We start from the raw sequence: 461,373 nt of genomic DNA, 5'->3' as shown, positions 1-461,373 counted from the left end.
TACTTACAGGAATAATAAAGTTTTGGTTTCTTTAGAATTAAGTAAACCCAAAACATCTTTTGAAATTAAAAAATCAATTTCACGTACTGTGTCAGGTGTTGGTCCTAGAACTATATTAAAACTAGATGAAAAATTTGGCGAAGATTGACCAGAAAAATTTCAAAATGATTCTGAATTTTTTCGTAATAAAATAACAACTACAACTTACGAATCATTATTAAAATATTTTGACGAATTAAAAGACAAAAGTTATGCTTTTTTTGTTAAAAATGGTTTGCAAAAACTTCACGATGTTTTAAAAAGTGATTTTCCTAATTTAAATTTGCTTGATTATTTTGAAAATCAAAATCCTTATTCTCTAGTTTTGCATAATGATTATGTTTTTGAAGAAATAGATAAATTAGGTTTTTTGTTACAAAAACACCACTCGCCCGAAAGGCTAAAAGCATTAATTTTTTCTTCAATTGAAAAATTAATGTATAACGGAAGTACGCTAGTTGGAATTAACGAGTTGTACAAATTTATTTTGAAAACAGAAACTATTAATGAACTTGATTTTTATGAATCGATTCAACAATTAATAAATGATAATATTATTATTTTTGATGAAAAATTTAAGCTTTTAACAACTTATAAAATGCGTCAAAAAGAAAAAGAAATTGCCGCAAATTTATTAGCGTTGAAAAATCAATCTAATAATTTCAAAAATAATTTAATTTTAAATTCATTATCACCACTGCAACAAGATGCATTTGATAAAGCAATAAGTAATGATATTTCTATTATTTCGGGTTTTCCAGGAACCGGTAAATCTTATGTTATTAAAGCGATTGTTGATCATTTTAAACAAAATAAAATTTATAGCAACTCAGAAATGGCGGTTATTACACCGACTGGAAGAGCTGCGATAAATATAAAAAATAAATTGAATATTGAGGCTAAAACTATTCATAGTTTTTTTAAAATAAGTGAAAACTCTTTTAAAACTACTTATAGTTCACTTGCTAATAATACAGATCACAAATTATTGATAATTGATGAATTTTCAATGGTAAATACAGATATTTTATACCTTATTTTTAAAAATTCACCTAATCTTGAAAAGCTAATATTAGTTGGTGATGCCGATCAATTACCTTGCATAGGTCCTGGAAATATTTTAGATGATTTGGTTAATTCAAAAATCTTTGCTACGACAAAATTAATTGAAATTTTTAGAACTGAAAATAAAGAAATTCCAAATCATTTTTTAGGTATTAAAAACAACGAAGGTATTAAATTAACAAATTTAAATCAATTTAAAAATGAGCAAAAATCAAAACCAATTGAAATTTTAGAGGCTAACAAACACGATTTTCAAAAATCCTTAATTGAAATTTATCAGCAAAAAGTTAAAGAATTTGGAATTGATAATGTTGCAGTATTATTGCCAATGAACCATAGTCCCAATGGCATTTTAAAAATAAATAAATTATTACAAAAATGAAATAAATTGAATAATTCCATTGATAAAAAGATTGAAAATTTTAATTTTGGTAGTGCTGAGAATCCAAAAATTTTTTATCTGAATGATAAAGTGATTCAAGGTGAAAATGATTATGAATTAGATGTATATAATGGTGAAATTGGCTATATTAAAGCGTTTGAAGGCAAAAAAGTTGTCATTGATTTTATTTACAAAGAAGTTGTTTATCAAAAAGAACAATTTAATAAATACATTTCTTTGGGATATGCTGTTACTGTTCATAAATTCCAAGGTTCTGAATCAAAGTCTGTTATTTTTGGTGTTTTAGAAGAATTTGAACGAATGATGGAAACAAAACTTATATATACTGCAGTTTCACGAGCTCAAAATAATTTAGTTTTATTAGGTGACATGCAAAAATATAATTATTATATTCAACAGCAAAAAAACGTTAAGTTACGGACTTCGTTACAGGAATTTTTAAAGAAAGAAGGTGTTTAATGAAACTTATTGTAGGGCTAGGAAATATAGGAAATGAATATAAATTTACCCGCCATAACGCTGGCTTTTTAGTTATAGATAAATTAATTGAAAAAACAGGCATTAAATTAAATAAAGATAAATTTAATGGTAAATTTGGGATTGGCGATGGTTTTATAGTTGCTAAACCATCAACCTACATGAATAAATCAGGTGAATTTATACACGCTTTATGTAATTTTTATAAAATTGATAGTTCAGACGTGATGATTATTTATGACGAAAAAGATTTTAAATTAGGTCAAGCAGCAATTAAAATTGGTGGTTCTAGTGCCGGACATAATGGCGTTAAAAATGTTTTACATTTTTTTCCTTGCAATGATTTTAAACGCTTAAGAATAGGAATAGGCAGAGACATGAATATAGAGTTAAAAAATTGAGTTTTAAGTAATTTTTCAGCTTTAGAAATGAATATCATTGAAAAAGTTTGCTCTGTTGCTGCCGATGCTGCTTTGTCTTTTGTATTTAACGATATAAAAACAGTTATTGAAAAATTTAATAGTGAAAATAAATAAGAAATTAATAGCAGTTAGTGGCGGACCTGATTCGATGTTTTTATTAAATTGATGTATTAATACATACGGTTCTCAAAATTTGATTGTAGCGAGCGTAAATTACAAGACAAGAACAGAAAGCGATTCCGAAATTGAACTCGTAAAAAAATACTGTAGTGAAAATAATGTTATTTTAGAAGTTTTTGAGTGTTTTTTTGCTTTAAACAAAGGTAATTTTGAAAATTGAGCTCGTGAACAAAGATATGAATTTTTTAAACAAATTTATTTTAAATATAATTGTGATTTATTGATTTTAGGACACCATAAAGATGATTTTATCGAAACAGCTCAAATGCAATTAGAAAGCAAAAGGTTTCCTGTTTTTTTTGGTATTAAATCAACAAATTTATTGAAAAATATGAATATTTACCGTCCTTTTGTTAATAAGTATTTCAAAGATGAAATATTATCTAAAGTTAGAGAACAAAATATACCGTTTTGTGTTGACCAGTCGAATTTTGACATTAAATTTAAGCGAAACCAATTCCGAAAAAATAATTCTTTTTGGACTAAAGAACAAAAACAAGATTTTTATTTAAAAATAATTAAAATAAACGACGATTTAAATTTACAAAACAAAAAAATTGACATTGAATATATAAATTGAACAAATACTGATTTTAGCCAAGACTTTTTTGCTAAAACCGTACATCAAGATCGCTTAATGTATAAATATATTCATAATTTTTTTGAAAATATAAAACTATCGTCAAAAAAAATTGTTTCTATTTTGCAATGATATTTATCAAATAATAGAACTTCAACATATCTATTAAAAAAAGACATTAAAATACGTAAGAAATCGGGTAAATTGCTAAATAAATTTTTTAATTTAAAATAAATACGATTATTGAGAAGTTATTACAAATTTTGTTTGCATATTTTTGTTTTTTCTTTGTCTAATTGAATATGATGTTAATTATATTATCATATATAATATATAAATATATACATAGATAGAAAGGAGACATATGAATAATAATAAAAATAAACCTAAAAAAAGTATAACTTCAATAGTTATTATTAGTATTGTTGTTGCTTTAGCAATTGGTTTAATTGGGTATATGTTATTTCAAAAATTCAGACCTACACCTAGCAATATTGGAATTAATGAATGATATGCTCAATTAGCTCAGTCAATTAAAGATCCTAATCAATACATAAATAATATTGATGTTCAAACTTATGAAGGTAAAGTTATTTATTCTTTAATTCGTGCAGGTAAAGAATTTAAATACAGTGTTAATGTTGGTCGCGATTTAGTAGATTTAACTAAAGATACACCTGTTTCGTTTAAAGAAGCAGCGGGATTGTCGATTAATCAAAATTTTACTTTATTTGAAGCTTTAAATAGAGCGGGAAATCATTTAGCAGGAACTAATTTTGTTGATCCAATTATTACTTCTACAAGAAGATCAACTCAAACTCCATTATTGTTTATTATAATTCAGTCAATATTACCACTAGTAATATTCTTGTTAATAGGTTGATTTTTGATGAGACCATTATTTAGAGGTGCTGGTGGCATGATGGGTGTTATCGGCGAGGAAAAAAATCCTGCAACAAAAATTAAAAGTGATAAAAAATTTAGCGATATAGCAGGTAATAAAGAAGCTATCGAAGAGATTTCTGAAATAGTTGATTATTTAAAAAACCCTAAAAAATACGCTACAGCTGGAGCTAGAATGCCTCGCGGGATTTTATTAGGAGGCCCTCCAGGAACCGGTAAAACATTACTAGCAAAAGCAACCGCTGGTGAAGCTAATGTGCCGTTTTACTTTATTTCTGCATCTAATTTTGTTGAAATGTATGTTGGTTTAGGAGCAAAACGTGTAAGAAGTGTAGTTGCTGAAGCACGTCGTAATTCACCAGCGATTATATTTATCGATGAACTTGATGCTATAGGTAGAACCAGAGGTGCAGGTTTAGGTGGCGGACATGACGAACGAGAACAAACCTTAAATCAATTACTAGTTGAAATGGATGGTATTAAAGAAAACACAGGTTTATTGTTTTTTGCAGCCACAAACCGTACTGATGTTTTAGATCCAGCTTTAATTAGACCGGGACGTTTTGATCGTCAAATTACTGTGGGATTACCAGATGTTAAAGAACGTGAAGAAATTTTAAATCTACACGCAAAAGGTAAAAGAATTTCGCCAAATGTTAAAATGTCTAATGTTGCCAAAAGAACACCAGGTTATTCAGGAGCGCAACTTGAGAATGTAATTAATGAAGCCAGTTTATTAGCGGTTAGATTAAATCATCAAGTTATTACTTTAGAAGATATTGATGAGGCAATAGATAGAGTAATGGCGGGACCGGCTAAGAAAAATAGAGTTATTTCAAAAAATGAATTAACAATGATTGCTTACCACGAAGCCGGTCACGCGGTTGTAGGTATTAAAGTTCCAGGGGGTAATAAAGTACAAAAAATTACTATAATTCCTCGTGGTCAAGCCGGTGGTTATAACCTAATGACACCTGAAGATGAAAAATATAATATGTCTCGCAACGAATTAATTTCTATGATAACTTCATTTATGGGTGGTCGCGCTGCCGAAGAGATTATTTATGGAGCTGATAATATTTCAACCGGAGCTAGCGATGATATTCAAAAAGCAACAAAAATTGCCCGTAAAATGGTTACAGAGTGAGGAATGTCGGATTTAGGTCCTATTCAATATGAAGCAGATGAAGGTTCACCGTTTTTAGGTAGAGATTATTTAAAATCATCAACATTTTCACCGGAAATTGCTAAAGAAATTGATTTAGAAGTGAGAAAAATTGTTCTTGAAGCCAAAAACAAAGCTGTTAAAGTTATTAACAAAAATAAAGAATTACTTGAACTGATTAAAACTGCTTTATTAGAAAAAGAAACTATTGTTTCTGAAGAAATAGAATATATAGCTAAAAATATGACTCTTCCTCCTGCTTCACAAAAAGATGATGTAAGTATCCAAAATCTTTCTATAGATGATGTTTTAAATGATGCAAGCAATTCAGTTAAGGAATAAAAATACAAAGAAATTGACTTAACAAGTCAATTTTTTTATGGTTTAGATTCAATAAACAAAATATTTAAGCGTGTTTATTCATTTTTTTTGATAGACTTTTAATATCAAAGGAAAAATATGATTTTTAACAGAAATAAATATACTTATATATATATATATATATATATATATTAACCTAAACAAGAAAATTGAAATTGGTGATTTAAAACAAATAAACACTTTAGAAGATAAAAAAAACAAATATATTGTTAAAGATTATTTAGATACATTTTTTAAGCACGATTTGAACGATGAATCTTTTTCTAATATAGAAGATTTTTTCAAAGAATTAGAACCTTTAATAAATTCATTTTACATCATTAATAATGATTTATTTTTTAATCAACACAAAACTGAAACCAGTTCTGATTCAATTTTTTTTATGATCTTTTTAAAAGATAATTACAAGTGAATTGAAAAAAATAGTTGTGTTTATATTAAAACTGATTACAAAAACTCAAAATTTGAATTTATTCGAATTGGTATATTAAACGATTTTAGTGAAACATATTTAAGTCAAAATGGTTACAAAAATTATAGTTCAGCATATAAATTATTTTTAACAACTGGAAAAAATAATTTAAACACAAATTTAAATTCCAGTTTAATAAATACTATATTATTTGACTCTCATAAAGATTCAAACATTTTTAAATCTAATCTTTCAAGTCAAAACGGCAAAATTAAATTAGATAAATCGTGAAGTTTTTACAAAGATTATATTGTTACCCAACGCAAAAAATATGATAAATCCAATTTAAACAGCATTTTTCCGATTGTTTTAAAAATAGAAGAAAACGCTACCTCTAAACTAAATTTTTTAGCTAGAATAGAAGAAAATAATCCTGAATTTGTAGATGTTGTTAATAATATGAAAAACGAATTGTTTTTTTATAATATTGAAGATAGTGACGAAAAAATTGTTCTAAAACGTAACATTGCTAAATTTGAAGAATTCAATTTGGTAGGAGAACTAAAACATAGAATCGAATTAATTTCTTCACAAATTAAATTAAACGAAATTCAAATAAAGGAGAATGAAGTTTCATATTTGAATCAAAATGAACAAGTATTAATTAAAAACTTAGAAAACAAAGTAAAAAATTATCAAACAAAATATAGTAACTTAAGTCAAGAAATTGAAAAAAATGAACAACTATTAAAACAACATCAAGATAAGAAAAATATAAATAACAAAGAAAACAATGAGTATGATATAGAATCATTAAAAAATGAAATTTCAGATTTAAAAAATAAGAAAAGAGAAATAAAAAGTGAGCTTGATGATTGCGTTGCACAGCACGATGCTAAAAACCAAGGCTACAAATTTTGGAAATCTAAAAACGATAATTTAAAAAATAAAAACGTGCAAAATCTTAAAATTATTGACAAATATCAGAATACTATTGAAAAACAACAAAACAAGTACAAATATTATAAATTTAACTTAAGGGATAATGAATTAGGAAAGTTAAATATAAATCAAATAACAACCATTAATTTAGATGAAATTGAACACAGTGAAAATTATTTAATAAAAATATTTAAAGATAATAATAATTTTATTATTTCGGATGAAGATTATGGAACATACGCAAAACATAAAAGATTTTATAATTCTTTATGTAATTTTAGATCTGGACAATACAAAAACCCGTTATTGGCAAAATCTATAGAAGACCCAGAATTTTTTAAAATAGATGAGCAAACACTTACTGATTACAAGCTAAATATGCCGCCATCAATTAAGTTAAATCTTAAACAAAAAGAAGCAGTTAAAAAAGCTATTTTATCCCCTTGTCTTTCGTATTTACAAGGCCCACCTGGAACAGGAAAAACACAAACTGCAAGTGCATTGATTTATCATATTATCAATAACAAAAGAAAAAATGTTTTGTTAATGTCCTCAACACACGAAGCTATTTTAAATGCTTTTGACCGAGTGGCTGAAATAACTCAAGATAATCCAAATTTTATTTTTTATAAAACAATTAGAGAAAAAAATGACAAACTAGAAAATCTAGATAAAAAAAATAATGTTGCAACAAATACTTTTGATTTAGATTATGCATTTTATAATTTTTCGTTATCTGCAATAAATTACAATTTAAAAAGAAATGAAAAAGATAATTTAAATATTATTCTTGGTCAATTAAAAATTATAAATGGCGTTAGCTTAAACGAAAATATTGAAAGCAACAAAAGAATAATAAATTTTTTAAATATTTTAAACAGTAATGATGATTTAAGTGAAAAAATCAGTAATTTAAGTCAATACAAATATGATTTTAATTCTTTATTTAAAAACTTGGAGATTGAATATAGTTATGAAGATATTAGCGACATTAAGTATTGTTTTGAGGACTTATTTGAGGAAATTAATCGTAGAAGAGGTAAAGAAGAAAAATATATTTCTGAATTATCAAATTTAATACTGAAAAATTTTAGATTAAAACAAACATATGAGTTTATTCAGCAAAATGATATAAATGTAGTTGGTGTATTTAAAAATAAAGAAAATATCGAAGAAATATCAGCAAAAATTATTCATAAATTAAAAATAATTCAAACCAAAATTAAGGCAAAAACAAATAACAATAATAAAGAAATAGAAGAATCGTTTTCAAAATATGTTTTTGAAAATAATTTAATAAATTTAATTGGTTTGACTACCACTGCTCAACAAATAATTAAACCTAAAAAAAATTCTGATTTAGAACCAAAAAAATTATTTTTACAATACCCAATTTATATGACAATTGTGGACGAGGTATCTAAAAGTAGTACACTAGAAATTATTAATTCTTGTATGCTTTCTGAAAAAATATTGCTTGCGGGAGATTATCGCCAACTTCCACCAGTTCTTGATTTTGAACAAGGTTCTATCACTCAAGAAAATATTAATAACATAGAAATAAATAAATTGTTAGATTCATTTCCACTTATTAAAGAAATAAGACCAAAGGTTTACAACTTGGAAGAAAAAAATAAATTTAAATGGTATTTTTCGGATGAAAATATAAGAGAATTAATTAACGAACTTAAACATCCATTTTTTAAGTTTAATGCTCTTAAATTAAAATCAAATAATCAGGAACCTAAACATTCATTTTTTAACTTTATAACTTTTAAATGAAATTCTAATAACCAAAAACATTTAAATTTTTATACTTTTTTAAATGAACAACATAGATTTAACGAAGGAATCCAAAAATATGTAAATGTTAATTATGATGGTGATGAAAAATTGAAAACAATAAACCAGAAATCTGGATCATATCTAGTAAATTATCTTAACAATAATTTAAAAATTAATAAGTCGGTTCTAGTTTATGATACTACTTATTTAAATGATTCTTTTTGTAAAATGATCAACGAAAATGATCCAGAACTAGCTGAAATAATAAACAGAAATTATCGTTACGCTTTTGATCAGACTATGACATTATGAAACAATAAAAAGAATACCGAATCCGCTATTAACGAGTATAACGCGACAACAATTGCCGATATCATTGAAAACATTATTTTGAATAATTATAATGGTCAAAAATTTGATTTAAAAAAAATTGGCGTTATTTCAATGACTAGAGCACAAAATAAAATAATAAGAAAATATTGAGATGAAAAGTTAAAACAACATAAAGATAAAACAATTAATCATATCAAAATTGATACTGTAGATAATTTTCAAGGTAGAGAAAAAGAAATTATAATAGTTGATTTTGTTAGAGCCAAAGGAAAATTTGAAAACAATAAACTTTTATATCCATCTTCAAGAAATTATGAATTTTATAAAAGTGCAGAACGCATTAATGTAGCTGTTTCTAGAGCCAAAGAAAACCTAATTTTAGTTGGAGCTTTTGAAGAATTACAAAATTTAGAGTTTAATGTTTCTTCTTGAGATCAAAAAAGTCAAAAAATAGTCAATAATTCAAAAAAAATATTGGCTGAATATTTAGATATAGCTAAACGCGACGATGTATATAGAAAGGTTGATAATGAATAAATCCGAGAATTTTAAGGCAAAATTATTAGTTCCATTACTTCAAATCCCCTTTGAAGCAAAATTTAAGTCAATTAAAGAATCTAATGATATTCAAAACATTATTATTCTTTTTTTATTATACGATTATGACAAATATTGCGAATTGACTGTTAAAGAGTTTTTGGCCAAAATTACGGGTGTTAATAGAACAAAATTAATTAATTTTTTGTTACAGGAATTTAAGTATTTATTAGACAATAAGATTATTTTATCAAACAATCTAGTAGGCTTAAGCATTTTAGAAATTGGAGAACTTTTTTTAACTCAACTTGGAGAAGACGACAAAATAATCAATCCTATAATTGAAAAAGAGTTTGATAAGGATAATTTTATTGGTCTTGAATCTGTAAGTGAAAGACGAAATTATCTTTTTAGTAAAAATTTACTTGATTTAACTGAAGATATAAAAGATATTCCTAGAGATTTACAACAAAATACCAAGAATGATGATTATGAATATATAGACACAAAAAATTTTTTTAAAACAACTTATCATACACTTTTATATTCAACTTTAAAAAATTATTTTAATAGTACCAATTTAAAAAACAAAGTTTTTGTTGATTATGAACTTCACAAAAAACAAAAAAATCAACCACCTCAAATAGAACAAGTTAATTGAGTTGATAAAGAATTTAATTTTAATTTGTTCCAAAATGAGATTAATACAAATGACGAAGAAACTTTAAAATTTTTAAAAAAAATAATCAATCTACAAATAGAAAGTGATGTTGAAAAAGAATTAAAAATTAATAAATTATGTGGAAAAATACTCAACACTATTGATATAAACAATTTAAAAACTGAATTTATATATGATGAAAATATCTCGCAAAAATTTTTATCTGTATTGTTAAATAACGAAATCATTAATAAAACATGAACTCAAAACGAAAAAGAATTATTTGATATATTTGATAAAAAAATACTAATTGATTCTAAACATGGACAAAAAATATTAACATTTTTAATTAGCGAACGCCATAGCAATTTGTTGTGGCGTTTTTCATCCTAAATTTGATTGTATTCTTTCGTTGTTATATCAAAAAATATATTCCTTAATTTTATCATTTAATTCATCAAAAGTAATTTTTGTGTAATCTAAATCATTTAATAATTCAGTTTTAATCACACCAAATCAATATTCAATTTCTCTATTATCTAAAGAATTGCCAACTCTAGACATTGAAACTGTCCCGCCGAATTTTATAATTTTATTAATGTATTCTTGATTTGTATATTGAAAACCATGATCCGAATGAACGATAAATTTATCAAAATTTTCGTTTTGAATATCGTTAATATTATCTAAAACAAAATCTAGATTATTATTTTTGCTTAATCTAAAACCTACAATTTTTTTACTTTTGTGATTGATGATAGCAGATAAATATACGTGATTTTCACGTACATCTTTTGGAGCATTTATGTATGAAACATCTGTAGCGAAAATATTTCTATTTTGGCTATCGTTGTAATCTCTTTGAACGGTATTTAAGATTTGACATTTTGTGTTTTTAATTTCTTTTCTTTTTCTTTTTTGTCTTAGCTTGCATTTAAGATTTAATTGATTTAAATATCTACCTAAAGTTCTGTCATTTATGTGTATATTATATTGATTAAATATATAAATACTTAGCTTTTTTCTGCCAAATCTGCCTTTATTTGCTTCAAATGCTTCAACTATAATTTTTGAATGAGGAATTGTTTTTTCTGTATTTTGTTTAACTTTCGCATTAGAAATGGTTTGTCTACAAAGACTAAAAAACAATGCTAGTTTAATAAATTGGATTTTTAAATTTTTAGCTTCTTCTTTTTTCTCTTTTTTGGGTTTTTGGTTTGTTATTTCATAATATCTTTTTGCGATTTCAATTAGATCATTTCTGTCAAAAATATCTCAATCAAAATCTGGTTCTTTTCTAGGTCTTCCGCTACCTGGTTTTCTGTCTTTGCCTTTTTTAGTTAATAATTTTTCTTTCACGCCTAAATTATAATATTTAATAATTTTAGCAATTCTTACTGCAAGATATTTTTTCTTAACTAATTTTGTTTTTGGAGAGATATTTCAAAGTGTTTTTATAGCTTGTGATTTTCCATGTTTTTGGTAAACCTCAAAGATTAAATCGAATTCCTCCATTTTTAAATGTCTTGACATATTTAGTCCTTTCAATTTTTCGTTTTTTTTGATTTTTGGTGGGGTATACCCCACCCCTATGGTTTGTATACAAAAAAATTAACACTTTACAATGTTAATTTTTGTTGTCCACCTTTAATTAAAGTTTAAATTAATGTTTAAAAATCAATTTATGGTACACTAATAAAGTAGATTTGAGGTTAAATGTCAAATAAAAAAATAAATATATTATTTATTGGTGATATTTTCGGTCAACCCGGCATAGATACAGTTGAAAAATATATTAATGAGTTAAAAATAAAATATAATATAGATGTCGTTATTGCTCAATGTGAAAATGTATCTGAACGCAAAGGCTTTACTGAATATGATTATTATCAACTTAAAAAAATAGGAATTGATGTTTGCACATTAGGTAATCATGTATGAGCAAAAGCTAGTATTTTTGACATCATTAATAATAAAGATATAGTGCGACCTTTAAACATTAACAGTTCATATCCTGGTCAAGGTAGTATTGTAATTAATGTCAAAAATTCAACATTACGTGTAAGTTCATTAATGGGGATAACATTTAATAAATTATTAGCTCCTTGAAACGAAGAATACGCAGATAATTTTTTTGATGCCATTGATGATATTATTAATTATGGACAAAAAACTGATTTTCATTTTATAGATTTTCATGCTGAAACAACCAGCGAAAAAGCTATATTAGGTTTATATTTAGACGGTATTGTCGATGCTGTGTGTGGCACACACACACATGTGCAAACAAATGATGCTCGTGTATTACCTAAGGGAACTTGTTTTATAAGTGATGCTGGCATGGTTGGTCCACATAATAGTGCTATTGGCGCTAATTACGATGAAGTTTATCGCCATATGCGCTACGCCGAACATGTTAAATTTAAAGTTTCTCAAAACGCAACTCAATTTAACGCAGTGGTAATTGAGCTTAATACAATTGATAAACAAAACAATAAAATACAAGCAATTTCCATTTATCCATAAACAAAAACTAACCCCGGTTAGTTTTTAATAATGGTTTTTAATTCGTTCAAAGTTTTTTTGGTTTTTAATTTCATATGCCTTAAGAATTTCATCTTCACTGTAGCCTAATAATTTAGCACAACCTAATGAAAGAGACAATAATTCCGAGATTATTTGTTTTGTAATATTATCTTTATTAATTGTTGCTACCTTAAATATTTCCAAAAATTGAGCAGTAGGGCATTGAGATACAATTTTAGGTTCGATTAAGGGATTAACATCAAGTTTATACGCATATGAGCCTAAAAAATGTAAAACATCAGCAAATTCTTCTAACGCTGCACCATGATTAATATTTTTATGTTTTTTTCAATATTTAAACGATTGAATTTCGTTGGCAAATTCACAAAATTCAACCAAAAGTGCTAACAATCATTTTGCTTGTCATTGTTCATTGGTAATAACTTCTAAATCTGAACGTGAAGAGATTGCTTCATCTAAATTTTTTTGCATTTGAAATATATGTGCAAAATCCATAATTGCTCCCTATAAATTTTGATATAGTTCCTTAAAATTATATTGATACACATTTAAATTTGCAAAATTTTGTTGTAGTTGATTAACAATATCAAATGCAAAAACTTGTTCATCTAAATGTGATATTTCTAAAATTTTAATATTATGTTGTTGATATAAAATTCACTCGTTTCATTTAATGTCGCTTGTAATAATCAACTCAGTATCATTTTGGCATAATTCATATGCTAATGTTGAAGGTCCTGAACCAGACAAAATTGCAACCTTGTTAAATTTTTTATCTAAATCTATCACATTTGTTCGCATAGCAGTGATATTTAATTTTTGCTTAAATAAATGTTGTAGTTGTTTAACTGAAATAGGAAATTTAAGAATGCTAGGATATAAATTGTTTTGGTTATAAATTAAAGCTTCTAAACCCAATTGCGAAGCAATTTGGTGTGAAGTACCCTGGGTATGATTGTCATAATTTGTGTGTAATGCCAATACATTTATACGTTTTTGTTTCAAAATGGTTAATATTTGTTTTTTATAGGGTGCTAAAATAAACTCTTCTTGTCAAGTTTTTGCAAATTTAAACGGGTGGTGTAAAATAATTAAATTAGCCTCTTTTTCAATCGCTAATTGTAATACTTCTTGTGTTAAATCAATCGCACACACAACAGCTTTAATTTTTTCGCTTAAATTAAATTTAACATTAAATCCACACGGGTCTCATATTTCAGCTAAATTTAAAGGGTATTTATTCAATAAATAATTACTAACTTTACGTAATTGCATTATTTAAAAAAATCCTTTAAATGTTTTCCTTTACGAGTACAATTTTTTAATTTTCTTAAAATTTTGTTTTCAATTTGACGAATTCGCTCTTTAGATACACCACGATCTTTAGCCAATTCCTCTAAAGGTGTAACTTTATATTTTTCTCCATTTTCATCAATTCCAACGCCATAACGTTTACAAATTAAAACATATTCATCTTTGTCTAATGCAGCGGCTAAAGTTTCATTTAGCATATCTACTAATTCTTCTTGGGAAGCAAAATCAATTGGATTTACTACGCTATCATCTTTAACAAAATCAGAAAACGCAGAATCATTTTCTTTACCAATTTGTTTATCCAACGAAATTGGGTCGATATTAATTTTGCGAATATATCTTACTTTTTCAGCTGTATAACCTTGACCAAATTTAGCAGCAATTTCCTCATCACTTGGTTCAGTTCCGTTTTCTTGGTGTAATTCTCGCTCAATTTTGGTTATTTTATTGATTGTTTCTACCATGTGAACTGGAACACGAATTGTGCGAGCTTGATCTGCTACTGCTCTTGTAATTGCTTGACGAATTCATCAAGTCGCATAAGTTGAAAATTTAAACCCTTTACCAACGTTATATTTAGTTACGGCTTTAACAATTCCAGAATTTCCTTCTGAAATTAAATCAATAAAACTTAGACCGCGGTTTTTATATTTTTTAGCGTTATTTATAACTAAACGTAAATTTCTTTTAATCAATTTATCTTTAGCTCTTTTACCTCTAAAACCACCTTTTTCCATTTCCAAAGCCAATTTTTCTTCTTCGGCTTTTGTTAAAAGTTTACCGTATTTACCTATCCAACGCATATATCATTTAACAATGTCGTTAGTTTCAGTTAATTTATTACGAAGTTGATTTGTTGAAGTTAAAGTGTCGTCATTTGATAAGTCAATATCCATATCATCATATGATTGAATTTTAAATTCTTCATCTGTTAAATTTTTGGTATTTTTTTTCTCGCTCTTTTTCTCGTTTTTTACTTCTTTTTTAACAATGATTTCGTCTTCATCTTCTTCGGCATAACTCGAATCATCAGAATATTCATAATCATCGTGAAAACTAAATTCTTCAGTATATTCATCCTCAAATTCGTCAATATCAATTGAGTTTTTAATGTCATCATCATCGTCAAATTCTTCAACAATGACATCAGCTTTTTTAAAAACTTTTTCGTTTTCATCGATTTCATCTATTATGTCATCTTTAGAAATATCATCTTCATCGCCTTCGTCAACTTCATCTAAAATTAAACCCGCTTCGTGCAAATTTTCTAACATTTCATCCATTAATTCATCTGGTATTTCAACTTTAATTTGGTCTAAATATTCAAAAATATCGCTTTGGGATAATTGTTTATTTTCAGTAGTTTTAGCATAGTTTTCTATTAATTTTATAACTGATTTTAACTCGTTGTCTTGCATTTTTGCTCCTTTGTGTTTTTAGTCATTTAAATCATCAAATATTGGTTTAAATGGTTCGTTTTTATCATTATTAGCAGTATTATTATTGATTTTTTCAATAAAATCAGCATCGTTAATTTTATTGATTTGTTTAATGTTATTTGCGAATATATCCAAAAATTGCGTGCCAGTATTATTAAAAAAAATATCTGCGTTTTGAGTAATGTATTCTTTATAGTCTTTATTATTTTCACGAATCGCTTTCACTATCAAATCATTAAAATCATCTTTAAATTGTTGTGTGTATTTTGGATATTTTTCTAAATCTAATTTAAATGAATAATACTCATGTTCAAGTATACCGTTTTGAGTTGATTTTTTTCTTATATAATTTTTGTTGTCATCGTTTAAATTTTGGTTTAAAGAAGAAACTAGGATGTCGTATATTTTGCTTTGCGTTTGTCCTTTTTGAGTGCCGATATTTTTAAAACCTCCATTTTTTTCAACGCTTTCAACATACAATTTAATTAAATCCGGATGTTCAATAATTACATAAAAAAGTCGGTCAATAAAACTAGGCAAAATAGTGTTTTTTTGATTAATAATGTAGTTATTTTCGGCTATATTTAAGTCATAATCATTCACATTTGAATAATAATCATCAATGTCGTTTAATTCTAAATCTAATAAATTATCAAAAACTTGTGAATTAGAAAAATTTGAGGGATAGTTATTAAAATTGTCGTTTTTAAATTCGGGTTTAAATTTAAATTCATCATTGAATTTGTTCGAAAAATAATTTAGTATTGCTGTGTCACTATATTGAATATAATCGTTAAAATCAACAACAAAGTTCTTAATATTATTCAAAGAATTATTACCATAAGCAATTAAATTGTGTTGCGTTTTATAATAATTAAAAATAAAATCTAACGCGTCAGGAGCTGAATTGATCATTTGTAAAAGATGCTCTTTGCCAAATTTTTTTAAAATTTCATCCGGGTCTAGCGACGTGTGATTTTGAACAATTTTTACGTCTATGTTGTTAGACAAAAGAAATTTTGCTGATTTTAAAGTAGCTTTTTGGCCAGCATCATCACCATCTAAAAATATAATAATTGTTTTGTTTTGAATTAATTTTAAGTGATTAGATGTTAAAGCAGTCCCCATTAAAGCGACAGAGTTATTGATACCACATTTAGCAAGAGCAATAACATCAAAAAAACCTTCAACTAAAATAAAACTATTATTATCGGCATAATTTTTTGCTTGATGATAATTATATAAAATTTCAGATTTTTTAAATATTGACGAATCTTTACTATTTATATATTTAGGCTTAATATCAGCAATTAAACTACGAGCACTAAAACCAACAATACTGCCGTTGTTGTCGCGGATGCCAAACATAATACGATCTTTAAATGTTAAATTCTGTGTCTGTAAATTAAATAAACCTGACTTAACAAAATTATCAATATTATTTTTGATTTCGTCTCCATAAAGAATGTTAAAATGATTTTCATTAGCATAACCTATGTCGAATCTTTCTAAAATATCATCATTAAGATCACGGTTAGTAAAAAACTCTTTCAAAGTTGAGTTTTTAATTTTTTTAAACTCAACTTTATAAAATGCATTCACTTTTTCTAATAACTCAATAATTTGAAGATCACTTTGAGTATAATGTTGAGTTGGTTTATTAAATAAGTTGTTTTCATAACTAACGTTATGTTCGTCTGCTATAGTTTTCATTGCTTCAAAATAATTAATTTTTTTATATTTTGAAACAAAATTTATGACGTTACCACCAACCTGGCAAACAAAACATTTAAAAATTTGTTTTGTTGTATTAATATTCATTGAGGGCGAAGAATCATCGTGAAAAGGACATAAACAAACATAACTTTGACCTTTTTTAGACAAAGTTATGTATTTACTGATTTCATCTGCTATGTCAATGTTATTGATTATATAATGGTGCAATTCTGTTTGGTTTTTATTCATATTTATATGTGCAATAAAATTTCATTAATTTTAATTCTTTTTTGCTGCATTGAATCGCGCTCACGCAATGTAAGTGTATCATCATTTAAAGTTTCAAAATCAACAGTTAAACAATATGGAGTTCCAATAGCGTCTTGACGACGATATCTTTTGCCAATAGAAGCGGTTTCATCGTAAGTTACAGCAATACCTTTATCAAGCAGCATTTGATAAATTTTATTTGCTGTTTCATTGAGTTTTTTAACTAGTGGCAAAACAGCAACGCGATACGGAGCTATATTTTTATCAAAACGCATTACAAGTCTAGTTTCGTTTTCTAATTTTTCTTCATCGTAAGCTTCAATTAAAATAGCAAACATTAAGCGGTCTAAACCCATCGAAGGTTCAATTACGTAAGGTATAAATTTTTCATTTGTATTTGGATCTAAATACTCAAGATTTTCACCAGTGGCATTTTGGTGAGCGTTTAAATCAAAATTAGTTCTATTTGCTATACCTAATAATTCACCTCAACCAAATGGGAATTGATACTCAATATCACTGGTAGCAGAAGAATAATGTGATAATTCATCTTGTTCGTGAGCCCTTAAACGAATATTTTGATCGCTTAAACCCAATTTTTTTACAAAATTTAATGATTTTTGGATGTAGTAATGAAATAATTCATCAGCTTGGTTGGGATGGGTAAAAATTTCTAATTCCATTTGTTCAAATTCACGTGTTCTAAATATAAAATTACCAGGAGTCACTTCATTTCTAAAACTTTTTCCAACTTGACCTATCCCCATAGGTAATCTAGCTCTCATAGAACGTTGTACATTTTTAAAATTGACCATTATTCCTTGTGTTGTTTCAGGTCGTAAATAAATTTTGCTTTTAGATTCTTCCGTTGCACCCTGTTTGGTTTCAAACATTAAATTGAATTTTTTAATATCACTTCATTGAGTTTTTGAACCATCATATTCGGACAAGTTTTCAACCAAAAATTGCTTCATTTGTTCAAAAGACATTGTTTCAGCAACAATATTAGGATTTATTTCTTCAATTAATTTATCAGCACGATATCTTTTTCCGTTTACTTTATTTTCAATCAACGGGTCATTAAAATTAATCACATGTCCTGAAGTTACTCAAACTTCTGGGTTCATTAAAATTTTTGAATCGAGTAAAAAATTGTTTTTTTCACTTTGAATAAAGTAACGCTTTCAAATTTGTTCGATATTATCCTTTAAAGTTGCTCCTAAAGGACCGTAATCTCAAGTATTTGCAAGCCCGCCATAAATTTCACTTCCTTGAAAAACAAAACCTGAGGTTTTTAGATGATTTATCAATGTGTTTATGTTTTTTTCTTTATTCAGCATATAACCTCAGTTCGTTTTAAAATTTAGAAAATATCTATATTATTTATTATTTCATAAGCCCGTAGACCTACCAAAATCAATAGCACCACAAGAATTAATGACACCACAACAAGTGATAAAATTCACCAGAATTTTTTAGGTTTTGATAAGTAGCGAGATGGTTTAAGTTTTTTATTAGAATCAACTACAAATGTTTGAGTTTCGTGAACAGTAATATCACACTCACTTGCACACTCACAATTTGTCTCGCACTCTTCTTTGTTGCATGAATTTTGAACTTCTTCACTTTGAACAAATTCCACAAATTCATTATTTTCTGTTTTATCTTGATGTTCAATAACTTCTTCATCAACCATAATTGGCTCAACAACACTATTTTCAACTAGCATTTCGTTCATTAAATGTTGTTCATGTTCAGAAGAATCTTCTATAGAATTAGTTTCAAGATTTTGAACACTTAAAATTGGGTACGAATATTCATTCGCAACATTAAATACTACCTGTTTATTTTCATGAAGAATAAACGATGTTTGGTAATTTAAAAAATCGTTTTCATTTATATTTAATAATGCTAAACCATTATTATCAGGTGTATCAGCAGCAGTATAATCAATTACTAAATTATTTAAAATATTGTCAAAGTTTCGATTTACATCATCGTAGACTAATTGCGTTTCTTGCTTATATGAATATGAGTCATGAGTTAATAAATCATCAACCAATTCTTGAACATCGTTTAAGTTTTGCTTTGTTCTGAAGTAGTCTGCTTGACTAACAGTTTGACGCTTAAAGTTAGTGTTAATTTTCTCTAATTTGTGTGAATATTTAGTTAAAGCATCTAATAAATCTTTTTCTGGTAATGAGGTGTAATGAGCCAAATCTAAATATTGATTAAATTCTGTTTGTGTCAATACATCGCTATGATCAAGAATTAGATTTTCTTCGTTTATTTTAGTTTCTTCGATAAATTCTACTGGTGTTGTTTCGTTTTCATTTGTATTAGTTTCTATATCGCTATTTTCAACTGCTTGAACTTCTGTTACACAACAAGTTTTTTCACAATCAGTTGGACAAGAATAATCTTCCTCTGTGATGTTTTGTGTTTCGGCCATATCGCTATTTTCAACCGCTTGAACTTGCACTAAACAACAAGATTTTTCACAATCAGCTGGACAAGAAAAATCAGTTTCTGAACAAACGAATTCAGTCAATATTGGATATTGATATTTATCAACAGCTACAAAAATTACGAATTTGTCTTCAACAATAACAAATGATGTCAAATACGATGTTAGAGAAAATTGTTGTTCAGTATCTAGTTTATGATAAGCTCTCGTGTCAGGTGAATCTGAAGCTGTATAATCAATCACATATTTGGTAAATAAAAGGTTAAAATTATTAACAATTGAAGCATATAAACTCTTAACTTCTTCTAAATAATTAAATCTCGAAATAGTTAATAAATCATCAATTAAATCTTCAACTTGGTTAAAATTAGACTTAATTCTAAAATAATCAGTTTGACTTATTGTCTGTTTTTTTGTTGCTTGAACAATTGCACTAAGTTTTGAATCGTAATTTAGTATCGCTTTATAAATTTCATTTTGTTCTAATCTTGTTAAATATTCAGTATTTAATAAAATATTTTTGTCTTTATTCATATAATCCTCTTCCGTTTGTTCCTTTACTTTTTTGAAAAGACAAAAAAGACCGGCAATATAATTTATTATATTAAATTATAATATATATGATATTTTTTTTGCTACCTAAATAAATTTTTTTAATGCTAAATAAAATTATTGATTGAGCTTTACAATATAAACATAATTAAATTTTGTTAGTTCACATATTCTTTTATAATTCAATCATGAACAAAAAAGGTGACATTTTATTTGGTAAAATTATCCATATCAGTGCTGATAATTTAACGGTATTAACTAATAAAAAATATATTTTTACAATTCCGAAAAATTTAGTTACTGACTTTGAGTGAAAGAATCTTTTTTGCGAATTTAATTTAAAGGATAAAATTAACTTTTACGTAGAAGAAATTAATCATGAAAATCAAACAGGAATTGGCAATTTTAAACAAAACCACCCATATTTTTGCAAAAAACCATTTAATGAAGAACTTAAAGAAACAAAACACGGATTTAAAACACTAAAAAATTCAATTACCAAAGAAATAGAAAAATATGAAAATGAGGTAGTTAATGCCGAAATTAACAATTAAGCCACATAATTACTATCCCGATTTTACTAACGAAAGTTTAGTAAAAAAAGGTGTTGATATTTTAAAAGAAATCAAATTTAAGACAATTGATGGTTTTGAACATTTTGGGTTTCACGAACTAGCTTTAAATTTTGGTCTAAATAACACAAATGAATTGAATGAGTTTGCCAAAAATGTTATTAAACATAATTGTGAAAATATCATAATTTTTTCTGATACTAGAACTAAAAATAATTTTGAAAGTGCTTATAATTTTGTATTAAGAAATGACATTTTGTTTAAACATAAAATTAAATTTTTTTTTGTTTGCGAAGATGATGCAATTCAAAATTGATTTAGTTTTTTTCAATATAGCAAAAAAAATATAAATTTAGCTAATACTGCTTTTATTTTAAGCAAAATGAATAAATTCAACAATAAATTTATTGAATTTATCAAAATTTTTTACAATTTTGTACAGCAAAATTTTGGTTATTACAAAACCTTAAATAATTCTTTTTTTGTTGGAAGAGAAAATGCCGAAAAAACAATTAAATTTTTAAATATAGAAGAAAAAAACATTTTAATTACACCAGATATTTTGCACCATCGTTTTGCTTTTTTTAATGAAATAAATTTATTGTTAATGTTAATTAAAGGCTTGAACATCAACGAAATTCTACAAGGTTATACCGTGGCAACACTTGATTTTGTTTCAGAAAATATCAAAAATAATTTTGCATTCCAATACGCTTATATTTGTTCAGTGATAAAAAAAGAACGCAAACAAAACTTATTAATTGGCTCTTCACCAGAATTTATTGATATTTTTGCGTTATATTCGCGAATGAATAATGAAAAAGATTTTAAAAACAACAAATGAACAAACTCAATAATTTTTCCTAATGATATTTACACATATTCAACATACTCTCTCGGAATGAATTCAGCTTATTTTGCGACATTTGTAAAATTTGATAAATTTAAAAATGATTATAGAATTTCGCCTGAATTAAGTTTCGATGATGGAGTACCTAAATTACAACAAAATAGACTTAGTCAATTTACCAATATTAGTAATAACGGTATAGTCACTACATTATCTGAAATTATAAATATCCCTCTCGTTCAAATTAATTTAGCAGAAAATAATGAATCTGTTTTAGGTACATTTATTTGCTTTTTGTATTGGTCAATAATATATGAATCTTATTTGAATAAACAAAATCCGTTTGAATTAAACTAAAATCAGGAGTAAAAATGAAAACAATAAATTTAAAACTTGATAAGGCAATTAATACCCAAAATTTACTTAAATTTCAAGATAAAATCAATAAAATTCACAATGCTTTAATTAATAAAAATGTTATTGAAAAAGATTGACTTGGTTGATATGAACTTCCTTTCAATATTAATATTGAAGAATATAATAAAATGAAAAAAATAGCACAAAAATGGAAAAATATGAATGTTGAAGTGGTTGTTGTTATCGGCATTGGTGGTTCATATTTAGGAGCAGCTGCTGGTTATGAATTTATTTATGGTCCATATAATTCAAATAAAAATGCTATTGAATTAATTTTTAGTGGTAATTCACTTAGTTCAGACTCACTAACAGCACAATTACTTTATGTTGAAAACAAAAAATTTGCAATAAATGTTATCTCTAAAAGTGGTAAAACACTTGAAACAAGTATAGCATTTCGTGAATTTAGAAAATTATTAGAGACAAAAGTAGGCACCATTAGAGCTAAAGAATTAATTGTGGCCACTACGGATAAATCACAAGGAATACTATATGATTTAGCTACTAAAAAAGAGTATGAAAAATTAATTATCCCTTCTGATATAGGTGGGCGTTTTAGCGTATTAAGTCCAGTAGGTTTATTCCCATTTATGTGTGCTGACATTAATACCGACGAAATACTTAAAGGTGCTCAAAAAGCAGTTTTAGATAATAACAATCCAGATTTGAATGTTAACAATGCTTATTCGTACGCCTTAACAAGATATATTATGGGAAAACATTATTCAATAGAATTATTAATTAGTTATGAGCCAAAATTAAAATTTTTCCAGGAATGATGAAAACAATTATTTGCTGAAAGTGAAGGAAAGAATGGTCGTGGTATATTTCCTGCTTCTTCACAATTTTCAACAGATTTACATTCAATTGGTCAATTCATTCAAGAAGGTTCTAAAATTTTATTTGAAACTAATTTAGTGCTTAAAAATCCTAATAACAATTATTATTTAACCAAGCAAAGCGAAGATGTTGAGAAATTAAATTACCTCGATGGAAAATCTGTTCATAAAATAAATTGAGCAATATTCGATGCAACGATTAAAGCTCATCATGAAACTTCAAAAATACCAAATATTATTATTGAATTTGAAAAAATGGACGAATTTAATCTAGGTTATTTATTCCAATTTTTTATGATTTCATTAACAATGTCTGCATATTTATTGGGAGTTAATCCTTTTAATCAACCAGGTGTTGAAGTATATAAAAACAATATGACCAAAACCTTAAACGAAATTTAAAATATCAGTTCTACTGATATTTTAAATATTATTTTTTATTTTCTAAATTTAATTCATTTAAAACTTTGTCTATAGAATTTTGCTCAATTTCATTTATTAATTCTTTTTCGCTTGTAAATTCGGCAGTATTATCTATAGAATCATACAACGCTTGTTGAAGTGGGTCGTAACCATTATTTGAATAATTAGCGTCAAAATTATTCGAATTTCGTTGATAATTAGACTCTTTATTTAATTCAATGAGTTCAGTTTCACCTGGTTCATCAAATTCAAAATTTTCGTTTTCAATTTGTGAATATGATGTTGGTTTAGCAACATCATTATTCAATTCCATTAAATTAGTTTGAGAAGGTTCATCAAAATCTTCAAAATCTAAATTGGCAAATTGGTTATCTCTATCTTCATTAATTTTGTTTTTGAATTCATTTTCATAATTTTGTTTAAGATTGTTTTTTTCATCAAAAACTTGGGTTGATGGATTTGGTTGCTCATTAATATTTTGCTCATTTTTGTCTTTTTGATCCAAAACATCTGTATTTAATTTAGCATTAATGTTGTCATTTAAAATCTCTTGTGTTACATTTAAATTTTCAATAGATTCACTCAATAAAGTTTTTGAAGTATTAGACTGATTTAACGAATTTTGTTTTAATATTTCGTCAATATCATAAACATCATCAAATTCTGTTTTATCATAATTATTTTCTTTTATAAATTCGTTTATATCGTCTAAATTTTTATTCATTTTCATTATTTCAGGTGAATTTTCAATTGTTAAATTTTGAATTTTGTTAAATTCGTTATCAACTTCACTAATGATATTTTGATCTTTAACATTTTGTGTGTTTGTTGATTTTTCAACATTAGTTTGGGGTTTGGTATTTGAAATATCAAAATCATTAACAGATTCATTTTTGGAAACATTCTCAATAGTTTCGTGTATTAAATTTTCATTATTAACGTTATTTATTGTTGTTTGCGAATGAGTTAAATCATTTTTATCTATAAACATTTCAATGCTATTTTCACTAAGATCGGCATAATCATTATTTTCAAAATAACTATCAGGCAAACTTATTAAACTAATAATTTCATCTAATTTTTGTTTATTTTGTTCTCACAATGTTCTGTCAAAATTAAAAGTTTTGTATTGTTTAGAAGCAATAAATTTAATAGTGTCATTAAATTTTAAATATTCACTTGGATTGTCAGCATATTTATAATCATCGACAATTAAAGCAAAAATATTTTCCTCACCTTTTTTTAACATTAAATCCACATTCATAGTTCCTAAATTGTAATGGGTGTGTAATTGAATTCAAGGTTTACCTTTAATTAAATCAAGAATATATTCTTTGATTTCAATAAATAAATCGCTTTCTTCATAATTTGATTTTAAATCAATACCACGTGTTTGCTCTAAATCAATTGATAAAAATTCTTTTCTTTCTTGGTCACTTAATTCCAAAAATTCCAATCATTTTTTAAAAGTTTCCATATCTTCATTGATACCATTTAAACCATTAATATTTACATCACTTGAATGTAATGATTTAATAACTATCATTTTTTCTTTAGCTCTTGAAATAGCAACATTTAAAGCATTACGACCACCAGGACGCCCAACATAAGTTGAATAAATTTTAGCATTTGAATCATAACCTAATGTTGCAACCACTAAATCAGCTTCATCACCTTGAATATTTTCAATATTTCTCAACAATAAAATATCAGTTCTTAAAGCATTTTCAAGAATAGGTTTAGTTTCAAAAATTGTTTTAGTAATTACTTCTTGTTGTTTTGCATTAAAACATAATAAAATTATTTTTTTGTATTTTTTTAAATTTTTTTCAACTATATCAAGAGCAATTTTAACTTCGCTTAAGTTTTGTGAATCAACTCATTCGCCGTTAGCTTCAATTACTTCAATTGCTTTAGATTGCGAAGTTACATATGCTGAATCGATAACATCAAGATTTGAATTATAAAAATGTTTTGAACTAAAAGTCATTAGCGAAGCATGATTTGAACGATAATTTTTGTTTAACAAAATTGTGTGAACACCGGTATTTTTAGCAAAATCCAACAACGACTCAGTAATACCATACACAGTTTCTTCATCTGTTACTCTAATTCCAAATCAATTTGATGGTTTCATTTGTTGATCATCACCGGCTAAAATTTTAATTTTAGCTAAATATAAAACCGGCAAACCTTTTTCAATAAAAATTTGGCTTGATTCATCCATTATTGCATAATTAAATTCTTCTCTTTGTCAAGCAGATAAATCTGCTTCAGGTGTTACTATAATAATAGGGAAGATTTTCTTAATAATACGAGCAAAATTACTGATAAATTTATAAGGTTCGGTTTGTCCATTTCTTATAGTTAGTGCAAATTCTCCATATGCTTGTTTATCTTCATCACTTAATGTTTCATAACGTTGAACCACTAAACGAGCAACATATTTTTTTATTTGTTCAGCATCACTTACTTGAGCTTTATCTTGAGGAGGTAAAATTGATAAAAGCGAGCGAATAAATTTAAAATCAGATATTTCGCTATTTCTAGTGATGTTAACTAAATGCTTAATATTTATTTTTGAACCATTAAATTTTTCAAATAAATTATTAGCAATATTCAAAATTGTTTTACGTTTTTTATCAAATAATTTTAAAAAGTTAAAGCCGTTGTTTTTTAGCATTCATTTTTCAATTTCTTTTTTATCATTAAATTTAATTAATTCAGGATATTGGTAAAAATCAGGTAAGGTTAAAATAAATTCCCATTTTTGCTCATCTAAATCTTCTAAATATGAATTAATTTGAGGAATAATTCGTGCAATTTCGACAAATCTAGAATCTTTAGCATAATTGCCAATTTCTCTAATATATCTTAATTCCTTATTGTTTAAAACTCGCAAGGCTTTTAATTTAACATCATCATTAAAATGTTCAATATAATCAATATACTCTTGTAAAGGTTTATAAAATGATTTTTTGCTTGCTTCAGCGGAATTAAACATAAATAAACAAAATTGTTTTAAGGGACCCATTCTATTAGCAATAACTTCTAAAGCTGCTTTTTTTTGCGAACACACAACAGCGCTACGACCATAAATTAAAATATTGGTAATTAAATTAACAATTGTTTGCGATTTTCCTGTGCCCGGTGGGCCTCATATAACTGTATTTTGAAGCAAAGATGAAGCAATTGCTTGATCTTGACTAAAATTTGTTGGCGAAATTTTAAATAAACTTTTTTTAGGGTCTAGAATCATTTCATCAATTTTTTTTATATAACTATTTTTGTTAAATGAAACTGGAATAATAGTTTTGATAGCATCTTTTTCTATAATTTCTATCATTCTGTTTCTAATATAACCACCGGCTGGCTGAAATAAACCTAAAACAATACCTGGGGCAAAACTTAAAGCTTCGTTTGTGATTTGTTCGGGAATTAATTGTTCAAAATTAGCTCCTATTTCAGTTATGTCTGGGTAAGTGTTGACTCAATTTTTTTTCACATCATCATATAATTCTTTAATAGTTTGGCGAGAAAATTTAGAGTTAGTGTCTACGTCAAAATTGTAATGTTTTAGCAAGAAAAATAATTTATCGTTGGGTTTAATTTCACCTTTTGAAAATAATTTGGGACGTGCATTTTCAAATTCTAAATAAGCTTCTTTTAAAAATAAAGGAGCATAGATTGATTTATCACCCACATTAACTTTAACATATAAAAAACCTAAATGTATTGGCCAAATATTGCTTTGTTCATTGATTTCTTTAGCTCTATTAAAAAACATTTTTCATTTAATTGATTGTTTTTGGAATTGCATTTCCAATTCTTCAGTGATTTTTGCTATTCCTTGAATAAAATCTTTTTTTAATAAACGCTTTTTAATTTCACTTATTTCTAAATCAAAATCAGCAATTATTTGCATTACTTCTGTGTAGTCATGGGCTTGAATAATTTTATCTTTAGCATGTTTTAATCTTTCTTCAATTAACTCAATTTTAAAATCTTTTTTTGTATATATTTTTTCAAAAGCTTTTTGTCCAAACATTTTGAAAAAATCAAAAAAATAATAGTTGTCTACCCGGGTAAATACTGCTTTATCATTAGGGCTTAAATCCAATAAATTATTGAGAATTGCTTCAAATTTTTTTTGTTTATTACTAAACATACACCCCCTTAGTTGTTTAAGTTAAATAATTATAAAATAATATATAACTTAAATAGATATTTATTTAATTTTTGTATTAAACATTTGGCGTTTAAAATAAAAATTTCACCGCGCAGTGAAATAAATTAACGTAATTTTTTGCTTTTAACCACTTCAACAATTGAAAGTAAAAACGAAATGGTAGAAAAAATAAACATAGTGATAAATTGGGAATTTAAAAAGTACGAAGCAAATTGATTTTTTGAATATTGTGCTATGTCAAAATTTAATCATTTAGTTGCGGTTAATAACATATAAAATAGTGAAATAATTGCTAATATTATCATCAAGATTGGAATAGCAATTCTTCTTTTAAATAAATTAATTACTGAATAAATTACTGCCAAAAATACTCAAATTAAAATTAAAGCAACTAAACCAAAACCGTGAAAAACACCAAATAAAAAAGCTAATTTAAAAGGATATTGAATCGAAGAATTGGCTATTGTTTTGTAAAACTCAATAGTTTGTGAAGTATTACGAAAAAAATTAGTTGTAACTGAACTTATCCCACTGAAATGATACAAAACAAAATTTGATTCCGAGGAGTCATTTTTTGTATAAAAATTAATTATCATTTGTTCAATAAAAGGGATTATTAAAACAATCATTAAAAAAATAGATATCAGCAAAATTTGTTTGAATTTTCTCATTTTTACTCCTTTATATTCAATAAATTCTTTAATTGTTCATCATATTGATATATTCTTTGTTCATATAATTCAGTAGCAAAAGGAGGTTTAGTTTGTGTATGAACTCATAAAATTACTAAATAATTAACTAACATTTTATGGCGCAATAAAAATATTTCGTTGTAATCGCCATATGCTTGTAAAAATTTATGTTCTACCGCTTTATCCATATTGCTTGCTTCAATAATATAAGCTAATTCGAAATGTTTATCACCTAAAGTAGCATATTCTCAATCAATAAAAAAGATTTTATCATCTTGTTCTATCATATTAAAAGGCCATAAATCATTATGTAAAGGGGTGTCTTTGTGCATATTGGCTAAAGTTTTATTAATTGGGCGATAAAATTCATCTAAGACCTTAAGTTTGCGCTGTGAGCGTTTTAATTCATTACGATAAAATTTAACTCTAGCAGCGTGATTTGAGGGTGGAAATGATAATTTTGACTCGTGAATTGATTTAACTTGTTTAGCAATCAATTCCACGTTATTTAAAGTAATTGAAGGTTGTTGACCATCTATAAATTTTCACATAATTTCACTTTTATTTTCACATAGCAATTCAGGGACAAAATCAAATTTTTTTAACAAAGTATAATCAATTTTATGATTAAAGCCATTGTACACTTTTTCTTGGATAAATTTATCTTTATAGCGATATGAAATATTCGTGTGTCCCTTTTTTATTTTTATTTTCATATGTCTCCTTCATTAATATAATAAATTTAATTATAATAAATAATATATTAAAATTTAATTGCAAATTTTCAATTTTAAGGAGTGATTGTATGGACAAATCAAAAATAAGAAACTTCGCAATTATTGCTCATATTGACCACGGTAAAAGCACGTTAGCTGATCGTATTTTAGAATTAACTGAAACAGTGGCGAAAAGAGATTTAGAAGCCCAAATTTTAGACACAATGGATCTTGAACGTGAGCGAGGTATTACAATAAAATTAAACGCAGTACAAATTAAATACAAAGACTTTATTTTTCATTTAATTGACACACCTGGCCATGTTGATTTTACATATGAAGTTTCACGTTCTTTAGCCGCTACCGAAGGTGCATTATTAATTGTCGATGCAACACAAGGAATTGAAGCTCAAACACTAGCCAATGTCTATTTAGCTTTGGAAAATAATTTAACAATCATTCCAATTATCAATAAAGTAGATTTACCTTCTGCTGATATTGAACGAACAAAAGCTGAAATTGAAAATGTGATTGGTTTATCTACTGAAAATGCTGTTGCTGTATCAGCAAAAACGGGTCTAAATATTGACAAAGTTTTAGAGGCAATAGAAAAATATATACCTTCTCCAATAGCTGATGACAATAAACCTCTAAAAGCCTTAATTTTTGACTCTTATTTTGATGAATATCGTGGCGTGGTGATGCTTGTAAGAATAGTTGAAGGTAAATTACACAAAAACGACAAAATTAAATTTATGTCAAATAATAAAATCAATCAAGTTGCTGAATTAGGTGTTAAAAGTCCTTGAGAGGTTAAAAAAGAATACCTTGAAGCAGGTGAAGTTGGCTGAATTGCTGCAACTATTCGCGATGCCCGCGAAGTTAGTGTGGGTGATACAATAACTTTAGTAGACAATCCAGCCGAAAAACCTTTACCAGGCTACAAGAAAAAACAACCGGTTGTGTTTACTGGTTTTTATCCTGTTGATACTCGTGATTATATGGAATTAAAAGAAAGTTTGGAAAAAATTGCTTTAAGTGACAGTTCAATATCATGAGAACAGGAAACTTCTAAAGCTCTTGGTTTTGGTTTCAGGGTAGGATTTTTAGGTATGCTCCATATGGAAATATTACAAGAAAGGTTGAATCGTGAATATAAAATTGGTGTCATAGCCACTTCGCCTTCAGTAGAATACAAAGTATATCGAACAAACGCTAAATTAGAAATGATATCAAATCCTGCTCTTTTACCCGATAAAACATATATCGATCGTATTGAAGAACCGTATATATTTGCTACAATTATTGTGCCAGATAATTATATTGGTAATGTGATGGAACTGTGTCAAGGTAAGCGAGGAATTTATCGTGATATGGAAACTTTAGATGGAAATCGCAGTAAAATTTCATATGAAATGCCTTTGGCTGAAATAGTAGTTGATTTTTTTGATAAATTGAAATCTTCAACAAAAGGTTATGCTTCATTTGAATATGATTTATACGATTATAAAGAAACAGATTTAGTTAAAGTAGATGTGATGTTAAACGGTGATAAAATTGACGCATTCACGATTATTACGCACCGCGACAATGCATATATTCGTGGTCGCGAGTTGTGCCAAAAACTAAAAGAAGCAATACCAAGACAAAATTTTGAAATTCCAGTTCAAGCAGCAATTGGGGGTAAAATTATTGCTCGTGAAACCATTAAAGCTTACCGCAAAGATGTAACTGCAAAACTATATGGTGGCGATGTCACTCGTCGGCAAAAATTACTAAAAAAACAAAAAGAAGGTAAAAAGAAAATGAAAATGCTAGGTTCAGTTGAAGTTCCACAAGAAGCATTTTTAAAAATTCTTAAAACTAATATAGATTAAATTTGAGGGTAAAAAATGGAAAAAATTATTTATGTAGATAAACCACTTGATGAATACAATTCATATCGTGAAAAAAACAATCAAAAAACTGATGAATATTTTGAAGAATTAACGCGTATTTCAAAAATTGATGTTGAACAAAACCGTGCTCAAACAAAAAAAATCAATAATTTAGCATCTAAACTTAACCAAGCAAAAAATAGACATAAAAAAATTAAATTAGGCAGCATAATCAATCTAGTTCTATTTATTCTTGCCTTTATAGTTGGTGCAATATCAATTTGATTAGGCGTTGAATTTTCAAAAACAAAATTAAATGTAGCAACCATTTCAATAGCAACTGTTAGTTGTGCCGTTGGCTTAACTTTATTTATTATTCATTTTGCTGTAATTTTAAAAAATCTTAAAAATGCTAGCAAACATTGACAGAATTTACAACAACAACTTAACGAAGAAACCGAAATCGGTTTAGAACAAACAGCACCACTTCGTAATTTATTTACACACGGAATGAAAGTAAAATTATTTCGTGAAACAATGCCATTTATTAAATTGGAACAATTTTTCAAAAATGAACAATTAGCTAAAATGAGACAAGAATATGGTTTAGGTGAATTAAGTGATTTAGAAAGTACAGTTGAGTATGTTCAATCCGGCGAAATTTATGGTAACCCTTTTCTTTTTGCTCGTGTGTTAAATCACGAAATGAGTGAAAAAACCTATACAGGGACTTTAACAATCAGATGAACTGAAAGAAGCACTGATTTTAACGGTAATTCAAAACTAGTGACTAAAACAGAAGTTTTACACGCCAGCGTAACTAAACCATATCCTTTATACACATATAACACTAAATTTATATGAGGTTCACAATCTGCTCCTGATTTAACATTTTCACGTGACTATGCCCATATTGAGCGCAAAAATGATTCTGAAATTAAAAAACTGGTTAAAGCCACCGAAAAAACATTAAAAAAACAAGAAGAAATCAATATCAATTTTACTTCCCTACCTAACACTGAATTTGAAGCATTTTTTAATGCTTTAGACCGCAATGATCAAACTCAATTTAGATTGTTATTTACACCATTAGCACAGCAAAATATAACTAAATTATTGCGTGATAAAACAGTAGGTTATGGAGATGATTTTAGTTATATTAAACACCATAAAATCAATATTATAGAACCAGAACATTTATATAATGCCTCTTTACTAGATGATTTAAGTGTGTATTACAGTTATAGTTATGATACTATTAAAGATACATTTAATGCACAAATGCAAGATTATTTTAAACACATCTATTTCACTTTTGCCCCAATGCTTTCAATTCCAATTTTTCAGCAAACTAAATCGTTAGATTTTATTTACAATGACTGAATTAAAGGCAATTTAAACCAATACGAACACGAACACCAATTATCTTATCTACCAAGAAATTTATTTACGCATAATTTAGTCAAAACAAATTCAATTTTAAAAACTCATTATATGCATAGCGAAGACGAACAAGATACAGTTAAAGTTAGTTCATTTGGTTATGATATAAAACCGCAAGTTGAATATGTATCAGTTTATGGTGGCGATGGACATTATCACAATGTGCCAGTTAAATGAGACGAGTATATTCGCTATGATAACGATGTAATTGCCAATATAACCAAAATTAACTCTGATCCAACAGAGCGAAGTGCTTATAATGACGAAATTAATCAAAAAGTAAAACAAAGTGAAAATAACAACCATAAACCAATATTTTCAGCGAAGTCAATAATTAATATATTATAATTATCTCGCAAATAAAAATTGAAGGAGAAAAAATGGCAAATCAGTTAGACGAAATGAACGGACCAGTATTAGAAAATGGTCATGACGTCAATGTAATAAACAAACGTATTCAAATTAAAACTGGAGTTGGCTCAATAATATTTGAAGTTTTGCTTTGAGTTTTATTCATTATTCCGGGAATTGTGTTTTTATACAAAAAAACAAAAGCTAAAAACCGTTTAGCACAACTAGAGCAAAAAATCCAACATAATGCTTCACAAATTGATAATTTTTTAGAGCAAAGAGTACAAATTCTAACAAATGCTGCTTCAATTTTATCTAAAGCAATTGATTTAAATGAAAACAGTAGCTGCTTATCGTAGTGGGGTAAGTTTAAACGATGAATCAAGATCGCAAGTATCTACCTCAATTGATTCAGCATTAGGTTCAATTAATGTTCAATTAGAAAATTATCCAGAATTAAAAGCACACGGTGAATTAAGAGATGTTTTACAACAAAATTCATACTTACAAAAAGAAATAACAGCAGCTAGAGACTTGTATAATGATACTGTATTCCAGTGAAATAGAGAAGTTAATGAATGACCTACAAAAATGATAGTTGCTTCAAAATTAGGTTATACTACAAGAATTCCTTTCGCTGCTTCACAAGAAACTAAACAACAAGCAAGAAAAGATTTTTTTAAATAATTTAAACAACTTATAACCAAAAATTAGCATTATCCAATGCTAATTTTTTATACAAATTAAATCAGGCAACATAATTAAAACAAATTAAAAGCAAAATTAAGTTTTTGGTAAAATATACATACTTAAATTAATGGAGGTAATATGTCTTTAAAAGCAGGAATTGTAGGTTTGCCAAACGTTGGCAAAAGCACTTTATTTAGTGCTTTAACAAAATATCAAGTTGAAGCAAGTAATTATGCTTTCACCACAATAGAGCCAAACATTAGCAGTGTTCCTTTAAAAGATTCGCGTTTATACGAATTGGCTTCATTAGTTAAGCCTAATAAAATTGTACCAGCCACTTTTGATTTTGTGGATATCGCTGGTTTAGTCCAGGGAGCTTCACGTGGTGAAGGTTTAGGTAATAAGTTTTTAGGTAATATTCGCGAAGTAGATGCAATTATTCATGTTGTACGTTGTTTTGAAAATAAAGACATAATGCATGTTGCTAATGAAATTAATCCTGTCAATGATAAAGAAGTAATTAATTTAGAATTAATTTTAGCTGACCTTGAAACAGTTAAAAACATTCTAAATCGTATTGCTAAAAAAGCTAAAGCAGGCGATAAATCAGCACTCTTGGAACAAAATTTATGTGTTAAATTACAACAAAATTTAGAAAATTCTATACCAATTAGACAAATAAAAAATTTTAGTGATGAAGAACAAAAAATTATGCGCGGTTATCATTTATTAACAGCTAAACCAATGATTTATGTTGCGAATTTATCAAGTGAGCAAATTGCTAATTACCAAAATGACCATATATATAATAAATTTATTCAATCTTTAAATCAAGACGATAAAGTTTTAGCTATTAGTGTTCAATTAGAAAGCGAAATAACTCAAATGAATGAAGATGAAGCCAATGAATGGTTGAATTCCTATGATATTAAATTTAGTGGTTTAGACTTACTGACACGCGAAGCATTTGATTTATTAAAACTAAAAACATATTTTACCGTTGGACAAATAGAAGTTAGAGCTTGAGTGTTTAATGACGGAATGTTAGCGCCTCAATGTGCCGGAATTATACATAGTGATTTTGAAAAAAAATTTATAAAAGCTGATGTAATTAGTTATGATGATTTTATCAGTTACGGTTCTGAAAACGCAGTAAAAGCAGCTGGTAAAATTCGTTCGGAAGGTAAAAATTATCCAATAAAAGACGGAGATATTTGTCATTTTAAATTTGGAAAATAATTATGTCATTGGACATAATCTGGGGGTTTAGTATAATGGTAGTACTGCAGTCTCCAAAACTGCTTGCAAGGGTTCGATTCCTTTAACCCCTGCCATATGTTATTGCACCTTGTCAAAAGTATTTAATCTACTTTTGACATTTTTATTTCTTATCTAATATAGTTTCACTTTTAATCATTTCATTAAATTTGTCTTCTGTAATTCGATGAGGTAATTTAAGATTTTGATATGTTAGTTTAACATTTTTAAACGCATTAAAATTAATCTTTTTTATTACGGATATTTCAACAAATTGAAGCGAAACATTATCAGCAAAGGCTAAATAACCTATTTCAATTGTTTGAGGAGCCACAATTTTAAATAATGATTGGCAATTCTCAAAAGCATGATTACCGATTTTAATTACATTTGGCATCGTTATACTTGTTAAATATTGATTGTTTTTAAAAGCAATATCGTTAATTATTTTTACGTTTTTATTCAAGATCAGATCTGCTTTTGCAGTTTTTGCATCTATTAAAATACCATTTATAATAGCTAAATTCTGTGGGTGATCCGCAATTAAAAATTTTAAAAATTCAGTATTATTAAAGACATTAATACCAATCTTTTCAATATTATCTAACTTAATATTTTTTAAATTTAAACAATTATTAAACGCTAAATCATTAATTTCAGTTGCCTTATGAATATTTATATTGATTAAAGATTGACATTCACTAAAAGCATTAACACCAATTTTTCTAACTTTAGGCATTTCAACGTTAGTCAAATTTTTACAACCACTAAATGCTCATTGACCTATTTCAATTACATTTGGAGCAATTAGAGTCATTAATGAATGACAATTTTCAAAAACTTCTCCACTTATAATTTTTATTTCATCGGGTAAAAGTAAATGATCTTTAACATTTTTAGCACCAATTAAAATCCCATTAAATATTGCTAAATTTTGTGCATTATATTTTAATAATTTATGTAAAAAAATAGTATTTTCAAAAACACTTGCACCTATTTGATTGATATTTGGCATAATAATTCTATTTAGTAAGTGACAATTTTTAAACGCATAATCGTCAATGTTTTCAGCGTTTTTTAAATTGATATTTCTTAGTGATCTACAATTTTGAAAAGCTGCTTTAGCTATTGTTTTTGTATTTATAAGTTCTACTTTTTTTAATGAATAACAATTCAAAAATGCTTCTTCACCGATATATTCAACATTTGGGGCCATTATTTTTACTAAATATTTATTGTTTTCAAAAGCATAATTGTCGATTGCAAAAACCTTTGGCATAGATAAATTGACTACTCTTACATGTTTAAGAATGTTTAATTCTTCTTTTAACATTCATTTTATTCAAAAGTAATTTTTTATCTGTTTGACAATGGTGTATTTATTGATATTATTTGCTAATTTTAAAACTTCAATATAACCTTGAGCTATATATTTTTTTATATTAGCATAATCAATAGTTAAATATTTTATGTTCGCCATCCTTACCTTTTTAGACTTTAAATTTAATAATATTTAGAGTTTTTAACAACATTTATACTGAAAAAAGCGTCAAAACAAGTTATTTTATTTGTCTTGGTTCATAAGTATTCTATAATAATTTATATAGAAACAAAAGGGGTAGATATGAAAAATAAAAACATTTTTAAAAAATTTTTAATAGGTGCTGTTGCTTCAACTACAGTAATGCCTATCATTGCTATAAGTTGTAGTTCTAAAACTAATAAAGAAGAAGATGTCGAAAAAATCAGGCAAGAATATAAACAAAATAATATTGAATATAATCAAAAAATGGTTGAATTTGCTCAAAAATTAAATCAACTTAAACAAAAACTAAACAAAGCAAATGAAAATGAAAAATTAGAAATTGAAAATAGTATTTTTGATTTGTTTTTTGAAGCCAACACAGTTCTTAAACCATTGGTTAAAAAATATAATTTATTATTCACAAAATTAAGACAAGCAGAAAAATCACAAAATTCAAAATTAAGAAGTGTCAAAATTTTTCACTCTAACGATGAACACGGTCGTTTAGAATTTGACGATTCTAGATTTAATCGTTATAGCGGAATGATTGAAACTTCCAAATATTTAGCCGATAAAAATCGTGATTTATTGTTGTCAGCAGGTGATTTAATTCAAGGTTTGCCTTTATCCGATTCGGACAAAGGTAAAACCATAACTGAAATTGCTAAGTATATGCGATACGACTCAATAGCTGTTGGTAATCATGAATTCGATTATGGTTTGGAACACATTTTAAATTTAAATAAAAATTCAAGCCAAAGTAAACACGGAGTTGTCACACCATTTATTTCTGCTAATATTTACTATAAAGATTTAAGTAATTTAGCAACTAAACCAGATGGCTATGACCAAAATAAAGTTGGCAAAAGAGTTTTTGAGCCTTATATTATAAAACAATTAGAAAATGGAATTAAAGTAGCAATTTTTGCTCTAACTACACCTGATACCGTATATACATCACATCCGAGAAATTCGGCCCTAGTTGAATTTAGAGATCCTGTTGAATCTTCTAAACAAGTAATTGCTGAAATTAAAAAAGCTCACCCTGAAATTCAATTTATAATCGCTACTACACATCTAGGAACCGGTAGAAATGAGGCTAAATGAACTTCAGAATATTTAGCACAAAACAGTCCCCAAGATTTAGACTTAATTTTAGATGGGCACAGCCATACATATGTTGAAATAAACAAAAAAAATGCCCCTAAAAAAAATATTTATATAACCCAGACCGAAGCATATACTAAATATTTAGGTGATATTGATTTAACTTTCAATAATCAAACAGGCAAAATTGAAGAAGTTCACCAAGTCTTAAGAAATATTGACCAAATTGAAATATATAATGCCGACTTAAGCCTAAGATTAGTTCAAAGACTAAAAAAAGCTTTTGATAAAGATAATAAAGTAGTTGCTTTTACTTCACCTGGTGTATTTGAACATACAACAACAAAAGAAATTGATAATACCCCTTATTGAATTGGTCGAATTTTACCTACTTCATTAGGTGTGTTTGCTGCCGATTCAATTGCATGAGGTTTTATTAAAGAAAAACCTTGAACATCTCACCAAGGTTGAACTCCTGCCAGTCTTGATAATTCAATTGGTTTAGTTAATGGTGGCGGTTTAAGAGCAAACTTTGCCCAAGGTGAAATTTCTAAAGGTGATGCGTTATCTGTTAGTCCTTTTGGTAATCGAATCTCAACAGTAAGAGTAAAAGGCGAAGTTTTAACAAATGTACTAAAACATGGTTTATCTAGAGGTAGATCTGGTGGTTTTGCGCAATTATCGAGCAATGTGGCTTACACAGTAAATGTTGTGCAAAAATTAAACGAAAAAACACAAAAACAAGAATATGTTTGAGTACCAGATGAAACCTCATTCAAAATTAACAATAAAAATATTGAACCACAAACATATTACTATATCACAACAAATGACTTTATTTTAGCCGGTGGTGATGGATATTCGATGATTGACACTACGAAAGTTAAAACAATTGATTTAGCGTACGAAGGAGATAAATATATTAATACCTTAATAGATTTTGCCAAACTAACAACAGATCCAACTAAAAAAGATAGTTTAGATAATTCTCAATTTGAAAGAGCAATGAGCGAATATTTAAACGAAACTTTACGTTCACAACAAAAAGTTATTATCCCTGATCAAGCATACACCAATTCTATTGCCGAACCGACAAATAGATAATATTAAAATTTCGACCAAACATCTTACAATCGCTGTTTGGTCGAAATTTTTAATTTTAACTTAGTTAAATAAAACTTAATATTCAAATAATTATTGCGATTTTGAGGTTAAATAAAGGTTATAAGATAATGACTTATCAAAAGCTAAAATATCTAGTCATTTACTTTGGTTTTGAATTTTTTGCTTGATATGATCGTGCTTCTTTTTATTATTAATTTCTTTGATATGTTCTAATTTATACACAAAACTATTAATTAACATTAAAATCATAAAAACATATAAGCCTGCAAAACTAAATAATGTAACTATTATTGCGTATACAATATTTCAACTTTTAAGTGAGTTTTGGGCAAAGGGAAATACTTTGTTTGCTCATAAAAATGAAATAATTACAGTAATTATTGAACTTATCACCATAATTAAATAATAAATCCGACCAAAATGACGATATTTTTCGTATTTATTTTTCACTAATTTTTGCATATAATTCATTATACTAAAAGTTTAATTGATCATTTGAAATAAAAAAACCACTATAAAAGTGGTTAAAACTATTTCTCTACAATTACTCATTGTAAATTGTTTGTTTGTTGTTTGTCTAAAAATGATTTAAATTCATTTTTGTACTTAAATTGTTTAAAATCTTGCACAACAACAACACTTTTATGTGATTCAATAAAATTAAAATTTTGAATTGTTTTTAATTGTTTCATTGCTTTTTCCGGGCTTAAATTTTCTAAATCTTTTAGGTATAACATATATAAATTGTCATTTTGCGATAATTGTGGCAATTTAACATAATCAGTTGTATAAATCACATTTTCAAATAATTTATATGATGAATCGTTAGAAGTAAAACTATTTTTAGCTGAGTTTAAGTTTGTTAAATATCTTTTTGTTGAGACTTTTTTATCGTAAGCGTAAAAAATACCTCAAACTACAAAACCCAATACAACGAACCCTAAATATGAGCTGATGATAATAATTGAAGAAGCATCATAATTTTCGCCAACAATAGGCGGGAATAATGTTACTAATGCGATAAAAGCAATTAGCGTAGCAACAATTATATAAATAATACGCTCTCACATTGGGATTTTTAATTCTTTATTCTTAAATGAAATCGTTAAAATAGCAATTACGGCAAATAAGTATTGAATAAAGAAGACTAAATTACCAGCCTGTAAAATGGTTCCAAAACGATCAGAAACATTAAATAAGCTTGGAATAATTGAAAATACAATCATCGCCAAAACTGTAATTATTGTTACAAATATTGTCGCATTACGGTGTGTACCGTTTTTATCTCTTTTAGCTAAACTGTATGGTAAAAAACCATCTTGAGCTAAAGGCACAACTGTCTTAGCGTAATATACCATTGAAAAAACTGTTGAAGTTATTTGTCTAAATAATAATGATATTGCAAACACGATTAAACCTGAAATACCAAAGGCTCTATGTAATAGTGCTGCAACAAAATTTGAGTTATTAGTTTCAATTTGAGGAACAAAATTGAAAATAATGTAAAACACTGTATAAATAGCAATGATAATACCAAATAAACTTAAAAGAATTCGTCTAAAATTTTTTGTATTAACTTCGCTAGATAATCCAGCCAATCCTTCTACTCCCCCATAAGAGTAAATAAAATTCAAAATTGATGTAATTAAAATATAAGGTGAAACTTTAGTTAGATTTTTTTTATCTAAAAGTTGAATGTGAGGATTTCTTATTGCTAAATAAATAATTCCCACAAACATTATTGCTATTCCTATTCATTTAACAATAGCAGTGGCTGTTATAACCTTTTTTGACACATTCAAACTCATTGCTGAAATAATTGTTAAAATTACAAAAAAGGCCAAAGAACCAAATTGCATCAATAGTTGATACTGTTGTGATTTAATAAATAACGACGCAATTCCAGAAAAAAACAAAGGCGTTGTTGCTGAAAACAGTGGAGCTTGCATAAATTGATTCCAACCATTTGCAAACCAGACAGGTCTAGCTTTTGGAAACGCTTCTTTAACATATGCGTATGAACCACCAATTTGGGTGCCATAAAGTTGTGCCCCACGAGCAAATGCTAACATAACTCCACCAGCAATTAACGCAGTTAGAGCAAAAATTAAAATACCTCATTGACCTGTTTTTATAACACTTGAAATTGTTGCTATAAAACCAAACCCAACAATATAATTTATTCCATAAAAAATAAATGTTTTTTCGTTAAATTTTTTATTCATAATTCCTTTCTACTAACAATAACATTGTATATGATTTTTTAAAAAAAATATAAAAAATGCTAAAACAATGTTTTTTTTGGTTATTTTTTCATTTTTTAAATTGCAAAAGATGTATTTATATGTAATCAATGCGCAAAAACTAAAATAAAAAAAATTAAGTTTAATTAAAATCAAAATTTAATATACCTAATATTTAAAGCAAAACTAAAAAAATATCTAGCAACGTTAAAATTTGCTAAATATTTTTAAAAATATTATTTTCCTCTTCAAACGATAACTTGATTTAATTCGTCAAGTTGTGAAGCTTTTTGAGTTAAGGCTAAATTAGTTTCTCTATTGTTTAAAACTGATTTATCAATTTCAATTTCAGTAAAGCCTGTAGGTGAAATTTCATCTTTTTCGTTATTATTAAAACTAGGATTTTCACTTATTAAAACAATTCTTTTGCTGTTAAATAGTTTTGAAAAATCAGCTATTGTGGTGTCAGTTTGAATTCAAATTTGCAATCTTTTGTCAGTAATTTTTTGAACAAAAACGTTTAGTTTTCCCCGCGATTCGATGTCATTACTAATACCTAAAACTGATATTATAAATCTTTTATCATCGCTAGGTCTTTGTCATTTACCAAAGATAAATGGAGCATCTTTTAAATATTCATCTGCTGTTAAATCAGCTTTTAAAATATCAACATAAACTAAAATTCTTGGTGTTTTAGATGTATTATTATAGGTAATTTCGTTAATTTTGAAATTTTGCGAGTATTTTTTAAATTTTAATCGGTTATCAAATTCTTTAGTATAGTTATACGAAATTCCATTTTTAGTTAATGAATATTCAACCACACTTTTATTATTTTGTGTTTTGGCGCCAATAAAATTAATTTTAACATCGTTTTGAGTTGATAAATCAAAGTCTTGAGCACTTAATTGATTTATTTGTGATCATTTTTTATTGTAAGCACTTTGTTTAAACTCAACATTAGCATTTGCTTCATTCATAAGTTCTTGGGCATTTAATTCTGCTTTAAAACCGTTATTTGAGATTTGTTGAATAAAATTATTCGAGCTTTGATTTTGTTTTGTTAGTTTATAAGTTACAATAATTTTATCGTTTTGTTTTAGTGCTGAAATAAATTGCACACTTGTTTGTTGTGGTAATTTAAATACAATATTTTGCGAAGTTATATTATCTGGTAGAGTAGAAAATCTAACATTTTCTTTATTTTTGTATGAGATTTTAACCGTTGAATTAAGATTGTTAAAATCTATTTGAGGTGTTGATGGTTGTTGCGGTGTAGATGGTTTTTTGTCTTGAACTTTTTTATCAACATACGCTACTACTGCAAGCGGAATAGTCGCAACAGAAGCGAAAGTTGTTAAAATTAATGATAATTTAATTTTGTTCATAATTTCCTTTCTAAATTTTAGATTTAATTACCTTAATTTTATTTTTTGCAATTAAATCTTAATTTTTAGTCATTTAATTTTAACAAAATTTTAATTATAGACTAAAATTTAGCACATAAGTGAAAATATTAACTTTAAAATAATTGTTTTAACAAAAAAACCAAACATTTTGTAGTGTTTGGTAATCTTAATAAATTTATCAATGGTATTAAATTAAGTTAAAGATAAATCTTCAAATTTACCACCAGCGGCAGCAATTGCATCTTTAGCACTTTGCGAAGCTGCATGAACATTAACTAAAAGTTTTTTAGTTAGTTTACCGTTTGCCAAAATTTTAATTGGTAAATTTCTTTTAATTAAATTAGCCTTAATTAAGGTTTCAATATTAACAGTGTCATTAGCACTAAATTTTTGTTCTAAATCTTTTAAATTCACAACTTGATATTCAACGTGGTTAACGTTGTTAAAACCACGTTTTCCAATACGACGAAATCAAGGAGTTTGACCACCTTCAAAACCAGGTCTGTGTCCATGACGTTTATTTTGACCAGATTGACCTTTACCAGCTTGTTTACCTTTACCAGCAGCGTGACCTCTACCAACACGATGTTTATCTTTACGTGAACCAGCAGTAGGTTTTAATTCATGTAATTTTATTTGCATATTTTTTCCTTTCATCTAAATATTAATTTATAAGTTGTTTTGAAATTAAAATTTCAAATTACTTAAATAAATTAATAATTATCTTAGGTCTTTAACTTCTTTATCTCTGATATGGGCAATAGCTTCAGCTGTACGCATTTGAGTTAGTGCTTTCAAAGTTGCTCTAACAATATTAGATTTTGAACGTGAACCGTATGTTTTTGAATATACATCAGTGTAGCCAGCAAGTTCGACAACCGCACGCACTGTTGAAGAAGCAACAATTCCAGTACCTTTTGAAGCTGGTTTAAGCATAACTTTAGAGGCTAAAAATTTGGCTTCATTTTGGTGAGGAACAGTTCCTTTAACAACTGGCAAAGTAATTAAATTATTTTTAGCGTCTTTAATTGCTTTTTTAATTGAATCAGGAACTTCATTTGCTTTTCCGTGTCCAAATCCAACACGACCTTTTTTATCACCAACTACAACAAAAGTTGAAAATGAAAATCTACGTCCACCCTTGACAGTTTTAGAAACTCTTGAAATTGAAATAACTTTTTCGCTAAAACCATCGTTAAAACTATCATTACGACGACGAGTTGGACGTGATGAACGCTCACGAGTGTTTTTAGGTTTAGTTTCACTTTTTTTAGTTTCAACTTTGTCTGAATTTGGCTTAAGTACTTCGGTGGTGCCAGTTGCGTTTAAATTTGTTTGTGACATTAGAATTTAACTCCTTTCACGTTTTCTCTCACAGCTTCAGCAAACGCTTTCACACGTCCGTGGTAAATGTATCCTGAACGATCGAAAACAATTTGAGTTAGATTTAGTTCATTAATTTTTTGTGCCATTAATTTGCCAGCTTGAGCAGCTGAAGTAATGTTACCATGAAATTCACCTTTAGTTAAAGTCGAAACACTAGCTAGCGTAACGCCTTTAGAATCATCAATTAGTTGTGCGTAGAAGTTTTGGTGTGATTTGAAAACGCTCAAACGTGGTTTAGAAGATGTACCAACAATTGATTGACGCTCACGCAAATGTTTTCTTTGACGTGCTTGATTTCTTGATAATGTAGCCATATTATTTTCCTTTCACAACTACTTCGCAGCAGTTTTTCCTTCTTTGCGACGAATAACTTCATCTTTATACGCAATCCCTTTACCTGAGTATGGACTAGGTTTTCTAGTAGCGCGCACAATGGCAGCAAAATGTCCTACGCTTGATTTTGAAATTGATGATAGTGTAATTTCAGTTGGTTTTGGTAATTCAACACTTACATCACTAGGAATATCTAATAATTCTAAATGTGATTTACCAACTGCTAATTCTAATTGTTGGTCTTTAAGCACAGCTTTATAACCAACCCCTTTAATTACTAATTCTTTTTTAAAACCTTGTGATACACCCACTAGCATATTGCTAATTAAAGCATTTGTTGTTCCGTGTAATTGTTTAGTAGTTTTTTCTTCATTAACTCTTAAAGTGCTAATTTTGCCTTCTTCAATTTTAATCGCAATCAAAGGTGAAAAAGTTGTTTGTAAACTTCCTAATTTACCTTTAACGCTTAAATTTGTTCCTTGTAAATTAACTTCAACGCCTTGAGGGATATTTAATATTCTGTTTCCGACACGTGACATATAACCCCCTATCAAATGATAGCGATAACTTCACCGCCAACATTTTCCTTGCGTGCTTGTTTTTCAGTCATCATTCCTTTTGAAGTTGAAACAATGGCTGTTCCGTATCCTGATAATACGTTTGGTAGTTGTTGAGCTGAAGAATAAACTCTTAAACCTGGTTTTGAAATTCGTTTAAAGTCAATAATTGCTCGTTGATTAGCTTTATATTTTAAACTTACTTCCAATACTTTATTAATGCCTTCACCTTTAACATTTAGTGTTTGAATATAACCTTCTGCTAAAAGAATTTCTAAAATTCTTTGTTTTTTATTTGAGAATGGAATGTTAACTGATTTAAATTTTCTTTGATTTGCGTTTTTAATACGCACTATCATATCTGAGATTGGATCTGTAATAAACATAATTATCAACTCGCTTTCTTGTATCCTGGAATTTGTCCAGCATGTGCTTTAACACGGAAACAAATACGGCAGATTTTAAATTTTCTTAAAACTGCGTGAGGACGACCACAGATTTCACAACGTGTATAAAAACGAGTTGAAAATTTGGGGTGTTTTTTTTGTTTTGCTTTTAGTGATACTTTAGCCATTATTTATCTCCTTTAACAAATCTCATTCCAAGTAGTTCAAGCAATCTTTTGGCTTGGGCATCTGAATTTGTAGATGTGATTAATTGAACATCTAAACCTTTAATTCTTCTAATTTTGTCAAAATCAATTTCAGGGAAAATGATTTGCTCTTTAATACCTAATGAATAATTTCCGCGACCATCAAAGGCTTTAGGATTAGCACCACGAAAATCACGAATACGAGGCATAGCGATGTGAATTAATTTTTCTAAAAAATCTCACATTCTATCTCTACGTAAAGTAACTTTACCGCCCATAGGCATACCTTCTCTTAATTTTCATGAAGCATTTGATTTTCTAGCAACTGTTTGTAATGGTTTTTGGCTAGAAATTAGTGTTAATTCGTTTAAAACTTCTTCGATTGCTTTTGAATTTGTTACTTCTTTACCTGCGGTCATATTCAAAACGATTTTTTCAAGACGGGGAACTTGCATAATTGATTTAAATTTAAATTCTTCCATTAAAGTTGGAACAATACTACTTTGATATTGTTTTTTTAAGTTCATAATTAATATTCCTTGTTAGTTTTTTTAATAATTCTTGTTTTTTGACCGTTTTGAGTAAGTTTATAACCAATTTTTGAATACACAGGAGCACTAGTTTTAGTACCTTTTTTAGCAATTACAGCCACATTTGAGGCGTGAATTGGACCTTCTTGTTTTTTGATTCTTCCTTCGCTTCCTTGAGATGGTTTTTTATGTTTTTGTTGCATATTAACATCTTTAATATATACTGTGTTATTTTTAGCGTCTACACGAACGATACGTCCTTGCTCTCATTTATGAGCTCCGGCAATAACGACAACTTCATCATTTTTTTTGAATTTCATTTTCATATCGCTCTCCTATAAAACTTCCGGTGCAAGAGAAACAATTTTTAAATATCCCTTGTCACGCAATTCACGAGCAACCGGTCCAAAAACACGAGTTCCTCTCATTGATTTATCGTCTTTAATAATAACTACAGCATTGTCATCAAATTTAATATGCGAACCGTTTGGTCTTTTAATCCCATAACGAGAACGAACAATAACGGCTTTAACCACTTGACCTTCTTTAACAGCACCATTTGGTAGTGCTTTTTTTACTGAACACACAATCACATCACCAATATTAGCAGTTTTTTTACGTGAGCCACCTAATACTCTAATAACACCCACCTCTTTAGCACCTGAATTATCAGCTACTTTTAATTTAGATAGTTCAATAACCATTATTCTTCACCTCGTTGTGCTTTATGTTTGATTTCTACTAAACGAAAATGTTTGGTTTTTGAAAGTGGACGTGTTTCCATAATATTAACAATATCGCCAACTGATGCTAATAATTTTTCATCGTGAACTGCGAAACGTTTTACTACTCTATATCTTTTTGAATATAAGTTATGTGAACGATAACTTTCTACTTCGACAAAAATAGTTTTATCACCACGAACAGATGTAACTTTACCTGTTAAACTTTTACGGGTTGTTAATCTTTGCATTATTTGTCTCCTTTAAGTTGTACAAGAGCAGTTAATGCTCTAGCGATATCTTTTTTGACTGCATTAATTTTGTGACTTTGATCTAATTGTCCAGTTCTATTCTTAAAACGAAGGGTTAATAATTCGGCTTTTAGGTCATTAACTAGTTTTTGCAATTCTTCTACTGATTTTGTTTTTAAATCTTTAAAAACCATTATATTTGACCTCCTTGTGCATCTGCTTTAGAAACAATTTTTCATTTAACAGGTAATTTGTGACCACCTAAACGAAGGGCGTCACGAGCAATCTCTTCTTTAACACCTGATACTTCAAACATCATTGTGTTAACTTTAACTGGTGTGTATCATTTTTCAGGTGAACCTTTACCTGAACCCATACGCACACCAATTGGTTTTGATGTTTTTTGGAAGTGAGGGAAAATTCTAATAAACACTTGTCCCTCACGACCCATACGACGAGTAATCGCAATACGAGCTGATTCGATTTGACGAGCATCTACTCACGCTGATGTAACAGCTTGAAGTCCAAATTCTCCAAATGACACTTTATTTCCTTTGTGTGCTTTACGTTTGTCATGACGTAATAAAAAAGGTTTTCTATATTTAGTTCTTTTTGGTTGAAGCATTTTTTAATCCTCCTTCCAAAATTTCGCCTTTTGAAATTCAAACTTTAACACCAATAGCACCATATGTGGTACGTGCTGTTGCTTGTGCATAATCAACATCTTGTCTTAAAGTGTGTAATTTCATTTCGCCGCGCGAATATCCTTCGGTACGAGCCATATCAACTCCGTTTAAACGACCCGAAACAGCAGTTTTAATACCTTTTGCCCGTGCTTTTAGTGCTTCATTAATTACGTATTTTTGGGCAATTCTAAAACTCTCACGATTTTCTAATTTTATAGCAATCGCTTCAGCTGCTAAACGAGCATTTAATTCTGGTTTAGCAAGTTGAGTAACTTGTAAATTAATATCTAATTTTTTATTTTTTAAATGTTTATGTAAAGCAACATTTAAAGCATTAATGTTGGCACCGGCTTCGCCTAAAATTCTGGCTGGGCTAGCAACGTGTAAAACAACAGTTATTTTGTTTGTTTGTGTTCTTTTAATTTCAATTTGACCAATTTGGTATTTACGTACTAATTTATCAAAGAATTTGTAAATTTTATCGTCTTGAACTAATAATGATCCAAATTCTTTTTTTTCTGCAAATCATGTTGTATTACGTTGTTTGGTTACACCATAACGGAAACCATTTGGATTAACTTTTTGTCCCATAATTTTGCCTTTCTTAGTTTCTTTCTTCCAATACTACTGATAAATTTGAAGTACGTTTGAAAATTGAAAATGCTCTTCCTTGTGAGTGAGGTTGAAATCTTTTTAGTGTTGGACCTTCGTTAACTAAAACTTCTTTAACAAATAATTTTGACGCGTCCATTCCATGGTTATTAGTTGCATTAGCAACAGCTGAATTGATAAGTTTAATAAATAAATATGATGCTTTTTTATTGGTATTTTTTAAAATACCTAATGCAACACGTACATCTTTTCCACGGAAAAGAGCAGCAACTAAAGCAGCTTTACGTACGCTTATGCGTTGAATTTTAACATGTGCTTTTGCTTGCATTACTATTTTTTACCTTTATCAGCACCATGACCTGTGTAGGTTCTTGTAGGAGAAAATTCTCCAAGTTTGTGTCCTACCATATCATCGGTTACATAAACATCAATAAAGCTTTTACCATTATGAACTTGGAATGTTAAACCAACAAAATTAGGAAAAATTGTTGAGCGTCTCGATCAAGTTTTAATTGGTTTTTTTGCTGCCTTGCCTTCAACAATGGCTTCCACTTTTTTCATTAAGTGATCATCAGCAAATGGACCTTTTTTAAGACTACGTGCCATTATTTAGCATCCTTTCTTCTTCTTAAAATTAATTTGTTTGAAGATTTTTTAGTTTTTCTAGTTTTAACACCAAGAGCTTTTTTACCTCATGGTGTAAGAGGTGATTTACGTCCTATTGGTTGTTTACCTTCACCACCACCATGTGGGTGATCAACTGGGTTCATTACTGAACCACGAACAGTTGGGCGAATACCTTTGTGACGATTTCTACCTGCTTTACCTAAATTAACTAGTAGGTGTTCTTCATTTCCAACTTCACCAATGGTTGCACGAGCTCTTGCTAAAATACGACGAGTTTCGCCTGATTTTAGACGTAAAACAACGTATTTACCATCATCATCTTTACCTAAAATTTGGGCACTGGCACCGGCTGAACGAGCAATAATTCCGCCTCCGCCAGGTTGCATTTCGATGTTGTGTACTAATGTACCTTCTGGAATTGAAGATAGCGGTAAAGTATTACCAACTAAAATATCAACATCATTTCCTGAAATAACTGTTTGTCCTACTTTAAGACCTTTCGGTGCTAAAATGTATCTTTTTTCTCCATCAGCGTATGCTAATAATGAAATATTAGCTGAACGGTTTGGATCGTATTCAATTGACTTAACCACAGCTGGAATATTGTCTTTGTTACGTTTAAAGTCAATTAATCTATAAAATCTCTTTACACGACCACCATGGTGTCTTACTGTAATTTTTCCTTGGTTATTACGACCAGCAGAATTTTTTAAAATTACTAGTAATGATTTTTCAGGTGCGTGACCTGAAAGGTTTTTACCATAGTCAAGAGATGACATATTACGACGACCGTTAGTGGTTGGCTTGTAATGTTTAATTGCCATTATTCTCTCCTTTGCTTAAATATATATGAGGAATTTATCATTTAAGCAATATTTAAAATCCTCTTCAATTATTTTTCATCTTTTGATGATTTTTTCTTTGATTTTTTAGCAGCAATTTTTTGTGCTAATTTTTCTTCACTAGCTTTATCAGCTTGCTTAGTTTCTTGAATTTTTGCACTTTTTTGTGCCGCTTTAACTTCATCTTGTGCCTCAGCTTCATTTGGATAAAATACAATTTTATCTTCTTTTGCAACAGTCACAATTGCTTTTTTATAACGGTTTGTAAAACCACTATAACGCCCTATTCTTTTAGCTTTTTTGCCTACTTTAATTGTGTTAACATTTTCAACTTTCACTTGGAAAATAAATTCAACAGCGTTTTTAATTTGATATTTATTTGCGTGGTAATCAACTTCAAAAGTGTATTTATTTTCTTGTTGTAGAAGGTTTGTTTTTTCGGTCAGGATAGGTTTACGAATAATTTGAGTTAATTCCATTATTTAGCTCTCCCTTCGAATGTTTTTAAGCCTTCGTTTGATAATAATAATACATCTGCTCAAATTAAGTTTTCAACTGTAACTGAATTTGGTTTGATAACTGCTACATTAGCAACATTGGCTAGTGATTTATATACTGTTGTATCGTTTGAAACCACTAAAACATGTTTAACGTTTGCAATATTTAATTTTTGAAGTTTAGCAACAGCATTTTTAGTTGAAATTTTGTCTAATTTAAAATCATCTACCAATACAGCTTTATCTTGTGCTAATAAAGTAAGTGCGCTGAAAAATGCGGCTTTTTTCACTTTTTTGTTAACTTTAAGATTGTAATTTCTTTCAGTTCTAGGACCAAAAGCACGACCACCGCCTACTCAAATAGGAGATCTGGTTGAACCAGCACGAGCACGCCCTGTTCCTTTTTGTCTTCATGGTTTTTTACCACCACCTCTAACTTCGGCACGAGTTTTAACTGAGTGAGTGCCTTGTCTTTTTGATGCTCTTTCTGACATTATTGTGTCAAAAATTGCTTGTTGATAAATTTTTTCTAAATTGAATAACTGGCTTGGTAATTTAGAGTTATCAAACTCAAATTTAGTATTTTTGTCAACTTTTTCAACTTCTACTTGAGTAGATTTTGTTTCTTTTTTAGTTTTTGTTGTAGATACATCAACTAATTTTTCTTCATTTAAAAATTGAATACTTTCTTCTTCTTTAACATTATTAGTTGCTAGTGTTTGAATAATTGTTTTAACTTTTGAAGTAGCAATAGAACCTGAGAATTTACCATTTCTGTGGAACCACACTCTTGATTCACCTTCAAGTTTAGTAGCATCTTTTTCAAATTCTTCTAAACCTTCTTTAAAAGTCTTGAAGTTTTTAACTTTTTTAACACCTTCTTTTTTAAGATTGAAAGAGATGTTTCTGTCTTTGTCAAATTTTTCTGATAAATAAAATTTATTAACAGCCATTATTTATCTCCTTGTGTATCTTCATTTGCTTCTGCTTCAAGAATTAGCGGTTCTAATTCACTTGAGTGCATTCCAACTTTAACTTCAATTCCGTATTTTTTTGCTCTTTCAACAAGATCATTCATTTTAATAACTTCTTCAACATCAACTAATACTATAGGTTTATGAGCTGGTAAACCTTTAATTGCTTCTTTAATAACTACTAAAGATTTTTTAGGACCTGGAATTGAGCCTTTTACCAATAAATAGTTATTTAGAACATCAACTTTAACAACTTCTAAATTTTGAACTGTGGTTTGAACAGCACCTAAATGTCCTGGCATTGTCATACCTTTAAAAACTTTATTACCGGCAATATCTCCTAATGAACCGGTTTGTCTAACAGGTTGGCTACCACCACCACCACCGTGTGATTTAGGTCCAATATGTTGATTTCATCTTTTAATTGTTCCGGCAAAACCTTTACCTTTTGAAGTACCGGTGATATCAACTAATTGACCAGATTTAAAAATATCGGCTTTAATTAGTTGACCTAATTCGTAACCATCCATACCACGAATTTCTTTAATGTAGCGCTTAGGTGTTGTGTTTGCTTGTTTAAATTGACCACTTAGTGGTTTATTAACAGCACTTGCTCTTAACTCTTCAACTGCTAATTGTGTTGCAACATAACCATTTTTGTCAGTTGTTAAAACTTTTGACACAACATTTGGTTTAACTTCGATTACTGTAACAGGAACTGATAATCCTTCTTCAGTAAAAATTTGAGTCATACCAATTTTACGTCCTAAGATTCCTTTCATATATCTCCTTAAACATTAATAAATAATGACCATTGCTTCATTTGAAGTTGGATTTTATTTGTAAAATAAATTAATTTGTTTTAATATCGCTAATTTGTACTCCAGCAGGAAATTCGAATCTACGAATTTGGTCTAAAGTTTTAGCATCGGCATTAATTAGAGTAACAATTCTTTGGTGTACTCTTGCTTCGAATTGTTCACGAGATTTTTTGTTAACGTGAACTGATCTAAGAATTGTAACAACGTGTCTTCTTGTTGGCACAGCTACAGGTCCTGAAAATTTCACATTATTTTTTTGTGCGATTTCAACTATTTTTTTCGCAGCAAAATCAAGTTGCTCGTGTTCAAAAGCTTTTAATTTAATATTAATTTTACTCATGTTGTCTCCTTTGTTCATTTTTGAACAATACTCCACATAAATTTCTTAATAGCCCTCAACAACAAAATGACTAATTAACAACCTTATGCTTCTAAGTATAGTTGCTTTAATATTCTAATATAAATTATTTATTTTCAAAGCGAAAAAATAAAAAAATTAAATATGAAACACCAATAAGCGTTGTTTAAATTTTAACTAGTGATGTTAAAACCCTAAATAAAGGCAATTATTTTATATTTTTAGAAATAAATATAATTATAAATGAGCAGTAAATTAATTAAACAAGCAAAAAAAATAATAAAAAAGTTTTTTAATAATATTTCAGGTTTAAAAATTTTTTTAGTATAGCGAAAGGACATATGGAAAAAGATAAAAAAGAAATAAAATTAAACCCGGCTGTACAAGAAGCAATTAATGAAATTACTAAAAAATTTGGTAAAGAGGCGATAACGTTTTTTGATTCACAAGATTTAGATGCCACAATCGATGTAATACCAAGTGGTTCATATTTATTAAATCAAGCATTAGGTATTGGCGGCTATCCACAAGGACGCATTATTGAAATTTTTGGTCCAGAAAGCGGAGGTAAAACAACATTATGTTTACATGCCATTGCTGAAGTACAAAAAAAAGGTGGTGTTGCCGCATTCATTGACGCCGAGCATTCTATTGATCCAATTTACGCCGCTAATTTAGGAATTGATCCAAATAAAGTCATTATCTCTCAACCTGATAGTGGCGAGCAAGCTCTAGAAATAGTGGACTATTTAGCTAAAAGTGGAGCAATTGATCTAATTATTGTCGATTCAGTGGCGGCACTTGTACCTGAAGCTGAATTAAATGGTGAAATTGGGGATAATCAAATAGGCTTACACGCTCGTTTAATGTCTAAATCATTGCGCAAAATTGTCGCTTCGTTAAATAAAACAAATACAACTATTATTTTTGTTAACCAAATTCGGGAAAAAATTGGTGTAATGTTCGGAAACCCTGAAACAACAACAGGTGGAAGAGCATTGAAATTTTATGCCTCAATACGTTTAGAAGTTCGTCGAGTATCAAGTATAGTTGAAGGTAAAGAAATTGTTGGTAACGATATTAAAGTAAAAGTAGTTAAAAATAAATTAGCGGCGCCATTCAAATCGTTTCAAACTGAAATTATTTTTGGTAAAGGTATAGATTCACTTGGAGAACTAATTGAATTAGCCACACAAAAAGGCATATTAGTTAAAAAAGGTTCTTGATTTGCTTATCAAGGTGAAAATCTTTGTCAAGGTAAAAAAGCATTAAAAGAAATTCTAATGCAAAATGTCGAATTAAGAAGCGAGCTAGAAAAATTAAGTTTAAATTAAATTTCAAAATAAATACCATTATTGCGGTAATATTCTAATATTTCATGCTTTAAAAAAGCAACAATATTATCATTGGCCATTGCCAAAAATTTATCTATATCATAAAACATAAAATAAATAGTCTTTAGTTCTTTATTTCAACGAATATTTTTTTTATGTTCAGCACATAAAAAACCACCTAAATACCAACTAAAATCACATAAATTAGTATATTTTTGACACACAACACAGCGATCACTAATCGGCATTAAGCCGAAATGTGAAAGTGCGTTAGCCAAAATAAATAAAATTAATCTATCAGTAGAAGTTTCATGTAATTTTTGAATAGCAGATCAGTAAGCGTCAAATAGTCTTACTGATTTATTTTTTATTTGCTCAAAAATATTTAAAATTTTGGCAACGAATTTTAAATTTTGCTCATTTGAGTAATCAATGTTTTCAATTAAATTTGAGCGTTTAAGTCGCCCAATGCTATTGACTTTGCGGGCACTAAAATATTCTATTTGGCTAATTGAACCTATTTGCAAATTAGCACGATTCTTTGAACCTTGTTTATTGATTCCTTTAGCTAAAAGCCGCATACGACCAGTTCGAGTGTAAAAATCAACAAATGCATCATTAATACTTGTTGGTGAACCACTAATATTTAATATGATTGCATTTTGTATAGTTTCGGCCATATTTTTATATAATACATTATATTTTTATTTTAATATAATATGAGAACTTTATTTAATAATTGACAAAATAAAGTTTGGGGGCAAAGTGAACAAATCTGAAGTGAGTAAAATTTTTATTGATATACTCCAATCAACACCAGGAGTTTTTAGCATTAAATGTCCGTATGATGAGCAAACACATATTCATAGTGAGTGTGTGATTGTTAATTATCGCGATAATGTTTGGGATTTTATGGCTTCAATAACAATTTTAAAAAATAGTAATTTAAAAAATATTGTTACTGCAATTAATTCTTTGCTAAGATTTGCTCTTAGAAAAAAGAACCAAAAATTAGGTAAATTAAATATTTTAATAGGAGGTCTAAATAATGACTAATAAATTAGACGGTAAAATGTTTTATGATTTATGTTTATCTGGATCAAATAATTTAATTAATGCTAAAAATAAAATTGACGCATTAAATGTTTTTCCAGTACCTGATGGTGATACTGGAACAAATATGTCTTCAACAGTAAAATCGGCTATTGATACTATTGATCGCAATAATGACAATCTAGGAGAAATTGCTCAAAAATTTTCTAAAAGTATGTTATTCGGAGCACGAGGAAATTCAGGAGTTATTTTAAGTCAAATTTTTAAAGGATTTTCAATTGCTTTTGAAAATACAAAAAGCGTTGATGTAATAGGTTTATTAAATGGATTTAAAAAAGCTACTGAAAAAGCATATGCTTCCGTGCTAAAGCCAATTGAAGGAACGATTTTAACTGTCATTCGTGAAACAACTGAAGAATTAAGTAAAATTATTGATAAAAATACAACTTTTCAAGTATTTTTTGAACTTGCTGAAAAATTTGCCCGTAAATCTTGTGATAACACACCTAATTTATTAAAAGTGCTGCGAGAAGTAGGTGTTACTGATTCTGGAGGTGAAGGTTTTTACACATTTTTGGTGGGTATGAACTCGTTTATCAAAGGTAAACCGATTTCAATTACTAAAGATGCAAATGATATCAACACTTTTATCCAAGACAATGAAGTGTATAGTGGTGAATTTGGTTATTGCACAGAATTTATCATCGAATTAAACAATTATCAAAATTTTAATAAAAAACATTTTGAAAAAGAAATAGGTAAACAAGCTACAAGTTTAGTTGTAGTTCAAGATAATGAAATTCTAAAAGTCCATGGCCATACTTTAAAACCAGGAAATTTATTAAATTTTGGGCAAAGATATGGTGAATTTGTCAAAATTAAATCTGAAAATATGAGTTTACAGGCTGAACAAACTCGCAATAAAAATGTAGATTTAGCTAATTCTCAGTCTTTCGAAGACGAAAAAGAATGTGGCATTGTTTCGTGCAATTTAGGTCCAGGAATAATTGCTCGTATGCGAGAATTAGGTTGTGACGCAATCATTGAAAGTGGTCAAACACAAAATCCATCAGCCCAAGACATTATTAACGCAATAAATTCAGTAAATTCTAAAAATGTGTTTGTATTACCAAATAACTCTAACATCTTTTTAGCTTCAGAACAAGCTGGAAAAATAATTAATGACAAAAATGTATATATTATACGAACAAAAAGTCAACTACAAGGTATAGCAGCAATGTTGAATTTTGATCACGATTTAGACGCAAAATCCAATTTAGAATTATTAAACGAAGCTATTAAAACAGTTACAACCGGTGAAATAACACAATCTGTTCGTGATACAAAGTTTGATAACATTGAAATTAAAAAAGGAAGTTATATTGGAATCGTGGGTGGTAAAATTATTACAAATCAATCAAATTATATAAAAGCCGCTAAAGATTTAATAGATAAAACTATCACAAACGATCATGAATTTATTTCAGTATATTATGGCAATAATATTTCCGAAGCAGAGGCTAGTGAAATTCAAAGTTTTATTGAAAGTAAATACGATGTTGAAATTGAAATATATAATGGAAGTCAGCCAAATTACCACTTTATCATAGGATTTGAATAATGAATAAACAATATACAATTGCTTTTGACATCGTGGGCAATGACAATGGTATTTTAGCAGCCGTAACTGCTTCGTATAATTTTGCAAAATTAAATCCTAATTTCACAATAATTTTAGTCGGCGACGAAGACGAAATTAATTCAACACTAGTTCTAGGTTTTACACAAAAACCTCAAAACATTTCAATAATTAACTCACCTAATTCCAGTTTAGAGCCTGAAAACTTTAGAGCAGCATTACACGAAAATACTTCAATGAATACAGCAATCGATTTAGTCAAAAATGGTAAAGCTGATGCAGTATTGAGTTCAGGAAATAGTGGTTTATATTTAGCAACCAATACATTTAAATTAAAACGACTAAAAAATGTTTCACGTGCTGCTTTTATGCCAATTATGCCAACAATCACGGGACGTAAATTTATGATGCTAGATGTGGGGGCAAATATTGATACACAACCACAATATTTAGTTGAATGAGCAGCTATAGCAAATGTTTTTGCACAAGTAATGTTAAAAATAAACACACCTCGTGTGTGTTTAATAAATATTGGAACTGAAGAAAATAAAGGCACCGAAAATATTAAATTAGCACACCAAATTCTTAAACAAAACCAAAATTTGAATTACATCGGTTTTAAAGAGCCGCGAGAAATTTTAAATGCGGTTTGTGATGTAGCGGTTATTGATGGCTACGGTGGTAATTTAGTTTTAAAAAGTCTTGAAGGTGCGATATTAAGTTTTAAAAAATTATTAAAAAGTAAAATTATGCTTAATGCGTGGCGAAAAATTGGTGCTTTAATGATTAAAAACGCTTTTAAAGATGTGGCTGAAACATTAGATTATCGTAATGTTGGGGCAGCATGGGTAGTAGGAGTTGATGGAGTGGCAATCAAATCGCACGGTTCAAGTGATGACAAAGCCTATATGGGTGCACTAAACCAAATTAAAATTGCACTTGAAGGCGAGGTTTTACAAAAAGTTAAATCTACATTAGAGAGTAAAAATGAATAAAAAATATATTGAAGATTTTATTTTGTTTTTAAAAACATATGATATTAACTACAAAAAATTTTCAGATTACGCAGCAGCATTTACCCATCCTAGTTTTAAAAAGAGTTCTAAATCAGCACCGGACGCAATTGATTATCAAAGTTTAGAATTTCTTGGTGATTCAATTTTACAATTTCTTAGTTCGAGATTTTTATATTCAAAATACAACCAGTCTAACGCTGGTAATTTAACCTTAATGCGCTCAAAATTAGTCTCAACTAAAAGTTTAAACGCCTTGAGTACGCAATTGGGTTTAAAAAAATTTCTCCTGACAGGGCCAGGTTTGATGCACCAAGAAATTATGCGTTCAGAAAAAGTGGGAGCTGATATCTTTGAATCTTTTGTTGGGGCTTTATATTTAGACCAAGGCATCCAAAAAGTTAATACTTTCTTACAACAAACTCTTTTCAAAATTGAAATAAATCAAAATCAACTTAAAGATTCAAAAACATTATTCCAAGAATATATCCAGTCATTTTCTCGCACTTCAGTCACTTATGAAACCACAATGTTAGAAAATAAATTTCATTCAAAAGCAATGCATGATAGCCAAATATTTGGCGAGGGTTATGGCAAAAACAAACTACAAGCTGAAGAAAATGCCGCAAAAGACGCATTAACAAAACTTGCCAACACTGAATAATATCAATATAATATAAATAATAATTGGGGAGGAAAAATGAAATTAATAAAAGTAGAAGCTCATGGTTTTAAATCATTTGCTGATCCCATTGCTCTTAGTTTTGATGGAGGAGTAGCAGGTATTGTTGGCCCTAACGGTTCGGGTAAGTCAAATATTAATGACGCGATTCGTTGAGTGTTAGGTGAGCGAAGTGCTAAAGAACTTCGTGGTGATAAAATGGATGATGTTATTTTTCAAGGATCGGCGACAGCCAAAGCAATGAATAAGGCCGAAGTTACTTTAACATTCGACAACAAAGAAGCAAATAATTCAATACCACACGAAATTTTCACAATCTCACGTGTTTTAGAACGTGGTAATGGTTCAAATAAATACTATATAAATGGTGAAGAATGTCGTCAAAAAGATATTCTAGAAATTGCAATGGAATCTGGAATTGGTAAATCGAGTTTAGCAATAATTTCACAAGGGACAGTTTCAGATATTGCTCAATCTACACCCGAACAGCGTAAAGCGATATTTGAAGAAGCAGCTGGTGTATCTAAATATAAATTTCGAAAAAAAGAGGCTTTAACCAAGTTAGCTCGTACTCAAGAAGGTTTAGAAAAAATTGACATTCGGATTAAAGAAATTGAGCGTAAATTAATTCCGCTACGAAAACAAGCTGAAAAAGCCAAAATTTTTATCGCTAAAAGCGACGAATTAAAACAAGTTGAAATTGGTTTGCTGGTTGATAACATCAAAACTTTTGGTCAAAAATACGAATCTCTTTCACAAGAATTAGATGGTGTTCAAGAAACAAAAAGTAATTTAGACGAAAGAATTAAAGAATGTGAAACTAAAATTAGCCAAAGTACAAGTTTTAGAATTGAAGCTCAAAAACAATACGAAGAATTAGACACAGAATTAAAACAAATTAACGAGAGATTACGTAATATTGAACTGGTACTCAAAGAAGAAACGGCTCGTGAGCGTTTAATTGCTCAGGGTGAAATTAGTGCAAGTAATGAAGAAAGAATAGCGGCCTATCAAAAATTAGCTCAGGCTCACACCAAAAATATCCAACAAGTAGATAGACAAATCCAAGTTTTGAGTATTCGTACTAGCGAAAACCGGGCAGCACTTAAAAAAGCCGAAGAAGCAATAAGTCTATTGAATATCCAAAAAAATAAAAAAGAAAATGATTTAACTAAAATTCGTACACATTTACAAGTTTTAGAACAACAAAAAGAATCTAATACTTTATTATTTAAGGGTACTAGAACAATTTTAGAAAATAAAACTTTTTTTGGTAAACCTTTAAAAGGTACAGTAGCTGATTTAATCAAAATTGACAATCAATATATTCGTGCAATTGACACAGTTTTAGCAAACGCAACTCAACATATTGTTGTAGATAAATCTGAAACTGCGGTTAAAGCAGTTAATTTCTTAAAACAAAATGACGGTGGAAGAGCAACATTTATTCCTCTAAGCTCAATACAAGCCAAATATGTGCGCGATGATCATTTATTAGGTATTCAAGGTCATCCTGGTTTTGTCGCAATCGCGGCTGATTTAGTCACCACTTCAAGCGAATTTGATATTCTTAAAAAATTCTTACTAGGTAATGTTATAGTTGCTTCTGATATTGATCAAGCCAATAAAATTGCTAATATATTAGAACGTCGTTATATGATTGTTACTATGGATGGTGATACTATTAGACCGGGCGGTGTAATTGTTGGTGGTGCTAAGGACAAAACACAAAGTTTATTAGGTTTTGATGAAAAAATTAAAGAATTACAAGGTTTAATTCCCGGAATTAATGCTCAAATTCAATTAATTTTAACTAAATTACACGAGGTTGAAAATTCACGTAAACAATCTTACGAATTAGACTCATCGTTACAAAGCCAAATTTCAACTTTAATTTCTAAAAAAACTAACGAACAAAACGCTTTAGATAGCTTTGAAATTAAACTTAACAATCTAAACGCCCAAATTCAATCTTTCAATAATCAAAATAAAGAAAACACCAAAAGTGCGCAAAATGATTTGGAAATTTTAAATACTAAAAAAATTACTCTTGAATCTGAATTAAGTGCAAAAGCTCAGAGAATTAAATTGCTTAATAACGACATTGAACAAACAAACTTAACACGCAATGATTATTCTTCAACACTTAACCAATTAGTTTTATCATATGCAAATAAATTGAGTGAAAAAGATCGTTCAAAATTATTATTAGATCAATCACGTGAACGATTAGCTGCACAATACAAAATGACTTTTGAATCTGCCTCACAAAATTATCATTTAGAATTACCACGCGAACAGGCTGAAGAAATTGTGCGTGATTTACGCGAAGAAATTGATAAATTAGGGAATGTTAATATTGAATCGCTTGAGGCATTAATTGAAGAAGAAGAAAGATTTAATAATTTTAGTAAAAGTTTTGCCGAATTAAGCGAAGCTAAACATAAAATTGAAAAATCAATTGCCGAAAATGATAAAATAATTATTTCGCGACTAACTAGCATTGTTGATGATGTTAACGCACCATTTAATGATGTTTTTGCGACAATGTTGGGTGGTGGTAAAGCTGAATTATATTGAAGCGATCCTAACGACATTTTAGAATCAGGAATTGAAATTAAAGCTCAACCTCCTGGTAAAAATATCGCCAACATCAAATTATTTTCAGGTGGTGAAAAATCACTAATAGCAATTTCATTATTATTTGGCATTTTAAAAGCAAGACCTTTACCTTTATGTATTTTAGATGAAGTTGAAGCTGCTTTAGATGAGGCTAATGTTGTTAGATATGCCGAATATTTACAAGAATTGAAGGCTAAAACACAATTTTTAGTTATTACACACCGCCATGGTACAATGTCGCGAGTTGATTCTTTGTTTGGGGCTACAATGCAAAATCGTGGTGTTACAACATTTTTTAGCTTACAATTAGCCGATGCTAAAAAATTAGTGGCAGATGAGCAAAAAGAAATGGACGAAGATATTTAATAATGATTTATTTAAAACATCATAGGTGATCTATGATGTTTTAAAATTTAATTAGTTTTGATCAACATAATGAGTATTAAAACTTCCATGAATTTGGTATGTAGGCTTAATACTAATTCAAACTTTTTGGTCAATTGCTCTTAAATCTTTAATAATATTTTTTGTTTCTAAAAGCAACATTGTTGTATTGATTTTATAAACTTTTTCACCCGTATAACCACTTTGGGTAGTAAAAATTGAATAAGCATGTCAGTATTTAATTTCTTTAAAATATTCAATAATGCGCGCAAATGATGTGCCACATGAAATCTCAACATTAACTTTTTTATATTTTGGATATAAAACTGAAATTAAACCATTAACAACAATAATATAAACAAAAGTAGTTAATTCACGCATACCAATAACCACTCGTTGATTAATCATTTGATAATGTTGAGTACCGTCAGCTAAATATATTATTTTAGCAGTTGGAAGATGTCTGCGAGCAAACGAAAAAATAATTAGAAAAATTATTGTTGAGCCTATAGCAAATACTGATAACATTCAACTCACGCTTTTTTGTTTTTTGGTTGAAAAATAATAAGCAATGATATCAGTACCTCCTGTTGAACCACCAAATTTTCAAGCAAGCGAAATTGAAACTCCTACAAAAACCGAACCAATTAAACCATTCGCTAAAATTGGTCATGTAATCGAATTTTCAAATAATTGTTTTGTGCCATTATTTTTGTCTATAACCTCAATAACTTGTTCTCAACCCGGTGCGATATTAAATACCTTTTGTGACCACGCAGCAACAGAATTTTCTCCACCTATAGTTAATAAAAAATTTATTACAATTTGAAAAAGCATAAATTCTAATGTATGTAAACTGAAGGATAATTTAGTTTTACGTCAAAAAATTAAAAATAAGGGAATATTCGATACCAAATATAATACTGCAAAATATGGTTTTAATTTAGTTCAAACTAGGGTAATTAACATCGGTATACCAGAAAGACCAGATGGAATAGTTTCAGATTTTTGTAAAAACACAATTACACCAAAATTGAATAAAATTGCAACTAAAAACATATAAAAAGTTCGTAGAATATACTGTAATTTATGTTTATGCATTACTTCTTTTTCGTGTGGGTTTTCAAAATCGTAGGCATACGAACCCATTTTAAATTCCCTAATTTTTTGATTTACTTTGCGCACTGCAAGTGGTTCAGTTTTTTTATTTTTTTTGTCTTGAAAATTCATAGAGATATTATAAATAAATTTATTTTTTTAGTATGTAGATTTTAATATTAAAAATGTTTATTTTCGTTCAATAAATTCAATATTTTTATTCATTTAATAATTTATCACATCAGCTACATGAGTGATTAAATTTGCACCATTTTTAAGTAAAAAATTATTGCCATCTTCTAAATTTAAACTTGGATAACAATAAACATTTTTACCAAAATCATTAAAATATGTCGCTAAATTTATTATTCCAGAACCTTGTTTTGAACCATATATAACTAAATATTTAGCAATTGCTGCTGTTATAACATTTCTTTCTTTAAATCTTTGTAATTTAGGATTAACTTGTGGAGGATATTGACTTATATATAATTCATTTTTAATGTCAATGCTTGAATTTAAGAATGAATGTCCACTTGCTAAAACATGCACAATATAGTTATTGTTTTGACGAAAATACTTGCTTATTTCACGATCTATTTCGCTAAAATCAGTGGTTATTAAACTAAAATTTTTGTTAAAATTTTCTATGCTTTTATCAATAAATTTAGTTATGTTTGAATTTTTTATGTCTGCTGTTAAACAAATTAAATTTTTATTTAAAATATCTAAATTTCCTTTGTAATAAATTACATATGGAGCATATTTTAACATTTTTAATGCTTTTGGGTATTGATCATCAAAGACAGTAATAAAATTAATTTGCTCTTTTTTTAAATTGTTTAATACTTGTTGGATATGTGATTCTCCAACGCGTTTTTTATTAACTAAATCTTTAAATATTTTATAATTATCGCCACGATTAATATATGAAAAATAAACTAATAACTCATTCATTTTACCTCCAATATTTATAAATATTTGTGCACAATAGAATTAAAAAAAGAACTTTTTTATCAATTCTTAATAAATCAAATAAAAAACCAGCAAACTGCTGGTTTTTATTATTTGTTTTTTGGAGTTACAACTCTCTCTTCATATACTGAGGCATATGTACGGTTTCTACGTTTTTCAAATTTAACGTATCCTGTAATTAAAGCATAAATTGTATCGTCTTTACCAATTCCGGCATTTGTGCCAGGAAAAATTTTTGTTCCTCTTTGACGGAAAATAATTGAACCTGCTGTACAGAATTGACCATCACCTAATTTAATACCAAGTCTTTGGCCGCGACTATCACGACCGTTTTTAGTGGAACCACCAGCTTTCGTGTGTGCCATTTCTAAATTATCCTACAATTTTATTAATTAGAACACGTGTATAAGGTTGACGGTGTCCTAATTTTCTTTTGTGTGTTGATTTGGCATTGTGACGGTAAACGATAATTTTTTTGCTTTTGCCTTGTTTTTGGATTTCTCCTTCAACATATGCTTTTTCAAGATATGGTTGGCCAATTTTTTCACCAACCAATAAAACCTTGTCAAATTTAACTTTTGTCCCTTCTTCACCGGCAATTTTTTCGATGAAGATAGTTTGTCCTTCTTTGACTAAAATTTGTTTGCCTCCAGTTTCAATAATAGCGAACATATCTATTAATCTCCTGAATTTTGTGGCTCATCTTAAGGGTGATGTTAAACATACTTGTAGACCCGTTCAGAATGGTTACAAAAGTAACGATACAATTATATTACATATGTTCATAAATAAAATAATTTTGTTTATTTAATAACTTAAATAAATTGTTTTTGTTTTACTCATTACGTTTTCAACTGCTTTTGCCGGTTCATTATTTCATTTTATTGAATTTGTGCCTATTTTATTTTCACCTGATTTAGATGTAAACATTCGAATCACGCTTGCTATAGCACTAATGCCAGATATTACAATAGGAGCAACAGCTGTAAAAACTGAAAGAGCACTACCACCATAAATTTTAACCTGATCTTTAATTGGAATTTCTTTAATTTTATATTTCATTTTACCTCCCAATCAATATATGCTGCTTAATAAAGAACCTAAAAAAACGGAAAAAAATATTAAAAACTGCATATGAGTTTTTAACTTTCTTTTTTTTCAAAATTTTCATTCATTTTTTTTAGTTCAGCTAAAATCAATTCTTCGGTTGTTGGCTCAGGTTCTGGTTTTGGTTTTTGTTGTAAATTCAATAATTTGCGAAAATCAATTGTTGCTTTAATCATAAAAATTATCATTAATGCTAAATAAATAACAATAGTAACAATGATAAAAGCTAATAATGCTGCTAAAAATTTACCAATTAAAACATTGCCACCGATAGTTCATTTTTCAAGTTGATTAAAACCAAATAATTTAGCAATTGGTGGCAAAATAACATCATTTGCTAATGAACGCACAACTGTATTAAACGAAGTTCCAATCAAAAGACCAATTGCAAGCATTAACATGTTGCTCTTTTTAACTAAACTTCAGGCATCTTTACTAGCTGTTTTAAATTTGTTTATGTGATTGTTATTTTTTTTCATAACTTACACTTCCTAAATATTAGATTGTTCTTTTTTACTTAAAACAACAACAGCAGGTTTAATAACTCTATCAAAAAGCATATATGTATCTGAACTAACTTTTACAATAGTGTTTGTTTCCCTATCGTTATCAATAACAAAATCAATAGCCTTTTGTAAATTTGGATCAAAAATATCTCCAACATTTGGTTTTATTATTTTTAGTCCGTGTGTTGTAAAAACATTTTCGACCATTCCTAAAACCATTTCAAAACCTTTAACATAAGTTTTAACATTAACATCATCAAGATTAATGCCTGAATTAATCGCTGCTTTTAAAGTTGAATAAGGACTACTAAATTCTTCGAAAAATTTTTGCAAAGCATATTGTTTGATTTTTTTAACTTCTTCATCTGGTACAGTAATTCTTTTATTTTCGGCAATTTTATTACTTAATTCACGGATTTTTTCTTTTAAATCGTTATTTATGTCTTCTAAAACTTCAAATTTTTGCTTTAATTGTGAATTTATTTTACTTAATTCAGCAATTTGGGCCGTTAAATTAGATATTTTTAGTTGTTCTTTATTTTCTTTTTTTGAAAAGCGTTTTTTAAAAGTTAAGTTAAAAATTTCTATGTTTAATGTTTTGCCATCTATTTGTTGATCATTAGTGTTTTGAAATAAGTACGGAATAGTGTATTTTTCTTTTCAGCCTGCTTCAATAATTTTTTCATCAAGGCCAGCAACTATTTGATTTTGTCCTAAAGTTAGCAAAAAATTTCGTTTTGTCAATTGTTTAACAATTTTTCCCTCATTAAAAACTTTAACATCAACTTTAATTTTTGAACCTAATTCTAAATTTTTCATTATTTTTCTCCTTTATCTATAATTAAATCTTCAAGTAATTTAATTGCAGCGATTGATTTATGATAATTCATTCGATTTGAACCAATTAAACTTATTTCCCTAATTTTGTTATCATTACCCTCAATTTTTTTAGTGATTATAGAACTATGATCATCGCGCACCGAGATTTTTAAGGTGGCATCTTCATCAGTTTTATCACCTTCAATTGTTTTTCAAATTGATTGATTTTCAATTAAATACAAAATATTAGAAAGATCACGGCGAGATATTTCGTCTACAAGAACGATTTTATCTTTACCATAGACAACATTTTTATTTTGCAACTCAAAATCAAAAACTTTATTAACCATACTTTCAAGAATGGATTCATAGTTTTTTATTTGAGTAGCTAAAATAGGGGCAAGACTATCCGCTGTTTCTCTTAATTTTAAAATCGGTATATTAATTAAGCGTTCTTTAAAAATACGAATCGCGATCCTTAAATCTTCCATATCACTTTTTGTTAAATCAATATTAATTGTTTTATGACTAACCTCGCCAAAAGATGTAACTAAAACAATAGTTGCCATATCAACACTTAATGGTACTAATTGAATACTTTTCAGGGTTGAATTTTCATTAGTTTCACTAGTAATTAATGTTAAGCCAATAGTATCTGAAATAACTTTACAAGCTTGTTTAATTGTTTCATCAACATTTGTTCGGCGATTGGCAAAAATATCTTTAATTTTTTCTCTTAATGAGTACGAATCGTGTAAAACTAAATAATTAGCATAGTATTTATAACCCTTTATCGATGGAACTCTACCGCTTGAGCTATATGTTTTTTCTAAATAACCTAATTGTTCAAGTTCATTCATAATATAGCGAACTTTTGCACTTGAAAATTTAATACTAAAACGTTCAACTAGTGTTGATGAGCCAACAGGCTGCCCTGTTTCGATATATAAATCAATTACAGATTTTAAAATAAATTGTTTGTCTGGATTTAAAACAAAATTACTCATAATGTTATTATATCATTTTTTAGCAAATTTATCATTTGAGTGCTAAATATAGTATTAGAAAAACGCCAATTGGCGTTTATTAAAATTATTTTTTACCTGATTTAGCAAGACGTTGATTAAATCTATCAATCATACCTGTTGCTTTAGTTTTTGCTCTATCACCTGTGTAAGCTACGTGGCAACCTGAACACACATCGACTGAAATGGCTGATTTTGTTGTGCCAAATTCAAACTCTGTATTGCATGTTGAACATGTAACTTTAACATTATTATATTTTGGATGAATATCTTTTTTCATAAACTTCTCCTAAACCTTATTATTTTGAATAGAACTCAACAACTAAGTTTTCTTTTATTTCAGGTAATACTTCGCTTCTTTCAGGTAAGCGATCAAAATTAGCTTCAAATTCTTTTAGTGTTAACCAACTTGAAGTGCGTTTTTCTGCTAAATTAGTAGTAATTTGTACATTTTTTTGTGATTTTTCTTTTAGAGCAATTTTTTGACCTACTTTAACAATCATTGAAGGAATGTTTGCTTTTTTACCGTCTAGAGTAAAGTGGTTGTGAGCAACTAATTGTCTTGCTTGTCTTCTTGTATTAGCAAAACCGGCTCTATAAACTAAATTGTCTAAACGAGACTCTAATAATTGAATTAAATTTGTACCCAAAACACCTTTAAGTTTTGTTGCCTTTTCAAATAATTTTCTTAATTGTTTTTCATTTAAGCCATAAACAAATTTAACTTTTTGTTTTTCGTATAAGTGAAGTCCGTAATCAGATAATTTAGCACGTTTATTCCCGTGTTGACCAGGGGCATAGGTTCTCTTTTTACCTTTAGAAAATTCTTTACCTGTTTCTAAAATTGAAAAACCGTAGCGACGTGATTTTTTAAAAACTGGACCAGTATATCTCATGTTTTCCTCTTTCTGCATAAAACATCAAAAGGGATAATCTCTAGTAATTTAATATTTATTTAATGATTTCGGTTTTCAGCAACCCTACTTTCAAATCCATTATGAATAAATATAATTTATAACTATGATTAACAGCTGTAATATGCTTATGAATTATATAAAAAAAATATTAATATAAAAGTTAAAATATAGATTTTTAAATCTTACATGAAATGTTAAAGAAAATTAACATATTTTAGTTTGATAGTTAAATCTTAAGTTTGCTTTGTTGTTTTTCGCTTTTTTTCTGTTTTTTAACATATTTACGCAACATATTTGTGATTTTTCAAATTTTAAATTGTAGCTTAAAATGGTCTAAAAAAGAATAATTTGAACGATATTGATAAACCATACACATTTTTAAATCAACACAAATTTTATTTTTGTAATAATCATAATAAATTAGTATTTCGTGCTTTTTAATTGTTTCAACACGAAATAAATAATATTTTCCATTATCTCATTTTTCAATAACTTCCATTAATGCTCACTCTTTATCTTTTTTACCACTATATAAATTCCGTATAAAACTTGCTATGTATTTAATATTTTTGGGCTGTAATTTATATTCTTCATGCTTGGTTTTAACAATACCAAAAGTTTCAATTAATTTGTTATATTTATAATTCAATAAATTGTTTCTATTTACATACGAATTCAACATTCATTCAAGACAGGCGAAAAAATAATAATTGTTAAATTCTAACGAATATTGTGGATTTGGCATAAAGTAATTTTCTGTATAGGCGAATACAAAATTCCTATCGTTTTTGTACTTTTTGTAAGTATTTTCATCGAAATATTCTCATTGTATATGATATTGGTTTAATAAATCTTTAACCGCATAATTAGCAGTATAAGGAATTAGAATTTTAAATTGAGAAATGTCAAATTTACTTCGCTTGTATTCTTCAAGATAAAAATCTAAATATATGAGTGCTAAAAAATTTGAACTTAAAAAACGATATTTATTATTTAGTAATAAACCAACCTTTAATTGTGAGTTAGCTTCGATATGAAAAATGTTTTTTATGTTTTGCTTAAGCAGTCTACGTTTAGTAAAAAGCGCTAAAAATTTTAAAAATTTAAAACTATGTGGTTTACGAAGAGTTTTGAATGTTTTGCGACTTTCGTTATTAATAAGCAATTTTTCTAAAATATCTGCATTTGTTTTCATTGTGTATGAAAGCAAATGAGTAGATAAATATCTTTGTTTTATGTGTAAAAATGGTTTAAGAATTTGCTCTTTTGAAGTTAATAAGTCTAAATATTTTTTGTATTCTATTTGTTCAAATTGCCGGGAATTGTAATCAAAGTTAAAAAACGGTTTTTTTTGGTAGATGTTTTTTATTTCATTTATAGTTTGTGAGTTAAGATTGTCAAAATTTTTGTCTTTAATTTGAATTTTAATTAACTGATTTTGAATTGAAATGCTAATTTTAATTAAATAATCAATTGCTTCATTTTTTAAAACAAATTCATCGACCATTAGTGGTATTGAAACATGTTTATCATACTCATATATTTTATGATTTTGGTATTGTAAAAAACAAGCAATTTTTTTGATATATTGATTTTGACTAACTCCTTCTAGAGAAATTAAAATATTTGATTGTGGTTTTAAAACTGTATCAATAGCACTAGAAAGCAAAACTAAGGATTGTTTTGAAAGCGGATTTTTTTCACTTTTGTGTTGAAAAATTAATGAATTATTAACAATTAATAGTGAATCTTTATCTGATTTTGGCGATCGTGAATTTGATTTCATAAGTATTAATATAATTTTAATTTAGTTTATAAAGAATCAACTTCATTTTTAATAATTTCTACAGCTTGAATTGTTTCTTTATTTTTTAAATTTATTAATTTAACACCTTTACTTGCTCTTCCTACAAGCGAAATATCAGAAATTTTAGTTCGAATAGTCGTACCCGAAGATGTAATAATTAACAATTCATCTGTAGTATTTACAAAGCGCGAAAATACAATATTACCAGCAAGTTTAGTGTTTATTCCTTTAACCCCTTTACCACCACGTTTAATTAATCTAAATTCTTCATGACTAGTCAATTTACCATAACCATAACTTCCAATTGTTAAAACAATATCACCTTCTAAATTTGATGAAGCAGAAACAACATGTTCATTTGCATCCAGATCAATACCTTTTACACCGTAAGCAGTTCTTGATAAAGGTCTAAAATCAGATGAGAAAAACTTAACAACACGTTCATGATTATTGGCTAACATTATTAACGCTTCATCGTTTACTTTTAATGCTCTAACAAGTTCGTCATCTTCACGTAAATTAAATGCGTATTTGCCACCAGTATTTATTTTTTGATATTCTTTAAGTGAAGTTTTTTTAATAATACCAAATTTTGTGGCTGTAAATAAATACTCATTTTCTTTGTATTCGTTGATCGGTAATATAGAAACTATTTTTTCATTATTTTTTACATTTAAAGTAGGAACTAAATTTATAAACGGAACACCTTTAGATTGTTTAGATAATTCTGGAATTTCGTGTGCTCTTATACGATAAACTCGTGCCAAATTAGAAAATAATAATAAATCTGTATGAGTTGAACATGTAATTAAAGAGGCGATGTCGTCATCATCATATGTTTTCATAGTGGTTACACCAACACCACCACGTTTTTGTGTTTTATACTCTTCTAAATCAATTCTTTTAACATAACCTTTTGAAGATGTTGTGATAACAATATCGCGTACAGGAATTAAATCTTCGTCAGTTATTTGAGAACCCAGTTCTAAATCAATTAATGTTCTTCTTTCATCAGAATATTTATTTTTAATTTCGCTTAATTCATCAATAATTAATTGAATTAATTTTCCATGATCAGCTAATATCGATTCAATTCTTTCAATTTCAAAAATTAATTGATTCATTTCTTCAATCATATTTTCAATAGCAAGTCCAGTTAAACGACCTAAACGCATATCAACTATCGCTTTAGTTTGTCTTTCGCTTAAATCAAAACGATTAGCTAGACGCTGTTGAGCTTCTGCATCGTTTTTTGATGATTTAATAATTCTAATCACTTCATCAATATTTTCCACAGCTATTCTTAAACCCTCAAGAATATGTAATCTATCTTTTGCTTTTTCTAAATCAAATTTAAGTCTTCTTGTAACAACTTCTTCTTGATGTTTTAAATAAACTTCAATAGCTTGTTTAATATTTAAGAGTTTTGGTTCACCATTAACCAGAGCAACAAAATTAACATTGTAATTTACTTGTAAATTAGTTTGACGATATAGTTTATTTAACAAAATATGTGGATTTATATTGCGTTTTACATCAATTACAATTCTGATACCTTCGCGATTAGATTCATCGCGTAAATCAGAAATACCTTCAATTACTTTATCTTTAACCAATTCGGCAATTTTTTCAATAATTGCTGTTTTTTTGATTTCATATGGGATTTCACTAACTATAATGCGAGATTTGCCGTTTTTAAATTCTTCAATTTTTGCTACCGAACGCATTGTGATTGAACCTTTTCCCGTTTCATAGGCGTCCCTAATACCTTTAACACCTAAAATTATTGCTCCAGTCGGAAAATCAGGACCTGGTAAAAATTTCATCAATTCTTCAATGCTTATTTGTGGGTTTTTTGCTAGGGCAATTGTTGCGTCTATAGCTTCACCTAAATTATGTGGTGGAATATTAGTTGCCATTCCAACCGCTATCCCTGAACCACCAGTAACAAGAAGATTAGGAAAACGCGAAGGAAGAACAACTGGCTCTTTTTCACTGGCGTCATAATTATCTACAAAATCAACAGTATCTTTTTTAATTCCGTCCAACATTTCAAAAGCAACCTTGCTCATTCTAGCTTCTGTATAACGCATAGCAGCAGCACCATCACCATCGATAGAACCAAAGTTACCGTGTCCATCGACTAAAGGATAACGCATAGAAAATTCTTGTGCCATACGCACCATTGCTTCATACACTGACGAATCACCATGAGGATGGTATTTACCTAAAACATCACCTACAATACGGGCACTTTTTCTATGTTGACTTGAATGTGTTATGCCTAATTCACTCATATCATAAAGAATTCTTCTATGTACAGGTTTTAAACCATCTCTAGCATCAGGCAACGCTCGTGACACAATAACACTCATTGCATACTCTAAAAATGAATTTTTCATTTCACGATCAATTTCAACAGGATGTAAACCATCAACAGGAGATTCAATAATTTGTGATTGAACCACATAGTCATCTTTATTTTGTGGACTAGGTTCATCATCTTCAATATCTTGTTCAATCTTTTCTTCTTTAAAAGCTATAAATAATTCTTCGTCTGGTATTATGTTTTCATCAAAATCTTCAAATTTAGATTTATTTTCTTCCTTTTCAATAGCTAATTTATTTTTATTATCTTTATTATTCGACATAATTCTCCTTGCTATTTAATATTAAAATTAATATTTAAATTATACTATAATATCCAAAATTATGATTATTCGTCTAGATAAATCCAAATTGCTATTAATTAAAAAAGACAATAAAGTGTTGATAAAACTAATAAAAAATTATCTTTTTAAACACAATTTAAAACAAAATAACTTTTTTCTAGTTTATAATTAAATTAACAAGGGTGCTGATAAAACGGCTGAGAACATACCTATAGCAGATCATGGTAATTCATGCGTGGCTCGTTTTTTAATATTATTCCTTGTTAAGGAGAAATAATGAAAATAAACAAAAAATTATTATTATGACTAAGTCCTCTATCTTTGTCATCTATTTCGCTTTTGGCAGCAAGCTGCGTTGGAAAAACAGATAAACCAAGTCAAGGCAGTGATGGTAATGGTTCAACAGAGAATTCTAACAAAATAGCAAACCAATGGGATACAAACATTACTATTGTAAATTCATATATAAATCCAGGTTTTAAATCAGAAAATGATAAAGGACAAGGTAAAATTGAAAAAGAATTTTTAACTTTACTAGGTCAAAGATTTAATGAATTTAAAAACCTGGACCAAGAAACTAAAAATTTACCTGATGTTAATTTCTTAATTGAAACAAATCAAGATAAAGACACATTTTACTCAAAATTAGAAAGCAATAATAACACATTAGACTTAATGATTGCTAATTACGCAACATATTTAAATTCATTTGCCGATGAAACCGGCAAAGTAAACAATTTAAACGGTGTTAAATTGGTAGCACAAACAAGTACGTTAAAATTTAACTGACAAGGTGCAGATAATGATATATATACAACAGGTACAGATACAGATAAATTACGTTTAACTGCTCAAAAAAACAACGAAAGTTGAGTAAAAAATATTGGTTATGAATATCCAGATTGACAAAAAGCAGTTGCTAAAAAAACACTAAATTTTGATGGCTCTAAATTTGTGGAATTTTACGAAAAAGATAAATTAACATATGTTTATCATGGGGCAATTTATATAGCTGGTAATAAACAACAACGAGATCAAATTATTCAAGATTGAAATAATAAAGATTGAGAAAAATTTATAAATCATGGAATAACATACAGAAAAAACACCAGTTCAGGTGGTTATAAATATCAAGTTGCCTTACTAGCAAGACATTTTAATAAATCATTAAAAGAAATTAATGAATATTTTGAATCTAATAATTCAAAAGTTGTTAAGGGTCAAAGTATCAAAGATACCTTGGGTAAAGCACACTCTTCAAATATCACTCCATTAATCGGTTTTGATGATGAAGGAGTATATAATTGAACAAATAATGTTAAAAATCCAGAATATTTTAAACCACAAGGTTTTCAATCGGATCAAAATTACGATAACGAAAATAATGTTGTAGTAAGAACTTTAACTATAACAAACCCCGCTGCATACGATGTTGTTTTAGCTAGACCAGGCATTAGTCAAAAACAAGCAAATTTAATTTCAAAAGCACTAAATTCATTATCTTTAAGTGAAAATACTTATGGTATTTACACTGGTTATAATAAATTTCAACCAATCGATTTTGAAACATTCCAAAAATTTATGTATTTACAAGTTCAAGCTGAAACAAAAAATGATAAAAATGTTTCAATACCGGAAATAACTAATGACACAAGTAATTAAAATTACTAATCTTAATTTCGCATACAACAAAAATCCAGATTTAGTTTTGCAAGATATTAATATCAATATCGAAAAAGGTTCTATGGTAGCAATTATTGGACCTAGCGGTGTCGGTAAAAGCACATTGTTTAAATTAATTGTTCGTGCAATAAAACCTAAAAATGGAACAATTGAAATATTTAATAAAGATATCAATAAATTAAACAAAAAAGATTGAAAAAAAACCATAAATAAAGTTGGCTTTTTAACTCAAAAAGCTAACTTAATCAACACTGAAAATGTATTCGAAAATATAAAAAGAACAAACACTAATTATCCAAATTTTATTCAGAAATTTTTCGGAATTTTAACACACAAAGAAAAAATAAAAATTTTTGAAACATTGGATGAATTAGGAATTTTAAATAAAGCGTTTTATCGAGTAAGCGAATTAAGTGGTGGTCAACAACAACGAGTTGAAATTGCTAAATTATTAATTCAAAATGTAGATTTAATTTTAGCTGATGAACCAACATCAAATTTAGACAACCAAACAAGTCGTGAAGTTTTAGAATTATTGAAAAAATTATCTCAGGACGGAAAGACAATTTTGGTTAATATACACGATTTAAGTTTCATTAAATCTCATTTCACTCACGTAATTGCAATTAAAAATAAACGAGTGTTTTTGGCAAAAAACACCAAGGAAATCAATCAATGAGAATTAATTCAAGCACTCAAAACACTTGAGTAATTAAAGAAAAAAAATGATTTCGCTACAGGTATAAAAGTTCAAAAAATAATCAAAAAACTAGCTGAAAATTACATCCGGTTTTTGTTCACTTAACAATACTTTTTTCAATTGCTTTACTGGCATATATAATTTATGACAAAAGCGATAAATTAAGATTTGAAAACGGAAATTTAATAATTCAAAAAATACAAAATTTATTCATTTTTGATACAAAAAGTTATCGTTTAACCGGCCGGACTAGCGGTGAATATACTCCATTAATATTTGATTCGTTAACATTGTTATGATTATCTATTAAATTGGGTTTAGTAGGAACATTTATTGGCTTTTTACTTGCTTTATTTACCAGTATTTTATCATTCTCTAGAGCAACAAATAAGTATAGCGCTTTCGCGTTTAAATCAATAATTTTAGTCTTGCGTGCAATGCCTGAACTAGTTTTTATAAGAGTGATTACATTTACTGCTCGTAACGAATTAAGTTTATTACTTGTTTTTGTTTGGTTCACTTGATTATGATTGCATAAATACTATATTGAAATTTTTGAAAATGTAGATTTAAGTTCATATTGAAATTCAATTAACCAAGGCAATAACAAATTCAAAGCTTTTTACAAAGAAATTTGACCTCGTGTCAAACACCGAATCTATTCGTTATTTATATTTTCTTTTGAATCTAATATGCGCTGGTCATCGATTTTAGGAGCATTATCATTACCTGGAATCGGAGTTTTGATTTCATATGGAGCGAGTCAAACAACTAATTTTAAAGAATTAGGTATTCCGCTTACATTTTTGATGCTTTTTATTGTTTTTTTAGAAATTATTAATATTATTTTTAAAAAATATTTAATTGAAGCAAAAAGCAAAAAAATTCAAATTAATTCTAATTTTAAATTTCTAAATTATAAAAAAATGGCAAAACATATAAATGTTCGAAAAATTATTTATTTTGCAATATTTAGTTTTTGTCTTATTCTAAGTATTTATACATTAAGTACTATAAAATGACTTTTTTTTGAATTGTCAGCTACTAAAAGTTTTTTTAAATACTTTTTTAGACCTGATTTTTCAGTATTTAATTTAAAGCGATGAAATCTAGCTAATCCTTTATATGTTCTTTGAGAATCAATTTCATTCACTATTTTAGCTTTAGCATTATGTATTGCTTTAACATTTATCGCTATACGATTACAATCCCTAAGCTTAAATAATAGATATTTGGCATTTTTTTGGAGAATAATTAATGTTTTGGTGCGTTTAATACCAACAATTGTATATTTTTTTATCTTTCAACCTCTGTTTCAATCTCCTTTACTTTTAATAATAATTATTATCTCTTTACATGAAATGTCAAGTATTTCTAAACAATTAAGCGAAGCGGTTGATAATCTTGATGAAGAAATTGTTTCAAATATGCGTATTCAAGGTTTTAGCAATAATCAAATTTATTTTAAATATGTATTACCCACAATTAAATTTGATTTTATAGCTTTATCATTTTTCTACTTTGAATTAATTTTTAGAAATTCAATAACATACTCTATTTTTGCTCCTTCGCAATTAAATATCGGTACAAAAATTTGAACTAATTTAAACACTCGTAATTATCATCCTGAAATAGCAATGGCATATACATGATTAGCCACTTTTGCCATATTAGGAATTAATTTTGTTGCCAGAATTTTTACAAAACAACTTAAATCAACTTAAACACCTATTTAGGTGTTTTTTATCTACTTTTGCGATATTAATATACAATTTATAAATAGATTTAAGGAGTACAATGGATAAAAAAATTAGAACAAGATATGCACCTAGTCCCACAGGTTATTTACATATAGGTGGAGCTAGAACTGCACTATTTTCGTATTTATTTGCCAAACATTTTAACGGTGAATTCATTTTTAGGTTAGAAGATACAGATGTTAAAAGAAATGTAAGCAATGGAGAAAAAAGTCAATTGGAAAATTTGGAGTGATTGGGAATTATTCCAGATGAAAGTCCATTTAAACCAAATCCTAATTGTGGTAAATATCGCCAAAGCGAAAAACTTGATAGATACAAAGAAATAGCACAATATTTATTGAATAAAGGTCTGGCCTATAAAGCCTATGATAATAGCGATGAATTACAAGCACAACACCTAGAAAGTGATGCAAAAGGGATCGCGTCTTTTAAATATAACAAAAATTGATTGAAATTAAGTGACGAAGAGAAAAATAGACGAGACCAAAACGGTGAATACTCAATAAGATTGTCGATGCCTGAAAATATTGAATTAAGCTGAAACGATATTGTGAGAGGAAAAATTTCATTTGATTCTAGCGACATCGGTGACTGAGTAATTGTAAAATCTGATGGATATCCAACCTATAATTTTGCTGTGGTAATCGATGATCATGATATGCAAATAAGTCATGTTTTACGAGGAGAAGAACATATAACTAATACACCAAAGCAAATATATATTTACCAAATATTAGGGTGAAAACAACCAGATTTTGGCCATCTTACTGTGATTACTAATATGGAAGGTAAAAAACTTTCAAAAAGAGATACAACATTAAAACAATTTATTGAAGATTATAGAAATGAAGGTTATGTTCCTGAAGCTGTTTTTAACTTTTTAACATTATTAGGTTGAACATCACACGACGCAACAGAATTAATGTCTAAAGAAGAAATTATTACTAAATTCAACCCTCAACGTCTATCAAAATCTCCTTCAAAATTCGATGTAGTCAAAATGCATTGATTTTCAAAACAATATTTTAAAAAAATTGATAATTCATTGATAGCTAAATTCATAAATATTAGTAGTGAAAACAATTGAACAAAATTATTTATTGAAACATTTAAAGAAAATGTTGGAACAATCTCGGAATTAAAAAATCATTTATTTACCTATCAAAATGCTCAAATTAATCCTGATTTTAATTTGCGTGAAGACGAGATTAAAATTGCAAAAGAATTTTTTACTGAATTAAAAAATTTAGATTTTTCAATTCAAAATATTCAAATCGCAATTGAAAATGTTAAGCAAAAATTAAGCATAAATGGAAAAAAACTATTTATGCCAATTAGAAAAGCCGCAACCTTTGCCGAACATGGCCCTGAATTGGCAAAAGCGATTTATTTATTTGGTAAAGATATTATTTATGAAAGATTAAAAATATGAAAATAAAATTTCGATCAGAATATAATCAAAGCGGCCAGGACCAAATAACAGAATTTGAAGCTGATGCAAATTATTTAAAGCAAAAGATTAAACATCTTTTTGACAACGAAGAATTTGAGTATGATATTTATGAATTTAAAGACCCGCAAAGCAACAAATTAACAAGAATTGAATTAAACCCATTAAGTGTTAACGTGATTAGTGATAATGCAACTCTACAATTACGTTTAAACAAATATCATAGTGGTTCTCAACTAAATTTAAATAAAAATAAATTTGTTTTGAAAACATTCATGAATGAATGTTTTATCAAAGAACAACAAGCAAGTTTTAGTTACGAATTATTCAGTGTAGTTGACCAACCAATGGGTCGTTTTAAAGTATTTATTGAATATAAATAAAATCAAGAGAACTAATTCTCTTGATTTTTAAAAAATTATAATTGAGCTCTGCTTGCTCTACGAGCATCTCTTGCTTGCTCTTTTTGCAATTTATGTAATCTTTTAGCTGCTCGTTCTTTATTTTTTTGTCTAACTATTTTTCTCATAATTCTCCTTATTGTTATGCAGTTTTATTCGGGCTAAATATGCAAAACATTATAACATATACACTATTTATTTGTTTTTAAATATTCTCTAATTTCGTTAATTTTATTTAATTTTTCTCAAGGTAAATCTAAATCACTACGACCGAAATGGCCAAAGTAACTTGTTTGGGCAAATATAGGTGATTTTAAATTTAAATCACGAATGATTGCACTTGGAGTTAAATCAAAGACGCTATTTATAATATTTTTAATTAAGGTGTTGTTTTGTTCTTTATCTGTTTTAACGCTAATTGAGACTGGTTTGGCTACACCAATAGCGTAAGAAACTTGTATTTCAATTCAATTGCACAATGAGCCTTCAGCAACAATATTTTTCGCTATTCATCGGCATGCATATGCAGCTGATCTATCTACTTTTGTAGCATCTTTGCCACTAAATGCTCCACCTCCATGACGAGCATAACCACCATAAGTATCTACAATAATTTTACGACCAGTTAAACCAGCATCACCAATTGGACCACCGATAACAAAACGACCAGTAGGATTTATTAAAATTTTATGTGGTAATTCTAATTTATATTCATCTAAAACTGGTTTAATAATATTAAATTTTATATAGTTTTTAAATTCATCTTCGTTAAAATTTTCATCATGTTGAATTGACATTAATATTGTCTCTACGGTGTTGTTTGAATAATCAATTGTTACCTGACTTTTCATATCAGCTTTAGCTCATTTAAACGTACCTTTTTCGCGTAAATAATCAGCTTTTTTAACTAGTTCATTTGCTAACGTAATTGCGAGTGGCATAAAATTTTTTGTTTCATTAGTAGCATAACCAAACATAATACCTTGGTCTCCCGCTCCTATTTGTTCATCTGATAAAACAACACCTTGACTAATATCAGGACTTTGTTGTTTTATGTCAGTGATAAATTTAATATTTTCGGTTGAATAATTAAGTTTTTCAAAAACTAATTTTGCGATCGCAATCACATCAACATTAGCATTTGAAGAAACCTCTCCGCCTATTAAAACTATATTACCAGTGGCTACTGTTTCAATAGCTGTTCTTGAATTTGGGTCTTGTTTTAAATAAGCATCAAGAATTCGATCTGAAATTTGATCGCAAACCTTATCTGGATGGCCTTGGCCTACGCTCTCAGAAGTAAATAATTTTTTGTCATTTAAAATAAAATTTTTGTTCATAAAAAAAACTCCTTTGCTAAATAAAACAAAGAGTAAGTAAAAAGTTTTCAACATGTTGAAGAAATTTCTTCCTAACTCTCCACCTTCCGTAATGGGGTTGGCATGCCTCATCGTTGTCAAACTAAGCAACTCTTTATGTTATTTATGTAAATAATACACTAATTTTTTAATTGATGTTGAAATTATATATTTTGTTTTTTGTTTTTGTTTTTTCGGTTTTGTCTTATAATAACTTTACGTTATTTTAAATAAATAATAAGATCTTATAATATTTAGAAGGAGGAATAATGGCTATCGTTCCCAAACGTAAAACCTCGAAACAACGTAAACACAAAAGACGTACTCATGATGCGTTAAAAATTCAAAACCTTGTTTCATGTAAAAATTGTTCTAACTTTATTCAACAACATAAAGTTTGTCAATTCTGTGGTTTTTACAGAGATAAAATCGTTGAAGGATACAAGAGTATCAATTCACGTAATAACTAATAACTAAGTGCACTTTAAATCTGTTTAACAGATTTTTTATTTGCTTTTCATAAATTATTCGCTTATATATAATATTTAAATATGAAACACAACTTCAGTCAAAATACAATAATTTTAATTTCACTAATGAGTATTTTTTTGCTTTTAATATTAAGTTTATTAATAACATCATTTGTTTTTTTAGCACGCAAAAACATCTTACAAAGATATAGAAAAAATACCCAAAAATGATATGAATATATCACAAAAAATTACAATTACGCAAAAACTCAAACAATTAGGTTTAAAGAATTAGCTAATATAAACAGTGTATATGACAATAAATATCAAAAACTAAAAGAACTTTTAAATAATTCGATACACAAATCAAAACAGGAATACGAAAAAGAATACAGTGATATAGTTCAAACGATAAAAAAAACCAATATTAAAAAAAGTAAATCGCTTTATTTAACTTTGAATAAAAAATATCAAAATTTTTATGATTTTTTTAATAAAGTTCTTTCAGAAACAAAACAGGATAATTTAAGATACGAAATCAATGATTTATTGTTAACTAATGCTCAAGCAATGTTGAAAGATTTAGAAAGAAAATTAAATATAAATAAACAAAAACTTGTTCGTTCATATCATTTTTTATCCGAAGAATTACAAAAATATAAAATCAAGTTTAGCGGAATTGAAGAGAGTAAAAAAAACAAATCCCTAAACGAAATTACTGAAATATTAAGCGAAAATGATCGCAAACTTCGTATGTTTGCATCCAAAATTAGTCATGCTTTAGTGATGGAAAAATTAATTTTTAGTACTTTGGTAAATATGTTCAAAAAGACCTCAATACACCAATTTTATCCAGCTGAAACTCATAATTTAGTAATATCGTTAGCCCAAATACAAAAAAACTATTTAACACAACCGTTTCAAAACACTTCAAGTGAAATAAAAAAATTATTACATAAATATTATTTAGTGCAAAATAAGTTAAACACTGATGCAAAAATTTTGAATTTTATTGATACCAATTTCATACAAATTGATGAATTTTTAACAAAAATAGAAAATAAAATTAATATTATTAATAGAAACAAAAATGAAATTGATAAAATCAAATGTAATCAATTTACGCTAAAATTAAACCATTTAAAATCAAATTTTAATAAAATAAAACAACAAAAACAATTAAGTAAAACTAATATTTTTTTAGATTTTGATTCTTTTATTGAAGTCCTAGTTGATTTCACAAATGATTTAAATGTATTTTTACGTCAACAAAACGAAACTTTACAAAAACCAAAATACTTCAACAATTATTGAATAATATTAGAGCAATGATATTACATTGTTTTAACAAAACGAAACTTTTTACTCAATACAACTGAAAATGATTTACTTTTTGCTGAATTAATCCAAAATTATGAGCAACTATTAAAAAATAAAGTTAATTCGTTCAAAAATCTTGATACTTTTGTTCAAAAATTGCTATATTTATACAAAAAAACTCAAAAAGCCCAAATTTATAAATATATGACAACAGTATTTTTAGATAAAATTAGTAAATTTTCTATAAAAAGCGAAAAAATAAATTTAAGACTCCAAGATATAGTACAAAAAATAACAAATAAAGAATTTGCGATAGCATATAACGATGCACTTCAATTAATTAGAAAGGAAAAAATAAATGTACTCTAAAATTTTAATAAGATATGGAGAACTGACACTTAAGGGTAAAAATAGGCAAAATTTCATTGATATTTTAGCTAGAAATGTTAAAAATATTGTCGGCGAACAACCAGAGGCTAAATTTGATCGAATGTATTTAACCTATTCTGAAAATAATTTAGCAAAATTAAAATACATATTTGGAATTAGCTCTTATTCGCCTGTTATCGAAACACAAAATAATATTGATGAAATTTTTAAATCGGCAAAATCATTAATTAAACAACAAACAAAAACATTTAAAATTTCTTCTCGTCGTTCAAACAAATCTTTTGAATTAACATCAAATGAAATTAATGTAAAATTAGGTTCATATATTTTAAATTCTTTTCCACATATAAAAGTAGACGTACACAATCCTGATCAAATTATATATGTTGAAATTCGTAATAATTCTACATATATATTTGAAAATTATTGTGAAGGCTTAGGCGGATTGCCTGTAGGTATATCGGGTAGAGTTTTACATTTAATGAGTGGAGGTATTGATTCACCTGTTGGAGCTTTTGAATTAATGAAAAGAGGTTTAGAAGTTTCATTTTTATCATTTATTTCGCCACCCCAAACTGACCAAAGAACTATAGATAAAATGACTAATTTAATCGAAAAATTGAACAATTATCAGTCAAAAAGTACATTTTACCTAGTAGATTATTCACAAATACTAAATTATATTTCACTCACTTCTAAACCTGCATTTAAAATAACCTTGTTAAGACGAAGTTTTTATCGCCTAGCATCGATATTAGCAAATAAATTACATTTTGAGGCTTTATCAAACGGCGAAAATTTAGGTCAAGTTGCTTCACAAACTTTAGAATCTTTATCAGTAATTAATGCCGCCAGCACAAAGTTAATTTTACGCCCGCTATTAACAAAGGATAAAGTTGAAACAATTGATATAGCCAAAATGATTGGCACTTATGATATCAGTATTATAGCCGCCAATGAAACTTGTGAAATGTTCGCACCAAAAGAACCAGTTACAAAACCACGTTTAGAAGACGTTTTAAATTTAGAACAAGAACTATTCGATTTGGAAAAATACGAAAGTAATATAATACAAAACAACATAAAAACATTAAAAATACAAAAAGGAGACTAATATGTCAAAAATAATTGATACTTATGCTAGAGAAATTCTAGATTCAAGAGGCAATCCTACTTTAGCAGTTAAAGTCACAACCGAATTAGGTTATGAAGGTGTGGCGATGGTACCTTCTGGTGCTTCAACCGGCACAAGAGAAGCATGTGAATTAAGAGATAAAGAATTTGATGAATTCAAGGATAATTGATTTGGTGGTAAAGGTGTAATGAAGGCTGTTAGCAATGTAAATGAAATTATTGCTCCCGAATTATTTGGTCTAGATGTTTGCGACCAAAGATTAATTGATATGACAATGATAGATTTAGATGGTACCAAAAACAAAACAAACTTGGGTGCTAATGCTATTTTAGGAGTTTCTTTAGCAGTTGCAAGAGCAGCAGCAAATGAAACTCAATTACCACTTTATAAATATATAGGTGGAACAAACGCCAGAACTTTACCTGTTCCAATGTTAAATGTTATGAACGGTGGAGCCCATTCGTCAAATACAGTTGATATGCAAGAATTTATGATAATGCCTGTTGGTGCAAAGACATTTAAACAAGCATTACAAATGGCAAATAAAGTATTTCACAATTTAGGTAAGTTATTAAAAAAAGAACACGGTACAACAGTAGGAGATGAGGGGGGTTATGCTCCAAACTTAAAATCTCATGAAGAAGTGTTAGATTATATGGTTGAAGCAATAAAAATTTCAGGATTAAACCCAGCTACGAGCGGTCAAAACGCAGTAGCAATAGCAATGGACCCAGCTGCTAGTGAATTTTATGATGAAAATTCAAAAAAATATGTATTCAAAAAATTAAAACATGCAATTGAGCAAAAACGTTCAGGTTTTGAGCATTTACATAGTGTTAAGTTAGAATATAGCACAAAGGAAATGGTTGATTACTATGAGCAATTAGTAAATAAATATCCAATTATTTCAATAGAAGATGGTCTAGCTGAAAACGATTGAGAAGGTTTTAAACTAATGAAACAACGTTTAGGAGATAGATTACAAATAGTTGGCGATGATTTAACTGTCACAAATCAAGAAATTTTGCGTGAAGCAATCAAAAAAGATGTAATGAATTCAATTTTAATAAAATTAAACCAAATAGGTACTTTAAGCGAGACATTAGACACTATCGAATTAGCTCATAAGGCAGGATTTAGTTGTGTTGTTTCACATCGCTCAGGTGAAACCGAAGATACAACAATTGCTGATTTAGCTGTTGCTTTAAACACTGGTCAAATTAAGACCGGTTCATTATCAAGAACTGACCGGATTGCCAAATATAATCGTTTGTTAGAAATTGAAGATGAATTAGGAAAAACATCAAAATTTGACGGCGAAAAAACATATTTTAATTTAAAAAAACATTTATAAAACTTGCTAAATTAACATTAAAATGTTAATATTGAATTGTTCAAGCCCTCACAATAAAATTCTATCTTATTGTGAGGGCTTGAACTTTTAATTCAACAAACTAAAATTTATTTTTTGTTTTTTATACTTAAACCGGGAAACGCAGTAAAAATTACAATGTAATTAAATTATAAAAAATTCCGAAAGTGCCTTAAAATGAGATATTTACGGATTTTTTAATTCGCAACTTGGAAACTCGCGAAAATTATGCTAAGTCAATTAAAAAACCAATAAGTTATTGGTTTTTTGTATTAAATTTTAAGAAACAGTATTGTGTTGATTGTTTGTTGAAACAATTTGATCGTTGTTATTAATATCATTTTGGTTATTAGGATTATCAATTTTTTGTTTTTCTTCTTTAAAATATTCAACAAAAATTGAAATTACCAAATAAACAACTGAAATAATAATTGAAACAATAATTAATACATCGGCAACATTAAAAGTTCCTAAATCGCGCTTGAAAACTTTTTCAAAATAAGTTCAGAATAAAATATCTTTAACATAACCATTCCATAAGAATCTATCAGTCATGTTACCTGCTGTACCAGAAACTAACATCGCAATAATACTAACTCATAAAAATGAATCTATATAAAAAATAAGAATTGTGAATGTTAATATAGATATTACACTGATTATTTGCACAATTATTATTACCGCATTTGTTTTAAAGGGGATTATGGTTACACCGTGGTGAGGCACTAAACGTATTCCTAAGAAAGCTCCTTGATAAACTTGTACAATATTTCCGTTTTCATAAGCTTCATATGCGGCTTCGCCTGGATAAAAATGGAATTTAGTAAATTGATCTAAAAAATAAGTTATTAAAAAAATTGATAAAAAAACTGCATATCTAATAATAATTTTTTTCTTGTTTTCTTTTCAACGTTTTATTGTGTGTTGTTTAACATTAAGCAATCTTTTTTTAAAATTTTGCTTATAATCTTTTCAAGTTTTTTTAGTTTTTATTTTTGTTCCATCTACTTCTTTACTCATTGTTTTCCTTAATATTCATTACTTTGTTGCACAATGAACACAAGCCGTCAAAAATTTGAGTAGGGATAAAATGATTTCAACAACGCTCACATTTAAACGAATCAAAAGTTTCAACTTTTAACTCTTCACCAAATTCAACTATACCTACCATTAATAATTGTTTTAAGTCAAGTGATTCAATAAATTTTGAATTTGGTTTTAGAGTTAATTTTGCTTCATTACTTCTTTTAATTAGACCTGTTTTAATAGCATTTTCAATAACTAAATTAACTTTATCTCTTAATTCAAAAAATTCGTCTCATTGATTAATAATGTCTAAATTAATTTCTTTTTCACGTTGTAAATGTTCTAGATGAACTGATAATTTTTTGTTTTGCTTATTAAAATTATCATAAGCATCTTCGGTAGTTGTTGGCAAAATTGGTGCTAAAATAGTAATTAAAAATTCAGCAATTTCGTAAAAATTAGTTAATGTCATTTTACGATTAATTGAATCTAATTCTTGAACATATAAAATATCTTTAGTGAAGTTTAAATAAAAACTTGAAAGTTCAATAACATAATTATTAAGAAGTTTAATTCCGTTAATAAATTTATATTCGTCAAAGGCTTTAAGCACATTTGCTCGCGTTTGTTCTAGTTGTTCTTTAATAAACAAATGAACACCTTTTCTAGGTAAATTAATGTCATAGTTAAAACCGTTTAAATTTCCTAATAAAAATTTAATGGTGTTTCTAATTTTTCTGTATAAATCAGAATTTTGAACTAAGATTGAATCAGAAATTGTAACATCATTAGTATATTCACTATTAGCAACTCAAAAACGTAAAATATCTGCACCATGTTTTGATATTACTTTTAGCGGGTCAACTGTATTGCCTTTGGATTTAGACATTTTTTCACCTTTACCATCTAAAACAAAACCATGTGAAACTAAATTTTTATATGGTGGTATAGAATGAAATGCTACTGAGTTTATTAATGATGAGTTAAATCAACCACGGTATTGGTCACTACCTTCTAAATATAAGTCATAAGGAGGAACAATATTTTGTTCTATTTCTACAGCTAGTGAAGTTGAACCAGAATCAAATCATACATCCATAATATCCATTTCTTTGGTATAGCCTTTGGCTCTAAATTCTTCGGGTAATAATTCATCTGCTTCTTTTTCTCATCAAATATCAGCACCGTGCTCTTCTACTAAATTAATAACATGGTCAAAAATTTGTTCATTAAATACTGGATTTTGATCCTTGTCGTAAAAAATAATTAATGGTACACCTCAAGTTCTTTGACGTGAAATAGTTCAATCATGATTGTTTTGGATCATATTCGTTAAGCGTTTTTTAGCTCATTCAGGATATGTATTGACTTTATTTAATTGTGATAGAATTTCATCTCTTATTTTATCAATAGAAACAAATCATTGAGGTGTACCTCTGAATAAAATTGGTTTATGTGTTCTTCAATCATGAGGATAAGAGTGGACTATTGTTGTAGCAAAAATTAATAAATTTTTAGTTTGTAGTTTATCAATTATTAACGCGTTGGCTTTTGAATAAAAATAATTTTGATATTCACCACCTTCTGAATTAATTTTGCCATCATCGGCTATATGCATAATCATATTTAGAGAATTTTTTTGGCCAATTAAAAAGTCATCTTCACCAAATAAAGGAGCTGTATGAACTAAACCAGTCCCTGAACCAAGAATAACATGATGACCAATGACAACAGGACATTCATTAGAATTTATTGGACTAAAATAAATTGAGCCAACTAATTCGTTAGCCTTTAAAGTAGTAATTTGTTGGTAATTATCCCAAGCAAAAATTTTAGCTACTTTTTCAACTAATTCAGTTGCTATTATATATCTTTGAGAATTAAACTCAACTAATGAGTATTCAAAATTTTCACCTATAGCAACACCGGCATTAGCAATTAAAGTTCATGGAGTAGTCGTTCAAATTATTAATTTATCACCACTTTTTATTTTATTGCTAATTGGTTTAATAATTTCAAACGCAACATAAATTGAAGGACTTTCAATGTCTTTATATTCTACTTCTGCTTCAGCTAAAGCAGATTGAGATGAGGGTGATCAAAATACCGGTTTTAAGCCTTTATAAACCAAACCATCCAAAACCATTTTTTTAAATAGACGTAGTTGTTGAGCAACAAATTTTGGTTCAAGTGTCACATAATATTTTTCAAAATCAGTTAGCAATTGCATTTGCTTAAATTGCTCCATTTGATTTTTAACTTGACCTAATGCATATTCTTTTGCCTTTTTTCGTAAATCAAGTGGTAATAATTCATTTTTGCTTAAATGAGCATCTTGTAACATTTTATGCTCAATTGGCAAACCGTGTGTGTCTCAACCTGGAACATACGGTGAATAAAAACCATTCATTGATTTATAACGAACAATAATATCTTTTAAAATTTTATTTAACGCATGGCCAATATGTAAATTTCCATTGGCATAGGGAGGTCCATCATGTAAAATGAATGTTTGATTGCCTTTGTTTTGTTCTAATACTTTTTGGTAAAGTTGATTTTGAAGTCATTTTTGACGATATTCACCCTCTTTTTTTACCAAATTAGCTCTCATTTCAAAGTTAGTTTTAGGCATATTTAGCGTATCTTTATAATTTTTTTCAGACATAAAACTCCTTATATATAAATAATATTCTTATTATATTAAAAATATACCTTAATATAAATATATTTAACTTAACAAAAAAAATCATCATAGCAATGATGATAATTTGTTTTATTTAGCATTATTTTCAAGAACACTCAAAGTGTCACTAGGAATAGTTTCACAATAACCAAACATATTAACAACATCAGTGAACGAACTTTGTGGTATTGCTAAATCATTCAGTTGTTCTTTTTTGAGTGATAAATTAATAGACTCAAGCTTATTTGACGCAATTTTTTGCACAAATTCAGGATCAGCAACAAATACTGAACTTAAACCAACTAAATCACAATATTTAAAAGCTTCAAGACATTTATCGGCTGTATTAATTCCACCGCTAGCAATAACTGGAATTCTACCTTTAATATGCTCATACACAATTTTATTAACTAATTGACCTTTATGTTTAGATTCTGAACGCACTTTATTTAAATAAATATCATGACCTCAACTAGCAATAGCTAAATAAGATATTTGTCCTTTTTCAATTATAGAATCAATTAATTGGTTAAATTCATCAATTGTGTAACCTATTTCGCCGCCATAAGTTTCTTCAGGTGTAGCACGAAAGCCAAAAATAAAATCCTTAGAAGCATAACGATCAATCACATTACGTATTGCTTCAACTATTTCAAGAGCTAATCTTGAACGATTTTCAAAATTGGATGCTGAATAAATATCATTGCGTTTATTAACTATTTTGCTAAAAAAAGTCTGAATTAATAATCTTTGTGCCATTGATATCTCAATACCATTAAAACCTGCTTTAATTGCTCGTAAAGTAGCATCTGCATAGGCTTTAATTACTTTTTGAATATGCTCAATACTCATTTCATAAACATCATGTTTGAAAGGTCAATTATTTTGTTCAGGTGATGGTCCATAAGTATAACCATATTTTTGAAGAGAAATTTTAGCAAATTTTCCAGCATGTGCTAACTGTAAAATAACTCGGTTTTGTTCAGTTTTCATTGCTTGTGCTAGTTGTTTTAATGATTCAATATCATCGTCTGATTTAGCGCTATATCCGTATTTAAACAATTGGCCAAATTCATCAAAATATGCCCCACCAGTGATTTGTAATGGTGCCGAAAAAGCTCTTCTTTTGGCATAAGCAATTTCTTCAGGTGTCATTTTGCCATCTATTGTTGTTAAATTTAATGTCATTGGTGAAAGTACAAATCTATTTTTTAATTCAAACCCATTAAGTGAAAGTGGTTTGAAAAGTTCAATATATTTATTCATTTTCCGATTCGTCTAAGATGACATCAACAATTTCACAAGGATTTAATTGATTGAAAAAATAAGAATCTAATTGTGCTTTTTCTAAAGCTAAAATTAAGTCTTCACGCACCATTTTAGTTCCAATTAGTTCTTGCTCTAAAATGGTTAAGTCTTTTTTAGTGAAAAAATCACCTGAAATTTTAATTTTATCAATTTTGCCTTGTTCAACCTCAATTGAAAAATTAATTGTGCCAATTGATAATCTCGCATCACGATTATATGAATAACGTGGACTTAAACCAAAAGTTCAATCCCAATTTTTGTATTTAGTATTTACTAATTCATCGATTTCACTTCAATCTTTTTCACTTAATTCGTACCGTTTTACTTTACGTAAATCATCAGTATTGAATAATTTTTTCAAAAAGATTTCTTTAAATTCAAAAATATCTAAATTTTTGTATTCTTCGTCTAAATATTCACTCAAAGCTGCAACTCTTTGTCTAACAGACTTGATTCCTTTAGATTCAATTTTTTTACGATTAGGTTTTAAAACATCAATCATCGCATCATAGTCCACATTATAAAGTAATGAATTACCACCATAAATTACATCGTCAATCAACATCATCGCAGCACCAGAAACTTTGCGACCATCGATGCTTAAATCGTTTTTACCAGATTGAGTAACATTTTTAGCACCCATTTCTTTTAAAATTTTAATAGTGGGAGCATAAAATTTTTGGTAATTTCCAATAATTGATTCATTATCTTTGTATGGTATTAAATAACAAATATTGCACGAATTAGAATCTAAATAAATAGCTCCTCCACCCGTGTTTCTTCGCACAATATCTATTTTTTTATCTTTTAAATACTTAAAATTAACTTCAACTTCAGGATTTTGAAAATACCCTATTTGTACATGCGGATCAGCAATTCCCGGAAAAACAACTGTATCATCTAATTTTAGATTATTGACAGCTCAAATTTGAATGGCTAATCAATAAGCCCCATCTTTAATGTATTTTCCATTTCTAATTGGTTCTACTAAAATCATCTTCTTCCTTTATTAAATTTTCTATAACATGTTTTATATCTGTATTAATTACTATTGTTTGGTTTTTTATTTCATTTGGAATACGGTAAGTGCGATTATTCATCGCAACGTATAACGAATTAGGGTATTGTTGTGTCATATTTCAAAATGGATGTTTAATTAACATTGGTGTTGAATAACCAACACCTATTTCTCAAAATAAAATTTTTTTATTTTTGTGTTGATCTATAAAATCTAAATATCGTTGTTTTTCAATAAAAAATTGTTCATCCTCAACCATTCCTTTTTCTTTAAGTCTTTTATTAACTTCCAAGAAATCACCACAAACCGGACAATGTGGAATAATTTCTAAAGGAACTAACATATTTTTTTGTTCATGAATCATTTGGCGAACAACATTATCCATTGAATATCTTTTGTTATGACACATAGATTTGCACTGTAATAAATTATATTTACCCTGAATATAAAATATTTTTTTATCATCAAAATTTGCTGCTTCTAATGCATTATCAGAATTTGTAGTAATAATGAAAAAGTTTTTATTATCTAAAAATTTTTTCAAATTTATAAAACTTTGACTAGGTAGTTGATTAAAATAATTTAATTCCATGAAACGACTGTGAAAAGCTCAATAATTTTGAATGTTTTCAAAGTGATATACACTTGCTTGTAGCATATCCAAAAATTTAAATTTTTCAATAAAATCACTGAAATTTTGTTCAAATCTGGTACCAGTATAACCAATACCATCTGCCGCTGTCATTCCTGAACCTATTCCTAAAACAAGTGCGTCTGCTTGATTAATTAATTCAAGTAATTGCTTAATGTTTTTAACATTGTTATTTCACATCATTAAAAATCTTCAAGAGATGCAAACACATTCTCATCAATATCTGATAGTTTCATAATTCAGTTTAATTCATCGTTGGCTGAGCTAATCAATTTAGGGTCGTTTTTAGCAGCTTGATTTCATTCAACAACTTTTGCGTCCAAAGGCATTTTTAAGGTTAATACAGCTTTTGAAGCTTCTAATGACGCAAATTCATCATTAGTGTTTAACAGGGTTTTATCTGTATTTTTAAATTGTAAAAAACCTATTGTTCCAATATCATCTTGCATTTCTGGTGTCATTCTTAAATAATATAAATTTGATTGTGTTTTTTCAATAATTAAATATTTTGCAACTTTTTTCATTTTATTCTCCATTTCTTTTGTAAAAATTAGCAACATAATTTAATGCTAGTTTTTTATGTTCTTGTTTAGCCATAGTAGGTAACAATATCAAGTTATTAACATTAAGTTTTTTGCAAAATTCATCTAGCTTGTTGACATCCTGAACTGAATTAATACTAAAAACATTTTTATAGAATCTTTGAAAATCAGCATCAAAATTATATTTTTCTGTGTTAAATTCATCTGGTGCTGGATAGTACTCAAATTCGTTTCAGTTATTTACACCTTTTCTAAAAGCAGCAACAATTTTTCCATTTTGTTCAGTTTCATTTGTGTCAAAACCACTCACTATATTAACGCTTAAACCGATATTATCAGGTTGCAAACCTCATTTTTGTTTATATGTTTGAATATATGTATCGATAACTATCTGGGCATAAATTTGTGAAGGATTTAAAAATCAGCCATAGATTATATCTAACTTATTTTCAGCAGCAAAAATAGCACTTTGTTCAGAAGTAATCAATAAAACAGGTGTGCTATATTGATCACTAAACGGTTTAACACGGGTATTTTTGTTAGTATTATTAAGAAATTCATTTACTTTTAGTACTTTTGCGTAATAATTTTCGCTATTATTTGAATTTAATAATTGACGTATTTTTTCTGTTCCAGAATTACTACCGAAACCGAAAATAAATCTGTTTGGATTAAGTATATTTAAAGTATTAATTTGTTCAGCAATTGAATAAGGTTGATAATGTTTTAACATTATTCCACCACAACCAATTTTAATTTTTTTAGTGTGATTAGCTAAATGATTTAGAAGTATAAGTGGATATGAAATTACTAACGCATTTACATCATGTTGTTCACTAACTCAAAAAGAATCAAAATTTAACTTTTCAGTATATTTACACAAATCTATTACATCATTGTATGTTTTTTTATAATTTTTGTCGCGAGTTAACAAACCGTGTTCTAATACACCTAACTTCATAATATTATTATAACCTTTACAATTAAAAAGATAAAAAAACACTGTCAATAGATTAAAACAGCATTTTGATAAATTTAATTCGACAAATAAGTAAAATACTCTTTTGCTCTAGTAAAATCACTTTCATTGGCTTTAATTTGTGAATTGGTAAAAAAAGGTCGCAAAAACGCAAATACCACAATTTTACAATCATGTTTTGATAAACTAGTCCAACTAAAATCAATCATTTCAATTAAACGTTGATTATCATTGGTAATTAACATTAAAGCATAATAATTTATATCTTCAATAATAATATTGACACAATAAACACCTGCTCGCATTGGTGTTAAATCCAAATCAAATTGTAAATTTAAAATATCATTTTGTTTAAAAATTTTAGCATTAAAGCCATATTTATATAAATTCAATAAATTAACCAAATCAATATCACCAGCAATTAACGCTTCTTTTATAAATGATGTTGATACTTTTTGTTCATTATTTAGTCTCATAATGTCAATTGAATGAATTTTGTCTTTAAACCTTGATTTTAGAGTTTTGACATTGGCTTTAGCCTTACTCCCATATTTAAAATCTGAACCAACAACAATGTCAAAATCATTTTGTTTATCAATTATTAAATCAATAAAATCATTAGGTTCCAACGCGTGAATAAGTTTGTAATCTAATTTTAATGCGTGTTTAAAACCTAATTGTGCAAATGAATGCAACCTAAATAAATGATCACTGAATTTTTTTCCTAAATTTTTGGGCATTTGTTCAACATCACTAAAATAAACAATAATTATGTCGCGAGTATTATTGTGTAATAAATTTAATTCTTTAGCTTTTTCGTACAATAAATTATGACCGGCATGGAAAGCTTCAAAAGATCCAATCATAAAAATCGGGTGGTTAAATTTTGGTAAATTTTTTAAATTATAGACATATAAAGACATAAAAATATTATAAATTAATTAAATAAGTTCTAATTCTTTTAGTTTTAAATAAACACCGTCAACTTTAACGCTTTTGGCTATATCTTTTGCTATTTTTTTTAACGAATCATCAGCATCTTCCATCACCACACCCCAAGCGACATTGCTAACCATCTCAACATCATTAGAACTATCACCAAAAGCTATAACGTTAGTATTATTTTTTAAACCAAGTTTGTTAGCTAATCATTCAATAGTGTGCGATTTAGTTACTCCTATTGGAGAAATAAATACACCTTTGTATCAAGTTGAACTTATTTCAACATTTAAATTATTTTGTTTAATAACTTCATTAATTTTTTGCACAGCTATATCGGTTTGATGTTGATTTTGTGTTTGAACTGTAATTATATGTAAGTGATTTTTGTCCATTGTATCAAAATTCATCGGCTTCATTTTAGCTTTATGAGGTTTTAAAAATCAAGTATCTAAATTCATTCCAGGTGTATGATAACATCAGTCTAAATCTGTTATTGTCAAACCTTGTGATTCTGGAATAAAATTTAACGCATCGTAAATAATACGTAAATCGCGTAAAGAAATAGTTTTTTCATAAATTATTTTTTGTTGTTTTAAATCATAAACAAACATACCATTAGCACCTATAAAATAATCTAAATCAGGTGTTTTATTCATTAAGTCACCAATTGTGATAAATTCTCTTGCAGTAGCTAAAACACTATAAATTTTTTTGTTTTTTAACTGTTCAAACATTAAAGTAACAATATCGCTAAATTCGGCTTGAGTATATGGCAATAATGTACCATCGATATCAAAAGCAGCTAATTTTATGTTTTGTTTTAATTGTGATTTATTCATTACAACTCCTATAATCTATTACCAAAAAGTTTTTTTACTTTTAAATAATTATTTTTTACTTCAACAATACCCAAAGCCAATTTTGATTTAGAATCACAATAAATTAAATACTCCCCGTCTTTGGCATCAAATGTAATAATTTTGCCCAGACTAATACTGTGTATTTGATCAATGCTCAACTTTAATGATTCAATACTTAAAAAAGGTTGGATATTTATTATAGCAATATAGTCGTTACTTTTTAAATTTTTTTTATCAAAACCACTAATTTCAACTCTTTCAAGTTCTGCCATAAATGAATAAGTGTTAAAAGCTAAACCTAGATCATTTGCTAATGAACGAATATATGTACCATTGCTTACTTGTAATTTAACTTTTAGTTGTTGTTGAATAAAATCAAAATCAATCAGTTCCACGTTGCTAATTTCAATTTGTTGTGGTTTTAAATCTATATTAATATTTTTGCGTGCTAATTCATAACTGCGTATTCCGTTAATTTTTTTTGCACTAAATATCGGTGGTATTTGCGATGCTTGATTTTTAATTCAGTCTAAAGCATTGTCAACATCTTTTTTAGCAAATAAATTATTTGAAACCTTGATAATATCACCCTCAGCATCATATGTAGTGGTTGAAGTTCCAAATTGAATTGTGGTGATATAGGTTTTATGTTTATTGGCAATATATGGTAAAAGTTTAGTGTCATCATCACTAGCTAACAACAACAATCCAGAGGCTAGAGGATCAAGAGTGCCACTGTGTCCACATTTTTTCAATTTTAATTTATGCTGAAATGTTTTAATACACTTAAACGATGAAATGCCTTTAGGTTTATACAATAAATAAAACATATTCTCTCCTAAAAATAAATATCGCCGAAGCGATATTAATCTAATTAAGCTATAAAATCGTTGATACCAGGAAAAATTTGTTCATCTACACCTGGTATTACTCAATATTTATTTTTAAATCGTTTTTTAATACCAGCTTGACGTTTGCTTTCAAGTTTGTTTCAAATAAACATTGTGATAAATATTGACGAAAAGACAGTATTAATAGCTCCAAAAATTAATGTAACACTAAATGAATATTCAATTGGATAAATGAATAAAGCTACTATACTTGCGATAATAACCATTGCAATTAGTGAATAAATACTACGTTTAAAATAAGTTTGCACTGCTTTATTAGCCACCATTTCAACGCCTTCTTTTTCAATAAAATCAGTGTGGAAATTTAATGACATTTGCTCTTTAATTTTACTTATCAAAATAATTTTATCATTCGCAGAAATAATTAATAACGCAGCAAAAGCAATTATTGTTAATGTATTTAATTCAATTCTAGCAAGCGCTACAAAACTAACACCTAAAATAATATCTATAATTAAAGCGATTAATACAGCAATCGCGTATGTTCATTTAAATCTAATTAAAATGTAAATAAATATTATTCCCAAGGCGACTAATACAGCATAAATTGTATTTAATAAAAATTCTATTGAAGATAAAGAATTAAAACCATAAGAAAGAATATCGACACTCGCTATCGCTTGAACACCGTTTCGGATGGCGCTAATTTGTTGAGGCGAAATAGATTGGGAAGTTTTTATTACTACACTATAAGCATTATTTTGCGAATCAAGAGCACTTAAACTAATAACATCACTAGCATTAGAAATGTTTAAATTTGCCGAGTTATTAATTAAATAATCTCTAATTTGCGTTGCTTGCTCAATATTAATTGTAGTGTTTAAGTCTTGACGACCTTGTATTGTAATATTAACTCCCCCTTGGAATTCTAATGCTCGATTAAAACCAGCACTAATATTTTGATTAATACCAGCAAACACACCAAACGTAATTAAAGCTAATAAAACAAAAATTCCAATTGCTACTAAATATCATTTTGAGTGAGAGATGAAATTTAAATTTGTGAATTTATTTACAAAAGCATGATTCAATTTTTTGCTTCTAACACCTAATAGATTTGGTTTTTTGCTAAATAATTTTGTATTAACTAACATTGATGTTACAAATCTAGTCAACAAAATAGCTGAAGTGGCAACACCTATTATAGAAAACACTAAACTAATACTAAATGTTCTTATACCTTGTGTACCAAAGTAAAAAAGCATAAATGAAATTAGAATAATTACTATGTTCGAATCAAAAAGGGTTGAAAGAGTTGAGCGCATAGTTGTGGCTAATGCTTTACGCATTTTTTCGCCACGATAAATTTCCTGTTTTAATCTAGAATATGTTAAAACAATAGAATTAAAGAAAATTAATAATCCAAGCATTACTGATGCTAAAGCAATTGGAGAATATTCGCCACGCAATGTTGTAAACATTAACATTGTGATAAATAAATATAAAGCCATAGAAATTGTACTCAAAGCACCCAATAAGCCATAATTAACTATAAACATTATCGCAATTAAAACAAAAATAACACCAATAGCAATTAAAGATAATAAATATGCATTATTTGTTTCATTGGCACTTATAAAGTTACTTGACACAATTTTTAAATCATATTTTGCAATACCAAATTTAATGTTTTCAGCAAGTTTTTTAGAACTTTCATCTGTAAGTCTTTCACCTCTAGCACTAGAAGGGATACTAAAACTTTCACCTCGTAATGGAGTATTAACACCAACTTTATTAATTAAATAATTATCAGCATTTATTGAATAAGTTTTCAATACACCTTGATTTTGGCCTTGATCAGGCGTTTCATTCACATAAACAAAATTATATGGATTTTTATTCGCTTTTATTCATTCATTTAAATATTCATTTCGTGCGATATTAATCAAATCATCAATATTTAACCAAGTCAACAAAAGATTTTGACCTTGAGCTTTTTTAGATAAATAATCAGTTGCTTTTGTTCATTCGATTTCAGCTGTTTTATTGCTTAATGTTACATCAACCACAAAACTATTGTTGCTACCGAATGAGTTAAAATTTTGGCGAGCGTTTCTTATCGGTGGTACAAAAGAATTTAATATTTGTTCGTCTTCAACAACATCTTCTCAATTAATTTTATTATTTTCATTAGGTTCAACAAAAACACCGTTTCTAAAAAGTGGTTGACCAGAAATATCTGTAAAAATTAAAGTAGATTTAGTTGTTAAAAGTTTTTCAAATGTTTGACGTTCCTTCACGCTTAAATCACCAGTTTTTGAAATTTTCAGTTTATCGTCGCTTTCAACATCCACTCTAACATCATTAAAATTATTACTATCGCCGATTCGGTTTTGTACTGAACGAGCAACTTCTGTAACCGGTGTTTTTGACTCGTTATTATTTTCAATTGAAACTAAAAATTCCTGACCACCACCGTATTTGATAGATTTTTTAACATTTTTTGTTGTATATAAAGTAGTTCCGGCTACAACAGTTGTAATTGTCGCAGCGACAATGAAAAATGAAAAAAATCATCTTTTTCAATTGCTTAAAGTAAAAAACCTCTTTAAAGTAGAAGCTGAAAATATATTCTTAAAAAACTGCCCTATTTTTTTCATATGTAATGTAATTATATATTAAGTTTTAAATTTAATAATTAATATAAAAAGTTCAAGCACACTATAAAATTACTTCTTCAGTGGTATGCTTAAACTTTTAAACTTAATTTAAATAAAAACAAAATATATTTAATGATATCTATAATTTTTTATTAAGTATTCTACGCCTTCTTTGGTTATTTTTCTTCCACGAGGACTCTTTTGTATTAAATGATAATATAACAAAAGCGGTTCGATATCATAAATGATATTATCGCGTTGATAATTTAATATACCGACTAGCGAATCTAATGAGGCACTTTTTTCATCGAATGTATCATTCAAGAGTTTTAAATATTCAAGATGCTCCCTGCTTAAACCAAATTCATATAACTCAAGATATTTAAATGTTTCATTAACTGTTTTAATACTAATTGATTTTTCGTTATTTTTTATTGAAAAATCGTTCACTCTTCTCAATAAATGTATTGCGACACGAGGAGTGCCTTTTGAATGTTGTGAAATTGTTTCTAACACATTATCTTCGGCTGAAATATTCATACTTTGATAAACATTTTCAATAATTTTAAATATATCATCTACACTATAAGGATTTAAGCGTCCTTGAAAACCAAAACGATCTTTGAGTGGTTGTGATAATAAATTTATTTTAGTTGTAGCTCCTACTAAAGTGAAAGGTTTTAAATTCATTCGCATTACTTTTGAATTACCTTCTGGACCAATAATAATGTCAATTTTAAAATCTTCCATTGCTGAATAAATCAATTCTTCAACATTTTTATTGATACTATGAATTTCATCAATAAAAATTAAATCACCCTCATTAATTTGTGTAAAAACACTTAAAATGTCAGCCTTTTTTTCAAGTAAGGAACCTTGTAAATAATGAATTTTTACCTTCATTTCTTCAGCTAAAATTCCTGCCAATGTAGTTTTTCCGGTTCCTGGTGGTCCATAAAAAAGAATGTGATCTAAAATTTCTTTGCGAAATTTTGAACCACTAATCATTGTTTTTAAAGTAGTAATTAATTTGTCTTGTCCAATAAAATTTATGAAATTTTTAGGACGCAAAATTTGACTTTTCATTTTCTAAATCTTTGCCGGTTATCACAAACATAGCTTGTTGAATAATTTCTTCCACATCATTTAATTGAGGAATTTCATTAAGAGCTGTATCTATTTCTTTTGTTTTGAAACCTAATGTTTTTAGTGTTTCGCGTGCTTGGTCTAATATATTTGAAGTATATATATTTTGTGATGCTTTTTTAGAATTAATCATCTTAGCTCATTTTTCACTTAATTCTGCAATTGCTAGACGCGCTACTTTTGGGTTTAAATAAGGTGTTTTCAATAAACCATCAAAATCAGCAATGGCTAGCATACTCGCTATTTTTTCTCAACCTTGATTTAACATATTAAAGGCAACTTTAGGCCCTACGCCGCTTAATGAAATTAAATCAGCAAACAACAATCTCTCCTTGAAGTCTTTGAAGGCATATGTTGCCTGATAATAATCGTTTTTTATGTCAAATAAATATAATTTAGTTTTTGTTTTAGCACTTACTCTAGGATGATCTGGCATAATTAAACTATAGCCTACACCACCCGATTCAAAAATTAGGTTTGAATTGTTTTTATAAACAATTTCTCCTATTCTATATAAAATCATTTTTCTCCTTATTTTAATTTATAGTATTTTGATATATTTTTAAGTGAGGTAATAAATAAACCTAACCGTAACAAAAAAGACATAATTTTTTTATCCATATTTTCCTTTCTTTTTTCTTACACTTAAAATACTAAAACATTAAAAAAGTAAATTTTATTAACTTTTTACTTTATAAATTTTGTGAATAAATTAGCACAAGTATTTAAAAATTAAGAATTTGATTATTTTTTAACTCTTTATTAGTTTTTTTATTATTCAAACCTATGTGGAAAATATATTTAATAAAAAAAACTGCTAATAAGCAGTTTGGTGTATTTAAACAAATGGTACGCAAGGAGGGACTCGAACCCTCACGCCGCAAAGCACTAGAGCCTAAATCTAGCGTGTCTGCCAATTTCACCACTCGCGCACATGGTGCCGGCTATAGGACTCGAACCTACGACCTACTGATTACAAGTCAGTTGCTCTACCAACTGAGCTAAGCCGGCGTTTGAATTGCTTGATTATTATAGCATAAAAGGATTTTAAAAAAATAAAAATTTTTGAATTTTTTTAATAAAAAAACTAGCAAAGCTAGTGGTGTAATTTACAAATGGTGGAGAATAAGGGGCTCGAACCCATGACCTACGCCTTGTAAGGGCGCCGCTCTCCCAACTGAGCTAATTCTCCATATGGCAGTCTGTACGGGAATCGAACCCGTGCGTGCATGGATGAAAACCATGTGTGTTAACCGCTTCACCAACAGACCATAATGGCGCCGATTGCGGGGATCGAACCTGCGACCAACTGGTTAACAGCCAGCTGCTCTACCGCTGAGCTAAATCGGCATTGCGAAATATGCTTTATAATTATAAATTATTTTTAAAAATAAATAAATAAATTTTTATATTTCGCTTTTAAATAGGTAAACCTACTCGGTGATTAACAAATGGAGGAAACGAGGGGAATCGAACCCCCATTACTAGCATGGCAAGCTAGAATTTTGCCATTAAATTACGTTTCCATTTGCAATAAAATAATATCGCTTTTTTTAAAAAAACAAAATATTTTTTTAAAAAAAATTAATAAAAAAAATCCTAATGGATTTTGGTGTTATTTAAACAAATGGCGCGCCCGGCAGGAGTCGAACCCACAACCCCTTGGGCCGTAACCAAGTACTCTGTCCAGTTGAGCTACGGGCGCATATGGAGGCACCAACCGGATTCGAACCGGCGATCAAAGTTTTGCAGACTAATGCCTTACCGCTTGGCTATGGTGCCATATGCGAAAACATTATACAATATTATTTGATTAGTGCTAATTTATTATACATATTTTTATGTTTTAAAAAAATATTATTTTCAATAAAAATCTAATAATTTTTCTTTATCTTTGTTGTTCAATAATATATCAATGATGCTGTTAAGTAAAGGAATATCTAAATTTTGTAATTCTGCTTTCATATTGTTTAAAATTAAAGCAGTATTAAAACCTTCAACAGTTTTGTCGTTTAATTTTAATGATTTTTCAACCCCTAATTCTCCAACTTTTAGCCCGAAACTATAATTTCGACTTGTGGTACTTAAGCAGGTTAAAACAATATCGCCAATAGCGGCCAATTGATAACCTGTTGTTGTTTGAGTTTGAGGAAACATTTTTTTGGCTATTAAATAAATTTCGTTTAATCCCTGCGAAATTAATGCGGGAGCTAAATTTTTAGATGGATATAAATATGAACTTATTCCTATACCAACGGCTAAAACATTTTTTAAAGCCGAAAATACTTCGCTACCGTGTTCATCCGTATTTATTTTTAATTTAAATGTGTCATTGTTAAATAAGCGAGCAACTTTATCTAAAAAAAGAGAATTTAAACCAACAATATTAATCATTGTGTGGTGGTTTTGGAAAACTTCGGTTGCAAAAGATGGACCTATTAAAGAAGCAAAATTATTTAAGTTAGGGCCAAATTCATCTTTAACTAATTCTGATATAAATTTTTTGGAATTAAAATCAATTCCTTTTGAAACGTTAATAACATTTACTTTGCGAGTTTTTAAAATTTGCTTAATTTTTGAGATAACATCGGCAATTGCTGGGGAAGGAACTGCCAAAATAATCAAATCTGTGTCTTCTAACGCTAGATTTAAATTGGCTGTTGCAGTTAAATTATGCGGATTATTAAATTTTAAATTTGCAAAATATTTTGAGTTTAATCCTTGGTTAATGTCTTTAATTTCATTTTCATCAATACCCCACATAATAATTTTATGATTATTCTTGCTTAAAACATTGGCTAAACCCGATGCTCAAGCCCCTGTTCCTATAAAAGTTATTTTAGCCATAATTTCCCCTTTTATTAATTTTTATTAACATTTTTATTGTAGTTTCACTCAAATTTTAATATTTTATAAATCTTATAAATTTTGCGTGCTTGATTTTTATTCCCTTGTTTAATTAATTTTACTGTTTTTACAAAAACTAATAAAGTGAATAAACAAATAAATGCATAAACATAAAATCCAATCAAAACTAGTGTTATTAAAACTAGTATTGTGATGTTGATTGATTTAGCAAAATTAAATGAATTTATAAAAAAATAAATTGCAGCAACACCGATAAACAAAACTAATGCTATCAAAAACCAAAATTCAACCATTTTTTTTCTAGCTTTAATTTTGTTTTCAATTAATTCAGGATTTTGCATTACATTTTTTACTTCATCAGAAAAATCAAAATCTAATATTGTCATTATTGCTCCAATTCTTTAAAAAGTGCTACTATTTTTTCAACACTTAATTCTTGAATACGTGTAAGTTCATTTAAATTTAATGTCTTATATGCGGCATTTATTTTCGACATAGAATAAGCCGATTTTAGTGACCAAGATAATTTTTTGCGTCGTGAAAGAAAACAAATTTTAAAAAAATTCATCAATTTAGTGAAATTTAATTCGTTTTTACCTTTAAATTCTATTGATATTATTGCTGAATCAACTTTTGGTTGTGGGTAAAATAATTTTTTATCAACAAATAACTCTTTTTTAACATTAGCAATGTATTGCAAAGTCACTGATAATTTTGAATATTCAGGGGTGTTAATTTTGGCAACAATGCGATTTGCTACTTCATCTTGAACCATTAAAATTGCCCGTTTAAATAAATGTCTATATTCAACAATTTTAAAAATAATTTCGCTGGTTATATAATAAGGAATATTACCTACTATTTCGTAGTGCTCAAAATTGTCTAAATTAGACAACAAAAAATCTCCTTTAATTATTTGTGATAAATTAATTATTTTGTGCACAACTAAATAATTAATCATGTCTTGATCGATTTCAAAAACAGTTAGATTTTTTGCATCTTTATTTAAATGTTTAGTTAAAGCACCCATACCAGGGCCAATTTCTAAAATATTTTTGTTTTTTGGAGAGATAATATCAATAATTTGTTCAATAATTTGACTATTAATCAGAAAATTTTGACCAAATTTTTTTTTAGCAGCAATATGATTATTTTTTGGCATTTATATTAAAAAACTCCTTGGCGTTTCGGTATATTTGTTTAGCAAATTTTTCTATAGACATTTTTTTTATGCCGGCAATATATGTAGCAACAAAAATTACATTTTCCATCACATTTTGTTCACCTCTTTTTTGAGCAGGCGATAAATAAGGTGCATCAGTTTCGGTTAAAATTCTTTCTATAGGTAGTCACTCAACCACTTCAATTAAATGATTTGAAGATTTATAGGTAATTGTGCCTGAAAAACTGAAATAAGTGTTTAATTCATAGAATTTTTTTGCTCAAAATAAATCTCCGCTAAATGTATGAATCATAAATTTTACGTCTCTATATTGCGAAAGAATTTCATATAGTGTTTCATATGAATCACGCATATGAATCACTACTGGTAAATTGTGTTTTTGAGCGACTCTAATCTGTGAATGTAATGAATCAATTTGAATTTGCGGTGATACATTATTCCAATAAAAATCTAAACCAATTTCTCCAATTGCTTTTATATTTGTATCTATTTGAGCCTCAATTAAATCACCGTCTACTTTACCCGTTGCATTATTAGGGTGAATTCCTATAACTGGATAGGCAAAAGGATAATTTTGACAAATTTTTTTAACTTCTTCGTTTTCCTGAATTGAACAACCAGTAACCATCATTATATTAACACCATTTTGATGTGCTTGCGAAATAGTTTCGTCAATATTTGAATAATATTCCTTTAACGGATGAGTATGTGCATCTACTAATTTAATTGCCATCTTACCTACTTTCCAAGACAAAAGTTTTTAAACATATCATCCAATAGTTGTTCATTATCAGCACGGCCTGTGATATCAACCAAATTTTTTCACGCCTCTGTAATATCAATAATAACTAAATCCGTATAAACACCATTTTGCAATGCTTGTATTGCGTTTTTTACTGAAATATTTGCTTTTTTAATTAATGATAATTGCCGGGCATTGGTAACATAATCGGCATTATTTAATTCAATTTTATTAAATTTATTTACTAATTCATCTTGTAATTTTTCAATTTTGCTATGATGGGCACTAATACTTAAAGCACCTTTGGGGGCTGGTTTAATATCATTTTTATTTCATACTGTGATAATATTTTTATTAAATTGAGCTGCATTTTTATTAATTTCATCATCAAATTGATTATTAACTTGAGTTGTATCCAACACATGAACTACAATGTCGGCATTTTTTATTTGATTAAAACTTTTTTCAATACCAATTTTTTCAGCTTTTGTTGTGGTTTCTCTTAAGCCGGCAGTATCAATTAATTTAAATAAAAAACCTTTGTATTGTCAACTAGCCTCAACCAAATCCCTTGTAGTGCCCGCTTCATCTGTTACTATAGCTTTTTCTTCACCAATTAAACAATTTAGTATTGTGCTTTTACCAACATTTGGCTTACCTATTATGGCTACTTTAATACCATCAAACAATAATCTTGAATTTTCACTTTGTTCAACTAATTCACTCATTTTTTTCTCTATTCTAATTAATTCTTCAATGAGACCATGATCTAAAATTTTTTCAACATCATCATATTCAGGATAATCAATATTAACTTCAATACGTCCAATTAAATTCATTAGTCAATCACGCATTTCATTAATCATTTGTGAAGTTTTACCATCAAATTTTTGTACAGCTAATTCTGTTTGAATTAAAGATTGAGCATGAATTAAGTCGTTTATGGCTTCTGCTTTAATCAAATCCATTTTGCCATTTAAAAATGCTCGCCTGCTAAATTCTCCTGGTGTCGCAAGTCTTGCTCCATTTTGTAATATTAACTCTAAAATTCGATTAGAAATTACTACTCCACCATGACAATTTATTTCAACAGTATTTTCACCTGTAAAGGTATTTTTGCCAATAAATCACATTACCAAAACTTCGTCAATTATTTTATTATTGTTAAAGTTATCGATTATATGACCGTATGTAATTTGATGATTTGAACCAATTTTTCCATTGAATATTTTGGAAATAATGTTAACACTATCCTGACCACTAATTCTTATAATTGAAATTGCTTGATTTATTTTACCACCTGAAGAAATAGCTGCTATTGTATCATTAATCATAATCTTTATTTTACCTTAATATTTATTTATTGAATTAAATTAAAAAAAGCAGCTTGCTGCTTTGGTGTAATTTACAAATGGAGGGGATGACGGGAATCGAACCCGCATAATCAGCTTGGAAGGCTGGAGTTCTACCATTGAACTACATCCCCGATTTATAATTGCTATATAATCATATAACTTTTTATTTTTTTTCAAAGAAAAATATAGTTTTATTTAAATTTTAATAAAAAATGCCAACAAATTATATGTTGGCATTATATTATTAAACAATTGAATTATTTAAATTCAACTGAAGCACCAGCTTCAACTAGTTTTGCTTTTAATTCTTCAGCTTCATTCATTGAAACATTTTCTTTAACTACTGCTGGAAGTGCTGAAACTAATTTGTTCGCTTCCATTAAAGGTAGTCCTAAAACTTCTTTAACTACTTTAACAATTGGTAATTTTTTACCGTTATCTGAAGTAATAACAACGTTAACTGAAGATTTTTCTTCAGCTGCTTCAGCTGCTGGAGCAGCTGCTACAGCAACTGCTGAAGGGTCAATTCCAAACTCTTCTTTCATTGCTTCAACTAATTCCATAACTTCTTTAATTGTCATTTCTTTTAATGCTGAAATGAATGTGTCTTTTTCTAATTTAGCCATTATAAATTTTCCTTTCAAATATGTTATATTAAAAAATTATTCGCTTTCTTTTTCTGTATATAGTTTTAAAGAAAGAGAAAGTTGTTGTAAAGGTGAGATAAGTGAGCGAGCAAGTATTCCAAGTGCTTCTTCGTAATTTGGTAAAGCAGCAACTTCAGCCACACCTTTCGCATCAATAACTTTTTGTTCAAAAATACCAGCTTTAAGTGCTAATAATTTATTGGTTTTAGCAAATTTACTTAAAACTTTAGCTGCTGATAATTCATCCTCATTACTAAAAGCATAAATATTTGGTCCAACCAAGTGACTTGCTAAATCTACATATCCAGCTGTTTCAAGAGCATATTTTACAATACGGTTTTTGTAAACTTTTAACTCAACACCAACTTTTTTTGCTTCAACACGCAACTGTGTTAGTTCTTGAACAGTTAAACCACGATACTCAGCAACAATCACAGATTTAGCATCAGTAATTTTTTGTGAAATTTCTTTTGCTAATTCTTTTTTCATCAACTTAAATTTTGATTCTTTAGCGTTCATGGAGTTTTCTCCTTTCATTAATATGAGCAATACAAATATTCAATATACATTCGGTAACAAATTAAGTTAAAACAGTTACTGTCTTTATGTATTGCGTAGCAATTATATATATTTTTTAATTAAAAGATAGTAAAATATTAATATTAAATTTATTTATAGATTTTATAAGCCATAAAAAAACATAAGTGGGGTTAAAATGCAACAAACTTTCAAGGTTTCAAACGGTTCATCGATTAAACATATAGCTGAATTTATTTTAGCAAACTTAACTAGTTCAAAAATAATTTTACTAAATGGCGATTTAGGTGCTGGAAAGACCACCTTAGTTAAAGAAATAGCCAAATTAATAGGAATTAAGGAGCAAATTACTTCACCTACTTTTAACTATATGAAAGATTATAGTGGTTTAGTCCATATTGACGCTTATCATTTAAGTGAAGATTTAATTGAATTTGAAGATTATTATTTAGATAACATTGTTGCGATTGAATGATCGGATAATATATCACATTCATATAAAAACTACATTGATATCAGAATAAGTTTAGACGAACAAAATAATCACATTTTTGAAATAAAGGAGTATAAATAATGAAATTATTTATTGACACAACTGGTGATGATTTTGCTCTTGCTTTATTAAACCAAAATAACTATTGTCTTGAATTTATACTGCTTAAAAATGTTCCTAAAAAAGTTAAATTATTGGTTGAAAACACTGAAAAATTATTGAAAAAAAACAAAATAAACATCAATGAAATTACTGATTTTTACCTAAATTTAGGACCGGGTTATTTTACTGGTGTGCGAATTGCTTTGGTTTATGTTAGAACAATAGCTTTAATCACAAAAGCCCAAATAAATACAATTAGTTCAATGCAAATACTAATAAAACAAAACCCACTTAAAAATAATTTTTTAATTAATGCTTCAGGATCAAAAGTTTATGCATATCAAAATACTAATAATAAAATTTTTGATGTAAAAAATATTGAGATTTTAGACAATGAAAATGTATCTTATAACACAATCGATTATATTGAAATATTCAATAATTTTCAGAATTATATAACTTTATTCACACACCAAAAAGACATTATCAATATTGAACCATACTACATTAAAAAACCACAAATTGGAGGTAAATAATGCGTATTTTAGGTATAGAAACTAGTCATGATGATACATCAATTGCGCTTTTAGAAGATGGCAAAATATTGGAAATGAAAACAATTAGTCAAATCGACATTTTTAAAGAATTTGGTGGCACTATTCCTGAAATTAGTTCAAGAATACACGTTTCAAATATCAATATTATTCAATTATTTTTTCAAAATAAATATGATTTTGAAACTATAGATTTTATAGCTTATACGCAAAAACCGGGTTTAATAGGCACATTACAAATAGGTTATTTATTCGCGAGTGCATTATCCCTTGTATTAAATAAAAAATTAATTCCTATCAACCATCTAGAAGGTCATTTTTATTCAAATGCTATTGAGCAAAATGTTGAATACCCATCTTTATGTTTGCTTGTATCAGGCGGACATACTCAATTAATGTATGTCAAAGATCCGTTCAATATCGAAGTTATTGGCGAAACATTAGACGACGCTGTTGGCGAGGCATATGATAAGATTAGTTCAAAACTCGGATTAGGTTTTCCAGGTGGGCCAATAATAGATAAAATTTATCAATCATACACAGGCGAATACATTAAATTTACAAAACCGCACACCGACAAACCATATGATTTTAGTTTTAGTGGTTTAAAATCACAAGTTTTAAATTACTATAACACGCAGGTGATGAAAAAACAAAAAATAGATAAAGAAAAAATTGCCGCAAGTTTTCAGCAAACAGCAATTGAATATTTAATTTCTAAAACACAAAATGCATTAGAATCATTCAAAGTTAATTCGCTTACTTTAGCCGGTGGAGTGAGTGCTAATACTAAATTAAGAGAAGAATTTTTAAAATTAAGTAAAAAAGCAATTGTGCCAAATTTAAAATATGCAACCGATAATGGAGCAATGATAGCCATGTGTGCGTACGAACAAATAAAACATGTTAAAATTAAAAATAAAATATAATATTAATTACATATTTTAATATTAATCTATAATTTAATTATTATTTTAAATTTTAAGGAGAAATTATGGCATTCAAAAAAACACAAATAACTAACAATATTGTGCGCAAAATTGGCAAAATTGGTGGATTGTCGAGTAGTGGTTATACAAAAGAATTAAATCTAGTTTCTTGAAATAATGGTGAGGCTAAATACGACATTCGCGATTGAAGTGAAGACTATGCTCGCTCAAGCAAAGGTATTACTTTATCAGTGGATGAATTAAAAACCTTAAAAGCTCTTTTAGATGAAGAAATAAAAAAACTTTAATTTTTATAAGTAAAAATAATTAAAATTAAACCTTTAATAAGGTTATTTTTGTTTTAGTTAAAGGACATCATGATTTTAAAAGCAACACAAAACGACATAAATTCAGTAAAGCATTTTTTAAATCTAGACGCGGATAAAAATTTCTTTTTTATTGGTGATATCGATAGTTATGGAGTTGAATCAACAATACACAAAACATTAATAAAAGTTGAACAAGATGAAATAGTTGCAGTTTTATTAATTTTTAACCAAACATTACTTTTTTTTGATCCATACTCAAAATTATGTTGAAGTGAAATTAATGAAATAATTTTGCAAAATAATTTAAAAAACATCAATATTTCAGATGATATGTTCAAAAAAATTGAAAAATACGTCAAAAATGAAAATAAGTATGTTATACACCAACAAATAATGGCAAAATTAAATCACAAAATCAACATTAACACAGACGAAGTAAGCAAAGCTGAACTCAAAGATATACCTAAAATAGTTGAATCAAGATTAAAAATTAAAGAATTTGCAAATTTTGCTAATGAGTATGACCATGAGTTAAAAGTTTATACCCAATCATTTACGGCTGGAATATCAAATCCTTTTATTATTAAAAATGAAAATAATGATGTTATAAGTTGTGCTTTAATAGCAATAAACGCCGATAATAAATGTTTTATCGGTGGAGTTTATACATTAAATCAATATCGCAAGCAAGGTTTGGCATCAAAAGTTGTAGCAAAATTATCAAATTGAATAATTGAGCAACAAAAAATACCAATGCTTTTTTACCATAACCCAGAAGCTGGAAGTGTATATCGCTCATTGGGTTATGAAGAAATCGGTAGTTTATATACAATTATTGTCAAGTAGAGGAGTAAAATGTTTAATTTTTTAGAAAACAGAATTCAAAAATCAATTCAAAAAATGAACAAAAAAACAATCATCAATGAAGAAGATATTTTAGAAGTAACTAGAGATATTAAAATGGCTCTATTAGAAGCCGACGTCAACTTGAAAGTGGTTAAAGAATTCATTAAAAACGTCAAAGAAAAAGCACTCGAATCTAGGTTGGTAGGTTCAATAAATGCTTCTCAACAAATGATTAAAATTGTTCATGCCGAATTACAACAAATTTTAGGTGGCGAAGTCAAAGAAATTAAAATTGATAAAAAACCTTTCATCATAATGATGACTGGATTGCAAGGCTCAGGTAAAACAACAGCAACTGCCAAAATTGCTTATTTTTTAAGAAAAAAAAATTATGTCAATAAACCTCTTTTGGTAGCTGCTGATATTTATCGTCCTGCCGCTGTGCAACAATTAGTAACATTAGCAAAAAGTATTCAAGTAGATTTTTTTGAAAAGGGTGTAAATGTTAGTGCTCAAAACATTGTAAGTGAAGCAATTGAATATGCAAAGCAAAATCAAAATGATTTAATAATCATCGATACAGCCGGTCGTTTATCTATCGATGAAAATCTAATGAACGAATTAATTGATTTAAAACACATTGCTAAACCCAGTGAAATTTTCTTTGTTGCAGATGCTTTAAGTGGTCAAGATATTATAAATGTTGCTACAACATTTAACGACAAATTAAAATTAAGTGGTTGCGTGATTACTAAACTAGATTCAGATGCACGCGGTGGAGCGGCATTGAGTTTAACTAAAGTTCTTGATTTAGCAATAAGATTTATTGGTACTGGTGAAAAAATTTCAAATTTAGACTTATTTTATCCTGATCGAATGGCTGATCGTATTCTTGGAATGGGCGATGTTTTGAGTTTAATTGAAAAAGCAGAAGAAGTTTATGATCCAAAAGATGCAAACAATATGGTGGCTAAATTATTAAAAGGCAATTTTACTTTGGATGATTTAATGAATAATTTAGCACAGATGAAAAAATTAGGCAAAATGAAATCTATTTTAAAAATGATTCCGGGTTTGGCAAATAAAATAAGTGAAGAAAAAATTGATGAAATTGAAATCAAAATGCGTTCATATGAAATTTTAATTTCATCAATGACTAAAAAAGAACGCTCAAACCCCAAATTATTGAAACAAGCCTCACGCAAGGCACGAATTATAGCCGGAAGCGGTCGCAATGCTTTTGAATATAATCGTCTAGTTAATGATTTTGACGCTATGGCTAAAAATATGGGCGAAATGGCTAAAAAAATAAAAAATGGCAACCTTTCTGATTTATCCAAACTTGGTTTTGGCGGAGGATTTGGTGGAATTTAAAGTACCGGAATTTTTCCGCTGACAAGGTGAAAATAAACTGTTTCATTTTGAAGGAATTTCATTAGCAACCTTTAACATGATTTTTTCTTTAGCTGTTTTAACAATGATTATGATGTGAATTTTTAAAAAACCAATTTCACGCTCATTTAACAACAAAGACAAACATCTGCTATTTTTAACTAAAAAGCAATTATTTAGATTAATTGGTTCAATAATATTGATTTTTATGTTGGCTCGAATTATTCTAATAATTACAATAAAATACCCAACACAATGAGAGGTTTTACCTTTGCACTTATGTCGATTTATGTTATTTTTGAGTGCTTTATCCTTAATTTTCAATAAAACTCATTATGTTAAATATTTTGGACATATTGCAATTGTTGGAGCAATGATCGCGTTATCTAGACCTGATTTCGACTTTGAAAACGGTCTAAAACCTTTTCGTACCGGTTTAGATTCATATTATTTTTGAGATCATATTACCACACACTCATTTTTATTAATATTAACCTCATTTCTATATGTAGTTTCAAGTTCAAAATTCAAAGCAAAAGATCTTTTATACACAATGTTATTTTTCTTAATAACAACTATAATTATCTTCATAATAAATTGAATTAGTGATGTTTATGCTCCAACCTCATGAAAAACAAATTACTTTTATTTAGGCCAAGATGCATATAATACCCAAAAAGACGTTTTAGGTGTATTGTCTAAATGACCATTCAATTTATTCACTTGAACAACATTAGGAGCTGGTGTTGCAGTTGTTTCAATACTATTTTGAATTTGACAAGACAATTTTTATTTAGACAAAATTAATTCAAAATGAGTATTTGTTAAACAAAAATCAACTCGCTGAGTTGAATTTAAGAATTCTTTTCCAAAAATAGCAAAACAAAATTAACATCTTCAAAATGTTAATTTTTTAAAAATTATTTTTTATCAAAAATTAAAATAGGAAATAAAGCTAATAATGCAATCAGTAAAATAATAAAAAGAGAAATAGCAATAGCCGCAAAAATACGCTTGGAGCGAGCTTTGCGAACTTGTTGTGAATATTGATGTGTCATTTTTTTAGCTTTTTGCAAAATATTTTGACGACTTAATTCATCCATTTTTAATATTTTTTCATTGTCTATTTTTGTATCTAAATTCAATGTTTTATTCAGCAATTCAGTCTGTCCTTGAGGATCTATTTTTCTTTTATTCATATAATTATTGTATACATAAATATTTCAAAAACAAACCAATTTAATAATAATTGTTTCAAAATAGATAAATTATTTTTAAAATAAAATTAATGTATTAAAATACAAATATTATTTATTTTAAAATTAAATTTTTATGACAATAATTTATTAACAATCAAGGAGATGATATGAATAATGTCAATATATTTGCATTAGGTGGTTTAGACGAAAACGGAAAAAATTGTTATATTTTTGAATATAATGACAAAATATATATTATTAACGCAGGAACAAAAGTTCCTATAAATTCTAAAAATGGAGTTGACACATTAATTCCTAATTTTTCATATTTAGAGAAAAATAAAGACAAAATAGTGGGTGTATTTATAAGCGATGTTAAAAACGAAACGTTTTCGGCATTACCTTGACTTTTAATGCATATACCAAACTTAAACATATATACATCTTCATTTAACAAAATGATGATTAATGAGCGAATTTCTAAATATAAAATAATGCATAAAAGCTTCAAAATTCACACAATTTCAAAGATGACAAAATTTAATGATATTTTTGTACAACCTATTGAGTTGGCGGGTTCAATGCCAGGACATATTGGCTTTGATTTTATAACACCAAATGGTGATTATTTATTTATGTTTAATTTTGTTGAAGGAGATTTAGGAATTTATGGAAAACTTAATTTTGACATCTTACAAAACGCATTTAAAAAAAGACAATTAGTCGCTTTGGTTGTTGACGCGGGTAGAGCAAATCACGGCGGTAAAGCTGTTGAAAAAATAAATTTACCTGCATCACTGCGCCAAGTCTTTATGTCGGCAAACCCTGATGAGAGAATAATAATTGGAGCCTATGATGAAGAAATGGTAGCCATTCACCAAATATTGAATATGGCCTACGAAACCAACCGTCCAATTGTAACATACGGAAAAACATATGGTCAATTATTTAACTTAATGAAAAAAGAACACCCTGAACTGCCTTTACCAGAATTAATTGATTACAAAGTTGCCAATAAAAGCAATAATGCCGTTGTATTAGTTACCGGAGCAATTGAACGTTTATATTCAAGATTTTTACGAATTACTGATAATAATGATGTCTTTTTGACTTTAAAACCAACCGACAATGTTATTATGATTGCGCCACCAGTTGCTGGACTTGAAAGCATTGCTGCTATATCGCTAGATGATATAGCCCGCATTACTCCCAAAATTTCTGATGTTAGTGCAAAAGAATTTTATAGACACCGCCCTGCTAAACAAGATTTAATTGATTTAGCATTAAAATTAAAACCAAAGTATGTTATTCCTGTTCAGGGTTTATATCGTTATTTAGCTGAAGCGGCTAAATCTATTAGCCAAGAAGCTAAAATAAAACCACAAAATTGTTTATTGTTACAAAATGGTAAAATAGCTCATTTTATCGATGGTAAACTTTCAAGCACAAAAGGCAAAATAAAAGGAGTGGGCGATGTAATCATTGACGGATTTGGAATTGGGGATATAAGCACTGAAGTGATTGCTGAACGTGAAATATTAGGTAGAGACGGAGCTATAATAATCACTTCTGCTTTTGATTCAACATCTAAAAAATTAACCGGTAAATTACAAATTAATATGATTGGTTCAATTCCAAAAGATGATAAAAAAGATGCTGAACAATTAATCACTTTAACAATGGCAAATTTAATTGATACAGAAGAATTTGAAGGTTTAAAAGACTTTCAAAATCGTGCTCGTCATGTGATTAGAAAAAAAGTTTTTAAAACATTCAACAAAGAACCAATGATTATTGTTTCACTTAATCAAAGTTAATTATTAGTATATAATTGTTATACTAAATTATTTTGATTATAGGAGATTTATGAAGTCATTAAAAATATCAACAATAATATCGTGAATTATTACCTTAGCACTTGTGATTGGGTTATTTGTTCTTATCGCTTATTATCAAGGTTTATATTCAGGTGTAAAAGAAAGTGGTGAAGCACAAAAAAATGCCTTCAAGCAATTGAGTGGTAATTCAAGTATTTATGGTTATACATTGTTATCTTTAATTGTTGTTTTTACTGTAATTAGTTCATTTTTATCAAAAATATGATACAAAAATAAAGACAAAAAATTAGCGCACGATATTGATCGAGATGTTACAGAAAATTCTAAATTATTTGACTTTTCAAAATCAAAATTTTAAAAATACTCATTGCAATGAGTATTTTTGTTTAATTTTATTCATCTTTGAGGGAGTTTCGAAATTTCTTTGGTAAACAATTGTCTTTTTTGATGATATTAACATAATAGTGAATTAGTTTTGGATTGAAAAAATATTTTTTTTGATTCTTTTTTTCAATTGCTTGTTCTAAACCGGCATAAATTAATTTTTTTAAACTAAGTGAATAGTTAAAATTAATTGCATTTTGTTTAAATTCATCACGATCAACAACTAGCATTTCTCTACGTGGATAACATTTAATATCTAAATCAAAATCAATAAATTTAATTGTGTTATCTTCGTAAATTGGTTTAGAGGCTAAATTAACGTAAATATAATTATTAGTTTTTTCTAACATTACCAAACCATTATAATTTTCTCTTTTAGGTAAAAATCAAATTACTGGAACATTATAATTTCACGAATTTTTGTATTTTTCGCCAACTTTAGTACGGTAAAGAAACAAAACATAATGATCATCAGTGTTTCTTATTACTTTAGCACCATTTCACTGACGATATAGTGTACCATCATATTTATATGCTTGCACATTAACGATTGCCCCTAAAAGTGGAAAAATCATCTCCCTTTTTTTATTATTAGGCATATTACTCCTCAATTATTAGTGCAACAACTTTAATATTGAATAACAGATATTGATATTAATTTATTCAATATTTTAATTATAAATGAAATTGATAATATCATTCTATAAAACTTTTAAACTGGTCAAATTTACAAAACTTATTCAAACAAAATATCTACTTAAAGTATCAAAATAAATGCTATTTAATTTAATTTTTACATTAAAATTTAAATACTATGGGATTTTTTAAATTTTTAAAAGAAAAAATTTTTGGCAGAAAAAAAGATAAAGTAGCCGAAAAAGAACAACAAATTGCTCAACAAGAAGAGCAAGAATTACTAGAGTCTAAAAAACTAGAAAAATATTCAACTGGATTGGCTAGTGCTTCAAGTTTGGGAAGAAAAATTTTTAACCTGCAAAATAAGCATAAAAAAATCAACGAGGAATTTTTTGAAGAATTAGAAGAAATATTGATAATGTCAGATATTAGTGCTCAATTAGTATATGCCATAATTACTCATCTTAAAAATCAGGTTAAAATTCGTAACTTAACAGATTCTAAAGATATCGGGGAATTAACTGCTGATCAAATGTTTGTAATATACACAAACAAGAGTATTATTGATACAACGTTAAATTATGAGCAAAATCGACTAAATATCTTTGTTTTTATAGGTGTTAATGGTTCTGGTAAAACTACATCAGTAGCTAAAATTGCTCACAAGTATGTTAAAATGGGTAAAAAAGTATTAATTGCAGCGGCTGATACATTTAGAGCAGGAGCTGTAAGCCAACTTGATATATGAACAACAAGAGCAGGAGCAGACATAGTTAAACCAGCTAAAGAAGGTGCCGATCCTGCATCAGTTGTTTTTGACGCTTTGAAAAAAGCAAAAGAACAAAATTATGACTTATTATTAATCGATACGGCTGGCCGACTACAAAATAAAATTAATTTGATGCGTGAATTAGAAAAAATATATTCAATTATTGCCAAATTTCAGCAAAATGCTCCCCATGAATGTTTATTAGTTCTTGACGCAACGACTGGTCAAAATGGCATTAGTCAGGCACGTCATTTTAAAGAAGTTGCTAATCCAAGCGGTATTATATTAACCAAAATGGATGGTACTAGCAAAGGTGGTATAGTTTTATCAATCAAGGATGAGTTTGATTTAAATGTTAAATATATTGGTTTAGGTGAAGGATTAGAAGATTTGCAAGAGTTTGATCTAGATAAATTTATTTACACCATGACTAAAGAATTAATTAAGGCAAGCGAAATTGAAGATAAATAATTTTGAACAACGCGAGTTTTATATTGAACTATACGAAAAATATCAAAATTTATTGACGCAAACTCAAAAACAAGCATTTAGATTATATTTTTACGAAAATTTAAGTTATCAAGAAATTGCTAATATCACCGCCACTACGCGTAGTGCGGCGTATGACAGTGTTAAAAAAGCTCTAAAAAAATTGCTAAATATCAACGAAAACATTCAATAATTTTTTTAAAAAAAATTTATCAAAATTTCGTTTATATATATAATTAAAAAAGATTTGAACTATTTTTATATAGCAATTACACAATTATATATTTATAAAAATATATAAATAAAGTTATAGGAGAAAAAATGGCAAGAGAAGGCTTTACTTTTCAGTGCAGTGGATGTAAAATGGAAAATTACATTAGCAAAAAAAACAAAAAAAATCACCCAGAAAAAGTTGAATTAAATAAGTTTTGTGCTAAATGTGGCAAACATTCATTACATAAAGAAAAAAAATAAAATTCAGTTATCACTGAATTTTTTATTTTAACCAAGGTTGATATAAAATAAATGCCAAAGCAATATTACCTAAAATCAATGAAAACATTGGAGCTTTTTTTAAGTATAAATATAGTGAAACGCCAATACCTAACGGAATATAAATATATGATATTATTTGTCTTCAACCTTTAAATAAAAATAAATATGTCGTATTATTATAATTCAATTGGGCATAACGACTACTTGACTTATTAAAAACTACTTGCGGAGCAATAAGGCCGATCAGCAATTGAATTGCTAGAGCAATTATAATTGCTGCAATCACTGGATTCATTACTTTAAGCAATTGTCTAAAATAGTTAGAATTATCAAATTTGTGTGAATATTTAAGTGCTAATTTCATCATTAAAATGGCGGGAATTGTAAAAGCTAAAAAAGTTATAAACATTGCAACAATTCCTATTCATATATTATTAGATACTAAATAACCTGTAATAGCTGCAAATTTAGGACTCAAAATTCCTGGAGTGGAATTTGAAATGGCAAATATGTTACTAATTTGTTCCGTACTAATGTTTATTCCAAATCACGAACTTAAAGAATTTCACAATCATGTAAAAATTGGAATAAATATTTGACCACCACCAAATACGGATAATGAAATTAAAATAATTAACGGGATTGATACTAATAAAGCAATGAACATTATTGTTGTCTTTCTTTTTTAAGTTTTTGAATATTTTTTCTTTTGTTTATTACATATACCGCACTAAAAACGGCAATTATTAAAACCATTACAGCAACAGGAACATTTCAAGGTGTTGGCACAAACAATGAAAACGCAAATGTTGAAATAAATAAAAGTATTCACACACTAATACGCGATTCTTTAATGCCTTTACGAAAGTAATTTCAAGCAAAACCAAATAAACTTCCAACAATGGCAATTAAAACACCTGTTTGAATTATTGCTAAATAGCGTCTATTTAATTTATTAACTAAAAATATTAAACCCACAGCCAAAACTATATGGGGAATTGAGGCTAAAATTACTACTATAAAACCTTTTCAAAATCCTAAAGCCTTAATCGCGATGTAAGAAAGAGCCTCAATTGCCATAGGTCCAGGCAACATATTAGTTATTACAACATTTTTGTCAAATTCATCACTATCTAATCAAGCATATTTATCAACTACATATCTTTTAATTACTGGCATAAGGGCATTTCCACCACCAAAACCAATAAAAGTTACAGTCAAAATTAAAATAAACATATTTCAAAATGTCGGTTTTTTTTGCTTTTTATTCATTTTTTGCTCCTAAAATAACCTTATTTGATCGGTGTCATCTAAATTACCAAAAGCACCTAATTCTCTTAATTTTTCAGTTAATGTTTTATTAACTTTTGCCCGGCTAGTAAAATCTTGAATTGATGTATAAGCCTTTTGTGTTCGGGCATTAATAATTGAATCAGCAACTGCTTTGCCTAGTCCATCTAGAGCACTAAACGGAGGAATTAAACAATTATTTTCTTCATCAATCAATCATTCTTCTGATAAAGACTTTTCAATATCAATATTAGAAATATATAAACCTCTCGCATACAATTCCCGTGTGATTTCAAGCGTTGGCATTATAATTTTTTCTTTGCTTTCTAATTCATTTTTAGTTTTAGATTCTAAATAAATTAATTTATTATGAGCTTTTTTACCATATCTAACATCAATCATTCCCTCTATATCTAATGAATTTGAGTGTGTAGCATAATAAGCGGCATAAAAGGCTAATGGTTTATAAATTTTAAATCAAGCAATTCATCAAGCCATTAAAACATAGGCAACTGCGTGTGCTTTTGGAAACATATATTTAATTTTTTTCATACTTTCAATTTGTCAGGTGGGAATTTTATATTCAATAAGCTTATTTTCTTCCTCTTCATTTATTCCTTTACCTTTACGCACTTTTTCCATTATATTAAACGCATATTGCTCAGGAACTCCTTGTTTACTCAACGAGGCTAATATATCATCACGACAAGAAAAAATTTCCGGTAAAACAAAACCCTGCGACATAATTAAATCTTGATTATTCCCGATCCAAACACTCTCACCATGACTTAAACCAGATATAGATACTAAATCAGCAAATGATTTCGGTTGTGCTTGCGTAAGCATTTGGCGAACAAATTTAGTTCCAAATTCAGGTAAACCTATTGCACCAGTTTGTTCTCCACCAATATCTTGAGGTTTAATTCCAAGTGGCTGTGTTGAAGTAAAAACTTTAATAAGATTTTCGTCATTTTTTGGCAAAGAAGCAATCTTAATGCCAGTATATTTTTCTAACATTTTAATAATTGTGGGATTATCATGGCCTAGTAAATCAAGTTTTAAAACATTATCATGAATAGCTTTATATTCAAAATGTGTAGTTAGCCAAGTAGATTTTGTATCATCGGCTGGGTAATTAACTGGTGTAAAATCAAATACATCATACTCAGTGGGTATTATTATTATTCCGCCAGGGTGCTGGCCTGTTGTTCTTTTAACCCCTTCTATTTTTTTAGCTAAAAACGAAGCAAACGAATCAGAATATTTTTTTTCACTTTCTTCTAAAAAACTTTTTACATAACCATAACCAGTTTTAAAAGCTATGGTTGAAATTGTACCCGCTCTCAATGTATGGCTTTGACCAAATATTTTTTTAGTTTCGTTGTGTACTTCACCTTGAAATTCACCAGAAAAATTTAAATCTATATCGGGAACTTTATCAGCTTCAAAACCTAAAAAAGTTTCAAAAGCAATTGAGTGTCCATCTTTATTCATATTAATTTTACACTTATTACACATGCGATCAGGCAAGTCATAACAAGAAGTAATTGAGTCAATATTAGCTAATTCAAAGTGTTTGCATTGTTCACAGACATAGTGTGGAGCTAAAGGGTTTACTTCTGATATATCACTTAAAGTAGCCACTAATGAAGAACCTACTGAACCACGACTTCCCACAACATAACCTTCATCCAGAGATTTTTTAACTAATTTATGCGAAATTCAGTATATAACATCAAAACCATATTTAATAATTGGAGTCAATTCAGCTTCAATACGTTGTTTAACAATATCGGGTAAATTTACTCCATATTTTTTTTTCGCATTTTGATAAACCAAATCACGCAACTTAGTTTTTGAATCGTCAAAAACAGGTGTATAAAGTTTGTCTTTAATAACTTCAACATTTTCAATCATATCTGCTATTTTTTGTGTATTTTTCACAACAATTTCATTGATTAAATTTACATCATTTAGAAATGAAAATTGTTCTAGCATTTCCTGTGTAGTTAGAAAATGTTGGTTGGGTATAGTTAAGGTTTTTGATTTAGCTCGCCTATGATCATAAAGATAATGTCTCGAAGCACCTATGCCTTTTGCATATACTAAAATTTCAAATGCTTTTTTGTCTACTAAATCTAAATATCTAACATCAGCGGTAGCAATTGGTATTTTGCCAAATTCTTTAGCTGTAATAATTATTTCTTTAAGAGCAAAATACAATTGCTCTTTAGTTATAAAATCAGTATCGATTCAATGTTGAAAACATTGAGGTGCTGGAATTTCTATATAATCATAGCGTAATATTTCATTTAAAAATTCCTCATGATTTGAATAAAAGTAATCATCAATTAATTTAGACCTCAATGTTCCTGAACCAATTAATAAATCATCATCTTTTTTGATGTCTTCAAGGTATGTTTTTGGCCCAAAACTATAATTTGTCGTTAAACAATCACTAATCATTTTGAATTGTTTTTTTAAACCTTGCTGATTTTTTACCAATGTGCTGATTGTGTATGGAAAACGTTCTTTATATTTATGTTCTGGTTGATAATTAAGTAAATCTTCAAAACTCAAAACATCTTTAAGTCTCATTTTGTCCATCATTTCAACTCAAACATCAGCCAAAACTTTGGCATCGTAATCAGCTCGGTGAGCTACATTAGGGTCATAATTAACATCTAAATTATTTGCCAAATCACCTAATGAATGTTTTTTTCGTTCTGGAAACATTAATCTAGAAACCACTAACGTGTCAATAACACAAACATCGGGAAATGGCATATTATGAATTCTAAATTGTTCTTTAATAAAATTAAAGTCAAATTTAGCGTTGTGGGCCAGAGCGATTTTGCCATTTAAATCATCATAAATTTTTTGCAATGATTCACGATAATCAATTCCTTTTTTATCTATATCTGATTGAGTAATACCAGTTAAAGACGTAGTAAAAGGTTTAATTTTTCCTTTTGGTTTAATTAAAAATTGCACCGGTTTTACGCTCGGTTTTTCAACATTTATACTAAATGAACCATATTCAATCAACTCATGGAAACGAGGACTTAAACCAGTAGTTTCAATATCAAAACAAACAAATGTTTGCTCACTTATTTTACCTTTTGGAATTGAACCTAAAAATATTTTAGGTTGCTTGTGGTATGTTGAATAAGAAGCACCATAAATTGCTTTTATGTTTGCTTTTTTTGCTGCTTGATAAAATCTTGGATAACCTTGCACAGCATCTAAATCTGATATAGCCACTGCTGGCATAGCGAATTTTTTGGCTCTTTGAATAATTTCTTCTGGTTCTATTATCCCATCCATTGTGTTTAGTTTTGAACTGACATGTAACTCAATGCGTTTTTGGTTTTGTGGAGCTTCATCGCTGCTGATTAAACACATCGATTCAATTATTTCGTAATTATCCATGTAAATAAATCATTCAGATTTGCCAAATGATTGAATGGCTGTCGTACCTCTAACGCTGATCCATTTGCCTTTTATAAAATCGTTATTTACAATATTTTCATCTAAAGCTTCATCTCTAAATCATTTAACTGTAATAGCGTCCTCATAATCACATATAGAAAGAGAGTAAATAAATTTATCATTTTTTGTAGTTAATAAATCATATTCAAAAATTTCACCATTTATTTCAACATCACTTTTTTCAGGAAATAAACTAATTTCATTAATTTTAGTTTGTTGGTATTTTTTTTGTGATCAACGTTTAGTTGTTTTGATTTTATTATTAGAATTATTAATAATCTTTCTGTTTTGTTCGAGTTGTTGTACTAATTTATTAAATTCTTCAATTTCTTCTTTTTTATATTGAATATTTGAGTTAAAGTTAAACTCCTGCGAACGAACCGGCGCATATTTAATTTGAATATCAAGATGTTTAAAACCATAAAGTTTTAATTGATCAACAAAGTGCATTAATTGAGGTTTTAAAAAATTAAATTCTTCTTCGTCATTGACTATAAATTCAAATTTATGATTGTCTTTATTAATCATTAATTTGTGAAATCTAGATTGTTTTAAATCAACATATTTTGGCGATTTATTCAGTAAATGTTCAATAAAACTAATTATATTTTGTTGTTTGTATTGCAAAATATCAAAATTATAATGAGGCATTATCCGGTAATGAGCATTATTCAAAATACATTTATGAAAATAAAAAAAATCCTCGGTTATAACCTCATCGTTAAAATTAAATCATATTTCCAAAACATCTTGCACTTGATCGTGATAATATCCAGTAATCTCTGTTTTTTGTAAACTTTGTGTTATGGGCAAACTCAAAGAATTACATAATTTAATAAATCTTTTATTATTTGTTGAACTCATTAAATCTCCAATTTATTGAAATGTACTTGTTTAAATTATTTTTTTGTGTTATAAAGCAAAAAGCCACAGAAGTGGCTAGTTATCGTAATTTGAAAAATAGTAAAAAATAAATTCATCTACCATTTCTTTACGACGTTTGTAAAAAGTGGTTTTTGAGCAAAGTGCTTCTCATCATTTTTTATCTTGATTGGGAGATATAAATAATTGAATTATCATTTCTTTATTTAATTTTGAAACACAAGTTAATACTCTTTGCATATTTTCACTAAAATAACCAAACAGTGAATCTTTTTTATCGTCACTCAATCGCGAAGCTTTTTTAATAGTGTTAATAGCAGCATATCTTTTTGCTTTTGCATGTCCTAATTCTAATTGTGCTATTTGAGATACAACATTGTATCGCTGTAAATTAGTTAAACCATCAGCAATAGCAAAACCTTGAATTAAATTTTGAAACATAATTACCTTTCTGTTCCTAAGATAAAAGTTAGTTATGTTAACCAAACTAATATGCACGAGCAAATACGACAAAACGCTTTGTTTCTTTACCGCAAATTATGCATGGCATAGTTTTAAAAGGTCTTTCCATTGTTTTTGGAATACAACGTGTCGTTGCTCCTGTTTCATTTTTGATTAAATCTTCTGCTTCTATTTGGCAACAAAATGGAGCAAGAACAAATTTTTGTTTTTTGATTTCAACTTTAAATGTTTCATAATCATTAACGCGAATCGTGTTTGTGTCTAATCTTTTTTTCGCATTATTAAATAAATTATTGTGAATATCATTTAATAATGATTTGATGTTTTTCTTAACTTGATTTACAGGTAAAACAATTTTTTCTAGGGTGTCTCTGCGCACGATTGTAACCAAATCATTTTCTAAATCTCTAGGACCAACTTCAATTCTTAATGGAGTCCCTTGAATTTCTGAATTAGAAACTTTAAATCCAGGATTTTTTTCTGAATTATCTAAATTTACTCTGTAAATTCTTCCTAAATCTTTTAACAATTTCTTAGAAACATCCCTAACTTTGGGGTTTTTATTTGCAAATATTTCTATTATATCAATTTGGATTGGTGCGATTTTAGGTGGAATTATAATACCACGATTATCTCCATGCGTCATAATAATCGCTCCTATCAAACGTGTTGAAACACCCCATGATGTCTGATAAGCATAATCTTTATTATTATTTTCATCCTTAAAAACAATACCAAAAGGTTTTGAAAAATTTTGGGCTAAATAATGACTAGTACCTGATTGTAATGCCCTTCCATCTTTCATCATTGCTTCAACAGTATACGTAGAACAAGCTCCAGCAAATTTTTCTTTTGGAGTTTTTTTACCAACAATAACTGGAATAGCTAAATAATTTTTTAAAAATTTTGCATAAAGAGAAATTATTGTTCTAGTTAGTTGTCTAGCCTCCATTGGATTACTATGACAAGTGTGTCCTTCTTGTCATAAAAATTCACGACTTCTTAAAAAAGGATTGGTTGTTTTTTCTCATCTAATCACATTAGCTCATTGATTATAAATTATTGGTAAGTCTTTATATGATTCAGTTGAATTTTTAAACAAATCAGCAAATAAAACCTCTGATGTTGGCCGTACATAAACTTTTTCTTCTAGTTTAGTTTCGCCTACTTGAGTAATTGTTGCTAGTTCTGGATTAAAGCCTTGAATATGATCTTTTTCTTTTTCCAAAAGACGACTAGGAATTAATAAAGGCAAATAAACATTTTTAACACCTAATTTTATAAACTCTTCATTTAAATATTTTTGAATTAATTCTCAAATACCATATGAGTTTGGTTTAAAAATCAAAGTTCCTTTTAAAGGTCCATACGCAATTAAATTACCTTGTTTAACAACATCAGTGTATCATTTTGCAAAATCAGTTTCTTGAGGAGTAATTTTTTCTAATTCTTTCATAAATTTCATTATACAATATTTTACAAATTGGCGTAAAAATATAAAAAAAAGCACATTTTTAAGCCTTTTTACTCAAATGTGCTCTATTTAATTAGTTTTTTTATTAATTTTAATTTTGAATTTGTATATGGATGTTCGCTTAATTTAGTTGAAAAATTCATCCGTTTATAACTACTAATAGAATTAGAAAAACCTAAAAAACCAGCATAACCATGCGTGCGGCCATTGCCAGAGCTACCTACTCCTCCAAATGGTAAATTATGTGAAATTAATTGTACTAATAAATCATTTATTACTATGCCACCAGTTTTAATATATTTACTTAAATAATCAATTTTTTGTTTATTTTTGGTAAATATGTAAGTTGATAAGGGTTGGGATTTGATTGAAATTTGTTTAACGACTTGCCCAAAATCATCATATTCAATTACTGGCAATAAAGGTCCAAAAATTTCATCTTGCATAATTTGGCTTTCTCAATTTGAAAAAAATGCTTTTGGGTATATTTTTTGAACTGATTCAAAATATTCTACATTAATATTTTTAGGAATTAGATTCAAAACACGACGAAAATGTTGCGGTGAAATCATTTTTGGAAATTCATTCAAATCACTTAAGTGTGTTTCTACATATTGATTACAATAATCAATAAACTTATCCGCAAAACCTTTTGGAACAACAACATAATCTGGAGCTATACAAGTTTGACCTGAATTTATTAATTTAGCTGCCATTATTTTGGAAGCACTATGTTCTAAATTTACATCGTCACAAATAATTACCGGGCATTTACCACCTAGTTCTAATGTGATTGGTGTATGAAATTTAGCCACTTGTTGAGTAACAAGAGTTCCGACTTTTTCTGAACCTGTAAAAAAAACAAAATCAAAACGTTGTTGCATTAATGTTGTTATATTCTCAATATTTGGTTCAATTACATATACAATATCTTTATTTAAATGATTATTCAATAATTCAATCAACAACAATGTTGAATTTTTACTGATTTCTGAAGTTTTAATCATTACTCTATTACCAGCAGCAATTGCTGATATAAGAGGCATCATAGTTAAATAAAATGGATAATTTCACGGACTTATAATTAAACATAATCCTTTTGCTTGTTGAATTATTTTAGACGAACCGGCAAAAAGTAAAAATGGTGTTTTTACTTTTTTGGGTTTTATTCATTTTTTGAGGTTTTTGATTGTATATTTAAGTTCTCTAAGAATTAAACCTATTTCGCTAAAATATGCCTCATTTTCGTGTTTGTTTAAGTCTAAATTAAGGGCATTGATTATTCGTTTTTCGTTTGTTTGAACTAAAAAAAGCAGTTTTTTAAGTAGTCAAATTCTTTGCTTATAATCTATAAAAGGCTGTTCAATAGATAATTGTTTTAATCGTAGATATTGCTTTAATTCAATACTTAACATCTATGATCTTTCTTCAGGTCTTGAAAATACATAGCGTCCGGTTTCAGTTACTAAAACATCGTCTTCGTTTCTAGCACCACCTAGACCTTCAATGTAAATTCCTGGTTCAACAGTAATAACCATTCCAGGTTCTAATATATAATCTTTTGATTTTGAACTAACATATGGTAATTCATGAACATCAATACCAAGACCATGGCCAGTTCCGTGAACAAAATATTGACCATAACCTGCTTTTTCAATATATTCACGACAAATTTTATCTATTTCGCTGGCTCTAATTCCAGGTTTTACAGCATCTCTACCAGCCTTAGCCGCAGCTAGAACAATATCTAAAATTTCTTGTGCTTTAGGATTATTTGCTTGTCTATTTTCATCAATGCCATTTTCGCCCAAAATAAATGTTCTAGTAATGTCTGCTGAATAACCTTTGTACAAAGCACCAAAATCAATTTTCAATAAATCGCCAGCAACTAATTTTTTATCAGTTGGATGATGATGAGGTTCAGCTGATGAAGATCCTGTTGCTACTATTTCATCAAAACTCTCTTTGTCAGCGCCATTTAATTTCATTAAATAATTCAATTTTGCCGCAACTTCTTTTTCCGTGTATCCTGGTTTAATTCATTTCTTTAAATCTGACAATGATTTTAAAGAAATATCAATTGATTTTTGCAAAATTTCAATTTCTTTGTCTGATTTTAAAATTCTTAATTCTTGTCCTGAAACAAATACTTCTTGTTTAGGTTGGATAATTTTTTGTAAATATTGTAAAGTTTGAACATTTAAATAATCTTTTTCAAAAGCAACTTTATTGTATTTTTTTTCTTTAAAAAAATCTACTAGCGATGAGCCATTAAGTAGGTGTATAGTTACATTTTTGGCATTGTTTTTAGCATATTCAATATACCTTCCATCTACAAACAAATGAGCATTATCTTTTTCAATAATAACATAACCATCTGTGGTTTGTATACCAGTTAATCATAATCTAGTTTGTGGCGCTTCTGAAACTAATGCATCAACTTTGTGTTCAGCAAACATTTTGTTTAAGTATTTTGTATTCATTTTTTACTCCTAGTACCCGAATTTTTTCAGGAATTTATCATTATTTATTCATTTATCAGCTACTTTAACTTTTAAATTTAAATTTGTTGGCGAATTAAATAAATTGGTCATTCTTTTTCGTGAATCAATGCCAATTTGTTTAATCATTTGTGCATTTTTACCTATTAACATACCTTTTTGCGAAGACTTTTTAACATATATGTTTGCTGATATATTAATTTTATTGTGTTCTAAATTTTCTTCAAATTCAACTATTTCAACTGCGATAGAGTGTGGTAATTCATCTTTTAATAATTTCATCGCACTGACACGTATTATTTCTTTTGCCATAAATCGCATTGATTTATCAGTAATGTAATCTTGACTATAATAAGGTTCAGCTTCGTATGTATATTTTTTAAGTTCATCAATTAACATTTGTATTGAGTTTGGTTTCTTTGTTGATACACTTAAAATTTTTTCAAAACCATGTGTTTGCAATTGCTTTATTTTTTCGGCAATTTGTTGTGGTTCTTTAGCTAAATCAATTTTAGAAATAATAGCTATTTTATTATTATAATGTTTTAATTTTTCTAGAATATTTATATCACCTGCTCCAATATTTTCATTAATTGGACTTAAAAATAAAATACAATCAATATCATTTAGTGAATCATAAGCATTTTTATTTAAAACTTCACCTAATTTATTTAATGGTTTATGAATGCCTGGTGTATCAACAAAAACAATTTGATAATCTTGTTCATTATATATTCCATTTATTTGATCGCGTGTTGTTTGCGCTATATTAGAAACAACTGCAAGCTCATAATTCAATATTTGATTTAGCAACGACGATTTACCTACATTTGGCCTTCCGATAATAGAAACTATACTAACTTTCATTTTATTTAATTTGCTCACTTCTAATTGGTAGTGGCACTAATTCAACTAATTTAAATTTTTTAATAGTTTTGCCATCAGCACTATATAGATATACTAACGCGTCATCACTCATGAATTCAGTCATTACTTGTCTACAACCAGCACAGGGCGAAACTACACCAGCACCAGACGAAATTATATGAATTTCTTTAAATGTTCCCACCTTAGCACCATTGGCTACTGAACCAAATAGTGCTGATCTTTCAGCACATAAACCTGAAGGAAATGCGGCATTTTCAACGTTAACACCTGGTCAATGTCGCCCTTGTTCATCAACAGCTATAGCCGCAACTCTAAAATTTGATCAAGGACAATAAGAAAAATTTAAGTATGATTTTAATTTATTTACATCCATAATTATTCCTCTCTAGTAATACCTAAAGGTTCAAAAATATTATCTACAATTTTATCCATTTGATTTTTTTCTTCATCACTTTCATGATCATAACCCATTAAATGAATTAAACCATGAGCAAATAAATAACAATATTCACGGCGCAAAGAATGATTAAAATCTAAGGCCTGTTGTTCAACTTTTTCATGGCTAATAATTAATTCTCCAATTGGCAAAAACGGTAAATTTGAATAAATATCATTATTGCCAAAATCAAAAGATAAAATATCAGTAGGATAATTTTTACCCCGATATTTTTTATTTAATTTTTTTATTTTTTTATTATCTACAATTGAAACATCTAATATTATTTTCTTTTTTATATTAAAATACGTTTGTAAATTTTGTAGTATTTTTCTATATTCTTGTTCAAAATTAAATGAATTTCCATTTTCAATATTAATATTAATTTCAATCATAATTCAATTATATTATTAAACATGTTTTAACACATTAATAATTATTAGCAAACAGTGCGTCTATAAGAGTAGTTTTATTATAAATTAAAACGCCATCTATTGTCGTATTAGGTATTAATTTAATATCTTGTGGAAGATTGTAAAAAGTCACAAAAACATTGTTATCAATGGTATTAATTGCTGCAACTTTTAAAGTATAAATTTTTCCAGAATATGCTATCGTCAATAATTTATTTTTTTCTATATAAAATAAAGATTTTTCCGGAGCCAATAAAATTAATTTTTTATTTTTGTCGCTATAAATTGTATTTTAATTGTTTTTTCAATGGACGAAGTGAGCAAAAAATATAGAATAAGTGCTGAAAAAATCAAAATTAATGTGCTAGCAACTCACAAATATTTACTCGGTTTTATTAATTTTTTCAATATCTATAACCTCCCCATTTTTTATATATTTACGTGAATGACTAACTTCGATAAACATAGCATTCTGGTGATACATATTAATTTTGTTTTTTAGAAGTTCAAAAATATGATTATCTATATTTTCAAAGGCCTCATCCAACAAAATTAGATTGTATTTTTGGCTAAATAGTTTTAGCAAAATTACAAATTGCCTTTGTCCTGAAGAAAAATTAGAACCATTGTTTTTACAATACATATTCAGTGAAATATTCATTTTTTCCATTAAAACATCAAGTTCATATTTTTCAATATTTTTATTCAATTCTTCACGTTTTTGGTAATTTTGGGCAGTTAAAAATTCATAAATAGTAGTTTCAGGCAAATGAATATTATTATTTATTAAAATTGTGTTTGATTTAATTAACTCATTATCAATGAATTTAAGGCTATGATTATTAATTAATATCTCACCAGTTCAATTGCCAAAACGATAATTCAATAAATTTAACAAAGTACTTTTACCGCTGCCGTTACCACCTAATAAAATAGAATTATTTATAATTTGCAATTTTTTTATATTTAGTAAATTAACTCCAGTTTCATATGAATGCTTTATATTGTTCAATGTTATTGAATTTATTTTTTGTATTAATATTCCAGTATTGTTGAGTTGTTTTGCTTTTAAATTCAATAAAAAATTAATCATATTGATGTGTTTTTCAATAATTGTGCGCATCATAATTAATGAGGTTATTTCGTTAACTGGTTGAATGAAAAAATTTAAGCTACTCAAAATCATGGCTAGTGAACCTATACTTAATTTATTTTTTAAAATTAAAAATGTTGAAATAGTTACAATAATCATTGAAACATTATTCAGTAAAATATTAGAAAACAAAAAAGAATAATTTTCTTTTAGTTTCAAATGATATTCACTTTGTTTAAAATCAATCAAATTATTAACACGATTAAGTTGGATAAATTGTTTTTCAATATTATTTTCAAATGAATTAGAACTATATATAGCATCAAATTCTGCTTGATTATGTTTATGAGCTTTTTCTAAATGTAATAAATATTTTTTTTCTATAAATGTGTGAAATATAAAATTAATTGTTAAAACTAACAAACTTATAACAACAATAATGCTAAATATTTCAATACTAATTCATATTAGTATCACACTACTTGCAATAATTGTGAAAATATTAACAAAGAATGAATATACAAAATTAGCTTTATAATTTGCGATGAATGAAACATAACTTATACGTTTAAATATTTCATTTTTAGTCAATTTATTAATTTCATCTAATGGTAAATTATCTAATTTGTTGAAAATCGCACTTTTAATTTCTATTTCAATCTTATTAGTCATTTTTTTGATTATCACTCTCTTGATAAAATCATTGATAAAACGAAGTGTATTAATCCAAATAAACAATGAAAATAAAACAAGAAGCGTTTTTTCAAGGTGATTCGGTAAAATAAAATCAAAAACTATTTTAATGAAAAACGATGTCACAAATGTAAAAGAAGTAGTTAAAATTGAACTAATAATTAAATAAAAGTTGTACAAATTAAAATTAAATAAACTTTTAAATTTATTTTCAATTTTATAATTTTGTTTTGAATCTAAAACAGTATTTTTAGGTGAAATAAAACAAATAATTCCGGAATAAATTTGTTTTAAATAATCAAAGTTTATTTTTATACTTTTCCCTAATCTAGAATCTTGAGCCAAAATATAATTTTGCTTAATTTTTTCAACTAATAAATAATGTGAATATCCGTGTTCTTCAATTACAATAATCAGTGGTAAATCATCTTTTTGAATTTGAACTAATTGTTTAAATTCACACTCAAAAGGTCGCAAGATTAAACCAAAATTATTAGCAATATGTTTTAATGAAACCAAATTAATGCCGTTTGCACCATAGTTTGCGTTCAATTTCAAATACGCAATATCTACATCATGTTTGTTTATTTTTTTAAATAAATATTGTAGTATGTGTAAACCACAATCTTTAGTGTCATATTGTTTTGTTATTTTCATATTTTAAAAACAAAAAAATAACTAAATTAATTAAAAAACGAAATTTATTATGATTTTGCCCATATTTTTTCAATAAAAATATTCAAAACATGTCGTGTTTTAGCAATATAATTAATATTAAACTTAAAGGAGAAAATATCTAATGCACAAAAAAATAGTACCAATAACAAGTGATCATGCTGCCGTAAATTTAAAAAACAAATTAGTTGAATATATCAATAGTTTGGGCTATGATGTAAAAGATTTAGGACCAAGTGATGAAACACAAAAAGTTTCATATTCACTTCAAGGGCACAATCTGGCAAATTATATGAAAGATAATAATTATGATTTTGGCATCGGTTTATGTGGAACTGGTCTTGGAATTTCATATGCTTTAAACCGTCATCAAGGAATAAGAGCAGCACGTGTAACATCAACTGAAGATGCACGACTAGCCAAACAACATAATAATGCCAATGTTTTAGTTTTAGGTGGTAGACAAATTAGTTTTGAAGAAGCTAAAAAAATAATAGATGAATATATTAAAACAGAATATGAAGGTGGCAGACATCAACAACGTATTGATGACATAGAAAATTTTTAAAACTAACGAAAGCAGATTTTCTGCTTTTTTATTTATGTATCAATTTATTGTAAAAATACTCATAAAATAATAAAAAAGTTTTTTATCGTCCCTTAAATCAAAAAATATAAAACAAAACTTGAAAGGAGAGACAAATGATACACACACAAAACCAATACTTTAACACGCTTTCGCCACAACAAAGATATAACGCTGTGAAATCGTTAGCAATGCTTGATAAAGCTTTTAAAAAATATCAAATAAAAAATAAATTTATTGATAAAACACTAAACGAAAATAACGTACCCTTAATACTTTCAAAATTTCAAAGAACATTGGAGTTTTTAAAACCGCAAAATGCATTTATTATAAAAAATGAATTTAATGAGCACAATAATAGAGATTGATACGATTTACATTTTTCGAAAACTACATATTATAAAAATAGAAAAAATGCAATAGAGGAGTTTTTGTATTTTTATCTTAACACCTAATTCTACTCCGCCAGTTGTAGAAAAAAAAGAATTAAAAATCAATCCCTATCAATTTATTGTTAAAAAAATTTCCTCAAACCCAGATGTAGACAAAAATAATAAATACCCGCACAATATTTATGATTTTGTTACTACTAGACGATTTTTAAATATTGAAAATGTATTAAGAGGTAGAATTGAAATAAGAAGATTTTTTAATAACGATCGTTTTTATGTTACCTTTACAATTGCTGTACCGACAATGGTATACAATTCAGTAAAGTATAACGCTAATTTAAATGATTTTGAATTAAGTATTAACAATAAGTTAATTGATAAAACCAAAATAAATATTAAAAAAACCGAATATTCCATTAACGCAGAAAATCAAAATAATATAGATGATTTTTTTATGTTTAAAAAATCAAATGTACTAGCAAAACCTTATCGCTCAGACCTATTTCATGTTGTAATTTCTTCAGATGTTCTAGGTTTAAAATTTAGTGAATTAAATAACATTATTTTTCAAACGAATGGGAATAAAAAAGAAATTTGAGAAATAAAAAAATTCGCAAATCCAGTAAAAGAATATTATATTGAGGCAAATAACAATGAAGCCAATTTTAAAATTGCCGAAAGATATTTATTTGAATTTGGCGAACTAAATAACGATGTTATTGATTTTAAAACTTATTACATTGATAATAATGTAAAATTCAATAAATTAACTTTTAACAATAACATTGAAATAGCATCTTCTAAGTCAATAATTAATGCTGAAAAATATTGAAATAAGAATACATTTTTTATATTTGATGAATATAAACGAATTTGAAATCAATATCAATCACTATCAAAAAATGAATTAAATTCATTTAGTGGCGAACATTGACAAAATCTATCTAAATTAAATTTACAAAGCGAATTAATTTCATCTTTATACAATAGCAACAATGAGCAAAAAAAATATGTATATAATTGACCTACTGAATACAATTACAAAACCGGGATAATTCAAGATGGCTATAATTTTGATAATAAAGGTCTTTTTGTTCCATACAATTTTAAAGGTAATTTAAAAACTACATATAATTATATTTTTGATAATGGAGGATCAAATAACAATAACGATTTAATAAAAATTCATATCAATAATACCCAACATATAGAAAATAGAATTTTGAATCCTAATGATGGATTAATTAGATTAAATATCGAGCAAGAACAAATAAAAGTAGAGAAATTAAAATATTCATTCAATGCTAATGATATAGAAAAAATTATCAAAAATAAACCAAATAATATTGACTTTTTCAATAATTTTCAAATAAATGAGCAAGAAAAAAATTCTTATACCATTGGCTAGTATAAGTATTGTGGCTAGCGTTGCTGTTCCTTTAGTAACAATTTCGCTAACTAAAAAAAATAAAAATAAAATAGAAGAAAAAGTGCAATATAAGTTAAATCAAGATGAAGTTTTCCCAACAATTGACAAAAATGAATTCTATAACTATATTAGGTATGAACAAAACAGAGCTATTTTTGATAAAAGCATAGTTAACGCGATATTTAATTATGTTTTAGCTAATATGCAAACAAATGTAGATAAATTGGATTTTGACTATAATTTTATTAATGAAAGTCAATTAAATATTAAATTTATTGCGTACAATGCAAATAATATATTTACTAAATCGTACACACTTAATGCAACAATAAACTCAAAAGGACTTTAGTCCTTTTTTTATAGTTTAATTCGTATAATATAAATATGGGAATAAAAGATATCAAAATAATATTTATTGATTTAGACGGAACAAGTTTAGATTATAAGCATAAGTTATTAAGTAAAAAAAATCTAGAAATTATAAACAAATGCCGTGAAAAAAACATAAAAGTTGTGGTCTCAACTGGGAGAGGTTTAAACCAAAAAACTTGAGATATTTTAAATCAAATCAATGATAATTCCAATATTATTGCTTGAAATGGGGCAAAAATAATTAAAAATAATAAGGAAGTTTTTTCGTCCGCGATTCCTCAAAAAATACTCGATGAAATTGCCGTATTGATACGAAAATACCGAATTAGTACAGTTGTTAATTCTGATTTTAAAAATCACTCGTATACAGATTCTAAATTAATGAGGCTGGTAATTAAATTAAAAAGATCAAAGGCAAAACCGGTTAGTAAATTTAAACCCAATTTTGAAATATTTAAGTTAATTTTTATCCCTAAAAGTAAAAAAATGTTCGCTAAATTCAGGAATGAATTAACATTAAAATTTAAAAATGAATTAAATATACTTGATGCACGAAGCTATACATCATTTATCGAAGTAACTGATAAAAATGCTTCAAAAGGTATTGCTGAAGTTTTATTTAGCCGTTTAGATAATGTTTTGCCACAAAATTGTATACATATTGGTGATACAATGAATGATTCAACAACAGTAGGCAAAATAAAATATGTTATAGCAATGAAAAATGCGACTAAAGAGTTTAAAAAAATAGCCAATTTCATAAGTCCATATAGTTTTAAATCTGGTGGATTAGCCAAAACAATTAATCATTTTTTATTCAATGAAAAATAATTTAATTCTTTGACAAAACACCTACACATTCAATATGGTGTGTTTGACTAAACATATCACACGGTCTCAAATAATCCAGTTTATAACCATTTTTCAAAAATAAATCAATATCTCTACACATTGTATGAATGTTACATGAAATATAACCAATTTTTTTAGGTTTATATTTAAGTATTAAATTAATAAAATTGGTACTTAAACCCGAACGTGGAGGATCAACTACTAAAATATTGGCATTTTTTATTTTGAAAAAATTATCCTCAACATCACCAGCAAAAAATTCACAATTATTAATATTATTAATTCTTGCGTTTTGTTTTGCGTTTAATACAGCATCTTGTATTATTTCAAGACCATAAACCTTTTTAACATATGGAGCAATTGAAAGAGCTATAGAACCTACCCCACAATAAGCATCAATGACAATATCATTTTTATCAACTTTTAAATTATCGATTAAAAGTTGATAAAGTCTTTCAGTTTGACTTGAATTAACTTGAAAAAAACTATTTCAATTAATATTAACGATATTTTTCCCAATTTTATCTTTAATTGAATTTTTATTATTTAGTAAAGCAAAATATTTATTTTTTTTATTACTTTTGATATTAATAATAATATTAACTAAATTAGGAAAATGTGATGAGATAATTTTTAAAAAATTCTGTCCTATTTTTATATTTTTTTTAGCATTAATTATTATTAAATGTTCATCAAATGTTTTTGAATATCTAAAAGTGAAACTCTCAATTGCATCTATATTAGCAATAAATTCATTGAAATTATTAATATTGTTGCTTAACCATTTAATTAAATGATTAATTTCTTCGTTTGCTAAATCATAACTATACTGTTCAATTATATTATGTGTATTTTTTTCGTATAAACCAAAAATAATTTTGCTGTTTTGTTTAGAAACAAACACAGTAATTTTATTGCGATAAGCTCAAGGTTTTTTATTTTCCAATATAGAAAATACATTATCAAAATGAATATTGCGAGCAAACAAATATTTTACAAATTCTTCTTTAAATTTCAATTGGTCACTATAAGAAAGAATAGCGAGTGGAGTTGCTCCAGACTTCATCAATTGTTCATTAGCGATATTCAATCTTTGTTGAGAAGAATCAAACCTTTTGATAACTTTAGCAAAGGCAAATTTATTATTTGCTTTTTTTATTTCAATATCAGCACTCTCACCTGTTAATAAATTTTCAACAAATATTGTGTAATTATTTAATTTAACAACACCTAAACCTTCATACGAAAGATTAATTGCCTTAACATTATTTATTATTTGATTTTTACTAAATTTCATATGTTAATTATATAAAAAAAGACGAATACTCGTCTTTTGGGTTGATTAACATATAAATAAGTAAATAAATAAGCATCACGCATAAGGCTTATTAAATTATTAGAAGAAAGGAGTAATATACTCTTAAGCAACGAATCCTATGGAGTTCGTAATCATTCACATTGGGAATGCATCAATACAAGTATATACTATATGTAGAAAAATATAAATATATTTTTGTGTTTTTTTTGAACTTATGTTGCTTATAGTAAAATTAATCTAACGAAAGCCTAAATATTATGGATAAAGATAAAATTAAACAAATATTTGAAAAACACTACCAGTCTCTAGCCCTAAATTTAAGTAAAAAGATTGATTCTAGTAAAAATGATATTAAATTAGATAATTTCAATCAAACCTCATTATATCGGACTCCATTAATTGATAGTGATTTCATCGGTGGTTCAATTTTTAACACTTGCAATATTCGCTATGGCGATTTTTTAGAAGAAATAATAAATCTCTTTTTTTGCTGAAAATGGTGTTCAAACATCAAAGAATAAACATAAGCAAAATAATTATGATTTACTTTTTGAAATCGATAACATTATATATGTTGGCGAAATTAAAATGCGAGATAATCATGATAGCACTAAAAAACAAGGTCAAATAGATAATCTTGCCCAAAAAACAAAATTACAAAAAAGTTTATACCCTGATAAAACTGTGATAGCTATATTTTATTTTATCGATCCTAATGTAAAAAAGAATTTTAAATTCTATACAGAAGAATTAAAAAATAAGGTTAAACAAAAATGATTCGATGGTCAAAGAATATTTTATGGAGACGAAATATTTATTGATTTTGGCTTAAAAGATAAATGAGATAAAACTAAAAAAATGTTAATTGAATTCAACAAAGAAGTCAAAGAAACAAATTTTATTAGACAAACAATAATCAAAAATGTAAGAAAATGAACAACTAGCAAAATTAAAGAAATGATGCTTAATTTGTTTGATAACACAAATGACAAAAAAGCCTAAACATTTAATTTTAAATCGTTTCTATAACGTTCTCTAATTTCGCCAAGAGTTTCACCATTGATCTTTAAAATATTTCACGCGTTGGTGGGTTTAGCAAAAATTTCTCTGCACAGAGCATTGGGGGTCTTCTTTATGCCATTATGATTCAGTGTGCCATCAGTATTAAAAAATAATTCCAAATTGTTAATTTTAACAATATCTTTAACATTTATATATTTTTTGTCAATTAAATCTTTGAAACTCACTTTTTCAGGAGCAATATCATAATAAGCAAATTTTAAATCATCATGTTGCGTTGTCTCTATAACATTATTTAATCTATTTAAACTTGCTAAATAATATTTATGAGATTGTTCTATGCCAATATATTTGCGACCATAAAATTTGGCAGCATGTGCTGTTGTTCCTGTACCACTAAAAGGGTCTAAAACAATATCACCATAACTTGAACAAGCAAGAATAATTCTTTGCAATAATTCTAATGGTTTTTGAGTATTATGTACCTTAAAACCGTCTTTATCTTTTAATCTTTCCGAACCTGAACATATAGGGAGTTTTCAAACAGACTTCATCTGTGTTCCACCATTAAGATGTTTCATTGTTTTATAATTAAATTTAAATTTAGCTTTTTTATCTTTAACCACTCACAGTAATGTTTCTTGAGCATTAACAAAGCGTGTTCCTGCAAAATTTGGTACAGGATTAGATTTTTCTCATACAATTTCATTAATAATTCAAGCATTCATATCTTGTAATATATAACCAAGACGATGAATGTTTTGAAATGAACCTATAACTCAAAGTGAACCATTTTTTTTAAGAATTCTTAAACATTGTTTTAATCAGGTTTTGCATTCATTATCGTAATGTGCTAAATTATCATATTTATCTCATTCATCATCCACACCTTTAAATTTTTCACCTCCAAATCTATATAAATCTTTATCAAGATTCATGTTATATGGAGGGTCTGCAAAAATTAAATCAATTGAATTATCGGGCAATGTTTTCATTATTTGGACATTATCTCCATTAATAATTTGATTAATTGGTAAAGAATTTAGCGTATTTTCGTCTTTTTTGTTGTTCATTTATACCTCATCTTATACTTGATTTAATTTTTTTTACTACACTAATTATTTTATAGTGTTTAAAATATTGTGTAAATTTAATTAAATTTACTTGAATTAGTAATAAAACAAAACACCAATAGGTGTTTTGTTTAATTAATAAATTTTGACTTATATAGTTTTGCTTGTTCTTTGATTGATTCAAGTTCTAAATCAGAAGCTAATACAAAATGTTTGTCGTTAACTTTTTGTCATTTAGGCTGGTTATCTTTATCATAATTGTGAACGTTAGGATCATATAACTTACCAACTAATGAACCTTTTTCAGCTTCAATTGAAGGTACTGCGTCAAGTAAACTTTGAGTGTAAGGATGGTGGGGGTTGTGAATAACTGATTTAGTTGGTCCAACTTCTAATAATGTACCTTTATTAATAACAGCTATACGATCGGAAATATATTCAACCATACGTAAATCGTGGGCGATAAAAATAATTGTTAAATTATATTTTTCTTTTAATTCTTTGAATATATTAATAACTTGGGCTTGAATTGAAACATCAAGTGCAGAAATAGGTTCATCGGCAATTAATATTTGTGGTTGTAATACAACTGCCCGGCAAATCCCTACACGTTGTTGTTGACCACCCGAAAATTCCAAAGGATATCTGTTTAAAACTGTTTCATCTAGTCCAACTTGATTTAAAATATCAATAATTAGTTTACGTTTATATTGATTTTCACTTAATTTGTCTTCTTCATCACGAGATTTTTTTCGCAACTTTAAATAATCTAATAATGACTGATATTGTTCTTGATTTAATTTGTCTTTTAAAAGTTCTAATTTTTGCATAGCTGTTGTAAAAACAAAATCATATAAACTTTTTTCACTTGCTCAATTATTTCTTACATCATTCCACACATCTTTAGAAAGAACTAATTCAGGATTAAATTTTTCAATTTTTTTGTTCAATTCGACATAAGTTTCTGTATCAACATTGGTTAAATAAATATATTTAGAATTTTTAAGGTTAGATAAACCTTCTCCAACTACAGTCTCTACATTTTTAAACGGATTTAATGAATTTGTTGGGTCTTGAAATATCATTTGAACTTTATTAACCATAAAATCAATAATATCTTTACCTTTTTTTGATCATTTAAAAATCTTATCTCTGTTTTTAGGAATTACACGATCTAAAATCTTAATTTGACCAAATGAATGTGGGGTTAAACCAATAATTGCTCGACCTGCAGTTGTTTTTCCTGAACCCGATTCACCAACCAATCCTAACACTTCGCCTTGATAAATATTCAAATTTAAATCTTTTAAGGCATAAAAGGTGTTAGCTCCATAACCATAAGTTACGTCTAAATTTCTAATTTGAACTATCGCTTCTTTGTCGACACAATTTAGCATTTGCTCGGTGCCTGGGCGGACCAGACGATAAAGTTTTTTACCACTACGAGTAGTTTCAACGTAATATTTTTTTTCTTCCATTATAACTCCTCGTTAATTTTTTGCAACTGGTTTGCTTGTTGTTGTTTTAATTCATCTACTTGTGTGTTATATGCTGATATTATGGCTAAATCTTTTTCGTAATCTTGTTGATTAACGAAGAAATTTTTACCATAAATTATCTCTAAACGTTCAAAATATCTTTTTCACAAATTTTGGATAATTTTAGGTGGTTGATAAAAAGGAGCCTTAGCATCTAATAAATTAGATTTAACATAATGAGTGGCTGAAACATAGTAAAAATTGGCTTCTTGTTCTAAATCAATTCCTAAAGCATAATCATTACGAACAGCAAAGGCATCTCCTTCAATATTATTTAAAGAAGAAGGAACAGCACCTTTAATCACATTTAAACGCTCATCATTATTATAATCTGGCATTGAAGAAATTAAACCTCACGTATATGGGTGTTGTGGGTGCATAAGTACTTCTTCACGAGTACCGGATTCAACAATTTGACCAGCATACATAATGTTAATAAATTCCGATATTGAAGCTACAACACCTAAATCGTGAGTAATAAAAGCTACTGCAATTTTAAATGTTGATTGAAGTTCTCTAATTATATCTAATACTAAAGCCTGCACAGTAGGATCAAGAGCAGTTGTTGGTTCATCCATAACTAAAATTTTTGGTTTAAGACTCACTATAGCTGCGATCGCAATCCGTTGAATCATTCCACCTGAAAGGTTATGAGGATATAATTTCATTACTTTTTCAGGATCATTGATTTTAGCTAATTTTAGGTATTTTATTGCTTCTTTTATTGCTTCTTTTTTAGTTTTAACAATGCCGTTTATCAACATACCTTCGGTAATTTGATTACCAACTTTCATTGTGGGATCTAAAATTGACATAGGGTTTTGGAAAACAGCACTTACCACTCGTCCTCTTAATTTTGATTTTTCTCAATTATATAAATTGAAATTATGAACCTCTAAACCATATAATTTTACACTTCCAGATTCTACTATTGAATTGCTGCCGGTTAAACCATATAAAAGTGAAGTAAGAACTGATTTTCCAGAACCAGATTCACCTATAATTGAGTGTATTTTACCTTCGTAAATTTTAAAACTTGGACCTCTTAAAACTAAATTTTTTTCTTTTGGATTTGCCGGATTTTTAAATGTTAAATAAATATCATCTATTTCAGCGGCAACTTTTAAGTCTTCGCCAAGAACGTGTTCAACTTTTGCTGAATTAAAATATGATTCTAAATCAATATTTGATTGTTGTTTTTTACCTCAACGAAAAATTCTACTAAAACCGTGGCCTATATTTTTTCAAAAATCTACAATATCTTTTCAAAAACCTTTGTTTTTCTCTTTACGCACTTCTAATAAATTTAAAGGATGTGGTTTAGCTAATTTTTTAATTACATATGGATATAGTTTAGTGTATGGAGCAGGATTTAATTCACCTTCTGTTTTTAATGTTGTTTGCATTGTTTGAGCATAGTATTCAATTTTTTTAGCGTAAGATAATTCGTTTCATTGATTTAATTTATCCATAATTCTCCTATCTTTGTCTTAATAATGAGTCTTGAATACTTGATGCTATTAGTTGAATTGAAGTTGTAAGTAAGACCAAAACCATTGAAGGTAGTAATACATATCGCGGATAGGCAGTAAATACTTTTGAACCTTCTGAAATTAAATTACCTAGAGTTGGGATATCAATACTTAAACCAATGAAAGCCAACGAGGTTTCTGAAAGAATTACACCAGGAATATGAAATACTATTTCAGTAACTAATAGAGGTATTACTACTGGTAAATAGTTAAATAATATTTTTCAGGTTGGAGTTCCTAAAATCGCAGAAGCTGAAACTCATTCAAATGTTTTAGCTCTTAATACTTGCGAGCGCATTTGGTTAGCAATACCTGTCCAAGATGTAAATGTTAGTGCAAATACCATAACTCAAAATGTTGGTTTTAGGACAATGGTTATCACAATTAATATAATTATTGAAGGTACATTTGAAATAACTTTAATGATGTAAGTCATAATTTTATCAAAGATTCTAAAATGACCCATACTAATCCCAATCAATAAACCAACAAAAACCTGAATTACAGCTGTAACTAAAGCTAAAGCTAGTGAATATCTCAAACCTCACCAAAGACGCGCAAATAAATCTCTACCTAAAGCATCTGTACCAAAAATATAACCTGGTGTCTCAAAAAAGTTTTGATATCTATCATTAATACTCAATTTGTCTGGATCTTTAGTGAAAAATGGAATAAATATAGCACTTAATACTATTACCATAAATAACACAAAGCCAAAAACTCCCGCAAATGATCTAGAGAAACGATAGAAAAAATCTAGTCATTTATTTTGTTGTTTTTTTACATTATTTGATTCGTGAAAATCAAATAAATTCCCTAATAATTCTCATTTTTTATAGTTTAAAGGTTGAATAAAACGATTCGGCGCTAAATGTTTGCCATGTTCATTGTTTGGCGATGTTTTATTTCTATACGCTCAAATTGCCATATTAGCTCCTTACTATTTAGCTCTTCTAACACGTGGGTCAATTGCTTTATACAATAAATCACGAGTTGTGTAAGATAAAATTGTTATTAATGAGAATAATGTAACCATAAACAAAATAATGTTATAGTCTTTTGAAGTAATAGCGTTTAACAATAAACCACCACTACCAGTAATAAAGAATATTTGTTCAACAAATAAACTACCTATAAAACTTCCAAATATTACCACAGGGAAAAAGGTAGCAATAGGGAATAAAGAAGGTTTTAGGGCATGAGTTCATACAAATCTAGATTTTGATAAACCTTTTAGATAAGCGAATTTTGCGTGTTGTGAATTTAATTCACGGTTTAATTCAGTTCTAATATATTTTATATAAACAATTATAGAACCAAGTGAAAGTGCTAAACCGGGCAAAATGTATGTTGCTAAATCAGTTTCAACATATAAATATGGAATATTCAACAATCTACCAAGTAGCAGTAATCATAACGCAAACACCAGTGAAGGTATTGATGAAAAGATTGAAACAATAACAGTTGCGATATGATCGGGTAATTTATCTGGATTCATACCAACATAAACTCCAACTGGTATTCCTATCACTATAGTTAGCATAACTGAAAATATACCAATTAGAAATGATTTATAAAATCTTATTCACACAAAATCGTTGATGTTTTGTCCGGGAAACACTGACAGTGAAACTCCAAAATTACCTACTAAAATATTGCGTAAATAGATAAAATATTGTTCAATCAATGGTTTATCTAAACCATATGTTGCTTCAACAGCTTTTCGTGTAGATTCGTCTAGACCTAGTGTTAGCGAAGTTGAACCAGGTATAGATTTAATTAAAAAGAATGTAATTGTAATAACTATTCAAGCTATTGTTAAAAATTCAAAGACAATAATTAAAAATCTCAGTAAAAATTTAACTAAAGGAGACTTAACATTGAACATCACCGCAAGTTTAGAAATGTGCGGCTTGATTTTATTGCTAAAATCAACATATGATGGCCTTTGAACATATTTTTTATTAGTTAAATCCATTTCGGATTCACTAATAATGTTTTTAGTCATTTTTTGTTCCATTTTTCCTCCTTTATTTAATGATTTTTGGTAATGTGGCTAATGGTGGGTTAGCAACGTCATACGCATATTGTAATGAGTAATTATATAAACTTGAAGCACCATTTACACGTGAAACTTCTCAGTATGTATCTACTTCCATTAACGGAATTACTGGTGCAGTTTCTCTAACAATTTTTTCAAAACCTGCAATTACAGCAAAAGCAACAACTTCGCTCCAGCCTTGTTTTTTTTCTTCTGGTGTAAATTGTGAAGTGAAAAATCTTAAATGTCTTTCAGTATAATCATTCACGCTTTCATTATTTTTAACCACTGAAAGATCAACAATTTTTTCTCATACATCAGGTCCATCTACTTTAGCACTTAAAATTCTTAGTCGTTGTTTAAGTTCTTCAACTTCTTTTGCTTTTTGAGCATCTTTAATTACTAAATTGTTATTTTCATCTCGCGAATAACCTAGTGATCTAAAGTATTGATCATAAGTTCATGAACCAGATGGATTGTTTCTAAACCCGGTTGTTTTTTGACTTTTTGTATCAATACCATCGGGTTTTAAAAACACTCTTATATATGAATAAATATCACTACCAAAGGCATCAAAGTTACGATAAATTAAATCATATTTACCGGTAGTTCTTCAATCTTCATACACATTTTCAGGTAAATTTTTAATATCAATTTGAACATAATCGCCAAATGCTTTTTTCATAAAATCACGCAAAGCTATTCCAGCATTTTTTTGCTCGTCAGTTGAATTTGAAATAAAATTCAAAGTAACATTTTTTAAATTTGGATGGGCTTTTTTAAATTCATTTAAAAAGGCACGCGCGACATCTAAATGATAACCTTTATCAGTACGATCTACTGTTTCAAATTTCATTGATTTAGAAATGTGATCTATATGTGTATAGTTTTGAACCGGAATTGGAATGCCTCATGATTTGCCTTTAGCCTCTTCTTTGGCTTTTTTAAATATATATTTATTTAAATAATTTTTATCGTTATTCAATTCCTCACCGCTAGGGTATGAACCAAATTTTGTATACATATAATCATGTTCAAAACCAGATTCAACTGCATCTCCAAAACTAGAAGCAGCTTGACCAAATGCGGTTCAAGTTATAACTGGAAATGATGATGATCAACCAACTATATTCAATAACTCATTTCTATCAATTGCATAATAAATAGCATTACGTAAATTTTGGTCATTAACATATGAATTTGGGTTTGTTTCATTATCTAAATTAAATGACAAAGCTATGGTTCCATATCCATTAGATTTGTTCATAAATGGGCGGTGTTCTTTATTTGTTCAGTATTGCCATTGTAAAACTGGTGGTATTCTGGTTGCTGAAATATAACCATCGTCGTACATTGCGGCATTAATATTTGGGTCATTAGAAAAGTAAATTTTTATGTTATTAGAAATAGTTTTTGCTGCCGAATAATAGCGAATATTTTTAGTTAAACGAATAAAACCTTGCGGACCTAAAACTAATTCATCGATATTAAATGGACCGTTTGTTAAAAAGTTTTCTTTTTTCAAACCAAATTCTCTTATACCACCTATTGACTCCACAAAGCGACGATTAATTGGGACTATAATTGAAGTTATGTCTTGATAAGCACTATTTAAATTTGTTGGCTCAAAATCATCATAAGCAATTCTTAATGTGTATTCATCTAAGGCCAGTACTCTATTTCTAAAATATTTTTTAGGTTCAATACGTTTAACAAAAGGATTATCAAGTGTTGTTTGACCACTTGGCAATAAATTTGAATATAACTTATTGACTGCTTCTTGGTAAGGTGCTGAATTCGATTCATCAAAAGTGATATTACCTAATTTGTGTTTTAATTCGTGTGATTGTTGAATAATTTTTGTAAATTCATCCGAAATTGATTGTTTTGGATCAAAATATAAATATTTTCTAACTTTTGTTGGAACTCTTTGTGGTATTTGTTCCAATTCTTTTTCAGTATGCAAACTTAAAGAATATTCAGGATTAGGTAACATTAATATTGTTTCGTCATCTTCTCAATTAAAATCAGGAGAATAAGGAATTGCTCCAATAACTGTTTCATTATCTAAATTTCAGTACATTCTACCTGAATAAAAACCAAAGTTTAACGCGGCTTCCTTAATTTTTGCTACAGCTTCTTCATCACCTTCAACTTGTGAAGCTCATGGAGTATAAGAAGGATTAAACACATCATAAATTCACTCACCATTAACTAGTTTTAAAGGTGGATAAGCAAAAGGATTTTTATAAGCAACTTGAAATTTTTGAATATATTCTTGTTGAGCTTGCAACACTTCATTAGCAGCTTTAAATTTTCGTTGCAGCATTGTTGTTTGTTTTTGTGAACCAGTTTCTAAATCAAAAATATAATGCATTGCATCAATGTAATCTTCAGCCCTTACAGGATCTCCATTGCTCCACTTGCTTTGTCCTTCATTCAACAATAAATTCATTGAAAGAAATTTATTGCTTGGCGTGACAACTGCGTTTATTGGTAAATAGTCACTCAAACCAACAGCTATATTTCCCGGAGCAGAACCAAAATTATCTAGTGAATAGAAACGTCCTGAATTATCTGGATTTGGGTTATCCTTTAAATATTGATCCAATGTTCCTTCATCTTCAGTTTGATATGTTCCTAAACGAATTTCAGGAATATTAGCAATTCTTTTAATAGCTTCATTCGGGCCAGTTTTTAAAGGTGATTCAACAATAGAAGGAAGAATTGTGTTAACCGAAGGGTATTTAATGTAATTTAACGAGTTGATAGGATTAGTAGCTAAACCAAAATCATAATCTTTTTTGTAATTTAATCTAACACTCGATTTTTGGACTTGATTATCTTCATTTTGATTTTTGTTGCAAGCTATTGCTACAAAAGGGATAGCCAAGGGCAATAAAGTAAATGTTTTTCAATATTTTTTACTCATTTTTCCTCCTATTTTGTTCCATTGAATTGGAAACCAACTTTTATTACTGATACAGTTTTGCCATCAATATCTTTTTTATAAACGGCTATTGGTGCTTGAGAAAATGTTTTACCATTTTCTGAAACACTTTCGTTGCTTCCTAAATCAACATTTAATTTTTCACCAGCTTTATTCGCAAAATAAATTTTGTATTCATGTCCTGGTGTTAATAATTTATTTGAATAATTAGACATAATAGCATAATCACTTACTCACGCAGTAAAACCGGTACCACTATGATGGCCATTCGAGTCGGTATAATCGTATTTTTCATCTTTTAAATAGTGACGTGAATTTGGATCTGATTCATTATTAACATGTTGAGTTTTATAGTAGAACATATTACTACTATTTTCTTTGTTAATTTTTAAGGTTTTAATTTCTTTTGTTTGTAAATCTTCAAAAACTAAATGATCAGCTTTATCAACTACATCATTGCTTAAATAACCGAATAATGCTACTGCATCTTTATCAGTATTTCTTCAAATATTTGAAAGGTTTCTATCGCCAATACCTTGTGCTTGAATGTAGTATTCCCAATAAGCCTGTGGACGATTGGTTACTGTTTTTCCAGTTAAATCTTTAATTCTGATTGTGTCGTCTTGAATTGGTTGTCCTTGGTCATCATATAGTTTGAAATTTAACATTTCTCTGTATCAACGGTCTTTAAATCAACCATTATTTATTGACTTAAATTGACCAAAATAACTTGAGGCACGGTTTGAATCATCTGAAAAAATCTCTGAATTAACGAATAAATTAGATTCAAAATCTAGACCTAATTTTTCAGCCCGTAATTTAGCTTCAGCATCAATTGCATTTTCGTAATTAGTAATAGCATTTTGAATATTGGTACGACCTTCACCAGTGAAATTAAGTTTTAAATTGTTTCATTTTTCAGTAGGTGTTCCATCAATTACATATTCTAAACCTGTATTTGATTCATTAACATTTGTTAAAAATGAAGGTAAATTTTTAAATTCAACATTTGATGGAGAATAAGTAATTTGTAAATTATCACGGTTAATTACTTCGGCAAATGAGTATGTATAATCTGAGAAAAATTCATTAAATCTACGTTCTGTTTTAGTTTTGAAATAATCTTCAACATCCGAAGTAGGTCTTGATTTTTTAGTAAAGCCTTTTACAATTGAAAGTAAAATGCTTCTCATAGTGAAGTTAGATTGACGGAAACTAAAATGTAATTGAGTAGAATACATTTGAGTTTTATCATCTAAAATCAATTCGTCAAATAAAGACATTTCATCTAAACTTACACCATTTTCAGTCGCAAAAGTTGAAAATGTATCAAATAATTTTTTAACACTTATCTCTCAATTTTCTTCATCAACCGCATCTGGATCAGCATTTACGTCATTAGATTTATATAAACCATAACCAAGATTTTTGTCAAAAATTCAACCATATCTCAAGGCGTCATCAGTACTTGCATTTACTTTTTCTTTAATTGTGCCTAATTGAATATCTTTTTGTAATAAAGCTAATGAAGAACTAGTAAATCTTTGCATTATTTCGTTTGCTATTTCTTGTTCATTATACGAACCATCAGCTGCAAAAAGTTTATTTAAACGTTCTCTATCACTTCTTGAAAGTGTAGTTGAAGTTGATAAAGCAGATCTTAAAGCATTAGCAAATCTTTCGATACTAAATTTAGATTTTACATAGTCAATATCTCAATTAACTACTTTTTTGCTTGGATCTAATTTTGCTCTAGTGGTATCCACACTTGAAAAACTAAAGAATTTATTATAGTCTGTAAAAGTAATTTCGTGGCCAAAGCGTTGCACATCATTTTCATCTGTTGAGTAGAATGAATTAAATAATGAAACCGCAGCATCTTTAGCTAAGATATTATCATTTATTTTTAATGCTTGCATTTCTCAAAAGGCAGGAAATTCTTTTGCTCTTGGGTTTTCATTAACTACATCACCATTTTCATTAACCATGATGTAAATATGTTTTCTTAAGTTGTGCCCTACCATCTCTTTCATATAAGCACCAAATGGATTCATATATGGAAGTTGGTTTAATTGTTTTAATGTTTGCAAGCTAAAACTACCAGTTAAAAACCCGTCAGTTAAAGATTGAGATAATTTGATATTTGGTAAATAAATTTCATCTGGCGAAAGTCATAATGCTTGTTTACCACCAGCTGAAATAGTTGAATAATTACGCCCTTCACCTAAATACATTGCTATCAAAATATCAGCAAAAGAAACAGTTGATTTATCTTTTACAGCCCCAGTATCATCATCCTCAATAAATGGATTAACATAGAATATTTCTTGGTTTAATGGTGTTGAAAATCTAACTTTTCTAACAGCTTGATTTGCTATATTTACATCATAAAGTAATTCGCCATCTGTTGCATAATATTTTGCAAAGAAATATCCTGGTGTTAATCAACCGGTTTCTCTTTTACGAGAATGAATATGGTCTAGATATGGTTTTAATAAGACGTTATTGTAGTTTTTATCAACATCAGGGAATAATTCAGTATAACTTGGATAAGCTATTTGCGTTTTTGGTACAAGTGAAGTGTTAGTTGTCGCTGAATCTCAACCATTAATTGAGAATTCTTTGACAATTAAGGCTTTTATGGTGTCAGAAGCATCTTTAATTTTTTTATTAACAAATTCTAAAGCAGCATTATAACTTCGATTTGCTCTTCTTCTTAATTGGTAATATGGATTTATATTTAAATCTGAACTTGATAAATCAACACCAAGTGGCACATTCACAATTGGAGTTCCATCAGTATTAAAGACTAAAACTTTATTTATTGTGGTGTAATCACCGGTTGCATCATTACGCACACCTTCAACAATTTTAGGTACAATTTCACCTTTATAAACTTCAAATTGAATATCGTTGCCTAAACCATCTTTAGCTATTCCTTTAAGCATATCTAATGATGCTTTTTTAAAGCTTCAACTTCCGTCGGCATTTTGCGTCATGTATTTAACTGGAAATTGCTCATCTGAATATTTTGTTGGGTTTAGTGTTCCTGAATTTTGGTCTAAAGTATTCATTAATCACAAGTCATACAATTCTAATCATTTTTTATCTTCTGCATTGTCTAAACCGTATGCTTTACGACGCTCTTTAGTTGCTTCAACTAGACCTTCATAAGTTTGCAAGAAACGGCGCTTTGGATTTTCTAAAGCTGTTTTTAAACTTTCTTGATCAATTTCATGACCTCATATATCACTTGCGTTTTCTAATGTTGATTGGTCAATAACAATTTGATCACCATCTTTTTTTGCTAAATTATAAAGTAGATATTCACCTTCATTATTTTCAGAAACAATATTAGGCTGGTTCAATAATGGTGATGAATTTAATCCTAGGTGAGTTCGTGCTTTTAGGTATAAATCTAACACTTTGCGCGAGTAATAATTTTGAATATTTGGTGTTGAACCCGGAACTAATGCTGAACCGTATAGAGGTTTTTGGCCTTTATCTCCTAAATCTTGGGCAGCATTTAAAGTGATATGGTGTCCATATTCGTGGGCTGCAACAAATTTTAAAAAGTCTACTGATAAACCTTTATATTCAGGATTATTCATTGCTAATAATGATCATAAACCAATACGTGTATCTGGTTGAAAACCTAAATATCTACCATCTTCAATTGAGTATTCAAATTCCCCTTTGTCATTTACTTTTTTAACTAAATGTTTGCCTTCTAATCATTCGGCAGCTCAAGGCACTTTTCTTAACAATTCATCGCTAAAACCATCATATGCTTCAACAAAAACACTGTATGTTGGAATTGTTTGATCGTTTCCATTTTTGTCTTTAACAATTTTGGTTCCTTCTTCTTTAATTACTGCTGGTTTAACTGATGCTTTATAACCGGCTGAATTAAACATTTCTTTTAATTGTTCAAGAGCCAAGGCATTTAAGCCAAAATCTGCTTTAGCATCAACATTATATTTAACATATCTAATAGTTTTTAATGTTTCAACATCATTAGCACGCTTATCACTAACTTCTTTTAATGTGAAATACAGTTTTGAACCTTTTTTATAAACATTGTCTAATTGAACATTTAAAATTTTTTCGTTGGCATTTTTTGCTAATTCTTGTGTTGAAGTGGTGTCGCCATTAGCACTAATAATTCCTAATTTAGTTAGTTTTTCAATTAGTTCAATTTTTGAAGTCGCCACAATTAATTGGTTTTGATTATTCAACTCTAAACCTTCGCTATTTAACATTTTATCTAAAACTACATTTTTAACATTATTAGTCAATTTAATATTTTTTGTAGCTTTAATTGCGTTAGCATATTTATCGTTCATATCATTTTTAAACGATTCCAGTGTATTACCAATATTTAATAATTTTTCTGCTTTATCAGTTATATCTTTAACGAATGCTTCGCGACGATCATTATATGTATTTCTTGTTTGCACATAGTGTGTAATAGCTGCATTATACGCGTCTATAATTTGTCTATTTGCTTCATAGTTAGCTTGATTTGCCTCGCTAAAATCATATTCATGTTCGCCATCGTCTTCTAAATCATAAAATTCATAGGCATCTTCATATGCTTGTTTTAATGTTTCTAAATTAAATAAATCTGCCAGTTTTTTGTTATTAGCTAAATCTTGTGCTTGAGCATTTTCATTTTGTTCTTCATCTTCGTTTTCAAATTCTTGATATCATGAAGAACGAGCTTGAGCAAGATAATAATTAGCTTGCGCTTGTGCATCGGTGTATTCATTTAATTTTTGTTTATATTCAGGTGAATTTTGCTCTAATTCATCTAATTCATTTTTTAAATTTTGAGTTAGTTCATTGAATTCATCGTATTTTTCTAATTTTAATTTAAAGAAATGTTGTTGAAAAGCAATAACAGGATTAAATAAAGTTGCTAAATAAACTAATTTTCGTTCTTGTGGAACATTATCACCTTCTTTAGTGAATGTTTTGTAAACATTGCTTGTTACAATTATAAAATATGACCTGATTAATTCATTTGTATCATCTAAATTAAATTTGTTAGCTAAATCTTTAACATATTTTAGAGGCTGTTTAAAATCAGCGAGTATAGGTGCTAAATCCTCATCTTCGCTTAATGCACTAAATGTTTTGACTAAATCTTCAACATTGTGTTTAATTGCCTCATCATTTAAGTTAGCATTCTCGATTTTAGCGTACAATTCATTCATTTTTTGTGTAAAAAATGCTAATTTATCTTTTTTGTATTGCTCTATACGCGAATCTAAAGAGGTTTTGTTAGTTATTATTTTTGAATATGTGTCATAAATCGATTTAATAATATCTGCAACTCGTAAATTAAAATCACTAATTTGCTTTTCTGCATCTTTTCTCATATTATCTATATTATCAATGACATATTCAAATGAAGATAAATGAGTTTTTAAATCATCATTTGAATTAATAATATCTAAAATTTCATTTTTTAATACAGCTTGATTTTGTTCATTGGTGTATTGAACAATTGCCTTTAAAGTCATTATTTTTACATAATTTGGCACATAATATTCAAATTGCTTTGCTAGTTGGTTAAGTTTTTCAAGTTCATCTTTAACTTTTTGAACTAAATCAGTAATATTTAATGAATCATATTCTGAAGAAAGTTGTTCATAAGTTGCTTTTAATTTTGGCTCATCACTAAATGATAATGCTAAAGAATCAAATTCGTTTTTTATCGAATCAGCTATATTATCAATTGCTTCTTTACCAGCAGTAAAATCATTGCCAACACTTTGAATCTCAGGGGCATATACATAAAAATCTTTTAATTCATCATCACTTTGTGAACGAATAAAACCATCAATATCTGTGTATTCTCTTCAATTAATTTGTGATTTTTCAATATTTTCTTTTAATTGATCGATAGCAATTAATTGCAGTGGACTAAACGCTAAATCATGTGAATATAGCACAAAATTTTGTGTTTCAGGTTCAACTTTTGCGAAAAAATCACCACCTAAAAATTTCTCATAATATTTATAAAGAGGTCTAAATTTAGCAATTTCAGCTTTAAATTCTACTATATATTGTGCTTTAGTGAATAAAGAATCAAACTTGGTTTTAGCTTCATTAAATTGCGAAGATTTTACTTCATTATAAAGTTTTTCTAGACCAATTAGAGCATCAACTCTAACATTTTCAATGTTTGCTTTATTCAAAATTTGAGTTATTTCATCTTTAAGCATTTGCTCGTTTAATTGTTCTTGTTCAGTTAATAATGTAGCAATTTGTTGATTTACTTCACTAACTTTATCTTGTGTTGGTAATTTACGATATTGCTCAAGAGTATTGTTAAAGCGTACTAGTAATTCATTGATTTCATCTATTTTTTGACGTTGACTTTCAACAGTCATATTCAACTCTAAAAGTTGTTGTTTTAATTCTACTACTTTGTCATTATTTTGTTCAGCTTCAATTTGAGCTTTTAACGCATTCACTTGTTGGGTTTGCGTAGCTAATTCAGTTTGAGCTTGTTGTAATTGTTCAGTATTAGAGCTAATTAAGTTTTGGTAAAAACTTTCTACATTTTTAAATTGACCAGATGTGCTTGTTGCGATAGCTTCATCTTCTTTAGTTTGATTTTTACTAATATCATTGCTTAATTTAACAATTTCGGCTTTAATATCATCAATTCTTTTTAGTTTTAGCACTAATTGTTTAAAAGTTTCAAAATCAGCTTTTTCAAGTTGTGTGTTTGCTGATAACCATTTAGCGTATAAAGCATCTAAATCACTATTTAAATTATTAAAGTCTTTAATGCTTGAATCAAAACCTGCAGTTGTGCTTTGTACATTTTGTGATTTTTCTCAAACAGCATCGGCATCGGCAGTAGCGGCAGATTTTTGGTATTCAGCATCCTCGATTGGATTAAACATTGTAAAAGTTTTGCCATCGGTAAAGTTTAATTGAACAAATTTATCAGCAATTTTATTTTTTTCTTTAATTTCTTCAATAAAATCACGTGTTATACCCATAATAGTTTTTTGTTCAAAACTATATGAATCTATATTTGTATCTAAATCTTTAATTCCTTTTTCACTATATTCTTTTAATAAATTTGCAAATTTAGTTTTGGCTTCTTCAAAACTATTGGCATCAACAATTGAAACATATTCGGAGCTAGCATTTAATCTTCCAGTTTCAATTGGGCTAAATGCATCATTTTTATATTGTTGAGGCAATTGAGCTTTAACAGCAAAAACGCTTTTATTAATTAAAGCTCGCATATCAGTTATTCATCTAAATGAGTTTGCGTTAATAGTTTTTAGTGAAATATTGCTAAAGGCATTATATTTACTTGCTTTATCTAAAAATGTTTGAATTTCATCTGAAGTTAATAATTTTTTATTAATTTTGTATAGTAATGAATCATTGGCATTTCCAGCTCCACTAATGGTGCTATAAAATGGAATCGAACCAAAGAATGCATCTGGGAAAAATTTTATTGTTGTATATTCTTTGTCTTGATTTGAATGCGAGCCTAAAGTAATATTATTTCCTTGTAGTTCAACACCTTTAACAATCGAAAATTCTTTAAGTGTAATGATTTCAGGGCCTCATGACACATTTTTCATAAATCATTTAGTAAAAGAATAAAAATCCTTAGCACTAACAGCTTCTAAATATTCGTTATAAAAATCAAACATTCCATATCTAATGTTTAAAAACGGATAAGCTCTATTAGCTTCATAATATTGTTTTAAAAATTCGTTATAAGATAGTTCTTTTCCACGAAAATTAACAATTCCATCCTCGCCGCGATTTGGATCAAATGTGGCTATTTCACTATTTTTTTCCGAATTTACAAAGGTTAGTTTTGGCTCTTTAGATAAATCTAAAAATTCATTACTTAAACCACTGGCTTCAGTTCCTGGCTGTAATGTAGGATTACTTGAATTATGTTTAAGCACTCCAATAGTTGCACCAGCAGCAACAGCTACAATACCTAACGAAATTAGGTATTTAGGTCACACTAATGTTCTCCAATTGAATGCTTTTTTGGGTTTTTTATTATTGTTTTTCATATCCCCTCACTTTTATTTTATATAGTCCTTATATAATTTGGTTACTATTTCATTAACACTGGCTGATGTTATATATTTTTTCAATAAATCAAAAGGTGTTAATCTATTATCAGCATCTTGCTCAATTACATATCTATCAGCACTCATTCTAATATATTTATTGTCTAAAATCACTCCATTATCTTTTAGTGAATTTAAAAATTGATAGTATTTGGTTCTTGAGTCACTTACTGCTGTTTTTAAGTTTTCTTGTTCAGTGTCGTTATTATTTTGTATAAAGTTTAACAAAGCAACAGCGTATGCTTGTTCTAAAACTTTAAATTCAGTAAACAACTTATTTTGTTGAGTATTATCTTCATAATTAAAATTATCTGCTTGAATTGAAGTTATTGACTTGGTTGAAACAACTTCGTCTATGTTATTCATTTTTTGTTGAAAAAAGTTAACAATGTCTCGGTCTTGGCCGCCATTTGAGCTTAATACGCTGTGTGTATTATGATCGGTTAGTTTTTTTGGCATTATTTCTAATAATTTTGGTTTTTGAGTATTATTTCAATATCTAATCAATACTAATACTTCTTGTATAGGTATTAGTTTAGCCATGTTTTGAATTTTCTTTTTCCGTTGTTTTAGTGTTTGAATTATTTGAGTTGCTGTGTCAATACTGATTTTAATTGATGAAGTTAACTCATTTGTTTTATTTGTGTCTCCTAATTCATTAATTAAAGTCATTAAGCGTGATTTAATTTTTTCTAATTCAACTCTAACTTCGTCTTTGTCGGTGTTATTATCATTATTTAAATTAAATAAATTTGTTAATTTTTTTTCTAATCAGAATAAATTATCAACAATGTCGTCTCTTATAGTGTTTACAATATCACCTTCAATATTTCAATCGTAATAACTATTATATTCTTTTACTCTTTCTGCATTTTGTTTAATAATCAATAATTCATTTTTAATCTCATTAACCATCGCGTTGAATTCTTGATCATTTAAATTTAATTTACGTGTTTCAGCGAATATATTCGCTACATCCTTAAATAATTGGATTTGTTTATTGTATGTTTCACCGAATGTGTCATAGCCTTCATTTTCTAAATTATCAAAAAATTGATCAAACAATGTTTGTGAATTAAACTCTAAATCTTGCTCGTTATCTAGTGTAGTTTTATTACCAAAAAATTTAGTTTTTAGCTGTTGCGATTTGATTTTAATATTTTCAATATCGTCATTTAACGCATTTAGTTCTTTTGTTTCACTTGTTAGTTTAATTTGATTTACAAAATCAAAATATTCATTCAATTCAGTTTTCATTTGTATGATTGCATCATCAGAATAAAATGAATTTCACTGGCCATTTTCATCAAAATTAACAAACAATAAATTTTTGAAATCATTTGCCTTAAGATTAATTGAATTAATATAAGACAAAGCATTTTGTTTATCCGAACTGGTGTATTCTTGCAATAAATTTTGAATTAATTCTCATTTTGTACTTAATGCCTGCTTATATAAATTTATTTTATTTTGTTGTTGCTCAATTTTTAAATCAATATCGTCGGTACTATCATATTTAGTTAATGTTTTAAATTCATTATCGTTAATATCAACGCCTAACAACATATTTAAATCCATTAATTTATAGGCGTGATTAATTTCATTTACTAATGTTAAATATTGTACATATCTCGCAAATGATTCTTGGAAATTTGAATGTGGTATAGTTCTTAATTCAATTATTTTAAACCTATAATAATTATAGAAATCTTTATACATTTTTTCATAATTATCTTGGTCACTATTCCGTTTATCATTGTTTTTATTCGCAAACGAAGTTCATAAAGTACCATTACTATTGACAGCATCATCGACGATTTTATCTATTTGTGCTTTTTCGTTTTGAAATTCTGTTGTTTTTAAATCGGATAATAATAGTTTAGTTTCTAAAACAAATAAATCAACATCTTTTTCATATTCAAAATTGCTATATTTAACATTATTACCAGAAGTAATTGAAATCAAAGTATTTAAAAGCGAAACTAATCGGTGATAAAGCTTATTAAAACGAAGAGATCGAACAAATGGAGTTTGTTTTTCTTTATTTAATCACTCAATAATATACTCTTTTACTTCATTTAATTTTTGTTTGGTGTTATTTATAAATTCTTCATTAACTATGTGTTGATAAATCGGAAAAGCAGAAACGGTTCAATCTGGATTTACTTTAAATTTTGCTAAAAAATGACGATTTGTAATAGAATCAGTTGCCGATTCAACATTAATGAATTTGCCAACAATAGCAGTTGAAGTGTTTTGCTCTAATTTATATCAACTAGCAATTTGATTCATTAATAATTTTTCGTTTTGAGCACTTAAATATTCATTTTTATATGTTTGTAATTCATCAATGAGAGTTTGTTTTTGATTTTTACCATCTTGAACTGTTGAATTTGAATTATAAATGGTATCATCGTTTAATTTAATAGCGCTAATTAAGCGGTCAATATCTTTTATTCTTCATTCAAATAACATAGCTAATTGTTTATTTGCTTTTATAGGAAAATAAACAATATCACTACCACTATTAACATAATTAGCTACAACTGATGTTCGCTCTAAAATATTCATAATAACTTGCTGTCAATTAACGAAATTTTCTATATCTTCAGGTGTATTATTATATTCTTTTAATGTTGATAAAACACTGGTTTTAATTTGATTAAGAACTGATTTTTCATTTTCATATTTTTGAGGAAATTGTTTTAATAGTTCATTTGGAAATTCTTCGGTTAAAAAATTAGATAAAAAGTTTAATAATTTTTTGGCTGAAACATCACTTTTTTGGATTTTTTTACCTCTCAATTCAATTATTTGTTTATTTAGTAAATTTGTTTGCGTTTCAAGCTCGTTTATTTGTTGCTCTTTAATTAAATTTGGGTTTTGTTGTGAATTTAATTGAGTTGTTAATTCTTGTATTATTTTTTTATTATTTTCTATTTGTTTATTGGCTTTTTTAAGTGTATTTGTTAAATTTATAATTTTTAATTCGTTTTCCTTATTTATATTTTTTTTAGCATCATTATTGCACGAGGCTGTTAAAGCAATTAATGATATTGGTGTTGATGCTAAAATTGATAATGATATTTTTTTCTTCATTAATTACCTCCATTGATCAATTTAAGTTATGTAAATAAAATTAAAAGTAGATTTTGCAACCTACTTTAGTTAATTAAATTTACAGGGTAGGCTTTAATTCGCCACCGTAAAATACTTGTGGCACGTATTAGTAAAAAATCACGATTTTAATCATGATGTCATTATTTTTTTTGAAAATACGTGTGGATAAAGTATTTAACATAACACGGTTATTATACAAAAAAGAACGATTTTGAAAAGAATTTTTTAAAAAAATAAAAAATTTGTTTATTAAAACATTTAGAAATAATATGCATGCTTAATTTTGTTTACTAAAATTTATTAATCAAAACAATGTATAAAAAAGTAAATCTATTAAAATATTTGTAAATAAACACCATAATGTTTAGGAGGTTTTCATGAAGACTAAATTAGTCCCTTCAATCAGATTTAAAGGATTTACAAACGCTTGAGAACTAAAAAAGTTGGGTGATGCTGGTGAATTTTCAAGTTCAAATGTTGACAAAGTAATTCGTGATAATGACTTTAAAGTTAGTGTAGTGAATTATATGGATGTGTTTAACGACATTGAAATCGAGTTAAGGAACCTTAAAATAAACACAGCAACAAGAGAACAATTATCAACCAAAAATGTTGAAAAAGGCGATGTATTTATAACACCTTCATCGGAAACACCTGAAGAAATTGGGTTTGCCAAAACAACGCTAAAAACCTTAAAAAATGCAGTGTTTTCTTATCATTTAGTAAGATATAGAAGTAAAAATAATTTTTATTATGAATTTTTAGATTGGTATTTTAAAACTCAAAAAATAAGAAATTATTTCGCAGTAAATGCACAAGGAATTCAAAGATACACATTAGGTCTTACTTTTTTTCAAAATTGTAAACTTACAATTCCAAAAATAAATGAGCAGGAAAAAATAGTGAATTTATTTACAAAAATAAAATCTAGCCTATCACTTCTTCAGCGTAAGTTAAAAATGCTTGAAAACATCAAAAATACGCTGCTTGAAAAGATGTTCGCTTCCTCAAAATCATTATATCCTTCAATCAGATTTAAAGGATTCACAAACGCTTGAGAACTAAAAAGGCTGGGTGAATTGTGTAAAGGCATAGGTGGAGTTTCGTTAGAAAAATATTTTAATCCAAACGGTAAATATAATGTGATAAATATAGGCAGTTATGGTGTCGATGGAGAATATAACGATCAATTATTAAGAATTAATAAAAATAATATTTCGCAAAATTATTTACTTAATAAAGATGATTTGGTAATGGTTTTAAATGATAAAACTATGGAAGGAAATATACTCGGGAAAGTTTTATATATAGACAAATCAGATAAATTTATTTATAATCAAAGAACACAAAGACTGATTATAGATGAAACAAAATATAACTCAAAATACATCTATTATTTAATGTATTCTAAACATACAAGATATAAAATTCTCTCTATAAAACAAGGAACATCCCAAATATATATAAATTGGTCAGAAGTTGAAAAATTATCATTAAATATCACCTCAAATTATAAAGAACAATGTTTTATACACAAACTATTTGAAAATTTGAAAACTAATGTATTACTTCTTCAGCGTAAGTTAAAAATACTTGAAAACATTAAAAATACACTACTTAAAAAGATGTTTGTTTAAAATAAACAAAAATATTCAAATAAATATAGAAAAACTAAACTCAAATCAAGATGATTAGAGTTTTTTTATTCTTTCTTTCATATGAAATGAGTCATTTCAATTATTTTTTAAAAAAATCAACTTACGCTGAAGAAGTGATACAATTTTATAAAAATAATTGAGTAGAGTTGAAATTTTGTTTTGTTCTTTAATATTTGTGGTTTTATGTGGCAAATCTAATATCGTTTTTTTAGTTAAATTTGACTGAACACCATTAAGAGATTCTTTATTTCATTCATTATTAATGTATTTTTTATAAAAAAGAAAGTAATAAAAATCTAAATCATAAGTTTTTTTGAATTTTAAAGCTATAACAGCCTGGCTTATTGCTAAATTATGCTTATTTATAGCAATTTTACCTATTGAAGCGTACATTCCTACAATTAAATGTTGTTGTTCTATTAATTTTGCTGATGTGTTTTTAACTGCTTTTAGCGATATTGTTTTCTTGATTTTAGTTAAATACTTACCATCATTTTCTGTAATATCTGAAATATTCAAAAAAGGAATATTTCCATTATAGTACTCGGGATTTTGTATATATGGTGTTCCGCCTGTTAAACCATATTCAACAACATTGCTAATATTTATTAGTTCTCAAGCGTTTGTGAATCCTTTAAATCTGATTGAAGGATATAATGATTTTGAGGAAGCGAACATCTTTTCAAGTAGTGTATTTTTAATGTTTTCAAGCATTTTTAACTTACGCTGAAGAAGTGATAGGCTTGTTTCTAACGTTAAAAATATTTTTTCAATAACTTTAATCTCGCTGTTATTTGTTATTTTAATTTTAAAATCGGATATGTCGTTATACACGAGAAACGGAATTCCTCCGTTTTTTATTTTTTGGTTAATAAATTTTTGGAAAGTAGATGCAAGTGCATAATAAATAAAATTTCATACATTATTGTGTGTTTTTAATACATAAGTTCTTTGATAGGCTTCAAAATAACCATCTGTTTTATGTAAATAACCCATATTTGCTCCGTTGCCAGCTATTATTATGGATTTCCCTGAAAAACTTCATGTGTTACATTTAAAAACATTTATTCCAGAGGTAAAAAAATTATATTTCCCATTTTCAATCATATGGTTAGCATCTTTTGCACCTGTTTTGATTAAAGTAATTTCACCCAACCTTTTTAGTTCTCAAGCGTTTGTAAATCCTTTAAATCTAATATCAGGTATTAATTTATTTTTCATTATTTTTACCTAATAAATTTATTAGCTCATTAATCCCTTTCATATCATATTCATCACCTTCTAATTCTTTAAGCATTTGAATTAGTTCGTTTTCATTGTCTTTAATTTGATCGTTTATTTGTGAAAGAGTTACATCATATTTTTGGGCTAATTTTTCTAATTTTGCTATTTCGTTATTAACAATATCATTACCTTTATCTAGAATTGATTTTGAAAGTGCCTCACTTCATTTCATATGTAATAATTCAATGAATTGAGTTTCATTTAATGTACTAATTTTTGATGCTTTTTTATCATCAAAATTTCGCTCTAGAGTTTTTAAGTTTGTTTTTAAAGCTTTTTCTTCACTTTGCAATTGTTTTAACTCATTTTGTTCTTCTTCTGTTAAAGTATCTTTTGCTTTTTTATCAGGCTCTATTTCTTTGATGCGTGAAGTTTTTTCTTCAATATCAGCTTTTAAAGCGCTAATTTGATTTCATTCATCTGTAAAATATTTTTTGCCAATAAAATCATTATCAAGAACATTATCATATGAATTGTTTTTTTGTTCAATATTAGCCAAAATTGCATATAAATCATTTTTAATTGTTTTGAATATGTTAATTGCTTGTTGATATAAATCGTATTTATCTACTATTTTGATTTCAGCAGCGTGATTAAAAAAGAAATTATCAAATTCATCTGCTAAATTTTCAATATTAATATTTTTAATACTTTGTAAGTTTGTTAATTTAGAACTTAAAAACTCATTTAAATTATTGACTATATCAGTGTATTTTTGCAAATAAATTTTTGTATCGTTGTGTTCAATAATATTTTGATAAATATTATTTTTATCAATAAAATCACTGTATTGATTGTCAATTGGTTTGATTAAACTTTGTTTTAAATTAGGCATTGAATCTCATAGAAGTTTAAATTTATTTATTTCTGAATTTGGTATTCCACCGTGTAAACTAGCGTATAAATCGTGAAAATCTTCTTTTTCAAAAGAATCAATGTAGCGTGAAATATTTAAATTAAAATCATTTTCTTTAATTTGCTCATAACTAACAACTTTAGCAAATTTTTCTACATCTAATTTATTAATATATGTATCGACAATTTTACGAATATGCGAAGCTTCCATTCTGTTCGTTGAAGAATCTTTAGTAAATAATTTAGAAGCATCAATGAATTGAATATCACGATTTATGCGGTTTTTTCTCAATACCATTATTATTGTTGCGATACCGGTTCTAAAAAATATGCCGGCTGGCAAGCCAATAATTGTGTCGATATAGCCATTTTCTATTAGTTTTTGGCGAATTTTAGCTTCACTCCCCCCCCCTAAATAAAACTCCATGAGGTAAAACAACAGCCATTATACCGTCACGCTCTAAATGGTATAAACTGTGCAACACAAAAGCATAATCAGCTTTAGATTTAGGTGCTAAACCGTATTCACTAAACCGTGGATCTCCTATTGCGTCATCTGGTTCTCAATTTAATGAATAAGGAGGATTAGCAACAACACCGTCTACCATTTTTAACTGGTATGATGATTCATCGTTATTTTTAGTAAAAAAAGGTCAATCTTTTTTAAGTGTATCAGCGTTGCGCACATGAATATCAATAGGGTTAATGTCATGCATAATTAAATTCATTTTTGATAATGTATAAGTTTCTGAATTATATTCTTGAGCATAATAAGTTACTTTATGTTTAGTTTTAGAATATTTAGCAAACATATCACCAAGTTTAATTAATAATGAACCTGAACCAGAGGTAGGGTCATATATAGAAATATTTTGACGATTTTGTAGATGACGGGCTACAATTTCAGACATTAATTGTGACACTTCGCTAGGAGTAAAAAATTCTCCCCCTTTTTTTCCTAATTGACCAGCGAATTGTTTAATTACATATTGATAAATATAACCTAATACGTCAAAATCTTGTTGCTCAACTGAAATTAATTTAATCTTTTCTAAAATATTATTTAAATATTTAGTTGCGTTAGCTGGATCTCCTAATTTATATATATCATTTGAATAAGCATCAAATACACCTTCAAATAAAGATCTGATTTCATCTTGTTCAGATAAATTTTTATAAAAATATTGCACAGCATCGGAAATTTCTTTGATTTCAAGTTTAGTATTATTATTTGCCCAATTTTCAAATAAATAACGCGGTTTAATGAAATAACCTAATTCAATTTTAGATGCTTCAATAATATCCTGGTAACCTTCTGAATATAAATTGAATGTTTTGTTTTTGCCATCCTCATCAAAATTTTCATCATTTAAAGCGTTAATATCGTCTAAATTAGGCTGGCGATTTTCAACATATTCTTTTAATTGATTTATCAAAAAATTGTACTGTTTTTGTGATAAAAACTTGTAAAAAAGCAAACTTAATAAAAAGTTTTTATTTTGTTCTTGTGAAATATTGCCTCTAGCATTATTAGCTGAATCTCAAATAATTTTACTTAATTGTTCTTTGTTTATTTTGCTATTCATTTGACCTCCTTAATTAAAAAACTATTTGCTTAAAATTATTCCATAAAATAAAAAAACAGCAATGCTGTTTTTGGTGTTTAGACATTTGGTACCCAAGACAGGACTTGAACCTGCACGCATCGCTGCAGTAGATTTTGAGTCTACGGTGTCTACCATTCCACCACTTGGGCAAATTCTTAAATATTATAAATTAATTTTGCAATATAATAAATAAAATTAGGAGAAAAATGGTAGGAATAGTAGCAGAATATAATCCATTCCATAACGGGCATATTCGTCAAATAAATTGAATTAAGCAAAATTTTCCCAACGAAAAAATTGTAGTTGTCATGAGTGATAAATTTTCTCAACGTGGTGAATACACAATTACTAGTTTTTTTAAACGCAAACAAATCGCAAAAAAATACGGGGTTAGTAAAGTGATTAAATTAAGTTTTGAGCAAAGTGTGCAAGCTGCTCATATTTTTGCCTATAACGCAATTATGCGTTTAAATCAAGTAGGAGTAGATAAAATTGTTTTTGGCTCAGAAAGTAATGATGTGCAACAAATGATTGATTTAGCTACTTATTTAAATAATCATCTTGATCTTTTTAACCAACACATTCGCTACTTTTTAAAAAAAGAAAAATTAGCTTATCCTAAAGCTTTTGCATTAGCACTAAAACAAATTAGTGGCAAAAATTATACTTTGCCTAATGATATTTTAGGTTTTGAATATGTCAAAACAATCATTAACAATAATTTAAATATCAAAATTTTTTCAATTAAGCGCAATATAGATTTTCACTCACAACTAACATTAAATCAATACGCTTCAGCTTCGTTGTTGCGTCAAAAAATAAAAAAAAATGAAGATATTTCGCATTATAGCCCCATGAAAATTAAAAAAGGTCGTTTTATTGAAAATGATTATTTAAAATTTAAAAAAATTTTATTATCAACGCCACTTACTAAACTTAAAAAAATTCAATTAATAAGCGAAGGAATTGAAAATTTATTTTTAAAAAATATATATCATTCTAATTACGATGATTTTATTCAAGCGTGTGTGTCTAAGCGCTACACTGCTTCAAGAATTAAGCGCATCTATGCGTGAATATTAAATAAAAAATGAAAATAAAGGAGAGTATGAAACAAATAATTTTATCAAGCCACAATAATTTTTCTCACGCAATAAAAGCAATGCAAAGAGAATTAGATTATATATGAGAATTAGGTTTAAATGACGTAGAATTGGTGTTTGTTGACAGTGAAGATAATAATTTGTGGAATGAGGTTATTAAATATTTAAACCAACATCAAGATGAATTTAGTTATGAAATAATTAAACAAAATGACACAATTTTAGTAACGTTTGTTTTGTAAAATTGAACAAAAAATATTATTTAATTTTTGTGAATTTAAATTTGATTTTTAAAACAAATGTGTTAGAATTTATTAGCAATATTTAATTGCAGAAAGTAGATTTAATCTCACCTGATGACCATATAGTCTTGGGTTTTAGCTACAATTAAAATTTATTTTATCTGTAGTTCAAAATTAACATATTTATCTATTATAAAGGAGTTACTATACAACCAGCAAATACTAGAAATAAAAAACCAGCAGCTGAACATATGATTAATTCAAATATTCCATTTGCCAAAGTTTTTTTAATTGGACCTGACGGCGAAAAAATTGGTGTAAAACCAACCAAAGAGGCAATTCAAATTGCCCGTGAATATAGTATGGATTTAGTTCTAATTAGTGTTGAACCTAAACCTATTGCTCGTATTTTAGATTATGGAAAATTTAAATATGATCGTAAGAAAAAACAAAAAGCTGCCAAGGAAAAGCAAACTATTATTCAAAATCGTCAAATTCGTTTAACTGTAATGATTGGCGAACACGATTTACAAGTTAAGGCTCGTAAAGCAAGAGAATTCTTATTAAATGGCGACCGCTTAAAAGTTAGTTTAAAATACCGTGGTCGTGAAATGGCACGTCCCGAATTAGGTCATGATACAATTAATCGCTTTTTTGCTTTATTAGATGATATAGCTGATGTTGCTAAAGAAGCAGCGCTTGTGAATAATAGATTTCTTGATATGTATTTACAACCAAATAAAATTAAAGTTGCTAAATATAAAAAAGAAAACAATATAGTAGATAAAATTACTACACAACATGAAGATAATTCTAAATCATCATTAGATGAACAAGAATAATCACAAGGAGTAAATATGCCTAAAATGAAGACAAAAAGTGCTCTTAAAAAACGTATTAAAATTACTGGTACTGGAAAAGTTTTAAGAGAACAAGCTTATCGTTCACATCTAGCCCAAAATAAATCAACTAAACAAAAACGTCAAGCGCGTAAATCTGTTCAAATGCACCCATCTGACATCAAAAGATTCAAAGGCTTATTTTAATAAGCACATTTAATTAAAAGAAAAGAGGAAAACTATGAGAGTTAAAGGCGGAACAGTTACAAGAGCTAGAAGAAAAAAATGATTAAAACTAGCAAAGGGTTATTTTGGACATAAGTCAATCGGCTATAAAGTTGCTAAACAAGCCGTTGTTAAATCATGAACTTACGCATTTAGAGACCGTAAACAAGTTAAGCGTAATTTTAGAAAACTATGAATCGCTCGTATTAACGCAGCAACAAGAGCACAAGGATTATCATATTCATTATTTATTAATGGACTTAAAAAAGCAAACATTACAATTAATAGAAAAATGTTGTCAGAACTTGCTATCAATGAACCAAAAGTATTTTCAAGTTTAATCAACATTTCAAAAGGTGCTAAATAGCATTTAGATAAAAAAATTAAATTTTAATTAAATTTGTTTTTTGGTTTCAAATTTAACTTAAAAAAACAAATCAATCAATAATTCAGTGTTTTTTTTATTAAAAACACGTTTTTTTTGTTAATTTTGATGTGAAAATTATTTCGTAATATATTAAATTCTAAAAATAGCAAAAAATATAAATTTATTATAATTTAAATAGGTATAGTTTTTGCTATATCTCGTAATATATGTGTATTGCGTTCTATATAGGAGGTTTTTAAACAAACATGAAAAAGAATAAATTTATATTGATGGCAACTGGAGTTTTTTCAACATTAGCAGCTGTACCCGTGATCGCTGCTGCATGTTCAAGAAATATCTACAACCATCCCAAATCACCTACAACTTCTGTAGTAAATATTAAATTAAATCCAAATTTAGTGGCTACAGCGGACCAAAAAAAGGATCTTCCACGAATTGTGATGATTAATGATGGTGGAGATATCAATGATAAATCATTTAACCAAGCAGCTTGAGAAGGATTGTTAAACTTTGTTGATAAACAAAACAACATTAGTCAAAGAAACTATAATGTTTTAGAAGTTACAGGCGGAAATTATAAAAACGCTTATACACAAGCTTTAAATAGTGGATACAAAATTTGAATAATGCCAGGTTTTTTACATAGTGATCAAATTGCTTCATTTATCAAAGAAGGCAATAATGCTGCGCGAATGAAAGAATTAGGTGTTGTTATTTTAGGGGCAGACTACGCAACTGAATTAAAAGGTCATGGTATATTCCAAGAGTTTAAAACTAAAGAAGCCGCTTTTGCTGCTGGTTATGCAGCTGCTAAATTTTTATCAGAAGAACCAAACGCAGCTGATAGAACCTTTGCTCAATTTGGTGGAGGAAATTTTGCCGGTGTAACTGATTTTAACGAAGGTTTCATGAAAGGTGTTTTATACTGAAATGAACAACAAACAGATGAGAATAAAAAAGTTCACACCACACAAAACACAGTAGATTTAAGTGTTGGTTTTGATACTAACTCAGCACAATTAGACACAGCAATTAGCAACATTTTAGCAACAAATCCTAAATTGATTTTACCTGTTGCTGGTCAAGCTACATATTCAGTAATGAGAAGACCTGAATTTAAAAATAGATATATTGTTGGTGTTGATACAGATCAAGCTTTAGCTGCTCCATCAGGTAAATCAGCTTTCTTTACTTCTATTCTTAAAAACCTAGGACAATCTACATATGACTTAGTAGGTGCGGTGGCTTTAAACACAAAAACAAAAGAAGAATTAGGTGGTTTTGTGCTTAGAGAAGCAGACGGACACTTAAACGGTGGTTTTAGTGAAAACTGAGTAGATTTATCAAAAACTTACATTGAAGGTGAAAAAGGTGTCAAAGCACAACAAGCTTTAGACGAAGCAAAACGAGTTGCAAGTAATTTACCTGAAGATGTTAAATCATGATTATACTCAAATAAAGCCACAAAATCTGGCGAAGAAATTTCAGATATAAATACAAGAATGAATGCTCTTGCTGCTGCGTTATTTAAAGCATCATAGTGTACGCAGTTGAATTTAAAAACGTTACTAAAAAATTCCCCGGAATAATTGCCAATGATGATGTTTCTTTTGCGGTTGGCAAAGGGACAATTCACGCATTAATTGGAGAAAATGGTGCTGGTAAAAGTACTTTGATGTCAATTTTGTTTGGTTTATATGAACAAACAAGCGGAGAAATCCTAATTAATGGCAGCAAAGTGCTTTTTTCTGGACCAAATGATGCCAATGCTCTTGGTATTGGAATGGTACACCAGCATTTTAAACTAGTTGACGTCTATACAAATTTAGATAATATAATCCTTGGCGAAGAATGAACTTCGGCAGCAGGAGTTTTAAATCGTAATATTGCGATTAAAAAAATTAAAGCTTTACAAAATACTTATAATTTACATTTTGATTTATTTCAAAAATCAGGCGAAGCAACTGTTTCTACACAACAAAAAGTAGAAATAATGAAAATGCTTTACCGAGGTAATGACATTTTAGTTTTTGACGAGCCCACTGCTGTTTTAACCGATGAAGAAATTCAAGGATTATTAGAATCATTTAAAATTTTTAAAAAAGCAGGCAAGACAATAATATTTATTTCACACAAATTAAAAGAAATTGAACAAGTAGCTGATATAGCAACTGTTTTAAGGCTTGGTAAAGTAGCTGGCAATTTCGTGATGAAAGAAACAACTTTAGATCAAATTATTAAAGCAATGGTTGGTAATGAAGTTGTTGAAATTAAAAATAATTTACAAAACACTAAAAGTGATGTTGTTTTTTCACTAAAAAACATCACTACTCATAAATTACACAAAAATTTAAAAAATATTTCTTTCGATATCCACGCTGGTGAAATTTTTGCGATTGCTGGAGTTTCAGGTAATGGACAAGAAGAATTAGAATACATTGTTGGTGGTTTAGAACAACCTTCAAAAGGTTCAGTTCATTTAAGAGTGTTTAATCAAAAAAATAATCAATATGAGCTTAAAGATATAACTAAATTAAATGCTTGAAAACGAAGCAAAGAACACATGGCTTATATTCCCGCTGATCGCCATCACCACGGAGTAATTTTAGATTTTACAATCGAAGAAAACGCAGTAATTCGTAGGTTATGAGATCCTCATTTCCAAACCGCCGGCGTATTTAAAAATAAAAAAATACGTAATTTTACTGACGAAATTATTGATAAATTTGATGTACGTAGTTCACAAGGGGCTAAAAGTATTGCTCGCTCACTTTCGGGTGGTAATCAACAAAAATTTATCGTTGGCCGTGAAATGATGTTTGAGCATGATTTTATTATCATTGTTCAACCCACCCGTGGTATGGATATAGGTGCTATTACTAATATTCACACACAAATTTTAGAAGAAAAACAAAAAGGAAAAGCAATTTTACTAATTTCGTATGAATTAGACGAAGTATTGGCTTTAGCTGACACGATAGCTGTTATTAATGAAGGTAAGATTTTATCTATTAAACAAGCTAAAACAACAACACGCGAACAAATTGGTAAATTCATGTCTTCATCGACTAGTGAGCAAAATCAAAATTGATATAACCCAACTGATATCGAAGAATCAAAAGATACCTATCTTAATTTAATTGAAAAAAAATATGCCAATTTATTTGAAGAAGCCTTTTTAAAAGAATCCTCAATTAAATCTAGTTTATTTATTGCAAAACGCTCTAAAGATGTTGACAAAAACGCCATTATTGAATTAAGTAATAATTACAAAATTGCTCGTCAACAGCGAATTAAACTTCAACATGCTAAAAAAGCAGAATTAAGTTATGCTAAAAAAACATTTAAACAAATTTATGATAATTTTGAATTAAATAGAAAGGAGGAAACAAATGAAAACAAAACAAAATTTCAATGAAACTTTACGAACTTTTTCACAAAAAATGAGTAATTTTATCAAAATGGATAAAACAAAATCCACTGGGCGTAAAGTCGCTTCATCACTATGAGCACTTTTCTTTGGAATCGTCCTTTCCTTTATTTATATATTTTTAAAAAAGGCTATTTTTGACCAGCATTTAATTAATCCTTTTGAAATTATTAATGCGGTTATTGAAGGTTTTAGAACAAACGAAGCTAAAACAATAATTAATTTCTTTTTAGTTTTTGGTTTTTCTTCTTTAGCCTGTGCGTTGAGTTTTAAAGCTGGTTTATTCAATATTGGTATTCCTGGTCAAATGATGATTTCAGGAGCAACATCATTTGGAATTTTTATTAAATTAGGTTTTAATTCTTCTAAACAAATTCCAGTTTCAATTTTATTTGCTGCTCTAATAGCTTCGATGTTATTTGCTTTTGTGGTAGGTTTAATTTCAGGTGCTCTTAAGGCACATTTAAATGTTCATGAAGTTATTTCAACAATTATGATAAATTGAATTGTTGTAGGAATTTCAATGATTTTATTCCAAAAAAAATCTGCTCCAATTATTTGACCTAATTTAAGTCCTGAACAAATTAGTGCTTATTTTGATGACACTAACACCGGAGTTAATTCTACATTTGCTATTATTTCAGAAAGTGTTAAAAACGCTTTTGCTATTGGTGGTATCATTACTTTAATTACATTAGTGATTTTGATTGCTTTTGTGTTTAATTTTACAAGTTTAGGCTATAAAATTCGTATGCAAGGAATTGCCAAAAGTAATGGTAAATATATGGGTGTTAATGATAAAATGTTGACAATGCTAATTTTAGCCTTTTCGGCTATGATAGCAAGTATAGCAGGTTTTTATCATTATGTAGTAGGACCAAACAGTGTCTTTAACGAAATAACTCAACCTTTAATTATTGGTTTTGAATCAATTGCTATTAGTTTATTGGCACTTAATTCACCAATTGGAATTATATTTTCTTCATTATTTTATACAGCATTATACTCATCTGAATTCACAATTCAAAATTTCCCACTAAATTTAAAACCTGAAGATTTACGCGTAATTACTTCAATGATTTTATATTTAGCTGCTACTTCAATTATGTTTAGCAACTTTAAACCTTTACGTTGAATTTCACGCTCAATTGCTTTAATGTGCGATCCACGTTATAAATACAACCGTAAATTAAATATGTTAGAAAAAAAACGTGCTTCACTAACATATCGACACGATTTATTTCAGCATAATATTGAGTACAATGTTAATGAAAATAATTATGACAAAATGAATTTAAAATTGCAAAAAGCAGAACAAAAATACCAAAAAGCAATTTTATTTAATAATGTAATGAGCCAAAGAGCTCAAATAGGTATCATTAACGGCGAGAATATCTATAATTTACAAGTCTTATTACACCAAGCTAAAAAAGCTAAAAATCAAGATTTAATTGTAGAATATAAACAACAAATTCAACACTCAATTGCTGCTCACAAAAAAGAATTTGCAGCATTTTCTTCAGTTAAACAAGCAGTTAATTCGTTATTAGCTCATTATGTAGAATTAAATAAAAATCAAATTTCAAACAAAAAACGTGTTAGCCAAATTAAAGATGAAATTAATAAAATAACTAATAAATATCTTTCAGCAGCAATGAATTACAAAAATAGCGAAAAAGATACCATTGAAAATTTTGAATTAATAAACACCCTTAAACAACAATTAAATTCACAAATGAATAGTTTAGGTGCAAATAAAAAATTCAATTTAAAACAAGAAAAAATTGCCTCACAAAAATCAATTAAAGCTAAATTCCACGCAATTTACAATAATATTATTGAACAAAGATTTATGTTATTTAAAAAAAGCCTAAAAAGTAAAGGAGAAGAATAATGTCGTTAAAATTAGTAGTTGACACATATGGTTGATTAATTCTTTTCTTTTGTATTTTCACATTAGGCGGAATTAGTGGTTTATTTAGCGAAAAAGTCGGGATTGTTAATATTGGTATTAACGGTATGATGGTAATGGGTGCTGTTTCATATTTAGTATTTAGTGACATTTTAAATAAAATCTTTGGCGAATCAAGCACACTTGCTCGCAATGGTTTTTGACAAATACCGGCAACATTAATCGCAATGACAGCTGCCGCAGCATTTGCAATGTTACATGGGTTTGCAACTATTAAATTAAAAAGTGAGCATACCATATCAGGTTTTGCAATTAATTTATTAGCCTTTGGAATTGCGATAATTTTATTAGATATATTTGGCAATGGTAATAAAAAACCAGTCAATAATATTCAAGAATTAAGTTACGTTATTCAAGTTTTAGAATCGCAACGAGTAGAAATTATTTCGTGAAAAATGGTAATAACTATTTTAATTATTGCTTTATCAGCTTTTGCGTTATATAAAACCAAATGAGGTTTAAGATTTAGAAGTATAGGTGAAAATCCACAAGCTGCTGATGTGGCCGGAATTAACGTTAATCGTTATAAATGACAAGGAATTGCTATTTCAGGAGCAATTGCCGGCGCTGCAGGTTCAATATTTTCACAAACACTTGGCGCTTCATTTAACGGAGATGTCAGAGGTTATGGTTATTTAGCACTAGCGATTATGATTATGGGTCAATGAAATATTTTCATCGTTTGTGGTGCTTCATTCCTATTTTCATTCTTATACGCAATTTCATTCTCTTCGGGTGCATTTATTCCAGAATTAAGACCATACCAATCATTATTACAAGTAATACCATATTTATTATCGTTATTAATTGTAATGATTACAGGCAAAAAATCTCGTGCACCTGCTGCTTCTGGTGTGGCATATGATAAATCAACTCGTTAAATTTAATATTAAATGAGCGAATAAACATGGACAAAAAATATTAACATTTTTAATTAGCGAACGCCATAGCAATTTGTTGTGGCGTTTTTCATCCTAAATTTGATTGTATTCTTTCGTTGTTATATCAAAAAATATATTCCTTAATTTTATCATTTAATTCATCAAAAGTAATTTTTGTGTAATCTAAATCATTTAATAATTCAGTTTTAATCACACCAAATCAATATTCAATTTCTCTATTATCTAAAGAATTGCCAACTCTAGACATTGAAACTGTCCCGCCGAATTTTATAATTTTATTAATGTATTCTTGATTTGTATATTGAAAACCATGATCCGAATGAACGATAAATTTATCAAAATTTTCGTTTTGAATATCGTTAATATTATCTAAAACAAAATCTAGATTATTATTTTTGCTTAATCTAAAACCTACAATTTTTTTACTTTTGTGATTGATGATAGCAGATAAATATACGTGATTTTCACGTACATCTTTTGGAGCATTTATGTATGAAACATCTGTAGCGAAAATATTTCTATTTTGGCTATCGTTGTAATCTCTTTGAACGGTATTTAAGATTTGACATTTTGTGTTTTTAATTTCTTTTCTTTTTCTTTTTTGTCTTAGCTTGCATTTAAGATTTAATTGATTTAAATATCTGCCTAAAGTTCTGTCATTTATGTGTATATTATATTGATTAAATATATAAATACTTAGCTTTTTTCTGCCAAATCTGCCTTTATTTGCTTCAAATGCTTCAACTATAATTTTTGAATGAGGAATTGTTTTTTCTGTATTTTGTTTAACTTTCGCATTAGAAATGGTTTGTCTACAAAGACTAAAAAACAATGCTAGTTTAATAAATTGGATTTTTAAATTTTTAGCTTCTTCTTTTTTCTCTTTTTTGGGTTTTTGGTTTGTTATTTCATAATATCTTTTTGCGATTTCAATTAGATCATTTCTGTCAAAAATATCTCAATCAAAATTTGGTTCTTTTCTAGGTCTTCCGCTACCTGGTTTTCTGTCTTTGCCTTTTTTAGTTAATAATTTTTCTTTCACGCCTAAATTATAATATTTTATTATTTTAGCAATTCTTACTGCAAGATATTTTTTCTTAACTAATTTTGTTTTTGGAGAGATATTTCAAAGTGTTTTTATAGCTTGTGATTTTCCATGTTTTTGGTAAACCTCAAAGATTAAATCGAATTCCTCCATTTTTAAATGTCTTGACATATTTAGTCCTTTCAATTTTTGTTTTTTTGATTTTTGGTGGGGTATACCCCACCCTCTATGGGTTGTGTACAAAAAATTAACACTTTACAATGTTAATTTTTGTTGTCCACCTTTATTTCTGAAAATAATTTTTATTTTGTTTTTTTAACAAATTTTCAAGTTAGTTTTTATAAACTAAAAGAAACTGTAATTGGTTTTGAAAAAGTTAAAATTGACATTAATGAACTTTTTGACAAAAAAGTAAAATTACGACCAGCTAAATCAAGTAACCTTATTCAAAATTTATTATTAGAAAATTTAGACAAAGTAATAAACAATGATATGTTCAAACCTTGATTTAATTCTAATTTAGATTCTATTGAGAGTATATCTTTTTTGGTAGCTCAAAAAATTATAAAAACTCATTATATTGATGACTTTGAAAAACAAATAGATATTTTGAGTAAAACTATTGAAATTAAACAAAAAACAATAAGTAAAATAAGTGAAGATTTATTCGCTTTCCTTGTTGATGTTAATTTTAATAAATGAGATTCATTGAACAACTTAATTAATTTTAAATATAGTGAAAATAATTTTTTGTTTAATAAAAAATGAGAACCCGAAAAATATATCCCGAGTTTTTATCAAAAATTAAACGAATTAAACTCATATAGAAATAGAATTGAAAATAAAAATTGAGAAAAAAGTGAATACATTGATAACACTCGAATAGTTAAAGAACAATTTGAATTTTTTAAAAATGAATTTGAAAAGAATATTTATCCAATAAATGTTACACAAATCGAAAATTATCCTAATTATGAAAAATGATTAAGAGAAGTTAAATTGATAATTGAAGGAAATTTATGTGACCATAAAATATCATTATTAGGACGATTTAGAATTAAAATTGAAAAACAACTTAAAATTAAAGCAGAACGCGAAAAAACTGAACTAATGATCGGTAAGCTATTAGGATTATTTAAACCTAATAACGAACTTAAAGAATTAAAGAAAATTGTGGAAGATTGGTTGAATAAAGCTCACCATGATGCTGACGATTTTTATAAGCAAAAAATAAATGAATTTACTTTATCAAAAATAGAAAAACTAGAAAATAAAATTGATGAACTTTTATCTAAACTTGTATTAATAACAAATAAAAATAATAAAAATAAGGAGAAAAAATAATGAGTCATTCAGCATTTATTAGTTTTGAAATTAATATTGATACGGAAAAACGTGAATTGGCTGATATAAAAAACAATTTAATTAATGTATCAAATTTAATAAATTCTCATTTAGTTAAAAACGAAATTAACAAGTTATTACTACAAGTTAAGCAAATTGAAGATGAATTAATTAATATTGGCCAAATTAAAGGCGAACGAGTAAATGGTAACTATGACAATAAAGACACATTAATTCAAAAATATAATTTACGAAAAAGTAATTTAATTAAAATTGTTCAAAATATGTCAATCAATGTTTCTTATGATGATATCGTTAATGAACGAACACATTTGATAAATAATTTAATTGTCAGCAATGGTTTTTTATCAAAATTGGTTTTGCAAAGATTAGAAGAATCAAGAATGGAATTTACAGCAGATAATTTTAACTTGATTTTAGACCAAATTAAACAAGAAACAATTGACACCGAAAAACACGCATCGTTGAAAGAAGAGTTAAAGAATTATGTTTTAAGTCAAAAAATTGATCCTAAATTAAAAGGCTCATTGCTTAACGAATTTATGTTTATTAATAATTATCAAGAACTTAGTGACTATGCACCATACGTAAAAGAAGTTATTAATCAGTATAATGAAGCACTAAATAAAAACAAAATCTATACAACCATATTCAAGAAATACAAATATACAAACAAAAGTATTGAATTTATTATTCAAAAAGATAACCAAAACAAAACCAAGCCACGATATTTATTTATATCCAAATTTAAAAACACTTCTCTAAACGGCAATGCTTTTACTTTAAACTTGAATTTTGACGGGAGTGTTAGTTACGAAATTGGTGATTATGAACGACATATGTGTTGAAGTCTAGCTCAAAATGTAGAGCAAGACTTAAATGAATTTGGTTATGTTAAAAATAAACAAATTATTACACGAGCGATTTCGGGTGCTAGACCTTTAAGTAAAGAAAGAAAAATGAAGGTTAATACAAAAAATGATTAAATCACTAAAATATTTACAAATCAAATTAGCACAAAAAAATATTATTTCTATTACAGGTAATGTTAATGATATTTATACTTACTTTAATGAAGATAATGAATTTATAAGTGTTGATATAAAAAACATAATTGAAAATTTTGCCCGTAATAATAATTATTCTAAAGCCGAATATTTTTCACCTGGTTATAAATTATTAAATTTATTAGATCAAGATAATGATAATAATTACAAAAGAATTGATGATGTTGATAATATAGATGAGTTTATGTCCAGGGTTTTAAATAATATTGATGATGCGAATTTAGAATACGAACACACACCTGGTATTTGAGTAATAGATTTTGCTGACAGTATTTTTAACAATCAAAACAACCAAAATAATTATTTAGATAATTTAATAAATTTAATTTCAATTTTTTTAAATAACAATAATAAAAAACATTATTTAGACGATCACGGAAGATTAGAAAAGCAAGATAAATTAATTTTGATAATGAGAGATTCACATAATTTAATTTTTGATATATACCACAAAAATATTGAATACGCCGAGGTTTTAATTAAAAAACCTAATATCGATGAACGCAAAAACATTATTAAAAATTTATCAAAATTTTTTAGAACAGCAGATGTTAATGAATTAGGTGTTGAAGGTGCAATTTTAAATAATGCGAGTGCTCTCACAGATGGATTAAGCTGTAAAGAAATTATTCAATTTGCCCGCATTAAAGATAATAAACAAACATTCAGTAATAGATATAATTTAACCACTTTTAATCAAAAAGAATCTCAATGAGAAAAAATAAACTATGAAAAAATCAAAAACCTTAAAAACGAGTTTATTAAAAGAGTAAAAGGTCAAAATTATGCAATTGATAAAATTTATAATATTTTAACAAGTTCATTTCTTGGTTTAAATGGTTTATTATATTCGCAATCTAAAAATAAGCCCAAAGGAATTTTGTTTTTTGTGGGACCTACAGGAACAGGGAAAACTGAAATTTCAAAAACGCTGGCTGAGTTTGTTTTTGGTAATGAAAAAAAATTAATCAGATTTGATATGTCTGAATATAATCATGAGCATTCTGACCAGAGATTGATAGGGGCTCCACCTGGGTATGTTGGTTATGATTCGGGTGGTGAATTAACAAATAAGGTAAAAGAGAATCCCTTTTCTATTTTATTGTTTGATGAAATTGAAAAAGCACACTCAAAAATTTTAGATAAATTTTTACAAATTTTAGAAGATGGAAGATTAACATCTTCTAAAGGCGAGTTAATTGATTTTTCTGAATCTTTTATCATCTTTACTTCTAACATTGGAACTAATAAAATTGATGCTGATTTTGCCGATGAACCTTTAGTTCGTTCGCAATTTATTGAACACGTTCGTAATCATTTTATTGAAAAAATTAATCGCCCGGAATTATTAAACCGTATTGGGAATAAAAACATTGTGCCATTTAATTTTATTCATAATCGCGAAATAATAAAAACTATAATTCACTCAAAATTGAAAGTTTTGTTCGGTGAAATTGAAGATAAATATAATTTAATTATTGATTATAATAATGATTTAAATGAATTAGTGGATTATATAGTTAAAATAATGGATAAACGAATGGGAGCAAGAGGCATAATCAATAATATTGATGAATTATTAAGCAGCAAAATTAATCAATTTTTATTTGACAATTATGAAAAAATTGTTGCTTCTAAAAATGAAAAAAATATTTTACAAGCAAAAATGACTATGTTTCGTAGTGAAGTTGAATTTTCATTTAAATAGACAATTCTAATTTAACGTTGTAAATTAAATATTGTTAATTTAAAAATAGACTCAAAACAAAATGAGTCTATTTTTGATTTAAATAAAATTATTTATGATATTTTTTATTGTTTAATATTGTAGCAGCACGATAAATTTGCTCACCCAACATAATTCGGAAAAGTTGGTGTGGAAATGTCATATGTGAAAAAATTATTTGTTCGTTGCTTAAGATTTTAGCTTCGCACATTCCATCTGACCCACCGATTATGAATGTTAAATCAGTATATGTATTGATTAAATTACTAAATTTTATAGAGTTATAAGATTTTCCTTTTAAAGAACACAAAACTACATATGAGTTATTAGGTATTGATTTTATTATCAATTGTGTTTCTTTAAATTTTTTTGTTTCTATATTTTTTTCTTCACTAAATTCTTTGATTTCTGTTACTGTTAAAGAATAATAACGAGCTATACTTTTTTCGTAATGCGAAAAAAGTTTTTTAAATTCAGGATTTAGTGAACCAACTGCTATTATTTTAATCTTTTTCATTATGTTTACTTTCGATGTGAAACATTAACATTTGAATATCAGATGGGTTAATGCCACTAATACGGCTTGCTTGACCAATTGTTAAAGGTTGAACGCTAATTAATTTTTGTTTTGCTTCTGTGGCGATATTTTTAACATTATTATAATTTATGTCTTTTGGTATTTTAAGATTTTCTAATCTAACCATTTTATTTGCGTCATTTTTTTGTTTTTCAATATAACCGTGTAATCTTACCATTATTGACAACTCTTTTTTATATTCGAATTCAGGGATTACATCATCTATATCAACATCTGGACGTGATAAAACTTTCAACATTGTTATGCCATCAAAAATTTTATATTTTTGAGCAAGAGTGGATTTAGATGATAAAAATGTTTTTTGTAATTTTTCAATTTCATTGTCAATTATTTGATATTTTTCAATAACTTTTGAGTACTGGTTTTGATTTAGTGTTCCTGCATATAAACCATATTCAGCTAATCTTATATCTGCGTTATCATTGCGTAACAATAATCTATATTCAGCACGTGAAGTTAACATTCTGTAGGGTTCTTTAGTACCTTTGGTCACTAAATCATCAATTAAAACACCTAAATACCCATGATTTCTCAATATAATTATTGCTTCTTTATTATCTAGCTTTAAACCTGCGTTTATACCAGCAACTAATCCTTGACCAGCTGCTTCTTCATAACCACTTGTTCCATTTATTTGTCCAGCAGTAAATAAATTTTCAATAATTTTTGTTTCTAGCGATGGTTTTAATTGGGTTGGGTTAATTGCGTCATATTCTATCGCATAAGCTCATTTTTGGACTTTGGCATTTTTTAAACCTGGAATTGTTCTAATAATTTTATCTTGAACATCTATTGGTAGTGAAGTAGATAAACCATTAACATAAGTGATGCTACCATCTGCGGTTTCGGGCTCAAAAAATATCTGGTGTCGAGGTTTAGAAGAAAATTTTACAATTTTATCTTCAATTGAAGGACAATATCTAGGTCCTATTCCTTCAATTAAACCTGAATACATTGCACTTAAATGTAAATTTTCATTAATAATTTTATGTGTTTGTTCATTTGTGTATGTTAAATGACACGCTAATTGTGTAGGAACATTTACATTTGATCTTGAAGAAAAACTTAAATTTATATCTTCTAAAACTTCTTCTTCAACTTCATCATAGTTGATTGAATTAGATCAAATTCTAGGAGGCGTACCGGTTTTAAGTCTTTGTAATTCAAAACCGAGTTGTTTTAATGATTGGCTTAATTTAGAAGTGGTCTTTTCATTATCTGGACCACTATTTACACTTTTATTTCCGCGTAAAATTTTTGAATCCATATATGTTCCTGTTGTAATTACACACACATTCGCATTTATTATTTGATCATTATCAAGTTTGACACCTATAAATTTATTATTTTGTGTTATTATCTCTTCCACACCTGCTTCAAGCAAATCAAGATAATCTTCTTTGGAAACATATTCAGCGATTATTTTAGAATATTTTTCTTTATCGATTTGAGCTCGTAGTGCCCATACAGCTGGTCCTTTAGATTTATTTAACATTTTTAATTGAATTGTGGCTAAATCGGCCCATAAACCCTGCATACCACCCAATGCATCAATTTCACGAGTTATAATTCCTTTGGCTGGACCACCTATTGAAGGATTACAAGGCATCATTCCTAAACGATTTTTATTAAAAGTTATGAGTAAGGTATTGTGTTTTTGGTGTGCGAGTGCAAATGCTGCTTCTAAACCAGCGTGTCCACCCCCGATTACAATCGCATCATATTTGTTATTTCTAATCATAGTTTTTATTTTATTACAAAAAATGATGTTAAAGATAAAAACACTTATTTTCAATCTTTTTAAAACAAAAAGTATTTAAAATGCTTATAACGTAAAAATTTATTATAAACATATAGTTTATAATTTTATAGTTATGAAAAATGAAAATTTCCAAGATAATAATTCTTTAATTTGCGTTGAAAATTTAAAATTTAAATATAGCCGCAAACAAAAACATATTGATTTAAAAATTGACGAATTAAAAATACCAAGTAATAAAATTGTTTCTTTACTTGGTCCTTCTGGTTCAGGTAAAACTACATTATTAAATTTATTTTTAGGTTTTTTGAAACCAACCGAAGGTAAAATAAGTATTAAAAATAACCCTAAAACTCATGAAACAGCATATATAATGCAAGAAAATGCTATTTATGAAAACATTAGCGCTTTTGACAATATTTTACTGAGTGCAAAAAATTACCACAAATGAATAGAAGGAGCAAGAATTAAATATTTTGATAAATATTTTAGTGAAAATATTAATTATAAATTACTTGTCACATATTGACACTATGCAAGTAGTTTGGTTAGTCCTAATGTTAAAAATATCGTTAAAAAATTCCGTTATTTTAAAATTATTTGGGGTATTTTATTCAGTTTTAAAACAATAAAATTTAAAAACCGGATTAAAATGCTCAATGATTTACGATTAAAAAATTTATTCAAAAACGATGTTGAAGAGATTGCTCACAAATTAGGTATCAAAGAGATTTTGTATAAAAATGTTAATGAATTAAGTGGCGGGCAAAAACAAAGAGTTGCTTTTGCCAAAGGCATTATTAAACGAACTAATTTAGTATTTATGGATGAGCCGTTTAGTGCCTTAGATGCTAAAATTAAAGAATCAACGATTGAATGATTATTAAAAATTCGTAAGGAATTTAATTTAACAATTGTTATAGTTACTCATGACCAACACGATGCTTTAAAAATTAGTGACAAAATTATTTTATTGAATAAAGGTGAATTACAACAATATAGTAGTGGAAAAAATATGTATGATAATCCAGCTAATTTATTTGTAGCCAAATTTATCGGTTCTCCTGAAATTAATTATATTGAATCTAAAAATGGATTTAACTATTATATTAGACAGAATAAAATGCGGTTAAAAGCGGTTAAAAACGGCAAATATCGCATAATAGATAAAAAACATTTTGGAGATAGTATCCACTATTGAATTGAAGTTAGTGGTGATAATTCTTGAATTATTGTTTTAAAGGATCACGACGAATACGAAATTGGTCAAAGAGTTAATGTAAAATATTTAAACTCTGATGTTTTGGTTTTTAATAACAAAGGAGAGAGAGTTTATGAAAACCAAATTTAGTGTGAATAAATTTAGCAAAAACACTTGAAGCATCGCGAAAATTATTTTATTAATATCTCCGTTACTTATTTTAGTTCTTTTATTTACATTAATCCCTATTGGCGAAACGTTTTACAAATCTTTAAGATTTTTTCCATATCGTAGTAATCACAAAATAGTTCAAATTAATTTTAAAAATTATCGAAATGTGTTTGATGATCCAAGTTTTAAAGCTGCGGTTCAAAATACAAGTGCTGTTTTAATTTTAGGAACCGCAATATCAATATTTTTTGCTTTAGTTTTTGCCATTATCATCGAATCACTAATTCATAAAAAAGCAAAATCAACTGTATTAGGTATTTTATATTCACAGTTTTTTATTTCTACTTTTGCGGTTGGTTTAGCATTTTCGCTTTTTTTTGGTGAAAAAAAAGTGTTTTTTAGATTATTTAATATTGAACAATATGGCTTCACTTCAGGCGATCATAAAACACCGATTTGAATTTATTATGTTTTATTTCAAGTGTGGCGTTCCTTACCGTTTAATTTAATTTTGTTTGCTGCGGCAATCAATAAAGCTAATGCTAAATATTTTAGATTAATGAAAGTAGATAAAATAGCACTATTACATAAAATCAGATATGTTTATATTCCAGAATTAAATAAAGTAATGTTTTCAATTTTGTTTACTAACTTTATTTATGCAGGTCTATTTTTGCCAGATGCAATTTTAGGAGCAAACTACAACCACGATATTAATCACTCGCACACTCTAACTAGTTATACCATTAAATATTTTGGAGGTGGTTCATCACCATCGTTGCGATACGAAAAAGGCTACGCTGCTGCATTTTTTAGTTTTATTTATTTAGTGTCGATGTTATTATTAGCACTTTTAATTCAACCATCTTCATTAACCTGATTTAAACAAAAAATTATTAAATTAATCAATAAAATGAAGTTTAAAGGAGCAAAAAATGTTTAAAAGTATCACAAAAGAAATTTTTAAATACATTTTAATTGGTTTTTTAATTTTTCTGTTTTTGTTTCCTATATATTATTTATTATTGTATGCACTGTTATCAACACCTTCATATATTGAGGGTAAAATTTATATTTGGGTAAGGGAGTGAAGTTGGTCGAATTTTAAAACGGTCATTGGTAAAGAATTTTTTATCGCCTTAGGTTATACATTTTTATTTTCTACAATATTAATAATTCTACGTATTATCGTTTTTTCACTAGCCATTGCAGGTTTATTAAAAATGAAACCAGTATTCCAAAAAATTTTTCAATATTTTTTTCTTTTAATTAGCTTAATTCCTGAATTTTCAATTTATTTAGCCTTAGCCACTCAACTTGGTAGATTAAATTTACGAGGTGGTGTATTTAGTGTAGTTTCAAATTCAATTTTCAACTTTTTTACTTTTGGTTACATCTTTAATGTTGCTAAAGCAACGTCATTAGAAAGACAAAAATTAATGATTAACGATAATTTAAAATGATATGAAAAAATTTGATATGTATATCGTCCAAAATTACAATTAGCTTATTTTTTGCTAATTATTTTCACTTTTATTGCCACATGAAATGATTATTTATGACCTGATTTTATTGTCAAAGGCACTAAATTAACCAATTTAACAATATGATATATTAATGTTGGTGTTTATCAGGCTGGGGTGTTAGGTAATTTACAAGCAGCTGGTTCATTTTTAACGATTTTAGTACCATTGATAATTTATTCGGTTTTTTCTAAAAAAATCAATCAAAGATATTAAACAAAGTTCAATCAGTGATTGAACTTTTTTATAAAAATTAATATTTAAGAACTTGAATAAAATGTAAATAGGAAACAATTCCACATTTGACTTTTAGCCCTATTTATTGTGTATATATAAAAAAATTTAGTAATATAATTTATAAGATAAATTTTATCAAATATATCAATAAATTAATATTCATATAAGGAGAAAAATGAAAAAAAAATGACTTTCTTTAATTTCAACTGCGGGGTTGAGTGCTAGTTTTTTAGCAGCCTCATGTTCAGGTGGTAATAACAGAGGGAGCCAAAGTCCTGATGCTCCAGATACAAGTAAAAACAACAAACAAGTATTGTTTCAAACCCCACAAGGAAAAACATGACCTTTATCACTAGGCCTTACGCCGTTAGTTAAATACTACAACGAAACTCAAAAAGAAAAATCAGGTTTTTTACCGGTTAAACTTGAATTTTTTGAAGACCATACCTTTTTTCAAGAATTTCCATTAATTAAAAATGTTAAAGAAAAAATTGAAACACAAGTAGATGTTACTAAAATACCTAATTTAATTTTAGGTGCTCAATCAGGCGCATATGTATTATCACAAGATGATAGATTGTTGGACGTGAGTGATGTGGGAATAACCACAAGTATTTTTGATCCTAAAATTGCTAATTTACACTCAAGATTAGCTGGTAAAGACGCGAGCGAACAATTATATAACTTGCCATTCGATTTAGCTGATACAGATGCCTTAAGAATTAATCTAGACTTGTTAGATTTAATTTTAGGTTTAATTAAACAAGGTGGTGGAACAGTAGATGAAAATGCCGACATTGTTATAAAAGCAAGAGAAGCAACAAGCAAAGGAAATCCAGTTCCAGATAATAGTATTTTTAAACATTTAAGTGTAAAAGCTAATAACACTTTTTCAGGTTATACAGTAAATGACGCAACATTCCAATCAATGGAAAAAATTAGAGAATTTGCCGAAAAAGTTTTTGATGGGCTGAATTTAGACCAAACTAAAGTAAACGCAAACACAATTAATGGCCATATTTTAGCAATTGATTATCAAGAAGATGCTTTCTTAAAAGAATTGCAAGCAAACATTGGCGAAGATTATATTTTTGAATTAGAAAAAACTAGTGATTCTAATGAACCAACTAAGATAAAATACAATCTTTTAGATAAAGAAAATGTTAAAACTAAATTTAAAGAGTTATGAAACACATACAAAAACTTTGCTTCTAAAAAAACAGAAGTTTCTACCGGTGGAGATAATTTAAACAAAAAAGCATTCCAAGCAGTTAAATATATGGCAAATGGTTATAGTGAATGAGGAACTCACGATGTAGCAAAATGAAGAACTGTAATTAGTTATGCCGCTAGTGTTGGCAATAACCAATCACATAAAACTAAGTTTTCACAAAATTTCTTTGTTGGTTTCCAAAAAGATAAAAAAGAAGATTTTGACAAATATGCTGAATTCGAAGATCAATATATTCTTCCTCAAGTAACTGTAGTAGGTCAAGATAAAACAAGTGTATTTTGAGAAGGAGGTTCAAGTTTATTACCAGTTAAATCAACTGATGTTCAACTTAACACTGCAACCAAAACATTTTTAAATTGATTATACCTAGGTAAAAACGATACTTTAGTTAAAGGTACTTTAGAACCTAACTGATTAACTCTTGCTAAAACAACAGGTTATATCGTTCCTCTTAAAGAGGTTATTACTCAAAAAGTAAAAGATGAATTACAAGCCGAACACGATAGACAAAGAGTAATCCAAAATAACACACAATTACCTGAAGAACAAAGAACAAAAGCACACGAATACGCAGATTATTTATCTTCAGCTTTAATTTCATTAACTTCGATTTTAAAATTACAAGATTCTAATTTAAATGTTAAACCAGTTCAATTGCCTACTAATGACACAACAGCTGGTATTATTGGCTTACTTTCAAAAGAACTAATTAATCAAACAAATATTGGTTCTACTGAAACTGCTAAAACTGATGAACAAATTGTTAAAGCAATAGAAGAAATCGTTAAATCTTAATATTTAAAAAGCACAAATGTGCTTTTTTGTGTCATTTTTCAAAAATACTATAATATTTAATTATGAATAAAAATATTATAGAAGGTTATTTTATTGATCTGGATGGAACAATGATAGATAAAAGTGATGAAACCGGTTTTTTATCGCAAACAAATATAATGTTTTTGCTTAATTTACAAAAAATTAAGCCAGTTATCATATCAACAGGTCGCAAACCCACTGGAGCTGTATTAAAAATAATGTCTATGATCAACTCTCCCTATGCTGTATGTTCTACCGGTAGTGTTGTTGTTGATGATAAAGGAAAAATTTTAAATGAAATATTAATAAAAAACCAAACGAAATTTAAACTTTTTCAATTCATTATGAGTCAAAAATTGAACTTTATAGTTAATGGAGATAAGAGTATTTATCATTATGGCAACGAATTTAATTGAAATAAGCGAGAATGAGTAAAACGTTTCAATAAAACAAATTATAGTGCGTTTGATTTAGAGCAAAACATTCGACAAACATTAGTATTTGGTGCTAATTTAAACCAAATGGCACAATTGCAAAAATACATTAATACGCATTTTAGCGATTTATCTACTCATGTTGTATCTAAAGGTTATTCAATTGAAATTACTGATAAAAACGCAACTAAAGGCATAGCCAACAAATTTGTTGCTAAATTATTAAATATTGATATTATGAATTGTGCTCATATAGGTGATTCGAGAAATGATTTATTAGCGTTGCCCCAAACCGGGTATTTAGTTGCAATGGGTAATGCCGAACAAGAATTAAAAGAGCACGCTCACTTTGTTGGAGAAGAATTTAATGACGGGGGCTTAAGTAAAACAATTGTAAAATTTGAACAATTTATCAACCAAAAGGAGATTAAATAATGAAACTAGAATTAAATACAATAAAAAATTATTACAAACAATATTTGAATAATAAAACAAATAAATTAGTGCAAAACGCAATTACCAAAAATGGAATTTATAACGCAACCTACAATAATGACATTCATTTAGTACATAATAATGAATTTAATATACAAACAAAAAAAGGAGGAATGACAAACCAAAAAGCTACTGGAAGATGTTGAATTTTTGCGGCGCTTAATATTTTAAAACCTATAACAATGCAAAAATTAAATGTTGAAAGTTTTGAATACTCGCAAGCTTACACTATGTTTTGAGAAAAAATGGAAAAAGCCAACACCTATTTAGAATTAATAATTGAACACCCACAATTGCAATACCAAGATCGTTTATTTGAAATGTTTTTAGGTTTTGGTCACCAAGATGGTGGGTTTTGAGAATGATCAGAAGGTCTAATTACTAAATACGGTGTTGTACCAAAATCTGTTATGCCTGAAACATTTAACGCTTCTAACACAGCCCAAATGAATTCAATTTTGCAAATTCATTTATTATCAAGCACTAAAATATTAAGAGAATTACAACAAAATAATGCTTCCAAAGATCAAATAAAAGAATTTAAAAACAAAACAATGCAAAAAGTTTTTGACATTTGTGCAAAATCACTTGGCTTGCCTCCTCTTAAATTTGACTTTGAATATCGTGATAAAGATAAAAAATTTCATAAAATTTCTAATATAACACCTTTAGAATGATTGCAAAAATACGCTTCATTCGAATATCAAAACTTGATTAATTTATACGCCGATCCAAGAGATATTTATCCAATTAATACTAAATTACAGGCTAAATACTTTAGAGGACCTATTGAAAGCCGACATTTATCTTTTGTTAATGTTTCAATAAATGAATTAAAAAAAGCGACAATTAATAGTCTTAAAGCTGGTGAGCCAGTTTGGTTTGCGTGTGACATGGGGCCTCAAATTGATCGTAAAAATGGTTTAATGGATGTAAATTTATACCAAATAAATGAGGCGTTTGAACTAAAAAATATTTTAACTAAAGCTGATCGGTTAAATTTTAAAATGTCAACTCCAAATCACGCAATGACTTTTGTTGGTGTAGATTTAGATGAAAATAACAAACCGATTAAATGAGAAGTTGAAAATTCATGAGGCGAAGAAAACGGCAATAAAGGTTATTTTTCAATGAGTGATGAATGATTTGATGAATATGTTTTTAGTGTTATAGTCAATCCTCAATTTTGTTCACAATCTACCATTGATGCAAATAAAAACACCGCAATTCAAATTGAACCTTGAGATCCTTTATCAATATTTTAATAAACTTGTTTTAAGTTTCGCATAGAAATGATTCCATATATATAAAATTAACTTGCTATAATTGGAATATGATAAATTTGAAAAATAAAGCAAAGGCATATTTTATTGATTTGGATGGTACTTTTTTAGATAAACCAAATGGCCATGGTACTGTAAGCGAAACTAATATTCAAACAGCAAAAAAAATTAACAAATATAAACCAATAATATTCTCAACCGGTCGCGGCAACACTGATTTTACAATGACAATTGCAAACAAAGTTGGTTCAAAATATGTTGTTTGCTTAAATGGAGCATTAATTGTGGATAATAACAATAAAGTTTTATATAGCAAAACTTTAAACAAACAACTTATTGCTGAAGTCATTGAAATTTTTAAAAAACATAAAATGTTTATTTATATTAATGGTGAAGTATTAATGTTTCATTGCGGCAATTTAGATAGTCCTTATATGAAATCGTGAGCTCTAAATACAGATAAAGCACACTACTCACAAATAGATACTTCAATAGATATTTCAAAATTATTAGTATTTGGTCTTTCGCGTGAACAAACTGCGCAATTGCATAAACAATTAACACTAGCATATCCCCAATTTTCATTTTATTTGGTATCGAATGGCTGGACTATCGAGGTAGGGCCTAAAGACGCGAATAAAGGAATAGCAAATTCAATTGTTTGCCAATATTTAGGTATTGATCCTAAACAAGCATTTCATATCGGTGATTCGGCTAATGATTTACCAACTAAAGAATATTTAGGTAAATTTATTTGTGTGCAAGGAGCATTGGATTTTGTTAAACAAAAAGCAGATGCCATTGGTTATGATTTTGCTAACTGTGGTTTAAGCAAAATTTTAAATGAGTTAGAAAATTTATAAATCATTTTAAATGTTAAGACCACTTAACATTTTTTTATTTTTTTTCAATAATTAATGTAGAATATATATGCAATTTATTCAATGTCAAGCACTTTTACTTGACATTAACACAATAATTATTAGATAAGGAGATATCATGGTAAAAATTAGATTAAAAAGAACTGGATCTAAATTTAATGCCCAATATAAAATTGTCGCAGCCGATTCACATTCACCTCGTGATGGTAAGTTTATCGAAGCACTTGGACAATATAACCCACATACAAAAGAATTTTTTGTAAAAGAAGAATTAGTACAAAAATGAGTTGATAACGGAGCTCAAATTACACAAGTAGTTCACGATTTATTCAGAAAACATGGTTTAAACGCAAAATTTGTTAAAAATTCTAGATCTTTAAAATCTACTAAATAATGAAAATTAATTTTTTAACTCTTTTTCCCAATTACTATAAACCTTTTGTGGGAGAGTCAATCATTAAAAAAGCAATTGAAAAAAAACTTATCGAAATATCTGTCATTGATTTTAGACTATTCAGTAAAAACAAACGCCATAAAGTAGATGATGAAGTTTACGGAGGTGGACATGGTTTGCTTTTACAAATAGAGCCAATTGATTTGGCTTTAGATAGTTTAATGAATCGAGGTGGCTATAAAATTTTAGTAACACCTCAAGGCAAAAAATTTAGTCAAGAATTGGCAAATCATTTAGCGACTAAAAACGAAATAACTTTTATTTCAGGACGCTATGAAGGTTTTGATGAAAGAATTGTTGATTTGGTTGATGAAGAAATATCTATTGGTGATTATGTTTTAACTGGTGGTGAATTACCTTCTATGGTAATGGCAGATTCAATAATTAGATTAATACCAGGTGTTATAAAACAAGAATCACATCAATACGATTCATTCCAAAACGAAGGATTATTAGATTTTCCACAATACACACGACCTCGTGAATATAAAGGGATGAAAGTTCCAGAAGTATTATTTAATGGTAACCATTTAGAAATTGAAAAATGAAAAAGAGAAGCACAATTTAATAAAACATTAAAAAATAGACCCGATATTATTGAAAGGATCAAAAATGAGAAATAAATTAATAGAATTAGTAGAACAAAGTCAATTACGTAAAGACCACCCACAATTTCGTGTAGGTGATAATGTTAAAGTTTATGTTCGTATCCGCGAAGGAGAAAAAGAACGTATTCAAATTTTTGAAGGTTTAGTTATTAGCAAAAAAGAATCTGGAACTCGTGAAAATTTTACTGTAAGAAAAATTTCATTTGGTATTGGTGTTGATAGAACATTCCCATTACACTCACCTTTTATTGCCCAAATAGAAGTTGTTCGTTCAAATAAAGTTCGTCGTGCTAAACTTAACTACATTCGTCAAAGAAGTGGTAAATCAGCAAGACTTAAAGAAATTAAACGTAATAAATAATAAAATTTACTTTTATTTTTAAATTTAGACAACAAAAAATAACATTGTAAAAATGTTATTTTTTAATTTAGTGTCAATAATTTTTTGAACATTTTGTTGGTTTAATAAATTTAATTTTATAAACTGCTTTTCAAAAGAATAATGTACCTAAAGATATTCCAACAACTAAAACCAAAATTAAAACATCCAAAAGCACTATTATTCCTAATACACCTCCACGATAGAATAAAGGTTTGGCAAAGTCTAAAAATGAATATATAACAACTCCATTATTTTTAGCAATAATATTATAAGTTGCTAAAAACACAATTAAAGCGAATATATAATAACCAATAGCGATAAAGGTTGTGATTTTAATTTCCTTGATACTGATGCTTACTTTTTTTCTTAATAAGAATAAAGCAATAAAAGCAATAATTGGGTTAATAGCGTGTGTAATTGTTGATCTTATGGCTCTAAAAAACGAAGATCATGTTTCAAGTTTATAAGACAGTAATGTTCAATACACGATAAATGTGATAGTAATTAAAGAAACTGAAATAACAAACATTTTTAGAATTTTTTCTTTGTTGGTTGATAAAGATAATAAAACAAGAGTTACTCCGGTAAAAATATTTGTTAAATAAGTAAAATAAAAGATAGTTCCGGCGTGTTTAAACAAAGCATGAATAGTTGGTGTGAGTGTTTTTTTCTCAATTTCAAAAGATGAATCGTAATTAACAGCACCAATTAAAATAAATGCCAAAGCACTTAACAAAATAAAAATACCAGAAATTAAAAAAAGATAGTTTTTATTTTGTTTTAGGTTCCGTAAATTTAAATTTTTCATAATGAGTATTTTATATTAATTATTATTTAATTTCAATAAATTTTAAGTATTTATTATATTCAGCGAAATATTGAAATCTAACACCGTTTAATTCAAAAAATTGCATGTTGTTTCAGTTTAAATTGTTTCAAATACTAAATTCGTAAATCGATTCATCAGTGATTAAAAATTCAGTATTTTTTTCAATATAAAACAAATTAACTAATTCTTCAATTTCTATATGTTTTGTTCTTGAACCCTTAATTTTTAGAAGTAAATTTTTATGATTGTTTCCCCAATATTTTAATCGTAATTTTTCAATTTTAGTTAAATTTTGTGTAATTTTATTGATACATGTCGGGATTATTAAACATAAAATAATTCTTTTGGAATCATGCACAAAATAAGGAGATAATGTTTTGTTTTGATAAATTCATCCATCAAATTTAAATTTTTTAGAATATTTTTCGCGTAGGTTTATAAAATCATTGAAATATAACGCAACTGAAAAATGAGTAAAACTTGATTGGTTTTTATTGAATTTTTTATAAGTGAGTGGTGACAAAGATCACATTATAGTTTCATTTTTTAATATTTGAGTTAATTCATTAAAAACTGCTATAAATTCATCATTCATATAAATATTATATATAAGTATATATATTCTAGTATAATAAAGCATATTTTACTTAATGAAAGGGAAAAATGGGAAAAAGAAAAGAAACATTTTTTGAGCGTTTAACAAGAAAAAACGCTCAACAAGAAGATAGTCAAAATCCAAAAACAAAAAAGAAAAAAAATTGAAAATTTTGAGTTATCGCTTCGTCAATTGCTGCTACGGTTGCGGCCGGCATTACAATTCCATTAGTTGCAAACAGTTTGGTAAAAACATATAATGATCCTTTAAAAAACGATACTGTCGTTTTTAGTTTTAATACTCCTAATAAGAACATAAATTCGGTTGATTTTAATTTGGGTGATGTGTTAAAAAATACTTCAGCTGAGAATAAAAATGACCCAAAACAAATTCTAGACAATACATTTAAATCAGCAATTTTTTACTTATATGACAAAGAAGTAAAAGCATCAAGAGAATATCAAAGACTGTGAAATGCTTCTTTAAAAACTAACGAAAAAGAAAGAACAGATATTGCTTTAAAACCGATTGAAGAATTATCAAAAAAACATAAAGATTTACTTTTAGATATTCAACAACAAATGATTAGAACATTTGGTTTTTCTAAATGAGAACAAGCTTTTAATGATTTTTTAATAAAAAATTTCCAAGGTGCCAAATCAATTAACGAAGCCGTTACATTTAGAGTTTATGAAGAAATTAGAAATGATGCTTTGCGTCGTTTTCAATTAAATACTCAATTTAATGTTAATGATATTGATAGAGTAGCCAAAACTACGGTTTATAAACTAGACGAAAACGGTAAAGCGACAAACGAAGTTTTATTTGAGGTTGGCCAATGAGTATTTCCTTTTTTTGAAAAGGATGTAAATTATTTTGAAATCGATCAAATTAAAGAAAAAATGACTTTTATGACAAACAGCTATGTTGTTGATAAACAAAATTATGCTGAATATAAAGATGCTTCAAAATTTATTGAATTTTACTTAAATAATGACAATCCATTTTTAATTAGTCAATTTACTTTACCTGGAATTGCGCCAACTAAAAAAGAAGAAGGTAAAGAAGCAAAATGAAACATTGACAGACAAGCATTCAAGAAACTTTTATTTTACTGACCAATCGATGGTGAAAATGCGCCTTTCAATGCCCAAACATCATTCCAAAGAGTTAAAGATAGCTTTAAAAGTTATGATGAATTTGTTAAGGTTGCGACTGAAAATCAAAGTTCAACTTTAAATAAAGAAATTGCAGATTATGGAACTTTATTATCAGTTATTGCCCTAGATGATCAAAACATAAAAAGCAATTGAGGTAGTGAAGGTTTGACATCTATAACAGATTTATTAATTTCTAACAATGACAAAACTTTACAAGCATTTTCAGTTTTTGATAATTTAGTATTAGGTAATCAAGCAAGCAGAGAAATTGATTTATTTAAGACGCTATTTGACATCAGAACCAATATCATTAAATATTTAAATTTAGAAGATCCTAAAGAAATGATTGCTAACTCTGCAACTAAAGAGCAAGCACAAACTAAAATTGCTGATTTTAATAAAGAAATTATTAAAGCTTTTGATGATGCTAGCGACGTAAAAAAAGAAGGTTTATACGAGGAAAAATATAACGAATTAGTAGTTAAACCTCTAACTCAACTTTTTGAAGATTCAACCACTAATAAAATTAATACATTTTATACATTAAAAGATGCCGCGAAAACAAAAATTATTTTGACTTCTAAAGGCATAACATTAATTGATGTTAAACAACTTTCGGAATTAAATACTAAAAATTCTCAATCAAACGAAGAAATCATAAAAGAAATGATTAAAAGTGATTTCTTATTAACTAACAAATATAAATCATCAGCTAATGGTAATAAATTTAATGCATTAAATTTAATTAATCGTTCTCTTGATATGCCTGAAATTGTTTTAGAAGCAATGTTTAAAGATAATGAGTTTAAAACATTTTTACAAAATGATTATGTAGTTGTTGACAAAAATGATAAATCAAATTCGTATAAATTTTTTGATAAAATTACACAAAAAGAAATTGATGAAATTATTGAAATGAATGCCAATGTTTTGAGTGCCAATCAACAAAAAAGATCTTTGGATTTAGTTAAAGGTGTTGAAAACTGAATGAAACAAAGAGCAGAAAATGGTTATGACTCAAACTTTGAAATCAATCAAGGTAAAGTTTATTTTACTCACAATAATAATTCTTATACTAAAGATGCAAGTGCAATTATATACGAAACACTAAGATCAATAATGAAGGCAGGAAAGTAGGCAAAATGAGAAAAATTAAATTTTTACTTGGTGGTTTTTCTACTTTATTACCACTATCAGTTGTAGCGTGTGGCCAAAATATTGATTCAACAGCAAAATTAAAACAAGATGATGATATTCGTAAATATTCAGCCGACCAATTGAAAGCACAATTTTCACACGCCACACTACTATCAATTTATGGTATTAACTTTAATTCATCAAGCAATCTTGAACAAACATACATTGATACTTTTAGAGACCAAAATTCAAAATTATTTAAAGACTCATTTCAAGCTTTTCAATTGTATGAAAGAAATCAACTTGAAAAAGATCCTTTTTACTTTGCCCAGAAATTAATTGATTGAAATCGCGATCGAATTTTAAATGTTGATGATATTAAAAAAATAGGCGATATTGAAAAAGATAAACCTTTAACACAAGAGCAATTCAGTACAATTTGGTTAAATGAAAAAACCAAAATCCGCGAAGAAGTTGAAAAAATGCTATTTGTAAATGCTTACTTTAAGATCTCAAATAAAGACGACTTAAAAAAAATTGATAAAAATTTTAAATACACTTCTGAATTAAATTATGAACTAGACAATTACTTACTTTCAAAATACGCTGTTGATAAGAAATTTGCTCAAATTTGATCAAAAGACGACGAAGATTCTAATAATGCAGATTCGTTTTTTACTCGCGGCTACAACACTATAAGTAATGTTAAAACATTTAATGATTTTTGGAATTTTTCAAAATTGCCAAAAACTCTATTAAAAGACGATATTGAATATATTAGTGGCCATGAAAGTGATAAGGAATTATATGGTTATAAAGGTTTTAAAAACAATACAACTTCATATTCATTAAAATGAGACTACGAATCACTGAAAAATAAAACTGGTTCTAAAGATTTATATGGCTATTACGATGTTAATAATGAAAGATTAGTAAATACAGAAATTGAAGCTAATTTTGTTATTAATCCATTTAAAATTTCTAGTGGTCAATCTAACATTCCTACCGTTGTATATGTAAATCAAATAGCACCCATTTCAACCGGAGTTGAAGTTGAATTACCAAGAGTTGAAAATGATGATAAAGATAAAGTCAAAGTAACATTGTTGAGTTTTAAAAATACTTTTTATCATGATAAATTAGATATTTTAGCATTTTTATTTTTCCTAAATGATGAAACACTATATGAAACAGCGATTAAATCATTTGCAGATTTAGGTTATAAATTTAAAGTTAACGATAAATCAAAAGCATTAAGAGAAACAATTAAAGATTTACCTTTTGTGGAGTTAATATAATGGATAACATATTTTTAGATATAATAGCTGGAAAAGCTGAAGCAGAGTTTATTTACAAAGATGATGTTTGTGTAGCTTTTTATGATAAATTTCCATTCAAACCGGGGCATTTTCTGGTAGTACCTAGAGTAAAATCAGCTAATATTACTGAAATGGATGATGAAACGGCAGCGCATTTAATAAATGTTGCTCGTAAACTAGCAAAACAAGAAGTTTTAGATAAAGGAATTCCGGGGTTTAAAATTGTAGTAAACACTGGTAAAAGTGCTGAACAATCTATATTTCATACACACGTACATGTAATTCCTTTTAAATAAAACAAAGTTAAAACACTAATGTTATTAGTGTTTTTTGTTTTAATTTTAGTTAAACAATATTAAAATTTGTTAAGACTAAAGATGAAAAGGAAAATATATGAAAAAAATTATAGACTTATTTTCAGGTTGTGGAGGTTTAACTTATGGTTTTTGAAAACAAGGTTTTAATATAGTTGAAACAGTAGAACATTGAAAACCTGCTCTAGATACATATAATCTAAATTTTAATAAACAAGAACATACAAAAGATATTACAGATATTGATGTGCTTTCAAATATTGAAAAAAAATTTAAAAATAAAATAGATGTTGTTATAGGTGGTTTTCCTTGCCAAGGTTTTTCAATGGCAGGTAAAAGAAATCCAAGTGATAAACGTAATCAATTATATAAATACACAATTGATGTTATTAGACGAGTAGAGCCCAAACTATTTGTATTAGAAAATGTTAAAGGTATTCTATCTTTTAGGGAAAATGATGGAATTTTAGTTATTAATAAAATAATTGATGAGTTAAAGCAAATAGGTTATTATTCAAAATATATTTTAGTGGATGCATCAAATTTTGGTGTTGCACAAAAACGGGAAAGAGTTATTTTTGTTGGTTCTAAACTTGAAAATAGTAAAAAAATAGACATTGTCGTTGAAAAAATAAATAAAACTAAACAACCATTAAAAACAGTTTTTGACGCAATAAATGATCTTGAAAATATAGCCGAAAATGAAAAAATAAACCACATATTTACTAAACATAGTGAACAAATGATTGAAAAAATAAAAAATACTCCACAAGGTAGAAGTGTTATGAAGGCATATTCAGATGCTTTTCGTAGACAATTTTATGATAAACCTTCAACAACAGTTAAAGAAAACCACGGAGGTGTTCATATTCATCCAAAATTAAATAGAGTGATGACTCCAAGAGAATTAGCACGCTTACAATCTTTTCCTGATGATTTTATATTTTTATCATCAAAATCTAATATTCTAAAACAAATAGGTAATGCTGTTCCACCTAAATTATCTGAAGAAATTGCTAAAATAATTTTAGAGGTATTTTTTAATGATTAATTGAAAAGATTTAAAAGAAATAAAACTTTTTTTGAATAAAGAATTAAATAATATTTTTAAAATATACGGCTATGAAATTGAAATTAAAGCAGAAGATTTAAATTTGCTGAAATCAAGAAATAGCTGTCTTCGTTCATCAACCGCTATTGGCTATATATTAGAAGAATTTATTTATCAAAAATTTAAAAATATATTTAAAAACGAAAAAGATGTAAATATTTTCCGGAGTTCTTATTCTACACAAAAAAGCAGCTATGACTTTTTGATAACTAAAAAGGATTATGATTTACTTATTAATGTTAAATCAGATAAAGGTATAGGCGGAGGAAAAAACAAGGCAATTGCTGCAATTAATCAACTCTATAAAGATTACTCGAATCAAATGAATTTTGAAAAAGATTTTTATTATATTGTATTGAAAATTTCATATCAACTTGATCAAGTTAAAAACGATTTTAATGACAAGCAAATTGTATATTTTGAAAAAATTAAAATTTGCGGTTTTAATGTATTTTCTCTTGAAGAAATTTCTTTTGCGAACGGACATAAACAAGATAACCGAAATTGATCGCGTGAATTTAATCCTTCATCTGGTAGATTATTAATAAGTGATACTTTTTATAAAAGAAATAAAATTGCTGAAAACGAGAAAATTTCCAATAATCAAACAATGTTATACATTGAAGAAATGATTAGCCAAAAATAATATATTAAAATGCCAAGTTGAGTTTGTTGACTTGGCATTAATATAACTGCATTTTTCTATGTTTCCCAGTTTAAGTATAAAAATCAATCTTTGTTTTTTATACTTAAACTGGGAAACGCACAAAAAAACTTTTTTAAAAATTTAAAAACCATAACTTGCGTTATGGTTTTGCTAAATATATTTATATTTAATTTATCATTTATTGAATATAAACACAAGTGCTAACACTGCAATTAATATAGTTAAAATGCTAAATGATATTTTATAATATCTCGTTTTGCTTCGTTTAATAACTAAATTTGAATTTATATTTAACAAGATATTTTTTTGCTGATTGTTATACTTGTTAACACGTCCTTCACCTATAAAAACTAATAACATAATTAGGGCTGATAGTATTGTTGGTATAACAACAGTACCAACTCCACTTATAGAGGTTAATAATGAAGATCTTTGTGAAATACTTAATGTTCCACTTGGGTCAGGTTTAATAATAAATTCAAATATTATTTTTCTTATTATATCGCTAGTTCCTGTACCACCTGGCGTGGGTGAAATTGAATTTATGTTTCGTATTAACACGTCAGCAGTCATAATATTGAAATAAGCTCCTCCAGGAACAATTTTTATAACATCAATAGACATCGCGAATAAAGCGATAGGAACATAGAGTCACGGTAGTAGTTTTCAAACTAAAATTTCAATAAAGTTATATCATTTTTTGATAATAGTTTTTAAGCCTTGTCTTACTTTATAAAATTCATATTGTAATTTTGTGTGTAAATTTTGCGGGTTTGTTAGAGCGATAAAAGGTAATCATTCAAGAAATTTTAGCAAGTGCTTTAGAACAAAATTTTGGATTTTTGAACTTAAGGATAAAATTAAAAAAGCTAATGCTAAAACACTGTCTATAAAAATTCCTAAAATCAGTGAAATTAACAATATTAAATTAGTTCCACCAGTTGAATTATTAAAAAAATTGCCATAAAACTTGATACCTATAGGTATAAATATTAATACTAAAATTATGTTTGATATTTGCCAAATAAATGTGTTTACAACTATTGCTGAAAGCAATTTATCACGCGGAACATTTCTGCGTCTTAAATACCAAAATGTAGCAATATCACCTCCGATTGATTTAGGGGTTATATTTTGCGATACAGTTGAAATTAATGAGCCAATAATTAAATCTCTAAAACGTACTTTAACTCCTTGCCAATTTAATAATCGTTTAAAGATAATTGCGTTAATAATTGAAGTTAATAAAAAAGTTGCGATTATGGCTAAAAAGGAGGCTCTTGAAAAAATATTTGTTTTTATATGGGTTCACATTGAAGTTATTACATCAAATAAATTATAAGATAAAGATCCTTGTGTTTTGAAATTATAAACAGTTTGGAATAAGAACACAAATATACCAATAAACAATATAGAAAAAATTAAATATTTGACAATGTTTTTAATTTTAGCCGACTTCGATATTTCATTGTCTTTTAAATCTAATAGATTGTTTAATAATTCTTTTTCTCTAACAACCACATCTAATCTTGAATCTTCGATATTCTTTTTTTCACGAGTATTTATCACTAATAAAAGATTTTGTCTTAATAAGTTATATTTAAAAACAATTGTACTATTATCGTTTAAAAATATTTTAAAGATTGAGGGGGAAAGATTGTTATTTTTTGGGTAATTTTTTGTGTTTATTACTTTAACTTTTCCATAAGCTTCATTGTTTTTTACTCGCTCCATAAAAATATTAAAAGATTTTGGGCTCATATCAATTGTTTTTTTTATTGAATTTATATACCCGTATGATTGATAAATGTTTATTAAAACGTCATATAAACTTTGTTTTCTTTTTTTATAAAAAGCAGCAATTTTCATTAATTCGATGCTAAAAACACTTGCATCACTATTTGTTAATGGGTGTTCAAAGAAAAAATTATTTTCGTGATTGTGAGCAAATAGTAATGTTTTGTTATTCTTTTTTAAATATTCAAACAATTCGTTTTCACAATGATATTCAATAAAATCAATTTTGTTTTTGGTTGCAATTAAATCAATTAGTGGAGTTGTTTCAATAGAACGGGCTACCACATATTTTGCCAGTTTACTTCGGTCAAAATCGGGTGAATCATTGAGTAAAAAATGTAAGTAAATGGCTGCTAGTTCTTCAGATCTAAAATATTTATAAACATTTTTATGTTTTGCTGCCATTATCAAGGAATTATTAGCTTTATTTAAAACGAAATTCAGGTCATTTTTACTTAAAAAAAAACGTGTATTGATTGATGAAAGATCGGCTAGTTTCAGGTTATTATCATATGGTTTAGAAGAATTTAAAATATTGTAATTTATACCGATATTTTGATAAAGGTTTTTATTATATTGTTCATATGCTGAATTAGTTACATGAACCCCAAATTTTAAGTTAGAAAAATCATCGTCATAAGCACTAATGTTTTTGATATCGTTTAGTAAAGTTTGTCAAAGAGATATTTTTTTAACAACTGGATTTTTAAGAGGTAAATTTAAATTATCAAAATTTAGCGAATTTTGTAATTTCTTTAAATATTCAAGATCATTTTCGCTAAATTGATTATCTTTTCAATTAAATTCAATTTTCATTAAGCGAGTTTTAGAGTTAAGTTCACCTATATCAATGTAGAATACTGAATTTGTTTTTTTAACGATATAGTGTTTGTATGAACTGGGAATTAATTCGTTTTGGTTAATTGTTATCACATTAAAATTGTTTGCGGTTAAAGCTTTAGCAAAAATATTTAAATAAATATAAGATCTTACTGATTTATCGTGTAGAAGCAAAATATTTTTGTTTGATATTTGTTTAGATTTAATTAATAAGGATATAGATTGGGCAAGAGAATAAACAGTGAAATCGTTAAATACGTTTGTTCCAAGACCTACAGGCGCAATTATTTTATTTGAGCAAAATAAGATAGGCTGTTTAAATGCATTTTTAAGTTTATTGTTTGAAACAAAAATTGTTTTTTTCAAAAGTTTATTGAAAAAAACATCAGGCGAATGATATTTTTTTCATTTTTGTATTAACGATTGCATTCACACTCCATTTTAAAATTATATATTATATTAATTTATTATATATAATTTAAACTATGATTAAAATTTTACTGGCAGGTACACCAGAATTTGCTGTTCCTATTTTTGAAGAAATTATTAAACATTTTGATGTAGTTGGCATTGTTTCGCAGCCAGATAGAGCCTCGCAAAGAGGACGTAAAAGTATTTTTACTCCAACAAAAAATTTAGCACTAAAACACAATATTAAATTATTTCAACCGGAAAAAATTGTCCAAATATATGATGAGTTAATTGCTCTTCAATATGATTATTTAGTAACAGTTGCGTTTGGTCAATTTATACCAACAAAAATTTTAAATATTGCGAAAAAAATGAATGTCAATGTTCATGGCTCATTACTACCTAAATATAGAGGAGCTGCTCCTGTTCAATATTCTGTTTTAAATGGTGATAAAAAAACCGGCATAAGTATTATGGAAATGGTTAAAGAAATGGATGCGGGTGATGTTTTTGTTCAAGCGGAAGTTGAAATCAGCGATGATGACACATCATTAAGTGTGTTTAATAAATTACAATCAATCACTGTCAAAAACATTGTAAATTGAATAACTTTATTGGATAAAGGTGTATTAAAACGCCAAAAACAAGATGAATCACAAGTTAGCTTAAGTCCTAAACTTGAAAAAAGCGATGGTGAGATTATTAGTTCAATGAATGTTGATTATGCTTTAAGAGTTATTAAAGCGTTTAATCCAAACCCGATTGCTTTTAGTTATATTAATCAAAAACGAGTTAAAATATTTTTCGCTTCTAAAAAATGAGTAAAAAATGCGCCAACATTAGAATTAAAAGACGGTGTGTTATATTTAATTGATTATCAATTTGATTCCAAAAAACGTGTAATTTTACAATAAAACTCGCTTATTTGCGAGTGGTGAAATTCATATGGTGCCGACAACAGGACTTGAACCTGCGACCCCATCCTTACCATGGATGTGCTCTACCTGCTGAGCTATGACGGCGTAAAACAATTATATTATAATCGTTAAAAAAAATAAATTATTGAATAGTTTAACATTTTACTAAAATCGGATTTGAAATAATCTGTTTTTTTTATTTCAAACCCTAAAAATGCGAATTTTTGCTCAATAATTATTTATAATATATATGACATATTATTTTGTCAACAATCACATAGAAAGGAATAATATGAAAGGTACTTCTAAACTTTCAACCCCTGAAGCTAGCAAAGCTGGTTTTGGTCGAGGGTTGTTATTATGAATTTTCATTTCGATTGGTTATTTAGCCTTTGTTGCTAACTGAGGTTTTGCAGCCGGTTTGAACGGTAACGGTATTGGTGATGCCGGTATTTTAGGGTATTTTGGTATTGTTAAAGATGCTAATTTTACCTTAATTAACCAAGCTACTAACTGAGGTATTACCATTGGTCGTGGTATCGGTTCAATTTTGGTTGCGTTTTTATTAGCAAAATTGGCTCATAAATATTCAACTATTTTAGCGTTATCGCTTACATTACTAGGTATTCCTGCTCAATATTTACCCGCTAATGGAGTTGGATATGCTTTCTTTATTGTTTTAAGAACTTTTATGGCTATTGGTGGAACAATGTTAATTATTTTAACCCAACCAGTAGTAGCGAATTTCTTTAACAAAAAACAAAAATCATTTGTTTCACAATTTGGAGTTTGATTCTATCCATTAGGAACAATTATTGCAATAATTCCATTTGTTTTAGTTTCAAATACAGAGGCAATTAGAGAGAATTGACAAATCGTTTTAACAACTTTAGCAGCTCTAAATGTTTTACCTTTAATTATTATGGTTGCATTTGGAACTAGATTTGATGTTAAAAAAGATGTTCAAAACCCACAACCTAAAACAAATAACTGAGCAATTTTAGGTAAATACTTAAAAACAAAATCAACATATGTATGAATTTTACTTTATGGTGGTTTTTTAGTAGCAGTTGTTTTCCCAACAGCATTTTCAATTGATTTATTCCCAAAAATTGCAGGTATAACTGCTAATACTCAACTTTTTGGCTTAGAAACAAGCAAAATTATTAGAATTTGATTTATTATTTTTCTTGCTGCTGTTTTTGTAGGACCAATTACAATTGGACTATGATCAAAATACAATTTAAAACGTAGATGATTTGTTACTGCAGCTCTTTTAACAGGTATTGTATTTTATATTTTATCAATGGTAACATTTGTATACGGAATTGCAAAAAGTAATTTAGCGGCATTGGTTTTCTTCTTCATCTTTGCTTTTATTACTGGTTTATCTTTATGAGGTATTCAAGGTGTTATGTTAAATCTACCACACGAATATAAAGACAATAACCCAAAAACAATTGGTTGAATGTTCGCATTAATTTGAGGATTTGGATACATTTTCTTTACAATTGGTGTTATTATTATCTCGATTGTAAATATTATTGGAGAAAATTTACATTTAGGCGATTATAAAATAGCAACTATTAAATTTGTTGTTTTAGTTCTTTTGTCTCTAATTTCAATTGTAGGATCAATGATGATTAAAGAACCTTCGCCTGATGCTAAAACTTTCCCAAGTTTTAAATTTAAAAAGTAATAAATTAAAAACATATAAAAACTAAGGTAATCCTTAGTTTTTTATGTCCATTTTAAATGAATTTTTGCACACTTCAATTTTATTTATATCTGGCCTCGTATTTCATAATTGCTTAGCAAAAAGTTTAACTTTATTAGAGGCTCCAAACGGAAATTTTATTTTATATAATAAATTCATTTGTTCCATTTTATGAATAAATTTTTCACGTGCTAATATTGAAGCACATGCTACTTCTAAAGAAATATTTTCTGCTTTACTAGCCAAAATAACTGGTTTGGCTATTTTGTTAAAACTAATGAAAAAGTTATCAGCATAAAATTTAGTAAAATATTTTTCAATGCTTCTTGTAGTTGAATATTTGTCTATAAATACTGCGTCATAATTAATATTTTGTTTTAGCAATGAGTTTAAAGCATTTAAATGCACAAACATTTTCAATTCATTGGCATTATTATATGAACTTAAATTGTTGTAACCTTTAGGACTTAAAACATATATGCTTCATTGAGTTAGTTGTTTAATTTGAGAAGCAAAAAATTTTATTTTAGAATTTCTAATTTTTTTTGAGTCTTTTATTCCAAGTTTTATTAATTTTTCTCTATTAGCAACTGGTATAGAAACAACAGCACCAACCAAAGGCCCAAAATAATCCCCAACACCGACCTCATCAATACCAATTATTACTTTATTTTCTAAATTAAGATTGTTATTATATTCAATTATTTGCATTATTGTTCGGCTTCAGGGTCAAAATATTTACTTTTTCTAATTTTTTCACGCACTTTAAGACTTTTTTGTAATTCTTCTTCAGGGTTGTCCAAAAATTTATTAATGTAATGTCCAACTCCACCTTCAGTGTTTTTTTTGTTTAGACGCACTGTTGCGTGTTTTTTGACAGGTTCAGGTGCATTTTTCATTGCAACGGCTATTTTAGCAACTTTAAACATTGGAATATCATTATGTCCATCTCCAAAAGCGACAATATTTTCTAGTGGTATATTATAATAACGGCTCAATAACGAAATTGCACGACCTTTATTTACAGAGACATTAGTAATATCAAAAACTGGTGTTAAACCTTCGCCTTTTGACCAGTAAGAAAACTCACCTAAATCACCATATTTAGCACGAAGATAATCTCTTAAATCATCGGGATTAGTGGTTGGTTTAACATCAAAGATAATTCCTGTTGGCTTTAAGGGAATTTTTGTAAAATCTAAACCCACATGAAATTTTGGGTTTTCTCTAAAACCGAAAACTTGTTCCATTGCTAAATCTCGTTTTTGCAGTTGAACTCAGCCCGGTCCTTCAATTGCAATATTTGTTATTTCTTCTTTAACTTTTGGATCACCTAAAATATAAAGCATTTCATTTAGATTAAGATATTTGATTAAAGGGATAAAATTTTCATCACTAGGGTTGTGGATTTGCGCACCATTATAATTAGTTACTACTGTGTCTAGACCTAATGTTTTATAAATTGGGCGCGTAGATCTTCAAGGTCTACCAGTGATTAAAACAACGATATGACCTAATTCTCTTGCCTTTTTTATTGCTTCTAATGATTTTTCGTGAATGGAACCATCTGCACTTGATTTAAGCAAAGTGCCATCCAAATCAATAGCAAACATATATTTTTTATTTTTTATCATATATTCTCCTTGTTTTGTAGTATGATAATAAATTTATTATATATTAAATTAAAAAAAAGCAATTTTGCTTGCTTATCTGTATAACTTTTAAAACCAGTATGTATAGACTTTTTTGTTAATTAACATAATCGATTCAAACCAAAGTGTGATCACTGATTTTTGAACGAATAACATCATAATCTTTAGGTCACGCAGTTTTTTCGTATTGAACTCATAATTTTTGATAATATGATTTATCATAAAAACCATTATTAAAAACATTGATTAAATCTAATTTAAATCAAGAATTACGGTATTTTTCGTCAGCATAAATACTTTTTTCATCTTCATCTAAAATGTTTAAATTGTTTTTTTCTTTAAATAAAATTTTGTCGTAAGCGTTAGCATAACTAGGTGTTATACCTAAACTTGTTTCGTAATATTCATATTGTTGGCTGGGTTTTTTTTTGGTTTTATCTGCTTTGATATTTTTATAATAGCTGTCATAAAACTCGTTATTTTCAAAAATTGAATGATTTTTAGTTTTAATGTTTGTATCACCTCCAAAAATTATGCTAGCATCAGAATCTCATTTTTGGAAAAATTTAAAGGCGTTTTCAATATTATTCGCTTCAAAAATTTCTTGTGAACCTTGTTCTCTATATTCACTATCTATTTCTTGTGGGTGTTCATCATTTTTTTGTTTTCTAGTACCAGGTGAATCTAAATGAGCAAAAAAAGTTATTATTTTTTTGTGATTGTTTAAATCTTCGAAAAGAGCTCCAAAAGGTGGTCTTTTATAACTATAATTATTTTTGGTAATGTTGAAACTTCCACTTCTTATTAATTTATATTTTTGGGTGTTATACAATATTGCAACTACTTCTTTAGTAGCATTGCTCGATTTTGGATTTGAATCGTTTTGAGGTTGTATAACATCATTAAATTGTTCTTCACTTAATTCATTAAGAGATTTGGTAATTCGCTCAACTTTATTTCCATCGGCATAATTTATTTCAGTTAAACCAACTATGTCTAATTTAGTTTTATAAATTGCTTGTGCGATTGCATTAACTTTAATATTTCCCTTTTCACTACCTTTGCCTCCAAAATTTAAAATGTTTCAGTGGCCAATTCGATTTACGTTATTAGGTTTATAAATTTGTATTTTGGTATCAGCACTTAATTTTACATCATTATCTAAAATCGGTTTTTTTGGTTGCTCAGTTTTTGAAATTTTGTCACTTTTGTGAGTGTTTTTATTGAAAAACTTGTCTTTTAAAACATATTTATAAATAAAATACGAACCTACTCCAATAACTGTTGTAGCAATCATTAAACCTGAAATTACTTTTGATTTTTTGTGTTTAGCCATTTGTTTCCTCCATAATTTAATTATTATAAATATTTTTTAAGTTTTAAACTTGCAATTGATTGATATTTAGCAATAAACAAATTGAAGTGAAAAAAATTAATTTTATAATACAATATATATATTAAATATTAAATACAATACAAGGAGAAAATATGTCAAACAAAAATATTACTGTTGATCATAAAAAATGTGAAATCAGTAAAAAAATTGTTTTATCGGGTGTTGAATGAAGTGATTTACAAGAAAAAGCAACACAAGAATTAATGAAAAATCTTAAATTAGACGGTTTTAGAAAAGGGAAAGTTCCGGCAAATATTGCAAAAAAACACATTTCAAAACCTGCGATTTATGAACAATCAATTAATAAATATTTAAACGCTAATCTAAAATCAATTTTTGAAGAATTACAAAAAGAAAATGACAAAATTATTAATGTAACACCACTAACTGATATCAAAAAAATTAGTGATGAAGAAGTTGAAATTTCTATTGTTTATCCATTAGACGTTGATTTTTCTAGACTTTCATTTGAAAATATTAATGTTAAATTTGATTTGCCTAAAACAACAAAGGAAAACATTGACACATATATTCAAGAAAAATTAAATGCAAACGCTTTACAAGTTCCTTTGAAAGGTAAAGAAAAAACAAAATTGGGCGATACTGTTACCCTAAACTACAAAGGCTTTGTAAATGAAGAAGCTTTTGATGGCGGGGAAGCTAAGAATTTTGATTTAAAATTAGGTTCAAAAACGTTTATAGATACTTTTGAAGAACAATTGATGGGTAAACCTGTGGGCTATAAAGGTGAAGTGGTTGTGACTTTTCCAAAAGAATATCCTGTAGATAAATTAGCTGGTCAAAAAGCAACATTTGATGTTGAAATAGTTGAGGCTAAAAGACCTGAAGAAATCAAATTAACTGACGAAAATGTTTCTTTACTTAGAGCAGGAGCTGCAAGAACAGTTGTTGAAGCAAAAGACTCATTAAAATGAATTTTGCTAAACAATAATGTTGAATTAAGTTTAAGCGATTTTTTAGATAAATATGTGGCAGCAGTTCTAGAAAAAAATGAAATTTCTTTAAATGATCGTTTAGTAGCACACCAAGCTGATGCAAAATTAAAAGAAGTTATAGCTCAATTAAAACAACAAGAAATTAAATTTGATGAATATTTAAAAGTTCTAGGCAAAACAGAAGCTGAATTTAAAAAACTTGTTTTTGATGAAGAAAAACAAAACATTAAATTTGCTTTAATAGCTCAACATTTAATTAAAGAAGTTGCCACTGAAAATAATGAGCCAACTGAGCAAGAATTAAATGCATTTATTAATGCCACCGTTGCTTCTACAGGTTTGCCAGCTGCCTTTATTAAATTATACTTTTTAAATGATGAGAACAACAAAAAATCAATTAATTCTCGTTTAATTGATAGGAGAAACCTAACAGCACTTTTATTAAAAGCTGATGCTGAAAAAGGTAAAAAATTAGTTAAAATTGAGCAAGAATTAAACGACAATCTAGCTAAAATTGCTGAAGAATGAACAAAAAGAGCTGAAGAATTAAAACAAGCTAAAGAGAAAGAAAAAGAACAAGAATTAAGTGAACAAAGCGAAGATCCAAAATCTGAATAATTTAAACCAGGAATTCCTGGTTTATTTTTTACTTAAATTAGCACTTTTTAATTGTAAGTGTTTGTTAATGTATTAATCTAAAATCATAACAACTAATTTGCTAAAATATTAATGTAAAAGGAGCCATATGTTAAATATTGTTTTATATCAACCTGAAATATGTCCGAATACAGGTAATATTATTCGTACATGCTATGCTTTAGGAGCCAAATTACATATTATAAAACCGTTAGGTTTTGAATTATTGCCCAATAAATTATCTCGACCAGCGGCGGGCAGATTATTAAGTGATATTCAGCACGAAGTTCACGGTAGTTATGAAGGTTTTTACAAAAAATATCACGACAAAAAAATTTGATATATTTCAAGGTATGGACTAAAAACTTATGTTGAACCAAATTTTTCGCAAATTGCTAAACAGGATGGCGAGATATGAATTATGTTCGGTCGTGAATCTTCTGGTATTGATAAAAAAATTCTTCAAAATAATATTGATTATTGTTTGCGTATTCCTATGATTTCAGAAATGCGAAGTTTAAATTTGGCTAACTGTGTTTCAATCGTTGGTTATGAAATTATGCGACAATTGAATTTTGGTGGTTTAAGTGTTTTTGAAACGCAAAAAGGCAAAAATTACTTGGAGAATATTGATGGATAATTTTATTTCTAGCACACAAAACAAATTGATTAAACAAGTAAAAAAAATATTAAAAGGTGACAAAACATATTTTGTAATTGAAGGTAAAAATATCATCGTTGAAGCAATAAATAATAATGTTGAAATTAAATACATATTTGAATTAAATAATAGTAATATTTTTAAAAATTCAATAAAAATTACTGAGAATGTATTGAAAGCAATAACGAGTACCAAATCCCCCGAAGGTTATGTTGCACTTTGCGAAAAAAATTTAAATAATACTATTGGAACTAATATTGTTTTTTGTGATAATGTTCAAGACCCAGGTAATATAGGAACAATTATTCGTAGCGCAGTAGCCTTTGGCTATGACACCATATTTACAAATGTTAATGTATATAATCCAAAAATTATTCGTTCATCACAAGGCGCACTATTCAAAATAAATATTATTGAATATGATGATCCAATAATTCAAATTAAAAACTTGGCTCTAGACAATAAAATATACATAACCACACTGGATAAAGACTCAAAAATATACAATAAAGTCCTATATCCCGGATTAAATAAGGTTATTGTTTTTGGTAATGAAGGGCATGGGGTTAATAAAAAAATATATTCTTTTGCCAGTGAAAAAATTCATATTCCAATTAAATTTGAAAGTCTTAACGTAGCAGTTGCTGCAGGTATTATTTTGAATAATACATATAATGGAGATAAGAATGAATAAAGAAGATGTTTTAAAAAAATTTCAAAATGTTAGTCGCGAATTTAATGGTTTTAGTGTTTTAGAAGTTACAGCAATTGTTGATGATTTGATATTTTTGCTGAATGAAAGCGAAACAAAAATCAATCTTTTAACTAACAATTTAACTAATGAAATAACCAAAAACCAAAATCTTGAAGCTCAACTTAATGCTTTGATGTTTAGTAAAAAAATTGAGGAGGATTAGTGTTAAAAATTTCTCAAGAACATAAAAACTTAATTAATTGATATCCCGGTCATATGGCTAAAGGAATGCGAGAGATAAAAACAAATGCGAACATTGCTGATATATTTTTAATTGTATTAGACGCCCGTTGTCCTATTAGTAGTTACAATGAAGATTTTGACACAATCTCACCGCATAAACCCAGATTATTTATTATCACTAAAAGTGATTTAATGGATAAAAACAAAAAGTCAATTATTGAACAACGATTTAAAGGTTCAAACTTATTGTGACTAGATTTAAGAAAACAAAAAAGTCGTTCAATAATACTGAGTAATATTCAAAAAATCACTAAACCAAAAGTACTACGTGATAAAGAAAAAGGTTTATTAAACTCAAAAATTAAAGCGTTTGTTTTAGGAATACCTAATGCTGGTAAAAGCACATTAATCAATTTATTAAGTCAAAAAAAATCATTAAAAGTTGCTAATTTTCCTGGAGTCACAAAAACTAAACAATGAGTAAATATTGATAATTTTTATTTTATGGATACACCCGGAATTTTAATTCCAAAATTAGAAGACCAACAAGCAGCAGCCAAATTAGCGATGATAGGTTCAATAGAAACAAAAATATTTCCGATTATGTTTTTAGCTAATTCATTTTTAAGTATTATTCATCAATATTATCCTTTTAAATTTAAAGATGAATTAGGTGTTGATATTAGTATTTATTCACAGCTAAATGATATAGATAAATATAATATTTTTTCACTTTTAGCAATGCGAAAGGGTTTTAAATTCAATAATAAATTGGATTTAAATCGCACATATAAATTTTTCCTGAATTGAGTGCGAAACCTAAAAAATGTTACTTATGATTAGGAGATAAAATGAAAAAAAAGTACACATTAGAACAAAAAATAGACACATGAGAAAAGGTTATTGATAAAAATGCCGAACATTTTAAATCACGAACCATGCTTTCAATTCAATCTTCGACATTGCTAGTTTTAATTATTGGTTTTTTAATTGGCATTATTTCATATGCTCTTATAAGAGCTAAAGATGTTCAACCTTCAGCAAATCGAGTTTGAGGTTTAGTTTTATTAATTGTTATTTTTATTGTTTCTTTATGATGATTCATTGTTAATGTTTTATTTATTAGTATTTTAAGTAAAGTTATTAAAGGCACAAATGTTAGCGAATTGAGACCATTAATAAAAATTTGACTACGTCTTTCATTTAAAGGTTACCCGAATAGATATTTATTGCCAATAAACGATAATGAATTTAAAGAACAAGTTGAAAAAATATCTAAAACCAATTTAGATAAAAATGAAGATATAAAAGAATAATAAATAATACAAAAAGCGCAAATGCGCTTTTTTGTTATTCGTTATATAAACCAATTTTATCCCGAGTTTCCAAGTTAGGGGTCATTTTTTAGCGTTTTTCGCCATCTTTATACTAAAGTATAAAAAAATTTTTTTAAATTACAAAATTACATTGTAAATATGATATAATTTAACTATGGAAAAATGGGTTATAACACAATCAAAAAGAAAAGATAAAACATATGTCTCGGTCGCAATACCGGCTGGATTTGGAAAAGGTTATAAAAAATCAATTGGAATTGGTAATTTAGAAACATTAAAAACTTTAAATCTAGACCCTATAAACGCCCTTAAGGTTGCGTGTGCTGATTGAAATACTGAATGAAATAAAGAAAAGATATTATCAAAAGTAAAGGAGGTTTTAGTTCAATCTAAAAAAGAAATCCGAAAACAAAATTTTGGTATAAAAGCATTATATGAATTATGTGATAAAATCAACCCTTTCAAATTGTGTGAAAAAAGCAAATCAAAAAATCTTTTAGATATTGCTAAATATATAATCACTTCACGGATCATCAACCAAGATAGTTTGATCAAAATGTATCAACAAAAACATCTTTATGATTTCAATAATGACTTCAAAAAATCTACTTTTTATAATAGTTTAGATTATGTAACCAATAATAAAAATGAAATTTTAAAACAATTAAATAACTCATTAACTTCAAATGCTAGCCGTGATATTGAAGTGTTGTGATATGACTCAACAACAGTATATTTTGAAAGTTTTGCGAGAAAAGGATTGAGATATCCTGGTTATTCAAAAGACGGAAAATTTAAAGAAGATCAAATAGTAATTGGAATGATTACTGATTGTAATGGAATTCCATTTCATTTCAAAATATTCAAAGGAAATACTGCTGATATGAACACTTTTATACCTTTTATATTGGAAATACGGGATATTTATAATATAAAAAATGTAACAATTGTCGCGGATAGAGGAATGAGCACAAACCGCAACATACGCTTTTTAGAATCTTTAAACATAGATTACATACTCTCTTATCGTTTGAAATCTAGTACAAAACAAAGAAAAGAATACACAATTAACCAAAACGATTATATTCGTGTAAACAAAGATTTTAAATATAAAGAAATAGAATTCATGTCGCTGTGAAAAAACAAACGATTCAACGGTCATAAAAGAAGACAAATAATGACCCATAGTAAAAAACGAGCAGCAAAAGATTTTAATGATCGTATGCAACTAATTGAAATTTTCAATAAAAAACAAAAAAATGGTAGAGTAATTGAAACAGATTTAATAGCTGCCAAAAAGCATAAATTTTTTAAAAAAATTGGAGCAACTTCTTATTATCAATTAGATTTAGAAAAAATTAGTGAAGATGAACAATTTGATGGTTATTATGTGTATGAAACTTCAAGAACAGATCTTAAGCCATTAGATATTGTTGATTTATATCAAAAACAATGACAAATTGAAAATAATTTTAGAAATTTAAAAAATTGTTTAAAAATTAGACCTATGTATGTTTGGAGTGAAAATCATATTGAAGGTTATATTACTTTATGCTTTATTTCATTGGTTTTATTACAGTATGGTTTAAATATTTTGAATAAATATGTTAAAAAACAAACAAAAATAGACAAAAATTATTCAATTTCCAATTATGTAGACGCTATCAAAAATGCCGAAAAAATTCAAATTTTAATTGATAACAAAATTATTAACGAATACAACATTGAAAATACTGATAATGAAAAGGAAACAATGTTATATGAATTAATTGAACAATCAATCAAAAATTACAATGTAATTAAATTATAAAAAATTCCGAAAGTACCTTAAAATGAGGTATTTACGGAATTTTTTAATTTGCAACTTGGAAACTCGGGAGTTAGTGATGACCCTAAATTTACTGAAAGAGCAGAATTATTCATTAACACTAAAGAATACGCAAATATGTATACTGAGCTTTCTGGTCCTATTGACCAATTGCAAAGATTCAAAAAACAAATTGAGGAAAAAGCAGCCGGTAATGATGAGGCAAGTGATATAGATTGAGACTTTATTGAAGCATTGGAATACGCAACGCCACCAACCGGTGGTTGCGGAATTGGTATAGATCGTTTAGTAATGTTGCTTACTGAAACCAGTTCAATTCGTGATGTATTGTTATTTCCGACATTAAGAAGAATTAAAAAATAATTCCTAACTCATAGGAATTATTTTATTTTATTGGTTAAATTAAAAATTTATTTCAATTGTGCAGTCTTGAATTTTTTGAATAAGGGCTAAAATTTTATGTTTTTCAGCTTTTAAAGCGCGATGGTTTAAGTAATAAGAAGACAATTGATTAATTGATAAGTTGCTAAAAAATATATTTAATTTACCTAGATCTAAACGTCTTGATAAAATTTGTGAAATAACCTCAAATAAAAATCATGAATTAGTAGATTCGTTGCCCATTTCATCTAAAATTAAAACATCACTACGTTCTAATATTGATATAATTTGTGAATTTTGACTCATATTGTCTTCAAAACCAGAGATTAACTTTTTAAATAAATCTTGGGTTTTAATATAAATAACTTTAATATTCGCAATTGCTAATTCATTTGCAAAAGCTTGTGCTAATTTTGAATTATGTAATATATCATTGCTAAATGCATAAACACCTTTAAGTTTTATATTATCTTGAGTTCCTAAAGTTTTTTGAATTAAATTAAATCTGTTTTCTAATTCACTTTGTTTTTCAGAAACAATTGTTGTTTTGTTTAACCTTAAATTTACGTTATTGTTTGAAATATCACTTAATCAAAGATTGTTTTGAATACTCATTAGTTCAGCAATTTCTTTATTAGCGGGAATTTTTTTAAAACGCAAAACATTTTTTTCATCGCGAAATATCTCGTAACCAAAAAAACAATGTTCGGGGTTTTCTAGATATTCTTTTAAATCTATAAACTTAACAATATTATTCACAAATTCATCATTTGTAACCTGATATTGATGTAAAATAACTTGTAATTTTAGTGAACTTCTCGCTAAATTATCTACTTGTTGATTAAACTCATCTTTGTTAAGCGAATATTTATTTATATCAAGGTTTTTGGCCATAATATTAATTATTATAAACCCTTTCTTTTGAACTTAACGATTCTAAATATGAAGCTTTAAATAAATCTTTTTTTGTCACTAACATATTCTTTTTTTCTCTTATTAACGTATCAATATAAATTTCTAATGGTTCAAAATAAATTATTTTTTGTTTGATTAAATCTTTAATTATTTTATTAACATAATTAAAATTGATATAACCGTTTATTTCGTTGGCGTAATAGAAAATTAAATTAATACATTTATCATCAAAACCATTCTCTTTGGCGTTTTTAACTAAATCTATCAGATTTTTAGTTGGGATTTGACCTTGAATTTGGTTAAAAAATGAAAGTGTATCAGTTTTTAAAATCGCTTCATATACGTTTGAATAATTGAAATTATTTAAATCCAATTTAATTTGTTCATTTAATATTTCAAGATTTGATTTTGAAGTTTTTGTTTCAATTTTTTCTTCATTTAAACTTAAATCTAAATCTCCAATTTCAAACATTTCGTCAAAACGAGTTGAAGCATCTTTAAGATATTTAATTCGAGAAATACGATTATTTTCTTTCCCTAGAATTCGCGTGTAATTTTCAAAACCTATAATTTTCATTAATTTATTTGCCAAAAAAATATTTTGTTTTAAACCTTTACTATCAAGTGGTTTTTCAATTACAAACAATGTTTTATGATTAAAATCATCAATATAAGTTGAAATTAAAGATACTGATTCTAATAAAAATCTTGCTGTGTTTAATTGACTTAAACTCATACGTAACATATAAGTAATATTGTGGTAATCATGAAAAACTTCATTAATATTTTTTTCTATTGCTAAATCTCTTAAATATTCATATAAAACTACAGCATCAGCTCCTAAAATTGGAGCATAAAATTTGCGAAGATTTTTTAAATCTTCGCCACCGATAATAGATGGACTTTCAGCAACAAAATATGGATGAATATCTTTTTTCATGAAATACCTTTCTAAAAAAATGTGCCAAATTTTTGGCATTAATATAATCATTTTAGATTATTGCTTGAACTAAATTTATATTTTTTTTATTTTGTTCAGTGCTTAAAAAGTTTTCTCCATAGATATCCACAATTGTTATTTTGCTAAAAAGCGAAATTTTGGCTATTTTCGGGCTGTTTTTAGCATCTAATGCTTTAATTGTTAATTTATTCACATTACGTTTAAACAAATTTTTTTGTCGTTTTTTTTCGCTTGTAGATAAGCATAAAACTGCTGAAAACAAAGGCAAAAAATTAATATTTTTATTAAACAACACCGGAAGCTCAACAAATGCATAATTCCCGTTTTTTAACTCATCAAAAATAACGGGAAATATAATTTTTTCCAATTTGTCTATATTAGTGTTATTTTCGTTTAATCATAAACGAATTCTTTTTTTTGATACTTGTTCATTTTCAATCAAAAAAATACCTATTTTTGATTTTATTTGTTCAAAAATAATTCCTTTTTTTTGGTATTCATTTTCAATAAATTTATCAGCAAAAAAAACTTTGTTTAAATCTAAGCCACTATTCTTTAGAAAAGTTGTTTTACCTACCCCGATTTTACCTATAACCGCAATCATTTAAATTACCTTTTTAAATTCGTTCAGTGCAATTGAAGCAGATTTAATGTAAGCTTTAGCTAAACCACCTGAACCTAATTTAATACCTCCAAAATATCTTATTACAAAAATTACCAAATTATGAGTATTAGTTTTAATTAATAAGTCTCGTATTGGTTTGCCAGCTGTTCCTTTTGGCTCACCGTCATCTTCAAAGCCAGCATTTATCACACCGTCATTTAAAAATGAATAACCGTAACAAATATGAGTTGCTTTTTTATGTGTTTTTCATAACTCAATATTTAGTGATTTAACTTCTTGTTTTGATTGAATTTTTAAGCAAATACTATAAAATTTTGATTTTTTAATTTCGTATTCAAAAATCTTCATGTAAATATTATATGTTATTGAAATTGAGTATTCAATGATAAAAAAAATAAAAAAATGGGGCGAATGACGGGATTCGAACCCGCGAATGACGGGACCACAACCCGCTGTGTTAACCACTTCACCACATTCGCCATTTAAGCACTAGTATTATAATTGTTTAGATTTAAAATCAAAATAAAAATCATTTTTTTAAAATTGACATATTTTTCGTTATAATTCAATATTAATATTTGAATTAAAATTAATAACAATATTTGGTATAATACAATCATTAAAATGTTAATATGAGAAAGGAAATGTAATGAGCTCTCTAAAAATATTTAAATTTTTTGTGTCTGAAGACAAAAGTAAAGATTCGGAAAAATTTAACCTTGAAGTTGCCCAAACCGGAGAAAAAACTGGTTTTTCAAACCTAGATGATTTAGTTTTAACAGTTGAAAAATTATCAATCGGAAACGAAGAAGAGGCTAGAATTTGAGTTGTAAAAAACAGAAAATTCATCGGAAGTTTATCGTTGAATGAATTCAAAAATGTTTTAACAAAATTAAAAAATGAAGATATTGAAACAGGAAAATCACTTTCATATATTGTTGAAAATAATTTATTGAACAAAGACCATGAATTAGTGTTTGTTGATCCGCGATGAAAAAATACTTTATGAATGTTTGTAGTTGCGATAATTTTATTCATAATTATTCTTGCTTTAACCACAAAAATTTACTTTGATTTACCACACAATTAATGATTAAATAATTCATTAATGTTTATATTTAATCATTTATACATTAATACACTCAAAGTGTGTTTTAAACAGTTATTTGCATTTTTTTGTAAAATAATAGAAAGGACAAAATGACAAGCCAAAAACCAAAATTAAATAGATTTTATTTATCTGAAAAATACGACATTGTAGATGGTGTAAGAATAATTTCTTTTAATCTTAAAAGAGCAAAAATCGCAAGACTACAAAATTTCAAAACCTTTAAAGAAGGTGTTGATGAATTTAACAGAGTGGCGTTTGAACTAGAAGGAAATTCAAGAGTATGATTCCACCAAAACGGTGCTTTTAGAGGGTCGGCAACTCCACAGAGAACAGCTCAAATTTTAGAAGTAATTGATCAATCGCAAGTAAAAGATGAAGATGTAATTGAATTTATTAATAAAGAAAAATTAGTAGATGTAGCACCCAAAAAAAATAAAAAAGAAGTATCAATTGATCAAGAACCAACTCAAATTATTGATTTAAATGACACTGAAGAAATTGTTTTTGAAGATACAAAAGAAATAGAAATGTGTCAAAACGAACAAAATTGTGGTTGTGAATATGATGATCAGTGTCAATGTGAAGAAGTTTGCGATTGCAATGATAGTTGCGAATGCAGTCCAACATGTGAATGTGAAAATTCGGTATTAACCAAAACTAGTGAATTAGATGAAATTGCTAGTGGTTTTGAATTGTATGTAGAAAACCCAGAAGAAAAATTAGTTAAAGAAGTACAATTATTTGATGTTAAAAACAGATTCAAATATGATTTGGTTGTCACTTCAATTAATTGAAACAACGAAAACGAAAATGTTTTAGCTAAATACGTATTACGCGATAAAGAAAACGATAAACAATCAAGAGAGTTTTCGCAAGTTTTAACAGGGTTCAAAAAGCCTGTACCTGTAGTTGAACAAGAACAAACACAACAATTACAAACTACTGAAGAACAATTATCAACTCTACCACAACGCAAAGTTTACAGACATTTAGTAGAAAGAACTGAATGGTCTAAACTAATTTATTGAATTTTGGGGATAATTATCCTAATATCGGTTATTATAATTATTCTTTTAAGTCTTCATATAGTTGGACTATTTTCAATTCCTTGATTCTTATAATTAATATTAAAAATTGCAGTACAACTGCAATTTTCAATAATTAAATTTTTTTTAAAAAGAATATGCATAACAGAACAATAAAAAGAAATTAATATGTATTATAATTAAAATTATAAATTGAACCATTGGAGGTTTTTATGAAAACAATGTTAGATGTAGTGTCAGAAATCGCATTCAATGAGTGCAAAGACGGAAATTTTGTCGAGTATAATTTTTTATTCGATAAGGTAGAAGCTGAATTGAGAACAAAATGGGAAGAATTAGCCTTGCAAAAAGGAGAAGATTATAATGTTATTCGGGTAAATAAGCTGGGTGAATTATATCGCTTATTAACTGTAGATTCTAACTTTATTAGAAATTCAAAAGGACAATGGTCAATAAGACCAGGTTTTGCAATTTAATATGTCAAAACTAGTAAATTCAAAAGAAATAGTGTTGAAAGCCTATCAAAATCAATACGCAATCCCACATATAAATATAAACAATGCCGAATGAACAAAAAGAGCACTTTTGGCAGCTCAAGAAATGCAATCACCACTGATTCTAGGTGTAAGTGAATCTGCTATCAAATATATTGGAGGATATCATAGTGTTGTTGGAATGGTAAAGGGTATGTTAATAGATTTAAACATAAGTGTACCTATTGTTTTACATTTAGATCACGGTTCTAAACAGGCTTGTTTAGAAGCAATTGATGCTGGTTTTAGTTCCGTTATGTTTGATGGTTCGGCTCAAGAATTTGTTAAAAATATGCTTGACACTCAACAAATTGTTGAATACGCAAAAAAATTTAATGTTAGTGTGGAAGCAGAAGTTGGCACAATTGGTGGCGAAGAAGATGGAGTTATCAGTACTGGTGAATTAACAAATCTTGAACAAGCTAAACAATTCACACAATTAGACATTGATATGTTTGCTGCTGGAATAGGTAATATTCACGGCAAATATCCTTCAAATTGAAAAGGGTTAGATTTTGCTTTATTACAAGATTTAAAAAACCAATGTAATATACCGTTAGTTTTGCACGGAGGCTCTGGAATACCTTTTGAACAAATTAAACAAGCTATTTCTTTAGGCGTGGCAAAAATTAACGTTAATACAGAACTTCAAATTGTTTTTCACCAAGCACTTCGTGAATTTATTAAACAAGATAAAGATTTAATTGGTAAAAACTTTGATGTTCGTAAATTATTACTAGATGGTTTTAATGCCATTCAACATAAAATAAAAGAAATTATTATAAATTTTGGTTCACACAATAAAGCTTAAATTCTCTTGATAAAAGAGAATTTTATTATGCTAAATATTACTGAATAAAATTAAAACATAACTCAAAACTGTAATAAAACAAATACTATCAATTCTATCTAAAAGACCTCCATGGCCTCTTAAAATTTTCGAATAATCTTTAAGGCCATTTAAACGTTTAATATAAGAAAAATACAAATCACCAAGAACCGCAAATAAAGGGGCTAATAACGAAAAAATTATTTTTAAATAATTATTATCAAATAAATCAAGCGAATACACAAGAATAAAAGCCGAAATTATGCCTGCAAATACACCACCGATAAAACCTTCTCAAGATTTGTTTGGTGAAATAATTGGTGAAAATGGTTGTGTGATAAATTTACGACCCAATGAAATACCAAAAATGAAAGAAAATACATCTACTAAAACCGCAATTAAAGTGATACTAAACCAATACACTCATGTATTAGATAAAACAACATATAAATGAAATATTTTAAAGAAAATCGTTAAAAAGTACAAGGTAGCAAAGGCAATTAATAAGCGTGCAATTCGTTGACTGAAATGTGAATAATTGCGAGTAAATAATTCTATAACCAATAACATAATTGCAAGAATTAAACACACAATAATAACAAAAGGATCAAGAGCAATAATTCGTGTATATTCAACAAGAAGTTTAAGATCAAATTCATCACTAGATGTTTTAAAATTTAACCATTTTAAAGTTATTTCTTCAACTGGAATAAACACAAGAGTTAAACTAATTAAAACAAGTGTCAATATTCAATATCATTTTAATCTCTGCGATTTAAAAAATTCATAGGTTAAAATTGAAGCAACAATTCCTACAAAAATAAATGAAAAAATTCTTGCTATGTAATGCTGTGAGGAAAAAATTGATAAAGGAATTAAACTTCCTAAAAAAAATACCGCTGTTAAAATGCCGGGAATAACTCTTTCATTTATTGTTTTTTTGTTCATAAACACCTAATTATAATTAAATTATACTATTGTTTTTTATCTACAAAATTAATAAAAACACTGTGCAAATTATAAACTTTTTGCTTTTTAAAATTAAGATTTAATATAATTTTGTCAATTAAACATTTATAATATAAATTATTAATTGGTAGGAGTTTATACATGAAATATAAAAGAATCCTGGTTAAGCTTTCTGGTGAAGGTTTAGCAAATAAATCTAAATCATTAGCAATTGATTATGAATTAGTTGAAAATATAGCCAAACAACTCAAACAAATTGTTCAAAAAGGTATCCAAGTAAGTGTTGTTATTGGAGGCGGAAATTTTTGAAGAGGTTCAAGTGCTGAAAAAAACGGCATTCCACGTAATCGTGCAGATTACATTGGAATGATTGCCACAATTATGAACACGTTGGCATTACAAAGTGGCTTTGAAGAAGTCGGTTTAAAAACAAGAGTTCAATCTTCACTGAATATTGACCAAAGAGTTGCTGAATATTACATTAATGAAAAAACGATCAAATACTTAGAAAATGGCGAAGTTGTAATTTTTGGTGGCGGAACTGGGCGGCCATATTTCACAACAGATACCGCCGCTACATTATACGCATCTGAAATTGGAGCTGATGTAATTTTAATGGGTAAAAATGGTGTAAAAGGTATTTATGAATCAGATCCAAAAATAAATCCACACGCAAAAAAATTCGACACAATAACCTACGATGAAATTCTTGATCGCAAATTACAAGTAATGGATTTAACCGCTACATCAATGGCCAGAGATAATAATATTGGTTTAATTGTCTTTGACATTCAAGAACAAAATGCTATTTTAAGAGCAATTGAAGGTACAATAGAAAGAACAGAGGTAACAAAATAATGGAACTAGAAATTTATCAAACTACATTTGAAGAAGGAGCAACAAAAGCAATTAATCATTATGAATTTGAACTATCTAAAATTTCAACCGGTAGAGCTAACCCACAATTAATTAAGGGCATAAAAGTTGATTATTACGGAACTCCAACTGCTTTAGAGGAATTATCAACAATTTCAGTACCTGAAGCAGCACAATTATTGATTAAACCTTTTGATATGTCTTCGGTAAAAGAAATTGAAAAAGCAATTTTACACGCTAATTTAGGTGTAACACCAGTAAATGAAGGACACCAAATAAGATTAACATTTCCGGCACTCACAACACAAAGAAGAAAAGAATTAGTCAAAAGTTTATCTAAATTTACCGAGCAGGCAAAAGTAGGTGTTAGAAATGCTCGTCAAGAAGTTATGAAAGCAATCAAATCAGATGAAGAATTGAGTGAAGACGAACAAAAACGCTTCCAAGACTTTATTCAAAGAAATGTAGATAGTAAAATAGATTTAATCAATAAAATAACTGCTCAAAAAGAAAAAGAATTAACTAATTTATAGTTAACCACAATTAAATGAAAATTAACAAATATGTTTTTTATGTCTTATTTAGTATATCGGTAATTCTTTTTATTTTATCTTTTATCATATTTATAACTCTTTCATTATTAGGTAACACATTAAAACAACCACAACCTAAATTAGGTTATTCATTATTGATAACTATTTTTGTTAGTGTGATTTTGTCAATTATTTGCCACATAATATCAATTCCCTTCGCCATAAAATATTATAGATATCGCTTTATAGAATTAAATGACACTAAATTATTACTTTTTAATATTTTTTATGTAATTATTGCAATGTTTGTTATTAAAAAATGAATAAACGAAAAACAAGAGTTAAATTTTAATCAAAATCAAGAAAATAAATAGACACAAATTTTGTGTCTATTTATTTCAATCTAGCAAAGAAAATAAATTTATCTGCTAATTTAATGTTGTCAAATTTATTGAAATTATCCAAATTATTTTTACTAAATTCGTTAATTTTTAATGCACTTGCCACCTCATTAACTTTGTTGGGCATTGTTATTTGCAATGCTCACGACAATGAATAAATACCATTCAATAGACGGTTCAATATTAAATTCAACTCATCAATATTTTGAGTTAATTTTCAAGGAGTTGTTTCATCAATGTATTTATTTAATTTTGACGATAATTCAGTAAATTTTTTATAGGCTTTATCTATTTTAAATTCATCCATTAAGGAACAAAATTCATTGTTAAAATTAAGAATTTCGTGTTCAATTTGTTGATGAATTTTGTTTGTTGAACTTAAATATGATGTACCATTTTCAAACGAATTAGCAATCATTTTAAGTGTACGCGAAACCAAATTTCCGTAATTGTTGATTAAATCTGCATTAACTGTTTCTTTTAATTTTTCCTCACTAAAATTACCATCTTCACCAAAAATAAATTGGCTAGCAAAATAATATTTAATCATTTCGGGATGATAGTGTCGATATAAATAATCTGGTTCTATAGCATTCCCTAATGATTTTGACATTTTGCGACCGTCTTTATCTCTTAATAAACCGTGACTCATAATATGCGTGGGTTGGTTAATATTTATCGCTTGTAAAAACATTGGTCAATAAATAAAATGAAATCTTGAAATTTCCTTGCCTAAAATATGAATTATTTCATCTCCATTTCTTCAATATTTTTCAAAATCACTTCCTGGATTTTGTACATCATAGTTTAGTGCTGTTACGTAATTAAACAAAGCATCTAGTCATACATATAAAGTATGTTTAGCATCCTCGTTAATAGGTATAGCTCATTCAACATTTGTTCTCGTAACTGAAAGGTCGGCTAATCCTTCATTAACAAAATTAGTTTGGATTTCAGCTAAAGTTTTATCAGGTAATAAAAATTTAGGATTTTGGGCAACATACTCACTTCATCATTGTTGCATAGCTGAAATTTTGAAAAAATAACTATCTTCCGTCATTTGCATTAGTTCATGTTTTGATTGTGGATGATAAAACTTACCTTCTATTTGCAAGGCTTGAGCTTTTGTTAAAAATTCTTCATCTTCAACAGAATATAAACCTTCATATTTACCTTTGTAAATAAAATTATTTTTTAAAAACCAACTAAATACGTCTTTAACTACTTTTTCGTGATGAGGTGCGGTTGTGCGTGAAAAATAATCAATTTTAATATCTCACTTTTTTCAAGTTTCAATATAAGCTTGTACTAAATTATCTACAAATTCTTTTGGATTTTGTTTGTTTTGGCTTGCTTTAGATTGTATTTTTTGTCCGTGTTCGTCACTACCGGTTAAAAATTTGACATCATAGCCCATCACTTTTTTATAATTTGCAATAGTACTAGCCATAATTGTGGAATATAAATGTCCAATGTGTAATGGACCAGAAGCATAATAAATTGGCGTGGTTATATAACAAGTTTTTTTCATTTTACTCCCTTACTTTTATTGGTTTATACAATTGTTTAATGGTTGCTAAATATTCATGGTTATTTTTGTCATTGTTGTCGTGAAGGTACAAATTTGGTAAAAAATGTAATCCTCATCCTGACTGGTATCTTGCTTCAATTAAAACTAATTTAGGTTTATCATCAATACGTGGAATAATTAATTGAATTCGTTTAGGTTCAAATTTAAACTTACGCATATGTTCAAAACAATCTACCATTCTTTCAACGGGAATTACTAATGTTAAATATCCTTTTTGTTCAATTATTTTTGAGCTGCCTTCTATAATTTGTTTTAAATTCAATTTAATTTCATGTGTTGCAATCAACATTTCTTGATTCATATTTTTGGATAATTTAACAGTGTCTACTTGATAAAAAGGTGGATTAACAACTATAGATTGGTATTTTTTTTTATTGTTTTTTGTGTGTTGTTTATAAAAAGAATTAAAATCATCGTTAATTACATTTATCTGGTTGCTTTTGTTGTTTAAATCAATATTTTTAATAGCCAGCTGTGCTGCTTTAGATTGAATTTCAATCGCGTCTATATGTAAATTGGAATTTCTTTCACTGATGAAAATAGATAAAGCTGCGTTATTAGTGCCAATTTCAAGCATATTAGTGATTTTTTTGTTTAAAAAAACAAAATTGCCTAATAAAATAGTATCAACTGAATAGTTGAACATTTCTTTATCTTGATAAATATAAAGATTGGAGTCAAAACCGAGTGAGTTTTTAACTAATTTTCTATTTTGCATTTTTCAAATAAGACCTATTAATCTTGCCTTTTAATGCTTTGTAATAATCTTGATAATTTTTCACTAAACACGCGTCTACTTTGCCATTAATAGCATCGCTATTAAGTATTACAACACTTGTTTTATCGCCTAAACGGTATTTATTTTTCGTTTTAAGGCCAACTAATTCAGTTCCTTCTACATTTAACTCATATTCATCATCGCTCATTGTAGATAAATGAACAAGTGCGTTAGTCTTGTTTTCAAATTCTACAAACATTCCAAATTTTAAAACACTTACAATTTGGACATTATAACTTTGGCCAATTTTATTAGCAAAATATTCAGCATACAATAAATCATTAGTATCACGCTCAACTTGCATTGCTTTTTGTTCAGCACTACTATTTAATTCAGCAATTGCAGGTAAAATTTTATTCATATGTTCAATTTTGCTACGGTCATTGTGAAATAAAATATCTCTTATAATTCTGTGCACAATTAAATCAGGATATCTACGAATGGGACTTGTAAAATGACAATAAAATTCACTCGCTAGACCAAAATGACCTATGTTTTGGTTGCTATAAATAGCTTTAGACATAGTTCGCAAAAACATCGTTTGCAAGAAACTATCAAATCTTTGTTTTTTAATTTTTTCAATTACATTTTGAAATGATTTAGGAGTTAAATTTAGATTATCTATTTCTACTTTTATGTTTAAGGAATTCATTACTTGTTTAAATTGATTAATCTTCTCTTCGCTTGGAGTTTCATGAATACGATATAATAGTGGAATTTTATGTTTTGCTAATGTTTTAGCCACTTCTTCGTTAGCACGCACCATAAAATCTTCTATCATTTTTTCACTAGTGCCGCTCTTATTAACAACAACATCAACAACTTTATTGTTTTCATCCAAAATGATTTTGGGTTCTTCTATTTCTAAATCAATATAACCTTCATCATTTTTTACTTTACGAATTTTTTGAGCTAGTTCATACAATGTGTTTAACATTTTGTTTAATAAATTATCATTAAATTTTGTTTTATTATCAATAAATTCATTTACACGATTGTATGTTAATCTATATTTAGAATTTATAATCCCTTGAACAATTTTAGATTTAATAGTATTACCTTTATTATCTATATCAATTAAAATGCTCATTGTAAATCTATCTTCGTTTGGATTTAAAGAACATATCCCATTAGAAAGTTTTTCGGGCAACATTGGAATTACTTGATTTGCTAAATAAGTTGAAGTTCCACGTTTTAATGCTTCTTTATCTATTAGACTATTTTCTTGAACATAATAACTAACATCAGCGATATGAACGCCTAATTGATAATATTTATTATCAATTTTTTTTATTGAAATCGCATCATCAAAATCTTTGGTTGAATCGCCGTCAATTGTTATTACTAATTCATCACGAAAATCAACTCTATTTTTGATTTCATTCTCACTAATTTTATCTGGAATTAAATCTGCTTCATCTAAAACATCTTTTTCAAATTTTTTAGGTAATTCTAGCTCTGTTAATAGTGATTTGACATAACAAAGAGGATCAGAAATATTAGAAATTTTTTCAATGATATCAATGGTTAAAGAGTTTTTTTTATATTCAATAATTTTTGCCACAACAAGATCATCAATTCTGGAATCAACATTGAACTTATTAATATTGAAACTGAAATTTTTAAATTCATTTTTAAGTGGTTTAAAATTCAAAATATTGTTTTTCAATTCAATAACACCATTGATTTTTGAAGAATTTCGCTGTTTAATTTCTACTATTACTGCGTAATTTTTTTGTTCTTGTTGATCAAGTTGTCTAAACACTTTTGCTTTAACTTCATCTCCTGATAAAGCACCGTTAAAATTAGCGGAAGGAACAAAAAAAGATATTTTTTTATCTATTTCAGTTTCTATATCAATAAAGCCAAATTTAGCATCTTTGGCGTACTTTAATGTCCCTTCAATAGTATTCAAATATTCCACTGCAATATAAAATTTATCTTTAAAACAAATTAATTGATTATGTGAAACCATTTTTTGTAATTTTTGAGTTAATGATTTGTTTTTTTCATAAGGAATAGCCAAACCTTTGGCTATATCTATAAAATTTGATTTAGGTTTTAATTTAATAAAGTTATAAATATTTTTTTCGTCTATCATATCTAAGTTAAAAATTTAATTATAAGTGCTAACAAGATTACAAGGATACCCATCGCAAACATTGTTCACTTCATGAATTTTTTAACACCCCTTTCTTTTGAAGTTTTAAATAATTCTAAATCACCCGAACCAACTAAAGCACCCGAAAAACCATTCGAATCTGGCGACATTATTAATGAAACGATAATGATAATTATTGCAACGACAATCAATGCAATTGTTATTAGTAAAACTGTCATTTATACCCCCAAATCATAATTGTATATGTAATTATATATTAAATATAGATATTTTTAATTAAGCAACTTCATTTAATAATATAAATATAAATTTGATTATGTTAGTAAAGTTCTAAATTAATATAGAATTTAATTTATAATAAGATAACTATGAATATTAACAGTTATAAGAAGAAACCTATTATTATTTTTACAGGACCTAGTGGCGTTGGCAAAGGAACAATTGAACAAATATTGTTTAAAAACGAAGAATTAAAATTTAAACTTTCTGTTTCTGTTACAACAAGACAACCACGTCTTGGTGAAAAAGATGGTGTGCATTATTTCTTTATTACTAAAGATAAATTTGAACAAAAAATCGCAAATAATGAATTACTTGAATATAACTATCATTTTGATAATTATTATGGAACTTTGTTTAGTGAAATTGATAATATTCACAACCAAAACAAAATTCCTTTTCTTGAAATTGAAACATTAGGAACCAAAAAAATTTTAGAAAATAAAGAAAATCATGTTAAATACAATATTATCACTGTGTTTATTTTGCCTCCATCATTTGAGGAATTAAAAAACCGAATAATAGGTAGAAATACAGAAACTAAAGATTCAATCAATAAAAGATTGCTTAAAGCAAGTGAAGAATTAAAAGAAAGTAAAATATTTAAATACAACGTGATTAACGATGACCCACATCGTGCAGCACTAGAAATAAAAAATATATTAATGAAAGAGTTATATGAATAATTTTGCCCAATTAAGCGTTAAGGGAAATGTTCGTAATACCAATGAAGATGCTGTTGGTATTTTTCACAAAGATAATATTCACATGCTTTTACTTTGCGACGGAATGGGTGGCCATTATGGCGGCTCGAAAGCTTCTAACATAACTATTAATACATTCAATAAAAAATTTGCCGAAATGATGCCACTTGAAAATCTTGATGTAAATTCTGTTTCTTTGTGGTTTAAATCAATCATTAATCTTGCACGCAACGAAATGAAATCGTTTGCTGATATTGACGAAGCATTTTTGGATATGGGCACTACAGTAACTGCAGCAATTTTTAGCCAAAAACATAGTTTTATCTATATTTTTAATATCGGCGATTCAAGAACATACATACTAACCAAGGGTGGTGATTTAAAACAAGTAACTATTGACCATAATTTATATAATCGTTTAATTAACGAACAAAATTATTCGCAATTAAAAGCAAAAAACGTTAGATATAGCACAGCACTAACCTCAGCATTAGGACCGCTCAAAAAAACTAAAATAGAAATTTTTGACCTTTCTACATCAATTGAATCAATACATAGCATTCTTTGTACAAGCGATGGAATTCATAACTTTTTAGAAAAACCCACTATTGAATTAATTATTAAAAAAGAAGCAGAGCCCAAAAAAATTGTTGAGGTTTTAATTGAACAAGCACTAAATAATTATTCAACTGATAATGCTTCTGCAATTTATGCTTTGCTTTCTAATGTTATAGAATGGAGCAAATAATGCTGGTTAATAAAAATAGTACACTTTTTCACAAATATAAAATTATCACAAAAATTGGTCAAGGTGGTTTTAGTGAAGTTTATAAAGTTGAATTAAATACAAAGCCGGGAATATATTACGCTCTAAAATATTTTTTAGTCAAAAATCAATCTGACGCTGAAACAACAATTAAAAGATTTAAACAAGAAATAAATTTATATAAAAAAATTAAATCACATCGTGTGGCTCAATATATCGATTCGTATATTGGTGATAATGAACAATATTTAGTAACTGAATTCATCGATGGCGAAAATTTAAGAACTATAATTAACAAAAACGGTAAATTAATTTCAAAAACCGCAGCAAATTATGCAATGCAAATAGCTGAAGGAATAAGTGAACTACATAATAGCAAAATAATTCATCGAGATATCAAAAGTCAAAACATTTTAATTACAAAAGATCGCGAAGTCAAAATTATTGATTTAGGTTTAGCACTTTCAGAAGATAGTCAAAGATATACTAAAGATTCAAAATTAATTGGTTCGGTTTATTATATGGCACCTGAATTGTGTAATGTAGATAATTCACCAAATGAAAAAACTGATATTTATGCTTTAGGTATTATGTTATTTGAAATGTTGAGTGGCGAATATCCAATTAAAGGTCGTGATGCTTTTGACACTCTAAATAAACAAAAAAACCAAGCAATGCCTGAAATTACAAAATTAGTTAATACACCGCAAGCGTTGAGTAATATTATTGCCAAAGCAACTGTAAAAGACCCTCAAAAACGCTACAAAACCATGTGAGATATGTATTTAGACCTAAAAACAAGCACCAGTCCAGAAAGATATTACGAAAAGCCATATAACCCCAAAAAAGCAAGAGAGAAAAAAACAATACAAGATATCGTAAATTCAAATAAATTTATTATTTCAGCAATTACTATTTTAACTTTGTTGTTAATAACTGGAATTATAGTTTTAACAATTTTAATCTAGGAGAGATATTGAAAGGAAAAATTTATTCATTAACAGGTGGTAAATATCACATTAAAGATATTAACAATAAAATGCATTTTTTACCCGCTGCTGGTATTTTTAGACATAAAAATATTGAACCAGTAGTAGGAGATATAGTTGAATTCGAAAGTAATGCTTATATAGTAAAAATTCACGAAAGAAAAAACGTTTTTGTACGACCTAAAGTAGCAAATATAGATTCAATTATTGTCGTTATGTCAGTAGTTGAACCTAAATTTCAACCATATCTAGTTGATAAATATTTAGCATTTATAGAGGCGAATGATATTGAACCTATTATTTTTATAACCAAAATTGATTTAGCTTTGAATGAATGGAAGTTTAAATATCTTTCTATGGGTTATGACGTCTATGATATTGATTATCAAGATGATCAACTCAAACAAAAAATTAAACATCTTTTTAAAGATAAAGTCATCTCTTTAATGGGGCAGTCTGGTGTAGGTAAAACAACTTTTATCAATTTTGTAGCTGGAACAAATTTCCAAACACAAAAAATTTCAAAATCAGCCAATCGTGGTAAGCACACAACAAGGATAGTACAAATTATCGAGACACTAGATGGTCAATTAATCGACACACCTGGTTTCTCTAGTTTTGACGTAAATTTAACAAAAATTCAGTTAGCTCAATCGTTTAAACAATTTAAAAGCTTATCAAAAATGTGTAAATTTAAGTCATGTTTACACTTAAATGAACCTGATCAATATTGCAATGTAAAATTAAATGTATACAATGGTAATATTCCTGAATTTAGGTATAAAAATTACTTAAAAATGATGAAAGAGGCAAAAAATGAATAAAAAATATGTAACACCTTCTCTACTAAATGTAGAAATGACAAAAAGAGAACAAATGGCTCAAACTTTAATCAATGAAGGAATAGAATGAATCCATTATGATGTGATGGATGGCAAATTTGTACCAAATAAAGCTATTGAATTAGATGAAATTATTAATATTAAACAAAATTCGCCAAAGCATTTTATGGACGCCCATTTAATGGTTGAAAATCCTTTAAATTATTTAAATGATTTTAAAGATGCTGTCGATATAACAACTATTCATTATGAGGCAGTAGAACACAAAAAATTACTTAATTTCTTAACAAAAAAACACCATGAATATAGAATTGGTTTAGCCATAAAACCTGAAACAAATGTAGAACAAATTACAGATTTTTTACCTTTTGTTGCATTAGTGCTTGTTATGTCTGTTGAGCCTGGAGCTGGTGGACAAAAATTTATGAGTCTGGCACTGGATAAGATCAAAATATTAAAAAAATTGCGTTCTAAATATCAATACCAGTATTTAATTCAAGTTGATGGTGGTATCAATAATATTACCGGGCCACAAGCATTTAAAGCTGGAGCAGATGCGTGTGTAGCAGGAACATTTTTAATTAAAAATCCCACACAACAAACTATTGCTTCTATTATTAAAAATAAAATTAGTAAATAACCAATTATGAATAACGTTTTTATAGCAACAATCACAAATTCCAATCTAATTGCTGTGTTTCTTTCTTCAATTTTAGTCATTTTTCTTGGTTATATATTTACTAAATTATCAATATTTAAAATTCAATGAATCGCGCCGTTTAGCAAAATTGTTCTTGAAATTGCTTTACCGGCAATAGCAATTAAAGGTTTTATGTCTTCACTGACAATTCAAAAATTAAAAGAACAAGCTTGAGTTTTATTGATTTCAATACTATTTTACTCTATACTTTCGTTGCTTTCATTTATATGAATAAAAAAATGAAAAGCACCTGCTTTTATCAATAAAGCAGAACCTGATTCAATTTTATTGTTATTATCAAATTCATCAAATCAGCAACATAATAAACAAAAAATATTGACTATGTGAATGTTGTTAATTTTTGGTTCAACAACCACATTTGGCTTGCCTATTATTTCTGAATTTTATCGTGCTACTCCTCACGAAAATGTATCTATATTGAGTATAAGTTTATTCGGTGTGCCACAACGTATATTTTTATATACTTATTGTCTTATAATGCTGTCCGGTATTAAATTTAACAAAAGCAATTTAGTAACAACAATCAAAAAATTAGCTAAAAATACTACTTTAATCATTACGCTAATCGGATTTAGTTTATGACTTACTCAATTAATTCCTGGGGCAGGTGAACACAGCGAAATAGTATCAAAAACCTTAACTCTAGAAAACAATAAAAATGTGCTTGCGATAAAAAAAGCAAATTACGGTCTTAATTTTTTGCCAATTTATTTTGACGCTGAAGGTAATAAATATATTTACAATATCAATAAATCAATTTATCAATTGACTTTAATTACTCCTACTGGTTGAATAGATGCGGGAGTAACAATGCCATATTTTAGAAACATAGCTAACATTTTAGCCTCACTTTGCACTCCTCTTGTATGATTAAGTGTAGGGATGAAAATGAGTGAAAGTCGCTTTAAAACAATTTTTAGCGATAAATCTGTTTGATTATACACAATCATTAAAATAATATTAATTCCTTTGCTAATGTTAGGAATTATGTATTCATTATATTCAGCAAATCGTAAAGTTGGTGCTATTGAAGCACTTTCAATTGTTGTAATTAGTGCTACTCCTCCTGGTGCTGTGCCTGTTGCTATCGCTCTTTCAAATAATAAAGAGCCTACTTTTACTGCTCGAGCATCAGTTTTTTCTACATTAGCATCAATAATTTTTATACCAATTTGAATAGTTGTGTGTCAATTAATTTTTATTTAAGGCTAAATTTAAATTTGGCTTTTTTATCCCGAGTTTCCAAGTTAGGGGTCATTTTTTAGCGTTTTTCGCCATCTTTATACTAAAGTATAAAAAAATTTTTTTAAATTACAAAATTACATTGTAATTATGATATAATTTAACTATGGAGAAATGGGTTATAACACAATCAAAAAGAAAAGATAAAACATATGTCTCGGTCGCAATACCGGCTGGATTTGGAAAAGGTTATAAAAAATCAATTGGAATAGGTAATTTAGAAACATTAAAAACTTTAAATCTAGACCCTATAAACGCCCTTAAGGTTGCGTGTGCTGATTGAAATACTGAATGAAATAAAGAAAAGATATTATCAAAAGTAAAGGAGGTTTTAGCTCAATCTAAAAAAGAAATCCGAAAACAAAATTTTGGTATAAAAGCATTATATGAATTATGTGATAAAATCAACCCTTTCAAATTGTGTGAAAAAAGCAAATCAAAAAATCTTTTAGATATTGCCAAATATATAATCACTTCACGGATCATCAACCAAGATAGTTTGATCAAAATGTATCAACAAAAACATCTTTATGATTTCAATAATGACTTCAAAAAATCTACTTTTTATAATAGTTTAGATTATGTAACCAATAATAAAAATGAAATTTTAAAACAATTAAATAACTCATTAACTTCAAATGCTAGCCGTGATATTGAAGTGTTGTGATATGACTCAACAACAGTATATTTTGAAAGTTTTGCGAGAAAAGGATTGAGATATCCTGGTTATTCAAAAGACGGAAAATTTAAAGAAGATCAAATAGTAATTGGAATGATTACTGATTGTAATGGAATTCCATTTCATTTCAAAATATTCAAAGGAAATACTGCTGATATGAACACTTTTATACCTTTTATATTGGAAATACGGGATATTTATAATATAAAAAATGTAACAATTGTCGCGGATAGAGGAATGAGCACAAACCGCAACATACGCTTTTTAGAATCTTTAAACATAGATTACATACTCTCTTATCGTTTGAAATCTAGTACAAAACAAAGAAAAGAATACACAATTAACCAAAACGATTATATTCGTGTAAACAAAGATTTTAAATATAAAGAAATAGAATTTATGTCGCTGTGAAAAAACAAACGGTTCAACGGTCATAAAAGAAGACAAATAATGACCCATAGTAAAAAACGAGCAGCAAAAGATTTTAATGATCGTATGCAACTAATTGAAATTTTCAATAAAAAACAAAAAAATGGTAGAGTAATTGAAACAGATTTAATAGCTGCCAAAAAGCATAAATTTTTTAAAAAAATTGGAGCAACTTCTTATTATCAATTAGATTTAGAAAAAATTAGTGAAGATGAACAATTTGATGGTTATTATGTGTATGAAACTTCAAGAATAGATCTTAAGCCATTAGATATTGTTGATTTATATCAAAAACAATGACAAATTGAAAATAATTTTAGAAATTTAAAAAATTGTTTAAAAATTAGACCTATGTATGTTTGGAGTGAAAATCATATTGAAGGTTATATTACTTTATGCTTTATTTCATTGGTTTTATTACAGTATGGTTTAAATATTTTGAATAAATATGTTAAAAAACAAACAAAAATAGACAAAAATTATTCAATTTCCAATTATGTAGACGCTATCAAAAATGCCGAAAAAATTCAAATTTTAATTGATAACAAAATTATTAACGAATACAACATTGAAAATACTGATAATCAAAATGAAACAATGTTATATGAATTAATTGAACAATCAATCAAAAATTACAATGTAATTAAATTATAAAAAATTCCGAAAGTACCTTAAAATGTGGTATTTACGGAATTTTTTAATTTGCAACTTGGAAACTCAGGAAAAACTAAATAAAATTATTAAAAATTCCTTTTTCAAGAAACGAAAAAGGAATTTTTATTTAATGAAGCAAAATTTATGTTTATGTTTTTATTTTTTTTGTTTTTTTGTGGTTCATAAATTAATAATTTTTTTAATTTCATAAGCCACGATTAATATTAGGCCTAGCGATATTGAACTAACAATTAAATGTGGTGTTTTTGTTAAATCACCCATTCTAAAATATTGGGCAATTTGAGGAACTAGTCCAATTAATAAAATTGTAAATGCTGAAAATGAAACTGCAGCTCAAACTAATCAATATTTTTTTAGCGAAGAAATAAAAATTGATTTATCACTCATTAAATTAACAGTGTTAATTCCGCAAGCTAAACCTAATGTTATAAAACCGGCTGAAGAAGCATATAAACCAACATTTAAACCATTTTTAATTGCTATTTCAGCACCAAGTACATATGAAATTAAGGTTGCTAAACTTAATAATAAAGATTGTCATAATAATTCTTTACCCATACCACGCGAAAATAAACTTTCTTTTTTGTCGTATGGGTCACGACTCATAACATCTTTTTCGCTATCAACAAAACCTAAAGCTATGGCTGGCAAACCATGAGAAACTAAATTAATTCATAATAATTGTGAAGCACCAAAGATATAAAATTCGTTGTTAGCGCCAAAATATTTCTTATAAGCAAGAAAAAATGCGATTAAACCAACTAACATTACTATAGTTTCAACAAGTGAAGACACTAGTAAATTCATTATCACAACTTTAATTTTATCGAAAGTTGAACGACCGTTTTTAACGGCTGCTACGATTGTATTAAAGTTATCATCCACTAAAATCACATCAGCTGCTTGTTTAGAAACATCAGTTCCAGTGATACCCATCGCACATCCGATGTCTGAAACTTTTAAAGCGGGAGCATCATTTACACCATCGCCTGTCATAGCAACTACTTTTTCGTGTGCTTGTCAGGCTTGGACAATTCTTAATTTATCTTGTGGATTAACACGAGCATAAACAGAGATATTGGTAATTTTATTTTTTAATTCTTTATCGCTCATTTGGCTTAGTTCATCACCGGTTAAACATAGATCGCCTTGATTATAAATACCTAAATTTGTAGCTATTGCTTTTGCTGTGATTAAATGATCTCCGGTTATCATTACAGTTTTAATTCCAGCTTTTTTAGCACTTAAAACACTTTGTTTTACATTTTCGCGAGGTGGATCAATCATTGCGATTAAACCAATGAATTCTAGTTCATTTTCGTCGTTAAATTGAATTTGTTCTGTGTTTATTTTTTTGCAAGCAACCGCGATAACTCGATATGCATTTTGTGCTCATTGGTCATTAATTTTAATCATTTGTTCTTTATCAATATTTATCGATTTAGAAATTATTACATCTGGAGCACCTTTTGTAATCATATATTTTTGATCATCTATAGTTGTTAAAACTGAGTGCATTTTGCGCTCGCTATCAAAAGGTAAAGTGTATAAAATTGGGTTTTTAGCTATTAAGTTATCTTTTTGTATGCCTAAATCATATGCGAATTTTAACATTCCAATTTCCGTAGGATCACCAATTTCATCAAATGACATTGTTTTTTGGTTGTAATTAATGTATGCGTCACTACATAAACTTATGTATTGAGCTAGATTATTAAATATATTTTTTTGTTTTGATTTTGAAAGAAATTGGTTCGATTTTCAATCAAATGCTTCAATAACTTTCATTTTATTTTCAGTTAAAGTACCCGTTTTATCTGTACAAATTATTGAAGTTGAACCTAATGTTTCAACTGCTAATAAATTTTTAACTAATGCTTTTTGTTTAGTTAAATTTTTGACTCCAACCGATAATAATACAGTGGTGAAAGTTAATAAACCCTCTGGTATAGCTGCAACAGCTAAACTGATTGCTGTTACTGTAGAATGTGTGTAAACATCTAAATTTTTTCACGAACCACTAATTAAATTATTTAGTAATATTTGAATTCCTAAACTAACGAATAATAAAATAATTCCGCCAATTCCAAATAGTTTACTTAATTTATTTAATTTAAGTTGTAAAGGGGTCGCATTTTTTTGCTCTTTTTGAATTAGTGAATTGATTTTACCTATCTGTGTATTAATACCAGTATCAATCACAAGAGCTTTCGCACTACCTTTAGTAATGTAAGTTCCCGAATAAAGTAAATGGGTATTATTAGCTAAAGTTAAATTATCTTCTTGCTCTCAATTGGCAACTTTATGTACTGCTAAATTTTCACCAGTAAGCGAAGATTCAACCACATATAAATTGGCTGCTTCAATTAAACGACAATCTGCGTTGATAGTGTCACCTGCGGCAAAAATGATTAAATCACCTGGGACTAAATCGCTTGCCTTTATGCGTTGAACTACATTATCGCGCATCACATTAGCATAAGTCTGATTAATTTTTTCTAATGCTCTCACTTCGTTATCTGATTTAACCTCTTGGTATGCTCCTAACATTGAATTAAGTGCTACAACCAATAAAATAATTGCGGGCTCCACATATGAAATGGCTAAATCTACACTGTCTTTTTTACCACTTATATGCTCATAAATTGCCAAACCTAAGGATATCATAGCCCCAATCAAAAGTAGAATAATCATTGGGTCAATAAATTGTTTAAAAAACGCAATAAAAGGGTTTATTTTTTTACTTTTTTGTATTACATTTTCGCCATATTTTATTTTTGCTTTTTCAACCTCATTGGTTGTTAAACCTGTATATTTAGAAATTTTTTCCTTGTCCATTTGCCTCCTTAATTTTTAACTAAATTATTATAAATAATAATTATTAATTGATAAAAAAAGTAATAAAAAAATGGCGGAACAGAGAGGATTTGAACCTCCGCGGGTGTTGCCACCCCTACAGCATTAGCAGTGCCGCCTCTTCAGCCTCTTGAGTACTGTTCCGTTTGTGCTTATTTATTATAATAAAAAAATTTTTTTTCCAAGAAAAAAAATTAAAATGCATAATTATGAATTTTATGAGATTTAACTTATAACTTAATTATGTTATTTATTGAATTTGGCTATAAATAATAAGTATAATGTCGCTAAAGAAGATAATTGCAAATTAGTATAAATTATGTTTTCAAATTCGCTTTGATTATATCATTTGTTATATGAAACAGATTCAAAAACAGAACCATCTGTGTTTATTGAACCTTGTTTTAAATCTGTGACATCAACTAAAAAATGATAAACTTTTTCATTCATTTGCGTCGTAGCGATTGTGGTTAATGTAGCAGTGATATTTGATTTTGTAATACTATAGCCAGCTTCTTCTAAAACTTCATTAATACAACACTGAAGTGGGCTTTGTTTTGTTTCAATACTTCCGGTAATAGGGCAAGGATAACATTCATCTCAAAACTTTTTTTCCTTTATTTCCGGAAGCGGTTGATAGTGAATCATTAACTGATAATGGTTATTTACTTTACGGTACAATAGTGCTGCTATCGAATCAATACTTTTGCGCTGGCAATAAGTAAAACCTTTAGCAGATTTATACACACTTATTCAATCATTTTTGAATAATTTTTCATTTTTACTCATAATTTAATTTTACAAATCTTTTTGTAAAAAATGTAATTTAAACTAATGCTAATTCCTTAATTTCTTTATCTAAATTTTTCAACTCAACTAGATTTCTATTGGATATTACAGAATCAATTTTTGTGATGTATTCATCGTATTTTTCACGAAGTTCAGCATTTTGTTCTCTTGAAGCTTTAAATACAGTTTTAAAAGTTGTTAAATTAGTGATTAAAGTTTCTATTTCTAAATTTTGTTGAGCTGTTTTTGTTGTTAATAACAATTTTTCAGTAGCACTGATAATTTCGGCATTTGTGTGATCTTTTTTTGCTAATAAGGTTTTAGTGCTTATGATATCTTGCTCTAAACTTGTTAAGGCTTTTAAATTTTGTTGACTTGAATTATTTTGAGCAGTGGTGAATAACTTTAATTTATTTGCAGTTATTTCACTATTTTTAATAAGTTCGTTTAAGTAATTTTCTTCTTTTGTTTTTTTCGAACTACAACTTGCTGATAAAGCAACAATTGTAACTGGTGCTATACTTAAAAATTTTCATAATTTAATTTTCATATTTACTCCTTGATAACTATATATTATTTTAATTTTATGTATTCTAAAATTGAATCTTTTATATTGTCATTAGCTAAAGCGTAATCAATAGTAGCTTTAACAAAACCTTCAATTGAACCTAAATCATAACGAGTTCCTTCAAATTCAAAAGCGTAAATTTTTTGCTGATATTTATTAATTAAATCGCTAAAAGCATCAACAAGTTGAATTTCATTTTGGCCATCATATTTTATTTGCGATAAAATTTCAAGAATTTGTGGATTAAAAACATAGCGTCCTAGAATTGCTTTATTTGATGGTGCCACATCTAAATTTGGTTTTTCAACTGCTGTTTCAATTTCAAAATACTGGTTATTTTTTTGTTCAGGATGTAAAGGTTTAACAATGCCATACTTGTTTACATGAGTATCTTCTACACTTTGTACACCCAAAATATTAGCTTGAGTTTGTTCATAAAATTGAATTAATTGTTTAATTGCCGGGGTTTGTGATTTTATTAAATCATCACCTAAAATTACTGCGAACGGTTCGTTATTTATTATTTTTTTTGCTTGTGCTAACGCGTGTCCAAGTCCAAGTTGTTGGTGTTGAATAATAAAATTAATTTGGTTTTTTCTGTTAGTTTGTTGAACTAAATTTAATAATTTGTTTTTGTTTTGTCTTTGTAATTCTTGTTCAAGTAATTCATTTTTATCAAAAAAATCCAAAATGTTTTTTTTGCGCTCGCTTATTATTAAAATAATTTGCTCAATACCAGCTTCTAAAGCTTCATCTATTAGTAAATCTAACGCGGGACGATTTAATATTGGTACTAATTCTTTATGAATAATTTTAGTCATTGGTAAAAATCTAGTCCCTCAACCAGCAACCGGGATTATTAATTTTTTAACTTTTGACATCATCGCCTCCTAAATGTATAGCTAATCATAAAGCATATTTTGAAGTTTGAACTACTTTATGTTTGGTGAATGGATTAATTTTAATCAAATTTCCTTGATTAATTTTGTAAAAATTGTTTTGTGCGTTTTGCAAGGTGCCACTGCCTTTTAATAAAATGACAAATTCAATTGTATTATTTATTATTCAATCAGTTTGAGCATTAAAAGAATGAATTACTTCAATTTTTTGTTGATTTTTATTGAAAATTGGTTCAAATAACTCCCTACCTTGATAACTTGAATTTAATTTTTTTATTTCGTTTTGGTCTAAAAATAAATTTTTGATTATTTCAATGTCATTAATCATAATCTTATTTTACTAATAATTAAATATTCTTAATAATTATTAGCTAGTTTTAAACATATCTCTCATTATAAATTAATATATAATTTTAATATGAATTTAAGGCAAAAATTAGTTTTATATATAATTGGTGCATTTTTTTTTACATTAAGCACTATTGTTTCAGTTTTGTTTTTAGTTTTAAAAACAAGTTTAATTTGAACATTTATGTTTACATTAATTTTATGTTTTAGTTTAATATTAATTACAATATTTACCTTATTCAGTATTAAATCTTACGTATCTTTGCAAAGTAAAATTAAACTTTCGCATGCTAAATTTATTGATAACGCACTTAAATTTAACCAACTTGGAACAATTATTTATGATTTCTCCAATACTATTGTCGATAGTTCTTATTTTATTCAAAAGCGCTTTGGTAATCATTTAATCGGCACACCACTTAAATCGTTTTTTGAAAATTTAGGCCTTGATTTTGATAAAAAAAATCGTGTTTATCAATTTGAATATAATGGTAATTTTTATGAAGCTAACATTTTTGATTTAGATAATTATATTTCAATTAAGGATGTTAGCTTATTAAAGCGTACGATGATGATGTACAATGAACAATTGAGTGTTATTGGAGAAATTGAAATTGATAATTATTCTTTATATCAGTCAATATTAAGTGAAGACCAATTATACAAATTAAACCAAAATGTTATAACATTATTAGAACAATTAGCTCAAAATTATAACCTGATATTTCGCCAATATAATTCAAATAGTAAATTTTTAATTATTACAAACCAGGATTCACTTACAAAAATGATTAAGCAGGAGTTTGATTTTTTAAAAAAACTGCATAATCTTTTAAAAAATCAAAATAGTAATGTTGTTGTTTCTTTTTCGGCAGGTTTTAGTTATGGTTCAAATGAGTTAAATGTTAAAACAGATTTAGCAAAAGCAGCTTTATCGCAAGCTCAAACACGGGGAGGTGATCAAGTTATAGTAGTTTCACCACACACACAACCATTATATTTTGGCTCAACAACTGAAATTTTACCAAGTGTTGATCGCACACAAATTCGCGCTTTCACTCAAACAATAGAACAAATTTTTGACAATGAGAATATAGATAAAGTTATTGTCTATGGGCACGCTGTAGCTGATTTAGATGCAATCGGAAGTGCAATTGGAATTGTAGCTTTAGCTAAAGCGTACAACAAAAAAGCATACATTTGTTCATCAACTCAAGACGCAACCACAAAAAAAGTATTGAAACAATATTGAGATGTTATTGGTGAACATATTATAAAACCTCAACAAGCAAACAAAATAAGTGATGAAAACACAGTAGTATTTTTTGTTGATAATGCTCATCCATCAAGAACAGATAACCCCGATGCTATTAAAAATATTAGTTCTAAAAATATATTTATTTTAGACCATCACCGTTTAAAATTATCAATTGATTTTGCTCCTAAACAAAACCGGATTATTAGCACAACATCGTCTTCAGCTAGTGAATTAGTAACCGAAATGTTAATGTTTGCCCAAAAAAAAGTTAAATTAGATTTAATTACAGCTCAAATGTTATTGAACGGTATTTGTTTAGACACTTTACAATTCCAAAAACACGCGACCGCTAAAACATTTGAAGCAGCAAGTTGGCTTGAGGCAAAAGGAGCTAATTCAACTACTGCTGCCAATGCGTTAAAAATAGACGCTCAAACTTATTTAAAAGTTGTAGAATTATTAAATACATTAGAAGAAGTAAAAGAGGGTTTTTTCTTGGCCTATGCTGATGTGGCGATGTCGGACGATATAATTTCAATTGCAGCTGAAGAAATTTTAAGAATAGATGGACGAAGAGCGAGTTTTGTTGTTGCTCGCCAAGAAAAAAGTACAAATTATAAACTCTCGGCACGAGGTATAGACACAAATGTGCAAATTATTTGCGAAAATGTTGGTGGTGGCGGAGGTTTTGCCGCGGCTGCGGCCGTATCAACAGATAATTTAGAAACATTTATTAAAAATATTAAACAAGCAATAGTAGGAGTGAAATAAAATGAAAGTAATTTTAATTAAAGATTCAAAACATGGCAAGGCGAACACAATTATAGAGGTATCAGATGGCTTTGGCGCAAATTTTCTAGTAGCCAAAGGTTTTGCAGTGCCATATAACGAAAAAACTAAATATCAATTAGAAAAACGACTAAGTACTTTAACTGCTAGCGAAATGGAATTACGTTCGCAAGCACTAGAACTAAAAAAACAATTAGAAGCTGATAAATTAATTTATCAATTAGATGCCTTAATAGATGCTCACGGAAATTTAATTGTTCATAAGTCTATTTCAACAAAAGATATCAATAAAGATCTAACTAAAAAAGGCTATAAATTGAACAAATATGCTGTACAAAAAGTGCACATTGTTTCAAATGGTTTACACGAAATAGATATTAATCTTTATAAAGATATTGTTGCAAAATTTAAAGTTGAGGTAAAAATAAATGTCAAATAACAATTTTTCTTCAAATGAAAAACCTTTATCCCATCTCAAAAGTACCAAACACATTAATTTAGCATATGAGTATGCAGTTTTAGGTTTAATTTTATCAAACGAAAATTTAGCTCATAATATAATTCCGTTTATGCAAGAACAAGATTTTGGCGATTTAGCTTGTCGCCAACTTTTTGCCATTATGAGTGGTTTATATGAAGCGGATAAAAATATTAACAATGAAACTATTTTAGCTTCAGCCCAAGCTAAAAATCATCCTCTAGTTAATACACAATTATTGGTTAATATATACTCATCTAACGCTTTGCGTTCTAATATTCAAATGTATCTGGAAGAATTAGAACGTTTAACCCGCCTAAGAACATTAGAGTTCGAAATTGATCAAATTAAAGCAACTTTACAAAATTCTCGTAAATTAATCGATCCCGATGAAATGGTTATTAAAATTCAAGAATTATTGCAAAAATTAGACCGAGCTAAAAGCGGAAATGACTTTCACACCACACAAGAAGTTAGCGATAAATATTTTGAAAAATTACAAAAATTACGTGCCTCAAAAAGTCACGAAATTAGTGGGATAAAAACAGGTTATGTTGATTTTGACCAAATAACACAAGGTTTGCACAGTTCAGAATTAATTGTTTTAGCTGCTCGTCCCGGCATCGGTAAAACCGCTTTTGCCTTGAATATTGCCATTAATGTGGCTAAACAAAAGAAAAAAAACGACCCCACTCGTCAAAATAGAGTTGCATTTTTTTCTTTAGAAATGTCGCCAGAACAACTGATGGGAAGAATTTATTCTATTACCACTAACATTGAGCAAAATCGTCTTAAAAAACCCCAAGATCCTAAATATGGTTTGAGTGACCATGATATTCTCAAAATTACTCACGTTAAGAGAGATTTTATTGATAAAATGCAATTATTTATTGATAATACTTACGATAACGATATTGATACAATTTTATGAAAATGTCGTCGTTTGCACAAAAAAGAAAAATTGGACTTAATAGTTGTGGATTATATGCAATTAATTTCGGGAGGTAAAGGGCATCGTGGCGAAAATCGTCAACTAGAAATTACTCGCATTTCACGTAATTTAAAAACTCTTTCTCTTGAATTAGAAGTTCCTATTATTGTACTTTCACAGCTAAACCGTCAAACTGAAACACGAGAAGATAAAAGGCCAATGCTTGCCGATTTAAGAGAATCCGGTTCAATTGAAAATGATGCCGACATCGTGATGTTTTTATACCGGGAAGATTATTACAATCGCAAAAACAAAAATATAATAAATCAAGAATTTAAAGGCAGTGCCGGAGAGCCAGTAGATTTAATAATCGCTAAACATCGTGCTGGTGAAACTGGAGTGATTAATTTAAGAATGGTATTAAAATTTGGCCGTTTTGAAAATCGTGAATTTGATAAATTCATTAATTTTGATGAGGATGACGAATAATGGATCAAATCACTATCATTTTAGTTCCTTTACTCATTATTTTATTAATTCTTTCATCAATATTTTCAAGTTGCGAAACTGCTTATTCAACCTTAAATCCCGGTAAATTAGAAACAATGATTGATCGCAATGAATTTGGAGCCAAGATAATCAAAAAGCAATACTCTTTTTTCAATCGAATTTTGGCATTAATTTTGATTTGAAATAATATTGCTAATATTGGTCTTTCGTCTGCTCTTTCGTATGTCATGTCCAGATGATTAGTTGGCGATATTAGTCAATATGCCGCTTTAATTTCAACAGTGGTTTTAACTCCAATTGTGGTTATTTTGGGTGAAATTATTCCTAAATTAATTGCAAAATCTTATCCTGAAAAAGTTGCTAAAACATTTTGTTATCCTTTACAAGGTCTTTATTATTTATTTTTTCCTATTATTTGACTAATTAGCAAAATTAGCAAAAATATTTATGTAACCAACACCGAACAAGATGTTAAAAACTTAATTGATGTAGCACACACAGAGGGGATTTTGGAAGCCAATGAAAGTATAATGGCTCAAAACGCGTTGGATTTAGATACCACTAAAGTTCGAAAACATTTTATAAAACTTAAAGATATGTCTTTTATTTCTTATAAAGCATCAATTGAACAAGCACTTGAAATATTCAAAGAAACTAATTATTCTAGATTACCAATTGAAAAAAATGGTGAATTTTTAGGTATAGTTTTACTTAAAGATATATTTTACCGGGGCAAAGGCAAAGTTATTGATTATATTAAAACTATTCCACGAATTAGTGCCAATTCAACTTTAGCAATTGCTCTTGAAACATTACGCTTACAACGTTCTCATATGGCTTTTGTTACTAATAATAACTCTTCGCGTGAAGTTTTAGGTATTTTAACTATTGAAGATATTTTAGAAGAAATCGTTGGCGAAATATACGATGAATATGATGAAGAAGAACTAGATGATTTTTTTGAGATTAGTTTAGAATTATTTAGAGTAAACGGTCGTGTTAAAATGCGTCAATTAATTTCGCGAATGAATTTAGATTTTGACATCGAAGATAACTTATTAAATATGAATGTGCAAAATTTTGTAAAACGACATAATCATGGCAAAATTTCAAAAACAAGCAAAATAGAATTTCAAGGTGTATTTTTTAAAGTAATATCAACACCAAATAAAAAACATAAATATTACCATTTTGAAGTTGAAATTGGTACTCAAGCACCTGTTAGTGTTGAAACTAATACTGAAATTTAATTAAATATAACTTTTAAAATCAATTAAAATTCTTTTTTTGTAAAAAAATAAACTTTTATTATATATTAATTTAATAAAATAATCAAAAATAAATTTGCTTTTTATTTAGAAAGTTTTATACTTATATTGAAATATATAAACTCGTCTCTTCACGAGTAATACAAGCTCTAATATTTACTCGTGTTTTTTGTATATTTCAATCTAATTGCTAATATTAATTGCTCGTTTTATTTAGCAATACCTACATATATTCGTTTACTATTCATTATCGATAATAATTTTTTTAATTTCTTTTTATTTCTTTTATATACATTTTTAATAGTTTCCTCCTATTTTAAATTCATATACAATTTTTTCCTTTTCGTTTTTTATTATCGTTAATAAAACTACAAAGTTTTATGTTTATGAATAATTTAAACAAGTTTTTGTTAAGAACTTGTTTTTTTATTAATGTAAGTATGATAAATGTATTCAATATCAATTGTTTTCAATGTATAATTTTTAAAACAATATTAATATTTATAATTATAAAAGAGGTATAAATGAACACAAAATACGATAAATATATATCGTCATATTTTCATAAAACTGAAAAAATAATTCAAACTTTTAGTCCCCAAAATGTTATTAAATTACAATTTTTTCAAAGAAATGATGATGTAATGGTGGCTGGAATGCAAGAAGTTTTAGACTTATTAAGTCAAAACACAGATACATCTAAATATGTAATTAGATATATTCCCGATGGCCAAATAATTAATAATTTAGATATAGTTTTAGAACTAGAAGGCCATTACGAAGATTTTGGTAAATATGAAGGTATGATAGATGGTATGTTGGCTCGTTCTTCTACAATAGCAACAAATATGTACCGCTGCGTCAAAGCCGCCAACGGTAAAGATATTATTTTTATGGGTGATCGTAATGATCATTGAATGATGCAAGAAATTGATGGTAAGGCCGCTCAAATAGGTGGCGCAGCTTCAATGTCTACTGATGCACAAAATGTTGTGCAAAACGATGATTCAACTTTTGGTTCTATTCCACATTGTTTGATTCAAAATTTTGATGGAAGTACCGAAGAGGCAATGAAAGCATATGCCAAGTTATTTCCTAATGAAAAAATAATATCTTTAGTTGATTATCATAATAATGTTATTAGAGAATCGCTTAATTCTTACCGAGCGATTGGCAAAAGTTTATGAGGAGTGCGTTTAGATACATCTAAAAATATGAAAGACCACATGTTTGATAATGAAGAAGATAATCATGAATTTTACGGTGTTAATATTGAACAAGTAAAAAGATTGCGCCAAGCTTTAGACCAAGAAGGAGCTCAACACGTAAAAATAGTTGTAAGTAGCGGTTTTACTCCACAAAAAATAGCTAAATTTGAGGCTGCTAATACACCAGTTGATGCATATGGTGTTGGTCAAGGTATTTTTAGCCCTACTGTATCTTATTCAGCGGACGCAACTATTTTAAACGGTCATCGTCAAGCCAAGGAGGGAAGAGGATATCGCACAAACCCAAATTTAATTGTTTTTAAGGGCAAAAATTAAAATGTCTTTAACTACTATTACCATTATCGTTTTTTTAAATTTAGCACTGATAGTTTTAGGTTATTTTATTGGCTCACTTAACACTTCAATTATTATGTCAAAAAAACTAAAAAAAGATGATGTACGTAATTATTTTTCTAGAAATGCCGGGGCCACTAATTCTTTAAGAACTTATGGCAAAAAATTTGCTTTAATTGTTTTTGCAATTGATTTTTTAAAAGTAATTATTCCCACAGTAATATTTGCTGCTTTACAAAACCATTTATTTAGCGATTTAAATGATCAATATTGAATAAGCCCGCAATCAATTGGCTTTGGGATAATAATAGGCCATTGCTTTCCTATCTTTTTTGGTTTTAAAGGCGGTAAAGGTGTTGCGTGTTCATCGGCATTTATTTTAACCATCAATCCAGTTTTATGATTGATAGCCTTTGTTGTATTTTTTGCAATTATATTGATTTTTAAAAAAGTATCTTTAGCTTCAATTTTAACTTCGACTATAATTGTTCCTTTAATTTTTATCCCTTGATTTATTCAAGGTATCAGTGGATATTGATTAAATTTTATTAATTTTTCAAACAGTATTGCACTAACAAATTTACAGCCGTATTGATATGTTTCACCAATATATTTTTTAATGGTTGCAATTTTAGTTATTTCTTTACACCATAGTAATATCAAACGACTATTAAACGGTAGTGAGCCTAAACTGGGTATTAAAACGAGTTAACTCGTTTTTATTTATTTTATGCTTAATTCAATTGAAGTTTTAAGATTTTATATTAAAATTAAAATATAAATTGATATATATAGATTTAGGAGAAAAAATGATTAATGTAAATACTTTTAAAGGTGGCATAACTTTTGAAGATGAAGGCGAAATTTTTGTCGTAATTGAAGCTCAACACTCAAAACAAGGACGTGGGCAAGCGAATGTAAAAGCAAAAGTTAAAAATTTAAGAACTGGGGCGATTACAGTTAAATCATACACTGGTGGTACTATGATTAAAAAAGCTCACATTGAAAAACGACCAATGAATTATTTGTATAATGACGGAGCTAACATTATTTTAATGGATAATGAAACATACGAACAAGTTGAAATACCCCTTAGTCATGTTGAGTGAGAATTGAACTTTTTAAAAGAAGGTTCAAGTGTTAAAATTAGAAAATTTCAAGAAGAAATTTTAGATATTGAACTAGATTCTTCAGTTACACTTGAAGTTATTGAAGCACCTGATGCCGTCAAAGGTAATACAACAACTAATCCACAAAAAAAAGTTAAAGTAGAAACCGGCTACGAATTAGACACTCCAATGTTTATTAAAGAAGGCGAATTTATTGTTATTTCTACTGAAACTGGCAAATACACAGGTAGAGGAAATAAATAATGAATTTAATTACTGTTTCGTGTGGGTTTAATCAATCGTATTCAGTCACTGAAGATACATTACAGCAGTTAATTCAACAATGTGCCAATGATACAAGTTTTTTAAAATTGGACGGCATTGCGAAAATTTTTTTCAATAAAGATTACTCAAATGCATCTTTTATTATTGATGTTAAAATTAAAAAAAATAAAAATTTAGGCGAAATTATAGAACAATTCACTAAAGAATTTGAAACTCGTTTTGAGAGTTTAATCGATATCAAACCACATGATGTAAGAGTGTGTTTTACTGGTAATTATTAATTTTGTCCAGCCACACTTGTGGTTGGTTTTATTAATAAAAGGAGGCAAATGAGCAAAATAAACAAAAAAGTAATTTTAGGTATGTCGGGTGGAGTTGATTCCTCAGTTGCAGCAGCATTATTATTGCGTCAAGGTTATGATGTTGAGGGTTTATTTATGCGTAATTGAGACTCATTTGTCAATAATGATATTTTAGGTAATAAACAAATTTTAAATGATGTATGCCCTCAAGAACAAGATTATCAAGACGCATTAGCAGTAGCTAATAAATTAGGCATAAAATTACATAGAGTTGATTTTATTAAAGAATATTGAGATAACGTTTTTGAAAATTTTATTTCAGAATACCAAAAAGGACGCACACCTAATCCCGATATTTTATGTAATAAATATATTAAATTTTCAGCCTTTGCCAATCATGCGTTTAACAACCTAAAAGCCGATTATATTGCGATGGGTCATTATGCCGATGTCAAACATGGTCACTTATACCGGGCCAAAGATTTAGAAAAAGACCAAAGTTATTTTCTTGCTCAACTTTCACACCAACAATTACAAAAAGTATTAATGCCTTTAGCTAAATATAAAAAAGATGAAATTAGAAAAATAGCTCATGAATTGAATTTAATTACCGCTTCTAAAAAAGATTCAACAGGAATATGTTTTATCGGTGAGCGTAATTTTACTCAATTTTTACAAAATTATATTCCTAGCCAACCAGGTAAAATTATTTCTATTATTGATAAAAAAGAATTAGGCACTCACGAAGGTTGTTATTACTACACATTAGGGCAGCGTAAAGGTTTAAATTTAGGTGGAATGAATGAGCCACACTATGTTTGTGGTCATGATGTAAAGCAAAATATAGTTTATGTGGCCCCTGCTTCTAATATGAGTTATTTAGAATCAGATATGCTTGAAGCCAGTGGGCTAACACTTAATAATGAAGAATTCAATTTTGAAAATTTAAGTGCTAAATTTCGCTATCGCCAACAAGATATTCCTGTAAATATTGAATTATTAACAAATAATAATATTCGTGTTAAATATCCAAGTAAGGCTTTAGCAGTAACACCGGGCCAACAAGTTGTTCTTTATGATGGCGATAAATGTTTAGGTGGAGCCACCATTGAAAAAATTTTTTTAAATAACATTCAAAAAACATACGTATAGGAGAAAAAATGAATTCAAAACAAATAAGGCAAAAATGATTAGATTTTTTTGCGTCAAAAGATCATTTAATTGTAGAAAGCAAAAGTTTAATTCCAGTTAATGATCCTTCACTATTATGAATTAATTCTGGAGTAGCAACTTTAAAAGATTATTTTAGTGGCAAAAAAATACCACCAAAAAATCGTTTAACTAACTCGCAGAAAGCTATTCGTACCAATGATATTGAAAACGTTGGTATTACTTCACGGCACCACACATTTTTTGAAATGTTGGGTAATTTTAGTATTGGAGATTATTTCAAAAAAGAAGCAGTAGAATTTGCCTATGAATTTTTAATTAATGAACTTAAATTACCATTAGAAAAATTATATTTTACTTACTATAATGAAGACGAAGAAACAAAAGCAAATTGATTAAATATTGGTATTGATCCAAACCACATAATTAGTGGTGGTAGAGATACTAATTTTTGAGATGTTGGTTCTGGTCCATGTGGTCCATGTACTGAAATATTTTTTGACCGTGGTGAAAAATATGATACTCGTGGGATTGAATTGTTGCAAAATGATATTGAAAATGATCGCTATATTGAAATTTGAAACATTGTTTTTAGTCAATTCAACAATGAAGGTGACAATAAATATACTGAATTAGCACAAAAAAATATTGATACTGGTGCTGGTTTTGAAAGAATTGTTTCAATTTTACAAGATGCTCCAACAAATTATGACACTGATTTATTTTTAGATATTATCCACGAAATTGAAAAATATACTCCTTTAACTTACGATATAAATAATTATTTTACTAAAGAAATAAACCAAAGAGAAATAAACACCAATTTTAAAATTATTGCCGATCATATAAGAACAGTAGTTAATGCACTAGCAGATGGCGAAAGTGTATCTAATGTTGGGCGAGGTTATATAATTCGTCGTTTGATTAGACGTTCAATATATAAAGGAATGCAATTAGGAATTAAAGATTTATTTTTACACAAATTAGTAAAAACTGTTCACGATTCACTTCCATTTGAATATGATATAAAACCAGTAGCACAAGCAATTAAAGAAGAAGAAGAATTATTCGCTAGCACCATTGAAAATGGTAAATTACTACTGGAATCTTATATTGAAAAAGACAAAAAAGTTTTTGACGGTAATGTTGCATTTAACCTATTAGAAACATATGGTTTTCCAATTGAATTAACTGTTGAAATCCTTCAAAAACAAGGCATCACAGTTGATATGAAAACTTTTGAATTAGCAAGACAAAAACACACTGAAGCAAGTAGAGGTAATAAACAAAACGGAATGCAAAAAGCAATTAATTCTTTAGCTTTAATTGAGGATAAAATTTCGCAATTTATTGGCTATACACATACACACTCTAGTGCTAATGTTGTCGAATTATTTGACAGTGAAAAAAGAATAAAAAATAGTGAAAAACATTCATATGTTATCTTAGATAAGACTCCATTTTATGCTACATCTGGTGGTCAAAAACACGATGAAGGCTATATGTTGCAAAACAATAATAAAATAAAAATTATTGACGTATTTAAAGATAAATTTGGCAACCACATTCATTATGTTGAAGGTAAAATTAACAACCAAGATCCACTTCAATGTTTTGTTGATGAATATGTAAGATTGAACTGTGCTCGCAATCATTCTGCTACACACTTGATGTTTTCAATTATGCGTAATGTACTTGGATCTCAAATTAAACAATTGGGTTCAGATATTACTGAGCAAAGATTTACTTTTGACTTTCCAGGCGATTCGAAACCAACCCCACAACAAGTTAAAGAAATTGAAAACAAAATGCGTGATATTATTAAGCGTGATATTAAGCGCGAATATATTATTTCTACAATCGAGCAAGCTAAAACACTACACGCTGTCATGACGATTGAAGAAGATCAATATATGGACCCAAAAGCTGTACGTGTAGTTAAATGAGCAGATATCACTAGTGATTTATGTGGTGGTACTCACCTTGCCAATAGTGCACTTATGGAAAATTTTAAAATTACCAACGTCGATAAAAAACAAGCAGGTGTGTATCGTTTTCGTGTAGTTACATCAAATAAATTAGTCAATGAATGATTACATGAGCAAATTAGTTTAGCTAATGAAGAATTGAATAATATTATTTCTAAAATTAAACTTTTAGATGTAAATTATCAAGCTCAAAACCTAAATTTAAGTGATAATTTGGAACAAAATCTAGAACAAATTCACGCACATATTGAGCATGCACGCGAAGATTTTAGAAAAATTAACAAACTAAAATCAAATATTGAATTTGATTTTGAAAAAATTAACATTCTAAATGTAGCTGATAAAAAAATCTATTTGAATTTAGATGTTGATGCTGCCCAAATAAAAGTAATTGCCTCGACACTGCGTGAAAAATATCATGATACTTATATTATTTTAGGTTCACCAAATAAAAATCAAATTTTATTGGCTGTTGCGACAAAATTAGTTGATTCAAATAAACTGTTTAATTTAATTGCAGCTAAAACTAATGGCCGAGGAGGTGGTTCGGCGATTTTGGCAATGGGTAAAGTTGATAATTCAGCCCAATTAGTTGATAATATTATTGAGGTTATTAATGCGTAAATTAGCCTTTGATTTAGGAACTAAAACGTGTGGTTTTGCTATTACTGATTCACTTGAAATTGCTCCTAATGCTTTAGAAACAATTTATTTTGAACTTGAAGATTTTGATTTTGTTTTTAATAAAGTTGCCCAATACTTAAATATTTATAGTGATATCAATGGTTTTGTTGTTGGTTATCCTTTGCGTAGTAATGGCGATAAAAGTGAGCGCACAATTATGTGTGAGAATTTTGCGACAAAATTAAAAAATAAATTTAATCTTGATACTTTTTTAGTTAATGAATATGGCAGTACAATCAAAGCTCAAAACACACTTAAAAGTGCCAAATTAAGCTCTAAAAAACGCAAAAATTTTAAAGATACACTTGCCGCTGTTATTATTTTGCAAGATTATTTAGAATATGGTGGGCATAAAATCTAATGTTATCGGCCAAAATTAATATTCCAGATTGATTGCGTTGAACATTATTTGCCTCGATATTTGTTGTCGCTTTTATTGGCGTTGGCGCTCATTTTTGGTCGCGTATAAAAGTGCGTAAAATTAAACAAAAATACCAAAGTGAAGAGGATAAAAAAAACCAACAAAAACTACAACAATTGCGAGGCGAAGATTTAGGTACTTTACCCTACGATTTAAAAAAATTTTTCGCTAGTAAAAGCGATGATTACGATGTTGAAAATTTAATAAATACCGTTTTTTTAAATAATTCTCAAGAAGTTTTATTCGTTTCGGCATATTTAGAATTTGAATTGGCAACGATATTAATTAAAACTAACGCAAACGTATCGATTATTAAGCAAAATTTAGACATAAATTTATGAAATAATGCCGTGCTTAATTTTCCTCAATATTTTAGTAAAAAAATTAATATTAAAACTTACAATGAATTCAAACAACATAAATTTAATTTAATATTTGCGTCGAATTTAAGCCAATCTAATCTAGATTTATTTGAACAATTTTATTCAATGTTGCAAGATAATGCGATGTTAATTATTCGGCAAGATAAACAAAAAAATAGTGATCTTAAAAATCTAGTTTCTACTTTAAAATTATCTGGTATCACCTACGAAGTTTCCTCGATTAAATCACAATTTATTTACATTGTTAAACGACAAAATAATTAGCAAATACACTTAAAATGATAAAATAAAAAATAAGCAAAATTAGGAGAATATAAATGTCAAACAAAAAAGAAGAAAAAATTTTTCTAGCACAAGAAACTTTAGATAAATATAAAAATGAATATTTTGAACTAGTTAATACTAAAAGATTGGAAGTGCAACAAGCACTTAAAGAAGCTCGAGCTCAAGGTGATCTTTCCGAAAATGCTGAATATGATGCTGCCAGAGAATTACAAGGTATTGTTGAAGGTAGAATTCGTGAATTAGAAGCTATTATTGAACGAGCTGAGGTGATTACAAATTCCGAAATTAAAGGTGCGACAAAAATTGGTATAGGTGCAACTGTAACTTACGAAAAAGAAGATACTAAAGAATTGCGCGAAGTGACAATTATGGGTATTCATGATAGCGATCCGCTTAATGGCAAAATTTCTAACGAATCGGCATTAGCGCTAGCTCTAGCAGATGGCAAAATTGGTCAAATAGTTGAAGTTGATGCGACAATAAAATATAACATCAAAATCATAAATGTCGAATATAAGTAATTTAAGATTACTTATTTTTCTTATTTTTTGGGAAAGGTTTAACAATGTTAATAGGAATTAGTGGAATGATTGGGAGTGGTAAAAGTGTATTAAGTAAAAAATTAATGCAATATTATCCTAGTTCAATGATGTTACAAGAATTTGAAGAGAATGATGAAGTTTTTAATCAGTTTCTTGAATGATTATACAAAAAAACACCAAATTTAACGATTGGCTTTCAATCATTTGTGGTTGAAAACCATACTTCAAAATTGGCAGATTTATTTATTAAATTTAACGAGTTAGGAAAAAAACATAATAACGATCATATTTTTTTAGATCGTTTCAGTATTGAACATTATATCTTTGCGAGTGTTAATTTAGCTAATAAAAGTTCAAAGTATATGAAAGCATATGACGCTTTATTTTCAAATTTAATTACCGAAGATGAAACCCCTGATTTAGCAATTTATTTGGATGTTAGTTTTGAAACTTTTAAAAAACGCTTATTTGATCGGGGTCGTGAAGTTGAAATAAAAAATTATGCTATTAATGAGCAATATTTTAAACAGTTACATTGTGTTTATAAACAAATTTTCATTGAACAGGCAAACAAATACGCAATGAATTATATAATTCTTGATACTAATAATATGAGTGAAGATGAAGTTTTTAAGCAAGCAATCAAAATTATTGATAATTTTGAATTTAATAAAATGAAACGGTTTTATCAATAATGGTTATTGGTATTAGTGGAATGATTGCTTGTGGTAAAAGCACACTCGCCAAAGCACTAACTCAACATTATACCGGTTCAATATTGCTGGAAGAATTTGCACAAGATGATGAAGTTTTCAACACTTTTTTAAACTGATTTTATCAACAAAAACCAAATATTAATATTGGTTTTCAATCTTATATTATTGAATCTTTATCAGTTAATTTTTCTCAAACTATTGAAAAATTTAAAAAAAGTCAATTAGATTGAAATAAAAATCATATTTTTTTAGACAGATTTAATCTTGAGCATTACATTTTTGCTGTTTTAAATTTAAAACATAAACCAAAAAAATATTTGATTGCTTTTGATGCGATGTTTCAACAACTTATTGATAAAAATGAAAATCCTGATTTAGCGATTTTTATTGATATAGATTTTGAAACATTTAAACACCGTATAATGCAACGTGGGCGCAAAAGTGAAATTGATAATTATAAAATTAATGAGCAATATTTTAAAGAATTACATGCTTTATATAAAGATTTATTTGTGCATTTAATGCACTCATTTCGTGTTGATTATGTTGTAATAAACGCCAATGATAAAAATCAATACCAAATTCTAGGTGAAGCAATTGAAATTATTGATAATTTTAAATTTAAAAAAAATAAAGATACTGTGGGGTAAAATATGGATAAAAGATTTATAAAAATACTTTATACTCGTGAAGAAATTGAGGATAAGATTAAGCAAATGGCAAAATGAGTTAATCAAACTTATGCTAATTCAACTAATTTATTGTTAGTTGGTTTATTAAAAGGAGCAGTTCCTTTTATGGCTCAATTAATTAAAGACATTAGTGTTGAAAACGAAATGGCATTTATGATTGCTTCAAGTTACGACGGTGGCACTTCATCAACAGGTAATGTTAAAATTATTATGGATATTGAAACTGATATTGAAGGTCGAGATGTTTTAGTGGTCGAAGATATTATTGATTCAGGTATTACTTTACATAAAATCAGCACAATGTTAAAAAATAGAAACCCTAAATCTTATCGCATAATTACCTTGCTAGATAAACCTGATAATCGCAAAGTAGATCTTAAACCTGATAAGGCTGCTTTTAGTGTTCCCGATGCATTTTTAGTTGGATATGGTTTAGATTATAAGGAAAAATTTCGTGGCATACCTTTTATTGGAATTTTTGATCCAAGTAAAAAATAAAATTGAATGAAAAAAACAATAAAAATTTCTTTAAATTTAACTAAAACTCTATCGTAGATACTTCTTTATTTACAGGTATAAAAATATCTACTAAAATTCCCTAATTTAAACTATAAATATTAAATAATTTCGTAAAAAACTCTACTAAACTATAGTATGTTAATTTTGTTTAACATTCCAAGAGGAATATAACGCCGATATTAGTTTTTGAGAAAAACATCTTTATTTAATATAATTATTTTGTAAAACTAAATGATTTTAAGGGGTGGAATGAGTAAATTTTATACAATATTTTCAAATTTAGGAAATATTATCACACCTGTAACTTCGCTTAGTAGTTATAACCAAACATATTTAGTCCAAGATAAGAAAATAGATCAAAATTTACATACTATTTTTTATGAATTGGGTGAAAATAGAAAAATAAATATACAAAACTCGCTAAAAGAAATTAAACAGGTTAAAAAAATTGTTCAAAATCAAAAAAAAGACTTAGAAGAGGTTATAACAATACTTTCTAAAAACGAAAAATTTGAAAAAAAATTTGAAAAAATACCTGAAAATCAAAGAAAGAGAATAATTTTCAGTTATTTTAAAAATATAGCAAAAGAACATAAAATAGATTTCAACGAAGAAGAAGCATTAAATAAAATAACAATAAAAATTCAAAAAGATTATTTTAAGAAAATGAATTCAGAAATTTATAAATTAAAAATAAAAGAAAATATACAAAGAAGAAATTTAAAAAAAGCAAAAGTTGAAGAAAAATTTATTACAGATGAAAAAAAAGTTGGTCAATAAACATAACCTCAGAAGAATCTTCTAAATGAATAACAAAAAATATTTTTGAATTACAAAAAGAAGTTAATGAATATAAAAATAATAATTTAAAAAAAGCTGAAATTGCAGCTGTTTTCGTAACAGCTGAAAGATTATTGAAAATAGGTCTAATTGGTTCTTCTACGGTTGCAGCATTTAGTTGATTGGGAGCATTATTTTTTCCAAAGGAATTGATTTCTTTTTCAATTACTTCCACAACTGTTGCTATCGGATTTGGTGCTGCTTTAACTGGAATTAGATTTATTAAAGATGTTGTTTATTCTTTTAACAATATGGAGAATGATACGACTTGAACAGAATTTTTAGAAGATGCAAAAGATTTAACATTAAATATAATTATGTCTTCTAAAGTTATAAATTTTTTAAAAAAGAAATTACCTTTATTTTCCAAAACAAAAATAACGGAAACAATAGATATTTTATCAAACAGTGAAACTATTAGGGCATTCTTAGAAGAAGAAACTCTAAATGAAATATATAAAAATATTCTAAAAATTTGAGATGTTAATAAAATGTTGCATAAAATAAATAATCATTATCAACATATCCTAGGTAAATTATCCACAATGAAAGAACAATTTAATTGAGCAGTAATTAATGAAACTGAACAATACGGTAAATACACTGAACAAGGTTTTGGAGGGAAAAACTTAATTTTTAAAAATATGCAAACGGGCGAAATAAAACCATTAGAATATTTTTTGAATTTTGATAACACCAAATTAAGATTATGAAATTTAATCAAAATTAAAGATAAAAGTAAAGGTTGATATATAAGAACATTACCGAATAACATTAAAAGAGATAATTTAGGATAGAAAATGTTTAAAACGCATATTATTTTATATATACTAATGTTTATAGCATATATTGCCATACCAGCTATAGTTATGTTGTTTAATTGAATGATTCTTTATACAATGCGAAAACATATTTACTTAAAATCATGAAAAAATAGAATGATATTTTACCTATCATTTTCAACAATTACATTTGCCTGGATGCTTTTATTAATAATAATAAGTTCAACATATACAATACAAAAGTTCAGTATTAATCCCAATTTAATTTGGAAAGCTCAAATTTTCAAATATCTGGAAAAATTTGATTCTTTCTTAGATTTGGTAAACATATTTACTTTTGTGGGGTTTTCAATAATTATTCCTTTATTTATTTTTAATATCAAGTATTGAGTGAAATTAAAAAATAAAAGATTATTATATTTTACATATGAAGAAATAATTAATTTTAATACTGAAAAATTTAATATAGATTTTCTTAAAATGAATATAAAAAATAATTCAAAGAAAATAACTTGAACACCAGAAGAGTTATTAGAAAAATTGAAAACGAGACCTAAAATATTACCAAGAAAACTGTTAATAATGAATATAGTGTTTAATTGTATTTTGAATTCAGTTTTGTATACCGATGAACATTTTGAATCAGATGAAATTCAATTTATATTTATGATGAAAAATTTTATTGATAAAGTTAAAATTGACTTTGATTTTTCTGATGATGAAATTAAAACTGCATACTATAAATTTATGAAAAATGATAATAAGATAAAAACAACGAATTAACTTGATTAAATTAATAATTTAAACGTGAACAAAAAATATTAACATCTTTAATTAGCGAACGCCATAGCAACTTGTTGTGGCGTTTTTCATCCTAAATTTGATTGTATTCTTACATTGTTATATCAAAAAATATATTCTTTGATTTTCTCGTTTAACTCATCAAAGGTAATTTTTGAGTAATCTAAATCATTTAATAGTTCGGTTTTAATAACCCCAAATCAATATTCAATTTCTCTATTATCTAATGAATTTCCAATTCTAGACATTGAAACTGTCCCACTAAATTTTAAAGGTGGACAACAAAAATTAACATTGTAATAAAGAAGCACAAATTAATGACAAATACATCATTGAAAACACTTACAACCAAAATGAAACAATGTTATATCAAGTTACTAAACAATAAATTAAAAATTACAATGTAATTGAATTATAAAAAATTCCGAAAGTACCATAAAATAAGGCATTTACGGAATTTTTTAATTTTCAACTTGGAAACTCGCATAAATTGTTAAGCAATAAATGTAAAAACAACAACTATGTATCTAACTTGCTCTATAATCTCTATTATGTTGGTTCTTGGCTCTTAAAACTAGAAATATTAAACTATATATTAAGTAATATTTATCGTTTTTGCTTAACAAAATAAGTTAATTTTGTTTATCTCTTCAAAGTATTCTTGTTTAATTTCATAAAATACTTTGCTTTTTTTTTTTTTTTTTTTAAAATTAATTTATAAACTCAACAAAAATAGGGAGAAAAATGAAAAAAAGAAAAAAAATAAATTCAACATCTATTTCAAAAAAAACTTTAGTGTCACTACTAGCGGTATCTTCATCTTTAGTATTAGCTACACCAATTATTTCAACCTCGTGTGTAAATAAAAATAAACTTAATCATACTGACATGACAGATGTAAACCAACAAAATAGCAGTGGTCAAGGCTCAACTCAAACTAATACTGATATGACTAATGCTAGCTCACAAAATACTAACAATCAAGACTCATCATCAACTGGCTCAACTCAAACTAATACTGATACGACAGATGTAAACCAACAAAATAGCAGTGGTCAAGGCTCAACTCAAACTAATACTGATATGACTAATGCTAGCTCACAAAATACTAACAATCAAGACTCATCATCAACTGGCTCAACTCAAACTAATACTGATACGACAGATGTAAACCAACAAAATAGCAGTGGTCAAGGCTCAACTCAATCTAATACTGATATGTCAAATGCTAGCTCACAAAATACTAACAATCAAGGCTCATCATCTGGCTCAACTCAATCTAATACTGACAAGACAGATGTAAACCAACAAAATAGCAGTGGTCAAGACTCAACTCAACCTAATACTGATATGACTAATGCTAGCTCACAAAATACTAACAATCAAGGCTCATCATCAACTGGCTCAACTCAATCTAATACTGATATGTCAAATGCTAGCTCACAAAATACTAACAATCAAGACTCATCATCAACTGGCTCAACTCAAACTAATACTGATACGACAGATGTAAACCAACAAAATAGCAGTGGTCAAGGCTCAACTCAATCTAATACTGATATGTCAAATGCTAGCTCACAAAATACTAACAATCAAGGCTCATCATCTGGCTCAACTCAATCTAATACTGATACGACAGATGTAAACCAACAAAATAGCAGTGGTCAAGACTCAACTCAACCTAATACTGATATGACTAATGCTAGCTCACAAAATACTAACAATCAAGGCTCATCATCAACTGGCTCAACTCAATCTAATACTGATATGACAGATGTAAACCAGCAAAATAGCAGTGGTCAAGACTCAACTCAAGCAAACACTATTCAAAAAGCAATTGAAAACGCAAAAAATGAGTTGTCTAATTTAATTTGAGTCGATGATTATTTAGTAAAAAATGCTAATCTAAAATTAGATCAAACAACTACAATTGATGAAATAAACTCTATACTTTCTGATATAAAAACTAAGGAAAAAGTAAAACAAGAACTTGATCTAGATACAGTTATAGAACAAATCAATTTTAGTATACCAAATAAAAGTCGTTATATACCTATTGGTGTTGATAGAAATAAATATGCCTATAATCAGATTTTATTATCCGGTTGAAACGGAGACAAAAATCACATTTTAACTCAAAAAGAAGTATCAGAATTGTTTAAATATGTTAAACTATACGGTACAGATGAACAATTAAACAAACTTGGAGAAAAATTAAAAAATGTTTTATTAAAAAATTATCCGAATCCTATTGAAAAAACGACAGCTTTAGCGTTCACAACTCATTGACAATTATTTGCAAGAAGTGAATATGATTCGCCTAAATTTAGAAAGTCACAGGATAATAATGACAGACACGATGTTTGGGACCCATTACCTGTTATTGGTGGTGTTGAACAAAGTTGACTACAAACCATAAATAATGGTACTGATATAACAGATATAAAAACTATTATGGATCAAATAAATAAGAATGTGGTTGGTAATATTGATAATATTATAAATCATTTTAAATTTATGATTAAAGCACGTGATTGAGAAGTGGTTGAAAGTAATTTAGGTAAACCACGTAAGGCTCAAAAATACTTTATTAGTGGACTTAGAACCGAATATGATAGAGAAAATTATGGACCCTACCAATCAAATAGTAATTAATCTTTATTAAATTAGATTTATAGACAATAAGCTGCAAATAAAAGTTAAAAAAATAAACCCGAAATGATTCAATTCGGGTTTATTTGTAATTTATGCGTTACGTTTTAATAAACGTATTTAAATTGAATGTTTAAATTAGATAATTTTTGTGTTTAGACACTTCTAAAATAAAGTTTTTGTTATGTGTAAAATTACTTTGAAAATGAGGATTTTTGATTTTTTAGGTTGTTCGATATATTCAAAATTAAATCATTTTTGTTAACTACAAGATTTTAATAATAACTTCATCTATTATTTGATTATGTCGTGAAAACTCAAACAAAATTAACATCTGTTTTCCCTTAAAATTAAAAAGTAGGTAAAAGAGATGGACAAATTAACTAACTATGTAATCCAAAAAAAATGATGTTTAGATACCATCATTACTTTTAAGCACGAAACATATAAACAATTAGCAAATAGAATAAATAAATCTGTTTCTACAGTCAGACTGTACAAAAACGAGTTAAAACGTGGAAATGGTTATATTGAAAACATTGAACACAAAAACACAAACAATAAAAATGCTCAAAGATATAACGACGAAATGGTTTTAAATTTAGGACAAGAATACGAAAATAAAAAACTATTAGCTAGTGGCAACAATGCTAATAGTTCATGTAATTCGTATATGTCTTTAATTTCGTACCATGAAAAACTCAAGACATATATATCATACTCCCAAATGGTAAAAAGATTAAAACAAAATGGTTTTTGTAGCGCTTTTGCGTATAAAGCGGGCAGAAAAGAGGCACGTAAGGCAAGAATAAAATTGAAAAAGAAAGGTTTTGGTATTAAATATTCATTAGATTTAGAATTAAAAATACCGAAGAAAAAAGAAGTTGAGCGCAAAAGAACAAGATTAAAATATTCCTTTGGTGATGTTGTTGAAATTGATGGTTGTACTCATTATTTTGTTAAAAATGAACTTTGAACAGCAATAAGTTCTATTGATGTCGCAACCGGCAAACTTTTATCAATTCATTTTGAAAAAAATGTTGAAACACTGAATGGTCACCAAAGTAATTTAGAAAAAATGTTGAATAGATACGGTATTCCTTCAACAATAATTACTGATAAAAGAAAGAATTTCTATAATAATGAAGATTCAAACGCAGTAACATTTAAAGCAATAAAAAATCTGGGTATTGAATTGATTACTACATCTAATTCTAACGGTAAACCACACATAGAAAATGCACAAAATTTTATTCAAATGCGCTTACCTTTGTGGTTTTTAGACAATAAAATTAACACAATACAACAAGCAAACGATGCTGAAGAATCGATATTAAAATACTTAAATCAAATACGAAAATCAGTAATTGAACCCAAAGTCAATCATTTTAGAGAGTTAAATAAAGAAAGATTAGAACATTTTTTTGATTTAGAAATAGCAAGAAAAATCAATAACGGAACTATTTTTTACAATGGAATTCATTACGCACCTTATCAAAATGACAAAAGAATTCGTGTTGAATCTAAATTTGATGCCAAATTTGTAATTGAAGTGATAACAAACTTTATTTTAGAATTAAAAACTCGAGATATGAAGCAAAAAAATGCAACCAAATGATATGGAACTATACGAAAAATTTTCAATAAATAAAAACTTCCATTAGAAGTTTATCAAGTTAAAACATTGATGAAAACAGTAGCCGCAGGTTACACATTCAATCAAATGTTGGATGCAAAAATAGAAAATTTATTCAAAAATAAGCCAGATTGGGATGAGCAAGACAAAAAAATATTGAAATCAATATTAAAAGAATTGGAAGATATTCGTTTGAATATTCGCCAAACGATAGAATTTTAAATTCAAAATACACATAATATTTAGGTTAAGTTCAAAATATTTATCTAAATCTATTAAAAATAGATTTGTATTTTTTGTTTTTTTGTCAAAAAACAAAAAATAAAATCAAATGAAAAAGTTTCTAATCTAACCCCAAACCCCTATCATAGGGGTTTCTAACCCCCCCAACCCCCAGACATTGGGGGCTTTAAACTAAAATTATCTCTAATTTAAACCATAAATATTAAGTAATTTGTTAAGATATTACTATCAAACTGAAACATGTTAATTTTGTTTAACATTTCAAGAAAAAATAGCAATGTTTTGTAAAACTTTGCTATTTTATATAAATATTAATAAATTCCACCGAATTTAAACTTTAAAAAAAATTACTTTTAGACGTTAGCGTGTCTTTCTCTGTGAATAGTCATACAACATGCAATAAAAGCGGTAATTCCAATAAAAAAACCTACAATTAATAAAATACGTTCAGCTGTGCTATTTACTCGAACAGCTAAAATAATTTGTATTACAAATAATGCGATACCCATTCCTACTAAAAATATTGTAGTCAATATGAATAGAAATGGTATCACGACATTTAACGCAATAAGTATACCCATTAAAATTGATAAAACCAATCATGCGATTGATAAACCTGTGTTTTTTGTTGTTTTCATTTTTCTCCTTAATTTAAGTTATCTAATTTCATTTTACAAAAAAAAAAAAAAAAGAAAGATTTTTGTGAAAAAGGAGCTAATTTGTATAAAAAACACAAAAAAAGCTTCATTTTGTTTAATTAAAATTTAATTATTAAAAAATGTATTTATAAGGTGAACAACAAAAATTGAAAATATTGATGTTTTTGTCAATGTTTATTTTGAAATGTGTCTGTATTTTTTAACTACATAATACATTTGAGTGCTTGGGCACATAAAGACATTTTTTTATATTAAAAAAATTCAAGTCCAACACAATAACATTTTTATGGTGGTGCACTTGAACCTTCAATTGAGCATTAACAACTTTAATGTTAATTTTGAATATTTTCTTGCGTTTGTTTGTTTATTTTATCAATTATTATAGAACACGCAACAATAGCAATTGGGATAATAAAAATACCTACAACTAATAAAACTCGTTCAAAAATATTTTTTGTATTTATTATCAAAATAGTTTGTATAACAAATATTGCTACCCAAAGACTAAATATAGACAAGATTAAAAAAATTGATAAAATCGGATATAAAATCAATAATTGTGCCAAAAAAATATACAAAAAACCAAACATAATAGTGGCAAAAATTTGCAACACTAATAATGTAACAGTTAAATTTTTATTCTGTATCATATACTTCATTTTCTCCTTAAATTTTAATTGCATATTTATCTTACAAAAAAAACAATGCTTTTGTATAAAAAAGATTGTCTTGTCTGAAATTTTGAATTACATCTCAATTCTATAGTTTTTGTACATTTCGTGGACAATTATGCTATATGTGATAAGCGATATAATTGGAAAAAAAATTCCTAAAACAACAAAAAGTTTGTCTGTTTGATTTTCTAACTTTTTATGTAAAGATATATCAATTATTATTTTTCAAATTTTTAAAGCAATGTGTGTTAAAAAAAACAATATAGCAAATGTTAAAGAAACAATAAATGATGTTTTTGGAGCAGAACTAAATCGAACAATATTGTCATCTAAACCACCAAATCGTTCGATAAAAAAATCAATTGAAGATCTTGATTTTAATTTGGTTAAATAATACATTGTAATTAGCACAGTAATAGAAATTAAAAAAGCAGTTATAAATTCTACAATTGATAAAATTAGTCCTTTTAGCGCTAATTTTTTGTGATTAAAGGTATTTTGCATTTTTTCTCCTTGAATATGACGTTTATATTATTATAAAGATATTAGAGATAAATTTTAAAATTATTTTCTTTGGTTATTCACAAACGCTTGAGAACTAATAAATATTAGCAATGTTGTTGAATATGGTTTAACAGGCGGAACACCATATACACAAAATCCCGAGTACTATAATGGAAATATTCCTTTTTTGAATATTTCAGATATTACAGAAAATGATGGTAAGTATTTAACTAAAATCAAGAAAACAATATCGCTAAAAGCAGTTAAAAACACATCAGCAAAATTAATAGAACAACAACATTTAATTGTAGGAATGTACGCTTCAATAGGTAAAATTGCTATAAATAAGCATAATTTAGCAATAAGCCAGGCTGTTATAGCTTTAAAATTCAAAAAAACTTATGATTTAGATTTTTATTACTTTCTTTTTTATAAAAAATACATTAATAATGAATGAAATAAAGAATCTCTTAATGGTGTTCAGTCAAATTTAACTAAAAAAACGATATTAGATTTGCCACATAAAACCACAAATATTAAAGAACAAAACAAAATTTCAACTCTACTCAATTATTTTTATAAAATTGTATCACTTCTTCAGCGTAAGTTAAAAATGCTTGAAAACATCAAAAATACGCTGCTTGAAAAGATGTTTGTTTAAAATAAACAAAAATATTGAAATAAATATAGAAAAACTAGACTCAAATTAAAATATTTTGAGTTTTTTTATTGCTTAATTCGTATCAAATAAGTGTCTTCAGTTTTTTTTAAAAAAATCAACTCACGCTGAAGAAGTGATAGGATTTGGTCAATTGCACGAATAATTTTATAAATTTGATGTTGTTCGTTACTACTAGGTAATGCAATTTTAATAAATTGTGTTTCTTGAATATAATGTCTTTTATGTGAGATGGGTTTAGTAAGTTTTTTATTTAACATCTCTTTAAAAATATAAAGATTATTTACAATATTTTTATTCACTAAAATTTTTATAGCACAAGATTTAAGAACAAATGGAAAATCAATATATTTATTCAATAGCGTAAAATCATCAAACAATATACACTCCGTTTTAAAAGAATTCAATGAATTCGCTCAACCTAAAATAGGTGTTTTATTAGCAGTCAAAATAGGTATTCTTCCATATTCAAAAATTTCATTATCTTTTACAATATATTTATCTGGCTGTAAATAATCAATAATATCAGCTATCTTTTTTAGTTCTCAAGCGTTTGTAAAATTTTGAAATTCAATTAACTAGATAATAAACACATAAAACCAAATAAATTATTTAATTAACGCAAAAACATTAGCATTGCACTAATGTTTAAAATTATTTATATTAAGTATTTTTTTAAATATTGACCTGTATAACTTCCGGCTATATTCGCCACTTGTTCAGGAGTACCGCTTGCGACAATTTTGCCACCATTTATTCCACCTTCAGGTCCTAAATCTATAACATAGTCAGCACATTTTATCACATCTAGATTATGCTCAATTACCACAACTGTATCTCCATTATCAACTATTTTATTTAAAACACTCAATAATTTATTGACATCATGCGGGTGTAAACCAGTTGTAGGTTCATCTAAAACATATACAGTTTTACCGGTTGCTTTTTTGTGTAAATAAGTAGCTAATTTTACTCGTTGAGCTTCACCGCCGCTTAATGTGGTTGAAGGTTGTCCTAATTTAATATAACCTAAACCAATTGATTTAATTACTTCTAATTTTTGCTTAATTTTAGGTCTTGAAGCAAAAAATTCATATGCTTGATCAACACTCATATTTAAAACATCTGAAATATTTTTATTTTTATATTTTACTTCTAAAGTTTCTTTTGTATAACGATGACCATCACATTGATCACAAACTATATAAACATCAGGCAAAAAATGCATCTCGATTTTAATTACACCATCACCACTACATTTTTCGCAGCGACCACCTGGTACATTGAAACTAAAATTAGATTTACTAAATGCACGAGCTTGAGCTTCTGTGGTAGAAGCAAATAAATCTCTAATATCATCAAAAACTGAAATATGAGTAGCTGGAGTTGAGCGAGGAGTTCTTCCTATAGGGCTTTGTGAAATTGGAATAACTTTATCAATAGCATTAATGTTGTGAATTGAAGAAAATTTGCCTATTTTATCAGTAGTTTTATTAACAACTCGTTGAATTCCTTTAACAAAAATTTCATTAACTAGTGTACTTTTGCCACTGCCGCTAATACCGGTTACAGCAATAAATTTACCTAAAGGAAATTTAACATCAATATTTTTTAAATTATTTTCCTTGGCTCCTTTAACTGTTACTACTTGACCATTTCCTGAACGGCGATATTTAGGTACTTCAATTTTTAATTCACCACTTAAATATTGTCCAGTTAAAGAATTTTTTTCACGCATAATTTCTTGCATTGTTCCCTGAGCTACAATATTGCCACCTTGTTCACCAGCCAATGGACCTATATCTACAATATGTTCAGCGGCTCGGATTGTGTCTTCATCATGCTCAACAACGATTAAAGTATTACCTATTGCAACCATATTTTTTAGCGTGGCAATTAAACGATCATTGTCTCTTTGGTGCAAACCAATTGAAGGCTCGTCCAATACATATAATACTCCTGTTAAATTAGAACCAACTTGCGTAGCCAATTTAATACGCTGGCTTTCGCCACCAGATAAAGTTTCAGCACTACGGTTTAAATTTAAATAGTTTAAACCAACATTTTGTAAAAAACTTAAACGGTTAATTAATTCAGTAATAATCAAAGATGAAATGTGTGTTTCATTCTCGTTTAAATCAATATTTTGAATAGTATTAAGTGCTTGTTCAATCGATAAACGAGCAAAATCATCAATATTTTTATCATTTATTTTAACAGCAAGAGCATATTTATTCAAACGTGAATAATTACATTTCGAACATGGATATGAACCCATATATTTTTTGGTGTAGTCTCTAATTGCTTGTGAACTAGTTTCCATATATTTGCGCTCAACTATATCTAAAATTCCTTCAATCCGTTTACTGCGACGAATTCGATTACCTGAAGAAGAAATTAAAACAAATTCAATTTCCTCATCCGAACCGTATTTAATTTTTTTGATTTCATCTACTGATAAATCCTCAATAGGAATTGATTTATCGATATTATAATGATTTAATAAAACCTCAAACTCTTGTCATTCTAAATTTTGACTATTAACTGTGTTTTCAAAAATTTTAATAGCCCCGTTGTTAATACTTCTTCACGGTTCAGGTACTAACGCTTCAAAACTAGCTCGCAAATCTACTCCTAAACCTTTACATTGTTCACATGCACCGGCTGGTGAATTAAATGAAAATAAACGTGGTTCAATTTTAGGCATTTCAAAATCTTTATACATACATGAGTGTAATTTAGAAAATGTTTTAATTTCACCATTTTGTGCTTCAACTTTAACTAAACCTTTGCTATATTCAGCGGCAACTGAAATCGCTTCGGCTAAACGTGATGAATCACCATGAACATCTAAACGATCAACAACAATATCAATTGTGTGTTTAGTGTTTTTATCTAAATTAATTTCATCATAATCTAAATTTTTTAATTGACCATCAACTTTTAAACGAATAAAACCTTCTTTGCGTAATTTATCAATTAAATTTAAATGGGTTCCTTTTTCGTTATCAACAATTGGTGATAATATCATTATTTTGCCTGTTGAATTTAGCGAAGTTATCGATTCAATTATATCTTTATTAGTTTGCGACTTTATAGCAATTTTATGTTGAGGACAATATGTAACACCAATACGAGCAAACAATAAACGTAAATAATCATAAATTTCAGTTACAGTGCCTACGGTTGAGCGTGGATTGTTATGAGTTGTTTTTTGTTCAATGGCAATTGAAGGACTTAAACCATCAATAGCATCAACATCAGGCTTATTACTACCACCTAAAAATTGACGAGCATAATTGCTTAAACTATCAACATAACGACGCCGACCTTCTTCGTAAATTGTATTAAAAGCTAATGAAGATTTGCCCGAACCTGATAAACCAGTAAAAACAATTAATTTGTTTTTAGGTAAAATCAAATTAACATTTTTTAAGTTATTTTCTCTAGCACCTTTAATGCTAATAAATTCTTTTGTTGACATTTTAACTCCTTAATTGTTTTTTGATTCCAATTCAATAATAAGATCACGAATTTCAATTGCTTTTTCATAATCTAAATTTTTTGCCGCTTCATTCATTTTAGCTTTTAATTCTTCCAGCAATTGTGTTTTAGCTTTTTTATTAATTTTATTTTTAGTTAAATAAAAGCTAATTTCATCGTCTTTAGCATCATCTAAAAGAGCATTTGGTATTTCTTTGATAATCGTTTGAGGTGTAATATTATGTTTTAAGTTATATGCTATTTGTAAATTTCGTTTTTGCTGATTATCTTCAATAGTTGCTTTCATACTTCGTGAAATGCTATCAGCATAAAATATCACTCGACCATTAGCATTACGGGCAGCTCGACCGGCAATTTGAATTAAAGATTTAGTGTCACGCAAAAAACCTTCTTTATCAGCGTCTAAAACCATAATTAAACTAACCTCCGGCAAGTCAATTCCTTCACGCAATAAATTAATCCCAATAACAGTATCATAAATACCTTTACGCAACTTTAATAGAATGCGATTGCGCTCAAAAGTATTATGTTCAGAATGAATAAAAGCAATTTTTTCGTTTTTTTCTAAAAAATAACGAGTTAATTCTTCTGCTAGACGTTTAGTAGTGGTTAAAATCAATGTGCGTTCGTTTTTTTGTTTTTGTTTTTGCAATTCATCATAAATATCTTCAACTTGGTTTTTAGAACTTTTAACTTCAATAATTGGGTCTAAAAGACCGGTAGGACGCACAAATAATCGTGTTAAATCTCCGTTGGTTTTATTTAATTCATATTCTTCGGGTGTAGCTGAAATAAAAATTGTTTGAAAATCAAACGCAGCTTCAAATTCATCAAAGCGCAAAGGTCGATTATCTAAAGCCGAAGGCAATCTAAAACCATATTCAACTAAATTTAACTTACGGGCACGATCGCCATGATACATTCCACGCAATTGTGGAATCATCATATGACTTTCATCAATAATTAATAAAGGATTTTTATTAGCGAAATAATCTAATAAAGTGTAAGGTCTTTCACCAGGCTCACGGCGATCAAAAAAACGTGAGTAGTTTTCAATACCGGAACACACACCAAATTCACGCAGTGAATCAATATCTTTAGTTGTTCGTTCATCGATTCTTTGGGCTTCTAATAATTTATTATTGAGTGAAAAAAAATGAATTTGTTTTTGTAATTCTTCATTTATTTGCTCAACAACTTTTTTAATTAATTCATTACCAACTGTATACGCATCACCAGGAAAAATCCGAAATTGTTTATGAGTTTGAATAATTGATTTAGTTAGTGGATTAACTGTTACAATTTTTTCAATAGTGTCATCTCAAAAATCTACTCTAATCATAAATTCTTCGCTGTGGGCTGGCCGAATAAAAACAGTGTCTCCTTTGGCGCTGAAAGTTCCTAAATCTTGATCAATTTCGTTGCGTTTATAATTTTTTTGAATAAGTTTTTTGAAAAAATCGCTTCGTTTATAAATATCACCAATTTGAATGTAAAAAATTTGCTCACTATATTCATTAGGATTTAAAGCACCATATATAGCCGAAACTGAAGCAACTACAATTGTATTATTTTCAGTCAATAATGAGTTAAATGTTGACATTCGCATTGCTTCTATTTCACGATTAGTTTGTGAATTTTTTTCAATATATGAATCAGTTGAAGGAATATAAGCTTCGGGCCGATAATAATCAAAATAGGAGACAAAATACTCAACATTATTGTGTGGAAAAAATGATTTTAATTCGCTATATAATTGCGAAGCTAAGGTTTTATTATGAGATAATACTAAAACGGGTCGATCAAAATTAGCTATCACATTGGCTATGGTAAAAGTTTTACCACTTCCGGTTACACCTTTTAAAACTTGAAATTTTTTACCTAAATTAATATTTTGCACTAATTGCGCGATTGCTTGAGGTTGGTCACCGGCTGGTTGATATTTTGAAACCAAATTATATTTAGACATTGTTCTCCTTAATATTAAAATAAAAATATAGCAGACACTATATTTTTATTTCTTTTTCTTGTTGCTAATACTGTCTCTTACTTGTCCGGTTTTGCGGTGGATTATAACTGAACCATTACGTTTTTTTGTTAGTTCATTTGAGTAGGCAATAGCTTCTTTTTGAGTGTCAAATAATTTTGTAGGTCTAGTGTTTCCAACACCTTTTACTTGTCATTTACCATTATACGGTGTAACATGATATACGGTTGCGAGTTTGTCTTTTTTTGTTTCTTCGGCCATAATTTCCTTTCGTTTATATATATTGTATAAAAATTGTTTTAAAATTTAACTAAAAATTATTAAAAATCAATAAATACACTGAATTTTATTGCCTAAATTCAATTTATTTATTAGATTAAAAAATTTAGGCTCTAACACCTAAATTTTAAACATATATTAAAACGATTGCAATTGCGAGAATAATAATTCCTAGGGCAATCAAAATTCAGTATATGATGTTATTTTTTTTGCTTAAATTTGCAATTTCTTGTCGTTGTTGTAGATCTTTTAAATCTTCGTTTAGTACTTTTAATTCAACACGTTCATCGTTAGACAATGAAGTTTTAACTTCAATTTTTGATATTCGTCTTAAAAGTTTGGCTCTAGTCTTATTTTGGTGAATTTTAACAATACCAGAACCTAGCCCTGAACGCACAGAAATTAAAATAACACCATACGCTAAATATCATACACCCATTCCCATTAAAGAATCGCTAGCAATGAATTGAATTTGCTTTGCTGTATTTGCGTATCTATTATTCAATTTTAAATAAGTAATTGCACTAATTAAAATCACTATTCCTATCGCTAAAACAACAAGAAAATGAATCAATCGTTTTAATTTAAATGAATCTCTAAAATATTGTTTAATCATTGTTTAAATATGCTCATTTAAATAAAGAATTACTTGAGTTAGCTTGTTCAACTGGTTTTGATTCAAATTTATTTACATTTAAATTAAATGGTTTTGCTCATTGTTGTGCTTGTTGGTATGTTCCATAAACAAAATGCTCTTTTTCAACTTCAAATAATTCGGGTACATTTGGATACATTTGACCTTTAAAATAATCAAGTTCAAAACTAATATTTTCAAATTTTTCATTTGCATTTGAAATTTTAGGTATAGCCTTAAATAAGTTAATTGTGTAAGGATGAATTGGTTTTTCATACACTTTTTGTGTTGAACCAGATTCAACAATTTTACCATAATGCATAATTTGAACACGATCGGCGATATATTCAATCATTGATAAGTCGTGAGCAATAAAAATCATTCCTATATTTTTTTTCTCACAGAGATCTTTTAATAAATTAACTACTTGGGCTTGAATTGAAATATCTAATGAAGCAATAGGCTCATCAGCCACTATTACTTTAGGCTGAGTAATTAAAGCACGGGCAATAACAATTCTTTGACGCTGACCACCACTAAATTCGTGTGGATAACGATAAGCATACTGTTTTAATAAACCGACATCTTCAAGTGATTTATAAATTGTTGTTTTTATTAATAAATTTTTAATTAAAGTTTTAGCAATTATATTGCCAGATAATAATTTAATCAGTTTAACAGAATTATGATCAACGGCACGAGCAGTATTTATTCCCAGTAAAACTTTAATTGCGTTAATGTCTTTAGTTAGGTATTTAGCTTCAATTTCAAATGATTTTAAAGTTGAAAGTTTATCTTTAACTCTTGAAACGTATAAATTTAACACTTTCGAGTGTTCAAGTAGTTGCATTTTTAATAATTTTGCTTGCTCACTTTTGCTTGCTTTAATTTGGTGATAATCTTGTTTTAGTTGGCTTAATTTTAGTTTTAAATATTTAATAAATTCTTTGTGCGCATTGTCAATATCTTTATTAGTTGAATCTTGCAATTGTTTTAAAGATTTATATTCTTCATTTGCTTGTTCAATTTCTAAATCTAATACAGCAATGCGTTTTTGGTGTTCAATTACATATTCTTCAATCATTTTTTGATTAAATTTTTTGGCTTTTTCGTATGCTAATTTAGCCGCTTCGATATCTTGTTTTGAAGCATATTTTTGAGATGAACCACCAACAACGTCCTGGTTAATTTTTGTTTGTAATTCAGTAATTTTAGCACGAAATTCATTGATATTATTAGTATTTAATTTAATATATTCGTCAAAATTAAAATCAAAATGTTGTTGAATAACTTGATTGATTTTATGTTTAATTTTTGAAGAATATTCTATATCCGATAGATATTGAACAAAGAATTTTTTTGTATATTCTTGTAGTTGATTAATAACTTGTTTTGCTTGTGAATAATGTAAATATTTTAATTGTTGTTTCATTAATTTAGTCACTTTATTCATTTTTTTACTTAAAAGTTCATTTTTAAGATTATGAGTATAAACATTTAAATTTGTTGATATTATTTTAGAATTACGATAAATTTTGGCATCTTTTTTAAATTCAACAATGAAATTATTAAATGTGTTAATATTGGTTACTTTCTCGTCTCTATATTCTTTGTTAATATCTTGAACTTGATTTTGTCACTGTTTTATTTTTTGCTCTAAATTATATTGTTTTAATGTTTTTTTTGATAATTCAATTGTTTTTAAATAATGTTCTTTAGCAGCTTTTAGCTCACTCTCATCGATATCTAAATTTAGATTACGAAAATCACTTTGTTTTTCAAAATAAAAATTCATCAATTCGTCGGTGTTTTGGTATAAATTATTGACAATTAAACTTTCCATATTTTGCTTTTCTTCTAAATATGAAAAATATGAATTAAAATTGTCCTCAAAAGATAAATTTTCATCTATTTTTCAGTTTTTTGCTTTTTGCGACCACGAGTGGAAAAAGTCGTGAGCTAAAGTATTAATTGATCTTAAATTTTGCAGTTGTAATTGTTTATATTTTTCTTGAAAAGTATAAAAATAATTTTCTTTAATTTCTACTCAATCTTTAAAAATATCTTTAATTTGGCTTTTAATAATACCATTAACAATTAAAGGTTCTTTTAGTGTTGAATAAATATTTTTTTGACCATTTAGTGAAGCATGTGGGTCTTGAAAAATCATTTGAATGTTTTTGCGCAAGAATTTAGTTTGCGAACGAGAAATTCTTTTACCACTAATAACTTTGCCATCAAGCATCACAAAGCCATTAAAATCTTCGTATAAACGCAATAAAGAACGACCGACTGTTGTTTTACCTGAACCCGATTCACCAATTAAACCAACGATTTCACCTTCGTGTAAATTAAAGCTAACATCATTAACAGCTTTATTGATAATATTACCATTTGTGAAATATTTTTTCAAACCTTGAATTTCTAAAATTTGTTTAGAATTATTCTTCTTCATCATTTTCAAATACCTTTCTAAAACTGTTAATTCTTAATTGTAAATCGTGAGGTAATTCAACTTGGGGCGCATCTGGGTGTAATAATCATGTCGCAGCTGCGTGGCGTTTAGAAACTAAAAGCATCGGTGGTTCTTTATAAAAATCAATTTCAAGAGCATAATCATTACGAGGAGCAAAAGGATCACCTAGTGGTAAATTAGCCATATCAGGTGGAGTTCCTTTAATTGAATATAAACGGTGTTGTTTATTTTCGGGAATAGCTGAAATTAAAGCTCAAGTATATGGATGGCGTGGATCAGTAAAAATATCTTTACGAGTACCACGTTCTACAATTTTGCCAGCATACATCACATAAATATAATCACAAAATTTAGCAACAACACTAATATTGTGACTAATTAAAATAATTGAAATGTTCATTGTTTGGCGAATTCTTTCAAATAACGCTAATACTGAAGCTTGCACGGTTGGATCTAAAGCAGTTGTGGGTTCATCAGCAATAATTAATTTTGGCTTAAGTGCCACTACCATGGTTATTACAACTCTTTGTTTCATTCCTCCAGATAATGTGTGTGGGTATGAATCAAAGACTGCATCAGCATTTTTAATACCAAATTCATCAAGTAAAGAAACTAAATAATTTCGTTTTTGTAAATAAGTTTTGCCATTTCATTCTGCGTTTAAATTTAGTGCGTCTAATAATTGCTTACCAATTTTACGTGTGGGATTAAGCGAGGTTAGAGGATCTTGGGGAATATAACCAATATATGAACCTCTAATTGCTTGTCATTGTTGCGATTTTTTAATCTTAGTTAAATCTAAATCTTCAATTTGCATTTTATCAGCAGCAAATTGAGCACCATCGTTAACATTAATTAAAGATTTTGATGTAACAGATTTACCAGAGCCCGATTCTCCTACTAAACCCACTATTTCACCGCGTTTAATTTTTAAATCTAGACCGCGAACGATACGAATAAAGTTTTTACGACCATTTTTAAAATCTACTCTTAAATTTTGTACTTCTAATAAAACATTGTTTGGTAGTGGAGTAGTTTGAATTGAACTTAAAAGATTTGCTTTTTTCATATCGTTTCCTATCTTTTGACTTTTATCACTTTTGGATCTAAGGCGTCATGTAGACCAATGGCTGTGAATTGTAAACTAATTGAAATACCTAATAAAATCAGTGCTGGTAAAATCAATAATCATGGGTTTTGTTTAGAAGCTTCTAAATTATCTAACATAAATTTACCTAAATTAGCTGAATCATTGTCTTTGAAAAACCCTAAAAACGCTAACGAGGCAATTGATAATATAACTGAAGGAATTCTACGTACATAACTCATTGCAATTTTTCCTAAAATTGCTGGTAAAGCGTGTAGAAAAATTTGTCTTGATTCACTAGCACCAATACTTTTAGCTGCCATTATATATTCTTCATCTTTAACCGTAATGATAAATAATCTAGTAACACCAATAGGACCAGTTCAACCAACAAACAATAAACCACCAATCAATACTCATGGATTTGTACCTCAAATAGTTACAAATAACAATAATCAAATAATTGAAGGAGGTGAAGTAAAGATTTCAATTAAGCGCATCATAAATGTATCTAATCATTTACCGGCATTAAAACCTAAATACGCTCCCACAAATACACCAATAATTATTTCAACTGTAGCCACAAAAAATGCAATTCAAAGTGATTCTAATGTACCTTTTCACACAGTAGTTCAAATATCAGCACCTAAATTATTAGTTCCTAAAAAAGTTTGTAATTTAGGAATACTTGTGATCATTTGATCGATATTAACATTAGCTAAAGCTTGTTTACCATTTTGATTAACAAAATTAATTAATTTTGCTTGTAATTGAGCTCCTTCAAAGTATAAATACGCATTGTATTTCACAATTGAACCTGGCACAATTACTTCGTAGCCTTGGGTGTAAGGTTTTAAATATTGATGATAATCAAATCGAGGATTTAATCATCTGCTGATATTACGAATCACGCTAATGTCTGAAGTTTCTTTAATAGGATTTAAAATTGGGGGTAAAGATTCAAAATTGGCTACTTTTTGGTCATTTGGTAAGTTGGCATCAATAGGTTTAACGGCTGGGTATTGAGAAAATAAAGATACAAAAACGGAAGTTAAAATAATAGCAATAAAAATAATAAAAGCAATAACAACTACAGGGTTAGTAAAAAACCTTTTAAAAATTTCTAATAATAAAATTTTAGGTTTACCGGCAATATTATTACTGATTTTTTCGTCTTTAGACAATTTTAGTTTAGCAACTAAATCAGCACTAACACCGTATTTTTTATTAAATTCGAGCGAATTTTTACTCATTTTGTGCTCCTTTGAGTTGGGCTTTATATTCTAATTTACGTAATTTATAAGCATTTCACACCATAGATAAAGTAATTCCACTACTTGCTTGGTATTTAATTCTAGGATCGATTAGTGGGTATGAAATATCTACTACAATTTGGGTAAATAAACCTAGTGCTGTGAAGAAAAATACGTTAAACATAACAACATTAATTTCACCAGCAGGAAATGAATTGGCTATGATTGTAGCCGAACCAGGAATAAATCAGAATTTTTCAACAATAATTGAACCAGATAAAAGAATTAAATATGAAGGAATAATAATAGTGGCTAGCGGAATAGATATATTTCTAAATACGTATTTTCTAAAAATTTCACCTTCACTTAAACCTTTTGTTTTAGCAATTAACACATAATTTGAAGTTAAAACTGTTACAACTTGGTTACGCGCGTATAATGTATAACCAGCTAGTGAACCTAAACTTACAACTGTAACTGCTGGAATAATTGATTTAATTGTGGCTGATCAACCAGCTCCAATTTCATTTGGAGAAATAAATCTAATATCAAAACCAGCTTTTTGAAAAATGTTTAAAGCAATAGGCGCTAGAATAAAACTTGGCACAGCTATAAATACAAAAACAAAACCATTTATTAAGTTATCTACCCATGTTCCGCGTTTATATCCACCTATAATTCCAATAATAACACCTAGAGATGATGCAATAATAAATGAAGGTAATGATACTAAAATACTTCAACCAAGTGGTTCAAAAAACAATTGCGGAATATTTTTAAAGCCACCACTTTGAATAAAAATTGGGCCAAAATCGCCTCTAAAAAAGTTGGCAAAATAAGTGGCAATTTTTATAATAACTGGAATGGCGTTATATTCTTGTGATTTAGCTAAAAGTGCAGCTCTTTTATGGACATCACTTTCACCAATAAGAGCAATTTCGTAAGGATTTTTAATAAATAAAACAACTAAAGTGTACGAAAATATTAAAACAATAAATAATGTAAGAATGGCCAGGGCCATTCTTTTTGCAAAATATTTAAACATTAATTTTTGCCTTCTTGGAAGACTTTCGTATCACTATATCATGTTTGTTCTCCACCAACAAATGGGTATACATAATATGGATTAGTTAGAGTTGGTGAAAAACCTTCACGTGAAATTAATTTTGACCGACCTGGAGTAACACCTGTATATAAAATTAATTCTTTGGCTAAATCAATATTTTGTGCATTTGTTAATGTAGTGGTGTAAGATGTAAAGAATCTTGAAGTTAATGTAGTTAAGTCAACATCTGTTGGTTTTGGCGAATCATTAGCTACTAATTTATTTTGTGTTTCATCATATTTAAACGCACTTAAACGGTGTGAAATCTCATCTAGTTCAGCTAAAGTTAATTTTCTTAATTGCTCTAAACCAACTGAAAGTGTAAAGGCGTTTTTAGCCAATTGTTCTTTAATTCAATTGTTAAATTCTTGACTTAATTTAAATAAAGCAGGGAATGCAGTTTTAAATTTGGTTTGGTTGTCTTTAGCAGCATCGCTTGCATCGCTAGGTAAATCTTGACCTAATAATAATGAAGGAATAGCAAAATCATATAACGAAGCAAAACCATCAATACCAGAACCTAGAGAATTAACATCATAACCTCAACCACCAATTTTTTGTGGTGAACGACCATATAGATGTTGGTTGTAGAATTGACCTACTTCAGCTTGAGAATAAATTTTTGTTTTTAAATCTAAACGTGGGTCTAATTCTTTAATTAAATTAGGTAATTCAGCGTAAATAGCTTCCATTTTTTGTGGGTTTCAATTGATATAACGATATGTTAATTGTCATGTAACTTTATCATTTGCTCCAACATTATTTGCATCCAAGAATTTTTTAACTTCAGCTTTTACTTTTTCAAATTGTGGTGATTTTAATTTGTCTAAATTACTTCCAGCAGTTTCAGCTTTAAACGCATAATCATCTGGACTTGTATAATCTGATTTAGTATAGTCAGCATTTAAATATGCGATTGAATTAACATTATCATAATCATCACGTAAAGATTTTACATTTGAGCTAATTTGGTCACTACCACCAATATTAGCATCAGGTGCGAATCCTGCTATATACATTTTACTTTTTCCTTCACTAACAAAAGAAGCAACATGGTCAAAATTAATTGCTGCTGAAATCAATGATCTAAATATTACAGCATTTCCAGATAATAAATTGTATACATCATCGCCTTTAAATTGTGATTTAATCATCTCATCTACACTTTTACCATACACTAAATTTGAAAATGTATCATTGTAACTAATTGTATCTTTAATATTTTTCACTTCTTCGGCATTTTCGGGGTTAAAATTAGCTGGTAAATTTGTAACAGCTGGCAATAAGTCAAAACCTTGAGTAGAAGAAATTTGCGATTTATTTAGAGATTGTGAATATTCTAGTCCATATTTTAAAGGACTTTTTTCCACAGTGGTTCTTTGGTCGTCTGTAATAAATGTGTAAGGTAACGAAGAAATTCTACCTTTTTTATAATCGTCTCATAAGGTTGCTTTAAATTGTGGTTCATCACCTTGGTTTTTATATCTTAAAACATATTGTTTAATTGATGTTGGTGAATTAACTCAATCTTGGTCAACGAAATATTTGTTTTGAACTCAACTTTCTTCTTGAGTATCTTTGTCATAACCTTTGTAGTAAAATGCTCCAGCATATAAATTGTTTTTGTCATTAATTCCGTACCAATATACACCAGATTTTGAAAGAATGTGTTCGGCTGGAATTTGTTTTAGTTTAGCTTTCAAATCATCAGTTTTTACGCTAGTATTAAATGATGTTAATTCAGGAAGATTTTCACCGGTTTTTTCAGCAATATATTGACTAGGCGCAGCAACAAAATCTTGTGAAGTGGTTAAATTCTCTAATAAGGCCGCAAAATCACCTGTTTCTTCAGTTTCAAGTTTATGGAATGTAACCATATTATCTTGAATTAATTGATCTTCTTGACTGAATTTAGTTGAATCTGTACGATATAAACCATATAAATATTCGTTTGGATATCTCGATTCTTCGCCAAAATAGGTAGAACCTGAACTTAAAATGCTACTTGCTGCTTTATCTAATTCTTCAGTTGTTACACCACTAAGATTTTTACCAGCTTCTTTACGCACAGCAGCACCTAAAAATTGGGTTCGCATTCATGAAATGTAAAAATCTTGTGGCACAACTTCATATTTAGTTTGTTCACCATTAGAATTTACTCATTTAACACCTTTTTTAACTTCAATTTGAAGTTTTGTTGAATCTTTTAATGTGTCAAAGAATTTTTTAGAGTTAATGCTGCGATCATCTTCAGAAAAACCTTGATATACTGCAAGTTTATAACTACCATTTGTTGGTTTTTCAGTTAATAACGCATCATCTTTATCAAATTCAACTTTTTGACCATCTTTAGTAGTTAAAACAACTTTAGAAGCTAATTCTAATTTGTATTTTCACATTGAGGGTCTTTTTACTGAAAATGTGACAGCGCCACTAGCATCAGCTTTACGTTCAATTTCAGCTTTACCTACGGTAGATTTTCTTATTAATAAACCAGCGGTTTGGTCTTTAGAAGCTCCATTTCAGCTTCCATATGTGTTTGAAACATCATTATCAAATTCTCTTGCTTGAAATGTTGAATTAATACCGTTACGAAGTACACGTTGGGTGACATATTCACTTTTAACTATATCTATATTACGCACATCATTAGGGTTAGTAAATACATCTACATTTATCCCTTTGCTATTTTGAGTTGAATCTCCTGAGCCAGGTGTTGAACCTGGTGTTGGAGATTCAGGTGTTTTAACACCATCTTTTGAACAAGCTACAACAGCTAAAGGTGTAACTAAAGCAGTTGATAATGGTAATAACCATAACTTGGATTTAAATTTCATATTTCCTCTCTTTTTCAATTTTATTATGAATATTATTTTATTAATTGTGTGTTATGTTTTAAGCTTTTTAAAAACAAAAATGTAAGACCTTGACCCCAGTCTCACACAATAATAAAATGATTTATTACAATGTAGACTATAGCGCCAATGGAAAATTCCAAAGAACAACAAACTGTTATGAATTGTTGCCATCATAATATTATGCCTAATATTACGATTCGGCCTTCTTATCCTTTCGTCAGTTTCCTTGCATACCTGCTCAACTAATTACTTTTATAGAAGGCTCCTCTATAGTATCTTATCTAAAAAAGCAGGCTTTTTACTATATACCTGCTTAGATTTAATTTTTAAATTTCACTCAGGTATTAGCACAAAACAGAAATAGTTCAAATCGCCATTTCATTCATAATGCTAATACGTTTTACTGAGTAATTTTGTAACATAACGTATTCATTATAAACATTTTTTTGAAAAACAAAAATTTTTATTTTTTTATTACCAATTTTTTTGCTATATAAATTTTATTTATGCCCGCTTAATGTTAATACTTCCATTAATCTAATAATAATTCTAAATTTTGGAGAGCTTGTAGACCATTTTCAGCTAAAAAATCTAATAAATCTACAAAACCTTCTTCGTTTAAATTAAAATAAATTTTATCTTCGTTAATAATATTTTTAACTAAAATGAGATTATTGTCGTTAAAAATCACAAATTTTGCTTTTAATTTTTTAGCTTTTTCAAATATTTTTTTACTTTTGGTAATATCTTTAATAAATTCAATTTTAATATCGTAGCTTCTTAATTCATTAGCTAAACTAAATAGTTTAATTTGCGATTTAATATCACTAGAGGCAATAACTATATCAACAATTTCCACATCATCTTGCACAATTTCTAATTTTTCATCCATAATGATTTGAGCAGCACGATCAATACCAAAGCCTCAACCACTAGCCTGGAGTTCTGGTCCGCCTAACTCTTTAATTAAATTAGAATATCTTCCCCCACCAATTAGAGTAGATTGCGAACCACTATTTTGTGAAGTAGAAACAAATTCATAAACAGTTTCATCGTAGTAATCTAAACCTCTAACTAAAGAATAATCTACTTCGTACTTAATCCCACTCTCATCTAAAATTTGCTTTAAATTACTAAATTGTTGTTGACTTTGGGTTGAAAGATAATCATTTATTTTAGGGGCACTTTTAACAAAATCTTTTTGAGCATCAATTTTATCATCTAAAATCCGCAAAACATTATTTTGAATTCTTTGTTGTGAATCCTCACTTAATTGTTCTTGATACTGCATAAAGTATTGTTTTAAATCATTTTGATATTTTTGTCGAGATTCTTGATCACCAATTGAATTTATTTTAAGTATAAAATTTAAACCTAATGTTTGTAAAATAGTGTGTGCTAAAACAATTAATTCCGCATCAACAAACGGATTGACTTTGCCTATTGTTTCAACTCCGGCTTGATAGAATTGTCTTTGTCTACCTTTTTGTGGTTGTTCATAACGAAACATTTGGCCAAAATAGGCAAATTTAGGTGTTTTTAAAGTTGCGTATCATTTATTTTCAATTAATGCCCGCACAAAACCAGCAGTACCTTCAGGACGTAAAGCAATTTCACGATTTGCTTTATCTTTAAATTCATACATTTCTTTTTTAACAATGTCGCTGCCAGCAACTGAACGTTTATATAATAAAGAGTGTTCAATTATTGGTGTATCAATTAAATTAAAATTATAATTTTTTGTGAATTTGCTAAAAACACTGCGAATAAATTCATACAAATTCATTTCACTTGGTGAAAGATCTTTTGTGCCTTTTATTTTATTTATCATACTTACCTCTTTTGTATATATTAAATTTAATTATACTCTATAAATATCGATATTGATTGTGTGTATTTATTGAGATATTCTTTTTACTAATTTAACTTAAAAACGTGTAAATTAGTATGTCATTATATACAAAACATTAATGTAATTAAGTTAATATAGTATAATAATATTTTTGTTAGGAGCAATATGAATCAAACACAATCTAAATTCAATGAAAGTATAACTAAAAAAAAGCAAATTAGCTTTTTTTCGGCGATGTTAATTGTGATGGGTAGTTCAATTGGTGCGGGCATTTTTTTTAAATCCGATGAAGTTTTAAGAAATTCGCGAGGCAATTTAATTTTGGCAATCGCGAGTTGAATTCTGGCCGCTTTTGCGGTAATATCTATGGCTATTGCCATTGCTGAAATTGCTGGTGTAAAAAAAGATAATATGTCCCTAGTAGGTTGAAATAAAATTTTTAATTCCAAATGAATTTATCAGGCTTCAAAAAATTTTATGATTTATTTAACCTTACCATTAACTTTTTTTATATGCCAATTTACACAATTCAAGTTTTACAGGATGGTATTGGTGCAATCACCAATCAGCAAGCATTAACTTTTGGTACTAATTATGATTGAATTATTTGACTGCTAATAACAACATTAATGGGTTTATATTTGTTATTAGTACCGGGTTTAATCTCGCGAATAGGTAATATTCATAATACTATTGTTTTAGGTATTAAATTTATACCACTTGTTTTTATCATCATTGTTGGTTTTATTTTGGCTTTTAGCACTAAAGGTGGGATTTCAACCGTTAAAATAACCACATTTAATACTAATTATTCAATTAAATTAGGTGATAGTTTTATTCAATATTCAGCTTCAGCTGGTTTTATAGGTGTATTTTTATCAATAGGTGCTATTTTTTTTGCTTACGATGGTTTTTATATTGCTGCAGGAATGCAATCTGAAATGAAAAAACCAGAAAAAACTACTCTGGCCTTATCACTAGGTTTAATTATCATCACTATTTTATATATTGCAATTGCAATTGCAATGTCAATTAATGGTGGTTCATTTTCTAATATGAGAATTTATATCCAAAATTTGTTTGGTCTAAAAGCAGGTAGAATTATATTTGGTTTAATAAATATCGCTATTGCTATTGGTGTTTTTGGGGTAATTAATGCTTTTTCAATGTGAATGCCACGCTTTATTGAAACTTTAATCGCTAAAGGCGAAATGCCTTTATGAAATAAATTCATTCATCAATTGAATCCTAAAAAGCCAATTGTAGGTGTAATTTATTCAATTATCATTGGGCTAGGTGCAAACATAATTTTTACAATTATTGGCTCGCTTTTATATATACCAACTAATTCAGATTATTTAAAATATAGTAATGATGCTTTTCACTATATGGCTCGACTTTATTCATTTGCTGATTTAATAGCTAATTGAATAACTGTATTTAGTTTTGTTTTTATTGCTTTGGCTGTTATGGGAGCAATAAAAAACCGAAAAACAAACAAAATTAAAATTAAAAATCAAAAAAAATACTTTTTATTTTTTGCTTATATCACTGTTATATTCACTGGTTTAGCAATGTTGGCTCAAATTTTAGTACCAATAGTTGATTTATTTACAACTTTTAGTTTTGACGCTCAATATTATTCAATTATTAAAAATGTAAGTTTACAAAGTGCCAAACAAGAATATATTAGTTTAGTAGTTGGCCGCTCAATGTTAGTTGTAGTCTTATTGTTATTTCACATTTTAGTATTTGCTGTAGCGCCAATTGAAAATAAAGTTCACCAAAAACGATATGGTTCAATTGAAAAATATAATCAATATCGCCAAAATATTTTACTTAAATATAACTAAAACGCAAATTAAGACTAAAAAATGCTAAATGCTTTTTTTTTTTTTTTTGCAATACAATAAAAAATGTATTCAAAAGGAGGTAAAATGTTAAATCGAACAAAAATTTGAAGAAATTATTTTGGTAATAGGTTTTCTGGTTTTGATTATTGTGGAAGAGAAATATCAATAAATTCACCATGAACTATTGAGCATATAAATGCTGATATAAATTCAAATGCCTATTCAAATTTAATACCAGCACATTATGAATCAAATTATAATAAAGCCAATAAATCAGTTTGATGAGATAATGATTATGAATTAAGAGTAATTAAATTAAAAAATTCAGATTACCAATACGCAATTAAAAGAAGAAAATATGATGAAGAAAATTTTGAATGGGTAACTCCTCGAAATTTTCGATAATTTTAAAAACATGACAATAAATTTGTCATATTTTTAAAATATTACTTAACGAATTTTTTAAATTCGCCATAGCCTCTTTCATCCATTTCTTCAAATGGAATAAAATCTAACGCAGCACCGTTAATACAATATCTCATTCCACCCATACTTTTTGGTCCATCGTTAAAAACATGACCAAGATGATTATTGCCTTCGCCTGAACGAACTTCAGTTCGAATCATACGGTGTGAAGTATCTTCTAAATAAACAACACTTTCTTTTTCAATTGGTTTAGAAAAAGAAGGTCATCCACAACCTGAATCAAATTTATCATCCGAAGAAAATAAAGCTTCACCAGTTATTTTTTCTACATAAATTCCTTTACGGTATTCTTTATTTAAAGATGATGTATGTGGATATTCAGTTGCGGATTTTTTTAAAACATCATAACTTAATTCATCTAATTTTAATTCGTTTCTTACTTGATTAATGATTTTGTTTTCTTTTTGGTTCAATTTATAGTCTACATTCAAATTTATGTGGCAATATCCATCGGGATTTTTTTCTAAATAATCTTGGTGATATTCCTCGGCGTCAATAAAGTGTTTTAATTTTTCTAATTCAACATAAAATTGATTATATTGTGGTTTTAAGTATTCGAATAACTTGGCAATAATTTTATGGTCATTTTCGTTTTCAAAATAAACACCGGTGCGGTATTGAGTTCCAGTATCATTACCTTGTTTATTTAATGATTCGGGATCAATTAGTCTAAATAAATGCATTACTAATTCTTCAACAGAAACTTTATTTGGATCATAATCAACTTTAACTGTTTCAGCGTGCATTGAATATTTTAACTCACGGTAATTAGCACTCGCGCTTAAACCGTTGGCATAACCAGATACTGCATCTAAAACACCATATACTTTAGAAAAATAAGCTTCTACACCTCAAAAACATCCACCAGCTAAATAAATAGTTTTTTTCATTTTACTCCTTTGTTTGAACAAGATTATTTTATCTTAAAAACTAAAATTTTTTTTAAAAAGTTAAAAAAATAAATAAAAAAGTCGCTTAAATCGACTTTTTGTTATTTTAAACCAATTGATCAAAGATATCATCACCTGTTTCAATAACAATAGGCACATTCCAATTGCGCGCCACGATATTACCACTTGTACCTAAACCTTGAACATCTTTAAGTACTTTGGGAGAAGTAAATGATTTTGAAAAAATAGTTAAAGGCAATAATTCGCGTGTGTGGTTAAAACCGGGATATAAAGGATCATTACCATGGTCTGAAGTCATAATTAATAAATCATCTTCATGCATTGCATTGATCAAAACTCCAATTTTAGTGTCTAATAAAGCAATATTAGAAGCATATCCATCTACATCGCGACGATGACCATAATGTGAATCAAATTGTACTAAATTAGTAAAAACAAAGGTGTTTTTTGTATCTTTTTTAGCTTCATCGATAGTAATATCCATTGCGTGAGCATCGCCATCTGAATGAATTGAGCGTGAAATTCCTTGGCCTACAAAAATATCATTAATTTTGCCAACAGCTACAACTTCAACACCTGCTTTTTGCAATTGATTCAAAATCAATTCAGCAGGTTTATTGGCATAATCGTGGCGATTAAAAGTTCTTTTATATTTGCCGTTTGCATCTGTTATAAATGGTCGCACAATTATTCGGCCGACATTCCATTCTGGTTTAGATGAACAAATTTGACGTGCCGCTTGTCCGTAGCGATATAAATTATCTAGGCCAATTCACTCTTCATGAGCGGCAATTTGTAAAACTGAATCCATTGAAGTATAAACAATAATGGCACCAGTGTCTTTTTGTTCTTGGGCATATTCGTCAATAATTTCAGTGCCTGAACCACTTTTGTTGCAAATAATTTTGCGGCCATCAAAAGCTTGACTTAATGTTTGAATTAATTCTTCAGGAAAACCATTTTCGCTAAAAGTGGGAAATGGCACTAATGTTTTAATCCCCATCATTTCTCAATGACCGGCTAAAGTATCTTTAGCGTTTGAAACTTCTTGAACTCTGGCCATATATGCTTTTGGTTTTTGCACATGATAATTACCTTCTAGCGTAGTAATATTGCCAATACCTAATTTTTTTCAATTATCAATGTAAAATAAAGCACTTTTAGAAGCTGAAAGAATAGTATTTGCTCCGTTATCTCCAAATGCTTTTTGGTCACGATCGGCCCCAATGCCTAAACCATCAGTTACGATCATAAAAATGCGGTTAAATTTCGCCATAATTACTCCTTATATTGTTTTTGTCAGCGTTGAATTTCTAAATTACACTGCTCAATTACCTTTTCAACTTCATCAAAGGAATTAATAATTGCTCCTGAAGCGCGATCATGGCCACCACCGCCAAATTTAATAGCAACATTTCTGACAATTGGACCATTTGAGCGAAATTCAACTCTTATTTTACCGTTTTGTTCTTCGTTAAACGAAACCCAAATTGGAAAACCTTTAATATTACCAATTAAATTTGGACGTGCCATATCATTAGGAGTTTTGCCTAATTTAATTGTATTATGATAATCAATTTGAATATAAGCTACTTGACCAACTGTTTTAAGTGAAGACATTAAATAATTTTGGGCTTTTAAATCTTGCAGTGAATGTTGAGCTAAACCTAAAAAAACCTTTTCAGCTTCTAAATTATTTTTATATAAATACGCTACTAATTCGTGTGTGCGTGCACTTGTGTCTGAAAATTGAAATCTTCCCGAATCAGTAACAATTCCTAAAAAAATAAAATTGGCAGCTCTTTGGTTTAATTTTCACTGTTTTTGGTAGGCTAATTCAGCTATCATTTCCGCAGCAGCAATGCGATTAGATTCTAATCAAATTGTTACTTTATCTAAATCATCTTCATTGGGGTGATGATCAATTCTTAAAGTTTCAGCAAATAAATTTTTGTCTAAAACTTCACGATTGAATATTCTTTCTTTTTGGTTTGCATCAACTACAACTGCTAAAGATTTAGCTAAAATTTCATCTGTTGGCACTTCATCAAAATCTAAATTCAAAAAATTTGAAAATAAACCATTAGAATCACCTATCGCATAAATTTTTTTATCAGGATAATTTATTCTTAATAATTCTCTTAAGCCAAATTGACTACCTAAACAATCGCCATCAGGGCGAATATGATGAAAAATTACAATTGAATCATATTGTTCTAATTTTTGAGCAGCAATTTCTCAGCTGCCAGTATTAGCCATTTTCATTATTGAGCCTCCCATTTAATTATAGCCTGGTTAAGTTGATCTAAAATTTCATCAATTTGTGCTATTGAAGAAATATTGCAGCCAGCAGCATTGGCATGACCACCACCATTATATAAATTAGCAACTTCATTAACTAGAGGACCATTTGATCTTAAGCGACAGCGATAAGTTCCATCGGATTGTTCAACAAAAAATGCTCAACATGAATTTTGTTCGATGTTTGCTAATTCATTGACAAATATTGCTGCTTTTAATTCATCAAAACCAAACTGAGCTTGAACTTGTTTAGAAGCAACAAAGTATAAAACACGTCCTTTTGATTGAAAATTAGAAAGAATGTGACCTATATATTTAATATCTTTTAAACTTCTTTTGCCTAATTCTTTGTGTAATTTTCATGATTGAGCATTACCTTGTTCTTCTAAAAATGCTGCTAGTTTGAATGTGCGAGCTGATGTGTCTTGGTATAAAAATCTACCAGAATCGGTAACTATCCCCAAAAAGGTATGTTGGGCAGCTTTTTGACTTAATTTTCACTTAGCATCATAAGCAATATGAGCAACTTGTTCAGCAGCAGCAACATAATGTTCATCAATGAATAAATAATCATATTCAATATCACTTCCATTGGGGTGATGGTCTATGCGTAATTTAGCACTAAATTTATTTGCTAATAATAAATCTCCATAAACTATACGATCTGAACTTGAAGCATCAACAACAATAGCTAATGAATCATTAAAATCAATTGATTCAATTGGATCAAAATGATAATTCATAAACTCATAACTACCTGCATTATCACCGGGTGTAAATACTTTTTTTTCAGGGAAATTATCTTTAATCATTTGTGCTAGGCCATGTTGAGAACCTAAACAGTCTCCATCGGGGCGGGTATGATGAAAAATAACAATATTTTTGTATTTTGGATTTTTAATCGCATCAATAGCGACTTGAGTATTCCCTATTTTCATATATCTCCTTTTATAATATAAACTTGTATTTTAATTATACAATAATCAAATTTTTGCTTGTGTTTTAGAATGTTAGTAATATTAAAAAATAGGAAATTAATATTATTTTAATGTAAAAAAAGCATAATTTATTGAAAAAAAATTAGATTATTTAAACATGGACAAAAAATATTAACATTTTTAATTAGCGAACGCCATAGCAACTTGTTGTGGCGTTTTTCATCCTAAATTTGATTGTATTCTTTCGTTGTTATATCAAAAAATATATTCCTTAATTTTATCATTTAACTCATGAAAGGTAATTTTTGTGTAATCTAAATCATTTAATAATTCAGTTTTAATAACTCCAAATCAATATTCAATTTCTCTATTATCTAATGAATTTCCAACTCTAGACATTGAAACTGTTCCACCGAATTTTATAATTTTATTAATATATTCTTGGTTTGTATATTGAAAACCATGATCTGAATGAACGATAAATTTATCAAAATTTTCGTTTTGAATATCGTTAATATTATCTAAAACAAAATCTAGATTATTATTTTTGCTTAATCTAAAACCCACAATTTTTTTAGTTTTGTGATTGATGATAGCAGATAAATATACGTGATTTTCACGCACATCTTTTGGGGCATTTATGTATGAAACATCTGTGGCGAAAATATTTCTATTTTGGTTATCGTTATAATCTCTTTGAACGGTATTTGGGATCTGGCATTTTGTGTTTTTAATTTCTTTTCTTTTTCTTTTTTGTCTTAGCTTGCATTTAAGATTTAATTGATTTAAATATCTGCCTAAAGTTCTGTCATTTATGTGTATATTATATTGATTAAATATATAAATACTTAGCTTTTTTCTGCCAAATCTGCCTTTATTTGCTTCAAATGCTTCAACTATAATTTTTGAATGAGGAATTGTTTTTTCTGTATTTTGTTTAACTTTCGCATTAGAAATGGTTTGTCTACAAAGACTAAAAAACAATGCTAGTTTAATAAATTGGATTTTTAAATTTTTAGCTTCTTCTTTTTTCTCTTTTTTGGGTTTTTGGTTTGTTATTTCATAATATCTTTTTGCGATTTCAATTAGATCATTTCTGTCAAAAATATCCCAATCAAAATCTGGTTCTTTTCTAGGTCTTCCGCTACCTGGTTTTCTGTCTTTGCCTTTTTTAGTTAATAATTTTTCTTTCACGCCTAAATTATAATATTTTATTATTTTAGCAATTCTTACTGCAAGATATTTTTTCTTAACTAATTTTGTTTTTGGAGAGATATTTCAAAGTGTTTTTATAGCTTGTGATTTTCCATGTTTTTGGTAAACCTCAAAGATTAAATCGAATTCCTCCATTTTTAAATGTCTTGACATATTTAGTCCTTTCAATTTTTGTTTTTTTGATTTTTGGTGGGGTATACCCCACCCTCTATGGGTTGTGTACAAAAAATTAACACTTTACAATGTTAATTTTTGTTGTCCACCTTTAATTTATGAACCACAAAAAAACAAAAAAAATAAAAACATAAACATAAATTTTGCTTCATTAAATAAAAATTCCTTTTTCGTTTCTTGAAAAAGGAATTTTTAATAATTTTATTTAGTTTTTAAATTTATCTTGAACTTTTGTTTGAACACTAGCAATTATTTTTGCTAATATTTTAGAAACTATTTTAGAAACGAATTTTCTTAAAATAAAATCAGGAATAAAAGGAATTCTTTTAATAATCGATTCAGAAACATAAGGACTCATTAAATCTGTTAGTTTTTTTGAAATTTGTTTAGATTCATCAATAACCAGTGCTAATTTATAAACTTTTATTCTGTTAGCAAAAACAGATAATACAGTCGAATTTAATAATACATTTTTAATTTTTTCTTTAAGACTTGATCTATTTTTATTTTCTTGTCTAAGTGATTCTTCAGTTGCATTTCTATCTCTTGATTTTTGAAAATCTAATTTGATAAAATCTGTTTCTAAATTATTAACTTTTAATTTAATTTTTAGTGACCAAGCAGGCGTTTTTGTGTAATCAAATTCAATAATTTCAACATTGTCAGCAAATTGTATTAAAGCATTTGTTTTTAAAAATTCTTTAACTTCATTAACAACCGCATTATATTCAGTTAATTTATTGTTACTTTGTGCTTGTTGTTTACTAATTTTACCTGTTTTTAATACTTTTTTTGTTTCAGCTTTATTTACCAAACCACCCAATTTATTAACAAATCAAGTTTCAAGAACGCGATAGTTATTAAACTCATTCTTTAAAAATTTTGCTGTTTCATCCAATTCAGCTCTATTTGTCGGTGCTAGAACTTGTATTTCTTCACTTTCATCATCTTCATAGTTTAATTCAGAATTGTCGTTTTTGCCTAAAACAGGCAACACATTTGAAATAAAGTCATCACGACTAAATGTTTTTGTTAAATTAAGTGATGCTAAATTAATCGCTAATTTTACTTTGCTATATTCTTGTCCTAAATTCGGCACACTTAATAATTGATTAACAAAATTAGTATAATTTTCAGTTGAATTACCCAATAGTGAAATTTCTTTTGTTAAATTTGTTTTTTTAACTTCTTGAACTCGCGAATCTTCGCTTCTACTTGGTTGGGCAGGTTGTTGAGGTTTTGGTGTTTCGCTTTGTGGTGGTTGTTCTACTTTCTCTGGTTTTTTATCAGTGTTATTGCCACACGCAGCTGCTACAGCAACCGGCATAAGCGAAGGAATTGCTAAAACTGATAATATTAATTTTTTCTTTTTCATTTTTCTCCTTGAATATTATGTAATAGCATTATAAAAAAAAAAAAAAAAAACGAAAGAATTTTGTTCGTCTATAAACTTTTTAGAAATATTCTTTAATAAAATTGACAATAAATTTAGGTCTAATTAAACAAAAAATTAACATCGCTAATGTTAATTTTATTATGTTATTTATTATTTTCTAAATCAATCACGTTTTGGGCAGCTTGGGTAAATAAATTTTCCATTTCGTCTATATTTAGATTATTATCCTGTTTAATTTCAGTGCTTTGTTTCATATCATAATAATATTCTAAAACAGTTTTTTCAATTTCTTCTTCACTTAATTCGGGAGAAAATTCAAGAGTAGATTTAATTTGAGCATATAAAGGGTCGCGTAAAATTTCAAGCGGAACTAATAAATCAACACCTTCACGATCAGCGAAAATTTTTCTAGTTACATCACTAGCTATACGGTTTAGCATCTGAGCAAAATATTTACTTCCTTCTTCAGTGTAAACTTGGTAAGGATTTTTTTGTGAATACTGTACTAAATTAACATTTGAGCGCAATTTATCCATGGTATTAATATGATTTTGTCAATAATAATCAACTACCTGTAAAACAATATTTTTTTCTTTGTAAAATAAATAATCATCGCTAGCTAAATTAATAACATTTTGACGTCAGTTTAGATACATTTTTAGGATATGTTCGTTCAAATACTCCTTCATATCACTTTCGTGAATTTTTTGTAATTGCTCTAAACTAAATTTGTTTCTAACTCCACGACCTAAAAATTCATTATTTAAATAGGATTCTAATTTTTGATAAATAAATGTACCAGTTTTAGTTAAAAATTCAGGATTGCTAACCACTGTATTTAAGGCATTTTTAATCATTCTCTCAATAATATATTCAATATCTTCATTAATTAAAATTAAATCCCGTTGAGCATAAAATAAGTCGCGTTGTTGACGGATAACATCATCATAATGAAGCACACTTTTACGCGAATCATAGTTAAATCCTTCTATTTTCTTTTGGGCGGCTATAAAACCTTTAATTAATGATTTAGTAGTAATTTCATTATCGCCTTTGTCAGCAAATTGCTCTTTAAATTCTTCATAATTAGCAAAACGACGCATTAATTGGTCATCTAAAGAAACATAAAATTTAGAAACACCCGGATCACCTTGACGTCCACTACGTCCTCTAAGTTGATTATCAATACGGCGGCTTTCGGCTCGATCGGTACCAATCACATATAAACCACCTAGATCTTTGGCTTCTTGTGAAAGTTTAATGTCAGTTCCACGACCAGCCATATTAGTTGCAATTGTAATTGATTTTACTTGCCCCGCATTGGCAATAATTTCGGCCTCGGAAGCATTTTGTTTAGCGTTTAATACAGTGTGGGGTATCATTGCTTGGTTTAAAAAATGGTGTAAAATTTCAGAATCTTCAATTTGGGCAGTTCCGACTAAAACAGGTTGACCTTTGGCATATAATTCTTTAATTTTTTCAGTTACAGCACTCCATTTACCTAACGCAGTTGCATAAATAGAATCTGGTAAATCTTGTCTAATTACTGGTCTATTTGTTGGCACAACATTAACACGCATATTATATATATCAATAAATTCTTGCTCTTCAGTTTTTGCTGTTCCTGTCATACCACAAAGTTTAGTAAACATCCGGAAAAAATTTTGGTAGGTAATAGTTGCTAAAGTTTTAGTTTCACTTTCAATTTCAACCCCTGCTGCTGCCTGAATAGCTTGTTGTAAACCTTCTGAATATGCTCTTCCTTCCATTACCCGGCCAGTAAAAGCATCAACAAGTTCAATTTTTCCTTCGCGCACAATATATTCAACATTTTCACGCATAACTTTGTGTGCTCGTAAAGAATTTTGAATACGATGAATCATTTCTGAATTTTCAATATCATATAAATTTTGATAACCAAAATAAGCGTTGGCACGTTGAATACCACTAAAAGTTAGCGAAATTGCTTTTGATTCTTCATCAATTTCATAATCATCGACGGTTAATGAACGCACAAATCGATCAGCTAAATAATATTCTTTAACGTCTTCGCCTTCTCCACCTGAAATAATCAAAGGTGTTTTTGCTTCGTCAATTAAAATCGAATCAGCTTCGTCAATTAAACAAAAATACAAGCCTCGTTGAACCTTTTCATTCATACTTTCAGCCATATTATCTCTTAAATAATCAAAACCTAATTCCGAGTGCACTGAATAAGTAATATCAGCTGCATAAGCTCGCCTTTTAGATTCAGAATCTAATTGAGCTTTATTTATACCAACACTCATTCCTAATCAATTAAATACTTGACCCATTTCCAGCGCATCCCGTTCAGAAAGATACTCGTTAACAGTAGAAACAATTGCTCCTTTGCCTAATAGTGCATTTAAATAAACTGGTGCTATGGAAGTAATTGTTTTACCTTCACCTGTTTTCATTTCCGCTACTGAAGCTAGATCTAATAATAATCCACCCAACATTTGAACATCATAAGGACGCTTACCTAAAACTCGTTTAGTTGCCTCTCTAGATACAGCAAAAACTTCAGCTCGCAACGATTCTAATGTTTCGCCATTACTTAAGCGAGCTTTGAATTGCGTAGTTTTATTTTTAAGTTCATCATCAGATAAATTAGCGATTAAGCTTTCGTATTGATTAATTTTTTTAAGCGTTTTTTGTGCAATACGCATTTCAGTTGATTTAAATTCTCATTTCATATTTTTTTATTTTACAACATTTATGTTTTTAATGGAGTTATATATTAATATTTAAGTTAGATTTATTAAATTTAATTAAACTAAAATTTAATAAAAAAATTCATAATGAATATGAATTTTAATATTGTTAGATTTCAACATAATCATCGTCACTGTCATTATCATCATAATTTGATTCTAATTCGTGAACAAAAAGATCTTCAAGCATATCGTTAATGTCTTCATTGACCATTTCTTCATTTAATGAAAGTGTATTATTGTTTGAATTTTCATTATCAAAAGGCGCATCATATTTTGTACTAAAATAACTACGAGGATCACGGATATCATATTTTTCTTTATGCTCATAGTTTGAGTTAGTTCCGGCAGGAATTTTATGTCCTAAAATGATATTTTCTTTTAAGCCTTCTAATTTATCAATTTGTGATGCAATTGAAGCGTTAACTAAAATTTTAGGTGTTTCTTGGTATGAAGCAGCAGCTAAAAATGAATCTGAAAGTAATGGAGTTTGTTTAGCTCCTTTAATTTTTACTTCGCCAAAAGGAGGTTTTTTACCTTGGGCTAATAAACGAGCAGATTCTCTTTGGAAAGTAAAAATATCAACTAGTGAACCAGAAAATAGTTTTGAATCTCCTGTGTCTGTAATCATTATTTTTGAAAGCATTTGACGAATAATAATTTCAATATATTTATCAGCGATAGAAATACCTTGTAAACGATAAAGTTTTTGAATTTCTTTTAGTAAATAATTTTGTACAGTGCGTGTATCGGCATATTTTAATAAATCACCAAGCACAATTGGTCCTTCAACAATTTTTTGTCCAGGTACAACACGATCGCCTTCCTTAACAACAATTCTGCGATCTGATTTAGTTTCGAATTTTAGTGTTTCTTTTTCACCATTATTTTTGAATATTTCAACTTCAATCAATTTAACTGAACGATTCGTTATTTCGCTTGGTGTTGTAATAGAAATTATTTTACCGTATGCCGGTGAAATAATAGCAGGTCTTCCTCATGGTGAATCGTAAGCGTCAATTAATTCCATTAAACGACCAAAACCACCAGTTATATCTTCAACACCGGCAACACCACCAGTGTGGAAAGTACGCATTGTTAACTGAGTACCAGGCTCACCAATAGATTGAGCGGCAACAACTCCAACTGCTTCACCAATATTTACCACACGGTTTAGAGCTAAATCTTTACCATAACATTTTTTACATACACCATTACGTGTGTAGCAAGATAAAACCGATCTAATTTCAACTTCTTCAATACCAGCTTGTGTAATTTGAGTAGCTATTTCAGGGGTAATTAATTTATTTGCTTCAATTAAAATTTGACCATTAGCATCTACAACTGGTTTATTAGTAAACCGTCCTTCAATTCTTTCACTTAAAGACTCAATAATTGTGTTAGTTTTAGTGTCTTTAATATCACGCACAACAAAACCATAATCTGTACCACAATCAATTTCACGCACTACAATACCTTGAGCCACGTCTACTAAACGACGAGTTAAATAACCAGATTTAGCTGTGTTAAGTGCTGTATCAGTTAAACCTTTACGAGCTCCGTGAGTTGAAGAATAAAATTCATACGCTGTTAAACCCTCTAAAAATGATGATTTAACTGGAATTTCAACTGTGGAGCGCACTACACGTTCGTTTTCAGCATCGGCTTTAAGAATTTTAACATTGTTGTTCATTAATCCCCGCATCCCAGCTAATTGCACGAAGTTAGATGAATTTCCCCGGGCACCAGATGTAAACATCATAAATAATGGGTTGTGAGGATCAGATTTTGTAACTTTTTTCAAGTCATCTTCAATTGAATTTTTTATTTCAGCTCATTTTTTGATTGAAAGACTATATCTTTCATCATCGGTAAGCATTCCTTCTTCAAAAAATGATTTTAATTTTTCAATGTATTCTTCACCTTCTTTAATTTTATTTTTAGTTTGAGGTAGTGTAATAACATCGCTAACAGCAATAGTTGTACCTGAAATTGTTGAAAAATGAAAACCTAAGGCTTTAATTTTGTCTAAAACATTCGCTACAACATTAGTATATTTAAATCATACTTTTTCGAGTAATTTAGTGTAATCTCCTACAGTTCAAATTGCATTTTCATTATTTTGCGACATTGAAACCTCGTATTGAATTTTGTTAAATTCAGTTGTGATTAATTTTGAAAGAATTTCAATGTGAGCTGAATTAATTGGCTCGCCACTAAAAGTTTGTAATTGGGCACATTTTTGGAATACTTTATCAAGTTCGTCTTTATTGATGTCGTTAATAATTGTTGCTAAATCTTCCATATTTACAACACCAACATATTGATCATAAACACGACGAACAATTTTGGCGATATCTTTTTTGGATAAAGGTAAATTAATTGGTGTTTTAGCAATATGTTCAACAAAATTTGTTCCACTAGGTAAAATATAATGATTTAAATGTTCTATATTCGCTGATGTATGTACGATTTCTTTACCCTCTGGTGTAACATATTTACCAAAAATAAATTCAAATGTGTTAGGAAACGCACGGTTAAACATAAATTTACCAACAGTAGATACGATATATCTTCTAACTGCATCGCCTGTAATTCATTTTTTATCGGCTTGCTCAATAGGTAAAACAACTCTCGAATGAACACTTACTGCTTTATTTTCATAAGCTGTAATCATATCTTCGTAGGTGCTAAAGAATTTTCCTTCACCTTTGGCACCGCTTTTTTCCATTGTTAAATAATACATACCCAAAATCATATCTTGACCAGGGTTAATAATAGGTTCTCCATCTTTGGGTCCTAAAATGTTTTTTGACGCTAGCATCAATTCACGTGCTTCGCGAGTAGCTTCGGGACTAATTGGAACATGGACAGCCATTTGGTCACCATCAAAATCAGCATTAAACGGTGTACATGAAAGTGGGTGTAATTTAATTGCTTTACCACGAATTAAAACCGGTTCATAAGCTTGAATACTTAAACGGTGTAAAGTAGGAGCACGGTTTAATAAAACAGGACGTCCTTGAATAGCTTTTTCAACATAAGGTCAAATAATTGGATCTAGATTTTCAACTGCTTTTTTACCAGTTTTAATTGAATTAATATTGTTTTTATCAGATTTAATTAATTCACGGATTATTCAAGGTTCAAATAATTTAGCTGCCATTTCACGAGGAATACCAACTTGGTGCATTTTTAATTCTGGACCTACAACAATAACTGAACGCCCTGAATAATCAACACGTTTCCCAAGTAAATTTTGACGAAAACGACCTTTTTTACCAGTTAAAGCATCAGAAATAGATTTAAATGCTCTACCATCTTTTGAAGCAACTGGATTAGGTTTTTTACGAGCATTGTCAATTAATGAATCAACTGCTTCTTGAATCATTCTATACTCGTTTTGTTTAATCAACATTGGAGCATCAGTTTCATCTCATTTTTTTAAACGGTTATTTCTAATAATTATACGACGATATAATTCGTTAATATCGCTAGTTGAATGACGACCACCATCTAATTGCACTAGTGGACGCAAATCAGCCGGAATAACTGGTAAATTATAAATTAGCATTGATTTAGGATCTTGGCCTGATTTAATGAAAGCATTAATTACTGATAAACGTTTGTATAATTTTGCTCTTTCTTGAATTTTAGCATTAGCTGAAGGGTTTTTGGTAATTTGTTTATTAATTTCGCTAATTTGTTCTTCAAGTTTTTTCGCTTCTTGTTGTGGTGAAACATGTTCTAAAAGATATTCAATTGCTTTAGAACCAGTTGAAATTAACGCCTCTGAATATTCATGAATAATGTCGTTGTATTCATAAAAATCAATTCCGTAATCTTGTCCCATTTTAGAAGTTGCTTGTTCTTTTAATTCATTAATTGCTTCATCAATAACTTCATACGCTTCTTGTTCGTATTCATCACCATCAGGGTTAAATTTTTGTTTTAATTCACTAAGAGCTTCGTAATAAATAATTGCCGCATCTGAAATATCAATAATTGTGTTTTTTTTCAAAGATTTAAGCCCACCATCTTCTAAGATGATGTGACTTTTGTAATAAATCAATTTTTCAAGTTCAGATTTAGTAACACTGTGTGAACTATTTGCTACCTTAAGTCCTAATAATTTTGAAATAATTGAGTGATCTATTTTAAAAAATCAAAAGTGAACAACTGGATTTTTTAAACTAATATGACCCATTCTACTTCTTCTAGTAATTTTAGGTAGAATTTTAGGATTGTATTTTTGACACATTGTTGTTTTAACACACTCAATGTTTTCATCACTTTTTTTGTATTTAGTATTACAAATAGGACATTTGTAATCAGTTGTCGGTCCAAAAATAATCTCGTCAAATAAACCATCACGTTCAGGTTTATAACTTTTATAATTAATAGTTTCAGGTTTAGTTACCTCACCATTAGATCATTTTTTAACATCTTTATCTGTTGCTAATGAAAGAGTAATTTTGTCAATTAGTAATTTAGCCTCATTTTGGTTTGTTCTACTCATTTAAACCTCCTAATATGTCAAAATGTTGAATTGAATCTTCTTCATCAACTTCGACATGATCAATATTTAGTTTCATTCCTAAACCTCTAAGTTCATATTGTAAAACATTAAATGATTCGGGAACACCTGGTTTTGGTAATTCTCGACCTGATGCCAACGCAGCATAAAGTTGATTACGTCCATTAATATCATCAGATTTATATGTCAAGATTTCTTGCAAAATATTTGTTGCGCCATACGATTCAATAGCTCATGTTTCCATTTCTCCAAATCTTTGACCACCATTTTGAGACTTACCACCCAGTGGTTGTTGAGTAATTAATGAGTATGGACCAACTGAACGAGCATGCATTTTATCATCAACCATATGATTTAATTTAAGCATGTACATTACTCCCACCGAAACTGGGTTATCAAATTTTTCCCCTGTTATTGGGTCAATTAAATATTGTTTTCCAGTAGTAGGTAAACCAGCTTCAGCTATAACATCGTAAATAGCTTCTTTTTTAATACCATCAAATACTCTTGTTACAAATTTTGTGTTTAAACTTCTAGCTGCCATTCCTAAATGAATTTCAAGAACTTGGCCAATATTCATCCGCGATGGCACCCCTTGAGGATTTAACATTACATCTACAGGTGTTCCATCTTCTAAATATGGCATATCTTCTTCAGGTAAAACAATTGAAACAACTCCTTTGTTTCCGTGGCGACCACTCATTTTATCACCAACTTTGATTTTACGTTTAACCGCAATTGAAACTTTAACTATTTTATCAATACCATCCTCAAGTTGGTCTTTATTTGCTCTTGATAAAATTTCAACACCAATAACAGTTCCACCATGTCCATTTTTAACTTTTAGCGAAGTATCTTTCACAGGTTGTTGTCTTTGTTGTAAAACTGCCAGCATTAGTTTTTCCTCTTGTGAAGGGTTTTCATCACCTTTAGGACTTACTCTACCAACTAAAACATCACCAGGTGTAACATCGCTACCTATTCTTACAATCCCGAATTCATCTAAATGTCTAGTTGAAAATTTCGAAACGTTTGGAATATCTGGCGTTAATTCGTCATCTCCGGCTTTAGAAGTACGGAATTGAATTGTTTGTTCTTCAATATGAATAGAAGTGAAAACATCATCTTTAACTAATCTTTCGTTAAGAATGATGGCATCTTCATAGTTATAACCTTTATAAGTACTAAAGGCCACAACAACATTTTTACCTAAAGCTAATTCTCCATTGTTAAATGAAGCACCATCAACCAACAAATCACCTTTTTTTACTTCTTGACCTTCAACAACCAAAGGTTTTTGATGAATTACTGTATCTTGGTTAGAACGTTGAAAGTTCTTTAAATTATAAGTATCTACAGTGTTTTTGTGGTTTCTAATTTTAATTTTTTTACCATCTACAAATTCAACAACACCTTCATTGCGAGCAACAAAATTTGCTGAAGAATATTTAGCAATTTCAGCTTCAATTCCAGTTGCCACAAAAGGTGATTCAGCTTCTAATAATGGTACAGCTTGACGTTGCATGTTCGCCCCCATCAAAGCACGGTTAGCATCATCATTTTCCAAAAACGGAATGCACCCAGCAGCTACAGAAACCATTTGGTTAGGAGCAACTTCGATAAAATCAATATCTTCTGCAGTACCAATTTGATAAGTGTAATTATGACGAATAGTTAATTGCGAGTCAATAATTTTATTGTCTTGGTCAACATTTACTGTTGATTGTGCAATTTTATAACCCATTTCGTCAGCAGCGGTTAAATAAACTGGTTCAGTATAGTCAACTACACCATTTTCAACACGGTAATATGGAGTTTCTAAAAAACCATATTTGTTAACTTTAGCGTATGTGGCAAAATTAAGTATCAAACCAATGTTTGGACCTTCTGGTGTTTCAATAGGACAAATTCTTCCATAATGTGTTGCATGAACGTCACGAACTTCAAATTGCGCTGTATCACGGTTAAGACCACCTGGTCCTAGCGATGTTATACGTCTTTCATTAGAAATTTCAGCTAATGGATTAATTTGATCCATAAATTGCGATAATTTAGAAGAGTTAAAAAATGTTTTCATTTGGTTAGAAATTAGTTTGTTATTAGTAACATTTTTTGGACTAACTTTATCTGGTTCTTTAGCACCCATTCTTTCACGTGTAGTTTTTTCAAGTTTGGCTAAACCAACTTTTAAATTATTTTGGACTAATTCTCCAACAGAAACTATGCGTTTATTTGTTAAAGCATCTGGATCATCGTCTTGACCAATACCATTTAGTAAGTTAAAATAATAATTAATTGTAGCAACTAAATCAGAAACTACAAGATGAGTTTCAATTGCTTTTGGATCACCACCAATAACTTTAACTGGTTCTTTACCTTTTTCCATCCATTTTTTATTTGGATAAATTTTTATCGAAATAATTTTATCTCTTCTTTTTAGTGATGAATTACTTGGATCATTTAGTAATTTAGCATAAACAATTTCAGGCTTAATTGATTTTAATTTTTCAGTTGGTAATTTAGCATTATTAAAATTTCACTGAATTAAAACAGCTAATTTATGCGTGATATTTGTTCCTACTTCAAGATTAATTATATTACCTGCTTTATCTTGAATTGTTAAAGGTTGAGCCAAAATTGTGCCCGAAATACGATCAACAAGATTTAACTTAATGTTAAGCATATAACGACCAGTTTCGCTTAAATTGTAATGTTTTTTATGAAATAGTAAGTTAGGTATTAAGTTTGAAATTGATTCATCAGAAACACGATCACCTTTACGAATAGTTCTAAACAATTCTTCTTGACAATTTTTTATAATTTCTTCACGTGTTAAGTCTTCAGACATTTTCTTTTCTCTTTTTAGTGATTCGTCTAAAACATCTGAATGACCAAACAAATCGTAAATATCATCTTTGGTTAAACCTAGTGCTCCTAAAAAAGTGATAATATTTACGTTTTTATTTTTGTCAATTTTAATTTTTACACTATCAGGATTTTTTGATGTTACCTTGTGTGAGATTTCAACTCATGAACCAACTCTAGGCAAAATTTCAACTTTATTGAACAAATCATCTGACTGTTTATTACGAACACCACGACCAAAGTACGCTCCTGGCGAACGAATTAATTGACTAACAATAACTTTTTCACTACCGTTAATGATAAAACTACCACCAGAAGTCATTAACGGGATTTCACCTAAAAACACTGTGTCTTCTTTTACCAATCCATCAGTTGTTGTTGTGACTTTAAATTTACCAAATAATTTAGCTGAATAATTAGTTCCTTTAACTTTCGCTTTAGTCACTTCATCGTATTCTTTAGAAGGAATTTCTAAATAAGCACTGTTATTGATATATTCTAGTGTAACACCTTTATTCGAAGATGAGATTGGATAATGTTCTCTAATAGCTTGTTCAATACCATTTTTCTTAAATCATTCAAATGATTCTTTTGATGTTCTTAAAAAATCTTGAACTTCATAAATAAATTTGGTAACTGAATAATCTCTACGTTTGGTACCAGCACCAAATTCACTAATTTTATATGAATATTTGTTTTCATATTTTTTGAATTGTTCTTCTGCCATGAATTCTCCTTGTTATTATGCTATAAAAATTAATTCGCTTTGAGCGAATAGCAAATATAATAATATTCTATCAAAAATTAATATTAATTAGATATAAAAAATCAAATTTATTTTTTATATATTTTAAACAAAAACCACGAAAAAAATAATTTTTTAAATCATTCAAAACGTGATTTTAATTCAATATTTAAACTTCTTTTTTGATATTTATTTAAAATATCTGGTATAAAATATTTCAATAAAAGCAAACGAAAATATGGAGTTTTATGAACAAAAACAACTCAGGTTTACCGCACGAAAATATTATTGTGATTGAAAAATTATTCAAAAAATTTAAGAATTTCATCGCCTTAAATGAAGTTTCGTTTAATGTGAAAAGAGGTGAATTGTTTGGTTTTTTAGGTTTAAATGGTGCTGGAAAAACTACGACATTAAATATTATTCTCGGTTTATTACAACGAGACGGTGGAAATGTATATATCAATTCAAATTCTATTAATAAAAATATTAACAAAATTCGTAATGATATAGGTATTGTTTTTCAAGAATCGATTTTAGACCCAAGTTTAACAGTTTATGAAAATTTAAAAATAAGGGCTAATTTATACAAAAATAACTTAAAACTTCAAAATACCAATGATATTGTCAACCAAATAATCAATGAATTTAAACTAAATGATTTTGCCAAAAAAGCATATGGCAAATTAAGTGGAGGTCAGCGTCGACGAGTGGATATTGCACGGGCATTGATTCATCAACCTTCAATTTTATTTCTTGATGAACCCACAACAGGTTTAGACCCAAACTCGCGCAAACTTGTGTGAGATATATTGAAAAAAATTCAAAAACAACGAAATCTCACTATATTACTCACAACACATTATATGGAAGAAGCTGATGATTGCTCACGAGTAATTATTATTGATAAAGGTCTGAAATTAGTTGAAGGAACACCAGCCCAATTAAAAAAATCATTTTCTTCTTCTACAGTTATGTTACACTCGATTTCAACTACCTTACACAATAAAATTATTGCTAGCCAATTAAATTTACAAAAACAAAATTCAACCCTTATCATTAAATTCGATACTTTTAAGCAAGGTCACGATTTTGTTAAAAACAACATTCAAGATATTAACGATTACGAGTTTGTTAAAGGTTCAATGGATGAAGTATTTTTAAATGTGACTAAACTTTCAAGAGGTAATGATGTCTAAATTATTCACACTAACATATCGTAATTTAAAAATTTTTAGTAAAGATCGCAAACGTATATTTTTTACATTGTTAAGCCCAATAATAGTTCTTTTATGTTTTATTATTTTTGCCCGCAACATATTTATTAATCAATTGCCACTTCAAACAGCAAATAAATTTAAAAATCACTTCGCTGATATTGCTTTAATGACTGGAATGCTTTCAGTAGTAACTTTTACAAATGCAATTTCACTTTCAAGTGTGATGGTAAATGATAATCAAAAAAAGATACTTAACGATTTTTATATTGCTCCAGTTAAAAATTCATTTGTGCGTTTATCATATTTAATATATAACATTTTTTTAAATATAATTATTACCACAACTATTTTTATAATATGCATTATCTGAATGGCAATTGATAAAACTTTAATTTACGAAGTAAATTCAGTAAAATATAGTGCTTTAAACGCACAAAATTCACTTATTATAATCTCAACTATTGTGATTGGAAGTGTTTTAAATTCAGCAATATTTGTTTTCTTTTTAAGTTTTTTAGCTAATAATTCCGCCTTTAGTGCCCTATCAGCAGCATTAAGTTCAATTAGTGGTTTTTTAATAGGTGCTTTTGTACCATTACACACATTTCCACGGGTGTTAGCAGAATTTTCAAGCATTCTGCCTTCAACGCAAATAAGTAATTTAATACGTCATTTTGCAATTAATGGACTACCAAGCGAAATCATTAACGCTAAAAACATAATGTTAGATTACAATATAATTTTTGGCCTTAACAACACTTGATGGGGCTCATTTATATATTCAGCAAGTTGAGCAGTTTTATTTTTAACACTATCAAGCACAATCAATATCGTCAAAAATAGATAATTAATACAAAACAATAAGGAAATTCAAAATGATAAAACTAGGTTCTCATGTTCAATTTAAGGCTCCTGACTATTTACTAAGTGCAGCCAAAGACAGCATTGATTATGGCGCAAATACAATGATGATCTACGTAGGTCCACCACAGAGCACAAAACGTGTAGCAAAAGAAAAATTTAATGTTGAAAAGTATAATGAGATGTATGCTGATAAAATAAAAAATCAAGATATTATTGTTCATGCACCTTACATAATCAATATGGCTTCGGTTGAAAAAGGAAAATTTGCGAGCGATTTTTTGATTGAAGAAATAAAAAGAGTTGCTTATATTGGAGCAAAATATATTGTTTTACATCCTGGAGCACACACAAAATTTGACATTAATTTAAGTATTGAAACATTAATACAAAACTTAATATTTGTTTTAGAACAAACAAAAGATTTAGATGTAATAATTTGTCTTGAAACAATGGCGGGAAAAGGCACCGAAATATTTACAAATTTTGAGCAAATGAAATATATTTTAGAAAAATGCAATAGTGATAGAATTCAATTATGTCTAGATACATGTCATATTTGAGATGCAGGTTATAATGTAAAAAATTATGATGAGTTTAAAATTTTATTACAAAAATATGATTTACAAAAATATGTCAAGGTGATACACTTAAACGATTCTAAAAACGATATCAACTCACACAAAGATAGACACGCAAATATTGGTGAAGGTTATATAGGTTTAAAAACTTTAGCAACATTTGTGCATGATAAAGATTGAGATAATATACCAATTATTCTTGAAACTCCTTGGACCGAACAAGGCCCTATTTATAAAAAAGAAATTCAGGAGTTATTAAATTCAAAAAATCAATAAATTTAACTTTATTGATTTTTTGAATAAATTAATTTATTAAATTTGAACTCTAATTTATTGAATAAACAATTACACAATTTAAGTATAATTATTTTTATGAATAACTACTCCTCGATAACTAAAAATCCACGTCCTAGTTTTATAAAAAAAATTGAAAAAAAGAGTAAAAATCAAATAATTCGAGATAGAAAATCAAATGCTTTTCCTGAATTTTTAAAATTAACGATTTTTTTGTTTTTTACAACTTTTATTGTTTTAGTTCAATATAGTTCTAATATATTTGGAATTGGCAAAACAGCAACTATTTTTAAAAAAATATATCTATATTCTATAGGTTTAGCATTCGGCGATTTAACAATTTTTATTGTTTTAGGTATTTTTATATCACTAATTTTAAACTGGTTAGAATCGCTTTTTAATCGATATTATTTTATATGAGTAAAACCATACCGGCGCGTAGATTATTGGATCATTCGTCGTCGAATCAAAATGTTTATTTGACTTAATTTAACTGTTTTTATTTTAAGTTATCATTGATATTTACTTTCACAACGAAACATTTCAAATATAAATTATTATTCATTTAGCGATTTAAAAACTATTTTCGTAGAAGGCTGATATAAGTCATTTACTCAAGGAAATACCCAGTCAATATTGAATTACCCAAACACTAACGGTAATATTGGAATATTCATAGATTCAATATTTAACATATTACATGTTATAGTAATAAGCCCGTGATTAGTTTTTACATTAATTTTAGCCATTCATTGCCTTTCTTGAATTTATTTATTAACACTTAAACCAAGAGAATATTTTAAAAATTTCGCAGGCAATAAATCATTAGAACAGGTAATTGTTTACTTAAAAAATAAAAAAATCAATACTGTTTATTATTTCACCAATGAAGTGAGTCGTTATTTTGACTTCATCAATCTTTCAGCTAAAGTATTAGAAATAAATACCGAAACAAACTCGATGACAAAAATTATCAAACAAATAAACAAAAAGCAAAATCGCGAAACACTATCAAATAATCCACTAACAAGTGAATACTTTTTGAAAACAAAATCAACTAATGAAAATAACAATGAATTTATTAGTTCAATTGATAAAGAGAAATTGAATCAAATAGAATTGAATTCTATAAATATACAAGAAAACAAAACCTCAAATTCAACAATTGATAATGCAAAAAATAATATCGAATTTAATTCGTATTATCAAAACAAAAACATTGAACCTGCCGAATTCAATAATGGCCAAAATCTAACAAAAAATAATGATGTAGCTTTAAATAACCAAAGTCAATTAATAGATACAATTAATCTCACAAGTGAAATAAAAACCAAAAGTGAAATAATACAAATACATAACACGCAATTAATTGAAATTAATTACGACAATGAAATTAATAATGAAATAAAACTAAAAAATAACCCAAACAATGTTATTGACCAAACTATTGAATTAAGAAGAGTTCAAACACAGGAATTGTACCAAGATGAATTAAAAAATATCAATATTAACTTGAAAAAACAAGGTAATTCACAAACTATTCAATTAGAAATGAACAATAACATTCAAAATCATCATTCAACAGATGATATTACTCAATTAGGTTTTGATTTAAGCGATTTAGAACAAAAAACTGAACACAATTCAAGTGATAAAATTGATAATTTTGACAAAAATGCACCTGAAATAAAACCGTTTATAAGCAAAAAAAATAATAACAATATTTCATTAGGTTTTGATGAAATAATGACTACTGAACTTAAGATGCAAAATCAAACAAAAACGCAAAACAAAAATTCAAATTCTGACAGTTTTACTTTTATGACCACAGTTTTTGATACTGAAAAAAGCAAATCAAAAAATAATTTAAATGACACTCAAACAATAGAAGAAGATAACGGAGATTGAATAAGTCCTTTTATGGAAGAAAGTAAAAATTAATGAAAACATATTCGTGAGAAGAAGCACAAAAAATTATTGCTAATAAACAAAACGCTGAAAAAATTTTTTTTGTAATTTTTAGCAGGCAAAACGATAAAGATTCAATAATTATGAGTAGTACTTATGAGTATATTGAACAAAAATTCACTTCACAAACAGATGTCAAATTTATGAATATTGATATTGATGAAGCAAAAATTTATAAAGATATTAACAATATATATAAAATTTTTGACATACCAACTTTTTTGATCATAGTTAACAATCAAATAAAAAAACGTGGTAGTAAATTTTATCCACACGAAATAATAACCGATTTTATTGAGGAAAACATTTAATGCAACAACATTTATTAAAAAATAAACTTCAATTGGTTCCAAAACAACCAGGAGTCTATTTATGAAAAGATATCAATAATAAAATTATTTACGTAGGCAAGGCAAAAAATTTAAATCGTAGAATGCAACAATATTTCGAGGGTGCTATTAATTCATACAAAACAACTGCGTTAGTTCAAAAAATTAATGATTTTGAAATATTTATAGCCCGTAATGATAAAGAAGCGCTTTTATTGGAAAAACAATTAATTGATAAATACAATCCTGAATATAACATTTTATTATTGGATGATAAATGATATCCATATATTAAAATAGAACTTAAACCAAAGGGTTTGGAAATTTCAATAGTCCGAAAAATAACAAAAAAAGAAAATACTCAATTATTTTATTTTGGTCCTTTTCCTCAAGGTTATGGAGCCAGTATTATTCTTAAATTGCTTGAACGTGAGGCTTTTTATGAAAACGGTTTAAAAATTAAAGAAAATAATTATGATTTTTGAAGACAAAAATTTGATTTTTTAAAACGGATAATAACTTTTAAACAAAACTATATAGCACAACTTGAACAAAAAATGTTTCATGCTAGTTCAAAACTACAATTCGAAATCGCACTAGATATCAAAAATTCCTTACAATATTTAAATAAAATAAGTGAAGATCAAATTGTTGAGTTAAAAAATTTTAAAAACATTGATGTTTTTACTTGTCAAGTTGAAAAAGAACGAATTTTTATAACTTTACTTTTTTATAGACATGGAAATTTAATCGGCAAGGATAATGTTGTTATTGATGTTTACATCGATACAGACGAAACACTTAATAATTTTTTCCAAAGCTACTATGCCACCAAGCATATTCCTGATAATATAATAGCCAACGAAATTTTACTTAAGCACGAATTTATAGATCAAAGCGAGTTAAAATTTATATTCCCTAAAATGGGAATGTATAAAAAAATTTTAGAAATTGCCGAATTAAATTTACAGGATTTTGTAAAAAACAATGCTAATTATTTACTTAGTTCTCAAAACAAAGCATACAATAATTTAAAAGATTTAGCTAAATATACCGGCGGTTTAATCGCTAATAATATTATTGTTTTTGATAATTCTAATTTAGCAAATAATTTGCCGGTTGGAGTTGCGATAGCAATATGTAGTGGATTTAAAAATAAACTATATTATCGTTCATTTAAACATCCTGAAATCAATCACCGTCAAGCTGATGTTGAATATATGCGTTTAAGTGTAGAAAAATACTTCAATTCAGACAAAAAATTAATGCCTGACTTAATTGTTGTGGATGGTGGTTTAGCCCAAATACATGAAGTAAAACAAGTTTTAAACAAATATCAACTTTCAATAAAAGTTATAGGTTTAGTAAAAAACGAACATCACCGTACAAGTCATATAATAGATGTCGAAGAAAACGCAAAAACAATAAAACCACAGTCATTAAAAAATTTCTTAACATACATACAGGATGAAGTCGATCGTTTCGCTAAATCAATTTTTTGAAAACGCAAAAAAATTTCATCGCTTGAGGGCAAATTACAAAGAATTAAAGGAATTGGTTCAGTTTATGAAGATAAATTATTAAGTTTTTTTAAAACCTATAATAATATTTATAACGCAAATTTAGACGAATTGCAAAAAGTTGTTCCTAAACATATTGCTCAAAAAATTTATGATAAGGAATATCTTAAAGATGAATAAAATAAACACAAAATTAATAAATTTTGTGTTTATTAATTATTAAAATTTTTAAATCTAAATGTGACATTTGATAGTTTTTTGCTGGCTTTTTCTTATTAAAGAAGTTTCACCAAATTGATCTCAACCTTCTGTAGTTCAATCAATTTCAGCGGTTGAAGCAGTATCAACATTATTGGCTACAGTACTTAAAATTTTTCTAAAAGCCATAAAATTAAATATTTTATTAATTACGTCGGTTGTCATTGTAATTGAATTTAGATAATTTAAAAAATCTGCTTCATCTATAGATTCTAAAAATAATAAATTATTTCTTTGTGATTGTGTCCCATTTATACTTGGATTAAAAATTTCACCAACAGCAACTTCATTCATTGAATACGCACATTTACCATCTAAATAATCTATATTAAATCGAGAAACAGGTCTATCAATAGGTACTAAACTCATCGTATAACCATTGATAATAGTTAACATGTTTAATACATTTTGTAGAGGATCGTCAGTGTTAAATGCTTGTTCGCCTTTATTTAAAATATTCAAAAAGGAGTTATTTTGTATTTTTTTTGAAACTAAATTTTGTTTGTAAAATGTTAATTGGTTTTCATTTTTTAACGCTTCAATAGCAACTTGTTTTAATTTTTCGTATTCGTCTTCATTTGCTATTTTATTATTAAAATCAAATAACTTAAAAACTGTATTTATTGACCAAGGTATTTGTCTTGAAAATCGTCTGTGAAATTTAATAATCATCTTGCTCCCAACGCACAATTTTATTTAAAACTTTTTTAAGAATAACAATAAATAAAATAAATTTTACTAGCTTTGATATGTTTATAACAAATCAATATTAAATTTATTCATTGAACCTTACTCTCTAATATTTTTAATTATGCAATATAATTATACATATACAGATATATTAAAGACACAAAAAACTAAAAAGTGAGTTTTTGCATAATATTAACAAGAGTTTTTGTTATTTTTCATTCTCTTTGAGTATGAGCAGTTTTAGTTAGTAAAAATAAATGAGATTTATTTAGAGCCTGATGTAATTCATATGCTCCTGATGGACGACAATCCAAATCATACTCACCATGAACTATAAATGTCTCAATATCTTTTACTCTATCAATATTATTTAAAATATAATTTTCGCTCATAAATCCTTTATTGTAAAAATAGAAATTTTCTAAATAAGAGATTTCACTCGTGGATTTCATATCTTTTTCAACGTCAAAATTCATTTTATTAACACTGATCAAAGCACTTTCCCATCGAGTTCATTCTATCAATGCTTGATTGCGGATTTTTTCATCGCTTGAATTCATACGCTTATAATACGCAGCAACAATGTTTTGTCGCTCGGTTTTATCTAGTATATTAATGTATCTTTGAAATTCAAGAGGTTTCATATACGAAGCACCTTCTTGATATAATCAATCAATATCACTCTGGCGATTTAAATATATCCCTCTCAAAATCATTTTTAAAACATTTTCAGGATATCTAATTGCATAGCATAAACTTAAAGCGGTGCCTCATGAACCACCAAATAAAACTCATTTTTCAATATTCAATAATTGACGAATATTTTCCATATCTTCCACTAAAAAATCAGTTGTATTGTTTTTAGTTAGTAATGATGGAAAAGAATTACCACAGCCTCTTTGATCAAATAAAATTATTTTATATTTTTGAGGATCAAAATAACGACGACAAAGAGCACTAGTACCGCCTCCGGGTCCTCCATGAACATAAATTACCGGAATTCCGTCAGGATTTCCGCTGATTTCATAATAAACTTGGTGTTCACTGTCTTTTGGTGAGTAAAAACCTTTAAAATATGGTTCAATTTCGGGATATAAATATTTTAAATAAGTCATAAACATTCCTTCAAAATATAACTAATCTTCGGGTTTAATTTCTATAAATAACTCATTAAGTTGTTTTTGATCAACAATATTTGGGGCTTGTGTAAATACGTCTTGGGCCTTAGTATTTTTAGGAAATGCAATTACATCTCTAATGCTTTTTTCTTGTGTTAAAATCATCACTAATCTGTCAATTCCTAAACCAATTCCACAGTGAGGTGGTACCCCATATTTAAAAGCATTCATAAATCAGCCAAATTTTGCTTGTTGTTGTTCTGAGTTCATACCAATTAATTCAAACATTTTTTGTTGGGTCTTTTGCTCAAAAATACGAGCAGAACCAGAACCTAACTCAAAACCATTTAACACAAGATCATAGCTTTTAGCTTTTATTTTTTCAAGTGGTAAAGAATCTAGTTCTATCAAATCATGATCAAATTGTGTAAAAGGATGATGAGCAGCTTGTCAAGCATTATTTTCTTGATCATATTCAAACATTGGTCAATCCGTAATTCATGATAAATGATATTCATTTTTGTTAGCGTAAGCAAACATTTCATTCAATTCAACTCTAATAGCTCCTAATGATTTTGAAGCATTTTCGAAGGTATTAGCAACAATAAAATATGAACCATCTTTATTATTATTTTGCTCAATTAATTTCAAAACCTCACTCATAATTTTATTCGCAAAATTTGAATGGATAATTTTGTTATTTTCTACAACAAAATAAAATAAAGCATTAGATTTGTTTTTAAAAGCAATTTGTTCTAAAAATTTAAATTGCTTTTTGCTAATTATCGACTCAACAAAAAGCATTCGTTTAACAGGGGCATTTTTAATAATATGAAAATCAGTATTATTTGCAAATTCATTAATATCTTGTAATTTATATCCGTATCTTAAATCCGGTTTATCAGTACCGTAATCTCTTAAAGCATCAAAATACTTAATTCTAGGTAGTGGAGTAATTAAATTTAAATTTAATTGTTTAAAAATGTACTTAAATAATTCTTCAATATAAGATTGAAAATCTTCAATATTTGTAAAGGAAACTTCAATATCTAATTGAGTAAATTCAGGTTGGCGATCTTTTCTGCCGTCCTCATCTCTAAAACATCTTGCAAATTGGTAATACTTTTCAAAACCTGAAATCATTAAAATTTGTTTGAACAATTGTGGGCTTTGTGGCAATGCTCAAAATTGCTTTTGAGTGCGTGTGGGAACTAAAAAATCTCTAGCACCTTCAGGTGTTGAACGAGCTAACATCGGAGTTTCGATATCAATAAATCCATTTTTAAACATAAATTCACGAACAATGTGCATTAAATTACTTTTTAAGATAATATTATTTTTCATTTTTTCTCTTCTTAAATCTAGATAACGATATTTTAATCTTAAATCTTCATTAACATTAATATCATCTCTAATAGAAAATGGCAATTCCTCTGCAGCAGTCGAAAATACAGTAAAACTATTGACTAAAATTTCAATTTCTCCACTTTTTAGATCCTTATTAATGTTTTTGCGAGCTACGATATTACCTGTAATTTCGAGCACACTTTCTTTTGGAATATTGATATCTTCTTTAAAAACACATTGAACTATTCCACTTCGATCTCTTAAATCAATAAATGTTAAACCACTAAAACGTCTTTTATTTGCAATCCAGCCATGAACAACAACTTTTTGGCCAATATTTTTGATACTTAAATCATTATTATTTATATATTTTGTTTTCATACAGTCTCCATTCTCAATTATGCGTAATATTATATATTAATCTATGCTAAGCTACAATATAAGTCTTGAATTAAGATATTAAATTATTATTTATTAATTTTGATATACAATATTAATTATTAATAAAATATTGTTTCTTTGCTAAAATAGATATGCTATTTTCTTACACGTAAATAGTGATTATGGATAGGTTGCGGATGAAAGACCGCACACAGGTTGGTTTAGCGCTAAAACAATTTAATATTTATGAAAGGAAATAAAATATGGCAAAAATTGATTTTAACCGTGATAAAGAACACGTAAATATCGGTACTATCGGTCACGTTGACCACGGTAAAACTACACTTACAGCTGCTATTGCTTCTGTATTATCAAAAAAAGGTTTAGCCGAAGCACGTGATTATGCATCAATTGATAATGCTCCTGAAGAAAGAGCACGTGGTATTACAATTAATACTTCACACATTGAATACCAAACAGAAGCACGTCACTACGCACACGTAGACTGTCCAGGTCACGCTGACTACATTAAAAATATGATTACTGGTGCAGCTCAAATGGACGGTGCAATTCTAGTTGTTGCCGCAACAGATGGTCCTATGCCTCAGACACGTGAACACATTTTACTTTCAAAACAAGTTGGTGTTCCTCGTATGGTTGTATTTTTAAATAAAGTCGATATGTTATCTGCTGACGAAGCTGAAATGGTTGACTTAGTTGAAGTTGAAGTGCGTGAATTACTTTCAAAATACGGTTTTGACGGAGACAACACACCGTTTATTCGTGGTTCAGCTGCTGAAGCACTTAAAGGAAACGCAGAGTACGAAGCAAAAATTATGGAATTAATGGACGCAGTTGATTCATGAATTGAAACTCCTGTTAAAGAATTTGACAAACCATTCTTAATGGCAGTTGAAGATGTTTTCACAATTTCAGGTCGTGGTACAGTTGCAACAGGTCGTGTTGAACGTGGAAGATTAAATCTTAACGAAGAAGTTGAAATTGTCGGTTTAAAACCAACTAAAAAAACAGTTGTTACAGGAATGGAAATGTTCCGTAAAAATCTTAAAGAAGTACAAGCGGGTGACAACGCTGGTTTATTATTACGTGGTGTTGAAAGAACTGCTATTGAACGTGGACAAGTTCTAGCTAAACCAGGTTCAATTGTTCCTCATACAGAATTTACAGCACAAATTTATGTTTTAACAAAAGACGAAGGTGGACGTCATACACCATTTTTCAAAAACTATAAACCTCAATTCTATTTCCGTACAACTGACGTAACAGGTGGAGTTGAATTTGAAGCAAGCCGTGAAATGGTTACACCAGGTGAAAATGTTGAATTAACAGTTAAATTAATCTCACCGATCGCTGTTGAAGAAGGAACAAAATTCTCAATTCGTGAAGGTGGACACACTGTAGGTTACGGTAACGTTACAAAAATTATTAAATAAAATAATAAATTTAGATGGGTTTATCCCATCTTTTTATTGAAAATTTAATACATATTATTAAAAATTCAAACACTAGGGTTTGAATTTGTTAATTTAAATTTTTATAAAATCAAGGCAAATCATATTCATTTGGGTGAGCTAAAGAAGCACGCAAAATCTGCAAACCTAAAGAATTTTTGTTTTGTAATTCAAGTGGATTTTGCCCATCAAAATTTATACCTAAATAATTGAAGTCCTTGCCGGCGTATAAAGGCCCTTGTGTTCAAACATAATTTGTTACAACAACATTTATTAAACCTAATAAAGAATCTTCGGTTGTGTAAAAACCACTGCCTGAAGAACCGGAAGAAAAATTAATAGATGGAAAGTATGAGTGCGTTTCAAAGCGAACACTGTTACCATTTATAAATTTTGGACGATTAGAAATTCAACTAGTTAAATTTAACGATGGATAACCACTACCCACGCTTGGTAGTATAACCGGAGAAATAATATTAGTATAGTGGTAATTTATATCTAAATTAACATTTGTTTTTTGCATTAAATTTTCTATTTTTCAAGCAACAAATAAATAACCATTACGTTTAGCTTTTAAATACTCTTGTTTTAGATCAACTACAAAAACACTTAAGTCTGGTTTAAGATTGGTATTATTGTCAGTTTCATTACTTTGATTTATCCCAACATAAATCAATTTTTCTTCTAGTCCACTCACACGATTAGTTATGTTGTTGTAATTATAATTATGAATAATTTTATTACCAACTAAATTAGTTACAAACGCAAGAGTTCGATTTTTTCGACTCAAAAGCAAATTTTCATCTTTAATTTGAGAAAAATCATTCAAATCTCCACCATTTACATGACGATTGGTAATTAAATAAAATTTATAATCATTTGGATCTGAATTTACTTTAGCTATTACAGATGCTGTGCCTGATATAATCGTTCCACGGTTAGAAATATATCTAAGTAAAAGTGAGCGATCATAAGTTGATTTGCTTAATTCGTTATTTTGATATTCACTGTATCTAAAACGTTCAGAATTCAATTTATAACCACTATGAAGTTTAAAATCAACATTTTGATTTGGGTTGTAGTGGTTGTATTCATATTCAGTTTCAGGATTGTAAATAGTTATTGGTTGATTAACTTGAGTAAATAACACTTTATTATAGTTTATTTGATTTGTATGAGTGCCAAAATTTTCTTCTTCAACATTATTAACATAATGTAAAGTTATTTTAGCACCACTTGGATGTATTATAAATGCGTTTTGTGCATCAAAATTAGTATATTGCTTATTTTGAACTAAATCACTAATTTCAACTTTAATTTTATAATCTGAATTTTTTGGATAAATTCTAAATTTTATACCCTCATTTTCATCTCATTCATATACAACACGAATCTCAAGTTTTTCAGTCTCATTTATTGTTGTTTGTCAGTCAAAATATTGATTTTTTTGCTTTAATAGTTGTTCAAAATCTATTGTCAAATTTAATCCTTGATTTTCGTCATTAATTCGCTTAACTTTATTTTCATCAAAAAATAAAACATTAGCATATAAATGTAATTTTATTGAACGCTGTGTTGTATTTGGTTGTAAAAAAGTTTTATCTAAATATTTTTTCAGCAAAGTTCAACTCGCACTGTTAGTTTTTTTATTATGCTGTCAAAAAACATCTTTATAGTATTGTTCAATTATTCGCTCTCGCACAATTTTATTTGGTGAAAGTTTTAAAGTTTTTAAATTATGGTTACCATTAAAATTAAATAAATTTAAGTCAATTTCTTCATTAATTGGTTGAGTAGAAATTCTTATTCAACTGGCCGATAATACATCACGTCTGGTAGTGTTAGTGTATGGGTCTCATGCTTTAACACCAAAACGCACATATAATTGATTATTTAAAATTTTAAATTCCTTAATCTTAAATAAAGTAGTCGGATAATCAAAATTATTATATGATATTAAATTATTTTCACCACGGACACTGATATATTTATTCAAATTTTCAATATTTATTTGATTTAAATTATTTATTTGTTCATAATTTATATTAATATCACTATATTGTAATTGATTAAGAATTATACTTGGATAATGATATTGTTCAAAATCATTAACTAAATTTATTAATGTGTATTTTTTAGCACTTGAATATCTAATGTTATGATTTTTTTTATTAATAAAACCAATTTTAAAATTTAAACTATATCTATTGATGAATTCAAAATCATAATAATATGTGTAGTAATCAGCTCGTAATTGAGTAATATCATTTAAATTAGGTGTTAATTGTTCAGAATATAAATTATCTTGTTGAGAGCCAATTATGTTTAGATCTTTAGAACTTTGGATAGTTTTTGCTTGATAATTTTTTAATTCAATTAAATATTCAAATTTATTAAATGCTTTTTGTTCAATAAAATTTTTAGGATTTAATTGTCTAAAAAATAAATCTCTACTCGCATTTATTTGTCGCACGGTTTGTAATTTGCGTCATTCAAAGTTAGTTTCATTTATTGTTTCAATTAAATTTAATGTTTGCTGATCAGGTTTAATATATTGTTGATTATTAAAAAAATCTTCGTTATATTCAAAATTTTCGGGATGAACATCAAAGAAATTTTCTAATTGAAACCCATCAACACTAAATTCATTTTGGTTTTTTAAATTTTGCTCAAAACCAGGTGCTTCACGACCATCTATTTTATATCATAATCTAAAATTAGTGCGGCCATTATAATCATCTATTTGTGAAAGTTTTTTAATAAAAACGCTATATTTACCAAAAGTAGGAAGATTATATAATCTATCAAAAACTTCAATTGCTTGTGAAGCTAAATATGATAAATGAGTATCTCTATTAGCTAAATTTTTAAAACTAATATTTTCAAAAAATCGTGATTTATCGCCGTTAACAATTTGTAAAATTTTTTCTAAATCCAACTTATCTTTAATTTGTTGACCTATAATTTCATTTTCTGCAAAATTAATTTGTTGTTTAGAGCGAAGTAAAATTCTTTTTACGATTTGATTATTTCAATAAATTTCAATAATATTACTTAATTTATTATCATTTTCAATATCAATTACTTTGCCTAATCTGTATTTAAAATATTTACCAATTGTAGAATTTTTGACAGTAATTAATTGTGTTTTTTCAATATCGGGCAAATTAATAAAATTCTCAGCAGTATAAGTTGATAACTTTTGGTAATTAACATCAAAAATATCATCAAGATAATTATAATTTAAAGCGTTTAATAAAATTTGAGCATTAAAATCAAATTTTTTGGCTAAATTAAATGAATATTCTAAATCATTATTTTTCATTTTAGCTTTAACTTCAACATTTAAAATGTCTAGGTCGTCACCACTTAATTTTAAATTTATAATTTCAAATGTTGCTAAATTATTGTCAAAATGATTAAAAATTAAGTTTGCTTTTTTTAGATCAAATGATAATTGATTAATATATTGCTCTATTTCTGAATTTTTTACATTTTGTGAATATTCTAAATTAAATATATTTTGTGTTTCAAGTTTAAATAAATCTAAATCACTTTCTTGCTCACTAAAATTAGTTGACATAATTTTTAAAATATTCTCTATGATTTGATTAAAAACAGTCTTTATTTTTGTCACATCATATGATTCAAGAACATCTAAATTATTGTCTTTAAAATATTGAGCAATTTCAATGTTAATTTTTCGTAATTCATAAGCTTTTTGACCTAAAATAATTTTATTTACAATTTTAGTGTTATATTCAGATTGCAACATCAGCAAGCGCTCAATAATATCTTTTAATTCCTTAATTTCATTTTTTGTTTGTTCAAATTCAATAAAATTTTTACTTATTTCAAGTTTAGATAAAAAATGGGTTCTAATTTCATCGTTTAAACTAGAATTTTTTAAAATTTGCTTTGATGCGCTTTTATTATTTTCAAAACTCGTTTGAAAATTAATAATTTTATTTTTGATATTGTTAATTTGCTCATTACTTACAGAGTTAATTAATTCCTGATTTAAAATTTCAAAATCAGCTTGGCTAATATATAAATCAAGTATATCTTCTTTAATTTGGTCTTTAATTTGTTTTTTAGATTCAGTAACTAAATTATTATTTAAGATTATAGTAGTTAATTTTTTCAATATTTGTTGCTGTGTGGAAATTATCATTTGTGTAGAAATTTCAGTATTAAAATTTTGTTTAAAATTTTCTAATTCGTTTTTTAAATCTAAAAATAACCCTTCATTTAAGTCATTGCTTAAATATTCTTTTTCAATTTCACTTAGGACATTGTAGTTAAAGTTAATTTCGTTAATTTCATCAGCAAATTCATTGAAATCTTGTTTAGATTTTACACTTAAAATTATTTTTTTATCAACTCATTTTTTTATTGTTTCATCTATAAAAACTATAGAACTAATAATTTCGTTATATTTATTAAAATTTTTATTTTGTTGTGAAATTTCTGCGTTTAATTCAATTAATTGATTCTGTGTTAATTGCAATTTTCAATTAAAGTAGAATTAAAATTATCTAAATTTATTTCTTTGTTTAATTTAGATAATAAATCAGTGTATTGTACTATATCTTGTTTTATTTTGTGTTCATTTGCAAATTCAATTTCAACTTTTTTATCTGGAGTGGTTTTATTTAAATTTAAAACACCAATATATAAATTGGCTATCTGTTCAAGATTAAAATTCAAAGTTTTATACTGATTTTCATCCAAATTTTGGGGATAATTTAATTCTAAATTTTTAACTAAATTTTGTAAAGATAAACTATTTAAATCATTTATTTTTTTAACAGCTTGGTTTTGATAAAGTTTAAAGAGCGAATTTTGTTGTTCGTTTGAAACTTTTTCTGGTTCATTTTTGATTGTCTTAGCACACGAAACTAGTGCAGGTAAAGTTGTAAAAGATGCTAAACTAAGAATTATTTTTAAATTTTTTTTCATAAAATTTATGATAACAATTTTTAAAAAATTTCAAGCAAAAAAACGCATTTAATTGCGTTTTTATCTTATTCATTTTGATCTTTAATTGCTTCAAAAAATCAAGGCAAGTCATATTGATTTGGATTAGTTAAATTAGCTCTAATAATTTGGGCCGCGAATGAATGTGTGTTTTTAATATCAAAAGGATGTTGTCCATCAAAATTTACACCAAAATAGTTATAATTACGATTTACGTATCTAGGTCCTTGGCTTGCGCGTCCATTGAAACCTTCTTTTCAAGTCGCAATGTATGTATCATCATCAACATACATACCAGTTCCTGAACCAATTCTACCAGCAAATACTTGTGAATAATTTTCTTGTGTGTGTAGTTGAATAATTTCACCATTTTCAATTTTAGGACGACGATTGATATGGCCTGCTATTTTACCATTAGGTCATCCAACACTCGCAACTTCACGGGTATAAGGTACAGAAATAATACTTTGTTTTGATCCGATGTTAAACTTGGCATTGGGTAATTTCTTTAAGTTTTCGTATTTTCACACACGGTTAAACGCACCACTTTGAATAGAGTTTTGATAGTCATTATTTAAATCGACTATAAAAATATTTAGATCTTCTTCTTTGGGTGTAATACCTTCATTTTCACTAATTTGCTCTATTCCTGACCAAATAGTAGTACCGACTGGATTATATCTAACTCCATTTATATTATTTATGTGAGGTAAAAAAGGTCTGGCAGCGCGGTTTACATCTGAATAAATATTTTTAGCTGAAAATGCTAATCGACGTTGGTCTTTATCTGTTAAAAAATTGTCGCCTACAAGTTGATCTCATTTTTTAAATTTAGTTTCGCCGTCTACATGTCGATTAGTCAATACATAGTATTTATGATCATTTGGATCTTGATTTACTTTGCCAATTATGGAAGTTGAGCCTGCTTCTTTACGATCTAAAGCAGTATAGTATAAAGCCCTTAATCATGTATTTTTGGCTAAATCTCAATCTTTTTGTTTAAGTCAGCGTAATGTGTCAACATTCATTTTATAACCATCATGTAGCTTATAAGGCACATTTTGATTAGGATAATAAATATCTTTATTTTTTAAAAATTCTGTGTCATTACTGAATAAAATCGGTTGGTCGTAGCGATTATAAAAGACATCGTTATAATCAAATTTATTTGAGTTAATATTAAAATTTTCATTTTGAACTTCATTAGTATATTCAATAGTTGTTTTAACCGCAGCAGGTAAAATTATTAAGGCTTTTTGTTGATCAAAAATTTGATTATTTGTGAATCTTTGTGTTTCAGGTTCATCGATAATAACTTTAAAATTATTATCTTGAGTTGTAATAATAATTTTAATTCCTTGATCCTCTAAATATTGAAATATAACATTATATTTAAACGAACTGTTATTATCAAATGTGGGAGAAGTTTGTTCAAAAGAAATAACTTTGTTTGTGATTAAATTTTCAAAATCTAATTCAAATTGTAAACTTTGTTGTCGAACACGCTTGTTTTTATCTGGATCATTAATTAGTGCATTTGCGTGAATATCAAAAATTAATTTGCGCTTTAGTGCGTCATTGGCAAAAAAGGTTTTTTGTAAATATTTTTTATCTAAAACTCAAAAAGCATAATCTTTACTTTTATCATATTGCCACATTAAGTCACGCCAGTATGGTTCTATTACTCGTCTTCTCTTAACTTCTTTGCTTGATTTAAAAATAACACTTAAATTCGAGTTGTCTAAAAGCATATCGTCAATATTTTCTGTTTCATTTACTGAAGAATCTGCTTTAAAACCATTTATTTTTAAATATGCGTGTGATTGTATAATCTTGGTTTTATCTCCGATTGGATCATAGCCTTCTACGCTGAATTTAATATATGCCGAATCATTACCGTAAGGAATTACTTCGCTAATTTTAAAATTTTGTGCGGGTAATTCAAAATTATTGTAAACAATGTTATTTTGTTCATTAGCATTCAATGTAATTAATTGGTTTAACTCATCAGGATGATTTACAAAATAATTTGCTGTGTTTAGAGATAAAGAGTTAAAGTTAATAGTTAAATCATTTAGATTTATATTATTTAACATAATATCAGGATATAGCGCTTGTTCATAATCATTAACTATATTTATCAATGTATATTTTTGACCATTAGTGTATCTTTTATTGTTATCAAAACGATTAATTCAACCCACTTTAAACGAAATACTTCTTTTTGAAACTTGTTCAAAATCGTAAAAATAGTAAAAATAATTTTCTAGTAATGAAGCTTGCATGTCAGTATTTACAACGATATCTTTATCGTATAAATGGTTTTTGTATTTTGTTGATAAAAAGGTTTCATTATCATGATTGATACCTTTTGCATCACGACCATCTTTAATTTTTATAAAATAATTAAATTTATTAAATGCTTCTTGTTCAATAAATGATTTAACATTTAAATTACGATACTCTACAACATTTTGACGAGTATTAACCTTGCCTTCTGAAAAACTAATGTGAAAATTAGATTCATTTATTCTATCAATTTGTTGTTTAAATGATTCCTCAACAACACTATTTCTAATTGGTATAAAATCTTCAGCACTAAAATGTTTTTGTTTAGGTTTAATATCTTCGTAATTTAAGTAAGCAAATGAATTAATAGTTCTAGATCTATTTTGTACTTTGGGTGCTTTAACACCGTTTTTTTTGTACCATAAATAAATTAATCTTGAACCACCAGAAGCTGATCGTGAAATTTTTGTATCTCCATATACTGAATTATCTCCATTTGGTTCAGAAAATTCAATATAAATTTCATAATTACCAAATTTTGGTAAATTGTAAATTTCACCAAGTTTTGCCTGAGCATCAGAGGCTAAAATATCTGAATGGGTTGTGTAATTATTTAAGTCTTTAATCGTGGTGTTTTTAAATAACTCTTGAAGTGCTTGATTTTTATCACCTCTTATGATATTCAGAGTTTTATCTAAATTAATTTTATCCCAATAATCTTCTTGAGTTGGATATGTAGTTAGATTTCTTCATGATATATTATTTGCTGACATAGAACTTAATGTTTTAAGTTTTTGTTTACCAAAATAAATATCAATATCAGCACTTACTTTAGTATTTTGTATTTTTAAATTGGTAAAAGTTTGGCTAAAATATTTTCCTATTTTTGCTTTTTTTGGTGTTAAAATCTTATTTTTTTGTTCCTGTGAAAGATTTTGTCACTCTTGTTCGGTATACGAATTAATTAATTCATAGTTAATATCGTATAAATCATCTAAATTGTTTATTGTAATGGAATCTAAATCGTTTTTAGCTCCCCTTTGGAATGTTTTTTGTTTTTTAAATATTGCTTTAGGTGTGTCAAAACCTTTTATTTTAACTTCAATACTTGCTTGTAATGTTTCAAGGTTTTGGCCATTTAACTCTAAATTAATTATTTCAAAATCAAATATTTTATTATCTTGGTAATCAAAAAATAATTTAGCATTTTTTAAATTAAATGAGCCTGAGCTTTGGTATTGGTCAAAATCGTATTTTTTTGCTCCTCGATGTTCTTCTAAAATAAACAGATTTTGCGTATGTTCAAGTAAAATTTGCTCTAATGATTTATCAGTTTTTTCATATGTTTTAGCGTTTATTTCATCAATTTTATTACTAAATTCATTTATTTTTGCAATAGTGTTGCTAAAATCTAAAATATGTAATTTATTTAAATTCGTATCAAAAACATCTCTATATTCACTTTTAAGGGTGTATAGATCAAATTTTTTTAAATTATTTGTATTTTGAGAATTCAATTCATTATCTATATTTTTTAATTTAGTTTTTAATTGTTCAATTGAACTTAATAATTTTTCAACTTCAATTTTATAAGAATAATTGTCGTTATTTTTATTGATATTTAAAATCAGTTGGATATCATTTTTAATTGATCCGGCTATTGAACTATTGGCTAAATTTTGCTCAAAATTTCTATTTTTGTTCTCTAATTCTAAAAATTTCATTTGAGTTAGAACTAAATCATCATCTAATAAATCATTTTTTAAATTTTCACTTAACTCATTTTTTTGTTCATTTGTTAATTGATTTGAATTGTTTATTGTATTAAATAAGTCATCTTTAGATTGCTTAAAATCTACGTTATTTGTTTGAATATTATTTTGTAATATAAATTCCTTTGAATTTAAAATTAACTGATTTATGTCATTTTTAATATTAGTAATATTTTGCCGCGATATTTCAATATTGTTTAAATTTTGGATTTGGTTTTGAACTTGACTATCCAATTGATAATATTCGTTAAATTTTAAAAGTTGTGAAAGTTGATCATCAAAACTTTTTATTAAGTTTAAAAATTGCTCTTGTTCTGTTTTGTTGTTTGTTGGTTTTTTTGTTTCATTCTCAATTATTTTTTGACTAATATCGTTTTTAAATTTTAATAACCTAAGTTGATTTATATATTCATTAGATTGAATTGGTGTCTGCTCGTTTTGAGATGGTTTTTTGTCTGTATTAGTGGGTAAATTATTTTGTGTTTGTTTATTACCTGTATCGTTATTTTTTTCATTATCTTGAATAGTATTATTAGGTTTTTTGTTGGTTTTATTTAACTTGTAATATGTACGAAAAACTACAATACTTGTTAAAGATAAAACTGCTGCAGAAGTTGATAATGCTAAAATTAATTTTTTCTTTTTCTTTTTTTGCATACTTTCTTTCATTAAATTATTGTTTTATATTTTTTTATTTTTAAAGGCATTTGAGCAGAATTTTCAACAAAAGTTAAAAATTCTTTATATTGTTCCGTTTTAGCAAATTTATTAAACGATTCTTCTGAACTTCAACGCTCAACTATGTTAAATTTGTCGCCAGCCCAAAATCCATCGATAGATAAATTTAATTCTTGTTGTTTAGAAACATAAATTCAATTTTTAATATATTCATTGAAATTATTCATATTTTCTTTTTTTATCTTAATTTCTTTAATAATTAAACTAATCATTATTTCCTTTCTTTAATGTTTTTTTTAATTAAATTTAATATTTTAGATATAAAATATATTTCATTATAACATAGAGCAATTTATATTGTTATATTTAACCAAACCAAAGATTTAATGTTTAAACATAAATAAAGTATTACAATATATTCAATATGTCAACCATCGATAACAACTTAAATCCAACAAAATTATGTTTTAGTCAAGAACAAAACGAAATTATCAAATCTTCAACGACAAATAATATAATCATCAATGCCGTAGCCGGTTCAGGTAAAACCACAACAATTGTTGGTATTGTACAAGCAAATTTCAATAAAAAAATATTAATTTTAACTTACAATACTCGTTTAATGGAAGATACTAAAGTAAAAATTAATAAACATCTTATGGATAATAATGCAGAATTTATAGAAATACGAACATTTCATTCATTCGCTGCTTCATATTGAGCAAGTTCATGTCGTAATGATGATGAATTAAACATAATAATAAGTCAATATTCACAAAATATAAAAAATATAGATTTTGACTTAATAATTATTGACGAAGCACAAGATTTAACGCCAATATTATGAAATTTATGTCAATTAATTTTTGCTAATAACATCAAAAATAAATCATGTCGTTATATTTTGCTTGGTGATGTTAATCAAACTATTTATCAACATAATAGAGCAACACCGTATTATTTTATTAATGCTGATACATTAATAAATAATAATATTGAATGAAAAAAAATGTCTTTAACAAATAGTTTTAGAGTTAAACAAAATATCTGAGAATTTTTAAAAACTAATGATTTAAATCCTAATAATGGCAGTAATTTTTCAACACAAAATTCCACATTTAACATTTATGTTTGACAAAATGAATTCATACAAAAAATAAGTGATTTGATTGAGGAAAAAATTAAAATATACGGCGAGCAAAATATTTTTGTGATTTCACCTTTTATCAACAACACTTTAATTGAAAATAGTCTAGTTATGGTGGCTAATGAAATAAGTAAACGTGGATATGGAACGTATTATCCAATTTCAAATTTAACAGAAATTAATGACAAAATTCTAAAAAATAAAGTTGTATTCGCAAGTGTTCATCAAAGCAAAGGTCGTGAAAGAAAATGTGTAATTGTCTATAATTTTAATTCCAATGTTGAAAAAAACTTCAATATCAATGAAGATAATCAAATATCTAAAAATTTATATTATGTTGCTTTAACTAGAGCCAGTGAGGATCTAACTTTGGTTAATTTTTATTCAAAATATAACCAAAACTTTTTTCCTTCTTTTATTGACACAAATTTTATTCTAAAACAAGATTTTTTTTATACGGATTTAAATAAGTATGATTTAGTTACATCGCAAACAACTAAACATCAAGATTTTGAGCGAATTTACACTTTGCAAAATTTTATTAACACATTAACTCCAACACAACGCTTTGAAATTTCGCAATTTATCAAAAAAATATGATTACAGTATCCCGTACAACCTTTGGAATTAAAAAACAACATTACATTAAAATCTAAAAAACAAATATACGATGTTGTTTCGATTAATAATGTTTATGTAAAATTGCTATATTTTTTCAAAAATTGCAAAAACATCAATAATTTAGCAAGAATTTTACACATTAATGAAAAAAAACATTTCAATGCACTAATTGAACAAATTCAAGAAATTATGAATTTAAATAATAATCAAAAATTTATTTCCTTGGCAATGGTTTTTGATTCTTGTTTTAGAGCAGATTTTATAGCCCCAAATTCTATTGATATAAAATACAGAAACTGAATCAGTAGCAAGCAAAGCCAAACAATTTATCAACGTTTAAGTAATATACAAGACAATAATTCACTTTTAAGATTTAAAGTTGAATTTGAAAATATTTCAACAATCATTGATTTAATCGATTATCAAAATGAAATTGTATATGCACTTAAATTTAATGAAACATTAAATGATAATGATATTTTTGAAATGGCATTAATTGGTATTTTAATAAATTTAAATAAGTTAAATGAATTCCAAAACTTTCGCTTAATTATTTTTAATATTTATAATAATTCTAAACTAGAAGTTGAATTAGAAAATATTAATGAATTATGTAAATTATTTAAGAATTATCTTAAAGACCTAACTAAACCAAAATTAGACATTAATTATCAAAAGTCAATAGTTGATTTAAGTAAACAAAATAAAATTTTAATAAATTATGTAACAGTAAAATTAAACAAAAAAGAAAATAAAATTGTTCAAAAAAATAACAAGTTTGTTTTTTTTGATTTTGAAACCACCGGATTTAATGGTTATGTTTGTCAAATTGGAATGGTTATTGTTGAAAACGATGAAATTGTTGCTAAAATTAATAAATTGATTAATCCTTTAAGACCAATCACGTTAGAAGCAATGTGACAACACCGCATTAGTGATGAAATGGTTGAAAATGAAACTACCTTTGCTCAATTTTGACCACAAATTAGTCAATATTTTAATGGCGAATATTTGTTAATAGCACACAATATTGCATTTGATATCCGTGTTTTAATGCGAGAATTAACACGAATGGATTTAGCACTTACGACACAAATTGATTTTTTTTGTAGTCGTTTTGGTTTAGCAAAATACAATTCAAATGAATTTAAATATACACAAAAACTTGATCAAATCGCAACTAAATTAAACATTAAATTCACACACCATAACGCATACGCTGATGCTTTAGCAATTTATCAAATTTTTGCAAGTCTTGAATCTAGTGTCAATAAATTAATATCTAAAGCTATTGATAATGGTTATAACGCGTGAAAATTAAAATTAAATTAGCACAACTTTTGCTGTGCTAATTTTTAATTAAAACGGTTTTTCAAATTCACTAAATATTTCTGGTAAGCCAAATAAATCTGGATAAAGACGATTTAGACGTTGAACTTTATAAGCAAACGAATTATCGTTAAAGCCATTTAAATATCCAATAAAAGCAATTCGCGGATTATTTAAAATATACGAAAAGTTATAGCCATTACTTTTGCCGGCGTGAATTGCTAAAAAATTACCTTCATCATCAAATACACCTGTGCCCGATGAACCTGCCTGTAAAGCGTTATAACTTTGTAAATTTGTATTTTTAAATTTGGCTCAAAAAGCTAACGTTTCTGAATCAGTATAATTATGTCCACCAGGATTATCTGCTTCGGTAAAACTAGTTACAATATTATGTCTAATTTGAATATTACGTTTTGTATTGCCAGCTGTGGAACCAGGAAAACTTGATGCGTATGTGCTTATTAAAGTATTACTTTTGATGTAATTAGCACGCTCGCTGAATTTGATTTTATTTAAATTTTTTCAATTATAGATTGCTTTAGCGCTTTGGAATATTGCGTTAGTATCTATATTTGAGTCATTTTTATGGTCGTTGTAATATTTAACCGCTTCGGTTGTATCAAAAATATGAATTTTTAAATCAATTCCTGAATAACGTTTTTTAGAAACAACTTTAATTGCATCAGCTGTTGAGACTTCATTACCTAAAATTTCTTTGCTATCATCACCTCTTCAAAATGGATTGCTGCCACCGACACTTCAATTAGAATTGACATCTCAATGAGAAGTATCTTGTTCATTAACGTGATCTTTAGGAGCAAATATAGGCTCACTTTGATGTGTGGGAACATGTTGATTTGTTGCGATATAATAACGATTATCATTATCATCATCTGGCTTTACTTTAGCAATAACCCAACCAGTGCCATTATATAAACCAAACTCGCGAGCAACTACGTCTTTTATTATAGGATTTGTGTGTAAATCATTAGTTGTTGTGCGATTTGTTGTGAATTCAAAATCTGGTGCGTCATTTGTTGTAGTTGAATTATCTAAGGTGCTGTATAAAATTTTTCAATCATTCTTTTTTGAAAAAATAAAGTCCGGTAATTGAAGATCATTAGTTGAAGAATTTGGATTAAAACTTAATTTTTGTGCCACATCTACATTTTTATTTTCAGTATAAATAAGTGAAAGATAATTTTGAAATTTTTCAACATAAGTAGAAAGTTTTTGACTCAAATTATGTAAATGTATTTTTGAATTCAACACCCCTTTGCGGGTATTTAAAGTAATTAAAATTTTATTATTTTGTAATTTTACATTGACCCTTAAATTTTCATTGATTAATTTTTCTAATTTATTTTGATCAAGAGTAAAATCATTAATGCCAAATAAATCGCTTGAACGAGCAATAAATTTATAGATATCAGTTCATTTTTTCACAAATTCAATTGCAATATTATCTAATTCGGTTTCTTGTTTTAATTTTTCATACGAAAAACTAATTTTATATGAATTTTGGTTAATACGCCAATGTGATGGTTCAATATTAAGTGGCGTAGCAAAAAAATTAAGGCTAAAAATTAGGTTTTTATTATCTATATTTTTGAATCTAGATAAATCTATTGTGTATGTGTATTGTGTATTTTCTTTATTAGAAATAAATTCTTTATCTTTAAAGTGTTGAGCTAGTGTTGCAAAATTATATTCTTTGTTGTTTAGAGTGATATTATCAAATTTACGAGTAAAAGTTTTGTCGCTATTATCATCTTTTAAAAAGTAGTATTGTGTTTGAGATATGTAATAGTCATTTGCCTTGATGTAATTTTCATCTGTATAAGAAAGGTTTTTGTCTATGTGATTATTTTCATCATCGTTAATCGTTTTATTGATGCTTCATTGAAGATTTTGTTTATTATAATCATTTTCATAGCCGTGATTTAATTGTATATTTTCGCTTATTTCAGTATAAAAATCTGTATTTGAAGTATTGTTAGTTAATGTTTTTGTAACTAAATTACTTGATTTATCAACCAGTTCAATTTTATTTAATTGTCAATGAATACCAGAAGGTAAATTTGAAATAGCAAAGTTTGATAATTGATCATAATTTAAATAGATATATTTTTTATTTGAAATTCTATCTTTTCTATCCCGATAATTCAAACCAACTGAATTAGTATAATAACCTTTTTCGTGTTCTGGATAAGGTTTTGAAGCATCTAAATCAATTTGATGTTTGTCTGTAAAATCTAAACGAACGTATTTTTGTTTAAGTAAATTTAAATTAGTTATAGCTTCTTGATTCAATTTAATTGAACCTAGATATTGTCCTGGATTAGAATTATTTGAATTAATAGATATAGATTCGATATCTCCACTAAAATTTTTGCTTATACTTAAGGTTAAATCAGCAGAATTTTCGTTTTTAGCATTTGAAATTGTATCTTTAGGTAATTTTACATATGATAAATTTTGTGTATTTAAGATACGAGTTATTACTCATTTATTAATACTAAAATCAAAATTTGCATGATCATTAATTACAATTTTATTGTTATTAAAAATACCTTTTAATGTAATATCAGAACCTAAATAATTTCGATCTGGCTTTAAAGTAACATAAAATTCTTGATTTGATTGTAATGAATTATTTGAACCTGATAAATCTATCTGTATTTGATTATTAGTAAATGAAGCAGAATTAGCTCTTAAATTTGTTGTGCTAGATTGATTTACAACTTCATTTACTGTTAGAGCATCATTAGTTATTAAATGATTATTAATTTTAATATCTGAAATTTTATTGGTTTGCGTTAATGTTTCATTTTTGTTTAGCTTAAATAAATAAATTAGAGAATTATTATCAAAATCAAAGCTATAGTTAGTTTCATTAAATTTAAAACTTATTTTTGAATTGAATTCATATTTTCCTAACGAATTAAATTTCAATAAAACATAATTTTGATTAGCATTATTAACATTTTTTAATATTTGAGCGTTTTGAATACTAAAATTGCCATTTATGCGTAGCAATTCTGTAATTTTATTCTTATAATTTGCAAAATTATTATCATCATTAATCTCAAGTTTTGGTTGTGAATTAGCTTTTTGATTATCTAAATTAGTTTCTTGCTCATTTTGTTTTTGATCTAAATTTTGTTGTTCATTTTGATTGTTTGTATTTTGTGTTTGAATATCATTATTTGTATTTTTATTTTGCTGGCTAACATTATCTTGATCAACATAATTATTAACATTTCTATCAGGATTTGAGTTATTTGGTTCAATTTGTTTATTTGATTGTGTGTTATTTATATCTTTGTTAGAATTAACATTATTTTCTTCATTTTTATTTTCTAAATTATTTTGTGATGTTGATGAATTTTCGTTAATTTGTTTTTCTGTTTTTTGATTATCCGCTTGATTGCTTAATTCATTTTTTTGTTCATTTTGCGAGCTTGGATCTTGAAATTTTGTATTGTTTTGGTCACCATTTGTATTGGGATTGTTGTTAATTTTATCTTGCGTAGTTTTTTTATCTTCTTTTTTATTTGATATTGGTTTTGCCTTTTGGGGTTGTTGTTGAGTATTTTGTTGAGTTTTAACATTTGAATTAGTTACATCTTGTTGTGGTTTATCTTTATTTTCTGGTTTAACAATATTTGAATCTTTTTTATCATCAATTTTAGATTGTTTTTGAACACAACTAACCAATGCTAATGCAGACATTGGAGTTGTCAAAACAAGAGTGTTTAGTCAAATTTTTTTATTTTTCATTTTTTTCCTTAAATGCTTTTGTTAATTTAACATAAATTATATTATTTATGGTAAAAAATTTAGCATTATATTTTAATTTAATTAGCAATATTTTGCCTTTTTTAATAAGGATAAAAAACACAAAAAAATTTTTACTATTTGCAAAAAAAAACGTGAAAACTCAAACAAAATTAACATCTGTTTTCCCTTAAAATTAAAAAGTAGGTAAAAGAGATGGACAAATTAACTAACTATGTAATCCAAAAAAAATGATGTTTAGATACCATCATTACTTTTAAGCACGAAACATATAAACAATTAGCAAATAGAATAAATAAATCTGTTTCTACAGTCAGACTGTACAAAAACGAGTTAAAACGTGGAAATGGTTATATTGAAAACATTGAACACAAAAACACAAACGATAAAAATGCTCAAAGATATAACGACGAAATGGTTTTAAATTTAGGACAAGAATACGAAAATAAAAAACTATTAGCTAGTGGCAACAATGCTAATAGTTCATGTAATTCGTATATGTCTTTAATTTCGTACCATGAAAAACTCAAGACATATATATCATACTCCCAAATGGTAAAAAGATTAAAACAAAATGGTTTTTGTAGCGCTTTTGCGTATAAAGCGGGCAGAAAAGAGGCACGTAAGGCAAGAATAAAATTGAAAAAGAAAGGTTTTGGTATTAAATATTCATTAGATTTAGAATTAAAAATACCGAAGAAAAAAGAAGTTGAGCGCAAAAAAACAAGATTAAAATATTCCTTTGGTGATGTTGTTGAAATTGATGGTTGTACTCATTATTTTGTTAAAAATGAACTTTGAACAGCAATAAGTTCTATTGATGTCGCAACCAGCAAACTTTTATCAATTCATTTTGAAAAAAATGTTGAAACACTGAATGGTCACCAAAGTAATTTAGAAAAAATGTTGAATAGATACGGTATTCCTTCAACAATAATTACTGATAAAAGAAAGAATTTCTATAATAATGAAGATTCAAACGCAGTAACATTTAAAGCAATAAAAAATCTGGGTATTGAATTGATTACTACATCTAATTCTAACGGTAAACCACACATAGAAAATGCACAAAATTTTATTCAAATGCGCCTGCCTTTGTGGTTTTTAGACAATAAAATTAACACAATACAACAAGCAAACGATGCTGAAGAATCGATATTAAAATACTTAAATCAAATACGAAAATCAGTAATTGAACCCAAAGTCAATCATTTTAGAGAGTTAAATAAAGAAAGATTAGAACATTTTTTTGATTTAGAAATAGCAAGAAAAATCAATAATGGGACTGTATTTTACAACGGAATTCATTACGCACCTTATCAAAATGATCAAAGAATTCGTGTTGAATCTAAATTTGATGCCAAATTTATAATTGGAAGTGATAACAAACTTTATTTTAGAATTAAAAACTCGAGATATGAAGCAAAAAAATTACAACCAAATGATATGGAACTATACGAAAAATTTTCAATAAATAAAAAACTTCCATTAGAAGTTTATCAAGTCAAAACATTGATGAAAACAGTAGCCGCAGGCTACACATTCAATCAAATGTTGGATGCAAAAATAGAAAATTTATTCAAAAATAAGCCAGATTGGGATGAACAAGACAAAAAATTATTGAAATCAATATTAAAAGAATTGGAAGATATTCGCCTGAATATTCGCCAAACGATAGAATTTTAAATTCAAAATACACATAATATTTAAGTTAAGTTCAAAATATTTATCTAAATCTATTAAAAATAGATTTGTGTTTTTGTTTTTTTTGTCAAAAAACAAAAAATAAAATTCAATGAAAAAGTTTCTAATCTAACCCCAAACCCCTATCATAGGGGCTTCTAACCCCCCCAACCCCCCAGACATTGGGGGGCTTTAAACTAAAATTCTCTCTAATTTAAACCATAAATATTAAGTAATTTGTTAAGATATTACTATCAAACTGAAACATGTTAATTTTGTTTAACATTTCAAGCAAAAAAATTTTTACTATTTGCAAAAAAAAAAAAAAAAAATGCTCATATAATTTATCTATTAATTAATAATTGGAAATAATCATAAATTTGGAGACAAAATGAATTTTTTGAAAAACAAAAAAATTAGAAATCTTACATTATCGCTTTTTTCAACCGTATCGCTTGCAACAATAGTTACTACATCTTTATATTACACCAATTCTAAGCCAAATGAGGGTGTTGATTACCAAACAAATGCAAGTGCAGACACTAAATTTATCGCAAAAGATAATTTAGATTTACAAAAAACAATAAACTCATTAACCGACGAAAACATTAGAGAATTACCTAAACCTATTGAAAAACCAAAACCTAAACCAAAGCCAGAAGAATCAAAAAAAGTGGAAATAATTAAAGTTGAACCTATTGAAAAGCCTAAACCTAAACCCGAACCTATCCCCCAACCAAAACCTATCGAAGAACCAAAACCAATTGAAAAACCTAAACCTATAGTTATACCTAAAACGGAACCTAAACCAGAAATAATTCCCACACCAATTCCACAACCAAAGCCACAGATAATTGATACAACCACTCAAATCAATCCATTCGCAAGTGATGATTCAAAGGCATTAATAAATATTTTAGGAGTAAATGTTCGTGCTGAAGTTACAAGACAAAAACCAAGAGAAATTAATCACTTTGATATTCAAAATAAAATAAGTAACATCGAACCCTATCAAAGTAATTTTATAGATAAAATTGTACGTCTTGAAGTGACAGAACAACTAATTGATAAAGTTGTAGAAAATGTAGCAGGTGATGGAACAAAAAATACTGGAATAAATGCCAAATATATACGTGAATCTGCTTTAAAAATATTAAGAGAGGTAAAACCAGAAGATATAGCAGCAAATATTGCAACACAGGTAACCGGTTTTTGACAAAGACAATTTGAAAAATGATCAAAATTATTTGATAGTGAAAATGTAATTAATTTTTTAGTTCCTGATGCAGCTCAAAAATATAAAACAATGCAATTTCATTCACGCGATCATCGTTATATATGATTGTATAATAATTTAGATTTTACAAAATTTAAAAGACTTTCAGCTAACGCTCTTAAAAATTTATCTGAGGGTTTAATAATTTCTGAAGATAATGTTTTTATTAACGAAAATGGAGAATTAGATTCATATTCGGCCGGTTATCCTGAAGGATATAATAATGAAATAGCCCGTAGAACAAGAGATAATTACGAAAGACGTGTATTTAGTTTTAGTTCTGCTGAAATTCGAACTCCATATAATGTTCAACATGGTATTTATCCAGGTTGAAAAAGCCAAGATGTAACTGATGAAGAACAATTTAAATCTTTAAACGTTTCAAAAACCGATGGTATTAATATTATTAAAATGACACGTGAAAAACCTGTAAATGATAAAGGGCAAATTAATGAAGGTTATGTTTTAGAAATAGATGCCGCTAATCCAAGTGGTTATGCCAAAACTAAACAATTATTAATTGATTTAAAAGCAAAACCTGAGTATAATTTTGTCTCATTTCGAATAAGAAATATGGGGCACAATGATGCGAGCCAAAAATTTAAAGAAATTTTAGAACAATTACCAGATCAAATACCACAGCTAGAATTATTCTTCTCAGATCGAGCAACAAATACAAGTTCATTAATTGCTCTTGAAAATAAAACAATTAAAGAATTGTCGCTATATACACTTGGAAATTCTTTATTAGATAATTGAAGCATAAACCCGTTTGCTTTACGCAACACAAAATGAATTAATACAAACGATTACAACGTAAGTTTTGAATACAAACGAGGTGAGGATATTGCTACTAGAATTACCTTTAATACTTTAGCTTTTGATAGTTCTGATTATCAAGAAAATGATTCTGATCCATTTAAGCGTATTAATTTAGGTTTAAGAATGGCATATTATGCTCGTAATAATGAACCAATTTTCCAAGGTGGTTTTGGAGCTGGTCTAAACCCAGATCATAATGAAGGCGATAATAGTTATCCAGTTGGACTAGATTTTTCAAGAGTAGCTAAAATCAAAAGTTTAAGAGGTCTTAAATTCCATGACGAATTTAAGCCAAGTAATAAAGCAAGAAAAATCAGCCGTCTAGTTTTATTTAACGACTCAGCTTCATTTAGTGTTAAAGCTCAAGATTTAAACGAAGCCGGTTTAGAACATATTGTTGATGAACCAATGCAACCTTCAAAAATAATATTTTCTAATGGTTCAATAACTAAACGAATTAGAATTGAAACTGATGAACAATTAAGTGGTTCAGGATTAGTGAATTTAACTCTATTTATTAAATATGCTAAAAATGCTTCTGATTTTAGCAACGAAATAGAAATAAATCCAGGTGCTAGTTCATTAAAAACACAATTAGAACAAGCTGGATTTAAAGTAGTTGAAGCACAAAACTTTACTTTTGCGTAAATGTGGAAATTTCCACATTTATTTTTATTTTACTAACTTTTTTTGCCTTGTTGTAAGCAATATAACAACTGTACACCAAATAAAAAATACAAAAAAGCCTTAAAAAAGCATTAAAAATTAAATAAAATTAATTTTCTCATATAAAAATGATTTCATATTCAAGGCAATTAGGTTTATAATTAAATTAAGCTAAAAGCTAAACAAACAAAAAATAAATTAAATATTTTAGAAGGGATATATATGAAAAAAATTATTGTTGTCGGCCTAGGAAATGTTGGATTTACATATGTAAATGTTTCAGTTGCTAGAGGTCTAGAAGCACAATGAGTATTTGTTGATAAAAATGAAGAAGTGGCTTATGCTCATGCAAAAGATTTTTCAGACATGGTTGCAATTATGCCAAGAAATGGTTCTACATTTAGAACAGGTACATTAGAGCAAGACGCTGCAGATGCTGATATTGTTGCTGTGTGTGCTTCAATTCCAGCAAACAAAGACTTTTCAGATCGTCTAGCACTAGCTGGTGCGAATGCTAAAATGATGGCTTCATTTGGTTCTGTATTAAAAGAAAAAGGATTTAAAGGTACAGTTGTTGTGGCTGCAAACCCTTGTGATGTAATGGCCGCTGTATTCCACTACGCATCAGGTTTACCAGCAAACAAAGTTATTTCAGCAGGTACAATTTTAGACGGTGCTAGATTGAAAAAACTTATCTCACAAAGATACAACGTACAAGCAGATTCAATTCAAGTTTCAATGATCGCAGAACACGGTGCTTCAGCAATGGCTGTATGATCAAATGCTAAAATTGGTGAAACATTAATTAAAGATTTACCTCAATTTACTGAAGAAGTTAAACAAAAACTATACGAAGACAGTAAAAAAGAAGCATTTGAAATTTTCTCACGTAAAGGAAATACACAATTCGGTATTGGTACATCAATGTACGAAATTACTGCCGCTATTTTACAAAACAAGAGAAAAATTATGACAGTTGGTGTGAAATTGCCTGATACATTCAAACACCCTGGAATTTACTTTTCAATCCCTGTAGTTGTTGGTGAAAATGGTTATGAATACTTACCAGAAAAAATGTCTCTAACACCAGAAGAATGAGAAAAATTTGATAAATTCTCAGAAGGATTTGCCAAAGTACACAACGATACTTTAAGTCAAATTGGTGTAAAACACGTTTTTAAATAAAAATATTAAAAAAATGCCAAGTGGCATTTTTTTGTGTGCTATTGATTCCATAAAGTAAAAATTTTATAACTAATTAAAAACCAAAAAAATAACTAATTTACTATAATTAAAAATAATAATACAATAAGGAGAAAACAATGCAAAACAAAAATGTTGATTTTGATTCAAAAGAATATTTAGCAAAAGTCGACGCTTGATGAAGGGCTGCTAATTATATCGCAGTCGGTCAAATGTATTTAAGAAATAATCCGTTAATGAAAAATGGCCTTAAACCCGAAGATTTAAAAATCTACCCAATAGGACATTGAGGTACAATTCCTGGACAAAACTTTATTTACGCTCATTTAAATAGAGTAATTAATAAATATGACTTAAATATGTTTTACATCGAAGGACCTGGGCATGGTGGTCAAGTTATGGTAGCAAATTCATATCTTGATGGTTCATATACTGAATTATTTCCTCAAATAACCCAAGATGAACAAGGAATGAAACAATTATTCAAAATTTTCTCATTTCCGGGTGGAACTGCTTCACACGCTGCTCCTGAAACTCCAGGTTCTTTACACGAAGGAGGTGAATTAGGTTATTCACTTTCACACGCAACTGGGGCTATTTTAGATAATCCTAGTTTAATCGCGGCAACTGTAATTGGAGATGGCGAGGCTGAAACAGGACCATTAATGGCTGGCTGATTATCAAATACATTTATTAACCCTAAAAATGATGGTGTAGTATTGCCTATTCTGCACTTAAACGGCGCTAAAATTTCAAATCCAACAATTTTTGCTCGCCGCTCGAATTCGGAATTAACTAAATTATTTGAAGGTTTTGGTTGAGAAGCGATTTTTGTTGAAGTTGAACAAGTATCTGATTACCATGCTGAAATGGCTAAAAAATTAGATTATGCTATTGAAAAAATTCAAACTATCAAAGCCCAAGCGTCCAAAAAAAATGAACAACAACAAACTCGCCCACAATGACCAATGATTATTTTTAGATCTCCTAAAGGTTGAACTGGACCATCAAAATTTATCAATAACCAGATAGAAGGAAGTTTTAGAGCTCACCAAGTACCTATACCTGTTAAAGCAGAAGATTCTCAATATTTACAAGAACTTATTGATTGAATGCAATCATATAGACCACAAGAATTATTTGACGAAAATGCATGCTTAAAACCTGATTTTTATATAGCACCTGATGATGATAAAAGAATGGCGATGAACCCTGCCACAAATGGTGGAATTAACCCTCAAAATTTAAAATTAGGTAATTGAAAAGATTTTGCCCTTAAATTTGACAAACCAGGTAGTCTAATTTCACAAGATATGGTTAATTTATCAACTTATTATGCCGAATTAATCAAATTAAACCCAACTAATTTTAGAATCTTTGGACCTGATGAAACAAAATCAAACCGCCTTTTTGATGTTTTAAAAACAACTAATCGTCAATGATTAGACACAATAAACACTGATTTAGACGAATATTTAGCACCTGCTGGTCGAATTATTGATTCACAATTATCCGAACACCAAGCTGAGGGATTTTTAGAAGGTTATGTACTTACCGGACGTCATGGAGTATTTGCTTCATATGAAGCATTTTTAAGAGTAGTAGATTCAATGGTTACACAACATTTAAAATGAATTAATAAATGTAAACCTTTATTTTGAAGAAAACAAATTCCTTCATTAAATTTAATTGCTACATCAAACGCATTCCAACAAGACCATAACGGTTATACTCATCAAGATCCGGGTATGTTAGGACATTTAGCTGATAAAAATGCTGATGTGGTCAGAGAATATTTACCTGCTGATACCAATACATTATTGGCTGTATCAGCAAAAGCTTTTAGCGAAAAAAATGTGATTAATTTAATCGTTGCTTCTAAACAACCAAGAGAACAATTTTTTAGTATTGAAGAAGCTGAAGAATTAGTTCAAAAAGGTTATAAAGTTATTGATTGAGCTTCAAATGTATCTCTTAATCAAACACCAGATTTAGTAGTGGCAGCTTCTGGAACTGAATCAACAATCGAATCTTTAGCAGCTATTTCAATTTTAATTAAACATTTCCCATCTTTAAAAATTAGATTTATTAATGTGGTTGATATTTTAAAATTAAGACATCCTTCAATCGACCCACGAGGTTTAAGTGATGAAGAATTTAACGCAGTATTTAGCGTTGATAAACCAATTTTATTTGCCTTCCATGGTTATGAAAGTCTTTTAAGAGATATTTTCTTCACAAGACAAAATAGAAATTTACACCCTCACGGCTACCGTGAACACGGAGATATAACAACTTCATTTGATATTCGTCAATTATCGCACATGGATAGATTTCATATGTCAATAACAGCTGCTAAAGCAGTTTATGGTGAGCAAGCACAATCATTTATAGATCTAATGAGCGAAAAACTTGAATATCATAAAAATTACATCAGAGAGACTGGTACTGATATTGACGAAGTCAAAAACTGAAAATGAGAAGGAATAAAATAATAAAGTGTCTTTTGACACTTTTTTTCATTAAATTCACTCAAATTAAATAAGCAAAGTTAAAATTTATTATTTTAACAATAATTTATATTAAAATTAATATATTAAAGCAAACAAAGTGAGGAAAAATGAAAATACGTAATATCTTGTCATATACTCTGGTAACAGGAACATTAGTAACGGCTACAGTTTCTTTAGCGGGGTATAAAATTTATAAAGTTCATGTGTCTAATTACAATCAAAATAATTTTGATTTAAATAAACAAACAAAAACAATTAATTACGAATTCAAACCAATTACGTTAAAACAAAATAATGTTGACACATTATTAAAAATCAATGATGATAATTTGATTAATGAACATTATAATGTCAGTGATCTATTAGACCAAGCAGATATAAATATGTTTGGAATTTCAACAAGCATTCAACCTTTTTGAGATCAATTAAGACTAGCAATGATGGCAAAAGGTGAAGTTCATTTCACCCAGTTTGTTTATGGCGACAGTCGAATGTCAGTAGATAAAGAGAAATTTGAAAATTGATTGCACAATATGCGTGCAATCAATTTAGATAAAGACAAAAAATCTCGCGTGTATAATTTTAACCGGTTTTGAACTAATAAAGATTTTTTAATTAAGTCATTACGAGATGTTATTGTTGCAAACCCTGATAAAAAAATTAACTTATGAGTTTCTAGTGCTGAATTAAATTATATTCGACAATATTTAGAATTAGCTGCTTTTAAAAATGTTAAATTTTTGTGTTTAAACGAAGCTAGTTCAATAATTTCTTCATACGAAACTAGATTTATCAATGATATTGATGATTTTAATCGTAAAAATCAGCAAATTAGCATTGAAGATATTGAAAGTGGTCCCACAGGTTGAATTCCACTTTCAACTGTATTAGACAATGTTTATTTTTTCTTTGAAGACCATGATGGAGTTGATAAATTTAAAAATAAACAATTAAAAAGAGTATACCCATATTCAGTAGATAAAGATTGAAGAATTAAAAACACATTTTTCCAAGCCCGTGATATTAATAAAAAACGTATTCCGTTTAGTAAAGATTATTATAAAATTTCTAGACAAGATTGACGTGTTGAACGCGATAAAGTAAAACAAAGCCAACAACTTTATGCTAATAAACCTAAAATAATTTTTTTAGGTTCTGGCGGTGATGTCAAAATTGAAAAAGATCTTTTAGCTCATGTAATTAATAAATATCAAGATCAATATAATATTTATTATAAAGGACACCCTAATTTTTCAGTTATAGATAAGTGAATTGAAAACGTAGTAAACAAAAATAAAATTATTGAATATACAGATCGTATTCATACTACCAATTTTAATAACCCGATTAATTTAAATACCTCTTTAAAACCTGGTAATTTTGTAACAATATTAAATAATCAAATTCCTTCCGAAGAATTAACAACAAATCACGCAAATGATGAAGGAAATGAAAAAGGTCTATGATTCGAAAAATGAGCAACTGTAGATATGAATACTGGGGCTTTAAAAGCAATATTAGATATTAGCGGCAAAAATACTACAGCTGATTTAATATTCACAGGAATATCCATTCGCGACCAAGAAGGAAAAAAAATTATCGCTTGACGAGCAGCTTCTCCAATTAGTGAAATTGATGATCCTGTTAATAACGAATTATGAAATGAATATGTTTTAAAGCAAGCTGAAATTTTCAAAACTAAAAATAATTAAAATCAACTGGTAGTTGATTTTTTACAAAAATATTTTTGTACAAAAAGGAATAATATGAAAAAAATAAAAAATGTTGTTATTTTTGCGGCTGGTAAAGGTACAAGAATGGCACCACTAACTCAATATTTACCTAAACCATTAGTTCAAGTTCATGGCGAGCCAATAATTGAGCGAAATATTAAATTTTTGCAGCAAGTTGGAATCAAAAATATTTCAATTGTGGTTGGTTATTTTAAAGAGCAATTTACTTATTTAGTTGAAAAATATGATGTTAGATTAATTGAAAACCCTGATTTTGATATAGCTAACAATATTAGTAGTTTATGATACGCTCGTGATAGTTTTAATGACACATTATATGTTGAAGGTGATTTATATTTTAATGAAAATATTTTTAGCAAGCTAGTGCCACAAATTAATAACACGAACTGTTCAATAGCATTCAGTATCAAAGGACATGAACATAAACCTGAGTGAATGTATAAAATTGATGCTAACCAAAATATCATTTCTCACCATTTAGTTAAAGATTCATTTATGAAAAATATATGATCTGGTTTATTGTTTATTGATGCTACAACTGCTGAACAAATGCGACAAAATCTTGCCGAATATTATAAAAATTATCCTAATAACTATTTTGAATCTTTTTTATGAACACTCAATACAAAATTCAAACATTTTGAAATTAATAACATCGAAATTCGTGAATTAGATACTTTTGAAGATTTACAAAATTTAGATTCAAGATATCGCAACCATGCCACAACTTTATTATTTACGCCCGGTCCAATTAATAATTACAACGAAGTTAATGATATATTGAGCCAGTGTGTTTTACACCATCGCTCACAATTATTTAAATATTATTTAGAAGATACAACTAAATTAATTCGCGAACTATTTAAAACACAAAGTGCTCTACCTTTATTTATAACTTCATCAGCCACAGGCGCAATGGAAGCAATTGTTGTTAATTTAGCCCAAAAAGGCGAAAATGTCCTTTTGATCGAAGCAGGTGATTTTGGCAAAAGATTTAAAATTCTTTTACAAAGATTAGGTCTTAATGAGACATTAACCACAATTAGTTTTGCTGATGGCAAAACATTTGATTTTGATCAAATTCAAACAACTCTAAAAAATAATAAATTTAAATCAATCTTTGTCACACACCACGAAACTTCAACAGGTGTACTGCACGATATTGAAAAATTATCAAAAATTGTTAAAAAATACGCAAGTGAATCTTTATTTATTGTCGATACTGTTTCATCATTTATTCATGATGATGTTAAATTTGACGAATGAGGTTTAGATGCAGTTATAGCCACAAGTGGAAAAGCATTTTGTTTAATGCCTGGCTTAAGTTGTATCGTGCTATCGCAAAGAGCTATTGAAAGTGCTAAACAAAATACTAACTTTAAATTCTATTTTGATATTCCAGCCTATGTTAAATATTACTATGAACAAAAATCAACTCCATATACACCCGCAAGTGCTATTTTAGTTGCGATGAATGCAGCAATTAGAGTTATTAAAAATCAAACAATAGATGCAATTAGAAAAGAAAAAAAATTAATTTACAATTATATTCGTGATGAATTAATTAAACTTGGTTTTAGTGATGTAGTTAAAGGTGAAAATATAACTCATGGATTATTAGTGATGAACACACCAAAAAACTATAATGCTGAAATATTAAGAAACACAATTGAATATAAATCTAATATTTATTTTGAAGTAGGACGTAACGGTCGTCAACAAACACAAGTAAGAATTGGTATTCCAAATGTTATTGATATGCCTAAAGCAAAATTATTAATCGATGCAATTAAAGAAAATATACATTTTGCTAAAATCACTTAATTATAATCCCCTTTTAGGGATTTTTATTTTACAAATTTCAATTAATAAAAAAGATGACCAAAAAAAGCGTTATTTATGGAAATAATTCTTAATTTTATTCCATATTTAAGTTGATCAAAACTAAAATGAACTTTACAAAATGTAAAATAAATATAAATAAATTAGGAGATAAAATGAAAAAAATAGCAATTAATGGTTTTGGTCGTATTGGTCGTTTAACTTTACGTCGAATCCTTGAATTAAAATCAAATAATATCGAAGTTGTCGCAATTAATGATTTAAGCGATCCTGCAATGTTAGCTCATTTATTAAAATATGATACTGCTTTTGGTTCTTTACAACACGAACTTGAAGTAAAACAAAATTCAATTATATTAAATGGTAAAGAAATCAAAGTTTTTGCCGAAAAAGACCCTGAAAATCTGCCTTGAAAAGAGTTAGGAATAGATATCGTAATTGAATCTACTGGTTTTTTTGCCAAAAAACCTTTAGCTCAAAAACACATTATTGCCGGGGCTAAAAAAGTAATAATTTCAGCTCCAGGTGGAAATGATGTTAAAACCATTGTTTACAATGTAAATCACCATACACTAACAAATAATGATGAAATTATTTCTGCAGCTTCATGTACCACAAATGGATTAGCCCCTGTAGTTAAGGTATTAGTAGATAATTTTGGTTTAGTGAATGGTTATATGACCACAATACACTCATTCACAGCTGACCAAATGCTTCAAGACGGAGCTCACCGCAAAGGAAATTTAAGAAGAGCAAGAGCCGCAAGTTATAACACAGTTCCAACTTCAACAGGTGCAGCGAAAGCTATTGGTTTAGTAATACCACAGGCAGCAGGAGTTTTAAACGGAATAGCCTTACGAGTACCAACAATCACAGGTTCAATTATCGATTTATCTGTACAATTGGAAAAATCGCCTACAATTGAACAATTAAACGAAACATTTAAAAACGCAGCCAATGAAACATTAAAATACAACACAGATGAAATTGTTTCTTCAGATATTATAGGTTCTAATTACGGTTCAATTTTCGACGCCACTTTAACTCATGTTCAACACGCAAATAACCAAAAAATTTATAAATTATTTGCTTGATATGACAATGAAATGTCTTATGTTTCACAACTAGTTAGAGTTGTAGAATATTGATCTCAATTATCATAATGAGCATTTAAAGCTCATTTTTTATTTTGTTTGAAATTTTGAAAACTTCAATTAACTTTGAATAAATTCATTGTATTTATTTTATTTTTTGCAACCAATTTAAGTGAAATTGGTATCACAACAACATTGATACAGTTGCGTAATTCATTTCAATAAATCGAACGATGTTTATTAATGTCCAAATGATATTTATTGCCTATTTTGCAAAGTAAAACTATTTGATAAGTATCATTTCAATCACTTAACAATATACATTCACTATGATTATAAGTACCGTTTTCGTTTTTGAAAGGTTTAAATTTAAATCAGTTAAATATTTGATTGGTTTTTAATTTTGACAAAAAAAATAATATTGCTTTTATTTTCTTTAAAAAATTTGATCGTTGTTTCTTTAATAATTTTGTATAAATTCAATCAAAATCAATAATATTATGAATAATTTGATAGAAAAATTTATAGACATCATAATTTTTGTCTAAATTAAAAAATTTACGTTTTAAGCCTAAACTGTGAAAAAAGAATTCTGTAGATCAATAAATAATTATTCTAATTTGGTATTGATTTAATTCACTTGGCCAACGTAATACATCAATAGAGGTTGTTTTAATTAAAAATTTAAAATAATTAATTACAATATTTTTAAATAAAATGTTATTTATTTTCATATAAATAAAATACAAAAAATAATCTGAATTTAAAAATAAGGAAAAATATATTAAATTGAATTTAACTTAATTTATATCCGGCACTCATATATAATAATATTTACATTAGGAGGAATAATGAAAAAATATTATTCAACATTTAGAAATGAAAATTTCATTTTAAAAGCAATTTTAGGTTCAAATCAAAGCGAGATTAAGCCTCAAATTTCAACAAAAAACGGTTCAATAACTGAATTTATTAACAACAAAGAAGCATATATTTATGTAGAAAATGACTTAAATTACGAACAATTATTAAATTTTATTGACGAATTTGTAATAAATGCCAATCGTAATTATCAAATAGATCTTAAAACTTTTGTTTCGGATAAGTTAGATATGGATGCAGTTATTAAAGCATTTTATTCAAAAATATTTTTTTATGAAGCAATTCTATTTAATAAGAAAAAAGAAGCACCGCAAAAAAAACAATTTACCTTTTTATTGCCAGATGCTTCATACACCGAAATTGCTCAAAAATACGCAATAATCGCATTAAATAAAAACTCAATCAGAAATTTACAAGTAATGCCTGAAAATTACTTAAATTCTGAAATGTTGGCGGATGTTATTAAAGATGAATTTGAACAAAATAGTGATTTAAAAATCACTGTGTTGAAAAAAAACGAAATTAGCGATCTAGGGATGGGGTTACTTTTATCTGTTAATAAAGGTTCTACACACGCGCCACGTGTAGTTGTGATTGAGTATAATGGTGCTCCAGATTCAAACGAAAAAATCGCATATATAGGTAAAGGTATAACTTTTGATACTGGAGGAATGAATACTAAAGGCTATCATATGGAAGGAATGAAATATGATATGTCTGGTTCAGTAATTGCTGCTTATACAGTTAAAACTGCCGCCGAATTAAAAATTAAGAAAAATTTAGTGGCTGTAATGTGTATAACTGATAATCGTCAAGATGGTGATGCTTCTTTACCAGAAAATGTATATGAATCAATGGCAGGAATTTCTGTTGAGGTTACAGACACAGACGCTGAAGGTCGTTTAGTTTTAGCTGATGGTTTATATTATGCAGCAACAGTTTTAAAAGCAACTACTTTAATTGATGTCGCAACTCTAACAGGGGCAATGTCAAGAACATTAGGATCAGAATATTCAGGTATTTGATCAACAGATGAAAACAATTGAGAAATATTTGAAAAATCAGCCAAAATAGCACGTGAGAAAGTATGAAGAATGCCTTTACATGATGATTTTCATGAGCCAAATACTGCAAGTATTGTCGCAGATTTAAACAATTATAATATCGTTGAAACTTCTGATCATAACACCGCAGCGATGTTTTTAAAACAATTCACAAATGATGTCGCTTATATACATTGTGATATTGCGGGTACAGCTGACATTAAAGGCAAACCTATGGGAGTTTTACTTGATACATTAGTAGAATTTGCAATTCAAAAATAAATTTAACAGGTTTTCCTGTTTTTTTGTTATGATAAAAAATACAAATGAGGCATATATGAGAAAAAAATTAAAAAAAATACTATTTGTAGCACCTTTAAATTTTGCCTTAAGTTTAGCGGTATTTTCGTGTGCTAAAAACAATGAATTTAATAGAAACGAGCAAAAAGAAACTCCAAAAAATAACGAGCAAAATAAAGATCAAAACAATCTACAACAAAAAAATGCTACCATCAAAAACCAAAACCATACGAGTGAAAACAATAAACAAATAACACAAAAAAATATTAATCCTCAACCTCCAACAAATGATTCTATAAAAACACAAAATAATTCTGATATTAAAAACGAGAAAAATAATTCAACTCAACAGCAAACACAAAATACAACTACAAACACCAATACAAATATCAATCAACATGATGATAATAAACAAAATAATATTGCATTGATTGAAAATTTAAAGTTAAAACTTATTGATTTAAAAAATGAACTAAATAATTATTTGTTAACTACTAAACAAGAAGCTCAATATAAATATGAAGAAGTAAACGATTTACTCGAAAACGAAATCGCTAATTTCGACTTACCTATGTTTAATTCAGATGAACAAATTTATACAAAAAATTTAAACGAATACTATAATAATTTAACCTTGCGTTTTAACCAAATTAAAGATCTTAAAAATTCACTTAGCGATCTTGAAGATCTAAAGCCAAATTGAGCAGGAGATAATTACAATAAATTAACTCAAAAAAAAGAACAACAACAAAACAATTTATTAGTTAATTATCCCCAAATAGAAGCAATTAGTGCATCATTAAAAGAAAAAAATCGTCGTGATAATCCACAAAACACATTCATAAATGACCAGGTTATTAATTTTTTAAAATTTGGTGGTAATGGTTTTGTTGAAAAATTTAGTGAAATCGGTTATACTAACGAACAAAGAGAAAAAGTTAAGAATTTTTTATATCACACAATTATTAAAGAATCAATGAGCAAAAAAGAACAAATTCGTGCTATATTTGATTGAATAACAGCGAATGTAAAATACGCATCGGGTAAAAATGCGCCGCGTATTAATCCGTGAGAAATTATTCAATATAGATATGCTGTTTGTGGTGGTTATAGTAATTTATACAAGGAAATGTTAGATTTAATTGGTGTTAATTCAGTTATGGTTATAGGTTGATCATCAGCAGGTGATCATCAATGAGTATTAATCGAAGACCCTGAAACACAAGAATGGTTTTATTCTGACGCAACATGAGGAGCACTACAAAAAAGATATTTTAGACTCAATTCACAAGAAATTTCAAATGACCACCGAGTAATAAGAATGTTAAATTACACTTTAAGTCATAACGAAATTCAATACGAATATTGAAAAGGTTTATCAATTAAAGATGCTAATGTTAAAAATGTTGAAGCACCAAATATTTTAGACGCAATTAAAATTGAAAATATATCTAATACTCTGCTAAATAACAGTAACTTAAAAACGCTAAAAATTGGAAAATATGTTACTAACATCGAATATCAGGGTATGTTAGCAAATTTAGAAAGTTTTGAAGTCGATGAACAAAATAGCTTTTATGCTTCGTTTGATTCCGCTTTATATAACAAAGATTTATCACAAATTTTAGCAACACCACTTGGTTATTTAAACAAAAATATCACTTTATCAAAATATACAAAAACATTAAAAGATGGTAAAGAATTATTTAATTCTCCTTTTCTTAAATCTATTCAAGTTCAACCAGGTAATTATTCATTTGCTTCTTATAAAGGACTTTTATACAATAATGATTTTTCACAGTTAGTTTCAGTTCCGGCTGGAATTACACATATTTATGTGCATCCTTCAACCATTTTAATTGGACAAGAATTTTCATTTAAAGATTTTGTTGAAGAAATTTATTTAGAGCAAGGTATTGAAAATATACCAGATTTTACATTTAATTCACTGCCTAAATTAAAAAATGTATATATACCCAACACAATAAAAAAAATTTCATCTCAGGCTTTTTTAAAAATAAAAAACATTACTTTAATTACAAATGGTTACAACGAATATGTTGACGACTATGCTAAATTACATAATTTTAAATACAAATTTAATTAAAATCTTATTTACGAGCAAAAAAATACTAATTTTAGTGTTTTTAGCTCGTTTTTTTAATTTAAATTATGCTCATTATTAATAATAAAAAAATTTTTTAAAAAAACTTTTGTATAAGCAAATTATGATATAATAATCTTGCTTTTAATAGAAAGCATACCAGCGGAGAAGTAGCTCAGCTTGGTAGAGCGCTTGGTTTGGGACCAAGTGGTCGCAGGTTCAAATCCTGTCTTCTTCACCATCGGGGGATTAGCTCATTTGGCTAGAGCACTTGCCTTGCACGCAAGGGGTGGTGGGTTCGAATCCCATATCCTCCACCATTATGGCGTTGTAGCTCAGTTGGTTAGAGCATCCGGTTCATACCCGGAAGGTCAAGAGTTCGACTCTCTTCGACGCTACCATTATATGGAACACATCTAACTGTTATGGACCTATAGCTCAACGGTTAGAGCAACCGGCTCATAACCGGTCGGTTACCGGTTCGAATCCAGTTAGGTCCACCACGGGTGATTACCCAAGTCCGGCTGAAGGGACTAGTCTTGAAAACTAGCAGGGGCTTCACGGCCCGCGGGGGTTCAAATCCCTCATCACCCGCCATTTGCTGTTATGGCACTAAAAAAAACTTATCACATCGCGGAGTGGAGAAGTTAGGTATCTCGCAGGGCTCATAACCCTGAGGTCGTTGGTTCAAGTCCAACCTCCGCCACCAAATGGTCCAGTGGTAAAGTGGTTAATACGCCTCCCTGTCACGGAGGAGATCGCGGGTTCGATCCCCGTCTGGACCGCCATTGTGGCTCTGTAGCTCAGTAGGTAGAGCAACGGATTGAAGCTCCGTGTGTCGCTGGTTCGATTCCTGCCGGAGCCACCATATGATTAAATCGCCCCCTTTTCGGGCTTTTTTTGTTATTGTGAAAATGACCTTGTTTATAATATATTTATATTTTTAGATTTTAGGAGATGTATGCAAACTAAATTTATTTTTACAACTGGAGGAGTATTGAGTGGTTTAGGTAAAGGTGTAAGTGCTGCAAGTATTGGCAATTTATTAAAAGCCCAGGGATTTAGCATCTTTGTTTTAAAATTAGACCCATACTTAAATATTGACCCAGGAGTAATGAACCCAATTGAACATGGTGAAGTTTTTGTAACAAGTGATGGCGGTGAAACCGACCTCGATCTAGGCCATTATGAACGTTTTATTGATATTAAACTAACTAAAGATTCAAATTTCACCACTGGACGTATATTCACAAGAATTTTTGAAAAAGAACGGCGTGGTGAATTTTTGGGTAAAACAGTTCAAATCGTGCCACATGTGGTGGATGAAATTATTAATATTATTTTAAGTCAAGCCACAAAAAATAAATGTGATTTTATGTTGATCGAAATTGGTGGAACTGTTGGAGATTTAGAGTCGAATCCTTATATTTATGCAATATCTAAATTTGCAAATTTATACCCCCAAGATGTTTTATTCGCTCATTTAGCATTCATTCCATATTTAAGTGCCTCGAAAGAATATAAATCCAAGCCTAGTCAAGTTTCTATAGCTTCATTGCGTTCATTTGGAATTAATCCTAATATATTATTATTACGCTCACAGCAAGGAGTTGACACTTCGATTATAAAAAAAATTAGCGAAAGTGCATTTATCAAACCCCAAAATGTTATCAATATTCCAGATAAAGCCAATATTTACGAAATACCATTGTTTTTAGAAAAATCTGGCATTATAAAGTTGATTTTTGAGCATTTTAACATTAAAAGGCCAATTATAGATAATGCTAATGAAGATTGAAATAATTTTATTCAAAAATATTTAGCAAAAAGAAATAAAGAACTAAATGTTTTGCTCGTTGGTAAATATACTGAACTTGAAGATGCATATTTATCTATAATTTCATCACTAAAAATTGCAGCAGCACATTTAAATATAAAATTAAATTATACATTAATAGATGCTTCAACTATCAATGAGCAAAACATTGATAATACATTTAAAAATATTGATGGTGTGTTAATATTACCTGGTTTTGGAGTTCGCGGTTTTAATTCTAAAGTAGAAGTAGCAAAATATACAAGAAAAAATAAAATTCCAACTTTAGGAATATGTTTAGGTTTTCAAGCAATGGTTGTCGCCCAGGCTCAAATATTAGGAATCAAAAATGCCACAAGTAAAGAATTTAAGGAAAAAGACATTGTTCAGGAATTTGTTTTAACTCCTTTTTACGAAAATGGCGACATGATGAATTTAGGCGGAACTTTAAGACTAGGTGAAGACAAAATTCAGGCTTTAGCAAATACCTTAGCTGCGAAAATTTACGGCGATAATATCTTTTACGAAAGACATCGCCACCGTTATGAAGTTAGCGATAAATATCGCAATTCATTAGAAGACACTTATTTTAAATTTTCCGGCATTCATCCGGATTTAAAAGTAGCTGAAATATGCGAAGTAAAAAATCATCCATTTTATTTAGGTGTTCAATACCACCCTGAATTTAGCACAAGAGTTGTTAAATCAAACCCTTTATTTGACTTTTTTTTAGATGCTGTTTGAACAAATAAAAATAATTAGATTATTTTTAAAATATAAAAAGCACTTAAAGTGCTTACTAGGTTAAATTAATTTTGGAAAAATGTGAATATTTATTCACTTTTTTTCTTTGTTGTTGTTCAATTTTAACAACAATGGTAAATTCTCCTTTTAAACTTGAATTAGTTAAATCTCTACGTATTTTTTCAATATTTCCGTAGTAAATACTCTCGTGTAATTTAGTTAATTCTCTTACAATAAATAAATATAATCTATCATTCCATATTAATTCTAGATCATCTAAAAAAGAAGTAAGTTTATGTGGAGAAACATAAAAAATATGAGCTGTGTTTATACTTAATTGTTTAATTTGTTCTTGTCTTTGGCCTCTTTTTTCTTTAGGAAAACCATGAAAACTAAATGTATTTGATAACGAACTCAAAACAAAGGCACTGATTGCAGCATTAACGCCAGGAATTAAAATAATATCAATATTTTTTTGCCGTGCTAAATTTATTAATTCAAAACCCGGATCGCTTATCATTGGCATTCCCGCGTCACAAATTAGGGCTAAATTTTTATTTTCTTTTGAAAGAAAATCGACAATATATTCAGCAGATTTATCTTCGTTAATTTTGCTATATGAAATTAATTTTTTGTTTGCAATATTAAAATGATTCAACAATTTTAAACTTACTCTAGTATCTTCGCAAGCAATCAAATCAACTGTGTTCAAAATTCTTAAAGCTCGCAAGGTGATATCTTCTAAATTACCTATTGGTGTGCCAACTATATAAATTTTACTCATAGCACTCCTGCAATTGAACTATTAAGGCAGCAATTTGTAAAAAAACATTTGTATTCTCTGTTGTTTTTGTAAAAAAATTCTCAATAGCTGTGAATGCTTTTTTAAAATCAAAATTTAATTTGTTCATTTTTTTAACTAAATCTTGAAAATATTTAGGTACACTGAAAAATTGTTTTCAAGTTAATGAAATAAGAAATTTTAAACAGCGAAAATTAAACATTAATTCTTCGTGTGTATCTTTTTTATTCATTTTAGTCAAAAATATAATAAATGTGGTGGGAAGTTTCATTGAAGAAACAAACGCATTAAATAATGTTTCAATTTTTTTAAATTCAAAAAAATTACGAGCAAGCAAAATTTCGTTTTCGTCAGCTACAATATGCGAATAAAATCAAGATTGAGTTTTATCATAACCTAAATTTAAAATAGATTTTTGAATTCGCTCACAGTCTTTATTGTTAATATTAATAATGATTGAGCGTGATTTAATTGTAGAGAGCAATTTCTGTGGCATTGTGGTAGTTAAGATAAAAACAACATTACTTCCTGGTTCTTCAATAGTTTTCAATAACGAATTAAGAGCTATATTACTTGCTAATTCAATATTTTTAAACACAATTATCTTTTTTAAATTTGGAGTTAATTCTAAAAAATTACTTTGTTCAAAGATATTTACAATATCATCTTTTTTTAAACCATCGCCACTAGTTTTAGAAGCATCAGCAACTATAATATTGTTAAATTCTATATTCTCAAGCGTTTCAATATTATGATTATTTATTGCATTTATCATATATACAATATTGTCATCTATATTCAAACCTTTTTGGCTTGTTAATAAATAACAATGATTTATTTTTTGATTTAAAACCGAATAATCAATAATTCGCTTTAAATTAGTTGCTATCATCGAAAACCTTTGCAATATAGTTTTGAAATCTTTGATCATTATTTAATTTTGTGATTAATTCGTTAAAAACTAAATCAACGGGTTGATCAGCATTAAGAATAATGAAACGATTCGGGTCTTGCTTAATTAGCATTTGATACCCATTATATACTTCATTGTGAAAAACATCGTTTTCATCGTCTAGGCGATCATGCTGATTTATTAGTCTTAAAACATTCAATCGTTGTTTACTTTGCGAAGGAGTAATATCTAAGAAAAATGTGATATCAGGAATTGTATTTTCAATTACTAAATTAGTCAATGTCTTTGCGTAGTCTATACCTAATTTACGAGCGTAGCCTTGATAAGCAAAAAAACTATCAACATAACGATCACAAATAACTATTTTATTTTCTTTTAGAGCTGGCCAAATAACTCTTTCAAGATGAATTCTACGACTAGTGGTATACAAAAGTGCCTCAGAAACAGAACTTATTTTAGAATTTTTGTCTAGAATTATCTCTCTTATTTTTTCAGCTTCAATAATATCTTTTCCACCAGGTTCTCTAGTAGTGATGAATTGTAATTTAGGATAATTTTTAGTAAAATACTCAATCAATTTATTGATTAAAGTGGTTTTACCGCTTGCATCGGGACCTTCAAATGTTATAAACATAATTCTCCTTAATTTCTATTTTTTATTGCTTGTTTGATTGTAAATGTATCAAGATATTCTAGATTTGAACCCATCGGTAATCCTATTGCTGCTCTTGAAGCTTTTATATTTTTATTTGCCATTAGTTTTAATAGATGTGTTGTGGTTATTTCACCTTCTAATGTTGGCGAAATAACAATAATAACCTCTTTAATGTTATTTTTGGCTATATAATCAAAAAGTTGATTGTACTCATATTCTTTTTCTTTTCTCGCATGTTCTTTAACATTAATTAAAAAAGGTAAAACAAAATAAAAACCTAAAAAAATCCCCATATCGTCAATTTTATTTAACGTGGTTATATTTTCAACAACCATTAAAGTGTTATTTTTAATAGCTTCATCACAATTTAAACATTTACCATTTTCGCGTATAAAATTACATTCTTGACAAAACTCCATTTTTGTTTTAATGTCCAAAATGTTTTGTGTTAATTCTTCACAAAAATTTAGGTCTTGATTCAAAATAAATGTTGTAAATTTTTCAGCTTGTTTTTTTGTAATACCAGGAATTTTTTTTAAGATTTCATTTGCTTTTTCAATAGTTTTAATTCTCATTAAAAACCAAACCCGCCGGGCATTTGAGGCATTAATTTTTCTTGTTCTTCATCTATTTTTGAAAACAATTGATTGATTACTAGTTTCATTAAATCTTCTAGAGTTTGTGCATCATCAGGATCTATTAAATCTTGGTCTTTAATTTTAATTGAAACAATTCTTTTTTCGCCTGTTGCAACTACTTCTAAACCATATTTTTCTTCGCTAAATTCTTTTTGGTGAAATTCTTCAGTTTTATTTTGAATTTCTTTTTGCATTTTTTGTATTCTTCTTAACATGTTTTGGTCCATTTTTGCTCCTTTAATCATTTAATTCTTCAAATAGCATTTTAGTAGGTGTCAAATGCTTATCGAATTCTACATCACCTAAAATTATTGGTTTTGGTCTTTGGTTGGTATTAAATAACTCAGTTATTGTTTTAGCTGCTCGTTTTAATTTAGCTAAATCACTAACCAAAAAAATATGTTTGTAATCATCGAAATATTGGGCAACAAAATTTTGAAATAATGAAATTTTTGAGACATCTTCCAAGTATTTTAACGCACTTGGGTCCTCTTTTAAACCAAATAACATAAATTTTTCACCAGCCGAATATAATCTAGCATCCTTTAGTGCTTCAGCAAAATTTCGTTGGTGTTGATCCAAATGAATTTGTGAAAGAATATTGATTTTTTCTTTATATTTATCTAATATTTCTCTATTGGAAATGTTTAACAAATTAACTAAAAAATCTTCGTCAAGATTATCAACATAATCTTTTTTATTTTTGTATTCAATTCTATAATTTGGAATAAGTTTAAAGCTTTTCGATTCATTTACACTAATGTCATCGATAGAAAATTCAGCTGTGCTAATTAAACCCTCATCATCTAAAAATTGTTCACTTTGTGATAAAATATCATTATTAATTTCAAGAGTATTTTCCATTTGATCGTTAGCTTCAATTAACATTTCTTGAGTTTGTTCTAGAGCAATTTTTACAGTATCTTCTAATTTGTTTTTTGGCATCTTTTCCCCTTTATGTTCTAAATTTTGATATATATTATTTTTCGCATTTTGTTCAGTATTAATATTGCTGTTTTCCACTGAATTTGCCATTTTAATCAAAGCTAATTCAATCAACTGAAATTGAGTTTGTGAATAAATTAAATCCTTATTCAATTTATAAATTATGTCCATTGATTTAAAAGCATAATTTATATCAAAAACAATTGTTTCAATATCACTTTCATTTAACAATTCCATTAACATGGGATCAAAAGTTTTATTAAAAATTAAATAATCTTTTAAAACAGCCATCAAACCAGCAGCAAAATGATAAGGGTCCAAACCAGCGTTTTTTAAATTCTCAAATAACTCAAGTACGTCATTAATTTTACCTAAAAAAAGATTATTCAAAATAAAAACTAAATTATTATTCGATGAAATACCAAAGGCATAAATTATATCCTGCAACGAAATTTTTCCATTTCCATACGCTAAAGCTTGATCAGCAATTGAGAGTGCGTCGCGCAGTCCACCAGCTGCTAGTCGAGCAATATATGTTAAAGCTTCATCTTCAAATTTTATGTTTTCTTTAGTCAAAACATTTTTAAGTTGAGTAATAATTACATCAAGCGAGATTTTTCTAAAATTATATCTTTGAACGCGCGATAATATTGTTAATGGTATTTTTTGAGGATCAGTTGTCGCCAAAATAAAAATAGCATGGGCAGGTGGTTCTTCTAATGTTTTTAATAAAGCATTAAAAGCACCTTTAGAAAGCATATGAACTTCATCTATAATATAAACCTTATATTTACCGTTCGCTGGCTGATTTTGAATCTTATCGCGTAATTCTCTAATTTCTTTAACCCCGTTATTTGAGGCTGCATCCATTTCAATGATGTCAAAATTAGTATCAGAATTTGTTAAACAATAATCGCAGATTTTAGTTAAATTTTGCTCGTGAGCACAATTTAAAGTGCTAGCAAATATTTTAGCTACAGAAGTTTTACCAACGCCTCGCGGACCACAAAATAAATAAGCATGCGAAATTTTATGATTTAAAATAATATTTTTTAAAGTTTGTACAATATGTTCTTGTCCTTTAACTTCATCGAATGTTCTTGGCCGGTATTTTCGATATAGCGCTTTATAAATCATATTACCTCCAAATTTATATATTTAATTATATTGAATATGAATTTTTTAAACTTAAATATCACAAAAATATTTATTTATTTTTGAAAATTATTTTAAATTATAAATGAGATTTAACAATAAATTTAACTCAAAAATAGCCAACTTTTAGAAAAGTTGTAATATTAATGTATAAATAATAGAAAGAGGAACAATGAAAAAAGTAGTATTAATTATTATTGATGGTTTAGGTCTAGGTAAAAAATATCCTGGTAATGCCTTTGATTTAGCCAAAACACCTACTTTAGATAAATTGCTAAATGAATACCCACATTCAGTTATTCAAGCATCGGGTGAATATGTGGGTTTGCCACACGGGCAAATGGGTAATTCAGAAGTAGGACATTTAAATATAGGAGCTGGTCGTGTGGTTTATACCGGTTTAAGTTTAATAAATCAAGCAATAAAAACTGGTGAATTTGATAAAAATTCAGTAATTTTAAAGATAATTAATGATGTAAAATCTAAAAATAAAACCCTTCATTTAATTGGTTTATTAAGCGAAGGTGGTGTTCACGCACACGAACAACACTTATTTACATTACTTGAATTAGCACATAAAAATGATTTAAAAAAGGTCGCTATACATATTATTGGAGATGGGCGAGATGTTGCTCCAAAATCAATTCTTAATTCTTTGTCTAAACTTGAAAAAATAACTAAAAAATATTCATATACAATTTCATCTATTGGTGGACGCTATTACGGTATGGATCGTGATCAAATGTTTGAACGAATACAAAAACATTATGACGCAATTATTGGAAAATGCGACAAAAATTTTGTTGATATCAGCGAATATGTTAATCAAATGTATTCCCAAGGAATTAGTGATGAATTTATTTTGCCAGCTCAAAACAAAGATGGCTTGTTCGTCCAAGAAAATGATTCTATTATATTTTTTAATTTTAGACCTGATCGTGCTCGCCAACTAACACATTGTTTTATTGGTTCAAAATTATTTAATTATTCGCCAAAAAATCCAATAAAAATTATTGATAATTTTGTTTCAATGATGAAATATGAAGGACTTAATACTCAAATAGCAATTGAAGAAATGGAAATCAAAAACCCAATCGGTGCTGTGATAGCAAATGCTGGTTTAAAACAATTAAGGTTAGCAGAAACACAAAAGTATTCTCACGTTACATATTTTATGGATGGAGGTATTGATATTATTTATGATAATTCAAGCAGAATTATGCTAGATTCATTAAAAGTTAAAACCTATGATATTGCTCCTGAAATGAGTGCTGAACAAATAACTGATAAATTATTAAAAAAAGGCTTGGAAAACGATTTAGTTATTATGAACTATGCGAACCCAGACATGGTTGGACATACAGGTGTTTTAAAAGCAACAATACAAGCTATTGAGTGATTAGATATTCAGTTATCTCGTGTCTTAAATTGAGCCCTAAAAAATAATGTTACACTTTTTATAACAGCTGATCACGGTAATAGTGAAATTATGATCGATTCAAAAGGAAATCCTGCTACTAAACATACAGATAATCCTGTTATGTTAGTTGTAACTGATAAAAATATTAAATTAAAAGACGGTAAATTAAGTAATATAGCACCAACAATTTTAAAATATCTTGGTATACCTAAACCTAATGAAATGAATGAAGAGGCATTATATTAATGGAAAAAATATTTAAAAGAATTGCATTTTGTGATATTAAAAATACTTTTTTTGATCTTTCAAATAATGAATTTAATACACAAACAAGGCAATCAATTTTAGAATACACTAAACAAGGTTTATTATTTGTAATCAGTACTTCATCGCCAATTTATAATTTAGACGCAAATCAAAATTTAATTTTACTCGCTAATCAATTAAATTCAAGATACATAATTGCTTCAAATGGCGCGGAAATTTTTGATGCCAGAGAAGAAAAATATTTAAAAACAACCTGTATTGATGAACTTATAATTCAAAAAATTATTGATTTTAGCAAGGAATTTAACGTAAAAATTGAACGCAGTTACATAAAACAATATTATATTGATAAAGATGAAGAAACAAAAAATAATGATTGCCGAAAAAACATAACGTCATTAATATCTATTCTTTGTAGTTTTGATAATTGTAAACAAATATATCAAAAACTCTTAAATTTAAATTTGCCTATTGAAATGGTTATATCAGAAAAAACTATTTTGATAACACAAAAAAATGTGTCAATACATAATTCAATATCTTATTTAATTGATATATTAAATACCGATGTTAAAAACGCTATGGCTATAGCTTATAACGATAATGATTTAATTGCCTACAGCAAAATTGCTTATCTATATGCACTAGATGATGCGACAATACCGGTAAAAAATAAAGTTACGCTTTTTAGTTCGGCTAGCAACCAAAATGGTATTGGTGAGGCTATCATTGATTATTTTTATCGTACTCGCATGATGGCTGAAATGGCAGAACAGTACCGTATAAAAAATATAAAACTAACAAAGGAAATAAAAAAACAAACCCGTTCAAATATTAACAGAAAATATTAACATTTTTAACTAGTGAATACCATAGCATTCTACTATGGTGTTTTTTAACTTAAATTCGATCGTATTTTCATACTCTTATACCAAATAATATGATTTTTAATTAATTCTAAAAGCTAATTATGTGTGTATAAATCATTTAATAGTTAGTTTTAATAGCTTCAAATCAATATTTAATTTCTCTATTATCTATTGAATAGAGTACTTTATGAAGTAAAATAACACACCAAATTTTATAATTTTATCAATGTATTGTTGCATCAAGTATTGAAAACCATGATTTGAATGAATAATAGTTTTATTAAAACTTTAATCTTAAATAAGTTTATAGTTGTTGCACTTATGTTTATACCATATTAAATTTATACATGATTTTTGTAAATTTCACTTTATCTGTTCCAGATGCTTTAATCGTGATTTTAAATAAAATCATTCTTGAATTTTAATTAGTTTTGTATCGGAAATTATTTGTCTACAAAAGTCAAAAAAGAATGTTAATTTAATAAATTCAATTTTGATTTCTAACTTCTTTTTTTCCCGAGTTTCCAAGTTAGGGGTCATTTTTTAGCGTTTTTCGCCATCTTTATACTAAAGTATAAAAAAATTTTTTTAAATTACAAAATTACATTGTAATTATGATATAATTTAACTATGGAGAAATGGGTTATAACACAATCAAAAAGAAAAGATAAAACATATGTCTCGGTCGCAATACCGGCTGGATTTGGAAAAGGTTATAAAAAATCAATTGGAATAGGTAATTTAGAAACATTAAAAACTTTAAATCTAGACCCTATAAACGCCCTTAAGGTTGCGTGTGCTGATTGAAATACTGAATGAAATAAAGAAAAGATATTATCAAAAGTAAAGGAGGTTTTAGCTCAATCTAAAAAAGAAATCCGAAAACAAAATTTTGGTATAAAAGCATTATATGAATTATGTGATAAAATCAACCCTTTCAAATTGTGTGAAAAAAGCAAATCAAAAAATCTTTTAGATATTGCTAAATATATAATCACTTCACGGATCATCAACCAAGATAGTTTGATCAAAATGTATCAACAAAAACATCTTTATGATTTCAATAATGACTTCAAAAAATCTACTTTTTATAATAGTTTAGATTATGTAACCAATAATAAAAATGAAATTTTAAAACAATTAAATAACTCATTAACTTCAAATGCTAGCCGTGATATTGAAGTGTTGTGATATGACTCAACAACAGTATATTTTGAAAGTTTTGCAAGAAAAGGATTAAGACATCCCGGCTATTCAAAAGATGGAAAATTTAAAGAAGATCAAATAGTAATTGGAATGATTACTTATTGTAATGGAATTCCATTTCATTTCAAAATATTCAAGGGAAATACTGCTGATGTGAACACTTTTATACCTTTTATATTGGAAATACAAGATATTTATAATATAAAAAATGTAACAATTGTCGCGGATAGAGGAATGAACACAAACCGCAACATACGCTTTTTAGAATCTTTAAATATTGACTACATACTCTCTTATCGTTTAAAATCTAGTACCAAACAAAGAAAAGAATACACAATTAACCAAAACGATTATATTCGTGTAAACAAAGATTTTAAATATAAAGAAATAGAATTTATGTCGCTGTGAAAAAACAAACGGTTCAACGGTCATAAAAGAAGACAAATAATGACCCATAGTAAAAAACGAGCAGCAAAAGATTTTAATGATCGTATGCAACTAATTGAAATTTTCAATAAAAAACAAAAAAATGGTAGAGTAATTGAAACAGATTTAATAGCTGCCAAAAAGCATAAATTTTTTAAAAAAATTGGAGCAACTTCTTATTATCAATTAGATTTAGAAAAAATTAGTGAAGATGAACAATTTGATGGTTATTATGTGTATGAAACTTCAAGAATAGATCTTAAGCCATTAGATATTGTTGATTTATATCAAAAACAATGACAAATTGAAAATAATTTTAGAAATTTAAAAAATTGTTTAAAAATTAGACCTATGTATGTTTGGAGTGAAAATCATATTGAAGGTTATATTACTTTATGCTTTATTTCATTGGTTTTATTACAGTATGGTTTAAATATTTTGAATAAATATGTTAAAAAACAAACAAAAATAGACAAAAATTATTCAATTTCCAATTATGTAGACGCTATCAAAAATGCCGAAAAAATTCAAATTTTAATTGATAACAAAATTATTAACGAATACAACATTGAAAATACTGATAATGAAAAGGAAACAATGTTATATGAATTAATTGAACAATCAATCAAAAATTACAATGTAATTAAATTATAAAAAATTCCGAAAGTACCTTAAAATGAGGTATTTACGGAATTTTTTAATTTGCAACTTGGAAACTCGGGTCAATAATTTTTATACCAATTTGAATAGTTGTGTGTCAATTAATTTTTATTTAAGGCTAAATTTAAATTTGGCTTTTTTATTATCTTTTTATAATATTATTATGAAACAAAACAACAACGAGATTTATACAGGTTTAGAACCAAAAAAAATGTATAAATCATACAAAAAAATAATCAAAAAAACTTGAGTTTCCAGAAATATAATTCAAAATGAAAATAATACATTTTGATTATTTGAAAAATCAGTTAAATTTTTTTTAATGTTAATTTTATTTATTGCAACACCAAAAACTAGTTGAAAAAATAAAAGCAAATCAAATGAATTAATTGATCGCACATATCAAAAATTCACTGCCAAAGAATCAACGTTTATTCCAATTTCATTATCATTTTATTTTTTAATTTCTTTTGTGCCAATTTTGACAATAGTTATAGTGTTATTATCTTTTATCAATGGGTATAATACAGTCTTTTTAGATGTTATTTTAAGCCGGATAATACCCGGAGTAAAATCAATATTAAATATTCCTAATTTCAAGATTAATCAAGGGGTTCAATACACAACAATAGGTATTTTGTTATTTGGTTCAACTTGATTAGCTTCAAGCGGATGGGGACGATTTATTTACTCACAAAATTATATTTATGGCCACGAAAATTTAGGTAATTTTTTATTGAACAGAGTTAAAGGTTTTTTTATTGTGATTGGAATTAGCATTTATTTGTTTATCACTTCATTAATATATATATCAGTATATAAACTTGTAAGTCCGAGATTATCTGTAACAGGAGAACTAATATATTTTTACACCAGTTTTATGATTTATTTAATCGTAATTTTATATTTTGGCTTTTCCTTAATTTATAAGTTAACACCTAGTTTTAAATTACCCTGAAATTCAGTATTACCAGGTGTGTTACTAACAACAATTCCAAATATGATTTTTATTGGAGTGTTTGGTTATTTAACTTCACTTATAAATTATAGTCAATATGGTGCAGTTGGAACTTTTATGTATATTGCATTATTTGTTTCTTCATTATCTTATTTTATATTTATTGGCTTAATAGTCAATGAGTCATACTATAAAACATATTATTCTAATTACACAATTGCTAAAAAGGATTTTTTCATAAAAAAAATTAAATAATATTACTTATTTATTGAATAAATAAACTAGTAGCGTTTGGAAAATATAAAATTTAGCACTCATATATAAATTGTGCTAAAATATTAAACATGAGCAAAAAAGATTATTATAAAATTCTAGGTATTTCTAAAGACGCAAGCGAAAAAGAAATTAAAACAGCATATCGCAAATTAGCAATGCAATATCACCCCGATAAATTAAAAGATGGTACAAGTGATAAAAAAATGCAAGAAATTAATGAAGCATATCAAGTTTTAAGTGATAAAGAAAAACGAGCAAATTATGACAGATACGGTTCTGAAGAAGGGCCACAGGGTTTTGGTGGTTTTGGCGCTGATATAGGTGGTTTTGGCGATATTTTTGGTTCATTTTTCAATAGTTTTACTGGATCTAGTTCTTCTCATTCATACGGTCCTAGTCGGGGCGATGATCTTTTATCTAGAATTCAAATCGACTTTAATGACGCAATCAAAGGAAAACAAATAACATTAGAATTAAAAAAATGAGAAAGTTGCGAAATTTGCAATGGTAGAGGTGCTGAAAATCCTTCAGATGTTATAACTTGCAGCACATGTAACGGTTCTGGCCAACAACAAATTCAACAAAGAACTCCTTTCGGGATAATAAACTCAGTTTCAACATGTCGTAATTGTGGTGGCATTGGTAAAACAATAATTAAAAAATGTAAACAATGTAAAGGACAAAAATACATTAGAAAAAACAAAAAAGTTACATTTAATGTCGCAGAGGGTGCAGATACGGGAGATAGAATTAAATTATCTGGCTATGGAGAACGTGGCGAAAATGGTGGACCATCGGGCGACATGTATATTGAAATTTATGTTAAAGAACATAAACATTATATTCGTAAAGGTTTAAATTTATTTTTAGAATTTCCTGTTTCATTTATAGACATAATCAAAGAAAACGAAGTATTAATTCCAACACCATATGGTAATGAAACTATTAAATTACGTAGAAATCATCAAAACGGTCAAACTCTTATTTTAAACGGTAAAGGCGTTAAAAAGAATGCTAGAGTTGGTGATTTAAGAATAACATTAAAAGTAGTAATTCCAGAATTAACAACTGCTGAATTCAAAAAAATGTCAAAAGATTTGGAACATTATTCAGATTCAACTAATAAAAATTTCATTAAACAGTTTTAATTAACATCAGCAAATGATGTTTTTTTATGCCTTTTATTTTATTCAAAAATAATTTTCTATTTGCTACATCAATTTATTTATATCTCTATAATTAGAATTTAATAAAAAATATAGAAAGGGAAAATATATGAAAAAAATTTATTTTGCTAATGCTTTATTTTCGCAAGCAGAATTAACGTTTAACGAATATGTAGTTAAAAAAATTAGAAACTTGGGCAAGTATGAAGTTTATTTACCTCAAGAAAACTTTTCAATCAATGACAAAACTCAATTTGCAGACTCCAAAAAAATATATTTAGCTGATAAAAAAGAGTTAGATTCTTCTCAAATTCTTGTTGCTGTTTTAGATGGGTTAGTAATTGATCCAGGAGTTGCGGCCGAAATTGGAATGGCGGCACAGCGAGGAATGAAAATATATGGACTTATTACCGATTCACGCAAAACGGGTTATTTGCAAAAAGACGATGCTCGATTTGAATTAATATGTAATTCCAAAGCTGAATCACAATTTATGTATTTTAATTTATTCGTAATTGGCGCTGTAAAAGCAAATGGTGAATTATTTGATAATGTTGATGATTTAATCAAAGAATTAAATAAACAATAAAATTAACTTTATGTTGAAAGCGTATACAAAAATTAACATTGCGAAATGTTAATTTTTGTTCTTTTTTTTGTGATCAATTTGTGTTTTTAATTCGTGAATAAATCCTCCCGCTATTACACCGCTAGGAATAGCGAAAATAGCAATACCAATAATTGAAAGTACAATAACCATAATTCTACCAACTTGTGTTGTTGGTGTTAAATCGCCATAACCGATTGTTGTCATAGTCACGGTTGTAAAATAAATTGCCTTTAAAAATTGATTTCCGTCCGGCTTGTTTTGGCCATCTTTTTTCATAAAAATGCCTGTTGCTTTGTCATATTCTTCTAAATAAAAAATGATTGAAAAAATCAAAATCACAAACAATATAAAAACAAACGTGTAAATCAAAACTAACTTTTCCTTTTTAAAAACTCTAAATAAGGCAGCAAAAGGTTTAAAGTAAGAAAGTAAAAAAACAATCTAATAACTCTAACTAACACTAAATATCGCAGTGAAGAAATATTAGTAGTAGAAATACCAGTATAGATTAAAAGTAGATTAATAGAAGGTAACATAATAACAATTAATAATATCCCCATAAAACTAAAAGGAAATTTAATCAAATTTAGAAGTGGTTTTTCGCCTTTAAACGAAATTAAAAACCATAAACCAAAATCAACAATTGCCACAATAATCACTAATAAATCGTTTAAACCAAATAAAAAACCAATAAATTTATAATTTTGAATTAGGTTTTTATCTGCCGCAATTGCCGAAAGTGATGTAAAATAAACAATAAATATTGTAAGCATATAAATTCGACGTAAAACTTTTGTCAACGTTTGATATCTAAAATTAATTTTGCTTGTGTCTTTAGACGAAGTAACTATTATTTCGGCTACATTACGAAATGTGTTCCATTTTGTTGTGTTTGTATTCATAATTTAATTATATAAAACTTATTTTTAATTTTAACTTTGTTGTTTAATACAAATAACATATTTGTGTAAAAATCTCAATATTCATACACAAAACAGGGAAAATACACAAATTAGATATTAATGTTAATTTAAAATTTCAATTTGTTAATTATTGAGATAATAATACTAAATTTAATATATAATATTAATAGCAGTTTAGCGATTGTAAAATCACGCATCAATAATCGATTATCGTAAAATTGCGCAATTAATTAATCAAATAAATTCATACAAGGAGGCATAATGTCAAACGAAGAAAAAAAAGAACAAGCAGCACCGGCTGTTGTTGGTCAAATTAGTGTTTCAGATGAATTGTTAGATTTTTCATCATTCAAAAAATCTACAAGTAGCGCTGCGCCTAAAAAAGAAGAAAAAGTTATGGAAGGTGACTTAACTCCACGTGAGAGAGCAATCCTTGAAAGACTAAAAGCTAAAGCTGAAAAATAATATTAAATTAGTTTAATAAGGTTATAGAAAGAGGATAACAAATGTCAGAAATGATTAAACCAAAAGCTCTAGAAGCTAAAGTTGAAAAAATTCCACCAATTCGTAAAGCAATTGCTAAAAACCTTAAAAATGTTATGGATAACATTGCTTACTGTGTGCTTACACGTAAAGGCGATGCATCAACATTGTGAAATTACCGTAAAGCAAATGTTGCTAAAGTTTTAGAAAGAGATGGTGTTAAATTAACATTTTTATCTTGAATTGCTAAAGCAACTGCAATTGCATTGACTGAATATCCTGCATTTTTAGGTTCTTGAAACGCTGAAACTGGTGAAATCACTTACCCAGATTCAGTAAATATTAATATTGCTGTCGATACTCCATTTGGATTAGTAGTTCCGGTTATTAGAAATGTTGAAAAACTTTCTGTTGTAGAAATCCAAAAAGAAATTGTACGTCTTGCTGGTTTAGCTAATGAAAGAAAGATTGGCCCTAAAGATATGGCTGGAGGTAACTTTACAATTACTAACGTTGGTTCAGTTGGTGTGTTACACGGATCACCAATTCCTAACGGAGGTCAAGTAGGTATTCTTGCAGTAGGTGCTATTACTGATGAAGTTGTAGTAAATAAAGATGGTTCATTCGCTGCATCAAAACAACTTTATTTATCAATCGCTGCCGACCATCGTTGAGTAGATGGCGCAGACATGGCTAGACTAAATAACAGAATTGTGGAATTATTACAAAAACCAGAATTATTAGGAGAGTTATAATATGTTTAGAATGAAATTTACCGATATTGGTGAAGGTTTGCACGAAGGAACTGTTGCTGAAGTATTCGTTAAAGTAGGTGACAGTGTAAAAGAAGGTGATAATCTTTTTACAGTTGAAACTGATAAAATGACTTCAGAAATTCCAGCACCTACAACCGGGGTTATTGCTGAAGTTTTAATTGAACCAGGTCAAGAAATTCATGTCGGTGAAGAAATCTTTGTTATTGAAGAAAAATAATAATCAAAAACACAGAATGAACTGTGTTTTTTTATTAAAATTTACACAAAAACTGTTCAGTGTATCAATTTAATAAATTTATTAATATTTTTAATTTAATATAAAATATATAAATTAAAAGTGAGCAAAGCATGTGAAGATTATTTAAAGAAGTATTCAAATCATTAAGCAAAAATAAAGTAGTGGTTATTGGACTAAGTATTTTAATATTTATTAGTTCAGCTGTTATTACTTTACTTTCAAATGTAGGCAATGTTATTGTCGGTGGTTTTAATAATTACAAAAAAGTTTCTAAATTACATGACATTAGTGTTGATTTAAATCTACCAACACAAGGACAAGCATATAACCAAGGTTATTTTGTCAATGGTGAAAGTTTACAAACTTTAGCAGCAGATAATAAAAAATCATACACACCAATTATTTATGACATTGACCAGCGAATTTATAACGGTTATGAGCAACTCGCTAAAGAATATTTTTCAATAGACCAAAATGAGTTATATACAAATTCTTTAAATGAATATATGTCATTTAGTGATTTAAAACTTAACGACGATTTTTTAAATGATAAATATTTTCGTCGTGATGATTTAATAAATCTTTATTCAATTTATTTAGCCGAAAAAAACAATAAAATTATTGATAAATCAGTCAATTTTGATTTAGAAGATGTTAATAATGCTAAAATAACAATATTAAAAAATAATTTCTCGTTTCCTTTATTCACATACCAAAATAATATATATGTGCCTGTAAGTGAAACAATTACAATTGAGCCTGAACAAAATATATTTTTTGAAAACGAAATACAACTCGGCAAAATTCTAAATTTTAAAACAATTCAAAATAAACTTTATGCAACCCAAATAGCCCCTTTATATATCAATGTTGAAACTAGAGAAATTACTGAAAATTTTCAAAAAGCAGCTGTATGAATTAACGAAAATAAAGCATTTACAATTTCTCCTCAAACAATTGCTAGTGTATTAGGTTTCACTCAAAGCGATGAACAAAACAATATTTATATTCAAAATCAAACCCAAAAAAATTTAGATTCAATTATTAAAAATTATGAACAGCCAATTAACGAATTAAGCGTTTTAAATAAACAAATTCCTTTGTCAATATTTTCACAACAACCAATAAGTATTCAAAGAAATATAAACAAAATTTTCAATAAAAATACTACTTTAAATTTAAACGGTTCTTGAATCGTCAACAACCAAAGCAAAACTCAATTTTTAAGAAATAATTATTATACTTCGTATGTTACAAACCAAAACAGTAAAGAAAAATGAACCGGAGCATTTAAAACTTATATAGAATCGCTTGGTGAAATTAGAACAAAAAACCGCAACCCAGAATGAGATGAATTAGAAACATTTTCAAATTGGCTTAAATTAAAAACTAGTATTTACACTCCTTATATTCAAGATTCTAATGGCCTTTGAAAACAAGATAAAACCAATGTACAAATAATTGAAACTAAATTGCCTTTAAGCAATGGCTTTGATTATTCAGATATTACTCGTGCTAAATTATTTAGCAATGATGAGCGAATTAATTTACTTAATCAACCATACAAATTATCGCAAGACAACTCACTTTCAATAGTAGATATTGAGTCTAATTCTTTATTTGGCAATGCTCGCGAAAAATTTACTAAATTAAGCAATGCACAAAAACTTGAAATTTTGAATAATCAAAATATTTTAAGCGAAAAATACACTTATATCAATTCCAAGGCATACGATGCAACTAAAGAATTAATAGTAAATAAAATTACAGATATTGTAGGTAAAGATAACATTGGGCTAAGACAAACAATAACTGTAGATGCGATTAACGAACAAACTTCAAAACAAAATGTATTCCATTTTATTAATTCTGGTGATCAAAATTTTATAGTTTCTGGCATAAAACTAAATGTGGGTTCATTGTACAATGAACAATTTGAACCAAGTGCTTTGACACAATTATCAAATTCAACAAATTCTTTATATAATTCAACACAATTAAACCCTTATGTATCAGCTTTATTGGTTCAATCTATATTCAAAAACTTATATCCGGACCCAAATTACATTTCACCAATTTATCGTTTTGCTAATGTTGTAGATGTAAGTGCCAATGGCGAACAGCAAACAATAAATAACGCTAAAATAGTAATGTTGGCTGATTTTGTAAATGATAATCAAAACCACAATAACAAAACTAACAATTTAGGTATTATCAGTGTTGGCAACAAATATAAAATTGTACAAGAACAAAATAATAATTTCACAATCCAGTATACTAAAAATATGCCTTTAGAAGGTATGGATATAGGTCTTTTAACACGTTTTTTATCAAAAAACAATCTCACTGTCGCTTTAAATTACATCAAAACAAGTGGTAGTGGTTGAATATTACAAGATAAGGAATTCGATAATATTAGTTATATACCAATCTATTTTTTAGCGCCAAAAACAGAATTAATAAATGAAGTTTTGCGCGATGGTAAAATCGATATTCTAGCTCAAACAATTGAAAAATATTTATTAAATTCCGATTTAGTTAAAAAAGAATTTTTAAGCGTAGATGAAATATTACAAGTTTCAAAAATAATAAAAAACGTTTTAAATAAACATAATTTTGCTGCTGTTTTTGCAAATGGTAAAATCAATAAAGGAATTTTACCTGAATTAATTATAGATTTCGCGTATGAATTAAGCCATAGTCCAAGTGGAGATTTATTAAAGACTTTAATTTCAAAAATTTTATTACAAGCCAATAAACAAATAAGTAATGTAACAGATATTGAAGCACAAAAAGAATTTTTAACAGCTGAAGTTAAAAATTTATTCAACACAATCAAAGCGCTAACCAATATCGATTTAGATAAATTTTTAGCACCGCAAACTTTAGCTAAATCTTCAGTTTTACCTTCAAAATTTATTAATTCATTTCTTAAAATCATAAATGCTATTGATTTAAAAAAGTTTAGTGAGCAAGGGCGTAAATGATTTGAAAACTACAATAATAAAGCAATTACACATAACGGTACTCAATACATAACTAAATTAAGTAGTGGGCGAATTATTGAATGATTATTTAGTTCGATTAACGCAAAATTATTAAAACAAGGTTTAAGTGAACTTATTCAAAATCTTGACTTAATTGAAATTATAGATTTAGAAAATAGTAACTCAATACTTTATCGATTGTTTAATATATTTGCTCCCGATTTAATTCAGCCACTGAAACCTATATTTGCCAAATTAAAAACAATAGACAACAAAAATATTGCTTATACAAACGTAAAAACAGGCATCATTAATTTAATCAATAGTATTGACTTTGATATTTTAAGCGAAGAACTTTCTAAATCAATCAAATTAGAATTTGTAAAATATAATAAAAAAGAATTTGATGAACAAAATTTAAAATTTGTTGATAAATTTTATCATGTTGCTTTAGATAGAATTTCACCTAAAGATGGAATAATTTCATTTTTAAAATCTATATTCACATTACCGGGTTCAAGTCGCTCATTTAAAGAAAATATTATTAAAATATTCAATCTTTCTGATAAAGTAAAAGAAATTGAAATAAGAGGAACAAATCAAAAAGTATATGTTCCTGATGTCGACGACCAAAAGCTAACATTTTTTGATTTTGCAGGAATTTTTGCTAGTTTGTCTAAAACAGAAGGCACAAGTTTATTTAAAAATTTTGAATATGAAACAAAATTAACTAGTATTTTAAACTTTACTTTAAATTCATCTCAACAAAACTATAATCTTAACGATTTTTCTGTTGAGGATCTTGCGTTTTTAAATGAATTTAATATTGTTACACCTAATATTTCAAAAAATTTAGTAGTTGATAAAGTTAAAAATTTATTATTATTTATTAAACAAACAAAAGGTGCAACAAACACATTTTTAGATGAAGATAAAAAAACTGGTACCGATTTATTATTTGATTTAATCAAATTTGAAGATGGTAATACTTCATGATTGATAATCAAAAAAATAATAGAATCTTCTATTGGTATTGAGATTCAAAACGAATACGCTTTAGCACCTCAAGCATTTGATATTTATAGTCCATTCATCCAAATTTATCTAAATAATGAATCAAATTTAAAACAAGCGAATAAGTTTATTAAAGAATTTTTAAATTTCTCAATTAAACCGAGTGTTTTAGCACTTACACAAGCTAAATCAACAAGCGAAAATATTCCATTTGAAAATTCGTTAAATTACTATATTACTGAATATTTAGCAAACCCTCAAACAGCTAAAATATTTGACACTGATAGCAACAATAACTTTATAAACCAAGATGTTAGAGAACTTTTAAATTCAAACCCCCAATATAAAAAGTGAGTTTTAAACAATAAACAATTATTAATAACTCAATTATCTTATATTGGAGCAAGTAAAAAATTTAGTTCAAATTCTACAACTCACCCAAATGGTATTTACCATTATATTATCAATAAATTTATTGAAAATTATCTATCAAAACGAAGTTTTTATTCAATAAGACATTTAGCTGCTTCAATGATGTCTAGAATTATACCAACTATACCTACTCAAATTTTTGGTATTCCAAACACTGTTGCTAATCCAGTTTTAAGAATTATATTTCCAGAAGTTTCACTTAGTTTTTTAGCATCACAAAAACAAGACAATAATTTAATTAACGGTAATTTAGCTTACTTAGTTCTAAATAAACTTGGTGACTTTGAACAACTAATAAATCAAGATAGTGATGAATTTAAACAATTAAATAATCTTTTAGAAAATATTTTTATTAATAAAGATACATCCTTAACTCCATTAAATCTTGATGAAGAGCAAAATTTATTGATTGATGGTCCTGTAATTGCTCAACTACAATCAAAATCTCAAATTATTCCGCCTGTTTTTGGAGTTAATATTGCTCAAATATTGCCAGAATTAATTCAAGATATTGTTGAACCTAAAGCAATTAATGAAATTGTATTCAATTCACCATCAAGTTACGTAGCAAAAGCTAATTTTGCATATTTAATCAAAAATAATAAAGAAATTTTTAACGGTCAAATACCAACAGACCCATTAAAAATAAACGATTTTGTTAATAATTTAGACTCGAAATATATTTTAAATATTAATGGCGTTAAATTCATCATTGTGGGTCAAGAAACTACAGTTGATTATATTTATCCAGTTATTGATGAAAATAATTTACAAGTAGACACCGAAAATCAAGCATTAGTATATGTTAATAATTACGGTTTTTCGCGTGTAAAATTAGCTTACAGCGGTAATGTAATTAAACAATCATTACTGGTAAAAAATAATACAAAAATCAGCAATCATGAGTTAAAAAAACAAATCACTGAAATAGTAGATTCATCAATAAGCGATTCCAATAAACTGCAACGTGTATTTTTGGCCAATGAAGTCGACCCAATCAATCCTGAAAGATCATTGCGGGTGAGCATTGTAGATTCAATAATTGATCTTGTTGCTATCACAACATTAACTGTATTGGTCATATTGTCTTTTGTCGTTAGTGTTTCAATTATATTTATTATCAAACGATATATAGCCAACAAGTATAAAGTATTAGGTATTCTTGTGGCACAAGGTTATAGTCGTTGACAAATTGCTTTATCATTGAGTGTATTTGCTTTGTTAACATCTGTTATTGGAGGAGTTTTAGGTTATACAGTCGGCAATAAATTACAACTAGTGTTACTTGAAATTTTTTCTGGTTATTGAACATTACCTAAACAAACAATTAGCTTTAATTGAGTTTCAATGATTTTTACTGTATTTATTCCTTTTATTGGAATGAGTTTATTGATATTTGTAGTTGCACTTATTTCATTAAGATATAAAGCAAATGAACTAATTAGTGGTATTGTGACAGCTCCAAAAAGCAAATTATTGACTAACTACTTTAAACTTAAACCAAAATCAAATGTTAAATCAAGATTTTCGCTTGTGTTAGCTTTAAATAATTTTTGAAAATTAAGCGCTTTTGCTTTAAGTGTAATGTTAACAGGACTTACAACTATGTTTGGTATTGCTTCACATAACACTTTCAATAAAACAATCATACAAACATATTCAAATCGACATTATACTTTTAGAGTAGATATGCAAACCCCCACACTTGAGGGAGGCCCATACAAAATTTACTCTCCATTAGATTTAAGTAAAAATATTTATACTCCAATTGGAGAATCAATCGAATCGCAAAGAGAAATATTCGATTACTTTAAACCAGGTTATTCGTCAGTTATTAATAAAGGTGGATTAAATGGAATTGCCAATATATTAGATTCTGATTTTGATTCACACATCCTAACTCAATTTTCAGCAGCTATTAAAGTTGATGCTGGTGTTTCGGCAGATCCATGGTTGGTAGCTTATAATTCAATGCCGGATTCTCAAAAAGCTAAAATAGATAAATCTAGAGATAAAATTGGTGCTCTATTAGAAAAAACTCAAGATAAAGAAACAGAACTACATTGGTTTGTAGACCCTGTATCTAAAAATTTATCATTGCGCAATAAAGAACAAAAAAATGTGAATTTTTTCAAATATTATCGTTCGCCTTATGAAAAACAAGGTAAATTTGTGTATGCTTATTGAAATGGTGACGAATATCAATTAAAGCCAATTACTACCGAAACTAATATACGTTTAGAATATCGTAACTTTTTAATTAAGGGTTATAGATTACTAGAACAAAGAATTGCTCAAGAAAAAATAAACCCCTCTTTGATTATAAAAGCACCAGATGGAATAGAGCCTGATTATTCAAAATACAACTTTTGATTAAATGATATAGGTACAATTTATGGCCCAACAATTAATGATTACTTTATTAGTTTTGGTGGTGTGCAATTCAATAACAATCAAGATGAAGTTTATACCTATATTCAATCTAATTTAGCTGGTAGCGAAATTAAAATTTATGGGTATAAAAATAATTCTCAATTTATTAATTTAGTTGATAAAAACGGCGAAAATTTATATCGTGAGTTATATAGTTTTGATAAACAAAACGTTTATCCTTTAGTTATCAATGAAATTGTAGCCCGTAAAAGATCTTTAAATGTTGGTGATCGAATTGAATTAAATATTGATAATCATATTAACAGATTTCACGATAAAATAATTGCTCAAATTAACGAACAAACACAAAAATACACTGCCGAATTTGAAGTAGTCGGTATAAACGCAACATACATCAACAGCGAGTACATAACCACATACGACGCAGCAAATAAATTGATTGGGTTTGATTTGTTTAAATTACCAGATAATTTTGTGAAGTTTAATGGTATATTAACCAATAATGCTGAACCATTACAAGTAACAAATTCTACAGGATTATACTCAATGAGTGGTTATTGATCTGGTTTAGATTCTTTTGACATATCAACCGCTTCAACAGAAACTTTAAAATCAATGTTTGACCAAATTTTTAATCCGCAAAACGGATTACTTTCTAAAACACTGAATGCTAACCAAATAATGAAATTTTTAGACCCAACCAAATCTAGTTTTGACCAAGTTAGTTTTGAAAATATTCGCAATCAACCCAAAGAAGCATTAACCAAATTTGCAGACATTTACAATAATAAAATTTATGTTGCTCTTTCTACATCTATTGATTCAAAAGATATAGAAGCAGGCTTTATCAGTCAAATTAGTTCAACAATTCAAACAGTTTCAATAGTGATTATTGCTTTAAGTTTTGTAATATCATTAATTATTTTAGTCATTATGTCAACAATAATGATTGGTGAAAATCAAAAAAATATAGCAATTTGATCTATTCTTGGTTATAATCAAAAAGAAAAAACAAAAATGTATTTTGGCGTTTATATACCATTTATTTTGTTAGCAATTTTGGTTGCTATTCCAGCTGTGTTGTTATTAATTCATATATTTAATTTATTTTTATTGAATTTTACAAATATTGCATTATCTCTTTCATTAACTTGAGTCCATGTTTTAATCACAACAATAATAATTTTTGCTATATTCATAATCACTTCATTTATCACATGAATTACAGTCAATAAAATGAAGCCAGTTGATTTATTGAAAGGAAAATAATGAACAAGCCTAATAAAAATTGATTCAAAAAAAAACCTAAACTCAGTCCTGAAGAAACCCAATATTTAGATTTAAGAGCTCAAACAAGTGAACTAGACACCAAAAATAAAATAACAACAAAAAATATTTTTGAATTCGTCAATTCATTAAGCGATGTTAATAGTTTTAGTGTGTCTTCAAAAGTAGCACGTTTTCTCAAAAAAATAGCTAAATATAAACGAAAAAAAGATGGAGGCGAAAAATTAATAAATACAGGCGATAATATTATTGAAGTTAAAGATGTGAGTAAATATTATTTAACGGCAAACGTTGTTACAAAAGTTTTAAAACATATAAATTTAGAAATTAAACGCGGTGAAATAGTTTTAATTTTGGGTGTTAGTGGTGGTGGAAAATCAACTTTGTTAAATCTTATTTCGGGTTTAGATAGACCAACATTAGGTCATATTATTGTTAATAATATAAATCTTCCATACTATTCAGATCGAACTCTTACCAAATTTCGCAGAGATTCAGTTAGTTTCATTTTCCAAAACTATAATTTATTAGAAAATCTCAATACTTTTGACAATATAATGACAGGAGTTTGATTGCAAAAAGATAAATCAAGACGCCTAAATTTAACTGAACTACTTAAAACCTACGATATGACTGAACAAATTAATAAATTTCCTTCACAAATGTCAGGTGGCCAACAACAACGTGTATCAATTATGCGTGCTTTAGCTAAAAATGCACCTATAATTTTTGCTGATGAACCAACTGGAGCTTTGGATGAACAAACAACACGAATTGTTTTAAATTCTTTATATAACATCAATAGAAATTTAAATACTACGGTTGTAATGGTCAGTCATAACCCTGCTATGTCGGCAATGTGTCATCGTGTAATTCATATTGATAAAGGGATAATCAAAAAAATAGATATTAATCAAAATCCTTTACATCCTGATAAAATTGGTTTATATAACGAATAACAAAAAAGCGCATTTGCGCTTTTTGTATTATTTATTATTCTTTTATCCCGAGTTTCCAAGTTGCAAATTAAAAAATTCCGTAAATACCTCATTTTAAGGTACTTTCGGAATTTTTTATAATTTAATTACATTGTAATTTTTGATTGATTGTTCAATTAATTCATATAACATTGTTTCCTTTTTATTATCAGTATTTTCAATGTTGTATTCGTTAATAATTTTGTTATCAATTAAAATTTGAATTTTTTCGGCATTTTTGATAGCGTCTACATAATTGGAAATTGAATAATTTTTGTCAATTTTTGTTTGTTTTTTAACATATTTATTCAAAATATTTAAACCATACTGTAATAAAACCAATGAAATAAAGCATAAAGTAATATAACCTTCAATATGATTTTCACTCCAAACATACATAGGTCTAATTTTTAAACAATTTTTTAAGTTTCTAAAGTTATTTTCAATTTGTCATTGTTTTTGATATAAATCAACAATATCTAATGGCTTAAGATCTATTCTTGAAGTTTCATACACATAATAACCATCAAATTGTTCATCTTCACTAATTTTTTCTAAATCTAATTGATAATAAGAAGTTGCTCCAATTTTTTTAAAAAATTTATGCTTTTTGGCAGCTATTAAATCTGTTTCAATTACTCTACCATTTTTTTGTTTTTTATTGAAAATTTCAATTAGTTGCATACGATCATTAAAATCTTTTGCTGCTCTTTTTTTACTATGGGTCATTATTTGTCTTCTTTTATGACCGTTGAACCGTTTGTTTTTTCACAGCGACATGAATTCTATTTCTTTATATTTAAAATCTTTGTTTACACGAATATAATCGTTTTGGTTAATTGTGTATTCTTTTCTTTGTTTTGTACTAGATTTCAAACGATAAGAGAGTATGTAATCTATGTTTAAAGATTCTAAAAAGCGTATGTTGCGGTTTGTGCTCATTCCTCTATCCGCGACAATTGTTACATTTTTTATATTATAAATATCCCGTATTTCCAATATAAAAGGTATAAAAGTGTTCATATCAGCAGTATTTCCTTTGAATATTTTGAAATGAAATGGAATTCCATTACAATCAGTAATCATTCCAATTACTATTTGATCTTCTTTAAATTTTCCGTCTTTTGAATAACCAGGATATCTCAATCCTTTTCTCGCAAAACTTTCAAAATATACTGTTGTTGAGTCATATCACAACACTTCAATATCACGGCTAGCATTTGAAGTTAATGAGTTATTTAATTGTTTTAAAATTTCATTTTTATTATTGGTTACATAATCTAAACTATTATAAAAAGTAGATTTTTTGAAGTCATTATTGAAATCATAAAGATGTTTTTGTTGATACATTTTGATCAAACTATCTTGGTTGATGATCCGTGAAGTGATTATATATTTAGCAATATCTAAAAGATTTTTTGATTTGCTTTTTTCACACAATTTGAAAGGGTTGATTTTATCACATAATTCATATAATGCTTTTATACCAAAATTTTGTTTTCGGATTTCTTTTTTAGATTGAGCTAAAACCTCCTTTACTTTTGATAATATCTTTTCTTTATTTCATTCAGTATTTCAATCAGCACACGCAACCTTAAGGGCGTTTATAGGGTCTAGATTTAAAGTTTTTAATGTTTCTAAATTACCTATTCCAATTGATTTTTTATAACCTTTTCCAAATCCAGCCGGTATTGCGACCGAGACATATGTTTTATCTTTTCTTTTTGATTGTGTTATAACCCATTTCTCCATAGTTAAATTATATCATAATTACAATGTAATTTTGTAATTTAAAAAAATTTTTTTATACTTTAGTATAAAGATGGCGAAAAACGCTAAAAAATGACCCCTAACTTGGAAACTCGGGTAATATCTTAACTCAATAAAGAATCTAAAATTTTTAAAAAATTTAATTTAAACCAAGCAAACAAAAATTTTTTTGACTAATATCGCAAAAAAAATCAATTATTTATTATGCTTGATAATTCACTAAAATGTATATTATGTCAATAATTTTATTAATTTTGATGTTTAATTTATACATTTAATATTAACTTTTTGTTCGCAATTCTCCTTATCAATACTGTGCTGTTTTTGCAATTAGAATTATATTGAAATGTAGTTGTATTGGGAATATATTTTCCCGAGTTTCCAAGTTGCAAATTAAAAAATTCCGTAAATACCTCATTTTAAGGTACTTTCGGAATTTTTTATAATTTAATTACATTGTAATTTTTGATTGATTGTTCAATTAATTCATATAACATTGTTTCCTTTTCATTATCAGTATTTTCAATGTTGTATTCGTTAATAATTTTGTTATCAATTAAAATTTGAATTTTTTCGGCATTTTTGATAGCGTCTACATAATTGGAAATTGAATAATTTTTGTCTATTTTTGTTTGTTTTTTAACATATTTATTCAAAATATTTAAACCATACTGTAATAAAACCAATGAAATAAAGCATAAAGTAATATAACCTTCAATATGATTTTCACTCCAAACATACATAGGTCTAATTTTTAAACAATTTTTTAAATTTCTAAAATTATTTTCAATTTGTCATTGTTTTTGATATAAATCAACAATATCTAATGGCTTAAGATCTATTCTTGAAGTTTCATACACATAATAACCATCAAATTGTTCATCTTCACTAATTTTTTCTAAATCTAATTGATAATAAGAAGTTGCTCCAATTTTTTTAAAAAATTTATGCTTTTTGGCAGCTATTAAATCTGTTTCAATTACTCTACCATTTTTTTGTTTTTTATTGAAAATTTCAATTAGTTGCATACGATCATTAAAATCTTTTGCTGCTCGTTTTTTACTATGGGTCATTATTTGTCTTCTTTTATGACCGTTGAACCGTTTGTTTTTTCACAGCGACATAAATTCTATTTCTTTATATTTAAAATCTTTGTTTACACGAATATAATCGTTTTGGTTAATTGTGTATTCTTTTCTTTGTTTTGTACTAGATTTCAAACGATAAGAGAGTATGTAATCTATGTTTAAAGATTCTAAAAAGCGTATGTTGCGGTTTGTGCTCATTCCTCTATCTGCGACAATTGTTACATTTTTTATATTATAAATATCCCGTATTTCCAATATAAAAGGTATAAAAGTGTTCATATCAGCAGTATTTCCTTTGAATATTTTGAAATGAAATGGAATTCCATTACAATCAGTAATCATTCCAATTACTATTTGATCTTCTTTAAATTTTCCGCCTTTTGAATAACCAGGATATCTCAATCCTTTTCTCGCAAAACTTTCAAAATATACTGTTGTTGAGTCATATCACAACACTTCAATATCACGGCTAGCATTTGAAGTTAATGAGTTATTTAATTGTTTTAAAATTTCATTTTTATTATTGGTTACATAATCTAAACTATTATAAAAAGTAGATTTTTTGAAGTCATTATTGAAATCATAAAGATGTTTTTGTTGATACATTTTGATCAAACTATCTTGGTTGATGATCCGTGAAGTGATTATATATTTGGCAATATCTAAAAGATTTTTTGATTTGCTTTTTTCACACAATTTGAAAGGGTTGATTTTATCACATAATTCATATAATGCTTTTATACCAAAATTTTGTTTTCGGATTTCTTTTTTAGATTGAGCTAAAACCTCCTTTACTTTTGATAATATCTTTTCTTTATTTCATTCAGTATTTCAATCAGCACACGCAACCTTAAGGGCGTTTATAGGGTCTAGATTTAAAGTTTTTAATGTTTCTAAATTACCTATTCCAATTGATTTTTTATAACCTTTTCCAAATCCAGCCGGTATTGCGACCGAGACATATGTTTTATCTTTTCTTTTTGATTGTGTTATAACCCATTTTTCCATAGTTAAATTATATCATAATTACAATGTAATTTTGTAATTTAAAAAAATTTTTTTATACTTTAGTATAAAGATGGCGAAAAACGCTAAAAAATGACCCTAACTTGGAAACTCGGGATAAAATAAAATAATTCCTATGAGTTAGGAATTATTTTTTAATTCTTCTTAATGTCGGAAATAACAATACATCACGAATTGAACTGGTTTCAGTAAGCAACATTACTAAACGATCTATACCAATTCCGCAACCACCGGTTGGTGGCATTGCGTATTCCAATGCTTCAATAAAGTCTCAATCTATATCACTTGCCTCATCATTACCGGCTGCTTTTTCCTCAATTTGTTTTTTGAATCTTTGCAATTGGTCAATAGGATCAGAAAGCTCAGTATACATATTTGCGTATTCTTTAGTGTTAATGAATAATTCTGCTCTTTCAGTAAATTTAGGGTCATCACTAACTGCTGAAAGTGGTGATACTTCAATTGGATGTCCATAAACAAAAGTTGGTTGTATCAACTCTTTTTCAACTAATTCCTCATAAAGAGCATTTATTATGTGTCCAACAGTGTAAAATTTAGATAATTTTACTTTAAATTTATTTGCAACTTCAATAGCCTCTTTTAGACTAATATTTCTAAAATCTTTACCGGTTTTTTCATTTACAGCATCAACCATGTTTAATCTTTTAAATGGTTGTGATAAATCAATTTCAACACCATTGTTTATAAATTTATTTTTACCTAATTTAGCACATAATTCTTTGAACAAGGTTTCAGTTCGCTCCATCATTGTTTCAACATTAGAATAAGCTTCATAAAATTCAATTGTTGTGAATTCAGGGTTATGAGTTGTGTCATAGCCTTCATTTCTGAAAATTCTACCTAATTCATATACACGATCAAAACCACCTATAACTAGTTTTTTTAATGGAATTTCAGTTGCGATTCGCAACACAAATTCTTGATTAAGCGAGTTATGGTGTGTAACAAAAGGTTTTGCTGCTGCTCCGGAAATATAATCATGCAGAAATGGTGTTTCAACGTCTAAATAACCTAATTTATTGAAATAATCTTTAATTCATTGTGTTATTTTAATTCTATTTAAAAATTTTTGTCTAGATTCATTGTTTACAATCAAATCAACATATCTTTTTCTATATCTTTCTTCAGCATCTACTAAACCGTGGTATTTTTCAGGCAATGGTTTTAGTGATTTAGATAAAATATCAATTTTGTTGGTTTTAATTACAACAGCACCGGTCATAGTTTTCATTACTTCGCCATAAACCCAAATAATATCTCCAATATCAAAAGTTTCAACTAAATCTGCATATTGTGAGTTTTCTTTTTTATTAAAATAAGACTGAATAGTACCTTGAAAGTCTTTGATTACTAAAAAAGGTCCTCTCTTTGCAATTAATCTGCCGGCAATAGATTTAAAGATTTTTTTATCATGTAATTCTTCTTTAGTGAAATTGGTAAATTCGCTTGTTAAGTCTTGGCTGTAACTTAAATCTCCTAGATTGTATGCCTTTTTATACGCGACGATGTTATTTTTTTTATATTGTTCTAATTTATTTCTTCGAACGAGTTCTTGTTCTGTAAATTTATTATTCATTTTATCTCCTGAATTAAATAATTATTAATAAATTTATTTTACTAAAATTTTCATTTTATAGATATAAAATGAGTAATGACGTGTTATTAAGATAAAAAAATATATTATTTTTTTGTTTTTTAATAAAAATATATTAGAATATTTTTACGTGGTCGCGTAGCTCAGCAGGATAGAGCACAAGCCTTCTAAGCTTGTTGTCAGAGGTTCGAATCCTCTCGTGATCGCCATTTTTTTTATTGCGTTAATAATTTTGAATAAAAAAAGTTGGCTAGCCAACTTTAATTTCTAAATAATTGATATATATAAACTACTGCATAGATAAAATCTCATGCTAATTTGTAGCCGAAATAAATACTTCACTTAACTAATTCTGAATTAGATTGTTGTTCTGGAGAAAGATTTTTGAAATTACGGTTAAATTTAATTATTATTATTCAGTCAATACCCATATAAAGTACTGTTAGTAAAAAACCTAGAGCACTAATTAATGTAAAAATTAATTGTTGCGAACTAAATCAAGAAACAAGTATTAATATAAAAAGTGTTATTAGTACAAATAAGCTAACAGGTAAAATTTTATTTAACTTTATCACATTAAAGTATGCTAGTGTTGCCATTAAAAGCATCGCGGCAGCAGGTATAAAAAATATAGCGATAAGTTTTACAATATCTTGCGATACATCGGTGAAATGGAATATATATCCGAGTGTAAAATAACCTACTAAAAACATTGAAATTGTTGCAAGTGGAGCAATAATATATGATTTCATCTTTGGTCCAATAAATAGTATTATCATCACTAAAATAAAATCAATAATAGAACCTACAATTAAAAATGGCAATGATAAAGCGTTTTGACTAATATAACTGAATGTTGTGGTAAAAGTAATTGCTCCAAGAATTGCCACAATTAAACCAATTGCAAAAGACAAAACCGAACCGGCAATAATTTTATTGTTTGTATTTATTTGTGCTTTAAAGTTATTAGTTGTATTCATAGATATTATTATAACATAATGAAAATAAAAAATCACCTTGAAGGTGATATCTGGTTGCCCCAGTTAGATTCGAACTAACGCGTGTCGGTACCAAAAACCGATGCCTTACCGCTTGGCTATGGGGCAAAATGGTGGAGGGGGAGGGATTCGAACCCCCGAACCGTGAGGAAGTGGGTTACAGCCACCCGCGTTTGGCCGCTTCGCTACCCCTCCACATTGCTGAAATAGCATATCTATTATAATATAAAATTTATATTTCAAGTTATTTTTTTAATTTTATTTTTTCGAACAAAAATTACGCAGTTTGGTCAAAAAAAACACTCGTTAACTATTAAAAAAATGATAATTCAACTTACTTTGAGAATATAATATTATTATAAATATTTAAAGAGGTGAATTATGAAATTTGAAAATGTTTTATTATTTGCGATGCCAAATACAGAATTACTTACACAAAAAATTGCTCAAAAATTAAATATGCACGTTTCTTCGGTAGAAAAAACTATTTTTGCCGATGGTGAAAGAATGTTGGTTAGCGCCGAGACTGTTCGGAGCAAAGATGTATATATTATTGCTTCTACATCAAGACCCGTTAATGATAATTATGTTGATTTATTGTTATTTATTGACTCATTAAAAAGAGCCAGTGCTAACTCAATAACTGTTGCTTTAACTTATTACGGTTATGCTCGCCAAGACCATAAAGTAAGCGGTCGTCAACCGATTGGAGCAAAATTATTTGCTGAATTAATTCAAACAGCAGGAGCTACAAAAATTATTGCTGTAGATTTACATAATCCTGCTATTCAAGGATTTTTTGATATACCTATTGATGATTTAAGAGGAGCATATCCAATTGCTAAAGCTGTTAAAAGTTTAAACGAACCTTTTACAGTGGTTTCGCCAGATCATGGTGGGACAATTAGAGCAAGAAGATTAGCTGAATTAATCAGTGATTCAATTAAAATCAGTATTATTGATAAAAGAAGAGTAGGCACTAATCAAACAGAAGTAATGGGCTTAATAGGTTCAGTTGAAAACGAAAATGTTGTCATTATAGATGATATTATTGATACAGGTGGAACTATTATTAAAGCTGTAGACACACTAAAGGCACACGGTGCTAAAAAAATAGTCGTTGCCGCTACCCACGGAATTTTTACTCGTGGTTTTGAAATTTTTCAAAACAACCCCAATGTATCTAAAGTAATTGTTACTGATTCGATTGATAATTCAGAATTAGCTGCCAAATTTGATAAATTGCATATAATTAGTTTAGATGATTTTTTAGCTGGGGTAATTTCAGCATCAATCACAGGTAATTCAGTAACTGAATTATATGAACAAATAACTGAAGAAATTTTAAAATAATGAATAGCAAAATTGAAAAATATATACATTTAGTTCATAACTTTAATCAGTATAAAAATATCACCGGTTTTAAAGATATTGATGAATTAAAAAAGCAAGGTGTTTTAGATTCAATTGCCGTAATGGAATTGGCAAGTCAAATTAATTTTGATTTTAAATCAAAAAAAATTGCCGACATTGGAGCTGGTGCTGGTTTTCCTTCACTACCTCATTTATTAAAAAATAATGACTATTTTTTAACTATTATTGAGGGAATGCAAAGTCGTTGTGAATTTTTAAATAATGTAAAAAATAGTCTTCAAATAGCAAATTTTAACATTGTTAATGAAAGAGCAGAAAATACTAAACAATATTCACAAAACTTTGATTTAGTTACAGCTCGGGCGGTTTCTAGTATCAAAAATATGTTTATGTTAAGCCATCATTTACTGAAATTGAACGGATATTTATTTTTACCAAAAGGCAAAAAATACGACGAAGAATTAAATGAATTTTTAATTAAATTTCCTAACGAAAAAGAAAATGTGAGTGTTTTAAAGTATGTAAATTCTTTAAACGAATATTCTTTTGTAGTTGTGATAAAAAAAACAAAACATAGTCCAAAAAATTGACCTTTAAGTTGAAAGCAAATTAAGGATTTTTAAATTTAATAACAAAATAAACAAGTAGATTTTAAACTACTTGTTTATTTTTTTAAAAGCACCACTAAATTTATTACGAATTTTAATAGCCATTTTTTGAAGTCTTTTTTCCCTATTTTTTGTATAGTAATTTTTAATTACATCAATGTATAGTTCAATAGTTTTATCTACTGATTGTGATCAACTGTAAGGTAATTTTGTTGCGTTTTGACCAACTAATTTTAATTGTGTTTTATTTTTGAAAATTTCAATAATTTTATTGCTAAATTCAGTAGAATTTTCGGTTGAAGTATAGCCATTAACTCCATCAATTATATTTTCACTAGCAGCTGAATTTGAAATTACTAATGAAGCTAATTTTTGTGATGCTGCTTCATGCACAACTAAACCAAAAGTGTCAAATACAGAAGGAAAAACAAATAAATCATGTGATAAATATAGACCTTTTAAGTCGTTAAAATCATATACAAGCCCTGTCCATATAATATGATCATATATTCCTAATTCGTGGGCGTATTTTTTTACTTCATCCTCTTTTCAATTGCCACCAACCATAGTTAATGAAAAATTATTATCTTTTGCTAAAATTTGTTTGAAACTATCAAGTAATAATTTAATGTTTTTTTCTCATACAAAACGTGAAACAAATAAAAGATTATTTTTATTTTTGTTTATTTTAAATTTATTTATTGCTTGTTGTGCTAAAGATTCACTATTAGTATCAAAATTAAATTTAGTTCCGTTATTAATTATTTCATGCCTTGAATTTAATAAATTAAAGCCACTACTTAACATAGATGTTTTTGAAACGTGGATTACACAATCAACAGACTTCGCAAATTGTTGAACGACTAATTCACCAATTTTTCCAATCATAGCGCTATTTGATGACTTAGCAATTGCGTCTTTAAAATTTGTGTGCATAGTAAAAACCACAGGAATATTGTATCTTTTTTTCAATTGATTAGCAATCGAACCAGCAAAAAATGGGGAATGAACATGAACTATATCAGGATTGAATTGGTCAATTTGTTTCAATTCATTTATATGTAATGGAGTACGTATAACTTCATAGCCGCCTCATTTAATTAAACTAGGTTTAATACGCATAGGTTTATAAGTTAGTTTATTGTCCTCGTCTAAATCATAATTAGTGTATGCTGGTGCCAAAATTAAAAACTCAATGTTTTTTTGTTGGAATTGTTCAATATAATTTTGCATTACTCTTATAACTCCATCCACATGTGGTAAAAACGAATCTCCTATCATTACCACTCGTAGAGGTCTTGTGTTTAAACCGATAATATCGGCCTTAGTTTTTCAAAGTGTTTTATTTTTCATTTTGATTTTTCCTTTGTCTAAATGTAAAAACATCCATATCATACATACCCAGATGTTTTGAAATTAGTTTTTTAATTGGTGTTGCTCATTTTTTGCCATAAGTTGAAATTAAAATATCTTCATAATTGGCAAACACTTTAACTTTAGTGTTTTCAAAATCTACTTCTATTAAATTGTCAAAATTGATATTTTGGTATGTTCCTGTTTTTATTTGACTTTTAAACGGTCAAGATAAAACATGATAAAGATCACCGTGTGGGTTATTAAGCAATGAGTACATTTGTTTGAAAGTTATTTTTTTAAATAACCAAGTTCAAGCGAAAAAGAATTTAACTAATTTCATTCCTCATTGTCTTTTAAAAAGATTACGATGTGTGTAATTGTGTAAATAACGGACTTTATTGGTTATAGAGGAATATTTTTTTAGTTTATGATTATCAGTTTTAACTACAACAAAAACATCAATAAATGTTGCGTCTGGATCATTTTCGCTATCGTTTGTGTATTTAGCAAATAGTAAAAAATTATTACTATTATCATTGTGTAAAAATTGTTTATTATGGTTTTTAATAAAAAAATCAAAAGTTTGAATTGGCACTACTATATCCAAATCATCATCTCATGGAATAAAACCTTTATGTCTTATTGCCCCAAGCATTGAACCGAAAAATAATGAATATTTTAAATTATTCTTCTCGCATATTTGTGTAAATTCGAGTAAAAGTTGATATGTTTTTCACTGCTTTACATTCATATTTTCTCCATAATTTATATGATACCAAATATATTAATTTAATATTTGTCTTTGATTTAAAAATGATCATCCCTTGATGATCACTATTTTATAATTATGTTGCCAGCGAAGACATCAACATTTAAATTTGAACCTGATTGAAGTTCATTTTCAATTAATTTATATGCTAAAACACTTTCGATTTTATTTTGGATAAATCTTTTAATAGGACGTGCCCCAAAATGTGAATCATAAGCAGATTTAGCAATAAATTCAATACATTTTGGAGTAAAAAGTAGATTAATTTCTTTTGCTTCGTATACTCTCGCATTTAATTTTTGCAATTCTAATTTTACGATCTCAATGACATTTTGTTCACTTAAAGAATTAAATTTAATCACTTCATCGATGCGATTTAAAAATTCAGGTGATAAAAATTTTAATAATTCAATTTTTAAGTCTTCATTTTGAATTTGTTGGTCTAAATCTTGAATGTTTGCTGCTAAATTCGAGGTCATGATCACAATTAAATTTTTTGTATTTACTACTCGACCTTTAGAATCAGTGATCGCTCCATTGTCGAGTATTTGTAAAAGAATATTTAAGACTTCTTTGTGCGCTTTTTCAATTTCATCAAATAATAATATTGTGTATGGGTTTTTTCTTATTTTTTCGGTTAAAGGTTCCCCACTATCAAAGCCAACATAACCAGGAGGAGCACCGATAATTTTTGAAACTGAATGTTTTTCCATATATTCAGACATATCTATTCTAATCATTTGTTTTTCAGAATCAAAAAGTGAAAAAGCAAGTGCTTTAGCTAATTCTGTTTTCCCTACACCGGTAGGACCTGTAAACATAAAACTTGCTAGAGGTCGATTGGGGTCATTAATGTTTGCTTTAGCTCTTAAAACTGCCTGGCTAACTAATTTTATTGCTTGATTTTGACCTTTAACCTTTTTTTGCAATTCATTTTCTAAATTTAATAATTTCGTTTTATCATTTTCTAGTAATTTTGTAACTGGAATTTTAGTTCATTTTGATACGATGGAAGCAATTTCTTCACTAGTAACTGTATCTTGAATTAGCGATGCAGATGAATCGTTAATTTGTTTTTGATACTCAATAATTTGTTTTTCCAATTCGGGAATTTCAACATATAAAACTTTTGAAGCTTTTTCAAATTCAGCATTTTTTTGATAAATTGTTAGTTGGTGTTTTAAATTTTCTAATTTAGATTTGGCTGTTGAAAGTGTTTCTAAACGTTGTTTTTCAAAATCTCATTGTTTTTGATAACTATCGATAGTTAATTTTGTTTGCTTAATTAAAGTATCTAACTCATTTAAGCGATTTTTATTTTTTTCTTTATTTATTTTGTCATTGGCAAGTGAAATTTTTTCCATTTCAAGCATTGCAAGTTTTTGTTGTGATACTTCTAATTTTTCGGGTTTAAAATTAATTTCGGTTTTAATTGTAGCAGCTGCTTCATCAATTAAATCGATAGCTTTATCTGGTAAGTAACGATCTGAAATATATCTAGAAGAAAGACGAGCAGAAGCAACTATTGCATCATCTTGAATTTTAACATTGTGAAAATTTTCAAAACGTTGCTTAATTCCACGCAAAATTGCAATTGTATCTTCTACACTAGGTTCGTTAATATCAACTTTTTGCAATCTTCGTTCTAAAGCAGCATCTTTTTCAATGTATTTACGATATTCGTCATATGTAGTGGCTCCAATTAGATGTAATTTACCTCTCGCCATCATCGGTTTTAAAATATTAGCAGCGTCCATTGAACCTTTATCATTTCGGCCAGTTCCTATCAACATATGAATTTCGTCAATAAATAAAATAATTTCGCCATCGCTTTCTTCAATTTTTTTTAGAATTTCTTTTAATCTACCTTCAAATTGACCTTGGTATGAAGCATTTGCAATAATGGAGGTTAAATCTAATTCAATTAAATCTTTACCTTTTAAATTTTCAGGAACTTGTCCTTCAACAATTTTGCGGGCTAAACCTTCAACAATTGCTGTTTTACCAACACCGGGTTCACCTACTAACAGCGGGTTATTTTTAGTTTTACGGCTCAAAATTCTTATAATACGTCGAATTTCATCATCGCGGTTTAAAACAGGGTCTAATTCATTTTTAACGGCCAGATCTGTTAAATTACGCCCGTATATTTTAAGAACATCTTCTTTTTTATTGTTTTTTTTGGGGTTTAAATTACCAAAAATGTCATCTAAATTAAAATCGTTTGGGTTCATATAACCTCCTTTAATATAAATATTTTAGCACTCTTATTGTTAGTCTGCTAAAAAAATTATATATTTTTACATATTATTAATTCATATAGCAAATTATTGAAAATAATAAAAGACAAAATAAAGGTGGACAACAAAAATTAACATTGTAAAGTGTTAATTTTTTGTACACAACCCATAGAGGGTGGGGTATACCCCACCAAAAATCAAAAAAACAAAAATTGAAAGGACTAAATATGTCAAGACATTTAAAAATGGAGGAATTCGATTTAATCTTTGAGGTTTACCAAAAACATGGAAAATCACAAGCTATAAAAACACTTTGAAATATCTCTCCAAAAACAAAATTAGTTAAGAAAAAATATCTTGCAGTAAGAATTGCTAAAATAATAAAATATTATAATTTAGGCGTGAAAGAAAAATTATTAACTAAAAAAGGCAAAGACAGAAAACCAGGTAGCGGAAGACCTAGAAAAGAACCAAATTTTGATTGAGATATTTTTGACAGAAATGATCTAATTGAAATCGCAAAAAGATATTATGAAATAACAAACCAAAAACCCAAAAAAGAGAAAAAAGAAGAAGCTAAAAATTTAAAAATCCAATTTATTAAACTAGCATTGTTTTTTAGTCTTTGTAGACAAACCATTTCTAATGCGAAAGTTAAACAAAATATAGAAAAAACAATTCCTCATTCAAAAATTATAGTTGAAGCATTTGAAGCAAATAAAGGCAGATTTGGCAGAAAAAAGCTAAGTATTTATATATTTAATCAATATAATATACACATAAATGACAGAACTTTAGGCAGATATTTAAATCAATTAAATCTTAAATGCAAGCTAAGACAAAAAAGAAAAAGAAAAGAAATTAAAAACACAAAATGTCAAATCTTAAATACCGTTCAAAGAGATTACAACGATAGCCAAAATAGAAATATTTTCGCTACAGATGTTTCATACATAAATGCTCCAAAAGATGTACGTGAAAATCACGTATATTTATCTGCTATCATCAATCACAAAAGTAAAAAAATTGTAGGTTTTAGATTAAGCAAAAATAATAATCTAGATTTTGTTTTAGATAATATTAACGATATTCAAAACGAAAATTTTGATAAATTTATCGTTCATTCGGATCATGGTTTTCAATATACAAATCAAGAATACATTAATAAAATTATAAAATTCGGCGGGACAGTTTCAATGTCTAGAGTTGGCAATTCTTTAGATAATAGAGAAATTGAATATTGATTTGGTGTGATTAAAACTGAATTATTAAATGATTTAGATTACACAAAAATTACTTTTGATGAATTAAATGATAAAATTAAGGAATATATTTTTTGATATAACAACGAAAGAATACAATCAAATTTAGGATGAAAAACGCCACAACAAATTGCTATGGCGTTCGCTAATTAAAAATGTTAATATTTTTTGTCCATGTTTAAAATAAGATTTGCTTTTAAAATTTTATCTTATTTTGTCTTATTGTTCATTATTTTTAAATTTGAATTCGTCAGGAATGTTGTTTTTTGAAGCACCATTTTGGAATAAATATGTTTTAATTCCGTTTTCATTATATTTTTTTATTAATGAATCTAAATATGATTTTTTCTGGTTTTTACCACCACCATAAATTAGGTCATATTGTTCAAGATTATATTTACCGTATGCTCCTTTATAATCATATCCCTCAGATCTAAATGCAGCTGCAAAATCGGTTCGCGCACTTGGAATAATTGAACTATGAACTGCGACTAATTCATTTTTTTGATTTCTGACACTTGAGCCAGATGAGCCGCCTATCGGGGCAAAATGTCTTAACATATATTGAAGACCTGTGTTGAAATATTTTCTGATTGTTGTTTTATCTTCGTCGTAAGTTTCATAAATTTTATTTCCACGTAGTGGGCTAACGATAAAGGCATCGTTTATACCTGGCTTATCAATAAAAGAACGATATCCAATTTGATATGATAAATAATTTCCTTTATCTAATCTTGATTTTAAGAAATTTGCTGGGCCGTCTTCATTATTATTTTCAGCATAGTAAAATCTATAATCAGAATTAACTCATAAACTTTGATAATAGTTTTTTTGTAAAAATTGGTCTTCATCCTCATATCTTCTTAAAAAGAAATCATCTCTAGAAGAAGGATAACCTAAAGCAAATAATTCATCTGTTTGTTTAGGTGTTTCACCTTCTTTTACTCTTAATTGGTAATCTATTTTGTCATAGTCTTTTAAATATGATGTTGATAAGAATTTAACTTTGTCTTCTGGTTTTCTATCAAAATAATTGTTAGTTAGAGCTCTAGCTAAATTTTCGACACTGCCACCAAAAGTATTGTCCTTGGCAATTTTATTTGAAATAACTGATAAGTCATAACCTTCATTAAAATTGAATTTACTTAAGTCTAACTCTAGAACTGCAAAATCAATCATTTCTTCAACACCTTCGTATTCGTTTTGTTGTTGTTGAGTTAAATAGTCTTTAGGACTTGTGCTTAAATAATCAGTTGCATCAAAAATTTTTGTCAATATGTTTTGTACTTGAGGACCACCAAAAACAAACTCATTAAAATGTGTATCCAAACCATTTAGTCTTAATTTAGTATTGACATTAATACTGTCATCTAAAACATTTATACTAAAGCCGCTAAAATTTTTTGAAGACATTAATTTTGCAACGTGTGAATTTGTGCCAAAATATCATTTAGTTGGGTATTTACCATCTTGGGGAATTTCATAATCCATTATTCACATTGTTCCTGTAGATCCATTGAATTTTTTACCTGAAGCTGCATCACTTTTATATTCTTGGATTTTTTGTTCATATTGCTTAATTACATCGTTAGTTGTGTATGCTTTGATTGTTTCAATTTTTTTATCAATTTCATCTTGTGCATCTTGATAACGTTTTTTAATACCGTCGACATCACGCTCATAAGCTGTTCTTAATTCGCCTGCTAATAGATTGCTTAAATATGTTTTTTCTAGATTTTCTTTTTCAACTAAGTTGTTTATATAACTCATAAATTCAGGTGTGCTTTGGTTTCAAGTTTTTAATTTTTCAATCATTTGTTCAGCTTGTTTAATTTCTCTTGCAAAATCTTCTTTAGAAGTAAAACTTATTGCCATTGTTTCTAATGCGATTTGCTTGTATTTTTCGTTTGGCAATAAACGAGCTAAACCTATTGATTGATTTGGATCTCTATCACCTAAAAAATCAATTTTTGAATATAAAGCTGGAGCATCTTTACCATGTATTGATAATGCATCTATTTCACCCTTGTCATTGAATGTTGGTAAAGTATAACCTTTATAAACACTATCCTCATACGAATTTAATTTAGCCTCTTGTGAAAGAGTATTGAATTTTTCGGCGGCTTGTTGGGTGTAATTAAGTTCAGGACGTAATTTAGTTATGTCAGTATCTTGGTATTGACGTTTTAAACCTTCAATATAATCTTTATTATCTATTTTAAATCTTTGTTCTTGGTTTGCGTTTTCATATTCTTGAAAATCATCTACTATACTCAATCTTGGATCGGCAATAATAGTACCATCATCGTTAGCGTTGAATTGATTTGATTTAAAACCAGAAATTATATAGGTGTGAATTTTAGTATTTTTTTCATCATTTTTGTCAATAAATTGAATAGAAAAATGAGCTTTTCCTGTTCGTTGTTTATCTCAATTACCACCAATATTTATTAATTTAGCATTAACTTGATTGCTAAAGTTGGGTTTAACTTTTAAATTCACATTTTGTAGAGAATTTCTTTGTACACCATCAACACTAATTTCGTCTTTAGTAACAGTTCTACCACTAATATCTTTAAATTCCACACTAAAAAGTTCATCAAATTGTTTGCTAGCTATTTTATCTAAATTTGTGCGTGTTTTAGTTTTTGAACTACTTGTATTGGTTTTAGGTTTTTCGGGAGTTTTATTTTGATCGGATTGTTTATTTTGTTGGCATGATACAACACTCAAAGGTAATATCAAACTTGCTGAAGATAAGCCAATAATTAATTTTGTTTTTTTCATTTTTCTCCTATTGTGAAGTTTAATTATTTTTGAAATATTTGTATTTATGTATAGAATAATTATATTATTGTATAACAAAAAAATATTTTGTTTTATAAACTTTTATTTTTCATTTTTTGATCAAAAATTTCACACAAATTAAAATTAATTTAACAAATAAATTTGGCATTAAAAATTTAATATTTATGTTTTTTTATTAAAATAAATTTATGAGATTAAGACACGATAAAAACGCAATCGCAAAATTAAATGAATCTGAATTTTTAATTCACGATGAACAATTTCCAATTTATATAGATGATAAATGCGTTATTGAAATTGGTATGGGCAAAGGAGAAATGTTGGTTGAATTAGCTAGGTTAAATCCAGATAAAAAATACTTTGGTTTAGAAAAATATCCTACAGTCGCTGCTAAATCTTTAAAATTGGCCCAACATTATAAATTAGATAATTTTAAAATAATTATTGCTGATGCTAATTCACTTACTGATATTTTCCAAGGCTACGCACATACTATTTGATTAACATTTAGTGACCCTTGACCCAAAGCTAGACATTTTCGACGTCGTTTGACTCATCAATATTTTTTGAATTTATATCTCCAGATCATGAATGAAAAATCAGTTTTAAAATTTAAATCTGATAATGATAGTTTATATCAGTTTTCTTTAGAATCTTTTTTACAAAATCACTGGAATATAATTGAGCACGGCACAAATCTTCACAACACTGCTTATGCTAAAGAAAATATAATGACAGGTTATGAACGAAAATGGAGCCAACAAGGCAAAAATATTAATTTTATTTTTGCTACTAAACCTATTGAATTCAATGTTTAATTCATATTTTTTTGATAAAAAATTTATATCTAATGTAAGGAGTGAAATTTAATGTCTATTAAATCTAAATTAGATCAATTTTATACTTCACCTAAAATAGTTGAACAATTTTTAGATATTATTAAAATTTTTGATTTTATTAATTCTAAAACTGTTTTTATTGAACCGTCTGCGGGTGATGGAAAGTTTATTGAATCTATTCAAAAAAGATATCAAAATAAAATTATTGCGTTTGATATTGAAAAAAACCACTCATTAGTTAAGGAACAAAATTTTTTAACATCAGATATTAAATATTCAACAAATAACATAACAATAGGAAACCCACCATTTGGCAAGCGGGCAAAATTGGCAATTGAATTTATAAATCATTCCTCAAAAAATTCAGATATTATTTGTTTTGTTTTACCTATTCAATTTAGAAGATGAAATGTACAAAAACAAATTAATCCAGAATTAAAATTAATTTATAGTAGTGAAGATTTGCCAAAAAATTCATTTTCGCTCAATAATAAACCAGTTGATGTTAATTGTTGTTTTCAAATTTGAATCAATAAAAATATTGATAAAAATAATAAATATCCTGATTTAAGAATTAAACAAGCTCCGGCCAATAAACATAAAGATTTCAAAATATTTTTATATAACAATACACTACAAGCAAAAAAATATTTTGATAAAGATAAATATCAATGAGATCCCGAGTTTCCAAGTTGCAAATTAAAAAATTCCGTAAATACCTCATTTTAAGGTACTTTCGGAATTTTTTATAATTTAATTACATTGTAATTTTTGATTGATTGTTCAATTAATTCATATAACATTGTTTCCTTTTCATTATCAGTATTTTCAATGTTGTATTCGTTAATAATTTTGTTATCAATTAAAATTTGAATTTTTTCGGCATTTTTGATAGCGTCTACATAATTGGAAATTGAATAATTTTTGTCTATTTTTGTTTGTTTTTTAACATATTTATTCAAAATATTTAAACCATACTGTAATAAAACCAATGAAATAAAGCATAAAGTAATATAACCTTCAATATGATTTTCACTCCAAACATACATAGGTCTAATTTTTAAACAATTTTTTAAATTTCTAAAATTATTTTCAATTTGTCATTGTTTTTGATATAAATCAACAATATCTAATGGCTTAAGATCTATTCTTGAAGTTTCATACACATAATAACCACCAAATTGTTCATCTTCACTAATTTTTTCTAAATCTAATTGATAATAAGAAGTTGCTCCAATTTTTTTAAAAAATTTATGCTTTTTGGCAGCTATTAAATCTGTTTCAATTACTCTACCATTTTTTTGTTTTTTATTGAAAATTTCAATTAGTTGCATACGATCATTAAAATCTTTTGCTGCTCGTTTTTTACTATGGGTCATTATTTGTCTTCTTTTATGACCGTTGAACCGTTTGTTTTTTCACAGCGACATAAATTCTATTTCTTTATATTTAAAATCTTTGTTTACACGAATATAATCGTTTTGGTTAATTGTGTATTCTTTTCTTTGTTTTGTACTAGATTTCAAACGATAAGAGAGTATGTAATCTATGTTTAAAGATTCTAAAAAGCGTATGTTGCGGTTTGTGCTCATTCCTCTATCTGCGACAATTGTTACATTTTTTATATTATAAATATCCCGTATTTCCAATATAAAAGGTATAAAAGTGTTCATATCAGCAGTATTTCCTTTGAATATTTTGAAATGAAATGGAATTCCATTACAATCAGTAATCATTCCAATTACTATTTGATCTTCTTTAAATTTTCCGTCTTTTGAATAACCAGGATATCTCAATCCTTTTCTCGCAAAACTTTCAAAATATACTGTTGTTGAGTCATATCACAACACTTCAATATCACGGCTAGCATTTGAAGTTAATGAGTTATTTAATTGTTTTAAAATTTCATTTTTATTATTGGTTACATAATCTAAACTATTATAAAAAGTAGATTTTTTGAAGTCATTATTGAAATCATAAAGATGTTTTTGTTGATACATTTTGATCAAACTATCTTGGTTGATGATCCGTGAAGTGATTATATATTTAGCAATATCTAAAAGATTTTTTGATTTGCTTTTTTCACACAATTTGAAAGGGTTGATTTTATCACATAATTCATATAATGCTTTTATACCAAAATTTTGTTTTCGGATTTCTTTTTTAGATTGAGCTAAAACCTCCTTTACTTTTGATAATATCTTTTCTTTATTTCATTCAGTATTTCAATCAGCACACGCAACCTTAAGGGCGTTTATAGGGTCTAGATTTAAAGTTTTTAATGTTTCTAAATTACCTATTCCAATTGATTTTTTATAACCTTTTCCAAATCCAGCCGGTATTGCGACCGAGACATATGTTTTATCTTTTCTTTTTGATTGTGTTATAACCCATTTCTCCATAGTTAAATTATATCATAATTACAATGTAATTTTGTAATTTAAAAAAATTTTTTTATACTTTAGTATAAAGATGGCGAAAAACGCTAAAAAATGACCCCTAACTTGGAAACTCGGGTAATATCTTAACTCAATAAAGAATCTAAAATTTTTAAAAAATTTAATTTAAACCAAGCAAACAAAAATTTTTTTGACTAATATCGCAAAAAAAATCAATTATTTATTATGCTTGATAATTCACTAAAATGTATATTATGTCAATAATTTTATTAATTTTGATGTTTAATTTATACATTTAATATTAACTTTTTGTTCGCAATTCTCCTTATCAATACTGTGCTGTTTTTGCAATTAGAATTATATTGAAATGTAGTTGTATTGGGAATATATTTTAGTTAATGATATCGAAAAACTAAATAAACAAATAAAAATAACTCTTTTAAAAAGAGTTAAATTATTATTTTCAAACAGATTCAACATTAAGTGCTGAAAGCGTGTCTTCGCTTAAAGTATAACCTTGTTGTTGCAATTGTTGTTTGTTTGAATAAATTGTTAAACTGGTTTTATCTTGATTTTGATAATCCGCGATTGGGTCAAATAAGTATTTGTTTTGACCAAAAGTGTATTCAATTAAATAAGTTTTAGTGTTAGCTTTATTAAAAGCTAAAATTTGAATATTAGTTGGATTATTTAAATATAGCGAAAAAGCAATCAATTGTGCAAAACCATATTTACCAATCCCTTGTTTTCACGCTTGAATAGCTAAATCAAAAGTTTGTTTGAATTTGGTGTCTGCTTTATTAAAAGCTTCATTAATATAATTTTGAGCATTCAATTTTGCATAATACGCATCTGGATCGCTAGCAAATTCAATAATTCGTTGGCTACTTTGACCTAAAAACTTAAATGCGTCGGGTTTAATTAAAGCATATTTACCCGAGACATCACTGGCATAATTTTCATTAATATAACGTTCAGGGGTTGGATTTTGTAACACATAATAAATTGGGGCTAATGCTTTTTGGATAACTTGTTCTTGCTCACTAATATTATTAATTAAAACTTGATAGGTATCTATAATTTTACGATAAGCTAATTTAAATGTTTCTAAATTGGGACTTAATCTAAATTCATTACTTTTAAACATTTCATACACCTCATTTGGAATGATTGAAATGTTGTTAATTTGCGGATTTGCTGGTGAATTTTCAAATTTAAACTCTATTTTATTTTCAAGTTTATTAATATCACGGTATAAAGTGTTATCTCACACTTTATTTAAAACGTTATATGAATAAGGAGTATTGGCATACATATATTCCATTAAAGCAATTAAAGATTGTTTAGTTAAAGAAACAAATTTTGTTTCTTTTTTGCCATCTTTAGCATTGGCAGTATAAGTGTTATTTAACTCATTACCTAACAGAATATATTTTTGGTGAAATAGTTGTGAATCGAAGAATAAAATATTGTCTAAATTATTGAAAAATTGTCGAAATACATTGGAAACATGAATATAGTCTTGTTTTTGTTGCTCACTATCTTGGGGATAAAGTTTATTTAAATATTGCGATTGAAACTGGGCAAAAGATTTATTTTTGAAAATATTATTGTGCTCAAATTGGAATTTAGCATTTTTGATTGCTTGGCTATCTTTAAAAGGATTTGAACATGAAACTACACTAATTGGGCTAATAATAGAAACTGTCGCTAAACTTAAAATTAATTTTTTATTCATAATTTTCCTAAAGTGTGGCGTTGTAATTTCATGATTTAAAGCCTAAATAACAAATTCCAATTGAAATTGCCATGATTACTGAAAGAAAAGCTAAAATCCCAATTGCATATGCTTTATACGCACGAGCATCACCAATAATAGATTCTTCAAACCTTACATGTTTAATTGTTTCTACTCCGTTTGAAATGCGATGAACAATGATTGAGCATAAAATCATAATCACGAGTGAAATAATGCCAATAATTAGCCAGACAATCGTATTTTTTTTAACATTAATTTTATTCATAAATTATCCTTTAATTGTACTTCCCTGACGTGAGATTGCATTCATAATTTTATTACGAGCAAATAAGAAGAAAACAAACATTGGTAAAATTACTAAAATTGCCCCGGCCATTTTAATATTGTAAAATTGTCTTTCGTCTTGAGTTGAGTGATCAACTCCCACATCAAATAATCACACTGACATTACCCGATAACCACTACCAGCGATAATATTAGGTCATAAAAATGAGTTTCATGAAGCTAAAGTTGTTAAAATGATAATTGTTAGAGTTGTTGGAGCCACCATTGGAATAGCAACTTTAAATAAATATTTTGCTCCAACAGCTCCATCAACCATTGCCACTTCTTTAATACGGTTAGGAATTGCCTCAAAAGCATTGCGATACATTAAAGCATTGAAAATTGAAGCAACAAAAGGAATCGCTATTAAAAATAAGTTATAACCAAATAAACCAACTTTATCATTTTGGGCCGGTGAAATAATTTTGCTAATTTCAGTAACAACTTTTCTTTGTCCTGAAAGTAAAGCAACTTCGGGTAAAACTAATAGTGTCATCAAAATAAATCAAACAAATTCTTTACCTCTTCATTTTTTAAGACTAAAAGCATAGCCTAGCAACATTGTGACAAAGATTTTTAATACAATTGAAAGTAAAACATTAGAAAATGTTAACGTAAAAGAAAATAAATAACCAATTTGTCACTCAGCCTGTCAAGGTCAAAAATCAGTTGTGCTACCAGTAGCAGCAGAGCGAATATTTTTAAAAAATTCTCAATGTTGTGGTCAAATACCAGCACTCCCGTTGCGAATTTGATCAGCTTGAGCATTATCAGTTGATGCTAATAAGATCATATACGCAAAAGGAATAATAATAACCATTGCAAAAAACACTAGTAAAATTAATTTAATTAAATATTTAGTAAATAAAGAAACTAGAGAACTATCATGTACTTGTTGAGTAACTAAATCTCGTTTGTGTTTTAGCCTTATGTTCGCCAATTTCTGACGAATTTTTAATTTTGTTTCAAACATCAGATTCTCCTTTATTTAGTGATACTAGTGTTAAAATTTTAAATCCTGAACGAATTACAGTTGAATACGATACTCCAATAATGAATAAAATAATTGAAGCTGCACCAGATAATTCAAATTGTCCAGCTTGAGCAAATTTATAAACAAATAACATTATAGTTGAAGCTCCAGCACTAAATGCTTTATCAGGTACGTTTTCAAATAAAGCTAGTGGGAAAACTTTAATTCCGTTAATTATACCTATTGTCATAATAAACGAAATTGTTTTGCGAATTGAAGGTAAAGTAATTGAGAAAAATTGTTTAGTGCCGCTTACACCATCAATAGCCGCTGATTTATATAAGTTTTTATCGACTGATAACATTGCTGTGCTAAATAATAAAATGTTAAAGGCTAGTGAGCCTCATACACCATTAATAAGCATAACAAACAACGCTTTAAACGCAGTTTGGTCAGTTCCACCTAATCAGTTAATATTAGCTGAAAAACCTAGGGCTCTAAATAATTGGTTAAATTGACCATTAACTTGGAAAATTTGCACAAAAGCTAGTGATACTGCAACTATATTAGTAATGTAAGGTAAAAAGAAAACAGTTTGTAAAAAACCTCTTAATTTTTTACGAATGACAGTTGCAATCAATGACGAGATCAAGAGTGAAATAATCATTGAAAATGGTAAAACTAATAAACCATAAATAAATGAATTTCGCACCCCCACAGCAAAAGTTAATTGACTTAATAAGTGTGTTAAGTTGTCAAAACCAATGAATTGAGACGCCCCTGTTTTATTATCAACCACTTTATAAAATGTATCTTTAATATTGTATATAAAAGGCACAACAGTAAAAGTAAGTAAAATTACTAACGCCGGTAAAATTAATAAAAAGGCTGCTAGAAACGGCGTGCGACGATCTACAACAGATTCAGAAATTGCATTATTTCTTTTAGCTTGTTTATTAATAGCAAAATTAAAAATAAATTTACTATTAGTTTCTAAGCTTTTTTTCTTTAAAAAACTACTGAACATAGTATTCAATTCTTTCTTCGCTAATTGAATCAAAAATGTGTAATCTATCTGTTGGAATGTTAAAGTGAATTTGGTCATTAATTTTAAAATCGTGTTTATTGTGAACTAAAAAGTTCAATTTAATATCGTCATTTAATTTCACAATTAGTTTTGATTCTTTACCAAATTGTTCTACAGTTGTAATGATTCCGTGGAATTGAGCATTATCAACATTTTCAAAAACAATTTGGTAATCTTCAGCACGCACGCCAACATTAACTGAAGCATTATCTTTACCTTTTAATTTAATTCCAGGAATGTGAACATCATTTACTTTTAATTCTCCTTCAACATATTGTGAAGGTATAATTCCCATTTCTGGCATGCCTAAAAAGCGAGCAACAAATTGGTTAACTGGTTTATTGTATAACTCCATTGGAGTTCCCATTTGTTGAACTTTAGCAGTTGACATACACACAATAATATCAGAAATTGACATCGCTTCTTCTTGATCGTGAGTAACAAAAACTGTAGTAATACCTAAACTTTGTTGAACTTCGCGTATTCATTGTCTAGTATTAATTCTTAATTTTGCGTCTAAATTTGACAAAGGTTCATCCATTAATAAAATTTTAGGTTTTTTAACAATGGCTCTAGCAATTGAAACTCTTTGTTGCTGTCCACCTGATAATCTTGTTGGTTTTTTTTGTAAAATTGGCAAGATCTCCACACGTTTTGCTACTTCTAAAACATCACGGTGAATTGCTTGTTTAATACTCACAACTTCTTTAGAGTATTGCTCAATTAAATCTCGTTGCGATTGTGAAAATTCAAAATTACGTAATTTTAAATCTTTTTTCATATGGTTTTTAAAACCATATTTTGCGTCTAAATCTCTTTCTAAACGAGCATATTCGCTTTTCATAATTTTTGGAATTATTTTCAAATTGCGTTGAGCTCTTTTGACTTCGTCGTTACTTATGGTTTTTAATTCCATTTCAGCATCTTTTAATTCTTGCTTAAATTTAGTGATAATTGGCACATTTTCTTTTAAAATTTCACTCATTTTCATTGAGTATTTAACTCTTGCTTGGTTACGTAAAAGTTTATGTTCCATTTTAGCTAATTTCATCGCATCAGCTTTAGAAAATTGCATTTTATCTTGCGCAGCAACTTTAGCATTTAGTTGTTGATATTGTTTATATAATGATTCTAGTGCTAAAAATTTATTAATAAACACTCAATCATAACGAGTTGGTTTGTCGTTTTGTGTAACTTGAGGAGATTTAAAATTTAATAAACCTGAAGCCACAATTTCATCCTTAATATCTAAATTTTTATGCTCAACTATAACACCGTTCGCCTTATTAAGTTGATGCTGATGAATAATATTTGAAACAATTTTGTTGTAATCTTCTTTTAGTTGTTCATAACGTTTTAAAACGTTTTTTGAAAGAATAGTTGATTTAGCTTCAAATTTATTTAGGGCTAATTTGTAATTACTTTGAGCTTGAGAAAGTTTTTTGCGGCGGTGTGAAATAGATTTTGCTGCTAATCTTTCCAATTCATCCATAATGGCTCTGGTATTAATAACAGTTTGTAAGTAATTATTGCGTTCTTCTTCACTCGCACCTAATGCTTCTAAATAAATATTATTAATTTTGGTTTTAGCAATTAAACTTGCTGTAATAACATCGTTTTTTCAGCTTGCATCATTTTTTAGAGGAAAGGCAATGTTATCATAAACGCTCATATGTGGATAAAGAGCATAGTTTTGAAATACAAAACCAATTTTACGTTTTTGAGGAGTTAATGCTGTTACATTTTTACCGTAAAAACGCACTTTGCCACTACTGATTGTTAATAGACCTGAAATAGCGTTTAATGCAGTTGTTTTTCCTGAACCAGATGGACCTAGTAAAGTAACTAGTTTTCCTTCGGGAATTTTAAAACTAACATCATCAACAGCAAGAGTTTCACCAAAATCAATATACACGTTTTTTAGTTCAATAGCTGGTAGATCTTTTTGTTCTTGTTTTGCAAGGACATTGGCAAGAATTTTTTCATATTCAGCATAATCCGAAGCTAGAAAACCATGACGTTTTTCATTTAACATTTCTGGGTTATTATCTTTCATAATGATTTCCTTTAATTATTTATATTCATCGTCTGGGGTGTAGACATTTTCGTCATTTTCAATGTTAAAAACATTGTCAATTTCATTACGAGCATTTTTTTGATATGCTCAAAAATTTATGTAGTTATTATTTATTGGTTTTAGTTGGTAAATTTTTGCAAATTCTTGAATACTTTTTCTTTTCTCGCCTTTATTAACAGCAAAAAAACCTTTTTGATTATCGTAAGCAAATTTTAAAGCCATGCCCAGCATTCTAAATGTATATCATTCTAAAGTATATGGACTTTTAATCCGAATTCCTAAACCATTATTAGCATTAAATGGCAATGTTCAACCAGCTTTAGTTATTTCTACACTATATGATTTATCAACTTCGTCTAGAGAATTTGGCTTATCGATATCGTAGTTAAAAAACACATCGGCAGTTATTCTTTTAAACGAATCTAAACCAGTGGCAAATACATAAACAATTTGATTAAGCTTTAAAGTATTTTCGGCAAATTCAGAGGCTTTAAGAGCTCATTTATATTCAGTTTCATTTGCCGGATTACCACCTACATTTTTTTCGGGTGTATCTATACCTGCTATTCTTAATCTATATTTATGATTATTTTCAATCCCAGCAATTGGTTTATCTTCTAGCGCTAGAACTTCAACAGTATCACCATCAAAATGATTACTTATTTGTGCTCTAAAAACATAATTTTTAATCCGTTTATTTGTTGAATCTAAATGTATACTAGAATTTCATTCAGTTTTATGGTTTTTATCAAGAGGTAAATCGGATTGACACGCGGCACTTAAAGCAATGGGCAATGGCATTAAAATCAGAGATAAAGGTAAAATTAATTTTTTTATTTTCATAATTTTTATTTAATAAACATTTATGCCAAAGACATAAATGTTGAATAAAAAAATAAATTATTTAAAATTTTTAACTGTTTTATTAATTGCGGCAACAAATTTATCAAAAGCTGCTGGTGTTTTACCAGATTCACGAATTGATTCAGCTTCGGTTTTATATGCCGAATTAATTGAATCTCTAAATTGGTTTGCAAATTTACTTGTTGGTTCTTCATATCATCTAGCATTTACATCTTTAAATAAGTCAAATGATAATGATAAATATTTATTATTTTTAAATTCACTTGATTTTTGAAGTTCAGTGTCATTAGCAAAACCTTTATAAGGAATTACGTAAGAAGCGGTTTTTGAAATAAAACTTAATGCTGTTTCTTTTCGTCTAGGGTCAAAATTAAATTGCGCTTGATTATTAAATGTTCATTTTAAAAATCTTAAAGTTGCTTTATTTTGTTTTTCGCCATTATCTATTACATATAAATTTGGGCCTTGTAAAAATGAAGTAGAAATTAATGAATTTTCATTATATTTTCTAGGTGGATATTTAACAACTAATTCCTCTTCTTGTAAAGTTGTAGGAGCTGTAGGAAGAGTAATTTGATATTCACTTGTAGATGAATCTGTTGTTATAGGATTGTTAGATTTATATAACACATAAGTACCAGATTTTTTAGATCTTTCATATTGATCTACTGTTCCTAATTTAGTTAAAAGTTTATCAGTTCCTGTATATGTTCTATCTAAATAAGCCAATAAATCTTTTTCGGTATCTTTAACTTTAATAATATATGTTGTATCTTTATCTGTTGAAGCGGCTGTGGTATTTAAAACATCATAAATTGAATCACTTGCTGTGTCAACTGATTTTCAGTAATATTGTTCTTTTACTTCTTCGTTTGATTTGAAAAATTTATTAGTAAAACTACCATAATTTAAAGCTGGTTTATTTTCATTATTATCTTTATCTTCTACTAATTTAGCTAAACCAAAATCAGTAGAAGATATAGTTACAGGTTTAGAATCCTTAGTAGTAAGTAATTTAATTGTAGTTCTTAAAGTCTCAGTTTTAATAAAATTGTGTACGTAACCGGCTGTTGAACCAAAGTTGGCACCAATTTTATGTTGAGTTTGTTCTGAAGAAGAGTATGAACCGCCACCAAAAATTCTAAGTGCACCGCTTTTAACAGCGTTTGTGATTAATTTATAAATTTCATCGTTATTTTTGTATGCAACCGATTCTGTATCTGAAAGCGATTCAAAACCAACAGTAACAGCTCCTGTAGCACTAGTAGTTACTCTTATAGCCATTTCTTCATCGTTGCCATTTACTTTTGAGTATAACACTGTACCAAAAATTCTGGCCGGATCATCAATACCTAATAACGAAACAGTTGAATTAGTTGAAGATGATGATTCAAAAATTTGAATTGCGTCAGTAATAAATTTAATAAATTTGGTAAATTCTTCAAAATGTGATTTATCTATTTTTTTACCTGGATATTTAGCTTCGGTAAATATTGCTTCAATTTTTTCTTTAGATTTAGCAGGACCAAAATAAGGCACAGTTTTAATAACTTCTATATCAGCATTTCAATCACTACCACCAACTTTAAAGTCGCTAACTAAATCTTCAGATATAGTATAACCATTGTCTTTAAGTGTTTTTAAAACATATTTATAAATTGGTCCGTTGATACCAAAAGCATGTGTAGATTTTAGGAAAGGAACAGAGTAAAACCCACCGGCTTTGGCACCGTCAATTTTATCGTTATTTGCTGTAAATCTATCTTCAAATGTATTTCTTTCGATTTTTAAATCACCATATTTTTGATCAGAAAGATCTACTTGACGTCCATAATTTACAATTTCGGCAATTGTTGCTCCGTAATTAACGGTTAAATTAGGTAATTTAACTGTATCGTTATTTTTTAGAGCACTCAAAATATTTTGGTGACCGCTACCATAACCTGAACCATCTTGAATTAGTTCAACCTCCATATATGTGTCTAATTCAGCTTGTTTTTGGTTGATTGTATTTTTGTCTGCGTTTGAAGATTTTAATTGATTAATTTCTTCTTGAAGTGCTTTACGTTTTTTTTCAACTTCTTGATTATAAACTTTTATAACTCCATCAACAGCATTTCATTGTGCACGATCACGTGAAAATGTAACGCTAAATTTTAGTTTTTGGCGTTTTGTGTCAAAATTAGTTTCTTTATTACAAGCGACAAGTGAAATCGGAGCAGCCAATGCCACAAGTGACCCTGATAATAATAATTTATTTTTTTTCATAATTCCTTTCATAACCTCATTAGCGAGATTGCTTATCTGTTTTTACCCCTTATATATAATAAGCATTAATATTATATAAAATTTAACTTTAAATTTCTAGTATATATTAACTAAATCAATAAAAAACTCCACAAAAGCGAAGTTATTTAATTAATTTAACTTTTTTGCGTCTAATTGCTCTTCAAATCGCAAAAACTATAAGAGCAAGTGGAATTAGAATAGTCAAAATAACTAAAACAGCATATGCAATTCCTCAGGCTCGGTTTCTATCTTTTTTGGCCTTTTGAATCTGTTCATGAATTTGAACGCTTCTATCGCCTAAATAATTTTCTAAATCGCTCAATCTCTTTTTATCAACTAAACGCATTATTACATAAAAAACAATCAACGCACTCATTGATAAAACTGAAATAAGACAAAATAATAAAGTATTACCAAAAGCAGAATCTAGTCACTTGGCAAAATCTAAATTAGTAATAATTTTTCCACCAAACACATCAAGTTCAAAATCAACTTTGCCAATGTTGTATAAACCGTATATCACAGCTGTAATTACACCAACATAAGTGAGTATAAAAACTAAAATTCAAGTTAAATTGATATTTTTTAAAATAATCGAACGATAAGCAATATGAAAAGTATTGTTTAAAGCATAATCACCCATATTTCGCGACGCACCATTAAGTTCAATTGCTTTTTTTCACGCTCTTTTTTCAATGGCATTTTTAATCCCAAGAGCAAAAAATATAAAAGCACAAAAACTAAAAACTACAACATAACCAATATAATTTTTTTCATTAAAAGGGGGAATTTTAAAAAAAGATGAAGCAATGAAAAATAATGATACAAACATAATTAAAAAGGACAAAGTAATATTAATCGTTTTAATATTTGTTTCAGTTCTAATGGTTGATCTTTCACGATTTGAATATTGATTTTGTGTATCATAGGTTTTTTTTGACGAAACAATTTTTAAATCGGTATCAGCTTTAACCATTTCTATAGTTGAAGTATCATTAATTGGTTTAAATTTCATCCGCTCTCCTTTGTTAAGGTTTAATTATGGCATATTTATACTAAAATTATATAATTGAAAGCACATTAAAACAAAGTAAATTTTAGCAATCTTGATTGCCAAAATTTTGCTGATAAGCACGTGAATTAGTTAAACTTTGATGAGCATTTGTTCATATAATTTGATCATCATATAAACGCAAATAATAAGGTAAATCAACTCTAAAATCATCTGTGTAAGTAATTGCTTGATTATTGTTTAATTTCAGGTTTCATTGTGCAAATATTTTATTGGATTTATTAATATTTTTTGTGTAATCATTCAAGCGACCTAAAAAAGAATATTTTTTTAAAAATTGTGGTCCTTTAGGACCAATTTTTCACAAACACGATGTAAATTTATGATACCTAGTTAAAACATTTTGGTAATAAAAATAATTAATCTTGTAACTTAATTGCAAACTTTGTTTAATTTTATCGACATCAATTTGGTTATTAGATGGGCTTAAATGTGAATTTGAATTAAAAATGTAATCTAAATAATAAGCAAATATAAAATTAAAATCAATAATTTTATACTTTTGATTGGCCAAAAAAACTTGATCATTAAATTTAGCTGCGTCTGTTTTTAATTGGTTTCAATTATCAACATAAACGCCATTTATATACTGATTAATTTGTGATTTTTGATCCAATTTTTCACTTAATAAATTAAATTCTTGATTTAATAATGAGTATTTTTGTTTGCTATTATAAATTGAATTCAATTTTAATTGTATTTGTTCGTCTGAAATGAAATTTAATAAATTATCAAAGTGATTTTCAATAATTTTTAATATTGAACTAGATTTTGCTTGCGTTGCATGGTCTAAACGCTGTTGGTGGTGTTTATATAAATGTTCAAAAGCAAAAAATAACGGGAATTGTTCAAGACGAAAACTATCAATTAATTTTTCTAAATCAGCTGATTTTTTTAATACTCTTGACTGAATATTTTCAATATCAGCTGTGTCGTTGTCATTAAGGATATTATTAATTAATTCAATATTTTTATTGACTTTTAAACCTAAATTATTAATTTCGTTATCTTGGTAATTTTGATTTTGAAGTGCTTGTAAATAATTTCATAAATCTAAATTTAAATATTTATCAATTATGCTAAATTTGGCTAAATTTGAATCTGAAACATATTCAATATCTCTAACTTCATTATATAGTTGCTGTGCTTGCTCAAAAGCGTTTTTATACGCAACAAAATTTTTATTAGCGTCTCGGTTATCACAAGACGCACTTAAAAACACAGCTGGAGTTAAGGATAATAAAGATGATAAAGTTAGACTTTTTTTAAATTTCATAGCAAAATTATACATATAATAAATTTAGATTTAAAATTATATTAATTTAAGTATTAAATTGAATAATCTTGATTATTTAATATAATTAAACAATATCTAATTCAGGAGGAAAAATGCCATCTAATACAATTTGGATAATTTTTGGAGTAGTAATCGCTTTATTAATAACTTTTTTTATCTATTCAGCAGTTAAAGACCGTTTAAATAAGAAAAAAAGAAAAAAAAGAGAATTAATGTATAAAGTTAATGCGTCATCCACAAAAGATTTAGTAGTAATAAATCTTAATTTGCTTTACAAAAAAAATCAAGATTTATTAAAACAATTCAAACCAAGTGTTGGTGAATTTAAAATGTCATATATTGTTGATAACGCTCGTAAATATCTTTTAAATTTACAAACAGAAGCAGATTTTAAAGAATATATAGTTTCAAATCCTGATACAAAAAAATTATTACAACACTATGCTAAATTAAGAGACACACGCTCAACTACTTGGAATAGTTTAGTTGAAAGTTTAAACTATCTTAAAGAAGAAATGGAACTAATTGATAAAGAATTAAATAAAGAAACTATTGAACAAGTAAACACAAAAATTGAGAATTTTTATAATGAAAACAAGTAAACAAATTGATAAAAATTTACCAAATAAATTAACTTTGTCAAGAATGTTTTTAATGATACCTATAATTTTAATTATGAGTTTGTATATTAGTATTTCTTCAAATTTAGTATTTTTTTCAATTAGTAATTTTTGAAAACTTATTAGTCAAAGAATACTTGCTTCGTTAATTTTACTAATTTTTGTAATTGCAATGGCCACAGATTATTTGGATGGTTTTTTAGCACGAAAATATAATATTGTTAGCGTTTTTGGTCAAATATGAGACCCAATTGCAGATAAATTAATAACAACATCTACCTTAATCTTTTTAACTGTTGCATCACAAAATTTTATTCCTTTTATTTTAGTAATATTATTTGTTGTGCGTGATTTAATAGTTGATGGTGCTCGCATCGTAATGAAAAATTATAAAATTGATATTTCAGCCTCAAAATGGGGCAAAATTAAAACCTTAATCACAACATTTTGAATAATCGCCGCATTAATAATAATGATTATTCAACCTAATTTTATTTTTAATTCAAACCCTAATATCAATCAAATTATTCGTTGAGCGATTAATATTCCTTTAATTATCGCACTTGGTTTTAGTATTTTCTCGGGTGTTTTATATGTGTCTAAATTAAATAATTATCTTAAAAAAAAATAAATAGTTAAATTTTAATACCAAAAACGAGCAATGTTTTGCTCGTTTTGTTATTAAATTGTGTTTTGCATATATTTATCTATTCTTAAACAATGATGAGCAATTCTTTCAATGCTTCTTAACAATCTACTGTAATCAAAATCATAATTAATAACTGTATTGTTTTTAAGTTTATCAATATATAAATTTAAAAATTCAAAAGACAATGAATCTACATTTTCCTTTAACTTTGAAATCAACGAACTTTGTTGTTGGGAATAATTTTGCAATTGTTTAGAAACGTTTTCAATTAACGATTGAATAATATTGATTAAATCTTTAATTTCATGTAAAATCAATTGAACTAAATTGGTTTTTGAGTGTTTGTGTGTTTTAATTAAAAATTTTAATTCAGCAATTATTTTTGTACCTAAATGCATTATTTTGGCAATTGATTGTGAAGATAAAACTAGCGATAAATGTAATTTTGAATCATATTTAGACATTTTTTTAGTATTAATTTTTATCAAATATTTATAGATTTCGTGTCGTGATGTATCTACAATATGAGCCAAATTATCAAATTCATCAATTTTATTTTTATCAATGTTTTGAATATATGCATTTAATAAGTTAAAACCTTTGAGCGCAATTTTTGATTGGATTTGAATTGCTTTTTGGCTGGCTTTAATTGCTAAATAAGTATTTTGGTTAATTAATTCATGTGGAAGTATAATTTCATATTCACGCCTATTAAACTTATCGCGAGTGATTTTGTTAACTAAATTTTCAAGAGGTTTAATTAATCAAATAAAAATACTTACCAAAATAAGGTTAAAAAATAAATGAGCAATTGAAAGTTGTAAAGATTTATTTTTTGGCGAAATAATCAAATTTATAAAATCAGCATAATAACCTAATGGACTTAAAAAAAATAACAATAAAATTGAGATTGATAAATTTGTTATGCCTCAAACAATTGCAATTTTTTTGGAATTAATATTTTTGGAGCTATACGCAATAATTAAACCTGTGAGTGTGGTACCAACATTTGCTCCAAAAATTAAGCCAATAGCAGAATTCAAATTCAACAAATTTTGCGAACTAGTGTACATAATTTGATACAAAGTTATTGATGCACTTGAAGATTGTAAAATGCCAGTTAGAATAAACGAAAATAAAAACGAACTTCATGGATTTATACCAACAAATTTAACAGCATTAACAAAAAATTCACTTTTAACTATTTCTTTGGCAGCTGAAGACATAATTTTTAAAGAAAAGAAAATCATTCCAATGGAAATTAAAATAGTGAATAAATTTATAAGACTGGTTTTTTTAAAGATTAATGTGCCAAAAACACCTACAAAAATTAATAAAATAAAATATTCGGTGAAAGCAAAATTTGCTTGAAACGAAACTATTAAAGATGTTGTAGCTGTACCAATATTAGCTCCTAATAAAAAAGCAATAGCACTACGTAAATTAATAAAGCGAGCGGCTAATAAACTCATAATTAAAGCAACCGCCCCATCCGAAGATTGAATTAGAGTTGTTAGTAAAGTACCTATAAGTAGCGAAATAAAATTATTTTTAGAAATATAAAGCAAAATTTGTTTAAATTTGCTATCTCCTAAAATTTTTAATGAATTAGAAAGTTTTTTAGTTGAAAAAATAAACAAACCAAGACTTGCTAGGGCAAAAATAATCGCAATAGAGATACTAGTAAATTGCATTTTTCCTCTTTAATTAATTTATTATACTAAAAAAAGTGTATTTAAATGAGCATATAAAACTTGTTGAATAAAAAACTAACACCAGTGGTGTTAGTAACTACATATAGGTTATGTAGGCTAAAATTTTTAATAATTGTCAAAGTGTAACTATTTATTAGTTAAAATTTTTTGTTTATATTCGTTATATTTTTGGATTGAACCAAATTTGCGTTTGTGTAAATAATCTTCAATCGGGGTGATAGTAAATATCGCAACAATAAAAATAATTAACATTAATACTATCATCATTCTAGCGACCAATAAATTACTGAATGCATCAGGGAATTGTTTTCTATCAAAACCAATTAATAAGAATAAATCAATAATAGGTTGAAAAATTTGTACTCCAAGAGCTAAAGTAATAAAAATTAAGGCACTTATGGCAAAGAATTTAAATCCTTTAACTTTATTAACACTAATTTTGTTAGTTTTACGGTTAATATAAGCACCAATAATACTTGCTCCTATAAAAACAAAACCAAACACAGTAATTCAGTTTGATACAATATCAGTAAATGTGTATAAATTAGCCATTGTATGAGCAGCATCATTGCTAAATGCATAATAACCAATATCAGCATTTTTATACAATAATGCTCCAATAATTGTGAAAATTATGCTCGTTGTTGAAACAATAATTATTGTATAAATAGCTCCTATTTTTGGATTATGTGGATTTAATTTATTAATATATTTGTCTCAAAATGCTAATTCACCAATCGCTAGTAGCGATTCTACATATCTAGGAATTCACATCGCATAGCCGTTTACAATTCCTAAAATTGCTAAACAAACTGAAATAGTTAAAATTCCATAAAGAATGCGACCAGCATTAGAACCTAACACTTTTTTCATTAGAACATCAAAACCAAATAAACCACCACCACTCAACGACATTGATATCGCAATCGAAACATAAATTATTGTGATTGCTAAAATACCCATTGATAAGGCTAAGCCAGTTTTTTTAGGTTGTTTCATTTCACTTTGCAAACCAGCAGCTACATAAAAGCCATCGTATGCAAAAAAGATTGAACCTATTGATAAAAATACACCTAAAATAACACCAAACGAACCATATTTAACAATTGGCGAACCAGATTTAATATCAAAATCAGTTGGCTGTAGATTTAATTTAACATCTTGACCGTATCCTTGAGCAACAGCCACAATACCAATTACAATAACTAAAACAATCGGAATGAATTTAGTAACAATAAAAAAGATATTGTGAATGCTACCTATTTTGGCATTTAAACCTGAAACTAAAATGAAATAAATCTTAATACCCATTAATATAAATAATCATATTAATCAATCAACATCAGTCCCGAAGGTAAAAATACCCCCACCAGTACCTCTTAATACTCCTAAACCTGTCTGTAAAAATAAAATTGCATATAAAGGTAGAGCAAAAAAGATTAATGGTGTCATTAAATAAATAACAAAGTTTTTACTTGCTTTATGTACTCATCTTGGGTTAAAAATCCGGTTTCAACCCACAAAAGATAAATTATCTTTTTGAGCACTTGCAACTTCAATTATGGCTAAAGCCATGGTAATTAAAGCAAATACAGCTAAAATTCAGGAAAATATAGCTAGAGCAAGCGATGAACGCGAGTTAGTTAAAACACTTTGAGCCTTAAAAAAAATTCCAGCACCGATAGCACTTCCAACAGCAATTAGCATGACGGAAATGAAACCGATTTTTCGTTTTACTATTTTATTTTCCATATTTTCATTGTATATTAATTCTAAATATTAAAAAATAATAATAAAAAAATTTTAAAGTTTAATTAAATAAAGTAGAATTAAAAATATGGGGATGTAATGGCTTCGACATATATTGGGTAAAACTAACATCAGTGGTCTGGTAAACCTTAATACTTCTAGGCTTAATAGTCGCAAACAAAAAACAAGCTCAAGTTGAGCTAAAAGACTTAGTAATTGCAAATCAATTACAAGCACAATCAAATCTAGTTTTTGCTTAATTTTGCACACTAGTGCATCTAAAATAGTGCCTTATATTTTAGGTGTGGTTTAAAGGCTCGAAAAACTCTCACACTTAGTGTTTTTTTAAATTTAAAGTGTAATATCAATCTAACTTTTGTTTATTTAGTTATCTTGATAAATTTATAAATAAACTAAACTTGTAAAAAGTGTTAGTTGGTCTTAATGTGTGGACACGGGTTCAACTCCCGTCATCTCCACCAAATGTTATTCGCCTATTTACTCAAATGAGTAAATTTTTTTACACGATTATTGCTCTATTAGTAAATTTTAATTTTTGTTTATATGTTAAGATATTGCCTTTAAATATCAATAATATTACTGATGTTTATTAACAAATAATTAAAGTTAAATGAATAAGGGAATAATTAAAATTTTATATAGATGAATTAATTATAACCCATAAATTCAACAAAACTTATGCTAGGTTAAATTGCCTTAATACCAAAATAGTATATATACAATTTAAAATATAAAATTAAATAAAAAATTAATGAAATTAAAAATTAATGCTACAATATAAAAGAAAATTATTTTGAACTAGGTTAAATCAAAGAATTTATACTTGGTCAAAACATAATAAAGGAGATTATTATGATTACAAAAGAACAAAAAGCACAATTAGTTGCTAAATACGGCAAAAACGCTAAAGATACAGGAAATTCGTTTGTTCAAATAGCTATTTTAACAGCTGAAATCGAAGATTTAAAACAACACTTCGCAAACAACCCAAAAGACAACCACTCACGTCGTGGATTTTTGGCAAAAATTGCAAAACGTCGTGTATTATTGGCTAATTTAAAAGCTGATAACTTTGACTTATATTCAAAAGCTTTAACTGAATTGAATTTAAGAAAATAATATTTTACTCGCTTTGGCGAGTTTTTTTAAATAGAAAGTATCATAAAAAAATGACAAAAGATGAAATTAAAGAATTATTGTTAATTAAATTAAAACAAATTGCAACTCAATTAAATTTAAGTCGTGATGTGGTTTTGATTGAGCCTAAAAATCATGGAGATTTAACCACTAATATGGCTATGGGTAATAAAGGTTGAAATCCACTAGATTTAGCCCAACAAATAGTTCATCAAATTAGTAAATACCAAGATGAACTACAAATTTTAAATATTGAAATTGCCGGTCAAGGTTTTATTAATTTTTTCATTAAAAAAACTTCTTTTGTGACTGAAATAAATCAAATTTTGCATTTAGGTCAAAATTATGGCAAAGGAAACAAAAGTGGCAACATTAATATAGAATGAGTTTCAGCTAATCCAACTGGTTTTATGCATGTAGGGCACGCTCGTAATGCAGCGATAGGTTCAACTATTGCTAATATTTGTGAATTTAGTGGCTTAAACGTAACTAGAGAATATTACATTAATGACGCTGGTAATCAAATTAATTTATTAGCTCAAAGCATTTATGCTCGCTACCAACAACTTTTTAATCCGCAATTTTCAATGCCTGATGACGCTTATAAAGGTGATGATATAATTTGAGCAGCAAAACAATTTCAAATTAAATATGGCAATAAATATGAAAATGTTAAATTAGAAAATGAAATTTTAAATGTTTTTAAAAAGCAAGGAGTAGAGTTATTTTTAGAGCAAATCAAATTAGATTTAGCACGATTTAATGTTTATTTTGATAAATATTTTAGCGAAAAATCACTTTATCAAAATAATAATGAACAAATCAATAAAACTATTAGTCAATTACAAAATACATATTATCAAGACGGTGCCTTATGATTAAAAACGACTTTAGATGGCGATGATAAAGATCGGGTTTTAATTAAAAGTGATGGTAGTTATACCTATTTTTTACCTGATATTGCCTATCATAATCTAAAATTTAATTCAAATGGTGTCAATCATACTATTCTTAATATTTGAGGTGCCGATCACTCCGGATATATTAAAAGAATGCACTCAGCTATGAAAAATCTGGGTAATAACAGTGATAAATTAATAATTTTATGTATGCAATTAGTCCGTTTAATTAAAAATGGCGAAGAATTTAAAATGTCAAAAAGACGCGGGACAAGTTTTTGGCTACGTGAATTTATTGATTTAGTCGGTAGCGATTCGGCAAGATTCATCTTGTTAGATCGAAGCACAAACACTAAACTAGATTTTGATATTGATTTAGCCACAACTAAAACTAACGACAATCCCGCATTTTTGGTCCAGTATGCTAACGCCCGTGCACGTGCTTTACTCCAAAAAGCTAATGCAAATAAATTTAATTTAGTAGCTCAAAATTATAATAATCCAGCTGATTATAAACTAATCTCAACTTTATTAGAATTTCCTCAAATTATAAATAAATCAGTTGAAAAATTAGTAACTAATTTATTAACTCAATACGCAATTAAATTAGCCAAAGAATTTAATTCATGATATTCAAATACTGAAAAAATAATTGATAAACAAGATAAATTAAGTGCGCTAGCTTTAGTTAAAGCGGTTAATATTGTGTTAGAAAACGCAATGAGATTGTTAGGTATTTCAATACCAGATAAAATTTAAATAAATTAAAACTAACACCAAAAGATGTTAGTTTTTGTTATTCAACAATTTATTTTTATTTTGCAATATATATGCATAGTCTTCTAATTTATATAAAGTATTATTAAGAGGTATATCGTCATAGTTAAAAATTAAAAAATAATATAATTCATCATCAAAGTGTTTAAATTTTAAAATTCTTCGTTTTCAATGACGATAGACGAAATTAATTTCACCTGTATGTGAATAAAATCTATACTTTAGTGGTAAAAAAATATTAAAAATAAGATGTTTAGAATTATCAAATTCATTATAAATATTTTTGTTTGCATCAACATTCATTTTTTCAAATAAGATTCAGTTATTGTCTTGATTTTTTGCGTGTCAATTTTTAATTTCTTTGCCAATATTAAGCATTTTAACACTTGCGTGCAAAAATATTATTATTCAAACAAAACTAAATATAATTCCAAAACCCGAAATCATAAAAACATATAAATAATTAAGAATAAAATCACTATTAAATTGGATTAAAACAACAAAGACAAAATTAATACTAAATACAGGTATTAAACAAATTAATGAAATAATGAAGAAAATCAACAATCTTTTTTGTTTTTTAAAAAATAACTTAAAAAATGTTTGATTTACTTTTATTTGGTTACGCAAGAAAACGCGACTTAATCCTTTTTTGCTAATAATTTCTCTCCAAGAATATGAAAATATTAAAATATATATTAATATTAAAATAACAGTTAAAAAAAACGAAATAGAACCTCAAATAATATTTTGTTGCAGTATATTAAAATTCATTATTAATAATATCCTTAATTAAATAAACATAATAATTTGCGTCATAAGAATTATTGTTAATTTGAATTTTAGAATAATCAAAAAGCATAAAATAAATAAATTGATCTTTATTGAATTTATTATCAACATAAAATTTAGATTTTAATTCGGCAAAAGAAATTTTTTTAGATACTTTAGCAAAATTATGTGAACCTAATAATTTAATATCGAAATCATGACTTAAAATTATTTTTTTAAAAGCAAAATATTCTTGTGGCATTTCTACTGATTTATCTAATAAAGATTCATTATTTTCTGTTTTTCATTGTTTAATTTGTGCTTTAATTTGACGATTTTTTTTAAATAAAATTCAGGCTGAACGAAAACTAAGAATTAAACTAAACAATGGCGAAAACAGAGTTAAAAATTCTTCCTTTATTAAATTTATTTTATAAACATAAGCAATAATTGATTGAACAATTAAATAACTGAACAGATATACTAACAAATATGCAATTAATATATAACCTAAAGCAAATGTTTTTTTAAAAAATTTATCAAAAATATTAAAAATATTTTCTGGTAATTTAATTTTGGAAATTAAATGCGGTTTTGCTTTAAGTTTATGGTTTTTAATATGATTTAGTTCTTTTATTCTTTTGGCAACAAAATAAAATTCTAAAACCGAAGATATTGTTAAACTTATCGCAAAATACGTAAGCACAACAATTAAAAATGTAGACATATTTCTCCTTAACCTAGATTATCTCATTTAATTTTATTTGGTAATGTTCTTATATAATAGCCAGTTTTAGGATGTTTAACTTTTTTAAAACCATAACTACTTAATTCAAAATTACTTAATGATAAAAATTGTTCGAGTGTTCTTATTTCACCAGTTTCAATATTTTTAAAATGTGTATTTACTCCACCAACGCCACCTTGATTATAAGGTTTATCAAGTGGTGTTTCATTAATCACTATTCATTTTACTTTTTTCATGTTCGAAAGCATATCAACTAGCGAAATAACTTCATTTCTAATTTGATTACCAATAGAATTAATTTGCTGAATTTGTTCTGTATTTCTTATGATTTCAAACGCACTTGACATCATTTTAAAAAAATTAAGATAAGGAGTAAGTGAACTGATATTCTTGCTGAATATAGTTTGTATAATTCCGTATTTTAAAATTGTACCACTCACAACTGCTGAAACTAATTTAGAAGTTAATTCACCTATAGTCATTAATTTATACTGTGATAATATACTTTGAATATGTTTAAATTCATTTATAGTTTTAATAGTATTATGATAGGCAATTTTACATGAAGATGCTGCTAAAGCAAGTGCAGTAGATCCTAGCGATAATCACGGAATAGGAGCAATGCTTAAACCACTTGAAAATGGGCTAATTAATAAAAGCACTGACGAAGCTGCTGCGGCCAAAAACGATGCTGAATAAAGCGTTGTTGAAGCAATTAGCAAGTTTTTTGCTATATTAACGTTTTTTAATATGTATTCATTGATATTTTTAACCAATTCAGATAAATTTGAAATTGTTTGCTCGATATTTTTAGAAGATATCTCACCATCATCATTTACGGCAAATTTATTTTGAATATCAGTTTTTATTCTTTTATAATAACTTTTTATTTCTTTATTATTTTTTTTATTGTCTTGTTTAATAGTGTTAATAGTGTTGATAAATGTCTTATGCAAATTCTTATCAAAGTTTTTAAAATTTTGTTTATCTAATATGATTTTATTTTTTTGTTCAACATTAATTAAACCTAACTCGACAGTTTTATTTGCTAGTTTCTTAAATAATTCATACTTTAATTCATTTGGTATCGCTTCTAAATTTTTTTTAGCAGAAAATTTCTCATTAAAATTTAGTGCAAAAGTTTTAACAACATCTTCTTGTTCAATTAAAACTTGGTTAATAATATCTAAATATTTCTGCTGTTCGCTTTGTTCGATTTTTGTTTGGTGTGTCACATTAGTAGTAAGTGAAATTGGTGCAGTTGAAACATTTATCGTATTTAAAAATTTTATTAAGTTCATTTTACTCCTTTTTATATTATAAAATAAAAAAACACTAGTAAAAAATTTTAAAAAGTGTGATAGTATATCATACAACATTAAAACCAATGCTAAAAAGCAAAATTTAGATATACTAAATAAAAAAATGTATAATATTTAAGTAAATTAATTGAAAGGAATAATATAATGAAAATATTAGTAGTAGGTGCTAACCACGCTGGTACCTCATTTATGAGAACACTAAAAACAGTTAATAAAGATGCTGAAATTGTTGCTTATGATAGAAATACAAACACATCATTTTTAGGTTGTGGAATTGCAGTTTGAGTTGCCGGAGAATTCGATGAACCTGGTGGACTATTTTACTCTTCGCCAGAAATATTAACAAATGATTATGGTGTTAATTTAAAAACCAACCACGAAGTCGTTGCAATTGATAGAGATAAAAAAGAAGTTACAGTAGTAGAATTAGCAACAGGCAAAAAATTCACAGATACATATGATAAATTAATTTTTGCAGGTGGTACATGACCAATTGAACCTAATCTTAAAGGTATTAATTACAAAAATATAGTTTTATCAAAACTATACCAACACGCCCAAGATTTAATTGAATATGCTAATAATAACGATTTTAAAGATGTTGTTATTGTAGGTGCAGGTTACATTGGTGTTGAATTAGTTGAAGCATTTCACATTAAAGGTAAAAATGTTAGATTAATTGACGTTAATACTAGAGTTGCAAGTAATTACTTTGGTAGCGAATTTACCGATATTATGGAAGATAATATGCGCAAAGAAGGAGTTAAACTTTCTTTAGGCGAAAAAGTAGTTGAATTTAGATCGGCTGATGGAGTAAATGTTTCAACTGTAGTTACAGATAAAGGTGAATATAGAGCCGATTTAGTTGTGATGTGTATCGGTTTTAAACCAAGAACTGATGCTCTTGAAGGTGTTGAAAAATTACCAAACGGTGCGATTGTGGTCGATGAATTCCAAAGATCACTTTCAGACGAAAATATTTACGCAATTGGTGATTCATGTGCTTTAAAACATGTAGTAACAAATGATAGTAGACATGTAGCTTTAGCTACTAACGCGGTAAAATCAGGTTTAGTAGCTGCATTACATATAGCTGGTTTAAACATTCCGTTCCCAGGTGTAGCAGGCACAAATGCAATTAATGTTTTTGATTGTCATTACGCCGGAACCGGTTTAACCGAAGAAATGGCTAAAAGAAATGGTTTTGAAAACGCAACATCAGTTCATTTTGAAGATATGGATAGACCAGAATTTATGAGTCAAGCTGAAAAAGTTGCAATTACAGTAGTATACGATAAAGAAACATTAAAACTTTTAGGAGTTCAATTAGGTTCATGAGGTACAACAGTTCACGCTGAAACTGTATATATGTTCGCGTTAGCAATTCAAAAAGGTTTAACTTTACCTGAAATTGCTCTTACCGATGTTTTCTTCTTGCCTCATTTCAATAAACCATTTAACTTCTTCCTAGTTGCAATGCTTAAAGCATTAGGTTTAAACTACAAAAAATAATATTAATTAAATAAATAAAAAATTAAATTGAATTAATACTTGTAAACAAGCAAAATTCAATTTAATTTTTTTTGCGTTTTTTTTTTTTTTTTTGTTAAAGGTTTAAAATAATTTAGAGTTAATAACAATACTATAAATAGAAAGGTTAATATGAAAAAAACTTTTAAACTGACATTAACATTATCAGCCATTGGTTCACTGACTAGTATTCCTTTTATTGCGGCTGCATGTGGGCCTAAAAATGATGTAAAAAAACCGGATAATATGCCAAAAACTGATTCACAACAAGAAATCAATCAGTTAAACGAGTTAAAAACAAATGCTAAAAATGAAATAAACGCATTAAGCGATCTAAATCAAGAACAAAAAACAAATTTTAGTTCTCAAATAGATTCAGCAACAAACCAAAATAGTATAAATTCTATAAAAGTCCAAGCAAAAAGTTTGAATGAATTAAATGCTTATAAAATAACCGTTAACTCTTCAATAGATGAATTCAAAAATTTAACTGCAGAAGAAAAAACAAGTTTTCGCAAACAAGTAAATATGGGTTCAACTAAAGAAATGATAGACACCCAATTAAATGAAGCAAGTACTAAAAACAATAGTAATTTAGCAACATCTAAAACTGAAAATTCTACAAAAGTAGATGGGTTGATTTGATTAACTAGCGAACAAAAAGCTAGCGCTAAAAATGATATAAATGCTCAAACAAGCATCAACGAAGTTAAAGTTCAATTCGAAAAAGCAAATCAATTAAACACTCAACAGACAAAAATAATTTTGGATTTAGAAAAATTGATTCCAACTTTAAAATTTAAAAAAGTTAGAGATAGATATAAGCCAAAGTATGTGCCAGCAGATCAGAGCAAAGCCAATAAATTCACCTATGTTCAATTTGCTATTGAAGGCTATGAAACTCAACAAAAAGTATCATGGTTATTACAATATATCAAAAGATATGGTACTGATAAGAATCTTAATGATTTAAAAAAGGTATTCAAAAATTTTGTTAATTCATTATATAATGGAAACATTAATAACCCCGAATTGTATTTTACTTCACACTATTTATTATTTGAATTAAAACCTGTAAGTGGTTTTACACCGGCCTTAAGATATGGTGACCAAAGTAAATACGATAATAACTCATTTGATGATTTATGAACTCCTGCTCCTGTTTTAGGTGGAATTAGAAAATCATATGCTACACCAGCAAATAGTGGTGTAAATATAGAACCAAAAGATTTAATGGTTAGAGAACACCAAATTGGTTCTGAAATAGGTTTAGTTAATTCACTAGAATTTTTAATTAAAGCTCGTGATTGAGATTCAATTAAAGATTCGCCATATGGTATGCCTCCAGGTTCGCCTGAATACCAAATAACAGGCTTACGTAAAAACTATCAAACACCATATGGCCCAGCAAATCCCACAACCAGTACCGAAAATACTGAATCAGCACAATAAATATTAACTAATAACAGCGTTCTAAAGGCACAGCAAAAATTAACATTCTAAAGTGTTCATTTTTGTTGTGCCTTTAATTTTTTTCACGTTTTTTTTTTTTTTTTTGTTAAAGGTTTAAAATAATTTACAGTTGAAAAAATTATTATATTAGAAAGGTTAATATGAAAAAGACTTTTAAATTAACATTAGCATTATCAACTCTTGGGTCATTAACTACTATACCATTTATAGCGGCAGCATGTGGTCCAAACAAAAAAAATGATCCTAAACCAGAAATGCCAACTCCAGCACCGGAAAAACCCAAAACAAACTCAAATCCAGATACAGTTAACAAACTTAATGAAGAAAAAACTAATGCTAAAACACAAATTCAATCCTTAAATAACTTGAACGAAGAAGAAAAAAACAGTTTTAATGCAAAAATTGACCTAGCAACCGACGAAAATTCAATAAATTCAATTAAATCTCAAGCCAATACATTAAATGAATTGAATTCTAACAAAAAAGCAGCGAATAGTGCAATTGATGAATTTTCTAATTTATCTGAAGAACAAAAAACTAATTTGAAAACTGAAGTCAATAACGCAAAAACTAAAGAAGTAATAAATCAAAAATTAGAAGAAGCTAAAACTAAAGATCAATCTAATTTAACAAATGCTAAAAATTCAGATACGGTTAAAATAGATGCACTTATTTGATTAACTAAGAAACAAAAAACAGAAGCAAAAAATGATATAAATTCAAAAACAAGTGTGAATGGAATAACAGCAAGATATCAAGAGGCTGTAAAATTAAATACTGATCAAACTAAAAAAATTTTAGACTTAAATACTTTAATACCTAGTTTAAAGTTTATGCGAGTAACAAAGAAAAGATATAAACCTAATTATGTACCTCAACAATTTCATACAGATAATAAATACACTTATGTTCAATTTGCAATTAAAGATTGAGAAACAGAACAAAAAGTTTCATGATTATTGCAATATATCAAAAGATATGGAACAAATGAAAATCTTAAGCAACTAGAAAATGTATTTCGTGCTTTCGTAACTTTATTATATAAATCAAATAATGATCCTGAATTATATTTCACTTCTCATTTTTTATTGTTTGTAAACGGTAAAGATGGTGAATTTAGACCTGCTTTAAAATTTGGGGCTCAAAATAATTATGAAGACATCACTCGTAATGATTTATGAACACCAAAGCCAATTTTAGGTGGAATTTCAAAACAATATGCTACAACCGCAAATAGTGGAACAGATATAGAACCAAAAGATTTAATGGTTAGGGAAAATCATATTGGCTCAACGATCGGTTTAGTTAATTCATTATTGTTTATAATCAAAGCTCGTGATTGAGATTCAATTAAAGGTTCTCCATATGGTATGCCTCCAGATTCTCCCGAATACCAAATAACAGGCTTACGTAAAAACTATCAAACACCATATGGCCCAGCAAATGCCACAACAACTCAAACACAAACCGAAACTGTTCAACAATAATAATATATGCAAATTCAAAACAGCATTTATAAATGCTGTTTTGTTTATATTTTTAAAATAATAAATATAAAAACAAAAATGCTATTCGGTTGGATTGCAAAACATTTCTAAACACCACGGACATAATTAATATTGTTGTAAATCAAAATTTCAAAAAATAGATCAATATCCTCTGAAAACCATAAAATATCAGTTTCTTATTTAAAAAAACTAATAAAAATATATTGCTTATGAGAAGACCGATTAAAAAATTTGTTTGTGTTTATCGAAGAACATCATTTAGAAAATAATGCAAAATAATAACAATTTTATCAATATCAAAATTTTGAAAATTTTAAAAAAGAGATATCTTAAATCAATAATAAGTAAGAATAATAAAATTTTCAATTCTAATTTTGAATTTAATTTAATAATGACTTTCACTTTGAAATATTTAGAACAAAATTACAAAATAATTTTAAAGTAAATTTTATCACTATATGCAACATAATCAAATAATAGATGAAGTTATTATTAAAATCCTTGAAATGTTAAACAAAATTAACATGTTTCAGTTTGATAGTAATATCTTAACAAATTACTTAATATTTATGGTTTAAATTAGAGAGAATTTTAGTTTAAAGCCCCCCAATGTCTGGGGGGTTGGGGGGTTAGAAGCCCCTATGATAGGGGTTTGGGGTTAGATTAGAAACTTTTTCATTGAATTTTATTTTTTGTTTTTTAACAAAAAAAACAAAAACACAAATCTATTTTTAATAGATTTAGATAAATATTTTGAACTTAACTTAAATATTATGTGTATTTTGAATTTAAAATTCTATCGTTTGGCGAATATTCAGGCGAATATCTTCCAATTCTTTTAATATTGATTTCAATAATTTTTTGTCTTGTTCATCCCAATTTAGCTTATTTTAGAATAAATTTTCTATTTTTGCATCCAACATTTGATTGAATGTGTAGCCTGCGGCTACTGTTTTCATCAATGTTTTGACTTGATAAACTTCTAATGGAAGTTTTTTATTTATTGAAAATTTTTCGTATAGTTCCATATCATTTGGTTGCAATTTTTTCGCTTCATATCTCGAGTTTTTAATTCTAAAATAAAGTTTGTTATCACTTCCAATTATAAATTTGGCATCAAATTTAGATTCAACACGAATTTTTTGATCATTTTGATAAGGTGCGTAATGAATTCCGTTGTAAAATACAGTCCCATTATTGATTTTTCTTGCTATTTCTAAATCAAAAAAATGTTCTAATCTTTCTTTATTTAACTCTCTAAAATGATTGACTTTGGGTTCAATTACTGATTTTCGTATTTGATTTAAGTATTTTAATATCGATTCTTCAGCATCGTTTGCTTGTTGTATTGTGTTAATTTTATTGTCTAAAAACCACAAAGGCAGGCGCATTTGAATAAAATTTTGTGCATTTTCTATGTGTGGTTTACCGTTAGAATTAGATGTAGTAATCAATTCAATACCCAGATTTTTTATCGCTTTAAATGTTACTGCGTTTGAATCTTCATTATTATAGAAATTCTTTCTTTTATCAGTAATTATTGTTGAAGGAATACCGTATCTATTCAACATTTTTTCTAAATTACTTTGGTGACCATTCAGTGTTTCAACATTTTTTTCAAAATGAATTATAAAAGTTTGCCGGTTGCGACATCAATAGAACTTATTGCTGTTCAAAGTTCATTTTTAACAAAATAATGAGTACAACCATCAATTTCAACAACATCACCAAAGGAATATTTTAATCTTGTTTTTTGCGCTCAACTTCTTTTTTCTTCGGTATTTTTAATTCTAAATCTAATGAATATTTAATACCAAAAGCTTTCTTTTTCAATTTTATTCTTGCCTTACGTGCCTCTTTTCTGCCCGCTTTATACGCAAAAGCGCTACAAAAACCATTTTGTTTTAATCTTTTTACCATTTGGGAGTGTGATATATATATCTTGAGTTTTTCATGGTATGAAATTAAAGACATATACAAATTACATGAACTATTAGCATTGTTGCCACTAGCTAATAGTTTTTTATTTTCGTATTCTTGTCCTAAATTTAAAACCATTTCGTCGTTATATCTTTGAGCATTTTTATTGTTTGTGTTTTTGTGTTCAATGTTTTCAATATAACCATTTCCACGTTTTAACTCGTTTTTGTACAGTCTGACTGTAGAAACAGATTTATTTATTCTATTTGCTAATTGTTTATATGTTTCGTGCTTAAAAGTAATGATGGTATCTAAACATCATTTTTTTTGGATTACATAGTTAGTTAATTTGTCCATCTCTTTTACCTACTTTTTAATTTTAAGGGAAAACAGATGTTAATTTTGTTTGAGTTTTCACGTTAGGCTTTTATGTAGCATTAAATGTGAAGTTATATAAATTTTTATATTTTGTTAAATTTCAAAAATATTTACAAGCAATCAGAATAATCAAATTTATGGCAAAATGTGCAAATTGGCATAATTTAAGCAAAAATTTAACCAAAAACGGCCAATTTGATTTTTCCAAGCAAATAATTAATATAATTTTAGTGAAGAAAATAAATTAAAGAGGTAAGATGAAAATAAAAAAATGAAAAATTATAAGCTTAGCTACAGCAACACCGGTTATAGCTACAACTATAGCAGCTAATACTAATTATTATAGTATTGGCGTAAATGATAAATCGCAAATTTTAAGATTACAAAATATAGTTGAAAAAGAAATTCAATCCTTCTCAAATAACAACCAAAAGATAAAAAAATATAAATTTCTTAAATTAGAACGCGATGGAGGTGATGATAACGAAATAGTAATTTTATTTGTTTTTGAAAAAAATGGTTATGCTATTTACGATGTTAAAGAATTAAAATTACGTGAATTAAACCTAGAATTTAAAATAGACGAAACATTGTTTGAAAAAATTGACAGTTATATACCTTTTGTAACATTTAACAATTTTTTAACAAAAAAAACAAAAAAACATAATAATAAAATTAATTTAAACATTGACAAAAAACTTTTAACTCAAAAAGAAAGTAATTTGCCCAAAAAACGTTCAAAAAGATTTATAAAACCATTTAGTAGATGAACAGACGAAGCAGAAAATATTAATTTTGCCAAAGAATTAATTAAAGCTGATTATGAAGTTCCGCACTCATGATGGTTTAAAGTTAATTCCAAAATGTTTGGCTATGCCGAAAATACTAATTCCTATTGAAAATTTCACGAATATTTGCAAAAACCAATTTTAAACGGTTTTGATAAAGAATCTTACTACAATAGTGAAGGTATATGTATGATAATTGCCTTGTCATTACTAATACAATATCAACATTTTTTTGTTAATTCTAATTGAATTTCAGAGGATTTAGAAAAAAAATATATAAGTTATCCGGATTATGCCGGAACATATAAACACGAAGCATATAATAATAGTAGAGAAAATATTGATTATATCAAACAAAATAACCTTCCTGCTATTCCGTATGTTTCTCCTGGTTTTACAATTGAATTATTGAAGCATGGTTGATATAAACACTTTGCTTTAAATAGTTGAAGAAATTTAAGAGACACATTGGTAAATTATACAAAATCAATAAATAAAACTTCATATGATTGATTTCATGGAGAATCCTTTTTCCAAAAACCATGAGAACAAATTTATAACAACAGACCAACATTATTAGCAGGTTCATTAAAATATTCTAACGATGAAGTAATCAACCATGGAGTAGTAGCATATGGTAAATGATATGATAAAGGAAATTCAATATACCGCGATAAATATCTAGTTCATATGGGTTGAGAGGGTTATTCACAAGTTGTTTTGGATTATAATTGATATTCTAGAACATTTGGCATTTCATTTTCAATTATTGATACCGAAAAAGATGATAATAAAATTTTAAAACCATTTTTTCAAAAAGATTGACAAAATTTAACTGCAAAGGAGCTTAACATTAAATAATTATGAAGAAAAGATCTCAAATCGCTACCTTTTCATTAGCCATTATCAACTTAATAATTTTTCTTGCTTTTTATATTTTGATAATGTTAGTGGTTTATAGTAAAACTGATAATGAATTTTTGAATAGTTTTAAAACACTTGGCAGTCCAATTATTATTTTAGAATTTTGACTATATCTAAGTTGAATTATATTTATGATTTTGTGTGTTATTTTGTTTGAAAAAATAACAATGCCAAACAAAATAAAGAGGTTAATTTTTTACTTCTTTTGATCTGTTTCAATTCTAACCATTATAATTATTTTTTCAACAGGGTTTATAACAATGTGAGGCATTGCTGAACAATTCGCTTTAGCAACAATAATTGCGATGGTTATTGTAATAGGTGTTATATTTAAATTAACTCACAAAAAAATAATATCTTAACTTTTAACCTTAATTAATTAAATTGTTTAAGAACAAATTTATATGTTAACAGCATAATTACTAAAATGCCAAAACACTAAATTGTTTTGGCATTTTTTAATTAAATTATAAATTAATTTTAAAATAATTAAAAACACAATAAACATATTGTGTTTTAGTAAATAAAATTATCTATTTTTGTTAATTATTTCTAATTTACTTGGGCCATACACATAACTTAAATATAAATCAAGTAAAATTCAACTAAACATTAAAATGCTAAATAAAGTTAGTATAACAATAAATGATATTAAATAAACTTTATTTATTGAAGTTGGTTGAATATTATTATTGAAATTTTGTTTAAATTGAATATAAAGTACGGTGTAAATTAAAGTTAAAACAAGTAGCAGCATAAATCAAATCATCATTGAGTGCGAATAAGTTAATTTAAATGATGTTTTGTGTTGAAAAGTTAAATTAAATAATGTAAATACAATTGCTAATATTGATAAAAATATACCAAAAGAACTTACACTAACTGCCTTTTTATCTTTATTTTTAACAATAATTTCTATTATTGATCACAATGAAACAAACAATAAAATTGCACTTATAGGTGTTGAAAGTACTGTAAAAATTTCAACAACAGAATTACCACTTGATCATAAGTATGCGTTTGTTGAGGTTACTAAAAATGCTTTCAACATACCAATCAAAGAACTTAGAATAATTACTAGAATATTTATTAAAATCTTATTTTTGTCGCTTATTTTGTTAAAAATCATTTTTCCTCCTAGTTAAATGAAATATGTTTTGGTAGTTCAGAAGCATCTACCATTTTCCCATTATAGTTAAAATATTTTTTTAATGTTGGGTTTTTTGTTTTGTCTCAAACATGAAACTCATATCCAATATGTCTTAAATATCTTGCGCTTACAGCAACTTGTGAATATCTCATATTTTCAGAACCAAAACCATAATGTACTAAATAAAGATTAGATAAATCGGTATCACCTTTATCGTACCATTTACCATAAGCAAGCACTGAATGTCAAATATCTTCTACTCCGTTAGTGTATGCAGAAATATAGCCACCCAAAATAACAGGATTATTTTTATAAATTATTTCTCAAGGTCTATTAAATAAATAAGTTGTATTTCATCCAGTCTTTAAATTATTGTTTTTAACCGTTTTCAAAAGTGATGTTTTATAATGACTAGCATTGTGAATATTTATTGTTCCATCGTTTAAAAATAATTGATAACTAAGTTTTGGTGAAAATATTGGATAAATAGGCAAATTATTTTTCTTTAAGAAATTGTAATTATTTTGAGCATATTTATTATAAACGTTAAAGCCACTTGACAAAATATGATTATGATTTTGATCAACATCAAATACATTTGCATATTCGTTGAATTGCGCTTCACTTAATCAGTTAGAATTTTTGAATAGTTGATAATATTGAATAAGCATTGAAAGCGAAATATATTCACATATTCCTTGCTCATCTTCTTTATTTTTTGAATAATCACGAGTATCTCCGAAAGCATGTCTAAACTCTTCATAATTATTTGTTAAATCAGCATACCCAAAAAAATCCTGATTTGACTTAAATCACCATGAATAATCAACCTCGTAATCAGCATTCAAACGTGTTACAGGTTCGCTAGGATCGTATAAAGTAGCATTGTTAGTCCTATCTTGAAATTTGTCATTAAGTTTACTTATTTTTATATTTTTTCTTAATTTAGAAGTATTCTCTTTGCGTAAAATTTGTTTATTTTCTTTATCTAATAACTCAGTTGGTAAATTATCGCTTAACTCCTCGTTTTGAGTAAAATTAGAGCTGACTGATTTAAACAGATTTTTTTCTTTTACAACTAAGGATTTAAGTGGAATATACCCATTAATTTTTTCAAATTGTTCGTCTGTTAAATTAGTTAATGGATTATATTCTATTAACTCAAAAGTTTCCAAACTAAATACCGCATAACCTTTATTTAAAAATTGTAATAACAATAATTTTTCACCGTTATAAAGCTCAATTTCTTTTTCTTTTAAAATTTCAATATTATTTTTAGATGTTTTAAGTATTTTGCTTATTTTTAACTTAATACCTAATCTAATATCTTCAGGTGTTAAATTCGAATCGTCTTTTGAATAATTATAATTTTTAAAATTCATTGAAACTGCCAATATCGGCAATGCTCCAGCTGATGCAATAATAGAAAATATATTTTTTTTCATTTAACTCCTAACATTTATTTTGCTTAATTCTTTAAGCAATTAAATTATATTAAACATATTTAATAGCTCAATTAATTCAAAAAAACATAAATGTAAAAAAAATATTCTAAAAAAGGAAAAAAAAGAAAAATTAAAATAAAAAAAGAGTTCAAAATAAGTTTTTTGTCTTAATTAATTTTTTTTGTGAAAGAGAACATTTCCACAAATTCGTTCCACATATGGTTTTTAAACATTAATTAAAACTTTCGTTGTTCTAATCAGTATGCAATTTCTATATAATATAGTGAAAATAAAACAAAATAACTTTAATAAATTTAGGGATAAGAGACAAATGAAAAAATATTTAATTCTTCCGCTTTCGAGTGTTTTAACCACATTACCTTTAGTGGCCGCTGCGTGCAACAAAGAAACACAAAAAAACGAACAAAAACAACAACATAACACAAAAACTACACAACAACCTCAAAAAGACAAAACACCTGATGAAAAACAATTATTTAATCAAGATTCTTCATTTGCAAAATGAACATTAAGTTTAGATAATGCTTTAAAAATTTCTCCTCAAGTAGATGAAAACATCATCAATTTAATTGCGAATAAAAAATTGTTTTATTCGTTTTCAAAAAACGCAATTATAGTGGCTAATACACGCCCAAAAAATAAAAATGAATGAGCGAATGCTCCTAAAGTATTTGAATTTAAAAACGCTGTGCCAAAATATTATAATATTGCGTATGCTGATTTAAATCAAGGCGATAAAAATAATGATGAAATTAAGTATGAAATTACAGATAATGAGTTAATTTTAAGTTATAAATCATCTAAATATTCCAAAGACAGTGACTCATTAATTTCAGCTCAAATTTATCAAACCAAGTTCACTAGATCAAATTCAAAATTAGGTATTGACGATAATACCACTAAACAAAACGATTTTGAAACTTCAAATACTATTGAACAACCTAAAACAAATTCAACTAATCAAAGTTCATTAATAACTACTAATAAAATAACAAATGGTGTGTATGAAAATTTAGTAGCACCATCGTTAAAAAAAGCAAAAGGTATAAAATATGTTCAAAATGATTTTTACGCAAGTTTAGAAGGTAAAAGCGGAACTGAATTAATAAACGCATTAATTAAGCTTCAAAAACAACACCGCGACAGCACTGGTTCTTATAACGATTTATACACAACATACGAAGATGCCTTTACTGATAAATATTACGAAAAAGATGGCTCATTATTAGATATTTACGGAGAAAATCCTCATTCAAACGATCCTTTTGTTTATACTTTTAATAATAAAAGTGGGTCTGGTCAAGAAGGAAAAGGTTGAAATAGAGAACATTTAATTGCTCAATCTTGGTTTGCTAAAGCTGACCCAATGCGTAATGATGCCCATCATGTTTGGCCAACTGATGCAACAGTTAACCAAAGACATGGCAATTTGCCATATGGCGAAGTTAATAAAACAACATTCACATCTAAAAATGGCACTAAAGTTGGTATTGGAGTTGAAGATAACCAACCAGTTACTGAAGTAATTAATGAATTTAAAGGTGACGTTGCTAGAGCATTTTTATATTTTACTCTTACATATAAAGATAAAAATTTAACCAGTAATAATGTTGCTAATCGTTTTTTTGATTCTCAAAACAATAATTCAATCAAAAAGCCATTTTTAGACACAATGTTAAAATGAGCTCAAAACGACCCCATTACACAGTTTGATTTAGATAGAAATAACGCAATCTATCAACACCAACAAAATCGCAACCCTTTTAGTGATTATCCTGAATTAATTGATGTCGTTTTTAATGCTAATACCGAATATGTTTTTCATAACCAAGGTTTTGCTACTGAATTAATATTCAATTAAACAAAAATTAACATTCGCAAATGTTAATTTTTGTTTGATTCAACTTTTCTTTGTTTAATTTGTCTTTTAATAAAAATAAACAATAAAATTATTCATAAAACTACAACGGTAGAAGATAATAGAACAAATACATAAATGTTAAATTTGTTTTTAGCTACTTGTTTATTTGATTGTTGTTCAGATATATTTTGGCTAGAATTTTGTTTGTTAGAATCATTATTTTGTTCATTATTTTCTATTTTTGTTTCATTATTAATTTGATTTGATAAGGTTTTAACTGCATTTGTTAATTTAGAAACTAAAGCAGCATAGTTTAAAAATTCTTCAACGCTAAACATTAAATAAATTTTTTCATCATTTGATTCCAAATCTTTGAGCTTATTAATTTCATTAAACTCAACTGAATTTGTGATTAGATTTTGTTGTTGCTTGTTTAAAAGGTCAAAGTTGGTCTTAAATTCATTGAATAAAACCTTATTTTTTTGCTTTAATAAATTAATATTATTTATGTTTATTTTATTTGCTAAATCATTAAGTAGATTATAAAAAGGTTTTTTAGCATTAAGTGATGCTGGTTTTATTTTTGCTAAAATAGATTTAGAATCAGTCAGTTTTTGGGCAAAATCTTCATTGTATTTTTGTAATTGGGCTATATCTTTAGTCGAATCAAATATTTGAGTTGATTGCGAAAGTTGTATTTGAATTTCATTTATTTTGGTTTCAAATTCAGCAAAACGATCTATTCATAAGCTTAATTCAAAATTCTCAAATACACCACCATTATCTTTTTGGTTTTGATCTAATTTATGCTTTTGGATAAAATTCTTTAATTCGACTTCATCATCGTTAGACTTAATTTGGTATCTATACGACTTAAATATTTTTTGATCATCTTTAATAAAATCGGAGTTAATAATAGATTTTGTAAAATATTTATCTAAAACAGGTTGCTTTTTATCAATAAAATAATTATTTATCTGTTCCACACCAAAATCTCTAAATGAAATATTTTTAAATAAATCTAAATTAAAACCTTGTTTTAAAACAATAGCGGGATTATTTTGAACCAACAAACGAGCAACGATAGCAACATAATTTTTAATTTGACTATCAAGTTGATTTTCAATATATGCATTTGTTTGGATAAATTTTTCTCAAAGCGAATTATCATTTAAATCATAATTTGCCCCTAATTGCAATTTAACTTGCTGTTCAATTGCGGCAAAAAATTCCTGAATAGAATTGATAATAGTATCACCTAATTGTTCAGGTGATTTATCATCAAAAGTGTAATCTTGATTGCCTAATTGGTCAATTAATCTCAATTTTAAACTTTTAGCTATATTAATATATTTAGCCTTATATAACTCATATTCAGTTTTTTTAGCGTTTGAATTATTTTCTAATTTAGTTGATATAGCTATTGAAGGTAAAGCTAAAATTGAACTAAACGTTAGGCAAGATAAAATAATTTTTTTCATTTTCATATTCGTGGTTAAACCTAAATAAGTAATTATGAAGTTTGAGATTTTTGTTTTTTATAAAATTCTTTTTGAGCGTTTTGTGATTTTTCAATTATTTTATAAATAATATTATTACTAAATTCAGCATCATTTTTTTGCGCTTTAATTGCAGATAAAATTTGATTTTTATCTTTGCTATAAAGTTTAATTAATTGTAATTTGGTTCAACGATCAAAACTGTAATCAGACCCAGTTTGAGTTTTAAAATCATTTGAATCTAGTAATAAAGATAATTTACTCGTTATATATCTATTTACATTTATTGGGCGATGAAAAAAAGTTTTATTTTCAGGTACTTCATTAATAAAAAAACTTGATTCACGAGTTGATATATTTATAAATCTATATCCAATCATTTCGTCCGAAACTTGAGGAGAAATATAACTTAAATATAGTCTTTTTGCGTCATCTTTATTGCCATTTTCAAAATCATCAATAATTTTTTGATCTTCGCTAGATAATTGATAATCTAAAAATTTCTGTCCATCTTTATCCATTTCTTCTTTAAGTTCATATTCAATTACATTAGGTAAAACATAAGTGTTATTTAACCAGTATTGTTTTTGTTTATCTTGCGATAATTTAAGTAATTTACTCAAAACATTTCCTGAAAAATCAAGTGGATCATCTGTTCTTAATTGAGCATAAATTTGAGATTTAATTAAATTTCTATCAATCGAAAATAAATTAATTAATTGTAATTTAAGTCATTTATCAAAATTATATTCGTGATTAGTTGTATTTTTAAATTCACTTGAATTCAACAATTCTTTAAATTTAAGCGAAGAATAATCAGTTAAATTCAAATCAGCAAAATTTTTACCTTCTGGTTTAACTTTATTGACATAATAATTAACACCAGCTGGGGTCAATTCACGATAACCAATTATTTTATTTGAAAGAAAAGGTTTAGTGTATTTTAAATATAAATATTTTGAAAATTCTTCATCTTTAGCCAATTGTTCATCTGAACTATTTGGATCTAAATTTTTAATATTCATAAATTCTTGTTTTGCTTGGGCTTCAAAATCATCAATAATTTTTTGCTCATATTCATTCAATTCATAATCTAACACATCACCTGTTCTTTGTAGTTCGTATTCAATTGATTGAGGAACAATATAGGTTTGTATTGCTTCTCCGTTTTTGCGTCCGTTAGTATTAACTACACCTAAATGTGTTCTGAAAATATCTTCAAAAACACCACTTTTATCTGTATTGTTTCCAAATATTTCTTCAAATGTGTATTCTTTATTGCTAAATTTGAATTCAAAGGTGGCTAACGCTTTGCGTAAATTAGCAAATTTATCACTTGTAAAATCTCTGTACGAATCAAAATCTTCTTCAATTGGCACAACTTCTATATATTGGCTTAGTGCATTATTTATAAATTCACGGGCTAAATCATTTAAATAAATTATTTTTGCATTACCAGGTGCTTTATCTTTATTTTCCTTACTTACTTTATCGAAGTTTACGAATTTAGAATCTGATAAGTAGCCAACTGGATAATTAGGGAAAATAGGATTTAAATAAGCAACTTTATACAATTTATTCTTCTGTTCGCTTGTTAATAGGCTTGCATCTTTATAAATTTCATTATTATTATCAAATTTTTGAATTGATGCAGCTGCAATTCTTTGTCTTATATCATCTAAAAATGGATAATTATATAAATCATTTGAATTTAATTGTTGTGGTTGTTCATCATTTATAAATCAATTTGGATCATTTTGTGAAGCTTTTTCAACTGCAAAAACTTCTTTATTTTTATTTCAAACATTATCTCTAAAGTAAATATATAGTGCTAAATTTCTTTTAAAAATATCAGTTTCGGTATAAATTTCACTATTAGTCGATTGAATTAAATTAAGCGTTTGGACATTATCAAAATTAGAGGTATTATCGATAAAATTATTACCAAATAAATTAATCAAAGATAACACCAATTTTAAAACGTTAATGTCTTTTAACATATCTTTAGCATCAGCAAGTTGAATCAATAATGTTCTAGTATAGTCGTTAAAATTAAATAATGAATTAGAAAAATTTTGATTATATTGTTGAACTAAATTTTTTGTAGCATCATCTGAATTTGAAAAAATTGATTCTAATAAAGGATTCAAATAATATTGTATATCAGTTTTATTTTGCGATTTTTTTTCTTTTTCGTGAGCATTTAAAATTTCACTTACTTCTTTTTTAATTTCTAAAGTTTCAATATTTAAATGATAATTTTTATATGAGTTTAAAACCTCATTTTGAGTATTGTTTTTTTGCACTAATTGAGCAAAATTTTGTGCTTTATCAAATAGAGTAGTAAAAACATTCTCAACAACTTTATATTTGTCTTGCGAGCTTAACGAAGTGTTTTGTTCTGGTGTTGAAATATTTTCAATCTCATTGCCATATTTTAATTTTGCAATTGAAACATTAATTTCATTTTTATTTTTATCTTTATCTTGGCTTGGAGTGTTTGATTTAAATTTAAGGTTATCGTTTTTTTGTTTTAATTCACTTAATTTTTTAGAATTGCCTCTTTTATTCAAATATAATTGATATTCTTTATCAAACATTGCTTTATATTTCTCAAATTCAGCTAATGTTTTAGCGCTTTTTAGTTTGTTGTGCAATTGTATTAAATTATCAAAACTGTCATCTCTTGAACATCTAGCAGCCACAATGCCAACAACTATTGCAGTTGTTGTTATTGAAGCACCTAAAATTATATAAGGTAAAATTTTTCTTTTTTTATTCATTTTTTCTCCCTAAATTTGTGATATAGTTAAATATAGTATACATTTTTCCAAAAAAAAAAAAAAAATGCGCATAGCATTCTCAACTTATCCACACTTATTTTTGGAAAAATTCAGGTTTTTATCACAATTTGAATTTAAAAATTTGTGTTTTAAAAAACTAGTATTTAGTAATAATAGGAAATTGTTTTGTTAAATTTAATATTTTATTTTTATAAAGATTAAACATTTCTTCATTTTGTGTTATAGTTGTATGATTTTTCAAAATAAAATCTATAATTGAAGCTAATTCTTCTCATTTAGTAAAATTACGCGAGGTCATCGCAGCCACACCAATTCTAATTCCTGATGAAACCATAGGGCTTAATGTATCATTAGGTATTGTGTTTTTATTAACGGTAATATTAAATAAACCTAATAATTTTTCAGCCTCTTTTCCAGTTAAGCCATAACTTTGATGAACATTAATTGTAAATAAATGGTTTTCAGTTTTACCTGAAACTATTTTAATTCCGCGCGAGCTAAATCATTCACTAAATATACGAGCATTTTTTACTATATTTTGTCCATAAATTTGAAATTGTGGTTTTAAGGCTTCACCAAAAGCGACAGCTTTGCCCGCAATTGCATGAAATAGTGGGCCGCCTTGATAACCAGGAAATACTCAACGATCTATTTTTTTAGCAATTTGTTCATCATTTGTCATTATAATAGCTCCCCGGGCACCACGCAAGGTTTTATGCGTGGTTGAAGTTATAATATCAGCATAAGGAACTGGCGAAGGATGAACGCCGGCAATAATTAATCCGGAAATGTGAGCAATATCAGCAAGTAGTTTAGCACCAGCAGCATCAGCGATTTCGCGAAATTTTTTAAAATCTACAATTCTTGAATAAGCCGAATAACCACAAATTATTACAGCTGGTTTTTCTTTAATTGCTAAATTTTTAATTGTTTCATAATCTAAAACGCCATCTTCGCCCACTTCGTAAGAAATAGATTCATAAAAAATGCCACTAAAACTAATTTTATAGCCATGCGTTAAATGACCACCGGAATTAAGCGAAAGTCCCATAATTTTATCACCGGGTTTAGCTAGTGAAGCAAGTGCAGCTGCATTAGCTACAGAACCCGAGTAAGGTTGAACATTAGCGTATTTGACTCCAAACAATTTTTTCAATCTATCTATTGCTAATTGTTCAATAATATCTACATTTTCACAACCACCATAGTAGCGTTTAGAGGGATAACCTTCACCATATTTGTTTGTTAATACACTCCCAGTTGCTTTTAAAACATCTTCAGAAACATAATTTTCCGATGCTATTAATTCAATATGTTCGTTTTGTCTTTTGACTTCATTATTAATGGCTTTTTCAATTTCTTTATCATTTAATTCAATAAATTTATACATTTTTACCTCTAATTATATTTTTGGTTGATTAAATCAATAGTTTCGCTATCCGCTGTAATTCTTAAAGTAATTTTTTTGCTGGTTTGCGTATGATATTCATCTATTTTTTGAATTTCAAAAATGGCAAAATTATTTTTGATATCTAAAATATTTTGATTTATTGATACATTTTTATTCAATTCAAATGTAATATCTAGTGTTTTAAGTGGATTGGGGTTGTAGGGTTGAAATACAATTTTATCTTCATTAGTTATTTCTTTAAATTCTGCTACTCACACATCTAAATTTGAATAACGAGGATGGATTTTGCCAATTCAGCCTATCATTTGTTCATTAAACATAATTTTTGCCGAAAGATTGGGATTAATATATTCATTATCATCAAAAGGAACAAATGTTAAAGAATTTATTTTTAAATAATTTATTATGTCTTGTTTAATTTGGTTAAATGTTTTAGTATTTGAAATTAAACCAAGTGAATATTGATTGTAATTAATCATTCCTTTTTCAAAAATATTTATATTTTCAATTTTGCGTTTAAAATTAAATTCTACCACTTGTAACATTGAAGTTATAATTGAATTTCTTATTTGTTCGCGTTCTTTAGATACAAAAGTTTCTAAACTAATTGTTGATTGAAAATTAAAAGGATTCAATCAGTTGTTTTGCTCATTTTCAAGAGTAAAAGTGCGCACTTCACTATAACCCGTTGCCACTAATAAAGATTTTGATATATCACGTTTAGTAACTTTAAATTGGCTTAAATTAGGAGCTATTGCTTTAAAATTATCATATCCATAAAATCTAAAATATTCTTCAATAATATCTTCATAATGTTCAATATCGTGACGATAATTTGGGGCTATGATACGATTTTTATCAATTTTAAAACCGATTGCTAATAATTGGTTTTCAACATGGTTAAATTTTTTAAGCTCACCAATCTCACAATTAGCATAAATTGCTAATTTTTTGCGATTTTGCAAAACTGAAACACCTTTTTTAACGGCCGGCAAGCCAACAATATTACTAAATTGATTTTTATCAATGAATGCTTTATATTGTAAATATTTCATTCCAAAGCGCACCATTTGTGTATTAATTATACGTCCCGCTTGAATACTTGAACTCGTTTCCATTTTGATTTCTTTAGCGCCGTGGCGAATTAATTTATGATCAAAAGCACCAATTTCAAAGGCAATTAAGTTAGTGTTCTCACTAACAGCAGAATTTTGAGCACCCATTAGAGCAGCTAAAGAAATAACATTTTTGCCATCTTGGATGCTTAAAACATTTTTAACTTGCATTTTTTTATTACCTAATATTTCAACTTCACCTGAATAAATTTGTGCACATAGACGTGAAGAAATTTTATTGCGATCATATGCGTGAGTAGGAGCGCCTGTATATAACAATGTTAAATTGCTAACATCTATTGCTCATATACCTTTAGCATCAACGCCATGTTTAGCTAAAAACAGCATATCTAAAAGTGAGGTTTTACTATTTTTATGTTGTAACTCCATAAGAGCTAAAGCTTTTTGCTCGTTTTTTTTCGAACTAATACGGGCTTTAAATTTTTGCTTAATTTTTTTATTATCTCAATCAAACCATTTAAATTCAGTATTATAGTAAGCAGCTAATTCTCTAGCTAAAACAAAATAGGAATTGGCATCAGAACGATTAGCCGGTGTACTAATATCAATAATATAATCATCTAAATTAAAATATTGCACGGGGTCAACATCTAAAGGTAAATGATCTAGCATTATTAAATCTTGTTCGTTAAAAGGCAATTTAGTTACATCAAAACCTAATTCTGCAAAACTAGCCAACATTCCTTGTGATTCAATACCTGCCATTTTTTTAACACCATACACAATTTCTCCATTAGTTGAACCTTCAACAAATGCCGTGGTATAAGCACCTATTTTTGCGTTTTTAGCTGTAGTTTGTATGGTAATTTTTTGACCTTTATCTAATTCTAATTCAACAACAGTTAAATTTTGCGAGTTTTGATTAGCATAAACATTGATAACTTTAGCAAATTTAACTCCCTTAACTTTACTAAATGGAGTTATTGTTTCTACTTCATAGCCTAAATTATTGATAGCTTTTTCAACACTTAAATCTAAATTAATATTTGGCAAAAATTTATTTAATTCTTTTAATGTAATAATCATTATCGTCCTTTCTTAAACTAAAATCAATTGGTATTGTCAATCGTTGATTAACTTTTTTATAAAAATTAAAGTCTTTAAAACTTACTTTACCACGAGCATATGAAAGTGGTGAAGGGTGTGAACAAACAATCATATTTTGTGGTTTAATTATTTGTTGCTCAATTAAAGGTTGAATGAATTTAAGTGCTTGATTACCTCATAAAGCAATCAAAGTGTTTTGATTATTTAAATAAACAAATTTAATTAAATTTAAAATAAATTGCGACCAACCTAAATTTTGGTGCGAATTAGGTTGTTTTTCACGCACGCTTAAAACTGTATTCAATAATAGCACTCCTTGTTTGGCTCACGAATTTAAACTATAAGTTTCAACGACACTTTGTGGGTAATCTTTTAACAATTCTTTAATCATATTTGCTAAACTGCGTGGACATTTATTAAGTTGAGTGCTAAAAGCTAAACCATCAGCTTGATTGGCTAAATAATAAGGATCTTGACCTAAAATTATTAATTTAGTCTCTTCAGGTTCAAAAAATTCTAAAGCTCTATAACGCAGTGTATCATTGGGGTAAATTGAGTAAAATTGTTGTTCGTTTTTAAGTTTTTGCTCTAATTCTATAAAATAATTTTTTTGTTTTTCGTTTTGCAAAAAAGTTAAAAATTTATTGGCCATTAAATTGTTTAAGAGTTCTTAAATCATTGTTATAGAATTCACGAATATCTTTAATTTCGTATTTAATCATAGCCAATCTTTCAATTCCAATACCTGCAGCAAAAGCGTTGAATTTTTTTGTGTCATAACCGGCTAAACTCATTACATTTGGATGTAGCATTCCAGCTCCTAAAACTTCAATTCAGCGACCCTTATAAAAAATATCTACTTCAACACTTGGTTCAGTGAAAGGAAAAAAACTTGGACGCAATCTCAATTCTACTTGCTGTTCAAAAACATAAGAAAGTAAAGATTTTAAAGTTCAAATTAAATTAGCAAAACTAACATTACCTACACTTACAAAGTCTAATTGTGTAAATTGATGTGAATGCGTTGCATCATCTTCGTCATTACGATAAACTTTACCAATCGCAAAATTATTCATTGTTTGGTTAGCATTTTTTTCTAATTCTAACGCACTTATGCCGGTATTATGAGTTCTCAACAGAGTCGTAGGATTTAAATATAATGAATCTTGCATTGCTCGGGCCGGGTGATCTTTAGGAATATTAAGTTTTTCAAAATTATAGTAATCTGAAACAATTTCACCAGCACTAGATTCAAAATAACCATTTTGAATAAATCAATCACGCAATCTATTTTCTACAATTGTAATTGGGTGTAATGTTGCACTTCAAAATAAAGGTTCGCTAACATCAATATATGAGGAATTTACTAAATTTTGAATCTTTAATTCTTCAAGGCGTTTTTCAACTAATTTAAACTCATTCTCATAATAAGTTTTTAATTCGTTAATTTGTTGACCAATTATTTTTTTTTGCTCCACTGGAGCAGATTTTAATTGTGCTTGTAATTTAAAAATTTCACCATCTTTTGAATAAATTTTGCTCCGGGCAATTTTTAATTCTTCGTATGAATTTATTTGTTCAAAGTTAATTTTCATTATTTTTGTTCCTTTCATTTTTGAATTATTTCGTGATATTCAATAATTTTTTTTGCGTCATTTTTTGTTGGAGCAAAAAATTTAACATTTGCAATTTTTTTAGGTAAATATGTTTGTTTTACTCACGAATTAGGATAATTATGTGGATATTTATAACCAACACCATGACCTAATTTAGCAGCTGAAGCATAAGCACGTTCACGTAAAATACTAGGAACATCATAAATGTTTCCTTGTTCAATAAAATTTTGAACTTTATTCATTGCCTGATATGTCGATGAACTTTTGGGTGAAAGCGCAATATAAATAACTAAATAATAAATTGCTAAATTAGCTTCGGGAAAACCTAATCTTTCAACCGCATTTAACGCAGCTTCAACACGCAAAGAAATATTAGGATCAGCTAAACCAATATCTTCATACGCAATGGCGGTTATTCGTCTAAATAAACCTTGATAATCGCCACTTTTTAAGATTAAAGCCGCATAATATAAAGATGCATCAACATCAGAACCACGCATTGATTTATGAAAAGCTGACAAATTATTGTAATGTGCGTCGGCGTTCATATCTGAATAAAAATTAACATTAGGAATTAAAGTTTTAATTGCTTGCTCGTCTATTTCTTCATTGTTATTAAGAATCGCTAGCATTTGTAAGTTATTTAAACAAAATCGATAATCGCCAGAAGAATATTTGACTAAAAGCTTTAAATTTTGCTCACATATTTTTAAATTAGGATAATTTTTATTAACTACATTTTTAATCCCAAACAAAATTTCATCTTCATCAAGTTTGCGAAATTGTAAAATTTGCATTCTACTACGAACAGCGGGATTAATTCTAAAATACGGGTTTTCAGTAGTTGTGGCATAAATAATAATTTTGTCAAATTCTAAATATGATAAAAGAATATCTTGTAAATTTTTATTTAGACGATGAATTTCATCAATAATAACGATATTATTATTTTTTAGACATTCAATTAATTCAGTTTTAGTATGAATACTAGCGTTAAATACTGCATGTTTAAGTCCTAACTCATTTGCTAAAGCCAGCGCACATGATGTTTTACCCGTTCCTGCTTCACCATAAAATATAAAACTAGTGTGTAAATTGTTAGCAACTATTTGCTTAAGTAATTTGATATTATTTTTTTGTCCGATAATATCATCTAAATTTTGTGGTCTTAATTGGTTTGCAAGATTATTCATAGTATATATTTTATGTTATCTAAATAAAAAAAGTATTAAAAATAAAAAATTCCCAAAATTAGTTAATTTTTAATTTTTATATTTAATTTATAAGGTTTAATAAGTAATTTTTAATATCAGCAAAAACTATATTTTTATCTTTTTCGTTCAGTATTTCATGGCGCATTTGATCATAAATTTTAATTTTGACATCTTTAATATTGGCGCTTTGGTAATATTTTGCACTTTTAATTACACCTTTAGCATAATTGCCTATTGGATCTAATTTTCCAGCGACAAAAAACATTTTTAAATCAGTATTTAGTACTTTTTTATATTTATGATTACTCATATTGATTACTAAACGAATTAAATCTAAATAAAAACTATTAGAACATAAAAATCCACACAATTTGTCTTCAATAAATTGATTAACTTGGTTTAAATCACTACTTAATCAATCAAAATTGGTTTTAGGGTTTTTAATTTTTTTATTGACTTTTTTAAAAGCTAAATTATTAATAAATTTATTGTATTCATTTGCTCCTTCGGTATTAACTAATTTTTGAACTATATATAAACCTAATTTTTCTTTTATACCAGCTAAACTAGTAGTGCCACATATAATTGCAGCGGTTAAATTTTTTGAGTACAAAATTAAATAGTTTCGCAAAATTAACGAACCCATGCTATGACCAAAAATTACATATTTAGCTTTGGGAAATTTACGATGTCAATACAAATATAAATCATGCATATCGTTTATTAATTTGCGAGCACCGTCTTTATTGTCAATGTGGCCTAGTGTTTTAGATTTAAGACCTGTTTTACCATGACCTCGATTATCCATTCCTACAACCTTGATTTTTTCATCGCTTAAAAATTGAGCAAACTCTTTATAACGCAATATATGCTCCATCATGCCGTGACATAACTGAACAATAATTTGAGGTTGAGTAGTATGGGGAGCAAAATCATAACATACTAATAATGTATTATCTATTGATGATTTGATTGTAAATTCATTCATTTTAGTCCTTATTTTCTGTTTTAAATTATTATTTAAGTTGTATATTATTTTTTTACTTTTCAATATCCATTCTTTGAACTTCCAATATATTCTAGTTTATTTTGTTCTCTTAATTTTAAGATATCTCTTTCATTGTTGATTTTGAAACTCCTAAAATATCTTCGAGATTACCACTTGTAATATATTTATTTTCTTCAATCAATTCTAAAATTCTTTCTCTTCTTTTTTGAATAACAAGAGTTAGGTTTTGGGCTTCATTTTGGGCTTCATAGTTTTTATTGAATAATGTAACAATTGCCATAAATAAGTTTATCTACTTTTAATTTTTAATAATTAAAAATATTTATAACTTTAAACAAGTGTGTTTTAATCTATAAATAAAACGCAAATTTAACTACATTGTGCTTTTAAAATAAAATTAAATTAATTCTATTTCTTGTTCCATTTTTTGATTAATTTTAATTTTTTGTTCAACATCTATTTTGTTTACTATTCATCCATTAAGTTGACAATTTCTTATAAATTCGTCTATTCTGTTTTTACCATTAATTTCTTTTAAAGTAACAATTACTCCAAATTTTAACCCTACTCCATCTTCATAGTGAAGTCGGTTGTTTGTTTTTATTTCCATCCCTCAATTTTTATTGGAAAATGAAATTTTTGCTTTTTTTCTGTTACTTATCTTTTCAACAATATATTTAACATTATCTCATTTTCTAAAATGTTCGCGAGCTGTACCTTCCAATAATCTTACATCACTATCCAGAAATTCTTCATCTTGATTTTGTTTGTCATTTTTAATGTCTATAATTTTATTTTTATCGCTAATTCGCCCAAAATGAACATTCAATTCAGTATTAGTGTAATCTACTCCCTGTAATCTTGAACATTTAGGAAAATAACACATAGTTAATCTAACAAAAAATGGATAATTATTTTTGCTATTTAAAGGAATGGGAAAAAAATAGTTATAAGTATTTCATTTTTCACTCACATCTTGCACAAAGAATTTAATTTCATCTTGTTTTGTTTTAATAATATCGCTTATTTTAAGAGGAACAACTCCATGACCAGTCAAAGCAATTTGTTCAGGCGAAATATCACTATTTCACTCTCTAGCCGAATCTATTATTAACGCTTTTGCTAATTCTTTACTTAAACCTAAAATATGAATTAAATAGGCCACTTTTCTGCTTATTCAAGGAGCGGCAAATGATGTTCCACATTTTAAATACTCACCTAATGGGCCACAAGTGCGAATTGGTTCTTCGTTTGTTCCACCGTAATAACTAACATCTGGTTTAGAAAAAAAAGATAATGCTAAACCTTTTCTTGTGTAATCAGCGCTTACACGGTTCATATCAACCGAATTTACCACTATGGAATTAATTGAATCTGCAGGTGATCCGATTCTTTCAGAATTAGAATTTGTTGTTTTATTAGTTCCAGCAATAATAAAAATTACATCATACTCATATTGAATTTCATCTAGTGTAGCACCGACTACAGAAATAAAATTTTGATTTATTTCTTCGGAACTGCCTAAACAAAGATTTCATACTTTAATTTCTAAATTTTGAGCAACAATAGTTTTAATTTTTTTTATCAGCGAAAATGATGAAAAACCTCTGCTTAATGCCACACCAAAATGTTTAACCCTAAAATTTCCACACCCGTCATCTAGTTTTGGATTAAATGTGCAGCCATCAACTATTATTGAAGAAACTAAAGTACCATGTACATAATCTTGAGGAGATTTAGGTATATTATCATCAATCATTTCAATATATTCAACTCACTTGCTAAAATACACATTTTTGTCAAATAAAGTATCAATTACTCCAATCACAGGTTCATTTTCCGGGTCTTTTATCCTGAATGTTTGTACTGAATCATCAGTATTTTTTTGCTTATTCACTTCAATAATTGGTAGTTTTAATTGATCTTTTACACTCATTAAGATTAAATAAGGTGCCTTATCAAATAATATATTCATTTCTTCATTTGTTAAATAAACCGTATTTTCATCAAGAAATTTAGAACTTATTAAATTAATGCCCAATTCTTTTAAAATTATTTTAGCATCTACATCAGTTTTATATAAAGAAACAACACTACTTTGAATATTTATTTTTGAAGAAGGTATATCAAAATCATCAATATATGATAAATCAGCTACTATACCTTTGAATTTGGATTTTGAAATTGAGTATTGCTCAAAATTAATTTTTTCAATATAAGTATTGTCTTTAAATATTGCTTCATTTATAACATTATTAAATTCTTTAGTCAAAATTAAAACCACGTTTTTAATATCTTCAAGATTTTGAACTAATTTTTCAATAGATATACAATAAGTAATAATATGTTTTGTCTTTGAATCATTAAATTTAGCACCAACTATAGATGAACTAGAATTTACACCTGTTAAAAGTGTTGAAATTCTGTTAGATTTAGCCACAATTTTATTGTAAAAAACATTTATCAAAATATTTTTAAATGGTCTTGTTTCACTTTGTCAAAAATCAAGTATTTTAGATAATTTATCAATAATTTCATTGAAAAATTGCGTGGTTAATGTTGATCTTGGTTTCATTGTGGCTAGTGCAAACCCACTATTAGTTTTATTTTGCTGTTCAAAAGCTTTACCACGTAATTCTAAAATTTTATTTCTCATTATCTTCACCATTTTTTAACTTAAAAGCCACAGTGCTTTTTGGTATATCTTTTAATGCTCCAATTTGTCTAACGGTAAATCCTTCTCTATCTAATTGAGCAATTGATTTGTCAATTAAATCACCATTTAATCTTGTATAAATGTTTTTTATATAATCATATTCCTCATCATTATTTGAAAAAGCTAATGAGGTTTTTATAATATTTTTTAATTCAGCAGGAAAAGGTAATGTGGGACAAGTTTCAAAAACTTTAGTTAAAAAAACACTATCTTTATTGTTTAATTTAATTTTTTTAGCAAAATCACTAAAAAAACGCAAACCAATTCGAATTAAATCATTTTTAGTGTATCTATTAAAATTTATAACAGCATCAAATCTTCTTGCTAAAGCTTTATCTAAATTTTTAAATAAATTAGTTGTAGCAATAATTAAAGTTTGTGAGTTTTTGTTAATTAAATTATCAAATTCTTTTAAAAGCGACGAAGTTGCTCGTCCCATTTCTCTCACGTCGTTAGCATTTATTCGGTCTAAAGCTATTGAATCTATTTCATCAAATAGAATAATTTTATTATTGTCTAAATTTGCTTGTTCAATTTCGTTAAATAATTTTTCAATGTTTTTGTTAGTTGAACCTAATTTAGAATCAATTAAAGAGTTAAAATCAACATAATATAAGTCTTTATTTAAAATACGAGCAATTTGTTTGGCTGATTCAGTTTTACCGCTACCTGGAGGTCCTTCAAACAAAAATTTATTCATGCCAATATTGTAAGAAATTGAATTAATTACGCCATTTATTTCTTTAATTATTGGGGCAGGTAAATTTAACTCTTGATTAAAATTTAAATCTATTTTTTTAATAAATTCATTTTTAGAATCGTACACTTGTGGAGCAAGGTGTTCGGTTGAAGAAACTAAAGATATTACATATTCAGACAATTCATAATCACCTATAGAATCAAAATATTTAGCAATTTTCATCGCTTCTAAACGAAATGCAATGTCATTTTTTTCACTATGATATTTAATTAAATTTAATATGTTTGCTTTTTTCATTTTTGTCCTTTTATTTAAAAAATTATACTTAATTTGTTGGACAAAATGATTAAAAATTGGACAAAAATTATTTTATTAAAAATAAAAATTAACGTTATAAATGTTAATTTCGTAGGTTTTTATTCAATATTTTTCGCTAAATCGTATATTCAATTAATTGTTTGGTTAACATTATTATTGGCATTTTGTTTAATAATTTCGTTAATTTTAGCATCACTGCTACCGCCGCCAGCTATAATAAATTTATTGGCTGAAAAATTAGATTTATCAACTTTAATCAAAAGCGAAGAAACTATATATTTTAGAGGTTGACTAAAATTACGATCTTTGTAGCAAATTTGATATGAATTTATAATATTTTGTGTTTTTAAAGGACTAGGATCGTTATTAAAATCTTTAATTTCTATATTTAATTGGTGTAATATTTCGTCTTTTTTATTAGCTAAAATAAAATCAGGGAATTGATTTTTAACATTATAATCTTCATCATAATATTGGTAGTTTAAGCCAGTATTTACAGGGTTGCGATAAACATTAATATCTTGGTATTTATCATATTCATTTTTTAAAAGTTGAATAATACTATTGATAAAAATAATTTCATTTTGTGAATCAAAATAATGAATTGGATCTTCTCCCTTTTTTAAATCCTTATTTATTGCTTTATAGCCATATTTAATTAGTGTTTCGTTAAAACTAATTTCACTATTTATACCGTTTAAATCAAGAAAAATTTCTTTTGGTAATTTATTTGAAAATTCTAATTTAACTTCACGTAAATTTCTTTTAATAATTTCAGCTTGACGCATACTTAAAATTGTCTTTTTAACTTCACTAAATAACGATTTAGCAAAAGCATACCACAACATTAAATTATTATAAGTGCTTAAATGTTCATTAAAATATTCGTTAACCGCATCAATATATTTTTGTTCAAGTAGTTGCGAATTTTTTTGATAAAAATTATCAATAAATTTTCTTAATTCAATAATATTATTGATTTTTAAACCAATGTACTGAAAACTTTGGTTACTTTGTTTATCAACAATCGTTTTTTGCTCATCTGGTAAAAAACCTTTTTGTTTATATACATCTAAATAATGTTCATAATTTATTAAAAATCTCGTTTGATTTTGTTTAATTAAATCTATTATTTGCTCGCTTAAATCTAAATTAATGTCTTTATTAACTTCATCATTAATTAATGCAACATAAAATTCATTATTAACACTATCTTCATTTAGTTTATAAACAGCACGATTACTTGCTTCAATGACATCTATATCTACAACATTTGAATAAATTCAGTATTTAAATGCAGTTGAGTCTTGTTTAAAATTAAAATCTGGTCGAGGATTACGTTTGATACGCCCAATGGTTTGAATATTTAAATTTTGAGAAGAAACATTACGCAATTGCACCAGCATACATGCTCGTGGTATATCTCAACCTGTAGCTGGACCAACTTTAAATATAATGACATCTATATCTGAGCTTTTTTTAGAAATATCGTTTAATGAAATATTGCCCCGCAAACTTGAATCTACTTTTTCTGAAGAAAAATATTTAGCTCAAGTTAAATTGTATTGCTCTAATTTTTTGATAATCGCACTGATTTTTAAATCATAATCTGCGTCTTTATCTAGTTTATCTTTTACTTGAATTAGCATTGCGGGATTAATATTATCAATTAAACCTTCTTCAGTAATATAGGCTTGTTTAATTTCTTTAAATTTTTGACACGCGATATCTAATAAATCCAAATCTTCAATGGCATCAGTATTTATTTCAGATAAAGATTGATTAATGTAGCGCATATTTTTTAACAATTTAATGTTATCATCATACAATTCTTGTTCGCTAATTCTAATTTGTTCAAATTCGCCATTAGGTGTAGCTGACATATTAATTTGAAAATTAGCAGCTTGTTTCATTTTTGCGTAAAATCTTTCAAAAATTTCATTTTTCTTTGTCTTTTTAGATTCGTCAGTTCCAATATGAGCTTCATCTCGAATAAAGACTACAAAATAATTATTAGAAATTTCAGAAATAAATTTATCTAAAATGCCGTGTTCGGTGTAAATTCGTTTCGAACCAAACGAAGATTCACCAAGAATAAAAACTTTATTAGTTTCAACCCTAAAAGTATAATCAGCATCTTTAACAGATTTTTTATCATTAGATGGTGATTCTTTGCGCTCAAAAATCATTTTATGATTATTTTGCAAGTATGTTTTATATTTATTAAAATTATTTTCTAACTGTTTAGGTAATTCCGCACTTGAAAGCGTAGTTAAAATAAACACAATAGGTTTATTTTCGCGTTGTGTATTAATTTCAATCGCTTTATCAATAAAATTAGCAATCATAAAAGTTTTACCTGAACCAGTTGGTGCAACAAATTCAATAATATTTGTTCCACGTGAATTTAAAGTGTAGGCTTGATTAAATTTATCAACAAGTAAATTCACTTTTTCTGCTTGTACATTAGTTAATTTCATTCTTTATTCCTTTCTATTATTCTTTATCTAGAGAATATAAATTAGTTAAATTATTAATTAAATCTTTTTCACTTGTATTTGAAACATCAAATTTAAGTAAAGAATGTTTTAATAATTCAATCAAATATTGTGTATTAATTTGATTTTGATTAATATTAATTAGGCTGTACTCTAATTCAAATACATTAAGATTTTGTTTGTAAGGTTGATTCTTTTTGCTTCATTCAAAGGTTTCGTTATTAGTACCTAAACCATGATTTATGCGATAAAGTCTTTCATAAGTTACATCTTGTGCGATGTTATTTTCGTTGTTTGTAACGAGTGTAAAGGTTCTGTCTCCGCCATCTTCTTTATTTAATTCTAAAACTGCGTGAGCAGTGGTGCCTGAACCAGCAAAAAAATCTAAAACTCGGGCATTTTTGTTAGAAATTTTTGATATCAAGTATTTTATTAATGACACGGGTTTTGGATAATCAAAGAGATTGCCGATAATTTTTCTTAATAACTCTGTTCCAGTTTGCGAAATTCCAACCTTGTCTTTTAATAATATCGAGATAGGCGTTACACCATTTTTTGATTCACATAAAAACGCTTTCTTTCTCAACATATTTCCTTCTGAATAAACTCTATTTTCAACGATTAGTTTTTCCATAGTTTCTTTAGAAACAACTCACGAAAAACCTTCTGGCTGTTTATAAACTTTTCCCATATATTCAATTTCATAATCATTAGATTTATTATATTTTGGAGAACGTAATTTAATTCTCGTTCAAGGACCTCTTGGATCATTATCATTGTTTTTATATTCTTTTAGTTGTTTTTCTGTTCTTTCGTCTAAATTAATATTTAACTTATCTTTATTTTTTGAATAGACCAAAATATAATCGTGATTGATACTAAAATGTTTTGAGTTGTTTTTAGGTGCTGTTGTCTTTTGCCAGATTAGATTTGCCACAAAATTCTCTTCACCAAAAATTTCATCCATCAACACTTTTAAATACGCTTGTTCATTATCATCAACAGAAACAAAAATTACCCCATCTTCTTTTAATAATTTTTTAGCTAAATTTAATCTTTCATTCATCATATTTAATCAGCCATTGCGACTAAATTTATCGCGATAAATAAATTTAGATGCTGAGATATTTACTTTATCATTAGCTGAATTATTACCATCATTTTTAGCAGATTCGGTATTATATGGTGGATCAATATAAATTACATCGTAATTATAATCTAGGCCCTTGCTCTCTCTCTCTCTCTCTCTACAACCAGTAAGTTTTTTAAAGCATCATAGTTTTCACCTATGATTAAAGAGTTTTGATTAGTGCTTTGAGTATCATTAAGATTAAATGATTTATCTTCATTAAATTTAAGAATTGAAATCATTTTATTATTGATATCAGGCGCGATATCAAATCTAAAGCCAACTTTTACTCTTTGCATTAAAAATTGATAAACATTTTGTAATTGGCTTTGATCCGTTAAATTATCTAAAATCATTTTACAAATTGTTTTTTGGTCTTGATTTAAATCATTGACTGATAATTCGTCAATTTTAGCTTTATAATCTTTTAAAAGCTGTGAATAGTCTTTATTTTGCATTTATGCCTTTCTATTTATTCTTTATCTAGAGAATATAAATTAGTTAAATTATTAATTAAATCTTTTTCACTTGTATTTGAAACACCAAATTTAAGTAAAGAATGTTTTAATAATTCAATCAAATATTGTGTATTAATTTGATTTTGATCGATATTAATTGGACTATACTCTAATTCAAATACATTGAGATTTTGTTTGTAAGGTTGATTCTTTTTTAGTCATTCAAAGGTTTCATTATTAGTGCCTAAACCGTTATTTATACGATATAAACGCTCGTATGTAACACCATAGCCAATATTATTTTCATTATTAGTTACTAATGTAAAGGTCCTATTTCCTCCATCTTCTTTATTTAATTCTAACACAGCATGACCTGTGGTGCCAGAACCAGCGAAAAAATCTAAAACTCTGGCGTTTTTCTTTGTACTTAAAAATAAAAGATTTAATAATTGAATTGGTTTAGCAGTTGTAAATTCTTTATAAACATTTTTTGTTTTATCAATAATGCCATAAAGTAAATCATTGCCGTTTTCTGTATTTAATGTTTTACCTAAAATTAAAGATTTAAATAAAAAACCTAAATTTCTTTTTTTAGTTTTAATTTTCCATTTCCCATTTATTAATTCTATTTTTAAATTATGTGATTCTTCATCAATTTTGCTTTTTTGTCATCTTCATACAAGTTGTACGCCATCAGAATTAATTCTTGGTTTAACTTCATCAATAGTTTCGTTAGTTTTTTTGGAAGAAGCATAGTAGCCATTTTTATTTTTATTGATATAAATGGTAAAAAATAATTTTGGACGAGTATTTACGTTAAACTTTGAATTAGAATTTTCTAGTTCGTTTTGAGCAACATATTCTCCGTATTCATCATGCTCAACTTCAGTTATTCTTTCATTATAAACATTTGGAAGAATATTATTGGCAAAATTTTTAGGAATATGCTCAAAAGTAAAATTATCACCTTTGTAAATTAATACATATTCGTGTGTTAGAGCAAAATTTGTGTTTGCTTGTCTTCCTTTTAAGTTAGAAATAAATGGAGCTGAGGTAACAAAATTCTCTTCTCCAAAAATTTCATCCATTAACACTTTTAAATACGCTTGTTCATTATCATCAATGGACACAAAAATCACGCCATCTTCTTTTAATAATTTTTTAGCTAGATTTAATCTTTCATTCATCATGTTTAATCAGCCATTGCGGCTAAATTTATCACGATAAATAAATTTAGATGCTGAGATATTTACTTTATCATTAGCTGAATTATTACCATCATTTTTAGCAGATTCGGTGTTATATGGTGGATCGATATAAATTACATCGTAATTATAATCTACGCCCTTGCTCTCTCTCTCTCTACAACCAGTAAGTTTTTTAAAGCATCATAGTTTTCACCTATGATTAAAGAGTTTTGATTAGTGCTTTGAGTATCATTAAGATTAAATGATTTATCTTCATTAAATTTAAGAATTGAAATCATTTTATTATTGATATCAGGTGCGATATCAAATCTAAAGCCAACTTTTACTCTTTGCATTAAAAATTGATAAACATTTTGTAATTGGCTTTGATCCGTTAAATTATCTAAAATCATTTTACAAATTGTTTTTTGGTCTTGATTTAAATCATTGACTGATAATTCGTCGATTTTAGTTTTATAATCTTGTAAAAGTTGTGAATAGTCTTTATTTTGCATTTATTCCTTTCTATTTAATCTTTATTTAAAGAATATAAATTAGTTAGATTGTTAATTAAGTCTTTGTCGCTTGTATTTGAAACGCCAAATTTAAATAAAGAATGTTTTAATAATTCAATTAAATATTGAGTATTAATTTGGTTTTGATCAATATTAATTGGACTATATTCTAAATCAAATACATTCAAGTTTTGTTTGTAGGGCTGATTCTTTTTGCTTCATTCGAAGGTTTCATTATTAGTACCTAAACCATGATTTATGCGATAAAGTCTTTCATAAGTTACGTCTTGTGCGATGTTATTTTCATTGTTAGTAACTAATGTGAAGGTTCTATTTCCACCATCTTCTTTATTTAATTCTAAAACAGCATGACCGGTGGTGCCTGAACCAGCGAAAAAGTCTAGAACGCGAGCGTTTTTGTTGGGGTGAATATTTATTATTCATTTTATTAATTCAACAGGTTTTGGGTTGGTAAAAATTAATATATTCATAATTGATAATAATTTAGGTTTTTCACTTCCGCCATCAATATTAATGTAATTTTTAAATTTTGTTTTTCTAGTTCCATCATCTGAATATCTTTTCTTTTGATAAAAATAATTATCGGAAGAATCATAAATTAATTCATTTTTGTATTCTCTTAAAAATTTATTAGAACTTCACCTTCAAACTCTTTGTTTTCCATATTTTTCATTAATTTTTGGCAATATTCTTAAAAAACCTTTAGTTAAAAGATCTTGCCGTTGGGATTTACCTATAAAATAATTACCGTTTTCAACTTCTTTTTCATCACGAGTAATTGCTTCTTTTGTTTGCGGATTAAAATAAATTGAATAACATAAATTAGGTCGATTATTTATGTCAAAATCTGCTGTCCCATTATGAAGGGGATAACCTTTTGAATACAAACTTATATTATCTTTAAAAATAGATTTTGTATTAGGTCCTAATTTATCATTGGTAAGATTTAAATTATTTATATTTTTTGAATACATGACAATATTTTCGTATGTGTTTTTAATAAATTTATCAAATTGTCTACCCTTTACATTGTTGTGCCAAACAATATTTGTCACAAAATTCTCTTCCCCAAAAATCTCATCCATCAAAACCTTTAAATACGCTTGTTCATTATCATCAACAGAAACAAAAATTACCCCATCTTCTTTCAATAATTTTTTAGCTAAATTTAGTCTTTCATTCATCATATTTAATCAACCATTGCGACTAAATTTATCGCGATAAATAAATTTAGATGCTGATATATTTTCTTTATCATTAGCGGAATTATTACCATCGTCTTTAGCTGCTTCGGTGTTATATGGTGGGTCAATATAAATTACATCGTAATTATAATCTACGCCCTTGCTCTCTCTCTCTCTCTACAACCAGTAAGTTTTTTAGAGCATCATAGTTTTCACCTATGATTAAAGAGTTTTGATTAGTGCTTTGAATATCATTAAGATTAAATGATTTATCTTCATTAAATTTAAGAATTGAAATCATTTTATTATTAATATCAGGAGCGATATCAAATCTAAAGCCAACTTTTACTCTTTGCATTAAAAATTGATAAACATTTTGTAATTGGCTTTGATCCGTTAAATTATCTAAAATCATTTTACAAATTGTTTTTTGGTCTTGATTTAAATCATTGACTGATAATTCGTCAATTTTAGCTTTATAATCTTTTAAAAGCTGTGAATAGTCTTTATTTTGCATTTATTCCTTTCTATTTATTCTTTATCAAGAGAATATAAATTAGTTAGATTGTTAATTAAGTCTTTGTCGCTTGTATTTGAAACGCCAAATTTAAGTAAAGAATTTTTCAATAATTCAATTAAATATTGAGTATTAATTTGATTTTGATCGATATTAATTGGACTATACTCTAATTCAAATACATTGAGATTTTGTTTGTAAGGTTGATTCTTTTTGCTTCACTCAAAGGTTTCGTTATTGGTGCTTAAACCATGATTTATTCTATAAAGTCTTTCATAAGTTACATCCTGTGCGATGTTATTTTCATTGTTAGTAACTAATGTGAAGGTTCTATTTCCACCATCTTCTTTATTTAATTCTAAAACTGCGTGAGCAGTTGTGCCTGAACCGGCGAAAAAGTCTAAAATACGGGCGTTTTTGTTAGGAATTAAATTTATTATATTTAAAATAAAATTTTTATTCTTAGGGAAAATAAACTTTTCTTTTCCTAATATTGTATTTAATTCTTGTTGTGCACTTGTTGTTTTCAAATCTATTTTAAATTGCCCAATATTATTTTCAATTATTGCTTGATATTCTTGATTTGTTAAAATAGATTTTATTCTCATTTTTTGATTAAAATGTTTTTCGTAAATTTTATCGTTTTTAAATGCAAATTTGCCAATTTTGAAATACTCATAAAAAGTATCATGTGTATAAGTGTTTTGAACAATTTTATTTTTATTAAATGAATGATATCTTCTATAACCTTTATTAATTAAATCTTCATTTATTTCGTCAATTTTTTCAAAATTAATTATTTTAATGTCATTTTTTTCGCTATTATAATACACTGAATATCATTTTTTGTCTTGTTTTTTAATATCAACCAATGAATTTAATGTATTTTCGCCTACAATAACTCTTTTCCCACTGTTGTGGATATAAATTCCGTTTTCATCCTTTGACATATCTGTTGATTTTTTTGGTACCGTATCAATAAAATATGATTTATCTATATTTTTAGAAAAAATTAAACAATATTCATTTGTTTTTGATATAAAACGAGAATTTTTTCTTCCCTTTGGATTATTTTCAACTGAAAACATACCTATAAAATTCTCTTCACCAAAAATCTCATCCATTAACACTTTTAAATAAGCTTGTTCGTTATCATCTATTGATACAAAAATCACGCCATCTTCTTTAAGTAAATTCTTAGCTAAATTTAATCTTTCATTCATCATATTTAATCAGCCATTGCGACTAAATTTATCACGGTAGATAAATTTAGATGCTGATATATTTACTTTATCATTAGCTGAATTATTACCATCATTTTTAGCTGATTCAGTATTATAAGGTGGATCAATATAAATTACATCGTAATTATAATCTAGGCCCTTGCTCTCTCTCTCTCTCTCTACAACCAGTAAGTTTTTTAGAGCATCATAGTTTTCACCTATGATTAAAGAGTTTTGATTAGTGCTTTGAGTATCATTAAGTTTAAATGATTTATCTTCATTAATTTTAAGAATTGAAATCATTTTGTTGTTGATATCAGGAGCGATATCAAATCTAAAACCAACTTTTACTCTTTGCATTAAAAATTGATATACATTTTGTAATTGGCTTTGGTCAGTCAAATTATCTAAAATCATTTTGCAAATTGTTTTTTGATCTTGATTTAAATCATTAACTGATAATTCGTCAATTTTAGCTTTATAATCTTTTAAAAGTTGTGAATAATCTTTATTTTGCATTTTTCCTCCATTTAGTTGATATTATAAATTAATATAGTTTTATTGGACCATACAAAAAATCTAGCCCATGCTAGATTAAATGTTAATTTTGAGCATTAATGTTAATTGTAATGGTTTTAGAAACTAAAGTACGGCCTACTTCAAATAGAGGAACCTCTACTTTAACTTGGTTATTATTGACACCTCTAATGAATAAACCAACAATTGAAGGCAATCTTGTAGCATCAAAACCTGTAATATTTAATTTTGCAAATAAATCTTCTAGCCTTAATCTGGCAATATTATTAAAACTATAGTCTTCATTGTTATTGCTTGTTGGTAAAATTGCATAATTATCAGCTATAAAACTTTTTGCGTCTTTACCTGCTAAAGTAATAGAATAAGTGTCTTGGCTAAATAAAGAATCAATATATTCTTTTTGCTTTTCTAGTGTTAAATCTTGTTGTCCAGCTTGAGAATTAGTCTCACTTCGGTGTGGATTTGGTATTGAAATACCTTGTCATTGATTAATTAAATAATCAATGTATGGTAAGTCATAATAATCTGAATATTTAATTTCACGATTTGGATCTACATTAACTCCATCTTCTAAATCAACTAGTTGCTCAACTGAATTTATTTGCTCAAATGGTTGAGATGATGTGTAATTGCCATTAACCGATGAAATTGATACAGTTGTGCCATCTGGTAAAGAAACAGGTAAAATACTAAATGCGCCACCGCCGCTTTTATGTCCAATTATTTCAGCATAATTATTTTGTTTAGCAATTCCAGCCATTATATTGGCTGATGAAAATGTGTTAACGCTTGTTAAAATATAGAATTTATATTTACCTTCATAACTATCTAGATCTTCAAAATTATCATCAGCATTACTATCAACATCATATTCTTGAATTGAAAAATCGCCATTTAATTTATTAACTTCAATATTTGTAATTGGTTTGTTTGTTAAAAAACCTAAAGCTTTATATAGAGCAGCTGTTAAACCACCGCCATTTAAAGATAAATCTATAACCACATTTTTAATTTTAGTTGATTCGGGTTTTTGATTATTTTGTTCAATTAATTCAAAAGATTTTTTGAATAAAATGAATGTATCAGCACTTGGATTTTCTGTTTCAATTGCTCGTTTAGTTCCTACTGCAAATGCGGGTGGAATAATGTATGCTGTTGTATTATAAGCTGCAAAAAGTGAACTTCGAGCATTTAAGTTTTGATCTGTAAAATATTGTTGTTTTTGCTGTTGTAATAATAAAGTTGATAAATAACTAGTTAATCAAACTGTGTTTTGGTTTTGAGCACGCACATCAGGAAATACATTTGGCTTATTATAAAATGACAATGAAGGTACTGAAGAGTGGCGATCTTTTAAATCACTATAAATTAAATTCATTATTGCTTGGTTATTATCTTGTACATTAGTTGATAAAAATAAGTCTTTATCAAATTGATTAATAGTGTCTTCTCATTTTTTATCTTTATATTTGCGATCTTTTAAACCATAAAAATTATTCATCAAGAATTTTAAAACATTAAAGTTGTATTCTCTTTGTTTTAAAGTTTGCGTAGCATCATTTAATTTATTAGTTTTAATTGTTTCGTAATTAGGTCTACCAGCTTCAACATATAATGAAACTCCATAAATATACTCTCCGTTAAAATACAAGTTATAGTAATTTGGCGAATTAAACAAAATGTTAAATATTGATAATGGGATTAATACATCATTATCTTTATTAATAAATTTAAGACCCGATTCAGTTAAATCAAAAGTAATTTTTTTATTATTTGAATGGGTTTGGAAATTTTTAGATTTTAAAAATTGCGCAATATCTAAACCTTTTAACTCATTTGTAATTCTATTGAAATATGGCGATTCAGTTTCAAATGTGCCAGCTTGTGTATCTATTTTAATATTCACTTGGTCTGCTATTCTAAATGTTCAGACATTATTTTCGTGCGAAAGCAATTTAAATTTTGAACTCTGATAAACACCATTCATGCGGTGCATAATATCAATTAAACCAACATAGTGCACTGCTTCATTTGTCTCTTGATATAAAGGTATTTTAGTTGCTTTAACATCATAATCTGGAAAATAATTAACATATGAATATTCCTGTACACTTAAATTTTGACCAGGTGCTGATGTTAAACTTTGATTAATTTTTAACTCGTTTTGCTCGTAAATCATAATCGCTTCTTTGCGAAGTTCTTTAACTTGTTCGCTTGAAAGATTATCTTGTTGAGTTTTAACAACAAATTGTTCTAAATTTGTATTTAATTCAGTTTTCAAACTTTCGTTTTTAATTTGACCTAAATACATAATTTGGTTTTTGATTGCATTGATATATGAATTTAAAGTCAATTCTTCTTCACTTTGTTGCTTATATTTATTCTTAAATTTGTCAAATTTGGCATTTAATTCAGCGGGTGATTTAGTAACTTCTTTAATTGAATTAATAATATCTGTATTTGAAACTGATAAATCTAGTAATTTAGTAGTGTTTTGATTAACATATTCGTTTGCATTATTAATTAGTTGCTCAAATTCACTATTTTGAGCATATTGTGCCGAGCTTGATTTAATACGGTTTAATACACCTAAGTACACATTAATTTTAGCTGCTAAATCAAATCTATTTTTAAATGTGTCTACTTTGTTAGAAAGTTCATCAATAAATGTCGTTTTTTCATCAGTGTTTAAAGTATTAAAATTATCAATTTTTTCAATAAATTTATTGATTAAATTCTTTAAATCATTGTATTTAGCATCCGGAAAAGATGTTTGGGTATTTAATCTTTGAACTAGTTTACTTAATTCGTTTTTAGCATCAAGTAATTTTTTGTCACTATCTTGCTTGGTTTCAATTTTTTCTGGTTTATTATTGCTACATGCTGTTATTAATGTTGCAACAGAAGATAACGATGTTAGCAATAAAGTATTCAAAAATAATTTCTTTTTTATTTTCATGTTTTTCTCCTATTATTATTTAAATAATTATATTATTTATCATAAAAAAATAATATGTTTAAAATAAATTAAAACATTAAGGAAATATATCCTTAATGTTTAATTATTATTTTGAATCTTCTTCTTTAAAACCTTCTGGCTGGTTTTCATGTTTGGTTTCTTGATTTTGGAACTGTTTTGCAATCATTTCAAATGCTTTATCAATTTCATCTAGTTTAGCTTTTAATTCATCGTAATTTTTTTCATCTAGTAGTTTTTGTAATTCATCAATTTTTTCTTGTGTTTGAGTTCTTTGTTCTTCATTAACTTTATCTTTATTTTCTTCCAAAGATTGTTTCATTTTTGCGATTAAAGTTTCAGCACGCACTTCGGTTTCAATTTCTTGAGCACGTTTTTCGTCTGCTTCACGATTTGCTTCGGCATCTTTAACCATTCTATCAATTTCTTCATCACTTAATTTTGATGAATTTTTAATTACGATACTTTCTTGTTTACCTGATTTAGCATCTTTAGCAGCTACAGTTGTAATTCCGTTTGCGTCAATTGTAAATGAAACTTCAATTTGAGCCATACCACGAGGTGCTGGGTCAATACCCTCTAAATTAAACATTCCTAATGATTTATTATCTTTAGCTAATTTTCTTTCCCCTTGAACAATGTGAATTGTAACAGCAGTTTGATTATCAGCTGCGGTTGTAAAAGTTTTAGATTTAGTAATTGGAATTCTTGTATTACGATCAATTAACGAAGCCACAACACCATGTTCAGTTTCTATACCTAGAGTAAGTGGAGTTACGTCAACTAATAAAATATCACTAATGTCACCCGCTAAAACTGCACCTTGAATAGCAGCACCCATAGCCACAACTTCATCAGGGTTAACTGATTTATTTGGTTTTTTACCTAATTTTGTTTCAACTAACGCTTGCACAGCTGGCATTCTTGTTGAACCACCAACTAATAACACATCAGTAATATCTGATAACGATAATTTTGCATCTGCAAGAGCACGATCAATAGGTGCTTTTGTTCTTTCTAGTAGTGAAGAAGTCATTTGTTCAAATTCACTTCTTTTTAGTGTAGCTTCAACATTAATTGGAGCACTACCTTGCACAAAAATTAAGAATGGTAGTGAGATATTTGCTGACATTGAAGAAGATAAATCAATTTTTGCTTTTTCAGCTGCTTGTTTTAAGCGAGCCATTGCCATTTTATCGTCTCTAACATTGTAATTGTGTTCTTTTTGAATTTTTTCAACTAATCATTGCACAATTGCATTATCTCAATCATCACCACCTAAATCATTATCACCCGCAGTTGAAAGAACCTCAAAAGTTCCATCAGCTAATTCTAAAATTGAAACGTCGAATGTTCCACCACCTAGGTCAAAAACTAACACTTTCTTTTCTTCATCGGTTTTATCTAAACCAAAACTCAAAGCGGCAGCGGTTGGTTCATTAATAATTCTCATTACTTCTAAACCAGCAATTTTACCTGCTAATTTTGTTGATTCACGTTGGGCATTATTAAAATATGCAGGCACAGTTATAACTGCTTTGTCAACTTTGTGACCAATTTTTTCTTCAGCGTATTTTTTCAAATTACTTAAAATCATTGCTGAAATTTCTTCAGGTTTATATTCTTTACCATTAGCTTTAACAGTTTGTTTAGTACCCATTAATCTTTTAATTGAAGCAATTGTATCTGGGTTTGTTTCTATTTGATTTTTTGCATTATCTCCAACAATGGTTTCACCATCTTTAAACGAAACTACCGAAGGAGTTGTTCTTTTTCCATTTAAATTTTCTAAAACTACAGGTGTTCCATTATCAACAATCGAAACCACTGAGTTTGTGGTACCTAAATCTATACCAATAATAACTTCTTTTGCCATATTATTTTCCTTTCTTCCAGTTTATCTTACAAAATTATTTTACCATAAATTAGCACTCAAAGTATTAAAGTGCTAATTTTTTTGTTTTTTACTTTTATTGCTTAAAAATAATGGAATTAGTAAAAATATAGTATATGAAAACATTCAAATAAGTAAAGTTTTTTGCGAAATATTTAGCGATATAGGTATTAGTATGCTAAATTTAGCAGCTAATAGAATTATCTTATCAAGCACGAAATATATTCAATTTAAAAATATAGGACTATACCAAAACAATAAACTTAAAATATAAATAAATTCAATAATTGGAGCTAAAAATATTGAATATATTAAACCACTAACATTTATAAAACCGTTCATCTTAATTGTCCATATAAACATATAGAAATAAAGAATAAAAATAAGTATAAAAAATTTAAGTATTTTATTTTTCAGTTGATATTTAATAAATATTTTATTTGTGATTAAAATAACAACTGTAATTGAATATGAAAGTAAAAAACTAATTGTAATGATATTGTTAAAATCAAAAATGAAAATGATAAAAGCACTAAAAACAAGTGCAAGTCAACTTTTTTTAGGGGAAAAAAGCAAAAATAAATGCATTATAAATGCTCTTAAAGCTGGAATAGGATTATTTAAAATTGTCAAATAATAAAATATGATAATTCAACTGAAATATTTAACTATTTTAAAAAATCATTTGTTCTTTATTTTATAAATTAATTTATTTGCTAATTTAAATAATATTTCAAAATGCAAACCTGAAATTACTAATAAATGAATAATATTAATTTTAATTGCGTTTTGAATAATATCTTGCGAATCGGTGTTTATTCCAAACAGAATTAATTTTCAATATTTTTTAAAATATTTCCCCCCATTAGTTGAATAATTTTCAATAAAAGCATTTAGCGAATATTGAGGGTGTTTGATAGTTTTTATATAACCTTTTTGTATAAAATATTGAATATTATTACTCAAACTAAAATAATTATTATTTTGTGTTTTTTCTAAAAACCCATCTATTTCAACTATGTCACCAACATAAACTTTATTAGAAGTTGTGTATTTATTTAAATACACCAATAAATTGTTGTTATTGACATTAACAATTGCATATTTATTGGAAGTTTTTACAATACGTCCTTTAATGTTATATTCTATACCACCAAAATAAAAATTAGGCCTACGGATAAAATATAAAACTAAATATATCAACAACACAATTATTACCACAATTGAAAATTTAGGTCAAATTAAACCAAAAGCAATTGTGTAAATTATTAAAAAACCTATTCAAAAATATTGAGTTTGAACGGGTGTAATTGATAAATGAAAAATTATAGGAAAAAGCATTAAAAAAATTAAACAATTAGAATTTGTTTTAATTTTTTTAATGTTTGAGGACCAATGCCTTTTAATTCACTGATATTTGTTCATGTAGTTTTAGAATTAACTCTTCGGTGTTTTAATAATTTAGTAGCAATACTTTTTTTAATACCATATTTAATTAATTGGCTCGTTTTAGATAATAAAGTTCAATTTAAAAAAGGTCCTTTTGCAATATCAAATTTTATGTCAATATTTAAATCTTTTTCAATTGGTTTAGTGATTTCAATATCTTTTAAACTTGCGTTTTGCAAAGGTTGAGCTAATTTGATAATATCAATTAATTTATCACCCTTTTTAGCTCTAAAATATCCGTTATTTAAAACAGCACCTTCAATTTTAATTTTAAATTCTGTTTGTGCTTGTTTTGGTTTTATATAACTTTCTCTTTTATCGATAACTAGAGATGTTCCTATACCTAAAACAAGCATTGGTACAACCGCACCCAAAGTTCATAGTTTTCATTTTTTCATACTTAATACAAATATTTTTTGCAACAACTTTAACAAAAAAGGAAAAAATTAACATTATTGCTTAAAAAATTTTGCAAATAAAAATTCAAGTTATGCATCGATTTTAATAACTTGAATTTTTTACTAGTTTAAGTGCTAGTAACCTTCATTTGAAGATTTACCCTTAATAATAGCAATTGAGCGACTTGTCCCAAAACGATTTGCTCCAGCATCAATCATTTTAATCATGTCATCTTTATTGCTAATACCACCAGCAGCTTTAATTTGTATTTTTTCGCCAGCGATTGCTTTCATTATTTTTATGTCTTCTAATGAAGCACCTCTTGAAGCAAAACCGGTTGAGGTTTTAATAAATTCTGCTCCTGAATCAATTACAATTTGAGTAACTTTTTCAATTTCGCTCTTGTTTAACAATGCTGTTTCAACAATAACTTTTAAAATATTATTAGGCATTGCTGCTTTAACTGTTTTAATGTCTTCTAAAACATATGAATAATCGCCATCTTTTAATTTACCAATATTAATTACCATATCAATTTCGCTAGCACCTGCTTCAATAGCTTCAGCAGCTTCAAATGCTTTAACCTGTGGTAATGTAGCACCTAACGGAAAACCTACTACACAAGTTATTCCAACTCCAGTATTAGCCAATTTTGTTTTAGCATAAGGTACTCATGAAGCATTTACACAAACAGTTTTAAATTGAAATTTAACTGCTTCGGCTAATAGTTTGTTAATATCTTCAATAGTTGCGTCGGCTTTTAAATAAGTATGATCAATCATTTGATTATAATTTGTCATTGTTCTCCTATCCTAATTTAGCAATAATAATTTTGTTTTCAACTTGTTTATCATTAAATTTATAAGCATTTGCCAATTCGCTAACTAAATCTAAATTTATCGAATTTGATGAGTAAAGTGTGAATAAAGTATCGCCTTTTTTAACTTTTTCATTCGTTTTTTTATTTAAAGTAATTCCTGCGTCAAAATCTATTGAATCTTCTTTTTTGGCTCGGCCAGCTCCTAATTTCATTGCGACAACACCAAAAGTTAATGAATCAAAAATTTCTAAATAACCTTCTTGAGTGGCCTTAATTTCGTGTTTATGTTTTGGATTTCAAAATTGAGCTTGATTTTTTAAAATTTCAACATCGCCGCCTTGGAGTTTAACTAATTCATAAAATTTTTCTAAAGCTTTGCCATTATTTATAACTTCATTAACTTTATCAACAGCTTGATCATAATTAGATTCTAATTTAGATTGCAATAAAATCGTTGAACACGATGAAACTACTAAATCTTTAAAATCTTGTGGTCCTTTACCTTCTAAAGTTCAAATTGCTTCTAATACTTCGTTTTTATTCCCAATTTCTCTTCCAATTGGACGGTTCATATTAGTTATTTCGGCACGCACGTCTACATTAAGTGATTTACCAATATCGATCATTGTGTTAGCTAAATCTATAGCCTCTTTTTCAGTTTTCATAAATGCACCATTACCACATTTAACATCTAATAAAATCGCATCCGAACCAGTAGCTAATTTTTTAGACATTATTGAAGACGCAATCAAAGGAATTGACTGAACGCAATTGACAACATCTCTTAAAGCATATAATTTTTTATCTGCAGGAACTAATTTAGCGGTTTGACCTATAATTGCAATATTATGTTTTTTAACTTGTTCAATAAATTCAGTTTCACTTAAAGCAAATCTAAAACCTGGAATTGATTCAAGTTTATCTAGTGTACCGCCTGTGTGACCCAAACCTCTACCAGACATTTTAGCCACTGGTGCACCTAAAGCAGCAACAATAGGAGCAA

General features: G+C 27.5%; 380 protein-coding genes, 25 tRNA genes, 1 other RNA gene, 3 pseudogenes and 1 riboswitch (2 of these 410 running past the window's edge). Of the genes and pseudogenes, 183 read left to right on the top strand and 226 right to left on the bottom strand.

Going from position 1 to position 461,373, the window contains the following annotated elements; genetic code table 4:
• The 6 genes from EG856_RS03620 to EG856_RS03595 form a co-directional block, all read left to right on the top strand.
• Positions 1–1,966, top strand: the 3' portion of a protein-coding gene (locus EG856_RS03620; RefSeq protein WP_130429754.1) for an ATP-dependent DNA helicase. It extends 224 nt beyond the left edge of the window; 1,966 of the gene's 2,190 nt are visible here — the last part of the coding sequence; its start codon lies off the left edge, out of view; the stop codon is at positions 1,964–1,966.
• Positions 1,966–2,520, top strand: coding sequence for an aminoacyl-tRNA hydrolase (gene pth / locus EG856_RS03615; RefSeq protein WP_130429753.1), 555 nt, complete (start codon positions 1,966–1,968; stop codon positions 2,518–2,520). Before EG856_RS03620 ends, pth begins: the two co-directional genes overlap by 1 nt.
• On the top strand, positions 2,507–3,400 hold the full coding sequence (gene tilS, locus EG856_RS03610) for a tRNA lysidine(34) synthetase TilS (protein WP_130429752.1): 894 nt from the start codon (positions 2,507–2,509) through the stop codon (positions 3,398–3,400). Before pth ends, tilS begins: the two co-directional genes overlap by 14 nt.
• A 130-nt stretch (positions 3,401–3,530) precedes the next feature.
• Positions 3,531–5,576, top strand: a complete 2,046-nt coding sequence (gene ftsH, locus EG856_RS03605) for an ATP-dependent zinc metalloprotease FtsH (protein ID WP_130429751.1) — start codon at positions 3,531–3,533, stop codon at positions 5,574–5,576.
• Positions 5,577–5,859: 283 nt separating this feature from the next.
• Positions 5,860–9,624: an AAA domain-containing protein gene (locus tag EG856_RS03600; protein WP_130429750.1), complete on the top strand. Its 3,765-nt coding sequence runs from the start codon at positions 5,860–5,862 to the stop codon at positions 9,622–9,624.
• The gene (locus tag EG856_RS03595) at positions 9,617–10,678 is read left to right on the top strand and encodes a hypothetical protein (protein WP_130429749.1); all 1,062 of its coding nucleotides are present in this window, start codon (positions 9,617–9,619) and stop codon (positions 10,676–10,678) included. The genes EG856_RS03600 and EG856_RS03595 overlap by 8 nt, the downstream gene beginning before the upstream one ends.
• Here EG856_RS03595 and EG856_RS03590 read toward each other — a convergent pair.
• Positions 10,631–11,818, bottom strand: a complete 1,188-nt coding sequence (locus tag EG856_RS03590) for an IS3 family transposase (protein WP_130429748.1) — start codon at positions 11,816–11,818, stop codon at positions 10,631–10,633. The two genes, EG856_RS03595 and EG856_RS03590, sit on opposite strands and share 48 nt — an antisense overlap.
• A 183-nt stretch (positions 11,819–12,001) precedes the next feature.
• On the opposite strand from EG856_RS03590, the gene EG856_RS03585 reads away from it, so the two are divergent.
• Positions 12,002–12,811, top strand: coding sequence for a TIGR00282 family metallophosphoesterase (locus EG856_RS03585; RefSeq protein ID WP_130429747.1), 810 nt, complete (start codon positions 12,002–12,004; stop codon positions 12,809–12,811).
• 24 nt (positions 12,812–12,835) lie between these two features.
• Here EG856_RS03585 and EG856_RS03580 read toward each other — a convergent pair whose 3' ends face one another.
• The 6 genes from EG856_RS03580 to EG856_RS03555 are packed head-to-tail and all read right to left on the bottom strand — an operon-like array spanning position 12,836 to position 20,572.
• Positions 12,836–13,327, bottom strand: a complete 492-nt coding sequence (locus tag EG856_RS03580) for a dUTP diphosphatase (protein ID WP_130429746.1) — start codon at positions 13,325–13,327, stop codon at positions 12,836–12,838.
• A 9-nt stretch (positions 13,328–13,336) separates the two neighbouring features.
• Positions 13,337–14,107 (bottom strand): Nif3-like dinuclear metal center hexameric protein, encoded by a 771-nt coding sequence (locus tag EG856_RS03575; protein WP_130429745.1) that lies wholly within the window; start codon positions 14,105–14,107, stop codon positions 13,337–13,339.
• Positions 14,107–15,564 carry an RNA polymerase sigma factor gene (locus tag EG856_RS03570; RefSeq protein WP_130429744.1) on the bottom strand — a complete coding sequence of 486 codons (1,458 nt, stop codon included), beginning with the start codon at positions 15,562–15,564 and terminating at the stop codon, positions 14,107–14,109. The genes EG856_RS03575 and EG856_RS03570 overlap by 1 nt, the downstream gene beginning before the upstream one ends.
• An 18-nt stretch (positions 15,565–15,582) precedes the next feature.
• Positions 15,583–17,550, bottom strand: coding sequence for a DNA primase (gene dnaG / locus EG856_RS03565; protein WP_130429743.1), 1,968 nt, complete (start codon positions 17,548–17,550; stop codon positions 15,583–15,585).
• A 2-nt stretch (positions 17,551–17,552) separates the two neighbouring features.
• Positions 17,553–18,911, bottom strand: a complete 1,359-nt coding sequence (locus EG856_RS03560) for a glycine--tRNA ligase (RefSeq protein ID WP_130429742.1) — start codon at positions 18,909–18,911, stop codon at positions 17,553–17,555.
• A 23-nt stretch (positions 18,912–18,934) separates the two neighbouring features.
• The gene (locus EG856_RS03555; protein WP_130429741.1) at positions 18,935–20,572 is read right to left on the bottom strand and encodes a hypothetical protein; all 1,638 of its coding nucleotides are present in this window, start codon (positions 20,570–20,572) and stop codon (positions 18,935–18,937) included.
• 206 nt (positions 20,573–20,778) lie between these two features.
• Here EG856_RS03555 and EG856_RS03550 point away from each other — a divergent pair, with 206 nt between their 5' ends.
• The 3 genes from EG856_RS03550 to EG856_RS03540 are packed head-to-tail and all read left to right on the top strand — an operon-like array spanning position 20,779 to position 23,670.
• Positions 20,779–21,144, top strand: a complete 366-nt coding sequence (locus EG856_RS03550) for an RNA-binding protein (protein ID WP_130429740.1) — start codon at positions 20,779–20,781, stop codon at positions 21,142–21,144.
• Complete coding sequence (locus tag EG856_RS03545; protein ID WP_130429739.1) at positions 21,125–22,369, top strand: glucose-6-phosphate isomerase; 1,245 nt, start codon at positions 21,125–21,127, stop codon at positions 22,367–22,369. The genes EG856_RS03550 and EG856_RS03545 overlap by 20 nt, the downstream gene beginning before the upstream one ends.
• Before the next feature lie 14 nt (positions 22,370–22,383).
• Positions 22,384–23,670, top strand: a complete 1,287-nt coding sequence (locus EG856_RS03540) for a glucose-6-phosphate isomerase (RefSeq protein WP_130429738.1) — start codon at positions 22,384–22,386, stop codon at positions 23,668–23,670.
• Positions 23,671–23,698: 28 nt separating this feature from the next.
• Here EG856_RS03540 and EG856_RS03535 read toward each other — a convergent pair whose 3' ends face one another.
• The 3 genes from EG856_RS03535 to EG856_RS03525 all read right to left on the bottom strand — a co-directional run bounded on the left by EG856_RS03535 (position 23,699) and on the right by EG856_RS03525 (position 29,288).
• A complete protein-coding gene (locus tag EG856_RS03535) occupies positions 23,699–27,859 on the bottom strand; it encodes a DEAD/DEAH box helicase (protein ID WP_130429737.1) in 4,161 nt (1,386 codons plus the stop codon).
• A gap of 125 nt (positions 27,860–27,984) precedes the next feature.
• The gene (locus tag EG856_RS03530; RefSeq protein ID WP_130429736.1) at positions 27,985–28,551 is read right to left on the bottom strand and encodes a hypothetical protein; all 567 of its coding nucleotides are present in this window, start codon (positions 28,549–28,551) and stop codon (positions 27,985–27,987) included.
• 2 nt (positions 28,552–28,553) lie between these two features.
• Entirely contained in the window at positions 28,554–29,288 is a 735-nt protein-coding gene (locus tag EG856_RS03525; protein ID WP_130429735.1) for a phosphotransferase, read from the bottom strand.
• Between the two features lie 89 nt (positions 29,289–29,377).
• Between EG856_RS03525 and lepA the strand changes: the two genes are divergently transcribed.
• The 6 genes from lepA to EG856_RS03500 all read left to right on the top strand — a co-directional run bounded on the left by lepA (position 29,378) and on the right by EG856_RS03500 (position 34,983).
• Positions 29,378–31,165 (top strand): translation elongation factor 4, encoded by a 1,788-nt coding sequence (lepA, locus tag EG856_RS03520; protein ID WP_130429734.1) that lies wholly within the window; start codon positions 29,378–29,380, stop codon positions 31,163–31,165.
• A 15-nt stretch (positions 31,166–31,180) separates the two neighbouring features.
• Positions 31,181–32,956 carry an MAG1210 family protein gene (locus tag EG856_RS03515; RefSeq protein WP_130429733.1) on the top strand — a complete coding sequence of 592 codons (1,776 nt, stop codon included), beginning with the start codon at positions 31,181–31,183 and terminating at the stop codon, positions 32,954–32,956.
• Between the two features lie 32 nt (positions 32,957–32,988).
• Positions 32,989–33,318 (top strand): hypothetical protein, encoded by a 330-nt coding sequence (locus tag EG856_RS03690; RefSeq protein ID WP_318025452.1) that lies wholly within the window; start codon positions 32,989–32,991, stop codon positions 33,316–33,318.
• Entirely contained in the window at positions 33,293–33,646 is a 354-nt protein-coding gene (locus EG856_RS03685) for a LemA family protein (RefSeq protein WP_318025451.1), read from the top strand. The genes EG856_RS03690 and EG856_RS03685 overlap by 26 nt, the downstream gene beginning before the upstream one ends.
• Before the next feature lie 141 nt (positions 33,647–33,787).
• Complete coding sequence (ychF, locus tag EG856_RS03505; protein WP_130429732.1) at positions 33,788–34,888, top strand: redox-regulated ATPase YchF; 1,101 nt, start codon at positions 33,788–33,790, stop codon at positions 34,886–34,888.
• Between the two features lie 21 nt (positions 34,889–34,909).
• A tRNA-Trp gene (locus EG856_RS03500) sits at positions 34,910–34,983 on the top strand.
• Between the two features lie 47 nt (positions 34,984–35,030).
• On the opposite strand, the gene EG856_RS03495 is transcribed toward EG856_RS03500, so the two are convergent.
• Positions 35,031–36,386 (bottom strand): leucine-rich repeat domain-containing protein, encoded by a 1,356-nt coding sequence (locus tag EG856_RS03495; RefSeq protein WP_130429731.1) that lies wholly within the window; start codon positions 36,384–36,386, stop codon positions 35,031–35,033.
• Between the two features lie 144 nt (positions 36,387–36,530).
• Here EG856_RS03495 and EG856_RS03490 point away from each other — a divergent pair, with 144 nt between their 5' ends.
• Positions 36,531–38,642, top strand: a complete 2,112-nt coding sequence (locus EG856_RS03490) for a bifunctional metallophosphatase/5'-nucleotidase (protein WP_130429730.1) — start codon at positions 36,531–36,533, stop codon at positions 38,640–38,642.
• A 90-nt stretch (positions 38,643–38,732) separates the two neighbouring features.
• Here the strand turns inward: EG856_RS03490 and EG856_RS03485 are convergent, their stop codons facing one another.
• From EG856_RS03485 to rpsJ, 23 genes are all read right to left on the bottom strand, one after another.
• Positions 38,733–39,125, bottom strand: coding sequence for a hypothetical protein (locus tag EG856_RS03485; RefSeq protein WP_130429729.1), 393 nt, complete (start codon positions 39,123–39,125; stop codon positions 38,733–38,735).
• A gap of 68 nt (positions 39,126–39,193) precedes the next feature.
• Complete coding sequence (locus tag EG856_RS03480; RefSeq protein ID WP_130429728.1) at positions 39,194–40,888, bottom strand: APC family permease; 1,695 nt, start codon at positions 40,886–40,888, stop codon at positions 39,194–39,196.
• A 254-nt stretch (positions 40,889–41,142) separates the two neighbouring features.
• A complete protein-coding gene (locus EG856_RS03475) occupies positions 41,143–42,294 on the bottom strand; it encodes a hypothetical protein (protein ID WP_130429727.1) in 1,152 nt (383 codons plus the stop codon).
• A 213-nt stretch (positions 42,295–42,507) separates the two neighbouring features.
• Positions 42,508–42,957: a 50S ribosomal protein L15 gene (gene rplO, locus EG856_RS03470; RefSeq protein ID WP_232954223.1), complete on the bottom strand. Its 450-nt coding sequence runs from the start codon at positions 42,955–42,957 to the stop codon at positions 42,508–42,510.
• Positions 42,958–43,035: 78 nt separating this feature from the next.
• Positions 43,036–43,659 (bottom strand): 30S ribosomal protein S5, encoded by a 624-nt coding sequence (gene rpsE / locus EG856_RS03465; protein ID WP_130429726.1) that lies wholly within the window; start codon positions 43,657–43,659, stop codon positions 43,036–43,038.
• Positions 43,659–44,015, bottom strand: coding sequence for a 50S ribosomal protein L18 (rplR, locus tag EG856_RS03460; RefSeq protein ID WP_130429725.1), 357 nt, complete (start codon positions 44,013–44,015; stop codon positions 43,659–43,661). Before rplR ends, rpsE begins: the two co-directional genes overlap by 1 nt.
• A gap of 18 nt (positions 44,016–44,033) precedes the next feature.
• Complete coding sequence (rplF, locus tag EG856_RS03455) at positions 44,034–44,573, bottom strand: 50S ribosomal protein L6 (RefSeq protein ID WP_130429724.1); 540 nt, start codon at positions 44,571–44,573, stop codon at positions 44,034–44,036.
• 8 nt (positions 44,574–44,581) lie between these two features.
• Complete coding sequence (gene rpsH / locus EG856_RS03450; protein ID WP_130429723.1) at positions 44,582–44,977, bottom strand: 30S ribosomal protein S8; 396 nt, start codon at positions 44,975–44,977, stop codon at positions 44,582–44,584.
• 2 nt (positions 44,978–44,979) lie between these two features.
• Positions 44,980–45,165 (bottom strand): type Z 30S ribosomal protein S14, encoded by a 186-nt coding sequence (locus tag EG856_RS03445; RefSeq protein ID WP_130429722.1) that lies wholly within the window; start codon positions 45,163–45,165, stop codon positions 44,980–44,982.
• Positions 45,165–45,710, bottom strand: coding sequence for a 50S ribosomal protein L5 (gene rplE, locus EG856_RS03440; protein ID WP_130429721.1), 546 nt, complete (start codon positions 45,708–45,710; stop codon positions 45,165–45,167). The genes EG856_RS03445 and rplE overlap by 1 nt, the downstream gene beginning before the upstream one ends.
• A 2-nt stretch (positions 45,711–45,712) precedes the next feature.
• The gene (rplX, locus tag EG856_RS03435) at positions 45,713–46,039 is read right to left on the bottom strand and encodes a 50S ribosomal protein L24 (RefSeq protein ID WP_130429720.1); all 327 of its coding nucleotides are present in this window, start codon (positions 46,037–46,039) and stop codon (positions 45,713–45,715) included.
• A gap of 9 nt (positions 46,040–46,048) precedes the next feature.
• On the bottom strand, positions 46,049–46,417 hold the full coding sequence (gene rplN, locus EG856_RS03430) for a 50S ribosomal protein L14 (protein ID WP_130429719.1): 369 nt from the start codon (positions 46,415–46,417) through the stop codon (positions 46,049–46,051).
• A complete protein-coding gene (gene rpsQ, locus EG856_RS03425; protein ID WP_130429718.1) occupies positions 46,417–46,686 on the bottom strand; it encodes a 30S ribosomal protein S17 in 270 nt (89 codons plus the stop codon). Before rpsQ ends, rplN begins: the two co-directional genes overlap by 1 nt.
• Positions 46,686–46,880 carry a 50S ribosomal protein L29 gene (rpmC, locus tag EG856_RS03420; protein WP_130429717.1) on the bottom strand — a complete coding sequence of 65 codons (195 nt, stop codon included), beginning with the start codon at positions 46,878–46,880 and terminating at the stop codon, positions 46,686–46,688. Before rpmC ends, rpsQ begins: the two co-directional genes overlap by 1 nt.
• A complete protein-coding gene (rplP, locus tag EG856_RS03415; RefSeq protein ID WP_130429716.1) occupies positions 46,880–47,311 on the bottom strand; it encodes a 50S ribosomal protein L16 in 432 nt (143 codons plus the stop codon). The genes rpmC and rplP overlap by 1 nt, the downstream gene beginning before the upstream one ends.
• Positions 47,289–47,963, bottom strand: a complete 675-nt coding sequence (gene rpsC / locus EG856_RS03410; protein WP_130429715.1) for a 30S ribosomal protein S3 — start codon at positions 47,961–47,963, stop codon at positions 47,289–47,291. The genes rplP and rpsC overlap by 23 nt, the downstream gene beginning before the upstream one ends.
• 13 nt (positions 47,964–47,976) lie before the next feature.
• Positions 47,977–48,312 (bottom strand): 50S ribosomal protein L22, encoded by a 336-nt coding sequence (gene rplV, locus EG856_RS03405; protein ID WP_130429714.1) that lies wholly within the window; start codon positions 48,310–48,312, stop codon positions 47,977–47,979.
• A gap of 2 nt (positions 48,313–48,314) precedes the next feature.
• Positions 48,315–48,590, bottom strand: coding sequence for a 30S ribosomal protein S19 (rpsS, locus tag EG856_RS03400; RefSeq protein WP_130429713.1), 276 nt, complete (start codon positions 48,588–48,590; stop codon positions 48,315–48,317).
• The gene (gene rplB / locus EG856_RS03395) at positions 48,590–49,435 is read right to left on the bottom strand and encodes a 50S ribosomal protein L2 (protein ID WP_130429712.1); all 846 of its coding nucleotides are present in this window, start codon (positions 49,433–49,435) and stop codon (positions 48,590–48,592) included. Before rplB ends, rpsS begins: the two co-directional genes overlap by 1 nt.
• 68 nt (positions 49,436–49,503) lie before the next feature.
• On the bottom strand, positions 49,504–49,932 hold the full coding sequence (gene rplW / locus EG856_RS03390) for a 50S ribosomal protein L23 (protein ID WP_130429711.1): 429 nt from the start codon (positions 49,930–49,932) through the stop codon (positions 49,504–49,506).
• Complete coding sequence (rplD, locus tag EG856_RS03385) at positions 49,932–50,903, bottom strand: 50S ribosomal protein L4 (RefSeq protein WP_130429710.1); 972 nt, start codon at positions 50,901–50,903, stop codon at positions 49,932–49,934. Before rplD ends, rplW begins: the two co-directional genes overlap by 1 nt.
• Positions 50,903–51,706 carry a 50S ribosomal protein L3 gene (gene rplC / locus EG856_RS03380; RefSeq protein WP_130429709.1) on the bottom strand — a complete coding sequence of 268 codons (804 nt, stop codon included), beginning with the start codon at positions 51,704–51,706 and terminating at the stop codon, positions 50,903–50,905. The genes rplD and rplC overlap by 1 nt, the downstream gene beginning before the upstream one ends.
• Before the next feature lie 70 nt (positions 51,707–51,776).
• A complete protein-coding gene (rpsJ, locus tag EG856_RS03375; RefSeq protein WP_130429708.1) occupies positions 51,777–52,085 on the bottom strand; it encodes a 30S ribosomal protein S10 in 309 nt (102 codons plus the stop codon).
• Positions 52,086–52,444: 359 nt separating this feature from the next.
• Here rpsJ and recA point away from each other — a divergent pair, with 359 nt between their 5' ends.
• Entirely contained in the window at positions 52,445–53,437 is a 993-nt protein-coding gene (recA, locus tag EG856_RS03370) for a recombinase RecA (RefSeq protein ID WP_130429707.1), read from the top strand.
• Here the strand turns inward: recA and recO are convergent.
• A complete protein-coding gene (gene recO, locus EG856_RS03365) occupies positions 53,434–54,117 on the bottom strand; it encodes a DNA repair protein RecO (RefSeq protein WP_130429706.1) in 684 nt (227 codons plus the stop codon). The genes recA and recO overlap by 4 nt on opposite strands.
• An 85-nt stretch (positions 54,118–54,202) precedes the next feature.
• Between recO and EG856_RS03360 the strand changes: the two genes are divergently transcribed.
• Genes EG856_RS03360 through EG856_RS03340 form a run of 5 tightly spaced genes read left to right on the top strand, consistent with a single transcriptional unit; the run spans position 54,203 to position 60,812 of the window.
• The gene (locus EG856_RS03360) at positions 54,203–54,493 is read left to right on the top strand and encodes a hypothetical protein (protein ID WP_130429705.1); all 291 of its coding nucleotides are present in this window, start codon (positions 54,203–54,205) and stop codon (positions 54,491–54,493) included.
• Entirely contained in the window at positions 54,486–56,111 is a 1,626-nt protein-coding gene (locus tag EG856_RS03355) for a DAK2 domain-containing protein (protein WP_130429704.1), read from the top strand. The genes EG856_RS03360 and EG856_RS03355 overlap by 8 nt, the downstream gene beginning before the upstream one ends.
• The gene (plsX, locus tag EG856_RS03350; protein WP_130429703.1) at positions 56,111–57,124 is read left to right on the top strand and encodes a phosphate acyltransferase PlsX; all 1,014 of its coding nucleotides are present in this window, start codon (positions 56,111–56,113) and stop codon (positions 57,122–57,124) included. The genes EG856_RS03355 and plsX overlap by 1 nt, the downstream gene beginning before the upstream one ends.
• A complete protein-coding gene (gene rnc / locus EG856_RS03345) occupies positions 57,117–57,806 on the top strand; it encodes a ribonuclease III (RefSeq protein WP_130429702.1) in 690 nt (229 codons plus the stop codon). The genes plsX and rnc overlap by 8 nt, the downstream gene beginning before the upstream one ends.
• A 36-nt stretch (positions 57,807–57,842) precedes the next feature.
• Positions 57,843–60,812: an AAA family ATPase gene (locus EG856_RS03340; protein WP_130429701.1), complete on the top strand. Its 2,970-nt coding sequence runs from the start codon at positions 57,843–57,845 to the stop codon at positions 60,810–60,812.
• Between the two features lie 51 nt (positions 60,813–60,863).
• Here the strand turns inward: EG856_RS03340 and EG856_RS03335 are convergent, their stop codons facing one another.
• The 12 genes from EG856_RS03335 to gyrA all read right to left on the bottom strand — a co-directional run bounded on the left by EG856_RS03335 (position 60,864) and on the right by gyrA (position 71,735).
• The gene (locus EG856_RS03335; protein ID WP_130429700.1) at positions 60,864–62,060 is read right to left on the bottom strand and encodes a YitT family protein; all 1,197 of its coding nucleotides are present in this window, start codon (positions 62,058–62,060) and stop codon (positions 60,864–60,866) included.
• Positions 62,061–62,153: 93 nt separating this feature from the next.
• Positions 62,154–62,885 carry a DNA-processing protein DprA gene (locus EG856_RS03330; RefSeq protein ID WP_130429699.1) on the bottom strand — a complete coding sequence of 244 codons (732 nt, stop codon included), beginning with the start codon at positions 62,883–62,885 and terminating at the stop codon, positions 62,154–62,156.
• 107 nt (positions 62,886–62,992) lie between these two features.
• A complete protein-coding gene (gene rpmA, locus EG856_RS03325; RefSeq protein ID WP_130429698.1) occupies positions 62,993–63,268 on the bottom strand; it encodes a 50S ribosomal protein L27 in 276 nt (91 codons plus the stop codon).
• A 7-nt stretch (positions 63,269–63,275) separates the two neighbouring features.
• The gene (rplU, locus tag EG856_RS03320; RefSeq protein WP_130429697.1) at positions 63,276–63,575 is read right to left on the bottom strand and encodes a 50S ribosomal protein L21; all 300 of its coding nucleotides are present in this window, start codon (positions 63,573–63,575) and stop codon (positions 63,276–63,278) included.
• A gap of 135 nt (positions 63,576–63,710) precedes the next feature.
• Positions 63,711–63,965: a hypothetical protein gene (locus EG856_RS03315; RefSeq protein ID WP_130429696.1), complete on the bottom strand. Its 255-nt coding sequence runs from the start codon at positions 63,963–63,965 to the stop codon at positions 63,711–63,713.
• 80 nt (positions 63,966–64,045) lie between these two features.
• Positions 64,046–64,489 carry a large conductance mechanosensitive channel protein MscL gene (locus tag EG856_RS03310; protein ID WP_130429695.1) on the bottom strand — a complete coding sequence of 148 codons (444 nt, stop codon included), beginning with the start codon at positions 64,487–64,489 and terminating at the stop codon, positions 64,046–64,048.
• A gap of 12 nt (positions 64,490–64,501) precedes the next feature.
• A complete protein-coding gene (locus tag EG856_RS03305; protein WP_130429694.1) occupies positions 64,502–65,335 on the bottom strand; it encodes a nucleotide exchange factor GrpE in 834 nt (277 codons plus the stop codon).
• Entirely contained in the window at positions 65,335–66,342 is a 1,008-nt protein-coding gene (gene hrcA / locus EG856_RS03300; protein WP_130429693.1) for a heat-inducible transcriptional repressor HrcA, read from the bottom strand. Before hrcA ends, EG856_RS03305 begins: the two co-directional genes overlap by 1 nt.
• 85 nt (positions 66,343–66,427) lie before the next feature.
• Positions 66,428–66,640, bottom strand: a complete 213-nt coding sequence (rpmE, locus tag EG856_RS03295) for a 50S ribosomal protein L31 (protein ID WP_130429692.1) — start codon at positions 66,638–66,640, stop codon at positions 66,428–66,430.
• A gap of 19 nt (positions 66,641–66,659) precedes the next feature.
• Positions 66,660–67,256, bottom strand: a complete 597-nt coding sequence (gene rpsD / locus EG856_RS03290; RefSeq protein ID WP_130429691.1) for a 30S ribosomal protein S4 — start codon at positions 67,254–67,256, stop codon at positions 66,660–66,662.
• Positions 67,257–67,503: 247 nt separating this feature from the next.
• Positions 67,504–69,063: an MAG5620 family putative phospho-sugar mutase gene (locus EG856_RS03285; RefSeq protein ID WP_130429690.1), complete on the bottom strand. Its 1,560-nt coding sequence runs from the start codon at positions 69,061–69,063 to the stop codon at positions 67,504–67,506.
• Between the two features lie 26 nt (positions 69,064–69,089).
• Positions 69,090–71,735 carry a DNA gyrase subunit A gene (gene gyrA / locus EG856_RS03280; RefSeq protein WP_130429689.1) on the bottom strand — a complete coding sequence of 882 codons (2,646 nt, stop codon included), beginning with the start codon at positions 71,733–71,735 and terminating at the stop codon, positions 69,090–69,092.
• A gap of 297 nt (positions 71,736–72,032) precedes the next feature.
• Between gyrA and cypl the strand changes: the two genes are divergently transcribed.
• From cypl to EG856_RS03255, 5 genes are all read left to right on the top strand, one after another.
• Positions 72,033–73,418: an ABC transporter thiamine pyrophosphate-binding lipoprotein p37/Cypl gene (gene cypl, locus EG856_RS03275; protein WP_130429688.1), complete on the top strand. Its 1,386-nt coding sequence runs from the start codon at positions 72,033–72,035 to the stop codon at positions 73,416–73,418.
• The gene (locus EG856_RS03270) at positions 73,402–74,151 is read left to right on the top strand and encodes a phosphonate ABC transporter ATP-binding protein (protein ID WP_130429687.1); all 750 of its coding nucleotides are present in this window, start codon (positions 73,402–73,404) and stop codon (positions 74,149–74,151) included. Before cypl ends, EG856_RS03270 begins: the two co-directional genes overlap by 17 nt.
• Positions 74,115–75,863, top strand: coding sequence for a PhnE/PtxC family ABC transporter permease (locus EG856_RS03265; protein ID WP_130429686.1), 1,749 nt, complete (start codon positions 74,115–74,117; stop codon positions 75,861–75,863). Before EG856_RS03270 ends, EG856_RS03265 begins: the two co-directional genes overlap by 37 nt.
• A gap of 73 nt (positions 75,864–75,936) precedes the next feature.
• Positions 75,937–77,337, top strand: coding sequence for a glutamate--tRNA ligase (gltX, locus tag EG856_RS03260; RefSeq protein ID WP_130429685.1), 1,401 nt, complete (start codon positions 75,937–75,939; stop codon positions 77,335–77,337).
• Positions 77,328–77,732 carry a hypothetical protein gene (locus EG856_RS03255; RefSeq protein ID WP_130429684.1) on the top strand — a complete coding sequence of 135 codons (405 nt, stop codon included), beginning with the start codon at positions 77,328–77,330 and terminating at the stop codon, positions 77,730–77,732. The genes gltX and EG856_RS03255 overlap by 10 nt, the downstream gene beginning before the upstream one ends.
• A gap of 209 nt (positions 77,733–77,941) precedes the next feature.
• Here EG856_RS03255 and metK read toward each other — a convergent pair whose 3' ends face one another.
• Positions 77,942–79,090, bottom strand: a complete 1,149-nt coding sequence (metK, locus tag EG856_RS03250) for a methionine adenosyltransferase (RefSeq protein WP_130429683.1) — start codon at positions 79,088–79,090, stop codon at positions 77,942–77,944.
• Between the two features lie 287 nt (positions 79,091–79,377).
• On the opposite strand from metK, the gene rpmF reads away from it, so the two are divergent.
• The 4 genes from rpmF to eno all read left to right on the top strand — a co-directional run bounded on the left by rpmF (position 79,378) and on the right by eno (position 83,777).
• Positions 79,378–79,578 carry a 50S ribosomal protein L32 gene (rpmF, locus tag EG856_RS03245; RefSeq protein ID WP_130429682.1) on the top strand — a complete coding sequence of 67 codons (201 nt, stop codon included), beginning with the start codon at positions 79,378–79,380 and terminating at the stop codon, positions 79,576–79,578.
• An 81-nt stretch (positions 79,579–79,659) separates the two neighbouring features.
• A complete protein-coding gene (locus EG856_RS03240) occupies positions 79,660–81,267 on the top strand; it encodes a hypothetical protein (RefSeq protein WP_130429681.1) in 1,608 nt (535 codons plus the stop codon).
• Entirely contained in the window at positions 81,257–82,402 is a 1,146-nt protein-coding gene (gene thiI / locus EG856_RS03235; protein ID WP_130429680.1) for a tRNA uracil 4-sulfurtransferase ThiI, read from the top strand. Before EG856_RS03240 ends, thiI begins: the two co-directional genes overlap by 11 nt.
• Position 82,403: 1 nt before the next feature.
• Positions 82,404–83,777: a phosphopyruvate hydratase gene (gene eno / locus EG856_RS03230; protein ID WP_130429679.1), complete on the top strand. Its 1,374-nt coding sequence runs from the start codon at positions 82,404–82,406 to the stop codon at positions 83,775–83,777.
• Between the two features lie 297 nt (positions 83,778–84,074).
• Here eno and EG856_RS03225 read toward each other — a convergent pair whose 3' ends face one another.
• The 29 genes from EG856_RS03225 to rplJ all read right to left on the bottom strand — a co-directional run bounded on the left by EG856_RS03225 (position 84,075) and on the right by rplJ (position 105,776).
• A complete protein-coding gene (locus EG856_RS03225) occupies positions 84,075–84,815 on the bottom strand; it encodes a signal peptidase II (RefSeq protein ID WP_130429678.1) in 741 nt (246 codons plus the stop codon).
• Positions 84,808–87,486, bottom strand: coding sequence for an isoleucine--tRNA ligase (ileS, locus tag EG856_RS03220; RefSeq protein WP_130429677.1), 2,679 nt, complete (start codon positions 87,484–87,486; stop codon positions 84,808–84,810). Before ileS ends, EG856_RS03225 begins: the two co-directional genes overlap by 8 nt.
• Before the next feature lie 108 nt (positions 87,487–87,594).
• Positions 87,595–88,770, bottom strand: a complete 1,176-nt coding sequence (locus tag EG856_RS03215) for an NADH-dependent flavin oxidoreductase (RefSeq protein WP_130429676.1) — start codon at positions 88,768–88,770, stop codon at positions 87,595–87,597.
• On the bottom strand, positions 88,763–89,809 hold the full coding sequence (locus tag EG856_RS03210) for a lipoate--protein ligase (RefSeq protein WP_130429675.1): 1,047 nt from the start codon (positions 89,807–89,809) through the stop codon (positions 88,763–88,765). The genes EG856_RS03215 and EG856_RS03210 overlap by 8 nt, the downstream gene beginning before the upstream one ends.
• Complete coding sequence (locus EG856_RS03205; protein WP_130429674.1) at positions 89,787–90,665, bottom strand: SIR2 family NAD-dependent protein deacylase; 879 nt, start codon at positions 90,663–90,665, stop codon at positions 89,787–89,789. The genes EG856_RS03210 and EG856_RS03205 overlap by 23 nt, the downstream gene beginning before the upstream one ends.
• Positions 90,665–91,006 (bottom strand): glycine cleavage system protein H, encoded by a 342-nt coding sequence (locus EG856_RS03200; protein ID WP_130429673.1) that lies wholly within the window; start codon positions 91,004–91,006, stop codon positions 90,665–90,667. Before EG856_RS03200 ends, EG856_RS03205 begins: the two co-directional genes overlap by 1 nt.
• Before the next feature lies 1 nt (position 91,007).
• The gene (locus EG856_RS03195) at positions 91,008–91,985 is read right to left on the bottom strand and encodes an LLM class flavin-dependent oxidoreductase (RefSeq protein ID WP_130429672.1); all 978 of its coding nucleotides are present in this window, start codon (positions 91,983–91,985) and stop codon (positions 91,008–91,010) included.
• A gap of 74 nt (positions 91,986–92,059) precedes the next feature.
• Complete coding sequence (locus tag EG856_RS03190; protein WP_130429671.1) at positions 92,060–92,926, bottom strand: FAD synthase; 867 nt, start codon at positions 92,924–92,926, stop codon at positions 92,060–92,062.
• An 18-nt stretch (positions 92,927–92,944) separates the two neighbouring features.
• Positions 92,945–93,784 carry a YcsE-related riboflavin metabolism phosphatase gene (locus EG856_RS03185; protein WP_130429670.1) on the bottom strand — a complete coding sequence of 280 codons (840 nt, stop codon included), beginning with the start codon at positions 93,782–93,784 and terminating at the stop codon, positions 92,945–92,947.
• Between the two features lie 8 nt (positions 93,785–93,792).
• Entirely contained in the window at positions 93,793–94,635 is an 843-nt protein-coding gene (gene truB, locus EG856_RS03180) for a tRNA pseudouridine(55) synthase TruB (protein WP_130429669.1), read from the bottom strand.
• A gap of 44 nt (positions 94,636–94,679) precedes the next feature.
• Positions 94,680–97,316 (bottom strand): protein translocase subunit SecDF, encoded by a 2,637-nt coding sequence (gene secDF, locus EG856_RS03175; protein ID WP_130429668.1) that lies wholly within the window; start codon positions 97,314–97,316, stop codon positions 94,680–94,682.
• Between the two features lie 129 nt (positions 97,317–97,445).
• Positions 97,446–98,402: a Holliday junction branch migration DNA helicase RuvB gene (gene ruvB / locus EG856_RS03170; protein ID WP_130429667.1), complete on the bottom strand. Its 957-nt coding sequence runs from the start codon at positions 98,400–98,402 to the stop codon at positions 97,446–97,448.
• Entirely contained in the window at positions 98,377–98,985 is a 609-nt protein-coding gene (gene ruvA / locus EG856_RS03165; protein ID WP_130429666.1) for a Holliday junction branch migration protein RuvA, read from the bottom strand. Before ruvA ends, ruvB begins: the two co-directional genes overlap by 26 nt.
• Before the next feature lie 324 nt (positions 98,986–99,309).
• Positions 99,310–99,394, bottom strand: a tRNA-Leu gene (locus EG856_RS03160).
• A gap of 3 nt (positions 99,395–99,397) precedes the next feature.
• A tRNA-Thr gene (locus EG856_RS03155) sits at positions 99,398–99,473 on the bottom strand.
• Between the two features lie 105 nt (positions 99,474–99,578).
• Positions 99,579–99,654: transfer RNA gene (locus EG856_RS03150), tRNA-Val, on the bottom strand.
• Positions 99,655–99,657: 3 nt separating this feature from the next.
• A tRNA-Glu gene (locus EG856_RS03145) sits at positions 99,658–99,733 on the bottom strand.
• A 4-nt stretch (positions 99,734–99,737) separates the two neighbouring features.
• Positions 99,738–99,812: transfer RNA gene (locus EG856_RS03140), tRNA-Asn, on the bottom strand.
• A 102-nt stretch (positions 99,813–99,914) separates the two neighbouring features.
• Positions 99,915–99,988 (bottom strand) — tRNA-Gly (locus EG856_RS03135).
• A 102-nt stretch (positions 99,989–100,090) separates the two neighbouring features.
• Positions 100,091–100,167: transfer RNA gene (locus EG856_RS03130), tRNA-Arg, on the bottom strand.
• A gap of 3 nt (positions 100,168–100,170) precedes the next feature.
• A tRNA-Cys gene (locus EG856_RS03125) sits at positions 100,171–100,244 on the bottom strand.
• A 75-nt stretch (positions 100,245–100,319) separates the two neighbouring features.
• Entirely contained in the window at positions 100,320–101,309 is a 990-nt protein-coding gene (locus tag EG856_RS03120; protein WP_198868308.1) for an NAD(P)H-dependent glycerol-3-phosphate dehydrogenase, read from the bottom strand.
• 14 nt (positions 101,310–101,323) lie between these two features.
• Positions 101,324–101,716 (bottom strand): hypothetical protein, encoded by a 393-nt coding sequence (locus EG856_RS03115; RefSeq protein ID WP_130429664.1) that lies wholly within the window; start codon positions 101,714–101,716, stop codon positions 101,324–101,326.
• Positions 101,716–102,492 (bottom strand): 16S rRNA (adenine(1518)-N(6)/adenine(1519)-N(6))-dimethyltransferase RsmA, encoded by a 777-nt coding sequence (gene rsmA / locus EG856_RS03110; protein WP_130429663.1) that lies wholly within the window; start codon positions 102,490–102,492, stop codon positions 101,716–101,718. Before rsmA ends, EG856_RS03115 begins: the two co-directional genes overlap by 1 nt.
• Complete coding sequence (locus tag EG856_RS03105; protein ID WP_130429662.1) at positions 102,479–103,246, bottom strand: TatD family hydrolase; 768 nt, start codon at positions 103,244–103,246, stop codon at positions 102,479–102,481. The genes rsmA and EG856_RS03105 overlap by 14 nt, the downstream gene beginning before the upstream one ends.
• A 5-nt stretch (positions 103,247–103,251) precedes the next feature.
• A complete protein-coding gene (gene mnmE, locus EG856_RS03100) occupies positions 103,252–104,589 on the bottom strand; it encodes a tRNA uridine-5-carboxymethylaminomethyl(34) synthesis GTPase MnmE (protein WP_130429661.1) in 1,338 nt (445 codons plus the stop codon).
• A 78-nt stretch (positions 104,590–104,667) separates the two neighbouring features.
• Positions 104,668–104,741, bottom strand: a tRNA-Gly gene (locus EG856_RS03095).
• 126 nt (positions 104,742–104,867) lie between these two features.
• Positions 104,868–105,236, bottom strand: a complete 369-nt coding sequence (gene rplL, locus EG856_RS03090) for a 50S ribosomal protein L7/L12 (RefSeq protein ID WP_130429660.1) — start codon at positions 105,234–105,236, stop codon at positions 104,868–104,870.
• Between the two features lie 36 nt (positions 105,237–105,272).
• Positions 105,273–105,776, bottom strand: a complete 504-nt coding sequence (rplJ, locus tag EG856_RS03085) for a 50S ribosomal protein L10 (protein ID WP_232954220.1) — start codon at positions 105,774–105,776, stop codon at positions 105,273–105,275.
• A gap of 196 nt (positions 105,777–105,972) precedes the next feature.
• Between rplJ and tsaE the strand changes: the two genes are divergently transcribed.
• From tsaE to EG856_RS03050, 7 genes are all read left to right on the top strand, one after another.
• Positions 105,973–106,368, top strand: coding sequence for a tRNA (adenosine(37)-N6)-threonylcarbamoyltransferase complex ATPase subunit type 1 TsaE (tsaE, locus tag EG856_RS03080; protein ID WP_130429658.1), 396 nt, complete (start codon positions 105,973–105,975; stop codon positions 106,366–106,368).
• Positions 106,368–106,925 (top strand): tRNA (adenosine(37)-N6)-threonylcarbamoyltransferase complex dimerization subunit type 1 TsaB, encoded by a 558-nt coding sequence (gene tsaB / locus EG856_RS03075; protein WP_130429657.1) that lies wholly within the window; start codon positions 106,368–106,370, stop codon positions 106,923–106,925. Before tsaE ends, tsaB begins: the two co-directional genes overlap by 1 nt.
• Complete coding sequence (tsaD, locus tag EG856_RS03070; RefSeq protein WP_130429656.1) at positions 106,925–107,872, top strand: tRNA (adenosine(37)-N6)-threonylcarbamoyltransferase complex transferase subunit TsaD; 948 nt, start codon at positions 106,925–106,927, stop codon at positions 107,870–107,872. Before tsaB ends, tsaD begins: the two co-directional genes overlap by 1 nt.
• Before the next feature lie 65 nt (positions 107,873–107,937).
• A complete protein-coding gene (locus EG856_RS03065; RefSeq protein ID WP_130429655.1) occupies positions 107,938–108,180 on the top strand; it encodes a YdbC family protein in 243 nt (80 codons plus the stop codon).
• 69 nt (positions 108,181–108,249) lie between these two features.
• Positions 108,250–109,047 carry a GNAT family N-acetyltransferase gene (locus EG856_RS03060; RefSeq protein ID WP_130429654.1) on the top strand — a complete coding sequence of 266 codons (798 nt, stop codon included), beginning with the start codon at positions 108,250–108,252 and terminating at the stop codon, positions 109,045–109,047.
• A 9-nt stretch (positions 109,048–109,056) separates the two neighbouring features.
• Positions 109,057–110,421: a signal recognition particle protein gene (gene ffh / locus EG856_RS03055; RefSeq protein WP_130429653.1), complete on the top strand. Its 1,365-nt coding sequence runs from the start codon at positions 109,057–109,059 to the stop codon at positions 110,419–110,421.
• Positions 110,411–111,331, top strand: coding sequence for a YwaF family protein (locus EG856_RS03050; RefSeq protein WP_165381425.1), 921 nt, complete (start codon positions 110,411–110,413; stop codon positions 111,329–111,331). Before ffh ends, EG856_RS03050 begins: the two co-directional genes overlap by 11 nt.
• 28 nt (positions 111,332–111,359) lie before the next feature.
• On the opposite strand, the gene EG856_RS03045 is transcribed toward EG856_RS03050, so the two are convergent.
• Positions 111,360–111,638, bottom strand: a complete 279-nt coding sequence (locus EG856_RS03045) for a hypothetical protein (protein ID WP_130429651.1) — start codon at positions 111,636–111,638, stop codon at positions 111,360–111,362.
• Positions 111,639–111,805: 167 nt separating this feature from the next.
• On the opposite strand from EG856_RS03045, the gene EG856_RS03040 reads away from it, so the two are divergent.
• Both EG856_RS03040 and EG856_RS03035 read left to right on the top strand, forming a co-directional pair.
• Entirely contained in the window at positions 111,806–113,455 is a 1,650-nt protein-coding gene (locus EG856_RS03040; protein ID WP_130429650.1) for an MBL fold metallo-hydrolase RNA specificity domain-containing protein, read from the top strand.
• Between the two features lie 49 nt (positions 113,456–113,504).
• The gene (locus EG856_RS03035; RefSeq protein ID WP_130429649.1) at positions 113,505–113,834 is read left to right on the top strand and encodes a hypothetical protein; all 330 of its coding nucleotides are present in this window, start codon (positions 113,505–113,507) and stop codon (positions 113,832–113,834) included.
• 34 nt (positions 113,835–113,868) lie between these two features.
• Here EG856_RS03035 and EG856_RS03030 read toward each other — a convergent pair whose 3' ends face one another.
• Positions 113,869–114,459: a DUF402 domain-containing protein gene (locus EG856_RS03030; RefSeq protein WP_130429648.1), complete on the bottom strand. Its 591-nt coding sequence runs from the start codon at positions 114,457–114,459 to the stop codon at positions 113,869–113,871.
• 215 nt (positions 114,460–114,674) lie between these two features.
• Between EG856_RS03030 and ftsY the strand changes: the two genes are divergently transcribed.
• From ftsY to rpmG, 3 genes are all read left to right on the top strand, one after another.
• Complete coding sequence (ftsY, locus tag EG856_RS03025) at positions 114,675–115,736, top strand: signal recognition particle-docking protein FtsY (RefSeq protein WP_130429647.1); 1,062 nt, start codon at positions 114,675–114,677, stop codon at positions 115,734–115,736.
• Complete coding sequence (locus EG856_RS03020; protein WP_130429646.1) at positions 115,723–115,947, top strand: sigma factor-like helix-turn-helix DNA-binding protein; 225 nt, start codon at positions 115,723–115,725, stop codon at positions 115,945–115,947. Before ftsY ends, EG856_RS03020 begins: the two co-directional genes overlap by 14 nt.
• Positions 115,948–116,075: 128 nt before the next feature.
• A complete protein-coding gene (rpmG, locus tag EG856_RS03015; protein WP_130429645.1) occupies positions 116,076–116,228 on the top strand; it encodes a 50S ribosomal protein L33 in 153 nt (50 codons plus the stop codon).
• Between the two features lie 22 nt (positions 116,229–116,250).
• Here the strand turns inward: rpmG and EG856_RS03010 are convergent, their stop codons facing one another.
• The 12 genes from EG856_RS03010 to EG856_RS02955 all read right to left on the bottom strand — a co-directional run bounded on the left by EG856_RS03010 (position 116,251) and on the right by EG856_RS02955 (position 130,530).
• Positions 116,251–116,916, bottom strand: coding sequence for a chromate transporter (locus EG856_RS03010; RefSeq protein ID WP_130429644.1), 666 nt, complete (start codon positions 116,914–116,916; stop codon positions 116,251–116,253).
• Positions 116,916–117,521 carry a chromate transporter gene (locus EG856_RS03005; RefSeq protein ID WP_130429643.1) on the bottom strand — a complete coding sequence of 202 codons (606 nt, stop codon included), beginning with the start codon at positions 117,519–117,521 and terminating at the stop codon, positions 116,916–116,918. The genes EG856_RS03010 and EG856_RS03005 overlap by 1 nt, the downstream gene beginning before the upstream one ends.
• 9 nt (positions 117,522–117,530) lie before the next feature.
• The gene (locus EG856_RS03000; protein WP_130429642.1) at positions 117,531–121,895 is read right to left on the bottom strand and encodes a PolC-type DNA polymerase III; all 4,365 of its coding nucleotides are present in this window, start codon (positions 121,893–121,895) and stop codon (positions 117,531–117,533) included.
• A gap of 75 nt (positions 121,896–121,970) precedes the next feature.
• A complete protein-coding gene (locus tag EG856_RS02995) occupies positions 121,971–122,354 on the bottom strand; it encodes an MG284/MPN403 family protein (RefSeq protein ID WP_130429641.1) in 384 nt (127 codons plus the stop codon).
• Positions 122,355–122,400: 46 nt separating this feature from the next.
• Positions 122,401–123,831 carry a proline--tRNA ligase gene (gene proS, locus EG856_RS02990; RefSeq protein ID WP_130429640.1) on the bottom strand — a complete coding sequence of 477 codons (1,431 nt, stop codon included), beginning with the start codon at positions 123,829–123,831 and terminating at the stop codon, positions 122,401–122,403.
• Positions 123,832–123,914: 83 nt separating this feature from the next.
• Positions 123,915–125,264, bottom strand: a complete 1,350-nt coding sequence (locus EG856_RS02985; protein WP_130429639.1) for an aldehyde dehydrogenase family protein — start codon at positions 125,262–125,264, stop codon at positions 123,915–123,917.
• Positions 125,265–126,332: an aminopeptidase P family protein gene (locus tag EG856_RS02980; RefSeq protein WP_130429638.1), complete on the bottom strand. Its 1,068-nt coding sequence runs from the start codon at positions 126,330–126,332 to the stop codon at positions 125,265–125,267. It lies immediately after the preceding gene.
• 9 nt (positions 126,333–126,341) lie between these two features.
• Positions 126,342–127,217: a GTPase Era gene (gene era, locus EG856_RS02975; RefSeq protein ID WP_130429637.1), complete on the bottom strand. Its 876-nt coding sequence runs from the start codon at positions 127,215–127,217 to the stop codon at positions 126,342–126,344.
• Between the two features lies 1 nt (position 127,218).
• Entirely contained in the window at positions 127,219–127,611 is a 393-nt protein-coding gene (cdd, locus tag EG856_RS02970; protein WP_130429636.1) for a cytidine deaminase, read from the bottom strand.
• Positions 127,612–127,613: 2 nt separating this feature from the next.
• Entirely contained in the window at positions 127,614–128,069 is a 456-nt protein-coding gene (ybeY, locus tag EG856_RS02965) for an rRNA maturation RNase YbeY (protein ID WP_130429635.1), read from the bottom strand.
• Positions 128,070–128,103: 34 nt separating this feature from the next.
• Positions 128,104–128,340 carry an MAG1140 family protein gene (locus tag EG856_RS02960; RefSeq protein ID WP_130429634.1) on the bottom strand — a complete coding sequence of 79 codons (237 nt, stop codon included), beginning with the start codon at positions 128,338–128,340 and terminating at the stop codon, positions 128,104–128,106.
• A 129-nt stretch (positions 128,341–128,469) separates the two neighbouring features.
• Positions 128,470–130,530 (bottom strand): Mbov_0121 family peptidase domain-containing ABC transporter, encoded by a 2,061-nt coding sequence (locus tag EG856_RS02955; RefSeq protein WP_130429633.1) that lies wholly within the window; start codon positions 130,528–130,530, stop codon positions 128,470–128,472.
• A 142-nt stretch (positions 130,531–130,672) separates the two neighbouring features.
• Between EG856_RS02955 and EG856_RS02950 the strand changes: the two genes are divergently transcribed.
• The 5 genes from EG856_RS02950 to EG856_RS02930 all read left to right on the top strand — a co-directional run bounded on the left by EG856_RS02950 (position 130,673) and on the right by EG856_RS02930 (position 134,158).
• Positions 130,673–131,116 (top strand): RpiB/LacA/LacB family sugar-phosphate isomerase, encoded by a 444-nt coding sequence (locus EG856_RS02950; RefSeq protein ID WP_130429632.1) that lies wholly within the window; start codon positions 130,673–130,675, stop codon positions 131,114–131,116.
• A gap of 134 nt (positions 131,117–131,250) precedes the next feature.
• On the top strand, positions 131,251–131,589 hold the full coding sequence (locus tag EG856_RS02945; RefSeq protein WP_130429631.1) for an MG284/MPN403 family protein: 339 nt from the start codon (positions 131,251–131,253) through the stop codon (positions 131,587–131,589).
• Positions 131,570–132,934, top strand: a complete 1,365-nt coding sequence (locus EG856_RS02940) for an MHO_1580 family protein (protein ID WP_408634177.1) — start codon at positions 131,570–131,572, stop codon at positions 132,932–132,934. Before EG856_RS02945 ends, EG856_RS02940 begins: the two co-directional genes overlap by 20 nt.
• Positions 132,900–133,304, top strand: a complete 405-nt coding sequence (locus EG856_RS02935; RefSeq protein ID WP_130429629.1) for an MHO_1590 family protein — start codon at positions 132,900–132,902, stop codon at positions 133,302–133,304. Before EG856_RS02940 ends, EG856_RS02935 begins: the two co-directional genes overlap by 35 nt.
• 35 nt (positions 133,305–133,339) lie before the next feature.
• Positions 133,340–134,158 carry an HAD-IIB family hydrolase gene (locus EG856_RS02930; RefSeq protein WP_130429628.1) on the top strand — a complete coding sequence of 273 codons (819 nt, stop codon included), beginning with the start codon at positions 133,340–133,342 and terminating at the stop codon, positions 134,156–134,158.
• 1 nt (position 134,159) lies between these two features.
• On the opposite strand, the gene rlmD is transcribed toward EG856_RS02930, so the two are convergent.
• Positions 134,160–135,476: a 23S rRNA (uracil(1939)-C(5))-methyltransferase RlmD gene (rlmD, locus tag EG856_RS02925; RefSeq protein ID WP_130429627.1), complete on the bottom strand. Its 1,317-nt coding sequence runs from the start codon at positions 135,474–135,476 to the stop codon at positions 134,160–134,162.
• Positions 135,477–135,754: 278 nt separating this feature from the next.
• Here rlmD and EG856_RS02920 point away from each other — a divergent pair, with 278 nt between their 5' ends.
• Positions 135,755–136,018 (top strand): hypothetical protein, encoded by a 264-nt coding sequence (locus EG856_RS02920; RefSeq protein ID WP_130429626.1) that lies wholly within the window; start codon positions 135,755–135,757, stop codon positions 136,016–136,018.
• Between the two features lie 67 nt (positions 136,019–136,085).
• On the top strand, positions 136,086–136,499 hold the full coding sequence (locus EG856_RS02915; protein WP_130429625.1) for a hypothetical protein: 414 nt from the start codon (positions 136,086–136,088) through the stop codon (positions 136,497–136,499).
• On the opposite strand, the gene EG856_RS02910 is transcribed toward EG856_RS02915, so the two are convergent.
• The 8 genes from EG856_RS02910 to EG856_RS02875 form a co-directional block, all read right to left on the bottom strand.
• Positions 136,496–137,590 carry a DNA-methyltransferase gene (locus EG856_RS02910; protein ID WP_130429624.1) on the bottom strand — a complete coding sequence of 365 codons (1,095 nt, stop codon included), beginning with the start codon at positions 137,588–137,590 and terminating at the stop codon, positions 136,496–136,498. The two genes, EG856_RS02915 and EG856_RS02910, sit on opposite strands and share 4 nt — an antisense overlap.
• Positions 137,591–137,721: 131 nt before the next feature.
• A complete protein-coding gene (locus tag EG856_RS02905; protein ID WP_130429623.1) occupies positions 137,722–139,068 on the bottom strand; it encodes an ABC transporter ATP-binding protein in 1,347 nt (448 codons plus the stop codon).
• Positions 139,068–140,534 carry an ABC transporter ATP-binding protein gene (locus EG856_RS02900; RefSeq protein WP_130429776.1) on the bottom strand — a complete coding sequence of 489 codons (1,467 nt, stop codon included), beginning with the start codon at positions 140,532–140,534 and terminating at the stop codon, positions 139,068–139,070. The genes EG856_RS02905 and EG856_RS02900 overlap by 1 nt, the downstream gene beginning before the upstream one ends.
• Before the next feature lie 73 nt (positions 140,535–140,607).
• Positions 140,608–141,588, bottom strand: a complete 981-nt coding sequence (locus tag EG856_RS02895) for an ABC transporter permease (protein ID WP_130429622.1) — start codon at positions 141,586–141,588, stop codon at positions 140,608–140,610.
• A gap of 12 nt (positions 141,589–141,600) precedes the next feature.
• Positions 141,601–142,638, bottom strand: a complete 1,038-nt coding sequence (locus EG856_RS02890) for an ABC transporter permease (RefSeq protein ID WP_232954261.1) — start codon at positions 142,636–142,638, stop codon at positions 141,601–141,603.
• 52 nt (positions 142,639–142,690) lie between these two features.
• Positions 142,691–145,633: an ABC transporter substrate-binding protein gene (locus EG856_RS02885; RefSeq protein WP_130429621.1), complete on the bottom strand. Its 2,943-nt coding sequence runs from the start codon at positions 145,631–145,633 to the stop codon at positions 142,691–142,693.
• Between the two features lie 8 nt (positions 145,634–145,641).
• A complete protein-coding gene (locus EG856_RS02880; RefSeq protein WP_130429620.1) occupies positions 145,642–153,723 on the bottom strand; it encodes a PDxFFG protein in 8,082 nt (2,693 codons plus the stop codon).
• Positions 153,724–153,735: 12 nt separating this feature from the next.
• Positions 153,736–156,882 carry a hypothetical protein gene (locus tag EG856_RS02875; protein ID WP_130429619.1) on the bottom strand — a complete coding sequence of 1,049 codons (3,147 nt, stop codon included), beginning with the start codon at positions 156,880–156,882 and terminating at the stop codon, positions 153,736–153,738.
• Positions 156,883–157,280: 398 nt separating this feature from the next.
• Between EG856_RS02875 and EG856_RS02870 the strand changes: the two genes are divergently transcribed.
• The gene (locus EG856_RS02870) at positions 157,281–158,540 is read left to right on the top strand and encodes a restriction endonuclease subunit S (RefSeq protein ID WP_130429618.1); all 1,260 of its coding nucleotides are present in this window, start codon (positions 157,281–157,283) and stop codon (positions 158,538–158,540) included.
• A 54-nt stretch (positions 158,541–158,594) separates the two neighbouring features.
• Here EG856_RS02870 and EG856_RS02865 read toward each other — a convergent pair whose 3' ends face one another.
• The 4 genes from EG856_RS02865 to EG856_RS02850 form a co-directional block, all read right to left on the bottom strand.
• Positions 158,595–159,782 (bottom strand): restriction endonuclease subunit S, encoded by a 1,188-nt coding sequence (locus tag EG856_RS02865; protein ID WP_130429617.1) that lies wholly within the window; start codon positions 159,780–159,782, stop codon positions 158,595–158,597.
• The gene (locus tag EG856_RS02860; protein WP_130429616.1) at positions 159,772–161,127 is read right to left on the bottom strand and encodes an N-6 DNA methylase; all 1,356 of its coding nucleotides are present in this window, start codon (positions 161,125–161,127) and stop codon (positions 159,772–159,774) included. The genes EG856_RS02865 and EG856_RS02860 overlap by 11 nt, the downstream gene beginning before the upstream one ends.
• A complete protein-coding gene (locus EG856_RS02855) occupies positions 161,093–162,286 on the bottom strand; it encodes a class I SAM-dependent DNA methyltransferase (RefSeq protein WP_130429615.1) in 1,194 nt (397 codons plus the stop codon). The genes EG856_RS02860 and EG856_RS02855 overlap by 35 nt, the downstream gene beginning before the upstream one ends.
• Positions 162,287–162,372: 86 nt before the next feature.
• Positions 162,373–162,456: transfer RNA gene (locus EG856_RS02850), tRNA-Leu, on the bottom strand.
• Positions 162,457–162,513: 57 nt separating this feature from the next.
• Between EG856_RS02850 and EG856_RS02845 the strand changes: the two genes are divergently transcribed.
• The 9 genes from EG856_RS02845 to EG856_RS02805 all read left to right on the top strand — a co-directional run bounded on the left by EG856_RS02845 (position 162,514) and on the right by EG856_RS02805 (position 171,387).
• Positions 162,514–163,407 (top strand): nucleotidyltransferase, encoded by an 894-nt coding sequence (locus EG856_RS02845; protein ID WP_130429614.1) that lies wholly within the window; start codon positions 162,514–162,516, stop codon positions 163,405–163,407.
• A gap of 8 nt (positions 163,408–163,415) precedes the next feature.
• Positions 163,416–163,652: a hypothetical protein gene (locus EG856_RS02840; protein ID WP_130429613.1), complete on the top strand. Its 237-nt coding sequence runs from the start codon at positions 163,416–163,418 to the stop codon at positions 163,650–163,652.
• A 251-nt stretch (positions 163,653–163,903) separates the two neighbouring features.
• Entirely contained in the window at positions 163,904–164,494 is a 591-nt protein-coding gene (infC, locus tag EG856_RS02835; protein ID WP_130429612.1) for a translation initiation factor IF-3, read from the top strand.
• A 15-nt stretch (positions 164,495–164,509) separates the two neighbouring features.
• Complete coding sequence (gene rpmI / locus EG856_RS02830; protein ID WP_130429611.1) at positions 164,510–164,698, top strand: 50S ribosomal protein L35; 189 nt, start codon at positions 164,510–164,512, stop codon at positions 164,696–164,698.
• A gap of 34 nt (positions 164,699–164,732) precedes the next feature.
• Positions 164,733–165,083, top strand: coding sequence for a 50S ribosomal protein L20 (gene rplT, locus EG856_RS02825; RefSeq protein WP_130429610.1), 351 nt, complete (start codon positions 164,733–164,735; stop codon positions 165,081–165,083).
• 266 nt (positions 165,084–165,349) lie between these two features.
• Positions 165,350–166,645 (top strand): BMP family ABC transporter substrate-binding protein, encoded by a 1,296-nt coding sequence (locus EG856_RS02820; RefSeq protein WP_130429609.1) that lies wholly within the window; start codon positions 165,350–165,352, stop codon positions 166,643–166,645.
• On the top strand, positions 166,645–168,555 hold the full coding sequence (locus tag EG856_RS02815; protein ID WP_130429608.1) for an ABC transporter ATP-binding protein: 1,911 nt from the start codon (positions 166,645–166,647) through the stop codon (positions 168,553–168,555). Before EG856_RS02820 ends, EG856_RS02815 begins: the two co-directional genes overlap by 1 nt.
• On the top strand, positions 168,497–170,428 hold the full coding sequence (locus EG856_RS02810) for an ABC transporter permease (protein WP_130429607.1): 1,932 nt from the start codon (positions 168,497–168,499) through the stop codon (positions 170,426–170,428). The genes EG856_RS02815 and EG856_RS02810 overlap by 59 nt, the downstream gene beginning before the upstream one ends.
• The gene (locus tag EG856_RS02805; RefSeq protein ID WP_232954216.1) at positions 170,428–171,387 is read left to right on the top strand and encodes an ABC transporter permease; all 960 of its coding nucleotides are present in this window, start codon (positions 170,428–170,430) and stop codon (positions 171,385–171,387) included. The genes EG856_RS02810 and EG856_RS02805 overlap by 1 nt, the downstream gene beginning before the upstream one ends.
• Before the next feature lie 49 nt (positions 171,388–171,436).
• Here EG856_RS02805 and EG856_RS02800 read toward each other — a convergent pair whose 3' ends face one another.
• The gene (locus EG856_RS02800; RefSeq protein WP_130429606.1) at positions 171,437–172,624 is read right to left on the bottom strand and encodes an IS3 family transposase; all 1,188 of its coding nucleotides are present in this window, start codon (positions 172,622–172,624) and stop codon (positions 171,437–171,439) included.
• A 102-nt stretch (positions 172,625–172,726) separates the two neighbouring features.
• Between EG856_RS02800 and EG856_RS02795 the strand changes: the two genes are divergently transcribed.
• From EG856_RS02795 to EG856_RS03660, 3 genes are read left to right on the top strand one after another with little or no spacing between them, the layout of a single operon-like run.
• A complete protein-coding gene (locus tag EG856_RS02795; RefSeq protein WP_130429605.1) occupies positions 172,727–173,797 on the top strand; it encodes a hypothetical protein in 1,071 nt (356 codons plus the stop codon).
• On the top strand, positions 173,797–174,804 hold the full coding sequence (locus tag EG856_RS02790; protein ID WP_130429604.1) for a hypothetical protein: 1,008 nt from the start codon (positions 173,797–173,799) through the stop codon (positions 174,802–174,804). The genes EG856_RS02795 and EG856_RS02790 overlap by 1 nt, the downstream gene beginning before the upstream one ends.
• A complete protein-coding gene (locus EG856_RS03660) occupies positions 174,797–176,593 on the top strand; it encodes an AAA family ATPase (protein ID WP_130429603.1) in 1,797 nt (598 codons plus the stop codon). The genes EG856_RS02790 and EG856_RS03660 overlap by 8 nt, the downstream gene beginning before the upstream one ends.
• 88 nt (positions 176,594–176,681) lie before the next feature.
• On the opposite strand, the gene EG856_RS02780 is transcribed toward EG856_RS03660, so the two are convergent.
• Complete coding sequence (locus EG856_RS02780; protein ID WP_130429602.1) at positions 176,682–177,128, bottom strand: 23S rRNA (pseudouridine(1915)-N(3))-methyltransferase RlmH; 447 nt, start codon at positions 177,126–177,128, stop codon at positions 176,682–176,684.
• A complete protein-coding gene (mnmG, locus tag EG856_RS02775) occupies positions 177,115–178,950 on the bottom strand; it encodes a tRNA uridine-5-carboxymethylaminomethyl(34) synthesis enzyme MnmG (protein WP_130429601.1) in 1,836 nt (611 codons plus the stop codon). Before mnmG ends, EG856_RS02780 begins: the two co-directional genes overlap by 14 nt.
• A 133-nt stretch (positions 178,951–179,083) precedes the next feature.
• Here mnmG and EG856_RS02770 point away from each other — a divergent pair, with 133 nt between their 5' ends.
• From EG856_RS02770 to rplS, 10 genes are all read left to right on the top strand, one after another.
• Positions 179,084–180,319, top strand: coding sequence for an ABC transporter ATP-binding protein (locus EG856_RS02770; RefSeq protein ID WP_130429600.1), 1,236 nt, complete (start codon positions 179,084–179,086; stop codon positions 180,317–180,319).
• The gene (locus tag EG856_RS02765; protein WP_198868306.1) at positions 180,303–181,283 is read left to right on the top strand and encodes a sugar ABC transporter permease; all 981 of its coding nucleotides are present in this window, start codon (positions 180,303–180,305) and stop codon (positions 181,281–181,283) included. Before EG856_RS02770 ends, EG856_RS02765 begins: the two co-directional genes overlap by 17 nt.
• The gene (locus EG856_RS02760) at positions 181,276–182,079 is read left to right on the top strand and encodes an ABC transporter permease family protein (RefSeq protein WP_130429598.1); all 804 of its coding nucleotides are present in this window, start codon (positions 181,276–181,278) and stop codon (positions 182,077–182,079) included. Before EG856_RS02765 ends, EG856_RS02760 begins: the two co-directional genes overlap by 8 nt.
• Before the next feature lie 196 nt (positions 182,080–182,275).
• Positions 182,276–184,129, top strand: coding sequence for a P68 family surface lipoprotein (locus tag EG856_RS02755; RefSeq protein WP_130429597.1), 1,854 nt, complete (start codon positions 182,276–182,278; stop codon positions 184,127–184,129).
• A 62-nt stretch (positions 184,130–184,191) separates the two neighbouring features.
• Positions 184,192–185,019, top strand: a complete 828-nt coding sequence (locus tag EG856_RS02750) for a Cof-type HAD-IIB family hydrolase (RefSeq protein WP_130429596.1) — start codon at positions 184,192–184,194, stop codon at positions 185,017–185,019.
• A complete protein-coding gene (locus tag EG856_RS02745) occupies positions 185,019–186,344 on the top strand; it encodes a C1 family peptidase (RefSeq protein WP_130429595.1) in 1,326 nt (441 codons plus the stop codon). Before EG856_RS02750 ends, EG856_RS02745 begins: the two co-directional genes overlap by 1 nt.
• A 68-nt stretch (positions 186,345–186,412) precedes the next feature.
• Positions 186,413–187,225, top strand: a complete 813-nt coding sequence (locus EG856_RS02740; RefSeq protein WP_130429594.1) for an HAD-IIB family hydrolase — start codon at positions 186,413–186,415, stop codon at positions 187,223–187,225.
• 136 nt (positions 187,226–187,361) lie between these two features.
• The gene (rpsP, locus tag EG856_RS02735; protein ID WP_130429593.1) at positions 187,362–187,637 is read left to right on the top strand and encodes a 30S ribosomal protein S16; all 276 of its coding nucleotides are present in this window, start codon (positions 187,362–187,364) and stop codon (positions 187,635–187,637) included.
• Positions 187,637–188,320, top strand: a complete 684-nt coding sequence (trmD, locus tag EG856_RS02730) for a tRNA (guanosine(37)-N1)-methyltransferase TrmD (protein ID WP_130429592.1) — start codon at positions 187,637–187,639, stop codon at positions 188,318–188,320. The genes rpsP and trmD overlap by 1 nt, the downstream gene beginning before the upstream one ends.
• Positions 188,310–188,666: a 50S ribosomal protein L19 gene (rplS, locus tag EG856_RS02725; RefSeq protein ID WP_130429591.1), complete on the top strand. Its 357-nt coding sequence runs from the start codon at positions 188,310–188,312 to the stop codon at positions 188,664–188,666. Before trmD ends, rplS begins: the two co-directional genes overlap by 11 nt.
• A gap of 67 nt (positions 188,667–188,733) precedes the next feature.
• Here rplS and EG856_RS02720 read toward each other — a convergent pair whose 3' ends face one another.
• The gene (locus tag EG856_RS02720) at positions 188,734–189,495 is read right to left on the bottom strand and encodes an MAGa3780 family membrane protein (protein ID WP_130429590.1); all 762 of its coding nucleotides are present in this window, start codon (positions 189,493–189,495) and stop codon (positions 188,734–188,736) included.
• A 22-nt stretch (positions 189,496–189,517) separates the two neighbouring features.
• A complete protein-coding gene (locus EG856_RS02715; RefSeq protein WP_130429589.1) occupies positions 189,518–190,111 on the bottom strand; it encodes a hypothetical protein in 594 nt (197 codons plus the stop codon).
• A gap of 68 nt (positions 190,112–190,179) precedes the next feature.
• On the opposite strand from EG856_RS02715, the gene EG856_RS02710 reads away from it, so the two are divergent.
• The 5 genes from EG856_RS02710 to EG856_RS02690 all read left to right on the top strand — a co-directional run bounded on the left by EG856_RS02710 (position 190,180) and on the right by EG856_RS02690 (position 195,798).
• A complete protein-coding gene (locus EG856_RS02710; protein WP_130429588.1) occupies positions 190,180–192,408 on the top strand; it encodes a HinT-interacting membrane complex protein P80 in 2,229 nt (742 codons plus the stop codon).
• 5 nt (positions 192,409–192,413) lie between these two features.
• A complete protein-coding gene (locus tag EG856_RS02705) occupies positions 192,414–193,706 on the top strand; it encodes a HinT-interacting membrane complex lipoprotein P60 (RefSeq protein ID WP_130429587.1) in 1,293 nt (430 codons plus the stop codon).
• Positions 193,706–194,023 (top strand): histidine triad protein HinT, encoded by a 318-nt coding sequence (hinT, locus tag EG856_RS02700; protein ID WP_130429586.1) that lies wholly within the window; start codon positions 193,706–193,708, stop codon positions 194,021–194,023. The genes EG856_RS02705 and hinT overlap by 1 nt, the downstream gene beginning before the upstream one ends.
• 97 nt (positions 194,024–194,120) lie before the next feature.
• Positions 194,121–195,092, top strand: coding sequence for a DNA cytosine methyltransferase (locus EG856_RS02695; RefSeq protein WP_130429585.1), 972 nt, complete (start codon positions 194,121–194,123; stop codon positions 195,090–195,092).
• Complete coding sequence (locus EG856_RS02690; RefSeq protein ID WP_130429584.1) at positions 195,085–195,798, top strand: UpaP162 family type II restriction enzyme; 714 nt, start codon at positions 195,085–195,087, stop codon at positions 195,796–195,798. Before EG856_RS02695 ends, EG856_RS02690 begins: the two co-directional genes overlap by 8 nt.
• Before the next feature lie 192 nt (positions 195,799–195,990).
• Here EG856_RS02690 and EG856_RS02685 read toward each other — a convergent pair whose 3' ends face one another.
• Positions 195,991–198,885 (bottom strand): lysylphosphatidylglycerol synthase transmembrane domain-containing protein, encoded by a 2,895-nt coding sequence (locus EG856_RS02685; protein WP_130429583.1) that lies wholly within the window; start codon positions 198,883–198,885, stop codon positions 195,991–195,993.
• 59 nt (positions 198,886–198,944) lie between these two features.
• Between EG856_RS02685 and fmt the strand changes: the two genes are divergently transcribed.
• The gene (fmt, locus tag EG856_RS02680; RefSeq protein WP_130429773.1) at positions 198,945–199,781 is read left to right on the top strand and encodes a methionyl-tRNA formyltransferase; all 837 of its coding nucleotides are present in this window, start codon (positions 198,945–198,947) and stop codon (positions 199,779–199,781) included.
• A gap of 32 nt (positions 199,782–199,813) precedes the next feature.
• On the opposite strand, the gene EG856_RS02675 is transcribed toward fmt, so the two are convergent.
• Positions 199,814–199,889: transfer RNA gene (locus EG856_RS02675), tRNA-Thr, on the bottom strand.
• A 187-nt stretch (positions 199,890–200,076) separates the two neighbouring features.
• Here EG856_RS02675 and EG856_RS02670 point away from each other — a divergent pair.
• Positions 200,077–201,483, top strand: a complete 1,407-nt coding sequence (locus EG856_RS02670; protein WP_130429582.1) for a hexose phosphate transporter — start codon at positions 200,077–200,079, stop codon at positions 201,481–201,483.
• 33 nt (positions 201,484–201,516) lie between these two features.
• Here EG856_RS02670 and EG856_RS02665 read toward each other — a convergent pair whose 3' ends face one another.
• The 3 genes from EG856_RS02665 to EG856_RS02655 all read right to left on the bottom strand — a co-directional run bounded on the left by EG856_RS02665 (position 201,517) and on the right by EG856_RS02655 (position 204,489).
• Complete coding sequence (locus tag EG856_RS02665) at positions 201,517–202,212, bottom strand: ribonuclease HIII (protein WP_130429581.1); 696 nt, start codon at positions 202,210–202,212, stop codon at positions 201,517–201,519.
• The gene (locus tag EG856_RS02660; protein ID WP_130429580.1) at positions 202,212–203,135 is read right to left on the bottom strand and encodes a Cof-type HAD-IIB family hydrolase; all 924 of its coding nucleotides are present in this window, start codon (positions 203,133–203,135) and stop codon (positions 202,212–202,214) included. Before EG856_RS02660 ends, EG856_RS02665 begins: the two co-directional genes overlap by 1 nt.
• Positions 203,136–203,250: 115 nt before the next feature.
• Positions 203,251–204,489 (bottom strand): MnuA family membrane nuclease, encoded by a 1,239-nt coding sequence (locus tag EG856_RS02655; RefSeq protein ID WP_130429579.1) that lies wholly within the window; start codon positions 204,487–204,489, stop codon positions 203,251–203,253.
• Positions 204,490–204,641: 152 nt separating this feature from the next.
• Here EG856_RS02655 and tig point away from each other — a divergent pair, with 152 nt between their 5' ends.
• The 8 genes and pseudogenes from tig to EG856_RS02615 form a co-directional block, all read left to right on the top strand.
• Positions 204,642–206,123 carry a trigger factor gene (gene tig / locus EG856_RS02650; protein ID WP_130429578.1) on the top strand — a complete coding sequence of 494 codons (1,482 nt, stop codon included), beginning with the start codon at positions 204,642–204,644 and terminating at the stop codon, positions 206,121–206,123.
• Positions 206,124–206,250: 127 nt separating this feature from the next.
• Positions 206,251–206,781, top strand: coding sequence for a tRNA (cytidine(34)-2'-O)-methyltransferase (locus tag EG856_RS02645; protein WP_130429577.1), 531 nt, complete (start codon positions 206,251–206,253; stop codon positions 206,779–206,781).
• The gene (locus EG856_RS02640; RefSeq protein ID WP_130429576.1) at positions 206,774–207,496 is read left to right on the top strand and encodes a TrmH family RNA methyltransferase; all 723 of its coding nucleotides are present in this window, start codon (positions 206,774–206,776) and stop codon (positions 207,494–207,496) included. Before EG856_RS02645 ends, EG856_RS02640 begins: the two co-directional genes overlap by 8 nt.
• On the top strand, positions 207,489–207,719 hold the full coding sequence (locus tag EG856_RS02635) for a hypothetical protein (protein ID WP_130429575.1): 231 nt from the start codon (positions 207,489–207,491) through the stop codon (positions 207,717–207,719). The genes EG856_RS02640 and EG856_RS02635 overlap by 8 nt, the downstream gene beginning before the upstream one ends.
• Before the next feature lie 2 nt (positions 207,720–207,721).
• Positions 207,722–208,582 (top strand): ribosome biogenesis GTPase YlqF, encoded by an 861-nt coding sequence (ylqF, locus tag EG856_RS02630; protein ID WP_232954259.1) that lies wholly within the window; start codon positions 207,722–207,724, stop codon positions 208,580–208,582.
• Positions 208,583–208,590: 8 nt separating this feature from the next.
• Entirely contained in the window at positions 208,591–209,055 is a 465-nt protein-coding gene (locus EG856_RS02625) for a hypothetical protein (RefSeq protein ID WP_130429574.1), read from the top strand.
• Between the two features lie 175 nt (positions 209,056–209,230).
• Positions 209,231–210,886, top strand: a complete 1,656-nt coding sequence (locus tag EG856_RS02620; protein ID WP_130429573.1) for an IS1634 family transposase — start codon at positions 209,231–209,233, stop codon at positions 210,884–210,886.
• 63 nt (positions 210,887–210,949) lie between these two features.
• A pseudogene (locus EG856_RS02615) lies at positions 210,950–211,267 on the top strand (amino acid--tRNA ligase-related protein); the annotation flags it as partial.
• Positions 211,268–211,306: 39 nt separating this feature from the next.
• Here EG856_RS02615 and EG856_RS02610 read toward each other — a convergent pair.
• The 5 genes from EG856_RS02610 to EG856_RS02590 all read right to left on the bottom strand — a co-directional run bounded on the left by EG856_RS02610 (position 211,307) and on the right by EG856_RS02590 (position 214,265).
• The gene (locus EG856_RS02610; RefSeq protein ID WP_130429572.1) at positions 211,307–212,179 is read right to left on the bottom strand and encodes an ATP-binding protein; all 873 of its coding nucleotides are present in this window, start codon (positions 212,177–212,179) and stop codon (positions 211,307–211,309) included.
• Positions 212,180–212,183: 4 nt separating this feature from the next.
• Positions 212,184–213,140 carry a DnaD domain protein gene (locus EG856_RS02605; RefSeq protein WP_130429571.1) on the bottom strand — a complete coding sequence of 319 codons (957 nt, stop codon included), beginning with the start codon at positions 213,138–213,140 and terminating at the stop codon, positions 212,184–212,186.
• Positions 213,141–213,192: 52 nt separating this feature from the next.
• The gene (locus EG856_RS02600) at positions 213,193–213,765 is read right to left on the bottom strand and encodes a nucleoside/nucleotide kinase family protein (RefSeq protein WP_130429570.1); all 573 of its coding nucleotides are present in this window, start codon (positions 213,763–213,765) and stop codon (positions 213,193–213,195) included.
• A complete protein-coding gene (locus EG856_RS02595; protein ID WP_408634176.1) occupies positions 213,766–214,128 on the bottom strand; it encodes a YigZ family protein in 363 nt (120 codons plus the stop codon).
• 61 nt (positions 214,129–214,189) lie between these two features.
• A tRNA-His gene (locus EG856_RS02590) sits at positions 214,190–214,265 on the bottom strand.
• Between the two features lie 170 nt (positions 214,266–214,435).
• On the opposite strand from EG856_RS02590, the gene EG856_RS02585 reads away from it, so the two are divergent.
• The 4 genes from EG856_RS02585 (at position 214,436) to fba (ending at position 217,287) form a co-directional block, all read left to right on the top strand.
• Positions 214,436–214,876 (top strand): hypothetical protein, encoded by a 441-nt coding sequence (locus EG856_RS02585; RefSeq protein ID WP_130429568.1) that lies wholly within the window; start codon positions 214,436–214,438, stop codon positions 214,874–214,876.
• Positions 214,877–214,986: 110 nt separating this feature from the next.
• The gene (locus EG856_RS02580) at positions 214,987–216,018 is read left to right on the top strand and encodes a hypothetical protein (RefSeq protein ID WP_130429567.1); all 1,032 of its coding nucleotides are present in this window, start codon (positions 214,987–214,989) and stop codon (positions 216,016–216,018) included.
• 146 nt (positions 216,019–216,164) lie between these two features.
• Positions 216,165–216,419: a DNA-directed RNA polymerase subunit delta gene (gene rpoE, locus EG856_RS02575; protein WP_232954214.1), complete on the top strand. Its 255-nt coding sequence runs from the start codon at positions 216,165–216,167 to the stop codon at positions 216,417–216,419.
• Position 216,420: 1 nt separating this feature from the next.
• Positions 216,421–217,287, top strand: a complete 867-nt coding sequence (gene fba, locus EG856_RS02570) for a class II fructose-1,6-bisphosphate aldolase (protein ID WP_130429565.1) — start codon at positions 216,421–216,423, stop codon at positions 217,285–217,287.
• Positions 217,288–217,317: 30 nt separating this feature from the next.
• On the opposite strand, the gene EG856_RS02565 is transcribed toward fba, so the two are convergent.
• Positions 217,318–218,253 carry a phosphatidate cytidylyltransferase gene (locus EG856_RS02565; RefSeq protein ID WP_130429564.1) on the bottom strand — a complete coding sequence of 312 codons (936 nt, stop codon included), beginning with the start codon at positions 218,251–218,253 and terminating at the stop codon, positions 217,318–217,320.
• Between the two features lie 162 nt (positions 218,254–218,415).
• On the opposite strand from EG856_RS02565, the gene pyrH reads away from it, so the two are divergent.
• From pyrH to EG856_RS02550, 3 genes are read left to right on the top strand one after another with little or no spacing between them, the layout of a single operon-like run.
• Positions 218,416–219,132: a UMP kinase gene (gene pyrH / locus EG856_RS02560; protein ID WP_130429563.1), complete on the top strand. Its 717-nt coding sequence runs from the start codon at positions 218,416–218,418 to the stop codon at positions 219,130–219,132.
• Positions 219,132–219,683, top strand: coding sequence for a ribosome recycling factor (gene frr, locus EG856_RS02555; RefSeq protein WP_130429562.1), 552 nt, complete (start codon positions 219,132–219,134; stop codon positions 219,681–219,683). Before pyrH ends, frr begins: the two co-directional genes overlap by 1 nt.
• Positions 219,684–219,697: 14 nt before the next feature.
• On the top strand, positions 219,698–220,057 hold the full coding sequence (locus EG856_RS02550; protein WP_130429561.1) for a hypothetical protein: 360 nt from the start codon (positions 219,698–219,700) through the stop codon (positions 220,055–220,057).
• Positions 220,058–220,076: 19 nt separating this feature from the next.
• Here EG856_RS02550 and metG read toward each other — a convergent pair whose 3' ends face one another.
• The 4 genes from metG to secG are packed head-to-tail and all read right to left on the bottom strand — an operon-like array spanning position 220,077 to position 224,793.
• The gene (metG, locus tag EG856_RS02545) at positions 220,077–221,615 is read right to left on the bottom strand and encodes a methionine--tRNA ligase (protein WP_130429560.1); all 1,539 of its coding nucleotides are present in this window, start codon (positions 221,613–221,615) and stop codon (positions 220,077–220,079) included.
• A 1-nt stretch (position 221,616) separates the two neighbouring features.
• Positions 221,617–222,393 carry a tRNA1(Val) (adenine(37)-N6)-methyltransferase gene (locus tag EG856_RS02540; protein WP_130429559.1) on the bottom strand — a complete coding sequence of 259 codons (777 nt, stop codon included), beginning with the start codon at positions 222,391–222,393 and terminating at the stop codon, positions 221,617–221,619.
• Entirely contained in the window at positions 222,383–224,554 is a 2,172-nt protein-coding gene (gene rnr / locus EG856_RS02535; protein WP_198868305.1) for a ribonuclease R, read from the bottom strand. Before rnr ends, EG856_RS02540 begins: the two co-directional genes overlap by 11 nt.
• Positions 224,555–224,556: 2 nt before the next feature.
• Positions 224,557–224,793 carry a preprotein translocase subunit SecG gene (gene secG, locus EG856_RS02530; RefSeq protein WP_130429558.1) on the bottom strand — a complete coding sequence of 79 codons (237 nt, stop codon included), beginning with the start codon at positions 224,791–224,793 and terminating at the stop codon, positions 224,557–224,559.
• Positions 224,794–224,943: 150 nt separating this feature from the next.
• Between secG and gmk the strand changes: the two genes are divergently transcribed.
• From gmk to EG856_RS02495, 7 genes are all read left to right on the top strand, one after another.
• On the top strand, positions 224,944–225,540 hold the full coding sequence (gmk, locus tag EG856_RS02525) for a guanylate kinase (RefSeq protein WP_130429557.1): 597 nt from the start codon (positions 224,944–224,946) through the stop codon (positions 225,538–225,540).
• On the top strand, positions 225,533–226,306 hold the full coding sequence (locus tag EG856_RS02520) for a PP2C family protein-serine/threonine phosphatase (RefSeq protein WP_130429556.1): 774 nt from the start codon (positions 225,533–225,535) through the stop codon (positions 226,304–226,306). Before gmk ends, EG856_RS02520 begins: the two co-directional genes overlap by 8 nt.
• Positions 226,306–227,292 carry a serine/threonine-protein kinase gene (locus EG856_RS02515; RefSeq protein ID WP_130429555.1) on the top strand — a complete coding sequence of 329 codons (987 nt, stop codon included), beginning with the start codon at positions 226,306–226,308 and terminating at the stop codon, positions 227,290–227,292. The genes EG856_RS02520 and EG856_RS02515 overlap by 1 nt, the downstream gene beginning before the upstream one ends.
• Before the next feature lie 8 nt (positions 227,293–227,300).
• Positions 227,301–228,137: a ribosome small subunit-dependent GTPase A gene (rsgA, locus tag EG856_RS02510; RefSeq protein ID WP_130429554.1), complete on the top strand. Its 837-nt coding sequence runs from the start codon at positions 227,301–227,303 to the stop codon at positions 228,135–228,137.
• Positions 228,130–228,795, top strand: coding sequence for a ribulose-phosphate 3-epimerase (locus tag EG856_RS02505; protein ID WP_130429553.1), 666 nt, complete (start codon positions 228,130–228,132; stop codon positions 228,793–228,795). Before rsgA ends, EG856_RS02505 begins: the two co-directional genes overlap by 8 nt.
• Before the next feature lie 6 nt (positions 228,796–228,801).
• Complete coding sequence (locus tag EG856_RS02500) at positions 228,802–230,082, top strand: AEC family transporter (RefSeq protein WP_130429552.1); 1,281 nt, start codon at positions 228,802–228,804, stop codon at positions 230,080–230,082.
• Between the two features lie 142 nt (positions 230,083–230,224).
• The gene (locus EG856_RS02495) at positions 230,225–231,880 is read left to right on the top strand and encodes an IS1634 family transposase (protein ID WP_130429551.1); all 1,656 of its coding nucleotides are present in this window, start codon (positions 230,225–230,227) and stop codon (positions 231,878–231,880) included.
• 156 nt (positions 231,881–232,036) lie between these two features.
• Here the strand turns inward: EG856_RS02495 and EG856_RS02490 are convergent, their stop codons facing one another.
• The 6 genes from EG856_RS02490 to EG856_RS02465 form a co-directional block, all read right to left on the bottom strand.
• Positions 232,037–234,739: a cation-translocating P-type ATPase gene (locus tag EG856_RS02490; RefSeq protein ID WP_130429550.1), complete on the bottom strand. Its 2,703-nt coding sequence runs from the start codon at positions 234,737–234,739 to the stop codon at positions 232,037–232,039.
• Between the two features lie 71 nt (positions 234,740–234,810).
• Positions 234,811–234,901, bottom strand: a tRNA-Ser gene (locus EG856_RS02485).
• 102 nt (positions 234,902–235,003) lie between these two features.
• Positions 235,004–235,546, bottom strand: coding sequence for an NUDIX domain-containing protein (locus tag EG856_RS02480; RefSeq protein WP_130429549.1), 543 nt, complete (start codon positions 235,544–235,546; stop codon positions 235,004–235,006).
• A 37-nt stretch (positions 235,547–235,583) separates the two neighbouring features.
• Positions 235,584–236,096, bottom strand: a complete 513-nt coding sequence (locus EG856_RS02475; RefSeq protein WP_130429548.1) for a hypothetical protein — start codon at positions 236,094–236,096, stop codon at positions 235,584–235,586.
• A 23-nt stretch (positions 236,097–236,119) separates the two neighbouring features.
• Positions 236,120–236,998: a UTP--glucose-1-phosphate uridylyltransferase gene (locus EG856_RS02470; RefSeq protein WP_130429547.1), complete on the bottom strand. Its 879-nt coding sequence runs from the start codon at positions 236,996–236,998 to the stop codon at positions 236,120–236,122.
• Entirely contained in the window at positions 236,982–237,341 is a 360-nt protein-coding gene (locus EG856_RS02465) for a cupin domain-containing protein (protein ID WP_130429546.1), read from the bottom strand. The genes EG856_RS02470 and EG856_RS02465 overlap by 17 nt, the downstream gene beginning before the upstream one ends.
• 90 nt (positions 237,342–237,431) lie before the next feature.
• Between EG856_RS02465 and EG856_RS02460 the strand changes: the two genes are divergently transcribed.
• From EG856_RS02460 to EG856_RS02370, 19 genes are all read left to right on the top strand, one after another.
• Entirely contained in the window at positions 237,432–239,390 is a 1,959-nt protein-coding gene (locus EG856_RS02460) for a GGDEF domain-containing protein (RefSeq protein ID WP_130429545.1), read from the top strand.
• Position 239,391: 1 nt separating this feature from the next.
• Positions 239,392–239,847 carry a 50S ribosomal protein L9 gene (rplI, locus tag EG856_RS02455; RefSeq protein WP_130429544.1) on the top strand — a complete coding sequence of 152 codons (456 nt, stop codon included), beginning with the start codon at positions 239,392–239,394 and terminating at the stop codon, positions 239,845–239,847.
• The gene (locus tag EG856_RS02450; protein ID WP_130429543.1) at positions 239,837–241,306 is read left to right on the top strand and encodes a replicative DNA helicase; all 1,470 of its coding nucleotides are present in this window, start codon (positions 239,837–239,839) and stop codon (positions 241,304–241,306) included. Before rplI ends, EG856_RS02450 begins: the two co-directional genes overlap by 11 nt.
• Positions 241,306–242,577 (top strand): CNNM domain-containing protein, encoded by a 1,272-nt coding sequence (locus tag EG856_RS02445; protein WP_130429542.1) that lies wholly within the window; start codon positions 241,306–241,308, stop codon positions 242,575–242,577. Before EG856_RS02450 ends, EG856_RS02445 begins: the two co-directional genes overlap by 1 nt.
• Before the next feature lie 542 nt (positions 242,578–243,119).
• Positions 243,120–244,139 carry a nicotinate phosphoribosyltransferase gene (locus EG856_RS02440; RefSeq protein WP_130429541.1) on the top strand — a complete coding sequence of 340 codons (1,020 nt, stop codon included), beginning with the start codon at positions 243,120–243,122 and terminating at the stop codon, positions 244,137–244,139.
• A 1-nt stretch (position 244,140) separates the two neighbouring features.
• The gene (plsY, locus tag EG856_RS02435) at positions 244,141–244,869 is read left to right on the top strand and encodes a glycerol-3-phosphate 1-O-acyltransferase PlsY (RefSeq protein WP_130429540.1); all 729 of its coding nucleotides are present in this window, start codon (positions 244,141–244,143) and stop codon (positions 244,867–244,869) included.
• 97 nt (positions 244,870–244,966) lie between these two features.
• Positions 244,967–245,530, top strand: coding sequence for an elongation factor P (gene efp / locus EG856_RS02430; RefSeq protein ID WP_130429539.1), 564 nt, complete (start codon positions 244,967–244,969; stop codon positions 245,528–245,530).
• Positions 245,530–245,832 carry an MMB_0454 family protein gene (locus EG856_RS02425; protein ID WP_130429538.1) on the top strand — a complete coding sequence of 101 codons (303 nt, stop codon included), beginning with the start codon at positions 245,530–245,532 and terminating at the stop codon, positions 245,830–245,832. The genes efp and EG856_RS02425 overlap by 1 nt, the downstream gene beginning before the upstream one ends.
• A gap of 30 nt (positions 245,833–245,862) precedes the next feature.
• Complete coding sequence (gene mnmA, locus EG856_RS02420) at positions 245,863–247,005, top strand: tRNA 2-thiouridine(34) synthase MnmA (RefSeq protein ID WP_268810689.1); 1,143 nt, start codon at positions 245,863–245,865, stop codon at positions 247,003–247,005.
• An 8-nt stretch (positions 247,006–247,013) separates the two neighbouring features.
• Entirely contained in the window at positions 247,014–249,635 is a 2,622-nt protein-coding gene (gene alaS / locus EG856_RS02415; RefSeq protein ID WP_130429536.1) for an alanine--tRNA ligase, read from the top strand.
• The gene (gene ruvX / locus EG856_RS02410) at positions 249,628–250,056 is read left to right on the top strand and encodes a Holliday junction resolvase RuvX (RefSeq protein WP_130429535.1); all 429 of its coding nucleotides are present in this window, start codon (positions 249,628–249,630) and stop codon (positions 250,054–250,056) included. The genes alaS and ruvX overlap by 8 nt, the downstream gene beginning before the upstream one ends.
• The gene (locus EG856_RS02405) at positions 250,056–250,763 is read left to right on the top strand and encodes a BC85_0335 family putative methyltransferase (protein ID WP_130429534.1); all 708 of its coding nucleotides are present in this window, start codon (positions 250,056–250,058) and stop codon (positions 250,761–250,763) included. The genes ruvX and EG856_RS02405 overlap by 1 nt, the downstream gene beginning before the upstream one ends.
• Before the next feature lie 53 nt (positions 250,764–250,816).
• Complete coding sequence (gene greA / locus EG856_RS02400; RefSeq protein ID WP_130429533.1) at positions 250,817–251,305, top strand: transcription elongation factor GreA; 489 nt, start codon at positions 250,817–250,819, stop codon at positions 251,303–251,305.
• 44 nt (positions 251,306–251,349) lie between these two features.
• The gene (locus EG856_RS02395) at positions 251,350–252,021 is read left to right on the top strand and encodes a deoxynucleoside kinase (RefSeq protein WP_130429532.1); all 672 of its coding nucleotides are present in this window, start codon (positions 251,350–251,352) and stop codon (positions 252,019–252,021) included.
• Positions 252,021–252,692, top strand: coding sequence for a deoxynucleoside kinase (locus tag EG856_RS02390; RefSeq protein ID WP_130429531.1), 672 nt, complete (start codon positions 252,021–252,023; stop codon positions 252,690–252,692). The genes EG856_RS02395 and EG856_RS02390 overlap by 1 nt, the downstream gene beginning before the upstream one ends.
• 3 nt (positions 252,693–252,695) lie before the next feature.
• A complete protein-coding gene (gene hpt / locus EG856_RS02385) occupies positions 252,696–253,232 on the top strand; it encodes a hypoxanthine phosphoribosyltransferase (protein WP_130429530.1) in 537 nt (178 codons plus the stop codon).
• Positions 253,233–253,502: 270 nt separating this feature from the next.
• Positions 253,503–254,033 (top strand): hypothetical protein, encoded by a 531-nt coding sequence (locus EG856_RS02380; protein WP_130429529.1) that lies wholly within the window; start codon positions 253,503–253,505, stop codon positions 254,031–254,033.
• Positions 254,034–254,167: 134 nt separating this feature from the next.
• Entirely contained in the window at positions 254,168–254,890 is a 723-nt protein-coding gene (locus EG856_RS02375) for a hypothetical protein (RefSeq protein ID WP_130429528.1), read from the top strand.
• 375 nt (positions 254,891–255,265) lie between these two features.
• Positions 255,266–255,658, top strand: a complete 393-nt coding sequence (locus tag EG856_RS02370) for a hypothetical protein (RefSeq protein WP_130429527.1) — start codon at positions 255,266–255,268, stop codon at positions 255,656–255,658.
• Positions 255,659–255,705: 47 nt separating this feature from the next.
• Here the strand turns inward: EG856_RS02370 and EG856_RS02365 are convergent.
• Positions 255,706–255,939, bottom strand: a pseudogene (locus EG856_RS02365) (IS3 family transposase); the annotation flags it as partial.
• A 481-nt stretch (positions 255,940–256,420) separates the two neighbouring features.
• Here EG856_RS02365 and EG856_RS02360 point away from each other — a divergent pair.
• The 3 genes from EG856_RS02360 to EG856_RS03640 all read left to right on the top strand — a co-directional run bounded on the left by EG856_RS02360 (position 256,421) and on the right by EG856_RS03640 (position 260,186).
• The gene (locus EG856_RS02360; RefSeq protein WP_130429526.1) at positions 256,421–258,331 is read left to right on the top strand and encodes a serine-rich family protein; all 1,911 of its coding nucleotides are present in this window, start codon (positions 256,421–256,423) and stop codon (positions 258,329–258,331) included.
• Positions 258,332–258,698: 367 nt separating this feature from the next.
• Positions 258,699–259,979 (top strand): hypothetical protein, encoded by a 1,281-nt coding sequence (locus EG856_RS02355; protein WP_130429525.1) that lies wholly within the window; start codon positions 258,699–258,701, stop codon positions 259,977–259,979.
• 36 nt (positions 259,980–260,015) lie between these two features.
• Positions 260,016–260,186, top strand: coding sequence for a hypothetical protein (locus tag EG856_RS03640; RefSeq protein ID WP_165381424.1), 171 nt, complete (start codon positions 260,016–260,018; stop codon positions 260,184–260,186).
• A gap of 374 nt (positions 260,187–260,560) precedes the next feature.
• On the opposite strand, the gene EG856_RS02350 is transcribed toward EG856_RS03640, so the two are convergent.
• The 3 genes from EG856_RS02350 to EG856_RS02340 form a co-directional block, all read right to left on the bottom strand.
• Entirely contained in the window at positions 260,561–260,845 is a 285-nt protein-coding gene (locus EG856_RS02350) for a hypothetical protein (RefSeq protein WP_130429524.1), read from the bottom strand.
• Between the two features lie 353 nt (positions 260,846–261,198).
• On the bottom strand, positions 261,199–261,525 hold the full coding sequence (locus EG856_RS02345; protein ID WP_130429523.1) for a hypothetical protein: 327 nt from the start codon (positions 261,523–261,525) through the stop codon (positions 261,199–261,201).
• 87 nt (positions 261,526–261,612) lie between these two features.
• Positions 261,613–262,044: a hypothetical protein gene (locus EG856_RS02340; protein WP_130429522.1), complete on the bottom strand. Its 432-nt coding sequence runs from the start codon at positions 262,042–262,044 to the stop codon at positions 261,613–261,615.
• A gap of 73 nt (positions 262,045–262,117) precedes the next feature.
• Between EG856_RS02340 and EG856_RS02335 the strand changes: the two genes are divergently transcribed.
• The gene (locus tag EG856_RS02335) at positions 262,118–262,705 is read left to right on the top strand and encodes a restriction endonuclease subunit S (RefSeq protein WP_130429521.1); all 588 of its coding nucleotides are present in this window, start codon (positions 262,118–262,120) and stop codon (positions 262,703–262,705) included.
• A 65-nt stretch (positions 262,706–262,770) separates the two neighbouring features.
• On the opposite strand, the gene EG856_RS03635 is transcribed toward EG856_RS02335, so the two are convergent.
• From EG856_RS03635 to hisS, 11 genes are all read right to left on the bottom strand, one after another.
• Positions 262,771–263,025 carry a restriction endonuclease subunit S domain-containing protein gene (locus EG856_RS03635; RefSeq protein WP_232954211.1) on the bottom strand — a complete coding sequence of 85 codons (255 nt, stop codon included), beginning with the start codon at positions 263,023–263,025 and terminating at the stop codon, positions 262,771–262,773.
• 356 nt (positions 263,026–263,381) lie between these two features.
• A complete protein-coding gene (uvrA, locus tag EG856_RS02325; protein ID WP_130429519.1) occupies positions 263,382–266,207 on the bottom strand; it encodes an excinuclease ABC subunit UvrA in 2,826 nt (941 codons plus the stop codon).
• Between the two features lie 9 nt (positions 266,208–266,216).
• Positions 266,217–268,196: an excinuclease ABC subunit UvrB gene (uvrB, locus tag EG856_RS02320; RefSeq protein ID WP_130429518.1), complete on the bottom strand. Its 1,980-nt coding sequence runs from the start codon at positions 268,194–268,196 to the stop codon at positions 266,217–266,219.
• 45 nt (positions 268,197–268,241) lie between these two features.
• Positions 268,242–268,475 carry a DUF2188 domain-containing protein gene (locus EG856_RS02315; RefSeq protein ID WP_130429517.1) on the bottom strand — a complete coding sequence of 78 codons (234 nt, stop codon included), beginning with the start codon at positions 268,473–268,475 and terminating at the stop codon, positions 268,242–268,244.
• 145 nt (positions 268,476–268,620) lie between these two features.
• Positions 268,621–269,109 carry a hypothetical protein gene (locus EG856_RS02310; protein WP_130429516.1) on the bottom strand — a complete coding sequence of 163 codons (489 nt, stop codon included), beginning with the start codon at positions 269,107–269,109 and terminating at the stop codon, positions 268,621–268,623.
• Positions 269,102–271,585, bottom strand: a complete 2,484-nt coding sequence (locus tag EG856_RS02305) for an ATP-binding cassette domain-containing protein (RefSeq protein ID WP_130429515.1) — start codon at positions 271,583–271,585, stop codon at positions 269,102–269,104. The genes EG856_RS02310 and EG856_RS02305 overlap by 8 nt, the downstream gene beginning before the upstream one ends.
• Positions 271,569–272,672 (bottom strand): ABC transporter ATP-binding protein, encoded by a 1,104-nt coding sequence (locus EG856_RS02300; protein ID WP_130429514.1) that lies wholly within the window; start codon positions 272,670–272,672, stop codon positions 271,569–271,571. Before EG856_RS02300 ends, EG856_RS02305 begins: the two co-directional genes overlap by 17 nt.
• A gap of 8 nt (positions 272,673–272,680) precedes the next feature.
• Complete coding sequence (locus EG856_RS02295; RefSeq protein WP_130429513.1) at positions 272,681–273,943, bottom strand: ABC transporter permease; 1,263 nt, start codon at positions 273,941–273,943, stop codon at positions 272,681–272,683.
• The gene (locus EG856_RS02290; RefSeq protein WP_130429512.1) at positions 273,936–274,988 is read right to left on the bottom strand and encodes an ABC transporter permease; all 1,053 of its coding nucleotides are present in this window, start codon (positions 274,986–274,988) and stop codon (positions 273,936–273,938) included. Before EG856_RS02290 ends, EG856_RS02295 begins: the two co-directional genes overlap by 8 nt.
• Entirely contained in the window at positions 274,988–277,885 is a 2,898-nt protein-coding gene (locus EG856_RS02285) for an OppA family ABC transporter substrate-binding lipoprotein (RefSeq protein ID WP_130429511.1), read from the bottom strand. The genes EG856_RS02290 and EG856_RS02285 overlap by 1 nt, the downstream gene beginning before the upstream one ends.
• Positions 277,886–278,016: 131 nt before the next feature.
• Positions 278,017–278,184: riboswitch (Lysine riboswitch) on the bottom strand.
• A gap of 254 nt (positions 278,185–278,438) precedes the next feature.
• A complete protein-coding gene (gene hisS / locus EG856_RS02280; protein WP_130429510.1) occupies positions 278,439–279,737 on the bottom strand; it encodes a histidine--tRNA ligase in 1,299 nt (432 codons plus the stop codon).
• 186 nt (positions 279,738–279,923) lie between these two features.
• On the opposite strand from hisS, the gene EG856_RS03655 reads away from it, so the two are divergent.
• The 3 genes from EG856_RS03655 to EG856_RS02270 all read left to right on the top strand — a co-directional run bounded on the left by EG856_RS03655 (position 279,924) and on the right by EG856_RS02270 (position 282,016).
• Positions 279,924–280,337, top strand: coding sequence for an amino acid permease (locus tag EG856_RS03655; protein WP_232954209.1), 414 nt, complete (start codon positions 279,924–279,926; stop codon positions 280,335–280,337).
• Complete coding sequence (locus tag EG856_RS02275) at positions 280,271–281,611, top strand: amino acid permease (protein WP_232954207.1); 1,341 nt, start codon at positions 280,271–280,273, stop codon at positions 281,609–281,611. The genes EG856_RS03655 and EG856_RS02275 overlap by 67 nt, the downstream gene beginning before the upstream one ends.
• 84 nt (positions 281,612–281,695) lie before the next feature.
• The gene (locus EG856_RS02270; protein ID WP_130429509.1) at positions 281,696–282,016 is read left to right on the top strand and encodes an HNH endonuclease family protein; all 321 of its coding nucleotides are present in this window, start codon (positions 281,696–281,698) and stop codon (positions 282,014–282,016) included.
• A gap of 41 nt (positions 282,017–282,057) precedes the next feature.
• Here EG856_RS02270 and msrB read toward each other — a convergent pair whose 3' ends face one another.
• From msrB to rpoB, 10 genes and pseudogenes are all read right to left on the bottom strand, one after another.
• A complete protein-coding gene (gene msrB, locus EG856_RS03680) occupies positions 282,058–282,489 on the bottom strand; it encodes a peptide-methionine (R)-S-oxide reductase MsrB (RefSeq protein WP_318025466.1) in 432 nt (143 codons plus the stop codon).
• 57 nt (positions 282,490–282,546) lie between these two features.
• Positions 282,547–282,987: pseudogene (msrA, locus tag EG856_RS03675) on the bottom strand (peptide-methionine (S)-S-oxide reductase MsrA); the annotation flags it as partial.
• Positions 282,988–283,093: 106 nt separating this feature from the next.
• On the bottom strand, positions 283,094–284,284 hold the full coding sequence (locus tag EG856_RS02260) for a phosphopentomutase (protein WP_130429507.1): 1,191 nt from the start codon (positions 284,282–284,284) through the stop codon (positions 283,094–283,096).
• A 2-nt stretch (positions 284,285–284,286) separates the two neighbouring features.
• Positions 284,287–285,273, bottom strand: coding sequence for a DHH family phosphoesterase (locus tag EG856_RS02255; RefSeq protein ID WP_318025423.1), 987 nt, complete (start codon positions 285,271–285,273; stop codon positions 284,287–284,289).
• Positions 285,273–286,247 carry a DHH family phosphoesterase gene (locus EG856_RS02250; protein ID WP_130429506.1) on the bottom strand — a complete coding sequence of 325 codons (975 nt, stop codon included), beginning with the start codon at positions 286,245–286,247 and terminating at the stop codon, positions 285,273–285,275. The genes EG856_RS02255 and EG856_RS02250 overlap by 1 nt, the downstream gene beginning before the upstream one ends.
• A 180-nt stretch (positions 286,248–286,427) precedes the next feature.
• Entirely contained in the window at positions 286,428–287,615 is a 1,188-nt protein-coding gene (locus tag EG856_RS02245; protein ID WP_130429505.1) for an IS3 family transposase, read from the bottom strand.
• A gap of 226 nt (positions 287,616–287,841) precedes the next feature.
• Complete coding sequence (locus EG856_RS02240; RefSeq protein ID WP_130429504.1) at positions 287,842–289,011, bottom strand: hypothetical protein; 1,170 nt, start codon at positions 289,009–289,011, stop codon at positions 287,842–287,844.
• A 164-nt stretch (positions 289,012–289,175) separates the two neighbouring features.
• Positions 289,176–291,749, bottom strand: a complete 2,574-nt coding sequence (gene secA / locus EG856_RS02235) for a preprotein translocase subunit SecA (RefSeq protein ID WP_130429503.1) — start codon at positions 291,747–291,749, stop codon at positions 289,176–289,178.
• Positions 291,750–291,876: 127 nt separating this feature from the next.
• Positions 291,877–296,286, bottom strand: coding sequence for a DNA-directed RNA polymerase subunit beta' (gene rpoC / locus EG856_RS02230; protein WP_130429502.1), 4,410 nt, complete (start codon positions 296,284–296,286; stop codon positions 291,877–291,879).
• Complete coding sequence (rpoB, locus tag EG856_RS02225) at positions 296,279–299,896, bottom strand: DNA-directed RNA polymerase subunit beta (RefSeq protein ID WP_130429501.1); 3,618 nt, start codon at positions 299,894–299,896, stop codon at positions 296,279–296,281. Before rpoB ends, rpoC begins: the two co-directional genes overlap by 8 nt.
• Before the next feature lie 266 nt (positions 299,897–300,162).
• On the opposite strand from rpoB, the gene EG856_RS02220 reads away from it, so the two are divergent.
• Genes EG856_RS02220 through uvrC form a run of 6 tightly spaced genes read left to right on the top strand, consistent with a single transcriptional unit; the run spans position 300,163 to position 306,867 of the window.
• Positions 300,163–301,113, top strand: a complete 951-nt coding sequence (locus EG856_RS02220) for an ABC transporter ATP-binding protein (RefSeq protein ID WP_130429500.1) — start codon at positions 300,163–300,165, stop codon at positions 301,111–301,113.
• Positions 301,103–301,981, top strand: a complete 879-nt coding sequence (locus EG856_RS02215) for an ABC transporter permease (RefSeq protein ID WP_130429499.1) — start codon at positions 301,103–301,105, stop codon at positions 301,979–301,981. The genes EG856_RS02220 and EG856_RS02215 overlap by 11 nt, the downstream gene beginning before the upstream one ends.
• Positions 301,982–302,009: 28 nt before the next feature.
• Complete coding sequence (locus tag EG856_RS02210; protein ID WP_130429498.1) at positions 302,010–302,852, top strand: deoxyribonuclease IV; 843 nt, start codon at positions 302,010–302,012, stop codon at positions 302,850–302,852.
• A 42-nt stretch (positions 302,853–302,894) separates the two neighbouring features.
• Complete coding sequence (locus EG856_RS02205; protein WP_130429497.1) at positions 302,895–304,811, top strand: hypothetical protein; 1,917 nt, start codon at positions 302,895–302,897, stop codon at positions 304,809–304,811.
• On the top strand, positions 304,811–305,149 hold the full coding sequence (locus EG856_RS02200) for a thioredoxin family protein (RefSeq protein ID WP_130429496.1): 339 nt from the start codon (positions 304,811–304,813) through the stop codon (positions 305,147–305,149). The genes EG856_RS02205 and EG856_RS02200 overlap by 1 nt, the downstream gene beginning before the upstream one ends.
• Complete coding sequence (uvrC, locus tag EG856_RS02195) at positions 305,149–306,867, top strand: excinuclease ABC subunit UvrC (RefSeq protein WP_130429495.1); 1,719 nt, start codon at positions 305,149–305,151, stop codon at positions 306,865–306,867. The genes EG856_RS02200 and uvrC overlap by 1 nt, the downstream gene beginning before the upstream one ends.
• Before the next feature lie 54 nt (positions 306,868–306,921).
• Here uvrC and EG856_RS02190 read toward each other — a convergent pair whose 3' ends face one another.
• The 3 genes from EG856_RS02190 to aspS form a co-directional block, all read right to left on the bottom strand.
• A complete protein-coding gene (locus tag EG856_RS02190) occupies positions 306,922–307,617 on the bottom strand; it encodes a hypothetical protein (protein WP_130429494.1) in 696 nt (231 codons plus the stop codon).
• 185 nt (positions 307,618–307,802) lie between these two features.
• On the bottom strand, positions 307,803–308,750 hold the full coding sequence (pip, locus tag EG856_RS02185) for a prolyl aminopeptidase (RefSeq protein ID WP_130429493.1): 948 nt from the start codon (positions 308,748–308,750) through the stop codon (positions 307,803–307,805).
• Positions 308,751–308,771: 21 nt separating this feature from the next.
• Positions 308,772–310,481 carry an aspartate--tRNA ligase gene (gene aspS / locus EG856_RS02180; RefSeq protein WP_130429492.1) on the bottom strand — a complete coding sequence of 570 codons (1,710 nt, stop codon included), beginning with the start codon at positions 310,479–310,481 and terminating at the stop codon, positions 308,772–308,774.
• A 263-nt stretch (positions 310,482–310,744) separates the two neighbouring features.
• On the opposite strand from aspS, the gene tuf reads away from it, so the two are divergent.
• Positions 310,745–311,935, top strand: coding sequence for an elongation factor Tu (gene tuf, locus EG856_RS02175; RefSeq protein ID WP_130429491.1), 1,191 nt, complete (start codon positions 310,745–310,747; stop codon positions 311,933–311,935).
• 88 nt (positions 311,936–312,023) lie between these two features.
• Here the strand turns inward: tuf and EG856_RS02170 are convergent, their stop codons facing one another.
• From EG856_RS02170 to EG856_RS02155, 4 genes are all read right to left on the bottom strand, one after another.
• Positions 312,024–316,463, bottom strand: a complete 4,440-nt coding sequence (locus EG856_RS02170; protein WP_130429490.1) for an MGA_1079 family surface serine endopeptidase — start codon at positions 316,461–316,463, stop codon at positions 312,024–312,026.
• Entirely contained in the window at positions 316,454–316,915 is a 462-nt protein-coding gene (locus tag EG856_RS02165) for a hypothetical protein (RefSeq protein ID WP_130429489.1), read from the bottom strand. The genes EG856_RS02170 and EG856_RS02165 overlap by 10 nt, the downstream gene beginning before the upstream one ends.
• Before the next feature lie 65 nt (positions 316,916–316,980).
• A complete protein-coding gene (locus tag EG856_RS02160; protein WP_130429488.1) occupies positions 316,981–321,663 on the bottom strand; it encodes an MGA_1079 family surface serine endopeptidase in 4,683 nt (1,560 codons plus the stop codon).
• A complete protein-coding gene (locus tag EG856_RS02155; RefSeq protein WP_130429487.1) occupies positions 321,663–321,944 on the bottom strand; it encodes an antibiotic biosynthesis monooxygenase in 282 nt (93 codons plus the stop codon). The genes EG856_RS02160 and EG856_RS02155 overlap by 1 nt, the downstream gene beginning before the upstream one ends.
• A 152-nt stretch (positions 321,945–322,096) precedes the next feature.
• On the opposite strand from EG856_RS02155, the gene EG856_RS02150 reads away from it, so the two are divergent.
• On the top strand, positions 322,097–324,772 hold the full coding sequence (locus EG856_RS02150) for an exonuclease domain-containing protein (RefSeq protein WP_130429486.1): 2,676 nt from the start codon (positions 322,097–322,099) through the stop codon (positions 324,770–324,772).
• A 27-nt stretch (positions 324,773–324,799) separates the two neighbouring features.
• On the opposite strand, the gene EG856_RS02145 is transcribed toward EG856_RS02150, so the two are convergent.
• Positions 324,800–328,555 carry a hypothetical protein gene (locus EG856_RS02145; protein WP_130429485.1) on the bottom strand — a complete coding sequence of 1,252 codons (3,756 nt, stop codon included), beginning with the start codon at positions 328,553–328,555 and terminating at the stop codon, positions 324,800–324,802.
• 213 nt (positions 328,556–328,768) lie between these two features.
• Here EG856_RS02145 and EG856_RS02140 point away from each other — a divergent pair, with 213 nt between their 5' ends.
• The 7 genes from EG856_RS02140 to gap all read left to right on the top strand — a co-directional run bounded on the left by EG856_RS02140 (position 328,769) and on the right by gap (position 341,495).
• A complete protein-coding gene (locus EG856_RS02140; RefSeq protein WP_130429484.1) occupies positions 328,769–330,259 on the top strand; it encodes a hypothetical protein in 1,491 nt (496 codons plus the stop codon).
• Between the two features lie 388 nt (positions 330,260–330,647).
• Positions 330,648–333,002: a putative immunoglobulin-blocking virulence protein gene (locus EG856_RS02135; protein WP_130429483.1), complete on the top strand. Its 2,355-nt coding sequence runs from the start codon at positions 330,648–330,650 to the stop codon at positions 333,000–333,002.
• 240 nt (positions 333,003–333,242) lie between these two features.
• Positions 333,243–334,205, top strand: coding sequence for a lactate/malate family dehydrogenase (locus EG856_RS02130; protein ID WP_130429482.1), 963 nt, complete (start codon positions 333,243–333,245; stop codon positions 334,203–334,205).
• A 137-nt stretch (positions 334,206–334,342) separates the two neighbouring features.
• Positions 334,343–336,718 carry a phosphoketolase family protein gene (locus EG856_RS02125; protein WP_130429481.1) on the top strand — a complete coding sequence of 792 codons (2,376 nt, stop codon included), beginning with the start codon at positions 334,343–334,345 and terminating at the stop codon, positions 336,716–336,718.
• Between the two features lie 125 nt (positions 336,719–336,843).
• The gene (locus EG856_RS02120) at positions 336,844–338,448 is read left to right on the top strand and encodes a hypothetical protein (RefSeq protein ID WP_130429480.1); all 1,605 of its coding nucleotides are present in this window, start codon (positions 336,844–336,846) and stop codon (positions 338,446–338,448) included.
• 54 nt (positions 338,449–338,502) lie between these two features.
• A complete protein-coding gene (locus EG856_RS02115) occupies positions 338,503–340,314 on the top strand; it encodes an aminotransferase class V-fold PLP-dependent enzyme (protein WP_130429479.1) in 1,812 nt (603 codons plus the stop codon).
• A 173-nt stretch (positions 340,315–340,487) separates the two neighbouring features.
• Positions 340,488–341,495: a type I glyceraldehyde-3-phosphate dehydrogenase gene (gene gap, locus EG856_RS02110; protein WP_130429478.1), complete on the top strand. Its 1,008-nt coding sequence runs from the start codon at positions 340,488–340,490 to the stop codon at positions 341,493–341,495.
• Here the strand turns inward: gap and EG856_RS02105 are convergent.
• On the bottom strand, positions 341,444–342,160 hold the full coding sequence (locus tag EG856_RS02105) for a hypothetical protein (protein WP_130429477.1): 717 nt from the start codon (positions 342,158–342,160) through the stop codon (positions 341,444–341,446). The two genes, gap and EG856_RS02105, sit on opposite strands and share 52 nt — an antisense overlap.
• Before the next feature lie 117 nt (positions 342,161–342,277).
• Between EG856_RS02105 and EG856_RS02100 the strand changes: the two genes are divergently transcribed.
• The 11 genes from EG856_RS02100 (at position 342,278) to EG856_RS02050 (ending at position 348,333) form a co-directional block, all read left to right on the top strand.
• Entirely contained in the window at positions 342,278–343,633 is a 1,356-nt protein-coding gene (locus tag EG856_RS02100) for a M17 family metallopeptidase (RefSeq protein WP_130429476.1), read from the top strand.
• 55 nt (positions 343,634–343,688) lie between these two features.
• Positions 343,689–345,758, top strand: a complete 2,070-nt coding sequence (locus EG856_RS02095) for a transglutaminase domain-containing protein (RefSeq protein WP_165381422.1) — start codon at positions 343,689–343,691, stop codon at positions 345,756–345,758.
• A 161-nt stretch (positions 345,759–345,919) separates the two neighbouring features.
• Positions 345,920–345,996 (top strand) — tRNA-Pro (locus EG856_RS02090).
• Between the two features lie 2 nt (positions 345,997–345,998).
• A tRNA-Ala gene (locus tag EG856_RS02085) sits at positions 345,999–346,075 on the top strand.
• A 4-nt stretch (positions 346,076–346,079) separates the two neighbouring features.
• A tRNA-Met gene (locus EG856_RS02080) sits at positions 346,080–346,156 on the top strand.
• Between the two features lie 26 nt (positions 346,157–346,182).
• A tRNA-Ile gene (locus EG856_RS02075) sits at positions 346,183–346,258 on the top strand.
• A gap of 1 nt (position 346,259) precedes the next feature.
• Positions 346,260–346,352: transfer RNA gene (locus EG856_RS02070), tRNA-Ser, on the top strand.
• A gap of 35 nt (positions 346,353–346,387) precedes the next feature.
• Positions 346,388–346,464: transfer RNA gene (locus tag EG856_RS02065), tRNA-Met, on the top strand.
• A gap of 3 nt (positions 346,465–346,467) precedes the next feature.
• Positions 346,468–346,543 (top strand) — tRNA-Asp (locus EG856_RS02060).
• Between the two features lie 4 nt (positions 346,544–346,547).
• Positions 346,548–346,623 (top strand) — tRNA-Phe (locus tag EG856_RS02055).
• A gap of 93 nt (positions 346,624–346,716) precedes the next feature.
• Entirely contained in the window at positions 346,717–348,333 is a 1,617-nt protein-coding gene (locus EG856_RS02050) for a CTP synthase (RefSeq protein ID WP_130429474.1), read from the top strand.
• 37 nt (positions 348,334–348,370) lie between these two features.
• Here EG856_RS02050 and rsmI read toward each other — a convergent pair whose 3' ends face one another.
• Genes rsmI through dnaX form a run of 6 tightly spaced genes read right to left on the bottom strand, consistent with a single transcriptional unit; the run spans position 348,371 to position 353,405 of the window.
• Positions 348,371–349,099 carry a 16S rRNA (cytidine(1402)-2'-O)-methyltransferase gene (rsmI, locus tag EG856_RS02045; RefSeq protein ID WP_130429473.1) on the bottom strand — a complete coding sequence of 243 codons (729 nt, stop codon included), beginning with the start codon at positions 349,097–349,099 and terminating at the stop codon, positions 348,371–348,373.
• Complete coding sequence (locus EG856_RS02040; protein WP_165381421.1) at positions 349,092–350,009, bottom strand: DNA polymerase III subunit delta'; 918 nt, start codon at positions 350,007–350,009, stop codon at positions 349,092–349,094. The genes rsmI and EG856_RS02040 overlap by 8 nt, the downstream gene beginning before the upstream one ends.
• Entirely contained in the window at positions 349,996–350,664 is a 669-nt protein-coding gene (gene tmk, locus EG856_RS02035) for a dTMP kinase (protein ID WP_130429471.1), read from the bottom strand. The genes EG856_RS02040 and tmk overlap by 14 nt, the downstream gene beginning before the upstream one ends.
• Positions 350,665–350,672: 8 nt before the next feature.
• Positions 350,673–351,260 carry a toprim domain-containing protein gene (locus EG856_RS02030; RefSeq protein WP_130429470.1) on the bottom strand — a complete coding sequence of 196 codons (588 nt, stop codon included), beginning with the start codon at positions 351,258–351,260 and terminating at the stop codon, positions 350,673–350,675.
• Positions 351,260–351,550 carry a YbaB/EbfC family nucleoid-associated protein gene (locus EG856_RS02025; RefSeq protein ID WP_130429469.1) on the bottom strand — a complete coding sequence of 97 codons (291 nt, stop codon included), beginning with the start codon at positions 351,548–351,550 and terminating at the stop codon, positions 351,260–351,262. The genes EG856_RS02030 and EG856_RS02025 overlap by 1 nt, the downstream gene beginning before the upstream one ends.
• A 10-nt stretch (positions 351,551–351,560) precedes the next feature.
• Positions 351,561–353,405 carry a DNA polymerase III subunit gamma/tau gene (gene dnaX, locus EG856_RS02020; protein ID WP_130429468.1) on the bottom strand — a complete coding sequence of 615 codons (1,845 nt, stop codon included), beginning with the start codon at positions 353,403–353,405 and terminating at the stop codon, positions 351,561–351,563.
• A 190-nt stretch (positions 353,406–353,595) separates the two neighbouring features.
• Between dnaX and gpmI the strand changes: the two genes are divergently transcribed.
• The 6 genes from gpmI (at position 353,596) to EG856_RS01990 (ending at position 361,260) form a co-directional block, all read left to right on the top strand.
• The gene (gene gpmI, locus EG856_RS02015) at positions 353,596–355,089 is read left to right on the top strand and encodes a 2,3-bisphosphoglycerate-independent phosphoglycerate mutase (protein ID WP_130429467.1); all 1,494 of its coding nucleotides are present in this window, start codon (positions 353,596–353,598) and stop codon (positions 355,087–355,089) included.
• Positions 355,089–355,961, top strand: a complete 873-nt coding sequence (locus tag EG856_RS02010; RefSeq protein ID WP_130429466.1) for an HAD hydrolase family protein — start codon at positions 355,089–355,091, stop codon at positions 355,959–355,961. Before gpmI ends, EG856_RS02010 begins: the two co-directional genes overlap by 1 nt.
• Positions 355,962–356,609: 648 nt before the next feature.
• The gene (locus EG856_RS02005; protein ID WP_130429465.1) at positions 356,610–358,265 is read left to right on the top strand and encodes an IS1634 family transposase; all 1,656 of its coding nucleotides are present in this window, start codon (positions 356,610–356,612) and stop codon (positions 358,263–358,265) included.
• A 169-nt stretch (positions 358,266–358,434) separates the two neighbouring features.
• Positions 358,435–359,484, top strand: coding sequence for a YihY/virulence factor BrkB family protein (locus EG856_RS02000; RefSeq protein WP_130429464.1), 1,050 nt, complete (start codon positions 358,435–358,437; stop codon positions 359,482–359,484).
• An 89-nt stretch (positions 359,485–359,573) separates the two neighbouring features.
• A complete protein-coding gene (gene dnaJ, locus EG856_RS01995; RefSeq protein WP_130429463.1) occupies positions 359,574–360,653 on the top strand; it encodes a molecular chaperone DnaJ in 1,080 nt (359 codons plus the stop codon).
• A gap of 127 nt (positions 360,654–360,780) precedes the next feature.
• A complete protein-coding gene (locus EG856_RS01990; RefSeq protein ID WP_130429462.1) occupies positions 360,781–361,260 on the top strand; it encodes a nucleoside 2-deoxyribosyltransferase in 480 nt (159 codons plus the stop codon).
• A 48-nt stretch (positions 361,261–361,308) separates the two neighbouring features.
• On the opposite strand, the gene EG856_RS01985 is transcribed toward EG856_RS01990, so the two are convergent.
• A complete protein-coding gene (locus tag EG856_RS01985; protein WP_232954255.1) occupies positions 361,309–361,656 on the bottom strand; it encodes an ion channel in 348 nt (115 codons plus the stop codon).
• On the bottom strand, positions 361,653–362,183 hold the full coding sequence (locus EG856_RS01980) for a hypothetical protein (RefSeq protein WP_130429460.1): 531 nt from the start codon (positions 362,181–362,183) through the stop codon (positions 361,653–361,655). The genes EG856_RS01985 and EG856_RS01980 overlap by 4 nt, the downstream gene beginning before the upstream one ends.
• Before the next feature lie 282 nt (positions 362,184–362,465).
• Between EG856_RS01980 and EG856_RS01975 the strand changes: the two genes are divergently transcribed.
• From EG856_RS01975 to EG856_RS01955, 5 genes are all read left to right on the top strand, one after another.
• Positions 362,466–362,669 carry a hypothetical protein gene (locus EG856_RS01975; RefSeq protein WP_130429459.1) on the top strand — a complete coding sequence of 68 codons (204 nt, stop codon included), beginning with the start codon at positions 362,466–362,468 and terminating at the stop codon, positions 362,667–362,669.
• A 41-nt stretch (positions 362,670–362,710) separates the two neighbouring features.
• Positions 362,711–363,442 carry a 2-oxo acid dehydrogenase subunit E2 gene (locus EG856_RS01970; RefSeq protein ID WP_130429458.1) on the top strand — a complete coding sequence of 244 codons (732 nt, stop codon included), beginning with the start codon at positions 362,711–362,713 and terminating at the stop codon, positions 363,440–363,442.
• Position 363,443: 1 nt separating this feature from the next.
• Positions 363,444–363,680 carry a biotin/lipoyl-containing protein gene (locus tag EG856_RS01965; protein ID WP_130429457.1) on the top strand — a complete coding sequence of 79 codons (237 nt, stop codon included), beginning with the start codon at positions 363,444–363,446 and terminating at the stop codon, positions 363,678–363,680.
• 131 nt (positions 363,681–363,811) lie between these two features.
• On the top strand, positions 363,812–371,797 hold the full coding sequence (locus EG856_RS01960; protein WP_130429456.1) for an ABC transporter permease: 7,986 nt from the start codon (positions 363,812–363,814) through the stop codon (positions 371,795–371,797).
• Complete coding sequence (locus EG856_RS01955; protein WP_130429455.1) at positions 371,797–372,774, top strand: ABC transporter ATP-binding protein; 978 nt, start codon at positions 371,797–371,799, stop codon at positions 372,772–372,774. Before EG856_RS01960 ends, EG856_RS01955 begins: the two co-directional genes overlap by 1 nt.
• Before the next feature lie 114 nt (positions 372,775–372,888).
• Here EG856_RS01955 and EG856_RS01950 read toward each other — a convergent pair whose 3' ends face one another.
• The 3 genes from EG856_RS01950 to lysS form a co-directional block, all read right to left on the bottom strand.
• Positions 372,889–374,544: an IS1634 family transposase gene (locus EG856_RS01950; RefSeq protein ID WP_130429454.1), complete on the bottom strand. Its 1,656-nt coding sequence runs from the start codon at positions 374,542–374,544 to the stop codon at positions 372,889–372,891.
• A gap of 458 nt (positions 374,545–375,002) precedes the next feature.
• Positions 375,003–376,658 (bottom strand): IS1634 family transposase, encoded by a 1,656-nt coding sequence (locus EG856_RS01945; RefSeq protein ID WP_130429453.1) that lies wholly within the window; start codon positions 376,656–376,658, stop codon positions 375,003–375,005.
• A gap of 145 nt (positions 376,659–376,803) precedes the next feature.
• On the bottom strand, positions 376,804–378,273 hold the full coding sequence (lysS, locus tag EG856_RS01940; RefSeq protein ID WP_130429452.1) for a lysine--tRNA ligase: 1,470 nt from the start codon (positions 378,271–378,273) through the stop codon (positions 376,804–376,806).
• 150 nt (positions 378,274–378,423) lie between these two features.
• Between lysS and EG856_RS01935 the strand changes: the two genes are divergently transcribed.
• Positions 378,424–378,500: transfer RNA gene (locus EG856_RS01935), tRNA-Arg, on the top strand.
• Between the two features lie 51 nt (positions 378,501–378,551).
• Here EG856_RS01935 and EG856_RS01930 read toward each other — a convergent pair.
• The 3 genes from EG856_RS01930 to EG856_RS01920 all read right to left on the bottom strand — a co-directional run bounded on the left by EG856_RS01930 (position 378,552) and on the right by EG856_RS01920 (position 379,484).
• Positions 378,552–379,271 (bottom strand): MAG0110 family membrane protein, encoded by a 720-nt coding sequence (locus EG856_RS01930; protein WP_130429451.1) that lies wholly within the window; start codon positions 379,269–379,271, stop codon positions 378,552–378,554.
• Positions 379,272–379,322: 51 nt separating this feature from the next.
• Positions 379,323–379,397 (bottom strand) — tRNA-Gln (locus tag EG856_RS01925).
• Between the two features lie 3 nt (positions 379,398–379,400).
• Positions 379,401–379,484: transfer RNA gene (locus tag EG856_RS01920), tRNA-Tyr, on the bottom strand.
• 186 nt (positions 379,485–379,670) lie between these two features.
• Here EG856_RS01920 and EG856_RS01915 point away from each other — a divergent pair.
• Positions 379,671–380,642: a ribose-phosphate pyrophosphokinase gene (locus EG856_RS01915; protein ID WP_130429450.1), complete on the top strand. Its 972-nt coding sequence runs from the start codon at positions 379,671–379,673 to the stop codon at positions 380,640–380,642.
• A complete protein-coding gene (gene rsmG / locus EG856_RS01910) occupies positions 380,642–381,286 on the top strand; it encodes a 16S rRNA (guanine(527)-N(7))-methyltransferase RsmG (RefSeq protein ID WP_232954204.1) in 645 nt (214 codons plus the stop codon). Before EG856_RS01915 ends, rsmG begins: the two co-directional genes overlap by 1 nt.
• Positions 381,287–381,319: 33 nt before the next feature.
• On the opposite strand, the gene EG856_RS01905 is transcribed toward rsmG, so the two are convergent.
• From EG856_RS01905 to EG856_RS01895, 3 genes are all read right to left on the bottom strand, one after another.
• Positions 381,320–382,624 carry a glycosyltransferase gene (locus EG856_RS01905; protein ID WP_165381420.1) on the bottom strand — a complete coding sequence of 435 codons (1,305 nt, stop codon included), beginning with the start codon at positions 382,622–382,624 and terminating at the stop codon, positions 381,320–381,322.
• Complete coding sequence (mf1, locus tag EG856_RS01900) at positions 382,614–383,378, bottom strand: diacylglycerol cholinephosphotransferase Mf1 (RefSeq protein ID WP_130429447.1); 765 nt, start codon at positions 383,376–383,378, stop codon at positions 382,614–382,616. Before mf1 ends, EG856_RS01905 begins: the two co-directional genes overlap by 11 nt.
• An 83-nt stretch (positions 383,379–383,461) precedes the next feature.
• On the bottom strand, positions 383,462–385,630 hold the full coding sequence (locus EG856_RS01895) for an ATP-dependent Clp protease ATP-binding subunit (protein WP_130429446.1): 2,169 nt from the start codon (positions 385,628–385,630) through the stop codon (positions 383,462–383,464).
• A 233-nt stretch (positions 385,631–385,863) separates the two neighbouring features.
• Here EG856_RS01895 and EG856_RS01890 point away from each other — a divergent pair, with 233 nt between their 5' ends.
• On the top strand, positions 385,864–387,051 hold the full coding sequence (locus EG856_RS01890) for an IS3 family transposase (protein WP_130429445.1): 1,188 nt from the start codon (positions 385,864–385,866) through the stop codon (positions 387,049–387,051).
• Between the two features lie 66 nt (positions 387,052–387,117).
• Here EG856_RS01890 and mip read toward each other — a convergent pair whose 3' ends face one another.
• Positions 387,118–389,685 carry an Ig-specific serine endopeptidase MIP gene (gene mip / locus EG856_RS01885; protein WP_130429444.1) on the bottom strand — a complete coding sequence of 856 codons (2,568 nt, stop codon included), beginning with the start codon at positions 389,683–389,685 and terminating at the stop codon, positions 387,118–387,120.
• A 209-nt stretch (positions 389,686–389,894) separates the two neighbouring features.
• On the opposite strand from mip, the gene trmB reads away from it, so the two are divergent.
• Together trmB and EG856_RS01875 are read left to right on the top strand one after the other, a co-directional pair.
• Complete coding sequence (trmB, locus tag EG856_RS01880) at positions 389,895–390,524, top strand: tRNA (guanosine(46)-N7)-methyltransferase TrmB (protein WP_130429443.1); 630 nt, start codon at positions 389,895–389,897, stop codon at positions 390,522–390,524.
• 51 nt (positions 390,525–390,575) lie between these two features.
• Complete coding sequence (locus tag EG856_RS01875) at positions 390,576–391,274, top strand: SAM-dependent methyltransferase (protein ID WP_130429442.1); 699 nt, start codon at positions 390,576–390,578, stop codon at positions 391,272–391,274.
• Positions 391,275–391,291: 17 nt separating this feature from the next.
• Here the strand turns inward: EG856_RS01875 and EG856_RS01870 are convergent, their stop codons facing one another.
• The 10 genes from EG856_RS01870 to EG856_RS01825 form a co-directional block, all read right to left on the bottom strand.
• On the bottom strand, positions 391,292–392,947 hold the full coding sequence (locus EG856_RS01870) for an IS1634 family transposase (RefSeq protein WP_130429441.1): 1,656 nt from the start codon (positions 392,945–392,947) through the stop codon (positions 391,292–391,294).
• Between the two features lie 454 nt (positions 392,948–393,401).
• Positions 393,402–394,682, bottom strand: a complete 1,281-nt coding sequence (locus tag EG856_RS01865) for a hypothetical protein (RefSeq protein ID WP_130429440.1) — start codon at positions 394,680–394,682, stop codon at positions 393,402–393,404.
• Between the two features lie 7 nt (positions 394,683–394,689).
• Positions 394,690–394,899, bottom strand: a complete 210-nt coding sequence (locus EG856_RS01860; protein WP_165381419.1) for a hypothetical protein — start codon at positions 394,897–394,899, stop codon at positions 394,690–394,692.
• A gap of 72 nt (positions 394,900–394,971) precedes the next feature.
• Positions 394,972–396,000 (bottom strand): carbohydrate ABC transporter permease, encoded by a 1,029-nt coding sequence (locus tag EG856_RS01855; protein ID WP_130429438.1) that lies wholly within the window; start codon positions 395,998–396,000, stop codon positions 394,972–394,974.
• Complete coding sequence (locus tag EG856_RS01850) at positions 395,909–397,027, bottom strand: carbohydrate ABC transporter permease (protein ID WP_130429437.1); 1,119 nt, start codon at positions 397,025–397,027, stop codon at positions 395,909–395,911. Before EG856_RS01850 ends, EG856_RS01855 begins: the two co-directional genes overlap by 92 nt.
• Entirely contained in the window at positions 397,017–399,143 is a 2,127-nt protein-coding gene (locus EG856_RS01845; protein ID WP_130429436.1) for an ATP-binding cassette domain-containing protein, read from the bottom strand. Before EG856_RS01845 ends, EG856_RS01850 begins: the two co-directional genes overlap by 11 nt.
• A 15-nt stretch (positions 399,144–399,158) precedes the next feature.
• A complete protein-coding gene (locus EG856_RS01840) occupies positions 399,159–400,007 on the bottom strand; it encodes a thermonuclease family protein (protein WP_130429435.1) in 849 nt (282 codons plus the stop codon).
• Positions 400,008–400,064: 57 nt separating this feature from the next.
• Complete coding sequence (locus EG856_RS01835; RefSeq protein WP_130429434.1) at positions 400,065–402,308, bottom strand: P68 family surface lipoprotein; 2,244 nt, start codon at positions 402,306–402,308, stop codon at positions 400,065–400,067.
• A 130-nt stretch (positions 402,309–402,438) separates the two neighbouring features.
• Complete coding sequence (locus EG856_RS01830) at positions 402,439–403,332, bottom strand: MSC_0882 family membrane protein (RefSeq protein WP_130429433.1); 894 nt, start codon at positions 403,330–403,332, stop codon at positions 402,439–402,441.
• Between the two features lie 82 nt (positions 403,333–403,414).
• Positions 403,415–404,665 (bottom strand): hypothetical protein, encoded by a 1,251-nt coding sequence (locus tag EG856_RS01825; protein ID WP_130429432.1) that lies wholly within the window; start codon positions 404,663–404,665, stop codon positions 403,415–403,417.
• Positions 404,666–404,778: 113 nt separating this feature from the next.
• Here EG856_RS01825 and EG856_RS01820 point away from each other — a divergent pair, with 113 nt between their 5' ends.
• A complete protein-coding gene (locus tag EG856_RS01820; RefSeq protein ID WP_130429431.1) occupies positions 404,779–405,288 on the top strand; it encodes an MHJ_0274 family protein in 510 nt (169 codons plus the stop codon).
• Positions 405,275–405,937 (top strand): CDP-diacylglycerol--glycerol-3-phosphate 3-phosphatidyltransferase, encoded by a 663-nt coding sequence (gene pgsA, locus EG856_RS01815; RefSeq protein ID WP_130429430.1) that lies wholly within the window; start codon positions 405,275–405,277, stop codon positions 405,935–405,937. Before EG856_RS01820 ends, pgsA begins: the two co-directional genes overlap by 14 nt.
• Positions 405,938–405,987: 50 nt before the next feature.
• Here pgsA and EG856_RS01810 read toward each other — a convergent pair whose 3' ends face one another.
• Positions 405,988–407,649 carry a Na/Pi cotransporter family protein gene (locus EG856_RS01810; RefSeq protein WP_130429429.1) on the bottom strand — a complete coding sequence of 554 codons (1,662 nt, stop codon included), beginning with the start codon at positions 407,647–407,649 and terminating at the stop codon, positions 405,988–405,990.
• A 147-nt stretch (positions 407,650–407,796) separates the two neighbouring features.
• Entirely contained in the window at positions 407,797–409,422 is a 1,626-nt protein-coding gene (locus EG856_RS01805) for an amino acid permease (protein WP_130429428.1), read from the bottom strand.
• Between the two features lie 87 nt (positions 409,423–409,509).
• Here EG856_RS01805 and ssrA point away from each other — a divergent pair.
• From ssrA to argS, 3 genes are all read left to right on the top strand, one after another.
• Positions 409,510–409,901: a transfer-messenger RNA gene (gene ssrA / locus EG856_RS01800) on the top strand.
• A 391-nt stretch (positions 409,902–410,292) separates the two neighbouring features.
• Positions 410,293–410,559, top strand: coding sequence for a 30S ribosomal protein S15 (gene rpsO, locus EG856_RS01795; RefSeq protein ID WP_130429427.1), 267 nt, complete (start codon positions 410,293–410,295; stop codon positions 410,557–410,559).
• Positions 410,560–410,609: 50 nt separating this feature from the next.
• On the top strand, positions 410,610–412,235 hold the full coding sequence (gene argS, locus EG856_RS01790) for an arginine--tRNA ligase (protein WP_130429426.1): 1,626 nt from the start codon (positions 410,610–410,612) through the stop codon (positions 412,233–412,235).
• Between the two features lie 27 nt (positions 412,236–412,262).
• On the opposite strand, the gene EG856_RS01785 is transcribed toward argS, so the two are convergent.
• The 3 genes from EG856_RS01785 to EG856_RS01775 are packed head-to-tail and all read right to left on the bottom strand — an operon-like array spanning position 412,263 to position 415,073.
• The gene (locus EG856_RS01785; RefSeq protein ID WP_130429425.1) at positions 412,263–413,027 is read right to left on the bottom strand and encodes an MAG0920 family protein; all 765 of its coding nucleotides are present in this window, start codon (positions 413,025–413,027) and stop codon (positions 412,263–412,265) included.
• Positions 413,017–413,751 (bottom strand): hypothetical protein, encoded by a 735-nt coding sequence (locus tag EG856_RS01780; protein WP_130429424.1) that lies wholly within the window; start codon positions 413,749–413,751, stop codon positions 413,017–413,019. Before EG856_RS01780 ends, EG856_RS01785 begins: the two co-directional genes overlap by 11 nt.
• 8 nt (positions 413,752–413,759) lie before the next feature.
• Positions 413,760–415,073, bottom strand: a complete 1,314-nt coding sequence (locus tag EG856_RS01775; protein ID WP_130429423.1) for a hypothetical protein — start codon at positions 415,071–415,073, stop codon at positions 413,760–413,762.
• 165 nt (positions 415,074–415,238) lie between these two features.
• On the opposite strand from EG856_RS01775, the gene EG856_RS01770 reads away from it, so the two are divergent.
• The 3 genes from EG856_RS01770 (at position 415,239) to EG856_RS01760 (ending at position 419,584) form a co-directional block, all read left to right on the top strand.
• Positions 415,239–416,606, top strand: a complete 1,368-nt coding sequence (locus EG856_RS01770; RefSeq protein WP_130429422.1) for an FAD-dependent oxidoreductase — start codon at positions 415,239–415,241, stop codon at positions 416,604–416,606.
• Between the two features lie 150 nt (positions 416,607–416,756).
• The gene (locus EG856_RS01765) at positions 416,757–418,076 is read left to right on the top strand and encodes a variable surface lipoprotein (RefSeq protein ID WP_130429421.1); all 1,320 of its coding nucleotides are present in this window, start codon (positions 416,757–416,759) and stop codon (positions 418,074–418,076) included.
• 161 nt (positions 418,077–418,237) lie between these two features.
• Entirely contained in the window at positions 418,238–419,584 is a 1,347-nt protein-coding gene (locus EG856_RS01760; RefSeq protein WP_130429420.1) for a variable surface lipoprotein, read from the top strand.
• Between the two features lie 911 nt (positions 419,585–420,495).
• On the opposite strand, the gene EG856_RS01755 is transcribed toward EG856_RS01760, so the two are convergent.
• Complete coding sequence (locus EG856_RS01755) at positions 420,496–421,281, bottom strand: hypothetical protein (protein ID WP_130429419.1); 786 nt, start codon at positions 421,279–421,281, stop codon at positions 420,496–420,498.
• Between the two features lie 64 nt (positions 421,282–421,345).
• Positions 421,346–421,882, bottom strand: a complete 537-nt coding sequence (locus EG856_RS01750) for a hypothetical protein (RefSeq protein ID WP_130429418.1) — start codon at positions 421,880–421,882, stop codon at positions 421,346–421,348.
• A 278-nt stretch (positions 421,883–422,160) separates the two neighbouring features.
• Here EG856_RS01750 and EG856_RS01745 point away from each other — a divergent pair, with 278 nt between their 5' ends.
• Together EG856_RS01745 and EG856_RS01740 are read left to right on the top strand one after the other, a co-directional pair.
• Entirely contained in the window at positions 422,161–423,552 is a 1,392-nt protein-coding gene (locus EG856_RS01745; RefSeq protein ID WP_130429417.1) for a putative cysteine peptidase, read from the top strand.
• 2 nt (positions 423,553–423,554) lie between these two features.
• Entirely contained in the window at positions 423,555–423,977 is a 423-nt protein-coding gene (locus tag EG856_RS01740; RefSeq protein ID WP_130429416.1) for a hypothetical protein, read from the top strand.
• 167 nt (positions 423,978–424,144) lie between these two features.
• Here EG856_RS01740 and EG856_RS01735 read toward each other — a convergent pair whose 3' ends face one another.
• Together EG856_RS01735 and EG856_RS01730 are read right to left on the bottom strand one after the other, a co-directional pair.
• Entirely contained in the window at positions 424,145–424,744 is a 600-nt protein-coding gene (locus EG856_RS01735; RefSeq protein ID WP_130429415.1) for a hypothetical protein, read from the bottom strand.
• An 8-nt stretch (positions 424,745–424,752) separates the two neighbouring features.
• Entirely contained in the window at positions 424,753–426,210 is a 1,458-nt protein-coding gene (locus EG856_RS01730) for a putative cysteine peptidase (RefSeq protein ID WP_130429414.1), read from the bottom strand.
• A gap of 331 nt (positions 426,211–426,541) precedes the next feature.
• Here EG856_RS01730 and EG856_RS01725 point away from each other — a divergent pair, with 331 nt between their 5' ends.
• Complete coding sequence (locus EG856_RS01725) at positions 426,542–428,092, top strand: endonuclease (RefSeq protein WP_165381418.1); 1,551 nt, start codon at positions 426,542–426,544, stop codon at positions 428,090–428,092.
• 23 nt (positions 428,093–428,115) lie between these two features.
• Here the strand turns inward: EG856_RS01725 and EG856_RS01720 are convergent, their stop codons facing one another.
• From EG856_RS01720 to EG856_RS01605, 25 genes are all read right to left on the bottom strand, one after another.
• Positions 428,116–429,573: a hypothetical protein gene (locus EG856_RS01720; protein ID WP_130429412.1), complete on the bottom strand. Its 1,458-nt coding sequence runs from the start codon at positions 429,571–429,573 to the stop codon at positions 428,116–428,118.
• 32 nt (positions 429,574–429,605) lie between these two features.
• A complete protein-coding gene (locus EG856_RS01715; RefSeq protein WP_130429411.1) occupies positions 429,606–432,374 on the bottom strand; it encodes a hypothetical protein in 2,769 nt (922 codons plus the stop codon).
• Between the two features lie 157 nt (positions 432,375–432,531).
• Entirely contained in the window at positions 432,532–433,785 is a 1,254-nt protein-coding gene (glyA, locus tag EG856_RS01710; RefSeq protein WP_130429410.1) for a serine hydroxymethyltransferase, read from the bottom strand.
• Positions 433,786–433,793: 8 nt separating this feature from the next.
• Positions 433,794–435,968 carry a phenylalanine--tRNA ligase subunit beta gene (locus tag EG856_RS01705; RefSeq protein WP_130429409.1) on the bottom strand — a complete coding sequence of 725 codons (2,175 nt, stop codon included), beginning with the start codon at positions 435,966–435,968 and terminating at the stop codon, positions 433,794–433,796.
• Positions 435,940–436,641, bottom strand: a complete 702-nt coding sequence (locus EG856_RS01700; protein ID WP_130429408.1) for a uracil-DNA glycosylase — start codon at positions 436,639–436,641, stop codon at positions 435,940–435,942. The genes EG856_RS01705 and EG856_RS01700 overlap by 29 nt, the downstream gene beginning before the upstream one ends.
• A complete protein-coding gene (locus EG856_RS01695) occupies positions 436,631–437,602 on the bottom strand; it encodes a phenylalanine--tRNA ligase subunit alpha (protein WP_232954244.1) in 972 nt (323 codons plus the stop codon). Before EG856_RS01695 ends, EG856_RS01700 begins: the two co-directional genes overlap by 11 nt.
• Positions 437,584–438,798, bottom strand: a complete 1,215-nt coding sequence (locus tag EG856_RS01690) for a replication-associated recombination protein A (protein ID WP_130429407.1) — start codon at positions 438,796–438,798, stop codon at positions 437,584–437,586. The genes EG856_RS01695 and EG856_RS01690 overlap by 19 nt, the downstream gene beginning before the upstream one ends.
• Before the next feature lie 82 nt (positions 438,799–438,880).
• Positions 438,881–439,807 carry an alpha/beta fold hydrolase gene (locus EG856_RS01685; protein WP_130429406.1) on the bottom strand — a complete coding sequence of 309 codons (927 nt, stop codon included), beginning with the start codon at positions 439,805–439,807 and terminating at the stop codon, positions 438,881–438,883.
• A gap of 115 nt (positions 439,808–439,922) precedes the next feature.
• Entirely contained in the window at positions 439,923–440,108 is a 186-nt protein-coding gene (locus tag EG856_RS01680; protein ID WP_130429405.1) for a hypothetical protein, read from the bottom strand.
• A 117-nt stretch (positions 440,109–440,225) separates the two neighbouring features.
• On the bottom strand, positions 440,226–442,484 hold the full coding sequence (locus EG856_RS01675) for a S8 family peptidase (RefSeq protein ID WP_130429404.1): 2,259 nt from the start codon (positions 442,482–442,484) through the stop codon (positions 440,226–440,228).
• A complete protein-coding gene (locus EG856_RS01670) occupies positions 442,474–443,541 on the bottom strand; it encodes an ATP-binding protein (RefSeq protein WP_130429403.1) in 1,068 nt (355 codons plus the stop codon). The genes EG856_RS01675 and EG856_RS01670 overlap by 11 nt, the downstream gene beginning before the upstream one ends.
• A 119-nt stretch (positions 443,542–443,660) precedes the next feature.
• Positions 443,661–446,042, bottom strand: coding sequence for a DEAD/DEAH box helicase family protein (locus EG856_RS01665; protein WP_130429402.1), 2,382 nt, complete (start codon positions 446,040–446,042; stop codon positions 443,661–443,663).
• A gap of 16 nt (positions 446,043–446,058) precedes the next feature.
• A complete protein-coding gene (locus EG856_RS01660; RefSeq protein ID WP_232954252.1) occupies positions 446,059–447,255 on the bottom strand; it encodes a site-specific DNA-methyltransferase in 1,197 nt (398 codons plus the stop codon).
• 23 nt (positions 447,256–447,278) lie between these two features.
• On the bottom strand, positions 447,279–447,647 hold the full coding sequence (locus EG856_RS01655; RefSeq protein ID WP_130429401.1) for a type III restriction endonuclease subunit M: 369 nt from the start codon (positions 447,645–447,647) through the stop codon (positions 447,279–447,281).
• Positions 447,648–447,661: 14 nt separating this feature from the next.
• The gene (locus tag EG856_RS01650; RefSeq protein WP_232954250.1) at positions 447,662–448,963 is read right to left on the bottom strand and encodes a site-specific DNA-methyltransferase; all 1,302 of its coding nucleotides are present in this window, start codon (positions 448,961–448,963) and stop codon (positions 447,662–447,664) included.
• 23 nt (positions 448,964–448,986) lie between these two features.
• A complete protein-coding gene (locus EG856_RS03650; RefSeq protein ID WP_232954242.1) occupies positions 448,987–449,349 on the bottom strand; it encodes a type III restriction endonuclease subunit M in 363 nt (120 codons plus the stop codon).
• Positions 449,350–449,363: 14 nt separating this feature from the next.
• Positions 449,364–450,683: a site-specific DNA-methyltransferase gene (locus tag EG856_RS01645; protein WP_318025465.1), complete on the bottom strand. Its 1,320-nt coding sequence runs from the start codon at positions 450,681–450,683 to the stop codon at positions 449,364–449,366.
• Positions 450,684–450,699: 16 nt separating this feature from the next.
• On the bottom strand, positions 450,700–451,071 hold the full coding sequence (locus EG856_RS03670; RefSeq protein ID WP_130429399.1) for a type III restriction endonuclease subunit M: 372 nt from the start codon (positions 451,069–451,071) through the stop codon (positions 450,700–450,702).
• Positions 451,072–451,085: 14 nt separating this feature from the next.
• Positions 451,086–452,813, bottom strand: a complete 1,728-nt coding sequence (locus EG856_RS01635; protein WP_232954239.1) for a site-specific DNA-methyltransferase — start codon at positions 452,811–452,813, stop codon at positions 451,086–451,088.
• An 82-nt stretch (positions 452,814–452,895) separates the two neighbouring features.
• Entirely contained in the window at positions 452,896–455,790 is a 2,895-nt protein-coding gene (locus tag EG856_RS01630) for a S41 family peptidase (RefSeq protein ID WP_130429398.1), read from the bottom strand.
• 106 nt (positions 455,791–455,896) lie between these two features.
• Entirely contained in the window at positions 455,897–457,684 is a 1,788-nt protein-coding gene (dnaK, locus tag EG856_RS01625; RefSeq protein WP_130429397.1) for a molecular chaperone DnaK, read from the bottom strand.
• Positions 457,685–457,756: 72 nt separating this feature from the next.
• The gene (locus EG856_RS01620) at positions 457,757–459,127 is read right to left on the bottom strand and encodes an MAG0480 family ComEC-like protein (protein ID WP_408634172.1); all 1,371 of its coding nucleotides are present in this window, start codon (positions 459,125–459,127) and stop codon (positions 457,757–457,759) included.
• Positions 459,052–459,549: an MAG0490 family ComEA-like DNA-binding protein gene (locus EG856_RS01615; protein ID WP_130429395.1), complete on the bottom strand. Its 498-nt coding sequence runs from the start codon at positions 459,547–459,549 to the stop codon at positions 459,052–459,054. Before EG856_RS01615 ends, EG856_RS01620 begins: the two co-directional genes overlap by 76 nt.
• Positions 459,550–459,684: 135 nt before the next feature.
• Complete coding sequence (gene deoC, locus EG856_RS01610; protein ID WP_130429394.1) at positions 459,685–460,350, bottom strand: deoxyribose-phosphate aldolase; 666 nt, start codon at positions 460,348–460,350, stop codon at positions 459,685–459,687.
• A gap of 7 nt (positions 460,351–460,357) precedes the next feature.
• A protein-coding gene (locus tag EG856_RS01605; protein WP_130429393.1) for a pyrimidine-nucleoside phosphorylase crosses the window boundary here: on the bottom strand, positions 460,358–461,373 show its 3' portion. The gene runs 283 nt beyond the window's last position; 1,016 of the gene's 1,299 nt are visible here — the last part of the coding sequence; the start codon falls outside the window, past its right edge; it ends in the stop codon at positions 460,358–460,360.

It is taken from the genome of Mycoplasmopsis phocirhinis (assembly GCF_004216495.1).
Lineage (GTDB): Bacteria > Bacillota_I > Bacilli_A > Mycoplasmatales > Metamycoplasmataceae > Mycoplasmopsis > Mycoplasmopsis phocirhinis.
This window is presented reverse-complemented; position numbering and strand designations above follow the sequence as displayed.